This window comes from Mycobacterium sp. DL592, assembly GCF_011694515.1.
Lineage (GTDB): Bacteria > Actinomycetota > Actinomycetes > Mycobacteriales > Mycobacteriaceae > Mycobacterium.
Genome location: NZ_CP050192.1, coordinates 3,464,404 through 3,919,088, shown reverse-complemented (window position 1 = coordinate 3,919,088; position 454,685 = coordinate 3,464,404). Strand labels below are relative to the sequence as shown.

The window sequence follows — 454,685 nt, the reverse complement described above, 5'->3', positions numbered from 1 at the left end:
GACACGCGATGTCGCGCAGCGGTTCAACGCCCAGTTCCCCGATACCTTCGTCGTCCCCGAGCCGATGATCCAAAAGGTGACGGCCAAGATCTACGACCTGCAGGATCCGACCGCCAAGATGAGCAAGTCGGCGGCCACCGATGCCGGGCTCATCGCACTGCTCGACGACCCGAAGGTGTCGGCCAAGAAGATCCGGTCGGCGGTGACCGACAGCGAGCGCGAGATCCGCTACGACGTGGACGCGAAACCCGGCGTGTCCAACCTGCTGTCCATCCAGTCCGCGGTGACCGGCGTCGACATCGACACGTTGGTGGCCGGCTACCAGGGGCGCGGCTACGGCGATCTGAAGAAGGACACCGCCGAGGCCGTCGTCGAGTACGTCACGCCGATCCAGCAGCGGGTCTCCGAGTTGTTGGCAGACCCCGCCGAACTGCAGGCGATCCTGGCCACCGGAGCGCAGCGTGCCCGTGAGGTGTCTGCCAAGACCATCGGGCGGGTATATGACCGGTTAGGGTTTTTGCCGACGAGTCTGTAACTCACCCGGGAGGCTGGCATGGCGCAACCGGCCAAACCGGGGATTCTCGACCGGCTGCGGGCCCGATACCACTGGCTTGACCATGTCATGCGCGCCCAGGCGCGCTACGACAAGTTCAAGGGCGACTTCTACGCCGCGGGCATCACGTACTACACGATCTTCGCGCTGTTTCCGCTGCTGATGGTCGGCTTCGCGGCCGGCGGGTTCGTCCTCGCCAGCCAACCGGAGCTGCTCAGCGAGATCGAGAACCGCATCCGCGCGACGGTCTCCGGCGACTTCGGGACGCAGTTGGTGCGGCTGATGGAGTCGGCGATCCAATCGCGCACCTCGGTCGGCGTCATCGGTCTGGCCACCGCGTCGTGGGCCGGGCTGGGCTGGATCACCAATCTGCGGGAGGCCCTGACCCAGATGTGGGGTGAGCAGCGCGGTGACCCGCTGGGCTTCGTGCGCACCAAACTGTCGGACCTGTTGGCGCTGCTGTCGGTGTTCGTCGCGATCATTCTGACGATCGCGCTGACCGCGCTGGGCGATCCGTCGCTGATGACCAGGGTGTTGGAATGGCTTGGCGTGCATGATGTTCCGGGCCTGAATTCCGGACTTCGGGTGCTCTCGATGCTGATGTCGTTCGGGGTGTCGTGGCTGTTGTTCACCTGGATGATCGCGCGGCTACCGCGTGAGTCGATCAGCTTCCGCAGCAGTGTGCGCGCCGGTCTGCTGGCGGCGGTGGCGTTCGAGATCTTCAAGCTGGTGGGGTCGTTCTATCTGCGTGCGGTGGTGCACGGCCCGGCCGGTGCGACGTTCGGGCCGGTGCTCGGTCTGATGGTGTTCGCCTACATCACGGCCCGGCTGATTCTGTTCGCCACCGCGTGGGCGGCCACGTCGGCCGCGGAGCTGCGCCCGGAGCCGGTGCCCGCACCCGCGCCGGCGGTCATCTCGCCGCGGGTGGGTCCCGACGAGGGTCTTTCGACGCGGCAGTGGTTGGGTGCCATGGCAGTGGGTGCCCTTGGCGGGCTTGGTCTTTCGCGGCTATGGCGGGGCGGTCGGTAGGTTCGTCGGGCTTCGGGGCATAGTGATTTTTGCCCGCCTCTGAGCGACTTTTGGTAGACGACTCGCGCGGTAGATGGGGCGGTGGCGTACTCGGCAGCCGAGATCCCGACGGCGCGCCAAAGTCGCTCGGAGGCGGGCAAAAAGGTGTGCCAACTTCCCGGCGCCGCCCGAAACGCGCCCGTCCTACCGGCCGCGCACCGGCCTGCGGTTGATCGAGCGCGCCCCCATGATCAGCATGAACACGATGCCGGTGCCGACCACCGCGACGCCGATGCGCACCGGCATCGCGTCGGCCGCCGGGATCAGCGGTGCGGCAGTGGCTTTGGCGGCATCGGCGTCAGGCTTGGGCGGCTTGAGCGACGGATCGGGATCGATCAGCGTGCCGACTGCGGTACCCGGCGGAGTTGCGAAACCGTAGTCGAGTAGATGCGCCGCCTGCTCCCAAGGTGCGATCGGCTGACGGGTTCCGCGCAGCAGCACCGCCACCAGCCGTCGGCCGTCGCGCTGTGCCGCACCGACGAACGTCTGGCCGGCGTCGTCGGTGTACCCGGTCTTGCCGCCGAGCGCGCCCGGATAGTTGTAGAGCAGCTGGTTGTCGTTCTCCAGCTGATACCCGGGATGGTCGCCGTCCTCGCCGGGCTTGGCCGGATGCCCGGGGAAGTCGTACTTCTGGGTGGCCACGATGTTCGCGAAAGCCGGGTTCTGCCAGGCATACCGGTAGAACAGCCCGATGTCGTAGGCCGACGTGCTCATTCCCGGCCCGTCGAGACCCGAGGGGGTGGCCGCACGGGTGTCGGCGCCACCGAGCTTGCGGGCCAGCACGTTGACCTTCTGCACCGTGGTGTCCATGCCGCCCAGCTGTGCAGCCAGCGCGTGGGCGGCGTCGTTGCCCGAATGCATCAGCAAGCCGTGCAGCAGGTCGTTGACCGTGTAGTGGCCGCCGACGTCGACGCCCACCCGGGTGCCCTCGGCGTTGGCGTCGTCCTGGGTGCCCTCGACCATCTTGTTCAGCGGCAGCTCATTGATGGCCTGCATCGCGGTGAGCACCTTGATGATGCTGGCGGGCCGATGCCGGGCGTGCGGGTCGCGCGCCGCGATGATCTCGCCGGTGTCCAGGTCGGCGACCAACCACGACTCGGCCGAGACGTCATCGGGCACCGGCGGCGTGTTCGGTGCGACGATCACCCCGCAACTGGCCAGGGCGTCACCGCCGACCGGCTTGGCCGGCACCGGCAGCGGCATCGGCGGGTCCCCGGCTTGGGGGACCTCCGAGGAGTCGACGGCAGGTGGGGTCGACACCTTGTACGGGCAGGTGTTGGGGTCGGGTCCCGCGTTCGGCTCGGCCCACGCGATCGCGGGCGTGCCGACAACGCAGAGGGCCGCGGCCAGCGCGGCAGCGCTGCGCAGCAAGGTCTTCGAGGTCGCCATCGACTCGAAGGGTAGGGGATTTCCGGCGAGAATCCGCGGAGCCGCGCTGTTACTGGTGTGGTTATTGATGCAATTGTTAGCTTGGCAGCGCGCAGTGTGCGACCGCCGAATGCCCGATCGTGGCCAGCCACAACCGGCCCTCACGCTCGACCAATCCGGTGACGAGACCGAAGTCCGGATGCTTCATGTGCACCCCCGACACCGCAGCCCCGCTATCGGGGTCGAACGCCACCGCCCACACCGTCGGCACGATCTGCGGCTGCAGCTTGTCGGGCAGCTTCCACAACAGGGTGCGCAGCCGCGGCGAGCGCGACGACAAGAAGTCCGAGGCGACGTTGCGCGCCGACACCATCGCGCACCAGATCCGCCCGTCGGCACCCGTCGACAGGTTGTCGGGCATCCCGGGCAGGTTCACCGCCAGCGGCGTGACCGTGCCTGCCTTCGGCCCGCTCAGCCAGTACTTCGACAACCGCCGCGCCTGGGTCTCGGCGAACACCAGGGCCGACCCGTCAATCGTCGGCGTCAGGCCGTTCGCGAAGTACAGGTTCTCCAGCACGGTGCTCACCGTGCCGTCCGGGTCGAGCCGGAACAATCCGCCGTCGCCGCGCGACTCGAAGATCGCGCCCTTGAAGTGCTCGAAGCGGAACTTTGCGGTGGATTCGGTGAAATAGATTGTGCCGTCTGGCAATTCGGCAACGTTGGAGCAGAACTGCAGACGCCTGCCCGCCACCGACTCGGCCAGCACCTGGATATCACCGGTGCTGCGGTCCATCGCCACCAGCCCGCCCGGGCTGGTGCAGATCAGCAGCCGGCCGTCGCGGGCCACCGTCATCCCCAGTGGCCGACCCGCCGTCGTACCGATCGTGGTGGTGCCGTCGTCGGGGTCGATGCGGACGACGCGGCCGTCGACCAGACCGGTCCACAGCGCGCCGTCCGCGTCGACGACGATGTCCTCGGGTTGATCACCGGGCACCGCGACGATCGTCAGCTCTGCAGGCCCGAACTCGGGCAGCGGCTCAACCGGCGGCGGCTGCCACCGGACCGGATCGATGGTCGGCTTAATGCCAGGCATCCCCACGCGTCTGCAGGTGATCCCAGGCCTGGGTGAACACCCGGCGCAGGATCTGCTCGATCTCGTCGAACAAGGCCTGGTCGCTGATCAGCGGCGGGGCCAGCTGCACCACCGAGTCGCCGCGGTCGTCGGCGCGGCAATACAAACCCGCCTCGAATAGCTCGACAGACAGGAAGCTGCGCAGCAGCCACTCGGACAGCTCGTCGTCGAGGACGGCCTTGGTGGCCTTGTCCTTGACCAGCTCGATGCCGTAGAAGAAGCCCTCGCCGCGGACGTCACCGACGATCGGCAGGTCGAGCAGCTTCTCCAGGGTGGCCCGGAACGCCGGTGCCGTCGTCTTCACATGGTCGTTGAGGCCCTCGCGTTCGAAGACGTCGAGGTTGGCCATCGCGACAGCGGCCGCGACCGGATGCCCGCCCCAGGTGTACCCGTGGGCGAACGTGGTCTGGCCGTCGTTGAACGGCTCGAAGAGCCTGTCGGAGGCGATCATCGCACCGAGCGGGGCGTAGCCCGACGTCAGACCCTTCGCGCAGGTGATGATGTCGGGCACGTAGCCGAAGTCGTTGCAGGCGAACATCGATCCGATGCGGCCGAACGCACAGATCGTCTCATCCGAAACCAGCAGGACGTCGTACTCGTCGCAGATCTCGCGGACGCGCTCGAAGTATCCGGGCGGCGGCGGGAAGCAGCCGCCGGCGTTCTGAACCGGCTCGAGGAACACGGCGGCTACCGAGTCGGGACCCTCCATCTCGATGGCCTCGGCGATCCGGTTGGCCGCCCATTGGCCGAACTCCTTGATGTCGGTGTCGTGGCCTTCGGGCGCGCGGTAGAAGTTGGTGTTGGGCACCCGGAAGCCGCCGGGCGTGATCGGCTCGAACGGCGCCTTGAACGTGGGCAGGCCGGTGATGGCCAGCGCGCCGTGGGGCGTGCCGTGGTAGGCGATGCTGCGCGAGATGACCTTGTACTTGCCCGGCTTACCGGTCAGCTTGAAGTACTGCTTGGCCAACTTCCAGGCCGACTCGACGGCGTCGCCGCCACCGGTGGTGAAGAACACCCGGTTCAGATCGCCCGGAGCGTAACCGGCAAGCCGCTCGGCCAGCTCGATGGCGGGCGGGGTGGCGTAGGACCACAGCGGGAAGAACCCGAGGGTCTCGGCCTGCTTCTTGGCGGCCTCGGCGATCTCCTCCCGGCCGTGGCCGACCTGCACGACGAACAGCCCCGATAGGCCGTCGATGTAGCGCTTGCCGTCGCTGTCGTAGATGTAGACGCCGTCGCCGCGTGTGATGATCGGCGGCGTAATACCGGCTCCGTGTCGGGCGAAATGGCCCCACAGGTGCCGGTCCGCCTTGGCGCCGAGATCGGCGGTCAGGTTCTGGCTGGCGGTGGATGTCATCGGGTACCCCAATTGTATTGTTGTTTAACGAGTTTCAGGTAGACCAGCGTCTCGGTGGAGATCACGCCGGGAACCGCGCGGATTTCGGTGTTGAGCAGTTCGAGCAGCTCGGCGTCGTCCTCACACACCACTTCGACGATGGCGTCGAAGGTGCCCGCGGTGAGCACGACGTAGTCCACGGCATCGATCTGCGCCAGCTTGTCGGCGACCTTGGTGGTGTCACCGGTGCAGCGGATGCCGATCATCGCCTGGCGGGCGAAGCCGAGTTGCATCGGATCGGTCACCGCGACGATCTGCATCACCCCGGAGTCGATCAAACGCTGCACGCGCTGGCGCACCGCCGCCTCGGACAGGCCGACGGCCTTACCGATTCCGGCGTAAGATCGCCGCCCGTCCTGCTGCAACTTTTCGATGATGGACTTCGACATCTCGTCGAGTTGGGCCGATGCCGCAGCGCCCGCCCCGACGGTGCGGACGGGAAACCGGTTGGTCGGCACACCCGAGTCTCGCATGCCCATGATTGTGCACGGAATCCGTTGTTTTAGGCAACGGGATCGATGAAATTGGTCGTCAGCACCCACCTTGAGTGTGGGAATGCGTAGCACGACGGATCGGGGTCGGCTACCGTTGCCGTGTGACTGCACTGACCTCTGACAAGACCAGAATTGTGCCTAGTAGCTGGATCGATGGCGCTGCTGTGGTGACCGGAGGAACCACCCACCAGGTGCTCAATCCGGCCACCGGCGACCCCGCCGCCGAACTGGCCCTCGCCACTGCCGCCGACGTCGACGTCGCGGTGGCCTCGGCACGGGCCGCGCTACCCGCCTGGAAGACCGCCACCCCGGCGGAGCGCTCAGCCGTGCTGGCCAAGCTGGCCGAACTCGCGCAAGCCCACGCCGACGAGATCGCCGCCGAGGAGGTCAGCCAAACCGGTAAGCCGGTGCGGTTGGCCACCGAGTTCGACGTGCCCGGCAGCATCGACAACATCTCCTTCTTCGCCGGTGCCGCCCGCCACCTGGAGGGCAAGGCCTCCGCGGAGTACTCCGGTGACCACACGTCGTCCATCCGCCGCGAGGCCGTCGGCGTGGTCGCGACCATCACGCCGTGGAACTACCCGCTGCAGATGGCGGTGTGGAAGGTGATCCCGGCCCTGGCCGCGGGCTGTTCGGTGGTGATCAAGCCTGCCGAGCTGACGCCGCTGACCACGCTGACCCTGGCCCGACTGGCCACCGAGGCGGGCCTGCCCGACGGGGTGTTCAACGTCGTCACCGGCTCCGGCATCGACGTCGGCACCGCGCTGGCCGGGCACAAGGACGTCGACGTCGTCACCTTCACCGGCTCGACCGCTGTCGGTCGGCGGGTGATGGCCGCGGCCGCCGTCTACGGGCATCGCACCCAGCTTGAGCTCGGCGGCAAGGCGCCGTTCGTGGTCTTCGAGGACGCCGACCTCGACGCCGCGATCCACGGCGCGGTGGCAGGCGCGCTGATCAACTCCGGGCAGGACTGCACGGCGGCCACCCGGGCGATCGTCGCGCGCAATCTCTACGACGACTTCGTCGCCGGGGTGGCCGAACTGATGAACAAGATCGTCGTGGGCGACCCGCAGGACCCCGACACCGACCTGGGCCCGCTGATCTCCAAGATGCACCGCGACCGGGTGGCCACCATGGTCGCCGACGCACCCAAGGAAGGCGGTCGCATTGTGGCCGGCGGGAAGGTGCCGGATCTGCCCGGCTACTTCTATCGGCCGACGCTGATCGCCGACGTGGCCGAGACCTCCGAGGTCTACCGCAACGAGATCTTCGGCCCGGTCCTGGTGGCCCGGCCGCACGACGGTGACGACGACGCGCTGCGCCAGGCCAATGACACCGAGTACGGCCTGGCGGCCTCGGCGTGGACCCGCGACGTCTACCGTGCCCAGCGGGCCTCGCGGGAGATCAACGCCGGCTGTGTGTGGATCAACGACCACATCCCGATCATCAGCGAGATGCCGCACGGCGGTGTCGGCGCCTCCGGCTTCGGCAAGGACATGAGCGACTACTCCTTCGAGGAGTACCTCACCATCAAGCACGTGATGAGCGATATCACCGGTGTGGCCGAAAAGGGTTGGCACCGAACCATCTTCACGCTGCGCTAGCGGAGGCACAATCCGCTGAAGGAGTGAAGTTCTCGTGTCTGCCGATCGTGGCGGGCAGCCGGCACAATCAGCGCTGGCTACCCCACATGTCCTGGCCACCGATGCCGGGATCGCCGTGCTGCGCGACGGCGGCACGGCGATCGACGCCGCCATCGCCGCTGCCGCGGTGCTGACCGTGGTCTACCCGCACAACGTTGCCCTGGGCGGTGACCTTTTCGCCCTGATCCGGACGCCCGATGGCGCGGTTCGCTGTGTCAACGCATCGGGATGGGCGGGCGCAGGGGTGGATGCTGCAGCGCTGCGGGCCCGCCACGGCGACACACTGCCGGCGCGTGGCGCCGCCCCGGTCACCGTCCCAGGGGGAGTGCGGGGTTGGGAAACGATGCGCGGCTTCGGTTCCCGCACGTCCTGGAGTGCGACGCTCAGCGCCGCGCAGGCTCTCGCCCGAGACGGCGTCGCGGTGGCGCCGTCGTTGGCCACTCACCTCGTCGACCCCGACAACGCCGACCTCATCGGCACCGACGATTTCGATCGGGTGTTCCGGCCGCACGGCGTGCCGTTGGGTGTCGGTGATGTGCTGCGGCAGCCGGCGCTGGCCGACACGCTGGCGACCCTGCAAGCCGGTGGGCCAGACGCGTTCTATACGGGAGTCCTCACCGAGCAGATGGTGGCTCATCTGCGATCTCACGAATCTGTCTTGGGCACAGACGATTTCGCGGATTTTCAGCCGCAGCTGCAGGAGCCCCTCAGTATGGACTTCGATGGACTCACAGTGCTCACCAGCCCGCCGAACAGCCAAGGCTTCCTGCTGCTGAGTGCGCTGGCTGCGATGTACGAGCAGCGCATCGACGACCCGGTCGGCGACGGACTGGGCCACCTCGTGCGTGCCTTCCACCAGGGCAACGAGATTCGTGACAGCAAGCTGGCCGATCCGCGGTTCGCCGATATCGAGCTTGACCTCAGAGACGGGCCGCGGGGGCTGGCCGCCGCTCCGCCGGGCACTCCGCGGGGGGACACCGTCGGTATCGCCGCAGTCGACAGCGAGGGCTACGCGGTATCTCTGATCCAGAGCGTCTACTACGCGTTCGGGTCGGGGCTGATCGATCCGGCCACCGGTGTGCTCTTCCACAACCGTGGGTGCGGGTTCAGCCTCGACCCGTCGTCGGCCAACCTCATCGGTCCGCGAAAACGACCGGCGCACACGCTGATGCCCGCAATGACGTTGCGACAGGGCCGGATCGCCCATGTGCTGTCCACGATGGGTGGTCAGGGGCAGCCGCAGATCCTCGCCCAGATCCTTCTCCGGGCGCTCGGCGGGGCCGGTGCAGTCGATGCGGTTGCAGCGCCCCGTGCCGTCGTCGGCAACCAGTGCGGCGGCGGGCCCGACACCGTGACTGTCGAGGCCGACCTGCCGCTGGCGGCGAAGGCATCGATTCGTCGCGCGGGCTTCGACCCAACCGAGGTGCCACCTCGAACCGAAGCGCTCGGACAGGCCAACGTGGTCTTCGTCGACTCCGCTGGCTCGGTCACGGCTGCATCCGACCCACGTTCGGACGGTTCGGCGGTGGTGGCGCACTACGCGCGGCCGCAATCGTGAGCGGTTTGATTCGTCAGCATCTTCAGCTGTGGCTCATGCTCGCGCTGACCTTCGTCACCGGATTGCTCGACGCGGTGGGCTATCTCGCGCTGGACCGGGTGTTCACCGGCAACATGACCGGCAACGTCGTGATCCTCGGGATGGGTATGGCCGGTGAGGACGGCCTGCCCGTCGCCGGTCCGGCGGTGGCGCTGGGCGCCTATGTGGTGGGTGCCGCTGCCGTCGGCCGGCTGTTGCAGCGGCGCCGCGGCGGATGGGAACCGGTGGTCACCGCCGTGTTCGCCACCGGTGCCGTCGTCATGGCCGCGGTGGCATCAGTGCTGACCGTCGTCGCCCTCGACACGCACACCGGGCTCAGCGTCGGACTGGCCGCGATACTGGCGATCCTGATGGGTGCTCAGGCCGCGACAGCGCGGATGCTGGCGGTCGCCGACATCACCACGGTCGTGGTGACCTCGACGCTGACCGCATACGCGAGCGAAACGCTGTTCGGGCCCGGTTGGCTGTGGCTGACCCACCGCCGGTTGTGGGCCATCGTCGTCATCATCGCCGGAGCGTTCTGCGGAGCTCTGTTGTTGCGGCTCAGTGGCCCCGGCTGTCCGGTCTATCTGGCCGCTGTGCTGACCGCTGTCGTTGCTGTGATCGGCCACGCGGCCTGGCACGGCCGCTGACCCAGGGTGGCTGCGCCGAGCGCCACACGGGGTGGCGCTCGGCGCACTCGGCCTAGGCCTGCGGGCTCTTGGTGAACTCCTCGCCCGTCTCGGGGTTGATCGCGGTCTCGCCCGGCGGCAGGTTCGACAGGTCCGGTGCGATCACGGTCGGCATGTCACCGGAGTCCGGCAGACCGAACATCGGCTCCACCGCGGTGGCCGGGGTGAGGACGAGGTCCGCACTCGAGCGCCGCGACAGGGTGCGGCCCTGGAAGAAGTCCGGCGCTGTGATCCACTGCACGACCATCAGCACCACGCCCAGGACCAGTGCGCCGACGCCAACCACTGCGACCGCGCCGAACCCGAAGATGGTGACGTTGTTGCCCTGGTCATCAGTGAGCCAGTCCGGCTTGGCGTACTGGATCAGGCCGTAGATGAAGATGACCAGCAGCAGAACGCCGCCGGCGAGCGGTACCGCCCCGCGCATCACGAAGTCGCGCGTCGACTTGGTGAGGCTCTTGCGGTAGAACCAGGCGCACGCGAAGCCGGTCAGGCCGTAGTAGAACGCGATCATCAGGCCGACCGAACCGATCAGCGCGGTCAACAGGTTTCGGCTGACCAGGGTGAACAACACGTAGAACAGGATCGATACCAAGCCCATCACGATCGTGGAGACCGAGGGGGTCAGGTAGGTGCGGTGGATCTTGGCGAACGAGGTCGGCAGCGCCTTGTAGACGCCCATCGACAGCGTGGTCCGGGCCGTGGGCAGGACGGTCGTCTGGGTCGACGCCGACGCCGAGGTCAGGATCGACGCGGACAGCAACAGCAGCCCGATCTTGCCCAGAATGCTGTCGCCGAACAGTGGAGGACCGATCGCGGCGAAGACATCGGCGGAGTTCTCCGAGTTGCCCAGGCCGATGCCGTCGGTGCCGACGCCGGCGAACGCGACGGCCGAGACCGAGACCAGGGCGTAGGTGGCCAGCAGCAGGAAGGTGGAGATGACGGCGGCGCGGCCAGGCGTGCGACCCGGGTCGTCGGACTCTTCATTGCAGGCCACTGCGGTGTCCCAACCCCAGTAGATGAAGATGGCGGCCAGAATGGCCGGCGCGACGACGGTGCCGAAATCGAGGCCGCCCGGCCAGAACCAACTGAGTGACGGCGTCAGGGAGTAGCCCTCGGCCTTGTGGGTGTAGACCTTGAACAGGGCCACGGCGGAGAACACGATCAGCACCACGAGTTCGATTCCGAGCAAGCCGTACTGAATACGGGCCGAGACCTCGATGCCGCGATAACAGATATAGGTCATCACGATGATCCAGATGACGCCGGCAACCGTCGACCACAGTGTGCTGCTGGCCAGGTCTGCGGCAGAGCTCCAGCCCAGGTCGCCGACGAAGGTGAAGGAGTAGGCCCCGGCGACCTGGGCCAGGTTGGCCATCACGATCACGTCGGCGGCGATGATGCCCCAACCGCCCATCCAGCCGACCAGCGGCCCGAATGCGCGCGTCGCCCAGGTGAACGTGGTGCCGCAGTCCGGCTCGGCCTTGTTCAGCTCCTGGTAGGCGACCGCGATCATGTACATCGGGATGAACGCCAGGAGCACGATCGCCGGGGCCTTGACGCCGGCCAGCAGCGCGCCGCCACTGGCGACGATCAGGCCCAGGCTTGCTGCCAGCGAGTATGCCGGAGCGGTGGAGGCCATGCCGACGACGACGCTGGACAACAGGCCCAGCGCACCGCCCTTGAGGCCCTTGCTTTCTACTGAGGTCGAATTCCCGGCTGCACCGGGGTCGAGCGTTAGCTCGCCTTTACTCATGGCATCTCCTGCTTGAACGCCGCGGTCAGAACTAGACGAGACTACGGTTTCAGTGGCAGATGCGCGCGGAATGTGCGGAATTGTTTTCGCTGAAGTTACATGGCGACGAAATCAGTGGCTCTATCGGGCCTAATTGACGGATCAAGCGGTTTATTGGCGGTCCGCCCACGGAACCCGGCATACCTCACCCGAGCCGAAGCCCTGCTCGGTAATGCCGAGAGCGGCGTTCATCCTGGCACGCATGTTTTCCACCCCGATCTGATAGGTCAGCTCGACCACGCCCGCGGCGCCGAACCGGCGCCGGAGGTCGTCAACCTGGTCATCGGTCACGGTGTGCGGATCTGTCGTCATGGCGTCGGCGTAGGCGATCGCGGCTCGCTCGTCGTCGGTGTACAACGGGGAACTGCGGTAGTCGTCGATGTGCTTGAGGCGGTCGACGTCGAGGCCCTCGAGGCGCATCAACATCGCGCCGAAGTCCACGCACCACGAGCAGCCGACGGTGCGGGCAGTCCAGAACACCGCGAGCTCGCGGACCGAGGCGGGCAGCACGGTGGACCCTCGCGTCAGCAGACCCTCGTGTACGGAGTTGGCCAGCAACAGCCGCCGGTGGTGGGCATAGACGGCCAGCGGTTCGGGCACCTCGCCGAAGCGTCGCCTTGTCCAGCGGTACATCAGCCGAATCAACGGGGTGGCCTTGGCCGGGGGCAGTGGTTCGAGTCGTGTTGTGGTGGTCATACCCTCTAGATGCCCGGCGGCCCGGAAATGTGACACGGCGATCCGACGCAATGATGGGTTGACGGACTAACTAATCGGTTAGGGTACCCAATTGTGGATTTCGACCTCGACGCAGACCAGCTCGCCTGGTTGGCCGAGGTGCGTGAATTCCTGCGCGAGAACGTCACTGACGCGCTGCGCGCCGAGATCGCCGAGCACAACCTCGAGCACCCCGGCGGCGAGGTCGCGGCATTCCGCCGCAAACTCGGCGCCAAGGGCTGGTTCGGACTGAACTGGCCGGCCGAGTACGGCGGGCTGGGGCTGGGGCCGATATACCTGCATCTGCTGATGTCGGAGTTCGAGTACTGGGGCGCGCCGGGGCCGGATCTGACGGTCACTTCGATCGCGCCGATGATCATGAGGCACGGCACCGAACAGAACAAGCGTGAATTCCTGCCGCTGATCGCCCGCGGCGAAATGACTTGTGCCCTTGGCTATTCCGAGCCCGACGCCGGTACCGACCTGGCGTCGCTGCGGACCCGTGCGGTCCGCGACGGCGACGAGTGGGTGATCAACGGATCCAAGATCTGGAACAGCGGCGCACAGCGATCCACCCACGAGTGGTTGTGCGTGCGCACCGACCCCAGCGCGCAGCGGCACCGGGGAATCTCGGTGATCGTCGTCCCGGTGGACAGCCCCGGGGTGAAGATCCGCCCGCTGATCGCCTGGTCCGGCTACCGCACCAACGAGGTGTTCTTCGACGACGTCCGGGTGCCGGCGACCAATCTCATCGGCGAGGAGAACCGCGGCTGGTCCTACATCACCGGTGCGCTAGACCTGGAGCGCGGCGCCCTGACCAACGCCGGCGACCTGCGCCGTGCGCTCGACGAGTTGCAGGTGCTGGCGCGCATGCCGCGCCGCGACGGGACGGTGCCCATCGACAACCCCGCGGTCCGGCGCCGGCTCGCCCAGGCTGAGGCCGACGTCGAGGTCGCCGCCCTGATGGGCTACGAGGCGTCGTCGATGCTGTCCGACGGGGTGATCCCCACGGTGCAGGTCAGCGTCGAGAAGGTGTTCAGCAGCGAACTGCGCCAGCGCATCGCAGACCTGGGCATCGACCTGCTGGGCGCCGAAGGTCTTCTGGCCCACCGAAACCCGGAAGCCCCGGCGGGTGGCCGTTTCGAGAAGCTCTACCGATTCGCGCCGCTGATGCGTTTCGGCGGCGGTACCAACGAAGTGCTGCGCGACGTGATCGCCCAGCGCGGCCACGCCATGCCGTCGTACGGTCGGTGACATGAAACTCGTTGCCGGACAGGACGAACGCGACCTCGCATCGATGCTGCGTGGACTGCTGGCCACCCGCAAGGACGACACCATCCAGGCGCTGGCCGCCGCGGGCATCCTGGGACTGGGCATCTGCGAGCAGTACGGCGGATCCGGCGGAACGCTCGCCGATCTCGGCGTCTTCGCGCGGGAGGCCGGCCGGGCGCTGTGCCCGTCGTTGGTCTACAGCACCGTGATCGCCGCTCAGGCGATCGACCTGCTCGGCGGTGACAGCTCGCGCAAACGATGGCTTGCCGACCTCGCCAGTGGTGCCACCTCGGCCACTACCGCATTGTGGAACGTCTATGACGCCGCCGACGTCACCGCCACCCTGCGGGCCGACCGCACCAAACAGGGTGAATGGCGGCTCACCGGCACAGCCGATTTCGTCTCCGACGCGACCGACGCAGACCTCATCGTGGTGTCCGGGATGGACGCCTCCGGCCGGACCCTGGGATTCGTCTGCGCTCTGGACAGCCCGGGTGTGACCCAGCGGTCGCTGGCGGTGATGGGCGGTCACCACTCCTCGTGCGTGCGGTTCGACGACGTTGTTCCCGACGACGTGCTCGGCGACGGCGAGCCGTTGGGCCGCGACGAGCTTCGCCGCACCGCCAACACCGCGATCGCACTGAGCTCACTGGACCTCGTCGGTGTCGGCGAGGCCGTGCTCGACCGCACGGTGGCCTACACCTCCATGCGTCAGCAGTTCGGCAGGCCGATCGCGTCCTTCCAGGCCGCCCAGCACATCGTGGCCGACATGCACATCGCGCTGGCCGCGGCCCGGCTCGCCGCGCAGGCGGCGGTGTTCGCGCTGAGCCGAGGGCGGGTGGCGGTCCGCGAAACCGCCATCGCGCGAATGCATTCCGCCACCGCCGCCAAGTGGGCGACGTTGGACGCCCACCAGCTGCACGGCGGGATGGGCTACGTGGTCGAGACCGACCTGTATCTGTGGTCGGAGCGGGCGCGGGTCTTCTCCACCCTCGGCGGGGGAGCCGACGTTGCGGCCACCTGGCTTGACGACGACCAGGTCAGCCGCACGGCGGTGACCGACCGGCTGCGCCGCAAGGACGGGTTGTGACCGCAGACAGCCTGGTCGACGCCGATACGGCCGCTCGGGTCGGCACCGTCGCGGCCACCGCCACCGGGGATGTCCTTCGCCGGGACTGGCAGCGGTGGGCCGTGGCCGTCGGCGACGACAACCCGCTGTGGTTCGACCCGGACTATGCCCGCGCCAACGGTTATCGCGACATCATCTGCCCGCCGCTGTACCTGCAGTACGCCATCCTGGGCGTCACCCCGCGCAGCGCGCTGCGCCCGGACGGCTCCTCCGGTGCGGTGTCGGGAAGTCTCGCCTTTCCGAAGGCGCCGCGGCGGATGGCGGGCGGGGAGAGCTTCACGTTCCACCTGCCCGCCTACCACCGCGACGAGATCGAGATGGTGCGCACTGTGGAGTCGATCGTCGAAAAAGACGGTCGCTCAGGCAGGTTCGTCCTGGTCACCTGGCGCACCGTCTACCGCAACCAACACCGTCAACTGGTGGCCGAGGCCACGACGTCGATGATTGCCCGACCATGACTCAGCTGTTCTACGACGACGTCGCGCCCGGCGACAGCCTGACATCGCTCACCGTGACCGTCGACGAGACACAGATGTTCTTCTTCAGCGCCGCAACCTACAACGGTCATCGCATCCACTATGACAAGGACTGGGCGCGCGAGGTCGAGGGCTATGACGATGTTCTGGTCCAGGGCCCGCTACAGGCCGCACTGTTGGCCCGCGCCGTCACCGATTGGATCGGTGGCGCAGGCCGGCTCGTCGAGTACTCGGTGCAGAACCGTGGTGTCGCGCTTCCCGGGCAGCCGCTGACGTTCGGCGGCACCGTCACCGGCAAGCGACTTGAGCACGGCAGGGGACTTGTCAATCTCGACATCTTTGGCCGCCGGGACGCCGACATCCTGATGCCGGGTACGGCAACCGTGGAACTGCCGCTGCGCGAAGGTGTTTCCTGATGCGGCTGGCCGGTGAGGCGGCGATCGTCGGGATCGCCGAGCTGCCCGCGCAGCGCAAGCCGACCCGCCCCGAGCAGTTCACCCTCGACCAGTACGCGGCACTGGCCAAGATGGTCCTCGACGACGCGGGGCTCGACGCCGGAGTGGTCAACGGGCTGATCTCGCACGGGTTGGCCGAATCCGACATGTTCGTCCCGGCGACGCTGTCGGAGTACCTCGGGCTGCCGATCGACTTCGGTGAACGGGTCGACCTCGGCGGGGCCACCTCAGCCGCTATGGTCTGGCGTGCCGCCGTCGCCGTCGAACTCGGACTGTGTGACGCCGTGCTGGCCGTGGTGCCCGGCTCGCGCAACCTGCCGCGGTCGGCGCGACGGCCCGCCACGAACCCGAATTGGTTTGGGGCGTCGAGCAACAACTACGGATCACCACAGGCCGAGTACGAGATCCCGTACGGCAATCTCGGCCAGAACGCGCCGTTCGCGCAGATCGCGCAGCGCTACGGCGCCCAATACGGCTACGACCCGTCGGCACTGGCGAAGATCGCGGTGGATCAGCGCACCAACGCCTGCGCTCACCCGGGCGCGGTGTTTCACGGTCAGCCCCTGTCTGAGGCCGACGTGCTGGCCAGCCCGATGATCGCCGACCCGATCCACATGCTGGAGACCGTGATGCCGGTGCACGGCGGCACCGGTGTGCTGATCGCCAACGCAGACCTGGCGCGGCGCGCGCGGCATCGCCCGGTGTGGATCACCGGCTTCGGCGAGCACATCTCCTTCAAGACCATGACCTATGCCGACGATCCGATGGTCACCCCGATCGCCAGGGCCGCAGCCCGCGCGTTCGACATGGCCGGACGCACACCGGCCGACGTCGACGTGGCCTCGATCTACGACTGCTACACCATCACTGTGCTGATGACCCTGGAGGACGCCGGGTTCTGCCCGAAGGGGCAGGGTATGACGTGGATCAAGGAGCGGGACTTGACGTTTCGGGGTGACTTCCCGCTCAACACCGCGGGCGGGCAACTGTCCTACGGTCAGGCCGGAATGTCCGGTGGCATGCACCATGTCGTCGATGCCGCCCGCCAGCTGATGGGCCGCTCGGCGGCCGCACAGGTCCCCGATGCCGACGTCGCGTTCGTGGCGGGCACCGGCGGCATCATGAGTGAACAGGTTGCGCTCGTCCTCGGAGGGGACTGATGGCCGAACCGATCCCGATGCCCGAGCCGACGCCGGTATCGCAGCCCTTCTGGGACGGGCTGACCCAGCACCGCATCCTGATCCAGTACTCGCCGTCGTCGGGCCGCTACGCCTTCTACCCGCGCACCCTGGCGCCGGGCACGCTGGCCGACGATCTGGAATGGCGCGAAATCGACGGAGCGGCAACGCTATACACCTACACGATTGCCCGACGGCCGACCGGACCGCCCTGGGCCGATGCGTTGCCGCAGCTGCTCGCCGTGGTGCAGTGGGATGCCGGCCCCCGGTTTTCGACCGAGCTCGTCGACGTCGACCCCGAAGACATCCGCATCGGCATGCGGCTGGAACCGGTGTTCTGCGATGACGCCGCTTCCGGTACGACACTGCTGCGCTACCGGCCGGCATCATGATCGACACTGTCCAGGCGCTGCTGCGCGAACGGATGGCCGACGACGGCATCGCGGTGCTGTCGCCGGAGCGGAGCTGGACGTGGCGTGAGCATCTGGCCGACGCGGCCGCCGAGGCGTCGGCTCTTATCGCGATGGCCGACCCGGACCGTCCCCTGCATATCGGCGCGTTGCTGACGAATTCGCCCGCCTACACCCGGGCGATGGCCGCCGCCGCCCTGGGTGGCTATGTGCTGTGCGGTATCAACACCACCCGCCGTGGTGAAGGGCTGGTGTCGGACATCCGCCGCTCGGACTGCCAGCTGCTGCTCGTCGACAGCGACCACGCACCGCTGCTGGATGGCCTGGATCTGACCGGTCTGATCGTCGTCGACGTCACCGGCCCCGACTACGCCGCAGCCGTCGCTGCCGCCGAACCGCTTGTCCCACATCGGGAGGTCAGCGGCACCGACCCCTTCATGATGATCTTCACCTCCGGCACGAGCGGCAACCCGAAGGCGGTGCCGTTCGCCCACGCCATGAGCGTGATGTGCGGCCTGAGTCTGGCCGCCCAACTCGACATCACGGCCGACGACGTCTGTTACCTGTCGATGCCGCTGTTCCACTCCAACGGGGTGGCCGCGGGCTGGTCGGTGGCCGTCGCGGGTAAGGCGGCCATGGTGCCGGTGAAGTTCTCGGTATCGCGGCTGCTGTCCGACATCCGGCACTACGGCGCGACATTCATGAACTACGTCGGCAAGCCGCTGGCCCTGGTGCTGGCCACACCCGAGCAGCCCGACGACGCCGACAACCCGCTGCGCGTCATGTACGGCAACGAGGCCACCGACCGCGACATCGCCGAATTCTCAAGGCGGTTCGGCTGCCGCATCGTCGACGGCTTCGGCTCCAGCGAGTTCGCCGTCGTCGTCGTCCGCGAGGACGGCACGCCACCGGGGTCTATCGGCAAGGGCTGGCCGGGTGTGTCGATCTACGACCCGGAGACGCGCACCGAATGCGCCACAGCCGAATTCGACGCCGACGGAAACCTGCTGAACTTCGACGAGGCAGTCGGCGAGCTCGTGAACACCGACGGCGCGGGGCCCTTCACCGGGTACTACAACGACCCCGACGCCACCTCCGAGCGGCTGCGCCACGGCATGTACTGGACCGGCGATCTGGCCTACCGCGACGCCGACGGCTGGATCTATCTGGCCGGGCGGACCGCGGATTGGATGCGGGTCGACGGCGAGAACCTGGCGGCGGCCCCGATCGAACGGGTGCTGCAACGCATTCCGCAGGTCAACCAGGTCGCCGTCTACGCGGTGCCCGACGAGACCGTCGGCGATGCGGTGATGGCCGCCATCGTGCTGCGCCAAGGGGAGTCGTTGACGCCCAAGGACTTCGAGGATTTCCTCGCCGCCCAGCCCGACCTGTCACCCAAGGCGTGGCCGCGCTACGTCCGCTTCAATGACGACCTGCCGCACACCGCGACTAACAAGATCCTCAAGCGTGAGCTCAGTGCCGCCGGTGTGACGGCCGGCGCCGGCGTGCTCTGGGAGCGGGCGGCGCGCGCGACCAGCTATCAGGTGGTCGGCTGACGAAACCGCACAGCCGGCAGGGGTCTTGGGGGTGTCAGCGCGCGAACATCAGCGCGCGCTTGACCTCCTGGATCGCCTTGGTGACCTCGATGCCGCGCGGACATGCTTCGGTGCAGTTGAAGGTGGTGCGGCAGCGCCACACCCCGTCGACTTCGTTGAGGATCTCCAGCCGCTCGGCGGCACCCTCGTCGCGGCTGTCGAAAATGAACCGGTGGGCGTTGACGATCGCCGCTGGGCCGAAGTACGAGCCCTCGTTCCAGAACACCGGGCAGCTCGTCGTGCAGCACGCGCACAGGATGCACTTGGTGGTGTCGTCGTAGCGGGCCCGGTCGGTCGGGCTCTGAATGCGTTCGCGGGTGGGCGAATTGCCCGAGGTCATCAGGTACGGCTTGACCGCGCGGTAGGCGTCGAAGAACGGCTCCATGTTGACCACGAGGTCCTTCTCCACGGGCAGCCCGCGAATCGGCTCGATGGTGATCGTGAGCGGCTTGTCCTTCTTGGGCAGCAGATCGCGCATCAGCACCTTGCAGGCCAGCCGATTGACGCCGTTGATCCGCATCGCATCCGATCCGCACACGCCGTGCGCGCACGACCGGCGGAACGTCAGCGTGCCGTCCAGGTAGCTCTTGACGTAGATCAGCAGGTTCAGCAGCCGGTCGCTGGGCAGGCATGGCACCCGGAAGCTCTGGAATCCGGCGGCATCCGGATCCTCGGGATTGAACCGGGCGATCTTCAGCGTCACCATCACCGCGCCGTCCGGGATGGGCGGCAAGGCGGGTTCGCGGGTGTCGACCTCTGGCGCAATCGTCATGTCAGTACTTCCGCTCCATCGGCTCGTAGCGGGTCTGCACCACCGGCTTGTAGTCCAGCCGGATGTCGCTGAGCAGCTCGCTGCCTTCCTTGTAGGCCATGGTGTGACGCATGTAGTTGGTGTCGTCGCGGTTGGGGTAGTCCTCGCGGGCATGGCCGCCGCGGGATTCCTTGCGGTTGAGTGCGCCGGCCACGGTGACCTCGGCCAGCTCCAGCAGGAAGCCCAGCTCGATGGCCTCCAGGAGGTCGCTGTTGTAACGCTTCCCCTTGTCGTGCACCGAGATTCGGGCGTAGCGCTCCTTGAGCGCGTGGATGTCGGTCATCGCCTGCTTGAGGGTCTCCTCGGTGCGGAACACCGCGGCGTTGTTGTCCATCGACTGTTGCAGTTCGGTGCGGATGTCGGCGACCCGCTCGTTGCCGTGCTCGGAGAGGATGTTGCCCACCCAGTCGACGACCATGCCCGCCGGCGCCGACGGCAGGTCGACGAAGTCGTGGTTCAGTGCGTAGTTGGCGGCCGCGATCCCGGCGCGGCGGCCGAAGACGTTGATGTCGAGTAGCGAGTTGGTGCCCAGCCGGTTGGCGCCGTGCACCGACACACATGCGCATTCACCGGCTGCGTACAGGCCGGGAACCACGTTGGTGTTGTCGCGCAGTACCTGACCGTTGACGTTGGTCGGAATGCCGCCCATCACGTAGTGGCAGGTGGGGTAGACCGGCACCAGCTCGGTCACCGGGTCCACACCGAGGTAGGTGCGGGCGAACTCGGTGATGTCGGGCAGTTTGGCCTCGAGCACGTCCTCGCCGAGGTGGCGCACGTCGATGTAGACGTAGTCCTTGTGCGGCCCGGCCCCGCGGCCTTCGAGCACCTCGAGAACCATGGAGCGGGCGACGATGTCGCGCGGTGCCAGGTCGACGATGGTCGGGGCGTAGCGCTCCATGAAGCGCTCACCCTCGCCGTTGAGCAGCCGGCCGCCCTCGCCGCGCACCGCCTCGGAGATGAGGATGCCCAACCCCGCCAGTCCGGTCGGATGGAACTGGTGAAACTCCATGTCCTCCAACGGAAGTCCCTTGCGGAACACAATGCCCAGCCCGTCGCCGGTCAGCGTGTGGGCGTTCGAGGTGGTCTTGTACATCCGGCCCGAGCCGCCGGTGGCGAACACGATGGCCTTGGCGTGGAAGACGTGGATGTCACCGGTGGCCAGTTCGTAGGCGATGACGCCGGTGGCCACCGGGCCACTCGGGGTCTCGGTGAGCGCGATGTCCAGCGCGTAGAACTCGTTGAAGAACTCGACGTCGTGCTTGACGCAGTTTTGGTACAGCGTCTGCAGGATCATGTGGCCGGTGCGGTCGGCGGCATAGCAGGCCCGGCGCACCGGCGCTTTGCCGTGGTCGCGGGTGTGCCCGCCGAACCGGCGCTGGTCGATACGGCCCTCGGGGGTGCGGTTGAACGGCATCCCCATCTTCTCGAGGTCGTAGACCGCGTCGATGGCCTCTTTGCACATGATCTCGACCGCGTCCTGGTCGGCGAGGTAGTCGCCGCCCTTGACGGTGTCGAAGGTGTGCCACTCCCAGTTGTCTTCTTCGACGTTGGCCAGTGCCGCGCACATGCCGCCCTGGGCAGCGCCGGTGTGGCTGCGCGTCGGGTACAGCTTGGTCAGCACCGCGGTGCGAACCCGCGGGCCGGCTTCGACGGCCGCGCGCATTCCGGCACCGCCGGCACCGACGATGACGACGTCGTAACGATGTTCGGTAATCATGTGACCGCCCCTAGGAGATGTTCGGGTCGAAAGTCAGCAGAACGTAGGTGCCCACCACCAAGACGATGAGCATCGAAACCACCAGCAGCGAATTCAGCCAGAACTTGGTGGAGTCCTTGCGTGCGTAGTCGGAGATGATCGTGCGCATGCCGTTGCCGCCGTGCAGCTGGGCCAGCCACAACAGCAGCAGGTCCCACGTCTGCCAGAACGGGGAGGCCCAGCGCTGCGCGACATAGTTGAAGTCGATGCGGTATACCCCGCCGTCCCACATCAACCCGATGAACAGGTGACCGAGGGCAAGGAAGATCAGCACCACCCCGGAGAAACGCATGAACAGCCAGGCGTACTTCTCGAAGTTGGGCATGCCGCTGCGGCGGCGCGGGGCGCGCGGGTTGTCCAGCCCGGCCGGCCGGTCGTGGTTGCGTTCCAGGATCGGGGCCGGCGGCCCGAGCCGGCTTTCGGGCGCGCTCACAGGAACCGCTCCGCCATGTGCATGCCGATGATCACCAGCGAGGGCACCATCACCAGCAGCCACAGTCCCGCGACGGCCCACAGCATCTGGCGTTGGTAGCGGGGACCCTTCCACCAGAAGTCGATCAGGATGATCCGGACGCCGTTGAGCGCGTGGTAGAGCACCGCGGCCACCAGGCCGATCTCCATCAGGCCGATGATCGGCGTCTTGTAGGTCTCGACGACGGAGTTGTAGGCCTGCGGACTGACCCGCACCAGGGCGGTATCCAGGACGTGGACGAACAGAAAGAAGAACACGGTGGCGCCGGTGATCCGGTGCAACACCCACGACCACATACCGGGGTCGCCTCGGTAGAGGGTGCGCCGCCGCCCCGCGGATTTCTCGCGAGGGGCAGGCACTGTTGACGCGGTACTCATCACGCCTCCAACGCTGGGCCTGTCACTATTGGACTCTAACTCCGTTCATAGGGTCCGAAGAATTACGTTGTGGTGACTGAAGTCCTCCGGGGCCGGCTGCGATGAGCAGCTCGGAATGCATTCAGAAACGGTGGTGACGAGGCGAGCATGACGACGGCTATCGACTGGAAAGTATTGCAGCAGAAAGCAATTGCTGTGTCAGAGCATGCCTACGCGCCCTATTCGCAGTTCCCGGTGGGTGCTGCCGCCCTGGTCGACGATGGTCGGGTTGTCGTGGGCTGCAATGTGGAGAATGTCTCATATGGCGTAGGTCTCTGTGCCGAGTGTGCGGTGGTCTGCGCCCTTATTTCCGGTGGTGGGGGCCGGTTGGTGGCCATCGCGGTGGTCGATGCCACCGGCGCCGCACTGATGCCGTGCGGGCGCTGCCGACAGCTACTTCTGGAGCACGGCGGGCCGGAATTACTGGTCGACCACGTCGACCGACCGCGGAGCCTGGCCGAATTGCTGCCCGACGCGTTCGGGCCCGACGACCTCGACCGCGTCCGGCGGGAAAAGCCGTGACCCAGTTCACATTCGACGCGCCCGACCCGGCGTCGCGCCAGTTCGACGCTCCGACGGTCATCCGCACCAAGCGCGACGGCGGCCGGCTCTCCGACGCCGCCATCGACTGGGTGATCGACGGCTACACCCACGGGCGGGTGGCCGACGAACAGATGTCGGCCCTTCTGATGGCGATCTTCCTGAAGGGTATGGACCGCGCCGAGATCGCCCGCTGGACATCGGCGATGATCGCCTCGGGTGTGCGGCTGGACTTCAGCGATCTGCGCCGCGACGGCAAACGCCTGCCGACGGTCGACAAACACTCCACCGGCGGTGTCGGCGACAAGATCACCATCCCGCTGGTTCCGGTAGTCGCCGCCTGCGGGGCGGCCGTTCCCCAGGCTGCCGGTCGCGGGCTCGGGCACACCGGCGGCACGCTGGACAAGCTGGAATCCATACCCGGGTTCACCGCCGAGATCTCCAATGCCCAAGTGCGCCAACAACTGTCCGAGGTCGGCGCGGCTATCTTCGCCGCCGGTGAGCTGGCCCCCGCCGACCGCAAGATCTATGCCCTGCGCGATGTCACCGGCACCACGGAGTCGCTGCCGTTGATCGCCAGCTCGGTGATGAGCAAGAAGCTCGCCGAGGGTGCCGACTCGCTGGTGCTCGACGTCAAGGTCGGCCGCGGCGCCTTCCTGAAGACCGAAGCCGAGTCGCGCGAGCTGGCGGCCACCATGGTGGAACTGGGCCGCGCCCACGGGGTGCCGACCCGGGCGCTACTCACCGATATGAATGTCCCGCTGGGCCGTACGGTCGGCAATGCGCTGGAGGTCGCCGAGTCGCTGGAGGTGCTGGCTGGTGGCGGGCCCGCCGATGTGGTGGAGCTGACGATCCGGCTGGCCGCGGAGATGCTCGAGCTGGCCGGGGTCGACCGGTGCGATCCGGCGCAGACCTTGCGCGACGGCACCGCGATGGACCGGTTCCGGGCACTCGTGGCCGCCCAGGGCGGCGATGTCGACGCCCCGCTACCGATCGGTGCCCATTCCGAAACCGTGACGGCACCCACGGGCGGCACAATGGGGGATATCGACGCGATGGCGGTGGGGCTGGCAGTGTGGCGGCTCGGCGCAGGCCGTGCCAGCGCGGGGGAGCGCGTGCAATCCGGGGCCGGGATGCGCATCCACCGCAGGCCGGGTGAGCCGGTCATCGCAGGTGAGCCGCTATTCACGCTCTACACCGACACCCCGGACCGCTTCCCCGGAGCGCTGGCCGAACTGGACGGCGGCTGGAGCATCGATGCCACTGTGTCCATCCCCGGGTCGCTGCGCTCCTGCCCGCCGGTGCAGCCTCGCCCCCTGATCATCGATCGGATCGTCTGATGACCACACCGCTGACCCTGGACATGATCGGCCAGGCACCCAAGGCCCTGCTGCATGACCACCTCGACGGCGGGCTGCGGCCCTCGACCGTCCTCGACATCGCCGGCCAGATCGGATACGACGGGCTGCCCGCCACCGACGAAGCCGCCCTTGCGACGTTCTTCCGCACCGCCGCGCACAGCGGCTCACTGGTGCGCTACCTCGAACCGTTCGCCCACACCGTGGCCGTCATGCAGACGCCGGAGGCGTTGCACCGGGTCGCCTTCGAGTGTGTGGAGGACCTGGCCGCCGACAACGTCGTCTACGCCGAGGTGCGGTTCGCCCCCGAATTGCACATCGACGGCGGCCTGTCACTCGACGACGTCGTCGACGCCGTGCTGGCCGGATTCGCCGACGGGGAGAAGGCGGCGGCCGCCGGAGGACACCCGATCGTGGTGCGCTGTCTGGTGACCGCGATGCGGCATGCGGCGCGGTCGCGCGAGATCGCGGAGCTGGCCGTGCGGTTCCGCGACAAGGGTGTGGTCGGCTTCGACATCGCCGGTGCCGAGGCCGGGTATCCGCCCACCCGGCATCTGGATGCCTTCGAATACATGCGCGCCAACAATGCGCGCTTCACTATTCATGCGGGGGAGGCATTCGGCCTGCCGTCCATTCAGGAGGCGCTGGCGTTCTGCGGGGCCGACCGGCTCGGGCACGGGGTGCGCATCGTCGACGACATCGAAGTGGCACTCGACGGGACCGCGGTGCTGGGCCCGCTGGCGGCGATCCTTCGGGACAAGCGGATCCCGCTGGAGATGTGCCCGAGTTCCAACGTGCAGACCGGGGCGGTGGACAGCATCGCCAGCCACCCCTTCGACCTGCTGGCAAGGCTGCGATTCCGGGTCACCGTCAACACCGACAACCGGCTGATGAGCGACACCACCATGAGCCAGGAGATGTTCCGCCTGGTCGAGGCCTTCGGCTACGGATGGAGTGACCTCGAACGGTTCACCATCAACGCGATGAAGTCAGCGTTTCTGCACTTCGACGAACGGCTGGCGATCATCGACGAGGTGATCAAGCCCCGCTACGCGGTGCTGATAGGCTAGAACGGCGGTGGCTTCGCACCGGGCACTCGCGCAATTGAGCACCATTCGTTACCATAGCTGAGCTGCGGTGATGCCGTCCTTGGCTACTACTCCAGGTACCTTTGTCTGATGCCCATACGCGCCGCACTCAAGCGCGTGTTCCCGCACAACGTCTTCACGATGCTGGGCCGGTTCATCGTCCGCCATCCGGTCCTTGTGATCGTGGCGTGGGTTGCTGCTGCCGTGGCACTGCTGACGTTCGTCACCCCCCTGTTCACGGTGGCCGCCAGGAACTCCCCGGACTTCCTTCCCAAGACCGCGCCCGTGCTCGTCGCGGGCAAACAGATGCAGGAGGCATTCAAGGAAGCCGACACCAGTAACTTCGCTGCGATCATCCTCAGCAACGACGCGGGTCTGGGCCCCGAACAGGAGGCCACCTACCGCAATCTCGTCGCCAAGCTCAAGGAAAACCCGAAGGTGTCGTCCGTTCAGGACTTCATCAACACCCCGGAGCTGCGCGAGGTCATGACGAGCAAGGACCAGAAGGCGTGGAACCTTCCGGTCAGCATGTCCGGGACCATGGGCACCCCGACGGGCCAGGAGGCCTACCGCGAGGTCCTCAAGACCGTCAAGGAGGCGACGGCCGGCTCATCGCTGCAGGTCAACGTGGTCGGTGGCTCCGCGACGATGGAAGACATGAACCAGATCGGTGTCAACGATCAGCACATGATCGAGGGTGCCACGGTGATCATGGTCTTCGGCATTCTCATCCTGGTTTATCGAAGTTTCGTGGCCATGGTCATGCCGCTGCTGACCATCGGCATCTCGCTGGTCGTCGCCCAGCAGTTGGTGGCCATCCTCGGTGAGCACGGGCTGGCCATCGGCTCCCAGACCATCATGATCATGACCGGCATGATCATGGGTGCCGGCATCGACTATGCCGTCTTCCTGTTCAGTCGATATCAGGAGATCATGAAGACCGGCGTCTCCTCAGATGACGCCCTCGTCGACGCCCTGCACTCCATCGGTGAAGTCATCGCCGGCTCGGCGGGAACCGTCGCTCTGACCTTCCTGGGCATGTCGTTCACCAAGCTCGCGGTGTTCGCCACGGTGGGTCCGGCCATGACCGTCACCATCGCCATCGGCTTCCTGGGCGCCATCACCCTGCTGCCCGCGTTCATCGTGATCGCCGGGCGCCGTGGCTGGATCAAGCCCCGCAAACGCGACCTCACCGGAAAGTTCTGGAAGCGCTCGGCGGTGATGATCGTGCGCAGGCCGCGCGCGCTGCTGACGACCAGCCTCGTCATCCTGCTCGGCCTGGCCGCCTGCGCCCTGCTGACCAACTTCAATTACGACGACCGCAAGAACCTGCCGCCCGATTCAGCGAGTAACCGGGCCTACGAAGTGATGGACAAGCACTTCCCGATCAGCAGCACCCTGCAGCAGTTCCTGTTCATCCAATCGCCCAACACCGACCTGCGTACCCCCAAGGCGCTGGCCGACATGGAACAGATGGCCCAGCGGATCTCCCAGCTGCCCAACATCGACATGATCCGCGGCATCACCCGGCCCACCGGGCAGATGCTCGAGCAGGCCAAGGCCACCTGGCAGGCCGGTGAGGTCGGTACCAAGCTCGGCGATGCCTCCAATCTGATCTCGAGCAACGATGACAAACTGTCGCTGCTCACCGGCGGCGCCGACAAGATGGCCGACGTCCTGGACCAGATCCGCAATCAGCTCGTCGGGTCGCTGGCCAGTGTCCGCAGCCTGGCCTCCGCACTCGATGCCATGTCGCAAAAGGTCGGTGGCACAACCACACTTGACCAGATCGACAAGACCGCCGCGCTGATGAAGAACATGCGGTCCCTCGGCGACGCGCTGGGGCTGAACATGACCCAGATCACCGACGTCACCGGATGGGCGCAGCCAATGCTCAACGCGCTCAACCAAAGTCCGGTCTGTGACGGCGACCCGGCGTGCGTGAACTCCCGGGCCGATCTGCAGAAGATCGTCGACGCGAGCAACTCCGAGGCGTTCGCCGCCATCGCCGACATCGGCCGCCAACTGCAGGCCACCGAGGGCAATCAGAAGCTCGACGACCTGGTGAGCGGTCTGAGCAAGAACATCCAGCGGGCCACCGCCGCCGCCCGCGCGCTCGGTGTCGGTGAGCCCGGCGGGGTGGAGAAGAAGCTCAACGAGACTGTCGACGGCGCCAATCTGCTGGCCGACTCGAGCCGTCAGCTGGCGATGGGTGTCCAACTGCTCGTCGACCAGACCCGAAACCTGGGCAACGGTCTGGACCAGGCCTCGGCCTTCCTGCTTGCGATGAAGCGCGAGGCGGCTGACCCGCCGATGTCGGGCTTCTACATTCCGCCGCAGATTCTGTCGCAGGAGGAGTTCAAGAAGGCCGCCAAGATCTTCATCTCCGACGACGGTCACTCGGCCCGCTACCTGGTGCAGACGGCTTACAACCCGTTCAGCGCCGAGGCGATGAACCAGATCCACGACATCCTGCGGATCGCCAACGACTCCCGGCCCAACACCACACTCGCCGACGCCAAGATCTCGATGGTGGGGCTCTCGGCGGTCAACGCCGACCTGCGCTCCTATTACAACTGGGACTTCCGCTTCATCATGATCATGACTCTGTCTGTGGTGTTCGTGATCCTCGTCGTGGTGCTGCGCGCACTCGTCGCTCCGTTGTATCTCGTTGCCTCGGTGGTCATTTCGTACGCCGCGGCACTCGGTATCGGCGTCATCGTGTTTCAGTTCATCCTTGGTCAGGGTCTGTCCTGGGGTGTGCCGGGCATGGCCTTCATGGTTCTTGTCGCCGTCGGTGCCGACTACAACCTGCTGCTGATATCCCGCATCCGGGACGAAGCGAAGTACGGTGTGCGCTCGGCGGTGATCCGTACCGTGGGCGCCACCGGCGGCGTCATCACCTCCGCCGGCCTGATCTTCGCGGCCTCCATGCTCGCCTTCACCTTCAGCAGCATCCTGACCGCGGTGCAGATGGGCTTCGTGATCGGTGTCGGCCTGCTGCTGGACACCTTCGTCGTGCGAACCCTCACCGTGCCCGCGATGGCCGTCTTGGTCGGTGAGAAGAACTGGTGGCCGTCCAAGCCGCCCAGCGTCAGGTATCAGGAGAAGAAGAAGGCCGCCGCCAAAGCCGCCAAAGCCGCCGCAGCTGCCGCGGTGGCGGGCGGGGGAGGCGTCGCCCTGCTGGAACGCGACGGTGATATCGAGGAGATGCCCGAGGAGTGTGAGCTCGCCGCCGCCGAGGTGCTCGAGTCAGTCCTCGAGGACTTCCCGCAGCCGACCGGCGAATATCCCTGTCTCCCTGAGCGCATCGCGATCACCGAGACCGACGGCAACCCGGCCCGCTAGAAACGGGCCACGCCTCACTCGGGGCGCAGCCGCGACTCCACGAACCGCTCGATCTCTTCCCAGTCTTTCACCGCTGCCGCATATGGCGGGCCGGGGCGCGGGTTCTCGTCGGGCTCGAGCACGTGGTTGAACAACCTGCCCAGCGGCTTGTCGTCGGCCAGCAGCCGGTCGACGGTGTCCTCTTCGGAGTAGTCGCCGATATCGCGCAGCAACTCCACGGCCAGGTCGAGCTGGTCACGATCGATCGCGTCGGGCCCGTCGGCGATGTCGTCCACCAGTCCGGTCAGCACGTAGATGTTGTCGTCGGTGACCTCCACCCGCAGCGAGCCGTCGGTGGCCGCGGTGCGGATGTCGTCGTAGGTGCTCAGATCGGACAGGTCGTGGTCATGTTCGTCGGCCAGGTAGCGGGCCAGCGTCCGCTCCGAGGGGAACACACTGATGCGGCCGTTGCGGCCCAGGAAGATCGGCCGGTCGTCGAAGTAGCAGCGCAACGTGTAGAGCGTGCCCGAGCCGGTCATGATGCGCACGGGGTCGATGCCAACCTCGGCCCAGAACTCCTCGTCGCTGCCGAGCACTACCTTGTGCGCCGGTGCGACCACGGCCGCGGCTTCAGAATCCTCGGCCTCCTCGTCGGAGGCGTCGGCGTCGTCGAGTTCTTCGACCTCTTCCTCCTCGTATGGTTCCTCGAGTTCCTCGGCGGCCAGCTTCGAGGCCTTCTCGTCGACCTCGGGCGTCGCGATCACCTCGTCGACGGCCGCCAGTACACCGTCCCAACCGCGCGCCACGATGTCACCGATGACGCTCCAGCGCTTCAGCCCGGACTTGCCGGTGAACTGCTCGATGCCGCCGGAGACCAGACCCAGGTTGGGATTGCCGTTGAAGAACCGGGTCACCGCGGGCAGCTCGCAGACCGAGCCGATCGACGACACCACGGCCAGCGTGTTCGTCAACGCGGTCACCGACTCCTCGGTGGGCTTGTCGGCCAGCAGCTCCTCGACCGCGATGAGGTCGGCTACGCCCGAGGGGCCGGGGTTGAGCTTGTGGGCGTTGGCCGTGGTCAGGGCCTCCCACGCGGGATGGTCGGTCAGGTCGTTGTCGGTGTTGGTCCGCACGAAGGCGGCCAGGTCGGCCACTGACTCGAAGGCGTAGAGATCGTCGTCTTTGCCCAGGAACGCCTCCCACTCGTCGCCGGCGTCGCGCCAGCGGGGCGCCCACAGGGTGTACAGGTCACCGGCGGTCACGCTCAAGCGGACCGGAACGAGCTCAGCAGACATGCCGCACAGCCTAACGACGCTCCCTGACCGGTAACCTGCCCCCGTGGCCAGACTGCGTCGCGTGTTGGCTGTGGTAGCGGTGGCTCTCGTCATCGCGCCCGGCATCGCCGGGTACTTCCTGTTCACCCGGTCGCATGCCGATCCGCTGGTCAAGGCCGACGCGATCGTCGTCCTCGGCGGCGAGAACGACGGCCGCCTGCAGTACGGGCTGAGCCTGGCGAAGCAGGGTTACGCAAGCACCGTCGTGCTGTCCAACTCCTACGAGAACGACCCGCAAGCCAGCGCGGAGTTCGCCCAGGCCTGCGCGTCGGGCACCGCGACGATCACGGTCGTGTGCTTTCGCCCGGACCCGTACACCACTCGCGGTGAGGCGATGTTCACGGCGCGACTTGCCAAGGAACGCAACTGGACTCACGTGATCGTGGTGTCGTGGAACTTCCACATGGTCCGGGCCCGCTACATCTTCGACCAGTGCTTCGGCGGAACGGTCACGATGGCGCCGGTGCCGAGGACCTACGACTACTCGCTGCCGCGCTGGGTCGTGACCTACACCTACCAGTACTTCGCCTTGGGCAAGGCCCTGCTGGTGGGGTGCTGAAAATCACAGCACTGAGTCGACCACCGCGCGCATCTGCTCGCGGAACCGGGCGTGCGAGAACTGCTCAGCATGTTTGCGCACCTGCTTGCTGTCGAACTGGGTGCCATCGAACGTGCGCAGCGCTTCGGTGAAACCGGCGACGATCTGACGATCGGTTCCCGGCTCGACCAACTGGCCGCTCAGGCCCGGCACCACCGAGTCCAAGGCTCCGCCGGCTCCGGTCGCGATCACCGGCGTGCCGCACGCCATCGACTCCACCGGCACGATGCCGAAGTCCTCGATGCCAGGCATCAGCAGTGCGCGGGCCCGCCGTTGCAGTCTCAGCATCTCCTCGTCGGACACCCGGCCCAGGAATATGGTCTTCGGTCCGGCGACGGCCTGGCATTCCGCCAGCCTGCGTCCCTCCCCGGCGACCACCAGCGGAACCCCGGCGGCATTCGCTGCGGCGATGGCCAGATCTGGCCGCTTGTAAGGCACCAGCCGACCGGCGAGTAAGAAGAAGTCCTCGCGCTCGCCGGTGTCGTCGGGGGTGAACAGGTCGGTGTTGACGGGCGGATGTACGACGGCGGCGTCGCGCCCCCACCATCGGCGGATCCGCGCCGCAACTTCGGACGAGTTCGCCACAATCTGGGTGAGCTTCGGTGCCGCCTGTGCCTCTGCACGGCGGATAAGGGCGGCTAATCCGGTCAACGCGGTGCGCCCAGCGAACCCCGATGCCTCACCCTCACGCATCGCGGGGTCCCACGCCCAGCGGGCCGGCGAATGCACATAGGCCACCGTCGGCCGGTCAGTGGTGGCGTGGACGGCGGACAGGGCGGCGGAATGGTGACTGATGACGACGGCGTCGACGTCACCGAAGTCCATGTGCTTGAAGGCCGGTATGAACGAGGGTAAAAGCACGGCGTGGGATCGGCGGCCGATGAGCCGGTGCACCCGATCGGCCGGGGTGACCGCGGCGCGGCCCTGCATCGCGCCACGGTCGGAACCCGGGGCGGCGATCGGCACGTGGATTCGCGCCGACGGCCATTCGGCGGCGAGCTGTTCGACCACCTGCTCGGAACCGGCAAACTCTGTCAGGCGCTCATGGACGATCGCGATCGTCGGTGCGCTGTTCACCGGCTAAGCCTAGCCTGCCCGGAACCATCGTTGCTCGCTAGGATGGCGCAATGCCCTCGGCACACATCAACGGCAAGTGGCTGGGGCAACCTTTCACCGGCGTACAGCGCTATTCCGAGGAGTTGGCCCGCCACGTTGTAGCCGACCACGGCATCGACTTCGTGTTGCATGTCCCCAAAGGTGCCCGGATTCCGTCCTGGGCCATCGCGCCGAACATCACCGTGCGGCGCGCCCCGCTGGCGGGGATGGCGTTTGAGCAGCTCTACCTGCCGATCGCCACCGCGGGACGCCTGCTGCTCAACTTCGGTGGCATGGCGCCGCTGCTCAAGACCCGCCAATTCGTGACGTTCCACGACGCCACCCCGTTCCGCTTCCCGGAGACCTACCGCAAAGCCTTCGTCGCCTTCTATCTGCTCGCTTACCTGCTACTGGCCCGCACCGCCCGCCGGCTGATGACGGTCTCGGAGTTCAGCAAGGGGGAGCTGGCCGAGGTGCTTCGGGTCAAGCCGTCGCGATTCCTGGTGGTGGGGTGCGCGGCCGACTCGCTGACCAGGGTGCCCGCCCGCCAGCCCGATCTGCCCTGGCATCCGGGCACCTACCTTCTGGTCGGCACGCTGGCCCGGCACAAGAACGTGGTAGCCCCGGCCGCGGCCCTCGCCGCTTCGGGGCGCCATGTGGTGGTCGTCGGTGCCGGCGGTGACAGCCGGGTGTACGCCGGCATCGCCGCCGACCTCGCCGACAATGTCGTGGTCGCCCAGCGCTTGACCGATGCCGAACTGCGCTGGCTTTACGAGCACGCCACCGCGTTGGTCTTCCCGTCGTTCTACGAGGGTTTCGGCCTGCCACTGCTCGAAGCGCAGACCCTGGGTTGCCCGGTGATCGCCTCCGACCGGGCCTCGATACCCGAAGTCGGCGGGGACGGCGCGCTGTACTTCGACCCGCAGCAGCCTTCAGCCCTGCTGCGCCACGCCGATGTCCTCGATGGTGACCATTCGGCAGCGGACAAGCTCGTCGACCTCGGCCACCGCAACGCCTCCCGCTACTCCTGGGTCACGTCCGCGGACAGCGTTTTGGCGGCGATTCGTAGCATGGCGGGATGAGCATCTCCAGAACCGGCCTCGCATTCCTGGCCGCCTGCGGTCTGCTCGTGGGCTGTCAGAGCACCGCTGCGCCCGCCCAGTCCGCGCCGCTGGCTGACGAGACCGCGACGCTGCAGCAACGGTTCGACGGCCTGCAGCCGGGCCAGACGCTGACGCTGGACCAGCGCACGTACGGCCACGGCGGTGTCCTCAAGATCAGCGTGCCCGGTGTCACCATCGACGGCCACGGCGCCACTCTGCAGGCCCTCAACGACGAAACGTCCTCGGTGCAGGTGGTCGCCGACAACGTGACCGTCCGGAACCTCACTCTGACCGCACCAACCGAGGGCAAACGCTGGGGCGCGCCCAATCAGCAGAAGCTCGCCGTCCTGGGCACCCAGGGCGTCACGCTCGACGACATCACCGTCAACGGGTCCGCCGCTGCAGGCGTCTTCGTCCAGGGCGCGCACAATTTCAAGCTGTCCGACATCCGGGTGGCCAATACCCGTGCCGACGGCGTGCACGTCACCGGTGGAGCCACCGACGGCACCCTGACCCGCATCTCCACGGCAGGTACCGGCGACGACGGGGTGGCGGTGGTCTCCTACGGCAGTGAGCCGCCCTGCCAGCACATCACCATCACCGGGCCTGTCGTCAACGGCACCACCAACGGGCGCGGGCTGGCCGTCGTAGGCGGCGAACACATCAGCGCGCGCAACATCAGCGTCAACGACACCGCGGCCGCGGGCATCTACGTGGCCACCGAGGGCGACCCCTACAACACCGGGTCGGTTAGCGACGTCAGCATCGCCGACGGCACGGTGACCGCCGCCAACCACGACTCCAGCACCGTCAACGGCGCCATCTTGGTTTACGGTGGCCGCGACGACGTATCGCTGACCAACGTTCGTTTGTCCCGGCTGTCCGTCACCGGAACCCCGGAATCCGCCCAGCGTGATGTCGGGCTGATCGTCGATCACGGCACGGTCGCCGGTATCGAATTCAGCGGCCTCCGGCTGGACGGGTCAGCGGTGACACCGTTCGTCACCAATGCGCCGGCCGGCACGTTCGCGACGACGGACTGGACTCAGGACGGTAAGCCGCTCAGTGTCGGATAGATCTGCGGCGCAGTCGATTTCGCTTGTCTCCGGCTCAACATCACGGCGAGGATGATCAACGCCAACAAGGTGTAGGTGGTGCGCCCCTGTGACCAGTACATGTACCGCGGCAGTTCGAGCAGACCGGTGAACATGATCGGGTAGAGCAGGAGGCCGAACGGCTTGCCGCCGCAGAATCCGCGGTAGAGGAACCCCGACAACAAGCCGATCACGAACAGGAAGACCAGTCCGCCGACCGAGCCGTAGTCGATGAACGGCGCAACGTATCCCGACGGGTTGTTGAATTCCGGATTGCCGTGCTGGGTGAGCACTTCGGTCAGCGGGGTGACCGCTTGGGACTTGCCGGAGTAAGGCAGCTCGTGACCGGTCAGGCGGGTGTACAGGCCGAACTGCTCGATGCCGGGCGCCACCCAGAACGCCTCCAACGTGTCGTAGGGCCAGCGGCCCGGCCAGTTCAGATACGTATAGACCAGATGGCCGTTGTTCAGTGCCGTGGTGTAGTAACCGGCCAGGCGCTCCAGGGTGAACTCGACGAAGCTGCTGTTGGTCCTGGTCCGAAAGTAGGACCACGACCGGAAGTACTCGAAGACACCAAAAATCACGATCACCAGCGGCAGGCCGATCACCGGGGCCAGTGCCGATGCCGTGCGGCGAGGGCCGGGACTCAACGACAGCCACGCACACAGGATCACCACCACGGGCACGACCACTTCGAGGACGGCCAGCCGCTCCGAGAACAGGAACGACCGTGGCAGCGAAAGGCCCACCACGGTAAGGATTTTCAGCAGCTCGCCACGCGAGAAATGCTGGGTCAGCAGGATCGAGGAGACGATGACCGCGGCCATACCGCACTGGGTCAATGTGGTGACACCCGGAACGGTTCCGATGGTGTCGCGTACTGGCGGGCCGTCCGCGTAGGGTCCGGCGACGAGTTGGCTCAACGACAACCCCGAACGCAGGATCAAGAAGCCGAAGCCGGCGTAGCCGAACACCGTCAAGCCGGTGAGTACTGTGCTGGCTCGCTGCATGAGGTCCAGCGATTTTGCATCGAGGGCCGGCCACCGCACGGTCAGCGGACGCTGTTGTACCGAGGCCATCGAGACCAAGGCACCGAACGACAGCGCCAGAGCGCCGCACGCGAACAGCAGCAGTGTCTCGGGCGTGATCGATTTCGGTGTGCGCCACAACTCCCGGAATGCGGCGTCTCCGATCAGCGCTGTGGGCAGCATCGAAACCATCGCGACCACCAGGGTCACCGCGATCGGCGAGAGGAACCAGACCTGCGGACTGGTGGTGGGCGCGGCGTGCTTGCTCACGTGCCGAGCGCCACCGAACCGGGCGGGCGCTCCAGCAGTTCGCGGGCGGCCGCGATGAGATGACGGTGTGCATGCGGGGCTTGATCCAGCACGCGTCGCGCGGTGAGCCATTCGGCGACCGACAGCAGGGCCACTCCGCACGAGGACACGATCGCCAACGGCAGCGGTCCGCCAACGATGGCCGCGACGATGGCGCAGGGCAGCACGATCGCCAGCACGATCACCGCGGTGCGGCTGACCTCGTTGATGAAGCCGCCGATGATGAGCAGCGAGATGTTGACGTTCAGCGCCGCCTGCACGATGCCGCTGGCGGCGAGGATCACCAGCAGCGTGGCCGCATCGCGCATCGACGGACCGTACGCCGTCTGCAGCGCAATCCCGCCGAACAGGCCGAGCGCGATAACCAGGCAGATCGTGACGGCGGTGTTGACTGTGGCGACGTTCGACAACAGTCGCACCACGTGCTCCTTCTTGCTGTCCGCCCACAATCGTGCTGCGGGTGGTGTAACAGCAAGGGCGGCAAGGCTTTCCAGGATGGTGACCTGCATGGCGATGGTGGCCGCCGCCGAGTAGTGGGTGGCGGTGACGGGTGAGAACGCCATATTTGCCAGCCAGATGGTGCCCGACATCATCAGGAACGACGACAACTCCAGGCTGAACAGCCGGGTTCCGTTACCGATTGCGGCGCGCAGTGACGCAATGCCAACCGACTTCGAGATCGCGACGTCGCGCCGCGCGAATGCCAGGGCGACGAGGAACTGCACGGCCGCAACCGCCACATAGGCCGACAGAAGTACCGTCAGGGTCGGGCGCTCCAAGGCGAACGCCACCACACCGACCACGGGCAGCACCATCGTGCTGCGGATGTAGTGCATGGTCGCCACCGAGGCAGGCACCCGCCCGTACGCAGCGAAGATGTCGCTGAGCATCAGTCGCAGTGTCTCGATCATGATGATCGCGGTGGTGAGGAAGAACGCGGGGATGAAGTCACCGTGACCGACCAGGCCAGCGGTCGCAAAGAACGCCACCACGGGCGCCGACGGCAAAGTCAGCAGCGCTGTCGCGCGAAGGTGGGTGCCGGCGATGATGCGGCGCTTGTCGTGGTCCGGTTCGGCTGGAATCAGCCGAACCACGTTGGGGCCCAATCCCAGCCGCCCGACCAGCGGTCCGATGGACAGTGCGGCCAGGATCGCGAAGAATCCCGCCGCGTCCTTGTCGTCGAGTGTGCGCACCACGATGACCGTGAGCAGGAACGTGGCGATCATCCCCGCAGCCGCGGCCACTACCCGCCAGGAAAAGCTGCGCTTGAGCTCGGCGGTCGCCTCATGGCCCTGGGTCACGGGTTTCTGCCCCGCCAGCCGGCGAGCGTGCCGCGCAGATAGGCGCGGTCGGCCCGGGAGCGAATGCGGTCGCCGCGCGCCGCGCGCACAGCGGTACCCACCACCTTGCGGGCGGAGTAATAGACCAGCAGGCTCGCGGGCAGTCGATGCTTGCGCCACAGGTGTCCGAGGCCGACACCGTAGCGCAACATCTTGTCCACGTAGTCCTCGTCAGGTTCTGCCCGGTCATCGGCCGAGTAGACGACGATATCGGGCCGGTACAGCAGCTTCGACCCGGCAGCCAACATGCGAAGTATCAGATCCGATTCTTCGCCCGCTCCACGCCAGCCGGGCGAGCCTGCACCGATGCCTTCGTCGAACGGGGCCACAGACGGCAGGGCGTCGCGGCGAAGGAACAAAGTGCTGCTGATCGAGGTCCGCATGAAGTTAGTCCGGCTGATCTCGACCTCGTGATCCAGCCAGCGCAGCATCGACGGCGACCCGTCGGCGTCGACCTGCTTGGCCGACAGCCCCTGGAGGTCGGGACGTTCTGCGAACACGGAGAGCACCCTGCGGACGGTATCCGATCCGTACCAGCAGTTGTCATCGGGGAAGGCGACGATCGGCGCGGTGGCCAGCGCGAGGCCGACGTTACGTCCCACTGAGAGGCCCCGTCCGCTGGTGGTGACGTGCCACGGTCCGGGCGGGTCGTAGTCGCGAAGCAGCTGGGCACAGAGTTGGTCATCGCTCTGGTCAATGAGCACGAACTCGACCTGCTCGGCCATTTCCCCCGCGGTCAGCGCGTCCAGTTGGTGCTTGAGCGCTTCCGGCCGCCCGACTGTGCTACAGACCAGGGAGATGGCCGGAGCGCTCATGCGCTCTCCAGCTGCAGACGTTCAGTCTGGCTGTCTGCATTCTCCGCCCCGTGCTTGTTGCCCGATGTGTCTTCGGTGATCTCGTCCGAGCGCGTGTGCTCGTCGTCTGCCATATCGTCCGCCGTGTGGTCGATCTGGTCGATCTCGTCGATCTCGTCGATCTCGTCGATCTCGTGGTGCTCGTGCACCGCCGCGGGTGCCCGGTGCAGGCCTCCGCTAGGAGTCTCCGGCATCGGCTCGGGTTTTGCTGTGCGAGTCCGGCCGCCCAGGCTCCACCACCGGCGGCGGGCGCCGACCGCGAACACCGGGACACCATGTGCGCGGGCCAGCGCGATCACCATGCGCGCCTGGCGGTAGGAGTCGTATCCGATCATCGCCACAATGACGATGTGAGTGGCCATGCCGGCCGCGCGCGGTAGCGCCGAGGAGTTGGTCAGCGATCCGCCGTCGATCACGACCGTCGTCGAGTTGCGGCTGCGAGGCAGGATCCGCCGTTCGATCACCTCTTGGGCCTTGCGCTGCCGGATCGTGTCGACGGGGCCGTGCTCAGCTGCGGCGAACGAGAGCAGCCGCGCCATGCCGTCGGTGCCGGATTGAGCCGAAGCTCCGACCACCAAGATGCACGCGCCGCGCGCGGCGGGCAGCTGGGCGTAGACCGCGCGGGCGTTCTCGGCCTCGGAGTTGGTGACCTTCGCTCGTTCGCCGTGCGAGCGCAGCCGCACCACAGGCCAGAGCACGCCGGCAACCTCGCCCTCCAGGGCAGCCATCGAGGTGATCACTCCGGACCGCTTGCGCCACACCACGGCCAGCGTCAACGCCAGCAGGCCGCCGAGCAGGCCGCCGCCGACCGCGCCCAGCCACCAGTGCGGGACGCCGGCCGGTGGCATCTCGATGGGCGCCTGTACCACCTGCACCCCTGGCGGGCGCAGCATCTGGACGTCGAGCGACAGCTTCTGCGCCTGGAGGTCGTTGATGCGGTCCTGGAAGCCGGTGGTGTCGGGCACCGGCGGTGGCGGGATCAGATTGCCCAGCTCGTCGTACTGCGGTGGCGCGTTGGGTCCTTCGGCTGCGATCCGGATCTGGTCACGCAAACCGGCGATGACGCCGTTGAGAGCATCGATCGCGGCCTGTTCGCGCTGCCGGTTCTGCTCGACCACGTGGTCGCTGTACAGCCGCAGTGCGGTGTCGATGACCGTGGTGGCCTGGGTGGCGGTCGGGGCCGTCGCCGACAACGTCAAGATCGAGGACTGCGAATCCTGGGTGGCGGTCAGGTTCGGGTTGTCAGCTTGGTTGAGGGCGCTGCGCAGCGACGCGGTGAAACCGGGTGAGGACAGGTAGGCGACCTCACCGGAGATGAAGCTCTCCTGCGACTCCACCGACGGCGCATTCGTCGTCATGATCTGGTTGGGGTCGACCGGTTGGGCGATCCGGATCAGGGCACTGACCGACGGTGCGGCGGTCGAGGACTGCAGCGCCAGTGCGCCCAGGGTGGCGCCGACAGCGATGCCCACCACGGTCGCTGGCCACAACGGCGTCAGCCATCGTGACAGCACAGACCGTGCTCTCCTGCCCATTGCCACTCCAAAGATGTCTCGTCAGGCTCGTCGTATGCGGAGCCACTCGGCGCGGCGAACTACCCGAGTTTTGCTCCAGAATAACTGTCGCCCAGCCGGCGGTCGACGCGCGACGCCACATGCACACGAAACAACCCTGTGTCGCAAGCGTTATCACTTCGCGATACTTGCACTCAAAATTTGCCGGGTGGCCTGTCGTTAACTTGCTGGTAAGCATAATGGCCACCGCGGCCTGCGTCATTTCTGGCAGGCCACGACCACAACGGCCATCGCGTGGCACTCTGCGTGCGACAGCGAGACCTCAGTCTGGCCCCATCCCTGTGCCCGGGCGCGCTCGGCGGTTGCCCCGGTCAAATGCAGCGTCGGCGCCGATCCGGTGCTGCGCACCTCGATCTCCTGCAGCGGGAAATGCGCGTCCGGTTCGGCGAAAACCTTGATGACGGCTTCCTTGGCGGCGAATCGTGCGGCGAGCCGTTCGGCCGATCCGGCGCAGTCGTCGAGTTCGGCCGGGGTGAACACCCTTTGCAGGTAACGATCGCCGAATGTCGCCATCGACTCGGCGACCTCGTTGACGGCCACTACGTCACAGCCGACCCGGATCCCCTCGATCACTGCGGAACCTCGATGACGGCGCGCGCGTGGGAGTCAGGTGAACCGACCGCGCCGCCCGGCTGCGCGCTGGGCTCGGTGTCGGCGGTGAGTCGCACCCGATAGGGCCGGCCGGCAGCCAGGTGGAAGTAGTTGTCCGACGTTCGCCAGCCGGGGGCGTCGATCGAGACGTAGCGCAGCGCGACGCCCGCGCTGATCTCCAGTTCCCAGGATCCGTCGACGTGCTCGGCGACCGCGCGAAGACCGGTGTGGACCTGCGTGCCGCGTGGGTGGACGACGAGCGCGTCGCGCAGCACCCGCGCAGGCTCGCCCAGTCGCACCACGGCTTCGACCGCGTCTGCGGTGGGCGGTCCGAACCGGAAAGCGTGCGACAGGTCGCGGAACACCCCCGACAGCTGCGAGTCGACGAATGTCAGCGACGAGTGCGCAGGCACCTCGATGTCCCGGTGCGCCTCGGCGACGAGCTGTCCGGTGGCATCGGTGGCGGCCAGGATCAGTTCACCGCCCGCTGCGGTCGCGGTGTCGTTGTGGACGTCGACGCGGATACCGGACAACCCCTCGTCGGAGAGCACCACCGACTGGGCAGCCCAGACCCGGCGCAACGCCTGCAGCGCCGCTTTCGGCGCGCCGTCGACATCGAGTAATCCCCACCCGGCACCGGGACGGGCGTCCTTGCCGGCGAGCACCAGCGCACCCCGGCAACCCGACTCGGCGCGCCGCCAGAAGCCGAAGCACCGCAGCATGGCCTCGGCGACGGCCAGTCGGCCGAGCTCCAGATAACGCTCCGGGTCGACTCGCCGGACCGCGGCAGGGTCCTCGCCGAAGACCTCGCGGACGTAGAAGTCGCGGACGTCCTCGAAATCCCATGACGCGCCGCGGTCGCGCGGCACGCCGGCTTTCCAACGTGGGTCGTGGCCGGCGACGGCAGCCGACCCGAAGTGCCGTTCGACGGCCGCGGCCGACGGCGGATTGGCGAATGCCAGGCACTCGGCGGCGAAGCGGACCCCCGCGGTGCGCACATCGGACAGCGGCCGCAGATACCCGCCCACTCCGAACCAGTGCGCGACACCGGTGTCCGGCCGGATCGCGAGGTCGTCGCCACCTGGGGGCGGCGCCGGACTCGAGCACACGTAGGCAACCGCCGCCGTCTGCGCGACGGCCTCGGGAAGGGCCACGTCGATCAGGTCGATCGCGCGGGCGCCGGCGTCGAGTCCGAGCATCTCCGGTCGCTGCAGGGTCTCGCTGCCGCCGCTGACGACGGCCAGGGCCGGGTTTCCGGCGGCGGCCCGAAGGATGGTGGTGACCTCCTCGACGATCACCCCGGTCAGCTCGGCTGGCGGATCGAAGGTGGCCAGCATGGCGTCCTGCCACACCAGCACGCCGAGTTCGGCGCAGATCTCGAAGAACTCCGGCTGCTCGGGGACCAGCCCACCGACGATGCGGATCATGTTCGCCCCGGCGTCGGCGAGGGCGCTGACCTGGCCGCGCAGCGTCGCGTCGTCCACGGTCAGGGCCACCGGATCAGGTGGGAACCAGGTCGCGCCGCGACAGAACACGTCGACACCGTTGACGCGCAACCCGAAGCCGCCGTCGGTCTCGAGGGCGCTCAGCGAGCGGAAGCCGAACGTGCGCGGCGCGATCTGGTGGCCGTCGAGGCTCAGCCGCAGGCGGTACAGCGGCTGCGGGCCGTAGCCGCGGGGCCACCACAGCTCGGGCGCCGTGATCTGTTCCCGGATGGTGAATACGCAATTGGTGACGGGGGCACGGCCGTCGGTGACCACGAGGCCATCGGGCCCCTCGATCGTGTAGGCCAGCTCCCCGCCCGGCGCACTGCCGGTGACTTCAACGATCCCGCTGTCGGGATCGGGGGTGACGACGATGTCGAGCACCGCCCGCTGGGCAGTGACGGTCACCGGACGCCAGAAGCCGATCGGGACCGGTACGTCGCCGTAGACCGGGGCGCGGCCCAGCAGGGTCGTGCGAGCCCAGCGCAGGCCGGGCGGACCGACGAGGCTCGATCGCCAGCGCCCACGCGGCCGCCGAGTGGTCAGCCACCCGTTGAGAGCGTGGAAGCACACCGCGATGTCGTGCGCACCGGGCCCGACGGGAACCCGCACCGGCAGGAACATCGACACGCACTGAGCGGCCTGCTGCCCGTCGACGAAAACCGTTGCCGGAAAGCTCAACCCGGCGAACTCCACGACCACCGGCTCGTCGGCCAGCAGTGTCGCGCGATGCCACCAGTCATGGTCGTCGTCAACCGGGGCCAGGGTGGCGACCGGCGCGGCACCGTCGAGTTCGAGCCCGTCCGGCCACAGTTCGGCCAGCTCCTCCGGTTTGCCGAATTCGCCCGCCCGGGTGCGGACGACCTGCCAGCGATCCAGCACCGTCAACCCACCGCGGCCGCAAGGGAGTCCATGGCGGTCTGCCAGTCGCGCGCCATCTCGGCCAGGCCTGCCCCCACGTCGACGGACCGGCCGTTGGCCAAGCGCGCCATCTTGAACTGCACCGACTTGGCACCGGATGCGACAGCGCGGAAGTGGCCCTCGGCGTGCGCGGTTCCCGGGCGGACACCGTCGAGGTGGACGGCGAAGTCCGCGGCCAGCTCAGCCGTGGCACCGCACTGCCGCAGGTTGGCGAACGCCCAGCGATGAAACCGCGGCATGCCGGCACTGGGCAGCCACTCGGCGGCCCGGCCGAGTCCGTCAGCCAGGCGCTCGACCGGGTTGCCGTCCGGGCGCCGGGACAGATGCTCGGTGGTGATCCGGAGCAGCGCGTCATCCTCGCGGCGGTCCGGGAAACGGCGGATCGCCTCGATGTAGGGCAGCAGCACCGTCGCGGATGGGTCGGTCTCGCCGAACACTCCGTCGAAGTCATCGTTGCGCAACTCGTAGAGGCCGGCGTTGTGCAGGTACCACATCAGCTTGCGGTCCCGGTCGACCCGGGTGGGCACGATCGTGGTCTTGACATGCTCGGTTCGGTAGCTGGTGCCGGCGGTGTCAGGCAGCCACCAGCTGTCCACCTCGACGGTGTGCAGCACCCCGCGCGGCGGACCGGACTCCACGGTCTCCAGAACCGGCATCCAGACGTTCTCCTCGGTTACCTCGAGACCGTAGAGACGACGAAGGTCTTCCGGCAGCGGTTTGAGGAACGACCAGTGCATCCCGTCGTGATCGGCCGAGAGCGCGCTGGCAAAAGAAGGCACCGGGTCCAGCCCGAGCGCATGCAGCAATTCGATCCAGAGATCGAAGTAACAATTCGTCTCCGGCCAGATTCGTTCGGGGGAATGCGTGAAGTGTGGCCGGTGAGTTTCAGGCTCAGCGCAAACTGCGAGGCTCACACGGGCGATTCGGCGAGGCTGCCCACCACGCGGGCGATGTTCGTCACCGATGCGAACGTCGACTTCTTCAGTGCCTCATCGGGAAACTCGATATCGAATTCGTCTTCCAATGCCAGCATTACGTTCACCGACGCGTGCGAGGTCAACCCCAGCTTGTAGAGGTCGGCGTCGCTGTCGATGCTGTGTGGATCGACCGGCATGCGGCCATGTGCCGCGAGGACCTCACGAATCCGCTCCTGCATTCGCCTTCTCCCTGGGATTGTCACGGCCATATTGTTCGCCATGCGATTCTCAGCAACATCTTAGCTGCCTGGTACCGTAGTCCAGAAGTGATGCGCGCCGATGCTGTCTCAGCTAACACGAGAGCTCCCATGGAAGACCGTCTTCTCGCCCCCGGACCGGCCACGTCTGCCTCCCCCCAGCTATCAGCCGTGATCAAGGCGGCAGCCGCGGCGGCCGACGATGTCGACCGTAAGGCGCGGTTCCCCTCGGAAGCTGTGGAGTCGCTGAAGGAGGCAAAGCTTCTCTCGTGTTCGATTCCCGAGGCTCTGGGCGGTGGGTCGGTTCGCATCGGCGAGTTAGCCAGCGCCGCGCGGGCGATCGGTGGCGCGTGCAGTTCGGCGGCGATGGTTTTCGCTATGCATCACACCCAGGCGCTGACGCTGGCCCACCACGGCAGCACCGGGGAGATTGCCCAACTCACCGCGACGATCGCCGCCAGGGAAGCGCTGCTGGCCTCGGCGACGACCGAGATCTCCACCGGCGGTGACGTGCGGTCCTCGACGTGCGCGGTGCTCGTCGACGGCGACGAGGTCACGCTGGAGAAGAACGCGCCGGTGATCTCCTACGCCGAGTACGCCGACTACATCTGCACCACGGCGCGCCGCGGCCCGGACAGCCCCGCCAACGACCAAGTACTGCTGGTGTGCCCGGCCCCTGACACGACGCTGGAGAAAACCAGCACCTGGGACGTACTGGGATTTCGCGGCACCTGCAGTCCCGGGTTCCAGCTGAAGAGTCGAACGTCGTCGAAAAATATTGTGCCGGTCGACTATTCGACGATATCCGAGTACACGATGTTGCCTTCCTCGCATACTCTGTGGGCTTCGGTCTGGCTGGGTATCGCCGACGCGGCGCTGATCAAGGCGCGCCAGGTAATCCGCAAAGGCGCACGCTCGGGACGTTCCGATATTGGGGCCGGCGCCGCCAAATTGGCCGACCTGACCGGCATTCACCAGACGTTCGAGTCGCTGGTGATGCGAGAAGTGCAGCGTTACGACGAATTTCTGCGGTCGGGCCAAACCGAACCAACGGTCGGTTTTACCATTGCCATGAACAACTTGAAGCTGGGCGCTTCCGCTGCGGTTGTCGATGTGGTCGTCGGAGCGCTGCAACTGATCGGCATCAACGGCTACCGTGAGGACCACGAGGCCTCCATGAGCCGGCTGTTGCGGGACGCGTTCGGTCCTCAGCTGATGGTGTCCAACGACCGGATCCGCGCGAACAACGCCCAGTTGGCGTTCGTTCACCGGGGATGAAGAGGGGGGATCGTGAGTTCGACCAGTGAGGTTCTGGTCGACCCGTTGCAGCGGGCGCGTCAGCAATTCCACGCCGAGTTGGTCGAGGCCGGCCTGTTGGTGCCGATGGGCATCGACGGCCTGTACGGGCGTGGCGGAGACTTCGAGCGGATCGTCGACGGGATCGACGTCGCGGTCCGGCGCAAGGGCCGCCAGGTGCACGGCGAGCGCGCCAAGGTTCTTCGTTTCCCGCCCGTGTTCACCCGGGCTGCCTTCGAGAACACCGACTACATCGCGTCCTTTCCGAATCTGACCGGCGCGGTGTCGACCTTCACCGGCGACAACCGTGACCACCGGGCTCTGCTGGCCGATCGCGACGCAGGCCGGCCGTGGGACGGCCACCTGCACCCGGCCGGCACCATGCTCGTGCCGGCGGCCTGCCACCCCAGTTACTCGACGCTGCCGAAGGTCCTGCCCGACGGCGGCCAGCTGATGGACATTTACGGCTACTGCTTTCGGCACGAGCCGGCCATCGACCCCGCACGTATGCAGGCATTCCGGATGCACGAGTTCGTGATCGTCGGGACTGCTGAGCAGGCCGAGACTCATCGTGACGCCTGGGTCGGGCACGGCATGGCGGTGCTCGCGGAACTCGGCCTCGATGCCGCAGCCGTACCCGCCAATGACCCGTTCTTCGGCCGGGTGGGCAAGATGCTCGCCGCCAACCAGCGCGACGAGGGGCTCAAGACCGAGTTGACCGTCCGGCTGTACGGCGACCTCGATGACGGAACCGCGATCGTGTCGGCCAACTGCCACCGCGACCATTTCGGTGAGACGTTCGGTCTGCGCACCGCCGACGGCGCCGTCGCCCACAGCGCGTGCGTCGGCTTCGGAATGGAACGCATTGCGCTGGCTCTATTGCGTACGCACGGCCTGCAGCCGGATGCCTGGCCCCCGTCAGTGCAGGCGGCGCTGAGCTGGTGACGCCGATGACTGAGACACGGTGATGTCTGATCTGATGTCCGCGCGCACGATTCTCAACGTCGTGGAGCGCCCGACGTGGTTCGGCCCGGCTGAGTCGCCCCTGTTCGGCGTCGCGCATCTGCCCGCCGACCAGAAGGTGCGCGGCGCGGTCCTGGTGTGCGGGTCGTTGGGTAAAGACCACGCGGACACCCTGCGCGGGCTGCGTCTGCTGGGCAACGAACTCGCAGCCCGCGGCTTGCTGGTGTTCCGGTTCGACTATCTGGGCAGCGGCGACTCGTCGTTCGACCAGACCCGTGCCGGCGTGGTCGGCGACTGGCAGGCCAGCGTCGGCCATGCCGTGGACTACGTGCGTGAATCCGGTGTCAGCGACATCTCGGCGGTCGCGGTGCGCGCAGGTGCGCTGATCCTCGACAGTGTGCTGGCCCGCCACCCGTCGATCAGCAGGGTCGTCTACTGGGATCCCGTTGGCAGTGGTCAGCGGTACCTGCGCGAGCAGACCGCATTCTTCAAGATCGCCGTCGGTAACGACGACGTCCCGCCTGGCGTGGTGTCCACCATCGGTGCCCGGCTGGCGCCCGATGCGGCTAAAGAATTCGGTGGGCTCACACTCGGATCCGATGCCGGCGGCGTCGACCGGCTGGTGATCACCCGCTCGGAGGGCTACGACAAGAACGTCAGAGCTCTTGTCGAATCTGCCCGCACCACCGCCGTGCTCGTCGACGGGTTCCCCCAATGCGCCCAGCCCTCAAGGCTTTTGGTGCCCGTCTCGTTGGCCGCGGTGGACGCCGCCACGGAGTGGCTCGATCAACAGGTAGGCCACGAACGCACGCCGGTCACTCTGGAGTTCACCGACTCGGCACGCATCCCCGTCGGCGACAGCGTCGTGATCGAGCAGATCGAGCGGATCAGCCCGCACGACATGTTCGCCATCCGGACGCTGCCCGACAGTGGCGCCACCGACTCGGTCGTCATGTTCTTCACCAACGCCAACAATCCGCACCACGGACCGAACCGGGAATGGGTGGAACTGGCGCGCGAAGTGGCGGCCACGGGTCGCACCGCGCTGCGCTGGGACCGTCGTGGGGCGGGGGAGAGCAGCCCGCCCGGACGCGACGAAGAGGTCTACGTCTACTCCGACAGGGGCTCGCAGGACGCGCTGGCCGCCACCGCCCACGCACGCCGCGGGGCGACGCGGGTCCAGTTCGCCGGAGTGTGTTCGGGGAGTTGGTATGCGGCCTACGGCGCCCGTGAACTCGGAGCCGACTCGGTAGTGTTCGTCAACACCCTGCTGTGGTCGTGGCGGATCAAGAAGGTGCTGCGGGCCCGCACCCTGCCTGGCGATGACGACGAAATCGACTGGGAGCAGACCTCGCGCGCCCGGATGCGCCGGAAGGTCCAGAACATGCTGCCTACCCAGTGCTGGCGCGTACTGGGCCACACCGGCGTGGTTCAGGCTCCCGACGTTGTGCTGTCGGCGCTGGCGGATCGCGGGGTGGCGGCCACCGTCATCCTCTGCCCGCATGACACCAAGCTGTTCGTCGCCAACAAGGGATTGCAGGCGCTGCGCCGACTGCGGACTTCGCCGGCCCCGCCGGAACTGGTCGAGGTGCCCGATGGCGACCACGCGGCCTACCACCAGAGCATCCTGGCCGCGCTGCGCCGAGCCGTCCTCAACTACAGCTAGCTGGCGTCGCGGCCACTACAGTCTCACCGCATGGACGTGACTGTCGTCGACCACCCACTGGCTTCCGCGCGGCTGAGTACGCTGCGTGATGAGCGCACCGACAACGCCGGATTCCGGTCTGCGTTGCGCGACCTGACCCACATGCTCGTCTACGAGGCCACCAGGAATCTGCTCTGCGAGGAGATCACCATCACGACCCCGCTGACGGACACCGTCGGCGCGCGACTGGCCCGGCCACCACTTCTGGTGCCCGTCCTGCGAGCCGGGCTGGGCATGGTGGACCAGGCGCACGCGCTCATCCCCGAGGCCAAGGTCGGGTTCGTCGGCGTCGCACGCGACGAGAGCACGCATCAGCCCACGCCCTACCTGGAGTCGCTGCCCGCCGATCTGAGCGCCCAGCCGGTGATGGTGCTCGACCCGATGCTGGCCACCGGCGGGTCGATGGCGTACACGATCGGCCTGCTGCACGGCCGCGGCGCGGTGGACATCACCGTGGTGTGCGTGGTGTGCGCACCGGAAGGCATTGCGGCGCTGGAGAAAGCCGCTCCCGAGGCCAGGCTGTTCACCGCTGCGGTCGACGACGGACTCAACGACATCGCCTATATCGTGCCCGGTCTCGGCGATGCCGGTGACCGCCAGTTCGGGCCGCGCTGACTACCAGCGTCGCGCCGCGTCGAGGAGCCGCTCTTCGATGCTGCGGGCCGCCGCGCGCGCTGCGGCCAGGTCGCCGGTGACGGCCCGGCGAACTTCGGTGTAGCACTTGATCTTCGGTTCGGTGCCCGACGGGCGGATGACCACCCGTACCGAGGTCTGCCAGTCGCCACCGGACAGGATGAGGGCGTCGGTGCGCTGCTGGCCACGGGCCTGCAGAAGGTCGCTGGCGGTGACGGGGAACCCGGCCAGCTCATTGGGCGGGCTGGACCGTAGGCCGGCCATGATCGCCGCGGCCTGCGCCGGATCGCCGACCCGACGCGAGAGCGCGGCGGTGGTGTGTACACCGTGTCGCAGTGCCAGTCGGTCCAGAGCATCGGGTATCGAATAGCCTTGGGCGGCAAGGGATGCCACGAGATCGCAGGCGAGCACGGCGGCGCTGATGCCGTCCTTGTCACGCACCGCCGCCGGATCCACGCAGTGGCCGATCGCCTCCTCGTAGGCGTACACCAGGTTCGCACCGGCCACGCCGGCATCGGCCCGAGCCAGCCACTTGAAGCCGGTCAGCGTCTGCACATGGTGGGCACCGTGATCGGCCGCGATCGCGGCCAGCAGCTGAGAGGACACGATGCTGCTGGCGACGACGCTGGTGGCGGCTGCGCCGGACGGTAGCGTCGAGAGGATGTAATCACCGAGAAGCCAACCTGTTTCATTGCCCGAGAGCATCCGCCAGCCGTCCACGGTGGGGATGCCGACGGCGCAGCGGTCGGCGTCGGGATCCAGCGCAACCGCGACGTGTGCGCCGGTGCGTGCTGCCAGCTCCAGCAGGGCATCGGTGGCGCCGGGCTCTTCGGGATTGGGGAACGCCACCGTCGGAAAGTCGGGATCAGGCGCGAATTGGCTTGTGACCGTGCGAACGTCGTCGAACCCGGCCAGGGCCAGCGCGCGCAGTGCGAGCTCGCCACCGACCCCGTGCATCGCCGTCAGTGCCACCCGTACCGAGCCCGAGCCGCGCCGCACCGCTGCCGCGCGCTGGACGTACTGCTCGACCAGTTCGGTGTCAGCTGGGGTGACGGGTTGGCGGGGAATCTCGTCGGCGGCAGGGGCGGCGGCCATGGCGGCCTCGATGTCCCGGTCGGTCGGCGAGATGATCTGCATGCCGCCGTCGAAGTAGACCTTGTAGCCGTTGTCAGCGGCCGGATTGTGTGAGGCGGTGATCTGCACACCCGCGGCGGCTCCGAGCGCACGCACCGCATAGGCCACCACCGGCGTCGGCACCGGTTCCGGCAGTGCCACCACCGAAAATCCCTGGGCGGCAAGCACTTCAGCGGTCGCTGCGGCGAAGGCATCCGACCCGTGGCGGGCGTCTCGGCCGACCACGACCGTCGATCCGCCGAGGCAGCGATCCTTCAGCGCCGCGGCCACCGCCCAGCTGGCCCGCGTCACCACCGCCACGTTCATGGCGTCGGGCCCACCGCGCACCGGCCCGCGCAGCCCGGCGGTGCCGAAGTTCAGCGGCCGGGCGAACCGCGCGGCGAGTTCGTCGGGGTCGCAGCCGGCCAACTCGGCGGCGGTGACCGGGTCGGGATCGTGGGCGATCCATTCCTCGGGTGTCACGGCACTGATTGTGCCCCGTGGTCGGCGTCGGCCAGCTTGCGCAATACCGGCGCGGTGAGCATCAGCAGGTTGAACTCGAGGTCGCTGAGGTGCTCGCGCATGGCGTCGGACAGCCAGGCGTCGCGCTGGGCGCGGTCGTGGACGAGCAGTTCGAGCCCCGTAGCGGTGAGTTCGATCAGCTGGCGGCGGCGGTCGGTCTCGTCGGGGCGCCGCGAGATCAGCCCTCGCGACTCCAGTTCGTTGATGCTGTCGGTCAGCGACTGCACCCGGACCTGGAGGCGGGCGGCCACCTCGGCCGGGGTGGTGGTGACGGCCCGGTTGACGTCACCGAGCAACTCGAGCTGGCTCAGCGTCAGCCCGTTGTCCGGGCGGTGCCGACGCAGTTGGCGGGCCAGGGCCATCATGGCCTCTCGGAGCTCGGTGGCCGGAGCCGCGGTGCTGAGCGTCATATTACAAGTTATACCTTGGTATCTGGCTCGTATGTCCACGAAATGCCGAGTTGGCTCCGACAAGAACACAAGGCTATACTTGCAATATGCGATGGGTTTTGCTGGTTCTGGTGACGATCGGAGTCACTGTGCCGCTAGACCTGCTCGGCGTCCCGTCAGCGGCCTTGTTCGCCGCGTTGCTGGTCGGCGTGGGCCTGGCGATCGCGCGGCTCGCTCCTGCCGGCGTACCGCGGAAAGCGGGCTTGGCCGCCCAGGGCGTCCTCGGTGTCTACATCGGCACGATGGTGCACTCCGACGCACTCGGTGCGCTCGGGCCGCACTGGCCGGTGGTCGTCGCGCTGAGCCTGGTGACCCTGCTGTTGAGCATCGGCGCCGGGGCGTTGCTCGGGATGCGCCGCGACGTCAGCGCGCTCACCGGAGCTCTGGCACTGGTGGCCGGCGGCGCGTCGGGTCTGGTGGCCATCGCCCGTGAACTCGGTGGCGACGACCGGATCGTGGCCGTCGTGCAATACCTGCGCGTCGCCGTCATCACCGCGTCGATGCCGCTCGTCGTCACGCTGGTCTTCCGCGCCGAACGATCGACAGGTGCCGCCGCGGCGGCGCACAGCCAGTCAGCGCCCTGGTACGCCAGCATCGCGATGCTGGCCGGCCTGGTCGTCATCGGCTCGGTGGTGGCGCGGCTGGTGCGATTGCCCGGCGCCGGGCTGCTGGGCCCGATGGCCCTGACCGTCGCGGTGGAACTCGGCGGAGTGTCGTTCGGGCTCGTGGTGCCCACTCTTGTCGTCCAGGTGTCCTACATGGTCATCGGCTGGCAGGCCGGGGTGGCCTTCACCCGCGAGTCGCTGCACGCGATCGAACGGCTGTTGCCTACCGCGCTCGGGCTGATCGTGCTGCTGAACGTGGCGACCGCCGGGCTCGGGGTGGCGCTGGCGAAGCTGACCGGGGTGAGCATGCTCGACGGCTACCTGGCGACCAGCCCGGGCGGTATCTATGCGGTGCTCGCAACCGCCGTGGAGACCGGATCCAACGTCACATTCATCGTCGCCGCGCAGGTGCTGCGGGTGCTGCTGATGCTGTTCGCCGCACCGATGCTCGCCCGCGGCTATGCCCGGCTGACTCAGAGACGCGCCAGCACCGAAGCCAGCAGCGAGCCCATCTTGCTGGCCGAGGCCCGCCCGGCGGCCAGCACCTCGGCGTGACTGAGCGGCTCGCCGGTCATCCCGGCGGCCAGATTCGTCACCAGCGACAGACCCAGAACCTCGGCACCTGCGGCGCGGGCCGCGATCGTCTCGTGCACCGTCGACATGCCCACCAGGTCCGCACCCAGCGTCCGCAGCATCCGGATCTCGGCCGGCGTCTCGTAGTGCGGCCCCGGCAGCCCCGCGTAGACACCCTCGGCCAGCGATGGGTCGACCGCGCGGGCCAGGGCCCGCAGCCTCGGTGAGTAGGCGTCGACCAGGTCGACGAAATGCGCACCCACCAGCGGGGAGCGCGCGGTCAGGTTGAGGTGGTCGCTGATCAACACCGGCTGGCCGACCTGATACTCCGGGCGCAACCCGCCTGCGGCATTGGTCAACACCACGACCTCGGCGCCCGCCGCCCGTGCAGTCCGCACCGGATGCACGACGTCGCACAGTTCGTGACCCTCGTAGGCGTGAATCCGGCCGAGCAGGACCAGCACATTGTGCGATCCCAGGGGGATCGACAGCACCCGCCCGCGGTGCCCCAGCGCCGAAGGAGGGATGAACCCGGGCAGGCCCGACATCGGGATTTCGGCAGCGGGTGTGCCCAGCGCGTCGGCCGCCGGCGCCCAGCCCGAGCCGAGGATGACGGCGACGTCGTGGCGCGCCACCGAGGTGCGTTCGGCGATCACCGCTGCGGCGTGCTCGGCGTCTGGACTCACAGCCTGCGAGCCTAGTCCGCAATGAGATACTGCGGGGATGCCTACGCTGACTGCGTCGACCCGGGTCGAGGACGTCGTCGGCGCATGTCGTGGCGACCTGGTGGCGTTGTCGCACTCGATTCACGCCGAACCTGAGCTGGCGTTCGAGGAGCACCGCAGCCGTGCGAAGGCCCAAGCGCTGGTCGCCGAGCGCGGATTCGAGGTCAGTGCCGCGCCCGGTGGACTGAATACCGCCTTCCGCGCCGACTACGGCAGCGGACCGTTGGTCATCGGGATCTGCGCGGAGTACGACGCCCTACCCGGCATCGGGCACGCCTGCGGGCACAACATCATCGCGTCGGCGGCGGTGGGGGCGGCGCTGGCGCTGGCCGAGGTGGCCGACGATCTCGGGCTGACCGTTGCCCTGATCGGGACGCCCGCCGAAGAGTCCGGTGGGGGTAAGGCGCTGCTGATCGACGCCGGTGTGTTCGACGACGTCGTCGCATCGGTGATGATCCACCCGGGTCCGATCGACATCGCGGCCGCCCGCTCGCTGTCGCTCTCGGAGGTGACGGTGACCTACACCGGCCGCGAGTCGCACGCCGCCGTCGCGCCGTATCTGGGCGTCAACGCCGCCGACGCGGTAACCGTCGCGCAGGTGGCGATCGGGCTGCTTCGCCAGCAGATGGCGCCCGGCCAGATGGCGCACGGCATCGTCACTGAAGGCGGGGCGGCCACCAACATCATCCCGGGGCGGGCCCGGCTGCAGTACACGATGCGGGCCGCCGACGGCGCGTCGCGGCTGGCGCTGGAGGACAAGATGCGGGGTTGTTTTGCAGCCGGCGCGGTGGCCACCGGCTGCGAGTATTCGATCGTCGAGGCCGCGCCGGCCTACGCCGAACTCAAGCCGGACACCTGGTTGGCGGAGGTGTTCCGCGACGAGATGGTCCGGTTCGGGCGCCAGCCCGTGCATGCCGACGTGGAGGCCGCACTCCCGCTGGGTTCCACCGACATGGGCAACGTCACCCAGCTGCTGCCCGGCATCCACCCCGTGGTCGGCATCGACGCCGGCGGCGCGGTCATTCACCAGCCTGGCTTCACCGTGGCGGCCGCCGGACCCAGTGCTGACCGGGCCGTCGCCGAGGGGGCAATCATGTTGGCGCGCACTGTAGTTCGCTTGGCCGAGACGCCGTCCGAACGAGACCGGGTGTTGGAACTGCAGCAACGGCGGGTGCGCGCATGAGCCTCGCCGACGTGTGCGAATCCTGGCTCGCCGCTCACTTCGACGATCTGGTGGAGTGGCGCCGGCATATCCACCGCAACCCCGAGCTGGGCCGTCAGGAGTTCGCCACCACCCAGTTCGTCGCCGACCGCCTAGTCGATGCCGGACTCAACCCCAAGGTGCTGCCGGGCGGGACCGGGCTGACGTGCGACTTCGGCCCGGAGCATGCGCCGCGGATCGCGCTGCGCGCCGATATGGACGCGTTGCCGATGGCCGAACGGACGGGTGCGCCGTACTCGTCGACGGTGCCGAACGTGGCGCACGCCTGCGGGCATGACGCCCACACCGCGATGCTGCTGGGCGCCGCGACCGCGCTGGCCGCGGTGCCTGAGCTGCCGGTCGGTGTGCGGCTGCTCTTTCAGCCCGCCGAGGAACTGATGCCCGGTGGTGCCATCGACGCGATCGCCGCGGGCGCCCTGGCCGGGGTATCGCGAATCTTCGCCCTGCACTGCGATCCCCGGCTGGCCGTCGGCCGGGTGGCGATCATCCCCGGGCCGATCACCTCGGCGGCCGACTCGATCGAGATCACCCTGCACTCGCCCGGCGGGCACACCTCGCGCCCGCACCTGACCTCGGATCTGGTCTACGGCATGGGCACGCTGATCACCGGGCTGCCCGGGGTGCTGTCCCGGCGCATCGATCCGCGGCACAGCACGGTGATGGTGTGGGGTGCGGCCAATGCCGGGGTCGCGGCGAATGCGATCCCGCAGACGGGCACACTCGCCGGTACCGTCCGCACCGCCAGCCGGGAAACCTGGGTGGGGATGGAAGGCCTTGTGCACGAGATTGTTTCGGGTCTGCTGGCACCGCTGGGCATCGAGCATTCGCTGCGATACCACCGCGGCGTGCCGCCGGTGGTCAACGAGGAGCGGTCCACCCAGATCATGACGCACGCCATCGAGGCCGTCGACCCCGGAGCGCTGGCCGACACCAAGCAGTCCGGTGGCGGCGAGGATTTCTCCTGGTACCTCGAAGAGGTGCCCGGCGCGATGGCTCGCCTCGGGGTGTGGAGCGGTGAGGGGCCGCAGCTGGACCTGCACCAGCCGACATTCGACTTGGATGAGCGGGCGCTGGCGGTGGGGGTGCGGGTACTGGTGAACGTCATCGACCAGGCGGGGGATTTCGAATGAAACTATTGGTGACCGGCGGGGCCGGGTATGTCGGTAGCGTCTGCGCGAAGGTGCTCCTCGAAGAGGGCCACGAGGTGGTGGTGGTCGACGACCTGTCGACCGGCAACGCCGACGCGGTGCCCGAGGGTGCGCAGTTCGTGCAGGCCGATATGGTCGAGGCCGCGCCGGGGTTGCTCGGTGACGGATCCTTCGACGGCGTATTGCATTTCGCGGCCAAGTCGCTCGTGGGTGAGTCGGTGGTGTCCCCGGAGCTGTACTGGTTCGGCAACGTCGTCAAGACGCTGCAGCTGCTGGAAGCGATGCGCGCCGCCGGGACGCCGCGGCTGGTGTTCTCCTCGACCGCGGCGACCTACGGCGAGCCCGAGTCGGTGCCCATCACCGAGGACTCGCCGACCCGTCCGACCAACGCCTACGGCGCCACCAAGCTCGCCATCGACCATGCGATCACCTCGTATGCGGCCGCGCACGGTCTGGCCGCCACCAGCCTGCGCTACTTCAATGTGGCCGGCGCGTACGGCGGGCTGGGGGAGCGGCATGCCACCGAGACGCACCTGATCCCGCTGGTGCTGCAGGCCGCCACCGGCGCCCGCGACGAGATCCTGGTGTTCGGCAACGACTGGCCGACCCCTGACGGCACCTGCATCCGCGACTACATCCATGTGCGCGACCTGGCCGACGCTCATGTGCTGGCGTTGCAGACCGCGCAGCCCGGCTCGCACCGGATCTACAACCTGGGCAACGGCACGGGCTTCTCGGTGCGCGAGGTCATCGCGTGCTGCGAGCGGGTGGTCGGCAAGCCGATCGCGGCGCGTGACGTCGAGCGGCGTGCTGGCGACCCGGCCGTGCTGATCGCCTCCAGCGCCAAGGCGATCGCCGAACTCGGCTGGCAGCCCCGGCACACCGAGCTCGACCAGATCGTCTCCGACGCTTGGGAGTTCACCCGCTCGCGCTAAGCCCTACCCGCCGCCGTGGCCCGGGCCGATGTTGCGGGCGGGGCGGGTACGCAGGTCGTGGACGTACTCCGGCGGGGCGCCGGCGATCTCGGCCGCGTCGGCCATCACCCCGATGTAACGCGCCGAGGGCAGCCCACCCTCCCACGCGTCCACCACATACAGCCAGGCCAGCACGGGATCGGTTGTGGTGTCCGATGATTCGCGGTCGATGCGGCAGCGGATCTTCTTGTGGAAGCCTAGCTCGGAGCCTTCCCAGCGATCCAGGGTCTCCTCGTCGGCCGGCGTCATGTCGTAGAGCACCACGAACACGCTGGAGTCGGGGTCTTCGACGAGGGTGGCCAGTGCGCCCTCCCAGCCGATGTCCTCCCCGGCGAAGGTCAGGCGCCACCCGTGCAGCCAGCCCGTACCTGCCATCGGGGAATGCGGTGCCCGCTCCAGCATCTGCTCTGGATGCATGTTGGATCCGTAGGCGGCGTACAGCGGCACGGGGCAAGCCTAAAGGGTGCAAGGCAGGAGAGCGCACCGACTCCGGTGATTAGATATGCCCGTGACGACGCGGATCGTGATCATCGGTGGCGGACCGGCGGGCTACGAGGCCGCGCTGGTGGCCGCGGGCCGCGGCAAGGACGTCGCCGAGGTCACCGTCGTCGACTCCGATGGCATCGGCGGGGCCTGCGTGCTCTTCGACTGTGTGCCCTCCAAGACCTTCATCGCGTCCACCGGCGTGCGCACTGAGCTGCGGCGGGCCGCCGGCCTGGGCTTCGACATCGGCATCGACGACGCCAAGATCTCGCTGACGCAGATCAACAACCGGGTCAAGACGCTGGCCCGTTCGCAGTCCGCCGACATCGGCACCCAGCTGCTGCGGGAGAAGGTCAACGTGGTGGCGGGCCGCGGTGAGCTGATCGACGACGTGCCGGGCATGGCGCACCACCGTGTGAGAGTCACCACACCCGGCGGGCAGGTCGGCATCCTCAAGGCCGACGTGGTCCTGATTGCGACCGGCGCGAGCCCGCGCGTGTTGCCCAACGCCGTGCCCGACGGGGAGCGGATCCTGACCTGGCGGCAGCTCTACGACCTCCAGGATCTGCCAGAGCATCTGGTGATCGTCGGTTCGGGTGTCACCGGGGCCGAGTTCTGCAACGCCTACACCGAGCTCGGGGTGGACGTCACTGTGGTGGCCAGCCGCGACCAGATCCTGCCGCACGAGGACAGCGACGCCGCCGCCGTGCTGGAGGAGACCTTCGCCGAGCGCGGTGTGACGCTGGTCAAGAATGCCCGTGCCGATTCGGTGGTCCGCACCGAGAACGGCGTGCGGGTGACGATGGCCGACGGCCGAAGGGTCGACGGGAGCCACGCCCTGATGACGGTGGGGTCGGTGCCCAACACCAGTGGGCTGGGCCTCGAGCGGGTGGGTGTCGAGCTGGGCCCGGGCAATTACATTCCGGTCGACCGGGTCTCACGGACGTCGGCGGCGGGGATCTATGCCGCCGGCGACTGCACGGGTCTGCTGCCGCTGGCTTCGGTCGCGGCGATGCAGGGCCGCATCGCGATGTATCACGCCCTCGGCGAGGGGGTGGCCCCGATCCGGCTGCGCACGGTGGCATCGGCGACGTTCACCCGCCCGGAGATCGCGGCGGTCGGGGTGCCGCAGACGGCCATCGACGACGGCACCGTGCCCGCCCGCACCATCATGCTGCCGCTGACCACCAACGCCAGGGCCAAGATGTCGTTGCTGCGGCGCGGCTTCGTCAAGATCTTCTGCCGGCCCGCCACGGGCGTGGTGATCGGCGGCGTCGTGGTGGCGCCGATCGCCTCGGAACTGATCCTGCCGATCGCCCTGGCGGTGCAAAACCGCATCTCGGTGACCGACCTGGCCCAGACGCTGTCGGTGTACCCGTCGTTGTCCGGCTCGATCGTCGAGGCTGCGCGGCGGCTGATGGCACACGACGATCTCGACTAGCCTGGGGGCTATGAGCGACCCGATCCTTCGACCGGGCAATGCCCTTACCGCCCTCGGGCCGTCGGAACGTGCACAGGCCTGGGAACGCCTGGGTAGCGAACAGTTCGACGTCATCGTCATCGGCGGCGGAGTCGTCGGCGCCGGTTGTGCCCTGGATGCCGCGACCCGCGGGCTGAAGGTGGCTCTGGTCGAGGCCCGTGACTTCGCCTCCGGTACCTCCAGCCGGAGTTCGAAGATGTTCCACGGTGGCCTTCGCTACCTCGAACAGCTGGAGTTCGGCCTGGTGCGCGAGGCGCTGCACGAGCGGGAGCTGTCGCTGACGACGCTGGCGCCGCATCTGGTCAAGCCCCTGCCATTCCTGTTCCCGTTGACCAAGCGGGTGTGGGAGAGGCCATACATCGCGGCGGGGATCTTCCTCTACGACCAGCTTGGTGGCGCGAAATCCGTTCCGGCACAAAAGCATCTGACCAAATCAGGTGCGCTGCGGCTGGCACCCGGACTCAAGCGCAGCTCGCTGATCGGCGGCATCCGATATTTCGACACCGTGGTCGACGACGCCCGTCACACCATGACCGTCGCTCGTACCGCCGCTCACTACGGCGCGGTGGTGCGCACCTCCACCCAGGTGGTGTCGCTGCTGCGGGAGGGCGACCGGGTGGTGGGGGCGTCCATTCGTGATTCCGAGGACGGCGCGGTCACCGAGGTGCGCGGGCACGTGGTGATCAACGCGACCGGGGTGTGGACCGACGAAGTCCAGGCGCTGAGCAAGGAACGCGGCCGCTTCCGGGTGCGCGCCTCCAAGGGCGTGCACATCGTGGTCCCGCGCGACCGGATCGTCTCCGAGGTGGCGATCATTCTGCGCACCGAGAAGTCGGTGCTGTTCGTCATCCCGTGGGGCACCCATTGGATCATCGGGACCACCGACACCGACTGGAATCTCGACCTGGCTCACCCCGCGGCCACCAAGGTCGACATCGACTACATCCTCGACACCGTCAACACGGTGCTGGCCACCCCGCTCACCCACGACGACATCGACGGGGTGTATGCGGGCCTTCGGCCGCTGCTGGCCGGGGAGAGCGAGGAGACCTCGAAGCTGTCCCGCGAGCATGCGGTGGCGGTGCCCTCACCGGGGCTGGTCGCCATCGCGGGCGGTAAGTACACCACCTACCGGGTGATGGCCGAGGACGCGGTGGACGCCGCAGCCGAGTACATCCCGACCCGGGTGGCGCCGTCGATCACCGAGAAGGTGCCGCTGATGGGCGCCGACGGCTACTTCGCGCTGGTCAACCAAACCCAGACGGTCGGTGCCCGCTACGGCCTGCACCCCTACCGGGTGCGCCACCTGCTGGACCGTTACGGCTCGCTGATCGGGGAGGTGCTGGCGCTCGCGGTCGCCCGGCCGGAGCTGCTCGAGCCGATCACCGACGCCCCGGTGTACCTGAAGGTCGAGGCCGCTTACGCGGCGGCCGCCGAGGGAGCGCTGCACCTGGAGGACATCCTGGCCCGGCGGATGCGGATCTCGATCGAGTACCCGCACCGCGGGGTGGACTGCGCGGCCGAGGTCGCCGACATCGTCGCCCCGATCCTGGGCTGGAGTGACGCCGACTGCGCCCGCGAGGTGGCGACGTATCTGGCGCGGGTGGAAGCGGAGGTGCTGTCGCAGGCCCAGCCCGACGACGCCTCGGCCGACGCGCTGCGCGCCTCCGCGCCGGAGGCCCGCGCGGAGATTCTCGAACCGGTGCCGTTGGTGTGAGCCGTCGCCCGCCACTGCCGGTGCGCGACGGTCTGGGGCCGGCGCGGCTGCGGTTGCAGGGCGGCAATGTGGCCGACGAGTTCGAGCGGCGATTCGGCCCGGACGGGCGGGCCAAGGTGCTCGCCGGTGAAGTGGTCGACGCCGATGGGACGCTGATCGATGCGGCGGCGACACTGCCGGCCGGCGCGCACGTTTTCCTCTATCGGGAGCTGCCCGACGAAGTCGAGGTGCCCTTCGACATTCCGGTGCTGCACCGCGATGACGACATCGTCGTGGTCGACAAGCCGCATTTCCTGGCCACCATGCCGCGCGGCCGACACGTTGCGCAGACCGCCCTGGTGCGGCTGCGCCGCGAACTCGATCTGCCTGAACTGAGCCCGGCGCACCGGTTGGACCGGCTCACCGCGGGGGTGCTGTTGTTTACCGCCCGCCGTGAGGTTCGCGGTGCGTATCAGACGCTGTTCGCCCGGGGTGTGGTGAGCAAGACCTATTTGGCCCGCTCGTCGGTGCCGCCGACCGTCGAGTTCCCTATGCTGCTGCGCAGCCGAATCATCAAGCGGCGTGGCCACTTCCAGGCCGTGGAAGAACCCGGTGAGCCCAATGCCGAAACGCTGATCGAGGCGCTCGGTGACGGACGCTACCGGCTCACGCCGCGGACCGGGCGTACGCACCAGCTGCGGGTGCACATGGCGTCGCTGGGCATTCCGATCGATAACGACCCGCTCTACCCGGAGGTCGTCGAGGTGGCCGCCGACGACTTCTCGGCGCCGCTGGCTCTGCTGGCACACCGGCTGGAGTTCGACGATCCGTTCACCGGTGAGCGCCGCAGCTTCTGCAGTTCAGCTGTCCTGTAACTGTTTACGGTACGCGGCGGGGCCGCCGCCGAACCATCTGTGGCAACTGCGGGTGAGGACGCTCTGCTCGGCGTAGCCCAGTTCTCGGGCCAAGTGTGCCAACGTCATTCGGGTGTCGCGTAGGTAGCGCTCAGCGAGCTCGCGGCGCACGGTGTCGACGATCGCGGCGAAGGTGGTGTCGTCGGCTGCCAGTCGCCGCTGTAATGCCTTGGGGTGCAGGTTGAGTTGTTCGGCAACCAGGTCGAGCGTGACGGTGCCGCTGGGCAGCAGCTGGCGCACCAGCGTCGCGACGGATGCCACGATGCGCGGCTCGGCGGTGGTGATGGTGCTCAGGTAGCCGACCACCGCGTCGTGCGCGAGTTTGTCGGGCCGCAGCGGGCGGGTCAGGTCGGCGGTGCGGATCGTGAAACCCATCCTGAAACCTGTTGTGTGCTGGTCGAATACCGGGCGGCAGCCGAAATAGTCCCAGTAGTCGTCGACCGCGGTCAGCGGTTCGTGCGGGATGTGCACCGACAGCGGGGAGTATCGGTCGCCGAGCAGGAATCGCAGCACCCGGAGTGTGACGCCCAGCGACAGTTCATTGCCCTGCGGGTGCAGGGGCAGGTCGCGGCCGATCATCAGGTACTCGATGAAGGTGCATTCCGGGTCGTCGAGCGTTGTGGTGCGCAGGCTGATCGCCGGGCTGTAGGCGGACAGGAAGTTCTCGAAGATGCGCAACGCGTCGGCGACGGTGGCCGCGGTGCGGGCGGCCACGCCGACCGGGCCGAGGATCTCGATGCCCTGCAACTGCGCCAGCCGGCGGCCGAAGCCGGGAGTGTTCGTCGCGGCGGCGGCCGACTCGATGGCCACCGCGACCCGCGGCAGCGGGACGAACACGTCGTGGCATCCGACGGCGGACGGGTCTATCCCGGCCGCGGTCAGCAGCGCGGCCGGGTCACCGCCGAGTTGGCTGACGAGGTGCGGATAGTTCGACAGCGATGTGCCGCGCACGATCGACATGTCCTCAAATGTCAAGTTTTGGTCGCCGAATGTCAAGGCTCCAGCGGTCGGGGTGCGGGACCATGGCGCCATGACGTCGATCACAACCCGGCGAATCACCGTCGACGGTCTCACCACGTCGGTCCACATCGGCGGCCACGGCGCACCTCGTAAGGCGGTGTTGTTCGTGCACGGCAACCCCGATGCGGGCGCCGACTGGATGCCGTTGATGGCGCGCGTCGCCGAGTTCGCCACCGTCGTCGCTCCCGATCTGCCGGGTTTCGGTGCCGCCGACGCCCGCGCCGACGGGGATTACACCGTGGCCGGGTACGCGAGGTTCCTCGACAGCCTGATCCGTCAGCTCGGTATCGAGCGCGTGCACCTGGTGGCCCACGATTTCGGCGGCCCGTTCGCGGTGACCTGGGCGGCGGACCATCCCGAGCAGGTCGGCAGCATCACGCTGATCAACACCGGCGTGATGATCGGCTACCGCTGGCACCGGATGGCGCGCATCTGGCGCACACCGCTGCTCGGCGAGCTGATGATGCGACGGACCACGCTCGGTGTGGCCCGGGCCGTGCTGGGCCGGGACAACCGTGGCCTGTCGCGGGAGTGGGTCGACACCATCGCCCGGCACCTGGTGCCGGCCGAGACCAAACGCGCGGTGCTCAAGCTCTACCGCTCCACCCGAGTCGACGACGTCGCGGCTTTGGCGCCACGACTGCGCGCACACGACCATGACGCCCTGGTGGTGTGGGGCGACGCCGACTCTTACCTGCCGGTCGAGCAGGCGCATCGCCAGGTCCAGGCCTTCCCGCGGGTGCAGGTCAACATCCTGCCCGGCGTCGGCCACTGGGCGTGGCTGGAACAGACCGATCGGGTCGCCGCGCACGTGCTGCCCTTCCTGCGGCAGCGGATCGGCGCATCGCTTTCTGTCAATAATCAACCCGCTCAAGGAGATTGAAATGTCCAATGCTGTCGACGACCGTCCGGTGAACCTCAAGGCGTTCGCCAACCTGCCCGCGGATGCGCCGGTGGTGATGATCAACCTGCTGAAGTTCCACGAGGGCGACGGCTTGGCGCACTACCTGACCTACTCCCGCGAGGTGGTGCCGCACCTGGAGCGGGTCGGCGGTGTCGTTCGCTACGCGGGCACCACTCCGCACAATGTCATCGGCGACGGCGAGCGGCCGTGGTGGGATGCGATCCTGGTGGTCGAGTACCCGTCGCCGCAGGCCTTCGTCGACATGGTGCTCGACCCGGGCTACCAGAAGGTGCACGAGCATCGCGCCGCCGCGCTGGTGCAGGGCGACCTGGTGGCGACATCGCAGTGGATGCTCGGCTGAGGGCCGCAATGCCCTCGCCGGGGTGGCTTTAGGCCCCTATCGCGGTGACGTGACCTGGGTCACTATGGACCCATGGATGACGACCATGAGCTGATCCTGGTAGCCGCTTACGGCGATCTCGACCGTGCGACAACCGATTTCCACGAGTTGGAGAAGCGGATCAAGCACGGCATGGAGTTGCGCGCCGCGGTTCTGGTCACCAAGGACGAGGACGGCCAGCCCCACGTCGTCGAGGCACACAACCGGCACGGGCGGGTCGGTGCGGGGATCGGCGCCGGCCTGGGTTTCCTGCTGGGCGTCTTCATCCCGCCGGTCGGGCTGGGCGTTCTGCTCGGCGGGGCGGCCGGCGTGCTCGTCGCATCCTTCGCCGAGCACGAACTGCGTATCGGCCTGCGCCACGAGATCGGCGAGGCGCTGGAGGCCAGCACCGGTGTGGTGCTCGCCGTGGTCTACCCGAACGGTCGGGAACCGGTGGAGAAGACGTTGTATCGCGCGGCCAAGACCACGGCCTTGCGGATGGACAAGTCGACGGTCAACTCGCTCGAGGACGAGGTGGCCAAGGTGATGGCGGAGATCGGCCACCCGATCAGCGTTGGCACGACGGACACCAGTACGTAACCCGCTCGCCGGTGGCGTCAGCGGACTCCGCACGTTCGATGCGTGTTCCACAGCGTCGGCATGGTTGCCCCGCGCGGCCGTACACCCACAACTCCTGACCGGTTCTGCGGTTGCCGGTGGTGGTGCGATTCACCCGTGAGCGATTGACCCACAGCATGTCTCGGGCCCGATTCACCAGCCGCAGCGGATCATTCAAGATCCCGACGAGGCTGGTGGGTAGCCGGCCGAACACGAAACACAGCTCATTGCAGTACACGTTGCCCACCCCGGCCATGACACGTTGATCCAGCAGGGCGGCGGCGATCGGCCGGGAAGGGTCCGCGGTGAGATTGGCCGCGGCGAGGTTCGGGTCCCAGTCGGGGCCGAGCAGATCTGGGCCGAGGTGTGCGACGGCGTCCATATCGTGTTCGCGGTCGAGGATCTCCAGAACGCCCAGGTCGATGCCCGCGGCCTGAATATCTCCGGTCTCCAACAGGATTCGAATCTTGTAGGCCTGCCTGGTCGGTGTGCCCCGGGGGGCGACGCGCCAGCTGCCGTCCATCTTCAGATGCGAATGGATGCTGGCTGCGCCGACCCGGATGAACAGGTGCTTGCCCCGGGAGAGTACGTCGTCGACGGTGTCGCCGGCAAGGTTGACGGTCGCGTACTGCGGCACCCTCACGTCACAGCGGGTCAGCGTTTTACCCACCAGCGCCTCGCGCAGGTCGGCCGCGGTGCGGAAAACGGTGTCGCCCTCAGGCACTGCTCCAGCTTAGAAGGGCGGCGGATCAGCAGCCGCACGCGCCTCGTTGAGGTTGCGTTCCCATTGGATCCGCGCCGCCCGGTCCTGTGTCCGGGTTCTTCGGCGGGTAGGCATCATGAGACCTCGGCCCGGATTTAGGGGTGTCGGGGTGGTGGGCGGCGTCAACTCCTCGGTGGGTACCGAGAGTTGCGGGAAGAACAGTGCCCCATGAGGTTTCGTGGTGTAGGTACGGCCGGTCGGGGATGTCCAGATGACTGTGCCGTCGGGTAGTTGTTGGTCAGCCCACCCGCCGGGACCCCCGTAGAAGGTCTTCAACAGATGGTGCAGCCGGCACAGGAGTTTGAGGTTCGACGGGTGGGTCGGACCGAAGGGGTACGGCACGGTGTGGTCGATGTCGGCCACCTCGGCAAGCCGATCGCAGCCGGGGAACCGGCACGTCAAGTCGCGGCAGCGGACGAACTCGGCCAAGGCGGGTGATGGCCGATAGTTCGGCTCGGCCTTGAGCTCCTTGCTGCTGGTCACCGTCCGCAGCCGAGCCCGGGCGGCCAAAGCCCGCACCGTGTCTGCAGGGACGGCACCGAAACCGGAGACGAATCCGGCTGCGTTGCCGTTGCCGGTGACAGTCTCGGCTTCGGCAAGGAGATGGATGACGATCTGTCCCGTGTCGGCGGTGCTGGTCTGGGTGGCGGGGCAGTCATTCGAGCCGCAGCCGCAGACCATGGTCGATGCGCCGGCCGCCAGCGCGGCCAGTGCGTCGGCCCGGCGTTGCCGCTTGGTGCGGGGGTCATCGGAGCACACCGTGGCGGCGAGCTGATCGAGCCGGCGACTGAACAACGCCGCGTCGGGGGCGCGCACAGAACCCCAGAGCTGAGACATGCCGTCACGGCCGGGTCCGACTTCAACGTGACGATCATCGTCGGCACGGCGTTCGTTGCGCACTCCATCTGGATCGAGGTCTCGAACGAACCAGTCGATGATCTCGGTGATCTTGTTCCGGGACAGTGCATTCCACTTGGGCGCGTTGGTCGCGATGCGGTCGTCGATGCTGGCGAGGGCATCGTCGTCTGTGATCAGCCCGGTACGATGCAGCGCGGCCCGCACGATGTGAAGCTCGACCTCACCAGCGGCGAAGACTGCGGCGAATTTCGGTAGCCGTTCGATGAGGTCCAGCCCGGTCTGCATTTGTGACGAGGCGCGATTGCGGCTGATCCCCAATTCGGCGCCGACCTCGGCGGCCACCACTTCCCAGTTGTCGATGCACCATTGCTCGCGATTGTCGGTGCCGGATTCGCTGATGCGACGCTGAGCCAGCCGTCCGGCAGCCAGGATTCGCTCGGCGACGGCCACCCGCTCGCGACGCTGAGCGTGACGCATGGTGTCGAGGAGCGCGGGCTCATCGAAGGATTCGAACATGTGTTCTAGTATGCCACCTGGGGGTGACAAGTTCTGAGCCTCGGGCGGCTGATGTGCGACAGTTTTCAGGAATGAACGTGAGCGCAATGGCAGGCGCCGAGTCTGTGTGGGGATTGGTCTGCCGGGGACGTAGTGGCCCACGTGACTGCTTATCTAGACCGCAGTTGTGCTGAGTTCGTCGTCGCACTCCTGCGTCATCGTTTCCGAATTGATCGACTCAATGCGCATGACTTGTCCGCGAATTCGGGATGTCTGTCGCGTGAGATCGCTGAGCGCATGCGTGCCGGCATAGTCCCCCGGAGCATCGGGTCAGGCTACGGCGGCAGAGTGACCTTGGTGGAGTGCATGATCCACCAACAAGACATACGTCGCCCGCTGGCCCTGCCACGGACTATTCCTGCCGAGCGGCTTAGGGAGGCTTTGAACTTCGCCAGAACGGCTCCGCTTATCCGTGGCGCCTCGGCCACGCGGGGCGTTCGGCTGATCGCCACTGACCTCGATTGGGCGGCTGGACGCGGGAAGCCGGTGTGGGGTCGGGGCGAAGCACTCCTGATGGCGATGGCCGGACGACCCAGCGCCCTGGCCGACCTCGCTGGACCAGGGGTCGCCGTTCTGGCTGCTCGCTGAGCCTCAGCGCCCTACCGCAGTCGCAGGCCGCGCGGAGTGCGGGCGAACCCGGCGCTCACGAGGGCATCGGCGGTGACCCGGCGATCAGGGTGCGCACTCGCCTCCAGGACGGGCACCCCATCAAGCTTCTCGACAAGAACGCCACCGACCCGGCCACTGCCCACCAGTTCGGTCAGCGCCCCGGCGGCCGCACGCTGCGCCTCCTCATCGGAGCTGAAGTTCAGCAGCGAACGTCCACCGCGCTCGAGGAACCACACCAGTTCGCCGTCGACGATCACCACCAAGGCACCCGCTTTGCGCCCGGGCCGGTGGCTGGCGTCGGACTCGGTCCGGGTGGGCCAGGGCAGCGCGGCCCCGTAGGGGTTGGCCGGGTCGGCCGCGGCCAGCACGACGGCGTGGTAGTCCGGGCGTTCCTGGTCGACACCGTCGAGGTAGGTGCGCAGCCGGTCCACGGTCGACGCGACGGCGAACTGGGCGCCACCGAGCGATTCGACGAAATACCCCCGCTGACAGCGGCCCGCCTCCTCGAATCCGCTGAGCACCTTATACAGCATGGCGAACCCGCCGGGCACTCCCTCGGTCGCCACCGCACCCTTGGTCAGCACGCCGTAGCGGCTCAGCAGCAGCTCGGCGGAAAAGTGTGCCCGCAGTGTCGAGTCCGGCTCTCTGGCGGGTAGCGCCGACCAGCGACCGGCCACCGTCGGGTCGGCAGCCCGGTTCTGCGGGTTGGCCACCGAATAGCGGCTCAGCCTCGGCGCTCGACGCTGCCGGTGCGCGGGTGCTGCCGGTCGACGACTGCCCGGTTTGCGGCCGCCGCCGAGCATGGCGCGCACCGGTGCGAAGGTGTCGCCGGTGATCCAGCCCGCCCAGATCAGTTCCCACAGAGCGGCTTTGAACACGTCTTCCGAACCCTGCACGAGCTGGCGGAAGAAGAACGCCCCGCGCGCCTCACCCGGTGAACCCAGCACGTCGAAGATGGCGCGATGGGTGTCGGTGAAATCGATCTCGGCAGGCGCGGCCAGCGTCAGCGGTGCGGTGTCGGCGTGGTGGAACGCGATCCAGCCGTCGCTGCCGGAGATGGACCCGGCACCTGACCACGTCACCTCCCCGGAGGCCAGCAACTCGTCGAGCATCGCGGGCTGATAGTCGCGGACCCGCGGCCCGAACACCAGCGGTTCCACCGCCGAGGCCGGGATGGGCACACCGGCGAGCTGATCGACCACGGCCGCCAGGCCGTCCACGCCGGATGTCGCCGACCGGCCGACCTGCTGCCACGCGGGCAGGAACCGGGCGTAGGCCCTGGTGCTGACCGGCTCGACTTGCGCACGCAGCGCCGCAAGTGAGCGGCGGCGAAGAATACGCAGCACCTCGGCGTCACACCACTGGTCAGCCGCCGGCCCGGCAATAAACTCGCCGCGAACGAGCTTGCCGTCCAACGCCATCCGGCCCAACACGTCGGCGGCCACCCGAAGGCCCAAACCGAATCGCGCCGCCGCCTCCGCGGTGGTGAACGGTCCCCGGGTGCGGGCAAACCGGCCCATCAGCTCGCCGAGCGGATCGGGCACCGTCTCGGTGAAGCTCGCCGGCACCCCGACCGGAACGGCCACCCCCACCGCGTCGCGCAGCCGGCCGATGTCCTCGATGCCCACCCACCACGACTGCCCCGCGTAGGACACCGGCAGAACCCGCCGCGCGGTGTGCAGCCCGGCCAGCCAGCCACCGACGTCGGGCGCGGTGCAACGTTCGGCGATCTCGTCCTCGGTCAGCGGGCCGAGCAGGCGCAGCAGGTCGGCCACACCTTCGGCGTCGCGGGCCTTGCGGTCCTCGGACAGATGCTGAAGCTGGCGAGCTGTCGCCGCGATGATGTCCGGGTCGAGCAGTTCGCGTAGCTCCACACGGCCCAGCAGTTCAGCCAGCAGTGAGCTGTCCAGCGACAGGGCGGCGGCCCGGCGCTCGGCCAGGGGGCTGTCGCCCTCGTACATGAACGCCCCGACGTAGCCGAACAGCAACGAGGCGGCGAACGGTGACGGGGTGGGCGTCTCGACTTCGACCAGCCGTACCCGCCGCTGTGCGATCCGGCTCATGAGATCGGTCAGCGTCGGAACGTCGTAGACGTCCTGCAGGCATTCCCGCACCGTTTCCAAAACGATGGGGAAGTCGGGGTATTTCCTTGCCACGTCCAGCAATTGGGCCGCACGCTGTCGCTGGTGCCACAATGGCGACCGTTTGCCGGGGTGGCGTTTGGGTAGCAGCAGGGCGCGGGCGGCGCATTCGCGGAACCGGGAGGCGAACAACGCCGAGCCACCGACCTCAGTGGTCACCAGCGGTTCGATCTCGTCGGGTTCGAAGACGAAGAGGTCAGCCCCCGGTGGGCTGTCCCCCGAATCGGCCACAGTGTCGGGCAGCCTGACGATTATCCCGTCATCCGAGGCGGTCGGCTTCTCGTCGATGCCGTAGCGCTCCAGCAGGCGGCGGCTGACTGCCAGCGCCAGCGGGCCGTGCACCTTGAGGCCGTAGGGCGAGTGCAGGATCACCCGCCAGTCGCCCAGCTCGTCGCGGAAACGCTCCACCAGCAGTGTGGTGTCGCTGGGCACGATCTTGGTGGCGGTGCGCTGGTCGTCGAGCAGCTGCCACAGGTTGTCGGTGGCATAGTCGGCGAAACTCAAATCGGCGCAGCGGCTTTCGAAGCTCTCCCGGTCCAGCCCGGCCAGCTCGCCGGTGAATCGGCCCACCGCCTGGCCCAGTTCGGCGGGGCGCCCCGCGTCGTCGCCGCGCCAGAACGGCAGCCGGGCGGGCTGCCCCGGTGCGGGGATCACCAGCACCCGGTCATGGGTGATCTCGGCGATGCGCCAGCTGGTGGCGCCCAGCGAGATGACGTCACCAGGGCGCGACTCATACACCATCTCTTCGTCGAGTTCGCCTACCCGGGAGGGCTTTTCGGAATCGGTGGCCAGATAGACCGTGAACATGCCGCGGTCGGGTATCGCTCCGCCGGACGTCACGGCCAATCGCTGCGCGCCGGGGCGGGCGGTCAGCGTGCCGCTGTCCCGGTCGTAGACCAGCCGCGGGCGCAGCTCGGCGAAATCAGTCGACGGATACTTGCCCGACAGCAGATCCAGCGTCGCCTCGAAGGCGCTGCGCGGCAACGTCGCGAACGGCGCACTGCGGCGTACCACGTCGAACCATTCGTCGGCGCTGATCGGCTCCAGCGCGCAGGCAGCCACCGTGTGCTGGGCCAGGATGTCGAGCGGATTGGTGGGCACCCGCATGGTCTCGATCTGCCCGGCGAGCATCCGCTGTACGCTGACTGCGCAGCCGATCAGATCGGTGCGATGCTTCGGGAACAGCACACCGCGGGAGATCTCTCCGACCTGGTGGCCTGCTCGGCCGATACGTTGGAGTCCACTGGCCACCGAGGGCGGCGCCTCCACCTGGATCACCAGATCGACTGCGCCCATGTCGATTCCGAGTTCCAGGCTGGACGTCGCTACCACGGCCTTCAGCCGCCCGGTCTTCAGGTCGTCCTCGACGGCGGCGCGCTGCTCCTTGGACACCGAGCCGTGATGCGCCCGGGCCAGCAGCGGGTCGGCACCGAAGGTCTGCCCACTGGCCATCACATGGGCCGGCGGCCCGCCTGGCACTGCCCGGTTGGGTGGACCCGCCAGTTCGATGCCGGAGCGTTCGGCGTGAATCTCGTTGATACGGGACGTGAGTCGCTCGGCGAGACGGCGGGAGTTAGCGAATACGATCGTCGAGTTGTGCGCCTCGATGAGGTCGACGATGCGCGCCTCGACATCGGGCCAGATGGTGTTGTTCTCCAGATTGGCCATATCGGGGACAGGCACCTGCACGGTGAGCTCGAACGTCTTCGCCGCCGGCGGCGCCACGATCGTTGTCGGGCGGGCACCGGAGAGGAACCGGGCCACCTCTTCTGGCGGGCGGACCGTGGCCGACAGGCCGATGCGCTGCGCCGGCTTCTGTAGCAGCGCGTCGAGGCGTTCCAGTGACAGCGCCAGGTGGGCGCCGCGTTTGGTGCCGGCCACCGCGTGCACCTCGTCGACGATCACCGTCTGCACACCGGTGAGGGTTTCGCGCGCCGCCGAGGTCAGCATCAAGAACAGCGACTCCGGTGTGGTGATCAAGATGTCCGGCGGCCGGGTGATCAGCCCGCGGCGCTCGGCAGGCGGGGTGTCACCGGAGCGCACCCCGACACTGATCTGCGGGGCCGGCACCCCCTCGCGTTCGGCGATGCGGGTGATCCCGGTGAGGGGAGTGCGCAGATTGCGTTCGACGTCGACCGCCAGAGCCTTCAGCGGCGAGACGTAGAGCACTCGGGTGCTTCTTCTAATCCCCCGGTCGCTACGCTCCTGCCCGCCGGTGTCGGCGGCCGGCTCGTGAGCCAGCCGGTCGATCGCCCACAGGAAGGCCGCGAGCGTCTTGCCCGACCCGGTCGGTGCGATGACCAGGGTGTTGTCCCCGTCGGCGATCGCCGACCACGCCAGGGCCTGGGCCGGGGTGGGCTCGACGAACGTGCCCGCGAACCAATTCCGGGTCAGCGGACTGAACCGGGACATCAGGTCGGCGGGACTCACCTCACCAGACTGCCAGGTCGTACCGACAAAGTCGGGTGCATGGACCGCTGCCGGGCCCTACCCTGACGTGACGGGTTGGTAGGGGCCGGGGGTGCGGTGACGTCGAGGAGCGCGATGTGCTCGTCGTGTGGGGCCAGAACACACGAGGGCGCCCGATTCTGCGAGCAATGCGGATCACCTGTCACGGAGTCGCCGGGAGCCTCGGAGTACAAGCAGGTGACGGTGCTGTTCGCAGATGTGGTGCGCTCGATGGCCATCGCGGCAGCCCTGGACATCGAGCGACTCCGCGAAGTCATGACCGAACTGCTGGAACGCACGGCGGCCGTGGCCCGCCGCTACGGCGGGACGGTGGAGTACAACGGCGACGGTGTCATGGCGTTGTTCGGTGCCCCCGTGGCGCTGGAGGACCACGCCCTTCGGGCCTGCATGGCGGCCCTGGACATGCAGGACGAGGCGCGCCGGCTCGCGGCGGAGGTCCAGCGCCGCGACGGCGTCGACGTCAGCGTCCGGGTCGGTCTGAACTCCGGGCAGGTCATCGCGGGCCGGATCGGTTCCGGGGTCCTCGGTTACGCCGCCACCGGGGAGACGGTGGGATTCGCACAGCGGATCGAATCCGTCGCCCCTGCCGGTGGCGTGCTGCTGTCCGACTACACCGCGCGGCTCGTCGAACATCGCACCGAGCTGTCGGACTTCCAATGGCTGCACGTCAAGGGATCTGACGAACCCGTGCGCGCCCGCCGCCTCCTGGCGATTCGCCAGTCGCTGGCCGAACGCGCCGAGGTGAGTCTGGTCGGTCGGCATCGGGAGATGGCGGCACTCGACGCGCAGATGGACAGGGCGGTCGGCGGCCAGGGCGGGGTGGTGCGGATTGCCGGTCCGCCCGGGATCGGAAAATCCCGGCTGGCCCGCGAAGCCGCGGCATTGGCGGCCCGCCGTGGGATTGAGGTGAGGTGGACCTTCTGCGAGTCGCACACCGCCGAAGTGCCCTTTCACGCGGTGGCCCAGCTGTTGCGGGCCGCCACCGGAGCGGCCGACCTCGAAGGCCAAGCAGCCAGGGACCGGGTCCGCGCGGCGCTTCCGCACGCCGACCCCGTCGACCTGCTGTTGTTCGACGACCTGCTCGGCATCGCCGACCCCGGCGAGCCGCTGCCGCAGATCGATCCGGACGCCAGGCGGCGCCGGTTCACCACGCTGGTCAACTCCGCGTCGCTGAGCCGCACCACGCCCGTCCTGCTGGTGATCGAGGACGCGCACTGGATCGACCCGGTCAGCGAGTCGATGATGGCCGACTTCCTTGCGGTTATCGCACGGACGCCTGCGCTGGTGCTGATCACGTATCGCCCGGACTACGACGGCGCGTTGGCCCGGATTCCCGGCGCGCAGGCGGTCGTCCTGTTGCCCCTTGCCGATTCGGATACGCAGGCGTTGATCGTCGCGCTGCTGGGCACTGATCCGTCGGTCGCGGATCTGGGCCGGATCATCGGAGCGCGGGCGGCGGGAAATCCGTTCTTCACCGAGGAGATAGTGCGGGAACTGGTGCAGCGGGGTGTGCTGACCGGGGAACGCGGAGCCTATGTTTGTGCCACCGATGTCGGTGAGCTGAGCGTTCCGGCCACCATTCAGGCCGCGATCACCGCACGCGTGGACCGGCTCAGCGAGCCGGCGAAGCGAACGCTGCATGCGGCAGCGGTGATCGGGGCGCGGTTCGGGCCGGACATCCTGATCACCTTGGGGATCGAACCGGCCTTCGACGAGTTACTCCGGGTTGAACTCATCGACCAGGTGCGGCTCACGCCGACCCCCGAGTACGACTTCCGCCATCCCCTGATCAAAGCAGTCGCCTACGAGTCACAGCTGAAATCGGCTCGCTCAGAGTGGCATCGCAGGCTGGCAGCCGTCATACAAGCGCGTGCGCCGGAGTCGGCGGACGAGAACGCCGCCTTGATCGCCGAACATCTCTATGCCGCAGGCGATCTGCACGCGGCCTACGGCTGGAACATGCGCGCCGCCGCGTGGTCGATCAATAGGGATGTCGGCGCGGCCCGCGTGAACTGGGAGCGGGCGTGCCGGATTGCCGACCGAATTCCCGACGGTGACGGGCAACTCGCGATGCGCATCGCTCCGCGGACCATGCTGTGTGTCACCGACTGGCAGGCCGAGGTCGTGCAGGACAGCTGGGGTCGTTTCGAGGAGCTGCGGACGTTGTGCACCGCGGCCGGCGACAGAGTGTCGCTGGCCATCGGCATGACGGGGCTGGCTTCCGAGCTGCTCTACGCGGGGCGCCCCGGCGAGGGGTCACGGCTGGCGTCAGAACAGATGGAGCTCCTGGACTCGATCGGTGACCCCGCGTTGACACTTGGCTTGGCCTTCGTGGCCTTCGCCAACTGGTTCAACAGCGGGGACATCGATGCGATCGCCACCTGGTCAGATCGGCTCGTCGAGCTCGCCGATGGCAACCCGACACTGGGATCGGTCTTCGGAATCGTTTCCCCCCTTGCGATCTCGCTCGTCTTTCGCGGCCTTGCCGGATGGTGGCTCGGTCGACCCCGGTGGCGACAGGACCTCGAGGACGCCGTGGCCATGGCCCGGCGCGCCGGACCGTCGGCCTTCGCGCTGGTTACAGTGTGGGCGTACGGCGCGCTGCTGTATGGCGTCCTGAGAGCCGATGACGCTGCCATCCGCATCATCGAGCAGGCAGCGCAGGAGGCTGAGGCTGCGAGCAACGACTTCTCCGTGATCGGATCGAAATTCGGTCTCGCAGTGGCGCTTTTGCACGCTACCGGTGACGCGGACCGTGCCCGGGGGCTGGGGCTCATGGTCCAGGCACGTGACAAGTGGCTACCCGAAAGGTCGCCCTCTCTGGTTCCGTTGGCCACTGTCTGTGCGGCCAGGGAATACGCCAGGCTCGGTGACCGTGATGCCGCGATCAACCAGATGCGCAACGCCGTGAACGAGCTTCGCGAAGCGCACCGGATCGGCTGGATCGTCTGCTGCACAGCGATTCTGGCGGAGACTCTGATGGAGCGGGGCAGCGACGCCGACCTGCTGGAGTCGGAGACTCTCATTGCGCAGCTGGCCGAGTTGGAGCCTGCGGGGATTGTCCGGATCACGCTGCTGCGGTTGAGAGCGCTGCTCGCGGCTGCCCATGGGGATGATGCCGGCTACCGTGATCTCTCGGCCGACTACCTGGACCTGGCCGGATCGCTTGGCTACGAAGGACATCGGGAGTGGGCGGCAGGCATGGCCGCAGCGATCGGGAGTCACGAGTGAGCTGCTCCGTGTTCGTCGACGGATTCTGACTCGTCGGCGCAGGGCTGCTCCTGGGCGTTGCGAGCGGCGGCCAACTCGCTGGCCATCCTGTCGCCGATCGACGTGGCCGCGGCAGCGCTCCCGTCATCCCTTGGCATCGTCGGCGTGGCGACGCGCGCTGCGCCCGGTGGAATGTGCAGCGATGGGTGCCCGTGCGGCACGGGTGGCCGTGGCGGCGTGGCTGCGCTCACGGCGGTGCTGAGGCGCATTCACGCGCTGACCCGATGCGGCCGCTGCTGCTGCCGACGCCGATGTGGTGGGGCTGGCGGGCTGTGGGCGGGTCAGGCTTTGCAGCGCTGAAAGGAACCAGGTGACTGCGAGGAATCCGAGGAACAGAGCTCCTACAACTACTCCGGCCGCTCCGACGAAGAGCTGCTTGATCGTGTTCCCGATGTCATCGATGGTGTTGGCGGCCGTCGCCGACCGGCTCGCCAGAGCGGTGGTCCGGGTGGCGATCCCGGTGGATTCGACCCGCGTGCTCATGGCGGGCCGCACCAGCGCCGCCGACGACATGCTGAAGGCGGACAGCTGGACCTGCTGGGGGATGCTTCTCGGCTCGGGATACTCCGGCGAAGCGATAACCAGGTGTGCGGTGAGGATGCCGGCGCCGGCCAATGTGATCGCAGCGCTGAGGTGACGCCGAGGGGCCGACACAGGCGTTGGTGCAGTAATCATCGTCGAAGCCTGACGCCGACGATGCCCCGACGAGTCAGTAGCGAAGCACTGCAGTCTTGCTCACCGACCCTGGCCGTCGTCCAGCAGTGCTGCCAGCTCTTCGCGAGTCGACGTGCCGGTCTTGGCCATTGCCCGGTAGATGTGGCTCTCGACGGTGCGCGGCGACAGCGTCAGCCGCTCAGCAATCTCCGGGTTGGACATCCGCTGACGGATCAGCATCACGATCTCGCGCTCGCGAGGGGTGAACGGCACCGGCTCGGCGGCTTGGCTCAGCGCCGGGGTGACCGCTGCGCCGCATCGCCGCGCCAACGCGGTCGCTCGAGTCGAACAGGTCAGGGCCGAGCCACGCTTGTCCTGACGGCGGTAGGCCAGCGCGGCATGCGCCGCGGCGTCGACGGCGGCCACCAGGTCACCGATCCGTTCGAAATCCTCTGATATTCGGCACAACTCGGCCGCGCGCCCGTCATGGAGTGCTGCTGCGAAGCGCGCGGCCACCTGGGCGCGTGGCCCGTCCACCTCCGTGGCCAGCTCGGTCAAGCGGGCCGCACAGGTGCGGCACCCGAACTGAGTCGCGGTCTGCAGGCAGAGGACCTCGGCCGCGAGCTGGCCGTTGACGCGGGCCCGTTCGGCAGCACCGAGAAGCGTGGTGATCGCCTGGCGTACCGAACCCTCGTTGGCGGTGACCCATGCCGTGGCCAGACTGTGCTCGTAGTCCAGTGACCTGAAGGGCCGCCGCTGGTGATCCAGCGCGCGGGCAGCGTCCGCGACGGTACCGCGCATAGCCAGCGCGGTAGCCAGTGGGATGCGATAGCGATAACCCCAGCCCGACGAGTGGGTGGCTTGCAGACCCAGCACCGCGTCGTGGAGAAGCCCGGCCGCGGAATCGAGGCGCCCTGCAGCCAGGGCTGCGCGGCCGGCTACCGCGGGCCCGAGCAGCTGGGCGTCACCCGGCAGATCGGCGGCCTGGCAACGGACCCGATCGGCCACATCGAGGGCCTCCGGCAGCCGCCCGGCCAGCGCAAGCGCACTCACATGGGCGTCGGCGATGTTGAACCGCATGTGCGGAGCATCGAACGAGCGCTCGGCAGCGCGGTATCCCGCCTCGGCGACGGACACGGCGTCGCCGGTGCGCCCCGCGTCCGCGGCCATCGTGGCCAGGGCCCACGCCACCTCGGCTCCGACGACAGGCGGAAGGTCCTGCACGGCAAGCGCTGCCGAGACCTGTGAGGCCGCAGAGGGTTGATCCATGGCGAAGTGGAACACCGTGAGGAACGCGTCGATGTAGTTGCGGCCCTGCGGCGAGGCGACATCCGAAGCCTGATCGATGATCTCTCTGGCGCGTTCCGGCCTGCCGAGCGCCCAGAGCATGTTGCTGGCGCGCAGAAATGCCAGCCGGGCGCGGACGGTGTCACCGAGATCCCGGCCCGCGAGGGTATCGAGCACCGACTCGGCTTCCTCGCCCTGGCCGAGCCACGACAGTGCATGTGCCCGAATCAAACTCGGCTCCGCACCGGCGCCGGAGTCGATCGCCGCGGACGCAAGGCGTTCGGCGAGTTGAAGGTCTGCCAGCCACACCGCCCCGTGGGCCGCCTTCACCAACAGGTCGGCGTCGGGTTCCAGATCGGAGTCGATGCTCAGTGCCGCACGCCGCACCACCATCTGAATCTCGTCGGAGTTCTTGGCGGCGGCCCATTCTGCGGCGACCAGTCCGCGGAGCCGACGCAAGCGGGTGTGTGGCGACCGTCTGCGCCGCACCTCCGCGTAGAGCGGATGGGCCACCCGGACTCGCACGCTGCCGGGGCCCTCCATGGTCACCAGGTTGCGGGTCTCGGCCTCTTCGATGGCGGCCGGATCGGTCAAACGGGCCAGTATCGCCAGCTCCAGGGGCTCGGCCACAGCCAGCACGTCGATCACATCGCCGAGGGTGTCTGCGAGCGTGCCCATCCGCGCCTCGACCAGGCCGACCAGATCAGGCGGGAGCACCGGATCCCCGGTCCATTGCCACCCGTTGCGCCCCTTCACCAGGCGACCGTCGGTGACCTCCTGCTCGACGATGTTGCGAAGATACAGCGCATTTCCGTCGGTGAGTCGCCAAAGGCGTTCAGCGGCAAGCATATCGATGCTTCCGCCGAGCGCTTCGGTCAGCAGGGCAACGGTCTGGTCCTGTGACAGCGGCTTGAGGTCGAGCCACTCGAACCGGCCGAGTTTCCAGATCTCCTGGAGCGCCGGCGAAACAGGTTCGTCATCCCGGATGGTCAGGATTACCTTGACGGAGCGTCGGTGTACAAGCTGGTGGACGACGAACGTGGACAGGTCATCCAGCAGGTGTGCATCGTCGACGGCCAGGACGACGCCCTGCCCCGCAGGTGCGGTGGACAGGGATTCGATCACCCCGCGCACCAGGTGAACGGTGTCGGTCACGGCTGGCTGGGTCCAGGCGGTGAAAGCACCGAGCGGAATCTGGCGGGCCGATGACGCGCCGACGGCCCATTTGCCCTGACGCCGGGACGATTCCGCCGCGGCGAGTACTTCGCGCGCGATCCTGCTCTTGCCGACTCCGGCTCCACCGCAGATGACGACGCCGGCCACATCCGGCGCCGCGAGGGCGGACTCGATCGTCTGCATCTGCCCGCTGCGACCGGTCAGCGGCCACGACAAGCGCACGTCAGAACGGTATCCCGTGGTGCTGGTGAGCGCTCCTGATTGCGTCGGTTCGCTGGCGAATGCAGTAACCGACTACTGCATTGCCTCAGTCGATCGACGTGAAGTCCACCCACAGGTGCCGGGGCCCGCGGAACACCTGGTTCTGTCGGTACGGCGGCGGGTCGACGACCAGTCGTGGCGATCGCACGCGGCGCAGGAAGATCTCCAGCGCGACGTTGATCTCCAGCCTGGCCAGCGGACCGCCGAAGCAGGTGTGGATGCCGCTGCCGAAGCCGAGGTGCTCATTGCCCTCGCGCAACGGGTCGAACCGGTCGGGGTTCTCGAACTTGCGGGGATCTCGGTTGGCGGCCGCCCACACCAGGAACACCGCCGATCCGGCCGGAATCCGCGTCCCACCGATCTCGATGTCGGCGGTGGCCCAGCGGCTCGGGAAGAACTGAACGGCGCCCTGCAACCGCTGCACCTCCTCGATGGTGCGCGGAACCAGATCGGGATTGTCGCGCACCAGGTCCCACGAACCCCGGTTGCGCAGCAACGTCATCACACAGTTCGTGATGGTGTTCACCGTCGAGTCGTGGCCGGCCACCAGCAACAGCAGCGCGTTGGATTCGGCGGCTTCCTTCGACACCGGGCCGTCGGGACCGTCGTCGTGCAGCGCCGCCGACAGCAGACCCGGCGCCGGTTCACGGCTCAGGCGCTCCACGAGATCGTGGACGTAGGAACCCAACTCGACCATGCTGGAGACGGCTTTGGCCGCCGCGGCCTTGCCCTCCTCGGTGTGCGCCTCGGGACCCACGTCGGCGCCCTGCATGAAATCGGTAACCCAGCTGTGGAACTTCGGCTCGTCCTCGATCGGTGCGCCCAGCACCCGGAAGATCACCGACACCGGGATCGGGTAGGAGAAGTCCTCCACCACATCCATCCGGGTCCCGCCGCGCGCTTTCACCTTGTCCAGCAGGCTGTTCGCCAGATCGGCGACCATTCCCTCCATGCTGGGGATGAGGCCTGGGGAGTGTGGCGGGCCGAAGTGGCGCATGAACTGTCTGCGCATCCGGTCGTGCTCGGGCGGGTCGGAGACCAGCATGCTGGAGTCCCGCGCCTGGGCCGACTCTACCGGTTCGAGGTGGGTCTGCTTCTCGCCGAACAAACCTGACGGGCTGCGGCTGATATCGGAGCTGATCCGCGGATCATGCGACAGCGCAACCGCTTCCGGGTAGCCCGTCACCACGTAGGTCTTCTCCGACACCTTGGCCACCGGCGTCTTGCGCAGCTCCTCGAAATAGGGGTACGGATTCGGGCGGTTCTCGAACTTCATCGCCTCGGACCAGGCGGTTGCGGCATCCATGACGTGCGTCTCCTTAAGCGCGCGGCCGGAATTCGGCGCTGCGGTCGGTCGGGTCATGTCCGGTGAGCACCACATCGGGATTGCCCGCGGGCTCGCGCGGATCGGGGAAGCGGGCCGGCATCACTTCGGGGTCCACCGGCCGGTCGTAACCCGGCGGCGGAGGAGGGAACGGTGCGGACTTCTCGATCAGCGAGGCATAGTGCGGCAGCCACTTACCGTGGTTGAATGTGACGGCGCCGACGATGCGCCCGCGCTTGCCGTAGGCCGCCGCGAAGCGGCGCTCCGACGGCGAGCCCTGGGTGAAGACGATCTCGTCGCCGAACGAACACACCCCGACGCTTTTGATGTTCACGCCGAACTGACCCGACCAGAACGAGGGCAGCGGCAGGTGTGGCCGCCGGCCCACCTCGAGGTGGATCATATTGTTCGCGGCCACCTCGGCACCGAAAACCGCGTTGTCCCAATGTTCCTGGGACATGAACTCGTAGTCGTAGAGGACGTGCGGGGCGCGTGCGACGTCGCCGGCGACGAAGATGTGGTCGGTCACCACACCGTTGATGTCGAAGGCCCGGCAGCCGGCATCGCAGGCCAGCCCCCACGGCCCGGCGGCAAGACCCGCCCCGTCGAGCCACTCCACGTTGCGGATCGAGCCCAGCGAGGCGACCACCACGTCGACGTCGAGCACCGTGCCATCCGAAAAATGGGCTTGGCGCACGTGCCCGGTGCCGTCGCCCGAAAGCCCCTGCACCGCGACACCGGTGCGCAGGTCCACCCCGGCGTCGCGCATCATGCCCGCCGCGATCTCACTGATCACACCGCCGAGGGCGCCCATCAGTGGACCCTTGCCCCGTTCGGCGACAGTCACGGGCAGGTCCAGATCGCGGCACACCGAGGCGATCTCCGAGCCGACGAATCCCGAACCGACGATCAGCACCCGCTTGGGGCGGGCCCGCAGCGCTGCGGCCAGTCCGGTGGCGTCCTCCACCGTGCGGACGGTGAAGACACCCTGCAAGGCGCCTTCCTCCGGATTGGGCCAGGGCCGCGCCCGGGTGCCGGTGGCAATCAGCAGCCGGTCGTACTCGACGTCCAGCCCGTTGGCCAGCTTGACCAGGTGATTGAACCGGTCCAGGCCGACCGCGGCCACCCCGAGCCTCCAGTCGGCGTCGACCCGGCGAAGCCGCGGCAGTTTGGTGTGGTCGGCAGGCACCCATCCCTTGAGGACCTGTTTGGACAGCGGCGGCCGGTCGTAGGGCTCGTGCGGCTCGTCGCCAATGATGGTCAGCGAACCGTCGAAACCCTTTTCCCGCAATGCTTCTGCGGCGCGCAGTCCGGCAAGTGAGGCGCCCACGATGGCGATTCGGCCCTCGGCCCGGAACTGTTCGACGACCCTGTCGAGTTGGTAGGTCACGGCGTGTCCCGATCCGCGGGTGGGTCGATCTCGACGATGATCGCCTGCACCGGGCACGACGCCGCGGCGCGCAACACATGCTGCCGCTGTGAATCATCGGGGTTCGGGTCGTAGGCCAGGGCCTCTTCACCGACGAGCTCGAGCACTTCGGGGGCCAGTGGCACGCACTGTGCATACCCCTGGCACTTGTTCAGATCGACGACCAAGCGCATGAGCGCTGAGAGTAATTGGCCGGTCTGGCCGATTACTGAATTTTCGGCCAGCTCTTAGAGAACGCCTGCGATCTCGGCCTTCAGCGGAATACCGCAGCGGGCCCGCAGATCCTTGCCGGGCTGGCGGATCGCCTCGATCTCGTCGTGCACCTGGGGGTTGGCGGCCAGGTAATCCTTGGTCTGCTGTTTGGCATCGGCCTTGCTCAAACCCTGCAGGCCGGTGAGGAAGTCGTTGACATCGGGATGAGTGAACAGATACGTCGTCATCGACGCCGACACCCCGGTCATCACCGCGGTCACGTCGGCGGCCGTGCAGTTCGGTGGGGGATCGGCGGCGGCAACTCCAGCTGCACCGAGCAGGACACCGCCGGTGCTCAGAATTACTGCGGCGGCGCGGCCAAGCGAACGAGTTGCAGACTTCATGCGGCTCCTAATCCCGAATATCCGGCTTGTCCAGAGTTTAGCCACGCGAACTGGGTACCATTCGCTCATGCCTCGAATTGGTCAATTCCTGCTTCTTCCCGCCGCCGGGATCGGCGTCGCGGCCGCGATCCTCGCCGCACCCGTCGCCAGCGCGGACACCACCATCGCACCGCCGACCCTGCCGCAGTGTGAAAACCTCACGGGCAGCGCCATCAGCGGTGGCCAGACCACAGAGTGCGCAACGCCCGGCAACACCGAGATCAATGCGACACCGCAACAGTTCCCTGGTGAAGAAGAAGGGTTCTACGGTTTCCCGGCATTCGGCTTCTTCTGAGCCGGCACGCATCCCCGATGAGCGATATTCGGCCGTACCGCATCGCTGTTGCCGACGACGTCCTGACTGACCTGCGCGAGCGGCTGGCGCGGACCCGATGGCCCGAGCGTGAGTGTGTCGACGACTGGAGCCAGGGCATCCCGTTGGAGTACACCCGCGAGCTGGCGACCTACTGGGCGCAGGAATACGACTGGCGCGCCCGCGAAGCCGCGCTCAATCGTTTCGACCACTTCCTGACCGAAATCGACGGTCTGGATATCCATTTCATTCACCAGCGCAGTGCCAATCCGGATGCGTTGCCGCTGATCATCACCCATGGTTGGCCGGGGTCGATCGTCGAGTTTCACAAGGTGATCGAGCCGCTGTCCGAGGATTTCCACGTGGTGTGCCCGTCGCTGCCCGGCTATGGCTTTTCCGGCAAGCCCACCCGTGCGGGGTGGTCGGTGGAGAAGATCGCCGACGCGTGGGCGACGCTGATGGCCCGGCTCGGCTATGACCGCTATGGCGCGCAGGGCGGTGACTGGGGCTCGGCCATCACTGCGCAGATGGGCCGAAATGGTAATGGCTGCATAGCGATTCACATCAACATGCCGCTGGGATTTCCCTCCGGCGACAGTGGCCAGGAGCCGACCCCGGCAGAGGCCGCCGCCTACGCCCGAATGAGTGAGCACGTTCGTTGGGGCACAGGCTATTCCGAGGAGCAGTCCACGCGCCCACAGACACTGGGCTACGGCCTGACCGACTCCCCGGTCGGACAGCTGGCATGGATCGTGGAGAAGTTCTGGGCGTGGACGGACTGCGACGGCCACCCCGAGAATGTGTTGACCCGTGACGAGATGCTCGACAATGTGATGCTGTACTGGGCCACCGCGTCGGCGACCTCCTCGGCGCGGTTGTACTGGGAGAGCTTCAAGAACCTCATCGACGGCGGTCCGGTGCCGGTGCCGACCGGGGTCGCGGCGTTCCCCAAGGAGATCGTGCCCAGCCCGCGCAACTGGTGCGAGTCGCGCTACAACATCACGCACTGGACCGACATGCCGCGCGGCGGACATTTCGCCGCCTTCGAGCAGCCCGAGCTGTTCGTCGCGGACGTGCGGGAGTTCTTCGCGACGGTGCGCTGAGCTTGGGCTAGGCCGGTTCGACGAGTTCGAATTCCTGCTCGAAGCGGACGTGGGCCAGGCCCTTGCGTGCCAGCCGGCCCGACGGCAGCGCGGGGTGCTCGAGCCAGATCGAGACGCCCGGAGAATCGCCGTCGTCGCGGCGCATGATGCGCGCAATTCTGGCCGGGTAGACGAATCCGGTCTCGGGGTCGTGGCAGCTGAGGAATTGGCCGACATGGTCCTCGGTGAGGTCGTCGGCCGTGATTCGAGTAGTGGGACTCATGCGCGCACCGCCTCGCTCAGCGCCTCGGGGATGCCGGGGACCCGGGCGATCGCGTCGAGCAGGACGTGCGCGCACGAGTCGGCCAGCCGATCGGCGTCCACCGACGGGTCCAGGATGCTCTGGCGGCACAGCTCGAAGGTGAAGGCCAGCCAGCCGTAGACGATGACCCGGAGATCGCGTTCCACCTTGGAGTCCAGATCACCGGACACCACATCGGTGACGGCGGCCATGATCCGCTGCATCTGCCGCTCGTTGTCGATGTCGTCGATGCCGCGCAGCACGGGATCGGTGCGGCCCATTCCGATGTAGGCCGCCCAGGCGCCGTGCGGATGTTCGGCGTCGTAGCGCATATAGGCCAGCACGCCGGCGCGCAGCCGGTCGAAGAGGCTCTGGCCGTCGTTGGCCGGGGTGCTGGTGGCTTCGAACAGCCGCTCGCTCTCGGCGCGGACGACCGCGGCGAAGAATGCGCGCTTGTCAGGGAAGTAGTGGTACATCAGGGCCCGCGACACACCCGCCCGTTCGGCGATCTCGTCGATGCGGACCTCGTCGTAGGGCCGTTGTCCGAACACCTCGGCCCCCAGCGTCAACAGCTCGCTGCGCCGGTCGTCGGGTGACAGGCGGCGCCGGGCGGGCGGGCTGGACATGCGCCCATACTGGCACACGTCCAACAGCTGCTGACGAATCAAGAACGTGTGATGCTCCCGGCAGCGGAGCGACGCCAGACCTGGTATGGGGTAGGTATATGGCCACGATTCTGGCGTACGGCGCACCAGCGCTGGGGCATCTGCTGCCGGTGAGCGCGCTGCTGCGCGAACTCGCCATGCGCGGTCACGATGTCCATCTGCGCACGTCGGCCGCCGGCGTCGGCACCGGTCAGCGGCTGGGCCTGCACGCCGCCCCCGTCGATCCGCGCATCGAGGCCATCACCAGCCCGGACTGGACCGCGCGCAGTGTGTTCGGGGTATTGAAGATGACGATCGACGTCCTGTGCCGGCGCGCCGAGCTGGAGGTCGACGACCTGGCCCGGGCGATCGCCGAGGTGAAGCCCGATGCGCTGATCCTGGATGCTAACTGCTGGGGAGCGATATCGGCTGCCGATGCCGGCGACATCCCATGGGCGGTGTTCTCCCCGTTCACCCCGTTCCTGCGATCGCGGGGGGTTCCGCCCGTGGGCCCCGGTATGCGCCCGTGGCCGGGACCGGTGGGTGTGGTCAGGGACCGCATCCTGCGCGGGGTGGTCTGGCAGGTGATGGACCGCCCGATGCTGCCCAGGCTCAACGCGGTGCGGGCCCGGGTGGGGGCGCCGCCGGTGCGCTCGGTCGACGAGTTCCTGCGCCGCGCGCCGTTGATGCTGGTGGTCGGGGGAGAGCCGTTCGAGTACCCGCACCCGGACTGGGGTGACCGGGTGCACCTCATCGGCGCCTGTGCATCCGATACTGACGCCGAGGCGCCGGACTGGCTCGCCGCGATCGACGATCCCATCGTGCTGGTGACCACGTCGTCGATCCGGCAGGCCGACTCCCGCCTGGGTGTGGTCGCCCTTCAGGCGCTGGCCGACGAGCCGGTGCACGTGGTCGCGACCTTCCCGGCCGGGGTGCCTGACGACCTGGTCATTCCGGCGAATGCGACTGTCCGGCAGTATGTTCCACACGGACCGGTACTGGATCGGGCGGTGTGTGCGGTGACCCACGGCGGGATGGGGGCCACCGTGCGCGCGCTGGACCGTGGCGTTCCGGTGTGCGTAGTGCCGTTCGGCCGGGATCAGCCGGAGGTGGCGATGCGCGTCGAGGTGGCCCGCTGCGGCACCCGGTTGCCCGCCGCCAGGCTCACCCCGAAGCGGTTGCGGGCCAAGGTGTCCGAGGCGATGACGATGACCGATGGTGCACGGCGGGTGGCTGACGGATTCGCCGCGACCGGCGGTGTACAGCGCGGCGCAGACCTCGTCGAGCAGCAGGTGCTCAGCCGAAGTGCACACCCTGGGCCAGCGGGAGCTCCGAGGAGTAGTTGACGGTGTTGGTGGCCCGCCGCATGTAGGCCTTCCAGGAGTCCGAGCCCGACTCACGGCCGCCGCCGGTCTGCTTCTCGCCGCCGAACGCCCCGCCGATCTCGGCGCCCGAAGTTCCGATGTTGACATTGGCGATACCGCAGTCCGAGCCCTCGGCGGCCAGGAAGCGCTCCGCCTCCCGCACGTCGGTGGTGAAGATCGCCGACGAAAGACCCTGCGGGACGGCATTGTTCAAGGCGATCGCCTCGTCGAGGGTCTCGTAGGTCAGCACGTACAGGATCGGTGCGAACGTCTCGTTATGCACGATCTCGGTCTGGGCGGGCATGCGTACCACCGCCGGCGCCACGTAGAAGGCGTCCTCGCCCTCGTCGCCGCCGATGTGGTGGCGCTCGCCGCCGATCACCTCACCGCCGTCGGCGCGGGCCTTCTCCAGCGCGCCGACCATGTCGCGGTAGGCGGTCTCGTGGATCAGCGGGCCGATCAGGGTGCCTGACGCTGAGGGGTCACCGATCGGCAGGCTGCGGTAGGCGGCCACGATGCGGTCCACCAGTGCGTCGGCCACCGACGAGTGCACGATCAGCCTGCGCAGGGTGGTGCAGCGCTGACCCGCCGTGCCCGCGGCGGAGAAGACGATGCCGCGGACGGCGAGATCCAGGTCCGCCGAAGGGGTTACGACGGCCGCGTTGTTGCCGCCGAGTTCCAGCAGCACCCGCCCGAACCGCTCGGCGACCCGCGGGCCGACCTGACGTCCCATCCGGACCGACCCGGTGGCCGACACCAGCGCCACCCGCGGGTCGTCGACCAGTAGTTCGCCGACCTCGCGGCCGCCTTGGACCAGCCTGCTGACCGAGGCTGGAGCGCCCACGTCGGCGGCGGCCCGCTCGATCAGCGCCTGGCAGGCGATGGCCGTCAGCGGGGTCAGCTCGGAGGGCTTCCACACCACGGTGTCACCGCACACCAGCGCGACGGCGGCGTTCCACGCCCACACCGCCACCGGGAAGTTGAACGCCGTGATGACACCGACGACGCCCAGGGGATGCCAGGTCTCCATCAGCCGGTGGCCGGGCCGCTCGGAGGCGATGGTGCGCCCGTAGAGCTGTCGGGACAGGCCGACGGCGAACTCGCAGATGTCGATCATCTCCTGGACCTCGCCGAGGGCCTCGGAGGTGATCTTGCCGGCCTCGATGGTCACCAGGGTGGCCAGATCCGCCTTGTGCTCGCGCAGCAGCTCGCCGAGGCGCGCCACCAGCTGGCCGCGCACCGGGCCCGGTGTGGTGCGCCAGGTCGAAAATGCCTGCGCCGCATCGGCGATGACGGCTTCCGCGTCAGCGGTGGTGGCTTCGGTGACGGTGAACAGGACGTCACCGGTCAGGGGCGTGCTCGCCTGAAGACCGTGCGCGCCGGGCTCGGCCAGCGCGACGTGGGCGCCGATGGCGTCGAAAGCGCGGCGGACCCGGTCCTGCAGGTCGGAACGGGTCGGCAGTGCGGTGGCGGTGGTCGTGCTCATGCTGGCGGCTCCTGGGCTGTCGCGTTGTACAGATCGTAGGCGTCGTGGATGTGATGGCCGATGGCTTCGGCCATCCAGTCGAGGGTGTATCCGGAGCGGTCGGCGACCGCCGCGGCTTCGGTGTCGGTGTCGAGGTTGGACCGGAAGATGCCGGCCGCCGAGGCGGGCAGGAAGTCTTCGTAGACCACCGGCGCCGACGGGTCGCCCTGGTGGTAGTACGCCAATCCCTGCGATGCCATCTCGGCGTCGTTGTCGGGGAAGTAGTCACCCCAGACCGCGGCCGGGTCGGGCGAGCCCATCGCGGCGTCGAATCGTTCGCGGCCCTTGCGGGTCAGCGCCACCCCGCGTGCTTCGACCTCGCCGAAACGCACCCGCAGCGTCCCTTCGTTCACCGTGCCGTCGGCCTCGCGGAATCGGCGGGGCTCGGCGAGCGCGCGAAAAGAGGTCTGGCGCAACAGGACATCGGGCCCATGCCAGCGCGGCGGCCCCTGGATGGCGTCGATCATCGTGATTCCGCGGTCGGTCATCCGGCGGTATAGGTCATCGATGTCCAGGACGCGCGGTGTCAGGTGGTTGATGTGGGTGGTGCTCACCCCGGCGATGTCGGCGGCCACCGCCGACACGGCGGTGAGCTCCTCGTACCACGCCCGGTCGACGGGCTCGGCGGACAACGCGAACGAGGCCACCGCGCGGGACACGAAGGCCTCGCCGGCATCCGCGCCGCAGCCGCCGTCGGCCGCGATGGTGCGGGCCTGGGCGATGAGGCCGGGATCGAACAGCTGCCGTTCGCCCAGGAACCGCTCGATGCGAGCGCGCAGGTCGTCGTCGAAGAACCGGGCGTCGCGGGTGGCCAGCATCGAAGTGAACACCCGAAACGGGTTGTGCGCCAATTCGTTCGATTCGATCGGGCGAAACACGGTGGACACCACGGGCACCGGTGAGGCGGCGTCACGCAGGTCGTAGAAGCCGACCGGACGCATTCCGAACGCGGCGAACAGGTCTGCGACGTCGGCCAATTCGGCAGGGCTGCCGACCCGGATGGCGCCGTGGCGCTCGGCGGTGACGCGCTGCAACGACCCGAGCCGTTCGGCTTCGGGATGGGCGGCCACATAGTCACGGTTCACGGCCTCGCTGACCTCGACCAGCGTGGTGTAGGCGGGCACCTCGGCGCCGTACATCGCCGACAGTGCGGCGGCGAAGCGGGCGCGCAGCTGCCAGGTCGGGATCGCCGGTGTGCTCATCGCGGGGCTCCCGTCCGATAGTGTGCGGCCATGGCGGACACCGCTGAGCCGGCCCACGAACTCGACGAGATCGACCGCACCCTGGTGCGTGAACTCGTCGCCGACGGTCGCGCCACGCTGGCACACCTGGCCGCGACGACGGGCTTGTCGGTGTCCGCGGTGCAGTCGAGGGTGCGGCGGCTCGAGGCGCGCGGGGTGGTGACCGGGTACAGCGCCCGCGTCGACCCCGAGGCCTTCGGGCACATGCTGTCGGCGTTCGTCGCCATCACCCCTCTCGATCCCTCTCAACCCGATGATGCGCCCGCTCGCCTGGAACACATTGCCGAAATCGAGGCCTGTTACTCGGTGGCCGGCGAGGAGAGCTATGTCCTGTTCGTGCGCGTCGAGTCGCCGCGGGACTTGGAAACGCTGCTGCAGCAGATCCGCACCGCCGCGAACGTGCGCACACGAAGCACGATCATTCTAAACACATTTTACAGTGATCGCGCATTTCTGCCGGAATAGTTCCGGTCTGAAGCCGGTTTAGATCGGTTTCTTACTGTTCTCGACACTGTCGCACAGTCGCCAGTCCGATTCTGACGTAGGAAAAAATGCGCTCGCTGGGCTAGAAAAGCGTAAAAATTACGATAGGATCGCCTAATGACGGAACTCTTGTCGCGCAAAGTTGCCGTGTCGCCCACTTCCCAAGCCCCTGCAGTCGAGCCCGGCAACGTTCACGCGGTGCTGGCCCGCAGCATCCTGGCAGACGGGCTGGACCTGGTTCTCGACCTCGACCGCTCGAGGGGCGCGCACCTGGTCGACGCCCGCGACGGCAAGCACTACCTGGACATGTTCACGTTCTTCGCGTCCTCGGCGCTGGGCATGAACCATCCGGCGCTGGCCGGCGACGAACAGTTCCGCGCGGAACTCCTCCAGGCCGCGATCAACAAGCCGTCGAACTCCGACGTCTACACCGTCCCGATGGCCCGTTTCGTCGAGACGTTCGCCCGCGTGCTCGGCGACCCTGCGCTGCCGCACCTGTTCTTCGTCGACGGCGGCGCGCTGGCCGTCGAGAACGCGCTCAAGGTCGCGTTCGACTGGAAGAGCCGGCACAACGAGGCCCGCGGCATCGACCCGGCGCTGGGCACCCGGGTGCTGCACCTGACCGGCGCCTTCCACGGCCGCAGCGGCTACACCCTGTCGTTGACCAACACCGACCCCAACAAGGTGGCCCGCTTCCCGAAGTTCGACTGGCCCCGCATCGACGCGCCCTACATCCGGCCCGGCGCCGACATGGATGCCGTGGAAGCCGACGTCCTGCGGCAGGCCCGCGCGGCCTTCGAGGCCCACCCGAACGACGTCGCGTGCTTCCTGGCCGAACCCATCCAGGGGGAGGGGGGCGACCGCCACTTCCGTCCGCAGTTCTTCGCCGCCATGCGCGAGCTGTGCGACGAGTTCGACGCGTTGATGATCGCCGACGAGGTGCAGACCGGCTGCGGAATCACCGGCACCGCATGGGCTTACCAGCAGCTCGGGTTCACCCCCGACGTGGTCGCATTCGGAAAGAAGACTCAGGTGTGCGGGGTGATGGCCGGCCGCCGCGTCGACGAGGTCGCCAACAACGTGTTCGCGGTCAGCTCACGGATCAACTCGACCTGGGGCGGCAACCTGGTCGACATGGTGCGCTCACGGCGAATCCTCGAGGTCATCGAGGCCGACGGACTGCTGGCGCACACGTCGCGGATGGGGGCCCATCTACTAGCGGCTCTGGACGGGCTGGCCGGGGAGTTCCCGGGTGTGGTGCGCGACGTGCGGGGCCGCGGCCTGATGTGCGCGTTCAGCCTGCCGAGCACCGCGCAGCGTGACGCGCTGCTGGGCGAACTGTGGGAGCGGGGCGTGATCATGCTGGGCAGCGGCCCGGATAGTGTCCGCTTCCGGCCCGCGCTCACCGTCACTCCCGCGGAACTCGACCGTGCCGTGGCCACGATCCGAGAGGTCCTGGCCGCCGCGGTCTAGCATTCGGGTATGCGGCTGCCGGTGGCGTGTATCGGGTTCTCGGCGGTGGTGCTTGCCGGGTGTGCGCATACCGTCGCAGGCAGCGCCGTGTCCAACCCTGCCCAGGCTATCCAGCCGCTGCGCGCCGACGACACCGACCAGGTGATGATCAGTCCGGCCCAGCTGCGTGACATGGTCGGGGTCAAACTGCAGACCGACGCCGACCAGGCCAGGCCGATCCCCGGGTCCTCGGCCGTGCCGGCCTGCTCGGCACTGGACGCCGCGGGCATGGCCGCCTTCCTCGGCGACAAGTGGTCGGGGTTTCACGTCATGCTGTTCACCGACGGTGACAAACACGACCACGTGGTGGCCGAGGCGGTGGCTGTCTATCCCGACGCAGGCTCAGCCGCAACGCAATTCACCGCAGGGACCAAGAGCGCGAAAGCCTGCGACGGCCAGCGGGCGATGAGCGTCGGTGGTGATGCGGCCTGGAAGTTCAGCGTTCCCGAGATCAACTCCGACACGGTGCGCTGGAGCAAGTCGCAGCTGGCGATCCCGTTCGACTGGACCTGCTACGGCGAAGCCCGCCTGCGCAACAACGCCATCGTGCAGGCGATGGTGTGCCAGGGCGACGACGCCGGGCAGACGACGGTCACCAGGATGACCGACCGGATGTCGGCGACGGTGTGGGAGTTGTCGGGGCGTTGAGCGCCCGCCAGATCCGGGCCGGTGTCATCGGCAGGCTGCGCATACGTGCCCCGCACGCGTCAGCGATGGCATTGGCCAACGCCGGGGCCACCGGGTTGTAGGGCGACTCGCTCATCGATTTCGCGCCCAGCGGGCCGAGTTCGTCGACGGTGTCGGCGAAGTACACCTCGGTCACCGGCAGGTCGGCCAGTTGCGGAATGTGGTAGTTACGCAACGCGTCTGTGGTGACCGCGCCGTCCGGGCCGATGCGCATCTCCTCGAACAGGGCCGAGCCGATGGCTTGGGCCGCCCCGCCTTCCACCTGCCCGCGGCACTGCTCGGGGTTGATCACCACACCGGCGTCGGCGGTCTGGACGGACTGCAGGATCCGCACCTGTCCGGTGTCGACGTTCACCGCGACCCGGAAAGCGTGCACGTTGAACGCCACCGAACGCGGTGAGCCGTCGTGATATCCGGTGGCGCGCAGTGGGCCCGAGAGCAGGTCGGCGAAGTCGACGAACCGCTGCCCGCACTGAACACCGTTGGGACCCAAAGCACAGTCCTCGACCGGTACCCCGCTGATGTCGGCGGCGGCCGCGACGATCATGTGGCTCAGCTGGCCACAGGCCCGAAGCAGGGCAGTGCCCGCCACCACGGTGCCCGCCGACCCGAACGCCCCGGTGTCGTAACCGGTGGCGTCGGTGTTGGACTGCCGCAGTTCGATGCGGTCGGAAGTGGTGGCCAGTGCGGTCGCGGCAAGCTGGGTGTGCACGGTCGAGGTGCCATTGCCGAACTCGGCCGTTCCGATCGAAACCGTATAGCGGCCTTCGGGATTGAGCTCGACCGTGGCTTCGGCCCGGTGACCCCGGGGCGGGATGGTTGCGATCATCGCTACGGCCATGCCCTCACCGACCCGCCACTGCTCACCGGGTGGCGGCTCGATGCCGTTGCCGCGGCGCAGCGCGGACTGCGCCAGGTCCAGGCACTGATCCAGCCCGTAGCTGCCGAACGTCAGATCGTCGGAGACCACGTGCCAGTCGACGAAGTCGTCGCCGGGGACGACGACGTTTCGGCGGCGAAGCTCGAAGGGATCCATGCCCAGTCCGGCGGCCAGCTCGTCGAGCGCGCACTCGACGGCGAAGATCACCTGCCCGAGCCCGTAGCCGCGGAATGCCCCCGAGGGCAGATGATTGGTGTAGACCGCCTGTGCGTCGACACGTTTGTTCGGACAGCGGTAGACCGACAGTGACTCGCTACAGCTGTGGAACAGCACACCCACGCTGTGGTTTCCGTAAGCGCCCGCGTCGGAGAGAACGTCGACCGCCAGTGCGGTCAGCACACCGTCGGGACCCGCCGCCGCGGTGACGTCGACCCGGTAGGGGTGCCGGCACGGCGCGATGGTGAACTGGTCGCTGCGGGTGAACTCGTAGCGCACGGGCCTGCCCAGGCGAAGCACGGCCAGTGCGACGATGTCCTCGGTCAGCATCTCCTGCTTGGCGCCGAACCCGCCGCCCACGCGGGCGGCGAACACCGCAACGTCGTCGCGCGATAGCCCGAAGAGGTGGCAGAGCTCGTCGCGGACCAGGAACGGCACCTGGGTACTGCTACGAATCACCAAGCGGCCCTGATCATCTCGCCATCCCGTGCAGCCGTGCGTCTCCAGGTGGGTGTGCTGCACACGGGCGGTGGTGTAGCGGCCGGTGCTGACCGCACCGCCGGCGGCGCGGGTGGCGGCGACGGCGGTCTCTACGTCGCCGACCTCGCCGTGCAGGTCGGCGACGATGTTGCGGCCGCGGCCGCGGTCAGCGATCCGCGCCTGCGGCCCTTTGTCGCCGTGCAGCAGGGGAGCCCCCGGCCTGCGGGCCTGATCCGGATCGAACACTGCGGGCAGCGGTTCGTAGTCGACGACGATTGCCCGGCAGGCACTCTCGGCGATCGCCACCGTGTCGGCGACGACGGCGGCCACCCGCTGGCCGACGAATCGCACCGTGTCGTCGAGGATGCGGGTGTCGTCGGGATCGTCCTCGCGCAGTTCGTGGCGGGCGGTGGAGAAGGCCGCCGGCGGACTGTCGTGGTGGGTGAGCACCAGTCGCACACCCGGGATCGCTTGTGCCGCAGCGGTATCGATCGAGACGATGCGGGCGTGTGGCAGCGGACTGCCCAGCACGGCGAGGTGCAGCAGCGGCTCGTCGGGTTCGAAATCCATGGTGTAATGCTCGGTCCCGGTGACCACCCGTACCGCGGCGGGTGGGCTGACGGAGCGTCCAACATCGGCGGACTGAGCGGGCTTTTCGGTGTTGGTCTTACCGGCCAGTGCATCGGTGATGGAGCGGTAACCCGTACAGCGGCACAGGTTTCCCTTCAGCTGCTCGGCGAGGTCCTCGTCGTCGGCCAGCGTCGAAGCGGTCACGATCATCCCCGCGGTGCAGAAGCCGCACTGGAATCCACCGGCTTCGACGAAGCGGCGCTGCAGCGGGTGCAGGTCCTCCCGAGTGCCCAACCCGGCGACGGTGGTCACTTCGCGGCCGCGGGCGCGGAATGCGGGGAAGATGCACGAGTGGGTGGGTTGGCCGTCGATCAGCACCGAGCAGGCCCCGCAGTCGCCGGCGTCGCAGCCCTTCTTGACCTCGAAGTGGCCGTGTTCGCGCAGGTAGGTGCGCAGGCACTGCCCGGGCCGGGGTGCGTCGGGTTGCTCGACGCCGTTGATGCTGATCATGTGAGTTCGGCTGTGACCTGGCGGGCCAGCAGCAGGGCCATTGCCGCCCGCCAGTCCGGGTCGCCGTGCGCGTCGTCGGTCCAGTGATCCGCCGGCACAGCGGCGTGTGCGGTGCGCAGGTCCTCCTCGCTGGGCACGCCGGTGAAGGTGAAGACGTAGGGCCGCACCGTCGCGCCGGTTATCGAGACGACGACGTGCCCACCGTCGCGTGCGTCGTCCCGCCGGCCGATCACCACGACACCGGAGCGGCCCAGGGTCGACGGCGCGATCTTGCGGTAGGCGGTCCGGGCCCGCAGTGCTGCCACGGGAAGGTGCACCGAGCGGAGAACCTCCCCGGGCGCCAGCCGGTTGGTGGCCGCGCCGGTGACGAAGTCCGTCAACGCCATTCGATGCTCGGCGCCGTCGGGGCGCCAGATCAGCACCTCGCCGTTCAGGGCGCTGCACAGCGAGATCATCGAGCCGGCCGGGAATGACAGGCAGATGTTGCCGCCGACCGTCGCGGTCTTCCAGATCTTGAACGAGGCCTTCAAAGCGCCCGCGCATTGGCGGAACAGCGGAGCCGCCCGCCACTGGGGCCGCTGCGCCGGAAGGCGGGCCGACAGCGCGGCGAGTTCCTCGACGGTGCAGGTAGCGGCGATCTCGATCCCGTTGTCGCTCAGGGTGATCGGGTCCCAGCCGAGCGTGGTGATGTCGACCAGCCTGCGCAGGTGTGGCTGGGGTTCGGAGAACAGCCAGGTCCCGCCGGCCAGCACCGCGTCGCCGGGACCCAGTGGCCACACCTCATCGCGGCGCGTCGGGGTGTCGACGACCTCGACCGTTGGCAGATCCACCTCAAAAAGGTAGACGCACCGGCGGCCGGACGCATGTGCAAAAAGCCAAGATGCAACCTTTGGGTTGCACCAACGGCGACGGTATGCAACCCTGGGATTGCAATAGAAGCGACCATCGGGAGAACTCATGACCACGCTGGACATCACCCGCACCATCGATATCAACGCCCCCGTCGAGAAGGTGTGGCGGGCGCTGACGCAACCGGAACTCATTGCCGAATGGTTCGGTGACACAGCCGAATTCGTCGCCGAAGAGGGCTCATCGGGAGCGTTCGGTTGGGAAGGGCACGGCAGCTTCCGGGTGACCGTCGAGCATGTCGAGGAACCCAAGACCCTGGTCTACCGGTGGGCGCGCGATCGCGACGCCGACCCGGTTCCGGGAAATTCGACGCTCGTTCGCTTCGACCTCACCCCGACCGCAGCCGGCACCCGGCTCACCCTGGTCGAAACCGGCTTCGAGGAACTCGACGATCCGCGCGGACACCACGACGGCAACTCCGAGGGCTGGACGGCCGAACTCGCCGACCTGGCCGCCTACGTCACCCGCCGATGAGCGGCCAACTCGAGGACATCCCGGCTGTGCTGGCAGTACTGGCCGACGAGACCCGCTGGCAGATCCTCACCGCGCTGGGCAATGCGGACCTGTCGGCCAGCGCGCTGGCCACCCGGCTGCCGGTCAGCCGGCAGGCGATCGCCAAGCACCTCGCCATCCTGGCCGACAACGGCCTGGTGGAGGCCCTGCCGGTGGGCCGGGAGATCCGTTACCGGGCGCTGGGCGGGCGGCTGTCGGCGCTGGGGGTCGAACTCGAGCGGCTCGGCCGGGTATGGGATCGCAGGCTGGCTGCCATCAAGCGCATCGCCGAGCGCTGACACACGCCAAAGGCCCGGCCGAAGCCGGGCCTTTGGACCAGGTGGACTACTACTGGTTGGCCTTCTGGCGCGCCTCGGCGGCCTTGGCTCCCGCGCGTGCGGCCTCGGCCTCGGCCTCTTTCTTCGCGGCTTCACGCTGGGCTTCGGCCTTGTCCTGCTGTGCCTTGCCCTCGTTGACCAGGTCGTTGCGACCAGTCACCGTGCCGACGGCCTCCTTGGCCTTGCCCTTGACGTCCTCTACGACGCCCTTGATGGCTTCGGCCGGTCCGCTGTTGTTGTTGTCGTCAGACATGACTTCCTTCGTGATCAGTAGCTGCGGATCAATGCGATCAGCTTTTCCTTGCTGAGCCCGGAATACCCCGAGATTCCGAGTTGCTTCGCCCTCTTTTTGAGCTCGGCGACGGTCCACCCCTCGTAGGCGCAAGACCGAGTGGGGCGAAAGAAGCGGATGTCGTCGACACCCGTCCTGTCCGCCATAGCGATGTTCGACATCTCCTACCCCCTTTGCTGAGGATTGCGACTTACCTCGCAAAGGCCTGTACCCACCGGGGTTCAGGGGTCAAACATCACCTGACTAGCGGAGTTCGTCCTCGTCAGGATCCTCGACGACCAGGCGTTGGTCCTGCCAGTCTGATTCGTTGCTCTCCAGCGGCCGCTCGGCATCGTCGACCGGCGTCTGCGGGACCACGGGAAGCTGCTGCTCGACGGCGTCGGCCACCGGCACGTCGTCAGGAATCGAATCACTCATCACTGGCCAAGATACCTGCGGTGCCACCCACTACACGTTTAGCCACTTCTGCCCCGGGTACCACCGCAACATGGCGGAGTCGGCCCGGTGAAGATCGCGATGATCTCTGCGCACGCCAGTCCGCTGGCTGCAGCGGGGGGACTCGATGCCGGTGGTCAGAACATTCACGTGGCCGAGTTGTCGGCGGCGCTGGCCCGGCGCGGCCAGGACGTCACCGTCTACACCCGCCGCGACGACCCGGATGTGCCTGACCGGGTCCGTACCGCACAAGGCTTCACCGTCGCGCATGTGCCTGCCGGTCCGCCCAGAAAAATGGGACGCGACACGACGTTCGAGTACATGAGTGACTTCGCCCGCTATCTGGACGCCAGCTGGGCCGATGACCAGCCCGACGTCGCGCACGCCCACTTCTGGATGTCGGGGCTGGCCGCCCAACTGGCGGGACGAAGCCGCGACGTGCCGACGGTGCAGACGTTCCACACCCTCGGCGCGGTCGAGCGACGCCATCACGCGACCGGTGAAGGTGGCTGCGACGCGCGGCTGAAGCTGGAACCCCTCGTCGCCAAGCAGTCCACGTGGGTGTTGGCGACATGCACCGACGAGGTGTTTGAGCTGATCCACCTTGGCCGTTCGCGAACGCGGATCTCGGTGGTGCCGTGCGGGGTTGACCTCGACACCTTCACCACCGATGGCCCGGCCATTAGCCGCGACTCCGTTCGCCGCATCATCGCGGTGGGAAGGCCGTCGCCACGCAAGGGATTCGACACGATGATCGCCGCGCTGCCGTCGATCCCCGACACCGAGTACCTCATCGTCGGTGGCCCGCCCGCCGACCGGCTGGACACCGACCCGGAGGTGTCGCGGCTGCGGGCGCTTGCCGCGCGGGTCGGGGTCTCCGAACGGGTGAAGTTCACCGGCGCGGTCCCGCACGCCGGCATGCCTGCCCTGCTGCGTTCGGCGGACGTACTGACATGCACACCGTGCTACGAGCCGTCCGGCATCGTGCCATTGGAGGCCATGGCGTGCGGTGTGCCCGTCGTCGCCTCCGCGGTGGGCGGCATGCTCGACACCGTTGTGCACGACGTGACGGGCCAACTTGTCGCTCCGCGCCGGCCGCGGGAGCTCGCCGAAGCCGTCTCGATGGTGCTGCGCGACGGCTTCCTGCGCCGCAGCTTCGGACTCGCCGGCCGCGATCGCGCGTGCGCCCGCTACTCCTGGGACCGCATCGCCGCCGACACCGTGCGCCTCTACGACCGGCTGGTCGGCACCCAGGGACCGCGGGCCCGGGTGCTCGCCGGGTAGGGCGCGGACATGGTGTCGTGGGTAACAATGTGGGTCGCCAGGTTTGGCGTGGGTGGCCGCACGGGTACCAGACGCGCACCATGACGACACCGGACAGCTCAACCCTGGACTGGAGTAGTGTCGGGGCGACCGTGCCGGGAGGCCACATGACGGATGGCGAACGACGAGTCGGCGCGCTGGAGCGAGGCGCGAGCGCCGTCGAATTCCGGGTCGCCGCCCGGCTGGAGAACCTCGCAGTTCTGCGCACCCTGGTGGGTGCGGTCGGAACGTTCGAAGACCTCGATTTCGACGCCGTCGCCGATCTGCGGCTGGCCGTTGACGAGGCGTGCACCCGGCTGATCCGGTCGGCCACCCCCGACGCCACCCTGGTCGTTGTCGTCGACCCGCGCGACGACGTCGTCATGGTGGAGGCCTCCACCGAGTGCGACACCTATGACGTGGTCACCCCCGGAAGCTTCAGCTGGCATGTGTTGAGCTCGCTGACCGACGACGTACAGACGTTCCACAACGGACACGAGCCCAACGGCGACGGGCAGATCTTCGGCATCACCCTGACGACGAGGCGGGCAGGCTCAGTACGGTGAGCCCGCGATCGGCCAACAGTTCGTCCCCGCGGACGAACTCCGAATACGCCGATGTCCCGGATATGTTCCGGGAATTGGCGACGCTGGAGCCTGACTCGCCGGAGTTTCAGCGTCATCGAGACAAGATCGTGCAGCGGTGTCTGCCGCTGGCCGACCACATCGCCCGCCGCTTCGACGGCCGCGGCGAACCCCGCGACGACCTGGTGCAGGTGGCCCGCGTCGGTCTGGTCAATGCCGTCATTCGTTTCGACGTGGAGACCGGATCGGACTTCGTGTCCTTCGCGGTGCCGACGATCATGGGCGAGGTCCGGCGTCACTTCCGCGACAACAGCTGGTCGGTGAAAGTTCCGCGCCGGCTCAAGGAGTTGCATCTGCGCCTCGGTGCGGCCACGTCCGAACTGTCCCAGCGACTGGGCCGTGCGCCGACCGCCAGCGAGCTGGCCGTGGAACTCGAGATGGACCGTGAAGAGGTTATCGAAGGTCTGGTCGCGGGCAGTTCCTACAACACGCTGTCGATCGACAGCGGCGGCAGCGGTAGCGACGAGGATGCGCCCGCGATCCTCGACACCCTCGGTGACGTGGACACCAGCCTCGATCAGATCGAGAACCGGGAAGCGCTGCGGCCCCTACTCGCAGCGCTTCCGGAACGCGAGCGAACTGTGCTACTGCTGCGATTCTTCGAATCGCTGACTCAGACCCAGATCGCGGAGCGGGTCGGGATCTCGCAGATGCACGTCTCGCGGTTGCTGGCTAAATCACTAGCTCGACTCCGCGACGAGTTGCAATAACCGCCGCGGTTCGCCGTCGAGCAAAGTGATCGCTTCGGGCACCGTGGCCGCGACCGGCAGGAGGTTGTCCCGGTCGCAGACCCGCAGCAGCCTGGCTACCGCTTCGCCCGACACCAGCGCCCACCGGGCGCCGGCGTGCTGGCAGCGCACGTTGATCGTGTGAAGCGCTGAAAAGCCAGCTGTACCAAAGAAATCCAGTGAACTCATGTCCAGCACCAGCCGGACACCTTCGTCGGCGCATTGCTCTACCTGGCTGGCGAACTCGACGGCGTTGGACGCATCGAGCTCGCCCGTGACGGTGATGATGCCGACCGTCTCATCGGGCCACTGGGTGGTGAAACGTGCGGTGTGGCAATCGACAGATTGTTGCGCAGCCGAACGTCGGGATCGATCTGTTCCTGTAACAGACATGGTGACTCCATCAGTCGAAGGATTCGTACTGTGGATCACGTCAAGGTGGCGAAGCCCGAAGTGCAGGGAGTTGATGCCTACCCCGCACGTCAATGACGTTGTTTCCGGGCGGCTGTTAACTCAACCTGTGGACAACACTACTCTGCGCGGGCGTCAAAGAACAGTTGGAGCGAAAACTCTCATCGTTCTCATGATCGGGGCAGCGGGGTCAGGGGCCCGCCCATGATGTTGCCGACGATGCCGCGAATGATGTTGCTGCCGTCTTCGTTTCGTAGCTCGGTATACCACTGGGCGGTCTTGTCGGGGTCCTTGGCGTGGGTGAGGTCGCAGCGTTTGCGGGCCCGCAGCACCAGGTCGCCGGCCCGCGCGCTACGGGCCTGCTGGTACGCCGCGAGGGCGGCGTGCACGTCGCCCGGGTGATCGCGCAGCGCCCACTGCAGCGCGACCGCGTCCTCCAACGCCGAGCAGCCGCCCTGCCCGATATCGGGCGTCGTGTTGTGCGCGGCGTCGCCGAGCACGGCCACCCGTCCCCTGACCCAGGTGTGGAAGGGATCGATGTCCAGGATCTCCACCCGGTTGGTGGTCATCGGGTCGAGGCGCTCGATCAGAGCCTGCACGCCGGGTGCCCAGCCGGCGAAGTGGCGGCGCAGCACGTCCTGGGCCGCGGCGCGGTCGTACTCGAGCCCCGCCGGCTCGAGCACGTCGAAGAAGAAATAGAACCGGTTTCCGGCTACCGGCATCACCGAAACGCGTTGCCCTGCAGCCACATAGGTGGTCCACCTGGCCGCAGGGCCGACCCGTTCGTCGACCTCGACCAGGCCGTTGTAGTTGACGTAGCCGGCGTACCGGCGGGCCACCGGGTGGCCGAGCACGTACTCGCGGGTCAGCGAACTGGCACCGTCGGCGCCGATGATGACGTCGGCGCTCACCGTCGTCCCGTCGGCGAACGTGGCCGTGGCGTGGTCCCCGCCGTCACGCACCTCGACCATCTTCATACCGAAGTGGATCCCGTCGAGGCCGTAGGCCTGCATCAGCATCAGCTGCAGCTCGGCACGTGCGATCGGGTAGGGGCGCTGGCCCACCTCCTCGATCAGGGGCTGCATTCCGAACAGGCACAGGGTTTCACCGGAGAAGCCGTCGACGTAACTCATCTCCTCGACGATGCCGCCGAGCCTGGCCGTCCGGTCGGCCAAACCCAGATAGTTGAGGCATTTCACCCCGTTGGACCACACCGAGATCGCCGCACCGACCGGCTTGTTCTCGGTGACCCGCTCGTAGACCTCGGTGTCGATCCCGATCTGGCGCAGCGCGATCGCGGCGCTCATGCCGCCCATACCCGCTCCGATGATCACGACCTTCAACGGCTCAGCTCCCTCGGTAGGTGGAGTACGAGTACGGGGACAACAGCAGGGGCACGTGGTATTTACCCGCTGCATCGGTGATCTCGAAGGAGATGACGACCTCCGGGTAGAAAGTGGCCATCCCCTGGCGGGTGAAGTAGGCGCCGGTGTCGAAATGCAGCCGGTGCGCACCGGCGGGTACATCGCCGCCCAGGCCCGAGATCCGGCCGTCGGCGTCGGTGACCTCGGTCAGCATGCTGCTGCCGCCGCCGGTGAGGGTGACGGTGACCCCCGCGGCCGGCCTGCCGGTGGTGGCGTCGAGGACGTGGGTGCTCAGGTGTGCCATGTGCTCAAGCCTGCCCCATGGGCGGCTCGCTCAGGAGCCGTTGCAGCCGAAGGCGGTTGATCTTGGCCAGTTCGGCGCGCATCACCCGCCGCTCGGTGACGGGGTCGTTGCCCAGCCGCTCGGTCAGGATGGCCAGCAACTCCTCGGCGGAGCGCCCGCTGGCACACACCAGGTAGACGTAACCGAACGAGTCCTCGTACTGCCGATTGCGCGCCGCGAGTTCAGTTTTCACGGCTTCATCAGCGCCGGCCACCCTGGCCTGCTCGTGCTGCGAGGACGGGTTGTCGGCCCGTTCACCGATGCGGGGATGGCCGTCGAGGGCGGCGTCAAGCTCGGCGTCGGGGAGTTCGGCAAGTACCCGGTCGGCGCGGTCCAGCAGTGCCTCGACGTCGGCGAACGGCCCGCCGGCGGCCACCCGCCGGGCCCAGATCGGCGACGAACACACCTCGAACAGCGCATGCGTGCGCTGCCGGTCGGACAGCCGGTTGAAACCGTCGAGACCCAGCGCCCTCACGTCAACTCGTCGAGCCGGCTGCAGAGCAGGCTGGATGATCGAGGCGGTCGACCGGGTGGACCCGTTTGTTGAGTCTCGGCGGGGTGGACATGGGACAAGAATCCCGTCAGTTCACACTATTTGCATGTCGAAGCGCGACGGCTCCGGCGGCGAAGCCGTGGGCATCCTGCTGGCGGCCGGTGCCGGAACCCGATACGGCATGCCCAAAGTGCTTGCCGCCCGGGGCCAGTGGCTGGACTCCGCGGTCGCGGCACTGTCAGCGGGCGGCTGCGGTGAGGTGATCGTGGTGCTGGGTGCCGCGGTCGTGGCGGTCCCGGCGCCGGCACGCGCGGTGATCGCGGAGCACTGGCAGCGCGGGATGGGTGCTTCGCTGCGGGCCGGTCTGGCCGCGGCCGGCGATGCCGGTTACGCGGTGGTGCTCACCGTCGACACCCCCGACATCGGTGCCGACGTGGTGACCCTTGTGCTGACCGCGGCCCGCGGCTGCGAATCCGGAATCGCCAGGGCCACCTACGACGGCAGGCCGGGGCACCCGGTGGTCATCGCGCGCCGACACTGGCCAGCACTGCTGCTGACCCTGAGCGGTGACGAGGGAGCCCGCCGCTTCCTATCCACCCGCACCGACGTCGTGGCCGTCGACTGCGCGGACCTGGCCACCGGCGCCGACATCGACGAGCCCTAGAAGCCGAAGGCCGCGGCGAATCTGCGCACCGCGCCGGCGGCCACCGCGGCGGCGTCGTCATGGCCGGGGCGGGCCCTGGTGGTCACCACGCCACTGCCAGGATCGAGTGTCACCTCGGCGAGCAGCTCACCGGTCGACGGTTCGCACACCGCCCACGAGTATCCGGTGTCGGACACCCACGCGGCCAGGCTCGCCTCGACGTAATCCGGACCGGTCTCGCCGAGCTCGGCAAGGGCGGGCCGGTCGTCGATGCGTTCGTCGGCGCGCAACGCTCGCAAATACCATGCGCCGGAATTGATTTCGACAGGATCCACGTCAGCGGCGGGACCCGTAGAGCAGCATTCCGACCACCGGAAGCGCCAGCCAGGCCAGCCAGCCGTGCGGGACCAGCATCGTGAACGCCAACGCGACCAACGGGACCAGCGCCATGACGATGGCGCGCCAGTCGCGGGTGTGCTCGGGGCTCGGCGCGGTCGACGGTTTGGCGGGCAGGTCGGCGAACAGCGGCGCGAGGTCGGCCCGGGTGAGCGCGGCGCTCACCGCTGCACTGCGCTCGGAGAACTCCTCCGGGGTCAGCCGGCCTTCGGAGAATTGTGTGCTCAACAGTTGCATGGCCTCTTCCCGTTCGGCCGTGCCGATCCGCACCTGTTCTGATTCCTCGCCCACGGGGTACATCATGCTCTATGCGAATCGCTGTTTTCGGTGCCAGCGGCCAGATCGGCCGCGGAGTCTGCGAGTTACTGACGTCAGAGGGCCATGACGTGGTCCGGGCGTCCCGCGACACCCGCCTACCCGACAGCGGGTACATGCGGGCCAAGGTCGCCCAGGAGACGCTGATCGAGTCCTCAGGGCTGCCGTACACGATCGTGCGGGCCACCCAGTTCATCGAGTTCGCCGACGCCATCGTCGCGAGCCTGACCGAGGCCGACGTCGTGCGGGTTCCGCAGGCCCGCATCCAGCCGATCGCGGCAGCCGAGGTCGTCGCCCACGTGGCGCGCGCGGCGGTCGGGTCACCGGCAGGCGTCGTCGAGATCGGGGGACCGGAGACGATCACCTTCGCCGAGCTGGCCCGAATCGTGCTCGCGCGAAACGGGGACCACCGCGCCATCGTTGTCGACCCCGACGCCACCTACTTCGGTGGACACGTCGACGACCAGAGCCTGGTCACCGGTCCGGGGGCCGTGCTCGGAACGACCGCACTGGGCCGGTAGGCGCCGCGGCGGGCCGTCACTCGGCGCGGTGAAAGACCGCCAGAACCGTCAGCGCAAGGATTTTGAGATCCAGCCCCAGCGACCAGTTCTCGATGTAGAAGTTGTCCCACTCGGCGCGATCGCTGATCGAGGTCTGCCCACGCAGCCCGTGCACCTGCGCCCAGCCCGTCATCCCGGCCTTGACGCGGTGCCGCTCGCCGTACCGCCGGATCTGGGCTTCGAAGACCTCGACGTACTCCGGCCGCTCGGGGCGCGGACCGACGAGGCTCATTTCGCCCTTGACCACGTTGAGCAGTTGCGGAAGTTCGTCGAGTGAGGTCGACCGCATGATCCGGCCGATCCGGGTACGGCGGTCGACGCCCTCGACACCGCCGGGCGCGGTTCCGCTGCCCAACTCGAAGCCGCCGTCGGCGGCGTCGGGCAGCCGCATCGTGCGGAACTTCAGGCAGTCGAAGACACGCCCGTCGCGTCCGACTCTGGCCTGGCGGAAGAAGATCGGACCGGGGGAGCTGAGCCGGACCAAGAGCATCAGGGTCAGGAACAGCGGTGAGATCAACGCCAAACCGATTGTGCCGCAGACCCGGTCGAAGAGGTGCTTGACGGTGAACTGCCAACCACGCGGATCGGTGCGGGGCAGCGACAGCAGCGGCAGCCCACCCACATGCTCGACGGTCGACCGCTCGCCAATGACGTCGAACATCCGCGGGACCACCCACACCCTGGATCCAGTACGGTGGGCCAGCCGCACGACTCGGGCGAGCAGCTCGTCCTGGGTGCGGGAGAACGCGATGACGATCGCCTCCGCGCCGGTGTCGAGGATCGCTTGTTCGATTGACTCCGGCGCACCGATCCGCTGCACGCCGGCTACCGGTTCGTTGTGGTCGGGATGCCAAGGCGAGTCGGTGTCGAGCAGACCGATCGGATCCAAGCCGTGTTCTGGCGCGGCGATCAGCCGCTCGATGATCTGGTGGGCCACGATGCCGTTGCCCACGATCAGGGTCGGGGACAGCAGGTGCCTGCGCAGCCGCAGGCGGCGCTGCACGCTGGCCCGAATCAGGCGACCCGTCAGGATCATCGCGGTGGCGCAGACCCAGATCCGCAGCACGAACTGCTCGGGGTTGTCGGGGACGTGAGCCAGGATGAGACCGCTCAGCAGCACCATCGACGCCAGTGCCACCGTCGCGATGACGGGGCCGATCTCGTGGATGAAGCGGCGGTTGAGCCGACGGCGGTAGATCCCGCGGCTCGCCATCACAGCAATGATCGTCGGGACGAACAGCGCCAGCATCCAGGTGGGCGGCAGCTGCCCGTGCACCGCCACCGTCCACCAGATGACGAGAGCCAGCGCGACGGTTGCCGACACGACGTCGATGCCGATGGTGACGGCAGTGCTGAGTGGATCCTGACGGATCAGCGCAGCAAACGACTTTCGGTCTGGCTGGGCAGGGTCGGCCGCGGCAGAGGGCATCGACTCAGTCGCCCGAGTCGTTCTCATCGCCATGGCTGCTCACTCCGCCGAACGGTTTCCTAGAGGGTCAGCGTATCGGTAACAGAGCCGAACTGTGCCACTGACGGACGGCAAAGTTTCGTGCCGCGTGACTACTTGATCTCGCAGAGCACCGTGCCCTGAGTGATCGCGGCACCGGCCTCGGCCGACAGCCCGGTGATGACCCCGTCCTTGTGCGCGGTCACCGGGTTCTCCATCTTCATGGCCTCGAGCACCACGACCAGATCGCCGGCGGCCACGGTCTGGCCCTCCTCGACGGCCACCTTGACCACGGTTCCCTGCATCGGGGCGGTCACAGCGTCGCCGGAAGCCGCGGCGCCACCGTGGGCGCCGCGTTTGCGGGCCTTCGGCTTCTTGCGGATCACACCGGAATCGACCGGGCCACCGCCGTTGCCGAGGGCCAGGTCACCGGGCAGCGAGACCTCGACACGACGGCCACCGACCTCGACGATCACCTTCTGGCGCGGCTGGGCCTCTTCCTCATCGACCGGGCCACCGCCGGTGAACGGCTCGATGGTGTTGTTCCACTCGGTCTCGATCCAGCGGGTGTGCACGGTGAAGCCGTTGTCGTCACCGATGAACGCGGGGTCGCTGACCACGGCGCGGTGGAACGGGATGACCGTGGCGAGGCCTTCGACGGTGAACTCGTCGAGGGCCCGGCGGGCACGCTGCAGGGCCTGCTCACGGTTGGCGCCGGTCACGATCAGCTTCGCCAGCATCGAGTCGAACTGGCCGCCGATCACCGAACCGGTCTCCACGCCCGAATCCAGCCGAACACCGGGACCCGTCGGCGGCTCGAACTTGTTCACCGGGCCGGGCGCGGGCAGGAAGCCGCGGCCGGCGTCCTCACCGTTGATCCGGAACTCGATGGAATGGCCGCGCGGAGTCGGATCCTCGGTGATGGCGAGGGCCTCGCCGTTGGCGATGCGGAACTGCTCGAGCACCAGGTCGATGCCGGAGGTCTCCTCGGTGACCGGATGTTCCACCTGCAGACGGGTATTCACCTCGAGGAAGGAGATCAGGCCGTCCTGGCCGACCAGGTACTCGACGGTGCCTGCGCCGTAGTAGTTGGCTTCCTTGCAGATGCGCTTGGCCGACTCGTGGATCTCCTTGCGCTGCGCCTCGGTGAGGAACGGCGCCGGCGCCTCCTCCACGAGCTTCTGGAAGCGGCGCTGCAGCGAGCAGTCGCGGGTGCCGGCGACGACGACGTTGCCGTGCTGGTCGGCGATCACCTGGGCCTCGACGTGGCGCGGCTTGTCGAGGTAACGCTCGACGAAGCACTCACCGCGGCCGAACGCGGCCACTGCCTCGCGGGTAGCCGACTCGAACAGCTCGGGGATCTCCTCGATGGTGCGGGCCACCTTCATGCCGCGGCCGCCACCGCCGAAGGCGGCCTTGATGGCCACCGGCACGCCGTACTCCTTGGCGAAGGCCACTACCTCGTCGGCGTCCTTCACCGGATCGGGGGTGCCCGGAACCAGGGGCGCCTGGGCGCGCGCGGCGATGTGGCGGGCGGTGACCTTGTCGCCGAGATCGCGGATGGACTGCGGACTCGGGCCGATCCAGATCAGCCCGGCGTCGAGGACGGCCTGGGCGAAGTCGGCGTTCTCCGACAGGAACCCGTAGCCGGGGTGGATCGCGTTGGCGCCGGACTTGGCGGCCGCGTCGAGGATCTTGCCGAAGTCGAGGTAGGACTCGGCCGAGGTCTGCCCACCCAGCGCGAACGCCTCGTCGGCCAGCCGCACATGCGGCGCGTCGGCGTCGGGCTCGGCGTAGACGGCAACGCTGGCCAGACCCGCATCTCTGGCCGCCCGGATCACGCGGACCGCGATCTCACCACGGTTGGCGACGAGGACCTTCGAGATGGTCTGATTGGGCTGCTGATCGGGCACCGTGCCTCCTGCGTTACGGATCTTAAGAACGTTCTTTAAAAACAGGTTCGCACGGCAGTGTAAGCGGCGCCTAATCGACCGGGACCAGCCGGTACCCCTACTAATGAGTAAGTTCAGCCGGCGTCGCGCAGACGGCGCTTGATCCGGGTCAACATCGCCGACATTCCGCGCAGCCGAAGGGGACTGATCAATGCTGCCAGACCCAGTTCGGCGTAGAAATCGTCGGGCACCGCCAGGATGTCGGCGGCCGGCTGACCGTCCAGCCCGGCCGCCAGGATCGAGGCGAACCCGCGGGTCGTCGGAGCCTCGGCAGGTGCGCTGAAGAACAACCGGACGTGTTCGGCGTCGGCGGCGTCGACATGCAGGAACAGCGGGGACTGGCATTCGGGCACCGGTTCCATGGCCGCCTCTTCCAGACCGGACGGCAGCGGCGGCAGGTCGTTGGCAAACTCCAGCAGCAAGGTGAGCTTGTCCTGGCCCTGCATCTCAGCGAACTCGGACACCACCTCGGCCAGGGGCGCCGGCATCGTCATGACGCTCCGGGGAGCGTTCCCGGGTCTTCGCCGGCCACGATCGGCACCCGCACGGTATTGCCCCACTCGGTCCAGGACCCGTCGTAGTTGCGGACCCCCGGGATACCCAGCAGGTAGGTCAACACGAACCAGGTATGGCTGGAGCGTTCGCCGATACGGCAGTAGGCGATGATGTCGTCGCCCGGCTTGACGAAGGAGTAGACCTCCTCGAGTGCGGCGCGGCTGCGGAACCGGCCGCTGTCCTCGGCGGCCTTGGCCCACGGAACCGACACCGCGGTCGGGATGTGACCACCGCGCAGCGCACCTTCCTCGGGATAGTCAGGCATGTGGGTGCGCTCCCCGGTGTACTCCTGCGGTGAGCGGACGTCGATCAGCGTCGAATGGCCAAGGGAGGCCAGCACATCGTCCTTGTAGGCGCGGATGGCGGCGTCGTTGCGCTCGACGACCGGGTAGCCGGTGGTGGTCGTGCTCGGCACGTCCAGCGTGGTGTCACGGCCGTCGGAGATCCACAGATTGCGGCCGCCGTCGAGCAGTCGCACATCCTGGTGGCCGAACAGCGTGAACACCCACAGTGCGTAGGCGGCCCACCAGTTGCTCTTGTCGCCGTAGATCACCACGGTGTCGTCGCGGGAGATGCCCTTGCGGTTCATCAGCTCGGCGAACTGCTCGCCGTCGATGTAGTCGCGCACGCGTGCGTCGTTGAGGTCGGTGTGCCAGTCGATCTTGACCGCACCGGGGATGTGGCCGATGTCGTAGAGCAGAACGTCTTCGTCGGACTCCACGATCGCCAGCCCCTTGGAGCCGAGGTGAGCCGACAGCCAGTCGGCTGTGACCAGGCGTTCGGGGTGCGCGTAGTCCTTAAGGGCGGGGCTGGGATCTGCTGGAAGTGGCACGACGACGAGCCTACCGCCGATCAGCCGACCGGATTGGCGGCCCACAATTCGCCGATCGACAACCCGGCGGTGCGAAACAGTTCGTGGGTGAGCGACAGCCCGATGCCCACCACGTTGGACGGATCGCCGTCGACGCCGTCGACGAACCAGCCGCCCAGCCCGTCGAGGGTGAACGCGCCGGCGACGTTGAGCGGCTCACCGCTGGCGATGTAGGCGGCCAGGTCGGTGTCACCGGGGGAGCTGAAACGCACGGTGGTGACCGCGGCACGGGTCTGCAGGTGGGTGGTCGTACCGTCGAGAACCCGGATCACGCAGTGCCCCGTGTAGAGATGGCCGTCTCGGCCGGCCATCGAATTCCATTGCCGCACAGCCTGTTCCGGGGTGCCCGGTTTGCCCCGCAGCTGGCCGTCGACAAAGAGCATCGAATCACAGCCGATCACAACGCAATCCGCGGCGACGTCGTCGCCCAGGTCGTTGCGCACCGACTCGGCCTTGGCCTGCGCCAGCGCGTTGACCACGTCGGCGGGATCGGCGCCCGGACCGAGGCGCTCGACAATCGCGTCCTCGTCCACACCGGACACCACCACCAGGGGGTCGATCCCGGCGTTACGCAACACCCGAAGGCGGCCCGAAGATGCCGAGCCCAGAACGACTCGGGTCATTCCGTCAGCGACGCATGTGGGTGCGGCCCAGCAGCGTGACCCGCTGCCAGCTGGTCACCGTGTAGCGCAGCTTGTCGACCGGGTGGCCCCACAGGTTGATCTCCTGCGGGCCCGGTGCGTGGTGCCCGCCGCCGACACCGGCCAGCACGGTCACCAGGGCGGCGATCTCCTCATCGGTGGGGTTGCCCCGGTCGATGCGGATCTCGGGGACACCCGGTGCGGGGTCGTCGAGCGTGATATCGCGCGGGTCGCTGAGCTCGGTGATGTCCTCGTGCTTCACAGCGCGGAGCCTTTCGTCAGCGTCATCGTTCGACTCACAGCGGGCCGGATTGTTCGCTCACTCGCTGCGCTCGTTCGACTCACAGCGGGCCGGATTGTTCGCTCACTCGCTGCGCTCGTTCGACTCACAGCGGGCCGGATTGTTCGCTCACTCGCTGCGCTCGTTCGACTCACAGCGGGATGTTCCCATGCTTCTTCGGCGGCACCTGCGCGATCTTGCGCTCCAGCAGACGCAGCGCGGTCGCGATGTAGCCGCGGGTGTGCGACGGCGGGATCACCGCGTCGACGTAGCCGCGCTCGGCGGCGACGTAGGGGTTGACGAGGGTGTCCTCGTAGTCCTGCTGGAGCTCCAGGCGCAGCGCGTCGACATCCTCGCCCTTGGCGGCGGCCTCCTTGAGCTGCGAGCGGTAGACGAACCCGACCGCGCCCGAAGCACCCATCACGGCGATCTGAGCCGTCGGCCACGCGACGTTGACGTCACAGCCCATGTCCTTGGACCCCATGACGCAGTAGGCGCCGCCGTAGGCCTTACGGGTGATGACGGTGATCTTGGCGACCGTGGCCTCGCCGTAGGCGTAGAGCAGCTTGGCGCCGCGGCGGATGATGCCGTTGTATTCCTGCTCTGTGCCGGGCAGGAAGCCGGGCACGTCGACCAGCATCACGATCGGAATGTTGAAGCAGTCGCAGGTCCGCACGAAGCGGGCGGCCTTCTCCGAGGCGTTGATGTCCAGGCAGCCGGCGAACTGGGTGGGCTGGTTGGCCACGATGCCGACCGCGCGGCCGTCGATGCGGCCGAAGCCGACGATGATGTTCTGCGCGTAGCCGGCCTGAACCTCGAGGAACTCGTCGTCGTCGAGGATCCGGGTGATGACCTCGTGCATGTCGTAGGGCTGGTTCGGCGAATCCGGGATCAGCGTGTCGAGTTCGAGATCCTCGTCGGTCAGGCTCTCCTCGATGGCCCCCGGGTGCGGCGGCGCGGGGAAGCGCGGCGGATCGGCGTAGTTGTTGGGCGGCAGGTAGCTCAACAGGTCGCGGACGTAGTCCAGGGCGTCCTGCTCGCCGGAGGCGACGTAGTGCACGGTGCCCGACTTGGCCATGTGGGTGTGGGCGCCACCCAGCTCCTCCATGGTGACGTCCTCACCGGTGACGGTCTTGATGACGTCGGGTCCGGTGATGAACATCTGGCTGGTCTGGTCGACCATGATGACGAAGTCGGTGAGCGCGGGGGAGTAGACGTGGCCACCGGCGGCGGCACCCATGATCAGCGAGATCTGCGGGATGACGCCGGAGGCCAGGATGTTGTTGCGGAAGATCCGGCTGTAGAGGCCGAGGGAGACCACACCCTCCTGGATGCGGGCGCCGGCACCGTCGTTGATGCCGATCAGCGGACGACCGGTCTTCAGCGCCAGCTCCTGGATCTTGACGATCTTCTCGCCGTAGACCTCGCCGAGGCTGCCGCCGAACACGGTGGCGTCCTGGCTGAAGATGCAGACCTCGCGGTTGTCGATGGTGCCGTAGCCGGTCACCACGCCGTCGCCGAGCGGCCGGTTCTCGGCCAGCCCGAAGTTCGTGGAGCGGTGCCGGGCCAGCGCGTCCAGCTCGACGAACGAGCCCTCGTCCAGCAGGGCCAGGATGCGCTCGCGGGCGGTCAGCTTGCCCTTGGCGTGGACCTTCTCCACGGCGGTCTCACCCACCGGGTGCAGCGCTTCTTCGGCGCGCTTACGAAGATCAGCCAGCTTGCCGGCCGTCGTGTGAATGTCGATCGTGTGCTCGGCCGCCGGTTCCTTAACGCTCGTCATGGGTGACGATGGTATCGGCAACCTTAAGGAGGCGCTAAGGGCGGCTGGCTGTCGTGTTGGTGTCTTGCGATCCGGGCTGCTGTGCCGTAGGAGATGACCATGGGATATCCCGAGAACGTGCTCGCCGACGACGAGCAGGTCGTCCTGCACCGGCACCCGCACTGGAAGCGGCTGATCGGCCCGGTGTTCGTCCTGCTGATCAGCACCGCGGCAGCCACGTTCGTCGCGGCGCTGGTGAACCGGACCGGCTGGGATCCGACCGCGAAGAAGGTGCTCTACATCGTCATCGCGGCGATCTGGGCCATTCTGGTGGGCTGGCTCACCGTGTGGCGGTTCTTCACTTGGCTGACAACACATTTCGTCATCACCGACCGGCGGGTGATGTTCCGCCACGGCCTGCTCACCCGCACCGGCATCGACATTCCGCTGGCACGGGTGAACAGTGTTGAGTTCCGGCACGGCTTGTTCGACCGCATGCTGCGGACGGGCACGCTGATCATCGAATCGGCGTCGCAGGATCCCCTTGAGTTCTACGACATTCCCCGCGTAGAACAGGTGCATTCACTGCTGTATCACGAAGTTTTCGACACCCTGGGTTCGGAGGAATCCGACAGTCGATCGGCACGCAGGCCCGCGCCGCCGGCCGACTGACCCAGCCCGCCGCGGCGGCGGCGCCGAAGCGGAGTCACCACACCGCCGCCCGCCTCGTACTCGTCTTCCAGAGCCTCGGCCAGACCGCCATCGGTCAGCGCGGACTCGAGTGCCCGGTCGGGGTCGCCGCCCAGTTCGTCGGGGAACACCCAGCGCCGGAAGGCCCAGAACCGGAACGCCATCTGCAACAGATTGCCGATGACGTACGCCGAGACGAAGTCGGCGATGTTCTCGATGGTCAGTGTCACGTGCGGCACCCGCAGTTCCAGCACGTAGCTGGAGAACCATAGCGGGGCCATGCTGAGCAGCACGCCCACCCCGCTGAAGGCGAAGAACAGCAGTGCCTCGTGGCTGCGCTCGCGCCCGCCACGGTTGCGGAAGCTCCATTCGCGGTTGAGCACGTAGGACGCGATCACCGCGACGATGCCGGAGATCACCTTGGCGGTGACCGGCTTGGGTTCGAGGATCGTCAGTTTCAGCGTGTAGAAAATCGCCGAATCGATGACGAACGTCGTGGCGCCGACGATCGCGAACTTGATGAGCTCGTGATGCCGATCGGCAAAGGGCCGGATCGGTCGGGGTAACCGAGCGATGGTGGCATCAGCGAAAGACACAAGGAACGAGTCTACGGAAGTCGGGCCAGGTGTGCCTAAAGCGCCGGTGCTCCGCAGGTCTGACACCATGATGGCCGTGCCGAACGACCCCAGACCTCCGATTGTCGCCATGGTTGGCGGCGGACAGCTGGCCCGGATGACCCACCAGGCCGCGATCGCCCTTGGCCAGAGTTTGCGGGTGCTGGCTGCGCACCCCGACGATCCGGCCGCCCAGGTCGCGCCCGACGTGGTGCTCGGAGCCCACACCGACCTGGAAGCCCTGCGTAAAGCGGCTTCCGGTGCCGATGCGCTGACCTTCGACCACGAACACGTGCCGACCGAGCTGCTCGAGACGTTGATTGCCGAGGGTGTGAAGGTGGCCCCGCCCCCGCAGGCGCTGGTGCACGCCCAGGACAAGCTGGTGATGCGGCGCAAGCTCGAGGCGCTGGGCGCGCCGATCCCGCGGTATACCGCTGTGTCGGCCATCGGCGACGTCACCGCGTTCAGCGAACGCATCGGCGGCGCCCCGGTGGTGGTCAAGACCGTCCGCGGCGGCTACGACGGCCGCGGTGTGGTGCTGACGCGGGATCTGGCGCACGCCCTGGAGGTGGTCGAGGGTTATCTGACCGACGGGGTGGCGGTGCTGCTCGAGGAGCGGGTGTCCATGCGCCGCGAGCTGTCGGCTCTGGTGGCCCGCTCACCGTTCGGGCAGGGCGCGGCGTGGCCGATCGTGGAGACCGTGCAGCGCGACGGCATCTGCGTGACCGTGTTGGCGCCGGCGCCGGGGCTGCCCGAGGAGGTGGCGTCCTCGGCCGAGCAGCTGGGGCTGCGGCTGGCCGCCGAGCTGGGTGTCGTCGGCGTGCTCGCGGTCGAGCTGTTCGAGACCACCGACGGCGATCTGCTGGTCAACGAGCTCGCGATGCGTCCGCACAACTCCGGTCACTGGACCATGGACGGCGCCGTCACCAGCCAGTTCGAGCAGCACCTGCGAGCCGTTCTGGACTACCCGCTCGGCGACACCAGCGCGATCGCGCCGGTGACGGTGATGGCCAATGTGCTTGGCGCACAACAGGAGCCGTCGATGCGCCTCGACGAGCGGCTGCACCACCTGTTCGGCCGGATCCCGGAAGCCAAGGTGCACCTGTACGGCAAGGCGGCGCGGCCCGGCCGCAAGGTGGGCCACGTCAACGTCGTGGGCCGCGCAGGCTCGGACCCGGACACTGTGCGTGAACGTGCCGAGCGGGCGGCACACTGGTTGTCGCACGCGGAATGGACCGACGGATGGGACGGGCATGCCTGAGCCTCTGGTGGGCGTGATCATGGGCAGCGACAGCGACTGGCCGGTGATGGAAGCCGCCGTGCATGCGCTGGCCGAGTTCGACGTGCCGTTCGAGGTGGGCGTCGTCTCGGCGCACCGCACCCCGGGCCGGATGCTCGACTACGCGCGCGGCGCGGCCGGCCGCGGGATCAAGGTGATCATCGCCGGCGCGGGCGGCGCAGCCCACCTGCCGGGCATGGTGGCCTCGGCGACACCGCTGCCGGTGATCGGGGTTCCGGTTCCGCTGGCCAAGCTCGACGGGATGGACTCGCTGCTGTCGATCGTGCAGATGCCCGCCGGCGTGCCGGTGGCCACGGTGTCGATCGGCGGGGCGCGCAACGCGGGCCTGCTCGCGGTGCGGATTCTGGCGGCAGCAGACCCGGTGCTGCTGGAGAAGATGGAGAACTTCCAGGCCGACCTCGAGGCTCAGGTGCTGGCGAAGGATCGTGCGCTGCAGGAGCGATTACTCGGAGAGTGACGCTGCGCGGTAAAGTTACCGGCGAGTAGCAAGGAGGCTGTGATGGCTGGAAATCCCGATTTCGATGTGTTCAAGTTGCCCGAGGAGCACGAGGAGCTGCGGACGGCGATCCGGGCACTGGCGGAGAAGGAGATCGCTCCCTACGCCGCCGACTGCGACGAGAACTCGCGGTTCCCGGAGGAGGCCCTCGAGGCGCTGAACGCTTCGGGCTTCAACGCGGTACACGTCCCCGAGGAGTACGGCGGTCAGGGCGCGGACTCGCTGGCGGCATGCATCGTCATCGAGGAGGTGGCACGCGTCGACGCCTCGGCCTCGCTGATCCCCGCGGTCAACAAGCTGGGCACGATGGGCCTGATCCTGCGCGGCTCCGAGGAGCTCAAAAAGAAGGTGCTGCCCGAGATCGCCGAAGGCGCGATGGCCTCCTACGGGCTCAGCGAGCGCGAGGCCGGCAGCGATGCGGCCGGGATGCGCACCCGTGCGAAGGCCGACGGCGACGACTGGATTCTCAACGGCGCCAAGGCCTGGATCACCAACGGCGGCAAGTCCACGTGGTACACCGTGATGGCCGTGACCGACCCGGACAAGGGCGCCAACGGCATTTCGGCGTTCATGGTGCACGCCGACGACGAGGGTTTCACCGTTGGGCCCAAGGAACGCAAGCTCGGCATCAAGGGCTCGCCGACCACCGAGCTGTACTTCGAGAACTGTCGTATCCCCGGCGACCGGATCATCGGCGAGCCGGGCACCGGCTTCAAGACCGCGCTCGCCACCTTGGACCACACCCGCCCCACAATCGGTGCACAGGCCGTCGGTATCGCGCAGGGCGCGCTGGACGCCGCGATCGCATACACCAAGGACCGCAAGCAGTTCGGCCGTCCGGTCTCCGATAACCAGGGCGTGCAGTTCATGCTCGCCGACATGGCGATGAAGGTCGAGGCCGCGCGGCTGATGGTGTATTCGGCTGCTGCGCGCGCCGAGCGTGGTGAGCCCAACCTCGGTTTCATCTCGGCGGCCTCGAAGTGCTTCGCCTCTGATGTGGCCATGGAGGTCACCACCGACGCGGTGCAGCTCTTCGGTGGTGCCGGCTACACCGTCGACTTCCCCGTCGAGCGGATGATGCGCGACGCCAAGATCACCCAGATCTACGAGGGCACCAACCAGATTCAGCGGGTCGTGATGTCCCGCGCCCTGCTGCGTTAGTCAGCGGGGCGCAGGTGGGTGATGTCACCCGCCGAGACCGTCACCACCTCGGCGTCGGTGTCGATCAGTAGACGACCGAGTTCGTCGATGTGCGTTGCAGTGCCGATGATTTCGCGATCACCCGGCAGAAGTGCGCGCACCCGGCTGCCCAGCGTCGCGCTGCTGCGCCGGTAGGCCTCGACGAGGGTTTCGTCGGGTCCCTGCGCGTGGTGCCAGCGCCGGATTGCGGCGCTCAGCTCGCCCAGGATCGCGACAGTGAGCGCATCGCGGTCGAGCACGGTGGCGCCGAGCATTGCCAGCGAGGTGGCCCGCGGGTCGGGAGCCTCCTCGGGGGTGAGGGTGACGTTGAGTCCGAGGCCGACGACGATCACCGGATCCGGTGCGGCGACCTCGGCCAGAATGCCGGCCAGTTTGCCGCTGCCGACGAGGACGTCGTTGGGCCACTTCACAACGGCCCCGATGCCGGTCGTCTGCCGCACCGCGTCGACCAGTGCCACACCGGTGAGCAGCGGCAGCCAACCCCACGCTGCCGGAGGCACATTCGCGGCGTCGACTCCGACCGACAGGGCGATCTGGGAACGCGCCGGCGCCGACCAACTGCGGCCGTTGCGGCCGCGCCCCGCGCTCTGATGCTCGGCGAGCAGCACCGCGCCGGTGATGTCCTCCCCGGCGGCATGGCGCGCCAACAGGTCGGCGTTGGTAGAGCCGGTGTCGGCGACGACATCGAGGCGCGCTACACCGTCACGGCCGAGCAGTTGTTCACGGAGGAAGGCGACATTCAGCGGGGAGCGGTCCACGAACGGTCAGCCTAGTGACGCGGCAGTCGGTGTCGCGTGGATGGGCAGTTCGCTGAACACAAGGGTGAGCCGCAGCGGGCCGATGCGCTCGCGAAGCTCGGTGTAGGTGTTGGCCCGCAGCTCATCCTGTTCGTGCACCGACATCGTGCCGGTGTAGGCGACCCGTAGGTCCACCTCGATGGTCTTGCCCCTGGCGATGGCCAAGGCGTCGACGAGGGTCAGGTCGTGCTCGAGTTCGTCGGCGTGTTCGGCCGAGACCGCCGCGATCGCGGCCCGAACCGCCTCGTCGAGCGCGGGGTCCGCGCGCCGGCCTGAGAGCCGGCCGAACTCCAGGCGGATCTGCCGGACAGGCTCACCGACGAGCAGCACGCACAGGATGAGCACGATGATGCTGTCGGCGATGTCCTTGATGTTGAAGGTCTCCGAGGTGAGGAAGGTGCCCTCCGGGAGGACGGAGACGAGCACCAGCGACGCGCAGATGCCCCCGCTGATGAAGGCCTCCATCTTCGCGGCGGTGGCCTCCACTTTGAGCAGGGCCGAGGCGCCGTTGACCGAGCGGTTGTTGCGTTCGTGGTTCCACTTGAGCGCGAAGCAGATCAGCACGCACACCGCGGTGTAGACGGCCGCGACACCGAACTCCGGCTCCGATCCCTTGCGGGTGATCAGGTAGTCGATCACCTTGATCGAATTGGTCACCACCCCGACGATGACCACGCCCAGGATCATCAGCGACCGGAACAGTGCGTAGAGGTTCTCCAGCGCGAGACGACCGTAGGGGCTGTCGACGTCGGCCGGCCGGGATGCGGTGACGGCGAGGCGGGCAGCGATGAACGCGGCGGCCGCGTTGATCAGGGAGATGACGCCGTCGAGCTGGGTGGCCGACACCCGGGTGATCGCGTACACGGCGAACCCGAGTACCGCCAAAAACAGCATCGTGACCATGTAGGTGTACAGGCTGCGTCGCTCCGCCCGCAGAACGGCGGTCTCGGACGCCACTGACATGGGCGTCAGCCTAGCGGTCCGGCCGCCGCCATCAGCCGCCGATGTCGCGGGCGCCCGGCTGGGCCTTCCCGCAAGCGCTCACCCAGGTCTGGGCGAACATCGCCGACGGGTGGATTGCCCAGTCCGACAATGCGTCGGCAGCCCCTGACTTCCCTGCCGCGCGAAGCTGATTGCCCAGGTAACCGTCAATGGAGCCCGGGTCGGCGTACAGCTCGTAGCGCGCTTGTGTTCGGACGTCGGTGAAGCCAGCGTCCAGCAGATGACCGGCGAGCCGCCGTCCGGCCTGTGGATCACCGCCGTTACGTTCCATTAGTGCGGTGTAGGCCTGCACGGCCTGCTCGACGGCTGTCGTGGGCGGACTGAGGATGAATCCGCCCCAGTCCGGACTGCACACGGCAACGACGCCCCCCGGCCGGAGCACCCGCCGCATTTCGGTCAGCGCGCGTACAGGTTGGCTGAGGTGCTCGATGAGCGCGTGTGAGAAGGCGAGGTCGACCGACTGGTCCTCCAGCGGTAGCTCATAGCAGGAGCCTGCGGCGAACCGGACGTTGACCAGCCCCTGCTGGTCGGCTCGGGCGCGTGCTCCCGCCAGCTGTTCGCCGTTCTGATCGACACCGAGAACGCTTCCCGGTGCCGCTGCACTCGCCAGCCCTACTGTGATGGTTCCCGGTCCGCATCCGACGTCGACCACGCTCATGCCAGGCGTTAGCTCGGAGAGTGCGAATCCGGCATGGCTATGCGCGGTCCGCTCGGCCATGAAGCTGACCGATGTGGATCCGACTCCCGGCGTATACCCCGAGCCTATGACCATCGTCATAGGCTAAGTCGATAGATCCCTGCATCGCAAGGGATTAACATCCCGACTATGACAAGTGTCATGGAATTCGGGTCAGGCGACGGCTTCATTTAGAAGGGGACCGAGTTCGGCGACAACGGTGGTCAGCGGGCGAACACTGCCCTCCACCCGTGCGAGGGCGATCGCCCCCTCCAGCGAACCGATCATCACGATCGCCAGCCGTCTCGCTCGCGCACCGGGAATTCCCATCTGGGACAACGCCCCGGCGACGGCCCGTTCCCACCCTTCGAAAGCGGTGCGAAGCGCATTGTTGACTGCCGAGTCGGTGGCTGCGATGTCGGCGGCGGTTGCCACGAGCGGGCATCCGCGGGCAAAGCCGCGAGCGATGTATTCGCTCTTCCACTGATCGGCCATGTGGCCGAACAGTCCGGCCGGCGTCGGCCTTCGGGCGGTGCGCAGATAGCCCTCAACCCTTTCGGCGGCGAAATCTCCTGCCCACGTGACCGCCTCGCCGACCAGTTGATCCTTGCCGCCGGGAAAGTAGTGCTGGAAGGAACCGCGCGGTGCTTCGGCACGCTCGATGATCGTCCGCACGCCGGTGCCGCTGACGCCCTGTTCGCGCAACAATTGCACCGCGCTGTAGACGATCCTTTGGCGCGTACTGAATTTCGGGTCGGTAACCATGACAGCTTTCAGAGTAGGCCATCGCGGTGAGGGCCGCACTGACCTCGACAGGGCTTTCGTTCGCCGTGCGCCTCGCCGTCGGGGCCGACCGCGAGGCCGTGGTCGCGATGCACGACAGGTGTAGTGCGGCCAGCCGGCTTCATCGGTGGATGGGCAACAGTGCGGCGATGCCGACCGCGTACCTCGACCACGCGCTGTCCGAAGCCGCCGATCACCACGCCGTCCTGGCGCAACTGGATGATGGACGGGTCATAGCGCTGGGCAGCGTGGTTGCCTTGCCCGATGGTGGTTATGAGCTCGCGCTGCTGGTCGAGGACGACTTCCAGGGCATCGGTGTCGGGACCACGTTGTGCGACAACCTGGTTGCGACGTTGCCGCCGGGCAGCTCGCTGATCGCCGAAGCGCTGCTCTAGAACCACCGTGTCTTGCAACGACTGTCCCGATACGGCCCGACGCACCTGACCCACTCGCAGGGCGAAGTGACGGCAATTATCGACCTACGAGAGCGTGCGGGTCACTTTCTCCGTCTGAGCGCGCCGCTCCAGAAGTCCCAGTTCGGGGTGGGCCACCTGAACCAGTGAGGCACCGGCGACGAACACCGCCAGCAGGTTGTCGACGATCTCCTGCGTCGTCGACCAGCTCAGCGACGACATCACCCGATCCTTGGCTGTCAACCCGGCAGAGGACGCGGAATCTCTTGCTGCAGTGATGATCTCGTCGACTGAACGGCCGTCCAGCGCCGGACCAGGGCGCGACTCGCCGATCACCTGATCGCCGTGCACCCGCACCGCGGTGGCGTAGTCCGTCACCCCGATCGGCAGGTCTGGCACCGGCTTACCGAACGGGTCCAGCGACAGCACCGCCACCTCACCGCCGGCCACCAGTTCGTCGGCCTCATCGAGGCGGTCCAGGGTGCACAGCGCCACGTCGGCCGTACCGCCCGCGAGCACCACCTCGGCGCCGATCCACCACGCACCCAGCAGCACCGCGGCGCTCTGCCAGTGCGCGGGCAGCAGCACCGCCACGCGGGAGCCGGCCCCGGCGCCGAGTTCGTCGCGTAACAGGTTGGCGGTCTTGGCCGCCCAGTTCGCCAGCGTCACCGTCGACAGTTCGATGCGCTCACCGGTGGCGTCGTCGTAGAACGTGATCCGCGGACCCATCGGGTCGGCGCGCAGCAACGGATTCAGAACCGCGTCAGCGATATTCATCAGTTGACGCACTTGGGGTCGTCGGACCCCGCGGTGATGATCGGCGACGGCGGCGGGGGCGTCGCATCGCCGGCCTGCCCGGCGGCCTGATCCACCCTCGCGGCTGTCGGCAGCGTCCCGTCCAGGCCCGACCCGGGTCCGGTGTAGTCCGACGCGAGCACCACCCGGACCGTGCCCGCGGGGATCGAACCCTCCGCGGCGACCGGCAACCCGCCGAGTTCCTTGGCCACCGCCTGGGCGCCGAGATCGTCCTCCTTGGCGGCCTGGACCTGGCTCTTGATCACGTGATCTTTCTCGTTGTTGCCGACGTTGCCTTCAGCAAAACCCTTGGCGGTCAACACTCCCGACACCGCGGCGGCCAGGCCGTTGATCTCGGTGTCGTTGACCACCTCGACGGTGGTCTGGTCCGGCGAGTAGGCGATCTTCTCGGTCTTGCCCTGATCCTGATCGTGCAGCAGGCCGGCGACCCACTGCTGCACCTGGCTGGGGTCGACCCGCACCACCGACTGCATGCCGTCATCGCTCCAGCCGGCCTCATCGAGCACCGGAATCGTCGCGAACGCGACATTGCCGCCCGCCAGATTCTGCAACTGCTTGACGAAATCCATGATGTCCCAGCCCGAGGAGATCACCACCGAGCGCTGAATCGCATCCTGCAGCCGGTTCAGCGTCGACGGACTGGTCAGCGTCTTGCCCGAAATCACCTGGTGGGCAAGCTGAGCCATCACCACCTGCTGGCGCACCACCCGGTCGAGGTCACCGCGCGGAAGGTCGTGGCGCTGGCGCACGAAGCTCAGCGCCTGCGCACCATTGAGCTTCTGCCAGCCGGCCGGGAAATCCGCCCCCGAAAGGGGTTCGTAGACAGCATCTTTCAGGCACACGTCGACACCGCCGAGAGCATCGGTGATCAAGGCGAAGCCTAGCAGGCCGATCTCGGCGTAATGGTCCACCGTGACGCCGGTCAGGTCGGCGACGGTCTTGATCAGTGCCTCGCGGCCGGCTTCCACCGCTTTCGGCTCGGCCTCGGCGGGGTCCATGCCCTGCTGCTCGACGAGCTCCTTCATCTTCTCGAGCTTCACCTGGCCGTAGACGCCGTTGATCTTCGTCTTGTCCAGCCCCTGCGCCTTCACATACGAGTCGCGCGGAATCGAGATGGCGGTCGCCGACTTCCCGTTGTTCGGGATGCGCACCAGGATGATCGTGTCGGTATTCGTGGACACGTCGTCGCCGGCGTGCAGCGTGGCCAACTCGTCGGCCGTGAGCGGGTTGCCGTGCGCATCGGTACGGCTGTCCATACCGACGAGGAGGATGTCGATCGCACCGTCGTCCTCCCCGCCGCCGAGCGCCGCGGTGCTCATGTGGAAGATGCCGTCCTCGAACGAGCGGATCTTCCCCCAGGCGACACCCGTGCCGACCATCACGATCACCGCGATCAACGCCAGCACGGTGCGAGCCACCCGCCGGGCGCCCGTCACTGCATCGGTGTCAGCAGGCATCAGCCCAGGCTACTGGCGAGATGGGCGCATACCCGGTAGCCGAAACCGGCGTGCCAGACTCGAAGTCATGGGCAGGCGGATCGTCATCACCGGTGCCGGGGGCCAGGTCGGACGCTTCCTCGCAGGTGAGGCAGCCCGCCGCGGCTATCAGGTCAGCGCGTTGACGCACCGTGAGTGGGACATCGCCGACGCACCGGCAGCCGAACATTTCGTCGCCAAGGGTGACCTGGTCGTCAACTGCGCGGCCATCGCCAACGTCGACGTGGCCGAGGCCGACCCCGAGGCCGCCTACGCCGTGAACGTCACCGGCCCGGAGAACGTCGCCCACGCCTGCGCCCGGGTCGGCGCCGACCTGGTGCACCTGTCTACCGACTACGTATTTGGCGGTGAGAAACGTCACCCTTATGAGGTTGGCGACCCGACGAACCCGTTGAGCGTCTACGGCCGAACCAAGCTCGCCGGGGAGCTCGCGGTGCTCGCCGCCCAGCCGGACGCCACCGTCGTGCGCACCTCCTGGGTGTACACCGGCGGATCGGGCAGCGACTTCGTCGCGGTCCTGCGGCGGGCGGCCGCCACCGAGGACACCGTCGACGTCGCCGACGACCAGATCGGCTCGCCCACCTACGTCAAAGACCTGTTCGGCGCCATTTTCGAGGCGGGCGATGCGCGCATTCGCGAGCCGGTCCTGCACGCCGCCAACGCCGGCGCCGTCAGCCGCTTCCAGCAGGCTCGCGCCGTGTTCGAGACGCTCGGCGCCGACCCCCAACGGGTTCGTCCGATCCGCGCCGCGCAGTCACCGAAGCCCGCCCGTCGGCCGGTGTACTCCGCGTTGTCCATGACGATGTCGGCGCAAGCGGGCCTCACCCCGCTGCGGCCGTGGCGTGAAGCCCTAGCCGAGGCGCTTGCCCAGCCCCTCGCCGACTGACCGCTACCCTCTACGCCGTGACCTCCACCCGCCCGCTCACCGTCGTGACGGTGACGTACTCACCGGGGTCGCACTTGGACCGCTTCCTGTCCTCGCTGACCGTGGCCACCGACCGGCCGGTGACCGTGGTGATGGCTGACAACGGCTCGGTGGACGGCACACCCGAAGAGGCAGTCGAGCGCTATCCGGGCACCACACTGCTGCGCACCGGCGGCAACCTGGGCTACGGCAGCGCCGTCAATCGCGCGGTCGCCACGGTGCCCGCCGACGACGAGTTCGTGATCGTGGCCAACCCCGACGTCGTGTGGGGGCCGGGCAGTATCGACGCGCTGATGGAGGCGGCGGAGCGATGGCCGCGGGCGGGAACGCTCGGGCCGCTGATCCGCGACCCCGACGGCTCGGTCTACCCATCTGCCCGTCACCTGCCCAGCCTGATCCGGGGCGGGATGCACGCCGTGGTCGGCTTCGCCTGGAAGAACAACCCATGGACCAAGGCCTATCGCCAGCAGTACCAGGAGCCCAGCGAGCGGCCGGTGGGCTGGCTCTCCGGCTCCTGCCTGCTGATCCGTCGGGCGGCATTCGAGCAGGTCGGCGGCTTCGACGAGCGCTACTTCATGTACATGGAAGACGTCGATCTCGGAGACCGGATCGGCAGGGCCGGCTGGCTCAACGTCTACGTCCCGGCCGCGGAGATCCTGCACGACAAAGGCCACTCGACGGGACGTGATCCGGCCCGAAACCTGCGCGCCCACCATGACAGCACCTACATTTATCTCGCGGACCGCCATTTCGGATGGTGGCAGGCGCCGCTGCGCTGGACGATGAAGGGCGCATTGAAGGTGCGTTCCCGCGCGGCGGTGCGCAAATCGAAACGGGAACGGGGAAAAGGGGGGAAGGCTCAGTGAGCGATGTGAACCCGGGCGCGGTAGACGCGGTCGTCCTCGTCGGCGGTAAAGGCACCCGGCTGCGGCCGTTGACCTTGTCGGCCGCAAAGCCGATGCTGCCGACCGCCGGGTTTCCGTTCCTGACCCACCTGCTCTCCCGGATCGCTCAAGCCGGGATCGAGCACGTCATCCTCGGCACGTCGTATAAGGCCGCCACCTTCGAGAACGAGTTCGGTGACGGCTCCAAGCTCGGCCTGCAGATCGAGTACGTCACCGAAGAGCACCCACTGGGCACCGGCGGCGGTATCGCGAATGTGGTGCCCAAGCTGCGCAACGAGACCGTGATGGTGTTCAACGGCGACGTGCTATCGGGCATGGACCTGTCCGAGATGCTGGCCGCCCACCACGCGCGCGAGGCAGATCTGACCCTGCATCTGGTGCGGGTGAGTGACCCGCGGGCGTTCGGTTGTGTGCCCACCGACACCGACGGCAACGTCGTGGCCTTCCTGGAGAAGACCGAAGACCCGCCGACGGATCAGATCAACGCCGGCACCTACATCTTCAAGCGCGAGATCATCGACCGCATCCCGCGTGGACGCGAAGTCTCGGTGGAGCGTGAAGTGTTCCCGGCACTGCTGGCCGACGGTGTCAGGGTGTGCGGGTACGTCGACTCCAGCTATTGGCGCGACATGGGCACTCCCGAGGACTTCGTCCGCGGCTCAGCCGATCTGGTGCGCGGGCTGGCGCCCTCGCCGGCGTTGGGCGGGCGGCGCGGGGAGAGCCTGGTGCACGACGGTGCATCGGTGGCGCCGGGCGCGGTCTTGGTCGGCGGCACCGTGGTGGGCCGTGGCGCCGAGATCGGGCCGGGAGTGCGACTCGACGGCGCGGTGATCTTCGACGGGGCCAAGATCGAAGCCGGGTCCGTCGTGGAACGCTCGATCATCGGCTTCGGTGCGCGGATCGGTCCGCGGGCACTGGTTCGTGACGGCATCATCGGCGACGGCGCCGACATCGGGGCACGCTGCGAACTCCTGCGCGGCGCGCGGGTGTGGCCCGGTGTGATGATCCCCGACTGCGGAATCCGCTACTCCTCGGACATCTAGCCCCAGTGGCCACTTGTGGGCTAACGCTTGCGGGCGCAGCCCACTGCCACCAGGTGTGCCAGCGCGCTGTCGGTTCCGGGCGGAAGCGCGTCGGGGGCCCACCACCGCAGGTCCAGTGACTCGTCGCTGATGGCGATCTGGGCGTCAGCCGGGGCGTACGCGATGAACTGCAGGTCCAGATGACGAGTCGGCACCCCCAGCGAGCAGGTCAAGGCGTGGACGTGGATAGCGCCGAGATCCGCGTCGATGCTCAGTCCGTCGATGCCGGACTCCTCGGTGGCCTCGCGCAGTGCGGCGGCGACGATATCGGAATCCTCCGGCTCGCAATGCCCGCCGAGTTGCACCCACCGTCCCAGCCGCGGATGCAGGGTCAGCAGCACCTTGTCACCGGTATCGGCGACCACCAACGCTGAGGCGGTGATATGGCCTGGTACGCAACTGCGTTGGCAGGAATCTTCGCGGGCGTCCAGGAACGCCAGCACCGCGTGACGAAGTGAGTCTTGGCCGTCATTGGGTGGCTGCCAACCCGTCAGCAGCTCGATCGCCGAATCCCGCACGCTCATCTGCGCACCAGCAGATCGCCCACCGCAGCGGGATCGCGCGGCTCAGGAGGCTCGACGGGATAGCCGATTGCGATGGCGCCCAACGGTTCCCACTCAGCGGGCAGATCAAGTATCGCGCGCACCAGATCCGGGGTGAAGATAGTCGAGCCGATCCAGCAGCTGCCTACCCCGCGCACGGCCAGTGCCACCAACAGGCCCTGCACGGCGGCACCCACCGCGACGGTGAACATCGTGTGCTCGGCAGCGGTGCGCACCGGATCCGGATAACTGTGCGCGCCTTCGGGAACCAGGAACGGGATGACGACCTCCGGTGCGTCGTAGAGGATCTGGCCGCGGGTGACCCGCTTCTCGACGCTGCCGGCGGGCCTGCCGTCACCGCTGAGATCGGCACGCCAGGCATCCTTCATCCGGTCCAGGAGCGTGACGCGCCTACCGCGGTCCTGCAACCAGACGAACCGCACGGGGCGGGTGTGATGCGGCGCCGGCGCGGTCAATGCCTCGGCGACCGCCTCCTCGATGAGGGCCGGGTCCACCGGTTCGTCGGCGAACTGCCGGGTGGAGCGGCGCAGCAGTTGGGCTTGGCGGCGGCCCAATTCGATCGACTCGGCGGTGCCAAGCCAGAACAGGTCGTCTTCGCCACTGCGCAGCAGCCGCGCCGCGGTGGACCCGTCGTCGGGCAGGCGAAGTCCGCGCACCACTGCGACGGGCACCGCAGTGAGCTTGCCCTTGACCAGATCGGCGGCGGCGGCGATCTCGTCGGCGACGGCGACTTCGGTGACCAGCAACTCGTTTCCGTGAGTGTCCACCGCGCCGGCGTAGGCGTAGAGCACCGGCAGCCCGGCCGAGCCGATCGCGGCATCGGTCTGCCCGTTGCGCCACGCCCGCCCCATGGTGTCGGTGATCAGGACACCGACGTCGACGCCGAGCTTCTCGCGCAACGCGGCACGCAAAGAAGCCGCGCTGCCATCCGGATCCACCGGAAGCAACGCCAATTCCGTTGCGCCGATGTTGGACCCGTCGACTCCGGCCGCGGCCTGAACCAATCCGATGCGGTTCTCGGTGATCAGGGTCTTGCCCTTACGGGCCAATACCCGCACCGCCTCATCGTTGATCAGCTTGCGTCGCAGGGCGTCCCGCTCTTCGGGATCGGCCGGCGCGGCCACGATGCGGCCCTCGCACTTGGAGACCACCTTGCTGGTGACGACAAGGATGTCGCCGTCGCGCAACCACCTCGCGGACTCGGCCAGCGCCGCGGCCAGATCGTCACCCGGGCGGAATTCGGGAAGTCCGGGTACGGGCAGGATTTCGATGGGTGCAGCGGCACCGTGCTCGAGGCTCACGGGGTCACGCCCGCCAATTCCAGCCCGGCGCGGACCATCTGGGCGGTGGCGTCCGGGTTGGACATCAGCAGCGGAATCGATTTGACCGTCGCACCGGGGATCTCGGCGTGGTCACCTTCGGAGATCAGCCAGTAGTCGAGGATTCCGGTTGCCGAGCGGGCACCGTAGTGCCGGCCGACGGCCTGAGAGGACGTTTCGACGCCGATCACCGAAAGGCATTCGTCGGCCATGCCGCGCAAGGGTTTTCCGTGCACGATCGGGGAGTAGCCGACGATCGCGGCGCCGGTGGAGCGCAACGCGGCCCGGATGCCCGGGATGTTGAGGATCGCGCCGATGCTGACGACCGGGTTCGACGGCGCCAGCATGACGACGTCGGCCTCGGTGATCGCGTCGACCACACCGGGTCCGGCTTTGGCGCTTTCAGCCCCGACGAAGGCGAAACTGTGGGTGGGTACTTGCGCTCGATAACGGACCCACCACTCCTGGAAGTGGATTGCCGTGCGGTCGCCGGTCTGCGGGTCGTCGATCACCACGTGCGTCTCACACCGGTCGTCACTGGCTGGTAGCAGGCGGGCGCCGGGGGACCAGCGGTGGCACAGCGCCTCGGTCACTTGCGACAGCGGATATCCCGCACGCAACATCTGGCTGCGCACCAGATGCGTCGCCAGATCGCGGTCGCCGAGACCGAACCAATCCGGCTGTACGCCATAGGCGGCCAATTCTTCCTTGGCGTTCCAGGTTTCGTCGCGGTGTCCCCAGCCCCGTTCGGGGTCGATCCCGCCACCCAACGTGTACATGCACGTGTCCAGATCCGGGCAGATCCGCACGCCGTGCATCCACGCGTCGTCACCGATGTTGACCACTGCGGTGAGCTCGTGATCAAGATCGCCTGTGGCTCCGGAATTTTGGCCGGCAAACTGACCCAAACCCAGCAATCGCTGCACCCCGAGCAGGAAACGGGCGCCTCCCACGCCGCCGACCAGAACGGTGATCTTCACACCGATCGACACTAGGCGGTCGGGTCTTTGGGCGCGCACGCGGTCACGATCGAGTCACCACCGAGACACGCCGGGGCATCGACTCGCCGAATTGTCCGAGGAAAGTGGTATCAATTTTGGTTCTTTCGCTTGACCGGACTCTCATAGGCGTGTCTAATCACACCAGTGTCATTTCGCGGTCCACCTGCCGTTTTCGGTGTCGCAGACCGAGATTCGACCAGATGTTCGAATTGGGATGGCCACACTCGAATAGTGGGCGACATGCAGGAATCTACGAAACCAGGTGAGGAGGCGGAAATGTCCTATCAGCACTTCATTGGAGCGCTCGGGGCCCCGCACACCATTACCGGCTCGGAGAACACGGGGGTAACGGCGCGCGCTCACTTGAGTTTGGTGCCCGATCCCATCGACGTGATCCCGATGGAACCGGGAGACGAGCAGTGGCAGGAGAAGGCGCTCTGCGCCCAAACCGACCCTGAGGCGTTCTTCCCCGAGAAGGGTGGCTCCACCCGAGAGGCCAAGCGAATCTGCCTGGGCTGCGAGGTCAAGGACGCGTGCCTTGACTATGCCCTGTCGCACGACGAACGCTTCGGCATCTGGGGCGGGCTCTCCGAGCGGGAGCGCCGTCGCCTCAAGCGCGGCATCATCTAGTCGTCGTCAAGACTCGGGTCGATGACCGACGGCTCGACCCCGAGATAGGTGGCCACCTGAGCCACCAGAATGTCATGCAGTAAGTCCGTCAGATCGATCGAGTCTTTGGCTCGGCGTTCGATCGGCTTGCGAAACAGCACGATTCGGGCTCGCGTGGAGTTACCGCGAACATCGACCCCGGCCGGGATCAACCGCGCCAACGCGATCGGTCCGTCCGCCACAACTTCCGGCGGCCACTGCACGCTGTCGGGATCTTTGGGTGCGATGCGGGGGATTTCGTCGACCGCGACGTCCAACGCGGTGAGCCGTTGTTGCCACTGCCGCTCGATGGGCTCGTAGGCCTCGAGCACCGCCATGTCGAACCGCTCGGCACGGCTGCGCCAGCCCGGTACCGTCGGGGGCAACAACGGGCCGCGCATCTCGCGCCCGCGGCGGGACCCGGCGCCACCGCCGGATCGACCACCGCGCCGGGAACTGCGGGAATCGGCCACCGAGCGATCGTAACGGTTGGGAATCGACGCCTCCGCCGCTGCGCGTGTCCGCCCGTCACCTGCAATTGCCGCGCGATAGCCTCACGGCGTGAATGTTGCCCGTCGCTGCTGCAGGCCCGCGTGCCCCCATTACGCGGTGGCGACATTGACGTTCGTCTACTCCGATTCCACGGCCGTCGTCGGACCGCTGGCGGTCAATCGCGAGCCGCACTCGTGGGATCTGTGCATCGGCCACGCCAACCGCATCACCGCCCCGATCGGATGGGAACTGGTGCGCCATGCCGCCCCGCTGCCGGAGTATCTGGAGGACGACGACCTTGTCGCTCTGGCCGACGCTGTGCGGGAGGGCCGTGAACTGCCGTCCGGGCCGCCGATCGCCGGGTTCTCCGACCCGAGCGGAGCCGCGCATGCGACCGCACCCGGTCCGGGGATGATGCCGTCGGCGATGCAGCACCCGACGACCTCGGGTCGGCGCCGCGGACACCTGCGGGTACTGCCCGATCCAGCCGACTGAGGCGAGAAGGACGCCGCTAACGCGGCCCCTGAACAGCTAGGCTGGCGGCCAACAGTTGCCTCAGTCAGGAGACCACATGTCCAGGGCCGCCGCCGCGGTACGCCGTGTCATCAAGGCCTACGACGTGCGTGGTCTGGTCGGTGAGGAGATCGACGAGGCCTTTGTCGCCGACGTCGGGGCGGCGTTCGCCCGGCTGTTGCGCGACGAGGGCAGCCAAGTCAGCCGGGTCGCCGTCGGCTACGACATGCGGGAGAGCTCGCCGACGCTGGCCGCGGCCTTCGCCGACGGTGTCACCGGCCAGGGCCTCGACGTGGTGCGCATCGGACTGGCATCCACCGATCAGCTGTATTTCGCATCCGGATATCTGAATTGCCCCGGCGCGATGTTCACCGCCAGCCACAACCCGGCCGCCTACAACGGCATCAAGCTGTGCCGGGCCGGTGCAAAACCAGTCGGGGACGACACCGGGCTGGGGATCATCCGCGACGATCTGATCAACGGCGTGCCTGCTTACGACGGCCCCCGTGGTGAGGTGCACGATCAGGATGTCCTGGACGACTACGGGCAGTTCCTGCGGTCGCTGGTGAACCTCAGCGAGCTGCGGCCGCTGCGGGTCGCCGTCGATGCCGGCAACGGTATGGCGGGGCACACCACGCCCGCGGTGCTCGGACCGCTGACGGCGCTGACGCTGCTGCCGCTGTACTTCGAACTCGACGGCTCGTTTCCCAACCACGAGGCCAACCCGCTCGAGCCGGCCAACCTGGTGGATCTGCAGAAATTCGTGCTGGAAACCAAGGCTGACATCGGCCTGGCCTTCGACGGAGATGCCGACCGTTGTTTCGTCGTCGACGAACGGGGAAACCCGGTTTCGCCGTCGGCGGTGACCGCGCTCGTCGCCGGCCGAGAGCTGGCGCGGGAGATCGGTGCCACGGTGATCCACAACCTGATCACGTCACGTGCGGTGCCCGAGCTGGTCGTCGAGCGCGGCGGCACGCCGGTGCGCTCGCGTGTCGGACACTCCTACATCAAGGCCCTGATGGCCGACACCGGCGCCATCTTCGGCGGTGAGCATTCCGCGCACTACTACTTCCGTGATTTCTGGGGAGCCGACTCGGGGATGCTGGCCGCGCTGCATGTGCTGGCCGCCCTGGGCGAGGAGGACCGCCCGCTGTCGGAGCTGATGGCCGACTACCAGCGCTACCAAGCCTCCGGCGAGATCAACTTCCGGGTTGCCGATGCCCCCGCATGCGTGGAGGCCGTGCTGAAAGACTTTGGCGAGCAAGTTGTTTCGCTCGACCACCTCGACGGTGTGACCGTCGACCTCGGTGATGGGGTGTGGTTCAACCTGCGCACCTCCAACACCGAACCGCTGTTGCGGCTCAACGTCGAGGCACCCACCGCGCAGGAAGTCGACGCCATCGTCACCCGGGTGGGTGAGCAGATATCGGCCAACAGTGAGGCCGTTCCATGAGTTCGCCGCACGCCACGGTGGACTTCGACGACACCGACGGGCTCCTGGAAGCCGACCGCGACGGCCTACTGCGGGCGGCGGCGATGGCCGGGGCTCAGGTGCGCGCCACCGCGGCCGCCGTCGAAGAGGGCGCGCTGGAGTCGGTGCGAGCCGATCGGCCGCGAACGGTGGTCTGGGTGGCCGGCCGAGGGGCGGCCGAGGCTGCCGGCGCGATGCTGGCCGCCTGCCTTGGTGGTCAGGCCGGCGAGCCGATCGTGGTGGCCGCCGAATCCCCACCCTGGATCGGCCCACTGGACGTTCTGGTGGTGGCAGGCGACGACCCCGGCGATCCGGCGTTGGTGAGCGCCGCGGCGACCGCGGTTCGCCGTGGCGCGCGGGTGGTCGTGGCCGCGCCCTACGAGGGTCCGCTGCGCGACGCCACCGCCGGGCGCACGGCGGTGCTGGCCCCGCGGCTGTGGGTTCCCGACGAGTTCGGCCTGTGCCGATATCTGGCGGCGGGGCTGGCAACGCTCGAGGCGGTCGACCCGGCCCTGGGCGCCGATCTGACCACCCTGGCCGACGAACTCGACGCCGAGGCGTTGCGGAACAGCGCGGGCCGAGAAGTGTTCACCAACCCGGCCAAGTCGCTGGCCGAACGGATGACCGGCCGCCAGCCGGTGCTGGCCGGCGACGGCGCGGCGACGCTTGCGCTGGCCCGGCATGCTGCCGCGGTGCTGTTGCGGGTCGGCCACCAGCCGGTGGCGGCGGCCGGTCTCGCCGACGCACTGGTGGCGCTTCGGGCCGGTGCGGCAAGAGGTTTCGCCGACCCGGTCGACGCACTGTTCCACGACGACGAGCTGGACGGGCCGTTGCCGACCCGGACCCGGGTCTTTGCTCTGACGCTGGCGGCCGAGCGGGCGGTGGTGACCGCCCGGGTGGCCGGCGTGGACGATATCCAAGTTGTGGGCGCCGAAGACATCGGGGAAGCTGGATCAGTTCAGGTGCCGGCGGGGCGGGCCGAACAACAGCTGGCAACACTGGCTGTCCGGTTCGAAATGGCAGCGGTATACCTGAGACTGGCAGGGGGATAGCGGGTCAGTGGAACTCCTACGAGGAGCGATACGCACCTACGCGTGGGGATCACGCACAGCCATCGCCGATTTCACCGGGAGGCCCTCTCCCACAGTGCATCCCGAGGCCGAGCTGTGGCTCGGCGCCCATCCGGGCGACCCGGCCTGCCTGGAGACCCCCGGTGCGGAGACGTCATTGCTCGACGCCGTGCGCTCCGATCCGGAAGGGCAGCTCGGACCTGCGGTGCGGGCGCGTTTCGGCGACGTGCTGCCGTTCTTGGTCAAGGTGCTCGCCGCCGACGAGCCCCTGTCGTTACAGGCTCACCCGAGCGCGGACCAGGCGGTCGAGGGTTACCTGCGTGAAGACCGGTTGGGCGTGCCGCTCAATTCGCCGATCCGCAACTACCGCGACCGCAGCCACAAGCCCGAATTACTGGTTGCCCTAGGGCAATTCGAGGCGCTTGCCGGATTCCGGCCAGCGGCCCGCACGGTGGAGCTGCTGACCGCCCTGGGGGTGGCCACCCTGGACCCCTACATCGCCCTGCTCAGTGGACAGTCCGACGCTGACGGGCTGCGTGCCCTGTTCACCACCTGGATCACCGCGCCGCAGCCGGATCTCGACGTCCTGATCCCGGCCGTCCTCGAAGGCGCCGTGAATTATATGCGCTCGGGGGCAACCGAATTCGAGGCAGAGGCCAAGACGGTCCTCGAGCTGGGGGAGCGCTACCCGGGTGACGCGGGGGTGCTGGCCGCGTTGCTGCTCAACCGCATCAGTCTGGCTCCCGGCGAGGCGATCTTCCTTGCGGCGGGCAATCTGCACAGCTACCTGCAGGGCGTCGGCGTGGAAGTGATGGCTAACTCCGACAACGTGCTTCGCGGCGGATTGACGCCCAAGCACGTCGATGTTCCGGAGTTGTTGCGGGTTCTCGACTTCACCCCGGCCGACGACGCGACGCTGCACCCGCCCACCCATCGTGACGGTATCGAGCTGGTCTACCAGACCCCGGCGCCGGAGTTCGCCACGTCGGTGCTGGTGCTCGACGAGCCGACCGTGGGCCACGAGATCGACGCGCCGTCCCGCCACGACGGCCCGCAGATCCTGGTGTGCACCGAGGGCTCGGTGGTCGTGCGGGCCAAGTCCGACGTGGTCACTCTGCATCGTGGATCCTCGGCCTGGGTGGCCGCCGATGACGGCCCGATCCGTCTGGAGGCAGGTGAGCCCTCGAAGCTCTTCCGGGCTACCGTGGGCCTCTGACGAAGGAGGACCGCATGTCGACCGAGGGCAGCACCAAGGCGATCCTGGCGGCCTTGACCGCCAACGCGGGTATCGCGGCGGCGAAGTTCTTCGGATTCTTCATCACCGGCAGTTCGTCGATGCTCGCCGAGGCCGTCCACTCGGTGGCCGACACCTCAAATCAGGGTCTGCTGCTGTTCGGTCAGCGCCAGGCCCGCAAAGAGGCGGACAGTCTGCACCAGTTCGGCTATGGCCGGAGCCGGTACTTCTATTCGTTCGTTGTAGCTCTCGTGCTGTTCTCACTCGGCGCGATCTTCGCGCTCTACGAGGGCTACCACAAGATCTCGCACCCCCAGCCGTTGACTTCACCACTGGTGGCGGTGGCGATCCTGGGTGTGGCGATCGCCCTGGAGACCTACAGTTTTCGCACCGCGATCGTGGAATCCCGTCCGCTCAAAGGGGCGGGCAGTTGGTGGCAGTTCATCCGCCGCTCGCGTAACCCCGAGTTGCCGGTGGTGCTGTTGGAGGACACCGGTGCGCTGATCGGCCTGATCTTCGCCATGGCGGGTGTGGGTTTGACGATGCTGACCGGCGACCCGATCTGGGACGGTGTGGGCACCATGCTCATCGGCGCGCTGCTGGGCGTGATCGCGATCGTGCTCATGGTCGAGATGCACAGCCTGCTCATCGGTGAGGGCGCCACCGCCGAGGAGTGCAGCGCGATTCAGTCCGCCCTCGAGCAGACCCCGCACGTGGACCGGGTGATCCATCTGCGCACCCAGTACCTCGGCCCGGAGGAGATGCTCGTCGGGGCCAAGATCGCTCTGGCGCCGAACATCGACCTGGCGACCGTGGCCGCCACCATCGACAACGCCGAGGCCGCGGTGCGGGCCAAGGTGCCTGCGGCGGCCGTCATCTATCTGGAACCCGATCTCGATCGCGCGCTGACCCGCTAGCGCCGCCTCGGTACCACCACGGCGCCTGTCTGCGGGATGAACCCGCCGCAAAAAGCGCCGCGGTTTGTCATATCTGCATCTGCTAGGCGCCGAGGATCGCGTCGCCGGGTGCCCAGACCGCCCGTACCCTCCCGCTGCACCAGCCGATCCGGACCAGCGTGTTTACAAAACATGGTTGTTTGTATAGACAACCGACAAATTGAGCTCTATAGTCAACTCATCAATGGTGATGGCACTCACATGGAGGTATTTGTCGTGACGTCTCAGTTGGATGCCGGCACTGCCCGGGTCGAACCCACGCAGTGGCGGGACAAGAAGCGCTATCTGTGGCTGATGGGCCTGATCGCACCCACGGCGTTGCTCGTGGTGCTGCCGGTGGTCTGGGGGATGAACCAGCTCGGCTGGACCACCGCGTCACAGGTGTTCTTCTGGGTCGGGCCGTTCCTGATCTACATGCTGCTGCCGGCGCTGGACCTCAAGTTCGGCCGTGACGGCCAGAACCCGCCCGACGAGGTGATGGAGTACCTGGAGAACGACAAGTACTACCGGTATTGCACCTACATCTTCATTCCGTTCCAGTTCGTCAGCCTGATCTTCGGCGCCTACATGTTCACCGCGTCGAACCTGAGCTGGCTGGGCTACGAAGGCGGCCTGAGCTGGTTCGCCAAGATCGGCCTGGCGCTCTCGGTCGGCGTGCTCGGCGGCACCGGCATCAACACCGCCCACGAACTGGGGCACAAGAAGGAGTCGCTGGAACGCTGGCTGTCGAAGGTGACGTTGGCGCAGACCTGCTACGGCCACTTCTACATCGAGCACAACCGCGGCCACCACGTCCGCGTCGCCACCCCGGAAGACCCCGCGTCGTCGCGGTTCGGTGAAACGTTCTGGGAGTTCCTGCCTCGCAGCGTCTGGGGCAGCGCACGCTCGGCGGTCAAGCTCGAGGCGGCCCGTATCCGCCGGCTCGGCAAGAGCCCCTGGGATCCCCGGACTTGGCTGGGCAACGACGTGCTCAACGCGTGGCTGATGTCGGCGGTGCTCTTCGGTGCGCTGATCGCGGTGTTCGGTCCCGCTCTGATCCCCTTCCTGATCATCCAGGCGGTGTTCGGCTTCTCGATGCTCGAGTCGGTCAACTACCTCGAGCACTACGGACTGCTGCGGCAGAAGAACGAGAACGGCCGCTACGAGCGCTGCACCCCGCAGCACAGCTGGAACTCCGATCACCTGGTGACCAACCTGTTCCTCTACCATCTGCAGCGGCACAGCGATCACCACGCCAACCCGACCCGTCGCTACCAGACGCTGCGCAGCATGGACGAGGCACCTGAACTGCCGACCGGCTACGCCACCCTGATCGGCGTCACCTACCTGCCCTGGGTGTGGCGCCGGATGATGGACCACCGGGTGCTCGAGCACTACAACGGTGACATCACCAAGGTGAACATCGACCCGCGTCGCCGGGCGAAGATCCTCGCCCGCTACGGCGATGAGCGCTTGCGCGAAGAGCAATTCGGTGGAGCCACCGCATGAGCGCCTACAAGTGCCCGGTGTGTGACTACGTCTACGACGAGGCGAAAGGTGCCGCCCGGGAAGGCTTCCCGGCCGGCACCGCCTGGGCCGACGTCCCCGACGACTGGTGCTGCCCGGACTGCGGTGTACGAGAGAAGATCGACTTCGAGGCGATGGAGGTGACGCAATGAGCGATGAGGACTTCAAACTGTTCATCTGCGTGCAGTGCGGATTCGAGTACGACGAGGCCAAGGGCTGGCCGGAAGACGGCATCGCGCCGGGCACCCGGTGGGACGACATCCCCGAGGACTGGAGCTGTCCCGACTGCGGCGCGGCCAAATCGGACTTCGAGATGGTAGAAGTCGCCCGCGGGTGACGGCTGCGATGTCAGTTACGCTCGCGCGTGTGACGAGGCCTCGGGTTCCCTATCCCGAGGCCTCGCGTGCGTTGCTGCGGGATTCGGTGCTCGACGCCATGCGTGAGGAACTGCTCACCAAGGACTGGTCGGCGATCACCCTGTCTGACGTGGCCCGCACCGCCGGTATCAGCAGACAGACCATCTACAACGAGTTCGGCTCCCGGCAGGGCCTGGCCCAGGGATACGCCCTGCGGCTGGCCGACCGTCTCGTCGACGCCATCAACGACGCGATCACCTCCAACGTCGGCAGCGTCTTCGCGGCGTTCTCCGAGGGGTTCCGGGTGTTCTTCACCGAGTCGGCCGCCGATCCGCTGGTCATCTCCCTGCTCACCGGTGTCGCCAAGCCCGACCTGCTGCAGATGATCACCACCGACAGCGCGCCGATCATCACCAGAGCCTCCGAGCGGCTGACCGAGGCGTTCGTCGACAGCTGGGTCGGCGCCAGCGACGAGGACGCCGGCGTGCTGGCCCGGGCGATCGTGCGGCTGGCCATGAGTTACATCTCGATGCCGCCGGAAGCCAACCATGACGTCGCCGCAGACCTAGCCCGTTTGATGACGCCGTTCGCCGAACGCTACGGTGTTATCGATATTCCCTAGCTGTCAGAGCGCCCACGCGCCTGTCCCGCGAGCCCGCAGGCTGGGGGTGTCGCCACCGCGCATCTGCGCGTACACCGGCAATGAACGAACGAAGAGGGCTCTATTTCATGTCTGAACTGACCGCCGATACCCGCAACGGCATCGACTTCAAGGTCGCCGACCTGTCCCTGGCCGAGTTCGGCCGCAAGGAGATCCGCCTCGCCGAGCACGAGATGCCCGGCCTGATGTCGCTGCGTCGCGAATACGCCGACGTGTTGCCGCTGAAGGGCGCTCGGATCTCCGGCTCGCTGCACATGACCGTGCAGACCGCCGTGCTCATCGAGACCCTGGTCGCGCTCGGCGCCGAGGTCCGCTGGGCGTCGTGCAACATCTTCTCCACCCAGGACCATGCCGCCGCCGCGACCGTCGTCGGCCCGCACGGCACCCCGGAGGAGCCCAAGGGTGTGCCGATCTTCGCCTGGAAGGGCGAGACGCTCGAGGAGTACTGGTGGGCCGCCGAGCAGATGCTCACCTGGCCAGGCGAGCCGGCCAACATGATCCTCGACGACGGCGGCGACGCCACCATGCTGGTGCTGCGTGGCGCCCAGTTCGAGAAGGCCGGCGTGGTGCCGCCCGCCGAAGAGGACGCCTCCGCCGAGTACAAGGTCTTCCTCAACCTGCTGCGTGAGCGCTTCGAGACCGACAAGACCAAGTGGACCACCATCGCCGAGTCGGTCCAGGGTGTCACCGAGGAGACCACCACCGGTGTGCTGCGGCTCTACCAGTTCGCCGCCGCCGGTGAGCTGGTGTTCCCCGCGATCAACGTCAACGACTCGGTGACCAAGAGCAAGTTCGACAACAAGTACGGCACCCGGCATTCGCTCATCGACGGCATCAACCGGGGCACCGACGTGCTGATCGGTGGCAAGGCCGCGCTGGTGTGCGGCTACGGCGACGTCGGCAAGGGCTGCGCCGAGGCGCTCAAGGCCCAGGGTGCCCGCGTCGCGGTCACCGAGATCGACCCGATCAACGCGCTGCAGGCGCTGATGGACGGCTTTGAGGTCAAGACGGTCGAAGAGGCCATCGGCTGGGCCGACATCGTCATCACCGCGACCGGCAACCAGGGCATCATCACGCTCGAGCACATGCGCTCGATGAAGCACCAGGCGATCCTGGGCAACATCGGGCACTTCGACGACGAGATCGAGATGGCCCGGCTCGAGCGGGATCCCGACATCCGCCGGATCAACATCAAGCCGCAGGTCGACGAGTTCGTCTTCCCCGACGGCCATTCCATCATCGTGTTGTCCGAGGGCCGGCTGCTCAACCTCGGCAACGCTACCGGCCACCCGTCGTTCGTGATGAGCAACAGCTTCTCGAATCAGGTCATCGCCCAGATCGAGCTGTGGACCAAGAACGACGAGTACGACAACGAGGTATACCGGCTGCCCAAGCACCTCGACGAGAAGGTCGCCAAGATCCACGTCGAAGCCCTCGGTGGTTCGCTGACCAGGCTGACCAAGGAGCAGGCCGAGTACATCGGCGTCGACGTCGAAGGCCCGTACAAGCCGGAGCATTACCGCTACTGAGCTGCTTGAGTCTGCGTACAGATCGCCGGGTGGGACTAAATCGGCGATCTGTGCGCAGACTCGATGTAACCTCCGCAGATGCGGTGGACGCGGTGGGTAGCTGTCGTAAGTCTGGCTCTCGCAACGGTATTCCCGCCGCTGGCACACGCTGACCGTGCCTGGGACCCGAAGTACAACGAAGACGATTACACCGAGTTCTACACGCCGCCGAATCCGTTGCCGCCGCAGCTGCAACCTGGCGATGTCGTCCGCAGTGAACCGTCGCGGCTGGTGCTCGAGCCGTCCGGTCAACTCGGTGCGATCATGGCCACCGGAACGCGGGTCATGTATCGCAGCACCGACGGCCGCGGGAAGCCCGACGTGGTCACCGGCACCTACTTCGAGCCGTACAACGACTGGCCGGGGGCCGGGCCGCGACCGCTGATCGTCTACGGGCCGGGCACTCAGGGCCAGGGTGACCAGTGCGCGCCGTCGCGCCAGTTCAATCAGGGCTTCCATTGGGCGCCGTACCTGGATTTCACCTTCAACTACGAAGAGATGTTCGTCGCGACGATGGTGGCTCGCGGTTTCGCCATCTTCATGACCGACTACGAGGGGTTGGGCACGATCGGCGTCCAGCACACCTACGTCAACCGGCTTTCCGAGGGCCACGCCATGCTCGACGGGGCCCGCGCCGCGATGCGGCTACCCGACACCTCACTGAATCCGCATGGGCCGGTTGCCTTTTGGGGCTATTCCCAGGGCGGCGGGGCGGCGGCCTCGGCGGCTGAGCTGGCTTCGTCGTATGCACCTGAGGAGCATGTGGTCGGCACCTATGCCGGGGCCCCGCCGGCAGACCTGAAGGAACTGTTCCCCTACGCCGACGGCAGCGCGCTGGTGGGGGTGGTGGGCTACGCACTGAACTCGGTGATCGCCGCCTACCCCGAGCACGCCGACGAGATCCGCGCCACCCTGACCCCGCGCGGGGAGGACATGCTGAACAAGGTTGCCGACCAGTGCGTGGCAGAGACGTTGACCAAGTTCATGTTTCGCCATCTTCAGCCCTACTTCAACCGGGACATCACCGAGCTGGTGAACTCCGAGCCGTTCTCCAGCCTGTTCGACGAACAGCGGATCGGCCGGCTCAAGCCCAACGCGCCGGTGCTGATCAACAGCAACCGTTACGACCCGCTGGTGCCGTGGACCGGGGCCAACCAGCTCGGTCGCGACTGGTGTGCCCAGGGCGCCGACGTCGAGTTCCGCACCAACGAGGAGCCGCCGTTCCTGAACAAGGCGGTGGTCAACCACGCGCTGCCGATGCTGGTCGACGGGGAGGCCGCGATGCAGTGGATCGCCGACCGATTCAACGGGCTGGCGACCACACCGAACTGCGGCCAGTTCTGAGCACTAGGCTCGCTGCGTGCTGATCGTCATCGAAGGTCTCGACGGAGCGGGCAAGCGCACGCTGACCCGCGGCCTGCAGCAGGCCTTCGAAGCTGACGGCCGGTCGGTGACCACACTGGCCTTCCCGCGCTACGGCGAGTCCATCCACGCCGACCTCGCCAGCGAGGCGCTGCATGACCGGCACGGCGACCTCGCTGAATCCGTCTACGCCATGGCTGTCCTGTTCGCCCTCGACCGGGCCGGGGCCAAAGAGCACATCGTCACGCTGTGCACCGACTACGACGTCGTCATCCTGGATCGCTATGTGGCCTCCAACGCGGCCTACAGCGCGGCGCGGCTCTATCAAGGCGGCGCCGGTGAGGTGGTGTCGTGGGTGGGGGAGCTGGAGTACGGCCGGTTCGGGCTGCCCAAGCCTGACCGCCAGATCCTGCTCGACGCTTCGGTGGAGCTGGCTGCCCAGCGGGCCAGGCAGCGCGCCGAGCAGGAGGCGGAGCGGGCCCGCGACGCCTACGAGCGAGATGACGGGCTGCAGCAGCGCACCGGCACGGTGTACGCCGAACTTGCCGCCGCCGATTGGGGCGGCCCGTGGTCGATCATCGAGCCCGACATCGACCCCGTCGAGCTGGCCCGGTCGTTGCACGCAGGGTAAATGTCGTGACGCGCCCGTGTGGTAGCCGGGGTTTGTCGCGATTCGGTGACACCATGGACTCCATGAGGCAAAGGATTCTGGTTGTCGACGACGATCCGTCGTTGGCCGAGATGCTCACCATCGTGCTGCGGGGTGAGGGTTTCGACACCGCGGTCATCGGCGACGGTTCGCAGGCGCTGACGGCGGTGCGTGAATTGCGCCCTGACCTGGTGCTACTGGATCTCATGCTGCCCGGCATGAACGGCATCGACGTATGCCGGGTGCTGCGGGCAGACTCCGGGGTGCCGATCGTGATGTTGACCGCGAAGACCGACACGGTTGACGTCGTGCTGGGCTTGGAGTCGGGCGCGGACGACTACGTGATGAAGCCCTTCAAGCCGAAGGAGCTCGTCGCACGGGTCCGGGCGCGTCTGCGCCGTAACGAGGACGAGCCGGCCGAAATGCTGTCGATCGCCGATATCGACATCGACGTGCCTGCTCACAAGGTCACCCGCAACGGCGAGCAGATTTCGCTGACGCCGCTGGAGTTCGACCTGCTGGTGGCGTTGGCGCGCAAACCGCGGCAGGTGTTTACTCGTGATGTGCTGCTCGAACAGGTGTGGGGCTATCGCCATCCCGCCGACACCCGTTTGGTGAACGTGCACGTCCAGCGGTTGCGTGCCAAGGTCGAGAAGGACCCGGAGAACCCGCAAGTGGTGCTCACCGTTCGAGGAGTGGGATACAAGGCCGGACCGCCGTGACGCGACGATGATTCGAGCTCGTGTTCGCGGTCCCTGGGGGCGATCCGGCCCCCTGGTGCGGGGCACGAGTGCGCTGAGTCGGGCAGTCGCGCAGATTTGGCGTCGCTCGCTGCAGCTGCGGGTGGTCGTGTTGACCCTCGGGCTGTCGCTGGCTGTGATCCTGGTGCTCGGATTCGTGCTCACCAGTCAGATCACCAACCGGGTGCTCGACGTGAAGGTGCATGCCGCGACCGAGGAGATCGACCGGGCGCGCAACACCGTCAGCGGAATCGTCAGTGGTGAAGAGGCGCGCTCGCTGGACAGCAGCCTGCAGCTGGCCCGTAACACCCTGATTTCCAAGACCGGTCAGTCGTCCGGTGCTGCGCTGGCCGGCACCTTCGACGCCGTGCTGATGGTGCCCGGTGACGGACCGCGGGCGGCGACGGCGGCTGGACCCGTCGAGCAGATCCCGAAGTCGTTGCGCGACTTCGTCAAGGCCGGCCAGGTCTCATATCAGTACTCGGCGGTGCGCACCGAAACGTTCTCCGGCCCGGCGCTGCTGATCGGAACGCCCGTGCCGGCCCGGGTGCCCAATCTCGAGCTCTATCTGGTGTTCCCGCTCAACAGCGAGGAAAGCACCATCACCCTGGTACGCGGCACCATGGTCACCGGTGGTCTGGTGCTGCTGGTGTTGCTGGCCGGGATCGCGCTGCTGGTCTCCCGGCAGGTGGTGCTGCCGGTGCGCTCGGCGTCACGGATCGCCGAACGATTCGCCGAAGGCCATCTGTCCGAGCGGATGCCGGTGCGCGGCGAGGACGATATGGCGCGGCTGGCGGTGTCGTTCAACGACATGGCCGAGAGTCTGCAACGCCAGATCACCCAGCTCGAGGAGTTCGGCAACCTGCAACGGCGGTTCACCTCCGACGTCAGCCACGAGTTGCGCACGCCGTTGACGACGGTGCGGATGGCGGCCGACCTGATCCACGACCACGCCGAGGAACTCGACCCGTCGTTGCGCCGCTCGACCGAGCTGATGGTCAACGAACTCGACCGGTTCGAGACCCTGCTCAACGATCTGCTCGAAATCTCCCGGCACGACGCCGGTGTGGCCGAACTGTCGGTCGAAGCGGTGGATCTTCGCTCGACGGTCAAGAGCGCGCTGGGCAATGTCGGGCATCTGGCCGACGACGCGGGAATCGAGCTGCAGGTCGAACTGCCCGAGCAGGAGGTCATCGCCGAGGTCGACCCGCGCCGCGTGGAACGGATTCTGCGCAACCTGATCGCCAACGCCATCGACCACGCCGAACGTAAACCGGTGCGCATCCGGATGGCCGCCGACGAGGACACCGTCGCCGTTACGGTCCGCGACTTCGGCGTCGGGCTGCGGCCGGGCGAGGAGAAGCTGGTGTTCAGCCGGTTCTGGCGATCCGACCCCTCGCGGGTGCGACGGTCGGGCGGAACCGGGCTTGGTCTGGCGATCAGCATCGAGGACGCCCGGCTACACCAGGGCCGGCTGGAGGCGTGGGGCGAACCCGGCAAGGGCGCCTGCTTCCGGTTGACCCTTCCGCTGGTGCGCGGGCACAAGGTCACCACCAGCCCGCTGCCGTTGAAACCCGTTGCGACACCGCGGCTCGAGGCCCGCGGTGAGCAACGCCAGGCCCGGCAGCGCGAACCCGCGCAGGAGAGCGTGTGACACGCCGCTTGCTGACGTTGCTGATCGTCGGTGTGGTCGCGATGTCGATCGGCGGTTGTGCGGGGGTGCCGAATTCCTCGGCGCCGCAAGCGATCGGGACCGTCGAGCGGCCGCAGCCCAAGAATCTGCCCAAACCCAACCCGGGGATGGATCCCGATCAGCTGCTGCGGGAGTTCCTCAAGGCGACCGCCGATCCGGCCAACCGGCACCTGGCCGCCCGTCAGTTTCTCACCGAGTCGGCCTCGAGTGCCTGGGACGATCAGGGCAGCGCCCTGCTGATCGACAAAGTCGTGTTCGTCGAAACCCGCACCGTCGAAAGGGTTTCGGTGACGATGAAGGCCGACATCCTCGGTTCGCTGTCGGATATCGGGGTGTTCGAGACTGCCGACGGAAAGCTGCCCGACCCGGGCCCGATCGAGATGATCCAGACCGCCGACGGCTGGCGGATCAACAAGCTGCCCAACGGAGTGTTCCTGGACTGGCAGCAGTTCCAGGCCACCTACAAACGCAACACGCTGTACTTCGTCGACCCGACCGGCAAGACCGTGGTACCGGACCCGCGTTATGTCGCGGTCTCCGACTCCGATCAGCTGGCCACCGAGCTGGTGAGCAAACTGATCGGCGGACCGCGCCCGGAGATGGCCAAGACGGTGCGCAACCTGATGGGTGCGCCGCTGAAGATGATCGGTCCGGTGACCCGTGCGGACGGTAGCAAGACCGGAATCGGCCGCGGGTACGGCGGCGCGCGCGTCGAACTGGAGAACCTCACCACCACCGACCCGCACAGTAGGCAATTGCTTGCCGCGCAGATCATTTGGACGCTGGCCCGCTCCGATATCAAGGGCCCGTACGTGATCACCGCCGACGGTGCCGCGCTCGACGACCGCTTCGCCCAGGGCTGGAGCACCACTGACGTGGCGGCCACCGACCCGGGCGCGGTCGACGGCGCGTCGGCCGGTGTGCACGCGCTGATCGGCGGGTCGATGGTGTCGTTGGATGGCCAGCGCGCCGCCCCTGTGGCGGGGTCCTTCGGGTCGATCGGTGACCAGATGGCGGCGTCGCTGTCGCGCACCGGCCGCGATATCGCCTCGGTGGTGGTGTTGCGTCCCGGCGCGCCGGACATGGCGTCGTCGCTGTGGATCGGCCCCAACGGTGGCGCTGCGGCGCAGGCGACCGACTCACGCTCGCTCAGCCGGCCGTCGTGGGCGCTGGACGACGCGGTCTGGGTGGTGGTCGACGGCAACAGCGTCGTGCGGGTGATCCAGGAGCAGGCCTCCGGCCAACCCGCGCGTATCCCAGTCGATTCCGCCGCGGTGGCGTCGTCGTTTCCCGGTGCGATCACCGAGTTGCAGCTGTCCCGCGACGGCACCCGTGCGGCGATGGTGATCAACGGCCAGGTGGTGCTGGCCGGGGTGGAGCAGACCCCGGTCGGCGAGTTCGCACTGACTTATCCGCGCCGGCTCGGGTTCGGCCTCGGTGCCTCGGTGGTGTCGCTGTCGTGGCGCACCGGCGACGACATCGTGGTCACCAGGACTGATCCGGCGCACCCGGTGTCATATGTGAATCTCGACGGCGTGAACTCCGACGGGCCCGCAGGCAATGTCACGATGCCGGTGACGGCGGTCGCTGCCAACCCGTCGGCGGTGTATGTCGCCGACGCGCGCGGTGTGTTGCAACTCTCGGGGACCAACGCGGAGAACGGCCAATCCTGGTCGGATGTAAGGCCTTTCATGGTTGCCGGCGCCATTCCGGTGCTGCCCGGCTGAGAAGGAGAAGCAACGTGCCCGGACCTGTGCTGCCCGGACCGATCCGCCAGATCGGCTACATCGTTCGCGATTTCGATGCTGCCTTGAACGATTGGCTGCAGCTCGGTGTGGGCCCGTGGTTCGTGATGCGGGGTATCACCCAGTCGGGCACCTACCGTGGGCAGCCGTGCACGGTGACACTGACAATCGGGTTCGCCAACAGCGGCGACATGCAGATCGAAGTGATCCGCCAGGACGACGACGGCCCGTCGATCTACTCGGAGTTCACCGACGCCGGGGGAGACGGCTATCACCAGCTGGCCTATTGGGCGGATGACTTCGACGCGGCACTGGCGGCCGGGCAGGCCGCCGGCTGGCCGGTGGTGTGGTCGGGCGGCGACGCGGAGTCGGCGCGCTACGCCTACTTCGAGGCGCCGGGTAACACCGCGACGATCATCGAGCTGATGGAGCTCACCGCGTCCTCGTTGTGGATGGTCGACTTCGTGCGCAGCGCCGCCGTCGACTGGGACGGCAGCGACCCGATTCGCGTGCTGTTCGGGTAGCCGCGGTCGATCAGATGTGGGTCAGGAGGCGCTCCGCGAACTCATCAGGGTGCTCGCGGTGCAGGAAATGTCCGCCGGGAGATTCCTCGACGATGTAGTCGCTGTCAAACATCCGGGCGGCGCCCCGGAAGTCCGATGGTTCTGCTATGGGGTCATCGCTTCCAACGAAGGCCACGGTCGGCACCGTGATCTGCGACTTCAGCGATGCGGACGGGAAGGGCGAGAGTTTCCGGTAGTAGCCGAACGCGGCATTGAGGCTCCTGGGATTCGAGAAGCACGCTCGGACGGCGTCGAACTCGTCCGGGGCCGGACTCCACGTGGGCGACCACCGCCGGTAGATCGCGGGTAGCGCCGCAAAGTCGTTACGTGCGAAGCGTTTCGGGGCTCCCGGGAGTTTGTATGTCGCGAAGTGGCGGATGCCCCAAAGTTTCCGCAACGACGGTTTCAGGGCTCCTGGGTGCGGAATGGCGATCGTGATCAGCTTCGCGACCCGGTGCGGATCGAGCGCTGCGGCACCGTAGGCGGCCGCGGCGCCCCAATCGTGGCCGACGACGATGGCGTCCTGCGCCCCCAGGGCGGGTATCAGTGCAAGGACGTCGCGCGCCAAGGTCTCCTGATCCGGATCCGCATCCGGGATGCCGGTCGGCTGATATCCGCGCATGAACGGGCTGACGGCGCGATAGCCCTGTGCGGCAAGCCGGGAGCGAAGGTGGTCCCACGTATGTGCGGTGTCAGGGAACCCGTGGAGTAGAAGCACGAGCGGGCCCGAACCTTCGTCGAAGTAGGCAAACCTGAGTCCGTTTGCGTCGATGAAACTGAGCCCGTCGGCCATGGCTCGAAGAGTAACCCTCGTCACACCCTCACGGCACCCCGCAGCGAATCACCTAGCCGAGCTAACTTTCTCGGCCTACCGTGGCGTCATACGGGGGTTACGAGGAGGCAACCATGAGCCCATTGATGACATCGGTGGACATCATTCGCTACGCGATCGGCGACCAGGTGCGCGAACTCGGCGGCAACGAAGACGTCGTCGACCAGATCGCCACGTCGGCCGCCTACGCGGTCTGGATCGGCGCGGCCGCCGACGTCGAACGGCGCTCGGCCGGACTCTGAGCTGTCACACCCCGGCGCCACACTGCAGGGGTGCTCGACCTGGTCCTGCCCCTGGAGTGTGGCGGCTGCGGTGCCCCGTCGACGCGGTGGTGCGACCCGTGCGCCGCGACGCTGGCCGTCCACGCTGACGAACCGCACGTGATCACCCCCCGCGCCGATCCCGGTGTGCCCGTCTTCGCCCTCGGTCCCTACGCCGGCGCCCGCCGTCAGGCCATCGTCGCGCTCAAAGAACACGGCCGCCGCGACCTCGTCGCACCGCTGTCCCGCGCCCTGGCCCTCGGCATCCACCAACTCATCCGGTGGGGTATCGCCGACACCCCGATCACCGTAGTCCCGGCCCCCACCCGGGCCTCGGCCGTGCGCCGCCGCGGCGGTGACCCCGTCACCCGCCTCGCCACGGCCGCCACCGAACACAACCCCGGCATCGCCGTCGTCTCCGCCCTTCGCACCAGGGCCCTGGTCCGCGATTCCGTCGGCCTGACGAGCACCGCGCGCGAGCACAACCTGCGCGGCAGGCTGCGTCTCACCCGGCCCGTCGAGGGCCCCGTGCTGCTGATCGACGACATCGTCACCACCGGCGCGACCGCCCGGGAATCGGTGCACACCCTGCACGCCGCAGGGGCGAAAGTGACGGCTGTGCTCACCCTCGCGCACGCCTGAGCATTCGATGTCGTTTGTCCTTGTTATGAAGGCCCAAAGAACACCCAAACTGGTACCTCGAAAAGGTGGCTCACCGTGTGAACACGGACTACCGTCGGGGCCAACACACCGTGAACACATCACGGGGGCGGTCGAGTACCAGGCCCGCCACTTCGCCCAAACGGTAGGAGGTGAGTTCTTCGACCTCTGGCGCCGGCGGGCGAGAATCCGTGCCTCTCCTGTCCGGCGCACTTATCGATGACAGGCCGGCACGCCGCGTGCGTGCAACCCGTAAGAGAAACGAGTTGTCAAGCATGTCAATCCAATCCGTGAACACAGAACAGTTGACCGACGCCGACGAGACCTCCGAAGCCCAGCCCAACGCCGAAGTTCAGGTGACGGGTCGCAACGTCGAGGTCCCCGACCACTACCGCGTATACGTCGCGGGCAAGCTCGCTCGCCTCGAGCGGTTCGATCGCACGATCTACCGTTTCGACGTCGAGCTCGAGCACGAACGCAACCGCCGCCAGCGCAAGAACTGTCAGCACGTCGAGATCACCGCGCGCGGACGCGGCCCCGTCGTCCGCGGCGAGGGCTGCGCCGACAGCTTCTACGGAGCGTTCGAGGCCGCGGTGCACAAGCTCGAGAACCGGCTGCGCCGCAGCAAAGACCGGCGCAAGGTGCACTACGGCGACAAGACGCCGGTCTCGCTGCACCAGGCGACCGCCGTCATCGACGCCGCCACCGCATTCGCCCCCAAGGCCGACACGGCAACCGCCGTCGAGGACATCGCGGTCGAAGACCACGAGCCGGGCCGCATCGTGCGCACCAAGGACCACCCGGCCAAGCCGATGACGGTCGATGACGCGCTCTACGAGATGGAGCTGGTGGGCCACGACTTCTTCTTGTTCCACGACAAGGAGAGCGACCGCCCGTCGGTCGTCTACCGCCGGCACGCCTACGACTACGGCCTGATCCGGCTGTCCTGAGCTGAGCAGCCTTGATCCGGCTCGCCTGGCGGGCCGGATCAAGGCTGGCGGGTGGCCAACAGCGCTTCACCTAGGATGGAGAGCGCTCACGCCTCCAATCCACGAGGGAAACCCCCTCCGATAGTTCCAGGGGAACACGTGCTGTCGAAGTTACTGCGCCTTGGTGAAGGTCGCATGGTCAAGCGCCTCAAGGGGGTGGCTGACTACGTCAACACCTTGTCCGACGACGTAGAAAAGCTCACCGACGCCGAGCTGCGGGCCAAGACCGACGAGTTCAAGAAGCGCTACGCCGACGGCGAAAGCCTCGATGACCTGCTGCCCGAGGCGTTTGCCGTCGCCCGCGAGGCGGCCTGGCGGGTGCTGTCCCAGCGGCACTTCGACGTCCAGGTCATGGGTGGTGCGGCCCTGCACTTCGGCAACGTTGCCGAGATGAAGACCGGTGAGGGCAAGACCCTCACCTGTGTGCTGCCCGCCTACCTCAACGCGATCAGCGGCGACGGCGTGCACGTTGTCACCGTCAACGACTACCTGGCCAAACGCGACAGCGAGTGGATGGGTCGCGTGCACCGCTTCCTGGGGCTCGACGTCGGCGTGATCCTGGCCCAGATGACCCCTGACGAACGACGCGTCGCCTACGCCGCCGACATCACCTACGGCACCAACAACGAGTTCGGTTTCGACTACCTGCGCGACAACATGGCCCACTCGCTGGACGATCTGGTGCAGCGCGGCCACAACTACGCCATCGTCGACGAGGTCGACTCCATCCTGATCGACGAGGCCCGCACCCCGCTGATCATTTCCGGTCCGGCCGACGGCGCCTCGCACTGGTACACCGAGTTCGCCCGGATCGTGCCGCTGATGGAGAAGGACACCCATTACGAGGTCGACATCCGCAAGCGCACCGTCGGCGTCCATGAGCTCGGCGTCGAGTTCGTCGAAGACCAGCTCGGCATCGACAACCTCTACGAGGCCGCCAACTCCCCGCTGGTCAGCTACCTCAACAACGCGTTGAAGGCCAAGGAGCTCTTCCAGCTCGACAAGGACTACATCGTCCGCAACGGCGAGGTCCTGATCGTCGACGAGTTCACCGGCCGCGTGCTGATCGGCCGGCGCTACAACGAAGGCATGCACCAGGCCATCGAGGCCAAGGAGCGCGTCGAGATCAAGGCCGAGAACCAGACGCTGGCCACGATCACCCTGCAGAACTACTTCCGGCTCTACGACAAGCTCTCCGGCATGACCGGCACCGCCGAGACCGAGGCCGCCGAGCTGCACGAGATCTACAAGCTCGGCGTGGTCCAGATCCCGACCAACCGCTCGATGATCCGCAAGGATCAGACCGACCTGATCTACAAGACCGAAGAAGCCAAGTACATCGCCGTCGTCGACGACGTCACCGAGCGCTACGAGAAGGGCCAGCCGGTCCTGATCGGCACCACCAGCGTTGAGCGGTCGGAGTACCTCTCGCGCCAGTTCCAGAAGCGCCGCGTCCCGCACAACGTCCTCAACGCCAAGTACCACGAGAAGGAAGCGGCCATCATCGCCGAGGCCGGCCGTCGTGGAGCGATCACGGTGGCCACCAACATGGCCGGCCGCGGTACCGACATCGTGCTCGGCGGCAACGTCGACTTCCTGGTCGACCTGCGCCTGCGCGAACGCGGTCTGGATCCCATCGAGACGCCTGACGAGTACGAGGCCGCCTGGCACGAAGAGCTGCCGAAGGTCAAGGCCGAAGCCGCCGAGGAGGCCGAGGACGTGATCGCCGTCGGCGGTCTCTACGTTCTCGGTACCGAGCGTCACGAGTCGCGCCGCATCGACAACCAGCTGCGCGGCCGCTCCGGTCGCCAGGGTGACCCGGGTGAGTCTCGGTTCTATCTGTCGCTGGGCGACGAACTCATGAAGCGCTTCAATGGCGAAACGCTGGAAAGCCTGTTGAACCGGCTCAACCTGCCCGACGACGTGCCGATCGAGGCCAAGATGGTCACCCGCGCCATCAAGAGCGCCCAGACCCAGGTCGAGCAGCAGAACTTCGAGATCCGCAAGAACGTGCTCAAGTACGACGAGGTGATGAACCAGCAGCGCAAGGTCATCTACGAGGAGCGCCGCCGGATCCTGGAGGGGGAGAACCTGCAGCAGCAGGCCCACGACATGCTCGTCGACGTCGTCACCGCCTACGTCGACGGCGCCACCGCCGAGGGCTACTCGGAGGACTGGGACCTCGAGCAGCTGTGGGCCGCCCTCAAGCAGCTCTACCCGGTGGGCATCGACCACCACGACCTGATCGACTCCGACGCCATCGGCGAACCCGGCGAGCTCACCCGCGAGGAGCTGCTCGACGCTCTCATCGCGGACGCCGAAAACGCTTACGCCAAGCGGGAAGCCGAGATCGAGGCGCTCGCCGGTGAAGGCGCCATGCGCCAGCTGGAGCGCAACGTCCTGCTCAACGTCATCGACCGCAAGTGGCGCGAGCACCTCTACGAGATGGACTACCTCAAGGAAGGCATCGGCCTGCGCGCCATGGCGCAGCGCGACCCGCTGGTCGAGTACCAGCGCGAAGGCTACGACATGTTCGTCGGCATGCTCGAGGGCCTCAAGGAGGAGTCTGTCGGCTTCCTGTTCAACGTCCAGGTCGAGGCCGTGCCGCAGAGCCCGGCCGTGGCCCCGGTGGCGGTACCGGAGGGGCTGGCCAACTTGGGCGCCGCCGAGGCCGAGCCCGAAGCGCGACATGCCGCACCGGCGTTGCGCGCCAAGGGAATTGACGACGAGGACTCGCGTCAGCTGACCTACACCGGGCCGGCCGAGGACGGGTCGGCCGAGATCAAGCGCAACGGTGGCGGCAAGCACGCCGCATCGGCGGCGGCCGGCGGCACCCGCAAGGAGCGCCGCGAAGCTGCGCGTCAGCGGGCCAAGGACCAGAGGACACTGCGCCGCGGCTGACCGGTCGGGTCAGCCGATGTGCAGGGCTACCACCTGCCAGCGCAGACCGGTCGGCGTCGGCATCTGCTGCACCCGGCAGGCGATCGCGTGTACCCGCTCGTCGCGGGTGTACGTCGCGGCCACCTCGGCCGCGGTGCCGTCGGCTCCCACCGGCTGAACCCGCAACCGGCGCAGCCGCGCGGGGGAGCGGCGCTCCTGGCGCACCACCGCGGGCAGCAGTGAGTCGACCAGGCCACCGGCAAGCAGCGGACGTAGCTGGGTCAGTGGACGGCGCCGGTCGATGACCTCCAGCACCCGGCGTAGCGCGGCGTCGGCGAAACCACCCGCGGCCCGCATCGGGGCGGTGTCGGGCGGTGGCGCCGGACGAGGCGGCGATTGCGGGGCGCGCCTGCGGGCAAGACGCACCGGGACGGCCCCGACATGCGCTGCGGGGGGCTCGTAATCGACGACGGGAACGACGCTGGACATGGGCACTCTCCGGTGATCGGTCGATCGGGGACCGGCCGCTGGAGAGGGGCGAACCGTTGGCGTCATGATGGCACAATCGGCTCCGGCGCGTGTGCACCCCTCCTGCGAGACAGTGCTGTTGGCGGTTACCGTGTCGGGACGGATTCGGGTGCTCGGCGGGCAGGAGCGGCGGCACCCCGGGGGAGTGGTCGCTCGGCGGGCAGGAGCGGAGTGACCGGGGAATGGTTGTAGCGGATGAAGGGAATAGCGCAACGATGGTGACTCGGTTGTCAGCATCGGATGCGTCGTTTTTTCACCTGGAGAACACCTCGACGCCGATGTACGTCGGCTCGCTGTCGATCCTGCGCAAACCGCGCGCCGGGCTGAGCTACGACACCCTGCTGGAGACCATCGAGCACCGGTTGCCCCAGATCCCGCGGTACCGGCAGAAGGTCCGTGAGGTGACTCTGGGGCTGGCCCGCCCGGTCTGGGTCGACGACCCCGACTTCGACATCACCTATCACGTGCGCCGCTCCGCGCTGCCCTCGCCGGGCAGCGACGCCCAGCTGCACGAACTGATCGCCCGGCTGGGGTCGCGGCCCCTGGACCGCTCCCGGCCACTGTGGGAGATGTACCTCATCGAGGGCCTGGCCAAGAACCGGCTGGCGGTCTACACCAAGACGCATCAGGCGCTGGTCAACGGGATGACCGCCCTGGAGATCGGCCACGTCATCGCCGACCGCACACAGCGGCCGCCGGCGTTCGGCGAGGACATCTGGATTCCCGGCCGCGAGCCCAGCAGCCGGCAGCTGCTCCTCGGTGCGGTCGGTGACTGGCTGGCCCGCCCGGGCCAGCAGCTCGAGGCGGTCCGATCGGCCGTCACCGACGTGGCCACCAGCAGCGCCGAGCTGGCCGAGCTGGCGCGCCGGCTCACCGACGTCGCCCGCACGGTCGCGCGCGGCACCGCACCCGACAGCCCGCTGAACACCACGGTGTCACGCAATCGGCGGTTCACCGTGGCCAGCGGCTCACTGGCCGACTACCGCAAGGTGCGGTCACGCTACGACTGCGACGTCAACGACGTCGTGCTCGCAGTGATCGCCGGTGCGCTGCGCAACTGGCTGATGTCGCGCGGCGAACCGGTGACCAACACGGCGACGGTGCGCGCCATGGCCCCGACGTCGGTCTATCCCGAAGCCGACCTGGGCGCCGCGGGCCCCGGCCAGGCAATCAGCGAGGTGGCGCCGTTCCTGGTGGACCTGCCGGTCGGAGAAGGCAACCCCGTCGTGCGGCTGTCGCAGATCGCGCATGCCACCGAGTCGCACTCGGCGGCGGCCAGCCTGGTCGACGCCCGCACGATCGTCACGCTGTCCGGGTTCGCGCCGCCAACGCTGCACGCGATGGGCACCAGGGTGGCCACCCAGTTCTCCGCGCGCCAGTTCAACCTGTTGATCACCAACGTGCCCGGGCCGCAGTCCCAGATGTACCTGGCCGGAACGAAACTGCTCGAGACCTACGCCGTCCCGCCGCTGCTGCACGACCAGGTGCTCGCCATCGGAGTGACGTCCTACTGCGGCATGCTGTACTTCGGCATCAACGCCGACCGTGAGGCGATGAGCGACGTCGACGTGTTCCCCGCGCTGTTGGCCGAATCGCTCGAGGAACTTCTCGAAGCCGCCCAGTAATCCGCTTGCCTCAGTTCATGTTCCAGGCGTCGCCATAGGTGGTCACACTGTCACCGGCCTTGGAGATCAGCCGGGCGAACGGTCGAAGCAGCAGCCCGCCGGCCGCCCCGGTCACAGTGCCGTGCGCATTGGACACCGCCACGCTGCCATTGGCGCCCTTGACGTTCACCGAGAAGGTGCTGACCTCCTGGATGCCGGGGCCGTTGCCCAGGTTGGCCGCAATCGAGACGCCCGGAAGCAGGTTCGGTGTGATCACCGACCCCAGCGGATTGAACCTGTTCGGCGAGATCGACGCCTTGTCGAGCAGGACGTTGGGCGTCGTGTAGCTGAAGTTGATCCCGACCCCCAGCGACCAGGGGAAGCCGACCTGATAGCCGAGCTCCAAGCTGCCGGTGAAGTCGTCGGCCCCGTCACCGGTCACGGTGTAGACCGCCTTGCCGGAGTGTAACCACTCACGGGTCAACCGGTTGCGGTCCAGGGGAGCGACGCCGTTGAGGAAGGTGTCCGCCTGCTCGACGGTCAAGGTGCGGCCGTGGCCGTCGACGATGCTGAGTTGGTTGTCCACACCTGCGGTGGAGATTCCTGCACCACATGCGAGTTCGACCACCACCGAGGTCACCAGTGCCAACAGGAAACCCACGATCTTCATGACGCACCTCAGACTTGGTAGCGGCCAACCACGACCCGACCAGCCTGACGGGCCGCAAACCCGACCGGAATCCGCCGACAGGCCGCTGTCGGCCGCCGAATGGCTGAAGTGCGACCGGCTATTGATTCGGGATGTGCATCGCGGCGACCAGATTGCGGTAGAGGCCATCGGATGCCAGCAGTTCGGCATGCGTGCCCCGCGCCCGGATCCGTCCGTCCTGCATCACGACGATCGTGTCGGCGTCGACGACCGTCGACAGGCGGTGCGCGACGGTGACGACAGCCTGAACCTGGGCTCGCAGCCGAATGCAGTCGTGGACGGCGGCTTCGCTGAGTCCGTCGACGTGTGCGGTCGCCTCGTCGAGGACCAGCACCTGGGACGGATTGATGATCGCGCGGGCCAGCGCGATGCGCTGGCGCTGGCCCGTCGATATCGCCGACGATGTGAGGTCGGTGTCCAGTCCGTGTTCGAGCGCGGCGATGTCGTCTGCCAGACGGACTTCATCGAGTACCCGGTGCAATTGCTGATCGGTCGCCGAACCGACGCTGTAGAGCAGGTTCTCCCGGACCGTGCCCGGCAGGACAGGTGTCTCCTGTTCCACGAAAGCCAGCCGGCTGCGGATGTGGTCATGTCCGACGGTCGAATACGGTTGTCCACCGAAGAACAGTTCGCCACGTTGGGGTACGAGGAACTGCATGATGAGCGACAACACCGTCGTCTTGCCGGCCCCTGATGGGCCGACGATCGCGATGTGTCCGCGCTCCGGGATGGCCAGGTTCACATCGTGAACGGCCGCCCTACGTCCCTCGTAAGCAGCGGTGACGCAACGCAATTCCAGTGCGGGCTGGCCGACACGCGCTCCGCCGGTCGGGCGAACGCCCGAACCGAGGATTGGTTCGGTGTCGAGCTGCTGGACCTCGCGGATGCGCCCAGCGGCGGCGATTCCCGTCTGCAACGTGGTGACATTGGTGGACAACTCGGTCACCGGGTCCATCAGGCCGAATGCGTAGAGCAGGAAAGCGACCAGACTGGACAGTTCCAGCGCGCCGCTGCCCACCCGCCAGGCACCGACCGTCAGGATCATGATGATCGCGAAATCGACGCCGGCCCAAGCGATGGTTTCCGCGATCGATTCCCTTCGCACGGCGCGAATACTGTGTTCGGTTGCCGCCCTAGCTGATTCGATGATCTTGTCGGACTGGCGTTGTTCTGCCCGACTGGCCTTCACTGTGCGAATCGCGTGCAACGTCGCTTCGAGGGTGCCGCCTACGCGGCCCAGATGTTGCTGCGCGGTCTGTCTTTCGTCGGCGACACCCGGCATGAGAACCAGGAACAGGATCGAGACCACGACGATCGCGGCGAGCGTCGCGAGCAGCAGCGGTACGTCCAGCACAGCCATCAGCACCAGCGTGCCGACCAGCATGACGAACCCGTTGATGAGTCCGATGACGCTGGTGGAGGCCGCCTCGTGCAGCAGAACCGAATCAGAGGTCACCCGGGTGACCAGTTCGCCTGCGGGCCGTTTGGTCACGGCCTGGACCGTGGCGCGCAGCATGCGGTTCACCATCGTCTCGCGCGCTTCGAGCACGACACGTTCACCGAGGGATTGGTGATCATCGGTGTGGCCAGACCGGCGGCTGAGCCGATCAGGCCCAGAAGTGCGCCGCCGGCCAGTGTGCCGCGATGCGGGGAGGCGAATGACCAGAGCAACTGCAAACGTGTCAGTCCCAACCCGCGGCGGGTCGCCACGGGGCGGTTGTCGGACATGTTGGTCGGCTCCTGTTCAATGCGTCGGGCGGCTCCGAGATGGCTTGCGGCGCAATCAAGTCGGACTGATGAGGTTGACTCGTCTTGCCAGCCAGGGAAGTTCGGTGGCCAGTCCCGCTGAGAAGACGCGCCAGTCATGTGCGCCATGGAGTTCGGTGAGGTGGCTCTGCATCCCTGCGGCTGCGGTTGCTTCGTGGACCCGAGTTGCGTCGCCGCGGCTGTCATAGTCAGCGTCACCGACCACAATTGCCGCCGCGCTCTCAGGGTAGCGACGAATGTTCAGCAGATCCAACGGATTTACGCGGCGGAAGGCCGTCTCATCGCCACTGAAGACTTCGGTGACAGTGCGCCGTCGATCGCCGAGCGTGGGTTCCGCCGATCCAGCGATATCGATGAAGCTGGGGTAGACATCGGCGTGGTTGGTACCCAGTTGCAGAGCGCAGGTCCCGCCGTATGAGGCTCCCGCGACGGCCCAGGCGGAAGATCGCAGGTCGACGCTGAGGTGGGTTCTGATCCAGGCCGGGACGTCCGTTGCGAGGTAGGCGTCGACATTTCCCAGCGGGGAATTCAGGCACAGCGGGTCGCGGAACGGCCCGCCTGTCGGGTCGGGAACGACGACGATCGGAGCCAGACCGCGGTGGGCGCCGGCGAAGTCGTCCATGATGCGCACCAGCTTTCCCGCACCCACCCAGTCTTGCGGCGTCCCCGGTTGACCGGTGAGAAGGACGAGTACGGGAAGGCGGGGTTGGATGTCGCCGAAGTACGCCGGCGGCAGGTAGATCTTCGCCCGCCGCGCGACGAAGCCCGACACCGTGCCGGGGATGTCTGCAGAGCTCAGCTTTCCCCGCGTGGGGAGGCTGGGCGGCGGGGTCCAGGATCGTTCCAACGGTCCGGTCATGTCGCGTGCCGGTGTCTGAGTCCGCAACGCTGGCAGGGCGACGTCATCCGGGCGGGCAATGCCCAGCGCGTCCCGGGGAGTCGGATAGGCGGCGAACAGAGCGTTGACCTGATTGGCGCAGGCGGTCAGCACGATCACTATCGACACCACTAAACCCGCACTGACGGGCCAGCGTTCGGCGGACACCGCAAGCGATGCGGCCAGGCACAACGTGAAGACGGCTGCGCCGGCCCACATCAACACCGAGACCGGAATCCGGTCTGGGAAGAGTTTCCACACATTGCGGGCCAACTCATCACCGGCCACCGTCACCGCGACCGCGACGGTCAGGTAGATCACGCACGCCGTCGTCTTGGCCGGCGGGCGCGCTGGTCCCTTCAGCGTCCGGACGAGCAACCATGTTGCCGCCACGATGCCCGCGATCTGCAGCACTCGGGGAAGCGGACCGGATAGCAACGGCCAGTCCAGCATGAGCACGATTCGATGATCGACGGCCCGGGCCGATCCGCCCATCCACCGATCGGCCAGATCCGGCAGCCAGTCGTCGCACGGCCAGATGGCGCCTCTGGACAATCGGCTGATTGTCACCGGCCACCTGACTGGAGTTGGTGGTCTCGTGTCGACGGGCCGGCGCCGATCAATAAGCTCGGTTCGGAAGCCTGCGCGGGCAGACGAGGAGAAGCCGGGTGTTCAAAGTCGTCATCGTCGATGACGAAGCGCTTATCCGATCCGGATTCGAGTTGATTCTGTCTGCCATCGACGACATCGAGGTGGTCGCGACCTGTGACGGCGTGCAGGCGGTCCGGGTCATCACCGACCACCGGCCGGACGTCGTTCTCCTCGACATCCGGATGCCCGGCAAGGACGGTTTGGGTGTGCTTGCCGACCTTCAGCAGCTGGCGTCGCCGCCGGCCGTGGCGGTGTTGACCACCTTCGACACCGATGAATACATCGCGAAGGCGTTGCGTCTGGGCGCTGCCGGATTTCTTCTCAAGGACACCGACCCCGAGCAGCTGCCGCACCTGGTGCGCAGTCTGGCTGCGGGCGGATTGGTCCTGTCGAACAAGGTCAGCCCCAAGGTGATCGCCGGGTACCTGGGTGACCGGCCGGACGAAGCGGCGGTGCAGATCATCGCCGGACTGTCCGACCGGGAGGGCCAGGTGCTGCGCCTGCTGGCGCGGGGCCGGTCCAACGGGGAGATCGCATCCACCCTGTACTCGAGCGTGGGAACGGTGAAGGACCAGGTCTCGTCGATCTTGTCCAAACTGGGCGTCAAGTCGCGGGTAGAGGCGGCGATCATTGCCCAGCGCGCACGTCTGCTCGACGAGCCATGTTGAAGTCCGCTCCCAGCGCGAAGACTCGACGGGTGTTGGCTGAGCTCGCGGTGTACGCGTTGAGCCTCGGCGATGCGCTGGGTTCGCTGCTGCCCGACGAGCCTGTTCGCCACTGGGTGTTGGCCGGGATCGCGGTGGCGGGTCTGCTCATCCGCCGCAGGTTTCCCTACCTGGCGCTGGCACTCGCGCTGCCGGCAGTGGCGACGGATTCGGCGGTCATCGCCGCGATGGTCGCGCTGTATACCATCGGCGAACGGCGGCCGGGCAGGCTCGGTATCGTCGCAGGCTGCGCGGCGTTCTTCGGCTGCTACACCGCACTGTGGGATCAGTCCTACTCGGGCGTCGACACGTTGTTGAACCTGGTTTACGCCAGTATCTTCTCGACGGCACCGGTGTGGCTGGGCATGCTCATCACCGCGCGCTCCGAACTGTCCGAGAAGCTGGCTGAGATCGAGCGGGTCCGGCGGCACGAAGAGGAGTTGGTCGTCGATCGCGCGTTGGCCGGTGAGCGGGCGGCGCTCGCCCGTGAGATGCACGACGTGGTGTCGCACCAGGTCAGCCTGATCGCTGTGCAGGCCGGTGCGCTGCAAGTCACCTCACACGACGCGGCCGCCATCGATGCGGCACGGACGATCCGCATGCTCAGTGTCCGGACTCTCGATGAGTTGCGGGAGATGGTCAGGGTGCTGAGGCCATCAGGGGAGCCGGGCGTTGGTCTGGCGCCGCAACCCGGGATCGACGACATCGCGGCCCTGGTGGCGTCGTCGCGCGTACCGACCCGGATCGACAGCGTCGACCATCTTGGTGCGGCACCCCCGGCTCCGGTGCAGCGTGCGGTTTATCGCGCAGTCCAGGAGGGCCTGACCAATATCGCCAAGCACGCCCCCGGCGCCAGCGCCACGCTCGCATTGCGTGTCGACCCAGACCAGGTGAGTGTGTCGTTGACCAATACCAAACCCACCCGTGCGCCTGAACAACTGCCAAGTTCGCAGCACGGGCTGCTCGGCCTCCAGGAACGCGCGGAGCTGCTGGGCGGCGAGCTGACGGCAGGGCGATGCGACGACGGCGGCTACCGGCTGACGATGACCCTGCCGATTCACACCTCGCCGACGCCGTAGGCAAGCGCAGGCCGCCAAGTAATCGACTTGCTCAGCGCACGGCCCTTCGTGGTCGTACGATGCGGCGATGGGCGACGTCGAGACCAACGGTTCACCGCCGAAGGGTAAAGAGAAGAAGAAGACTGTTCGCAAGATCTCCAACGAGGCCTACGAAGCCGAGTTGTTCAGGCTGCAAACCGAGTTCGTCAAACTTCAGGAGTGGGTGCGCCATACCGGTGCGCGTGTCGTGGTCATCTTCGAGGGTCGCGATGCCGCAGGCAAGGGCGGCACCATCAAGCGCATCACCGAGTATCTGAGCCCCCGGGTGGCCCGCATCGAGGCGCTGCCGGCGCCGACCGAGCGCGAACGCGGGCAGTGGTATTACCAGCGCTACATCCAGCAGCTGCCCGCCAAGGGCGAGATAGTGCTCTTCGACCGGTCCTGGTACAACCGGGCCGGCGTGGAGAAGGTGATGGGATTCTGCACCCCGCAGGAACATTCGCTGTTCCTGCGGCAGACGCCGATCTTCGAGCAGATGCTGATCGACGACGGGATCATCCTGCGTAAGTACTGGTTCTCGGTGTCGGACGAGGAGCAGCTGCGCCGATTCCGGTCGCGGCTCAATGACCCTGTGCGGCAATGGAAATTGTCACCGATGGACCTGGAGTCGATCTACCGATGGGAGGACTACTCGCGGGCCAAGGATCAGATGATGGTCCACACCGATGTGCCCAACAGCCCGTGGTATGTCGTGGAGTCCGACGTCAAGAAGCACGCGCGGCTGAACATGATGGCGCATCTGCTGTCGACCATCGACTACCACGACGTCGAACTTCCCAAGGTCGACCTGCCGCAGCGCCCGGTGATCAGTGGCAGCTACTACCGGCCCGCGCGTGAGCTGTCGACGTATGTGCCCGACTACGTGGCCACCCTTGTCGGCGACCCGGAGAACGGCAGCTAATCTTCGTTGGTGCGGGTGTACATCCCGGCCACGTTGGCCATGCTCCAACGCCTGGTCGTCGACGGGTCCATGCAGCCGCTGTCCGGCACGGCGTTCGCGGTCACCCCGACATTGCGTGAGTCCTATGCCGAAGGTGACGACGAAGAACTTGCCGAGGTCGCCCTCGGTGAAGCGGCGCTGGCCTCGCTGCGACTGCTGGCGTCGGAGTCTGATTCGGGTACGGGCCTGCCGCTGCGCCGGGCGGTCCTGGTGGCAGATGCCCCCGACGCCGCGGTGACATCGCGCCCCGATCTCGACGACGCTGTGGTGCGCATCGACGGGCGGGTGGGGCTCGACCAGGTGGTGGCCGCCTATGTGGACAACGCCGCCGCCGAGTCCGCTGTCGAAGCGGCGATCGCCGTCATCGACGACGCGGATCTGGGGGACGAGGACGCCGAGTTGACCGTCGGGGATGCGCAGGACCACGACTTGGCCTGGTATGCCAGTCAAGAGCTGCCGTTCCTGCTCGAACTGCTGTGAACGCCTGGATACGGAACCGTAAGTTACGGTACCGTAGGTTAGACACGGCAGGAGCGGGCATGGGGAAAAACGACGTCAAGAGCAGTGCGAACGTGATCGATACGGCGCGACCGGCGGTCGCCGGCGCCGGAAAACGCCCGGTGGTCGACGCGATGCGCGCGCTGGTCGGCCGGATCACCACGCCGCTGCTTCCCGACGACTATCTGCAGCTGGCCAACCCGCTGTGGTCGGCGCGGGAGTTGCGGGGCCGGGTCGTCGAGGTCCGCCGGGAAACCGAGGACTCGGCGACGCTGGTGATCAAGCCGGGCTGGGGATTCACGTTCGACTACGAACCGGGGCAGTACATCGGGATCGGCCTGCTGGTCGACGGACGGTGGCGGTGGCGGTCCTATTCGCTGACCTCGAGCCCCGTGACATCCGGTACGAGCAAGACGATCGCGATCACGGTCAAGGCGATGCCCGAGGGGTTCTTGTCCACCCACCTTGTCGGCGGCGTGCAGCCGGGCACCATCGTGCGGCTGGCCGCACCGCAGGGCAACTTCGTCATGCCCGACCCCGCGCCGGCGTCGGTGCTTTTCCTGACCGGCGGCTCCGGGGTCACCCCGGTGATGTCGATGCTGCGCACTCTGGCCCGGCGCGATCAGATCGGCGATATCGTCCACATTCATTCGGCCCCAACGCAATCCGATGTCATGTTCGCCGCTGAACTCGAGCAGCTCGCACGCGACCACGACGGCTACCGGCTGACCGTGCGCGCCACCCGCAGCCAGGGCCGGCTGGACCTGCAGCGGGTCGGCGAGGTGGTGCCGGACTGGCGGGAGCGCCAGACCTGGGCCTGTGGGCCCGAGGGCATGCTCGACGACGCCCACGCACTGTGGCGGGCCGCCGGCATCGCCGACCGGTTGCACCTGGAGCGCTTCGCGGCCACCCGGGCGGCCGGTCACGGCCAGGGCGGGACGGTCACCTTCGAGCGCAGTGGCAAGACGCTGACGGTGGACGCGGCGACCTCACTGATGGAGGCCGGGGAACAGGCCGGCATCCGGATGCCGTTCGGCTGCCGGATGGGCATCTGCCAGTCGTGCGTGGTGAGCCTGGTCGACGGGCACGTTCGTGATCTGCGAACCGGTGCCGAACACGAGCCCGGCACCCGAATCCAGACGTGCGTTTCCTCGCCGTCCGGCGACTGCGTAGTCGATGTGTGAGGTTTACTGGCTAGTAACCTACGGGAACGTAGGTTACGGTAGCGTAGGAAGCTGAAGGGAGGCCTGACACATGGCAATCACCGATTTGGACGTATTCGCGCATCTCACTGACGCCGATATCGAGAGCCTCGCCGTCGAACTCGACACCATCCGGCAGGACATCGAAGATTCCCGGGGCGAGCGGGACGCTCGGTATATCCGTCGCACCATCGCCGCCCAGCGCGGCCTCGAGATCGCCGGCCGGCTGATGCTGGCCGCGAGCTCGAAGCGCTCCGCATGGTGGGCCGGAACGGTGACCCTGGGCGTGGCCAAGATCATCGAGAACATGGAGATCGGCCACAACGTCATGCACGGCCAGTGGGACTGGATGAACGATCCCGAGATTCACTCCTCGACGTGGGAGTGGGACATGAGCGGGTCCTCCAAGCACTGGCGGTTCACCCACAACTTCATGCACCACAAGTACACCAACATCCTCGGCATGGACGACGATGTGGGCTACGGCGTTATCCGGGTGACCCGCGATCAGCGCTGGCGGCCGTTCAACCTGTACGGCAACCTGTTGTTCAACACGCTGCTGGCCATCGGGTTCGAATGGGGCGTGGGGCTGCAGCACCTGGAGCTCGGCAAGATCTCCAAGGGCCGCGACGACCGGAAGGCCACGTTGATTCGCGTGCGCGAGTTCGGCGTCAAGGCCGGCAGGCAGCTGTTCAAGGACTACGTGGCCTTCCCGGCCATCACGTCGCTGTCGCCGGGTGCCACCTTCCGCTCCACGGCCACGGCCAACGCGGTGGCCAACGTGATCCGCAACGTGTGGGCCAACGCGGTGATCTTCTGCGGCCACTTCCCTGATGGCGCAGAGAAATTCACCAAGACCGACATGGTGGGCGAGAGCAAGGGGCATTGGTATCTGCGCCAGATGCTGGGCAGTGCCAACATCGACGGCGGCCCGGTGATGGATTTCATGACCGGCAACCTGTCCTACCAGATCGAGCACCACCTGTATCCGGACCTGCCGAGCAATCGGCTCTCCGAGATCTCGGTGCGGGTGCGTGCGCTCTGCGACAAGTACGACCTGCCTTACACCAGTGGGCCGTTCCTGGTCCAGTACGGCAAGACGTGGCGGACCATCGCCAAGCTGTCGCTCCCGGACCGGTTCCTGCGCGACACCGCCGACGACGCACCGGAGACCCGCAGCGAGCGGATGTTCGCCGAGCTCGAACCGGGGTACGCCGGGGTGGATCCGCAGACCGGCCGCAAGCGTGGTCTCAAGACCGCGATCAACGCGGTGCGGGAGTGGCGACGGGCCAAGTCCGCCTAGGGCTGCAACGCTTCACCGAACCGCGGTTCGCTCGCCGCGCCAAGATGACGGTTCGCCACTACGCTGATGAACAGTTGGTGACTGATCAGCGAACACAGCCTCTCGCTGTCTGGCATCGGGAGGCGTCGTTATCGGGACATATGTCGGTTACGTCAAACGTGACGACCGGCTGCACGGCTTTCTGAGCGGAGTCGTCCGCGATCACCTTGGCGTGCACGGCTCTTCGCCGGCATTCCGGGCATTCCGGCTGCGCGGTAGCAACGAGGTGTACGGCTACGAGGAGAAGCACAGCCGTGCCCGGGTCATCTGCAAGTTCTACGGGCCGCGCTTCGGGTGGGACCGCGACAGAGCGGCGGGCATGGCCTACCGCGAGTACGACAGCCTTCAGCGGCTGCGCGGGTACGACCTCGTCGGCTCGCCGCACCACGTGATCCGCCCACTGGCGGTGGCACCCGATATCAACGGGGTGTTGGCCCTGGAGTTCTACGCCGGCGAGCAGTTCAGTGCGGCCATCGCACGATCCATCCGGGACAACGACCACGCCCACCTGTACTGGCGCCTCAAAGCGCTGGCGTATTATCTTGCGACACAACATAATCGGACCGCCAACGGCAAGACGGTCGACTTCGACGTCGACTGCTGCTACTTCGCCCAGATCGTCGAGCGGCTCGAGCGCCACCGCCGCATCGGCCGATGGGACGCCGAAGAGCTGCTGTGGTTGCAGGGGCTGTGGCGGGAACGTCCGGAGATGTGGCAGGACCGCCAGGTGTGGCTGCACGGTGACGCCACCCCGGCGAACTTCCTGTTCGGCCACGGCCTCGATGTCGCCGCCATCGACCTGGAACGGATGAAGCGCGGGGACCGGATGTTCGACGTCGGGCGGGTGGCCGGGGAGCTGCAGCACGCGTTCATGCTCGCCACCGGCTCACGCAAGCGCGCCGAGCCGTTCATCGGTCACTTCCTGTGGGAGTACAGCTGCCATTTCCCGGACCGCGGTAGCGCTTTCGCGTCGATCACGTCGCGGTTGCCGTACTTCATGGCACTCAACCTGCTGCGGATCGCCCGCAACGATTACATTTCACCGGAGTACGGCGCGCGCCTGGTCCGCAAAGCCAAGCTGCTGCTGCAGGCTTCGTGAGTATGGACCTGGCTGCCATCGCTTTCGACGTCAACGGCACACTGATCGACATTCGCACCGACGATCACCGCGAGGACGCGTTCCGGGCCGTCGGTCACTTCCTCACCTACCAGGGTATCGATCTGCGCCGCCACCACATTCGCGATCTGTACTTCGAACGGCTCAAGGCTCAGCAGCGCCACAGCCCGGAAGTGCACCCGGAATTCGACGGACCGGGCATCTGGCGTTCGATCGTCGAGGACTTCGCCAGCGACTACACCCGCGCTCTCGCGGCGCAGCGTCTCGCCGAGTTGCCGTTGACTTTGGCCGAGATCTACCGCGGGGTCACGCGGCGCAAGCTCAAGCTGTACCCGCACGTGCGCTCGACGCTGCGCATTTTGCGCGAGCACTTTCCGATGGCCATCGTCAGTGACGGCCAGAGCAGCTATGCCCGCGGCGAACTGCACAAGGTGGGCCTCACCGAGTACTTCAACCCGGTCGTCGTCTCTGGCGATCACGGTTTCCGCAAGCCCGATCGCCGGCTGTTCCAGTTCGCCCTCGACGGCATGGGCGTGGCGGCCGAGAAGACCCTGTACGTGGGTAACGACATGCACCGCGACATCTTCGGCGCGCGCGAAGCCGGTATGCGCACCGTGATGTACGACTCCGACCAGGGCACCAAGCAGCATCAGGACTGCGAGCCCGAACACCGCATCACCGACTTCCGCGACCTGCTGGGAATCGTCGGCCTTTAGGTCACCAATTTCCGGTAGTTGAAAACCGGAAATCTGCGTCGTATGATGTGAGCCACATCCGCACCCCCGGGAGAGAGGCCACCTCAATGACGACGTTCGACATCCCGACCGCAGTTCACATCGGCGCCGACGAGCTACCGTTCGTCGAGCTGCCGGACGGCTCCCAGTTAAAGGTCATCCAGGTGAAGGAAGCCGAGGGCCTGTGGATCGTCGAGAACGTCTTCCGCGCCGGCTACGAAGTCCACCGGCACAAGCACACCGGCCCCGTCTACGCCTACACCACCTCGGGGGCCTGGAAGTACAAGGAGTACGACTACGTCAACCGGGCCGGTTCATTCCTCTACGAGCCCGCCGGATCGGTACACAGCCTGCAGGTCCTCGAGGACGACACCCACGTGTGGTTCCAGATCTACGGCGCCAACCTCGACATCGACGCCGACGGCCAGGTCGAGCGAGTGGTCGACGGCGCCAGCGCGCTGAGCACCTACCTCGCGCTGTGCCAGGCGGCGAACCTGCCCACCCCCAACGTGCTGATCGGTTAGACGATGACCGCCATTGTCGCCGGCCCCGTCGACCTCGCCGACCCCGACACCTTCGTCCCCGGCGTACCGCACGACGCCCTCGCCGAGTTACGTCGCACCGACCCGGTGCACTGGCAGCCGATGGACGGCGAGCCCGGCTTCTGGGCCGTGCTACGCCATGCCGACGTCGTCCACGTCGCCAGGCACCCGGAGATCTTCTCCTCCGAGACCGCGGGCATCGTCGTCGAGGACTGCCCGCCGGACACCCTCGGCCGGGTCCGCAACATGCTCATCGGCATGGACCCGCCGCGCCACCATATCCACCGCGCTCCGCTCTCGCCGCACTTCCGGCCGAAAATCGTTGCGGGCATGGAGGTTCGGGTTCGGGAGATCTGCCGCGACATCATCGCCGATGCGCGTGAGCGCCGCGAGGTCGAGTTCGTCCACGACGTGGCCTCCCGACTGCCGACCCAGGTGATCGGCGAGCTCTTCGGACTGCCGCGGCAGGACTGGTCCTACTTGCAGAAGCTGGCCGAGATCACCACCTCGAGCCAGGATCCCGACCTGTACAGCCCGGAAATCGCCGAAGGTCAGGCAGGCGCCGAAATGGCCTCCTACGCCATGGAATTCGCGCGATCGAGGCGTAAGGCTGACCGCACCGAGGACCTGACCAGCGAGATCCTCGACGCCGACTTCGGCGGCAGGCCGATGAGCGACGTCGAATTCGGCGGCTTCTTCGTCCAACTCGTCACCGCGGGCAACGACACCACCAAAGGCATGCTCTCCTCGGGCCTGCTGACCCTGCTGCGCCATCCCCGGCAACTGGCCCAGCTGCGCGTCGAACCCGCACTGCTCGCACCGGCCGTCGAGGAGATCATCCGCTACGACAACCCGCTGCACTACTTCCGGCGCACCGCCGTCGTCGACACCGAACTCGCCGGCGTGCACATCGCCGCCGGAGACAAGGTGGCCATGTACTACACCTCGGCCAACCGCGACGAGCTGGTCTTCGACAACCCGCAGGCCTTCGACATCACGCGCAGGCCCAACCCGCACCTGTCGTTCGGTATGGGCGGGCACTTCTGCCTCGGCGCCCACCTGGCCCGGCTGGAGGGCCGGGTGTTCTTCGCCGAACTGCTCGCGGCATTCCCGGAGATCCGTCTCACCGGTGCCCCAGTGCGGGTCCGCTCGAACCTCAACAACGCGCTGAAGACGCTGCCCGTGCGGCTGGAGTCCTGAACTGCTACTTCGGGATCCAGTCGAAGGTGTCCGGGTCAGGGCCACGGCGGCCTGCCGTGCCCCTGTCCAGCGCGGTCAGCTCGTCGATCTGGTCGTCGCTGAGCTCGAAGTCGAAGATGTCGATGTTCTCCCGGATGCGCTCGGTGCTCACCGATTTGGGGAACACGATGTCGCCGCGCTCGATGTGCCAGCGCAGCACCACCTGGGCCGGGGACTTGCCGATCTTCTGCGCGATCTGGCCGACGATCGGATCGTCGAGCACAGCTCCTTGGGCGATCGGCGACCACGCCTCGGTCACGATGGTGTGCTCGATGCCGTAGGCGCGCAGCGCGTCGTTGGCGAAGTAGGGGTGCACCTCGATCTGGTTGACCGCGGGCACCGTCTCGGTGTCGCGGGCCAGCTGCTCGAGATGGTGGATCTGGAAGTTCGACACCCCGATGCTGCGGGCGCGGCCCTCGGACTTGAACTCCTCCAACGCCTTCCAGGTCGAGACGAAGTCGCCGTCGTAGAGGGTCGGCAACGGCCAGTGGATCAGGAACAGGTCGACGTAGTCCGAGCCGAGAGCCTCGATGGTCGCGTCGAACGCGCGCCGCGCATCGTCGGGCTTGTGGAAGCCGTTGTTGAGCTTGCTGGTGACGAACACCTCGGAGCGGTCGATCCCCGAGTCACGGATGCCCTGGCCGACGCCCTTCTCGTTCTGGTACATCTCGGCGGTGTCGATGTGGCGGTAGCCGATCTCCAGCGCGGTGCGAACCGCCGCCGCGGTCTCGTCGGGCGGGATCTGGAAGACCCCGAAGCCGAACTGGGGGATGGTGTTGCCGTCATTGAGAGTGATCTGGGGAACCTGGGAGCTTACGGTCATGACTTCGGTGTGCCTCTCTGTCGCCTATGTCAAACCAAGTTAGTCAGTACGCGGCGGCTTCGCTCAACGCGCCCAGCAGACGCCGGGCGGCACCCACCCGTCGGGCCTGCGGTCCGGTCAGCCCGTCAAGTGCACATTCCGGGTCGGCGGGCGGCCCCATGTGGCCGCATCCGCGGGGGCAGTCGTCGATCGCATCTGCGAGATCGGAAAAGGCCCGCAGGACGTCGTCGGGCTCGACGTGGGCCAGGCCGAACGACCTGATCCCCGGGGTGTCGACCACCCAGCCGCCGCCGGGCAGCGGCAGCGCCACCGACTGGGTCGAGGTGTGCTTGCCCTTGCCGACGCCCGACACCTCGCCGGTGGCCCGATCTGCTTGCGGAACAAGGCGATTGACCAAAGTGGACTTGCCGACACCGGAATGCCCCAGCAGGACGGTCACCTTCCCGGTCAGCAGCGGCTCGACCTCGTCGAGTGGATCGTCGCGGCCCGCTGTGATGACGGTGATGTCCAGATCGGCGAACTGCCCGGCGAACGGCTCGGCCGGGGCCAGGTCACTCTTGGTCAGGCACAGGATCGGCCGCAGCCCGCCGACGTAGGCCGCCACCAGGGCCCGATCCACCAGACCGGTCCGTGGCGGCGGGTCCGACAGGGCCACCACGATCAGCAGCTGGTCGGCGTTGGCGACGACCACCCGCTCGGTCGGGTCGGTGTCATCGGCGGTGCGGCGCAACACCGTTCGCCGTTCTGCGCGGCGCACGATGCGTGCCAGCGTGTCCGGGCGGCCGGTCAGGTCACCGACGACGTCCACCTGGTCGCCGACGACGATCGGGGTGCGTCCGAGTTCCCGCGCCCGCATCGCGGTGACCAGACGGTCGGGGTCACCCCCGAGCACACAGCCCCAGCGCCCGCGATCGACGGTGACCACCATGGCCGACACCGCGTCGGCATGTTCGGGCCGGGTCTTGGTGCGGGGACGCGAGCCACGGCCCGACCGGATCTTGACGTCGGACTCGTCGTACTCGCGTCGTCTCAATCGCGCCCCAGCATCTCAGCCCACATCCGCGGGAAATCCGGCAGCGTCTTGGCGGTGGTGCCAATGTCCTCGACCGCGACACCGGGCACCCGTAGGCCCACGATCGCGCCGGCCGTCGCCATCCGGTGATCGGCGTAGGAATGCCAGCTGCCCCCGTGCAGCGGGCGGGCGGTGATGACCAGACCGTCGTCGGTCTCCACACAGTTACCACCGAGGGCGTTGATCTCGGCGCTCAGTGCCGCCAGCCGGTCGGTCTCGTGGCCGCGCAGATGCGCGATGCCCGTCAGCCGCGACACCGAACCGGGCTGGGCTAGCGCGGCCAGCGCGGCCACCGACGGGGCCAGCTCGCCGACATCGTGCAGGTCGACGTCGAACCCCGGGTACCCGCCGTCGGCGCCGCGCACCTCCAGATACGAATCAGCTTGGTGCACAGTCGAACCCAAAAGCTTCAGGATGGACAGGATGGTGTCGGCAGGCTGTACGCTGGCCCGCGGCCACCCGACGATGCGCACCGCACCGCCGGTGGCCACCGCCGCGGCCAGGAACGGCACCGAGTTCGACAGGTCCGGTTCGACGTCCCAGTGCCGGGCCGCCACGACCCCGGGTGCCACCTGCCACTGATTGGCCACCGAGTCGTCGACTTCGACGCCGGCCTCGCGCAGCATCGCCACCGTCATCTCGATGTGCGGCGCCGACGGCACCGAGCTACCCGTGTGCACCACCGTCACACCGGTCCGGAACGACGCCCCCGAGAGCAGCAGGCCGGAGACGAACTGTGAGGACGCCGAGGCGTCGATGTACACCGTGCCACCCCGGACGCTGCCGGTTCCGCGCACCAGGAACGGCAACCCGGCACCTTCGACGTCGACGCCGAGACCGCGCAGCGCGTCGAGCAGGGGAGCGATCGGCCTGGCCCGGGCCTGGTCGTCGCCGTCGAACTCCACGGCCGCGGTGCTCAACGCGGCCAGCGGCGGGACGAACCGCAACACCGTGCCGGCCAGCCCACAGTCGATGCGGGCCCGGGTGGCGGCGGGAGCGAGGTCGCCGCCGATCGTCAGATCGTCGCCGTCGCCGTCGACAGTCAGGCCCAGCGTCTGCAGCGCGCCGATCATCAGGTCGGTGTCGCGGCTGCGCAGCGCCCCACTGATCGTGGTCGTGCCCTGACCCTGGGCGGCGGCCAGCCCGGCCAGGATCAGGGTGCGGTTGGTCTGCGATTTGGAGCCCGGCACCGTGACGGTGGCATGGACGGGCGCCGGTGCGCTCGGTGCCGTCCACAGGTCGGTGTCCACGGCTACATCCTGCCTTGTCGCACCGGTAGGTAACCATGGACATATGTGCGGACGATTCGCGGTCACCACCGACCCGGCCCTGCTGGCCGAAAAGATCCAGGCCATCGACGAAGCCACGGCCGCGGCGGGGGAGAGCCGGGGTGCCAACTACAACGTGGCACCCACCGCCACCGTCGCCACCGTTGTGCGCCGCCACGACGAACCCGACGACACCGCGACCCGCCGGGTGCGGCTGATGCGGTGGGGCCTCGTCCCGCCGTGGGTGAAGGCCACCGCCGAGGGCACCCCGGAGAACAAGGGCCCGATGCTGATCAACGCCCGCGCCGAGAAGGTGACCACCTCGCCGGCCTTCCGCGCCTCGGCGAAGAGCAAGCGCTGCCTGGTGCCGATGGACGGCTACTACGAATGGAAGCCGAACCCGGATACCCCGGCCGGGAAGAAGGCCCGCAAGACGCCGTACTTCATGTACCGCGCCGACGGCGAACCGTTGTTCATGGCCGGGCTGTGGTCGGTGTGGCGGCCTGAGAAGGACGCCAGCCCGCTGCTGACCTGCACGATCATCACAACCGACGCCGTCGGCCAGCTGGCTGAGATCCACGACCGGATGCCGCTGATCGTCGAGGAGGCTGACTGGGACCGCTGGCTGGACCCCGACGAGCCCGCGGCCGCCGACCTGCTGGTAGCCCCGCCCGATATCAGCGGTCTCGCGGTGCGGGAGGTGTCGACCCTGGTCAACAGCGTCCGCAACAACGGTCCCGAGCTCCTCGAGCCGGCCGAATCAGACAACCAACCGGTTGGCCTGTTCTAGTCGGGCGGGTGCCGCTACGCTCACAGGCACATTCCGCCCAGCGAGAGGAGCGGCCATGACCGCGGTCGAACCCAAGTCCGATCAGGCCATCATCACCGTCCGCAACCCGGCCGACGGCCGTGTCGCCGGCACCGTCCCGATCGACGGTCCGGAGACGGTGGCCGCCAAGGCCCGCGAGTTGCGCCTGTTCCAGCAGGAGTGGGAGGAGATGGGCCCGCGCGGCCGCAAGGTCTGGATGCTCAAGTGGCGGGACTGGATTCTCGACAACACCGACCACCTGACCGAGGTCCTGATGTCGGAGACCGGCAAGTCCCGGGGCGACGCCATGCTCGAGCCGGTGGCGCTGGCCGACGCGATCAAGTACTGGTCGGGCAACGCCGAGGAGTTCCTCGCCGACCGCCACCCCAAGCCGCACAGCCTGCTGTTCAAGGTCAAGAAGCTCACGACCGTGTACCGGCCCTACCCGCTGGTCGGGATGATCGAGCCGTGGAACTTCCCGCTGGCGATGCTCGCCCTCGATGTGGTACCTGCACTGGCGGCCGGCGCCGCGGTCCTGCTGAAACCCTCTGAGGTGACGCCACTTTCGGCCGTCGAGTTCGTCCGCGGCTGGAACGAGGTCGGCGCCCCGCCGATCCTGGCCCTGGCCACCGGCTACGGAGACACCGGCGCCGCGGTGATCGACAACGCCGACTACGTCCACTTCACCGGGTCCACCGGCACCGGCCGCAAGGTCGCGGTGGCCTGCGCACAGCAGCTCAAGCCGTTCAGCCTGGAACTCGGCGGCAAGGACCCGGCGATCGTGCTGGCCGACGCCGACATCGACCGCGCTGCCAACGGCATCGCCTGGGGCGGGATGTTCAACTCCGGCCAGGTGTGCATCTCGGTGGAGCGGGTCTACGTCGAGGCCCCGGTCTACGACGAGTTCGTCGCCAAGCTCACCGACAACGTCCGCGCCATCAAGCAGGGCCAGGAGAGTGAGGGCGCCAGGTTCGACACCGGTGCGATGGCCACGGCCGCCCAGCGCGACATCGTCGACCGGCACGTGCAAGAGGCGGTCGCCTCAGGCGCGCGGGTGCTGGCCGGCGGCAAGCCGACCGGTGTCGGGACGTTCTTCCAGCCGACCGTGCTGGCCGACGTCACCCCGACCATGTCGTGCATCGCCGAGGAGACGTTCGGCCCCACACTGCCGGTGGTCAAGGTCGCCGACGAGGACGAAGCGGTCCGACTGGCCAACGACTCCCAGTACGGGCTGTCCGCCAGCGTGTGGACCGGTGACGTCGATCGCGGTGAGCGGGTGGCGCGCCGACTGGAGTGCGGTGCCGTCAACATCAACGATGCGCTGACCAACGTGTTCTGCCCGTCGTTGCCGATGGGTGGCTGGAAGGATTCCGGCATCGGGTACCGCTCCGGCGGAGCCAACGGGCTGATCAAGTTCTGCCGGCAGCAGGCCATCACCGCCCCGAGGATCCCCACCCAGAAGTCCGAACTGATGTGGTACTCGTCGTCGAAGCGCCAGGGCAAGATCGCGATCGCAGCGATGCGGGCGATGGCGGGCAGCGGCGTGCGCCGCTTCGGGCTGCGTCCGAAGAACTAGCACAGCGGACTGCGTCCGAAGAACTAGCACAGCGGACTGCGTCCGAAGAACTAGCCCTTGTATCCGGGCGGGTTCGGGGTGTCGACCCACAGGTCGACCCCCAGCTCGGAGCCCGGGATGCAGTCGTAGACCGACAGGTCGGTGACACCGGCGTCGAGCAGCACGTCCTCGCACAGCAGGGAGTGCCCGGTGAACTCGCGCGCGGGCTTGCTCAGCACCGCGTAGGCGGCGTCGGAGTACACCTCCGGCTTGCGTGAGCGGGCCATCGCCTCGTCTCCGCCGAGCAGGTTCTGCACCGCCGCCGTGGCGACCATGGTGCGCGGCCACAGCGTGTTCGAGGCAATACCCTCGGCGCGCAGTTCCTCGGCAATGCCCAACGCGCACAACGTCATTCCGAACTTCGCCATCATGTACGCGGTCGGCTTGAGCCACTGCGGCTCGAGCCGGATCGGCGGCGAGAGCGTCAGGATGTGCGGGTTCTCCCGGCCCTTCATGTGCGGGATGCAGGCTTGCGACACGGCGTAGGTGCCGCGGATCTGGATGCCGTTCATCAGGTCGAACCGCTTGAGCGGCACCTCTTCGATGGAACCCAGGTTGATCGCCGAGGCATTGTTGACGCAGATGTCGATGCCGCCGAACTGTTCGACGGCGGCGGCGACCGCCGCGGCCACCGAGTCGCCGTCACGCACATCGCCGACGATCGGCAGTGCCTGGCCGCCGGCCTCTTCGATCTCCTTGGCTGCGGTGTAGATGGTGCCCGGCAGCTTGGGGTGCGGCTCGGTGGTCTTGGCGACCAGTGCCACGTTGGCGCCGTCGGCCGCGACGCGCTTGGCGATGGCCAGGCCGATACCGCGGCTGGCTCCGGAAATGAACAACGTTTTGCCTGCGAAGGTCATGAGGCTCACCCTAGGGCGCGAATATCGGCGGTCACCGCCTGGGTGATCCGAACCAGATTTTCGGGCGCCAGCGCGACATCCCAGCCCCGTTTCCCCGCACTGCACGCCACCCGGTCGAACGTCAGCGCCGAGCTGTCGATCACGGTCGGCGGGCGCTTGCGCTGTCCCAGCGGGGAGATCCCGCCCAGGACGTATCCGGTGGACCGCTCGGCTGCCGCGCGCTCGGCCATCGTCGCCTTGGCCAGGCCCAACGCCGACGCAGCGGCCTTCAGCGACAGCTTCCACGGCACCGGCAACACCGCTACCGCGAGCCCGGAAGGCCCGGCGATGATCAGCGTCTTGAAGATCTGCTCGGCCGCCAGGCCCGCACCGGCCAGCGCGGCCACCGCCTCGTCGCCGAACGACTCCGAGCGGGGGTCGTGGTGATAGCGCAGCACCTCATGGTCGACTCCGGCCGCAATCAGCGCCGCGATCGCCGGGGTTGCCGCACCTGCCACGCCGGTCAGCGTAGGCGGGGAATTAGCCGGGTCGCCAATCCCGTTATGCGGTGTGGCTAGGCGCGGTCGACACGACCGCGAGGAAATTTTGTTGGCCACGGTTCTAGGATTGGAAGGAGAGAAGCCGGTGTCGGTCTCCATGACCCTGGTGCGCGACGAGCTCACGCCGTCGTTTCTCGTCCGTCCGATACCGCTGCCGGAGCTCCGAGTGGGCGCCGCGGCAGAAGGGACCACGTCAATCACGATGACTGACACCGAGGGCACCGACGGTTCCGGCGCTGCCGATACCGCCGTGCGCGAACCCGACGAGGACTTGCTGGCACGCTTCGAGCGTGACGCGATCCCGTTGATGGATCAGCTGTACGGCGGCGCGCTGCGCATGACCCGGAACCCCGCCGACGCCGAAGACCTGGTGCAGGAAACCATGGTCAAGGCCTTCGGCGCGTTCCGGTCGTTCCGCGAGGGCACCAACCTCAAGGCGTGGCTCTACCGGATCATGACCAACACCTACATCAACAGCTACCGCAAGAAGCAGCGGCAGCCTGCTGAGTACCCGACCGACGAGATCACCGACTGGCAACTGGCGGCCAACGCCGAGCACACGTCGACCGGTCTGCGTTCGGCCGAGGTGGAAGCTTTGGAGTCATTGCCGGACTCCGAGATCAAGGAAGCGCTGCAGGCGTTGCCGGAGGAATTCCGGATGGCGGTGTACTACGCCGACGTCGAAGGCTTTCCGTACAAGGAGATCGCCGAGATCATGGATACCCCGATCGGGACAGTGATGTCCCGTCTGCACCGCGGTAGGCGCCAGTTGCGCACGCTGCTCGCCGACGTGGCCAAGGAGCGCGGGTTCACCCGCGGTCAGGATGCGGCTGAGGAGGTGTCGTCATGAGCGAGGACTGGCGCCCGCCGATCGGGCCGGTAGACCCCGACCACCCCGAGTGCGCGGCCGTGATCGCCGAGGTATGGACGCTGCTCGACGGCGAATGCACCTCAGAAACCCGGGAGCGGCTGCGCCACCACCTCGAGGAGTGCCCGGCCTGCCTGCGGCACTACGGGGTCGAGGAACGCATCAAGGCGCTGATCGCCTCCAAGTGCAGCGGCGAGAAAGCCCCCCACTACCTGCTCGAGCGGGTACGTCTGGAGATCAGGCGGACCACGATCATCACCCGCGACGAGTCCTGAAACAAAAAGTGCCCGGCAGATTGCCGGGCACTTTTGTCAGCTGTTGGGTCGCTTGCCGTGATTGGCTTTGCTGTGCTTGCGAGCTTTCTTCTTACGGCCGCGCTTGGCCATGGTGTACCTCCAGGGTTTTGATCGTTGCCTCCAGTGTCTCACGGCGGCATCACACCGCTGACCACCCGGTCGTGTGGTTCGATAGGACAGCATTTCAACGACAGAGTGAGGGTGGAGATGGCCGAGGATGTTCGCGCCGAAATCGTGGCCAGCGTGCTCGAGGTCGTGGTCAGCAAGGGTGATCAGATCGGCGCAGGCGACACCCTGGTGCTTCTGGAATCGATGAAGATGGAGATCCCGGTGCTGGCCGAAGTGGGCGGCACCGTGACCGAGGTCAACGTGTCCGTGGGTGACGTCATCCAGGCCGGCGACCTCATTGCCGTGATCGACTAGCTCCCGTGTCGACCCTCGGTGACCTGCTCGCCGAGCACACGGTCCTGCCGGGCAGCGCCGTGGACCACCTGCACGCAGTGGTCGGCGAATGGCAGCTGCTGGCGGACCTCTCGTTCGCCGATTATCTGATGTGGGTGCGCCGCGACGACGGCGCGCTGGTCTGCGTCGCCCAATGTCGGCCCAACACCGCCCCGACCGTGCTGCTCAAGGATGCGGTCGGCACCGTCGTGGCCGATCCGGACCTGCCCTTCGTGATCGAGGCGTTCACCTCCGGGGAGATCGGCCTCGGTGGGGGAGACGCCTCGCTGCGCGAGCCCGGCCTCAACGTCGAGGCCGTGCCGGTGCGCTGCAACAACCAGGTGGTGGCGGTCATCACCCACCAGACCGCGCTGGCCGAGCGACGCACCTCCTCGCCCCTGGAGAAGGCGTATCTGGATTGCGCGGGCAACCTGCTGCACATGGTGTCGGAAGGCACCTTTCCCAACGTCGGCGACCTCGCGGTGTCGCGGTCCAGCCCGCGGGTGGGTGACGGCTTCATCCGCCTCGACGTCGACGGTGTGGTGGCCTACGCCAGCCCGAACGCGTTGTCGGCGTACCACCGGATGGGTCTGTCGGCCGAGTTGGAGGGCCACAACCTGGTCGTCATCACCCGGCCGCTGATCTCCGACCCGTTCGAGGCACAGGAGCTGGCCGAGCACGTCCGCGACTCGCTGGCAGGCGGCTCCAGCATGCGCATGGAGGTCGACGCCGGCGGCGCCGCCGTTCTGCTTCGCACGCTGCCACTGGTGGTTCACGGCGCCGCTGCGGGGGCGGCGATGCTCATCCGGGATGTCACTGAGGTCAAGCGCCGGGACCGCGCTCTGCTGTCCAAGGACGCCACGATCCGCGAAATCCATCACCGGGTGAAGAACAACCTGCAGACGGTCGCGGCCCTGCTGCGGCTGCAGGCCCGCCGGACCAACAACGAGGAGGGCCGCGAGGCGCTCATGGAGTCGGTGCGCCGGGTGGCGTCGATCGCCCAGGTCCATGAGGCACTGTCGATGTCGGTGGACGAAGAGGTCAACCTCGACGAGGTCATCGACCGCATCCTGCCGATCATGAACGACGTGGCCCGCGTCGACGCACCCATCCGGATCAACCGGGAAGGCGCGCTGGGTGTCCTCGACGCCGACCGCGCCACCGCGATGGTCATGGTGATCACCGAGCTGGTTCAGAACGCCATCGAGCACGCCTTCGACCCATCGGCGAAACAGGGCTGCGTGACGATCCGGGCGGAGCGCTCGGCGCGCTGGCTCGATGTGGTCGTCCACGACGACGGGCGTGGCCTGCCGGAGGGATTCTCCCTGGAGAAGTCCGATCGGCTGGGCTTGCAGATCGTGCGGACGCTGGTCTCCGCGGAGCTCGACGGATCGCTGGGAATGCACGACGTTCCCGGCAGCGGAACCGACGTGGTGCTGCGGGTGCCGATAGGTCGGCGATCAACAGCTCGGGTGCCGCAATAGCAAAGTGTGATGCACAATACATTCAAATAAAAAGACGCGGCCCCGGCATTTGCCGGGGCCGCGTCTTTACGTATTGCGAAGCGTTAGGTCAGACCCCGCTGCGGGCCCGGGTGCGAGCGTTGCGGCGCTTGAGCGCGCGACGCTCGTCCTCGCTCATCCCGCCCCAGACGCCGGCATCCTGGCCGGAGTCCAAAGCCCAGGTCAGGCACTCAGTGGTGACCGGACAACGGTTACAGACGAGCTTCGCGTCAGCGATCTGGGCGAGTGCCGGACCGCTGTTCCCGACTGGGAAGAACAGTTCCGGATCCTCGTCACGGCAGACCGCCTTGTGGCGCCAATCCATTAGTCGCTACTCCTTAACTGTGTGCGCAATGCGGCGCACTGTCTTTTACTTCGGCTGTTAACGCGTGCACACAAATGTTTCTGCGTTGTTGCATCCGATCGTTTCACAGCCGTGGCGGATGTCAATAGGACTCAGTTAACACGTGTGCAATCTCACTGCGGGGGTGGGTTCTCGAAGCCCTCACCCGTTTGTACTAGACTCAACCCACTTGCGCTCTAAATCCGCATGTGATTTTGGATCAGTGCTGGTCAGCGCCTTTGTTAGCCGGTGGAGCGACCACGTTCAACGCCTCAGGAACGGCACGGAACGTCATTTCTGAGCGCAGGCCAAGAAAATCCCCGTCGATCTGGCAGGCAACCGGATCGGCGCTCGTGATGCGCACCCACGCCAGGTCGTCGTCCCGGATCAGGTGCTTGGCCTTGATGACCGGTCGCTTGGACAACATCCGGCGCACCAACATCAGGTTGCGCCAGATGTTCATGCTGGTCGTCGCGAAGACCCCCAGGCCCGTCTCGAACGTCGTCTCGGGGTTGGTCCACACCGGCCGGGTGTTGGCATAGGTCCACGGGCTGGAGTTCGACACGAACGCGAAGTGCACGCCGCTGACCGGCTCGCGCCCGGGCAGCTCCAGGGTCAGGCGGGGTTCCTCGCGCACGTTGGACAGCATCTCGCGCACCGCGATCCGGATGTAGCGGCTCGCGGTGACCTTGCGGCCCTTGGCCCGTTGGGCCTCCACTGCGGCCACCACGTCGCCGTCGACGCCCATGCCCGCGGTGAACACCGCCCAGCGTTCCCCGCAGTCCATCAGGCCGATCCGCCGCCACGCGGAACCGTTGCGGTGGGCGCTGATGAGGTCGATGAGCTGGTTGGTGGCCTCGATCGGATCGGGGCTGATGCCCAGCGCACGGGCAAAGACGTTGGCTGACCCGCCGGGCACCACGGCCACCGCGGGCAGCGTGCCCACCACGGCGGGTGGCTTGCCCAACAAACCGTTGACGACTTCGTTCACCGTGCCGTCGCCGCCGTGAACGATGATCATGTCGATACCGTCGCGCCGCGCGGCCTCGGCGATCTCGATCGCGTGGCCACGGTGGTCGGTGTGTACGACGGACAGCTCCACCCGGCTCTCCAGCGCGTGCGCCAGGAGATCGCGGCCGGCCGCGGTGGTCGAGGTGGCGTTCGGGTTCACGATCAGCACGGCACGCACGAGGTATGAGCCTATCGGCGTGAGGTGCCCCTGTCGGACAGGGTTTGCCTACTCATCACGTACCGGTCAGCTGCCGGTGGGATGCTCGCATCCGTGGCCGTCGATCCCGCTACCCGGCTGCCGAAGTTCGTCGACTGGTTTCACGGGGCCTGTGTCACCGTCGCCGCGGCCTTGCCCTTCGGGCTGAAAAGGGTTGTCCCCGCGACATTTCTGGGCTTCGTTGTCATCAACAGCGTCACCTTCGCACTGGACCTGGTGTTGCTCACCGTTCTGCACGGTCTGCTGCGGCTGCCGTTCGGGCTGGCGGTGTCGCTGGCGTACGGGTGTGCCTTCGCGGCCAGCTACGTCCTCAATCGCACGTTCAACTTCCGGTCACACGCGCCGGTGGGCCCCCAGGTCGCCGTCTATGTGGTGGTCGTGGTGATCAACTACCTGGCGTTCATCCTCGGGGTGTCGAGCGCACTTCTCGCCCTCGGCGTGGATTACCGGATCGCCCGGATCGGGGCGGGTGCCTGCGAGGGCGTCTTCATGTACTGCGCGATGCGCTGGCTGGTGTTTCGGCGCTGACGTTAGGCTCGGGCCCGTGACCGTTCCTGCCCCCTCAACTGTGCGCCAGGCTGCGGTGCTGGTGGCCCTCGAAGGTGCTGCCGCGGTGGTGGCCGCCGTGGTGTTCGTGATCCGCGGGCTGGCCGGCGTCGACCAGCATGTGGTCAGTGGCTTCGGCAACGCCGCCTGGTTCGCCTTGATCGGCGCGGGCGTGCTGGCCGGGGCGTGGGCGCTGTGGACCGGCCGGCGGTGGGGCCGCGGGATCGCGGTGTTCGCCCAGCTGCTGCTCCTGCCGGTGACCTGGTACATCGGCGTGGGCTCACACCAGTGGGCCTACGCCATCCCGATTGCAGTGATCGCCCTGGCGGCCCTGGTGCTGCTGTTCAGCCCGTCGACGCTGCAGTGGCTAGGCGCCCTCGACGAGCGGTGAGGATTCGGCGGCCAGCGCCGAGAGCTCCGGGCCCGACACCCGGTAGGTGATCCACTCCGACATCTGCTTGCCGCCGACCGCGTCGTAGAGCGCGATCGCGTTGACGTTCCAATCCAGCACCGCCCAGCTCAGCCGGCTGTAGCCGTTGTCGACGCACTCGCGAGCCAGGGTGGCCAGCATGGTGCGGGCCAGGCCGCGGCGGCGGAACTTCTCCCGTACGAACAGGTCCTCGAGGTATACCCCTGCCACGCCGTCCCAGGTGGAGAAGTTGCGGAACCACAGCGCGATCGCGGCCGCCTCGCCGTCGACCTCGGCGAGGTGGCAGAACCCGACCGGGTCGTCGCCGAAAAGCGCTGTGGTGATTTGGCTTTCGACGACGGTGCAGTCTTCGGAGGCATGCTCGAACTCGGCCAGTTCGCGGATCATCGTGACGATGTCGGATTCATCACCGGGCCGGGCCCGCCGGATCTGTGCGGTCATTGCGGTACTCCCAGTGCTGACAGAATTGTCCTGAATTTCGTTGTGGTCTCCGCGACTTCGTCTTCCGGGTCGGATTCGGCGACGATACCTCCGCCGGCCAGGGCCAGGGCCTGACGCCGGTCCGCGGACAACTGCGCACCGCGGATCGCCACCACCCAGCGGCCGTCGCCGCGGGCGTCGCACCAGCCGACCGCCCCTGCGTAGAAGCCGCGGTCGCCCTCCACCTCGGCGATCAGGTCGACCGCCGCCGCGGTGGGAACACCGCCGACCGCGGGCGTCGGATGCAGCGCCAACGCCAAATCGATTGCCGTCGTTGAGGTATCGCGCAATGTGCCGCGAATCGGTGTCGACAGGTGCCACAGTGCGGCGGTGCGGCTGAGCTGAGGTTCGGTCGCTACGTCCAGATCGCTGCACAACGGCCCCAGCGCGGCGCGCATGGTGTCGACGACGAGCTGATGCTCGTGACGGTTCTTGGCCGAGTCGGCCAGTGCGGCACTGTTGGCGGCGTCGGTGGCCGGGTCTGCCGAACGCGCCGCCGAACCGGCGAACGGCTGGCAGGTCACCTGGTCTCCCGAGCGGGCGACCAGAAGCTCCGGGCTGGCGCCCACCAGTGCGGTGCCGGTGTAGGCGCCGCCGGCCGGGGACAGGTCGGCCAAGTATGCGGTGGCCTCGGGGTCGTCGGCGACCAGTCGCTGCAGGATGGTCCGCTCGTCGAGGCTGCCGTCGGCGACCAGACGCAGAGCACGCGCCAAAACGACCTTCTGCAAACCACTTTCGGGATCGTTGAGGCTCTTCAATGCGGTCCGGATACGAGCCAGGTGCTCGGCGGGAGGAGGCAGGGTCGCCTCGATCCGCACGCTCGGCAGCGCGACCACCGGCCAGCCAGGCAGGGCGTCGGTGAACGTCACCGCCCGAGGACTCAGTAGTGCGGCAGCGCCGCGAACGTCGAACGGCAGGGCCCCCACCACCAGGTCGGCCGAGCCGTCGGCCAGGGCCGCCGCGGCCGCCGCCGCACTGTCATAACCCGCCCGGATCCCGTCGGCGACAACCGTCCCGGCCGGTCCACATAGCACGAACGAGGGAGATGCCGTCACGTCCCGGTGACCGGCTCTCGGTGGCTCGTCAAGCCCAGTGCCGAGAGTTGCCGCAGCCCGTACTCGAAGCCGCACACCGCCACCGACGCCGCGCCGAAGCCGTAGCGGGCGCCCTCGCGCAGCGGCTGCTCGACCCAGCGGGTCACCACCGACCTTGAGAAATGGCCGTGACCGACGAACACGACGTCACGGTCGGCCATGTGTTCCAGCGCGTAGGACACCGCCTGGTCGGCGCGCATGCTGACCTGGTCGACGCTCTCACCGCCCGGGCAGCCGTACGTCCACAGCAGCCAGCCCGGCGTCTCGGTGCGGATCTCATGGGTGGTCAGGCCCTCGTAGTCGCCGTAGTCCCACTCGGCCAACAGCGGGGACACCTCGTCGACGGTCAGCCCGGCCAGCGCGGCGGTGGCCAGGGCCCGTTTGCGGGGGCTGCTGATGACAAGCGGGTTCTCCAGCGCCAGATGCTCGAGAGTCACCGCCGCCAGGACGGCCTGTTCGCGACCGTGATCGGTCAGGTCCAGATCGGTGGTACTGGTGTGCTTGCGGTCCCGCGACCATTCGGTCTCGCCGTGGCGTAACAGGACAAGCCGATGGGTGCCGACGCTCACGTCCACTCATTCTGCCCGATGACCAGGCGGAGCGTGGCAGGCGGGACGCGCAGGCCCGGAACCTGTCAGGATGGGCAGGTGACCCGAGTACTGGCGGTGGCCAATCAAAAGGGTGGGGTGGCCAAGACAACCACGGTCGCGTCGTTGGGGGCGGCTTTCGTCGACGCGGGTAAACGTGTGTTGCTCGTCGACCTCGACCCGCAGGGATGTCTGACGTTCTCACTGGGCAGCGACCCCGACAAGCTCCCGGTATCGGTACACGAGGTGCTGCTCGGTGACGTCGAGCCCAGCACCGCCCTGGTCGAAACCGCCGAGGGCATGACGTTGCTGCCGGCCAACATCGATCTGGCCGGCGCGGAGGCCATGCTGCTGATGCGGGCCGGTCGGGAGTACGCGCTCAAGCGGGCGCTGGCCAAACTAGACGGCCAGTTCGACGTGGTGATCATCGACTGCCCGCCCTCGCTGGGCGTGCTGACCCTCAACGGCCTCACCGCCGCCGACGAGGTGATCGTTCCGCTGCAGTGCGAGACGCTGGCGCACCGCGGAGTGGGCCAGTTCTTGCGGACCGTCGATGACGTGCAGCAGATCACCAACCCCAACCTCAAGCTGCTGGGCGCGTTGCCGACGCTCTACGACTCGCGCACCACGCACAGCCGTGACGTGCTCCTCGACGTCGCCGACCGCTACGACCTTCCGGTGCTGGCCCCGCCGATCCCGCGCACGGTCCGCTTCGCGGAAGCCAGCGCCTCGGGGTCTTCGGTGTTGGCGGGCCGAAAGAACAAGGGCGGCAACGCTTATCGTGAGTTTGCGACATCTCTGCTGAAGTACTGGAAGTCCGGTAAGGCGCTTCCGACGTTCGCCCCGGAGATCTAGCTCGGCGGGCCGAACACAGTCAGCGCCGCGCCGCGCTGCTCGATGAGCTGCGTGCCGGTCACCGCGGGCACCACCGGGCCGTTGCCTGCCGGGTGGCTGACGGGGATCACCCGCGCATTGGTGCCGTTGTTCGGGTCGTAGACCCCGATGCCGGTGCTGAGCGGGATCAGCAGCCGACCGCCCATCATCGTCGCCGGCCCCACCGGGCTGACTTGTCCGACAGCGTGGATGGTGTAGCGGTAGCCCAGCTTTGCGTCGAAGACCTCCACGGAGTCGCCGGTCCACCAGGTGATGAGGTCACCGGCCTTGGTCACCGCTTGCGCCGGGTTGGCCAGCACCGGGGCATTCGACATCAGCGTCGACGCCACCTTGGTGCCGGTCTCGTCGTACACCGCGATCTCGGGTTTCGGCGAGGGCAGGTACACCGCCGTCGTGGTTCCCGACACCGCGAGCACCCGGGCCTCCGAATCGGTGGCGACGCCGGGCAGCGGGACGTTCTTGGTGTCGGGCTCGTCGTCTTCCTTGGCCGGCTTGAGCAGGGTCAGACGCAGATCCTTCTGGTCGCGGCAGGCTTCGAGCACCGACACCGCTTCGTCGCTGGCGGCCGCCGACATCAGCGTGCAGCCGGTTCCGACGCCCTGGTTGACGGGTTTGACCCGGGCGTCGATCTCGCCGTAGGCCAGCATGCGCACCAGATCCGAACGCCACAGCTCCAGCCGCGTCGGGCCGGCGGACAACACCGTGCTGCCGCTGGCGCTGAGCACGATCTGCTTGTCGGCGTAGGCCGTTCGGGTCGGTCCGCGCCGCCCGGTGCCGCCGTTGATGCTGCTGACCTGACCGCAGCCGCGTACATCGGGATAGACCGCCACGGCCAGGTCGTAGACATAGGACACCCCGCACAGGTCGGTGTCGCGGGCGAACGTCCACCGGGTCTCGCCGGTCGTGGGGTCGTGGCCCGTCACCGTGCGGCCCTCGCCGGTGATGACGGTCCCGCCGACGACGATCGGGCTCAGCGTGCGCGGACTGGTCGCTGTCCAGAGCTGGCGCAGCGTGTCGGGCACCGCCCGGGCGGGCACCGGGTTGGGTGCCGGACCGGATGCGGGACGGCTGATCGTGGCCCGCGCCGAGCTGTTCCACCAGAACAGCGCGGCGACGACGGCGACGACGAGCGCAATCGCCGCAGCAGCGACGAGGTCGCCCTTGGTACGGCGCTCAGGTCTGACCATCGACGACAGTGGCGGCTCAGCCGGCGGTCGGGGCGGCTTCGGCCGCATTGCGCGGACGACGCCGGCGCCGACGCTTGCGGGCGGCCCCGTCCCCGGTGGCAGCTGCAGGTTCGGACGTTTCTCCGTCGGGCTGTCCGTCAACCGAGTTCTCGACGTGCCCGCTCGCCGACTCGCCGGCGCGGGTCCGGCGGCGCGACCGATTGCGGCTGGGGCGCTCACGGGTGGAATCAGTGGAGCTCACCCGGCTCGAACCCTTGGGGTCCGGGCGTTTGCGGGTGGCGCCGACCGAACCGGTGGCCTCGGTCGGGATGCCCAGCTCCTCGTAGAAGTGCGGCGAGTTGGAGTAGGTCTCGGCGGGATCGGCGCAGTCCAGCTTGAGGGCCTTGTCGATCATCGACCAGCGCTCGAGCTCGTCCCAGTCGACCAGCGTGATCGCGATACCGGTCTTGCCGGCCCGGCCGGTGCGGCCGATGCGGTGCACGTAGGCCTGCTCGTCCTCGGGGATCTGGTAGTTGATGACGTGGGTGATGTCGTCGATGTCGATACCGCGGGCGGCGACGTCGGTGGCCACCAGCACGTCGATATCACCGGTGCGGAACGACTTGAGTGCCTTTTCGCGGGCGATCTGGCCCAGGTCGCCGTGCACGGCGCCGACCTTGAACCCGCGCTCGGCGAGTTCGTCGGCGACCTTCTGGGCGGTCCGCTTGGTGCGGGTGAAGATCATCGTCGCGCCGCGGCCCTCGGCCTGCAGGATGCGGGCGACCATCTCGACCTTGTCTAGCGCGTGCGCGCGGTAGACGAACTGCTCGGTGGTGTCGTGGGTGGCCGCGCCTTGCACGCCCTCGGCCCGGATGTGAGTGGGCTGCTTCATGAAGGTGCGGGCCAGCGTGATGATCGGGTCCGGCATGGTCGCCGAGAACAGCATGGCCTGCCGCTCGTCGGGGATCTGGCGCAGGATCCGCTCGATGTCGGGCAGGAAGCCCAGGTCGAGCATCTCGTCGGCCTCGTCGAGGACCAGCATGCTCAGCCCGCCGAGCTGCAGGTGGCCCTGCTGAGCGAGGTCGAGCAACCGGCCGGGGGTGCCGATCACGACGTCGACGCCCTTCTGCAGGGCCGCGATCTGGGCCTCGTAGGGGCGTCCGCCGTAGATCGAGGTGACGGACAGCTTGCGGTCGCCGGCGCGCAGATACTTGGCGGCGCTGGCGAGGTCTTCGTACACCTGCAGGCAGAGCTCGCGGGTCGGCACGACGACCAGCCCGCGCGGGATGCCGGACAGTTCACGGTCGGGGTCGGTGGTGATGCGCTGCAGCATCGGCACGCCGAACGCCAGCGTCTTGCCCATGCCGGTGCGGGCCTGGCCGATGAGGTCGTCGCCGGCCAGGGCCATCGGGAGGGTCTGTTCCTGGATGGCGAAGGCGAATTCCTTGCCGTCTTCGGCCAGTGCCCGGACGATCTCGTCACGGACTCCGAGCTGGGCAAAGGTGAGTTGGGGATGTGTTGTCAGTGGTGTCATGCTTGGGGCGCGGTGCCTTCCGATGTCGTTCCTCGTTTGTGCTGTCACGCGCGCACGAGTTCTGACTCTCCGGAATGGATTCGGCGATCCTGATGATGCCGATTCGCTGGGCCCTGCGCTGAGGGAGGCGGGCCCACTGCGTGCACGCACATTTCCTGAACAACGGTTTGTCACCGTCGTCCGACCCCATCATAGCTGGTCGGCGACTTCGGTCCGGTTCGGCGTCCCGGCCGCGACTACAGTGTCGGCCATGAGTGCCTCGCAGCCTGTGCCGGCCGCCGGAGATCTGAGCGATGCGGCAGGGCGGGGGCCGTCCCGCGTGCAGGCCGATCATCCGGCCATCAACGAGCTGTTCACGCTGCTGGCGTACGGCGAGGTCGCCGCGTTCTACCGGCTGACCGAGGAAGCCCGGATGGCGCCCAACCTGCGCGGACGGATCAACATGGCCAGCATGGCGGCCGCCGAGATGGGCCATTACGAGCTGCTGCGCGACGCGCTGACCGCGCGCGGCGTCGACGTCGTACCCGCGATGGCGCGGTACGCCCCGGCCCTGGAGAACTACCACCGGCTGACCACCCCGAGCACGTGGCTGGAGGCGCTGGTCAAGACCTATGTCGGCGACGCGATGGCCGCGGACTTCTATCTCGAGATCGCCGACGTGCTGCCCGATGAGATTGCCGATGTGGTCCGCTCGGTGCTCGCCGAGACCGGTCACTCGCAGTTCGTCGTCGACGAGGTTCGTGACGCGGTGACCGCGTCGGGACGGCAGCGCAGCAGGCTGGCGCTGTGGTCGCGCCGGCTGCTCGGCGAAGCGATCACCCAGGCGCAGTACGTGCTGGCCGACCACGACGAGCTGGTGGACCTGGTGCTGTCGGGCCCGGGCGGGCTTGGTCAGGTCGCCGATTTCTTCTCCCGGCTGCAGCAGACGCACGACGACCGGATGCGGCAGCTCGGGCTGGCCTGACTAGCGGTTGCAGGTCGCCGAGATCGCGTTGTCGGCCTGCGCGGCCACGGTCGCCCCCGTCGCATCGGTGATCCAGCAGTTCAGCTGGCTGCCCGCACTGCTCGCCGTGACGTAGTTGACCGGGACGGTGGGCACCACGGTCAGCTGCCAGGGCAGGGTGACGTTTTCCGCGGTGCGCAGCGTTCCGGTTTCGTCGGCGTAGACGATGGTCACCGGGTCATCGGGGCGCTGGTTGCCCGACACCGTGTAGACGACCTGACGCGGATCGACCATCGGCGCGGCCAGGGCCGCTGCCGCCGGGGTGCTCGGCGTGACGGTGACAGGGGTTTCGGCAGGCATGCCGGACATGGTGACGGTGACCGGTGCCGGCGGCGGGGTGGACGGATGGGGGCCCGAGGTGGCCACCACGGTGCGTTTCGGGGGAGTGGTGTCCGTGCTGACGCTGGCCGCGTCGCCGGTCTTCACGACGAACGTCGTCGCGACGGCGGCAACCAGCACACCCGCGGCAGTCAGGGACACCCGTTGCCACAGGGGCACGGTTGCGCGGCGTCCGGTGTCGTTCATCGTGATCAAGGCTAGGGACGGATCCGGGCGCTCTGGACACGCCGCGCGCGGCCGTTGCCATGCTGTTACCGCAGCTTGATGCCCTATTCGCTGTCCGCGAACGCCTGCCCGCGGCCGGGTTGGCCGGTGTCCACTAGCCTTCTGGGGTACAGCGCACACGAACGGAAGGGTCAAGCGTGGAGGTCAAGATCGGTGTCTCGGACAGCCCACGTGAGCTCGTCTTCAGCAGTTCGCAGACGCCCGCGGAGGTTGAAGACCTGGTGACGGCCGCGCTGTCGGGCAGTGGGCCCGACGTGCTGAGCCTGTCCGACGACAAGGGCCGCCGGATTCTCGTGCACGCGTCGAAGATCACCTACGTCGAGATCGGTGTCGCTGACACGCGACGGGTCGGCTTCGGGATCGCGGCAAGCCCCGCCGGGGCTTAGCTGCGGGCCAGCGGCACGTGTGACAGTCCGCCCCAGGCGAACTGCACCGTGCCGTCGACGGCGGCTTCCTTGGTGATCGGGCGATCGGAGTCCAGCCAGTAGCGGGAGCAGTCGACGCTCAGGGCCACCAGTCCGACCGCGATCATCCTGGCGCGGTGCGGGTCAAGGCCGGAGTCACGGCTGATGAGGTCGAACACCGCGTCGGTGCAGGCCTCGGTGGCCACCTTGACCTGTGCGGCGACCTGGGGCTCGGTGACGTAGTCGTTCTCGAAGATCAGCCGGTAGCCCTGGCCGTCGTGCTCGATGAAGTCGAAGAACGCCTGTACGGCGGCGCGCAGCCGTTGCCGGTTGTCGGTGGTGGTGCGCAGCGCCTGCCGCACGCCCGAGACCAGGTTGTCGACATGCAGCTGCAGGACGGCCAGGTACAGCTCAAGCTTGCTCGAAAAGTGTTGGTAGAGAACAGGTTTGCTGACACCGGCGCGGTCGGCGATCTCGTCCATACCTGCGGCGTGGTAGCCGCGGTCGACGAATACTTCGCTGGCTGCGGTCAGCAGCTGGCCGCGACGCTCGTCGCGCGGGAGCCGGCTGCCACGCCGCGCGGGGGTTCCGGCGGGACGGTCGCCAGTTGCAGCCCGGGCGGTCTTACGCTCGGCCGTGTTGGCGATTTCGCTCATGAGTCCTCAATCTGGTGTTCAGCCGACCCGGCGATGCCTCGCACGCCCGGCTCGTCGCACCGACAGTACTACCCGGGTGCAGTTACCCGCCCGTAGCCGTCTCGGGGTGGCGATACTGGCGCGCCGGAAGTCGGCCGACCATCGGTTGTGCCATCCTGGGTCGGTGACCTACGACCCGGGGCATCGCGGGGACGGTCGTGTACCGGTGCTGCGCAGCGAATGGCGTGAGCCGTTGCGTGCCCAGCGCGACCCGCTCGCCGGCGACTCCGGGCGGGCCAGATCCAACCGCGACCAGCGTCGACAGTGGCGCAAGCAGACCTGGCTGGGCCGGTTCGTGTCCACCTACGGCTGGCGGGCCTACGCCCTTCCGGTGCTCATCGCGTTGACCGGGGTCGTGCTTTATCAGACCATCACCGGTACGGCCGCCCCCGCGCTGGAAACCCATGACGCCGTGCAGGGGCCGCCGACCATCGGCTCCAGCGGCACCGCGATCATCGGCGCCCCGCCGCGCGGTCTGACGGCGTTCGACGCGAATCTGCCGACCGGCATCCTGCCCGAGGGCGGCGCCTTCACCGAGGCCGGCGCCAAGACGTGGCACATCGTGCCCGGCACCACACCCAAGGTCGGGCAGGGCACCGCCAAGGTCTTCACCTACACCGTCGAGGTGGAGGACGGTATCGACACCGCGTCGTTCGGTGGTGACGAGGGCTTCGCTCGCATGGTCACCGAGACGCTGTCCAACCCCAAGAGCTGGATCCACAATCCCCAGTTCGCCTTTCAGCGCATCGACGCCAGCACGCCCGAGGTCAAACCGGACTTCCGGGTGTCGCTGACCTCCCCGATGACCGTCCGCGAGGGCTGTGGCTACGAGATCCCGCTGGAGTCGTCCTGCTTCAACCCCGCCTACGGCCCGAACGCCGAGCCGCGGGTGTTCATCAACGAGGCGCGCTGGGTGCGCGGCGCCGTGCCGTTCCAGGGCGATGTCGGCTCCTACCGGCAGTACCTGGTCAACCACGAGGTCGGCCATGCGATCGGTTACCGCACCCACGAGCCGTGCGACGAGAACGGCGGGCTGGCGCCGATCATGATGCAGCAGACCTTCTCCACGGCCGACAACGATGCCGCGAAGTTTGATCCTGAGTCCGTCAAGGCCGACGGCAAGACGTGCCGGTTCAACCCGTGGCCGTATCCGATCGCCTGACGACGATGCGGGGCGAGGTACGAGCCCCGAGGAGGAGTCGGGCAATCAGATATCGCCTGAGCTAGTTACGGCCCCAGGCAGGGAAGCTTTGGCTCCTGTTTGCCGTTGATCGGACTACCTGCTGAGATGGGCGGGGAACGTCGAAACCCGAGGAGTATCCGGTGTCCTCACCGTTGCCGCCGCTGGTCGAGCCAGCTGCCGAGCTCACCCGCCAGGAAGTGGCCCGCTACAGCCGTCACCTGATCATCCCGGACCTCGGTGTCGTCGGGCAGAAGCGCCTGAAGAACGCCAAGGTGCTGGTGATCGGTGCCGGCGGGCTGGGCTCGCCGGCCCTGCTGTACCTGGCGGCCGCCGGCGTGGGCACGATCGGCGTCGTCGAGTTCGACGTCGTCGACGAATCCAACCTGCAGCGCCAGATCATCCACGGCCAGTCCGACATCGGCCGGTCCAAGGCCGAAAGCGCCCGCGACTCCATCCTGGAGATCAACCCGCTGGTCACCGTCAACCTGCATGAGCTCCGGCTGGAACCCGACAATGCCGTCGAGCTGTTCGAGCAGTACGACCTGATCGTCGACGGCACCGACAACTTCGCCACCCGCTACCTGGTCAACGACGCCGCGGTGCTGGCGCACAAGCCTTACGTGTGGGGTTCGATCTACCGTTTCGAGGGCCAGGTGTCGGTGTTCTGGGAGGACGCCCCCAACGGTCTGGGCCTGAACTACCGCGACCTGTACCCCGAGCCGCCGCCACCGGGGATGGTGCCGTCCTGCGCCGAGGGTGGCGTCCTGGGCATCCTGTGCGCGTCGATCGCCTCGGTGATGGGCACTGAGGCCATCAAGCTGATCACCGGCATCGGCGACCCGCTGCTGGGCCGCCTGATGGTCTACGACGCACTGGACATGACCTACCGGACGATCAAGATCCGCAAGGATCCCGAGACACCGAAGATCACCGAACTCATCGACTACGAGGCGTTCTGCGGTGTGCTGTCGGAGGATGCGGCCGACGCGGCGCGCGATTCGACGCTGACCCCGCAGGAGCTGCGCGAGCTGCTCGACTCGGACAAGAAGGTCGCCCTGATCGACGTCCGCGAGCCGGTGGAGTGGGAGATCAACCACATCGGGGGCGCCGAGCTCATCCCGAAGTCCGCTATCGAGTCGGGCGAGGGGCTGGCCAAGATTCCGCAGGACCGTATTCCGGTGTTGTACTGCAAAACCGGTGTCCGCTCGGCGGAGGCGCTGGCGGCGTTGAAGAAGGCCGGATTCTCCGACGCGCTGCACCTTCAGGGCGGCATCGTGGCGTGGGCCCGGCAACTCGAACCCGACATGGTCATGTACTGACGGCCTCCCGGCCTCGGCACGCTTTACCCTGACGGGATGACCGACGAACGTCCGCCTGACCACGTCCTGGCGGCTTTCGGTCTCAAGTACGTCGACCCCGAACCGCTCGGCGCCGGCTGGGAGGGTGGCTGGCGCTGCGGAGAGGTCGTGCTGTCGACGATCGCCGATCACGCCCGCGCCGCCTGGTCGGCCAAGGTCCGCGAGACGTTGTTCGTCGACGGTGTCCGGCTCGCCAGGCCGGTGCGCTCGACCGACGGCCGCTACGTGGTGGCGGGCTGGCGGGCGGACACCTTCGTCGCCGGGACACCCGAGCCCCGCCACGACGAGGTGGTCTCGGCGGGAGTGCGCCTGCATGAGGCCACTGCCAAGCTCGAACGTCCCCGCTTCCTGACCCAGGCCCCGGTGGCGCCGTGGAGTGACGTCGACGTGTTCGTCGCGGCCGACCGGGCGGCCTGGGAGGAACGTCCGCTGCAGTCGCTGCCGCCGGGGGCGACGGTGGCGCCCGGCTCGGCCGACGGCGAACGGTCGATCGAACTCATCAACCAGCTGGCCGGTCTGCGCAAGCCCACCAAGAGTCCCAGCCAACTCGTGCACGGTGATCTCTACGGCACCGTGTTGTTCGCCGGAACGGCGGCGCCAGGCGTCACCGACATCACCCCGTACTGGCGCCCGGCCCCGTGGGCGGCCGGTGTCGTCGTCGTCGACGCCCTGGCCTGGGGTGAGGCTGACGACGGACTCATCGAACGGTGGAGCGCGCTGCCCGAGTGGCCGCAGATGTTGTTGCGCGCGTTGATGTTCCGGCTGGCCGTACATGCGCTGCATCCCCGCTCGACGGCGGCGGCGTTCCCCGGTCTGGCGCGCACCGCGGCGCTGATCCGGCTGATCCTCTAGAAGGTGTGGCGGGTCTGCGCCAGGTCCACTCGGCCGTCGTCGGCCAATACCCCCTCGGCCCGCAGCAGCTCGAGCTGCCGTGTCGCCAGGTGCGGCGCCGGCCGGCCCGAGGCCGTGATGACCCGGTGCCAGGGCAGGTCCGAGGAGTCGGTGCGCATGATCCAGCCGACGATGCGCGGGCTGGAAAGCTCTGCGGCCGATGAGATATCGCCGTAGGTGGCGACACTGCCCGGTGGGATGGACGCCACCAGTCGGCGGACCAGTTCCACCTGCTCGTCGGTCACCGGTGCCATGGCTAACCCGACTCGAGCATGCCCCGGATGATCGCCGCGGTCTCGGCCGGCTTGGCCTGGGCGACCATGTGCTGGCAGTCCAGATCGACCAGCGTGAAGGCCGTGCCGAGGCGGCCCGACAGTGCGTCGATCAGCTCCGCGCTGACATAGGGGGGTTCGGTCCACGTCGCGCGCACCAGCGTCGTGCGGGTGCCCGGATGCGGCACGACGATCTCGCGGGCCAGCTCGCTCCAGTACGACATCATCGCGGGCACGCTGATCCGCCAGCCGTAACGGCCGTTGGGGAGCGCGATCAGATGCTCGTCGAGTTCGGCTTCGAGCTCGTCCACAGGGACGTCAGCCCATGAGCCGGTGAACTTTTCGGTGCGCGCCTCGTCCCGGTCGGTGTAGTCGGGGGAGGCCAGCATCGACTCGGCGATCTCGCTCATCCATGCGCCGTCGAGGCCGATCGCGGGATCGAGCAACACCAGCCCGGCCACCAGGTCGGGGCAGGCGGCGGCGAGGTGCAGGGCGACGGCCCCGCCGAACGAGTGCCCGACCACCACGACCGGACCGTCCGCCTGGTCCTCGACCAGGGTGGCCAGCGCGGCCACGTTCGCATCGATGGTCCACGGCGCCGAGCGCGGGGAGCGGCCGTGGCCGAGCAGATCGGGTGCGGCGACCGCGATGTCGGGCAGGTGCCGGTCGCTCAGCGTCTGCCAGCGCCTGCCGTGTCCGGTCAGCCCGTGGATGGCCAGCACCTGTACGGGTCCGGGCGGGCCGTAGCGGTGGTTGTACAGGTGGTCGCTCACAGGCTTCATGCTGCCATTGCCCGAACTTGTCGGAGCCCCGTGGTGTCATTCCGGCATGACCACCCCCGACCGCGTGAGCCCCGGTTCACTGGCCGACGTCACCGAGCCTGAGGCCCTGGTGCGGCCGGGGTTGCGTGGCACGTTCCGCATCGTCGGGGGGCCGGGCACCGGCAAGAGCAGTCTGCTGGTGGCGGCGGCTGCAGCCCACATCACCGCCGGGGCGGACCCGGAATCGGTTCTGCTGCTGACGGGTTCTGGGCGGCTGGCGGCCGCAGCGCGCAGTGCGGTGACCGCCGAGCTTCTCAAGGCGCGTTCGGCGCAACCGTGCCGCGCGGTGGTGCGCGAGCCCCTGGTGCGCTCGGTGCACAGCTACGCCTTCGCCGTGCTGCGCCAGGCGGCGGCACGCGCCGGTGACCCGCCGCCGCGGCTGGTCACCGGAGCCGAACAGGACGGCATCATCCGTGAGCTGCTGGCCGGTGACCTCGAGGACGGCGCGGCCTCGGTGTCGGTGTGGCCGGCGCAGCTGCTGCCCGCGTTGAGCACTGCCGGGTTCGCCACCGAGTTGCGCGATCTGCTGGCCCGCTGCGCCGAGCGCGGTGTCGATCCACTGCGGCTGCAGCGGCTGGGCCGGTTGTCGGGTCGCCCGGAATGGGCGGCGGCGGGCCGGTTCGCCCAGCAATACGAGCAGGTGATGCTGCTTCGGGCGGCGGTCGGCACCGCCGCACCGCAGGCCACCGTCCCGGCGCTGGGGGCGGCCGAACTTGTCGGCGCCGCCCTCGAGGCGCTCGGCAACGACGCCGAACTGCTGGCCGCCAGCCGTTCGCGGATCAGGCTGCTGCTGGTCGACGACGCCCAGAACCTCGACCCACAGGCGGCCCGGCTGGTGCGGGTGCTCGCCGCCGGAGCCGAGCTGACGCTGCTCGCCGGTGACCCCAACGAGGCGGTGTTCGGTTTCCGCGGTGCGGACCCGGAGCTGTTGACTGCCAACGACACTCCGGTCGTCGAACTCTCCCGGTCATACCGCTGCGCCCCCGCGCTGGCGCGTGCGATCAGCGGGGTCGCCGCCGGGCTTCCGGGCAGCGGGACGTGGCGGGCGCTCGGCGCCACCGGGGACGGCGGCACGGTGACGGTGCGGGTGGCGGCGTCCGCGCATGCCGAGGCGGCGTTGATCGCCGACCGGTTGCGGCGCGCGCATCTCGTGGACGGTGTGCCGTGGTCACAGCTGGCGGTGATTGTCCGATCCGCCTCGGCGGCGGCGTCGCTGAGCCGCGCCTTGGCCGGTGCGGGGGTTCCGGTGGCCGCGCCGTCGGTGGCAGGCCCGGTCGCGGAACAGACGGCGGCCAAGGCGCTGCTGACGGCGCTCACCGCCACCTGCCACGGGATTGACGGCGAGCAGGCACTGGCCTTGCTGACCGGTCCGATCGGCCGGGTCGACCCGGTATCGCTGCGGCAGCTGCGACGGGCATTGCGCCGCAACGCCAATGACCCGACTCGCGATTTCGGTGAGCTGCTGGCCGAGGCGCTCACCGGCGGATCATCGGATCTGCCCGCGACGCTGGCCCGCCCGGTCAACCGGGTGCGGGCCGTCCTGGCCGCAGCGGCCCGCGCCCACCGCGGCAACCGGGACCCGCGCTACACGCTGTGGCAGGCCTGGGAGCGCAGCGGGCTGGCGCGCCGCTGGTTGTCGGCGGCTGAGCGCGGCGGTACCGAAGGCGCTGCCGGTGAGCGGAATCTGGCCGCGGTCACGGCACTGTTCGACCTGGCCGACGACTACGTCTCGCGTACTACCGGCGCCTCGCTGCCCGGATTGCTCGACCATGTCGCGGCGCTGCAGCTCCCGCCGGTGCAGTCCGACGGCGCCGACTCGGCCCAGACGGTCGCGGTGCTCAGTCCGCACGCCGCCCTCGAGCGCGACTGGGAGCTGGTGGTGATCGCCGGGCTGCAGGACGGCTTGTGGCCCAACACCACTCCGCGCGGCGGGGTCCTGGGCACCCAACGGCTGCTCGACGTCCTCGACGGGTTGGGTGACGACGTCTCGGTGCGTGCCCCGCTGCTCGCCGAGGAGCGCCGGCTGCTCATCGCCGCGATGGGTAGGGCCCGGCGCGAACTCTTGGTCACCGCGGTCGACAGCGACGACGGCGACGACGCAGCGCTGCCGTCGCCGTTCGTCGCCGAGATCGGGCAGTGGGCCACCACCGACGCCACGATCACCACGGCCCCGCCGGTCGCGGCACCGCCCGTGCTCTCACCGGCGGCGGTGGTGGGCCGGCTGCGCGCCGTGGTCTGCGCCCCGCAGGGCGCCGTCGATGACGCGCAACGTGGCACCGCGGCAAGGCAATTGGCCCGGCTGGCCGCCGAAGGTGTGCCGGGCGCTGACCCTGCGCAGTGGTATGGCATGGCGACGGTGAGCACCGAGCAACCGCTGTGGTCCGGTGATGAGCACACCGTCACCTTGAGCCCGTCGACGTTGCAGGCCCTGACCGACTGCCCGTTGCGTTGGCTCACCGAGCGGCACGGCGGTGCGGCCCGGCGCCACTTGCGTTCCACCCTCGGCTCGATCGTGCACGCACTGGTCGCCGAGTCCGGTAAGAGCGGGGAACAACTCGTCGCCGAGCTGGAAAAAGTCTGGGCGGCAATACCATTCGACTCGGCATGGTATGCCGACAACGAACTCGACCGGCATCGCGCCATGCTGGAGGCGTTCGTGTCGTGGCGTTCGGCGACGCGCCACGAACTCACCGAGGCCGGCACCGAGGTAGAGGTCGACGGGCTGGTCGCTGAGCCGGACGGCGAGGGCCCTGGCGTCCGGGTGCGCGGGCGGGTCGACCGGCTCGAACGCGACGCGCAGGGCCGTCTGGTCATCGTCGACGTCAAGACCGGCAAGAGTCCGGTCACCAAGGACGACGCACAGCGCCACGCCCAGCTCGCCTTCTACCAACTCGCTGTCGCCGAGGGCGTGCTCGGTGACGGCGACCGTCCCGGCGGCGGCCGGCTGGTCTACATCGGAAAGCCAAGCGCTGCAGGGGCAACCGAACGTGAGCAGTCCGCACTCACCGAGGACACCCAGGCGCAGTGGCGCCAGACGGTCCAGGAGGCTGCCGCCGCGACCGCGGGACCGCAGTTTGTCGCCAGGGTGAACGACGGGTGCACGCACTGCCCGATGCGGCCCGGCTGCCCCGCCCACATCACACCCCGGACGGAACCCTGATGACCTATACCCCCGCGGAACTGGCTCAGGCCCTTGGTGTTCCGACCCCCACCGACGAGCAGGCCGCGGTCATCGCCGCTCCGCCCGGGCCGCTCGTGGTCATCGCCGGTGCCGGTGCGGGCAAGACCGAGACCATGGCTGCGCGCGTGGTGTGGCTGGTGGCCAACGGATTCGCCGAGCCGGGCCAGGTGCTGGGGCTGACCTTCACCCGCAAGGCGGCCGGTCAGCTGCTGCGCCGGGTCCGCTCGCGGCTGGCGCGCCTGGCCGGGCACGTCGGTGCCCCGGCCGCTGTCGGCGCACCGACGGTTAGCACCTACCACGCGTTCGCCGGCACGCTGCTACGCGAGTATGGCCTGCTGCTGCCGGTCGAGCCGGATGCCCGGCTGCTCAGCGAAACGGAGATGTGGCAGTTGGCCTATCAGGTGGTCAGCGCCTACCCCGGGCCGCTGGACACCGACAAGGACCCCGCAAAGGTCACCGCGATGGTGCTGCGTCTGGCCGGTGAACTGGCCGAGCACCTGGTCGACACCGAGGCGCTGCTGGACACCCACGTCGAGCTCGAACGTCTCGTTCACACCCTGCCCGCCGGCCGCTACCAGCGCGACCGCGGGCCCAGCCAGTTCCTGCTCGGGATGCTGGCCACCCAGACCGAACGCACGGCCCTGGTTCCCCTGATCGACGCCCTGCACCACCGGATGCGCGCCGAGAAGGTCATGGACTTCGGCTCGCAGATGTCATCGGCGGCGCGGCTGGCGGTCGGCTGCCCCCAGGTCGGTGCCGAGCTGCGCAGCCGGTATCGCGTGGTGCTGCTCGACGAGTACCAGGACACCGGCCACGCCCAGCGCATCGCGCTGTCGTCGTTGTTCGGTGGGGGAGCCGACGACGGGCTGGCGCTGACGGCGGTGGGGGACCCGATCCAGTCGATCTACGGCTGGCGTGGCGCGTCGGCGACCAACCTGCCGCGGTTCACCACCGATTTCCCCCGCTCGGACGGCTCCCCGGCGCCCACACTCGAACTGCGGACCAGCTGGCGTAACCCGCCCAGCACGCTGCACGTCGCCAACGCCGTGTCGGCCGAGGCGCGCCGCCGTTCGGTCGCGGTCCGGCCGCTGAAGTCGCGCCCGGGTGCCGAGCCGGGCACGGTCAGCTGCGCACTGCTCACCGATGTCGCCACCGAGCGGGGATGGGTGGCCGACCACATCGCCGCGCGCTACCGGCAGGCGAGCGCGGCCGGCGCCCCACCGCCCACGGCCGCCGTGCTCGTCCGCCGCAACGCCGACGCCGGCCCGATGGCCGAAGTCCTGACGGCGCGGGGGGTTCCGGTCGAGGTCGTCGGTTTGGCCGGGTTGCTGTCGATTCCGGAGGTCGCCGATGTGGTGGCGATGCTGCGACTGGTCGCCGATCCGGCGGCGGGCGGGGCCGCGATGCAGGTGCTGACCGGCGCGCGCTGGAGGCTGGGCGCGCACGACATCGCGGCACTGTGGCGCCGCGCGGTCACCCTCGACGGGCAGCGGCCCGCCGCGGTCAGCCCGGAACAGATCATCGCCGCGGCCGCCCCGGACGCCGACACCGCGAGCCTGGCCGACGCGCTGGCCGACCCCGGCCCGGCAGCGGCATACTCCGAGGACGGATACCGCCGGATCACCCGGCTGGCCGACGAATTATCCCGACTGCGAACACTTTTGGGCAACCCGGTGACCGATCTGGTAGCCGAGGTGCGCCGGACACTCGGCGTCGACGTCGAGGCCCGCGCAGCCCGTCCGGTCGCCGCCGGGTGGAGCGGCGCCGAACACCTGGACCGCTTCGCCGACGTCGTCGCCGACTACACCGCGCGCCCGGGCATCGGGGTGGACAGCCTGCTGGCCTACCTCGACGCCGCCGCAGTCGTCGAGAACGGGCTTGCCCCTGCCGAAGTCAGTGTGTCCGCCGACCGGGTTCAGATCCTGACCGTGCACGCCGCCAAGGGACTGGAATGGCAGGTGGTCGCCGTCCCGCATCTGTCCGCGCGGGTGTTCCCGTCGACGGCATCGAAGCGCACCTGGTTGTCCGACCCGTCGGACCTGCCGCCGCTGCTGCGCGGCGACCGCGCCGCCGCCGGCCTGCACGGCGTCCCGGTCCTGGACACCTCGACGGTCAGCGACCGTAAAGGGCTGTCCGACAGCATCATCGCCCACCGCGACCAGCTGGGGCAGCGCCGCATCGACGAGGAGCGCCGACTGCTGTATGTCGCGATCACCCGCGCCGAGGACACGCTGCTGCTATCGGGCCACCACTGGGGGCTCACCGAGTCCAAGCCGCGGGGACCGTCGGATTTCCTGGTCGAGATCAAAGACATCATCGACGCCTCCGTCGCGGCGGGCCAACCCTGCGGAGAGGTGGAGCACTGGGCCCCGACGCCCGCTGACGGCGAACGAAACCCACTGCAGGACAAGCCCCGTGAGGCACTGTGGCCGGCCGACCCGCTCGCGGGCGCCCGCCCTGACGTCGAGCGCGGCGCGGCGCTGGTGAGTGCGGCGATCTCGGGTGCGCTGCCCGACGGGGCCGACGACGATCCCGAGGGCTGGGCCGCAGATGTCGACGCACTGTTGGCCGAACGCTCCCGCGGCGCGGCGCCGGTAGCTCCGGCACTGCCCGGCCAGCTGTCGGTGAGCGCCCTGGTCGAACTCGACCGCGATCCGGCCGGCGCGGCCCGGCGGCTGGCGCGCCGGCTGCCGTCACGGCCGGATCCGCACGCCATGCTCGGCACCGCGTTCCACGAGTGGGTGCAGCGCTTCTACGGCGCCGAGCGGCTCTTTGACCTCGACGACCTGCCCGGTGCGGTCGACGACGGACCCGTCCAGGCCGCCGAACTGTCCGCGCTGCAGGACAAGTTCACCGCCTCGCCGTGGGCGCTGCGCACACCGGTCGATGTCGAGGTGCCGTTCGAGATGGCGATCGGTGACACCGTGGTGCGCGGCCGTATCGACGCGATCTTCCCCGACCCCGACGGGACCATGACCGTGGTCGACTGGAAGACCGGTGAGCCACCCGCCGACGGCCAGGCCCGCAGGCATGCGGCCGTCCAGCTCGCGGTGTACCGGCTGGCGTGGGCCGCCCTGAGCGGACAGCCCGAAACGTCAGTGCGCGCAGCGTTCTACTACGTGCGTACCGGACAGACCGTCATGCCCGAAAAACTGCCAGGTGCAACCGAATTGGTTGACCTGCTGGCGTCGGCTAGTAGCGCGGAGCGTTGCGCCTGATGGCCACTGCCTGGGTGATCATGGGCACCTGCAAGGGCAGCCGGGCCAGCGCGGCAATCTTCATCGGCAGCGGCTTGTCCCACCACAGCCGCACCATGTTGATGTTGGCCGGGAACACCGCCAGATACAGCGCGATCGCCGCCAGCGCACCGGCGCGTCGCGTGCGCGGAACCAGCAGCATGGCGCCGACGCCGACCTCGGCGACACCCGAGGCGTAGGTGTAGAACCGCGGGTCGCCCGGCAGTTCGGCGGGCACGATGGTGTCGAAAGGCTTGGGCGCCGCAAAGTGGCCCAGGCCGATCGCGATCAACATCGCGGCGGTGCGGTAGGCAGGCACCTGGCTCTTGGTGACTGCGGGTTCAGTTGTCGTCGTCGGCATGGGTACATAATGCTCATGTGGTGGTAGCCGGGCGCAAGATGATGGGGTCGCGTGGCCAAAGGTAGATTGCGGCGCAGGCTCGAAGCGATCGACGAGAACCTGGCCGCCAAACCCGACAGCGCACTCGTCGACTATCTGCGCATCCCGGAAAAGTTCGTCAGCCCCGGGCGCCGGATCGGGCGTCGGCTGCTCTACGCCTTCGCGGCGCTGTTCGCCGCGGTCATCATCGTCTACCTCGATCGCGACGGCTACCGCGACGTCCGCGAGGCGCCGCTGACCTTCCTGGACTGCATTTACTACGCCACGGTGTCACTGTCGACCACCGGCTACGGCGACATCACGCCCTACACGGAGACCGCGCGACTGATCAACGTCCTGGTCATCACCCCACTTCGGGTGGCATTCCTGATCGTGTTGGTCGGTACCACCGTGGAGACGCTGACCACGGCGTCGCGCCAGGCTCTCAAGATCCAGCGTTGGAGGAACAGCGTGCGTAACCACACCGTCGTCATCGGCTACGGCACCAAGGGCAGGACGGCGGTGGCCGCGATGATCGGTGACGGCGCCGCCCCGGCCGACATCGTCGTCGTCGACACCGACCAGGCCTCGCTGGACCGGGCCAGCGCCGCCGGTTTCGTGACGGTGCGCGGTGACGCCAACAAATCCGACGTGCTGCGCCTGGCCGGGGCCCAGCACGCGCATTCGATCATCGTGGCGACCAACAGCGACCCGACCGCGGTTCTGGTCACCCTGACCGCTCGTGAGCTCGCCCCTAAGGCCAAGATCATCGCCGCGGTGCGCGAGGCCGAAAACCAGCACCTGCTGCGCCAGTCCGGGGCGGACTCGGTGGTGGTGTCCTCGGAGACCGCCGGCCGACTGCTCGGCATCGCGACCAGTGCACCCAGCGTCGTGGAGATCATCGAAGACTTGCTGACCCCCGACGCCGGCTTCGCGATCGCTGAGCGGGAGGTCGAACCCAAGGAGGTCGGCGGCTCGCCGCGCCATCTGCCCGACATCGTGCTCGGCGTGGTTCGCGAGGGCAAGCTGCTGCGGGTCGACGACCCGAACGCCGACGCCCTGGAAAGCACCGACCGGCTGCTCTACGTGCGCAGCACCGGAGACTGAACCGGTGGCCTTCCGTCTGCGCAACATCCCCCTGCTGTCGCGCGTCGGCGCTGACCGCGCCGACGCCCTGCGCACCGATATCGATGCCGCGATCGCGGGGTGGGCCGATGCGCTGCTGCTGCGTGTCGACAATCGCAACCAGGTGCTGATCGCCCACGGCCAGGTCGTGCTCGGCGCGGCAACCGATCTCGGCGACAAGCCCCCTGCCGACGCGGTGTTCCTGGGCCGGCTCGAGGACGGCCGCCACGTGTGGGCGGTCCGGTCTGAGCTGCAGGCACCCGAGGACGTCGAGGCCACGGTGCTGGATCTGCGCCGCGCCGGGCGCGTCTTCGACGATGTCAGCGCCCAGTTGGTCTCCTGCGCCACCGCGCTGCTCAACTGGCATGACCAGGCGCGGTTCAGTGCGCTCGACGGTTCGCCGACGCGGCTGGCCAAGGGCGGCTGGTCGCGGGTGAACCTGCTGACCGGTCACGAGGAATTCCCGCGGATCGACCCGGCCATCATCGTTCTCGTGCACGACGGTCACGACCGTGCGGTGCTGGCCCGCCAGACGTTGTGGCCGCCGCGGTTGTTCTCGCTGATCGCCGGATTCGTGGAGGCCGGTGAGTCGTTCGAGTCGTGCGTGGTGCGTGAGGTGGCCGAGGAGATCGGCCTGTCCGTGACTGACGTGGAGTACCTGGGCAGCCAGCCCTGGCCGTTTCCGCGCTCGCTGATGGTGGGCTTCCACGCGATCGGCGACCCCGAGCAGGAGTTCACCTTCCACGACGGTGAGATCGCCGAAGCGGCGTGGTTCACCCGCGCCGAGGTCCGCGAGGCCCTCGATCAGGGGGACTGGAGCAGTGACTCACCGTCGCGGCTGCTGCTGCCCGGCTCGATCTCGATCGCCCGCGAGATCATCGAGTCCTGGGCTCACTTCTAACCAGCGCCCAAACCGACAAACGGGCGCGAAAGAGCGGGAAAGCTGCGCCATTTCGTCGATCTCGGCGCGACGGCTAGGACGCCAGTTTGGCCTGAACCTCTTTGAGGCTCGGGTTGGTCAGCGCGCTGCCATCGGCGAACTTCACCGTCGGCACGGTCTGGTTGCCGCCGTTGACCGACATGACGAACTTGGCGGCATCCGGATCGACCTCGATGTCGACTTCCGTGTAGGGGATTCCCGCTGATTTCAGCGCGGTCTTGAGGCGGCGGCAGTAGCCGCACCACCCTGTGGTGTACATCGTGAGCTGGGAATCGCTGGCACTCATAAGTGCATCAACCTAGCCGAGCCGCCCGCTATGCCCGCAACCGGCGCGGCGCTCACCGGGAAATGTCACCGTCCCCTGACAAGATGGACGCCATGCCGGTGACCACAGACCATCTGACCGGCCTTGACGAGGAACAGCGCGAAGCCGTGCTGGCCGCGCGTGGGCCGCTCTGCGTGCTGGCCGGCGCGGGTACCGGCAAGACCCGCACCATCACCCACCGCATCGGGCATCTGGTGGCCAACGGTCACGTCGCGGCCGGGCAGGTGCTGGCGGTGACGTTCACCTCCCGCGCGGCGGGGGAGATGCGGGCGCGGCTGCGGGCGATGGACGCTATAGCCGGTTCGGGCGCCTCGGTGGCGGCGGTGCAGGCGCTGACGTTTCACGCCGCGGCCCGTCGTCAGCTGCATTACTTCTGGCCGCGGGTCGTCGGCGATACCGGCTGGCAGCTGCTGGACTCCAAGTTCGCCGTCGTCGCCCAGGCCGCCAACCGATCCAAGCTTCAGGTCAGCACCGACGACGTCCGCGACCTTGCCGGTGAAATCGAGTGGGCCAAGGCCAGTTTGATCAGCCCGGAGGGTTATGTCGCCGAGGTCGCCCGCAACGGCCGTGACGTTCCACTCGACGCCGAGAAAGTCGCAGCGGTCTACGCCGCCTACGAGAAGCTCAAAGCCAACCGCGACGGCATCGCCCTGCTGGACTTCGACGACCTGCTGCTGCACACCGCAGGCGCCATCGAGAACGATCCGGCGGTCGCCGAGGAGTTCCGCGACCGTTACCGCTGTTTCGTGGTCGACGAGTACCAGGACGTCACCCCGTTGCAGCAGCGGGTGCTGTCGGCGTGGCTGGGCAATCGCGACGACCTGACCGTCGTCGGCGATGCCAACCAGACCATCTACTCGTTCACCGGGGCGTCCCCGCGCTACCTGCTCGAATTCTCCCGGCGCTTCCCCGAGGCCACCGTGGTGCGCCTGGAACGTGACTACCGCTCCACCCCGCAGGTGGTGTCGTTGGCCAACCGGGTGATCGCCGCCGCCCGCGGCCGGATGGCCGGCAGCAAGCTGCACCTGGTCGGCCAGCGCGACCCGGGCCCGTCGCCGACCTTCCACGAACATCCCGACGAGGTTGCCGAGGCCGCCGCGGTGGCGCGCTCCATCAAGACCCTTATCGAATCCGGAACTCCCGCAGCCGAAATCGCGGTGCTCTACCGCATCAACGCCCAGTCCGAGGTGTACGAGGAGGCGCTGACGGCGGCCGGCGTCCCGTACCAGGTGCGCGGCGGTGAGGGGTTCTTCAGCCGCCAGGAGATCCGGCAGTCGCTGGTGGCGTTGCAGCGCGCGGCCGACCGCGATCCCCAGGGTCCGGTCCCGGAGATCGTGCGTGCGGTTCTCGAGCCGCTGGGGCTGACCGACGAAGCCCCGCAGGGCACCAAAGCCCGCGAACGCTGGGAAGCGCTGACCGCGCTGGCCGCCCTCGTCGACGACGAAGTCGCCGCCCGCCCCCAGTTGGACCTGCCCGCGCTGATGTCGGAGTTGCGGCTGCGGGCCGACGCCCGCCACCCACCCACGGTGCAGGGCGTCACCCTGGCGTCGCTGCACGCCGCCAAGGGTTTGGAGTGGGACGCGGTGTATCTCGTCGGCCTGGCCGACGGCACCCTGCCGATCTCGCATGCGCTGGCGCACGGCCCCGACAGCGAGGCGGTCGAAGAGGAGCGGCGGCTACTTTACGTCGGAATCACCAGGGCGCGAACACATTTGCAACTCAGCTGGGCGCTGGCCCGCACCCCGGGGGGCCGGCAGGGCCGTCGTCCGTCGCGGTTCCTCAACGGCATCGCGCCGCAGACCCAAGCCGAACCCACCCCGAACAAGCCGCGCAGGCAGCGCGGCGCCACACCCCGCTGCCGGGTCTGCAATGCGGTGCTCAGTACGCCGCCGGCAATCATGTTGCGGCGCTGCGAAACCTGCTCGGTCGACATCGACGACGAGCTGCTCGGCCAGCTCAAGGACTGGCGATCACGCACGGCAAAGGAGCTGAAAGTCCCTGCCTACGTGGTGTTCACCGACAACACGCTGATCGCCATCGCGGAGTCACTACCGGCTGACGACGCAGCACTGGTCGCCATTCCCGGCATCGGGGCGCGCAAGCTCGAACAGTTCGGGCACGACGTGCTCGAGCTGGTGCGCGCCCGCCAATAGCTCAGGCCTTCAACAGTTTTGGTGGCTGCCAGGTGCCGTTGAGGGCGTCGGGCTTCGGCCAGTACAGCCGCATGAAGACGGTGAACGGTCCCGGCGGGGCGGGCAGCCAGTTGGCTTCCCGTTCCGGTCCCGGTGAGGCGTTCTGGATGTAGATCGTCAGGCTGCCGTCAGGGTTCTTGACCAGGTTGGGCAGCATCGGCGAGTTGATCAGATACCGGTTGATCGGGTTCTCCACCAGAAGGCTTTCCGGCATCTTGTACATCGTCACCGACCAGAACGCGTTGACCGGCGGCAGCTGGCCGGCCGGGAAGGTGAGCGTGTAGTTGTTGGCTCCGGTCAGCGGCTGCCCGTCGGCGTCGGTGCTGAAGTTGGGGTACATCGCCTCGGCCTTGGAGTTGCCGAAGATGCCGAGCACCGCACCGGCCATCCGGTAGAGGTAGTTGCCCTTCAGTTCGTCCTTGGTGCCGAACAGGTCGCCCGAGGTGACTTGCCCGGTGACCAGCTTGTCGGTCTTGAAGGTGTTGAACTCCGCCCAGGCGTCGGCGATGCCGTCGGTGATCGCCTTTTGCATGTCGGGGCTGAGTTTGTCGACGTTGAATGTGCCGTCGGAGCCGATGCCGATGGTGGCGAACCGGTCGCGCGCCTCTTTGTCCGACGGCAGCACCGGGGCGTGACGCAGTGCGAAGTTCATCAGCTCGAAGAACTTCGGGGAGGTCTTCTGCTCGTCGGGGCTCAGCGGCACCGGGAAGTCGACGGGCGGGGCAGCCGGTGGGGCCGGCTGGTTGAGGAAGGCCGACAGCGGCTGCGCGGTGTACCCGGCCTGGATGTTCTTGACGTTCTCCAGATCGTCCGGGCCGAACAGCTGGGTGCGGTAGATGGCCAGCGCGAAGTCGGTGTCGGCCTGGATGACCGCGGTGATGCCCTCGGGCTTCTCGCCCTTCCAGCCCGGCCCGGCCAGCAGGTACTTGCCGCCGCTGTTGCCGGTGGTGCGGCTGCCGACGTAGGCGAAGTTGTAGGTGTAGCCGTCGACAAACTGCACCGAGAAGTAGCGGTCCTGCTCGATCGGCGGGATGGTCAATACCAGCGGCTCGGTGCGCAGGTCGGCGCCGAGCATCGAGTACGGGGTGTCGGAGTTGGGCGTCTGAACCGCGGTGTCGGCCGGGGTGTAGACGCGGGCGATGCTGTGCACCTGGTTCCAGTCGCCCTTGTACTCCGGGCTGTGGGAGTCGACGAAGTAGGAGTACTGGATCCGGTAGCTGTCGACCATCGGGAAGCCGTAGATGTAGGCCTCTTTGGCGATGGCGCGGGCCTGCTCAGGAGTCACGGCACCCTCGGCCTTCGTCGAGGTGGGCGGTGACGAGCTCGCCGTCGTCGTGGGTTTGTTCGCGCCGGAACAGCCACCGGTCATGGCGATGAGCAGGACGGCTGCGAGAACGGCGCGCGACTTCACCGCACAAGGATGCGTTATGCGCATCCCTGTGCGGTGTATTTCGCAGCGGTCAGCTCAGCGCGGCGAGTGCGGCGTCGTAGTTCGGCTCCTGGCCGATCTCGGGCACCAGCTCGGTGTAGGTGACGGTGCCGTCGGCGCCGACGACCACGACGGCGCGGCCGAGCAGGCCTGCCATCGGCCCGTCGACGATGGTGACGCCGTAGTCCTCACCGAAGCTGCTGCGGAATGCCGACGCCGAGACGACGTTCTCGATGCCTTCGGCACCGCAGAACCGCTTGAGGGCGAACGGCAGGTCCTTGGAGACGTTGACCACTGGCACGCCGGTGGCGGCGGCGCGCTCGTTGAAGGTCCGCACGCTGGTGGCGCACACCGGGGTGTCGACCGACGGGAAGATGTTGAGCACCACGGCCTTGCCGCTGTACTGCCCGGTCTCGACGTTGCCGAGGTCGGTTCCGGTCAGGGTGAACTCGGGAGCGGCGGCGCCGACGGCGGGCAGCTCTCCAACGGTGTTGATCGGGTTTCCACGCAGGGTTATCTGTGCCATGACCATAAGTTTGTCAGCCTCGCCTAACCGCCTGATGCGCGGGTGACCTGATCGCAAAAGCCCTGGTCAAAAAATCGCTTGTGGCTAAATCGTCTAAGCTCTACCCTCGAAACAGCAACCTGCGTGTGCCAACACGACGCACTTGAGAGGAGGGTCCGACGATGAACATCTACACCGCTGACTTAGGCGTAGCCGGCATGACGCATCGTCTGTGGACCTCCCACGCTATTGCGGCGGCTCATGCCGCCGCTGCCCAGCGCAAGCGTCGCGCCAACGCCGCCCCGACCATCGCGTCCGTGGACAGGAGCTTCATCTAGGAAAGCTCCCAGACACAGCCACTGGCCACGGACCCGAAGTCAAAGGATCCGTGGCCATAGTTTTTCCCACACTTCCCTGGCCGGGATCCGAAGAAGAGATAGACGACCAGGAAGCAGGTGAACGGACATGTCGGCACTGACAGTCCGAAAGGAAAAACTGCCGGTGTTGCCGTGCCACGTCGGGGACCCCGACCTGTGGTTCGCTGAGAGCCCCGTGGAATTGGAGCGCGCCAAGGTGCTCTGCGGGGATTGCCCGATCCGGCGGCAGTGTCTTGCCGCAGCACTGGATCGCGGTGAGCCATGGGGTGTTTGGGGTGGCGAGATTGTCGAGCGGGGCACGATCGTGGCCCGCAAGCGTCCCCGCGGGCGTCCACGTAAGGACGTGATCGCGGCCTAGGCAGCCGTCGGCTGACCCGGACCCGCCGCTGTGCGGGTTCGGGTCAGTCGAAGCCGGGGACCAGCTGCTCGGTGAGCGACTTGGTCGGCACGTGCGCGTCGAGCTGGGCCGAGATGGCGGTGATCGAGGCGATTACCCGCAGCGGAATCGCAAGCTTGGCAGGCAGATCCATCGCCCGCGCGGTCTTGATCTGCTCGGCCGAAACCGACATGTTGGCGGCGGCCATCTTCTGCAGCCACTTGCGGGTGTAGTGGAAGACCTCGACTTCCATCGGCTCGACGTACTGGCGCAGCATGTCGTCGATCTCCTTGGCCGACACCTGTTCACCCTTCTGGATGAAGCCGACCTTCTCCATCGTGGGCAGCAGCTCGTCGTAGTTCTTGTCGCGCGCCAGGCGGATGATCTGTCCCAGTTCGATGGGAAGACCGTCGGGTAGCGGGGCCACCGCACCGAAGTCGATGACCGCCATCTTGCCGTCGTCGCGCAGCATGAAGTTGCCGGGGTGGGCGTCGCCGTGCATCATCCCGACCCGGGCCGGTGCGCCCAGGGTTAGCTCGAGAAGCCTTGTGCCACAAAGGTCTCGCTGATCGACGGTGCCCGAGCGGATGATCTGCGACATCGGCACACCCTCGACCCATTCGGTGATCATCACCTTCGGGGCACTGGCCACCACGTGCGGGATGATGAAGTGCGGGTCGTTGTGGTAGGCCTTGGCGAACGCCCGCTGGTTCTCGGCCTCGAGCCGGTAGTCCAACTCCATCTCGGTGCGTTCGATCAGTTCGTCGACCACACCCTGCACGTCGGCGCCGGGGGAGAGCTGCTTGAACACGCTGACCATGCGCTGCATGGTCTTGAGGTCCGCGCGCAGGGCCTCGTCGGCGCCCGGGTACTGGATCTTGACGGCCACGTCGCGGCCGTCGTGCCACACCGCCCGGTGCACCTGGCCGATGCTGGCCGACGCGATCTGCTCGTCGTCGAAGGAGCTGAACCGCTCGCGCCACTTGGTGCCGAGCTGCCCGTCGAGCACTCGGTGCACCTTGGCTGCCGGCAGCGGCGGTGCGTCTTTCTGAAGTTTGGTCAGCGCTTCGCGGTAGGGCTCCCCGAACTCCTCGGGAATGGCGGCCTCCATGACCGACAGCGCCTGGCCGACCTTCATCGCGCCGCCCTTGAGCTCGCCGAGGACGGTGAACAGCTGATTGGCGGCCTTCTCCATCAGCTCGGCGTTGACCTCGTCCTTGGACTTGCCGGTCAGCCGCTTTCCGAAGCCCAGCGCGGCCCGTCCCGCAAAGCCGACCGGGATGCTGGCCAACTTGGCGTTACGGGCGGCGCGGCCGCGCTTGATGTCTGCCACCCCACCATCATCCCCGACGGCGCCATGCTGGCAACCACCGATGTCAGCATTGGCAGCGCGGATGCCGTGACCAGCGACGAGCTGAGATCGTGTTCTTACGCACGTCGACTTCGATGGTGGTGTTGAGTGTGGCCGGTGGTTCGCCGGCGGCTTCGGTGCCGCGCACGGCGGTGATAATCCGCTGCAGTTGGGCCAGTGCCACAGCAACGGTGGCCAGCACAGTCGGGTGATCGGCGGTTCCGGTCACATCCCGCAACTGCGCGGCCAACGCGGGCCAGGCGGCGTCGCGGTCGGCGCGGTGCAGGTCGGCGCACGCCAGGCAGCTGGTGACGCCCGGGATCACCAGCGGGCCGATCAGGCCGGCCCCGTCGCGGACCCGAACCGGCAGGTGCGGCACCCCGACGGCGTGCAGGTCGCGCACCACGCGCGGGTCGGCGACCAGGTAGTCGGCGAGCACCACCATGTCCGCGCCGGCGGCCGAGACGACGGCGTTGGCGTGGCTGCTGTGCGCCACCCGCGCCCCTGAGCAGCGCAGCGCGTCGAGGAGAAGTTCCGACAGCGGCCCGCAGCCGTGCACCCGGATCGACAATGCGCGGGGCGCGGCCCGGCCGGTCCGGTGGCGCAGCACCCCGGCGCTCACCAGGGCGTCGAGCAGGTCATCGAGGGCGCCGGGGTCGTGCAGTCCGTGCCGGCCGGCCAGGTGTTGCAGCGCCGCCAGGTTCAGTGGCACCTGCAGGCCGCGCAGCAGGGCCGCCAGCTCGGCCGAACTCACCCCGTCGGGCGGGCGGACCAGAACCGCGCGCCGCGGATCCCAGCCCACCTGCACTGCGCCGTCGGGTCGCAGCAGTACCGGCATCGCCGGGTCTAGCGCATAGAGCCGGCCCATCCGGCGAGGATGGCACCCCAAGGGTGCCTGCCGGGATCAGCTATCCACAGGCCCGTCGTCGTCGTGGGCCTTCTGGTCTTCGGCCCGTCTGTCGGCCTCCTCGGCCTCCGTTGCCTTCTGGAATTCCTCGATCGCCGCGTCGATGTCGAGGTTCGCGGTGTCACCGCCGATGACGCGGTCGATGAACCCGGCAGGCTCGTCGAGGTCCTCGGCACGGGGCAGCAGATCCGGATGCTGCCACACCGCGTCGCGGGCGTCGATGCCGGCGGCCTGGGTGAGGCGCTCCCACAGTTCGGCGGCCTCACGCATCTTGCGGGGCCGCAGTTCCAGCCCGACCAGGGTGGCGAAGGTCTGCTCGGCGGGCCCGGCGGTGGCCCGGCGCCGGCGCAGCATCTCCGAGAGCGCCGCGGTGCCGGGGATGCGGTCGCCGAGGGCATCGCTCACCACGGTCTGCACCCAGCCCTCGACCAGGGCCAGCAGCGTCTCGAGGCGTTCCAGGGCCGCGGTCTGCTCAGGGGTGGCCTTCGGCTCGAACATGCCCTGGCTGAGCAGCTGCTCCATGGCGGCGGGGTCGGTCAGCGCGGCCGGGTTGAAACCCTGGGCCAGCTCCTCGATGCCGGTCATGTCGATCTTCATGCCCTTGGCGTAGGACTCGACTGCGTTGAGCAGCTGGCTCGACAGCCACGGCACATGGATGAACAAGCGGTGGTGGGCTGCCTCGCGGGCCGCCAGGAACGTCATGACCTCGCTGCGCGGCTGCTCAAGTCCTTCGGAGAGGGTCTCGATGGCCTCGGGCAGCAGTGCGGCCACACCCTTGGGGCCCAGCGGCAGGCCGATGTCGGTGGACGTCAGCACCTCACGGGACAGCTTGCCCAGCGCCTGGCCCAGCTGCGAGCCGAACGCCATACCGCCCATCTGGCTCATCATCGCCATCAGCGGGCCGGCGATCGCCTTGGCTTCCTCGGGCAGCGCTGACACCCATACCGACGAAATCTGTTCTGCCATCGGGTCGCACAGCCGCTTCCAGGTGTCCAGGGTGTTGTCCACCCAGTCGCTGGGCGTCCAGGCAACGGTCCGGGTGGCGCCGGCGGGCAATGCCGTGGCGCCGTCGAGCCAGGTGTCGGCGAGGTGGACGGCGTCGGCGATCGCCGAGGCGGTGCCCTCCTGGATCGGGGCGACGAACCCGATCGAGCTCGACGCCAACTGGCGGGCCAGGTCGTAGTTGATCGGGCCGCCGGATCCGCCGGTCATGGCGCCGCCTGCGCCGCTGAACATCTGGCCCAGGCGGGTGAAGATCTGGCCGAGGTCGGACGGGTTGAAGTCGCCGCCGCCGAACCCGAACGGGTCGTTGCCGGCGGAGTCGCGGTCCTTCTTCGGCTTGTCCCGGTCGGGGTCGTCGCCAGCGGAGAAGCCGAAGGGCAGGTCAGCCATACATCAACCGTACTCACCCGCCATGTTGAGTGGGTAACCGGCGATCACGCTGTCAGTGAACCGGCCCGTACTCTTGGCGGCGTGAACAGGCGGATTCTGACGCTGGTGGCTGCGCTCGTGCCGATCGTCGTCTTCGGCGTGCTGCTGGCGGTGGTGACGGTGCCCTACGTGTCGCTGGGGCCAGGCCCGACGTTCGACACCCTCGGTGAGGTCGACGGCAAGCCGGTGGTCGACATCGAGGGCACCACGACGCACCCGACGTCGGGGCATCTGAACATGACGACGGTGGCTCAGCGCGATGGCCTGACGCTCGGGCAGGCGCTGACGCTGTGGGTGTCCGGACGCGAACAGCTGGTGCCGCGTGATCTGGTGTTCCCACCGAACAAGTCCCGCGAGGACGTGGAGAAGTCGCAGAACGCCGACTTCAAGCAGTCGGAATTCAGCGCCGAGTATGCCGCCCTGGGGTACCTGAAGTACCCCGAGGCGGTGCGGGTCGAGAAGGTCAACGATCCCGGCCCGTCGGCGGGCAAGCTTCAGATCGGTGACGCCATCGACGCCGTCGACGGCACCAAGGTCGCCAACGTCGCAGAGTTCACGGCACTGCTCAAGGCCACCAAGCCCGGCCAGGAGATCGTCCTGGACTACCGCCGCAAGAACGCCCCACCGGGGTCGGCGAAGGTCACCCTGGGTAAGAACGAGGACCGCGACTACGGCTACCTGGGGGTGGCCGTGCTCGACGCACCATGGGCGCCGTTCAGCATCGACTTCAACCTGGCCAATATCGGCGGGCCGTCGGCGGGCCTGATGTTCAGCCTGGCCGTCGTCGACAAGCTGACCACCGGCGACATCAACGGCGCGAAGTTCGTCGCCGGTACCGGAACCATCAGCGAGGACGGCAAGGTGGGCCCGATCGGCGGCATCACCCACAAGATGATGGCCGCCCAAGAGGCCGGCGCGACGGTGTTTCTGGTGCCTGCCGAGAACTGCGACGAAGCCCGCTCGCTTCGCGACGACTCGATGGAGCTGGTAAAGGTCGACACCCTCAGCGGGGCGGTCGATTCGTTGCACACCCTGACCTCGGGCGGCCGTCCGCCCACCTGCTGAGGATCGCGGTAAACCGGTTGCTCCGCGGTGATGCGTAGAGTTGGGTCCGTACTTCTCCCGACAGCGGGTGACCGCTGCCCGAGACGAAACAGGAGCCTGACAGGTGAGTATGCGGCCCGCTGCCAGGATGCCGAAGCTGACTCGGCGTAGCCGGATCCTCATCGGTGTCGCCCTCGCGGTGGTCGTCCTGCTGCTGGTGGGTCCCCGCCTGATCGACACCTATGTGGATTGGTTGTGGTTCGGCGAGCTGGGCTACCGCTCGGTGTTCACCACCGTCCTGGTGACCCGGCTGGTGGTGTTCCTGGCGGCCGGCCTGCTCGTCGGCGCCATCGTGTTCGCCGGGCTGGCGCTGGCCTACCGGACCCGGCCGGTGTTCGTGCCGACCGTCGGCCCCAACGACCCGGTGGCGCGGTATCGCACCGCGGTGATGGCTCGGCTGAAGCTGTTCGGTATCGGCGCGCCCGCGGTGATCGGTCTGCTGGCCGGCATCGTGGCGCAGAGCTACTGGCCGCGGATTCAGCTGTTCCTGCACGGCGGCGACTTCGGGGTCACCGATCCGCAGTTCGGCAAGGACCTCGGGTTCTACGCCTTCGATCTGCCGTTCTACCGGCTGGTGCTGTCGTTCCTGTTCGCCGCGGTGTTCCTGGCGTTCCTGGCCAATCTGATCAGCCACTACATCTTCGGCGGCATCCGACTGGCCGGCCGCACCGGTGTGCTGAGCCGCCCGGCGCGTATCCAGCTGGTGGCGTTGGTGGGTGTGCTGGTGCTGCTCAAGGCCGTCGCCTACTGGTTCGACCGCTACGAGCTACTCAGCCACACCCGGGTGGGCAAGCCGTTCACCGGTGCGGGCTACACCGATATCAACGCGGTGCTGCCGGCCAAGCTGATCCTGATGGCGATCGCGTTGATCTGCGCGGCGGCGGTGTTCTCGGCGCTGTTCCTGCGCGACTTGCGTATTCCGGCGATCGGTCTGGTGCTGCTGCTGCTGAGCTCGCTGATCGTGGGCGCGGGCTGGCCGATGATCGTCGAGCAGATCAGCGTCAAACCCAATGCGGCGCAGAAGGAAAGCGAATACATCAGCCGCAGTATCACCGCGACCAGGCAGGCCTACGGGTTGACCAAGGATTCGGTCACCTACCGCGACTACAGCGGGAACGCGCCGGCCACCGCCCAGCAGGTGGCCTCGGATCGGGCCACCACGTCGAACATCCGGGTGCTGGATCCCACGATCATCAGCCCGGCGTTCACCCAGTTCCAGCAGGGCAAGAACTTCTACTACTTCCCCGATCAGCTCTCGATTGACCGCTATGTGGGTCCCGACGGTGGCTTGCGCGACTTCGTGGTCGCCGCACGGGAACTCAACCCCGACCGGTTGATCGACAACCAGCGCGACTGGATCAACCGGCACACCGTCTACACCCACGGCAACGGCTTCATCGCTTCCCCGGCCAACACCGTGCGCGGAATTGCCAACGACCCCAACCAGAATGGCGGGTACCCGGAATTCCTGGCCAGTGTTGTCGGGGCCAACGGCAGCGTGATCTCGCCGGGGCCGGCACCGCTGGACCAGCCGCGTATCTACTTCGGCCCGGTGATCGCCAACACCGCCAACGACTACGCGATCGTCGGCAAGAACGGCGCCGACCGCGAGTACGACTACGAGACCAACACCGAAACCAAGAACTACACCTACTCGGGCACCGGTGGTGTCCCGGTGGGCAACTGGCTGGCCCGTTCGGTGTTCGCAGCCAAGTTCGCCGAGCGGAACTTCTTGTTCTCCAACGTGATCGGGGAGAACAGCAAGATCCTGTTCAACCGTGATCCCGCCCAACGGGTGGAGGCGGTGGCGCCGTGGCTGACCACCGACTCGACGGTGTACCCGGCGATCGTCAACAAGCGGATGGTGTGGATCGTCGACGGCTACACCACGCTGGACAACTACCCGTACTCGGAGTTGACGTCGCTGTCCTCGGCGACCGCGGATTCCAACGAGGTGGCGCTGAACCGGCTGGCCCCGGATAAGCAGGTGTCCTACATCCGTAACTCGGTGAAGGCCACTGTCGATGCCTACGACGGCACCGTCACCCTGTACGCGCAGGACGAGTCCGACCCGGTTCTCAAGGCGTGGATGAGCGTCTTCCCCGGCACGATCAAACCGAAGAGCGACATCAGTCCGGATCTGGCGGCGCATCTGCGCTACCCCGAAGATCTGTTCAAGGTGCAGCGCATGCTGCTGGCCAAGTACCACGTCGACGACCCGGTGACGTTCTTCTCCACCTCGGATTTCTGGGACGTGCCGCTGGACCCGAACCCGACGGCCAGCAGTTACCAGCCGCCGTACTACATCGTGGCCAAAGACCTTGCCCGCAATGACAATTCGGCGTCGTTCCAGTTGACGAGCGCGATGAACCGGTTCCGCCGGGACTTCCTGGCCGCCTATATCAGCGCGAGTTCCGATCCCGACACCTACGGCAAGATCACGGTGCTGACCATTCCCGGTCAGGTCAACGGTCCGAAGCTGGCGTTCAACGCGATCAGTACCGACACCGCGGTCAGCCAGGACCTGGGTGTCATCGGCCGGGACAACCAGAACCGGATCCGGTGGGGCAACCTGCTCACGTTGCCGGTGGGGCAGGGCGGCCTGATCTATGTGGCACCGGTGTATGCCTCGCCGGGAGCCAGTGACGCGGCGTCGTCGTATCCACGGTTGATCCGGGTGGCGATGATGTACAACGACAAGGTCGGTTACGGGCCGACGGTCAGTACTGCGCTCGACGGGATCTTCGGGGCCGGTGCGGGCGCCACGGCGACGGGTCCGGCTCCGGCCACTGGCCCCGGCGTCGCCCCTGCGCCGGGCGCCAAGCCCGCTGACACGCCCGCAGGCGTACCGCCGCCGGGTGCGGCGCCGGAGGTGCCCACCCCGATCGCCGCGGTGCCTGCGGTGCCCGGTGGGCCGACGGCGCTCTCGCCGGCAAAGTCGGCTGCGCTCAAGGACATCGAAGCGGCGCTGACAGCGGTGCGCGATGCCCAGCAGGGCGGCAACTTCGCCGACTACGGCTCGGCGCTGCAGCGGCTCAACGATGCGATGAATGCGTACGACTCAGCCAAGTAGTCCCGGGTGCGGGAACTAGTCGTACTGGGTACCGCCAGCCAGGTGCCGACCCGGTATCGCAACCACAACGGCTACCTGCTGCGGTGGGACGGCGAGGGTTTCCTCTTCGATCCGGGGGAGGGCACCCAGCGGCAGATGCTGTTCGCCGGGGTGGCGCCCAGCAGCGTGACACGGTTGTGCCTCACGCACTTTCACGGCGATCACTGTCTGGGTGTGCCGGGAGTGCTGCAGCGCCTGTCACTGGATCGCACTGACCGTCCTGTTACCGCGCACTACCCGCACTCTGGGCAGGTGTACTTCGAGCGGCTTCGGCACGCCTCGGCGTTCCACGACGTCGTCGACGTCCACGAGGAACCAGTCCGCGGCCCCGGGCCCGTCGCGGTGGGTGCGTTCGGCGTCCTGGAAGCGCTGCCGCTGGACCATTCGATCGAGGTCTACGGCTACCGCCTCGTGGAGCCGGACGGACGACGGTTCCTTCCGGAAGCCCTGGCCGCCTTCGGAATTGACGGTCCTGCGGTCGGGGAGCTGGACCGGAGCGGGTCGGTCCGGGTGGGGGAGCGGGTCGTGTCGGCCGACGAGGTCAGTCAGGTCAGGCGGGGCCAGCGCTTCGCGTTCGTGATGGACACCCGGCTGTGCGACAACGTGTACGCCCTGGCTGACGGGGTCGACCTGCTGGTCATCGAAGCGACCTTTCTCGACGAAGATGAGTGCCTGGCAAGCGAATACGGCCATCTGACCGCCCGGCAGGCCGCTCGGGTGGCGCGCGAATGCGGGGTGCACAGGCTGGTGTTGACGCACTTCTCGCAGCGCTATCCCGATGCTGGCGAGCGGTATCGCGAGGAGGCCGCTCGCGAGTTCACCGGGGACACGGTGGTGGCCGAGGACCTCATGCGGGTGGCGGTGCCCAAGCGGCGTTAGCGCGCTGCCTGGCCGACGCGTAACGCGATGTCCTGCTTCTGCCCGACGTTGGTCACTAGGGCATTTGAGGCGGGTTGGCCTGGTAGGCCGTCGAATTCGATGCGTGCCAGCGCGGTGCCTTCGGTGAACAGCAGGACGGTCACCGACTTGGTGCCGTCCGGGGAGGTGCCCGACACCACGGTGCCCCCGCTGCCCACCGGGGAGGGCTGCGGTTGGCCGCCGGTCAGCGTTTTCGGCAGGTTCGCTTGTGCTTCCTGGAGCGCGGACGGTGCGGCGGCCGGATCGGGGAGTTCCGCGATGAGGATGTTGACGGCCTTCGTCTGGTCCTGGTTGACGAGCAGCACTTCGGCACCGGTCTTGGGGTCCTGATTCGGGCCCGTCGGCTGGGCGGTGTAGGTGTCCTCGGCCGAGGAGATGTCCCGGCCTTCGAGGAGCAGGCGCGAGTAGTCCTGAGGCTGCGCACGGGCCGTCGTCGGCGTGCTGGTGGCCTTAGTGGTGGTTGAGGGGGCCGCAGGTGCCGGAGCGGTGGCGGAGCTGGACGCGGTGCCCGGAACGCCGACCTGGTTGTCGCAGGCGGTCGCGCTCAGAGCCATCACGAGGGTCAATGCTGCGGTTACGGTACGGGGCGCTGAAATCTTGGTCATGTCTGTATTGAGACTGTCCGGTATCGCGGCAGGATTCAAACCGTGCAGATCAGGAGCCTCTGAGCACCCGATTTGGTTGCATTGGCTGCCGTTGGGTAACGTTGTGTTTACCCGTCGCGGGGTGGAGCAGCTCGGTAGCTCGCTGGGCTCATAACCCAGAGGTCGCAGGTTCGAATCCTGTCCCCGCTACTAATCGAAACGGCCCCCGGAGATTTCTCCGGGGGCCGTTTTCGTGGGTCATGGGAACGCTTTAGGGCATTCGCAAAGCTAGCTATCTTTCCGTAGGGCCAAAGGGGCAACACGCCCTAAACCGGCGCTTGGGGCCGTGCCCGACGTGTTGCTCAGGCGGTCAGTTCGACTGCGCCGTCGCCGAGCCGGTTGTCGCTGCAGCCCTCATGCCGGCTGGCGCCGACCGCGGCGCGCACGTCCTCAAGCGCGGTCGCCCGCCACCTGTCCGTCCGGCCTCCTCCGCACCTCAGCTGGCGCGTCTCCGGCTCACCGACATCCCTCCGGATTACGTCGCACGGGCGTCGCCTACGTCGGTAGTCGCGACCAGGCGGTGAGCAGTGGCGGCATCATCATGATCGCGTCGACGGCCGCCAACTCGTCGCGCCACGTCGGCAGCAGGGTTTCGACATCGGCCAGTTCGTCGGTGACCAGGCCAAGCCGGGTGGCGACCGGCAGCATCAGGCGCCAGACCTCGACCGCGTAGGCGAGGACGTCGGTGTCGTTCGCACCACCGACCGGTGCACCCGAGGTGAGCCGAGGTGCGGGTAGGCCCGCGCGTCGGAATAGGCTGTGCAGCTTGGTTCCGAAGGCGGGATCGAGGCCGACGGCCCGAAAACAGGCGACGATCCCGTCGGTCACGCCCGCGAACTCGGGCAGGGTCGGTATGGAGCGCGCGGCAGTGATGTCGTTCTCGCTGAATGCAATCAGACCGCCGGGACGTACCAGCGCGGCGAGTTGACGCAGCGTCGCGACCGGCTCGGGAAGATGCATCAAGATGAGCCGGCCGATGACCGCGTCGACCGGCTCGTCGAGGGTGAGCTCGGCGATGGTCGCGGTCTGAAAGCTGACCGTGGGCAGTTCACGTTCGGCGGCGCGGGCGCGCGCGAACTCGATGACGTCGCCGTCGGCATCGACGCCGAGCACGCTGCCGGTGGGACCGACGATGCGGGCAGCCAGGAAGGACACCTCCCCGGGTCCGCAGCCGACGTCGAGAACCCGCATACCCTCCCGCAACCCGGCCAATCGGAGTGCGTGCTCGGTGTGGTGGTTGTACAGCCGACCCTGCAGCAGCAGCCGTTGCAGCTCGACGTCGGCATGGCCCAGGACATAGGTGCTCGCGCCTGGAGTGGACATCACCGCGCCACCGCTTCTGCGAAGAGGCCTTCGTGGTCGGCGAGGAAATCGGTCAGCGACCGCGGGCGGCGTCCGGTGAACTGTTCGAAGGTGTCGCTGACGTGGTACAGCGCCTGGTATTCCGTTGGGCGAGTGCGAAGGTAGCGCCACAGGTGGCCGAGGTGCTCGACGGCGACGTCCGGAAGCCCGGCGGCAGACGCGACGCTGGCCCACTGTTCGTCGGTGGTCTCGACGTACTGCACCGGACGGCCGAGTGCGCCTGCGAAGGCGTCGGCGATCTCGCCGTTGGTGACGCTGCCCGCCATCAAGCGCAGCACCGTGCCGTTCGGCAGGGTGGGCCCGGTCAGCACTGCGGCGGCCACGCGCGCGACATCCTCTGCACCCACCATCGGGATCGCGGTCGTCGCCGGTCCCCATGGCACGGCGATGACCCCCCTCGCCAGGGTGGGCCCGACCAGGGCGCGCAGATTCTCGTAGAACACCGCGGCGTCGAGATGCACGGCGCCAATCAGCGCCCAGTCGAAGACTTGCTCGACGAGCCAGTGCCGGGTCTGGTGCGGTGTCGGGTGAGCGCCGTCGGGCTGCAGCCATTGAGAGAGATTCACGACCTGCTCGACGCCTGCGGAGCGGGCTGCTGCGGCGAACGTCGCGGCAGCCTGCAGCAGTCCGTCCTGGACGGGGTAGGCGAAGTAGGCGCGGTCGACGCCGTCCATGGCTGCGGTGACTGTGGGCAGATCGAGAAGGTCGCCTTGGACCACCTCGGCTCCCCACGCGCGCAACCGTTCCGAGCGGTCGTCGAGGTGGTGGACGAATGCGCGTACTGGTTCGCCGCGCTCGCGCAGTAGTCGGGTGACGTGTAAGCCCGTCGAGCCCTGGGTGCCGCCCGCGGCACCGGTGACGAGGATCGGAGCGTCGGTCATGAGATGTTTCCTTCGAGTCGATTGCGTTATGCAATCGACTCTGGCACAGTCAGTTGCATGACGCAATGGACACAACGAAATTTCTATGTGGGTCGCCGTCGCCGCCCACTCCCGCCCGAGTTAGGCGCTGGCGCTTCGGCCCGGGCCTGGCAGCAGCTCGACGTCCCCGGGGCCCAGGTTCGCGCCGCACTCGTCGCAGGTGAAGCCGGGGGTGAGCCGACCACCGCAACCGCGGTGCAGCGTCAACACCGGTGGGCCGTCGGGAGCGAAGTAGCGGTCTCCCCACATCAGCAACGACATCACCACCGGCCAGAGGTCGAGGCCTCGCTCGGTGAGCACGTACTCATACCGGTCCGGCCGGGACTGGTAGAGCCGGCGCTCCAGCACGCCGGCCTCGGTGAGCCGCGCCAGACGCTCACTAAGCACGTTGTGGGCGATGCCCAGCCGGGAGCGGAAGTCCTCGAACCGCCGCACTCCCTTCAGCGCATCCCGAACGATCAACAGCGTCCATCGCTCGCCGATCACCTCCAGACTGCGGGCGATCGAGCAGACCTGGCGCTCATAGGTGTTGGGCAGCATGCCATCCATACTAGATTGCTTCACGCAATTGAATGCGGGCCGGCGCTCGGGCATGGGGGTTGCGATGACGGCCACCACTGACCCCGATGGGCGGACTGCCTCGACTCCCGTTGCGCCGCATGCCGGCCCGGTCACGCTGATCAATTCGTTCGTCGTCACCGCCGACCGCGACGGGCCGTTCGAGGAAATTTGGCAACGTACCAGCAGCTACTTTCGGGCACAGCCGGGCTTCATCGGTCTGCGGCTGCACCGTGCGCTTTCGGGGGACGCCACGTACCGGTACGTCAACGTCGCGGTGTGGAACTCGGCCGCCGAATACCTGGCCGCGCACACCACTGCCGAGTGTCGCGCATTGTTCGCCGATCCGGCGTTGCGCGAATTCGCGTCCAGCCCTGCCCTATACGAGGTGATCGCGGAACATGATGCCTTCTAGGCCACCACGCACCGAACGCGGTGACCAACCCAACCGATCACCCGCGGACGATCTGTTGTGTACATCACTGCGCGCAATCTGGGCTACACCCGCCCCGTCATGGGGCGAGCACGCCAGGGGTACCTGCATAAATGGGACTTAACGGACCTAGCAAACTATTGAGACGACAGCTCATAACCCAGAGGTCGCAGGTTCGAATCCTGTCCCGCTACTAAACGAAACAGCCCTCGGAGATTTCTTTGGGGGTTGTTTTCGTGGGTAGAGTATCGCAGGACATCGGAATAGCTGCGGACCTACTTTAGGTCCGCGGTTTTTACGTTTGGGGCCTTTGGGAGCGCCGGTGGGTTGGTAGTCCCTGGTGGGGTCGATGGTGAAGTCGCGCCGTGGGTAGCGATTGCTCAGAATGGTTGCTTGAGGACTCGGGGTCGGCGCAGGCCAACTTATGCGAGGTTGCCTGCTCCCGCCCCACTGCACGAGGCGGCGAATAAATCGGCTGATGTTTAATTTTTTGGCGGGAAGGTCCCATGGCGCGCTACTGAGCGTGTGGGTCTTCGCTGTCGTGTGTTGGTGTATCGCCTGCTGGCGCTGATTCCGCATCCGACGAGGGCGTCTGAGGCTCCACCGGGTGCGGTTCCCTTGCAGGATTCTTCTGCACAAGTACGTTTAATGCTCGAGCGCGGGTAATTCTGGCCCTAAATCGCCAACCTTCGGTCTTGAACGGTGGGTCCACGTGCGGTTCATAAACCGCCTGTTGTTGTACGGTTTTTATACCTGTCCTGCCGCTGAACACTTTCTCAAAGATCGCCTTCGTCTGCCCAGCGGGATATACCTTGCTCTCGGGATTGCCGAACCTGTTGGCGAACAGGAACAACACCAACCCGCCGATCAGCATCACCCCTCCTCGGAGGAGTGTGTCCTTTTCAGCGGCGGGTAGCCATTGAACGTAGCGTCGTGCCACTTCCTCTCCCCAAAGCGCTAGGCCAATTAGTGTGATACCTGCCGAAACGGTTGCTAAGATCGACCCCTGGATCGCGATGACGGCTAACACTGGGTGCTGACCCATCAAGCACCTACCCGCGAGAAGTAGCATAAGTCCGATCGCGAATGCGCCTGCAAGGATATACAGTGGCCAGTAGTGCTGCTGGTGCGGGAGGAAATAGACGACTAACGCTCCACTGAGGCAGAATAGTAGGTATATACTCTTCCCTCCCGCGCTTTCCATACTATCGAGGGCATTCTATATATTTGCCGTTGTAGTCCCAGCAGTGTGGAGGATCGTGATGGCATCTGGTGATCATGTCATTGCTTGACCCGCGCGGACGCCTGTCGACTTCAGATGGCGCGCTGTTGGAATCCAGGTTGCATTTCGTATCAATACAAGCGAGGAGGATGGATGTCGTCAGGCCTATAAGTTCGAGAGATAGTGCAAGTTGGTTGTTGTTTACGTTTGCTCCGTCGCCGGAGTTTGCGAAATCCGACAGCCGGGCGCCGAGCACGCCGAGCGCCGGCAGGGCTTCGAGTACGATCCCGACAAGCTCGGGGTTTTCGACACTGACTGATAGGCCACCCTCGCCAATGAGCTGTCGCGCCTGAGCCGGCTCGGCACCTGTGGTCATGGTTTGGTCCTTCCGGAGTCTGGCGTACGGCTGAATGAAGCCGTAGACGCGCAGGTACGAGCGATCGCGAGGTAGTCGAACGGGCGGTATCTAGACCTTGGAGATTCCCCTGTTCGGGCATTTCACAGGACTCCGCACGAAATAAAGCTCTCTTTCGAGAACTGACAGGAGTTTCACAGCCCTGCGCTGCGTTGAATTTACTTCGCGTCAATCTAGATGGCGGTGAAGACGGCGGATGAGATCGATCTATTTACTTTCGCGAAGGATGTATCCATTCCAGTATCGGCAGAACTGAGCATGTCTCGTGTCGCTGGGAGATGGAACCCCCACGGCGACAGCTAAGGTCCCACACACGCGACTACTAGCTGATCTAAGTATTTAGAGCGGTCGAGTACTCATCCGCGGACTTGTTTAGGCGCGCTTCGACTACGGCATCTGCGGCCGATATGTGCCGTATTGATCCTCTCGCAAGAGGGGCTTTTCGCTGATGTCCGTAGCGCGTGGGTTCCGTCGTTCACCTCCGACCTAACTGGCGCCCCTCCGCACTTTGCTGGTATCCATAACCCAGCAGGTCTGGAGGGAGATGACATGTCGCTTCGGGTCAATATCGAACAGCTGGCCGCATCAGGAACCGCGGTGACCGGCCACGGCGAAGACGTAGCCACCACGCACGCGGCCGCAGCCAGCCGCATCGATGCCGCCCAGGCGGGCTGGCAGGGCGCTTCGGCCGCCGCGATGGCCCTCCTGTCGGAGCAGTGGGTGGCGACGACGACCGCACTCGTCACCCGGCTGGGCGACCACGCGCAGGCATTGCATGCCAGCGCCAACGGATTCGCCGACATGGAGCAGCGCAACAGCCAAGCCCTGCAACAGCCGGCGCACACCGCGAATGCCATCGCGAACCAGACCGCTATGTGAGCCGGTGTGACCCTGACCGTCCAAGACATCGAGCGCTGGAACGCCGGTGACGTGCGCGAGGTGTTCCACGCCGCCACCAGTCGCGCCCAAGCCGCCCAGGATGCCGCCGACGGTCTGGCAACGCTGCCGGCCTTCGAGACCTGGGGCGGGGAGGCGGCCGAGGCCGCCAAAGACGCGATCGGCCAAACCCGCAAGGATCTCGACGCCCACGGTCAGGAGGCGCTGGCCGTCGCCAACGCCGCCCGCAGCGCCGCCGACAACATCGAGCGCATCAAATCCGAGCTCACCACCCTCAAGGCGGACGCGGAATCCCTTGGGATGGAGATCGATCCGATTGCGGGCACGGTCCTGCCCGGGCCGAAGGTCCGCAATCCCATGGAAGCCGAACTCAAGCACGCCCAACTGCAGCCCCGGCTCGACGCGATTGTGGCGCAAGCCAATCTGGTCGACACGGCGCTGGCCAACGCCATCAACATGGCCGCCGGCGCGACGCCGATCCCGGCCTCCAGCCCACAGCCCGACCGCCCGCCACCGGATGACCCGAAGCAGTTCGCCGACTACTGGCAGAGCCTGTCCACGCAACAAAAGGACTACCTCTACAACCGCGACCACAACATCGGCAACCATCCGGGCATGCCGGCCGGTAACGACCTGTATCCGGGCGCCGACCACTACAACCGGCTCAACCTCGCCGACCAACTGCGCACCGCGCACGCCGCTCAGGCGCAGGCCGACGCACTCAAGGCACAGCACCCGCAGTGGGCCAGCGGACAGAACCCGCCCACCCCGCGCTCGGCAGGCAATTACGCCCGCGACCGCGAGCAGTATCAGGCCTGGAAGGCCCAGTACGACGACGCCCTGAACAGAGCCAGGTACCTACCCGACCTGCAACAAGTCGACAACGCAGTCGCCGGGCACCCCGAACGCAAGCTGATGTTGCTCGACACCGACAGCGGCCGCCAAGCCAGAGCCGCCATCGCGGTGGGGGACCCCGACAGCGCAGAGCACGTGTCCGTAACGGCCCCGGGACTCAACACCACCGTCCACGACGCGATCGGGGGGATGGCAGACGAAGCGTCCTACGCGCGCAACGAGGCCCAACAGCAACTCGACGCCGCGGGCCGCGGCAGCGAAGGCGTCGCCGCGATCGCCTGGATCGGCTACGACCCGCCGCAGGTCCCGGGCACCGACAACGTGGCCGCCTCGCTGCAGGGCGGCTGGGCGGTCAGCCACGACGACGTCGCCAAGGCGGGCGCCCACGATCTGTCCCGGTTCTACGACGGCATCACCGCCGCCCACCACGGCCCGCTCGACCTGACTGCCATCGGGCACTCCTACGGCTCACTCACCACCGGCCTTGCCCTCCAAGAACCCGGCGACCACGGTGTCGACAAGGCGTTGTTCTACGGGTCCCCGGGCATTGAGGCGACCACCCCCGCTCAGCTCGGCCTCACGCCAGGACACGTCTACACCATGGAGACACCCGATGACCCCATCCAGTGGGTGTACGACGGCCCGCCGATCGTCCATGGCGTGGCGCCCTTCCTGCCGCCGCCGTGGAACGCTCTCGCCGAATCCGGTCTTGTCACAGCTGATGTCACCGGCGCGGGCAACTTCGGGCCCAACCCCGCCACCAACCCGAACTTCACCCATCTGGAGACCGGTGCGGTGAGCGCCCTGGACGGGCGAGTGCTGCACGGTGCCAGCGGCCACAGCGACTACCCGCGCTGGGACGCCACCAGCAATCAGCTCTATACAACCGGCTACAACATCGCCGCGGTCATTGCCGGCACAACACCCATTCCGCAGAAGTGAGCACCCCACATATGACCCCGCCGCGACCATCTCGCCAGTCCCGCCGACTCGTCGCCCTCACCTGCGCGATGGCGATCACCCTAACGACCTCAGGATGTCACGTGAGCAATCCCTATAAGCCGACCGATCCCACGCAGGCCAGCCAGGCGGCGGCGTCCCTGACGTCCTTGCCGACCCTGGAAGACACGAAGGCCCAGCTCACTTCGGCGATTGAGCATGTCGGACAAAAAATCTCGGCCCTGGCCCCCGCCGTGACGTTCGCCTGGCGGCGCGAGGAGAGCCGCGTTGGCTGCCGTCCACCCTACGAGCAATCCGAGGGACAGGTGATCATGCTGCCCAGCTATGTCTCGGATGTGCCTGTGCCGGAACAGGACTGGAAGCAGGCCTACGACATCGCCGCGCAGGCCGCGCGGAGCCTGGGTGCCGACAGTGTCACCGTGTTCAAGGACGCGCCCGACGATCACGACGTGCAGTTCTCCAGCGACACCGGCACCATCGTGCGACTGGCCTCGCAGAAGGCTGCGGTGGTGTCGGGGCACACCGGGTGCCGGCTCCCGGCCGATAAGCACTGACATCTGGGCGGGGTGGACACTGGTGAAAACGGGTCCCAGATCCTTCTCCGGGGCGGGTTCGCTAGAGCGCTTGCTTTGGCGACACCCATGGATAGACGATGTCGGTGTACTCGTCCCGTGAAATGACGAGAGTGTCCGCCGGACTTGTGATATCGACGTACAAGTGTCCGGCTGTCTTGCCGCTGTTGCGCGGGTTGCTCAGCACGGCCAGATCATCGGCGATCTCTGCAGCCTTGGCCTCGTCCAGTCGCCAGATAATGTGTCCGGGGCTGAGCTCGATGCTCGCCGCGTCGTGCTCGATATAGAACTCCTGCTCGTTCCCGTCGTGCCGAAGCTGCGATGAGCGGTTAATGATAGCTTGGTTCAGAGCCGCTCCGAACGCCTCAAGCCCGTCACCGTCCACGGTCAAGAGCACGGCATCGTCGCCGAAGTGAAACTCGGGAAGGAAGTTGACTCGGACGATGCTCATGACTCTCCCAGGCTCGGATCACTCGTTCGTATCTCAGCTCGTGCAGGGGATAGGTGCGTTCGATCGATGCTGGCTAGTAGAGCACGCTGCAACCCGGTGCTCAGGGCGGCCAACTCGTCTTTGAGTACTGAAAGAGACCCGCCCACAACAAGAATTATCTGCTCGATGAGTGCGCTGCCTGCCGCGGTGTTCACGGCATAGTCGGTGTACTGGCTATGCAGAATATCGTCTCCAAGTGAAAGTAAGCCGGTCGCCTGGGCGGCGATGACGTTGTACTGCAGCGGAATATCGACGGGTTGGCTCCGTATTGCGTGAGCTCCGCTGTCGCGCAAGGAGCGAGCGACTTGTTCATGCACGAGTGAATCGGGAATCGCTCCGGCTACTCGATAGATATTGATAACTTCGCATGCGTCCCAGCGCGCTTCGTCGCGAATCCGGCGTCGCAGCATTCGCGTGACAACTCCGTCGGGACTGGTCTCTTTCCAGCGATCGGGCATGCGTAGCTCGGGCAGCCATAAGGACAAGTGTGCCGCTGGTACGAGATGGACTTCGCCGACATGTTCGGCCAGCATCTCGGCGAGAGAGGACACGGTGTCGGCATCAAAGGACAGGTTCATCGTGGTTGACTACTCATGACAGTGCCAGCGCTCCGAGTATCAGCAGTAGCAAGCCCCCGCCACCAACTACAGCCGTTTCGCCGCCGGCGGTCTGGAGGTCGCCTGCATTAGGCGCGGGGATGTGAAAATCTGGCAGAAGAGCCGGTCTTGGCGCGGGGGCAGGTGCCGGTGCAGTTTGAGGCATGGTCGCTCCAGGGAACGGTGCGAATAGTGGGTTTTGCGGGGGTCCTGCTACACCCGGCGTCGCAGGACTCAATAACCACGGTGGCAGACCCGAAATGATCGGCGGCGCTTCACCTATGCGGGGTGGGAGGCCATTGATCGGGATATTGTCCCACGGGGACTTTGGGTTGCCGTGTCCGTTGTAGTCCCAGTGGGGGTTGTGCCATTTGTCCCCGGGAAAATAGCGCCACTCACCCCCGTCTTTGTCCCATAGACTTTGACCACCCTTTCCAGCTTCGCTGGGGCGGCTGGCGGGTCCTGGTGTGAGCGGTCCTTCAACTGGCGGACGTACGCCCTCTGGGGGTAACCCTCGTGCCGGTGGCTGAGGCGATGGCTCGCCGCTTCGGTGGTCGTCGACCATTTGGATTGTGGGTTTCTTTTTGCCCGGTGTCGCGTCGCGATCATCGGAGAAGCCTGCACCACCCAGTCCGTCGGCTGCTGCCAGGATTCTGCCCGCAGCTTGTTGGTCAGCGGCAATGAGCTTGGCGACCGAGGTGCGGATGTCGGCTGCGAATACCTGTGCTTGCGCTTGCCGTGCAGCCAACATTGCAGGGCTGCCTGCGTTGCTGCTGCCGACTGAAAAGCCCTCCCCAACAGTGAAACCCGCTTGTTCAGCGCGGCGAACGGCGCCAAGTACTTCCTGTTGGGCCCAGCGGATCTTCTCAGCTCCTGACCGTGCGGCTGCCGAGGCGCAGTGCAGTTGGTCGGCTGCCCGGATGACTGTGAGTCGGTCGGTGTACGCGCGCTGATGCGCGGCGTCGGCCGCTTCTCCGAGCCATGGCGAACCACCGGGTTTGCCGATCGATTGCGAGAGCTGCGTGAACGTGTCTTCCCACGTCGTGGCGGTGTTTGTCCAGTGGACTGCGGCTTGGGTGAGGTGAGTGGTATCCCATCCGCTCACCGCTGAGAGAGTGGGGATAACACCGCTGTTAGGCCTCACAGGTTCACGGTGAGATTGCTCAGGCGAGACGAGGACGTGTCCTCGTTTGCGGAAAATGTGTCACTGCTGTCGACCAGCACGGTGGCCGTCGACTCCATGCGCGCAGAGAATGTCGCCGATGCCAACCCAAGATCGGCATGTACGGACGCGACTGCCGCGGCGGTTGCCTGGGATGGCGTTGCTAGCGTCCCCGGGTTGGAGGTTGCTGCCAGCTCAGCTGACCAGCTCTGGCACATCGTTGCCAGTGCGTGGAGTGCGATCGGGTCGACGTTCATTTCGCCCACGCTGGCAGTATAGAGCTGATATGACGGGGCTGGTATTCACGTCGAGAGGGCGAGGATCTTTGCGTTCATGTTCCATCAATCGGAGTTAGCCGGTAGGAGTTGTTTGTCGGCGCGCACCGTTCGCCGGCGTACTTCTCTTGAGGAAGTTGGCGATCGGCGACAACCGTAGATGGCTTCGAACGGCAACAGCCGTACGCCAGTGAATGCCCAGACGATGAGCGACGGGGCTCGCGCAACCCCGCGGCGATGACATTGGACGGCCTCGGAAGGTGATCAGGCGAAGCCGCCGTTAGCCATCCAGCTGCGATGTCTTATCGCTGCCTTACGGGCATGCTTGGCCAGTGTCCGGTCTGGCAGATGGCTGCCGAGAATGTCAAGCAGGCTAGCCACTTCGGGCGCTGGGTGGCGCCAGAAGAACTCCAGCATGTGTTCGGGATCGCCACTGCGAAGAAACTGTTCGCACAAGACGTCCGGTTGGTCGACCAGCTGGGCGAGGATATCGACCAGGATGGCGGGCGTGATGAAGCTGCCGACGGTGTCGCCGTCAGCCAGGCCGTGTTCAAGCAACCAGATGGCAGCATGCCCGGCTGCGTCGGTGTCAAGCAGCTGCCGCATGTACGGTTCGGCCACTTCGGTGTCGAACATCCCGAGCAGGCGTAACCCGACCAGCCGCTCGCGGCCGGTGTCGGCCTCAGCGATGAAGGCGGATATCAGGCCTGCGCGCTCGGCCACCGACAGTGCGGGCTTCCAGGAGGCCAGCGTCGTCGAGTGTTGTTCCTGCGGTTGAACATCCATCACATCGATCAGATCGGTGAGGTCTGCCTCGGACAGGTCGGGTGCGGTGCGCAGGACCATGCCGGCCGCGGGCAGATAGTCCGGTACGACGTAGCGGCCGAATGCGGTCATGGCGACCGTCCCGCCCCGCCACATTTCCCGGTTCCACTGGTTGAACGACGATTCGCGATCGGACCATTCGATGGCGCCCGTCATCGCCAGGACCTTCAGGATTCGGCTGACGTCATCCGCGAGCATCTCGCCTGACAGGTAGATATTGAGCAATTCGTCGTCGGCAGTTCCGAACTCCTCGAGGACTACGTGTCGGTTCAGGTCGACGATGTCGTCGAAGGGTGCCCTCGCCGTCGGTGCGATGAGGCCCGCCAGCCAGTGCACTACCCCGTCATCCAGCAACCCATGGACCGCGCCGAAGAACGAGCCTTGCACCCCCATCATCGACAGCGCTCCGTACTCGAGAACCGTGCGGAAAAGCATGGTGGCCTTCGTAATTGGAGTCTGTCGTGCCCACGCCTTCACCGGAACAAGCCGATTATTGTGGAAGCGGACTGCGCCCGACTCTTTCGCCACGGCGATCAGATACATCAATTGGCGCAGCGATGCCGTGGACTGCGTTCGGAATACCTTGTCACCGTAGGCGGGATCCACTTCGTCGCCGGTAGCCAGGAGATCGACCAATGCTCGGCCGTCAGCCAGCTTCAGGTTGCCCTTCGCCGTGAGGGATATGCCCTCCTGGCCGAGATAATCGCGGAGCGCCTCCACCTTCGCGTGCAGCTCCGCTTCGGCAGCCGTCGCCGCCACGTCGGATTCAGACGGCGGGACGTGAATGAATGGGAGCTCTAACAACTGGGGCGGGGAGTCGAAGAAGCGATCGGTTGCGGCCCTGCGCTCATCCAGGGGAAGAGCGTTGTGTTCGTCGACGCGGCGCTGCACGGCGGCGAGAAGTTCCTGCTCGGTCATCGACTCCGCGCCCTCGATACTGGCGAACAGGGACTTCGACATCCCGAAGTTATCCGGGTCGGCCATCTTTGCGGACATGGTGTCGGCGAGGCCCACCGCCATCCTCGCCAGTTTGCGGGCATTACGGGTCCCGCCGCGCAGACGTCCAGTCCAGCCCAGGAATAAGACGAAATCGGCCACTGACTCGCACATCTCCCACGACCGCTCCGCGGGCATATTCAGATGCCGCGGGCACCAGTCGAGCAGAAAAGCCCGGATGACCTCGTCTTGGATGCTCTCCACTGGCGCACCCGCCAGGAAAGTCAAGAACGTCTCCACCTGACCAACGTCGCCGCCAGCCCCTGACTCGGCGAGCCAGTCGGTGAATTCCTCCATCAACTCGGTCGTCACACCATCAGTGTGGCGCGCGGATCTGACAAGGGGCCCGGGACCTATCGAATCTCCGGCACCCGGTCATCCCCCGCCTCGATCTCGACGCCCCGGGAGGTGTCCTTGAGGTCGACACCGGAACGGCCGAGCTGACGGGCCCCGGCGACCAGGTTCGCCGCAATGCGGGCGGCGTCGCGGTACCCCAGACCGTCGGGTGGGTGAATGTTGGAGATGCAATTGCGTTCGGCGTCATTGCATCCCGGCCGCGGCCGGTGAGTGAGATAGATACCCAGACTGTCGGCGACGCTGAGGCCGGGCCGCTCGCCGATGATCACCAGCAGCGTCGTGTACCGACCCTGGGCGGCAATGTGGTCGCCGAGCGCGACCCGCGCCTGGGTCGCAATCACTGGCGCAGCAAGGCTGTACCGATCACCCAACTCGGTGACCAGCTCACGCAACAGCGCAGCCGCGTGATGCATCAGCGCCGTCGGCGACAACCCGTCGGCGAGCACGAAACCGATGTCGGCCGGAGCATCAGGAACCGACGACAGATCAGCGGGCAGCCGGCCGAGGTCGGGCCTGCGCAGGTACTCGCCGCGCGAGCGGGCCCGGCTGGTGACGATCGCCGGTGCCCCGATGCCGATGTCGGCGATCGAGGCGGCCAACCGGTCGGTGTCCAGCGGGATGTGCACCGCGTCGCGGGCCGCGGCGTGGGCGGCGGACAGCTCCAGGACATTGCGCGTCGGCAGCGCATTTCCGGCCCGCCCCAAGCCGATTCGCGCCTGCGTGCTTTGACGCAGGGTGTCCCAGAATTGCTGGTGTGCGATGTCGTCGGTGGTCATCGGGTCTCCGCTGAGGTCAGTTCCCGCAGGGGCGAGCTCGTCACGTCGAAGGGGGTGAGCCTGCCGCCGTCGTCGATCATGCCGATGGTGCGCAGCCACGTCTCGAACTCCGGAGCCGGCCGCAGACCCATGGTCTGGCGCGTCAGCAGCACGTCGTGGAACGACAGGCTCTGGTAGCCGAGCATGACGTCGTCGGCACCGGGAACGGTGATGACGAAGGCGACCCCGGCGGCCGCCAACAACGTCAGCAGGTTGTCCATGTCGTTCTGGTCGGCTTCGGCGTGGTTGGTGTAGCAGACGTCGACGCCCATCGGCAGGCCCAGCAGCTTGCCGCAGAAGTGGTCTTCGAGGCCGGCCCGGATGATCTGCCGCCCGTCGTAGAGGTACTCCGGGCCGATGAACCCGACGACGGTGTTCACCAGCAGCGGCTGCAGGTCGCGGGCGACCGCGTACGCACGCACCTCCAACGTCTGCTGGTCGACCGGTTTGCCGCCGGTGCCCAGATGGGCACCCGAACTCAGCGCGGATCCCTGCCCGGTTTCCAGGTACATCACGTTGTCGCCGACGGTGCCGCGGTTCAGTGACCGCGCGGCCGCGTTGCCCTCCCGCAGCAGGTCGATGCTCACCCCGAAGGCGGAGTTCGCGCCCTGCGTGCCCGCGATGGACTGGAACACCAAGTCGACGGGGGCGCCCTCCTCGATCAGTCCGATGGTCGTGGTGATGTGCGACAACACGCAGGACTGGGTGGGGATGTCGAACCGATCCCGGATCGAGTCGAGCAGATACAGCAGGTCGGCGGTGGCGTGCGGCGAGTCGGTCGCCGGGTTGATCCCGATGACGGCGTCGCCGCATCCCAGCAGCAACCCGTCGAGCACGGCGGCGGCCACCCCGCGGGGGTCGTCGGTCGGGTGATTCGGCTGCAGGCGGGTCGCCAGCGTGCCCCGCCCGCCGACGGTCGTGCGGAACGCGGTGCTGACCTCCATCGCTGCGGCCACCGCGATGAGGTCCTGGTTGCGCATGATCTTGCTGACCGCGGCGGCCATCTCCGGGGTGATACCGGCGCTGACGGCGGCGATGCGGGACGTGCCGTCGGCGTGAGAGGCGTTGTCCAGCAGCCAGTCCCGGAAGCCGCCGACGGTCAGGTGCGAGATCGGGGAGAAGGCCTGCCGGTCGTGGCTGTCGATGATCAGCCGGGTGACCTCGTCGGTCTCGTAGGGCACGACGGCTTCGTTGAGGAAGATGTCCAAGGGTAGGTCGGCCAGCACCCAGGCGGCGGCGGCCCGCTCGGCATCGGACTCGGCCGCGCACCCGGCCAACTCGTCACCCGAGCGCAGCGGTGTTGCCTTCGCCATGACATCGACCAGGCCGTCGAACGTGTACGTGACGCCGGAAAGCTGCTGGTGGTAGATGGTGGACTCCTCGTTCTGCGGGGGTGAGAGCCACCATGGATCTCTTTAAAGGTCGGTTCGCCAACCTTTAAAGTGTCGCCGATGTCGCCGATCTTGTCCACCGGAAGCGTGGACCATCCACTTGGGCACCCAGTGTCCTGTGAGATCCCCAAAGCCCCCCGCAAACTAAGCACCCTGAACTAGCCTTCGTCGGAGTCCAGTGGAGTAGTCAGGCGGGGCATGGCAGGCGTTGGTTGTAGGTATGACTCGGGGGCGTCTGCGCTCGAACACCATGCCGGTCAGCGCTGACCCCGGCGCGGGGACCGGACGCCTGCGGGTCGTCGACTACATCGCCGCGCACCTCGCCCACCGCGGTATCCAGCAACTCTTCGGCGTCGACGGCGCCAACATCGAGGACCTCTACGACGCCGTCCACGCCCACCCGCAGATGACCGCCGTCGTCGCCAAGCACGAGTTCTCCGCCGCGGCGATGGCCGACGCCTACAGCCGCACCGCGCCCACCCTCGGCGTCGTCATCGCCACCTCCGGCGGCGGCGCCCTGAACACCGTCGCCGGACTGGGGGAGTCACTGGCCAGTCGGGTCCCCGTGCTCGCGCTCATCGGCCAGTCCGCCACCGCCGACGACGGGCGCGGCCCGTTCCAGGACACCAGCGGCGTCAACGGCACCCTCGACGCCGCGGCCCTGTTCGCCGCGGTGTCGGTGTTCTGCCGGCGGGTCACCACCCCAGCCGACATCACCACCGCGCTGCCCGCGGCGCTGCACGCCGCCACCCGGCACCACGGACCAGCAGCCCTATTGCTGCCCAAGAACATTCAGCAATCCCTCATCGACGCGCCCGCTGACGACGACATCCCCGACGCGCCGCAGGAGCCCGCGGATCTGCGCCCGCTCATCGAGATGCTGGCCGCCACCGCAGGCCCGGTCACGATCGTCGCCGGTGACCAGGTAGGTCGCGACGACGCCCGCGCCGAACTGGCACAGCTGCAGAAGACCCTCGACGCCGCCGTCGCCACCGAGCCCGACGCCAAGGACGCCGCCCCCGCAGCACTTGGTGTGGCCGGCGTGATGGGCCATCCCGCGGTCCGCACCGCGATCGCTGGCAGCGCCGCCTGCCTGCTGGTCGGTAGCCGCATGCCCGGGGTGGCACGTAACGGCCTGGACGACGCGCTGGCCGCCATCCCGATCGGCTCCCTCGGCTCAGCCCCGCCGCACCTACCCGGCACCCACGTCCACACCGACGACCTCAAGTCGACCCTGGCCCAACTGGCCGCCGCGCTGCGCACCCGGCCGAGCACCCCACACCACACCGCACCCACCGAACTCACCCCGCCCGAACACACCGGACCCGGCGTGGCCTACCGCGACGCCATGGTCGAACTCGACGCCGCAATGCGCGACGACACCGACATCGCGGTCGACGCCGGCAATATCGGCGCCTCCGCCATCCACTGGCTGCCCGCGCGCCGAGGCGGGCGCTTTCTGGTGGCCCTGGGCATGGGCGGCATGGGCTACAGCTTCGGCGCGGGCATCGGCATGGCCTTCGCGCACCGGCGTCGCACCGTCGTGATCGCCGGCGACGGATCGTTCTACATGCACGGCATGGAGATTCACACCGCCATCCAGCATCAGCTGCCCGTGACGTTCGTCCTGTTCGACAACCAGGCGCACGCGATGTGCGTCACGCGCGAGCAACTGTTCTACGGCGGGCGATACAGCTACAACCGGTTCGGCCCCAGCCGCCTGGGCGCCGGGCTGGCCGCGATGTTCCCCGGCCTGCCCTGCACCGACGTCGCCGACGTCGCGGAGCTCGCGACGGCCCTCAAGGCCGCGCTGGCGGCCGATGGCCCATCGGTGGTGGCCGTCGAATGCTCCGCTGACGAAATACCGCCCTTCACAGCATTTTTGGCATCAACCGCGAAGGACAACCGATGACATTGCCCGCACTCGAAGACATCACCGAGCCGCTGCCCGGCCTGATGCGGATCGAGACCTCACCGCGGGAGAAGGCCACCCCGGTGCTCATGGAGATGATCCACGCGGTCTACCCCCACGACGAGGTATTCGGGGAGTACTGCACCGTCAACGATTACGTCGACTGCCCACCCGACGAACTGTTCGACTACCTCTCCGACACCCGCTCCCTGGAGGAGTGGACCTACAGCCTGCGCGGCTTCACCGAAACCGACGAGCCCGGGCTCTGGGTGGCCTACGACCGGCTGGGCAACGAGACCGAGATCTACACCCGCACCGCGGCCAACCGCGACGCCCGCACGGTCGACTACCACTGCGCGTGGGATCAGGGCAAGCACCTCTGGATGATCTATCTGATGCGAGTTGTCGACGCGCAGTTGGTGTTTGACAAGCCCGGCTCGGTGGTGCTGTGGACCAACTGCCACCATCCGTTCTACGACAAGAACCCCTACCCGGACACCGCGCCCCCGCAGCGGCCGGTGTGGGTCGGCGACTTCTGGGAGATGTTCGGCCCCGGTCACCTGCTGGAACTCAAAAACCTCAAGGCCATCGCCGAGTACCGCCATCACCACGGGCTGCCCGTCACCCCGGACTGGATGCGCACCCGATGACCGTCAGCCTCGTCGACATCGCCACCTATCTACCCGAAAAGCGGCTTCCCGCAGAATGGTTCACCCAGTTCAGCGGTGACGACGACCTGCGCGACAACCCGATGTTCCGCCCGCCCGACTTCCGCCATCACGCCGCCGGCGGCGAATCCAACGTCGACATGATCGAGCAGGCGGTCAAGACCCTCGTCGAACGGCACGGACCCCGGGTCCTCGACGAGGTCGACGTGCTGCTCACCCATTCCCAGCTGCCCGACCTGCCCATCCTGGGCGCCGGCGGCGAGCTGGCCCACCGGCTGGGCATCAACCCGGAGTGGATCATCGACGTCCACAACGGCGGCTGCGCGGCATTTGTGTTGATGCTCAAGCTCGCTCGCCAACTGCTCACTAGCGGCGCGGGGCGCACCGCGCTGATCGCCGTCGCCCAGAACGCCGGTGGCACGATCTTCGAGCAGGAGCAGGTCCGCAAGAAGGCGCAGGCGTCGGTGCCCGGTGACGGGGCCGCCGTCGGGCTGGTCACCCTCTCGGACACCTCGCCCGTGCTCGACATCGAATGCCGCTACTACGGCGAGAACGCCACCGACATGACGCTGGCCACCGACCCGCCGCGGCGGTGGTGGGAGGCGGGACCGGGGGAGGGCTTCGTCGGGTTCAACGAGGGCAAGATCATCAAGGTGCTGTCCCGCGGCAACCGGCAGGTGCCCCAGGTGGTCCGCGCAGTCTGCGACCGCATCGGGGTGACAACCGGCGACCTGGACATGCTCGTCACCAACCAGCCCAACCGGCTGCTGCTGCGCAACTGGAACGAGGCGCTGGGCATCGACCCCGAACACCACCGCGACACCTTCCACGAGTGCGGCAACCTGTTCGCCGTCGGCATCCCGGTCAACTTCGACGCCGCCATACGCGACGGGCAGGTGAAACCGGGCGACATCGTGATGATGGCCGGCTTCGCCCACGCGGGGGACTTCGCGGCGGCAGCCGCCGTGCGGTGGGGCGGACGGCCGACATGACGTTGCCCAACGGGCAGCCGGCGACCCTGGCTGCGGTCACCGACGACATCATCGGCCTGATCCACGCCGAGGTCGGCCCCGTCGACCTGACGGCGGACTCCGCGCTGCGCGACGCCGGCCTGGACTCCGCGCACCTGCTGTCCCTGGTGTTCCGGATCGAAGCCCGCTACGACATCGACCTCGACGCCGAGGACGGCGACGACCTGGACACCCTCGGCGACCTGGCCGCACTGGTGCTACGCCGCATCCAGGAGCGGCCATGATCGGCGCCCCTGCCGTCGAACCGAAGTTCACCACCCTCGACGCGATGCTTGACGCCGCCGCCCGCGGCGGTCAGTCGCTGACCTTCGTCGGCCGCGACGAGACCGACCACCCCGTCACGATGGCCGAGATCCGGCACCGCGCCCGAGCCGTCGCGGCGGGCCTGCGCAATCGTGGTGTAGCGCCCGGTGATCGGGTGGCCGTGGTGCTACCCACCGGCCCCGATTTCGTGACCTGCTTCTTCGGTGTGCTGCTGGCCGGCGCCATCGCGGTGCCGCTGTATCCGCCGGTGCGGCTGGGCAAGCTCGCCGAATACCACCAGCGCACCGCCGCGATGCTGCAGGCTGTACAGGCCGCGCTGGTGATCACCGACGACCGCATCAGCCCGGCGTTGCAGGAGCCGCTCACCCACGCCGCACCCCGGCTCGGATGCATCACCGCCGCCGAGCTCGACGGCGACAATCCACCTGAGGTCACCGCGCGCCCCGACGATATCGCGTTGATCCAATTCTCCTCGGGCACAACACATGACCCCAAACCGGTCGCACTGACCCACGCGAACCTGCTCTACAACCTGGCTGCCATCGCCGACTACTTCTCCCGCGCCGGGATGACCGACATCGTCGGGGTCACCTGGCTGCCGCTCTACCACGACATGGGGTTGATCGGAAACCTGTTGTCAGCGTTCTACCTTCCGTGCCCACTCGTGCTGCTGGCGCCCGATCTGTTCCTCGCGATCCCCTCGGCATGGCTGCGGGCCATCTCCAGGCACCGCGGAACCGTCACCGCCGCACCGAACTTCGCCTTCGGCCTGTGCCTGAAACGGATCCGCGACGACGAGCTCGACGGCGTCGACCTGAGTTCCTGGACGCTGTGTCTCAACGGCGCCGAGATGGTCAGCGCCGAGGTGGCCCGCCAGTTCGGTGAACGCTTCGGGGGCTGGGGATTTCACGACTCGGCCATGACGCCGGTCTACGGACTGGCTGAGGCCGCGCTGGCCGTTACCTTCAAACCGGCCGGCACCGAGCTGCGAACACTCGACGGCAGGGTGAGTGTCGGCCGCCCGCTGGCCGGTGTCGACGTCGAGATCCGCGACGCCGACTCGCGCCCCGTCCCACCCAGTGAGGCGGGACGCATCCTGGTGCGAGCGCCCAGCGTGATGGCCGGCTACTTCGGCCGACCCGACCTCACCGATGCCGCGCTGCACGATGGCTGGCTGGATTGCGGTGACCTCGGATTCATCGACGGCGGTGAGCTTTTCGTCACCGGCCGCAGCAAGGACACCATCATCATCCGCGGCGCCAACCACGCACCGCAGGACTTCGAAGCCGCCATCGACGGACTGGCCGGAGTGCGCACCGGATGCGCTGTCGCCGTCGGCTACGTGCCCGCTGGCTCCGGCGACGAAGCCCTGGCGCTGCTCGTCGAGACCACCCCGGCGGCAACCCCCGACCTCGCCCACGACATCGCCGCACACGTGCTGCAGCGCACCGGCATCGCCGTCAGCCACGTCGAACTCGTCGAGCCGGGAGCCCTGCCCCGGACGTCCAGCGGCAAACTGCGCAGACTCGACGCCCGCGACCACTGGCTGGCAGGCACCCTCCCGGCGGCCCCGGTATCCGGGAGGACACTCTGTTAGCCGCGATCACCCGGCTGGCCATCGACGCCCCGCGGCGCATGATCGTGGCGGCGATCCTCATCATGGTCGGCACCGCAGTCTTCGGAATCCCCGTCGCCGGAAGGCTGTCCGCGGGCGGGCTCACCGACCCCGGCGCGCAGTCCTCCCAGGCGACCAGAGTTCTCGCTGACACGTTCGGCCAGGGTGACATGCCGCTGCTGATCACGGTCAGTTCCGCCAACGGGATCACCGGAGGTGCCGCCCGAGAGGTGGGAACCCAGATCGTGCAGACGCTCTCGCGTTCACCCGTCGTGGCGACGGTGACCTCGCCGTGGACCGCGCCACCCCCGGCGGCGGCACCGCTGATCAGTAAGGACGGCACCATCGGCGTGATCGTCGCCGGCATCACCGGCGGTGAGAACGGCGCACCGAAGAACGCCGACGCCCTGATGAAACAGGTCGTCCACGACCGCGACGGGGTGAGGGTGCGGGCCGGCGGCGAGTCGGTACTCAAACTGCAGATCACCCAGCAGAGCGAACAAGACCTGAAAATCATGGAAGGCATTGCGATTCCGCTGAGCTTCCTGATTCTGGTGTGGGTGTTCGGCGGTCTGGTGGCCGCCGCACTGCCGGTTGCCGTCGGCGGCATCGCGATCCTCGGGGCGATGGCCGTGCTGCGGGTGATCAGCTTCGCCACCGACGTCTCGATCTTCTCGCTCAACCTGGCGGTGGCGATGGGGCTGGCGCTGGCCATCGACTACACGCTGCTGCTGCTGAGCCGCTACCGCGACGAGCGTGCCGCCGGCACCGACCGGGACGCCGCCCTGCACCGCACGATGACCGCGGCGGGGCGCACCGTGTTGTTCTCGGCGTTGACCGTCGCGCTGTCGATGGCGGCGATGGTGTTGTTCCCGATCTACGCGCTGAAGTCCTTCGCCTACGCCGGTGTCGCCGTGGTGGCGTTCGCCTCGATCGCCGCGGTGGTGGTGACCCCGGCCGCCATCGTGCTGCTCGGTGACCGCCTCGACGCGTTGTCGCTGCGGCGCCGGGTCCGGCAGGCAACCCCGGTGCAGGACAGCCGCTGGTATCGGGTGGCGATGTTCGCGATGCGCGCCGCGATACCGGTGGGGCTCGCGGTCGTCGTGCTGCTGGTCGCGCTCGGCACCCCGTTCACCGGGGTCAAATGGGGTGTTCCCGACGACCGGGTGCTGCCCACCACCAGTTCAGCGCATGTGGTCGGCGACCAGTTGCGCACCCGGTTCGCCGCCGACCTCGCCACGAACCTGACGGTGGTGGTCCCCGACGCCCGCGGCGTCACCCCGGCTCAGCTCGACCACTACGCCGCCGAGCTGTCGACAGTGCCGGAGGTGACGTCGGTGTCCGCCATCGGAGGCACTTTCGCGGCGGGAGCGCCGGCAGGTCCGCCGTCGACACCGACCGCCGTCGCAGGGGGCAAGGCGTTCCTGACCGTCACCAGCGCCGCCCCGCTGTACTCGCAGGCCTCCGCCACCCAACTCGACCGGCTGCAGGCGGTTCCCGGCCCCGACGGCCGGGCAGTGTTGTTCGGCGGCACCGCACAGGTCAACCGGGACACCGCCGCGGCCATCGCCTCCCGGCTGGGACTGGTGCTGGCCATCATCGCCGGCATCACCTTCGTCCTGCTGTTCCTGATGACCGGCAGTGTCGTGGTGCCGCTGAAAGCGTTGCTGCTCAACGTGTTGTCATTGACCGCCGCGTTCGGGGCGCTGGTGTGGATCTTCCAGGACGGCAACCTCGGCGCGCTGGGCACCACTGCCACCGGCACGTTGGCCATCAGCATCCCGGTGCTGTTGTTCTGCATCGCCTTCGGGCTGTCGATGGACTACGAGGTGTTCCTGGTCTCCCGTATCCGCGAGTACTGGTTGGCCAGCGCGAAGACCCCGGCCGACAACGACACCAGCGTGGCGCTGGGCTTGGCCCGCACCGCACGGGTGATCACCGCCGCCGCACTCATCATGGCGATCACCTTTGCGGCCCTGGCCGGGGCGCAGGTGTCGTTCCTGCGGATGCTCGGCGTCGGCCTGACGATCGCGATCCTCGCCGACGCCACCCTGGTGCGCACGCTGCTGGTTCCGGCGTTCATGCATCTGATGGGAAGGACGAACTGGTGGGCACCCAAACCCCTTGTCCGCCTTCATCAACGGGTCGGCATCCGCGAGACGGTGCCCAGTGGATCGAGCGGGGTCTTTGATGCGTAAACCTGTCCCACCCGCGGGGTTGGCCCGGGCCGTCGAGTGGACCCGCCACCATCTGCTGCGTGCGCATCAACGGCTGGTCCCGGCGCCGATGTCGATGATGGAACTCATCGTCTCCGGCTGGCCGGCGCAGGCGATCACCGCCGCCGCCGAACTCGGGATCGCCGACGCACTCGCCGACGGGCCGCTGCCGCTCGACGACCTCGCCGCGCGGCTCGGGGTGGACGCCGACGCACTGGGCCGGTTGCTGCGGGCGCTGATCGGCAGGGGCATCTTCCGGCGCCGCCGCGACGGCCGCTACGCGCTCAATGCGCTTGCCGCCACGCTGCGTTCGGACGCACCGATCTCGCTGCGCGGGGCGGCTCTGTTCCAGGGCTCCCAGGAGCAGCGGGAACGCTGGACACTGCTGGCCGAGTCGGTGCGCACCGGAGAGTCGATCGTCCCGGCGTTGCGCGGCAAGGACGGCTTCGACTACCTCGACGACATTCCCGAGCATGCCGAACTCTTCAATCAGACGATGACGGCCCTGGCGCAGATGACCCACGCGGTGGTGGTGGGCAGCTACAACTTCAGCGCCTACCGCACCATCGTGGACGTCGGTGGCGGCCAGGGTGCTCTGCTGGCCGCGGCTCTTGCCTCGGCGCCGGAGTCGCAGGGCATTCTCTTCGATCTCCCCCAGGTGGTGGCTGATGCCCCGAAGATCCTGCACGACAGCGGCATTGCGCAACGCGTACAGATCGTGGGCGGCTCATTCTTCGACAGCGTCCCCACCGGCGGCGATGCCTACCTGCTCAAGAACATCATCCACGACTGGCCCGACGACAAGGCGCTGCAGATCCTGCGCAACGTCCGCGCGGCCGCCGGGCCGGCCGCCACGGTGCTGCTGGTCGAGATGGTGCTCAGCGACGACGGCCGCGACGGCCCGCAGAACTGGGTGGATCTGGAGATGCTGATCAACCTCGGCTCTCGCGAACGCACCGAGGGCGAGTACCGGGAACTGCTGCGCAAGGCCGGATTCCGGATGACGCGCGTGGTGCCGACCGCCTCACCGCTGCACGTGGTGGAGGCCGTGGTCGACGGGGTGGCGCAGCCCTGATGGGTGTCGCCTCGGCGATCGGCCGTGCGATCTGGGCCGGGGTCGACCCCGACGGGATGTTCCGGCGCCATGCCGGCGACACCGAGCCGTTCGTGGTGCGATTCCCCGGTCTGGGCACGGTGCAGTTCTTCGCCACCGAGGACGCCGCCCGCGACATCCTCACCGCCCCGTCGGCGTCGTGCCGGGCCCCCCTGCCCAACCCGATCGAACCCGTCGTCGGCGAGAACTCACTGATCCTGCTGTCCGGTGAGCCCCATCGTCAGGCCCGCAGCGTGCTGACGCCGCCGTTTCGCGGCGAGGTCATGCGCGGCTACGCCGACCTGATCGCCGACGCCACCAGCCACGCGATCGCCGATGCACACCCCGGCGACGAGTTGCCTGTCGGCCAGTTGGCGCAAGCCATCACCATCGACGTCGTGATCCGGGTGGTGTTCGGCGTGACCGATCCCACCCGACGCGCCGAATACGCCGCCGTGACAACCGAACTGCTGCAGTCGGGCAGTGCACCGCTAATGCTGGTGCCGTGGCTGCGTCGCGAGATCGCCGGGCGCGGGCCATGGGCCCGGCTGGTGAACGCGCGCCGCCGACTCGACCGGCTGCTGACCGAGGAGATCAGCGAACGGCAGCGCGGCGACGAACACCGCGGCGACGTCATGGACCTGATCCTGCACGCCACCGACGACAACGGTCACGCCCTTCGCGACAATGCGCTGCACGACCAGTTGCGCACGATGCTCGCCGCCGGGCACGAGACCACGTCGACGTCCCTGGCGTGGGCGCTGTTTCACATCCACCGCGACGGGCAGGTGCACACGCGGGTCAACGAGGAACTGGCCACCGCGGCGACACCGGGACAGATCGCCGCGCTGCCATACCTTGGAGCGGTGATCGCAGAAACCCTGCGTATGCACCCTGCCGTGCCGATCGTCCTGCGCCGGCTCACCGGGCCACTCACGGTCGCCGGCGCCGACTGCTCTGTCGGCGAGATCGTCGGAATCGCCCTGCCCGCATTGCATTTCAATCCGAGTATCTGGGAACGGCCGGACGAGTTCGACCCCACCCGATTCCTCGACGGCAAGCCCTCACCGTTCCAGTACGCGCCGTTCGGCGGCGGCTTCCGCCGCTGCATCGGTGCGGCATTCGCCCAGACCGAGTTGGCCGTGGCGATCGGCACCCTGCTGAGGACCCTGGAGTTGCGTCAACCGGACCGGGAGCGCCGTCGCCGAGCCCCGCGCTCGGTGCCCCGCGGCATCGCCACCACCCCGAGCCGGGAGATCGTGTTGGAGGTGACCGCCCGCCGTCAGTGACGGTAGGTCGTCAGGAACTCACCGAACCGCACGATCGCGTCGTCGAGTTCGTCGGCGTGCGGCAGCATCGCGATCCGCACATGGTCGGGTGCGGGCCAGTTCAGCCCCGTGCCGGGAACCATGTGAATCTTCTCCTGCAGCAACAGATCCAGGACGAACTGTTCGTCGTCGCGGATCGGATACCTATCGAGGTCGATCTTCGGGAACGCATACAGCGCGCCCCTGGGCTTCACGCAGGAGACACCGGGAATCGCGTTGAGCGCCGCCCAGGCCCGATCGCGCTGCTCCCGAAGCCGGCCGCCGGGCAGGGTGAGATCGCCCAGCGGCTGCTTGCTGTCCAGTGCCAGCCGAATGGCATGCTGGGCAGGAACGTTGGCGCAGCGGCGTAATCCGGCGAGTACGGTCAGGCCCTCCAGGTAGCTTGCGGCGTGGTCGGTCGGTCCGGTGATCGCCACCCATCCCGCGCGGAACCCAGCGCACCGGTAGGACTTCGACAGACCGTTGAACGTCAGGCACAGCAGGTCCGGCGCCAGCGAGGCCGTCGTCGTATGGGTGGCCCCGTCATAGAGGATGCGGTCATACATCTCGTCGGAGAACACCACAAGATTGTGTTCCCGGGCGATGTCGAGAATGCCGGTCAGTACCTCTGGCGGGTACACCGCGCCGGTGGGGTTGTTCGGATTGATCAGCACGATCGCGCGGGTGCGGGAGGTCACCTTGGCCGCGATGTCGGCGATGTCGGGATACCAGTCCGAGGACTCGTCGCAGCGGTAGTACACGGCACGCCCACCGTTGAGTCGCACCGCCGCCGTCCACACCGGGAAGTCCGGCGCCGGGATGAGGACCTCGTCGCGGTACTCCAGCAGCGCGGTCATCGCCATCACGATCAATTCGGAGGCCCCGTTGCCTAGATACACGTGGTCGGCGTCGGCGCCGGGGACGTTGCGCGCCCGGTAGTACTCGGCCACGGCGGACCGCGCGGTCGGCAGCCCCTTGGGTGCGACGTAGCCCGCGGACGCGGCCAGGTTGTCGGCGATCTCGCGAACCAGCTCGGCGGGCGCCTCAAAGCCGAACGGGTGGGGGTCGCCGGTATCGAGTCGCACGACGGGGTGGCCCGCCGCTTCCAGCCGCGCCGCGTGCTCGGCGATCGGCCCCGCCATGTCGTAAGACAGGTTCGACAACCTGCTCGACTGTGCGAACTTCATCCGGATCCTCTCGCCCGCAAAAGTGTGGCAGAAAGCCCCGCCGGCGATGACGCGTATGACCGTCTCGGTAGCCGGTTCACAGGCGCGGGTGTCCGACGGGCTGTTCCCCGCCGGACCGGGGTGCGAAGATGTCCGCGCCGGTGATCGCGACGGGAGGTGAGACGACGGGTGACAGCTCTGCCGGATCGCGCCACGCTGGAAACCGCACTTGACGTCGCCGCCCGCGCCCCGTCGCTGCGCAACCTGCAGCCCTGGCGGTGGGAGGTCGACGGCCCGGCGGTGCACCTGTTCGCCGACTGGAGTCGCCGGGCCGGTGACTCCTCCTTCGATCGGCGCGACGTCCTGCTGGGCTGCGGCGCGGTGCTCGATCACTGCGTGGTGGCACTGTCGGCGGCGGGGTGGCAGCCGCGCGTGCACCGATTCCCCGACCGTGGCGACGACGACCACCTGGCGATCCTGGAGGTCGTCGAGCAGCCGCCGAGCGGTGGCCACCTGGAACTGGCGGCCGCCATCTCGCGGCGCCGCACCGACCGCAGGCCCTACCTTGAGGAGCATCTGGTGGCCGGCACCGTGGAGATGCTCTATATCCGCGCCGCCCGCCTCGGGGTTGAACTGGGTGTGGTCCCGAGATCGCGCTGGAGCCTGCTCGCCGACGGCGCCGTCGCGCTGCGATACCCACCGAACACCGCGGGCGAGCCCGCCGACGGTGCGGTGCTGCTGGTCGTCGGCACCCGCGACGACGACGATGCCATGCGGCTGCGCGCAGGCGAGGCGCTCAGCCACCTGACGCTGACCGCCACCGCGGCGGGCCTGGCGACCTGCCCGCTGACCGAGCCGCTCAACGACGTCCGAAGCTGCTTGGCACTGGCCTGCGAGGTGTTCGACGGGAATGCGCATCCGCAGGCCCTGATCCGGGTGGGGATCCCCGCACCGGACACCGACCCGCCACCGGCCACCGAGCGCCGGTCGGTGAATGAGATCACCACGTGGACAGGCACTTCGGCAGGCGAGTCCTAGCGCGTCAATTCGTTGGTTGAAACCGATGCCGATCGGGGTACGTGCACTACATGGCTATCAAGAAGATGTCTTTGATGTCCCTGTTCCTCGCCGGCGCCGCCGCCGCGGCGATCGCAGCGGCACCCGTGGCCGCCGCCGAGCCCGCCTGCGTCAACCCCGACGGCACCGCCTGCCCGACCGCGACGGCCGGTCCTGGCGGTGCCTCGGGCGCGATCCCGGGTGGTCCTGCCGGTGCGGCCGGTCCCGGCGGTGCCTCCGGCGTGGTCCCCGGCGGTCCCGGCGGCGCAGCCGGCCCGGGTGGGGCCAGCGGTTCGATACCCGGTGGACCTGCCGGCGTGGCCGGTCCTGGCGGCGCGAGCGGCTGTATTCCGTACGTGGGCTGCGCCTCGGTCGGTTAACGCCGGGCGGTTCCCCGCCACGGCCCGCTGTGGGTCTGGCACACTCGGCGCGACCGAATAGGGAGGCGCCGTGACCAACAGCGACATCAAAGCAGTGCCGTTGTTGTCAGGGCGTGACCGCATCATGCTCGCGGTCACCGCCGTCGCGGCCGGTGCCGCCGGGGCGCTGCACTTCGCCCACGGCAACGCGGTGGTCACCTTCATCGCCGCCGCGGTCGCGCTCGCGGCGCTGGCATCACTGGTCGGCCGGTCGGTGGAGGCGCTGGGAGACCGGCTGGGCCCCAAGGCAACCGGCCTTCTGCAGACTGCGCTGGGCAACCTGCCCGAGCTGTTCGTAATCCTGTTCGCCCTCAAGGCCGGGCTCTTCGACGTGGTGAAGGCCACCCTGGTCGGGTCGATCCTGGCCAACGTCCTACTGGTGCTGGGGGCGGCCTTCGTCGTCGGCGGGCTCAAGCACGGCAGTCAGCGTTTCGCCGCCGACGACTCACGCACCCTCGGGCTGATGTTCACCCTTGCGGTGTTCATCCTGGCGGTGCCCTCGCTGACCGCCGCGCTGCACACCCCCGCGGCCACCCACGAACGCACGGTGTCGGTGGTGGTGTCGGTGATCATGCTGGCGCTGTTCGCGCTGTCGCTGCCGGCCGCGCTGTCGCGCTCGTCCAAACAGAACCACGGTTCGCCCATCGCGGCCAACCCGGATTCCGCGGCGGCGGCGAGCAAGGCGGCCAAGCACGGCGAGTGGCCGCTTCTGATGGCGATCGGCATGCTCGCCGCCACCGGGATCGGCGCCGCGTTCGTCTCGGAGTGGTTCGTCGGAGCGCTTCAGCCCGCGATGGACGCCGCCGGGATCAACGAGGTGTTCGCCGGCCTGGTGATCGTGGCCATCGCGGGCAACGCCGTCGAAAACGTGGTCGGCATCCAGCTGGCGGCCAAGAACCAGATGGACTTCGCGGTCCAGGTGATCCTGCAGTCGCCGGTCCAGATCGCGCTCACCATCGCCCCGATCGTCGTGCTGGCCGCGGGTCTGCTCGGGCAGCCGGAGTTCAACCTGGTGCTCTCGCCACTGCTGCTGGCGTCCATGGTGATGTCGGCCCTCGTCGCGGTTTTGGTGACCTTCGACGGTGAGTCCAACTGGTTCGAGGGCGCCGCGCTGATCGCCCTGTACGGGGCCATCGCCACGTCGTTCTGGTGGGGTTAGGCGTTCGCTATTTTCGCGGTTGCGGCTGACTCGCCAGGGCTAAACTTCTGTCGAACGTGCTGCGTGGGGGGTGTCATGAATCGATCGTCAAACCCGGGTGCTGTCGTCATGGGGTGCGCTACGACATGTATCGCTGCGCTGACGTTGAGTCTCGTGGCGGCCCCGCCGAGTCACGCCGGCGCAACTGTTCGTACTCAACTCCACACGACGGTGCTTCTCGAATCCGTCGTCACCGACTTGCGCAACGGGGTCACGGTGCCGGCACCGGCACCGGCCTCGGCGCCACGGTCGGCACCCGCCGCAGCCAGGTCAGCGTCGGCCAGCACGACGGACGTTCTGTGCGGATGGGTTGGCGGTCTCGTTGCGTGCGTGGCGCTCTTTCCGCTCTTTCTGCTGGTGGTCGTTTCCCAGATGGTTCAGAGCTTCATTCAGTCTGTGCAGGCGTTTCTCGCCAAGCTCTTCCCGAGCGCCACCCCGACACCGGTCGCTGCCGTGCGGGCTTCGGTGGCTGACCACACGGCGCCAATCACGCAGGCCCCCAAGGCTTCCGTGGCCCCGGCCCGTCCGGCAGCGCACCGCTCCCCGCGTATCCGTCCGGCGGCCGGTCAGCCACTCGTATTGCCCGAGAGGGTTATTCGCGTGGTCACGCCGACCGCAAGGGCGAAAGCCGCGGCAAGTGCGTCCGCGTCGCGATCGGCAGACACCCGCACCGCCGGGGCAACAGGACGCTCAGCCCGAACCGCAACCAATTGATGCAGGTTGGGAGCGCCGACCGAGACTCTGCTGGCGAGCGCGGACCTGGTCGGGTGGGTCCCGCCGGAGACCCTGACTGCCGTGCTGGTGCCGGCAGCTCAGATGCGTGGCATCGTCTCCCGTTTCGGGCAGTCCACCCTGGGACTCGGCGAAGACCTGCCCGGCATCGACGCCGCCGAATCCGTTGTGCTGCTGATGGTTCCAGACGTGCACGGAAGTGGCCGGCCCCGGTTGTTGAGGGAACTGCGGGGGCGACGGGCGGTGGTCGGGCCGGCCCGCCCGTGGATGCACGTGCACGACTCGTATCGGCGAGTTCTGCAAGCCCGCGATGTCTTGGCGACCCCCGATGGCGACGACGTCGTCGACACCGAAGCACACCTCGTGGAGCTGGTGCTCGGTGCCGATCGCGAAGCCGCCGCGGACTTGCGGCGCACCGTGCTGGCCCCGTTGGCGCAATTGCGGCCCAACTCCGCCGAGCGCCTGGCCGAGACGTTGCGGTCGTGGCTGCTGCACCAGGGCCAGCGCGATGCCGTCGCGGCCGAACTCTTCGTGCACGCCCAGACCGTGCGCTACCGCATGACTCAACTCCGCGAGCTCTTCGGTGATCGTCTCAACGACCCTAGGTCCGTCTTGGAACTCATTGTGGCGCTCTCGATTCCACGCGAGGCGGAGCAGGCGGTAGCGCCTACCTGATCGAGACCAATTGGTCGGTGGAGTCCTTCGGCAGATCGCCGTCCGAGGTCGCGGTGATCGTCATATCGGCCAGGTTGATCGCACCCTTGTGGTTGTCGAGGAAGGCGGTGTCGGCGGCGTCACGTCCGGTGGCGATCCGTACCAATGTCTGCCGCGGCGCGAGGCAGGTCGCATCGACGACCCGCCACTGACCGTCGACGAACCCCTCGGCAACGGCGTGAAAGTCCATCGGGGACAGGCCCGGTGCGTAGACCGACACCAGCCGGGCCGGCACGTTGACCGCGCGCAGCAGTGCGACGACCAGGTGGGCATAGTCGCGGCACACGCCGTTGCCCGCCAACAGGGTGTCGGTGGCTCCGTCGATCGGGTCGCTGGAACCAGGCACATAATTCAGCCGGGTGCCCACCCACGACGACACCTTCTCCAACAGGGTTGTCGAGTCGGCTAAAGCACCGAATTCTGTTGCGGCGAAACCGTAGAACTTGTCGGCTTCGGCGTAGCGACTGGGCCGCAGGTACTTCGTCAGGTCATATTCGGAGACGGGCGCGGGATCGGTCTGGCCGACGACGGTCGCGGAGTAGTCGACCCGTAGATGGCCGACCGGGGCGTCGAACTTGTGGACGCGGTTGCCGTGCTCGCCGCTGATCTCCGATGCGGTGATCGCGGTGCCATCCAGAACGAACGACAGCGACTCGTCGACCTCGGCGCCCGGGTGCGGGGCGACCGCGATCTGAAACACCAGGGTGGTGGGTGCGGTGATGTCGATGTCGAGTTCGGCGCTGACATGGCGGCGCATCGCGGTGTCAGTGGTGGGGCGGGTAGCGCCAGGCGCGAGGACCGCAGTGTTTGTGGGCACGGGAGGCTCCTTCAGGGGTTGACTCGCGGAGTACCCGTTTTCTTGCACACGCAAGCCCCTGAGGCGCCGTTGGAGACTGCCGTCACATCGGCGTCAGTTGTCGCCGGCGGCCACCAGCGAGCGCAGCTTCACGCCCGGGTTGTCCTCGCAGAAGCCCTGCATCCGCCACTTCGTGGTGAACAGCGCCAGCATGACGCCGTCGGTGCGGGTCAGCACTTCCATCGACACCTGCTTCTGGGCGAATTCGGCGTCGTCAGGGTCGATGGCGCGGGCCACCGTGTACGGCAGCGACTCCAGCGAAATCGGTGCATTGAACTCGGTGGCCATCCGGTGGCTGGCCACTTCGAACTGCATGGGGCCGACGGCAGCCAGGACGGGGGCCTGATCGCCACGGCGGTCCGACCGCAGCACCTGGACGACGCCCTCTTGGTCGAGCTGCTCGATGCCCTTGCGGAACTGCTTGTGCTTGCTGGGGTCGGTGCCGCGGGCGACAGCGAAATGCTCGGGGGAGAAGCTCGGGATGGGCGGAAAGTGAACGGGCACATCGCGAAACAGGGTGTCGCCGGGACGTAGTGAGGCCGCGTTGGCCAGACCGATCACATCGCCGGGCCATGCGCTGTCCAGCGTCGAGCGCTGCTGGCCGAACACCGACTGGGCGTACTTGGTGACGAACGGCTTGCCGGAGGCGGCGTGGGTCAGCACGTCGCCGCGTTCGAACGTGCCCGAGCAGACCCGGGCATAGGCGATCCGGTCGCGGTGCGCCGAGTCCATCCCGGCCTGCACCTTGAAGACGAACGCGCTGAACGGCGAATCCACGCTGCGCAGGTTGCCGTCGACGTCGAGTTGCCCGCTGGGCGGGGGAGCCAGCCGCACCAAGGTGTCCAGCAGCTGATTGACCCCGAAGTTCAACGCCGCCGAGGTGAACAGCACCGGGGTTCCCGCGCCGGCGAGGAAGGCCTCCCGGTCGTAGTCACCGCCGTCGGCGCTGAGCAGCTCGCACTCCTCGACCGCGGTGTCCCAGTCGTCGCCCGCGGCGTCGTGGGCACGATCCGGCGGGATGTGCTCCTCGGGGGCGGCGGTGGCGCCGCCCGCGGTGCGGGTGAACCGGATGAAGTTGCCGGTGCGGCGATCCAGGACGCCTTTGAAATCACCGGCGATACCGACCGGCCACGTCAGCGGCATGGGCTTGAGACCGATGCGGTCGGAGATCTCGTCGAGCAGGTCCAGGGCGTACCGGCCCGGGCGGTCCCACTTGTTGATCACGGTGAGGATGGGGATTCCGCGGTGGCGGCAGACCTGAAAAAGCTTGAGCGTCTGCGGTTCCAGGCCCTTGGCCGCGTCGATCAGCATCACGGCGCAGTCGACGGCGGACAGCACCCGGTAGGTATCCTCGGAGAAGTCGGCGTGGCCGGGGGTGTCGAGCAGGTTGATGACGCAGTCCTGCCCGTCAGGGGAGGTGTAGGGGAACTGCAGCGCCGTCGAGGTGATGGAGATACCCCTGGCCTTCTCCATCTCCATCCAGTCCGACACGGTGGAGCGCCGTCCCGCCTTGCCGTGGATCGCGCCCGCCTCGGTGATCACCTTGGCGTGCAGCACGAGGGCTTCGGTCAGGGTCGATTTTCCGGCGTCCGGGTGGCTGATCACCGCGAAGGTTCGGCGTCGGCCGGCTTCGGCCGCCAGCCGGTTCGCCGCTGCCGTGCCCTTCGGGGACGTCCGTACTTCAAGGTCGTGATCACTCATTACGCCCCCGATCGTATTTGGCGGCGGCGGGAATCCGCTAATCCGGCCCGAGGCGGCCGGCGTCGACCACGGCGAGCACGGCGGCGCCCGCCTCATCAGAAGCCTCCAGGTCCACCTCGACCTCGAAGCCCCAGTCGTGGTCACCGGCCGGGTCGTCGAGGATTTGGCGCACCCGCCACGCCCCTGGCCTGCGGTCGAAGATCAGCATCGCGGGTCCGCGGGCGTCGGCCCCGGTGCCCACGTCGTCGTGTTCGTCGAAGTAGTCGTCGATCACGGCTTGCCACCGCGAGGCTGTCCACCCCGCTGCGGCATCCAGCTCGCCGAGGTCGTGGGCGCGGCGGCGGGCGAAGAGCTCCACCCGCCGGAACAGGGCATTGCGCACCATCGCAGTGAACGCGCGCTCGTTGCCGGTCAGCGGGCGCGGGCGGGCCGGCACCGCCACCGGGGCGTCATGGGGCTGGTCCGGGTTGGTCAGCTGCTCCCACTCGTCGAGCAGACTCGAATCGACCTGGCGCACCAACTCGCCGAGCCATTCCACGATGTCGGTGAGCTCCTCTGTGCGTGCCGCGGCGGGCACACCCGAGCGCAGCGCCTTGAACGCGTCGGAGAGGTAGCGCAGCACCGCACCTTCCGAGCGGGTCAGCCCGTAGACGCTGACGAACTCTCGAAAGGTGAACGCCCGCTCCCACATTTCGCGCACCACCGACTTCGGCGACAGCCGGCCGTCGGCGGCCCACGGGTTGCTGCGCAGATACACCTCGAAGGTGTGCTGCAGCAGTTCGTCGAGCGGCTTGGGGTAGGTCACGTCGTCGAGCAGTTCGATGCGCTCGTCGTACTCGATGCCCTCGGCCTTCATCGCGGCGACGGCTTCGCCCCTGGCCTTGTTCAGCTGTGCGGCCAGGATCTGCCGCGGGTCCTCCAGCGTCGCCTCGATCACCGAAACAACATCGCGCGCATAGGTTTCCGAGGCCGGGTCGAGAACCTCGATCGCCGCCAGCGCGAACGTCGACAACGGCTGATTGAGGGCGAAGTCGGGCGGCAGGTCCACGGTGAGCCGGTAGCGGCGCCCATCGGGCTCGGGCTCGGCGAGGCGTTCGAGGATGCCGGCCTGCAGCAGCGAGCGGGCGATGCCGACCGCCTCCCGGATGTGGGCGAGCTGACGCTTGCGCGGTTCGTGATTGTCGGTGAGCAGCCTGCGCATCGCGACGAACGGGTCACCGGGGCGGTCCACGACGTCGAGGATCATCGCCGTCGACACCCTCATACTGGAGGTCAGCGGCTCGGGAACCGCCTCGATGAGCCGCGTCATGGTGGACTCGCTCCAGGGAACCATGCCCTCAGGTACCTTGCGGCGGACCAGTTTCCGGCGCTTCTTCGGGTCGTCGGCGACCTTGGCGAACTGTTTGAGGTTCTCCACCTCATGGTCGGGCGCCTGAACGACGACGGTGCCCGCGGTGTCGTAGCCGGCGCGCCCGGCCCGCCCGGCGATCTGGTGGAACTCGCGCGCGTTGAGCAGACGGGTGCGGGTGCCGTCGTACTTCGACAGCGCCGAGAACACCACCGTCCGGATCGGCACGTTGATCCCGACGCCGAGAGTGTCGGTGCCGCAGATGACCTTGAGCAGGCCGGCCTGGGCGAGCTGTTCGACCAGCCGACGGTACTTGGGCAGCATGCCGGCGTGGTGCACGCCGATCCCGTGGCGCACCAGTCGCGACAGGGTGGTCCCGAACGCCGACGAAAAGCGAAAGGCGCCAATGAGATCGGCGATGGCCGCCTTGTCGTCCTTGCTGCTGACATTCACGCTCATCAGAGCTTGCGCCCGCTCCAGCGCGGAGGCCTGGGTGAAGTGGACGACATAGATCGGCGCCTGCTTGGTGTCGAGCAGGTCGCCGATGGTCTCGTGCATCGGCGTGGTGGCGTAGCTGAAGAACAGGGGGACCGGACGCTCGGCATCGGCGATCAGCGCCGTGGCCCGGCCGGTGCGGCGGGTGAGGTCGCCGCGCAGGAATGTGACGTCGCCCAGGGTGGCCGACATCAGCAGGAACTGCGCCTTCGGCAGTTCCAGCAGCGGCACCTGCCAGGCCCACCCGCGGTCGGGGTCGCCGTAGAAATGGAACTCGTCCATGATCACCAGGCCGATGTCGGCATCCGCACCTTCCCGCAGTGCGACGTTCGCCAGCACCTCCGCGGTGCACGTGATGATCGGCGCGCCGGCGTTGACCGCGGCGTCGCCGGTGAGCATGCCGACATTGGCGGCCCCGAAAATGCCGCACAGCGCGAAGAATTTCTCACTGACCAGCGCCTTGATCGGCGCGGTGTAGTAGCTGCGCCGGCCGGTGGCCAGCGCCGAATACAACGCGCCGGTCGCCACCAGCGACTTGCCCGAGCCGGTCGGCGTGGCCAGCACCACGTTGGCGCCGCTGATCAACTCGATCAACGCCTCGTCCTGCGCCGGATACAGGGTGATGCCACCGGCCTGCGCCCAGGCAGAGAACGACTCGAACAGCCCGTCGGGGTCGGCGCCCATCGCGCGCACGGCGGACAGGTCGCCCGGGTCGGCGAGCAGGGGAACGGTCATCGTAGGACCCAGCCTGCCTTATGACGGCTGACGGTGTTCAGTCCCAACCGTTTTCGCTGACGAACTCGGCCAGGGGCCGCCCGAACGCCCACTGGTCGAGCTCCAGTGCGGGCCGGTCGGGGAAGTCCGGGACCGGTCCCAGGCACAGGATCGCCACGGGTTCGGCGTCCTCCGGCATGCCCAGCAGCTCGGCGAGGCGGCGCGGGTCGAACAGCGACACCCACCCCATGCCGAGGCCCTCCGCGCGCGCGGCCAGCCACAGATTCTGGATGGCGCACGATACCGAGGCCAGGTCCATGTGCGGCATGGTGCGCCGCCCGAAGACATGTGCCTCGCGGCCCTCACCGAGGGCGACAACCAGCAGCTCGGCGCAGTCGAGGATGCCCTCGACCTTCAGCGCCAGGAACTCCTCGGATCGCTCGCCCAGCGCGGTCGCCGTCAGCCGGCGTTCGTCGTCGACCAGGGCGTGGATCTGGCGGCGCACCGCGTCGTCGGTGATCCGGATGAACCGCCACGGCTGCATCAGCCCCACGCTCGGGGCGGCGTGCGCGGCGGCCAGCAAACGAGCCAGGACGTCCTCGCCGACCGTCGACCCGGGAACGAATCGCCGCATGTCACGGCGCTCGGCGATCGCCCGGTAGACCGCACGTCGCTGCTCGGGGGCGAAGGCATGGTCGGTCACCGGGCCATCCTAGGGACAGGGCACGGTGCGATAACGACGCGGCCGAACCCGGGGCTCTCACAGCCCCGCAGCGGTTAGTCTTGTCGTCCGGTGTGGCAGCGTTGCCGCAGCAGGCGAGGAGTCACCATGTCAGCGTCACCAGTGGCCGTCCGCGGCCCGCAGCTGCCGCCCAGCCGGATCGTCAACGTCCGCGCCGCCGACGGGACCCGCCTGCACACCGAGGTCTTCGGCCCCGAGGACGGCTACCCGATCGTGCTGGCGCACGGCATCACCTGTGCCCTGCGGGTCTGGCATGAGCAGATCAACGACCTCTCCCGCGACTACCGCGTCATCGCCTACGACCACCGCGGTCACGGCCGCAGCGGCCTGCCGCACCGGTCGGCCTACAGCCTCGGCCATCTCGCCGGTGATCTCGACGCCGTCCTGGCCGCCACGCTGCGCCCGGGGGAGCGCGCCGTCATCGCCGGACACTCGATGGGCGGCATCGCCATCAGTTCCTGGTCCGACCGCCACCGCGACAGCGTCGCCGAGCGTGCCGATGCCGTCGCGCTGATCAACACCACCACCGGTGACCTGCTCGAGGAGATCAACCTGCTGCGGGTGCCCTCGTTGCTGGCCGGTGGCCGGTCGCTGGCGGCCCGACGGATGATCCAGACGTTCGGCGGCGCGCCGCTGCTGCGCGGGGCTCAGCCCGGCAGCCGCTGGTTCGTCACGTTGATGGCCGTCGGCGCCGAGGCCGACCCGTCGATCGCCGAGTTCATCCACGACCTGTTCGCCACCACCCCGCCCGGGGGCCGTGGCGCGTGGGCGCGGGTCCTGGTCGACGAGATGGGCCCCCGCCACATCGACCTGTCGGGTCTGACCGTGCCGACCCTGGTGATCGGGTCCACCAAAGACCGGCTGCTGCCGATGTGCCAGGCCCGCAAGATCGCCAAGGCCGCACCTAATCTGGTCGAACTCGTCGAGGTGCCCGGCGGTCACTGCGCGATCCTGGAACACCCCGAGACGGTCAACGGCCACCTGCGCGCACTGGTGCAGTCCGTGGTGGCCGAGCGGCGTATCAGTTCTTGAGTGCCGCGGTGACCTCGGCGGCGGCCCGCTGACCCGATCGCACCGCACCGTCGAGGAAGCCCGTCCACTCGTCGGCGGTCTCGGTGCCCGCCCAGTGCAGCGGCCCCACCGGCGTGCGCAACAGCGGACCGAACTGCGTCCACGAGCCCGGGGGCACCGCGGCAGTCGGGCCGCCGGGCGCGAAAGTCTCTGCGCCCCAACAGTGATCGAGATAGTCGATCGGGTTCTCGGCCTCCACCCCGAACAGCCCGGCGAAGCCTTTGACGGCCTTGTCGCGGCGCTGCTCGGGTGGCAGCGCGTCGAAGCCGCGTGAGTCGACGAAACCGAGCAGGACGCCCGGGCCGTCGCCACCGGGGCTGACGTCGAAGGTGATGAACACCGGGCCCTCGTCGGAGAGCGCCTGACCCGAATGCCCGGCAGTGCGCCAGAACGGGCGCGGATAGACGGCGTAGGCCTTGCTGAGCGCGCCCTGCGGCCAGCGCTGGGCCAGCTGCTGGTATTCGATCGGCGGCGCCGGGGCGATGTCGATATTCAGCCGGTGGGCCGGCGCGATGGCCAGGATGGCGCGGCGCGCCTCGACCACCCCGGCGCTGGAGGTGACGGCGACGGCGTCGTCGGACCACTCGATCCGCGACACCGCGGCCTGCAGGTGCACGCGATCACCGAGTTCGGCGGCCACCTTCGACGCGATCTGCTGGGTGCCGCCGGGAAAGTGGTCCTGCTGGGCGCCGCCGGCGACGTCGAGCATGCGGTTGATACCGCCCGCGGCCTTGATGTAGCGCACCGCGTGCAGCATGGACACCTCGTCGGGCTCGGCACCCCAGGTCACCCGCGCCATGATGGCCATCAGGTCGTAGGAGGAGCGGGTCGCGCCCGCCGAGTGCAGCCAGTCGCCCAGCGACAGATTGTCCAGGTGCTTGGCCTTGCGCGCCGTCCACGGCGTTGTGATGTCGACGCCGCGGGCCAGGCGTTCGACCTGCCACTGGATGCGGCCGATGTCGAGCAGGCTCACCAGCGACAGCCGCGGAATGGTGCCGCGGTAGGAGCGCACCCGGCCGCGCCAGCGGATCACGTTCGTCCCCGTGGAGTACGTCGGCGCCGTCGGGCAGCCCAGTTCGGCGGCCAGTTTCAGCACGGCGTCCTGAGTGGGGCCGACGAAGGTGCCGCCGAGGTCGACGGGGACACCGGCCAAAGTTGTCGTGCTGGAGCGGCCGCCCACCCGGTCGCGGCCCTCGAGCACCACCACGTCCAAGCCGGTGCGCGTCAGTTCACGCGCTGCGGTCAGGCCTGCGAACCCCGCCCCGATCACCACTACGTCGTAGCCCATGGTCCCAGTCTCGCCGCTCCCTTGCGCCCAAACCAACGTTTGGGCGGGAAAGCACGAGTGAGGTCGTGCAAAACGTCGATCTCGAGGGGACTGTCAGCCGGCCAGTTCGTCGACGATCTCGGCGAGTGTCTCGATGGCGATGGGGCCCGGCTGGTAGAGGCAGACGGTATCGCCGACGCCGTCGACGCGGTCTCGGATGTGCGCGGCGATCTGCTTGGGCGTGCCGCAGGCGGCGATGGTGTGCAGGATCTCGTCACTGATGAGACCGGCCATATCCTGCCACTTGCCCTGTTTGGACATCGCATTCAGCTCGGGCTGAAGATCGCCCCAGCCGTGGATGTCCAGCACCGGTCGATACGCCGGGGTGGACCCGTAGAACGCCAGCAGACGCCGCGTGGCGTCGTGATCCTCGCCGGCCGACAGGATGATCTCGGGTACCACCGCGAACGACGACCCCGCGCGTCCGGCGGCCGCCAAACCGTCCTGTACCGCCGGCATCGTCGACTCGCGCAGGAACTTCGCCGAGCCGAACGGCATCACCAGCAGCCCGTCGGCGACCTCTGCGGTGGCGCGGGTCAGCCGCGGACCCAGCGCGCCGACGTAAATCGGCGGCGGCCCAAAGGGATTCGGCCCGGGGTTGAACATCGGCGTCATCAGCGTGTGCCGGTAGTACTCGCCGCGGAAGTCCAGGCGCTCGCCGGTCTCCCAGGTGGTGAAGATCGCCCGCAACGCCCGGACGAGCTCGCTCATCCGGGCGACCGGCTTGTCGAACGCCACACCGTAGTGCTTCTCGATCTGAGCCCGCACCTGGGTGCCCAGCCCGAGGATGAACCGGCCGTCGGCGAGCAACTGGTGATCGTAAGCCTGGTGGGCCAACTGGATCGGGTTGCGCGGGAAGGCGATTGCCACGTTCGTCATCAGGTCCAGGCCGCCGACAGTGGACGCCAGCGTCAGCGGCGCGAACACGTCGTGGGGTCCTTCGAAGGTGAAGACGCCGCTGGCGCCGGCCTCACGCAGTGCCCGCGCACGATCGGTCGCATCGTTGAGCCCGAACAGGGCGGTCATGACTTTCACGGTGTAGTCACCTGACGTTGTGGCGTACGAGCGGGACAGCCCTACGGAGCGACGGTGAGCCAGTCGGCGAAGCCCGACGGATCGTGGCGGCCCAGCGCGCCGTGCTCGAACAGGCCCCAGCCCTCCGAGGACTTGCCGCCGTCGTGGCAGACGGCGCGGCCGACGTGATCGATGACGCCGAAGGCGGCGCGGCCGATGACCGCCGGGTCGGTCATGTCATAGGTGAGGCGCTCAGTGAACTTCTCGCCCTTCCACACGCCGTGGATCCAGTCCGAGTCGCCGCCGTAGCCGCCACCGACGTGGATCGGTACGGGCAGCTTGGACTCGACGTCAAAACGCAGCGGGGCGCCGTTGGCGTCGGTGGCCTCGATGGTTGCGCCCGTGGGGATTCGGGTGCCGGAGCGGTAGTGGATCTTCACTCGCGGCCAGCCCAGCTGCTCCACCCGGCCGTCGCGCCAGATGCGCGTGCAGTCGTTGAGCGAGCGGAAGCCGTCGGGTGCCTCCTGGATGATCACCACGATGCCGAAGTCCTCGAACGCCATCGGCACGTACAGCCACCACATGCCTTCGAACGGCGGGTCGGCCGGCCGGCCGGCGGGCTCTGCCTCACCGATGGGGCGGATACCCCAGGAGCGGTCGCGGCTGCCGATCCAGACTGACGGGTCGACGGTGATCTCCTCGCCGTCGATCACCAGATGTCCTGCCCACGAACCCACTTGGGCGAACCGCTGCGCATCCAGCGTCACCCGGTTGCCCTGGCGCATGATATGCGGCTGCTCCTGCACGACCGGGTACAGGCCCTCCCAGGTGAGGTCGGCGGCGATGCCCTCGGTCTCGTCGAGCACGATCCGCAGCTTCTCCAGCGGCTTGTGCACCTCGACCCGGTAGCCCAGCACGTGCTGGTTGAGCCGGTCCTGGTCGATGGCATCCGACAGGTGCACCGCGGTCTGGGTGTCGCCGCGGCGTACCAGGAAGAAGGCGTCCTTGACCCCGAGGTTGGGGTAGTAGCCGAGACCAGTGATCAGGAAGATGTCCCCGGAGCGGTCGTGGGCGTTGAAGTAGGACCGGTCGTAGAAATTGCGGTCCGAGGAGCCCGGCCACGCAATCGGTTGGGGGACTTGGTGAACCGGGAATTCGTCCATGGGTCCGAGCATGAGACTTAGTCCTCCTTGTTATCCCGGGTCGCTTCGCTCCTGCCCTCCGGGAACTCGATGAGACGGCGCAGCAGGCTTGCGTGGTAGAACATCGACTCGACGTCCTCGGGCTTCTCGATCTCGCCGAAGTGCACGCGCCGCGCACCGGTGCGCATGAACACGCAGCACCAGATCACTCCAGAGTAGACGTAGAACCACCTCAGGTCGCCGAGTTCGGCGCCCGTCAGCTTCTGGTAGGTGGCGCGCACGTCTTCCTCGCGCATCACCTCCGGCAGGCCGGGCATCCCGGCGAGGCCGGACAGTTCCTGGAAGACGTTGTGCGCAAAGATGATCCAGGCCACATCCAGTTCGCGTGGGCCCAGGGTGGCCATCTCCCAGTCCAGCACAGCAACCGGGCGGAAGTCCTCGTAGAGCACGTTGCCAATGCGTGAGTCGCCCCACGCCAGCACCGTCTCTCCGGCGGCGATGTCAGCCGGGAAGTTGTCTTCCAGCCACTTCAGGCCCTTCTCCACCAGCGGTGAGCGGCCGATGTCGGGTACCGCGAACTCGTACCACTCGGTGAGCCAGTTGAGCTGACGGCGCAGTGGAGTGTCGCCGGCCGGCACGGCCTCGGTGAGGAACCCGAAAGTCTTGTCCGCGTTGGGGATCGAGTGCAGCTTGGCCAGCACCTCGATCGTCGCGTCCTGGAGGGCGCGCTGCTGCTCGGGGGCGGCATCGGCGAACCAGTTGCCGCCGAACGTGTAGGGCATGACGTCCGGCGGGACGATGCCCGACACGTGGTCCATTAGGAAGAACGGGCTGCCGAGCACCTCGCCCTTGGTGTCGATCCAGCGCACCTTCGGCACCGGGACGTCGGTCAGTTCCTCGACGAGGCGGATGACGTCGAACTGGTGGTCCATCCGGTAGGTGATGAACACCGGTACGTCTTCCTCGGTGGGGGCCACCCGGGCGACCCACTTCTCCTCGATCTCCTTGCCGTCCTGCACCCAGCGGCCGGTCAGGATGATCGTCTCCGAGGACATTCCGTTGGAGTCGATGCCGCTTTCGACGGTCACCTCCGGCTTCACGCCGCCCGGCAGGACGGTGGACAGCCAGTTCGAGATCAGCGCAGGCACCGTGGTGACGTCGCGTCCGGAGCGCTGCAGATGGTCGACGTCTGTTTCGACGTTCGGGTTGTTGGTCACCGTTGTCCTCCGACCCAATTTCGATACGGTAAGTAGCGTTATAAAAGCAGACGCGTTGGCAGATGACAAGGGTGGTGGGACGGCGTGCTGTCAGTCGCCGGAATCCCGGCGCTGCCGACGGCCCCCGCAGTCCTGGGCCGGCCAGGTGGCGTCCGGCGGCATCGTCTCGAGGATGCGTTGTGAGATGGCGGTGAGCTGGCGGATCTGGTTCGCCGACAACCGATCGACCACGTACTCGCGGACTGCCGCAACGTGTCCCGGAGCTGTTGCGACCACCTTGGCCATGCCCTCGTCGGTCAGGGTGCAGATGGTGTAGCGCCCGTCGTCGGGATCGGGTCCGCGGCGCACCCAGCCACGCTTTTCCAGCCGGGCGACGGCCTGGGACAGCCGGGACAGGGATGCCTGAACCGCCTGTGCGATCGCGCTCATGCGCAATTCCCGCTCCGGTGTCTCGGACAGCCTTGCCATGATCACGAACTCGAAGTGACTGATCCCGGCGTCGCGCTGCAGTTGCCCGTCGAGCACCGCGGGCAATCGCATGACGACGTTGGCGAAGGTGAACCACGCCTGCTGTTCGGTGTCGTCGAGCCACCTCGGCTCGTCCCGGAATGCCATGACGTCAGCCTAACTTGACTTGAACATTGAAGTCATGCGGCCTATCGTTCACTTCACTGTTGAAGTCAATCGGAGGCAATCATGAATCTTGCACTGTGGATCGTCGCGGGCGTACTGGCGGTGATGTTCGCCGGAGCGGGCGTGTTCAAGCTCGTCTCGACCCCGGAGAAGCTCGTGGAATCCGGCATGGGGTGGGCCGCCGACTTCAGTGCGCCCACTGTGAAGCTCATCGGCTTGCTCGAACTGCTCGGCGCGATCGGCCTGGTCGTGCCCGCACTGGTGCACATCGCGCCCGTACTCGTCCCGCTGGCCGCACTCGGCCTGGCGGCGACCATGATCGGTGCGGCGGTGGTGCACGCCCGCCGCAAGGAAACGCCGATGATCGCGGTCAACGTCGTGCTGCTGGCGCTGGCGCTGTTCGTCGCCTGGGGCCGCTTCGGGCCGTACGCGTTCGCCTGAGGGGCCGTACCCGGACGCCGATTACGATACGCTCAGTAGCGTTATGAGCGCTGATCCGTCGTCGGTGGACAAGGCCGGGGCCGCGGGCCGTCCCCGCGATCCGCGCATCGACGCCGCCATCCTGCGCGCCACCGCGGAGCTGTTGGTCGAGATCGGTTACGCCAATCTCACTCTGGCCGCCGTTGCCGAACGAGCAGGCACGACCAAGACCGCACTGTACCGGCGGTGGTCGAGCAAGGCCGAACTGGTGCACGAAGCCGCGTTCCCCACCGCACCGACCGCGCTGGAGACCCCGGCCGGTGACGTCCCCGGGGACGTGCGGGCCATGTTGGCCGCGACCCGCGACGTGTTCACCAGCCCGGTGGTGCGGGCCGCGCTGCCCGGCCTGATCGCCGACATGGGTGCCGACCCGCAGCTCAATGCGCGGGTGATGGCGCGCTTCACCGGACTGTTCGCCCTGGTGCGTGACCGTCTGGTCGAAGCGGTGCACTGCCGGGAGGTGCACCCCGATGTGGAGCCCGACCGGCTCATCGAACTCATCGGTGGTGCAACGATGTTGCGGTTGCTGCTGACGCCCGAGGGTGATCTCGACGACGACTGGGTGGACCAGACGACGGCGATCCTGGTGCACGGCGTGGCGCTGTGAACGACGAGAGGACGACGCGATGACGGGACGGCTGGCGGGACGCGCCGCGATTGTCACCGGAGCCAGCCGCGGCCTGGGCAGGGCCACTGCGCTGGCCCTGGCCGCCGAGGGCGCCGCGGTGGCGGTGGTGGCGAGAACCCAGCAGCAGTGGGACGAACGACTGCCCGGCACCATCGGGGAGACGGTCGACGCCATCGAGGCCGCCGGCGGTACCGCGGTGGCAATCCAGGCGGATCTGCTTGAGCGCGAGGACATTCCGCGCCTGGTCTCCGAGGCGCGGGCCGCGCTCGGCCCGATCACCGTCCTGGTCAACAACGCCGCCTTCACCGCCCCCGGCCGTCCGCCGAAGGCGGACGCGGCCCCGAAGCAGCCCAAGCGCGCCGGCGCGGCTAAGTCCGGCAACGCCGACTGGCCCGGCTTCCTGTCGATCCCGCTCGGCGCGTACCGGCGGCATTTCGAGATCGGGGTGTTCGCGTCCTACGAGCTGATGCAGCTGGTCTGCCCGGACATGTTCGACGCCGGGTTCGGCTCGATCATCAACGTCACCTCGGTGGCATCCCGCGTACCGGGCGACGGGCCGTACCAGAACTTCGCCGGCGGCGTGCTGCCGGGATACGGCGGTTCCAAGGCGGCGCTGGAGCACCTCACCTGGTGTGCCGCATTCGATTTGCAGCGGCACAACATCGCCGTCAACGCACTGGCACCGTCGCGGCCGATCCCCACCCCGGGATTGTCGTACTACCGCAACGAATTCGACAGCGTGTCACCCGATGACGAGTTCGCCCGTGCCGCAGTCGAACTCGCGCTGGTCGACCCCAATGTGGTGACGGGCCGGACCATCGGCCACTTCGAGGTCCTCGACGGCAGCTTCAGCCCGTTCACCAACATTCGCGGCGCCATCGGCTAGTTGTCCGGCGGGGCTTTGGGTTCGTAGGGGTGGTACCACTTCCAGTCGGCGCGTTCGCCGAGGGGTCCCGGACACGGTGGGACGTCGGGTGGTTGGTGGTGGGGTGGTCGTGCCAGTGTTTGGTTGGTGAGGGGGTCGCCGTCGCTGTCGAGGATGGTGAGGTGGTCGGCGGGTGGCGACGACGTCGACGATGCGGCCGTCGATGGCGTTGCGCTGCCCGGCCAACTCGGCCAACTCCTCGAAGAGCACCTCAAGGCGCTTCTTTGGAGTGGCTATCGCAGCCGACGAAGACATGACCCCATCATCGCAGGGGCCACCGACAAGTTTCGGTCTCAGCCGAAGCTGATCTGGCGTTTGTTGCGGTCGGCCACCTCGCGCTGGCGGGCGGCAAGCTCGGCGGTGTCGACGTGGGAGTTGGCCGCGACCGCGCGCTCGGCCTTCAGCGCGGGGTCGGTGATCGCCGCCGTGCCGCTGCGATAGATCTCCTTCAGGCCTGACATCACCGGCCCGGGAACCTCGGCGATCTGCCCGGCCAACTCCAGTGCGCGGTCCAGAAGCTGTTCGTGGGCAACGACTTCGGTGACCAGACCGATCCTCTCGGCGCGCGCCGCGTCGACCACCTCACCGGTCATTGACAGCCGCCGGGCCATCCCGGAGCCGACCAGCCGAGGCAGCCGTGCGGTCATTCCGCCGCCGGGCAGGATGCCGACCCGGGCGTGGGTATCGGCGAACACCGCTCTCTCCGAAGCGATCAGGAAGTCACACGCGAGCGCGATCTCCAACCCGCCGGTGAACGTCGCCCCGTTGATCGCCCCGATCACCGGCTTGCCCAACTCGACCAGACGGTTCATGCAGTTCATCTTGTCGAAGCGGGAGAAGTAGTCCATCCCGAGGTTTTGGGCCTGCTTGAGATCCACCCCCGCACAGAACGCCGGGTCGGTGCCGGTGAGCACCACCGCGCGGACCGAGTCGTCGGCGTCGGCGTCGCCCAGGGCGGCATACAGATTCTCGAACAGCTCGGTGCTCAGCGCGTTGCGCACCTCGGGACGGTTCATCGTCAGGACCCGGACCGCGCCGAGGTCGTCGCTCAGAAGGATCATCAAGTCAAGAATCTAGCGGCATTGTTCGCCAGGTTCAGAAGCGGCTGCGGCAGCGCGCCGAGCGCGAAGGTGATGGCCGCCGTCAGGGTGATGGTCGCGACGCTCAGCGAGCTCGGGGTGATGACCTCGGGGGCATCGTCAGGTGGGTCGGTGAAGAACATCAACACGATCACCCGCACGTAGAAGTAGGCGGCGATCGCCGAGGCGACCACGCCGACCACCACCAGCGGGATGGCCCCGCCCTGGCCGGCCGCCTTGAACACCGCGAACTTGCTGACGAATCCGCTGGTGAGCGGGATACCGGCGAATGCCAGCAGGAACAGCGAAAAGACCACGCCGACAATCGGATACCGCCGCCCGAGGCCGGCCCATCGGGCCATCGAGGTCTCCTCGGCACCGTTGGCGTCGCGCACCACGCTGACCACCGCGAAGGCGCCCAGCGTGGAGAACGCGTAGGCGAACAGATAGAACAGCGTGGCCGAGAGCCCGGGCCGATTCCCGGCGATCACGCCGGTCATGATGAACCCGGCGTGCGCCACCGCCGAATAGGCCAGCATCCGCTTTACGTCGGTCTGGGTGACCGCGGTGATCGTGCCGACGACCATCGTCAAGATGGCCACCACCCACAACACCGGCCGCCAGCCGTGGTGCAGGGCAGGCAGCGCGACGTAGAACACCCGCAGCATCGCGCCGAACGCGGCGACCTTGGTGGCGGCGGCCATGAACCCGGTGATCGGGGTAGGGGCACCCTGGTAGACGTCGGGCACCCACGAATGGAACGGCACCGCACCGACTTTGAACAGCAGGCCGACGGTGACCAGGCCGGTACCGACGAGAGCCAGCGTGGTGTCGCCGTTACTGGTGGCGATGGCCTGCTGGATGCCGGTCAGGCTCATCGTGCCGGCGAACCCGTAGAGCATCGCGACGCCGAACAGGAAGAACGCCGACGAGAACGCCCCGAGCAGAAAGTATTTCAGCGCGGCTTCCTGCGACAGCAGCCTGCGGCGGCGGGCCAGCCCGCACATCAGGTACAGCGGCAGCGAGAAAACCTCCAGCGCGATGAACATCGTCAGGAAGTCACCGGCCGCCGGAAACAGCATCATCCCGCCGATGGCGAACATCGTCAGCGGAAAGACCTCGGTCTGGATCAGACCGGCCTTGGTGGCCACCTTCTCGGCCACGCTGCCCGGTACCGTCGACGCGTCCGCGGTGAAGGCATCCAAACCCACTACACCGTCGAGTGATTCCGCTGGAGCGCGCCGCTCGGCGATCAGCAGCACACTGAGAATTCCGATCAGCACAATGGTGCCCTGCAGGAACAGCGCGGGCCGGTCGATGTCGACGGCACCGGCCACCGCCGACTGCCCGAGCCCGTCGCCGAGATCACGGGCCAGCTTGGCGACCGCGAGCAGCGCGGCCACCAGACCGGCCAGGCTCAACGCGACCTGCGTCCGGTAGCGGGGCTTTCGCGGCAGGAACGCTTCGACGAGTACGCCCGCCACCGCCACACCGAAGACGATCAACATCGGTGCCAGCTGGCTGTATGCGATGCTGGGCGCCGTCATGGCCGTGCTCCTTCCGCTGGGGATGAGCCCTCGCGCGAAGACAATTCGGCTGTGGGAGCCGGGTCCGACTGGTGGATCGACGTCAGGGTCGCCGTGACGGCCGGATTGATCACATCCAGCGCGATTTTCGGGTACACCCCGAGCGCGATCAGCAAGGCGATCAGTGGGGCCACCACCACCAGTTCGCGGCGGCCCAGATCGCGCACGTCCTCGTTGCCCTCGGTGACCGGACCGGTCATCATCCGCTGGTACATCCACAGCACGTAGAGCGCCGAGAGCACCAGCGCGATGGTGGCGCAGACCGCGAACGCCGGATACCGCGTGAATGTGCCGATGAGAACGAGGAATTCACTGATGAACGGCGCCAGACCGGGCAGCGACAGGGTTGCCAGACCGGAGATCAGGAACGTCCCGGCCAGCACCGGCGCCACCTTCTGCACCCCGCCGTAGGCGGCGATGACGCGAGTACCGCGCCGGCTCACCAGGAATCCGGCGATCAGGAACAGCGCGGCCGTCGAGATGCCGTGGTTGACCATGTACAGCGTGGAGCCGGCCTGGCCCTGGCTGGTCATCACGAAGATGCCCAGGATGATGAAGCCGAAGTGGCTGATCGAGGTGTAGGCGATCAGTCGCATGACATCGGTCTGGCCGATGGCCAGGATCGCGCCGTAGACGATCCCGATTACGGCCAGCGCGATGATCACCGGCCGGAAATACGTTGCGGAGTCGGGAAACAGCGGCAGGCAGTACCGCAGCATGCCGAAGGTGCCGACTTTGTCCATCACCGCCATCATCAACACCGCCGAGGCGGGGGTGGCCTGCACGGCCGCATCGGGCAACCAGCGGTGGAACGGCCACAGCGGGGCCTTGACCGCGAAGGCGAACATGAAGCCGAGGAACAGCAGGTTGGCCACCCCGGGCTGCAGGATGAACTTGCCGGTGGACACCGCGTCGGCGATGGCCCGGAAGTCGAACGTACCGGAGTCGAAGGCCTTGCTGTTGGCGGTGACCACGTACAAGCCGATGACGGCGGCCAGCATGACCAGACCGCCGAATAAGTTGTACAGCAGGAACTTCACCGCGGCCTTCGACCGGTTCTCGTTGCCGAAGCCGCCGATGAGGAAGTACATCGGGATCAGCATCGCCTCGAAGAACACGTAGAACAGCAGGATGTCGAGGGAGGCCAGCGACATCAGGACCATGCCCTCGACCGCCAGGGTCAGCGCGATGTAGCTGTGCGTCCCGCGGCCCGAGAGCCCCGGCCGGTCGTCGGCGTCGTTCCAGCCGGCGATCATCAGCAGCGGCACCAGGACCGCGGTGAGGACGACCAGAACCAGGGCGATGCCATCCAATCCGAGGATGTAGCCGGTGCCGAACGACGGGATCCATGGATGGTTCTCGACGAACTGGAACTGCTCACCGCCCGGCTGGAACCGCGCGGCCAGCACCAGCGACAGTACGAACACTGCCAGCGCGACGAAAAGCCCGGCGTACTTGGCGAATTGGCGTAGTGAGGCGGGCAGCACGATGATCACCGCCGCGCCGGCGACGGGGATGGCCCACAGCAGTGTCAGCCACGGGATGGTCGTCATCGCCTCACCCCCATGTCCTGATCAGAACCGCGGCCACCACGAGTGCGGCCCCGGCCAGCATCGACAGCGCATAGGAGCGGGCGAAGCCGGTCTGCACCTGCCCGAGGCGCTGAGACGCCCGGCCTACCAGGGCCGCCAGTCCGTTGGCGGCGCCGTCGACGCCCTTGTCGTCGAACACCACCAGCGCCTTGGTCAGTTCCTGACCGCCACGCATGAACGTCGCCTCGTTGAGCGCGTCGCCGTAGAGGTCGCGGCGTGCGGCGACCGTCAGCGCCGAGACGTCCTCCGGTGCGGTCTGGGGAACGTTGTGCATCGCGTACTGCCGGTAGGCGACGGCCACGCCGATCGCGACGACACCCAGTGCGGTGGTGGTCATGACCCATGCCGGGACGGTGTGTGCGGCCTCGTGGCTGCCGACGACCGGTTCCAGCCAGTTCTGCAGGGTGTGGCCCACAGCCAGTAGCGCGCCCGCGCCGACCGAGCCGACGGCCAGCACGATCATCGGCCACGTCATCACGTGCGGGGATTCGTGCGGATGGGTGTCGGGCTTCCAACGCCTCTGTCCGAAGAACGTCAGCAGCATGACGCGGGTCATGTAGAAGGCGGTGATGCCGGCGCCGAGCAGGGCGGCACCACCGAGCAGCCAGCCCTTGAGTCCGCCTGAGTTGAAGGCGGTTTCGATGATGGCGTCCTTGGAGAAGAAGCCGGCGAAGGGCGGCACGCCGATGATCGCCAGATAACCGAGCCCGAACGTCACGAAGGTGACCGGCAGCAGCGACCGCAGGCCGCCGTAGCGGCGCATGTCGGTCTCGTCGTCCATCGCGTGCATCACCGACCCGGCGCCGAGGAACAGGCCGGCCTTGAAGAAGCCGTGGGTGAGCAGGTGCATGATGGCCACCGCGTAGCCCGCCGGCCCGAGGCCCGCGGCGAGCACCATGTAGCCGATCTGCGACATCGTCGAGGCGGCCAGCGCCTTCTTGATGTCATCCTTGGCGCAGCCGATGATCGCGCCGAACAGCAATGTCACCGCGCCGACGATGACGACCGCCGTCTGGGCGGCCGGTGCGGCATTGAACACCGGACCCGAGCGCACGATGAGGTAAACCCCGGCGGTCACCATCGTCGCGGCGTGGATCAGGGCCGAGACCGGGGTGGGGCCCTCCATGGCGTCACCGAGCCAGGACTGCAGCGGCACCTGGGCACTCTTGCCGCAGGCGCCGAGCAGCAACAGCAGGCCGACGGCGGTCAGCGCACCGTTGGTCATGCCCGGCACCGCGGCGAACACCGTGCTGAAGGTGACTGACCCGACCGAGGCGAACAACACCATCAACGCGATCGCCAGCCCCATGTCGCCGACCCGGTTGACCACGAATGCCTTCTTGGCCGCGGCGGCGGCGCTGGGCTTGTGCGACCAGAACCCGATCAGCAGGTAGGACGCCAAACCCACGCCCTCCCAGCCCATGTAGAGGCCGAGGTAGTTGTCGGCGAGCACGAGCAGCAGCATCGCGGCGACGAACAGGTTGAGGTAGGCGAAGAATCGACGGCGGGCGGGATCGTGCGCCATGTAGCCGACCGAGTAGATGTGGATCAGCGCACCGACCCCGGTGATCAGCAGCACGAAGCACACCGACAGCGCGTCGAGCTGTAGGCCGAAGTCGACCTTCAGCACCCCGACCGGCACCCAGGAGAACAACACCTCGTGCACGCTGCGTTCCTCGGCGGGCAGGCCGAGCAAGTGGGTGAACAGTACTGTGCCACAGGCGAAGGCGCCGATCACCGTCGCACAGCCCAGCAGATGGCCCCACGCGTTGGTGGCCTTTCCGCCGAGCAGCAAGACGACGGCTCCGGCCAGGGGCAGCGCAATGGTCAGGATGAGAAGGGTCTCCATCGCGGTGCCGTTCAATGCCGTAACAGGTGGGCGTCGTCGACGTTGGCGCTGCGTCGGGTCCGGAAGATCGTCATGATGATCGCAAGGCCGACCACCACCTCGCAGGCCGCCACCACCATGGTGAAGAACGCGACCACCTGACCGTCGAGGTGGCCGTGCATGCGGGAGAACGTGACGAACGCCAGGTTGCAGGCGTTGAGCATCAGCTCTACGCACATGAACATGATGATGGCGTTGCGTCGCAACAACACTCCCGAGGCGCCGATGGTGAACAGCAGCACCGACAGGTAGAGGTAGTTGGCCGGGTTCACTGGTCGCCGTCCCTGCGCTCGGGTACCGGCACGGATTGGCGCCGGGTGATGGTCGACACCGAGGAGTCCTCGTCGGACCCGTCGGGCAGCCAGGCGAAGGTGTCGACGGCGTTGTGCCGGGCGAAGACACCGGGTGCCGGTAGCGGGGTGGCCCGTTGCCCGCTGCGGAAGCGCTCAACGACCATCTCGCGCTGCGACTTGCGCCGCTCGAAGCGTTCCCGGTGAGCCAGCACCATCGCGCCGAGTGCGGCGGTGATCAGCAGCGCGCTGGTGAGCTCGAAGGCCCACAGGTCGCGGGTGAAGATCAGGGTCGCCAGGCCTTCGACGTTTCCGCCCGCGTTGGCCTGCGTCAGGCCGGTGAAGCCCGTCGTGGTCACCGACCCGATGCCGGCGATCAGTAGGCTTCCGAAGCCGAGGCCGGCCACGATCGTCGCGACACGTTGTCCCCGAATAGTTTCCACCAGGGACTCCGAGGAGTCGACACCGATGAGCATCAACACGAACAGGAACAGCATCATCACCGCGCCGGTGTAGACCACCACCTGCACGACGCCGAGGAACAGTGCATCCTGGGCCACGTAGATCATGGCCAGCGCGATCATGGTGGAGGCCAGGAAGATGGCGGCGTAGACGGCTTTGGGGGCGGCTACGACGCCGATGGCGCCTGCGACGGCGATCGCGCCCAGGATCCAGAACGCGACCGCCTCCGATGTCGAGGTGCGGGTGAGTGTTTCGGCTGCAAGCAACGTGATCACTTGGTCGCCTCCTTCGATCCCGACCTGATCCCCGGGTCGCTTCGCTCCTGCCCGCCGGTCACACGCCCCAGGTAGTAGTCGTCATCCGTCGTGCCCGGCTCCATCGGGTGCGGCGGTGCCTGCATACCCGGCTGCAGCGGCGCCAGCAGTTTGTCCTTGCCGTAGATCAGATCACCGCGGTTGTCGTCGGCGAGCTCGTAGATGTTGGTCATCGTCAACGCCCGGGTCGGGCAGGCCTCGATGCACAGCCCGCAGCCGATGCACCGCAGATAGTTGATCTGATACACCCGGCCGTAGCGCTCACCGGGGGAGAAGCGTTCGGCCTCGGTGTTGTCGGCGCCCTCGACGTAGATCGCGTCGGCCGGGCAGGCCCACGCGCACAGCTCGCAGCCTATGCACTTCTCCAGCCCGTCAGGGTAGCGGTTGAGTTGGTGGCGGCCGTGATAGCGCGGCGCCACCGGGCCCGGCTTCTCGGGGTACCCCTCGGTGATCGGGCGCTTGAACATCGAACCGAACGTGACGCCGAAACCCTTGACGGAATCGAGGAACTTAGGCATCGGCTTTCTCCTTGGCTGTCGTCGCGCCGATGCCCGGCATGCCGGGCAGTGGAGGTATCGGGAACGCGCCCGCATCCGGCGGCGGCGCCGGGGGCACGCCGCTGTGACGGTCAGCCCGCCTGCGCCGCAACGCCGTGACCGCCAGCAGGACCGCGAGCAGTGCTGCGGCGGCGATCAATCCGGGGATGACACCGGTGACCCCGGTGGCGTGCAGAACAGCGACGATCATGATCCACACCAGTGACACCGGGATCAGCAGCTTCCAGCCCAGCGCCATGAACTGGTCGTAGCGCATGCGGGGCAGGGTGGCCCGCAGCCACATGAACACGAACAGGAACGTCCACACCTTGGCCACGAACCAGATCAGCGGCAGCCAGCCGGTGTTGGCCCCGGGAATCAGGCTCAGCGGCCACGGAGCGTGCCAGCCGCCGAGGAACAGCGTGGTCGCCAGCGCCGAGACCGTGGTCATGTTGACGTACTCGGCGAGCATGAACATGGCGAACTTCAACGAGCTGTACTCGGTGTGGAAGCCGCCGACCAATTCGCCCTCGGCCTCGGGTAGGTCGAACGGGGCGCGGTTGGTCTCGCCGACCATCGCGGTGACGTACACCGCGAATGACGGCAGCAACAGGAAGACGTACCACGTCTTCTCCTGGGCGGCAACGATTCCCGACGTGGACATGGTGCCGGAGTAGACGAACACCGCCGCGAACGACAGTGCCATCGCGATCTCGTAGGAGACTACCTGGGCGCTGGAACGCAGGCCGCCCAGCAGCGGGTAGGTCGATCCCGAGGCCCACCCGGCCAACACGATTCCGTACACGCCGATCGAGGTGACGGCCAGGATGAACAGCACTGCCACCGGAAGGTCGGTCAACTGGAGGGGAGTCCGGTGGCCGAACACCGACACCACCGGTCCCATCGGGATGACGGCGAACGCCGTGATCGCCGGTATCACCGAAATGATCGGTGCCAGAAGGTAAATCGGCTTGTCCACCCCGGTGGGCGTCAGCCCCTCCTTCAGGGCCAGCTTGATCCCGTCGGCCAGCGACTGCAGCAGGCCGAAGGGGCCGACCCGGTTCGGGCCGTAGCGCATCTGCATGCGGCCCAGGATCTTGCGTTCGGCGAGGATCGCGACCAGCACGGTCAGCAGCAGGAACACGAAGATCGCCAGCGCCTTGATCACGATGAGCCACCACGGGTCGTGGCCGAACACCGTCATGTCCGGATAGCTCATGGCGCCTCCCGCTCGATCTGCACCACAGCGCCGGTGGTGACGGCGAGCGTGTCGTGGACGGCACTACCGGGCGAGCGCAGCGGCAACCACACCACGCCGTCAGGCATCTCGGTGATCACCAGCGGCAGGATGATCGCGCCGCGCCCGCTGGACACACTGACCAGCTGCCCCTCGGCGGCGCCGATACCGGCCGCGGTGGCCGGCGACAACCGCACCACCGCGGGCCGCGCTGTTCCCGCCAGATACGGCTCCCCGTCCTGTAAGCGGCCGTCGTCCAACAACATTCGCCAGCCGGCCAGCACGGCTTCGCCACTGTCCAGCGACGGTGCCCGTCCCGGCGCCACGTCGGGGGACGGCGCCCGGGCCCCGTCCCAGCCGCCCAGTCCGGCCAGTTCGGCGCGGGCCTGCTCGGCGGTGCGGAACCCGAGGTCGGCGCCGAGTTCGTCGGCCATCGTCTGCAGCACCCGCAGATCGGAGAAGGCGTTGGACGGGAGCGCCGATTCGAATGGCCGGCTGCGGCCCTCCCAGTTGGTGAACGAACCCGCCTTCTCGGCCACCGGCGCCACCGGGAACACGACGTCGGCGAGCGCCGTCACCGCCGACTCGCGCAACTCCAGGCTCACCACGAACCCGGCGGCCTCGATGGCCGCCAGTGCGGCGTGCGGGTCGGGCAGGTCGGCGGGGTCGATGCCGCCGACGAGTAGCGCGTCGAGTTCACTGTCGGCGGCCGCGGCGAGGATGCCGGTGGTGTCACGGCCGGCCTCGGCGGTCAACTCGTCGACATGCCAAGCGGCGCTGAGCTGTTCGCGGGCCGCCGCGTCGGCGACGGGCCGCCCGCCGGGCAGCAGGTTGGGCAGGCAGCCGGCGTCCAGCGCGCCGCGTTCCCCGGCGCGGCGCGGAATCCAGGCCAGCCGCGCCCGGGTCCGCTGCGCCAACCGTGCCGCCGCCGACAGCGCACCGGGACTGGTGGCCAGCCGCTCACCGAGCAGGATCACCGCGCCCGGCTCGGCCAGCAGCGCCTCGTCGAGGCGGTCGAGTGCCGCAGCCTCCCCGCCCGGCGCGGTCGCCACGAGGTGCGCGGCCAACTTCTGCGATCCGCGCGAGGCCAGCGGCGCGACCGCCACCACCTTGAGCCCCCGTTTGCGGACCGCCTTACGCAACCGCAGGAACACGATCGGCGACTCTTCCTCCGGCTCGAACCCGGCGAGCACGACCACCGGCGCAGCTTCCAGGTCGGCGTAGCTGACGGGCCTGCGTCCCGCCACGTGGGCGGCCAGGAACTGCGCCTCCTCAGCAGAGTGCGCGCGGCTGCGCATGTCGATATCGTTGGTGCGCAGTACCATTCGGGTGAACTTGGAGTAGGCGTAAGCCTCCTCGGCGGTCACCCGGCCGCCGACCAGAACGCCGGTTCGTCCTGCTGTCAGCCCGGCGACGGCCGTCGCGATGGCCTCCGACCACGAGGCGGGCCGGAGCCCGCCGTCGTCGTCGCGAACCAGGGGAGTGGTGATCCGGTCGCCGACGGTCGCGTAGGTGAAGGCCCAGCGGCCCTTGTCGCAGTTCCACTCCTCGTTGACCTCGGGGTCGTCGCCGGCCAGCCGGCGCAGCACGACGCCGCGGCGGTGATCGGTGCGCTGGGCGCAGCCCGACGCGCAGTGCTCGCAGGCGCTGGGACTGGACACCAGATCGAATGGGCGGGCCCGGAACCGGTAGGCGGTTCCGGTCAGCGCGCCGACCGGGCAGATCTGGACGGTGTTGCCACTGAAGTACGAGTCGAACGGCTCACCGGTGGCGATCCCGACCTGTTGCAGGGCACCGCGTTCGAGCAGCTCGATGAACGGATCCCCGGCGATCTGATTGGAGAACCGGGTGCAGCGCGCACACAGCACACACCGCTCGCGGTCGAGCAGAACCTGGCTGGACAGGTTGATCGGCTTGGGAAAGGTGCGTTTGATGTCAGCGAACCGGGTCTCCACCCGCCCGTTGGACATCGCCTGGTTCTGCAGTGGGCACTCACCGCCCTTGTCGCAGACCGGGCAGTCCAGCGGGTGGTTGATCAGCAGCAGCTCCATCACCCCGTGCTGGGCCTTGTCGGCGGCCGCCGAGGTGTACTGGGTGCGCACCACCATGCCCTCGGTGACGGTGATGGTGCAGCTCGCCATCGGCTTACGCTGACCCTCCACCTCGACCAGGCACTGCCGGCAGGCGCCGACCGGATCGAGCAGCGGGTGGTCACAGAACCGGGGAATCTGCACGCCCATCAGCTCGGCGGCACGAATCACCAACGTGCCCTTGGGAACCGCCAGCTCGACGTCGTCGATCACGAGATTGACCATCTCGACCGGCGGTGCGTCGTGGGTACTGGTGTCAGAAGTCTGTGTCACGCTCCCACCCCTTCCGCCGTCACTTCGCGAGCAGGCGCAAAATCGCATAAATCGACCGCGGTGAGTGCGATTTTGGGCCTGTTCGCCGCGAACTGCGTCACGCTCCCACCCCTTCCGGTGCGGCCAGCATCGAGGCGTACGGGTCGAACGGGCAGCTGCCGTCCAGGTGCGACTCGTACTCCTCGCGGAAGTACTTGATCGAGGAGATGATGGGGGAGGCCGCGCCGTCACCCAACGCGCAGAACGACTTTCCAAAAATGGTGTCGGAGATGTCGAGCAGCTTGTCGATATCCTCGGCGGTTCCCCGGCCGGTCTCCAGGCGCTCGTAGATCTGGCTGAGCCAGTAGGTGCCCTCCCGGCACGGCGTGCACTTACCGCACGACTCGTGGGCATAGAACTGCGTCCACCGGCGCGCCGCGCGCACCACACAGGTCGTCTCGTCGAAGATCTGCAGCGCCTTGGTGCCCAGCATCGACCCGACCGAGGCCATACCCTCGTAATCCAGTGGCACGTCGAGGTGTTCGGCGGTCAGCAGGGGAGTCGACGAACCACCCGGGGTCCAGAACTTCAACTCGTGCCCGGCGCGGACACCGCCCGCATAGTCGAGCAGCTCGCGCAGCGTGATACCCAGCGGCGCCTCGTACTGGCCTGGGCGAGTGACATGTCCGGACAGCGAGTACAGCGTGAAGCCGGGTGACTTCTCCGTCCCCATCGACTTGAACCAGTCGACCCCGCGCTGCAGGATCGGCGGGACGCTGGCGATCGACTCGACATTGTTGACGACGGTGGGGCAGGCGTAAAGGCCGGCGACCGCGGGGAACGGCGGACGCAGCCGGGGCTGACCGCGACGGCCCTCCAGCGAGTCCAGCAGCGCCGTTTCCTCACCACAAATGTAGGCGCCGGCGCCGGCGTGCACGATCAGGTCGAGGTCGAATCCCGAGCCCAGGATGTCGGTGCCGAGGTAGCCGGCCGCATAGGCCTCGGCGACGGCGTTCTGCAGGCGGCGCAGCACCGGCACTACCTCACCGCGCACGTAGATGAACGCATGCCGGGCGCGGATCGCATACGCCGCGATGATCGCCCCCTCCACCAGGAAGTGCGGAGTGGTGAACAGCAGCGGAATGTCTTTGCAGGTACCGGGTTCGGACTCGTCGGCGTTGATCACCAGGTACTTCGGCTTGGCGCCGGCGCCGGTGGCCTCCTGAGGGATGAACGACCACTTCGTCCCGGTCGGAAAACCCGCACCGCCGCGCCCGCGCAGCCCGGATTCCTTGACGGTCGTGATGACGTCGTCGGGTTTCATGCCCAGCGCGGTGCGCAGCGCCTGGTAGCCGTCATGGCGAAGGTAGGTGTCCAGGGTCCACGGTTCGGGTTCGTCCCAGAACCGGCTCAGCACCGGCGTGAGAGTCATTGGGCGCCGTCCTCACCCAACGCCCGGGCCACCCGCAGGCCGGCCAGCGAGGCATCACCGGGCAGGCTGGTGTCGACGACATCGGGGCCGACGCCGGCAAGCGTGCGGGCGGTCTGACGGAACGTGCACAGCGGGGCACCGCGGGTGGGGGTGACGGCCTGGCCGTCGCGCAGGGTCTGCACGAGTTCGCGGGCACTCGAGGGGGTCTGGTTGTCGAAGAATTCCCAGTTGACCATCACCACCGGGGCGTAGTCGCAGGCGGCGTTGCACTCGATGTGCTCGAGCGTGATCCGCCCGTCGGCGGTGGTCTGGCCCGGGTGGACCGCCAGCTCGGTTTCGAGAGCCTCGAGGATGGCGTCCCCACCCATGATCGCGCACAGCGTGTTGGTGCATACGCCGACCAGATACTCGCCGGTCGGTGTGCGCCGGTACATCGAATAGAACGTCGCCACCGCCGTCACCTCGGCATCGGTCAGCCCTAACTGATTGGCGCAGAACGCGATCCCGGCCTTCGTCAGGTAGCCGTCCTCGGCCTGCACCAGATGCAGCAGCGGCAGCAGCGCTGAGCGTGGCTGCGGGTAGCGTCCGACAATGGTCGCCGCGTCGGCGGCCAGGCGTTCCACCACGTCGGCCGGGTAGGCGTCCCGCCCACCGACCGGCGGCCCCGGTTCATCGGGCCGCGGACCTAACGTGAGTTCAATTGTCATCGGGCTCTCACCTATCCACGCCACCCATCACCGGATCGATCGAGGCGACCGACGCGATCACGTCGGCGACCATGCCGCCCTCGCACATCGCCGCCACCGCTTGCAGATTCGTGAACGACGGATCCCGGTAGTGCACCCGGTAGGGGCGGGTGCCGCCGTCGGACACCATGTGCACGCCGAGTTCGCCGCGGGGCGACTCGACCGGGATGTAGACCTGACCCGCCGGCACCCGGAAGCCCTCCGTGACGAGCTTGAAGTGGTGAATCAGCCCCTCCATCGAGGTGCCCATGATCTTGGCGATGTGCTCCGGGGAGTTCCCCAGCCCGTCGGGGCCGAGCTTGAGGTCGGCCGGCCACGCGAGCTTCTTGTCGGTGATCATCACCGGGCCCGGCTCGAGCCGCTCCAGGCACTGGCGCACGATCTTCACCGACTCGTACATCTCCTTGACCCGGATCAGATACCGCCCGTAGCAGTCCGCAGTGGTGTCGGTGATGACGTCGAAGTCGTAAGTCTCGTAACCGCAATACGGTTGGCTCTTACGCAGATCGTGCGGCAGGCCGGTGGAGCGCAGCACCGGCCCGGTGATGCCCAAGGCCATGCAGCCGGTCAGATCCAGATAGCCGATGCCCTGGGTGCGGGCCTTCCAGATGTAGCTCTCGGTCAACAGGTTGCCGAGTTCGTCGAGGTGCCCGGGCAGCACACGCAGTAGTTCCTCGAGCCGCGCCGGGCCGTCCTCGGGCAGATCGGCGGCCACCCCGCCGGGGCGGATGTAGGCGTTGTTCATCCGCAGCCCGGTGACGGCCTCGAAGAACGACAGGATCAGGTCGCGGTCGCGGAAGCCGAAGAACATCGGTGACATCGCACCCAGTTCCATCCCGCCGGTGGCCAGCGCCACCAGGTGCGAGGAGATCCGGTTCAGCTCCATCAGCATCACCCGGATCACCGAGGCCCGCTCCGGGATATCGTCGGTGATCCCCAGAAGTCGTTCCACACCAAGGCAATACGCGGTCTCGTTGAAGAACGGCGACAGGTAGTCCATCCGGGTCACGAACGTCACGCCCTGCGTCCAGTTGCGGTACTCGAGGTTCTTCTCGATTCCGGTGTGCAGATAGCCGATGCCGCAACGGGCTTCGGTGACCGTCTCGCCCTCGATCTCCAGGATCAGCCGCAGCACACCGTGGGTCGAGGGGTGCTGGGGACCCATGTTGACCACGATCCGTTCGCCGACCTCACCCTGGCGGGCGGCGGCCACCAACTCGTCCCAGTCCTGTCCACCCAGGACGACCACGCCATCCTCGTCGTCGATATGTGTGCTCATCAGTGATACGACCTGCGCTCGTCCGGTGGGGGGATCTGGGCGCCGTGATACTCCACCGGTATTCCGCCCAGCGGGTAGTCCTTCCGCTGCGGGTGGCCCGCCCAGTCGTCGGGCATCTCGATGCGGGTCAGCCCGGGATGGCCGTCGAAGATGATGCCGAAGAAGTCGTAGGTCTCCCGCTCGTGCCAGTCGCAGGTCGGATACACCGAAAACAACGACGGGATATGGGGATCGGCGTCCGGGCAGGCCACCTCCAGCTGGACCCGCCGGTTGTGGGTGATCGACAACAGCGGGTAGAACGCGCGCAGTTCCCGGCCCGAATCGTCGGGGTAGTGCACCCCCGAGACCCCGCAAGACAATTCGAAGCGCAGCGCCTCGTCGTCGCGCAACGCCGACGCCACCGCGGGCAGGTGGTCGCGGGCGATGTCGAGGGTCAGCTGGTCGCGGAACACCACCACCCGTTGGACGGCGGCGGCGAACAATTCGGCTCCCAGGACCTCGGCGAGCCGGTCGACGAGCTCGTCGAAGTAGCCGCCGTAGGGGCGCGGTGTGCTGCCGGGCAGGGCGACCTCGCGCACCAGGCGGCCGTAACCGGAGGTGTCGCCGCTGCCGTTGATACCGAACATGCCCCGGCGCACGCCGATGACTTCACCGGGCCCGCTGGGCCCGATCCTCTCGTCGCCCTCGCTCACCGCAGCAGGCCCTTGAGTTCGATGGTGGGCTTGGCCGACAGGGCAGCCTGCTCGGCGGCCGCCACCACCTCGTCGCGGTGCACGCCCAGCGGCATCTCGGCGATCTTGGCGTGCAGCGTCAGGATCGCGTGTAGCAGCATCTCCGGCCGCGGCGGGCAGCCCGGCAGGTAGATGTCGACCGGCACGATGTGGTCGACGCCCTGCACCACCGCGTAGTTGTTGAACATTCCGCCGCTGGAGGCGCATACGCCCATCGCCAGGACCCATTTGGGTTCGGCCATCTGGTCGTAGACCTGCCGCAGGACCGGACCCATCTTCTGGCTCACCCGGCCCGCGACGATCATCAGGTCGGCCTGCCGCGGGGTAGCCGAGAAGCGTTCCATCCCGAACCGGGCGATGTCGAAGCGCGGCCCGGCCGTCGCCATCATCTCGATGGCGCAGCACGCCAGCCCGAACGTCGCCGGCCACAGCGACCCTTTCCGGACGAACCCGGCGACCTTCTCGACTGTGGACAGCAGGATGCCGCCCGGCAGCTGCTCTTCTAGTCCCATTCCAGACCGCCTCGCCGCCACACGTACCCGTAGGCCACGAACACCGTGGCCATGAAGATCAGCATCTCCACCAGCGCGAAAGTGCCGAGTTGGTCGAACGCGACCGCCCACGGGTAGAGGAAGACGATCTCGATGTCGAAGACGATGAACAACATCGCGGTCAGGTAGTACTTGATGGGAAAGCGCTGGCCGATCGCCCCGCCGGCGACCGGCTCGATACCGCACTCATAGGCCTCGAGCTTGGCTCGGTTGTACCGCCGCGGGCCGATAACCAGGGCGATGACCACAGACACCACCGCAAAACCCGCCGCAATGGCTGCCAGCACCAAGATGGGTGTGTAGAGACTCATACCGCGATGCCACTCCTCGCTTGGGCTTGTCGATGTGAGCTATGACACAGCCTAGCGATCTTGTGACGTGGGCCGACGGGTTTTCGTTAGAGTCGCTCCAAGAACTGGGCGCTGCCCGCCTCGAAATGAGAGGGCAAGAGCGACAGTCTAATTGGCGTTTGGCTACTGAACCGGCGCGCGCAACAGCCCCACCACGGCCTCGCCCAGCCGGATCGGGTCGATCGGGTGCGGTACCGCAGCCTCGGCCCGCGACCAGTTGGCCAGCCAGGCATCGTCGGGCCGGCCGGTCAGCACCAGCACCGGCGGGCAGTCGTCGATCTCGTCCTTGAGCTGCTTGGCGATGCCCAGGCCGCCGACCGGGGCGGACTCGCCGTCGAGGATCACCAAGTCGAATCCGCCGCGGTCCATCAGCTGGATCACCATGGGCCCGGTGGCGACGTCGGTGTAGGTCAGCTCCGGCAGTTCCGGATGCACCCGCTTGCCCAGCGCCAGCCGAACCTGCTCGCGGGTACGCGCATTGCTGCTGTACACCAGGATGTGGATGGGCTGCGCGCCGGAGCCAGACACGCCGCCGATGCTACTGCGAAAATCCCTGCCCGGTCTGCGGTTTAGCGGTCACCCTTTGGTGAAGACGAGATCGGCCGACAGCGTGGTGGTGGTCGGCAGCATGCCCAGCGGGTTGCCGCCGACACCGAAGCGCCTCCGGTCGACGGCGGTTCGCGTCGACACCCGCACAGTGTCGTCGCCGAGTCGCTCGATGGTGGCGGGCAGCGTCAGGGTTTCGGTCGTACCCCGCACCGTGAGGTCGGCGCGCAGGTCGGCGCTGCGCTCACCGGTGGGCTCGGCCGCGGTGACGACGACGGTGATGTCGGGATGCGCGCCGGCAGCGAAGAAGTCGTCCGCACGCAGATGCTCGTCACGTTTGCCGATCCCCGTTTTCAGCGACGCCACCCGGATGACGATCCGGCCGGACACCGCGCCGTTCGCGCCAATCTCACCGTGCCCGCTCACGTCGGTGAATTCGCCGTTCACCGGCACCAGGCCCCACAGGGTCTTGTTGGTGAACCGCACGGCGGACCTCGTGGGCGCCAGCGTCCACGTCCCGGGGCTCTCGATCAGCCCTTGTAGCACCGTCATGTGGTCTCCTCGCAGCTCAGCGCAACAGCGGGTCCAGTTCGGCGGGATCGAGGTATTCGTCGATGCGCCGGATCAGGCCGTCCTCGGTCAACTTCACCACCAGACACACCCGCAGCGCCACACTTTCACCGCTCCGGGTGCTGGCGTGCAGGATGTGCTGCTGGACGAAGCCGGTATCGAAGGCCTCGCGGTCGAGGACTTCGTAGCGCCGCGCGGTGGTGGCGCCGACGAACCACTCGATGACGCCCAGGGCCCGCGGCTTGTCGCGTTCGCGTCCACCGCCCTGGCGCCACACGACCACGTCGTCGGACCACAATGCGGTCAGGGTGGGGATGTCACCGTTCTCGATGGCGGCGAACAACCGGTCGGCGACGTCGAGGATCTCGGTTCGGGTCATGGCGCTCCTGTGTCGGGCCTGTCATAGCCGGGATGGGCGATGTTCAGGCGATGACGCACCAGAGCCCGCAGACACGGCACGACGTCCTCGGCGCGGTCGTCGAGGTCGCCGGCGCGGATCGCGGCCGCCAATGCGTCCTCGTCGGGGTAGCCGAGCGCGGCCAGGGCCGACAATGGCTCGGCTGCGCTGCGGTCGAGTAGTTCGCGTTCGACCGTGCGCAGCACATTGACCGCAACCAGCGCATGGAAATTGACTGACCCGCTGGTGTTTGCGCGGACGTCGCCTTCGAGGAACTCTGCCACGGCCGCGACGAGTTCGGCCGCGGTCGGCCGCCCGTTGAGCCCGCTCATGACACACCCTCCAGCAGATCGAGCACATCCCACTCGGTCTCGCAGACCCGCCTGCCGATCGCGGCCAGTTCCACCGAGCGGCTCTGGCCCGACAGGTGACGTTCGGCCTGGAATCGGCAGATCACCCCCCAGCGCAGCGTCGCCAGCACCAGCCACCAGCGCAGCGCCTCCCGGTCGATGGGCGCGCCGCCGGCCTGCTGGTAGGCCGAGACGAACTCGTCGATACTTCCCAGGCCGCCTGCCGCGCGGCTCGCGGGTGCGCCGAATCGCCAGGCTCGGATGCAGAACCAGGCCAGATCCTCGTAGATCTCGCCGATGTGCACCAGCTCCCAGTCCAGCACCGCGGCCAGATTCGAGCCGTCCACGATGAGGTTGCCCATCCGGAAGTCGCCGTGCACCAGAACCGAGGCGGAGCGCGGTGGCCGGTTGGCGGCCAGCCACCGGAAGGCCCACTCGAATGTGGCTGTGGTGTCGCCCATTTCGTCGAGGCGCTGATGCCATTCGCCGAGCTGCTCCTGCTCGGCGAGATCGGGTGCGTCGATGCGGGCGCGGTGAATGGCGGCCAGGGCTGCCGCGCATTGCCGCAACAAGCTTGCGCGGCCGTCGTCGTCGAGGATGCGCTGGATACGCCGGACTATCGTCTCGCCGGCGATCTCGTCGCAGATCAGAAACGGATTGCCCAGTGCTGCAGCCGAATTGGACGCGGCGATGATGGTGGGCACCGGTGCCCCGGTCTCGGCGGCCGCGGCCTGCACCGCCGCCTCGAGTTCCATGCCGGCGTGGACGTCGTCGGGTGGGCCGGTGCGCAGGATCAGCGCGCGCCGCGCCGATCCGGTCAGGGCCTCGAAGGCCCACGTGGTGCGGCTGGCCCCGCCGGTCAGCGCCCGCAGGTTCGCCACCTCAGTGGTGTCGCCGAGTAGTGGGCGCAGCACTGCGGTGAGGTCGGCGGCGAGTTGTTCGGCTGCCACGTCAGCGGGCCGGCTTTCCGAACTTGAACATCCGCTGGGCCACCCGGCGGATCTGAATCTCCTCGGCGCCCTCGGTGATCCGGTAGCGGCGGTGGTGCCGGTAGATGTGCTCGAACGGTTCATGGCGGCTGTAGCCGACGCCGCCGTGCACCTGCATGGCCCGGTCGGCGGCCTCGCACACCAGCCGGTTGGCCCGGTAGTTGGCCATCGACACCTTGTCGGAGACCTCGAGATGGTGATTGCGGTCCAGCTCCCACGCGGCGTAATACACCAGCAGCCGCACCATCTGCGCCTCGGTCTGCAGCTCCACCAGCGGCCACTGGATGGCCTGGTTCACCGACAGCGGCTTGCCGAAGGTGACACGCTGCCCGGCGTACTCCACCGCCCGGTCGATGCAGTACTGCGCGGCACCCAGGCTGCTCGCGGCCTGACGAATCCTGTTCTCGTGCAGGAACGTCTGGGCCACTTCCAGCCCGTGGTCGAGCTGGCCGAGCACCGCGTCGGCGGGCACCCGCACGTCATGCAGTTCCACCTCGGCGTGGTCGCTGGGCATGTTGAAGGTCCACCAGTAGTAGGGCACCTCGAATCCCTTGGTGTCGCAGGGGACCAGGAACGCGGTGATGCCGCGGGCCTGGCCCGGCTCGCCGGAGGTGCGGGCGAACACCAGATCGTGGGTGGCGCGGTGCACACCGGTGTTCCAGCGTTTGGTGCCGTTGATCACCCAGTCCTGGCCGTCGCGTTCGGCACGCGTCTCCAGCCAGGTGGCATCGGAACCGTGGTCGGGTTCGGTCAGCCCGAACGCCATCGACCGCTTGCCGGTCAGCATGGCTTCGATCCAGTCCTTCTTCTGATCGTCGGTGCCGAACCGATCCATCATGATGACCTGGGGGAAGTTGCCGACAATGGACGACTCGTCCTGGAGGTCGTTGTGCAGCCCGAGACCCTTGTGGGCCAAGTGTTCCCGGATGACGGCCATATCGAGGTTGCTGCCGTCTCGGCCACCGAACTTCGAGGGCAGGCCGTAGCGCAGCCAGCCGGCCGCATCGGCGCGGCGGCGCATCTCGTCGAGCAGATCTTCCCATTCCCGCCGCGGGATACCGCCGTTGTCGACGTCGGTCCTGGCGAACTCGCGGCGCCGGTCGAAGTACTGCATGTGCTCACGTTCGAGCGGTTTGATCTCGGCCTCGATGAAAGCGTCCATCTCGGCGAGAAGTGGTGGAAGGTGTTCGGGCAGCGTGAAATCCACGATGATCTCCTTGCTTTCTTCTAGAAGCCGTACAGGGTCTTCTTCCAAATGGTGGACAGGGTGGTGATGGCCTCGGCATCGGCGAGTCGGACCCCGAGGCCGGTGGTGTCGGGACGCAGGCACACCGTGGTGAACTGTTCGAAGAGCAGCGCGATCGCCAGCCCGGTGTGCTCGGCGTTGATCCCACCGGCGTGGCCCTGCTCCTGGGCGCGCAGCACCGACGCGGCGATGATGTCGATGCCGAAGCGGCGGAACTGGTTCTGCAACGCGGCGAAGCGTGGCTGGGTGGCGGCGAGTTGGTCCACGGCCACCATGATGCCGATGTTGGCCTTGAACATCTCCCAGTACGCGCTCACCACCGTGTGAAAGAAGCCGTCGTCCTGGGGTGACTCGGGCAGGTGCACCCGTAGCCCGGACGGCAGCACCACGTCACGCAGGAACTCCTCGGCAAGGGCGGCCAGCAAGTCCTCTTTGTCGGCGAAGTAGCGGTAGAACGCCGCAGGCGACTTGCCAGCCGCGGAGGTGATGTCCGACAGGGTGGTGCCGTGGAAGCCTCGCTCGGCGAACAGTTTTCGGGAGGCGTCTTCGATGGCCTGCTGGGTCTGGCGCCCTTTTGTGCTCAGCGTTCGCGGGGGCGACGGGTTCCTCGTCGGCCCTGTCACCGCAGGCTCGCGCGCCATTTGTCCAGAATTCGGCGTTCGCGCTTGGTCGGCCGGCCGGCACCGCGGTCGCGGGCGGCCACCGGCACGGCCGACGCCGGTGGCGGCGGGGGGGTGCGGTCGAGATAACACGTCACGGCGTCCGCCGCCCCGACCCGTTTCTGAATGACTCGCTGCACGATGACGGTCCGGGTAGTGCTGCCGATCAGGGCACGCACCTCGTCGCCGGGGGACACCATGGTCGACGGCTTGGCCAGCCGGTCGTTGATGCGGACATGTCCGCCCCGGCACGCGGCGGCGGCGTCGGGCCGGGTCTTGGCCAGCCGCACTGACCACAGCCAGCGGTCCACCCGGGTCGAGTCCATCCTCAGTCGAGGATCCGGTCACCGGCGCGCAGCAGTGCGCTGGGCAACTCGTGTCCGACGACGGATTGTGCGACGCGGGCGGCGTCGATGGCCGCGGCCAGGTCGACACCGGTGTCGATCCTGCTGTCACGCAACAGGTAGGCGAGGTCTTCGGTGGCGATATTGCCGCTGGCGCCGGGGGCGAACGGGCAGCCGCCCAGGCCGCCGACCGAGGAGTCCAGCCGGCTGACCCCGGCGGCGACCGCGGCGTACGCGCTGGCCAGCCCGGCACCGCGGGTGTTGTGGAAATGCGCGCCCAACGGCAGTTCGCCGATGCGTGGCCGCACCTGGTTCACCAGGGCCGTCACCCGCCCGGGTGTGGTGGTACCGATGGTGTCGGCGATCGCCAGCCGGTCCGCCCCGGAATCGCAAGCGGCGTCGACGATGTCGAGCACCCGCTGCGGCGGGGTCGGCCCGTCGAACGGACAGTCCCACGCGGTCGCGATGATCACCTCGACACTGACCCCCGAGTCGTGGGCGATCGCCACGATGTCGGCGATCTGGGCGGTGGCCTCCGCGCTGGTGCGTCCGACATTGGCCCGGCTGTGCCCGTCAGCCGCCGACACAACGTATTCCACGGACCGCAGGCCTGCGGCGACGGCCCGCGTGGCGCCGTTGGCACTGGCCACCAGGGCCGAGAACTCGATGTCGGGATAGTCACCCAGGTGGGCCGCCAGCTCAGGGGCATCGGCCAGTGCGGGCACCTTCGACGGCGAGACGAACGCGGTGGCTTCGACCTCGCGAACGCCGGTGGCTGCGATCGCGGCCAACAGTTCGAGTTTGGCGCTCAACGGAATCGGCGCCTCGATCTGCAGTCCGTCGCGCAGCGCGACTTCGCGGATCGTGACGTGTGAGGGCAGCGCGGTCACAGCACCCCCTGGAATTCCAGGTCGGCGATATCGGCGGCTTTGAGTCCCAGTAGGTCGCCGTACACCTCGCTGTTGTGCTGGCCGGGCCGGGCGGGTCCGGCGTTGCGCACACTGCCGGGGGTCTCCGACAACACCGGGATGATGCCCGGGCCCAGCACGTTTCGGCCGATGCCCTCGTCGTAGTGCTCGACCAGCATGCCGCGGGCCCGCAGTTGCGGATCGCGCACCACCTCGGCGACGGTGTTGATCGGTCCGCTGATCACACCGGCTTCGCTAAGGGTGTCGATGATGTCGTGCGGCTGACGCTGGGCGGCCCAGTCGCCGATGATCTTGTCCAGTTCGTCCTGATTGCGTCCGCGCGCGACGTGGTCGACGAACCGGTCGTCGGTGGCCAGCTCGGGTTGTCCCATGGCCGCACACAACCGGCGGAAGACGGTGTCCTGATTGGCGGCGATCACCACCCAGCTGCCGTCGGCGCTGCGGTAGATGTTCGACGGCGCAATACCTTCCAGCCGGGTGCCCGACGGCCCGCGCACGATCCCGCCGACGTCGTAGTCCGGGATGGTGGACTCCTGGATGGCCAGGCAGGCCTCGGTGAGGGCGGTGTCGACGACCTGGCCTTCGCCGGTGACGGTGCGCCGGTAGAGCGCGGCCAGTGCGCCCTGCGTGGCGAACATCCCGGCGAGGCTGTCGCCCAGCGACAGGGCCAGGCGCGGCGGGGGGCCGCCGGGGAAGCCGTTCATGTGGCGCAGGCCGCTGGCGGCCTCGGCCACCGACGCGTACCCGGCCTTGTTGGCGTCCGGCCCGGTCTGCCCGTAGCCGGAGACCCGAACCAGGATGATGCCCTTATTGTGTTGGCGCAGAACGTCATAGCCCAGCTCCCACTTCTCCAGGGTGCCGGGGCGGAAGTTCTCGACGATGATGTCGGAGCGCTCGACGAGCTTGAGGAACAGCTCGCGACCGCGGGGCTTGCGCAGATTGAGGGTGACCGATTTCTTGTTGCGCGCGTGCACCGTCCAGAAGAAGTGGTGGCCGTCGACTTCAGCCTGGCCCCAGGTGCGCACCGGATCGGGGGAGCCCGGCGGTTCGATCTTGATGACGTCGGCACCCATGTCGCCGAGCAGCCGCCCGGCGAACGGTCCTGAGATCAGCGTGCCGACCTCGATGACGCGAATGCCGTCGAGTGCGCCGGTGGGTGGCGCGGTGTTTCGGCTCTTGCTCCTGCGCTCAGGTTCCATCTAGTCCGCCTTCGCGAAATCGTGTCGCACCAACCAGTCGGTCACCACGCCGACCGCCCTGGCCAGCGTCTCACGCTGGTCGGGACCGGAGTAGTAGTGGTTGGCACCTTCGATCTCGTGCATCTCCTTGTCCGGATGGCCGATCGCCTCGAACAGCCGCCGGGTGTGGCTGGGCGTGCACGCGTCGTCGGCGAGGTTGCCGATCACCAGGGCGGGCACCGTGATGTCCGCGCCGCACTGCACGCCGTCGCCGTTGGCGTCGTCGTAGCTCCACTGCGACAGCCAGCTGCGTAGCGAACAGAACCGGGCCAGGCCGATCGGGCTCATGTTGACCACGGCGGGATCGCCCAGATAGCAGGTGCCGGGGGTGCGATCGTTGGGGTCAACGGCGGGGTCGAGCCACCGCGGGTCGGCCATGGTGCCATGCACCACGAACGCATATTCGTCGTCGGGCCGGCCGGCGGCCTTGAGCTCGGCCAGTTTGTCCTTGACCCATGTGGTGATACGCCGGTTGCGGTCGATCTGCGCCTGGCGGTAGCGGGCGAGGAACTCGGCGCTGTAGGGCGGCTGGTTGGGGTTGGCGGGGTTGTAGAGGTCGAGTTCGGGATCGCGCTTGGTGGGGTCGGACTCGTCGAGGATCGAGGCGTCGAGCCACTCGGTCAGCGTGCCGTGGCGGCTGATGTGTGCGGCCAGCAGCATGATGCCGTCGGCCGGGATGAGGCCCAGGGTGGTCAGGTCGGGGCCATCACCGGATGGGCTGGCGGTGATGGTCGGGTTCTGCGCCTGCTGCTGGTAGAACATCGACAGCGAGCCGCCGCCGCTCCAGCCGGCCAGCACCACCTTCGAGTAGCCGAGCCGGTTCTTGGCGTCCTTGACCGCCTCGCCGAGATCCTGGACCACCTTCTCCATCAGCAACGCGGAGTCGGTGCCGCGGAAGCGGCTGTTGCAGTAGATGACGTGGTGGCCGGCGCGGGCCAACGCGTTGATCATCGGCAGGTAGGCGCCGCCGCCGATCGGGTGCATGAACACCAAGACGGTATCGGACGGGGTCGCCGGCTTGAGTAGATAGCTTTCCAGCACCACCAGTTCGGCGACTCCGCCGTAGACGTCCCGGACGCCCGAATCATTCTGGTAGGCAATGAGATACGGGATGCGCTCGTAGGCCCGCTTGACCGGTGTGACCATCAGTGTTGCCCCAGATCATTGGCAAGAACTTCCGGAGACGGCGTCAGCCGCTGCCGGGTGTCGATCGCGATCACCTGCCAGTCGACGCTGGTGTAGTCGTCGAACTTGCGCCGGGCACGTTCGCGGGCCTTCTCCGGCGCACCGTGATGCACGCCCTGGGGTGCATGACTGATCAGTCCCGGCGGCATCGGGATTCCGTACAGAGAGCCGCCGTGGAAGAACGCGATCTCGTCGAAATCGACATTGCGGTGATACCAGGGGGTGCGCTCGGTGCCGGGGACGGTCTCGGCCGGTTTGGGCAGGAAGTTGCAGACGTAGACGCCGGTGGCCTGCATGAAGAGGTGAACGGTCGGCGGCAGATGGACGCTGTCGGAGGTGATGACGTTGTAATCGGAGATATTGAAGGTGAACGCGTAGTTGTCCCCGCGCCAGCCTTCGACGTCGATCGGATTGTGCGGATAGATCAGTGTCGTGGTCTCGACGCCGTCGACGGGACGGTGGTAGAGCCGCACCTCGTATACCTCCCGGCCGTCGTCCTCGATGGCTTCCGGTTCGGGAATGACGGCCTGGGACGGGTCGAACGGCCAGTGCCTGCCCAGTGGGCCTGCCGGGGGCACCCGAAACTCGTCGGTGGCCTCGATGATCAGCCAGGTGCTCTCTGAGCTCTTCCCCGAGTCGCGACGCTCCAGCCCACCGGCGCCAGGCAGTTGCCGCCACGTACATGCCTTCGGGATATAGATCCAGTCACCGGTGCGGTAGGAGAGCGGCCCGAACTCGGTTTCCAGGCGCCCGGAGCCCTGGTGGACGAAGCACAGCAGGTCACCGTCGATATAGCGGACGTGGAACGGCATGGCTTCGCTGCGCCGGCTCAGCGAAATCCGGCAGTCGGCGTTGGAGAACAACAGCAGCGGTGCGCCGGTCGCCTCGGTGGCGTCGGCCGGTTTGAGCTCGCTTGCCAGGACATCCACCGGTCGTAGCGGACCTGTGGCGCGAAATTCGGTGGGATCGTTGCGCCGATATATGTTGGCCGTCCGCCCGGTGAACCCACCCCGGCCCAGCTCGTCGTCCTTGAGGCCGTCGAGGTCAGCGTGAACCCGGCGCGGAGTCTTGCCTTTACGCAGGTGGGTGAACGATTCCATGGAATCTCCCGAGGTAGGCGGGGGGGTGTGGGCAGTGAGAAAACTAAAAGTGACTTTAGTTTTTGTTTGATGTGCTGACAAGAGCCGAAACGCGAATGCGCCACGCCGCGGACTTTCACACCCTCGCGACAACGTGTTTTACTCATTCCTGCAGTCCCAACAAGCGGGGTCATAGAAAGCTGGGGTGGATTGGTGAAATCCCTGTTCGACAAGGTGCGCGGTCTCCCGCGTCGATTCGCGATCGCGGCCGTCCTGACGGCGGCGCTTCCGGGCCTGATCGGCCTGGTGGGCGGTTCGGCAACGGCAGGGGCGTTCTCGCGCCCCGGTCTGCCGGTGGAGTACCTGGATGTGCCGTCGGCCGGTATGGGCCACACCATCCGCATTCAGTTCCAGAGCGGTGGCCCGAACTCCCCTGCTGTCTATCTGCTCGACGGCCTTCGCGCTCAGGACGACTACAACGGCTGGGACATCAACACCCAGGCCTTCGAGTGGTACTACCAGTCGGGTCTGTCGATCGTCATGCCCGTCGGTGGGCAGTCCAGCTTCTACGCTGACTGGTACTCGCCGGCCTGCGGCAAGACCGGTTGCCAGACCTATAAGTGGGAGACCTTCCTGACCCAGGAGCTGCCCCAGTGGCTGGCGGCCAACCGTCAGGTCAAGGCCACCGGCAGCGCTGCCGTCGGTCTGTCGATGGCCGGCTCGGCTTCGCTGATCCTGTCGGTCTACCACCCCCAGCAGTTCGTCTATGCCGCGTCGCTGTCGGGCTTCCTGAACCCGTCCGAGGGCTCGTGGCCGTTCCTGATCAACATCTCGATGGGTGATGCCGGCGGCTTCAAGGCCAACGACATGTGGGGACCCACCCAGGATCCGAACAGTGGCTGGTTGCGCAACGACCCGATGGTCCAGATCCCCAAGATCGTCGCCAACGGCACCCGCATCTGGATCTACTGCGGCAACGGCAAGCCCAACGAGCTCGGTGGCGGCGACGTGCCCGCCACGTTCCTGGAGGGCCTGACCATCCGGACCAACATCACCTTCCGCGACAACTACCTCGCGGCCGGTGGTACCAACGGCGTGTTCAACTTCCCGGACAACGGCACGCACAACTGGGCGTACTGGGGCCGTGAACTGCAGGCCATGAAGCCGGATCTGCAGCGCGTTCTCGGCGCCGCCTGAGACACAACTAGTCGGAAGCGGGCCGTCGGCATCTGCCGGCGGCCCGCTTCTGTATGTCGGGCACCGTTGTGAAGCCGAGCGCGCACCCCTAACATGGACAAGTGTCCAGACAACTGTCGGATGAAGTTGCGCAGACCGTACACCGGGTGACCTGCCCGCTGTGCGAGGCCATGTGCGGACTCCGTGTCAGCGTCCGCGACGGGGAGGTCACCGACATCCGCGGCAATCCCGACGACGTCTTCTCCGCTGGACACATCTGCCCGAAGGGCACCGCCCTGGGCCACCTGCATACCGATCCCGACCGGCTGCGCACGCCGATGGTCAAGCAGCCCAACGGAACCCACGTCGCCGTCTCCTGGGACGAGGCGTTCGCCGAATCGGAACGCGTCCTCCGGCCGATTCTCGACACCGACGGCGCCCGGGCGGTGTCGGTCTACGTCGGCAACCCGGTGGCACACAATCTCTCGCTGGCCACCTACATCGGGGCATTGGTCGGGATGGGTGCCGCAGCGGGCATGGGCGCGTACTACTCGCCGGGCACCGTCGACCAATGGCCGCTCAACGTCGTCGGAACACTGCTGTTCGGCGGCATGTGGAATGCGCCGATCCCCGACCTCGAACGCACCGACCACCTCGTCGTGATCGGCGCCAATCCGGCTGCCTCCCAAGGGTCGATGCTCTCTGCCCCCAACGTCGTCGGCCACCTGGCGGCGATCCGCCGCCGGGGCGGTTCGGTGGTCGTGCTCGACCCTCGGCGCACCGAAACCGCCCAACGTGCCTCCGAGTGGGTGCCGATCCGCCCAGGCACCGACGCGCTGGTGTTGTTCGCGATCCTGCGCACCCTGGCCGCCGACGGGTTGCTGCGCGAGCATCCGCATCTGCACGGCAAGGTGCACGGTCTCGACGAGGTAATCGCGCTCGCCGAGCCGTTCACCCCGGAAGCGGTCGCCGGGCCCAGTGGCGTACCCGCTGCGGTCATTCGCAGGCTCGCCCAGGAGCTTGCCGCGGCGTCGAATCCCGTGCTGTACAGCCGGATCGGGGCGTGCACCCAGGAGTTCGGCACGCTGGCCACTTGGCTGGTGTTCGTCCTCAACACCGCACTCGGCGCCGTCGACCGGCTCGGGGGAGCGGTCTTCCCGGTGCCCGCGGTGTACTCGCCGATGTTCATGAAGCCGCCCGACCAGACCGGAGCGCGCTGGGAGTTCGGCAGGTTCGCTTCGCGGGTGCGCGGTGTCGGTGAAGTGTTGGGGCAGTACCCGGTGAGCTGCCTGGCCGAGGAGATCACGACGCCGGGCGATGGCCGCATCCGAGGGCTGATCACGGTCGCAGGCAACCCGGCCGTCTCGGCCCCGGCCGCCGGCCGCATCGACGAAGCGCTGGGATCCCTGGACGCGCTTGTCTGCGTGGACAATTGGCTTAACGAGACCACCCGCCACGCGCACGTCATCTTCCCGGGTCTGTCTCCGCTGGAACGCCCGCACGCCGACGACCTGTACTGGATGTACGCGCTGTCGTCGTGCCTGAAGTGGTCCGAGCCGGTGTTCGCCACCGAACCCGCGAGGCCGGCGGAGTGGGAGGTGCTGCTGCGGCTGGCCGGCGCACTGCTGGGCACGCCGGTGCCCGAGGTCGACGTGGCGGCGATGGATGAGCTCTATACCGGGGGATTGGTTGCGACCCTGTGCACGCAGCCCGGCACACCGTTGACGGGCCGTGACCCCAACGAGGTGATGGCAATCCTGAAAGGGCAAGGACCGGAACGGATTTACGACCTCTACGTGCGCAGCGGACCGTGGGGTGACGGCCTGGGAACCAACCCTGGCGGCCTGACCCTGGACGTGCTGCGCTCTCACCCCGACGGTCTGCGTCTCGGTGAACTCGAGGCCGGCCGGCTGGACGCCGCAGTGAGCACACCGTCGGGCGCCGTCGAACTGGTGCATGATCTCTTCGTCGACGACGTACCCCGGCTGCGTGCCCGACTCGACCGGGCCGACGAGACCCTGGTGCTGACCAGCCGGCGGCATCTGCGATCCAACAACTCCTGGCTACATAATGTGCCGTCACTGATGCGGGGGCGCGAGCGGTGCACGCTGCTGATCCATCCGGACGACGCGGGTCGGATCGGGCTGAGCGACGGTGACCCTGCCGAAGTCAGCACCTCGGAGGGCAAAGTCTCGGTACCTGTCGAGGTCAGCGACGAGATGATGCCCGGCGTGGTGTCCCTGCCGCACGGATGGGGTCACGCCCAGCCGGGCAGCCGCCTGAGCGTGGCCAACGCCCATCCCGGCGTGAACTCGAACCTGCTCAATCCGCCGGACCTCCTCGACGTCCCGAGCAACACCCAGGTCGTCAACGGTGTGCCGTGTGAGGTGCGGGCTCTCGGCTGAGCCAGAGCAGCGGCCTACGCTGGTTGTCATGCCACGCTTTCCGCTCGCGGGTTTCGATGTTCACCGGGTCGGGTTCGGCGCCATGCAGCTGCCAGGACCCGGAGTCTTCGGTCCGCCCAAAGACCGCGACCAGGCGCTGGCGGTGCTGCGCCGCGCGGTCGACTCCGGCGTCGACCACATCGACACCGCGCAGTTCTACGGACCAGACGTCGCCAACGAACTGATCCGCGAAGCGCTACACCCGTACCCGGACAACCTGGCCCTGGTCAGCAAGGTGGGGGCGCGCCGCGACGAAGTCGGTGACTGGCTGCCCGACGCCGAGCCGCACCGGCTGCGCGCCGGGATCGAGGACAACCTGCGCAGCCTGGGCGTCGACCACCTTGCCGCGGTCAACCTGCGGGTCCTCGGTGAGGACGAACCCAGCCAGCTGTTCACCGATCAGATCGGCGCTATGATGCAGGCCCGCGACGACGGGCTGATCGGCGGGATCGGGCCGAGCAACGTCAGCTACGAACAGCTGCTACACGCACTGGAGATCACCGAGATCGCTTGTGTGCAAAACCCGTTCAACCTCGTCGACCGCTCGTCACAGTCCGTGCTCGACGAGTGCATCGCACGCGATATCGCGTTCGTGCCGTTCTTCCCGCTCGGCTCGGCGTTCCATGAGGTCAATCCGGTGCTGAGCCACCCGCTCGTGACGGAAGCCGCACACCGGCTTGGCTACACCCCGGCCCAGATCGCCCTGGCCTGGACGTTGAGCGTCGCCGACAACGTCCTGCTGATCCCGGGCACCTCGTCACTGAGCCACCTCGAGGAGAACCTCGCCGTGGCCGACATCGAGCTCGATGACCAGACCCGGCACGAGCTCAACGCGGTCGTCTGACTACTTCAGCTCGGTGGACGACATCCCGAGCAGCCTGCGGGCCACCACCAACTGCTGGATCTGCTGGGTGCCCTCGAAGATGTCCAGAATCTTCGAGTCGCGGGCCCACTTCTCCAGCAGTGTCTGCTCGGAATAGCCTGCAGTGCCTGCCAATTCGACGGCCTTGAGGGTGATGTCGCTGGCCACCCGGGCGGCCTTGGCCTTGCCCATCGACGCTTCTTTGGAGTTCGGGATCGAGTTGTCGGCCTGCCACGCCGAACGCACGGTCAGCAGGTAGCCCGCCTCCCAGTCGGCCTCCATCCGCAGGAACTCCGCAGCCGGAGCGCTCTGGGCGTGCGCGGGCTTGTCGTAGGAGATCTCCACACCCGCCTCGGTCAGCAGGGTGCGCAGTTCCTCCAGTGCGGCGCGCGCCACGCCGACCGCCATCGCCGCCACGATCGGGCGGGTGTTGTCGAAGGTCTCCATCACCCCGGCGAAGCCCTTCTCGACCTGGATCTCCGGGCTGCCGAGCAGGTTGTCCTTGGGGATGCGGACGTTCTCGAAGCGGATCGCGGCGGTGTCGGAGGCCTTGATGCCGAGCTTGTGCTCGAGGCGCTCGACGGTGACGCCGGGGTACTCCCGCGGCACGATGAACGACTTGATCGCCGCGCGGCCCTTGGACTTGTCGAGTGTCGCCCACACCACGATGTGGGTGGCGCGCGATCCCGCTGTGACGTAGATCTTTTCGCCGTTGATGACGTACTCGTCACCATCGAGCACGGCGGTGGTCGTCACTGCCGCGGAGTCCGAGCCGAACGAGGGCTCGGTAATGGCCATCGCCGCCCAGACGTTCTTGCCGAGCCGTTCGAGCTGCTCGTCGGTGGCCACTCCCGCGATCGCCGCGTTGCCCAGGCCCTGACGGGGCACCGACAGCAGCAGTGCGATGTCACCCCAGGAGATCTCGAGTGAGTTGAGCAGCGCGGACATGTTGCCGCCGTTGACATTTCCCTTGGGGCCGTCCTCGCTGTCGCGGAACGCGTCGGTGCCGGCGAACGAGATCGTGTTGGCCTCCGAGAGGCCCTCGAACAGCGTGGCCAGCGTGTCGAGCTCGACGGGGTAGGCGTGCTCGTTGAGGTCGTACTTGCGCGAGATCGGGCGAAGCATCTCCGCGGCGGCCTGGTGTGCCTTCTCGATCACGGCTTCCAGCTTGCGCGGCATTTCCAGATTGATTGCCATGACAGTCTTTTCCGTTCGTCTGGAGAGGATCTAGAGGACCACGACACCCTCGGCGACGCCGATGGCCCGCAGATCGCGGTACCAGCGCTCGACCGGGTGTTCTTTGGTGAAGCCGTGGCCGCCGAGCAGCTGGACGCCGTCCAGCCCGATCTGCATGGCCTTGTCGGAGCCGAGTTTCTTGGCCAGGGCGGCCTCCCGCGCGAACGGCAGGCCCTGCTCGGCCCGGGACGCGCCGCGCCAGGTGATCAGCCGCAGGCCGTCGAGTTCGATGGCGATGTTGGCGCACATGAACGCCACTGCCTGGCGGCGGGCGATCGGCTCGCCGAACGCCTCCCGTTCCTTGACATAGGGGATGACGTAGTCGAGCACCGCGTGCGATGTGCCGACCGCCAGTGCGGCCCAACCCAATCGGGCCAGCGCGATGGCTTCTGAGTAGTCGCTGTCGGTGGCGCCGTCCTCACCGAGGCGCGCCGAGAGCGGGACGGTCACCTTGTCCAGTTCCACCCGGCCCAGCGCGGCGGCGCGAATGCCCATGCTGCGGTCGGCCTTCACCGACACCCCGGCGGTCGACGCCTCGACGATGAACAGCGCGGGCTTGCCGTTGAGTTGTGCTGCCACGATGAACAATTCGGCGTCGGCCGCGGCGGGCACCAACGACTTGACGCCGTCGAGGCGGTAGCCGCTGGGCGTGCGTACCGCGGTGGTCTTCAGCGCGGTGGGATCGAACAGGGCGTGCGGTTCGGCGATCGCGACGCAGGCCTGCGGCACGTTCTCGCCGGCGAACTCCGCGAGGTAGGTCGCCTGTTGGTCGGCGCTGCCCCAGTGCGTCAGAGCCGACGCGACACCACCTGGTGCCAGGATCGGCAGCGCAAGTCCCATGTCGCCGTAGGACAGAGCCTCGGCCACCAGTGCATTGGTGACCGTCGTGCGGTGCTCGGCGATGCCGTCGAAGTCCTCGGGCACGTTGATCGCGGTGATGCCGAGTTCGGCGGCCTTGGCGATCAGGTCGGCGGGATAGGCAGCCGCCTCGTCGGCGTCGTGGGCGGCCGGCCGCAGGATCTCGTCGGCGAATTCGCGGACCGTCTCGACGATCATCTTCTGGTCGTCGTCGGGGGTCAGGTCGAAGTAGTCGGCGCCACTGGTGCGCAGACGGGTCGGCTCCTTGCCCAGGCCCTGGATCTTCTTGAACTGGCGGGTGGTGGCGCCGGCGGTGGAGAACGCCTGCTTGACGCCGTACTTGATGCCCCGGTTGAGGGGGTCGCGCAGGTTGTAGCGGTCCAGGAACTCCTGTCCCAGCAGTGGGGTGATGAGCGCTAGGCCGATGTCGGTGGCGGAGCGCTTGTGCTTGTAGGCGCCGACCGCGCTGTCGCGGACGCGTGCGCTTTTCGGCGTGGAGGGAAGGGTGTTGGTCATATCGGCAGCCTCATAGGTGGTGGCGGTGCTGATCAGGTTGACGCAACCGTATCTTACTCTGGAGTAAGGTACGAGGATCCTGTTAGGTATTTCACACGCCGCGCAGGCGTGCGAGCACGGCGTCGTGCAGGAGTCCGTTGCTGGCCACCGCGTCACCGCCATGGGGGCCGTCGGCCCCGGCCAGGCTGGTGAACCTGCCGCCGGCCTCGCGCACCAGGATGTCGAGCGGGGCCAAGTCCCAGAGCTTGACCTCGGGTTCGGCGGCAATGTCGACCGCGCCCTCGGCCACCAGGCAGTACGAGAAGAAGTCGCCGTAGCCGCGGACCCGCCACACCGCGTTGGTCAATCCGATGAAGTTCTCCCGCAGGCCGCGCTCGGCCCACCCCGACAGGCTGGAGAACGACAGGCTGGACGACGCCAGATCGGCGACGCCGGACACGGCCAGCCGCCGCGGCTCGGACGCGCCGGCTGCGGCGTACGCACCGAGCCCCTGTCCGGCCCACCACCGCCGGCCTAGCGCCGGTGCGCTCACCACGCCGACGATCGGCACCCCGTCTTCGAGCAGGGCGATCAGGCTGGCCCAGATCGGCACCCCACGCACGAAGTTCTTGGTGCCGTCGATCGGGTCGATCACCCACTGCCTGCCGCCGAAGGCCGCCGTCCCGCCGTACTCCTCACCGAGCACGGCGTCGTCGGGCCGCTGATCGGCCAGCACCGCCCGCGCGTCGGCCTCGACGGCCTCGTCGGCGTCGGTCACCGGGGTCAGGTCGGGTTTGGTGTCGATGCGCAGATCCAGTGCGCCGAACCGGTCCAGCGTGATCGCGTCGGCCCGGTCCGCAAGGGCCAGTGCCACCGCCAGGTCGTCCCGCACACCGCCGCCGCTCATAGCTGCAGTCCTACCATGGCGGCATGTGGGAATTCGCGGTGCTGCTGCTGATCATCGGGGCGTTGGTTCTCGTCCTCGGGCCACGCTTGATGCGCAACCGCGGTCCGCGCGGCGAGATGGCGCAGGGCACGCTGCTGGTGACCGGGGTCAGTCCGCGCCCGGACGCCGAGGGAGAGCAGTTCGTCACGATCAGCGGCGTGATCAACGGCCCGACCGTCAACGAGCATGTCGTCTACCAGCGGATGGCCGTCGACGTCGGCAGCTGGCCGAGCATGGGCCAGCTCATCCCGGTGGTCTACTCGCCGAAGAACCCGGACAACTGGTTCTTTGCGCCGGCCCAGCCGAACTAGGTCCGCGGCGCCTGCGGGCCCTGCTCGATGAGGCGGTCGATCACCGCGAGCAGTCCCTCGTCGACCTCGGTTCGGGTGCGCTGGCCGCCCAGCGCGCTCGACATCGCGTTGTAGTAGAGGCCGTCGCCTATCAGTTTGATCGCGCGGGCGATGTCACGGTCTCCGAGGGCCTCGTCGAGTGCGTTGAGCCACTGATCCGAGATCGATTCGATCGCGGCCCGAGCCCGCGGGTCGCCGGCCTGCTGCAGCCGCGCGACAGCGACGAGAGTGCGGTCCAGTTGGGTGTCGGCGTAGTGCGACGTGCGGATGTAGTGCCTGGCCGGTCCGTCGGGCGACTTGCGCATCTCGGCGACGTCGTCGGCCGCCAGCGCGACCAGCCGGTCGCACAAGGCTTCGGCGAGCTGGTCCTTGCTGGGGAAGTGGTAGAGCAGCCCGCCCTTGGACACCCCGGCCTTGGCGGCCACCGCCTCCAGCGTGGCGTGCCGTTCGCCGTCGATGGCGAGCACATCGGCGTACGCGTCGAGAATGCGTTCGCGCGATGTCGTCATCGCGCCGAGTTTAATTCGTTTTCGGACTGTACCGTCCGGACGGTACAGTTGAGGGCAGCCAAACTATCTAGGAGTGATACAAGTGCGGGCCTACATGGAGCTCTTCCGAGTGCCAGGTGTGGTGGGGGTGACTGCGTCGCAGCTGTTCGCGCGGCTGCCTCTCGGTCTGTTGTCGCTGGCGATCCTGCTGCACGTCCAGCAGCGGACCGGGTCCTATGCGATCGGTGGCGCCGTCGTGGCCGCCGCCAGCATCGGCGAGGCGATTGCCATGCCCATGACCGCGCGCCTGCTCGGACGGATCGGCATGACGGCCACCCTGCTGTCGGCGGCGCTGCTCAACGGCGTCTCGATGGCAGTCCTGGCCTACGCCCATGTCTCTACCGGCGTGCTCATGCTGCTGGGATTCCTGGTCGGCGCCTCGGTGCCGCCGCTGCTGCCCGCCGTGCGGGCGCTGTATCCGCAGATGGTTCCCGGTGAGGGGCTGCGGGCGCTGTTCGCCCTGGACACCACCGCCCAGGAGCTGATCTGGGTGATCGGCCCGGTGGCCGCCACCTTCCTGGCCTCGGCGGTGTCGACGTCGATCCCGCTGCTGTTCTCCGGAGCCGTTACCGTCGTCGGCACCGTCTGGTTCCTGCTCAGTGCGCGGCGATTCCGGCCGCGGATCACCCGCAGCAGCGACGCCTTCGGCAAGGTTCTGACACAGCCGTCGGTGATCCTGGCGATGGTCGCCAGCCTGGCGCTGGTGGCCTCGTTCATGGCCCTTGAGGTCGGTGTCCTGGCGCTGTTCGGCGAGGACAAGATCTCCGCCGGTGTCGCGCTGGCCGCGGCCAGCGTGGGTTCGCTGGTCGGCGGAATCGTCTTGGGCCACCGTCGGCTCGGTGTGCGCGGGCTGACGCTGTCGCTGTTCGCGGTGGCTCTGGGCACCGTGATGTTCGCGTTGGCCGACAGCTACGTGCTGCAGCTTGCGGCGCTGTTCGCCTCCGGGCTGGGCTTCGCCCCGGCGCTGGCCGCGCTCTACGTCATGGTCTCGCACGAGACCGACGAGCAGTCGGCCGCCGAAGCGTTCGGATGGCTCAACAGCGGCGCGCTCGTGGGCGGTGCCATGGGCACCGCGCTGGGCGGCGTGATCGCTGATTCGTCGGGCCCGTTCGGCGTCTTCATGGCGTCGTCGGCGCTGGCCGTGCTGGCCGCGTGCACCCCGCTGGTCGCCCGCACCGCCGGACCGGTCAGCGGGCTATCGGTGGGGCCGGTCGTCGAGGACGACGACCGGCTGTGCCGCACCAGCCCCTCGGCGTAGCTGTCAGCGGCGCCCGACGCGCAACATCTCGGCGACGTTGGCGATCTTCACCCGCGGCCGGCCGTGCGGTTCGCCCGCTGAGCGCTCGTGCTCGTCGATCGCCCGCCAGTGATCGTCGGTCACCAGCTGCGGCTGCCGTTCGGCCAGCCACTCGACCAGCGTGTCGCCGTGATCGGGGCCGACCTCGCGCAGGTTGGCTCCGGCCAGATCGGCAAGCAGCGTCTCGACGGTGTCCGCGGAGTCCTTCTTGTTGGACCCGATCACGCCCGAGGGGCCGCGCTTGATCCAGCCGACGACGTACTCGTTGGCGCGCCCGGCGATCCGGCCGTCCTGGTGCGGGATGGTGCCCGCGCCGTCGTCGAAGGGCAGGCCCGGTACCGGCACCCCGCGGTAGCCGACGGCCCGGACCACCAGCTGCGCGGGCAGGGTCTCACGGTCGCCGGTGTCCTTGGCCACCACCCTGCCGTCCTCGGCGAGTAACTCGTTGCGGCCCAGCACAATTGACTCGACCCGCGCGGAGCCTTGGATCTCGATCGGCGAGGTGCGGAACCGGAACACGATGCGCCGGTTGCCCTCGTGCTGCGAGCCTGCGGCGTAGTCGCGCAACACCTTGATGTTGGCCCGCGCCAGCTTGCCAGCCCCCTCGGCGTCCTCGTCGGTGATGTCGGCCAGATCGGCCGGGTCAACCACCACGTCGACGCCGCTGAGCTCGCCGAGCTCCCGCAATTCCAGCGTGGTGAACGTCGACTGCAGCGGCCCGCGGCGCCCCAGGATCACCACCTCGTCGACCCCGCGGTCGTGCAGTGACTGCAGCGCGTGATCGGCGATATCGGTGTTGGCCAGAGCTTCGGGGTCGCTCACCAGAATCCGGGCGACGTCGAGGGCGACGTTGCCGACCCCGACGACGACGGCGCGGCCGCTGGAGATGTCTGGTGCCATGTCCTCGAAGTGCGGGTGAGCGTTGTACCAGCCGACGAAGTCGACGGCCGCCACGCTGCCGGCGAGATGCTCACCGGGGATGTGCAGTGCCCGGTCGGACTGTGCGCCCACCGCGTAGACCACCGCGTCGTAGCGCTCGGTGAGCTCATCGGCGCTCACGTCATCGCCGACGGTCAGGTTGCCGAAGAACCGGAACCGGGGATCGCTCGACGTCTTCTCGAAGGTCTTGCTGATCGACTTGATCTTCGGATGGTCCGGTGCCACCCCGGAGCGCACCAGACCCCAAGGCGTCGGCAACATCTCGAGCATGTCCACCCGCACGTCGGGTCCGCCGCCGGCGACGGAGCCGTCGGCGAACTTCAGCAGCGACGCCGCGGCGAAGTATCCCGAGGGGCCTGCGCCGACGATCGCGACGTAGTAAGGACGCATCTTCGAACTCCTGTCCGGCCCGAACTGCTCGCGAGTGGGCTGGCGCGACGCAGTCGGGAAGCGTCGCGTAAACGTCGCGCGGCGCACATCCTGGTTACAGCAGTGATGTTAAACGCGTCGGCCCCGAGACCGCCGGGAAGACCGCCGTGGATCACAACGCGCCGTGACGCCGGTAACCTGAGGACCCGTGGACCTCGACCGACAGTCTGACATCGCCGCCCTTGACTCCACCTTGACCACGGTGGAGCGGGTGCTCGACGTGGATGGGCTGCGCGCCAAGATCGAGAAGCTCGAACACGAGGCCGCCGACCCGAACCTGTGGAACGACCAGAGCCACGCCCAGAAGGTCACCAGCGAGCTGTCGCATGCCCAGGGTGAACTGCGCCGCGTGGAGGGCTTACGCAGCCGCCTGGCGGACCTGCCGGTGCTCTACGAGATGGCTGCCGAAGAAGAGGGTGCCGGTGCTGCCGATGCTCTTGCCGAGGCCGACGCCGAACTGAAGTCGCTGCAGGCCGACGTGGAGGCACTCGAGGTCCGGACCCTGCTGTCCGGCGAGTACGACGAGCGTGAGGCCCTGGTGAACATCCGCTCCGGTGCGGGCGGGGTCGACGCCGCCGACTGGGCCGAGATGCTGATGCGGATGTACATCCGCTGGGCCGAACAGCACAAGTACCCCGTTGAGGTCTTCGACACCTCCTACGCCGAAGAGGCCGGCATCAAGAGCGCGACCTTCGCCGTGCACGCGCCCTACGCCTACGGCACGCTCTCGGTCGAGCAGGGCACCCACCGGCTGGTGCGCATCAGCCCGTTCGACAACCAGAACCGGCGGCAGACCTCGTTCGCCGAAGTCGAGGTGCTGCCCGTGGTGGAAACCACCGACCACATCGACATCCCCGAGACCGATCTGCGTGTCGACGTCTACCGCTCCAGCGGGCCGGGCGGGCAGTCGGTGAACACCACCGACTCGGCGGTTCGACTCACCCACATCCCCACCGGTATCGTGGTGACCTGCCAGAACGAGAAGTCGCAGCTGCAGAACAAGGTTTCGGCGATGCGGGTGCTCCAGGCCAAACTCCTGGAACGCAAGCGGCAGGAAGAACGCGCCGAGATGGACGCACTCAAGAGCGACGGCGGCAGTTCCTGGGGAAACCAGATGCGCTCCTACGTTCTGCACCCTTACCAAATGGTCAAGGATCTGCGCACCGAATACGAGGTCGGCAGTCCTGCGGCGGTACTGGATGGGGACATCGACGGATTCCTGGAGGCGGGGATCCGGTGGCGTAACCGGCGAGATGACGACGAATAAGCTCCTGGCGTTTCCCTTCTCCCAACGTTGGCATGACTTCTGGCATGGCGACATCGGGGAATGGATCCTGGGCCGCGGACTGCACATCGCACTGCTGCTCATCGGTGCGTTGCTCGCTGCACGATTCATCAACTGGTCGGCGCAGAAGATCACCCGCCGCATCGACGCCGACTTCCGCGAGAGCGACGCCCTGGTCCGCTCCGAGAGCGCCAAGCACCGCCAGGCCGTCGCCTCGGTCATCTCCTACGTCGCGATCGCCCTGCTGGCGGTGATGGTGACCGTGGAGATCACCGACATCCTCGCGGTACCGGTCAGCTCGCTCGTCGCACCCGCCGCGGTGCTCGGCGCCGCGCTCGGCTTCGGAGCCCAACGCATCGTGCAGGACCTGCTCTCGGGTTTCTTCATCATCACCGAGAAGCAGTACGGCTTCGGTGACCTCGTGGAGTTGACGCTGGGGTCGTCGAACGACGCCATGGGCACCGTCGAGGACGTCACTCTCCGGGTCACCAAGCTGCGTACCGCCGAGGGGGAGATGTACACGATCCCCAACGGCCAGATCATGAAGTCGCTGAACCTCTCCAAGGACTGGGCGCGCGCGGTCATCGACATCCCGGTGCCCACCACCGCCGACCTGAACAAGGTCAATGAGGTGCTGCACGCTGTCTGCGATTCCGCGATGAAGGACAGCGCTCTGAAGGAGCTGCTCCTCGACCAGCCGCAGCTGATGGGCGTGGAAAGCATCGAACTGGACACCGTGAACCTGCGCATGGTGGCGCGGACCCTGCCCGGCAAGCAGTTCGAGGCCGGCCGGCGGCTGCGCCTGCTCGTCGTGGGTGCCCTGGCCCGGGCCGGCATCGTGACCTCCGGGGACTCCACGCCTGTGGTCGGCGCGCTGGTGCACCCGGCGACCGCCGGGGGAGCCGAAGAGGAAACGCAGGGTCCGGAGGGCAAGAAATGAAGCTCTCGGTGAGACCGAAGACCAAGGAGGGCCGCGGCTGGCCCGCCTACATCCTGTGGGGACGACTCCGCACGTCGACCGCGGCGCTGCTGATCGCGTTCATCGCCGTCTGGTGGCTCTACGACACCTACCAGCCGCAGCCGCAGGAAGCGCCCGCCACGCAGGTGGTCCCGCCGGGATTCATCCCCGACCCGTCCTACACCTGGGTGCCGCGCACCGACGTGCAGCGGCGCACTCAGACGCCGACGACCACCACGACGACCAGCGAGACGCCGACGACCTCACCGACGTCGCCGACGGAGACCACCTCGCCGGGGGAGACGTCACCGACCTCGCCCACGTCACCGACCTCACCGACCCCACCGACTTCGCCGACAATTCCGACCACGACCACCCCGGCACCTCCCGGAGTGCCGCCGCTGCCCGGCGCGCCCAGCCCGACACCCGCTCCGTCACCAGCGCCGGGTCAGGGTCCGATGTCGACCCCCGCCGCGCCGACGCAGTAGCCCACGAGTCCAGACAGCTACACTGGCGTGCCGTGATGATCACCCTTGACCATGTCAGCAAGCAGTACAAGTCGTCGGCCCGCCCAGCCCTCGACAATGTCAGCGTCAAGATCGACAAGGGTGAGTTCGTCTTCCTCATCGGACCGTCGGGTTCGGGCAAGTCGACGTTCATGCGGCTGCTGCTGGCCGAAGAGACACCGACCTCCGGTGAGATCCAGGTGTCGAAGTTTCACGTCAACAAGCTCTCCGGCCGCCACATCCCCAAACTGCGCCAGGTCATCGGCTGCGTGTTCCAGGACTTCCGGCTGCTGCAGCAGAAGAGCGTCTTCGAGAACGTCGCGTTCGCCCTCGAGGTGATCGGCAAGAAGCCCGACACCATCAACCGGGTGGTGCCCGACGTCCTGGAGATGGTTGGGCTATCCGGCAAGGCCAACCGGCTGCCCGCCGAACTGTCCGGCGGTGAGCAGCAGCGCGTCGCGATCGCGCGGGCGTTCGTCAACCGCCCCCTGGTGCTGCTGGCCGACGAGCCCACCGGAAACCTCGACCCCGACACCAGCAAGGACATCATGGACCTGCTCGAACGGATCAACCGGACGGGCACCACGGTGCTGATGGCCACCCACGACCACCACATCGTCGACTCCATGCGCCAGCGCGTGGTCGAGCTGTCACTTGGCAGGCTTGTGCGCGACGAGCAGCGTGGCGTCTACGGAATGGATCGTTAAGTGCGCTTCGGCTTCCTGCTCAACGAGGTCTTCACCGGACTTCGCCGCAACGTCACGATGACCGTGGCGATGATCGTGACGACGGCGATCTCGCTCGGGCTGTTCGGCGGCGGTCTGCTGGTGCTGCGACTGGCCGACCAGTCCCGGCACATCTACCTCGACCGTGTCGAGAGTCAGGTCTTCCTGACCAACGACATCTCGGCGAACGACCCGACGTGCGACGGCGACGTGTGCAAGGCGCTGCGCACCAAGATCGAGGGTCTGGACGACGTCAAGTCGGTGCGCTTCCTCAATCAGACCGACGCCTACGACGACGCGATCGCCAAGAACCCTCAGTTCAAGGACCTCGCCAGCAAGGACGCCTTCCCGGCGTCGTTCATCGTCAAGCTCGACAATCCCGAGCAGCACAAGGATTTCGACGCCGCGATGCAGGGCCAGCCGGGTGTGCTCAACGTGCTCAACCAGAAGGAACTGATCGACCGGCTGTTCGCCGTGCTCGACGGGTTGTCCAACGTCGCCTTCGCGGTCGCCGTGGTGCAGGCGATCGGTGCGGTTCTGTTGATCGCCAACATGGTTCAAGTCGCGGCCTACACCAGACGCACCGAGATCGGCATCATGCGGATGGTCGGCGCCACCCGGTGGTACACCCAGCTTCCGTTCCTGCTCGAGGCGGTGCTGGCGGCGCTGATCGGGGTGTTCTTCGCGATCGTCGGGCTGATCGTGGTGCGGGCAATGTTCCTGGAACGGGCGCTCGACCAGTTCTATCGAGCCAATCTCATCGCGAAGGTCAATTACGCCGACATCCTCTATTTCGTGACGCCGTGGCTTGTCTTCCTCGGCGTTGCCATGTCCGGAGTCACCGCCTACGTCACCTTGCGCCTCTACGTGCGGAGGTAGCCGTGGCCAAGAAAACGCCGGCCAGCAAAGCGGGTGACGTCAAGGGCGGCAAGAAGATCGTCGCCACCAACCGCAAAGCGCGGCACAACTATTCGATCCTCGACACCTACGAGGCCGGTGTCGTTCTGCAGGGCACCGAGGTCAAGAGCCTGCGCGACGGGCAGGCGTCGTTGGCCGACGCGTTCGCCACCGTCGACGACGGGGAGATCTGGCTGCGCAACCTGCACATCCCGGAGTATCACTCCGGCAGCTGGACCAACCACGCACCGCGGCGCAATCGCAAGCTGCTGCTGCACCGCAGCCAGATCGACACGCTGGTCGGCAAGATTCGCGACGGCAACCTCACCCTGGTGCCGTTGTCGCTGTACTTCAGTGAGGGCCGGGTCAAGGTCGAACTCGCCCTGGCCCGAGGTAAACAGGCCCACGACAAACGACAGGATCTGGCCCGCCGCGACGCCGAGCGTGAGGTGGTACGCGAACTCGGCAGGCGCGCCAAGGGCATGTCCTGATCGCGGTCCTGCTCGCCTTGGCCTCGGCGATCGGTTACGGCGTCAGCGACTTCGTCGGAGGCATCGCGTCGCGGCGCGTCGCCGCACTGCGGGTGGTGCTGGTCTCCTATCCCGTCGCGATGGTGCTGCTGGGCGTGCTGGCGGCAGTGGTGGGCGGCACCATCTCCGCCCCCGCCGTCGTGTGGGGGCTGTTGTGCGGAGTGAGCCAGGCCTTCGGTGTCTGGTGGTTCTACGCCGCGCTGGCCTCGGGCCCCATCTCGGTGGTATCCCCGCTGACAGCGGTGCTGGTGGCCGGTGTGCCGGTCAGTGTCGGGCTCGCGCTGGGTGAACGTCCCGGTGTGATCGCCGGGGTGGGCACAGTGCTGGCGCTGTTGGCGGTGGTACTGGTCAGTCGGGAGGCAACCGACGAAGATGTGCGCCCGCACCGGTTCACCGCCAAAGTCGCGTGGATGACGATCGGATCGGGGCTCGCGTTCGGGCTGAACTGGGTGTTGATCCACCAGGCTCCCGTTGAGGCGCGGCTGTGGCCGCTGTTCTTCGCGCGACTCTCGGCGACCGCGATCGTTTTGGTGGTGGCGGCCTGCGCGGGGGACTTTCATGCGCCACGGGGCTTTCCGTTCTGGTTGGCGATGGCCGCCGCAGTGTTGGACACGGGCGCCAACGTCGCGATGCTGCTGGCACTGCAGGCTTCGATGCTCTCGGTCGCCAGTGTGCTGATGTCGCTCTACCCGGCGGCCACCGTGCTGCTAGCCATCGTGGTGCTGCGCGAGCGGGTCACCCGCTGGCAGGTGCTCGGTATGGTGCTGGCCCTGGTGGCCGTCGCCATGATCTCCGCGCACTGATCAGCGCAGCGTCTCACTGGGGACGTCGAAGCGCTCCTGGTAGGTGCGGAAGCGTTCACGGAGTTCGCCGGCGTCCAGGCCGGTGTCGGCCCAGGTGTAGCGATTGCCGCCGCCGTCGCCCGGGTTGGCCGAAAGATGCTCGCGCATAAGCTGTTCGGCCTGCGGCGTGAGATCTCGGCCGATGCGGTCGTAGACCGCACCGATGGTGGCGAACGGATCAGCCATGAAGTCGGCGAAGCGCACGTGGATGATCCGGTCGGCGCCCGGCAGTCCCTCGTCCACCCAGCCCATCATGCGTTCGAGTCCCAGGATGTTCTCTTCAGCGCACTGCCCGGCCACTCGCTGCACCGATGACTTGTCGCTGGCCAGCCTCTGCAGATACGCCATCAGCGCGCTGATCGAGGAGATTACCACCAGCGGATCGCGGTGGGTCTGGACCAGGATCGCGTCGGGGTATTCGGCGAGTACCGTGTCCAGGTTCCACAGATGCGCCGGGCTTTTCAGCAGCCACTGGCCGGGAACACCGGACTGCAAGTGCTGCAAGAACTTCCAATGGTAGCGGTAGGCGACAGCATGGTCGGCCTCGTGCATCAGCCAGCGCTGGTAAGCGGGCAGCAGGTACTGGGTGCTGTAGGTCATGCTGCAGAACGTGCCCATAGTGATCCGCACGCATTCCTGACCGCCGCGTGCACTCATCGGGTGGAACTTCATGAAGCCCGGATTCAGCTGCTCACTCATCTCGAGCGCCGCCTCGGTCTGGGCGATCCGCGAGTCGGTCTCGTAGGTCTCCGGTTGCGGCACCGGAAACGGCTGGTCGACCTCCCACGTCAGGGGAGCGCGGAGATCAGGATCCTGGTTCAGCAGGTCGTAGAGGATCGTGGTGCCCGTGCGGGGCTGGCCCAAAATGATGATAGGGCGCTCGATCTTCTCCTGCGCGATCTCGGGGTGCTCTTTGCGCCAGGCGGTGATCTGCAGCCGGTTGCGCAGCGGCACAATGACATCGGCTGCTGCGATCTCGACGCCGATGGGCGACAGGTCGTCGGCCTCGATGAATGCGTCGAGCAGGCGGTCGAGGTTGTCGCGCCAGCCGTCGTCGTCGCCGAAGTCGTCACTGCCGGCGAGCTCACATGCCTGCTCGATCAACGTGTCGGCGTCCAGCCGCGCGGCGATCGCACTCGTCATCGCTGTAACTCCTTGTCCACGAGTCGAACTGACACCTCGGGTGCCGACGGGTTGTCGAGCCAGCGCAGGGTGATGAAACCTCGTCGCCGTCCACCGGTGTCCAGCCAGTAGCCCTGGCCGCTGTCCTCGGCGCCGATGTTGAGCCGGATGACGCCGTCTTCGCCGGGCTCGACTCCCTTGTTGGTCACCGAGCTCTGGCGCACCAGCGGTTCGAGGCATTCGTGCCAGATGTTCTCCAAGGTCACCGACCAGTACCGGGTGTCGGGTGGCTGGAACTCCAGTACGAGGCTTTGATGCGACTCGAGGTCGAACAAGCCGAGCATGTAGAGGTTGTCCGGGGTGGTGTTCTCTCCGCCGAGAGCGCCGGCCTCGGAGGTGATCAACGTGTTCGGGTTGTCCAGCAGGTCCGGACGCACGGTGCGGTGCAGGGTGGTCAGTTTCACGATCGTCCAGCCCATGGCGGTCAGCTGCTCGGCCAGTTGGTCGTCGGTCACCGGGACTGGCGGCACCGCGTCGTCGAGCCGCGAAATATGAAGCTCCACCGGGACTTCGGTCTTTGGGTCGGCGACGTAGTCGCGTACGACGATCGAGGTGGCGTCCTCGGGGATCTGGACGAATTGGGCGCCGCCGAGGTCGGCGGGCTCGGCCGCGGCGAAGACGATGTCGAAGCGGCCGTCGTCGTCGAGGACGAGGTCGCGATCTGAGAGGTAGTTGCTCATCCGCCGCGGGTTCAGCCCGGTGCCGGCGAGCACCTGCAACCCGAGGTAGGTCGACGTGCCGCGGGTGCCGGTGAGCCGGTAGGCGCGGTCGCCGCTGATCATCGCCAGCGGATAGGAGCCGTGCGGGTTCGGGCCGCCGACGAAGCGCGACGGCGTGCACATCTGCACGAACTGCGGATGATCCGGATCGGTGTCGACGGACAGTTCGGTGCAGAGTGCCGTGACCCGGTTGAGCACCCGAAGGCCCTCGAGGAGTTCGCGTTCGTCGCGAGCATCCTGGGTGATCATCGCGGTCGTGTCGGCCAGGACCTTGCGGACGAACTCCCACGCCTCCAGTGACTTCTCGCCACTCATCTAATGCCTCACTTCTGGTCGGTGATCGAGCGCGGTGCCATCGAGGCGACCGCGCGGGAGATTCGTTCGGACAGTGAGCCGCCGTCGCGCAGCCAGTCGTCCAGGGAGATCCGGACCGCGGCCATCGTCAACGCGCCGATGAGCCGGGGCCGCGGGTCGTCGACGGTCAGGTCGGGCAGTCGCGGGGCGATGGTCTCGGCGATCGCGTTCTCGAAGCTCAGGTAGGACAACAGGGTCCAGGCGCGCAGGCTCAGCGAGTCACGGGTCTGGCGTTCGATATCGGCGATGGTGTCCGAGATCGCTTCGAATCCGTCTCCGAGTTCGCGGAACGCTGCGGCCAGCGCTTCGGTCGCGGACAGCTGCGGGGGCTGGCGCCGCAGGGCGTCGGTGATCGCGGAGATCCACAGTGCGGTGAAGCCTTCGGCGACGGCGTACTCCTTGGATTCGAAGTACCGGAAGAAGGTGGCCCTGGCCACGTCGGCCTCGGCGGCGATGCGGTCTGCGGTGGCCGCCGCGAGGCCGTCGGTCATGACCAGCCGGGCGGCGGCACCGGCGATGCGCTCCCTGGTCCGCTGGCCCTTCCGGACGCGCACGCTGTCAGCCACGCGCTCAATGTAGACAAAGTCTCACTTTCGCACCCCCGCTTTCGCCGAAACCCACAAACGGGCGGAGAAGTCCCAGGAAGAGGCCGCCACAACGTCGATCTCGACGCCGACATGTCGGGGCCCGGGATTAATGTGCTTTCGGACGCGGTTGTACACCGCGTACCATTGGAAATCCGGTCGAACCTCGGCCGGGGTGCGGGGGGCTGAACGGTTTCGACTTCGCGCATCGAATCAAGGGAAGCGTGCCGGTGCAGGCAAATGACCACCGTAAGCGTCGTTGCAACCAATTAAGCGCCGATTCCAATCAGCGCGACTACGCCCTCGCTGCCTAAGCGACGGTGTGTCTGTCAGACCGGGAGCGCCCTCGGCCCGGACCCTGGCATCAGCTAGAGGGACAAACCTACGGGTTCGGTCGCGGGACCCGTGGGGACATCAAACAGCGACTGGGATCGTCATCCTGACTTGTTCGCGTGAGCAGGAGATCCAAGTAGAGACATAGCGAACTGCGCACGGAGAAGCCTCGAGGGAATGCCGTAGGACCCGGGTTCAATTCCCGGCAGCTCCACCCGAGAGAAGCAGGCCAGGCCGAAAGGCCTGGCCTGTTTTGTTTTTCCACGGCTATCGCAGAGGGTTCGCACGAGCCTTAGGGAACTCGAACCGTCGCGCCGACAAGCTTGACCGGACTAGGAGGTGGACTTCTGGTGACCGCCCAAAGCCCGTAAGTCGTGGTATCTCGGATCTGGACATTCGCGGCGCTTCAAATTTCTTTCCCAAAGTGATCGATGATCGTCGCCCGGGACTCGGGGTTGTCGTCGGGCGTATTCCTCAGGGTTTATCGGTCAATGCCGGGTCTGGTGCTGGGGCGGTGGGGTGCGCGGCCAAAACCGCGAGGGCGGTGAGTGTTTCGTCGAGGACTTGCAACAATGATCGTTGCTCGCCCTGATCGAGCCACCGGGTGACGGCGACGCCGAAGACGCTGACCGCGATCTGGGCTATCAGGGTTGCGGTGAGTTCGTCGACGCCGCGCCTGAGAAGCCCGTGCCTGATCGCGTCGGACAGGACGGACTGTTTACGCAGCTCGCGTTCGCGTAGGCCGTCGTCTGTCTCGATGATGCCGCGTCGAGTGAGTAAGTAGTCGCGTTGACCCTCCAGCTCGGTCGCGACGGTCTGCAGTCCTTGAACGATGGCGTCCATCGGGCCCAGGGCTGTCGGGGTGTCGGCCAGGACGTTGGCGACCACGGTCGGGAGTTCGGCTTGGTAGGCGAAGAGGACCTCGCGCTTGTCGGCGAAATGCCGGAAGAACGTGCGCGTGGTCAGGCCGGCGCGGGCGGTGATCTGCGGAATGGTCGTGTCCGCGAAACCTTGCTCGACGAACAGCTCCAAGGCGGCGCGCTCCAACCTGCTTTGTGCGCCGGATGGCCATCTACTCATGGCGACCATAGTAACTAAGTGACGACATTCAATGCCGTCATTGACGACATGGCATGTCATCACTTACTGTGATGACACGCGATGCCATCAGGGTGGATGCAAAGAGGACGGGAGTGGCGTAATGGCGACCAATGAAGTGTGGGTCTTGGGGGCGACCGGTCGTGCGGGTCGGATGATTGCGGCACGCCTGCACGCGGCGGGTGTGTCGCTGGTGCTGGTGGGACGGGACCAAGGCCGCCTCGAGCGCGTCGCTGTCGAGGTGGGGGGTGCGCCGCGTCTGGTGGTCGGCGAACTCGATGAGACGCTGGCCCGGCTGGCCCAGGACGCCCCCGCGGTGGTGGTCAACACCATCGGCCCGTTCACCACGACGGCCACCCAGGTGGCGCGGGCTTGCCCGAAAGGCACGCACTACGTCGACATCGCCAACGAACTCGCCGCCGTCGAGTCAATCCTGGATCTCGACCGCCGCGCCGTCGCCGCGGATCAGGTGCTGGTCACCGGAGCCGGCTTCGGGGTCCTGGCCACTGAGAGTGTGGTGCTTCGGCTGTGCGAGGGCGAACCCCGCCCGAGTCAGGTCCGCGTCGATGCGCTCGCCTCGGTCGCCACCGATGGTGGTGCTCTTGGACCAGCGCTCGCCGGAACCGTGGTGGAGATCCTTGCCTCCGGAGGACGGGAGGTCCGCGACGGTCGCCTCGTGCGCGCCGCAGTCGGCGCGCATCCTGTCACGCTGAGCACGCCCGATGGTGATGTCCTGCCCACCGGCAGTGGTCCCAGCGGGGAATTGATCGCGGCGTGGCGGGCCAGTGACGCCGACTTCGTGATCGCGGCGTCGTTCTTGACGCCGACAGGCGCCCTGGTGCGGGTCCTACCGGCGATTTCGGCGATCTTGCGGATCCCCGGCGTTCGCCGCCTCGTCACCAGCGCCATCGCCAGGGTACCGCTGCACGCCGGCGACCGGCCACGCGCGTCGTCCTGGGCTCACGCCCGGGTGTGGTGGCCCTCGGGCACCGTCCGTGACGGTTGGTTGCAGACTGGCGAGGGACACGAGTTCACCGCGGCGGTGGCCGCCGAAGTCACTCAACGTCTTCTCCTCGGCGACGGCCGCCCGGGTGCGTTCACCCCCGGAGCACTATTCGGCGCCGGACTCGCTGAGGCTGCCGGCGGGACTTTGTTCAGCGGCCAAGCGATCAGCCCCACCCCCATGAAGACCGATCGGGGCATTCGCCCCGACACGAAAGGATGAGTTCACATGTCAACCAACACCGCCGCCTGGATCGAATCCAAGGGCGCTCCTCTCGAAGTCAAGCCCGCCCCCTACCCGCGCCCCGGCGAACACGAGATCGTCGTCCGCAACCACGCCGTGGCGATCAACCCCTACGACTGGATCATCCAAGCCACCGGAGGCCTCTTCACTCGATGGATCACCTACCCGTTCATCCTCGGCTCCGATCTCGCGGGTGAGGTCGTCGAGGTCGGACCCGGTGTCACCCGGTTCTCCGTGGGCGACCGTGTCCTCGGGCACGCCGTGGGCACGGAGAAAGCCCGCAACAGCGCCGCCGAGGGTGCCTTTCAGGAATACACCGTCGTCCTGGACCGGATGGCAGCTCCGATCCCGGTGGCCATGGCCTATGAGAACGCTGCCGTGCTGCCGCTGGCCCTGTCCACCGCAGCGTGCGGGCTTTTCCAGAAGGATCAGTTGGCCCTCGAATACCCCTCGGCGACACCAAAACCCACGGGCAAGAGCCTGTTGGTGTGGGGCGGCTCAACCAGTGTTGGCAGCAACGCCATCCAGCTCGCCGTCGCCGCGGGCTACGACGTCATTGCGACTGCATCGCCACGCAACTTCGACTACGTCAAGGATCTGGGAGCCGACCAGGTATTCGACTACAACAGCCCCACAGTGGTCGCCGACATCGTTGCGGCGTTGAGTGGCAGGACGATCGCCGGAGCTCTCGCTGTCGCGACGGATTCAGCGAGTGTTTGTTCTGAGATCGTCCAATCCCTCACCGGAAGCAGGTTCGTCTCCATTGCCAGCCCGCCGGTCTCGTTCGCCAACGTGACCCCGGGTCGCGGTATCAGCCTGCGGCTTGCCCGGCTCATACTGCGGCTGGCGGCCTCGACAGTGGCCACGCAGATCAAATTCCGGCTCAGGGGCATCCGCAGCAAGATGATCTGGGGCGCTTCCCTGATGGATGACGACATCAGCACCGTCATCTACGAAGACTTCCTCCCTCAGGCCCTCGCCGGCGGCCGCTACCGCACTGCGCCCGAGCCACTCGTCATCGGAACGGGCCTAGAGCACGTCCAAGCCGGACTCGACGCTCAAAAGAAAGGCGTCTCCGCGAAGAAGATCGTCATCACCCTCTGAACCCCCGACCAATCCCGGCGATCCCAGCGTTCACCGTCGGGCTGCTCGGGTTGAGGTCCCGGACGTAGGAAGACGAGAATTGTCGAATCTGCCGGCTCCCTGGCACTGTTCATTGGCTCTCGATCGTCTGATCGGGGTCCGGCCAAGTCGCCAGTGCCGATCAGCGAAGGGTCAGCCATCCCAGGCTTGCCACACCGGCTACCACGCAGTAGATGGCGAATGGGGTGAGCGTGCGCGTCTCGAAATAGCGAACGAGAAACCGCACGGCGAGGTAGGCCGATATGAAGGACGCCAGACTGCCGACCAACACCTGGCCATGTATCCCGGCGCCCAGGGGGCCGAAAAGGTCTGGGATCTTCAGTAGCCCCGCAGCCAAGATAATGGGAGTGGCCAGCAAAAAGGAGAACCGGGCTGCTTCTTCATGAGACAGTCCGCGCCATAGGCCGGCGACCATGGTGACACCTGAGCGACTGATGCCGGGCAGCAGTGCCATTATCTGGGCGCATCCGATGAGGATCCCCTGCAGCATGGGCAATTGGGCCAGCCGGTCGTCGACTCGAGCACCCGTCGAATCTGGCGCTTCGGCGGTCACGTGTCCCGAAGGCGCAAAATCAGGCGCCCGTCGGCGCAGGCGCTCACCGGCGTAGAGCAACACACCGTTGACGATCAAGAACACCGCGGCGGGAACGGGCTTTCCCAAAGTGGTGCGAAAGACATGCTCCAGCGCCAAGCCGGACACACCGACGGGGATTGTTGCCAGCAGGATCAACCACGCCAACCGCTCGTGCGGGGTGTCGATTCGGCGATACCGCAACGACGTTGCGAATCCACCGATTATCCGCACCCAGTCCCGCCAGAAGAACATAAGCAGCGCTGCTGCCGTGGCCACGTGCAAGCCCACGATGAAGGCCAGATATGGCGACTCAGGCACGGATACGTTGAGATCCGTGGCCCAATGGCCGCCTATGAGAGCCGGAATGAGGACGGAGTGGCCAAGGCTGGACACGGGGAACAGCTCGGTTACGCCCTGAAAAGCTCCGACCACCAGGGCCTCGATGTAGCTGAGGTGACTGCTCATAAGGGGGCTTCCACGCCTTTCCTGTCACTGCTGCGTCATCGTGCAATCGGGGCGGCGCTGGACCCGCCGCACGGTACCGCGAACGACGTCGCCGAACAATGTCTTCTCAGCACTCTTTCAGCACCCGTTCGGCGGAGCATGCGTTAGCTCTCAGCGTCCTCTCAGCGCCTCAGTGCCATGCTCACCACCCCGGACGCCTCAGCGGTGAGCGCCCGAGTTTTGAGCTACCCGGCCGTGATCGGAAGGCTCTAAAAATTTCCACTTGGCAACCGCACACAAGTGCGGTTCGGTGCATCGGTACGGAGGAGTATGAGGACCATCGGTCGGCTGCTGGTAGCGATGATCGCCGCTGTCGCGGCATTGTTCGTGGGTACGGGGACCTCGAACGCGGGTTTGGACAATCAGCTGAGTCTGGTTGACGGCGGTGGCCGTACGTTGACGATTCAGCAGTGGGACACCTTCTTAGACGGCGTGTTCCCCTTGGACCGCAACCGGCTGACCCGTGAGTGGTTCCACTCCGGCAAGGCTGTCTACAGCGTCGTGGGCTCCGGTGCCGACGAGTTCGCGGGCACCTTGGAGCTGGGCTACCAGGTGGGCTTCCCGTGGTCACTGGGTGTGGGTATCAACTTCAGCTACACCACCCCCAACATCCTGCTGGATGACGTCAGCATCTCGCCGACCAACTTCAACCCGCTGGGCCAGGTGATTACCCCGAACCTGTTCCCCGGTGTGTCGATCAGCGCTGACCTGGGCAACGGCCCGGGCATCCAGGAAGTCGCCACCTTCTCCGTCGACGTCTCGGGCCCCAACGGCTCGGTGGCGGTGGCCAACGCCCACGGCACCGTCACCGGTGCGGCCGGCGGTGTGCTGCTGCGCCCGTTCGCCCGGTTGATCTCCAAGGCCGGCGACAGCGTCACCACCTACGGCGAACCCTGGAACATGAACTGACACCAGAATGAACACCACTCCGGCTCAGCGATCTCTCAGCGCACAGCTGTCATGGTGAGCATTGTCGGAAGCGACGAGTCGGAGCGGGCTCGTGGCGTCTGGACCGTAGTGTGAGCCAGCCGATGGCGGCCGGCGCGTTGCTTTGGAGATCCGTTGCGCTCTCGTTGACACCGATGCGCGGAAGCTTCACCCTAGCGGCGACGCGCCGGCCTTTCGGCATACTGGTCGTGGGTGCGTCATGAACCAGTCGGCAGGGGGCCGTTCGCCATGAAGATTCTGCTCGTCGAGGACGAACCCGGCGTGGCATCCAGCCTCAAACTCGGTCTGGCGGCGGAGGGTTTGATGGTCGTGCATGTCGCGAGTGGAACCGAAGCTCTGTGGCAGGCCACTGAGAACAAGTTTGATGTGATTGTTTTGGACATCATGCTGCCGGAATTGAGCGGCTATGAGGTCCTCCGTCGGTTGCGGGCCGCAGGAATCTGGACTCCGATTCTGATGCTGACAGCCAAAGACGGCGAGTACGACCAGGCCGACGCCTTCGATCTGGGTGCCGACGACTATCTCGTCAAGCCCTTCTCCTTCGTGGTCCTCGTCGCTAGGTTGCGCGCTCTGGCACGTCGTGGGGCCCCGGAACGTCCGGTTGTGATGACGGCCGGCGATCTCACGCTTGATCCGGTCCGCCATGTGGTGGAGCGCAGTGGTACACCAATTGACTTGAGCCCCAGGGAATTCGGATTGCTGGCGTATCTGATCCGCAATAAAGACGCGGTATGCACCAAATCCGATATCCTGCACAACGTTTGGGATCCGCACTACGACGGTCCGGACAACATCGTCGAAGTTTACGTTCGCTATCTACGTCGTAAGATCGACATACCGTTCGGTGCCAACACCATCGAGACAATTCGTGGAGTTGGTTATCGATTGGAGTCAGGTGTGTTCGCAGCCGGCAGCTGAACCGTCATAACAGTTCCGCCGCCAGGTCGATCGGTGATGGTGATCTCACCGTGATGGGCGGCGACGATCTCTGCCGCGATGGATAGTCCCAGTCCACTTCCGCCGCCGCGGCGTGACCGCGAAGTGTCCAGGCGCACAAACCTGTCGAATACGCGTTGACGATCGGCGACCGGAATCCCAGGGCCGTCGTCGGCGACGGTTACGATTGCACTACCGCCGGCACCGTTCACCGTTACGTCCACGCGTGAGGTCGCGTGACGGGCGGCGTTGTCGAGCAGATTGCGCACCACCCGGGATAACGCGGGGCCGTCACCGTTCACCTCGACCCGTTCTGTGGCGATGTCCACAGTGTGAGTGCTGTTGCGCCGCAGGCGAACGACTTCACTGGTAGCTATCTCGTCGAGTTGAACCGGTTCGCGGTGAAAGGCCAGGCCACGTTCGTCAGCGCGGGCCAACAGCAGCAGGTCCTCAACCAGTGTGCGCATTCGCTGCGCCTCGGGAACCAAGGTTTCCCTGGCCAATTCGATGTCGAGTAACTCAGGATGAGCCACCGCCACATCCAGGGCGGAGATGATGGCAGTCAAGGGACTGCGCAACTCGTGAGAGGCGTCGCCGACGAACTGGCGCTGCGCAACATGTCCGGCCTCGATGCGATCCAGCATGTCGTTCATCGTTGCGGCCAGCGCTGAGATCTCGTCGCGGCCGGCAGGCACCGGGACACGTTCGGACAGATCTGAGCTGCTGATTGCAGCGACGCGTGCGCGCATGGCGTCTACCGAACCCAGGGATCGTCGGACAAGGCGATAGGTGGCCATAGCGGCGACGCCGACGACCACCGGGGCAGCGGATAGCAGCAGAATCACGGCGGTACGCACCGCGGACTCCACGGCCTCGTCACCGCCTGCGACGATGACGATGAAGGAACCCTTTGGCGTGCTGATCGATTGCGCGCTGACCCGCATGTCGCTGTCAGCACCGGACTTCGGCGACATGCCTGTAACCAGTCGTCCGCTCACCGTGCTCAGTGGCACCAACGGTGTGTCCGGTGCGCTGTCGGATCGGCGAAGTACGGTCCCTTCTGGGCTGATCACTTGCACTGCGTCGATGCGTTGGTCAGTGGCAAGCAGTGGGTCGTCAAGATCCGGCGGGGTGTCTTCGATCAAACCGGCAGAGACATCGCGGACCCTGTCGGCGGCGGCCGCATCCACGCCCGCGATCGACAGGCGGTAGAAAATGGCGGTCAACGCCGCCCCGCTGACGGCGAGCGCAACAAGTACGACTGCGCCGGCAATGAATGCCGAGCGCGCCGCGATGCTCCACTGGGGAAGTCGCAGGCGGGACATCACTCCCAGATCCGGAGAAGTCGACACGACCGCGTCACGCACCCCTCCACTGTGCCGTAGCGGGCGCGAGCGGAGGCGATAGTTGCGATTGGTTGCCCGATGATCTCAGCGTTTACTCAGTGAACCCGCTCTAGGGTGCGTGGCGTGGCGGAGACGGCGGGCACATCGACATCGACGACCGGTCGCACCCGGCTGAGCAAGGTTCCCGAAGTCACCGTGTGGTTCTGGATCATCAAGATCCTCTGCACCACCGTCGGGGAGAGCTTCGCCGACTGGATCAATATGACACTCGGCATCGGGCTGAGCGCGACGGCGCTCATCTTCACGGGTGTCCTTGTTGCCGTTCTGGTGTGGCAGTTGAGCCTGCCGCGCTACGTCCCGTTCGTGTACTGGCTCACCGTCGTGGTCCTCTCGATCACGGGCACTCTCTACACCGACATCCTCACCGATCAGCTCGGCGTTCCACTTGCGTTGAGCAGCAGTGCCTTTGCCCTCGCGTTGGCCGTCGTCTTCGCCGTCTGGTACGCGCGAGAACGGACATTGTCGATCCACAGCATCGTCACATTGCCCAGGGAGCTGTTCTACTGGCTGGCGGTCCTGGTGACCTTCGCCCTGGGCACGGCCGTAGGCGACTGGACGCTGGAGCTCACGGGCTGGAGCCCGGGCATCTCGGTGCTTCTGCCGGCGAGTCTGATCGTCGTCGTTGCCATTGGTTGGCGCCTGGGCGCCAACGCGGTGCTGTCGTTCTGGTTGGCCTACATTCTGACTCGCCCGCTGGGCGCGAATCTCGGCGACTGGCTGGCGTCGCCGTGGTCCCAGGGCGGCCTGGGAATCGGCACCGCTGTCACCAGCGTGGTGTTCCTCGCCGCGATCCTGGCCACGGTCGGCTACCTCACCGCCAGCCGCAGCGATGTGCTCGAGGACTACGACCGCCGGGATGGCCCTCTGGTCACGACGAACCCGGCTCGCGAACGGATCATGCTCGGCTACTACATCGCGGCGGCAGTAGTCACGGCGGCTGTGCTCATCGCGGCATCCGGTGAACCCCATGAATCCTCCTCCGCAGAGGAAGCGGACTCGGGAACAGCGAGCGCTGAGGTGTCGCCGGGACCGGCCGGCGCAGCGGCAGCACACTTTCCGCCGGCCGAGATCGCCAAGTTACGCCAGATCGTCGACGACACCGCGGCGAAGGTCCGTGCCGGGGACTGGGCCGGGGCGAAGGACCGGATCACCGATCTCGAAACTGCCTGGGACAGTGACGAAACAAGCTTGCGGCCAATGGATGAAACGGGCTGGCACCGCCTTGACAGTCAGATTGATCGGGCTTTGCATGCCGTGCGGGCCGACAATCCCGACCAAACCAAAGCGAGCGAGAGTCTGACCGCGTTGTCGACGTCGCTGCATTGACGGCGAACCCCAGAGCGGTCATCGGGGTGCAAGTCGTTTGCCCCGCAAACGCCATCGCCGTGACGAGGCCTGATTGTCGCCCGACCGCGTGATCACGCCCCGTGCAATAAGTTCGAGCGTCACCACCACCGCGCAGGTCTGCGACAGCAGTATCGCCAGCAAGATCAGTATCTGGACGGCACCGGCCTGGGCCGCCGACCCCGTGCTGAGCAAGACCCCGACGAAGGCTCCCGGCAGTGTCACGACCCCCACCGTTCTGGTCTGGTCGAGGTTCGGCAGGAGTGCGTCGGTGGCGGTGGTGCCGATCATCTCCATTCGCGCCTCACGGTCGCGGAATCCTAGACTCAACGCGGCCTCGACCTCGCCGGCTCGGGTGGTGAGGGTGTCAAGAGCACGGCGGGCCGCGACCGAGGTCGCGGTCATGGTGCTTCCCAGGATGATTCCGGTGACGGGCACGAGCGCGGCGCCCTTCATCGGTACCAGACCAGACCCTGTCAGCAGTGGAAGCACGGAGGTCAGACCCGCCCCGAGTGCCACGGCGAGAAGCCACGAGCGGTTCGACTGACTGCGGCGGGCCGCGGTCACCGCTGCGGCAACGAACATGACGGCCAGCACCAGAAGCGATGTCCACAGGCTTCTCAATGCGGTGGTCAGGATGGCGGCCACCGCGGACAGTTGCACGACCGCGCGTATCGCAGCGCGGGGCACGGTGAGCGCCGAACCCAGCGTGGTCACCCGGTACAGCGCGGCGGCGGCAAGGACCATGAGCGCGCAGACCACCAACAAGGTCGGGCCAAGCAGGTGTGGTGTGAACTGCATATGACCGCCGATCTTTTGGTCGAGAACCGCCAGTGTCAAACTAGTCCGTCGTCGTCGCCCTCCGTCGCCGGTCGGCTTGTGTCGGCGAGAGTGCCTGGTATCGGCTACATCTTGACGCTTGGCACTAATCGGGTGAGGTTCCACAACTGGTTGCGTCGGGCCGCCAGCGAGGTCAGCAGTATCGACCCCAACCACAGGGCGACCATGAAGATCAGTGCCTGCCACAGCCGACCGTCGACGCCGCCGAGGATCAACTGCCGTAACCCGTTGACGCCGTACGTCATGGGGTCGAGTCGGTGCAGTGCCTGGAACGGCTTGGTGGTGGTCTCGACGGGGTAGAGCCCCCCGGCGCTGACAAGTTGCAGCATCAGCAGCGTCATCAGCAGCACCTTGCCCAACACCGGGCCGAGCAGGGCGCTGATCGCCTGCGCCACCGCGATGAAGGCGCAGGAAGCCAGGATCATGAAGCCCAGCATGGCCACCGGGTGTTCTGCGTGCACATGCAGCGCGAAGCGCACGACGCAGTACAGGATCACCGCCTGAGGAATACCGATCAGGACTGCGGGCAGGTAGCTGGCCAGCGTCACCCGGATCGGGCTGATCTCCGCGGCGATGGCCCGGTTCTGCAGTGGACGGAACGCCATCCACAACAGCATGGCGCCGAAGAACAAAGCGAGCGTGAGGAAGAACGGTGCCATGCCGGTGCCGAAGTTCGGCGCCGAGTTCTCATGTGAACTCGTCAGCTGAACCGGCCCGCCGATCGCCTCGGCGATGGCGTCCTTCTGCCGGGGTGTCCAGTCGGGCACCTTCTGCGCACCCTCGGTGAGTTTGGTCGCGAGCTCATGCGCACCGGAACTCAACTGCGCCGTGCCGGTTTTCAGCTTCCGGGCGCCCTCGTCAAGTGTGGTGATTCCGGCATTGAGCCGGGCATTGCCCGATGCCACCTGCTGGGCGCCATCGCGCAACTGGGTGAGCTTGTCGGTGAGTTCCTTGCCCTTGGCAGAGATATCAGTCAGGGCGGAACCGACCGGACCGCCCGCGTTGGCGGCTGCGCGGGCCTTATCGAGTTTCGCCTGGATGTCCGGGGTCCGCTGGTGGGCCAACAGCTGGTCGCGGGTCTCGCGCAGTTTCGCGGTGGCCATCGCCGACACCGGATCCTGGTTGGCCGACAGGTTGTCGATGATCGAGGTCAACGACTGGGCTGCGGCATCCTGTGCCCCAGCGATGGTGTCGAGTTCATCAGACGCTTCGGCCAATGCGGACGAGCTGTCCTGGACCTGGCCGTTGACCTGATCGCTCTGCGTGCTGATCTGTCCCAGCAGGTTGGTGATCTTCAGCAGGGGATCGGTGGCGGTGTTGATTCCGTCGGACAGGGTGCGCGAGCCAGCCGCCAGTTCCGCGGATCCGTTGCGGGCGGCATCGAGACCGGCCGTCAATTGCCCTGCGCCAGTGTCGAGTTGGGCTGCGCCGTCGGCGAGTTGTGTGGCTCCGTCGGCCGCCTGCTGGATGCCCGCGCCCGAGGTGGTGATCACTGAGAGCACCTGGTTGACCGCCTGCCCCGAGATCCTGGTCGACACGGCGTTGAGCACCTGTTCCACAGCGGTGCGGCCGATGCTCGACGAGATGTAGTTGTTGGCGTCGTTGTACTCGGCAATCAGCTGCGCCTTGCGGGGGTTACCGGTGGTGGGCGACGCGATGGCGTCGCTGAAGTCCGGTGGCAGCTCCAGCATGAAGTAGTACTTGCCGTGCGCCACCCCGTCGCGCGCCTCGGCGTCATCAACCAAGTGCCAGTCCAGGCTCGCATCATCGGTGAGCCGGTCGGCGATCTCCTTGCCGACATTCATCTTCTGACCAGACACCGTCGTGCCCCGGTCCGAATTGACCAGTGCCACCGGCAGTTTGTTCACATGCCCGAACGGATCCCAGTACGCCCACAGATACAGGGCGCCGTAGGACAGTGGCATCAGCATCAAGACGACGATGGCGATCCGCGTCATCCGGTTGCGGGCGAAGCGTTTGATCTCCGACCCCAGGGCAAGTCCGCCCACCATCTCGTCAGTCCTTCCCCGTGATGTTCGGGATGTGTACTTCATGCTCGGGTGCCTCGTCGCCGAGCGAATTCGTCACGCCCACAACGACCAGACGGTCGGCGGCGATGGCGCCGAGGCGTTGCACCGCCTGCGCCCGCCGTCCACTGTCGCGGACCTGTTCGAGATCGCCGACCACCAGGACCGGTCGATCCGAGTACAGCGCCAGGGCGATCTGCAGCAGGAACATCTCCAGGTCGCCCAGGTCCCCGATGTAGTCGGTTGACGCCGGACGGTCGATATCTCCGAACACCTCTGCCAGGACGTCCCGGCCCGAATCGTCGCGCACCCGCCGAAACAGGGGAGCGAGCCAGCGGTGCTGCTCGGTGACGACAGTTCCCACCGTGACGGCCTCGTCCAGGTCGTCGATGTCGTCGAAGGCCGCGATCGCGCAGTGCCGGCGGATGGCTCGCGGCGCGGTCTCGCCGAACACCGCAACACTGCCGGCGCTGGGCTTGAGCCGACCGGCCAGGGTCAGCAGCAGTGCCTTCTGGCTGTGGCCGCCGGGCATGTGTACCGCGTGCAGGCCGTGATCGAGGTCGAGGTCGACGTCGCTGAACAGCGGGCTGTGCTCGCCGTCGAAGGTCAACCCCCGCGCCACGATGATCGGGGTGTCGTCGGCGCCGGGATGCGTCGGCGGAGCGGGGAGCGCAGCGGGTCGGCTCATGGTCTCCTCCTGAGGTTGCCGTCTCAACGTGTCGATGATTCAATACGATATGCATCCAATACGGAATGTATCGAGTTTGAAGGGCAGTTTGTCGTGAAGGTCACAGAGACGCGGGAAACCCGCCGGCGTAGCAACACCCGGGCCCGGTTGATCGAGGCCACCGACGCGCTCATCAGGGACAGTGGCAGGACCTGGTTCAGTGTGGAGGAGGTGTGCCGGGCGGCCGGCTACACCCGTGGTGCGTTCTACTCCAGTTACGACGACATGGAGGCCCTGCTCTTCGAGGTGTACGACCATCAGAACGACGCCCTCGTCGAGCGGTTGCGGAGCACCGCCGAACCCCTGCTGCGCGCCAAGGGAGTACTCAAGACCGATCGGGTGGTGCGCGAGCTGTTGAAGGCCGGCGTCGCCGATCAACCGCGCATCGCTCTGCATGCCGCTCTGGTGGCACGCGCCGCCCATCAGCCCGACATCGCCCGGGCGCTGGACGCCCAAGTCGAACGCCTCCGCGAAGGGCTGCAGGGGATCTTCGTCGAGTTGATCGCGAAGACCGGCCGGACGATGACCGTCACGCCGGAGATCTTCACCCGCGCGCTGATGGCCGCCCAGGCCGGCGCCTCCGGCCAGTTCCTCAGCGATCGCGCCGCTACCGAGGAAGTCCGCTACCTCACCGCACTGGCGGTCGTCGAGGGATTGTCTGCTTGACGGTGGTAGGACCTGGGCCGAAACGACAAGGCCTGTTTGCGTTTCCGTCAATATCGCCCTGCTTGGAATGGAGGAAACTGTTTGGTCCATTTGCCCACACAGTGCGATAGATTCTCGGCATGCCTATTCGCTCACCGCGAAGGCACCTGGTGGGGGGCGGCTGGTCAACCGGTCGCTGGGTCGGGCTGGTTGCTTCGCCGTTGTTCGTGCTTGTGGTCGCTCCCGTTGCGCCGCCCGTCGCGTCGGCCGCCGACTGCCCCGATGCGGAGGTCATCTTCGCGCGTGGCACCGACGAGCCGCCGGGCCTCGGCCGCGTCGGTGATGCCTTCGTCGACTCACTGCGCAAGCAGGCCCCCGGCATGACCATCGACACCTACGCCGTCAACTACAAGGCCGGCAAGCTGCAGCTGCACGGCGGCGACGGTGCCGACGACGCGATCTCCCACATCAAGTCGACGGTGTCGTCCTGTCCCGACACCAAGATCGTCTTGGGTGGCTTCTCGCAAGGGGCGAGCGTGATCGACATCGTTGCCGGTGTGCCCATGGGCGGTATCACCTGGGGCAACGCGCTACCGCCTCAGTACGCCGACAATATCGCGGCTGTCGCGACCTTCGGCAATGTGGCGGGCCGCACCGGCGGATCGCTGCCGACCCAGAGCGCACTCCTGGGCTCCAAGGCGGTCGACATGTGCAACCCCGGTGACCCGATCTGTCACGCGGGCCCCGGCAACGCTTGGAGCGGACATACCGAGGGCTACGTCCCCGGCTACACCGACCAGGCGGCGGCTTTCGTGATGGGCAGGCTGCTGAGCGGGTCCGGCCCTACGCTGCCCGGCTATGGGCCACCGCCGGGCTACGGTCCGGCGACTCCGGGCTACGGCCCCGACACGTCATTGCATGGTCCGCAACCGGGATACGGGCCGACGAGTCCCGGATTCGGTTCGCAGCCAACCGGACCCGGCCCGTCAACCATCGGGCCAGACGCGCCGTATCCCGCCTTCGCAGTGGCGTAGGCGGTCTCCGTCACTCAGTGAACGAGCGGGAGTACGGGCAGCCGTCGCGGATCGCCCACGCAGACGTCCCGTTGACCGGCGGGCCGAACGTGATGCGCTCGGGCAGGCGGGGGTCTGCCCCGATCCGAAAAGTGCTCTCGCCCAGAGCAACAAGCTCACAGTCTTCGGTCGGAGCTTCGACACCGCCCGGGGCGATCAAGAAGAGCCGGCCCCGGCGCAGCACCACACGAAAGTTCGTGTACCACGGCGAGTACGAGCGATAGTGGCCGCAGAACGCTTCCAGTTCTGAGTCCGACCGTTCCGTCGCCGCAGGCGCACCGGCCCGCCTGAATGTCCGCGGTCCCCAATGCCAGCTGTCATCTCGAAAGTTCAATGAGTACTTCGCCAGTGATCGAGCCCGAACGACCGCGCCGCGGGTCCAGGTGCGCAGCAGTGGCTCCCGCCCGTCGGCCCATTCGAGGGTCAACCGCACCCGGCCAGGGCTACGTTCCTCGATGCTGATCCGAATCGCCTGCGGCCCTTCCGATCCGGCCGAATCGGGGGAGTCATCGACGAATTCGCCGACATAGCCCTGCTGTTCGACGGCCCCGGGCCACCAGTACGGCGTCAGTCCCACAGTGTCGACCGAGCCCGGTGACCTCAGCTCAGCGGCGACGCTGCGGGCGATCGCCTCGGCGATGGGGCTGTCACCGTTGGCGTTGGTGACCACGCAAACGGCGAGTTCGTCGTCGAGGTCGGCCAGCAGGAACGAGGCGTAGCCGACCATGCCACCGCCGTGTGACAGCACGGTCCGCCCGCCCACCCGTTCGACGTTGACGCCGAGGCCGTAGTTGCTTGTCTCGGTAGCGGGAACCCCGGGCAGCGGGAGGATGTCTTCCCCGTCGGGGGCCGTCGAACCGATCATGGTGTCGAAGTCGTCCGGGTGCAGGATCGTCGTGGTGTCCAGGGTGCCTCGGCCCAACAACATGCGCGCGAACAGCGCCAGATCCGAAGCTGTGGCTGCGATATTGCCGTCGGAACCGGCGACCTCGAGCCACGGCGCCTGCACCAACGCTTCACCAGGAACCCATGGTCGGTCGTCACGCAACGCTTGATAGCCGCGTGCGAGCGACGAGTAGTCGTCGTGGGTGACGCACGTGATTGTGGAGTTCATCTGGAGGGGGACCAGGATCTGGTCGCGCACCACGTCGGTGAGACCTTGTCCAGAGACCTGTCGGGCCGCTTGGCCGAGCAGGAGAAAGCCCAGATTCGAATAGTGGAAGAACGTCCCCGGTGCAGCCGGTGACACATCGCCTGCGAAGGTGGCGGTCTGGCCGAGCTCGTCGGGGAGGGCCTCAGTACTGGCAACCAGGCCGGCGGTGTGAGTGAGCAATCGCTCGATGGTGATCTCGTTGGCCCGCAGTGGTTCCGGCAGCCAATCGAGCACCGCACCGATGGGGTCGTCGAGCCGGATCAGGCCGCAGCGCACCAGCTGCAGGATGGCGATCGCGTTGAACACCTTGCTGATCGAACCGATTTCGAAAAGGTGTTGTGGCGCAACGGGTGTGGCAGCGCTGACGTCAGCGTGGCCGAAGCGGTAGGAGAACACTTCGCGATGCTTGTCGACGGCCACCACCGCACCGCCGGGCACGGCCCAATGTTCGACGATGGCGGCGACGGTTGCCCGTGCGGATTCGGTCATTCGGCGTTGAGCCCTAGTGGTGTCGCCATGAAAGGGCTCATTTCTCCGAGTCGCCGAGTAAGACATACTCAGTATACGAATAGGGTGGCTGATTGGCTGCCCGAGGGTCTCAGATGCTTTCGGTAACGCATGGGGCTGCGCTGTTTTAGCCGCTCGCTAGCCCCTGGCGCCGTGCAACCGCAGTGGCAGCCGCTCATGCCTGCGAATGATGTTGTTGAGGGCCCACTTCGGCTCACCGGTGAGCTCCAGGCGCTCGACGCGCGCGATCAACGCCCGCAGAATAGCCGTCGTCTCCAGGCGTGCGAGTGCCTGCCCGGCACAGGCGTGGGCGCCCTGCCCGAAACCGAGGTGGCGACCCGCTTCACGGGTGATATCAAAGGTGTCGGGGTTGCCCCACTCGAGTTCGTCACGGTTGGCTGAGGCGTACATCACCAGCACCTGCGAGCCGGCCCGCAGTGGCGTGCCATCGATCTCGGTATCAACGGCGACCCGTCGGCCGAACGCGCGCACCGGAGATTCGTATCGCACGATCTCGTTGATCGCGTTGGGGATCCGCTCCGGTTCCGATCGGAGCAGCTGCCACTGTTCGGGGTGAGTGGCAAACAGATTGAGGGCGTTGGAGATTGAGCTGATCGTGGTGTCCAGTGCGGGCCCGACATAGTCGACCAGCAGAGCCGGACATTCCTTCTCGGTGAGCAGATCGCCGTTTGCCGCGGTGAGCAGTTCGTCAGCCATGCTGCCCGGGATCGCGGCACGGGTCTTGACCACCTGATGGGCGAAGCGCAGCATCTGCAGCGCACCGGGCAGTGATCGCAACATGCGGCCGTTGGCAGGCCCCAGTGCGTCGAATGTGGCTCCGGCCCAGTCCAACAGACGGTCGCGTTGGCCGGCAGGCCAGCCCACCAGGTCGGGCATCACCGACAGCGGCAGTGCAGCGGCGAGCTCGGCACCGTCGACGTCGCCCCGGCGCACGGCAAGATCGACCAATTGCTCAGCGGAGCTGTAGATCTGGTCGCTGATCGCGTTCAGCGCGCGAGGCATCATCCGGTGGGCGACGAGCTTTCGGCGACGGTCGTGCTCAGGTCCGTCGCTGGCCAAGGTGGTGCCACGCGAAAGTCGGTTGCTCAGCGAATTCAGCGCCACGCCACCGGTCGAGATGAACGTCTCGTCATCGCGCAACACGGCCTTGCACTCGGTGTAGCGCGGCAGTGCGAACACCTGCTGCTTGGACAGCCACACCACCGATCCCTGTTGCCGCAGGCGCCGATAGTGCGGATAGGGGTCGAGGATCGCGTCCCTGGTGTAGATGTCGCCACGGTAGGTCTCCGCGCTGGCGATTCTCGTCATGAATGCTCCGCATGGCCGGTTGAATGACGAAATCGTCACATGCGACCGAGTCGTCAGTCAAGACTTTGGGAGCTGACGGAGCTACAGCCGGCCCGCCGCGAACGCCGCACCTGCTGCGGTCATCCCGTTCACGCCGTACAGGGCATGCGCGAGGCTGGGGCCCCCACCGGGGGCGCCGTTACAGATCGTGTCGCCTTCCGCGCACAGATTGAGGGTCTTACCCGCGTACAGCGGCCCGATCGTCACTGCCGGCGAACCGTTCTCACTCATGAACTGATCCGACGGCTCGCCGAACAGCACGACCGCGGCGACATGGTCAGCGACGTCCGGGGGGAGCGGCTGTGGAATGTAGGACCGGAAGGCCGCGGGCACCGTCTCCGGTACGCCAGCCGCGGTGACGAACCCGGCCAGGGCGGCGCCCTGCGAATACCCGCCGAGAACGATCTTCGTGTTGGGGCAGTTCGCGGCTTCGGACCGGATGTGCTCGCCGGCGTCGCGGATGCCGTCGACGACGGTTCTGGCGAAGTCCACGCCCGCCGCGAAATTGGAGCTGGCGGCGTAGTTGACGGGGTAGACGTCGACGGATCGTGACCCCACCTGCGAGCGCAAGGCGTCGACAAACGCCTGACCGACTCCGCCCAGGCCCGGGGGCTCACCGGTGCCCCGGGCGAAGACCACATCGACGTCGGGGCATGGCTGTGCGGATGCCGACGGCACCGGTGCGCCCAGCAGCGCCGAGCCGGCTGTCAGTACGGCCGTAGCGAGGCCGGCGATCCGGCCTACTGGCCCGGTCCGTCGACTGGCTGTGTTCTCCATGGCGGTCTCCACTTTCCCGACCCAACCTCACTGCTTCGTCGTGTCGGCATACCCAGATGTGGGTCGAATCAACACGACCAGGCGACTACTGGGTGCCCAGCGCTCCGCGCAGCTGACCCTGCCCGGCATCGCTGCACAGTAGCGGCTAACCCGCCTCGTCTGCGGCTCAATCGGTCGAGTTCGTGGCAGGCTGTGCTGCGTGAACTGGGCCGCCGTCGCGAAGCTCGCCTTCGGGTTGAGCCTTGCGGTGATGGTGTTCGGCTCTGGCCTGGGCGCCCGGTTCTCCGACGTCACCGCTCTGCTGCGCCGCCCAGGCCTGCTGGCACGTTCCCTGATCGCGGTGCTGGTGGTGGCGCCGGTGTTGGCGGTGGTCCTGGTGAAAGCGTTCGACGTCCACCGCGAAGTGGCCATTGCGCTTGTGGCGCTGTCGATTTCACCGCTACCACCGCTGCTGCCCGGCCGGGGCGCCAAAGCGGGAGGACGCCACGAGTACGGGCTGGGTCTGGTGCTCATGCTGGCGGTGCTGGCCGTCCCGGTGATCGTGGCCGCCGCGGCGATCCTGGAGGCGGTGTTCGGGCGGGACTATGTGGCGATGCCATGGTCCATCGCGCGGTTGTTGGCGCTGTCCATTCTGGCGCCGTTGCTGGCGGGAATGCTCGTCGCTCGGTTCTCGCCGTCAACCGCGAAGCGGCTCGCCGGTCCCATCGTTGCGGTGCAGCGCTGGTTGTTGCCGATCGCCATGATCGCCCTGCTCGTGTCGTCGGCCCCCGAGATGTGGTCGCTGCTGGGCGGCGGCACGCTGTTGGCCGTCGCGATCTTCGTGGTGGGCGCCCTGGGTATCGGCCACCTGCTGGGGGGACCGGACCGTCGCGATGCCGCGGTGCTGGCCTTCGCCACGGCCTGCCGGCACCCGGCAACCGCATTGGCGCTGGCGTCAGCCAACTTTCCCACCACCGACGAGCATGCCGCCATCGCGCTCTACGGTCTGGTGACTGCGGTGGCCGGCGGCGTCTACACGCTCATCGCAAGGCGATGGTTACCATCTCGATCGTCCCCGTGAACGGATACGCATCGTCGTAGGTGTCGGCGGCCGGCGTGCCGGTGTCCATACCGACGTCGATTCCCTCGTCGGCGCTGAAGCCCAACGGGACGGTCGCCTCGATGCGGGCCTGGCCCACCTCGGTGTCATTGACCGATAACCGCGCAAGGCCTCCTTTGCCGAGACCGCCACCGTCGTAGTCGAATTCGAGACGCAGCGATGTTGGGCCCTCAGGCAGGGCATCGTCGCCGACGATGGTGGTGTAGGTGGATCCGAAGTAGTTGTAGGTGAACTTTGGACGCCCGTCCTGGACATAGAGCGACAGCCCGGCGAAGTAGCCGCCGGCGGCGAACAACACCCCCTCGGTCGCGCCGGAGGCGTTGGGGGCGAAGTCCGCAGTGATCGAATAGGACCGGTTGAAGGTACTGCGGATGATGTCCTCGGGCATCCGGATCGCCCCGGCCTCCAGAGAGATCGAGGTGCGATCGCCCATGATCGTCGGCCGCGCATTCATAGCGCGTGCCGGGCCGCGGTCATCCAACGGGAACACGGAGTTTCGTCGGGCCTCGTCGTCGAACAGCGCCTTGAGTTCGGCCAGCTTCTCCGGGTGCTCCGCGGCAAGGTCGGTCGCTTGGCTGAAGTCGCGGGTGAGGTCGTAGAGCTCCCAGCGGTCATCGGAGAACGCCGGCGCCTTGCCCGGCTTCCACAGAATCTTGCCGTGGTAGGTGCAGGCGAACCAGCCCTCGTGATAGATCCCGCGGATACCCATGATCTCGAAGTACTGGGTGGTCCGGCGATCTGGAGCCTGCGCGTCGTCAAAGGTATACGCCAGGCTGGTTCCGTCGAGCGGCTTCTGCGCCACACCGTTGACCACCTCAGGTGCCGGGATGCCGGCGGCCTCGAGCAGGGTGGGCGCGATGTCGATGACGTGGTGAAACTGTGACCGCAGCCCGCCGTGGTCGGCGATGCGGCTAGGCCAGGTCACGATCATCGGGTTGCGGGTGCCGCCGAAGTGGCTGGCGAACTGCTTGGTGAACTGAAACGGCGTGCACGTCGCCCACGCGAATCCCACCGGGTACTCATTACTGGCCTTCGGGCCGCCGAACTCGTCCATCTTCGACAGCACGACCTGCACGTCCTCTTTGAGGCCGTTGAGCGAGACCATCTCGTTGAACACGCCCTCGATTCCACCCGCGGGCGCGGCGCCGTTGTCACCGATGATGTACACGAACAGGGTGTCGTCCCATTCGTTCATGTCCTTCAGAGCGGTGACGATTCGCCCGATCTCGTGATCGGTGTGCGCCATGAACCCGGCGTAGACCTCCATCAGCCGGGCGCCGATCTTCTTGTGTTCGGGGGAGATGTCGTCCCAGGCCGGGACGGACTCGTGGCGCGGGGTGAGCAGCGCATCGTCCGGGATGACACCAAGGGCCTTCTGGCGGGCAAAGATTGCCTCCCGCAACGCATCCCAGCCCTCGTCGAACTGGCCGGCGAAGGGCGCGCTCCACTCCGGGGCCACGTGGTGCGGAGCGTGGGTGGCGCCCGGGGCCCAGTAGACGAAGAACGGCTTGTCGGGCGACACGGTGCGCTGACGGCCCACCCACGCGATCATCTGGTCGGCGAGGTCGGTGGTCAGGTGGTAGCCCTCGATATCAGGCGCCTCGATCGGGGTGGTTCCGTGGTACAGACCGGGCTTGTACTGGTGCGACTCACCACCCATGAACCCGTAGAACTCCTGGAACCCCATCCCGGTGGGCCACCGGTCGAAGGGGCCGGCCGGACTGACCTCCCACACCGGAGTGTTGTGCCACTTGCCGAAACAAGCTGTGCTGTAGCCGTTCTGCCTCAGCGTCTCGGCGACCGTGGCCGCCGACTTCGGGATGATGCTGTTGTAGCCGTCGTAACCGGTCGCGTACTCGGTGATGATGCCGGTGTTCACGACGTGGTGATTCCGGCCAGTCAGCAACGCGGCCCGGGTGGGGGAGCACAACGCGGTGGTGTGGAACCGGTTGTACCGCAATCCCTCTGCCGCCAGAGCGTCACCGGTCGGGGTGGGCACCGGGCCCCCGAAGGTCGCGGTGGCACCGAAGCCGACGTCGTCGAGCAAGACGATCACGATGTTGGGCGCCCCCGCAGGCGGCCGGATGGGCTGGATCGTCGGCATCACCGAGTCGGCGATCGTAGGCCCGGCAATGCCACCGGTCGGGGTGTCCGGCAGCGGCAGGTGCGTGCGATCCAGTGGTGTGCTCATTGCAGTCCCATCGCGAACCGGTCGTGGCGGGTGGGTGTCGTGTACTTGTTCAACGGCATAAGGCTTCCCCCTGATTGATCGCGGTGCAGCTACCGCTTGACGCACCGAAAACCGATGTGGCTCATACCTGTATCGATCATCTGGGGACGCCGCGCGGCCGGCCGGTAACGCAGGCAGTAGTTGTCGGCGCAGAGAAAGGAACCGCCCTTGATCACCTTGCGCGGAACCTTGAACTGCGGCTGTGCGGGGTCGTAGCTACCCGCCTCGCAGCACGGGTCGCCGGCTCGGGTATCGGCGTACCAGTCGTTGGTCCACTCCCAGACGTTGCCCGCCATATCGAACAGGCCGTAGCCGTTGGGAGGGAAGCTGCCGACCGGCGAGGTGCGCCCGTAGCCGGGCTCCGGTCGCCACGGGAACTCGCCGTGCCAGTAGTTGGCCAGCCGTTGGCCCGGCCCTTCCGGCTCGTCTCCCCAGGTGTAGACGGTTCGGTCGAGGCCGCCGCGTGCGGCAGTCTCCCATTCGGCTTCGGTGGGCAGCGCAAGTCCTGCCCACGCGGCGAAGGCCTCGGCATCCTCGTAGGCGACGTGCGCGACGGGATGGTCGGCACGTTTGTCGATCGACGACAGCGGTCCGACCGGCCTGCGCCACGACGCTCCCGGCGTCCAGGTCCACCACTGGCTCAGGTGCCGCAGGTCCACCGGGCCGCTGGTGCGGTGGAACACCATCGATCCCGGCAGCAGGTTCTCAGCCGGCGCACCGGGATAGTCGGCAGGATCCAGCGGGCGCTCGGCGACGGTGACATAGCTTGTGGCGTCGACGAATTCGGCGAACTCGGCGTTGGTGACCTGGCGGGACTGAATCCAGAAGCCCTCGACCGCGACCTGCCGGACCGGGCTCTCCTCCGGGTAATGGTGATCGGAGCCGAGAGCGGCGGTCTGCGCCGGGATCCACACGAGGTCGTTTGTCACGACCCCATCCCCGGGTCGCTTCGCTCGCCCCCGCAAGCGGGAGGTGCCCCCAGCCCGCCGGAAAAGACACTCGCCCAATCGTCGCGCATGCTGGTCACCGCCCAGCCGGAATCAGCGGCGAGGTCCAGCGCGCGTTCTGCACCTGCGGTGTAACCGAATTCGCGGTCATCGTCGTCGTGCAGCACAAGCATGCTCATCGACGGGCCAGGTGATGCATCGGCGAATTGGAGCATCTCGATATCGCCGTTGGAGTTTCCCGCCGCGAAGATGGGGCGTCGTCCAGTACGCCCCCAGATCCGCACGGCCTTCGCGGGGCCGTCGTTGAGGACCTCCGGCCGCGACGTGGTCAGCAAGTGGCCGTCGGTGAAATCCAGGCCCACCGAGCTGCCGATCACCCGCTCCGGCGGAATGCCGTACATCTCAGTGGTCACGGGTCGCATGAAGTCGCGGCCGCCGCCGGAGGCGATATAGCTGGTGAACCCGTGTGCCTCGAGGTAGCGCAGCAACTCCACCATCGGGGTGTATCCGCAGGAGGTGTACGGGCGGTGCAGGACCGGGTGGACGGCCTCGGCAAAGAAGGCCTTAACCTGCTCGGCGTGCTGCTCGACCGTCAGGCCCTGGTATGCCGACAAGACGCCTGCGGCAAGAAGTTTCAGCCCAGAGTCGTCGCCGTCGTAGTGCTTGGTGACCGCGTCGCCGAACCACGCGAGATCACCGGCCGCGGCGGCGGCGTACGGTTGCCGCTCGGCCAGCGCCGGGTCGGCGGCCGCTTGTTGGGCGAGCCGGCGCACCAGGAAGTCCAGCTGGACATACGCCGGCTTCTCCACCCACAGCGTGCCGTCGTTGTCGAAGACGGCGATCCGCGCCTCGGGCTCGACGAAATCCGCGCCCGCGGTGGTGACGCGGTCGACGAAGTCGACGATCGCCGACTTGGTCGGTCCGTCACGCCAGGCGACCAACCCGGGCAAGCTCAGCCGCCGCGGGATTCGAAGTGCTTCTTGAGCTTCTCGACCGCGGCGGTGATGGTGAATGACGCCGGCTCGCTGCGCGGCGGGAACTCCTTGAAGGTGTCAAGGAACCGCATGACCAACGCGTTGCCGTACAGCGCGATGAAGACGTTCTCCAGAACCCAGTCCCAGTAGGTGTTGGAGGTGACGTCGGCGCGTTCGAACGGGTCCGTCCGCAGGTTGAAGATCTTCGGCGCCCGCAGTTCGGTGAAGGGCTCGAACCAGATCTGCAGGGTCCCCTGGCAGCGCTGCTCGAGGAACACGATCTTCCAGTTCTCGTAGCGCAGACCGAGCACGTCGCAGTCGTCGGAGAAGTAGATCAAGCCCCGGCGCGGGCTCTGGTCCTCCTCGCCGGTCAGGTACGGCAGGATGTTGTAGCCGTCGATGTGTACGTGGTAGGTCTTGTCGCCGATCGTGTGGCCCTGTTTGAGCTTGGTGACGATGTCGGGCTCGCCCGCCGCGGCCAGGAACGTCGGCAGCCAGTCGTGGTGCTGGACGATCTCATTGGACACCACGCCAGCCGGGATGCGGCCGGGCCAGCGGATCATCTCCGGCACCCGGAAGGCGCCCTCCCAGCCGGTGTTCTTTTCGCTGCGGAACGGCGTGGTGGCGCCGTCGGGCCAGCTGTTGGCGTGCGGGCCGTTGTCGGTGGAGTAGATGACGATGGTGTCCTCGGTGATGCCGAGCTCGTCAACCAGGTCCAGCAACCGGCCGACGGTGTTGTCGTGGTCGATCATCGTGTCGTGATACGGCGACTGCCAGCGGCCGGCCTGACCCAGGCTCTCCGGTTTTGTGTGGGTGCGGAAATGCATGTGGGTGGTGTTCATCCACACGAAGAACGGCGTCGAAGACTCGTGCTGACGCTTGATGAAGTCGATTGCCGCCGTCGTGGTTTCGTCGTCGATGGTCTCCATCCGCTTGCGGGTCAGCGGTCCGGTGTCCTCGATGCGCTGCCGGCCTACCGGGCCGTACCGTTCGTCGATCTCGTCGGAGACTTCTTCGGTGGCCCATGAGTGGATAACGCCGCGTGGCAGCATCATCTTGCGAAGGAGCGGCGCCTCTTCTTCGGTCGGGTAGTTCGGGTTCTCGGGTTCCTCCTCGGCGTTGAGGTGGTAGAGGTTGCCGAAGAACTCGTCGAAGCCGTGTGCGGTGGGCAGGTGCTTGTTGAGGTCGCCGAGGTGGTTCTTGCCGAACTGCCCGGTGGCATAGCCCAGTGGCTTGAGCAGCTCGGCGATCGTCGGGTCGTCGGCGGACAGGCCGATGTCGAAACCGGGCATACCGACCTTGCTCAGGCCGGTGCGGTACACGCTCTGCCCGGTGATGAACGACGACCGGCCAGCGGTGCAGCTCTGCTCACCGTAGGAGTCGGTGAAGCGCATGCCTTCGGCTGCGATGCGGTCGATGTTGGGGGTGCGGTAACCCATCAATCCGTCGCTGTAGCAGCTCAGGTTGGTGATGCCGATGTCATCGCCCCAGATGACCAGGATGTTCGGTTGGCTTCCAGGCATTGGAGTGCCCTCGCTTCCGGCTCGTGTTCTCGACCGTGCCCGTTGGACTCTAGGCGACCGCGGGATCTCGATCCGTGTTATGTGCGGCTTCTCATCAAGTGTTCAGCGGTGGCTTACTGCTTGGCCAGAGCGATCTTCATCTGCGCCTCGTAATCCTCGACATGTTCGCCGCTGACATCGACGATCACCCGGTGGATCCGGCCGCCGAACCGGAACGGTGGGTCGTAGTCCGGCGTCACCGGCGCGCCGGTGTCGGCACCCACCAGCATCGCCCCACCCTGGGCCAGCCGGATGGGTGTGGTCACCGGAAACTCTCCGCGTCCGACTTCGTCACCGTCGACGAACAGGGTCACGGTGCCCGGAGTTCCCTTGCCGTTCTTGATATCCGGTTCGCCCGTCGGCGCAAACTCGACCGACAGGAAGTGCCTGCCGGCCGGTACGCGGTCGTCAGAGCGGACGGTGAAGACCTCCTTGGCCACGTAGTTGTGCGCGTAGCACAGCAGGCCGTCCTTGACGTAGAGGGTGATGCCCCCGTCGTTGCCGCCCATGGACAACAGCACACCTGCGGATTCGGCGGTGAGATCCACGTCGGCGTTGATGGAGTACGGCCGGTTGAGGATCTTCGGAGCGGAGGACGCAAAGATTGACTGCGTGCCCGGGTAGAGCACGTAACGGCTGCGGCTCGGTGCGATCTGCGGTCGTTCGTCGGCGATGCGGATCACGCCGCGACTGTCGATCGGCAACACGTTGTACTTACCGGCTTCGTTGTACCAGAGGGTGATCATCGCGATCAGCCGCACCGGCTCCTGTTCGGCGAGGTTGGTGGTCTCGGCGACGTCCTCGGCAACGTGGTAGAGCTCCCATCCCGTCGCATCGAGCTGGCTGAGCATGTCGGCAGAGATCGGATCACCGAACTTGTGGGTGGACTCGATGAACGAGGTGCCCGGCCAAGGGCATACGGCGCGCCAGCCGTCGTGGTAGATCGAGCGGTGACCGAGCATCTCGAAGTACTGGGTCAGATGCCGGGTGGGGGCGGCAGCATCGTCGAAGGTATGGGCGAAGCTGACCCCTTCGATCGGTGACTGGGTGACCCCGGCGATGGCGGCCGGTGGATCGACGTGCAGTGCGTCGAGCACGGTCGGCACCATGTCGATGATGTGCGCGTAGTGCGAGCGCACTTCACCGCGCGCGGCGATACCGCGCGGCCAGGTGACGATGAACGGATCGGTCGAGCCGCCGCGGTAGGTCTCCCGCTTCCAGCGCCGGAACGGGGTGTTGCCCGCGTGCGTCCAGCCCCAGGGGAAGTGGTTGAACACCGTCGGCCCGCCGATCTCGTCGATGCGGGCGAGGCCTTCCTCGACGGTGTCGGGAATGTTGTTGAAGAACCGAGTTTCGTTGACCGACCCGGTTGGACCGCCTTCCGCGCTGGAGCCGTTGTCCGAGATCAGCATGATGACTGTGTTGTCGTACTCGCCAATCTCTTTGAGAAAGGCAACAAGTTCGCCGATGTAGTGGTCGGTGTGCTCGAGGAACCCGGCGAAGACCTCCATCATCCGTGCGTACAGCCGGCGCTCGCCGGCCGACAGGGTGTCCCAATCGGCGACGTCGGGATCGGGTGCGGACAGCTCCGCCGCCGCGGGAACGAGGCCGAGCTTCTTCTGCCGCTCGAACACGTCGCGGCGGTAGACCTCCCAACCGGAGTCGAACTTGCCCGCGTAGCGGTCGGCCCACTCCTTGGGCACATGGTGCGGCGAGTGCATCGCCCCGGGCGCGAAATACAGGAAGAACGGCTTGTTCGGCGCGACCTGTTTGGCGTCGGCGATCATCGCGGTGGCCTTCTCCACCAGGTCGGGCGTGAGGTGGTAGCCCTGCTCGGGCGTGGTCTCCGGCTCGGTCTGGGAATTGTCGCGGACCAGCTCCGGGTAGTACTGGTGGGTGTCGCCACCCAGGAAGCCGTAGTAGCGCTCGAATCCACGTCCCAGCGGCCAGCGGTCGTACGGCCCGGCCGCGGTCATCGTCTCCTCGGGCGCCAGGTGCCACTTGCCGACGCAATAGGTGTTGTAGCCCTGTGCCCGAAGGATTTCGGAGACGAACCCGTTCTCGAACGGGATGTAGCCGTCAGACCCGGGGTAGCCCGTCGAGCCGTTGGTCAGGCACGCCAGGTGATTCGAATGATGGTTGCGTCCGTTGAGGATGCACGACCGCGACGGCGAGCACAGCGCGGTGGTGTTCATGTTGGCGTATGTCAGGCCGTCCGCGGCCAGCGCGTCGATATTCGGTGTGCCGATCGGGCTGCCGTAACAGCCGAGATGCCCGTAGCCGGTGTCGTCGAGGACGATGAACACGACGTTCGGGGCGTCGTCGGGGGCCCGCTTCGGCGCAGGCCAGGCCGGGGTGGACTCGTCGGCGGTGCGGGCGATCACCCCGGAAAACGGTGCGCCGGGCTGATATTCAGTGAGTACCACCGCTGAGCCTCCTCATAAAATGTGGTCGCCGCGGCGGACGGGAATTGTCGCTTCAAACGTCCCCATGGGCATTCCCCGCCTTCTGGCCGCCTTTGTCTGGACGACGGCTCGACACTAATCCGCACGTCCCGGTGCGGGGGAGAAACGGCCATGCGGTGTTGTCAGGCCGGGAAAGCCGCGGGAGACGGAAATCCGTACAACTGGTGCGCGTCACCGCCCAGCAAACTGTATGATCAGCCTGGGGTTGGGGGTTCATGGGGATGGGCAACGTTCGAATTGCCGGTCGGCTGGCGATCGCCGCTGCGCTCGGCTGGGGTGCGCTGACCGTGCTGGGATGCGGAACAGCAGCGGCTGAGAGCCCCTCACATGCCGCGGATTCGGCCGGCGGGCAGCAGACCCATAGCGCACCAGCATCGACCACACCGCACGGACAGTCTGCGCGGCGCGCCCCTGGCAGCCCGGCACGTGCAAACTCGACTCCACGGCGAATTATGTTGACCAGCAACAGGTTCCCCTCTGCCACGCTCGCCGCCGTCCAGTCGGCGACCGCTCAGGCAGCCCGAGTGCAGACCGCCCCGGTCGTCCCGGCGGCTACCGGCGTGCCCTACACCGACTGGAATGTGGACCGCACGCTGTTCACCGGCCGCCCGTCGTGGGTCAACCAGGTCTTCAACGGTGCGCTGTGGGTGCTCGAACAGTTCACGTCACACGCCGTGTCAGCGCCCAGTGCTTCGACTTCTACGACGCTGACCCAGGCCAGCCCGCCGTGGTACAGCACGCTGGGGCTCACCGTGAGCCAGACCGAATACCACGGTATGCCGGTGTACACCCTGGCACCGGCGTCTCCCACGGAAAGCGTCGTGGTGGCCGTCCACGGCGGCGGGTACGTGAGTCAACCGCTGGTCTTCGAGTGGCTGGCTGACGGAGCGATCGCACGCCAGACCGGCGCGACTGTCGTGGTGCCGATGTATCCGCTGGCCGGCGACGGCGGGACCGCTGCAACGGTGGTTCCGCAGATGGCCGACTTCCTGACCAGCCTGGTCGACGCCCACGGTGCCCAACATGTGAGCCTGATGGGTGTGTCGGCCGGTGGGGGACTGGCACTCGCCGCGACCCAGGAGTTGGTCAGGCGCGGTGCGACGACACCGGGTCGGATGGTGTTGATCTCGCCATGGCTGGACGCGACGGTCAGCGATCCGGCCAGCGAGACCATCTGGGATCCCCTGCTCGACGTGTCGCAACTGCAGAGCTTCGGGCGTCAGTGGGCCGCCGGCCTGGATCCGGCTGACCCGCGGGTCAGCCCCCTGTACGGCTCGCTGGCGGGGTTGCCGCCCACGACGGTCTACAGCGGGTCCTTCGACCTGCTCGCCCCCGACACGGTGCGGCTGCGCCAGCAGGCCATCGCCCACGGCCTCGACATGACCTTCGTGTTGCGCGACCGCCAGTTCCACGGCTGGCCGCTGTTCATCCCGCTGCCGGACGCGGTGCGATCACTGCCTGCCATCGAAGCGCAACTGGGTCTCACCGCGTCGACCCCGGCGCACGGGGGCGCACCCGGGCAGCGCTGAGCGCTAGCAGCGGCCTGCCGCCGCGCAACCTGTGAACCCATACCGAACGCGGTTGCGGGCAGTACCCGCGGTGTTAGCCTCCGAAAATCTTCGTGACCGTCAGAAACGGGTGGCCATGGCCGACATCGTCCTCGTCAACCCTCGCTTCGAGGTGTCCTACTGGGGTCTGGAACACGCACTGAAGTTATTGGGGAAGAAGTGCAACCTCCCGACCGCCTGCCTACCACTGCTCGCCGCGCTGACGCCGGGTGAACACCAGGTGACCTTGGTCGACGAGAACGTCGAGGCCATTGACTACGACCGCCTTGCCCGCGCCGACATCGTCGGGCTGACCGGCATGAGCGTCCAGCGCCGGCGGATGCGCGAAATCCTCGGCGAACTCAAAGCGCGTGGCGTGTTCACCGTGGTGGGTGGCCCCTGGGTCACCGTTCAGGAGGACTACTTCGACGGTCTTACCGACGTGATCTTCGTCGGTGAAGCCGAAACGACGTGGCCGCAGTTTCTCGAGGAGTGGTCCCACGGCGCGCATCAACGTCGCTATGAGCAAGCCGAACGCACCGATATGACGACTGTTCCGGTGCCACGCTATGACCTGCTGAAGATCAACAACTACGTTTTCGGCAGCATTCAGTTCAGCCGCGGATGCCCGTTCCAATGCGAATTCTGCGACATCATCGTCACATTCGGGCGCAAGCCGAGGATGAAGACCAGTCCACAGGTGATCGCCGAACTCGAAGCGCTGCGCAAGCAGAAACTCCCGATCGCCTTCATCGTCGACGACAACCTCATCGGCAACAAGGTCGCCGCCAAGGCCTTGCTCCGCGACGTCGCCGAATGGCAAGCCGCCCAAGGCTATCCCTTGCAGTTCTTCACCGAGGCGTCGCTGAATCTGTCCGAAGACGACGAGTTGATGGAGCTCATGGTCGCCGCCAATATCACCGTCGTCTTCATCGGCATCGAGACTCCTAACGAGGAATCGCTGCGCGAGACCAAGAAGTACCAGAACGTGCACAAAGCCGGCACGATCGTCGAGCGCGTCCGGAAGGTGCAGGACTCCGGCCTCGAAGTATGGTGCGGGATGATCGTCGGCTTCGATCACGACGACGCTCGAATCTTCAAGGAACAGCTTGATTTCATCGGTCAGACCGACATTCTGCACGCGATGGTCGGAATGCTCTCGGCGATCCCGAAGACACCGCTGTATGCACGCCTGCAGCGCGAGGGCCGCCTCGATCTCGACGACGAACAGGCCTTCGGCACCAACGTGATCCCGCTGGGGATGAGTCGCGAAGAGCTGCGTGACGGATACGTCGACATGATGCGTGAGTTGTACGACCCTGAGTTCTTCTTCGATCGACTCGAGAATCTCTACCTGTCGAGGGGATTCGAATTCGGCCGCGCCCGCAGTGAGTACTGGCGCCGGCATCCGTGGCGTAAGCGGCGATCGCAGAGCCTCGACGCCGCCCGGGCGTTCGGGCTGTTCCTGCTGCTGATGAAGAACGTTCCCGACCGCGATCTGCGGCGAATCTACCGGCGCCGGATGGCGACGATTCTTCGACGTCGGCCCGACCCCGGCGTCCTGTTCGTCTGCGTCGTCAAGTGCGCGGTGCACTACCACCACTACACGATGTCGCGCGAGATGTTCGAACGGCGAACCCTGGTCAACACCTTCTGACGTCAATCAGGACTCCAACGATCACCGAGAGTTGCTACGGTTTCGCGAGACGAAAGGGAACGCTCATGACACGCAACACCTATGCAGTGATGTTCCTGGCGGCGGCAATCGGGCTGGCAGCCTCCGGTTGCGGCGGCTCCGACTCCAAGACCGCCGCAACCTCGAGCACCGCCGCAGCGAGCGCGACAAATGCTGGACAACTGCCGTCGCTGATACCGACTCCGGCGAACACCCAGACCACCAAGGGCCCGGACAGCCTCCCCGACAACGGTATTCACCTGTACTTCCAAGTGACCGGTTCGCCGGCCGAAGTCATGAAGGCCTACAAGGCGGCATTGGAAGCCAAGAAGTGGGACGTCACCAACGTCGTCACCTCCGACGGCGGTGCCACCTACACCGGAACCAACGGTGCGGCCTACAACGTGGTCGACGGCGGCGGCTGGCAGGACAAGACCTATATCGACGTCTGCGCCTGGCCGACGAAGCCTGCCGATCCGAACTGCAAACGCAGCGACCGGTAGCGGGGACCTGGCGGGCTCAAAGCCTTATCCTTCATGGCATTTCGCATCAATAGTCGACGGTGGCGCCGAGCCGCGCTGGTGACTGCCGTCGTGGCCGCGGTAGTACTGGCCGTCGTGTGGGTGGTCAATCGGCCTCGGCAACCACCCGGCGATACGGTGGCCAACAGCACCTCCAGCCTGCTGGTCATGACCTGGGGCCCGAGTCTATGCACACTCGAAAGGTCCAACTCGGGCTGTCGCAGCGGGCACGTCGGCGCCCTCGGTCCGACGCTGATCCTGCACGGGCTGTGGCCGCAGCCGTCGACCGAACGATCATGTCCGCTACCCAACGGGCAGCGCGACGCCAGCCTGCCGGCACTGAACCTGCCGCCGAACCTGCAAGCGGACCTGCAGTCGAAGATGTCCGACGTCGCGATCCTGGCGCCACACGAATGGAAGGCGCACGGCACCTGCTCCGGAGTCACGGCGCAGGAGTACTTCCAGATCTCGGCGTCCCTTGCCGGGCAGGCGATTCCGGTACTCAACCCGGCGTTCCAGAACACGCCGGACGGCCGGGTATCGGTGGAGACGCTCCGCCAGCTCGTCGGCGCCGCGTTCGGACCGGAGGCGGCGAAACGGGTCAGCCTGCGCTGCCGCGGTGACAACGGCCAGGCGGTCGCCTACGAGGTGCAGCTGTCGCTGCCGCCGGTGTCGGCGCTCGTGCGCGACAGCGCATCCCTGCGCGACGTGGTCACCAGAGGGCCAACGCTGTCCGGCGGCTGCCGACGCGGCAGCGTCCCGCGCTGACGACGCGCGATGTTGGGATCGGTAGCCATCCGAAGACAGTCCACTTAGCGGGACGGCGTCACAGCGGCGCCGCACCTGCGAAAGGACCACAGATGAAGATCCTGCCGCCCAACGTCGAGCAGCAGATCGCGCGCGTCGATCGGCAGAAGAGCCTGGCAATCGCGATCGGTTCCGGCCTGACGGCGCTGTGGTGCGCCTACCGCGTGGTGTGGGCCCTGTATCTGGCGGTGACCTACAACTTCCTGTTCGGCTCGCTGATCTTCTCGGTGATCCTGTGGGGCGTCATCGGTACCGTCGCCGCCGTCGCCGCGATCGCGTTCTACACCCAGTACTCCAAGGGTCCGGCCGGCGGGGCTCCAGAGCACCCCGATCAGGTCTGAGCCCAGGTCAGGGCAGCACGGTGTGCATCAGCATCACGTTGTAGGCCGACCACAGCGAGAGGTTGTAGTACAGGTCGCGCCCTGTCGACCACGGATGCAGGAACGGCGCGTAGATGCCGCCGGGGAACTGCATGGAGGACACCAACATCTGCTCAGGTCCCCATGGCCCCTGCGGCGCCGGCGCCGTGCGCATCACCACGTCGTTGTTCCCGTTGCAGTACAGCACCAGGTACTGCTTGAGATAGGTGTTGAACTGCGCCGACATCTCGCCCACCGGGCCGGGGATCACCGGCGTGGCGGTCGCGGGGTTACCGGGGACCCACGAGTTGCTACCCGAACTCCAGTACTCGTACTTGGTCAGGTCCGGGATGTAGGCCGGTGTCACCCGGGCCACGAAGGCCGAACCGCCGCGCCCGTTGGGGGTGCCGAAGGTGTAGAGGTACGGGTCGCCCGGCCCGGGCTTGAGGAAGGCGCCCATCTGGAAGTTCTCATTGCCCGCGTCGGGGGTGCGGATGGTCCCCGGGTACACGCCCCAGGTTTCACCGTTGTTGTCGGAGACCGCGATCGCCGAGTAGTTGGTGGTCCACGCGCCGTTGGCGTCCCAGCTCTTGATGGACATGAAGTTCATGAACTGCTTGCCGCCGAAGCCGACACCGGCCGTGGGGATGATCCCGGTCTCTTCCGGTGCGGTGTTGATGCTGTTGACCACCTGCTTGGAGATGCCCTGGCGCCAGACCGGCGACCCGGAGTACGGGTTACCGGGCACGCCGTCGGCCACGGCGATGGTGTTGGCGAGCGAGCGGTCCTGGGTGCGGAACAGCGTGTTGTAGCGCCACTGCTTGCCGGGGATCTGGCAGAAGCCATTGGTGTCGCCAAACGCCATCAGCACTTGCTGGTTGGCGGGATCGCCGTTGTCCCACATGATTCCGAGGTCGGTGCCGGTGATCGCGAAACGCTCGACGGTGCGGTTGGGGCTGTCGGGTCCGGTGACCCAGCCGACGAGCGACGTTCCGGGCGGTGCCGTCGACGGTGCCGGCGCCACGGCGGCCGCCGGGGCCTGCTGGACGGCCGGGGGTGTCGGCGTGGTGGCGGCACCGGGTTGGGGAGCCGGTGCGACCGCCGCCTGCTTTTGTACCTGACCCGAATTGGGTATCAGCGCCTTGATGATCGCCAGCGGCAATTGGCCGAGTTTGGGCAGCGGCGCAGCGTCGTTGGCTCCGGTGGGTTTGTGCCCGATCGGGCGGTCGAATGGCGCGATCCGGGAGGGGTTGGGAATCTCGAAAGCCTGATTGGGCTGCGGCTCGGCTTGTGCGGCCGCGCCCTGGCACGGCTCGGCCGCCGCGGGCGGAGCGATCCCGAGCGAGGCGCACAGCCCGAGGACGAGCACCGACGCCGTGGATCGCGCGGGAAAACGGGAATGCGGCGCCACAGCACACCTTTCGGGGCGAGACGTCGCAAGTGACGCCAAAGGGATGACCAAAGTGACGATAGTTATTGGAGTGACGATTGTGGCCAGTGATACCCAAAGAGGTACTCATCTGTGACCGTGTCGCAACCGGGGCGTCCGGTGTCCGGCACGCGAACACTGGGCCACGGGATTTCGACGTTTTCCCATCGTTTTGGGGCAACCGGGCACACTGGGTGCGTGATCACGCGGACGACGGCATTCGTTGCCGGCCTCATCGTTGTCGCCGCACTCACGGCTGCACCCGCCTCGGCCACCCCTGGTGATCCGCCCGGCGCACTGACCTTCGGCGGCCTGCAGCGCACCTACGTCCTGCACGTCCCCCCGGGCCTCCAGCAACCCTCGGGCTTGGTCATCAACCTGCACGGCGCCGGGCAGAACGGCGCCATCCAGGCCGGGGTCACCAACTACAACGCCGTCGCCGACCGCTACGGGTTCGTCGTTGCCTACCCTGACGGCATCGACATGAGCTGGGCCGACGGGCGCGGCGCCTCGGTGCCCGACCGGGAGGGGGTCGACGACGTCGGCTTCCTCGCCGCGCTGATCGGCCAGCTCACCCACGATTTCGGCATTCCGCCCGGCCGCGTTTTCGTCACCGGGATGTCCGCAGGCGCCTTCATGGCCAACCGGCTGGCGTGTGACCGCGCCGACCTCGTGTCGGCGGTCGCGCCGGTGGCCGGGACGCTGGGCGTCGGAGTGGCGTGCAACCCGTCCAAGCCGGTCTCGGTACTGGCCATTCACGGCACCGCCGACCAGGTGGTTCCCTTCGCCGGCGGACCCATGGTGGGGCGCGGCGGGCCCAGCGAGATCGTGAGCGCACCGGAGATGGCAGAGCGGTGGCGCGCCCTGGACCAATGCCCGAGTACACCCGCACCGAACCCTGCCGGATTCACCGCGACCGGTTGTGCTGGCGGCACCCAGGTGGAGTTCGTCAGCGTCAACGGCGCCGGGCACACCTGGCCGATGAACGCGGGCGTCGACGCCTCCGCGGCCACCGGTCAGTTCTTCGCCTCACAGGCCTGAGCCGTCCCCGTACTCGGCGAAAGCCCTTGGACGACAGCATCTTCTATGTAGTAACGAGTGTCACTCCACGGACTGCCAGTTGTGCTCCAGCCACTCCAGATAGCCGTGCTCGGCGGCGCTCAGTGTGCTGACCCGGATCGGGATGTGCTTCTTGCGTTCCGGTGAGTGTGGCCTGTGCGGGCGCTGATTCCACGCGTCGGTGCCCTCCCGCGCCCGCCAGTAGGCGTCACTGGGACTGGGGAAGCGCCACGATTTCCGGGTGCGCGACACCTCGGACAGGCTGCCGTCCGCCTGCAGGAACCACAGCCTCTTGTCATTTCCGACGAGCAGGGGACGGGCCCGTTTTCCCTGGCGCGGGACGTGCTGACGTGCCCACTCCGCGAGTGCCTGCAGGTCGTCGCAGACCGCATACGGCGGGATACCCGGCAGGAAGAACCACGTCGCTTCGAATACTTCGGCCATCGTGTCCGCCTCCTCTTGCCCCTGGGGCAGCCACCGTAACTGCGGGCACCGACAACGTCGGCTCAGTGCCGCGCCGACCCGGTCAGTGGCCGGCCGTCGGAGTCCTGCAGCAGGCAGATCACCGTGCTCGGGTACGGGTTGTTAGAGGTGCGGTCCTGCTCGGAGTCGATGAGATAGCTGATCGTGTACGGCGCGCCCCCGGCGTAGGCCGCCAGGCCGGCCGCGCACTGCTGATTGCCGACGTCGGTCAGCGCGGCGTTGACCGGTATCGGTGCCCGCAGAAACGTCTCGGCCTGGTGTGGGCCGGAGCAGTCGACGACGGTGACCATCACCACCGCGGGATCCGTCGGCGGCGGTTCGGCCAGACAGTCACCGGGGTGCAGGTCGACCCACCGGACGGTGCGCGTCGCCGGTCCCGGGGCGGCAGCGACGGTCGTGGTCGGCGTCGCAGCCGGGGTCGGGGTGCTCGACGACGTCGTGGTCAGGGTTGCCGTGGTGTACGGACTGCCGCCGCACGCCGCCACCACGGACAGGGCCGCACCGCCCAGCGCGCCCCTCACCACCTGTCGCATACCGCCGTGTCTACCCGACCAGCCCGGGCAGGTACAGCAGAACTTCGCAAGGCGGGTCGTGCCCGTCATGCCCGTGCGATGATGCCGGACATGCGAGTTGGCTTGCACGCGCTGGGGATCGGCTCCGGTTCAGAGCGGGCCGTCATCGAAGCGGTTGCCCGCGCCGCCGAGCGCCACGGCTTCGCCACGTTGTGGTCCGGCGAACATGTGGTGATGGTCGACGAGTCGGCATCGTGGTATCCGTATGCCGATGACGGCCAGATCGCGGTGCCCGCGGTCGCGGACTGGATCGATCCGATGATCGGGCTGTCGTTCGCCGCGGCGGCAACGAGCACTATCGGTCTTGCGACCGGGGTGCTCCTGCTGCCCGAACACAACCCGGTGATCATCGCCAAGCAGGCCGCCAGCCTGGACAAGCTGAGCGGCGGGCGATTCGCACTCGGTGTCGGAATCGGTTGGTCCCGTGAGGAATTCGACGCCCTCGGGGTCCCGTTCGAGCGCCGCGCAGCCCGCACCGCCGACTACGTGGCGGCCATGCGAACCCTGTGGCACGACGACATCGCTTCCCACGCAGGAGAATTCACCACCTTCTCGGCGATCCGGGTCAACCCCAAACCGGTGCACAACCGTTGCATCCCGATCCTGCTCGGCGGCAACAGTGAACCCGCCCTGCGCCGGGTCGCGCAGTGGGGCGACGGCTGGTACGGCTTCAACCTTGCCGACCCCGACGAGGTCGCCGACAAGCTGGCCACCCTGAAGAGGTTGTGCGACGAGGCCGGCCGCGACATGGCTGACCTGCGGATCGCCGTCGCCTTGGTCGAACCGCACCCGTCGGACGCGGCTCGCCTGGCAGAGTTGGGGGTCGACGAACTGGTTCTGGTGGCCTCCCCGCCGGAGAATGCGGCGCAGGCCGCAGAATGGGTCGAGGGTCTCGCCGCAGAGTGGCAGTGAGGGGCAGTCGTGGACACCTGGGTCGCCGTCACGGTGGCAGTGGTCTTCGTCTGGCTGGGCATGGTGCTGGCGATCTCGTTCCTGGAGGCGCCGCTGAAGTTCCGGGCTCCCGGCGTCACGATTGTGCTCGGCCTGGGAATCGGGCGGCTGGTCTTCCGCGCGCTCAACGCCTGTGAGATCGCGTTCGCGATCCTCGTCGTGGCGGCGCTCGTGGCCGGCAAGCCTGACGTTGGCGTCATCGCGGCGGCCCTGGCGGCCATCGGCGCCCTGCTGATCCAGTTGATCGGGGTGCGGCCCGCGCTGACCAAACGTTCTGAGGCCGTGCTGGCCGAGCCCAGCCAAGCCGAAGCGGGCCGCTCGCACGCGCACTTCGTCTACGTCGGGTTCGAAGTCGTCAAAGTAGTGGCACTGCTGGTCACCGGCATCCTGCTGCTGGCCGCGTGAGATTACGGAGGTAGTCATGGAGTTCGTATCCCTGTCCCAACTCGCCGACGAGCACCTCGACGCGGCCCGGTCGTCGAACAGCGGCCGCTCGGCCCATACCGTGCACGGCGGCCACGACCATCAGCTTCGACAGACCCTCATCGCGTTGGCCGCCGGTCGCGACCTCAGCGAGCACCAGAGTCCGGGGGAGACCACCCTGCAGGTGCTGCGCGGTCACGTCCAGGTGGCTACCGCCGACGACAGCTGGGATGGCTTGCCTGGCGACCTGCTGGTGGTCCCGCGCGAGCGGCACGGACTGCACGCCGTGGACGACTCGGCGATCCTGCTGACCGTGCTCGCCGACAGCTAGTAGCGATAGTCGGCCAGGTCGGTGGCGCCGCTGCGCCGGTCGCCGTCGAGCATCAGCAACGCGGGCACCATCTCGCTGGTGACCAGGCCGTGGCTGCCCGTCACCTCGTTGATCAGGTCGAAACACCCGGCGATCACCTCGGGGGTGTCGACGACGATGGTGGTCACCGGCACCTGGCGGCCGTACTGGATCAGCTTGTCGCCGTGCGGCTTGTGGTCGCCGTGAAAGCCCCAGATGCCGCGTAATACCGTTGCGCCGCTGACGGTTTCGGACTCCCACAGCTTGCGCACCAGGGCGCGGTGGACGGGTGCGCCGTCGTAGTGGGTCGATTCGGAGGTGTAGATCATCAGCTTCTGGCGCAGCTCGCGGCCATGGGCGTCGACGGCAGGTAAGGCCGGCGGCCGGGCGAGCAACTGTCCGTCGCGTTTGCACACCTGGACGCGCTCGACGGTAACCAGCGGCTGGTAGAGCACTGCCTCCAGGCCGGGCAGGACCTGCTGCACCTGGGCGGAGGTGCCGACGGCGATGATCATCACCGGAACGTCGGTGTTGCGGCTGAAGAAGTGGGCGCGGCGCCGCTGCCCGTGCACGGTGCCGTCGACGCCGAGGAACACCGATGCGCCGGCGAATCCGTGGCGGTGCAGAAGGTCGCACACCGCGTAGTAGGCAGGCAGGCCGTTCACCCGCCGCCTGCGGCCGACGTAGAGGGTGAGTTTGACGGCATCACCGTCGGGCAGCGGAGCACCCGCGAGATCTTTGTCCAGCAGCCGGGCCCGTTCCAGGGTGATCAGGCCGCGCGGGGTCATCGCCACGACGTCGCTCACCAGCGCACCGATCACTGCTTCGGAGTCGACGGCGGCGATAGCGACCGGCGGATCCTCCGACAGCGTCAACGACTGGTCGCTTCGGATGATGTGGCGCGGCCCGAAGCTGGCGATGCCGCGCAGCAGCACGCTGGCGGCGACCTCGTGCTCGGCGTAGGTGTCGAGGATTGCTTCGGCCAGGAAGCGTGACCCGGCGCGCTGGCGTTCCCCGAAGTAGGTGGTCAACTTGAGGTAGGTGTCGCTCATATCAGGCTCGCTATCCACTGGCCGAGCATCGCGGCGGGCAGGCCGAGCGCCACGCTGACCACCAGGTTGGCGATGGCCGGCTTGATCTGGCGTTCCTCGGTGAGGCGTTGGGTTTCCAGCATCCAGGTGGAGAAGGTGGTGTAGGCGCCGACGAACGCGGTGCCAGCCAGCAGGGCGGCCTGGTGACTCAGGGTCAGCCCGGTGATGAAACCGAGCAGCACCGCCCCGGAGATGTTGACGGTCAGCGTGCCGAACGGAAACGACCTGGCGGCCCGGCGGGCCACCGCACGGTCGACCATGAACCGGGCCACCGACCCCAGGCCCCCGATGACCAGCACACCGGCCCACACCGCCACGTTCACGCGCGGATCCTGACCCGGCGCACCATCGCCGTCGCCACGTAGACCGCCACCAGTCCCGCGGCGATGCTGGCTACCGTGTAGCCGACCGCCAGGCCGTAGTGGTGGTGTTCGATCATCCGCACCGTCTCGACCTGCATGGTGGAGAACGTCGTCAACCCGCCGCACAGGCCGGTGCCCAGCAAGGGGCGGCGGTAGCTCGACATCGGCAGCCGCTCGAGCAGACGGGTGGTGAAGTAGCCGAGCAGGAACGCGCCGATGATGTTGACGACGAAGGTCGGCCACGGCCAGCGCGCGGGGTCGGGGACGGCCAGCGTCGCCAGCGCGGCGCGCGCGGCGGTTCCGATGGCGCCGCCGGCGAATACGGCCGCCAATTCGCGGTTGTCATGGCCGAACAAGGGCTACCCCCTTAACCGTCAGTGAATCCGCGAGCCAGTATCGCCCGTGGCGGGCAGAATTGGGTCCCATGGCGGCTAACCCCCGCGCCGGTAAGCCGGCGCTTCCCGAAGACCTCGTCGATCTGCCCCACCTGGTGACCGCGTACTACACGGTGCAGCCCGATCCCGACAACGTCGACCAGCAGGTCGTGTTCGGCACCTCGGGGCATCGCGGCTCCAGTCTCGACGGGGCGTTCAACGAGGCGCACATCCTGGCCACCACGCAAGCGATTGTGGAGTACCGAGCTGGGCAGGGGACCACCGGGCCGCTGTTCATCGGCCGCGACACCCACGGACTGTCCGAACCGGCGTGGGTTTCTGCGCTGGAGGTACTGGCCGCCAATGACGTTGTGGCGCTCATCGATTCGGCCGACCGCTATACGCCGACCCCGGCTGTCAGTCACGCGATCCTGGCCTACAACCGCGGCCGCAGCACCGATCTGGCCGACGGGATCGTCGTCACCCCGTCGCACAACCCGCCGCGTGACGGCGGGTTCAAGTACAACCCACCCAACGGTGGCCCGGCCGACACCGATGCCACCGGGGCAATCGCCAAGCGCGCCAACGAGATTCTGCGAGGCGGCCTGGCCGAGGTGAGGAGGGTTCCGCTGGCGCGGGCGCTGCAGTCCACCCAGCGCCACGACTATATGGATGCCTATATCTCCGATCTGCCCAACGTCGTCGACATCCACGCGATCCGCGCCGAAGGCATCCGCATCGGCGCCGACCCGCTGGGCGGGGCCAGCGTCGACTACTGGGCGGCGATCGCCGAACGCCACGACCTGAACCTCACCGTGGTCAACCCGCTGGTCGACGCCACCTGGCGGTTCATGACGCTGGACACCGACGGCAAGATCCGGATGGACTGCAGCTCGCCCAATGCGATGGCCTCACTGATCGCCAACCGCGACGCCTACCAGATCGCCACCGGGAACGACGCCGACTCCGACCGCCACGGCATCGTCACCCCCGACGGCGGCCTGATGAACCCCAACCACTATCTGGCCGTGGCGATCGACTACCTGTACTCGCACCGGCCGGACTGGCCGGACACCGTGGCGGTGGGCAAGACCGCCGTCAGTTCGTCGATCATCGACCGGGTGGTGGCCGGGCTGGGCCGTAAGCTGATCGAAGTGCCGGTCGGTTTCAAGTGGTTCGTCGACGGGTTGATCAGCGGCACAATCGGTTTCGGCGGTGAGGAGTCTGCGGGCGCGTCATTCCTGCGCCGCGACGGCTCGGTGTGGACCACCGACAAGGACGGCATCATCCTGGCGTTGCTGGCTTCGGAGATCCAGGCTGTCACCGGAGTCTCGCCGTCGCAGCGGTACGCCGAGCTGGCCGACAAGTACGGGGCGCCGGTCTATGCGCGGGTGGATGCCCCGGCCAACCGGGAGCAGAAGGCGCGGCTGGCCAAGCTGTCCGCGGAGCAGGTCAGCGCCACCGAGTTGGCCGGTGAGCCGATCACCGCCAAGCTGACGACCGCGCCCGGTAACGGGGCCGCGCTGGGCGGGTTGAAGGTGACCACGGCCGACGGCTGGTTCGCCGCCCGCCCGTCAGGCACCGAGGACGTCTACAAGATCTACGCCGAGTCGTTCAAGGGCCCCGAGCACCTGGCGGAGGTGCAGCAAGCGGCTCGCGAAGTGGTGAATGCGGTGATCTCGTAGCCTCAGAAGCCCAGGCCGATGCCAAGGTCCCAATCCCCGCTGTCATGCGATGGGCATGAGACGTCGACGTACACGGTCGTCGACGTCGTGGGTGCGGGATCCGGCGAACGGTCCGGGTTGTTGATGGCGGTTACCGAGCACCGCGACAGTGAGACGGAGCGATCACCGGCCACCAGATTCATCGCGACGGTATAACCCTGATCCTCGAGTTCCTTGATCGTCTTGGCGGCCGATTCGGCGCCGGCGACCGGCCACACCGGTTCGGCGGTGCACACGGGTGCGGCCGCCAGCGCGACAATCCACCACACCGCGACCACTGTCAGTCGTCTGCACATCGCCATCGCCCACCCCGGCTGAAGTATTGCCGCCTCTTACGTTCCAGGAATACTCCAGAAGGGACACGCTCGGAAAGAAACGGCACACGTTCGTCAAGGTGTGAACAGTTCGCAGTTCTTCGTTTTGCGATGTCTGCGGAGGCGTAAATTCTGGCCCACGACCCCGTTGTAGGGAGAACCCGTGGGCACTCACACCATCACCAAGACGAAGTTCACCAGCGCACTCACGATCGGCGCCGTCACCGCAGGGGTTTTCGCCGCCGCCGGGTTGGGGTCGGCGCCAGCGGCCCACGCTTCGTGTGCCTCGTTCTGGGGCCTGAGTACCGGACCGGACTGCAGCAGCACGCTATTCGGGGTGGCCATCGCCGTCGGACCGGGTGCGACGGCATCGGCCGGTTACTTCAGCGTCGCCTTGGCAGTCGGCAACGGCGCAGGGTCCGGAGTCGGTTCATTCGACATCGGTACCGCCTTCGGAACGAATGCGATAGCCAATGATGCCGGCGTTTTCGAGGTAGCCGCCCAGGTCGGGTCAGGCGACTCTCAGACGGGGGGACTGTTCAATGTCTCAATCGGCATCACCCCGGGTGACGGGCCCGCTCACTACCAGTCAGTCCTTGCTCAGGGGGTCGGCGACGTCGCCGTCAACCTGTTCGGCTACGCGACGTCGGTGATCAGCCACCGGGTGAACGCGTTCGGCGTAATGAGCGTCGCCGCGAATGTTGGCGGGACGGACAACGTCGTTCAATCGCACGATGGCGTATTGAACGCCGCCTTCGCCATCAATGGCGCATCGACCACCGTTGACGCCGGCGGTGGTCCGCTGGCTTTGGCGGGTTCGATCAACGAAGCCCATGCAAACATTTCCAAGGTCGGCCCCGGCTTCAACATCAACCACGTGGTCGTCGGTGGGGCCTCCGCTGTGAAGCCAGCCTCCACCCGCGTCACCAAAGCGGCAGCAGCGACACGCAATTCGACGGCCAATGGGGTATCAGCACGCAGTACGAAGTAGCAGGCACCGCGGCGGTCTGCCCTCAGTCCGTGATCGGCGACCTGCACCCGATTCGCGGCCGCGGCTGGGCAATCGCGGCGCCGGTGCAGGTCAAGCGCAGCGCATGACCCCCACTCATTACAGTCATTCTCGTGAGTTCCGTCGCGGAGGGTGACTGTCCCTCGGAAGAGGCGCAGGCCAGTCTGCCTCGGGAGGTCTGGGTTCTGATCGCGTCCAACGCGGTCATCGCCTTGGGCTACGGCGTGGTGGCGCCGGTGCTGCCCCAGTACGCGCGCCACTTCGGGGTGAGCCTCAGTGCGGCGACGTTCGTCATCACCGCCTTCGCGGTGATGCGGCTGATCTTCGCCCCGGCCTCCGGCCTGCTGGTGCAGAAGCTGGGCGAGCGGCGCGTCTATGTCAGCGGCCTGCTGATCGTGGCCTTGTCCACGGCGGCCTGCGCGTTCGCCCACACCTATTGGCAGCTGCTGCTATTCCGAGGGCTCGGCGGCGTCGGATCGACGATGTTCTTCGTCTCCGCGCTGGGTTTGATGATCCGGATCAGCCCGCACAATGCGCGCGGCCGGGTGGCCGGCATGTTCTCCAGTGCGTTTCTGGTGGGGTCGGTCGCCGGACCTGTCGTGGGCAGCCTGACCGCGGGGCTGGGGTTGTCGGCGCCGTTCGTCATCTACGGCGCCGCACTGCTGGTCGCGGCGGCGGTGGTGTTCATCAGCCTGCGGCATTCCTCGCTGGCGGCCGTGGCGCCTGCCGACGAGCTGACCGTGACGGTCGGGGTGGCGCTGCGGCACCGGGCGTACCGGGCGGCGCTGCTGTCGAATCTGGCCACCGGCTGGTCGGCGTTCGGGCTACGGGTCGCACTGGTGCCGCTGTTCGTCACCGAGGTGTTCCACCGTGGGCCCGGGTGGGCAGGCGCGGCGCTGGCGACGTTCGCGATCGGCAACGTGGCGGCCGTGATTCCCTCGGGGCGGCTGTCGGATCGCACCGGGCGCCGGCCGCTGCTGATTGTGGGGCTCGGGTTGGCCGGGGTGTCGACGGCAGTGGTGGGGTTGTCCTCGTCGCTGCCGGTGTTCCTGGCCGGGGCGGTCATCGCCGGGGCGGCCACCGGTATGTTCACTTCGCCGCAGCAGGCCGCGGTGGCTGACATTATCGGCAGCAAGGCCCGCGGCGGGACGGCGGTGGCCACATTCCAGATGATGTCGGACCTCGGGTCGATCATCGGCTCGCTGGGTGTCGGCCTAATCGCCCAGCACCTGTCGTTCAGCTGGGCGTTCGCGGTGAGCGGGGCGATCCTGGTGCTGGCGTCCATCGGGTGGGCATTCGCGCCGGAAACCCGCGACAGCCCGCCGCTGGAGCACACACCGGCCCGTCCGCTGGGTCCCGAGGCGGCCGGCGAGCTGCCGTAGTGATGCGTCCTGCGCCGAGATTGCACGCACGCATCAAAAGTGCGAGGGGCGGTATGCGTGAGTTCAGTCTGGATGCGGTCCCGACGCGTATCGCCGGTTCTTGCCTGCTCTGACCAGCGATTTTGAGGGGCACGTGCCGGTGGTGTAACTTCGATGGGCACGACGGGGCTATGGCGCAGTTGGTAGCGCACCACACTGGCAGTGTGGGGGTCAGGGGTTCGAATCCCCTTAGCTCCACTTCGAGAAAGCCCCGGCCAATGGCCGGGGCTTTCTTGTTCAGTGCGTAGGCGCGGGCAGCCCCGAGGCGGGCGGATCGATACCGAATGACCGCGCGATGAAGGGGACCATCGAGGCCTCGATGTGTTCGCGCCATCTGATCTCGTGCGTGTCGCACGTCACTCTGCTGCGTCGAGCTCGGGCAGTTTCGGGACGTTGATGGGGCGGTCGAACTCGTCGGAGTGATCAGGTCGGGGAGTTTGGTCGCGCCGGTCAGCGGCGCGTAGATTTCTAGGACATCAAGTCAAGACGCAGCACTCAACGAAGGCGATCATGTCCGAGGATCAGGTCACAGACGTCCCACCAAACCACCTCTCCATTGATCCGCGCAGCCCGTTCTACAGCGAAGAGGTGCTCCGCCGCGATGTGGGTATCCGCTTCAATGGCGTCGAGAAGAACAACGTCCACGAATACAACGTGGCCGAGGGTTGGGTCCGCGTTGAGGTGCCCACCGCGAAGGATCGTCGCGGAAACCCCATGGTTGTCAAGGTCAGTGGCACGGTCGAACCGTACTTCCGCACCGCTGAATAGCGCGCGCTCAGTACGTCCAGGCAGCGAGCACGTCGACGTTACGTCGACCCGCGGCCCTGATATCCGGATGTCTGCCTCGGAGGAATAGGCTTCCAATCATCATCTGGCACATCGGTTTTGATGAACCGCACCCAGCTGCCGTGAATCTTGTCGGCGAGTGATTGCGACCACGAAACGGCCACCGCAGCCGATCGCCGCGAGCCATGCGGGGCGCTGCCCTGAAGCTACCCGGCGTGGTTTAACTCGAGACGACGGTCTCGTGACCGGACGGCATTGCGAGCCCGGCAGTCGATGACGGAATGGCGTCCTGTGCGTTCTCTCGTGAACCTGCGCTGGCTAGTTGAAGGCCGAATGGCAAAGGTGGGCAACGGTTGTGGAGCCGAGGACTACTGTCGGTGTTGCACGTGACGTCAACGATCACGACAGGAGCATGTCATGGCTGACCTCGACGAGCTGGTCGAAGAAACCGCGAAAGAACTGCTGAAGGCGATCAGGGACCAGGCGCCGAAAGCAAGCGACTCCAAGCTGGTCAATCTGGCCCAGGCCTTCTCGATCATCATGTCCATCGACGCGGCCGAAGACCTGGTCGACGACGACGATGACGTCTGGGAGGTCGAGCAGGATGACGAGCCGGATCAGTCCGTTGAGCCTGACGAGGCGATCGTCAGCGCTCACTCGTCCTAGCTCGCGCGCAGCATCGTTTCGATATCGTCCAGCGGCTTTCCGATCAAGCGGCTGACGATCGTTGCGTAGGGCTCGGACAGCACCGCACGGCCTTCGGCGGATCGCAGTTCGTAGACCCCCTCGCTCAGCGGCAGCACCTCGACATCTGGGTTGAAGCCGAGTTCGTAGAGCTTGGGCCCCAACACCGGTGCCCGCATGGAGCTGCGCGCCGCCGACCCCCAGATCCACACCAGGTACTTTTCGGCCAGCGCGTAGCTGGAGAACCGGGCCGAGTCGTTGGTGCGCTGGCGCCGGTCGTTCACCGTGTCCACCGACCACCAGTCGCCGTCATGCCGAAGGTGAACCGAATAGTCGTTGGAGCTGAATAGGATTGCGCAATCGTCACACGTCGTCGATACCGACAGTTCGCTCAGCTGAGCCAGTTCGGACCAGTACGTCCAGTTGCGTGACAGCCGCGCAAAGTCGGCGATCTCGCTCACCTGTACGCGAGGAATCCGGAGTCAAGCAGTGCCTGCACCGGAGCGTCGTTGTTGTTCGCGTCGGTGATTCGGTACTGAATGCCCCCGCCCGGCTGGCCGAACCATGGGGCGGCCTGGGATTGCTCGATGCGAAGGCCGGGCGGCAGGTTCGCCGGGTTGGCGACGACGTACTCGAAGTACGGCGCCACCTGGCTTGCCGGCGGCAGCGACAGTTGCGCATAGTGGGTTCCCGCCGGTGCGAGGAATGAGCCGCCGGAGTAACCCCAGCGTCCCAGCGGTGTGCCGGCGGGCAGGTTGATGTTGGGCACGACGGTGCCCGGGATGGCGTACGGCTTGGTCGGGTCCTTGTCGTCCGGGTAGCTCAGCCCCTGGCCGGCCGTGCCGATCTGGTTGCAGTTCACCGTGCACGGGGGCGGCGTGACAACCGGGTAAACCGGGTTGTATCCGACGAACAGCCATGAATCGAGCGGCAGCGGCGCCGACCCGGTGACGCCGGACCGGCCGAAGAACAGTCCGCCCGGACCGCCGACGCCGGCCGAGCCGCCGACCAGGGTCACAGAGCAGGCGGATGCCGCGCACGCGACTGTGCCAGGGCCGCCGATGCCGCCGCGCCCGCCGACACCGAAGAAGAATCCGCCGCGGCCGCCCGCGCCGCCGTTGGCGCCCGTGGCGGCCGATCCGCCTTCGCCGCCATTGCCGAACAGCAGCCCGCCCCGGCCGCCGTCGCCACCGGTGCCGGCGTTGACGGCACTCGATCCGCGGCCGCCCGCACCGCCGTTGCCGATCAGCCCGGCGCTGCCGCCGATCCCACCGTTGTATCCCGCCCCGCCGTTGCCGAACAGCAGGCCGGCTCGGCCGCCATCGCACTTGGTGTTCGCCGCGCAGGTGATGCCGTCAAAGCTGAACCCATTGCCGATCAATAGCCCCGCGTCGGGATGCGACAGCGTTCCGTTGGACACGAAGATCGCCAGGATCGAATCCGGCGCCCAGGTGGGTACTGCGTTTGCCTGGGGAAGGGCGTTCGCCGCCGACGTCAGCGACGCCGAAGCGGCCGAGTCGGGTTGGGCGGCCGGGATGCTCGCCGTGCGTGCGCTGCGCCCAGTGGCATCCGAGGCGACCCGCGTCTGTGCCGATGTTGCCGCCGCACCGGCGGAGGCGGCCGCGGCCCGCGGCCCGTTGGTGGCGGCCGGCTTGGGAGCCGTGGCACCCTGGCGCGCCTGGCGGCCCGAGCCCCCGGTCGCGCCGGATCTCGGTGAGGAGGCGCTGCTGCTGGATGAGTCGCTGCCTCCGGAAGGGGTGTCCGCCCGGGCGATGCCGACGCCCTGCGGGGCCGCCAGTGCCAGTCCCGCCACCACCGCGGCCGCTCCCAGCCGCGTGGTGATCCAGGGTGCGCCGTGATTTCCCGACTTCGGCATGGCCCATCCTCCAGGGAGCAGTGACAGTGAAAGTTGACGCAGAAACTAGCAGCGAGGTCGCGCGCTGTCTGCAAATTTGCATGCCCGTCATTTTGTGTTCGGCGGTGCCGCGGGATCGGCACGAAGGCGGGACAAATCAGCCGATGCAGTGCCAAGCTTGCAGCCGATGAATTCACGACTTCTCGGTGTGCCGCTCGCCGCCTTGGCGATGTGCCTGACGGCCGCCCCCGCGGTGGCTGCGGAAGCCTGGGAGTGCGACATCATTCTTCCGGCAGCCGATCGAATCGAGACTGCGCTGAACATGGTGTCGCCAAGTGGGACGCCGTTCTACGTTGCGGGCCAACTGCGCAATGCACTGTCCCCGCTGTACGGGCTGGTCGTTCCCGAATCGGTGGACCTGCGGATTCGCTCGACGATGGTGGCTGCGCAGATCGACAACTCCGATCCCTACCGGCCGGCCAGCCCCGAGCAACTCGCCAGTGACCTCGCCACGGCGCGACAGAATCTCAGTGCCGCCCGTGCGGTCTGCGCCCCCTAGGTCAGCGCCCCGCCGGCCGGTGCCGCAGCGACAAACGTTGTGCTCCAGGCCAAATCGCCATCGCCGCCGGTGAGGCGCAGAAGGTGTCCTCGGCTTGGTAGACGTCCATGTCGATGGCGTGCAGCCCGTCTTCCTGGTGGGCGCGGCAGTTGACCGTCAGCACCTTGCCGGTGTCGGGGTCGACCTGCTCGACCTCGATGGTGATCACGATGACGAGCGTGTATCCGGCCCCGGTGGGCAGATAGAAGGTGAGGTCCCGGCTCGTCAACGCGCCGCCGTTGCTCACCGCGTATCCGTCGCCGCTGGGATAAACAGCCTGGCCGACCATCTGGGTGCGTTCGTAGTGCCGGCGATCACCCGGCGCACGCCACACCGAGAACCGGGTGTTGGGGGTGCCGTTGAAGATGTTCTGCCCCATCGGGATGATCAGTTCCTCGCGGCCGTCGCCATCGACATCCTCCAAGCCGACGCCACCGGGGCTGGAGGGCTCCAGGAGTTCGGTGATGGTCTGAACCACCTCACCGCTGGGGTCGGTCACGGTGATCTTCACCGACCCGGGTGCGGGCAGCTCCGGGGCGGTCCAGTAGTTGACGGCGAACGTGAGGTCACCGGAGTGCAGGCTGCAATCCACCTGCGGTGTCCTGCCGCTCGGTGTGATCACCGCACCGCTCTGCGGGCACGGTGGCAGCATGGTGTCGGCGGTTGCGTTGTGAGACAACGTAACCGAGGTGACCACCAGCGCGGCGGCCAGCGGCAGCGCGAGCCGCTTCACGACGCGTGCACCTACCCTTTCGGGGCCGGCTTGCCGGGCGGCGCGGGCGCCGGCGGTGGCGGGGCGCCGGGGATTTGCTGCTCGGTTGCCTGCTGGGTGCCGGTCTCGGGGCCGATGTCGGTGACCTGCCATCCGTCACCGGCCCGGGCGACGGTCACCCGCAACAGGATGATCGACACCTTCGGCGTCGGGTTCTGCAGATTGCGGGTGGTCTGGTGCGCCGACACCACCACCTGATAGGTGCCGTCACCCTGGAGCACCGCATCGGTAGCCAGCACCTCACCGGAGGAGCTGACCTGCGCTTGCAGCATGATGCTCTTCAACAGGTCGGTGGCGTTGACGTACTTGTCCTTAAGCGGTTGCGACACACCGTCTTCGACGGACTTAAAGAACGCATCGGGGTCTTCGAAGGAGTACGTCAGTGACTTGAGCGCATAATCCCTGGCAAGCTTGGCGGCCGCGTCGCGATCGGCCTGGGACTGCCGTATCTGTGCGAGTTCATGATTCACGTGCTGATACTTGGTGAATCCGAATGCGCCTCCGCCGATCGCCACGGCAGCGAGGACGACGGCCACCCACTTCCACGGTTGTCGAGTCGCGAAGGCCGGCGTCGGCTCCTCGACCCCGTCGTTGTCGGTCGGGGGAGTGATCTCGGTGTCCTCGGCGCTGTCGTCGTCGCCGGTTGATGAGGTAGTCATTGCCGTTCTTTCTACGCTAGTGCGTCGGTCACTGTCCCTGGTGCCATTCGGGGACGTTGAGTTGCACCCGCAGGCTGCCGTTGTCGTTGAAGGTCGACTCCCAGAAGTCCAGCCAGTGCCCGGCGTCGAGCTTGACGTCGTGCAGAGGCGCTACCGCCGGCTGCAGGACGGTGGCGAACGTACTGAGTGGTTCGGCCAGCGTGTCCATGTACTCGCTGATCTTGGCGATCAGAACCCCGCCCGGGTCGTCGGGCCCCAGCAGGCCCGACCCGCTGTAGGACAGGTTCTCGAACTCCTTGACCAGCCGCAGGAACGCCGGCACCGACTTCGGCAGCAACGTGCCGGTCTCACTGATCACCTGGCCGGCGTTGAGCGTGCCCAGATTCGTGGTCAGCGTGGAGATGTTGCTGAATAGCGTGGTCAGGATCTGCTTATCGTCCCGGACCACCTTGGCGGCCAGGCCGGCAGTGGTGGCCAGGGAGTCGAGGGTGCCGTCGTTGCCGTCCAGCGCCTGCGACACGTTGGTGACGATGGTGCGCAGGTCATCGGGGTTCAGCGCCGAAATCAGTGCGTTGGCTTTGGTCAGCAGTTCACTGCCGGTGACCATCGGCGCCACCCGATCGGGTGGAATCACCGATCCGTCGGAAAGATAGGGGGGCGCAATGATTTTCGGCTTGAAGTCGACGTACTGCTCGCCGGCTGCCGACAGGTTCTCCACCGCAATCGCGCTGTCGGCGGGGACCTGGTTGACCTGATCGATGTCCATCGAGACGGCCAGCCCGGTGGCCGTCGTCCGGATCCCGGTGACCCTGCCGATCTTGATGCCGCGCATGGTGACGTCGGAGGTGGGCAGCAGACCACCGGAGGTGTTGAGCAGCAACGTCAGCCGGGTGACCTTCTTCGTCGGGCTGATGTCGAGCACCCCGATCGACATGTACAACGCGCCGAGCAGCGTCATCACTGCCAGGATCACCAGGGTCGTGCGCGCGTTGAACTTCACGGCAGCAGTCCCATCGTCCGCATGGCCGAGACCGCCTGGTCGGCCTTGTCGGCGGGGTCGACACCCTCGTTGCCGCTCGGCGGGCGAAGCTCGGAGATGGTGTAGCGCGGACCGCCCTTGCCGAAGAACGGAATCAGCTTGTCGCGCACCAGCGCGTTGAGCTTGTCGGCGATCACCGGGACCGTGGTGTCCACGGTGGACATCGTCGCGACCAACGGCGATATGTAGGACAACATCTGCATGATGTCCCCGGTGATCGGGTTGATGACCTCACCGCCGAGCTTGCCGAGGTCCTTGGAGTCGGCGACGAGTTTGAGGATCCCGAGGGTGACCGCCGACAGGCCTCCCAGCTTGGACGGGCCTTCGGTGACCAGCCGGTTGAACACAGCGGTGTTGGACGACAGGGTGGAGCTGATGTTCTCCAGGCTCAACAGGATTCCGCTCATCGTCTCCTGGTTGGCGGCCAGGTCGTTGAGGATTCCGCCGATGGTGGTCTGAATGTGGGTCAGCTCGTTGGGGTCCTTGGGGAACGCCTTGTTGGCGTCGACCACGGCCTCCTGCAACGTGCCGATGGCCCCGCCGGCCATCAGGTTGGACACCGAGCGCAGCACGTCCTCGACGTTGGTGGCCGGGGCGGTGTTGCGCAGTGGAATGGTGTCGCCGTTGCGAAGCATCGCCGTCGACGGTTTGGCCGGCGGCAGCAGGGCGATGTAGACGTCACCGAGCGGGGTGGCCTGGCGCAGTTCGGCGCGGGTGTTGTCGGCGAGCTTGGTGTCACCGGCGATGTCGACGTGGGCGACGGCCGTCGACCCGTCCAGTGCCACATGATCGAGCACGCCGACCTGGATGCCGCCGGTGTCGACCTTGGCCCGGGCGGGAAGGTTGAGGGCGCTGGAGAATTCGATCTTCACCCGGTAGGGGTCGGCAGGCGAGTAGGCACCCGGCACGGGTAACCGCGTTGGATCCAGCGAACACCCGGGGCTCAGCGTGGCCGCCAACGCAACCAGTACCGCACAGACGGTCCGAACCATACGCCGCCTCATCCCAGCGCCGCCCCGAGAATCAGGTCGGTCAGACCGAGAGTGACCGGGTCCGAAGAACTTCCGGACGCGCACGCGGCTGCCGCGCCGGGGGTGTGCCGCTGCTGAAGCACCTGGCAGATGGCTCCGGCCTGGGTCGGCGCGATCGACACCTGGGGCGGGATATAGGTGACGTTGTGTGTGCCCCAGGATGTTTCGTAGATATCGGTGAACCACCTGGTGAACTGGGGCCAGGTGTTGATCATCGAGAGAATGGTCTTGTTGTGGTGATTGAGCAGGTCGCGTATCCACGGAACCAGCTTGTCGCCGATGTTGCGGTACAGCCTCGGTGCCAGCCGGGTCGACGCCTCGACGAGGATCGGCAGCAGATGCGACACGTTGGCCAGGGCGGCGGAGATGTTGTCCGACAACGCCTCGATCAGGGCGACTGTCGCGGGCAGCGACTGGATCACCGACGCGAAGGTGTCCCAGTTCTTCAGGAAGCCCGAGGTGAAGATCTCACTGTTCTCGAACAGCCGCCGGTAATCGGTGTCGGCCCGGTACGGGTCGGACAGCATCGTGACCAGGTTGCGCAAGGTCTCGTTGAGCTGGGCGCCGGTACCGTCGAGTGAGCGACTGGCCGCCGACAGGCTGTCGTTGATAGCTTGTACACCGGGTGCCTGCGAGGGGTCCTTGCCCGGGTGCGGGCCCAGCACGGTGTCGGCGAGATTGCTGACGGCGGTGAAGGTTTCGCTGACACTGATCGGAGTCCGGGTGTTGGCGAGCTTGACACATTCCGGGCCGGTAAACTTCGGGCCCCCGGTGTAGGCCTTGGTCAATTCGATGTGGCGGTCGGTGACGATCGACTGCGAATAGGTGACCACCCCGACGTCGGCAGGCAGGTCCAGGTCTGCGGGCACGGTGAAGTCGACCTGCACGTGGTCGGGCTTGTTCTCGATCGAGGTCGTGGACCCGACGTCAATACCCAGCAGGGCGACCTTGTTGCCCACGTACAACCCGACGGCGTCGGACAATTCAGCGCACATCGCCTTGGTGTTGTTCACCTTGGGCATCGCGAACTTCGCCCCGGTGACTGCTGCGACCGCCACGACCGCGACGACCGCCACTGCTGCCGCCACACGGAGCGGCGAGTGCAGGCGGGCGCGCAGGGCCGAGATCGGTTTCATCTCAACAGTTCCTCATGATGTTCGGCAGACACAGATCCTGGCCGGGGACCAGCTGGTTGCCTTTATCGATGACCACCCCGTTGCCGCTGAGCATCGGCACCACGATGTTCATGGCCTGGTTCATCGCATCGGCGGCCTTGCCGAGCTGATCGGGGTGGGCGTACAGGTGGTCGATGATGTCGTCGATCCCGTTGATGACCGGCGCCATATCGCGGGCGTAGGCCGTCGTGAGCCGGTCCATGATGCGGGCCAATTCTTTGACCAGCCCGAAGAACTCGATGATGTCCACCGAATCGGAGGTGTAGCCCTTGCTCAGGATGTCGAGCTGCTGGAAGACGGTGACCAGCTGCTTGCGGCCGGCGACCATGGCGCCCATGCCATCTGCGACGAAGCTGAGGCTTCGGTGGAACTCGTCGGCCGAACCACTCAATGATGCGGTGAGGTCGTTGGCCGACTGCAGTAGGTTGCGGATCGCGTCGGGGTACTTGCCGGCGGCGTTGGCGACTTCGGCGAAGGTGTCGTGGATGACCTGGCCGTCGACTTCCTTGATGACCGGTGTCGCCGCCTGGATGATGTCGTTGACCTCGAACGGAAGTGAGACCCGTTGGGGTGGAATCACATTGTGGCCCAGCGGTATGGCGCCCTTGGGGTCCAGAGCGACATAGTGGCCGCCCAGCGGGGTGAGCAGTTTGACATCCAGGGTGGAATCCGAGCCGACCTTCACCGACTTGTCGACGTCGAACGTCATCTCCACCAGCGCGCCGTCGAGACGCACCCCGGTCACCTTGCCGACCGTGATTCCGGCGATGCGCACCTGATCACCGGCTCGAACGCCGGCGGAGTTGGTCAGATGGGCGGTGTAGCCGGACTGGCCGCTCGGATTGAGGTAGGCAGCAGCCGTCGCGGCCAGTGCCGCAACGATGAGGACCAGGCCGATGATGCCCTGGCGCCGGCTCCGGGTGGCGGCAGCGCGCTCGTCGGGGACCCCCTGGCGGGGCCCCAGCCAGGCCGACAGATCCACACGCCTGCCGAGAGCGCTGAGCCGGCTCCGTGCGGAGATCATTTGCAGATCACCAAGTTCTGTTGGGCGAACGACACCTGGCCGATGCCGGGCAGATTGACCTCACCGTTCGAGCAGATGAATGTCGGGGTGGCCGGCTTGTCGTCGATCAAGGTGTCGCGCACTCCCTGAATCAGTGACGGCACCAGCGACAGGCCGGCGATGATCGTGGGGGTCTGGGGCCACATGCGTGCGCTCAGGTCATACATCGGAACCGTCTGGCCGTCGAACAGCTGCTCGAGGTATTGCATGATGTGGGTGGTGTTGCGCAGCACCGGAAGTCCGACGTCGAGTGCGGAGCGGAACTCGGCGGCTTTGGAGCCGAACTGGGTCAGAATGTCGTTGAGGATGGAGATCAGCTGGAACAGCTGCTGGGACTTGCCGCCGAGGTCCTGGGATATCGAACTCAGGTTGTGGATGATCGCGGTGATGACGGCCTTGCGGTCGGTCGCCAATTTGGAGATGACGTCCAGGTCGTGCAGGAACGGTCCGACTCCGTTTTCGTCACCTTGGATCAACCGCAGCAGGTTCTCGCCGAGCAGGTTGAACTGGGCGGGGTCGACTGTCTGGAAGATCGGCCGAAAACCGTTGAACAGCTTGGCCACATCGAACGACGGAATGGTCTGTCCCAGCGGAATGTCGCCTCCGGCGGGCAGCCGCTTGTCCGGCTTGGCGGGCTGGACGAGCTCCACGTACCGCTGCCCGATGAGGCTCTGGTAGCGCACCGCGGCGACGGTGTTGGTGAACACCGGCTGGTTGTCCTGTGCGGTGAAGTCGACTTTCGCGATCCGCCCGTCGAGCCGGATCGTCTCGACCTTGCCGACCTGTACCCCGGAGATCCGGACATCGTCGCCGACATAGAGCCCCGAGACATCGGTGAATGCCGCGGTGTAACGCGACACCGTTCCGTTGATGGGGGAGCGCAGCGCAGTCACCACGATCAGCGTGCACACCACCGCGATCGCACTGAAGATGGTCAACCACACCAGTGCTCTGCTGACACTTCTCATCCGCCCGCTCCCTGCGGTACCGGCGGCGCGGCGTCCAGGGCGGCCGGTAGGCCCGGCATGGTGTCCATGATGACCTCGATCTGCAGCCGCACCTTCCCGTCGATCATCGGAAACGCCGCGCTGGTGCGGTCGATGAGGCCCGAGAGCCGGTCGTAGGCTGGGGCCAGGCTGCCCAGCATGTACATGCGGGGGAGCAGGATGTTGCGCAGCGCATCGGCCAGTGGGACGAGCCAGGAGATGTTGCGGGCGAACACCGCGTCGGTGTTGTAGAGCAGCTTGGCCGACTGGTCGAGGATTACGTTGACGCGCTGCACCCCTTCCGGCTGCGCCAGGAAGGACATGCCGTTGAGCAGGTCGTAGGCCAGATTGATCAGCGGTACCGCGTCGCTGGCCCCGTTGAGCACCGTGGCGAACACCGAAAGCGATTGCGAGAACGGCACTTTTTGCGAGTCCGCGAGCATTTTGGCCAGGTCGAAGAAGGAGCGTGTCACCGGCTCGGTCAGATCCGAATGCCGGCTCACCACGGCGATGATGTGCTCGACGTCGGTCGAGTCCACGATCTGGCCGAGCCGCTGGCCCTGGCGCAACAGGCCGGTGATGGAGGTGGGCGGCACGTCGGAGTTGATCAGCAGCGTCTGGTCGGGGCGCAGCCGGGGGCCCGCGCCGGTGCTGACCAGCTCGACAGCCGCCAAACCAAAGGTGTTGGAGGACACGAACTTCGCCGTGGTGTCGGCGGCCAGGGCGGTGGCTTGATCCGGCTCGAGCTTCAGTGTCATCTTCTGCTTGTTGTAGCCGGTGGTCTCCAGCGTGCCCACCGACCCGATGGTCAGCCCGCGGAACTTGACCTCCGCGCCGGGGGTCAGGCCTTCGCCGAGGGTGTCGGCCACCACGGTGAGCGTGAACGTCTTGGTGTAGCCGCCGCTGCCCAGCTGGTAGAGCCCGATGCCGGCGACGGCGAGCACCACCGCGGCGATCAACCCGCGGATTCGCAGCTTGCGTGAGCTGGGCGCCCGTGCGCCTTGGTCTGCAGACAACGACATCGCTATCCGGATATCCGAACGCCGGGACTGTTACCCCAGAACAGCAGCGTGAGCACCATGTCGGCGGCGACGACGGTGACGATGCTGGCCCGAATGGCCCGCCCCGAAGCCCGTCCGACACCTTCCGGGCCGCCCTCGGCGTAGTAGCCGTGATAGCAGTGGATCGCGATGATCAGGGTGACGAAGATGGCGGCCTTGAGGACCGAGAACATCACGTCGGAGGGCTGCAGGAACGAGTCGAAGTAGTGGTAGTAGGTGCCGGAGGACTGTCCGTGCAAGACGTTGACCACCAGGACGCACGACAGGTAGCTCAACGCCAGCGTCACGACATAGAGCGGGACGATGGTCAGCATTCCGGCGATGACGCGGGTGGTCACCACGAAGGGGATTGACCGGATGCCGAGGGCTTCGAGCGCGTCGATCTCCTCGGAGATCCGCATCGCGCCGATCTCGGCGGTCATCCGGCAACCGGCCTGGGCCGCAAACCCGATTCCGGCGATCATCGGTGCCATCTCGCGGGTGTTGGCATAGGCGGAGACGAAACCGGTCAGCGGGCCCATGCCCACCATGTCGAGGGCGCCGTAGCCTTCGATGCCTACCGAACCGCCGACCGCGGCGCCCATGAACACCAGCACGCCGATGGTGCCGCCGCCGACGATGAGAGATCCGTTGCCCCACATGATGTCGACCAGCAGCACGCCGGTCTGGTGCCGGTAGTGCTTGATCGTCGTGGGAATGGCGCCGAGCACCTGGGACAGGAACGTGACCTGGTGGCCCAGGCGCTGGACGATCGAGTCACCGCGGCCGGCGACCCAGAACGGGACGCGCAGCGCAGAGGGGACATACCGCGACGGTGCCGCCATCAGCCCACTCTCAGCGGCATGGACATCGACAGCCCCTGGGTGATGAGGAGGTTGAGGCCGAACACTGCGACGACACCGATGACGACGGAGGCGTTGACCGCGTCGGCGACGCCGCGCGCGCCGCCCTTGGTTTCCAGCCCGCGCTGGCAGGCCACCAGGATCACGACGATGCCGAACAGCCAGGTCTTGATGACCGCGACCACCACGTCGGTGACGCTGGCGAAGGAGGCGAACGAGGCGATGTAGCTGCCCGGGGTGCCGGACTGGAAGCCGACGTTGATCGCGTAGCCGGCGGCCAGGCCCATGAAGATGATGAACGAGCACAGCACGGGCGCGACGAACACGATCGCGGCGAGCCGCGGGGTGACGAGCCGCTGGATCGGGTCGACACCCATGACCCGCAATGCGTCGACTTCCTCGCGGATCGTCCGGGTGCCCAGATCGGTGGCTACGGCCGAACCCGCTGCGCCGCCAAGGAGTAGCGCCGCCACGATCGGTGCGCCCTGGCGGATCACCCCCAGGCCACCGGCGGCGCCGGACACCGAGGACGCGCCGACCTGGTTGATGAAGTTGCCGACCTGCACCGCCACGATCACGCCGAACGGGATGGACACCAGCAATGCCGGTATCGCCGTGACGCTGATGATGAACCAGGCCTGGTTGATGGTGTCCCGCCACGGGTGGCGCAGCCGGATCAGATCTCTTCCGAGATGGAAGAACGCCAGCACGCCCAGCTCGAAGAAGCGGCCGAGAGTCTTCAGCGAGGAGTCACCCTGGTTCAGGCCGTATCGCAGCGGTCTGCCGAGGGGTGAGTTCAGCAACGTGCTAAAGAGGCCGGCCGCGGGGGCGGGAACGTCGGCCTGGTGATCCTCCGACCCGTTCGGCAAAGCGAGGTCGTCGGCGACGTCGGCGCTGAGAAGCTCGTCGACCTCGGCGTCTATATCGACGCAGGGGAGGGTAGGGCCTTCCGTCTCAGCCGCTGTCGCGTCATCGACACCTGCGGTCAACGGCCGGCACCTCCTTCAAAGCGGTCACGCCTTCTCCCTGGCAAAGATGCGAGCTGATCGACGCGGGGTCACCCGACTTTTCAGGTACGTGCGTTCTAACAGTGGCAGCAAGCATCTGTTCATCGAAGCAATTGAGTGTGACGTAGGCCTCATTTAAGAGTCAAGCGGGGGTACCGGTAGCCGCCGCCAGGCCTGTGGACTAGGGCAAAGAAGACTGGGAGAGGGCTGCTATGCGGTACCCGTGGTCCTGGGTAAAGCGACCCGCCTGAGGTGAAATCGCCCGGGGCGTGGCTTTCCAGCGAAGTCCGCGGGGGAGGCTGCCGCTGCCGGTTGATCGGGGTAGTGCTCAGCTGGCGCCGGCTCCGCCGGTGCCACCGGCTCCGCCGGCCCCACCCTGTCGCCCGGACGCCGCGTGACCACTCTGGCCCGACTGGCCCGAGGAGCCGCTGACGCCGGTCCCGCTGGTGCCGCCGGTTCCTCCGGTGCCGCCCTGGCCGCCGGTGCCGCCAGTTCCGGCTACGCCGGACGATCCACTGGTGCCGGGTGTGCCGGCGAGGAACGTGCGTCCGCCGGCCCCGCCTTTACCGGCATTGCCGCCGTCGCCGCCAGCTCCCCCGGTGCCGCCGGTGCCGCCGGTACCGCCCTGGCCCGCGTGCCCGGTGTCATACAGGGTGGTGCCACCGGTGCCTCCGGTACCGCCTTGGCCACCGATCGCGCCGTTGCCGCCGTTGGCGCCGTTGCCGCCCTTACCGCCGTTGCCGCCGTTGCCGCCGAAGATTCCGCCCCGGCCACCTTCACCGCCGGCGCCGCCGTCGCCGCCTGCGCCACCGGTGGCTCCGACACCGCCCGTTCCGCCGTTGCCGCCGTCGCCGGCCACCCCGAGTGGGCCCCAGGTGGCTCCGCCAGTGCCGCCCTGACCGCCTGCTGCTCCGGTGCCGCCTGTTCCGCCGGTGCCGCCGTTGCCGCTGACCGATGTCCCTGTCGAGCCGACGCTGGCTACCCCGCCGGTACCGCCTTGGCCGCCTTGGCCGCCGAACGCGCCCGCGCCTCCGGTTCCGCCGTTACCGCCGACGGCATTGCCGTAGAAACTCCAGGCCCAGCCGCCACCTCCACCGGCTCCGCCGATCGGGGTGACGAAGAAATAGTTGTATTGGCCGCCGGGGGCGCCGGTTCCACCGTTGCCGCCGACCTGGCTGTCGTAGCCGCTCGCGCTGGCGCCCGAGCCGCCCGCGTTGGCGTAGCTGCCCGTCGGTGGTGTCGGGTTGACCCCGTCCGCGCCGGGTGCGCCGTCGGCGCCATTGCCGCCGTCGCCGCCGTTACCCCATAGCAAGCCGCCGGTGCCGCCGCGGCCGCCGGCTTGCCCGGCCTTGATGGCGTTCCCACCGTTACCGCCGTTGCCGAAAAGGCCCGCGTCCCCGCCGGTGCCCCCGTTCGCGCCGTTTCCGCCGTTCCCCCAGAGCAGGCCGCCCCGCCCGCCGTTGCATGCCGAGCCGGTGCAGTCGGCAGCCGCGTCGACACCGTCTCCGATCAGACCGAGGAAGGGGCCGGAGATGGTGATGGTCAACGCCGCCTGTGCGTGCGCGGTCGTGGCGTGGGTGGCGGCGGCGGGCCGTGCCGTATGGCCGGAGGCGCACTGCCCGGTGGTGGTGACCACACAGCCAGGGCCGGGCTTCTGGTCGGCCGGTGTCGCACCTGAGGTCGACGCGAGAAAGACGCTCGCACCGACGGCGGCAGCTCCCGAGATGCCGGTCATGATGACCAGGCGGGGTACTGCGCGAGCTTTCCCGAACGAATTCGGGGCTGGGGACACGCCGCCTCCTCTCGCGCATAACTGCCCGACGCCGGGCGCCCCCCAATTTCCGACGCTCGTTACAGTATGTTGCGGCGAACCGGATGCCTAGCGTTTCAGCAAATTATTTCTACTTCAATGACCTGCCAAAAGTACACTGCAGGCGGTCAATAACGCACCGTCAGTCCCACCGTGCACATTTGGCTAATTGATGAACGTTACGAGTGCCATAGCGGTGACCGCATCGCGGCGCGACGCCCGGGCCGTGGTGTGTACTGCTGGGGTGGACGCCAACACGCGGCTAGCCGCCGAACGCAACCGGCTGGCACTCGAACGAACCCTGATGGCCTGGACCAGCACCAGCACGTCGCTGATCGCGTTCGGGTTCACGATCTACCAGATCTTCCGGTACCTGTCGGACAACGACCGGCTGCGCGACCCGTACGTCAGCCCCCAGATCTTCGGCTTCGCGATGATCGTGATCGGATTGGCGGCGTTGATCCTCGGCTGGATTCAGCACCGCCAGGAATTGCGCGCACTCAAGGCCGAATTCGGGCCGATGCGTTACTCGATCGCCTCGATGGTGGCGGCGATGATCGCCGCGCTCGGCGTTCTTGCCCTGCTGGGCGTGACGTCGAGAATGTGACTCCCAAGGGTTACTCGAGGACGAAAACCGGGATCAGTCGCTCGGTCTTGGTCTGGTACTCGGCGTAAGGCGGGTACGCCTGGACCGCCAGCTTCCACCAGTGCTCACGCTCGTCGCCGGAGACCTCGCGCGCGGTCAGGGTGAACTGCTTGTCGCCGTCCAGCGCGGTGACGGTGGGGTTGGCCTTGACGTTGAAGTACCACGACGGATGCTCCGGGTCGCCACCCTTGGACGCGACCATGGCGTAGCGGCCGTTCTCCTCGACCCTCATCAGGGGCACGTAGCGCTTCTTGCCGGACTTCGCGCCGGTGGTGGTGAAAAGCACGACCGGCCGGTCCAAGATGTGCACACCGTCGGTGGTGCCCTGTTCGAGAATCTGTTCGGTCTGCGCGCGTACCCAGTCGGTGGGGCTCAGTTCTGCCTGTTCGCTCATGGCCGCACCAACACCGCCCCCAGCGATGTTATTCCCAGCGGGGGTGAAGTCCCCGCCAGGTTTCCTGAACTCGACAGGACGACGACCCGACTACGGGGAGTACCTATCCCGCATCCGGGGGTCTAAAGCCTCTGTCGGGTGACAGCAGAAGCGTGGAATCTGAAGTAGCACAATGCCGAAACGATCGGCGAGTGTCTGCCCTGAACCTTTAGGAGTTCGACTATGACTCATGACACCAAGTCCGGGAACGGCACGAAGCACGAGAGCACCGAGAACGGCGTGGATGTGCTGCCCCGCGCCACTGACCTCTCCGATGAAGTACTCGAGTCGGTCAAGTCCGGACAGCAGGCCGCGATCGACGCGGTACGCACGTTCGTCGACAAGGTCGACGAGGCGCTTCCAGATGCGGTTCATCCGCTGCGGCAGACCATCGTCGACAGCGCCCTCGAATTGGCTGACCAGCTTGTCACGACCCAGTACGAATTCCTGCGCAGCATCGTGCGCAGCGCGGACCGTGCGCTCAACAAGCCCCACGAAGCAAAGGACTGAACGACGGCCGGCCGCCCCTGCTTCCGGTAGCTGCGGCTGACCGTCGATCGTTCGACCTCTTCGCGGCAGGTGCGACGGGCGCGGCAGCGAGCACCAGGACAGTTCTGGTGGCATTCGTCGTGAATGTACTTGTGGCAGTGGCGAAATCGGTGGCCGCTGTGCTCACCGGTTCGGCGTCGATGCTCGCCGAGGCGGCGCATTCATGGTCTGACAGCGGCAATGAGATATTTCTGATCACCGCAGACCGGCTGTCGCGCCGCAAGCCTGACGCCAAACACCCCATTGGCAGTGGGAAAGAGGCCTACGTCTGGTCGCTGGTTGCGGCGCTCGGGTTGCTTGCCGCCGGCGGCGCAGTATCGGTCATGCGGGGTGTGCAGGAACTGTTGGAGCCTGCTGCCGCGGGTGACTTCGTGGTGGCCTATGTCGTGCTGGCGGTGTCTTTCGTGCTCGAGTCGATCTCGCTCGCGCAATCCCTTCGGCAGTCCAAACGTGAGGCGGTCTCGATGCATCGGGACCTGATCGAGCATGTTCTGGCCACCTCCGACCCGACCCTGCGCGCAGTTGTGGCCGAGGACGCCGCAGCCCTGGTTGGCCTAGTACTCGCTGCAGGCGGCCTGATCGCCAGCGAGCTCACGGGTTCGTCGATACCGGACGGTATCGCCTCGGTATTGATCGGCGTGCTGCTGGGAGCGGTCGCGATTGTGCTCGTCAACCTCAATCGCCGGTTCCTGGTCGGAGAGGAAGTCGATCCCCAGGTGCGGGCCGCTGCCCTGCGGGAGCTGCTCGCCATGCCCGAAGTGGACCGTGTGACGTACCTTCGACTGGAGGTGGTCGGGCCTCGGTCGGTCTTGATCGTCGGCGATGTCGATCTCATCGGCGACGACGTCGAATCGAGTCTCGCGGTCCGCTTGCGGTCCCTCGAGGCGAAGATCCGTACCTCGTCCGCTGTGGCGGGCGCGGTGCTGAGCTTGTCGGCGCCCGATGAGCCCCCTCTTTCGGCCTGAGCCTCGCCTACACCCGCTGCCCAGGGCCTTCAGTGGACGTGCCCTTCTCAGCGGCGCCAGCGTCGAGAGCGGTCACGATGAGGTGGGCCGCGCCGTAGAGATCGGTGCCCGCGAGGCTTGCCTGGTTCTCGAGGCGCCGATCGGCTTGCTCAGGGGTGTGGCCGCGGCCGATGAGAATCCCGATGGCCTGATTGATGACCGACGCCGCCGTCAGCGGCGTGCCGATGCGTGAATCGGCAGGGATCCTGAGGTTTTGATCGAAGGCGAAGTCACTCGGTGGCCGGGCAGTTAGCCAGGCTAGGTCCGCCGCAAGGTCGACGAAGGCGCCCGGCAACCCGGAGTACAAAATGAGTTCAGTGTGCGAGGGAGCCAAGCTGCCGTGCGCATCCGGCAGGGTCATCCGCAGTGAAGTGGCAATGTCCTCGGTCGCGGCACCGACGGCGAGGCAGGTGAACGCGAAGAGCGGATCGCTGCGGCTCAAGGTCAAACCCAGGTAGCTTGACACCGCTGCCTGCGCGACGGCGGCCAAACGGTCGAGGCTCTGTTCGACGTCGGTGCCGGGCTCGTCGAGTGCCGCGGTGAGTAGTCCTAATCCGGTGGCCAGGTCTGGGCTGATATTCATTGGGTATTCATTGCGCCACTGCTCCGCTGTGTCGCTCCCGAGCGCGGATCAGATCTGCCGGAGCCGAGCAGGGCGATTGCCCTGGACGGTGGGAAACCGGGGACGAGAGTCAGGACCCGTCCTGTGAGTGTTCCCCGGGTACCGACCGTACGCGTGTTGGCTCGTACCGCGAGCGTACGGCTCAGTTCGGGTTCTGGCGGGCGCGAGCGCGGCGCACGGCCTCATCGACTATGCGCTGGGCCACGTCTGCCAACTTGCGGTGTTCGGACTGGCTGATCGCCCGCAGTTGCGCGAACGCCTCCTCCGCGGTTCGCCCGCTTCGTCCGCGGATCAGGCCGATCGCCTGATCGATCACCGGTCGCGTCGACAGCGCGGTCTGCAGCTGGACGGTGAGCGCCACCGCCTGGGCGAGGACCTGGGCGTTGTGCACTGCTACGGCCGCGGGTTTTGCGAAAAGTTCGCCGAGTTCGGCGGCGTGCTCGTCGAAGGCATCTTTGCCGTGGGCGTACACGTTGATCGCCCCGACAACCTGATCGCGCAGCAGCAGTGGCAGCGACAGCGCGCTGTGCACTCCGAGCCTGCCCACCCGCGGGCCGAACCGCGGCCACATGGACTCCCCTCCCAACGACCCGGACCGCACCGTGCGCCGTTCCAGCGCCGCTGTGATGCACGGCCCCTCCTGCAGGGTCACGTACTGGATCTCGTCGATCTCTGCGACAAACGGGGCACTCGCCGCCAACGCCTCGACCATGTTGTCGGTTCGGTCGACCCGCAACAAGGTCACCCCGGCACCCTCGGCGCCCGGTATCGCTTGAACAGCGAAAGTCGCAACAGCAGCGAGCAATTCGGGCAGTCCCAGACCGTCCGAGACCAAACCGGCAAGATCGTCGATCCCGGCCCGCAGGTCGGCGGCATCGGCGGTCGCCCGCTCCGGAGTAAGCGACCCGCTCGGTGATCCGGGGCCGTCCTCGGTCAAGTCGGTCATAGGCGATGCGTGCACTCACATCCTGCCGGTGCCCGCAAACGCGCCGGGGCCGTGCGATCTATCGGGCGGCTTGCTCGCCGCCAGACAGTTGCCATCCTAGGCCAGCTAAGTCGGGCGAGATGGGCTGATCCTGCCCCCGGGGAGCGGCACCGCCCGTTCACCCGCAGTTGGTGAACGGGCCGTCACAACGACCGTCCGAACTGTGGCAGGGGTGTAACGTCGTCGGTGGCTGAGAATTGCAGCTGGTCCGGGATGAGTTCAGCTGTCCGCTGCGGAACTCGAGGAGCGTTGGCTCCGAACCCCGCCCGCCGGTGATCGTGTGCAAGTTGGGATCGCCATGATTGATTCTCCTGTCTCCGCCGCCCAGGCATCCAGGGCGACCGCGTTATACGTCGCCAGGGTCAGTTGCCATCGGAACGGTCATACGGTGCGATTTGCTTGCCGCTGGCCGACGTCATCAGTGGCTGTTATCAGCGCCCAGGGCGAAATCGACGCGTCGAACGCCGGCAGCCTGACCGATTACGCGGTGGCGCATGTGATGCGTTGCCGCTCGCTCGTGCTAGACCTGCGAGACCTGGATTTCTTTGGGACCGAGGGTTTCTCGGACTTGCACAGGGTATCGGTGTCGTGCGCGCGGGTTGGCACCGAGTGGGCGATGGTGCCAGGTGTCGCCGTCACCCGGGTGCTGCGGATCTGCGACCCGCAGGGCTCGCTACCCACCTCCTGCACTGTCGACGCAGCGATGGCCACCTTCCCCAGACCCCCATCACATCGACTTCAACTCATCACGGAGACACCGCAGTGATCGCCAGAGCCAAGCAAAGCGAGGGTGAGCCAGGTGAATCACAAAGCAAAGCAGAGCCTGACCGGAGGCCGCGCGGCAATGGGCCGGGTGCGCCAGGTCCGAAGGCGCCGGGCTCGCCGCGCGACCGGGACAAGACCCGCGCCCTGGGGCTGACCTCGGCCACCGGCCTCGTGGTGGGCAGCATCGTCGGGACCGGTGTTTTCACGATGCCGGCGGTGCTTGCAGGTGCCGGCACTATGGGCATCCCCGTGTTGGCCGTGATCGCGGTAGGCGCGATGCTGCTGGCCGTGTTGTTCGGCCAGCTCACCCGGCGAGTACCCAACAGCGACGGCGGCTTGTACGCATATGCCCGCCACGAGTTCGGCGACTTCGCCGGCTACCTCGTGGGCTGGTGCTACTGGATCCAAACCTGGGCCGGTAACGCCGCCATCGTGTCGTCGTGGGTGTTCTACGTCAATGCCCTGTTCGGTATGAAAAATCCGAGTGGACTGGCGAACTGGGGGATCGCACTCGTCGGCTTATGGGTGCCGGCGATTGTGAACCTGGCCGGGGCTCGCCAGATGGCGTGGTTCCAGAACATCACCGTCGTGCTGAAGTTCCTGCCGCTGCTGTTCATCGGCGTCGTCGGCTGGTTCTTCGTGGAGAAGGCCAACTTTGGGGCCTTCAATGCCTCCGGGGGTAGCCTGTACAGCGGCATCGGCATCGCCGCAGGGGTCGCGCTGTTCTCTTTCATCGGCGTGGAAGCGGCGGCGATCACGGCCAAGCGAGTGAAGAACCCTCGCGTAAACGTCGGTCGGGCGTCGCTAATCGGCACCGCGGCGAGCGCCCTGTTGTACGTGCTGGTGACGGCGGCGGTAATGGGCCTGGTGCCGCACGACACCCTGACCGCCACCGGGGCGCCCTTCGTGGATGCGTTCCAGACGATGTTCTCCCAGAACGGCTGGGCGGGAAAGTTCATCGCCGCAGTCGCGGTGATTTCGGGGATCGGTGCGCTCAACGGATGGACTTTGATCGTCACCGAGACCTCGCGGGCCATGGCCCAAGACGGTCTGTTCCCGCGGCCCTTCGCCTGGACCGACCGCAACGGGACCGCCTGGTTCGGCATCGCGATGGGGACTGTTCTACCTTCACTGTTGCTGCTGTGGCGCTACACCTCCGACTCCGGACTCACGGTCTTCACCTACTTGGTCAACCTCACCGTAGTGACGGTGGCCATCCCCTACTTCTTCTCCGCGATCGCTCAGCTCACCTACCTGCTGTCGCGCCGGCGCCGGGTCGAAGGCTGGCGCCTGGCCCGTGACCTCACCGTCGCGGGGGTGAGCATCCTGTTCTCGATGTGGGTGACGTTCGCCTCCGGCTACCAGGTGGTGTACCAGGCCTTGGTGGTCATCCTGGCCGGGCTCGTGCTGTATGCGTTCTTGAACGCCCGCCGGCAGCGTACCGGCGAGGCAGCGGAGCCGGTGGATAGTCCCGCCGACCAGCCCGCGGCCCAACCCTCCCGCGTCGAGGCGAACGGTAAGAGTCGTATCTCCGGCGCCGACATCAACGCCATCAAAGACAAGGAACCCCTGTGACATTCTCCGTAAATTCTGAGGTCGGCCAGCTTCGTCAGGCCGTCATCCACCGCCCCGGCCTCGAGCTGGCCAGGCTCACCCCGGAGAACATCGGCGCGCTGCTGTTCGACGACATCGTCTGGGCATCGAAAGCCAAGGAAGAACACGACGCGTTCGCCCAGGCGCTACGCGACAAAGGCGTTCAGGTTCACTACTTCGGTGAATTACTTTCCCAGACACTCGAACTCAGCGAAGGTCGCGACTTCGTGCTGGACCGGCTGTGCACTCCGCAGCTTCTGGGTCCCTCGCTTGCCCATCAGGTTCGCCGACTCTTCGACGACCTCGACGGTCCGACGTTGGCCGAGTTCCTGGTTGGCGGAGTGCTGAAGGCCGACCTGCATCCGCAAAGACCACAAAGCCTCACTTGGGACATGCTGAGGGCCGACGATTTCCTGCTGACGCCGCTGCCCAATCACCTTTTCCAGCGCGACAACTCAAGCTGGATCTACGGGGGCGTGACCATCAACCCGATGGCCAAGCCGGCCCGCCAACGAGAGTCGTTGCACACTCGGGCCATTTACCGCTTCCACCCGTTGTTCTCCGACGCCAACGTCGTGACCTACTACGGCGACGAGGACCGCAGCTACCAGCCGGCGACTATCGAAGGCGGAGATATTCACGTGATCGGCCACGGCGCCGTTCTGATCGGCATGGGGGAGCGGACGACACCGATGGCCATCGAGACGCTCGCGCACGCCCTGTTCGATGCGGGGCAGGCGACAACCGTGGTGGCTATCGAGCTGCCGCACAGTCATGCTTTCATGCATCTCGACACCGTCATGTCGATGGTCGACAAGGACACGTTCGTGCTCTACCCCTATTTCGATCGCCACCTGCGGAGTTGGACCATCACCGCCGGTGATGACCCCGGTCGGCTCAGCGTGACCCGCAACCACAGCCTGTGGGACACCCTCGCCGAGATCCTCGAGGTCGACGAGATCGCGGTCCTCACCACCGACGAGGACATCCGTGCCGCTGAACGCGAGCAATGGGACGACGGCACAAACTATTTGGCCGTCGGGCCCGGCGTGGTGATGGGCTACGAGCGCAACGTGGCTACCAACACCATGTTGCGCAAACATGGCATCGAGGTGGTGACAATCGCCGGCAGCGAACTCGGCCGCGGCCGCGGCGGGCCACGGTGCATGACGTGTCCGATCGTCCGCGATGCCGCGTAGCCAACACGTCGCGCGTTCCGATGATTGGAGTCACCATTCCTGCCCTCACCGCGACTGAACCGCCTCACCCGGCTGTCCTGCCGGACACCGGTTTCCTTTCCCAGCCTTGGACGGATCACACCGCACGGTGGGCTTGTCGTCGGCTGAAGTCGTCGGTGATCGTCATCAGTGCACACGGCGACATCGACGCCGCCAACGCTGCCACGCTGGGCGAATACCCGCTTTGCTGTGTGGAGAGCTGCCGCGGGCTGATCCTGGATCTGAGCGGTGTGGAATTTTTTGGGACCGAGGGCTTCTCGGCGCTACACGGGCTCTTTGTCTTCTGCTTGGGCGCCGGAACGGGCTGGGCAGTGGTGCCCGGTGCCGCCGTCACCCGGGTGCTGCAGATCTGCGACCCGCAGGGCTCGCTGCCCACCACAAACAGCGTCGAGGCGGCGGTGGCCACCTTCGCCGACCTACCTGTCCGTCCACCCCAGCTCTTCGCAGGCCGGACGCCGTCGGTGGGATGCGAGCGCGATGCGTGCACGGTCTGCGGCGGTCGGCTCAGGTCCAGCGCGAACACCGGAAGCTGACCGTAGCGATGACAGTGGTTACCGATATCCAGCTCGACCGCACCGACGTGGTAACGCCCGAGACGGACGCGCAGCTGACTGCGCGATTCGAGCGCGACGCGATTCCGGTGATGGGCCGGCTCTACGGCGCCGCGCTGCGGATGACACGCAACCCCGTCGACGCGCAGGACCTGGTGCAGGAAGCGATGGTGAAGGCGTACGTCGGGTTCGGGTCGTTTCGTGCCGGGACGAATCTCACGGCCTGGCTGTACCGGATTTTGACCAACACCTACATCAACACCTACCGCAACAAGCAGTGTCGGCCCGCGGAGCGACTGACCGATGAGATCACCGACTGGCAGCAGGCCGCCTCCGCCGGCATACATCGAGCGGGCTGCGTTCGGCGGAGGTTGAGGCGCTGGAATCCCTCCCGGATACCGAGATCAACGCTGCGCTGCAGGCGCTGCCCGAGGGCCACCGGATGGCGGTGTACTACGCCGACGTCGAGGGCCTCCCGTACAAGGAGATCGCCGCGATCATGGGAACGCCCATCGGAACGGTGATGTCACGGCTGCACCGCGGACGCCGGCAGTTGCGCGGCCTGCTCGCCGAGATGGCCGACGAACGCGGCTTCGATGTCACAGCGCACTGCGACGCTGCCCAGAACGATCCTCCTGACCGGCAAACCGACGAATTGCCGGTGACTCGCGCCCCGATGGAGCTACTGCCTCGCGTCATCGTCGATATCGGCTCCGATCTCGATCTCGATGCCACCCTGCATCGGGTGGTGACGGCGGGGATGTATGTGACCCGGGCCCGCCGCGGCGCGCTCGGTGTCCGCGGCCTGAATGGCACCGTAATGTCGTTTCTGCACGCAGGGATGTCGCCGTTGAGCCGCAACGACTTGACCACGGACGGGGCTGCGGTGCGATTCCCCGAGCATCATCCACCGACGCGCACCGTCCTCGGTGTTCCGATCATGATCCGGAACACCACATTCGCCACTCTGTACCTGACCGAGAGTCAGTCCGGACACGGGTTCACGGAGTCCGATGAAATCGGCGCTTGCGCAGTGGCTTCCGCGGCTGAGATGGCTATCGAGAACGCCCAACTGTTCGAGCGTGCCATGGCGACGGCCAAGTGGATCGAAGCCGGCCGTACCATCACCACCGCCATCTTGTCGGGCATGGATCCTCACCCGCGGCCCCTGCACCTGATCGCCGAACGCGCATGCGCGTTGACCGGCGCCGAGGAGGTGATCGTGCTCGTCCCCGACGACGCCGACCTCCCAGCGCAGCAAGTCGATACCTTGGTCGTGTCTACTGCCGTTGGCCGACATGCCAACGAGGTGATCGGTGAGCTGGTCCCGGTAGCGACGTCGACCGCTGGTGCTGTGTTCCGCTCCGGCACACCGATGATCACCAACACGTTTCGGCACCCAATCCAGGGATTCACCGACGTCGGTCAACGCTCCGCGATCGTCCTGCCATTGCGTTGCCAGGACACGGTTATCGGTGTCATCGCCGTGGCACGTGGCACGGACCAACCGGCCTTCGATGCTCGGGACCTCGAGCTGATGAACGACTTCGCCAGCCACGCCGCGGTCGCGCTGACTCTGGCAAGCGCCCGTGAACTGTCGGTACTCACCGATCGCGAGCGCATCGCGCACAATCTGCACGACCTCGTCATCCAGCGGGTGTTCGCCGTCGGCATGGACGTGCAAGGCACGGTCGCCCGCTCGCGCTCGTCCGTGGTGACCGACCGGCTCAACCGGACGCTGTCCGACCTGCAGGCCATCATCGAAGATATCCGGACCGCGATCTTCGGTCTGCAATCTCCGGCAGGCCAGGCCAGCTCGTTTCGCCACAGGATACAGCAATCGGTCGCAGATTTGACCGACAACCGTTCCATCACAACAACTTTGCAGATCTCCGGACCTCTCACTGTCATCGGTGACCTCGTGGCCGAACATGCCGAAGCGGTCATCACTGAAGCCATCAGCAATGCCGTGCGTCACTCGGGTGGGACTGGCCTGACCGTGAAGGTCGCAGTTGCCGATGAACTCGCCATCGACATCACCGACAACGGCAGCGGCATCCCGGCCGACAATCGACGCGACAGCGGCCTGGCGAACATGCGTCGACGCGCCGAACAGGTCGGCGGGCAGTGCACGATCGAGTCACCACCTGCGGGCGGCACCCACCTTCACTGGACAGCCCCGCTGGCTGACCCGCGGCAGCCGTCGAACACTGTGTTTCAACCAGATTCGTCATGCCAACAGGTCAGTGCTGGCGTGTGATCATTGTCGGGTCGACCACACAGCGTCCAGTGCGGCCGGCCCTGACCAGCGGGCGGTCACTGGTGCCGCGGCGTCTCATCGGGTTCGAGGTGATCCATCCGGCCGGGTAAGGGCTGCTGCCAGGCTGGGGAGCAGGAGATCGAGGCCGCGGTCGAGTTCGGTGGCGCCGTCGTAGGAGGCCAGGGCCCGCGCAAGGCCACGCACCAGCGGGAACTCGGTGATCGGCAGTCGGTGTAGACCGAGCCGCAGTACGTGGTCGGTTTCCTCGGGACGCTCGACGATTTCCTGCAATTCAGTGAGGACGTGGCCGTGCAGGTAGGCGAACAGCACCCGGTAGATATGCAGCGCATCGTCGCCGGTGAACCCGGCGGAGGTGAGTAGCGCAAGGACGTCTTCCAGGTGTCTGAGGGTTCCGGGTGGGCGCTGGCCGAGCGGGGTGGCCAACGGTCGGGTGACCAGTAGCGCCACCACGTTGGGGTGGGCCAGGGCCAACCGGCGGAAGTCGTGGGCGACGGTCCGCAGTTGGCCGGCCCAGTCTGGGTCGGCGGTGTTGACCGCGAGTTGTTCGAGGACGATTTCGGCGACCCCGTCGAGCACGGCGGCCTTGTTCGGCAGGTGTCGGTACAGCACCGCGGGGTCGCGACCGACCGCTTCGCTGAGGCGGCGCATGGACAGGCTGTCCGCGCCGTCGCGGTCGATGATCGTCAACGCTGTCTGCAGGATGAGCGGTCGGGTGACCTGGCCGTTGTCGGGTCCGCCGGACGCGACCACGGGGTCAGCGTCGTCAGCGGCTTCATCGGGCCGGGTTGGCAATTTCGTCATTGGCGCAGCACTTCCCTTCTGTGTCATCACTGTAGACCATTGCCGTAGGTCAACACTGTTGACAGTTCCTCAAACTTGGCGTTTACTCAAGGTCTGCCATCAGAAACAGAGGCAACGTCATGCTCGTCATCGTTGGATTGATCGTTCTGCTCGTTGCCGTGATCGTCGCGCTCATGGGTGTGCTGGGCAACACCGGGCCCACGCATCCGCTGACCGAAAACTTCTCGGTGTTCGGCTACCACGTCACTGGGTCGACCGGGACGTTGTTCTTGTTCGGGATCGTGATCGGCGCGGTGGCAATGCTGGGACTCAGCGTGCTCTTGGCCGGCGCTCGGCGCACCGCGGGCCGCGGGCGAGCCGCCCGACGCCACCTCGAGAGATTTCAACGCGAAACGGCGTTCGCCAACCGCGACCGCGACACCCTGCTCGAACACCAACAGGCCGGTGCACCGGTGAACCCCGAGGTGGCCACGACGCGTCGACAAGGGGTTCCCCTACTCGGTCGCTGGTTGATGGGTCGGCAATCGGCGGGCAACGCGGACGTCGAAGGAACCCAGCGTCCGCAGTCGCGGTCAGTGCTTACCGGAACCGAAGGGCACCGCAATGAGCATCGGTAGGAAGCTCGCGCACAAGGCCGAAGCCATCAAGGGCGCCACCAAGAAATATGTCGGCCGCGCCACCGGCAACACCCGGATGCGCAACGAGGGCTTCGCCGACCAGGCTATAGCGGACGCCAAAGGGCAGGGGCCAAAGTCAAAGACGCCCTGAAGTATTGACGCACGACCCTCAACAGGGCCGTAAACATCGAAACAAAGGAAAGATCATGATCGTTCTCGGAGTCGTCCTTCTCATCTGCGGATTCGTGTTCAAAATCTCGATCCTGTGGACCATCGGGATCATCCTGCTCGTCATCGGAGCGGTGCTGTGGATATTGGGGTCGATGGGGCACGCGGTCGGCGGCCGCCGCCACTACTACTGATGAGCCACCGCCACTCGCCACCGATGAGCCCACCCACCACGCTGAACCCAACCAAGGAATCGACATGACTACCAGCACTATCGTTTGGATCGTCGTCGCCGCTGTCGCGGCCCTTCTGCTCATCGCAGGGGTTGTGTGGCTGGCGCGTAGCAAGCGCAACCAACACCGCCACGTGGAAGCCGGCAAGATCCGCGAGGCCGCCAAGCAGGAAACACTTCACGTCGGGCAGCAGGAGGCATTGGCCGAGGAGACTGCGGCCCAGGCGCGCGCCGCACAGGCCGAGGCCGACGTGAAGGCGGCCCAGGCTTCCGGTCTGGAACACCAAGCCGCCGCCCGCCGCGGCGAGGCGGCTGGCTCGCGTGACGAACTCAACGCGCAGTGGGACCGCGCGGACGAGTTGGATCCGGGCACACCGACCCCCGACACATCGAAGTCCGCCGAACCCCAGCATCACTGACGGGTGAACGTCGACGTGTGTACGCCGCTGCGCGGCGGACCACCAACATTTCCCGGCCCGGATGTCGCGATATGCGGGGCCATCGGCTGATGGAGACGTCGACGTCGCGCTCCTCGACAACGGGTAAATCGGACCGTATTCCACGATGACATCTCCTACCGAACCGCGCAGAGAGGACCGACTGTGGCAATCGACTCGATGGATTTCCGGGTGGAGTCGGTCAACGCGTTGACCTGACCGCACTGCCGACAAGGGTGCAAGCCCTGTACAGCCGCACAAGAACTACAAGAAGCAGCTGAAGAAACAGGTCAAGAAAATGGCCTTGCTGCAGCGGCTGCGTTATGCCTCGGATCATTGGGCCTTGCTAGTGATCTTTCGGGGCGTGCACGCCGCGGGTAAAGGCAGCGCGATCCGGCACGTGATGTCGGGCGTGAATTACCTTGGCTGCCAGGTGTTCAGCTTCAAACAGCCCACCGATGAGGACCTCGAGCACGACTTCCTCCAGCGCACCACCAGCAGCCTGCCCGAACGCGGCCGGATCGGTATTTCAACCACTCCTACTGCGAGGACGTCGTGGTCACCCGAGTCCATACCGAGATGCTGCACGGACACGGACTGCCTGATGAGCTGATCGATCAGAGGACCCTGTGGAAACAGCGCTGCTGGTCGATCCGCGACCACGAACTTCACTCGCACCGCAGCACCCAGATCGTCAAGATCTTCCTGCACCTGTCGAAAGACGAACAGGCGCAACGGTTCCGGGAGAGAATCGACGCACCGGAGAAGAACTGGAAGTTCAGCCTCGCCGACATTCACGAACGGTCCTAATGGAATACCTACCAGCAGGGCGCTGCTACACCGGGCTGGAGACCCGTTCCGATCGCGTCATCCTCTCCCCGCATTGGCCGGAGACGCTAGGCGTACTGGCAGTGCCGATCCATTATCGCGGTCTGCACCTGCACCTTCGGGTCAGCGGCAAAGGCGTGATCAGCAGCGTGGATCCGTGCGACGCCGGCGTAGTTGACGTGGAATGCCATGGTCGCGTCGTTGCGCTGACGCCCGGAACCACCGTCCGATTTTCCGGCTGACCATTGCTACCCGCGGAGCCGCAGGCGGACTTTGAGGTTCTCATGCCCAAGCACTTCCGTTCCTTCCTGGGAGTTGCGCGTGTCTGGGTTCCGCGGTGAAGCGGTGGACGCAATCAGCTGGGTTTGGGCAGGTTGCAGTTCGCCACCTTGGGGTTGATGCCGAAGTAATTCAGGGGTCCGGCGATCACGGTGACCGCGGTAGTCCCTGCACTGGAGCAGGTTTGGGCGGCGTGGGTGAAGTATCCGCGTTGTCCGGCCGCGACGGCACCGACGACGAGCCAGATGAGAACGATCAGTCCTAGCAGACGCATGAGGTTCCTCCTCCATGGATGGTTAGTAACCTGGTCGGCGGGTCTGCCGGTCAGTAGTAGTGGTGTCGGGTGCCCTCCGCAGGTTGCGGTGAGCGCGAATGCCGCGTTGGGGTGATCGTGGTGCCGGCGCTGCCGTCGAACAAGTCCTCTGTGGCATCCAGGGCGCCGATGGTGGCCGGCTGTCCGGTCGCGGCGACGAACCGGCGGCAGGCCTCGATCTTGGGCCCCATTGACCCGGAGGGGAACTGCATGGTCCCCAGCTCGTGCAGATCAATCTCGGTCAATTGCTTGGCTTGTGGCGTGCCGTAGTCGAGCATGACGCCGGCGACGTCGGTCAGCACCAGCAAGCGATGAGCGCCGACGGCGATGCCCAGCAATGCTGCGACGTAGTCCTTGTCGACGACTGCCTCGACACCGGTGAGCGCACCGGTGGTGTCTTCGGTGACCGGCGCGCCGCCACCGCCGCCGGCGATCACTACGGCTCCGGTATTCAGCAGCTCGGTGATGGAGTGCTGCTCGATGATGTGGCGCGGTTCGGGTGAGGCCACGACCCGCCGCCACTGGTCCGCGTCGGCGGCGATCGTCCAGCCGTGCTCGTCGGCCAACTCCTGGGCCCGATCCCGCGGGTAGCCGGGCCCGACGAACTTGGTCGGGACGGCGAACGCCGGGTCGGCCGAATCGACCAGCGTCTGGGTGACAAGGCCCACGACCGGCTTGCGCACCCCCGCGTTGCGCAGGGCCTGTGCCAGCCAATAGCCGATCATTCCCTGGGTCTGCGCGACGAGGTCATCGAGCGGGTAGGGGCGGGTCAGGGAGCGGTCGGTTTCGCTTTCCAACGCCAGCATTCCGACCTGCGGGCCGTTGCCGTGGCAGATGAGCAGATCGTGGTTGGCTGCCAACGGCGCGATCGCCTGGGCGGCGATCCGCACGTGCGTCAGCTGGATGCCGGCGTCCGGCTTCTCCCCACGCGCAAGCAGGGCGTTGCCTCCCAGGGCGATCACGATCCGCACCGGTCACCCACCGAACGCTCGGGTCATGACCGCCTTGATGGTGGGCATCCGGTTCGCCGCCTGGTCGAAGACGATCGAGGCGGGCGATTCGAAGACGTCCTCGGTGACTTCAGCGCCGACGAGCTGGAACTCGTCGCGAAGTCGGCGCCCGAGATCAGTGTCGGCGTTGTGAATCGAGGGCAGGCAGTGCATGAACTTCGTCCCGGATCGCCCTGTTGCCAGCATGACCTGTTTGGTCACCCGATAGGGCAGCAACAGCGGCACGCGGCTGGCCCACTCCTCGGTGGACTCGCCCATACTGACCCACACGTCGGTGTAGACGAAATCGGCGCCGTGGACACCGGTTTCGACGTCGTCGGTCACCAGTAGCCGGGCGCCGCTGCCGGCGGCCAGCACGTGAGCGGCGTCGACGACGTCGCGGGGTGGCCACAGCTCCCGTGGTGCGGCGATCCGGACATCCATGCCCAACAGTGCACCGGTCACCAGCAGGGAGCGGGCTACGTTGTTGCGGCCGTCGCCGAGGAAGCAGTAGGCGATCTGCTCGAGCGGACCTCGATGGTGTTCGGTCATGGACAAGATGTCGGCGAGCATCTGGGTCGGGTGCCACTCGTTGGTCAGCCCGTTCCAGACCGGTACCCCGGAGTCGTCGGCCAGTTCCTCGACGGAGGCCTGAGTGAAGCCGCGAAATGCGATACCGTCGAACATTCGGCCCAACACCCGGGCGGTGTCCGCGATGGACTCCTCCTTGCCAATGTGCGAGCCCTCGGGTCCGAGGTAGGTGACGTGTGCCCCCTGATCGTGCGCGGCGACCTCGAATGCGCATCGCGTGCGGGTGGAGGCCTTCTCGAAGATCAAGGCGAGGTTCTTGCCTGTGAGCTTGGGCGTCTCAACCCCGGCCTGTTTGGCGCGCTTGAGTTCGGCCGCCCCGTCGAGCAGGGCGAGGAATTCGTTCTTGTCGAGGTCCAGCTCCTTGAGCAGGCATCCGGGGTGTCGGATCGTTGTAAGGACGGTCATACCGGTGATACCTCCGAGTTGGGACGGGCGGCTCGACACAACCGGAAAGCCCAGTGCGGCTTGGCGATTGGCGGTACCGCCGAGATGATTTTCAATACCCGAATGAATTCTGGGCGGTGAGCGGATTGCTCCCGGGGCCGCGGCGCGCAGCGCGCAAACGAACCCGATCCAGGCCGGCTGGTTCAGCACCTCTTAGCCAACTCCCTGGCGTGCCAATAGTCAACCGAGGCCCGCGCTGGAAAGACCGCGGCTGCGAGTCCACTTCTGGGCGCGATCATCTCGCACCGTTCGGGTGCGACGGACGACACGTTCACGCGGACCTCGCTGTCGGTTCGGTATACCGACCGTGCGGCGTTGATGTCCCCCGGAGTTTTCTCGGGCAGACCTTCGGTCATGACGGCGACTGCGTCGCCGAGTTGACATCAGTGCCCAGAAGTTGCTTCTTTGCCTGCGCCAGTTCGGCTTTGGCGGTGTCGTCGACCTGCGGATAGTGCGGGTTGAGATCCCGTAGGGTATCCAGCAGCACCGAGGAGGTCGACAAGTGGCTGAACCATTTGTGGTCGGCTGGGATCACATGCCAGGGCGCCCAGTCGGTGCTGGTGTGGCTGAGCATGTCGCCAAAGGCCCGCTGGTAGTCGTCCCAGAACGCCCGCTCCCGCAGATCTGCGGCGGAGAACTTCCAGTTCTTCTCGGGTTCGTCGATGCGCGCCAGGAACCGGCGTTCCTGTTCACCCTTGGACAAGTTGAGGAACAGCTTGACGATGATGGTCCCGTTGTCGGTGAGGTAGCGCTCCCAATCGTTGATGTCGCGATACCGCCGCTGCCACAGGTCCTCTGAGACGAGCGCCGCGGTGCGGGGCCACAACAACTCCGGGTGCACACGGGTGACGAGCACGTTCTCGTAGTGGGACCGGTTGAACACAGCGATCCGCCCCAGTTCCGGCAGCGCGGTCTGGTGGCGCCACAGATAGTCGTGGGCCCGCTCGGTGGCCGAGGGCGCCTTGAAGCTGTACACATCGACCCCCTCGGGATTCAGACCGCTCATGACGTGCTTGATCGTGCCGTCCTTGCCGGCCGCGTCGATGCCTTGAAGAACGATCAACAGCGACCGGTCGGCCTGGGCGAAGAAGCGGTCCTGCAGATCCAGCAGCTCCGCCTCCGCCTCAGCCAGGGCGGCAGTGCCGGCATCTCTTCCCAGTTGCTCGTCGCGGCGGCCAGGATCGAAGTCCCCGACCAGGTCCACCGTGGACCCCGCTGAGACCCGGGTAGCCTTCGCCAACTCTTTCCATTGCACCGACAATGTCGCCTCCTGGTGATGTCAGATATCCGTCCTTCGGCGACCGCTGTCACCCACCACCGATGGCCGCGCAAGGTTCGGCCCGGTCTCCTTGGTTTCTCACCGGTTCCAGGATGCGGTAAGCGAGGAGTTTCACGCCGTCGCTGACGAGGAACCACACCAGGGCGTATGCCCAGACCAACCCGGCCCACTTCCAGCCCAGTGGAGTCATGAACAGTCCGTAGACGGCGATGAATGTGGCGATGGCCTGAGTACCGAAGACGGCGATCAACAGGATCCGGGCGGGGCGGATGGACCAGAAAGGTCCGCGGGTACGGGTGAGAAATATGGTGAGGTGCCCGGCGACGGACAACATGAGATACATCAGGGTCTGCACGCGCGGATGGCCGAGGTCGAAGACGCGGTCACCCAGATAGAAGAGGCCGAACGCGGCGATCGGGCCCAGCACGCCCAGCACGGTGGAGATCCCGAGCACCAGTGGCATGTTCCACGCCTCAGGCTCGTTGCGGTAGTGAACCTTGTCGTAGGCGATCGACAGGATGGCGCCGTCGTTGAGCAGCGCGAGCATCACGATCATGATCGCGGTCAGCGGGTAGAAGTTGAACACCAGGATTGCGGTAGTCATGAACAGCAGCACCCGCAGCGTTTCGGCGATGCGGTAGATCGCGTAGCTGTTCATCCGCTGAAAGATCTTGCGGCTCTCTTTGATTGCGTCGATGATCACCGACAGCCCCGGGGTCAGCAGGACTATGTCGGCGGCCGCCCGGGCGGCGTCGGTGGCCCCGGACACGGCGATGCCGCAGTCCGCCTTCTTCAATGCGGGTGCGTCGTTGACCCCGTCGCCGGTCATCCCGACGATGTGGCCGAGCTTCTGCAGGACATCGACGATGTGGTATTTGTGCTCCGGAAAGACCTGGGCGAAGCCGTCGGCGGCCTCGATCGATTTAGCCGCCGCCGCCGATTCGTCCTTCTTGGTATCGCCCAGGCCGGTGGCATCGAGGATGTCGGTCCCCAACCCGACCTTCGCGGCGGTTTCCCTGGCGATAGCCAGCGCATCACCGGTCACCATCTTGACGGCGACGCCCATGTCTCGCGCGGTGGCGATCGTGGCTGCCGCGTCCTCACGGGGTGGATCGAACAACGGCAGGGCACCGACGAACTGCCAATCGCCGCTTCCTTCGGCGCGGGCCACGCCCAGGGAACGGAAGCCGCGTTCGGCGAAATCGTTGACGGCGGCGTCGACGGCGGCAGTGATCTGTGCGGCGTTAGCGACCAACGCCAGGATGACTTGAGGGGCGCCCTTGGTGACCCGAAACGTCGTCCCATCGGCGGCGGTGACGCTGGCCTCGGTGCGTTTGTGCACCGGGTCGAACGGTGCGAAGTGGGTGACCGTATACCCCTGCAGGGCCGCCGCGTCGTCGAGACCGCCGAGCACAGCGCGGTCGATCGGGTCGTCGTTGTCGGCGCGGGAGGCCAACGCGGCATCGAGGATTACGGTCGCCGCCGTGACACCGTCGATGGCAAACGGGGTGCCCAACGTCAAGGCATTCTGGGTCAGGGTGCCGGTCTTGTCCGCGCACAGCACGTCGACGCCGGCGAGTTCCTCGATGGCGACCAGCCGGCTGACGATGGCCTGTTTCTTGGCCAGCAGCCGCGCCCCGACGGCCATGGTCACCGACAGCACGGTCGGCATCGCCACCGGGATCGCCGCCACGGTCAGGACCAGCGCGAACTGGAGGGTGGTCAGGATCGCGTTACCGCGCAGCAGCGAGGCGACGATGATGACCGCGACCAGAGCGACCGCCAGGATGATCAGGTAGTTGCCGATCTTGAGCACGGCACGCTGGAAGTGGCTGACAGTGTGTGCGTCGGTCACCAATTCGGCGGTCTTGCCGAAGTAGGTGTTGGCGCCGGTGGCATAGACCAGGGCATCGATCTCGCCCTGCCGGACGATGGACCCGGAGAACACCGCCGCACCCGCGGTGCGGGTGGCGGGCAGCGACTCCCCGGTCAGCGCGGACTGATCGACCTCGATCTCGTCGCCGTCGAGCAGCCGGGCGTCGGCGGGAACAATGTCACCCAGGCGCAGCCGGATGACATCACCGGGTACCAATTCGCGCGACGGCGCGGTGATCCATGCGCCGGCGCGGATGACGCGGGCGTTGATGGCCAGCTTGGCTTTCAGCGCCTCGATGGCGTTGCCGGCTTGGCGTTCCTCGGTGTAGCCGACCACGCCGTTGGCCAGTAGCAACAGCAGGATGATGAAGAAATCCGGCCAGTGCCCGACCGCGCCCGACAGGATGACGGCGATCTCGATCATCCAAGGGATCGGACCCCAGAAATAGCTGAGGAACTTCAACAGCGGGTTGGTCTTGTGCTCTGCGATCTCGTTGGGCCCGTATTGAGCCAACCGCTTCGCCGACTCAGCTGTGGTGAGCCCGTCTGGCGAATAACCGAGTTGCTTCTCGACCTGGGCTAGCGGCGCCGATTTAAAACCGGTCTCCGGTTCGGTGGTGCTCGCAGCGGGCGACGGCGTGTCAGTGGTCATCGCGTCAATCCGCATCCGTGGGGAGCGTGCCGAAAGGGCGCACGACGCCGGCGCACCGTGAACGTCAATGGGGTTGACGGCGGGCAGATATCCATTGTGCTTACCAGTGCTTGCCGTTATCACCTGAAGGTCCGGCGCGAGCGGCTGCTCATCACGCGAGCGGCTGCTCATCAGAAGACAGCGGCGGACAGCTGCCCTCATCCCGGACTGGCTGTGGGGCTCAACCGTTCCCGACGCTACACCCCGCGGGCGCGATCTACCGCGTTGACCGGACGCTAGCTTTCTCCGAAACCTCTGTGCACCCACGGCCGCGGTACCCGACCGACGCGTAAGGATACTTATGGCGCAAAGGGGGGAGGCTGCGAATCCGGCCACCGCGTGATGAGCTCAAATCTGATGCCCCCGATGGCACTGGTGCGCAACATATTCGCCTTGACTGCGCACGGTAGGGCGATCGGCGTCCCCTGCCTAAGACTGGATTTCGGGTGCTGATCGGGCCAGTGCTCGGCGACAAATAGGCGGCGCTCATCGAGGGGGTGTAGCGTTGGACCTGGCTGAGAATGTCAGCTGGTCCGGGATTAGTTCGGCTGTCCGCCGCAGAACTTGAGGAGCTTTGGCTCCGAGCCGTGACGCGCCGGTGATCGTCTCGACGTCGGGATCACCATGATCAATTCACTCGGTATTGTCTCCGTCTGTTCTGCACGATCACGCTGCGCATTGCCGACCGATTCGAGGGGTGGTCGGCGATGACAACGCTCGTGTTGGTCCTCAGTGTTGTGGTTGTCGTGCTGTTGTTGGCCGCTGCCATGTCGGTGCGCATCGTCAAGCAGTACGAGGTCGGGGTGCTGTTCCGGTTGGGCCGCGTGGTCGGGGAGCGCGCCCCGGGGCTGCGCGTCATTATTCCGTTTGTCGATGTGCTGCATCGTATTTCGCTTCGGATCGTGACGATGCCGATCCAATCCCAGGGCATTATCACGCGCGATAACGTCAGTGTCGACGTGTCGGCGGTGGCTTACTTCAAAGTGGTCGATGCGGTGAAGTCCGTTGTCGCGATCGAGAACGTGCACGCGGCGATCGACCAGATCGCGCAAACCACGCTGCGAAAGGTGGTCGGCCAGCACACTCTGGACGAGACACTCTCGGAGACCAACAAGATCAACCTGGACATCCAAGACATCCTCGACGTCACCACCATCGAATGGGGTGTGCAGGTCACGCTGGTGGAGCTCAAGGACATTCAGCTGCCCGACAGTATGAAGCGGGCGATGGCGCGCCAGGCGGAGGCTGAACGGGAGAAGCGCGCGAAGATCATCAACGCTGAAGGTGAGTCCTTGGCAGCCGCGGCGTTGGGGGACGCTTCGGACACCATGATGGCGCACCCCCTGGCGCTGCAGTTGCGCAACCTGCAGACCCTCGTCGAGCTCGGCGTCGACAAGAACACCACCGTCGTCTTTCCCGCTCCCTTGATGTCGACCATCGCCGAACTCGGTGCATTCCTGGCTCGTGAGGGCGCTGCCGCGGGCGAGCCGGAGCCGCAGCCACAGCCGCCGATCACCGTGCCGGAACCGGTTGCGGCAGTGGGCAATAGAACGGGGAGTGCGCCGTGATCGTCATCGTCGGATTGGTGATTCTGGCTGTCGCCGGGATCGTGGCGATCACCGGCGTCCTGGCCAACGCCGGACCCGACCATCCGCTGACCGGGAACTTCTCGGTGCTCGGCTATCACGTCACGGGTTCGACCGGCACGTTGTTCTTGTTCGGGATCGCGGTCGGCGCGCTAGCGATGCTCGGACTGAGCGTATTGCTGGCCGGTGCCCGGCGCACTGCGCAGCGTGGCCGGGACGCCCGAGTCGAACTCAGGCGCTCGCAGCAGGAGTCCGCGTTCCTCAACCGCGACCGGGACCTGCTGCTGGAGCAGCAGCGCTCCGGCAGGGACCCCGGCACTGCGGTGGCCTCGGCCGAGCCCACGACGCACCCCAATCGAATTCCGCTCCTCGGTCGCTGGTCGCGTGGGCGCCAGCCGACGGGCACAACGGACGAGGCACGACGATCATGAAGGCGCTTGTGTATCACGGTCCGGGGCGTCGTTCGTGGGAAACTGTGCCCGACGCCAGAATTCACGAACCGACCGACGCCGTAGTGCGGGTTGACGCTGTCACAATCTGCGGCACCGATCTGCACATCCTCGGCGGCGACCTGCCGGAGGTGACCGCGGGCCGGATCCTCGGCCACGAGGCTGTCGGCACTGTTACCGAGGTGGGTTCGTCGGTGCAGAAGCTCGCCGTTGGCGACCGGGTGCTGGTGTCGTGTGTCTCGTCGTGCGGAAGCTGCCGATACTGCCGCGACGGCAGCTACGGGCAGTGCCTCGGTGGCGGTGGCTGGATCCTCGGCCATCTGATCGACGGGACCCAAGCCGAGTTGGTGCGGGTTCCGTTCGCGGACAACTCCACCTACAAGGTTCCCGACGGGGTCACCGACGAGCAGATGATCGTCCTTGCCGACATCCTGCCGACAGCTTATGAAGTGGGAGTGCTCAATGGCGGTGTCCGTCCCGCCGACACCGTCGCGATCATCGGTGCGGGGCCCATCGGGCTGGCTGCGATCATGACCGCTCGACTGTTCAGCCCCGCGCACATCGTGGCGATCGATCTGGCCGACTCCCGGCTGGAGGCGGCGCGCAAGTTCGGCGCCGACACCGTGGTCAACAGTGGCCGCGATGATCCGGCGCTCGTCATCGGGCAGCTGACCGGGGGACTGGGAGCAGACGTGACGATGGAGGCGGTCGGGCTTCCTCAGACGTTCGAACAGGCGGTGCGGCTGGTCCGTCCCGGCGGTCACGTCGCCAACATCGGTGTGCACGGGGCGCCGGCGACTCTGCATCTGGAAGACATCTGGATCAAGAACCTCACCATCACCACCGGCCTGGTGGACACATACTCGACTCCGACGCTGATCGGACTGGTCGCCAGTCAGCGGCTCGACACCACACCGATGGTCACCCACCGATTCGGCTTCGACGAGTTCGAGCGCGCCTACGATGTGTTCGCCAACGCCGCCGACACCGGAGCGTTGAAGGTGCTGCTCACCTCTTGGCGCGGGCATGAGGTTTCCGTTCACGTGCCGTCCACCCCGGCGGGCTAGTCTTCAGTGCAACGAGCCGGGAAATGACTCGCGGTCTCGCCGATACGTTCCCGTCGTCTTCCCGGCCATTTGTTGACCGGGTTACGGAGTAGCCGCATGACGCCGAACCCGAACACCGCCCACTCATCAGGTCTCGCAGGCAACCCCACTTTCGATAGGTCCACGCGACTCCAGCTCAATCCGAGCGGACCGGCTGAGCCCTACTTGGACGGAGCCTGGTGGCCCCGTTCCACCGAGCTGGCGGTTGAGCTGCCCGGGTTGCTCGCCGAGTTGTCTGCGCAACTTGGTCCGGTCGTACTCATCGGCTATCGGCGCGGCGCCTGGACTGTCGTCCCGGACCACCTCGACCTGGCCGAGCGCGTGGTGCACTTGCAGGGCTTTGTCTCATCGGGCCCGCCGACGTTGGTCGTCGTCGATGACAGTGGCAGGCGCGTCACGCTGCGCGTTGTGCCGCCCGATACCGAGGATGCCTCGGCGGTCCAGCTGATGGTGAGTGCTGCCACTGATCACTCGGACGGGCGCGACAACGGCGTCTCCGCGATCAACGCCCAGGCGGCGGTTGCCAACTCGCTCGACGAAGTCGCCATGAGGCTTGCCCGGCTGCCCGGCACCACCGGCCGCCCCGGGCAAGCCGAGCTGATCTCCCGGTGGGTCATCGAAGCTGCCGATCAGTTCCGGGATGCGCCGATACAGGCCTTCGTTCCGATCCTCGTCGAGCACATCGTCCGCGGCTGGCTCTACAACGAGCGCGCCGATCGTCCTGCTCGCAGCGCCGGTTGAGAGCAACCGCATTGGTGGCTTTCAGCCCTATAGGTCGCCCACCCTGCCACGTCAGAATGCTCTGCGTGACAGCGAAGACGACGAAGAAGGTCCGGTGGGTGTCGCGACGTGAGCCTTCGATCAGCGGGAGCGGAGTAGTGCCGTGCCGATAATTCCGAAAGCACCGGACTCCGCACTGACCGACACCCTGACCGCAGGGCGGGTCGCCTCGGCCGCGGCTGATGAGGTCCTGGGCTGGTTGGACAGCTCTGCCGGGGGACTGTCGAGCGCCGAGGTGTCCGCCCGACGGGCACGGTACGGCCCGAACGCCGTCCGAACCCATCATGTCAACGCGTTCGCAGTACTGGGGCGTCAGCTGCGCAGCGCTGTCCTGATCCTGCTGGCGGCAACGGCCGTGGTCTCGTACTTTCTCGGCGACAGCCTGCAAGCGATCATCATCGGGGTGATTCTCGCGGCCAGCATTGGCCTGGGTTTCATCAACGAGTACCGCGCCGAGCGGGCGGCCGCTGCGCTGCACTCGGGGGTGCGTCACACCGCGGTCGCGCGGCGCGACGGGGCATTCGTCTCCGTCGATGTCACCGAACTCGTGCCCGGTGACGTGATTCGGCTGTCGCTGGGCGAGGTCGTCCCCGCGGACATCCGCCTGATCGAGGTCAACGGTCTGGAATGCAACGAGAGCATCTTGACCGGGGAATCGATGGGCTCGGAGAAATCGGCCCAACCGGTGGCCGCCGGAGCTGAATTGGCCGAGTCCGACGATCTGGCGTTCATGGGCACGATCGTCAGCGGGGGCGAGGGAACCGGGGTGGTGTACGCCACCGGCCGAAACGCCGAGTTCGGCCGCATCGCAGCCGGGTTGGGTGAACGCCAGCCCGAAACCGACTTTCAGGCCGGGCTGCGCAAGTTCTCCTATCTGTTGTTGCAAGTCGCGATCGCGTTGACGGTGCTGATCTTGGTCAGCAACCTCCTACTGCGTAAGCCGGTGATCGATTCGGTGCTGTTCTCGCTGGCGATCGCGGTGGGAATCACACCACAACTGCTGCCCGCGGTGGTCAGTGCCAGCCTGGCGACCGGTTCGCGGCAACTCGCCAAGGCCAAGGTTCTGGTGAAGCGCCTGGTATGTATCGAAGATCTGGGCGATATCGACATTCTGATCACCGACAAGACCGGCACTCTCACCGAGGGCAGCATCAGTTTGGTCGACGCGGTCGATCCTGTTGGTGCGCACAGCGACTCGGTGCTGCGACTCGGGTTGCTGGCCACCGATGTCGACCCGGAGTCGGGCGGGGTCGGCGCCAACCCATTGGATGCCGCGCTCTGGGAGTCTCCGCAGGCGAAGGACGTGGTGGGCGCCGGCGTGCAACGCATCGCGTGTGTGCCGTTCGACCACGTGCGCCGCGCCACGTCGGTGCTGGTCGACGACAACGGCAAACGGGTGCTCGTGCTCAAGGGGGCGCCCGAGCAGGTACTGGTCCGGTGCCAGGGCACGCCGGAAGCGACGCAGCACACCCTGGACGCATTGTTCGCAGCGGGGCGCCGGGTTGTCGCGGTGGCTGTCAGACCTGCCGCCGAACTGACGACGATCACCGGAGACGAATCCGATCTGATGCTGGCCGGCTTCGTTGTCTTCGCCGACGAGCCCAAGGCCGCCGCGCGCGAGTCCCTGGCCCGGCTTGCGGCTTTGGGTATCGAGCTGAAGATCGCGACCGGCGACAATCCCCGGGTTGCCGAGAAGGTCTGCGCTGACTTGGGTTTGGTGTCGAAGGGTACCGTGACCGGTGCGCAGTTGGAGGCTCTGGGCGCAGACGATTTCACCGCCGCCGCGCAGAACAACACGATATTCGCCCGCATCTCCCCGGAGCAGAAAGCCCAGCTGATCACCTCTGCGCGACGCAGCGGGCGATCAGTGGGATTCCTCGGCGACGGTGTCAACGACGCGCTGGCGCTGCACGCCGCCGACGTGGGGATCTCCGTGGAGAGCGCCACCGATGTCGCCAAGGACGCCGCCGATGTGGTGCTCCTGGAGAAGGATCTCGGCGTGCTGGCGACCGGCGTGGCCGAAGGCCGGCGGATTTTCGCCAACACCATCAAATACGTGCTGATGGGCACTTCGAGCAATTTCGGCAACATGTTCAGCGCTGCCGCCGCATCCGCGTTACTGCCGTTCCTGCCGATGCTGCCCAGCCAGATCCTGCTCAACAACCTGCTCTACGACAGCTCGCAACTGGCGATCCCCACCGACCGTGTCGATCAGGAGCAACTTCAAGCTCCGTCACACTGGAACATTGGGTTCATCCGACGGTTCATGCTGGTTTTCGGGCCGATCAGTTCGCTGTTCGACTTCCTGACCTTTGGTCTGATGTTGGGGGTGCTGCACGCCGGTGCCACCGAGTTCCGCACCGGTTGGTTCGTGGAATCCCTTGCCACCCAGACGTTGATCATCTTCGCCATCCGTACCCGGAGGGTGCCGTTCTTCCGCAGCCGAGCCAGCGTGCCGTTGACCATCACGAGTCTGACGGTGGTTGCGGTCGGCGTGCTGATCACGATTTCGCCGCTGGCCCGCCCGCTTGGCTTCACGCCGCTGCCGCTGCAGTTCTTCGGCGCGCTCGCCGGGTTCGTGGTGGTCTACCTGGTCCTCGTCGAATTCACCAAGAAGTGGTTCTACGCCGAGCAGACCCGCGAAGCCGGCAAGCCGCAACGGACCCGCGGTCGTGAGCACCGCATTCACCGGCGTGCCGCGCGGTTCAGTCACGCAGGCGACATCTCTGCACGCACCTGACGGCGGCATCCACGGACTTGTTCCCCGGCGGTGCAAGGATGAAGCATCGGGAACGCAAACGGAGGTGGATGGTGGGACGCGTCAAGGTCGCGGTCCTCGATGACTATCAGAACGTCGCGCTGCAGTCGGCGGACTGGTCATCGGTGGCCGAGCGCGCCGACATCACGGTCTTCAACGACCATCTGGCCGACCCCGATGAACTGGTGGCCCGGCTTGCGGACTTCGACGTCGTCTTCGTAATGCGGGAACGAACACCGTTGCCGCGCAGCATCATCGAACGTCTGCCCCGGCTGAAGATGATCGCCTCCACCGGCCCGTTCAACGCCTCGATCGACATGGCTGCGGTCCAGGACCACGGCATTCACGTCGGGACCACCGGCGGCACGGTGGCCGCCACCGTCGAGCTGACCTGGGCGCTGGTCCTGGCCGCCGCACGGAACCTCGTCGCCGAGTCACTGTCGGTGCGCGACGGCGGCTGGCAGACCTCGGTGGGACGCGAACTGGCCGGCCGCACACTCGGCGTCCTCGGTCTGGGCCGCATCGGCACCCGTGTCGCGCGCATCGGGGAGGCATTCGGGATGAAGGTCGTCGCCTGGAGCCAGAACCTCACCCCGGAGGCGGCCGAGGAGGCCGGCGCCACGCTGGTCACCAAGGACGAGCTGTTCGCCACCGCCGATGTGCTCACCGTCCACATGAAGCTCAGCGAGCGGTCCGCCGGTCTGGTCGGCGCGCCCGAACTGGCGCAGATGAAGCCGACCGCCGTGCTGGTGAACACCTCCCGCGGACCGATCGTCGACGAGGCGGCATTGGTCGAGGCCCTGCGGTCACACAGCATTGCCGGGGCGGCGCTCGACGTCTTCGACACTGAACCGCTGCCGGCCGGGCATCCGCTGCGCACCCTCGACAACGTGCTCGCCACACCCCACATCGGCTACGTCGCCGACCGGCCCTACCGCATCTTCTTCCGTGATGCGGTGGGCGCTATCTCGGACTGGCTCGACACTCAGTAGGCGTCCGGATCCTGCTGCACGGCCACCGGCACCGGATGCTGGTAGAGCCGAGAAGCGTTCTCCCACGTCACCTTTCGGATGATCTCCTCAGGCAGGCCGTGGATCTGCTGGCGGATGGTCTCCTGGGTGTGCGGCCATGTCGAGTCGCAGTGCGGGTAGTCCGCCTCGAGCAGGATGTTGTCCTGGCCGATCCGGTCGTACTGGACGAATGAGGACTGGTCTTCGACCGCGCAGAACCAGAAGTTCCGTGTGAAGACTTCGGCGGGGGTCAGGGTCTCGCCGAGTGCCTTCCACGTGCCGTACATCTCGTGATAGCTGAGCATGTGGTCGAGGCGGTCGAGAAGCCCTGCGACCCAGCCGATTCCACCCTCAGACAGGCAGATCTTCAGGTCCGGATACCGGGTACACACCCCGGAGTACAGCCAATCCACCGCCGCGGAGATGGCGTAGGCGAAGAAGAGCACACCTGCAACGTCGGGTGGCGCGTCGTCGGTGGTCGACGGTGACGTCCCCGACGACCCGATGTGCAGGTTCACCACCGTTCCGGTCTCCGCGCAGGCCGCCATCATCGGCTCCCAGTAACCGGAGTGGATCGTCGGAAACCCCAGCAGCGCCGGGTTTTCGCTGAAGGTCACCGCGTGAAAGCCGCGTTCGGCGTTCTCGTAGATCATCTTGGCCCCGACGTCGGGGTCCAGTAGCCAGGGCAGCTGGCAGGGGATGATCCGCTCCGGATAGGGGCCCGCCCACGCCTCGAGGTGCCAGTCGTTCCAGGCCCGCACCGAGGCCATCGCCAGGTCGCGGTCGGTGGTCACCTGCTGCAGGCGCTGGCCGGCGAAACCGGGAAGGAAGGACGGGAAGTTCAGCGAGGCGTATATGCCGTTGATGTCCATGTCGGCCACCCGCGCATGGATATCCCAAGCGCCGCGGCGCATCTCGTCGAACCGGGCCGGCTCGAACCCGTACTCCGACACCGGCCGGCCGACGACCGCGTTGAATCCGACGTTGGGCAGCGACTGCCCGTCATACATCCACGTCTGCCCGCCGTCGTCGGTGTCGACCACCCGTGGGGCCCGGTCGGCGAACTTGCGGGGGACCCGTCCCTCGAAGGTGTCCGGCGGCTCGACGATGTGATCGTCGACGGAGATGACGGTGTAGTGCCGTTTGGCGCGCGGTGGGTCGGGAAGGAAGGTCACGGTCCGGTCGGCGCCGGTCTTGGCGGTGGTGAAGTTCAGGTTCGTCTGCAACTCGTCGATGGACGCCATAGGTCAGACTCCTTCAGTCCAGTACGCCGCGGTCGGCTTTGATGGTCATGCGTGCCGCGCCCGCCCAGTACACGTCGGCTGCCCGCTCGATGAGGGAGGCCTGCATACCGACCATGTCGCCGCGGTTCATCTGCGACGGGGTGCGGCCGGTCAGCATCACGTCGTAGGCCAGCCGGCACACCCGCTCGATCGACACCGCGCGGTACACCGCGGCGGCCAGGTCGTGTCCCGTGGCGATCACCCCGTGGTTGGCGAGGATCACCAGATTGGCCGATCCGATCTGCTGCGCCAATTCGGCTGCGCGCCATGGGGTGTCGATCTCACCGTCGTACTTGTCGACCAGGTACATGTCGTCGAGGAACAGCGCCCCGGTCTGGTGCACGAGTTCGGGCAGCACGCCGAGCGCGGCGATGAGGCTGACGTAGTACGGATGATTGTGGATCACCACGCGGGCGTCGGGGCGGATCCGGTGGATCTCGGTGTGGATGTGGATGGCCGGGGTGACGTCCCAGCGTCCGCGGACCACCCGGGCGTCCTCGTCGACCACGCAGATGTCGGATGCGGTGAGTTCGGCCCACCACAAGCCCCAGGGGTTGACGTACATGTCGGTGCGGCCGTCGGGCTGCCAGGTGATGTGGCCGGCCATGTTCTCGGCGAACCCGATGCCGGCGAGGTGGCGGAACGCGATCGCCATCTTCTGCTCGTCGCTGAGGTCGACCCCGATGCGGGGCACCTTCGACGGCGCCCATACGCCCAAGCCGCCCCGGCGGACTTCTTCGGTACTCATCGCTCGGTTCCCGCTCGCTCCGGTCCTCGCTCGTGCCTCATTGCGATCCTCACTCGCGCTCACCTTCGGTACTCATGATTGCTCCAGTGTCGACCGGATCAGGTCGCGAAGTTGGCCTTTGGCGATCTTGCCGCCCGAGGACCGCGGCAGTTCGTCGAGGATCTCCAGCCGCTCGGGCAACAGTTCCTTGGACATGCCTTGGCCCAACAGATGCTCGACCAGGGCGGGCAGATCCAGCGGGTAGCCGTCCTTGAGTTCGGCGTAGACGCACACCCGCTCACCGAACAACGGGTCGGGCATGGCGACCGCCGCGGCCACGGCGACGGCGGGGTGGGTGGCGACGACCTCCTCGACCTCGACCGCACTGATGTTCTTGCCGCCGCGCAGGATGAAGTCCGATGTCCGGCCGGTCAAACGCAGATACCCCTCGGTGTCCAGTTCGCAGATGTCGCCCATCCGCATCCAGCCGTTGCGGGTGTAGAGCTTGTCGTGGTCGACGCCGCCCAGGTAGCCCATGCTCAGGGCCGGCCCTCGGCAAACCGGTTGCCCGCGGCCGGTTTCGGTGACGTCGGTGTCGCCGTCGAACAGCCGTACCTGCATCTCGGGGACGATGCGCCCAGCGGTCCGCAGCCGGTGATGCAGCGAGTCCTTGGTGGTGGTCGCGCTGAGCATGCCGGTCTCATTGGACCCGTAGAACTGCAGGATCGTCACACCGGTCAGGTCCTCGAACTGCGCGGCCTGGGTGTAGGGCAGCGGCTCACCGCCGGTGAACACCACCCGCAGGCTGCTCAGATCGTGCACCCGGGACGCGTCGCTGGCCAGCATCATCATCAGCTGGGTGCTGACACAGCACAGCACCGTCGCGCGGTAGCGCTCGACCGCCGCGCATGTCGCCGCCGCGTCGAAGCGCTCGATGCGCACGGCCGTCGCCCCGAGGCTGATGGGGGTGACGTGCGAGGTCCACAGCCCGAAGCCGAACGGTGTGGGGATCACCGGCAGGAAGACGTCGTCGGCGGTGAGCTCGCCGTTGGCCACCGCCTTCTGGTGAAAGTAGTGCCAGCGGTTCTGGGTGTGGACGACACACTTGGGCAGGCCGGTGGTGCCCGAGGTGGAATTGATCAGGAACGGCTCGTCGGGCCCGAGGGGCGACAGGTTCGCGGCCGGCGGCGCGACGGTGTCGAGGTGCAGATCGCCGGACTCGTCGAGGACGACCGCCGGCACGGACGCGTCAGAGGCGACCGTGGCGGCCCGCTCGCAACGGGCGGCGTCGCTGACGATCAGTGAGGGTGCGGTGGTGGCGACGATGTGGGTCGCCTCTCGCACGCCGGCGCGGGCGCCGAGGCCGACGGTCACCGCGCCGCAGCGTTCGATCGCGACGAACAGGACGTGGATGGCGGCGGTGTCGCCATGCCAGACCGCGACCCGGTCACCGGGGCTGACGCCCCGCGCCCGCAGCTGCGCGGCGAGGTTGGTGGCGGCGGCGTCGAACTGCGACCACGTCAGGACGCGGTCGGAGCCGTCCAGGTGGAAATCGACGTAGGCCGTTTTGTCGGGGACCGATGCGGCGCTCTCGACGACCCGGTGCGACAGAGTGGAGTCCGACCACCAGCCTTGGGCCCGATAGTGCGCGGCTTCCGCGCTGGTCGTGGCTGGGTCGACGGCCATCGGCAAATCATAGGGTGGCCGACGGTGGGGGAGATGATGTTCGAAAGTTGCAGTGGAGAGTCACGGCTCAACCGGGTCGGCAGCGAACAGCCGAGGTCGAACCAGTCCGCGGCTACGCGCGCGGCGGGGCCTACTTGTGGGCAGGGCGCTTCAGCAGGTACTGAAGCCAACGAACATCGAGCAACATGAGTCCAAAGGTAGGGCCGGAAATTAAGGTGGCGGCCCTCCAGCGCTAATACGTCGCTAAGAGTTTTTGCCAGAGCGCCATTAGCTTCGGGCAGGAGCGCGCTCCTCTGAGGCGTCTGACGAGGTGAACTCCTGCTCGGGACGGGCGGTGCCGCCGCCGCTCGCAGCTGGCTCTGCTGCATCAGATGTTGCCAGCGGAGGCCGGGACCGGCCGCGACGATATGGGCCGCGGGTGCCGGCCGACGGGCACGCAGTTAATAAGCGTCACGTCGTGTGGTCTGGGACGTGACTCACTGTCAGGCCGGCTGGCCGTACACCGCGACCAGCACCGAACGGTCCAGGCTGTTCGCCGACCACACACCGATCGCGGTGTTGGCGCAGTTGGACATGATCGCCAGATAGTCAGGGTTGTAGTACCACTGGTTGATCACGTCGAGGTTGTTGATCGCCAGCGCGGGGTTGATCGCCACAGTCTCGAACACCGCTCCCTTGAAACCCGCTGCCGCGGCCCGTGATTGGGGAGTCGACCCGTCCGATCCGATGTCGCCGTCGAGGGCGCGATTGTTCAGCACGTCGTCGGTGTGCCATTGTGCGGCCAACGTCAACGCCGGATTCTTCTTGACGTCGTTGGTGCACCCGGCCTGGTGCTGAACGGTGTACACATTGGCCACCACACCGTTGTTGAGCCGGGTGTTGTCGGCGTTCGCGATGCCCACCGAGAGCGGCAGGGCGGCAACGACGACAGCGCCTGAGGTCAGGGCTCGTCGCATCAGTCGATGGTCCATCGTGGTTCCTCAATTGCGTCTCGGTGACGAGGTGAGCATAGCGGCGTCCAGCACCGCCGGCGGGCGCTCAGGACCCGGCAGGGGTGAGCATCGATTGCCATGTGGTGTTCTGGTTCGCCGGTGGTGCCTGCGGTGCTGCCCCCGGTGGAAGCTGGGGGATGCCCTGGCCGGACAGGGTGGCGTTGGGGTCGCCCTTCCAGTTGTTGCCGTCGTTGATGGGCACGTACTGCTCGTTGCTCTCGCACATCTTGACTGTGGGCGCGCGCTTGCCGGGCACGGTCTCGCAAGGGATGTTGCGGGCGCCCCGGACGTTCAACTGCGAATCCTGCGGCACGCGGCAGTACAGATCGCCGGGGGCGCGGTCGGGGTAGTCGACCAGGCTCGGGATTCGGACCTGCTGGGCGGGCAGGAACCCGGTGGTGCAGGCCGGCGGTAGGTTCACATTCAGGTTGAACGAAAGGTATTCGCCCTTGTAGGCCTGCTTGGTGTTCGCATTGGCGACGAAGGTGCCCTGCCCCACGCCGACCGCTTGCGGGAGGACGACGAGGAGTTGTTCGATCGAGTCCTTGTAGTCGATGCCGACCTGTCCGACGCTGGCCAGGTTCGCTGCCAGCACCGGCAGCGTGGGCTTGAGGCGATTGATGAGCTTGCGGGCCTCGTCGGTCGCGATGACGACGCCCTGCTGGTCGATGAGTCCGGCTACCGCATCGTTGTGCTGCTGCAGGTCGCTGGTGACTGTCGCGAGGTGGGATGCCCAGGCCTGGACAGCCTGAGCGGACTGGGACTGGGAATCGAGCACCGGCTTGGAGTTGTCGATGAGATTGATCAGCGGGTCGAGGTTGGCGCGTGCGTCGATCGCCAAGGTCGTTGAGCCCCTGACGATCTGGGACAGCTGGGGGCCGAGGCCGCCGACCGCGGTATAAGCCTCGTCGATCGCGGTTTTGAGGTTGTCCCGCGGAATTGCCTGCAACCCGGTGTTGGCTGCATCGAGCAGCGAGTTGATGTCCGGCGGGATCGAGGTATCGGCGCGGGGAATCACGTCACCGTCCTTGAGCGGCTGGGCGGTCCCGTTGCGGGGAATCAGATCGACGTACTGCTCGCCGATGGCTGACTGGCTGTGCACTTCGGCCTTGAGGTCCGAGGGGATGTCGATGCCTGATTTCAGCGACAACACGGCTTTGACACCGGTATTGGTCAGCCCCACCGACTCGACGCGACCTACCTCCACGCCACGGTAGGTGACGTTGCCGGTGCCGTAGAGGCCACCGCTCTCCGGCAGTTCCAGGGTCACGCTGTAGCGGCCGATACCGAACATCTTGGCCGGTAGCTTCAGGAACTGCAGTGCCATCACCGCGATCGCGATCACCGCGATGGAGGTGAAGATCGCGAGCTGGATCAGCATTCTCCGGGTCAGATGCATGTCACGGCCCTTGGTCGAATCGGTACGGGGCGACCAGCGGATTGGCCTTGGTGTAGGGGCTGGGGAACTGGCCGATGGTCCGACCCCACTGCATCTCCAGTTCGGTGAGATTGCCCTCCCAACGAGTTCCGGTGAAGATTCCCTGGTCGATCCGGCTCAAGGTGAGGTCGACGATCGCGGTCATGTTCGCGTAGTCCCCCCGCTGCCACTTCTCGATGGTTTCGTTGGGGAACGGGAACGTCAGAATGAGACTGAGGGCGCGGGTCATACTCGGCCCGGCGTTGGCTAGCGATTCCAGTACCGGGCCGATCTCTTTGAGTTCCTTGACCAGGCTGGCCTTGCTCTGGTCGACGGTGCCGACGACCCGTTGACTGAACCTGCCCAGCGCGTCGGCGGCAGCCACGAGGTTCCCGCGCTCGTTGTTGAGCACCGCCAGTGCCTCGGGAACGGTCTTGAGCGCCTTGTCCAGGGTCGGCTGATTCGCGGCGAACGTGCCCGCGACCTTGTTGAGGCTCTGGGTCGCTGCGATCATGTCGTCGGTCTGGTCGTTGAAGTTGGCGGCGAACCGGTCGAGCTCACTGATCATGCTGCGCAGGTCCTGCTCGCGGCCTCGGAAGGCGGTGCTGAACGCCTCGGTGATGTCCTGAACCTGGCCCAGCCCGCCGCCGTTGAGGACCATCGACACCGCGGCCAGCGTCTGCTCGACGGTGGGGTAGGCCGCCGAGTGGGACAGCGGGATGAGCGACCCCTCGTGCAGCCGGCCTTGCGGCGGTTCGTCTGTGGGAGGGCTCAATTCGATGTGCTGGGAGCCCAGGATGCTGGTCAGTCCGATCTTGGCGATCGAGTTCGCCGGCATGTTCACGCCACCGTCGAGGCGCATCGTCACCAGTGCGTGCCAGCCCTGCAGTTCGATCTTGGTGATGTGTCCCACGGTGGCGTCGCCGACGCGTACCCGGGAGTTGGGCTGAATGTTGTTGATGTCAGGCATTTCCGCGGTGATCTCGAACGACCCGGGTCCGTTGCCGGTGGTGCCGGGCAGCGGCAGTGAGTTGAGGCCCTGCCAGTTCTTGAGCTCGCAGCCCGACGATCCGCCCGCCAGGGCCAGGATGAGCACGATGCCGGCCGCCCGCCGATACCACCGACGGCGTGTCACGAGCCACCCCCGGCTGCCGGAGTCATCATTCCTGCCAGCCCGGCGTTCGGGTCGCTCTGCTGCGTCGGCGGCGTCTCTGCGGCAAGCGGGGAAGGTGGTTGCGCCGCGGGCCCGGGTGCTGCCGGGGGAGCCGGCGGCACAAAGTCCGGTCGCATCCAGTCCTCGCTGTAGGTCACTTCGTTGGGCCGGGCCTGGGCCCCGTTGAGGAGGTTCTCCCCGATCGGCGGGAAGTTGTACTGCCGGTTTTTCATGATTGGTGCCAGATATTGCACGCACAGTTTCGAGGCCTGCTCGGCACCTAGACGGGAGGCCGCCTGAATTGCGCCGCACAGGAACGAGATCGGGTTGGCGAAGTTGTTCACCGCCAACGCTCCGGTGAACGCACCGTTGGCGGGTTCGTAGATGTTGTTGAAGTTCTGGACGGTGGACGGCGCGATGTGCAGGGTCTGCTTGATGTCGTCGAGGCTGTCGTTGAGAGCCGTGCTGATCGAGGCGAGTTTGTCTGCCGTCGTTCCGATGGTCTCACCGTTCTCGTCGACGAAGGTCTTGACGTCACCGATCACGGAGTTCATGTCGACGAAGGCGTCGCCGATCTTGCCTGGGTCGTCAGCCAGCACGCCGCTCACCGAGGCGAGGTTGTTGTTGAGCTGACCGAGTAGATCGCTGCTGCCGCGCAGTGCCGTGACGAGGATGGACAGGTTCTTCAGCGTGGAGAAGATGTCGCCACTGTGGTCTCCGAGCGCCGACATCACCTGGGAGAGTTTGAGAATGGTCTCGCGGATCGCACCACCCTGACCCCGCAGGTTGTCGGCGGTGGTGTTGATGAAGGAGCCCAGTGTGCTGACCCCGCCCGGTTCGGTGGGTGCCAGCAGTTCGGTCAGGCGTTTGAGCTGGACGCGGACCTCGTCCCATTCGACAGGAACCGCGGTGCGGTCGCGTGGGATCACCGCGCCGTCGGCGAGGGTGGGGCCGCCGGCATAGACCGGTGTGAGTTGGATGGCCCGGCCGGTGACGAGCATGGGGGACAGGATCGCGGCTTTGGCATCGGCCGGCACCTTGAACTTACGGTCGAACCAGAACGAGACCTTGACGCCATCGGGTTGCGGCACAACCTTTTCCACCCGGCCCACGGGCACCCCGAGGATTCGGACGTCATCGCCGGGGAACAGCGCGATGCTGTTCTCGAAGTAGCCGACCACCTCGACTCGGTCCATATGGTCGACCGCCCGGACGGCCAGCACGCCACCGGCGATCACGGTCAGAGCCAGGACTGCGGCAAGAAGGGTGCGGTACTTACGCAGTGTAGTCATTGCGATCCCCCGGAATGGGTGTCGGCGGGTTGTTCACCGGGCGCCGGCACCAGGAACGGAGCCGGTGTCGGTTCGGGAACCGACGCGATCCCGGGCGGTGATACTGCCGGCGGCCCGGGTGGTGGGCCACCCGGCGGCGGTGCGGGCAGCGGCTCCCGGTACGGGTAGCAGCCCGTGGGGCCGGGCAGCGCAATACCGGGCGGACCGCAGCCCTGATCGCCGGGGTTACCGGTGATCGCGTCGGGCAGGTTGAGATGCGGCCCACCACCCTGGCCGGTACGCGGGTAGGGCACCGGAAGCGCCGGGGTCGCGGGCTGGCCGACCTGGGGGTCGGTGCGCAGCGAGGGCAGCAGCGTGGCCGGGTCGACCCCGAGATCGGAGAATGCCGCGTCGATGAATGGCTGGACGAACTGACCCGGGAACAGGTTGACCACGTAGGCCTTGAAGAACGGCCCGGAGGACACCGATTCGCCGAGTGACATCGCGTAGCTGTTGAGCCGCTTGACCGCCTCCTGAATGCGTCCCTTGCGGTCGTCGACGATCGTCAAGACCCCGTTCAGTTTCTCCAGGGCCGGCTTGAGCTGCGCCCGGTTGTCGGCGATGAACCCCTTGAGTTGTTTCGAGACGGCCGAGATGTTGCGCCAGATCCGGTCGAGCGCAGCGCTCTGCTCGTTGAGTGCGAGCAACAGCGAGTTGGTCTGCCGCACCAGCGTGACGATCTGGTCGGTCCGCTTGGCCAGCACGTCGGTGGTCTTGGCGGCGTTGTCCAGCAGACTGCGAAGCTGGGCGTCCTGCTTGTCGAGCGTCTCGGAGAACCGCGCCACTCCGGCCACCGCGTTACGCAGGTCCGGCGGGGTGTTGGCGAAGGTCTGGGCCATGGTGGCCAGCGAGGCCGACAGCTGGTCGGTGTTCAGCCCGCTGATCGTGTTGGTCAGATCGCCCAGCGCGTCAGGCAATTGGTAGGGCGATGTCGTCCGGTCGATCGGGATCGGAGCCGACAGATCGCCGTCACCGACCGGGATGACGTCGAGCATCTTGGTGCCCAGCAGACCCTTCGTCTTGATCGCCGCGGTCGTGCGCTCACCGAGGTGGACGTCGCCTTTGATCCGAAACTTCACCAGTACGTGCTGGCCGTCGAGTTCGATATCGGACACCTTGCCGATAGGGAGGCCCGAAACCTCAACGCCCGCGCCGGTGAACAGACCGCCCGCGTCGGCGAAGTAGGCCGAGTAGTTGCGACCCGGGTTGAGGAACGGAAGTTTCTGCCAATTCAGTGCGCCCATGACGATCCCGGCGATTACGACGGCGCCGACGGCACCGAGGATGAACGGGTTGCGCTCAGAGAAGGATTTCATTTCGGCGTACACCGCCCGGTGTCTTGGCCAGCGACCTTGACGTAAACCGGTTGTCCGCCTTTGCCATTGAGCTTCAGCACCAAATCGCAGAGGTAGAAGCTGAAGAAGTCGCCGTACATGCCCTGCCTGCCCAGCGCCTTGTACTTGTCGGGCAGCGTGTCGATGAGTTTCTCCAGATACTCGTGGTCGCCCACCGCGATCGTTGACACCCGATCTGTCTCGTGCACAACCTTTTTGAAGGGTTCGCGGGACTGGTCGAGAAGGTCGGCGACGGTCGCCGCCGCCGCGTTGGCGCTGGCGAAGGCGCCGGCGATATCGGTCCGGCGGGCGTTGAGGCCGTCGATCAAGCCGGACAGATTCGTCACGGCCTTGTCCAGTTGCGCGCTCTGCGGGCCCAGGGTGCCGAGTACCACATTGAGGTTGGTGACGACCTCACCGATCAGCTGATCGCGGTCGGCCAGCGTGTTGGTCAACACCGCGGCCTGATTCAAGAAGGAGGAGATGGTCGGCCCCTGGCCCTGCAGTGCCTGATCGAGCTGGCCGCTCAAGGCGTTGACCTGCTCGGGACTCAAGGCGCGAAACAGCGGCTTGAAACCGCCGATCACCGAATCCAGGTCGAGCGCCGGGGCGGTGCGGGTCACCGGAATCGTCGCGCCGGGTTGCAGGCGCTTGAGTCCACCGGCCCCCTCTTCCAGAGCCAGGAACCGGCCGCCGATCACATTGTCATAGCGGATGACCGCTCGGGTGCCCTCGGTCAGGGTGACGGTGTCGCTGGCGGAGAACTCGACGCGGACCGTCGCGTCCCGGTTGATCGTGATGTCGCCGACTTTGCCTACCTCGACTCCGGCGATCCGGACGAAGTCGCCGGATTTGAGGCCGGTGACGTTGGTGAACTCGGCGTTATAGGACCTACCGCTGCCGAAGCGGAACTGCGCGAAGACGGCGAGCAGGGCGAACGCGCCGAACAGACACACCGTGAGGAAGACGGCGAGGCGCCACACGGTAGCCCTCAGATTGTCTTTCACGGTCGGTTCTCCCGTCGGTGCTCGATGGTCACGGCGTTGGCGCCGCCTGTGGTGCTGGGACCGCCGGATCGGGTGCCGGCGGCACGCCAGGCCAGAGCGGGACCCCGCCCGGGCCGTACCACGCCGCCCCGTAGGGCGGCATTCCCGGACCGGGGTCGGGCCCGGGTGCCGGCCCCGGCAGGCACTGGCGGATGCTCGGCCGCTGCGGCACTGCGCGGGTGACCGGGAACCAGTCGGCCCAACATTGTTCTCCCAGGCCAGGATTCGGGCGGATGTCCAGGCCGGTACCCCAGCCGGTGTTGGTGATCAGCTGACGCACCGGGAGGTTCTTGGTCGGATCGGGCATCGATCCGCAGCTGGGCTTGCCGCCCGGTCCGCCCTTGGCGTTGACGATGGGCAGGTTGTCGGGGTACTGGTAGCCGTCGTTGCCCAGCAGCAGGGCGACGTCGAAGTTCGCCGACTTGCCGTCGCGGCCGCCCCAGATGTTGTAGGCGTCGCCGGTGCTCAGAGTCCATGTGGCGCCCTGCAGCCAGCAGGTGTAGACGGGGCTGTACTTCAGCAGCAGATTGGTGGTGGGCTCGAGTAGGTTGACGGCGCGGACCAGGGAGTCCTCGCTCGAGGCCAGCAGGTCGCGAGCTGAATACGAGAACCCAATGGTGTTGAGCAGCAATGCATCCAGCTGTGAAGACCGATCGGCGATGGTCGTGCTGACCGTGCTGCCGGCGTTGAGGATCGTCACGATGTCCGGTGCGGCCGCGGCGTAGGTGTCGTTGAAGTTCTTGAACGAGCGCCAGTCCTCGCGGATGGTGTCGCTGCGCTCGTTGAGCGCCTTGAGAACCTCGTTGAGATCGGTGGTGGCCTCGGCCATCCGCGGCCCCTGGCCGCGGACTCCGTCGGCAACCGCCGTCAGGACCGCGTTGAGCTTGGCGGGGTCGACCTTGTCGAGCAGGTTGACGACATTCTGGAAGACGGTGTTGACCTCGGTGGTGACGTTTTTCGACTGCAGCACAGCGCCGGCGGCCAGCCGCTGCGGACTGGGTTCGGACGGATAGATGAGGTCGACGAATTTTGCCCCGAACGCGGTGGTGGCGCGGATCTGCGCTCCCACATTGGCCGGGATGTACTGGACCTGGTCCGGGTCGATCTCCAGCCGCAGCGTCGCGGGCCCCTGACCGCCGGTGATCTGGCTGACCCGGCCGACCTGAACGCCGCGCATCTTGACCTTCGCACCGGTTTCCATCACCAACCCTGAACGGTCGGCGGTCAGTGTGACCGGCACGTAGGACCGGAAGGTACCCGCGAAAAGTGTTGCGGTGACGAAGAAGAACACGGCGACAACGGCCAGCAGGATGACCGTCCACCACCTGTCATGCAGGCGTTCCTCACCGGGCCGGGCTTCCATATCTAGCCCGCCAGATTGAAGTTGCCGGACTGGCCGTACACGGCCAGTGAGATCATCACGATTTCGACCGCGGCGACCACCATCGACGTACGAACGGCACGCCCGACCGCCTCACCGACGCCAGCTGGTCCGCCCTTGGCGGTGTAGCCGTAGAACGTGTGCACCAGCATGATGACGATCGTCATCGCCACCGACTGCATGAACGACCAGATGACGTCGGTGGGGTTGAGGAAGGTGTTGAAGTAGTGGTCGTAGACGCCGGCACCCTGACCGTAGATGACGACGGTGCCGGTGCGGGCGGCCAGGAACGCCATCATGACGGCGATGCAGTACAGCGGTATCACCACGATGACGCCCGCCAGAACGCGGGTCGCGGCCAGGTAAGTGACCGAACGGATTCCGATGACCTCCAGTGCATCGATCTCTTCGTTGATCCGCATCGCGCCGATCTGGGCGGTCGCACCCGCGCCGATGGTCGCCGACAACGCCACCGAGACGGTCCCCGGGACGATGAGCCGAACGTTGAAGAAGGCCGACGCAAATCCGGTCAGGGCCTCGAAGCCGACCGACGCCAACTGGTTGTATCCCTGGACGGCCACCAGGGCGCCGGTGGTCATGGTCAGAAAGCCGACGATGGCCACCGTTCCGCCTACTACGGCCAAAGCGCCTGCGCCCAAACCCATCTGGGCGACGAGACGCAACAGTTCCTTGTTATAGCGGGTCGCCGCATCGGGGATCGCGGCCAGCGTCTTGACATAGAACCGGGTTTGGGCGCCGATGCGGTCCCATCCGGCGGACAGCTCGCGCAGGCCTGTCGCCAGTTTGGGGTGCAGTCGGCTGGGGGAGTTGACGCTCACGGGTGCACCATCACACCGTGAACTGGATGCCGACGGCGGTGACGATGACGTTGATGGCGAACAGCACCATGAAGGTGAAGACCACGGTCTCGTTGACGGCGTTGCCTACGCCGGCAGGGCCACCACCGACCGAGATGCCCTTGTAACAGGCGATCAGGCCGGCGGCCAGGCCGAAAAGTGTTGCCTTGGTGAGCGATACGACAACGTCACCGACGCCGGTCAGCAGCGTCAGGCCGGCGGCGAACGCGCCCGGCGAGACGTTCTGGATATAGACGACGAAGATGTAGGCGCCGGCGAGGCCGGTCAGGATGACCGTGGACGAGAGCGCCAGTGCCACCGTGGTGGCGGCCAGCACGCGGGGGACCACGAGCGCCTGGATGGGGTCGATGCCCATGACGCGCAAGGCGTCGAGCTCTTCCCGAATGGTGCGTGCGCCGAGGTCGGCGCACATCGCGGTGGCGCCGGCGCCGGAGACCACGAGCACGGTGACGATCGGTCCGATCTGGTTGACCGTGCCGATCGCCGCACCGGTACCGGAGAAGTCCGCTGCGCCGAACTCGCCGAGCAGGATGTTGAAGGTGAACACCAGCAACACTGAGTAGGGCAGCGTCAGCATCAGGGCGGGCAAGACCGACACGCGCGCCACGAACCAGGTCTGCAACAGGTACTCCCGCCAGGCGAACTGCGGGCGGAACATCACCACGAAGGTGTCCAGGGTCATGCCGATGAATCCGCCGAAAGCCCGCACGGGCTTGGCAGCGAGTGATCCCGCGCTCAAGGTCGCGTACCCCGCAAACTGGATGTCATCCCGCCCTGCGGATCGGAGAACATCGCCGAAGCGCGGTCGCCGGGCGCCCGCCAGCGCATCCGGTGCCGGCCTTCGTGGCATCTCGGCGCGCCACGGGTGGCGGCATAAGCGCAGTTCGCGCCGCCATCTGCGCCGGCAATCGCCGTGCGCGCATCCTCGTCCGGCAACATGGCCGAAACGCTATCGGGCTACTGCCTAGGTAGCTGCTTCTCATATGAGGGGTTTTTGTACCCCCAAAGAGCTAACGGCTGCCCCGGCCGTCTGTGATGTCGCGCGCCCCCGCTCCCGTCTGACGCGCCGCCGTGGCGCCCTGGCGGTGCCGACCCGCCCGACCGCAGGGGGTGGCACAGCGTCGACGGTGACCGGCTGGGCACCATTTGGTGGGCTCGCCTGGCTGTTACCAGGCATTTGCCTACCAGATCGGGCCGAGTGAGGGGAAGGGGAAATTGTGTGATTGACGACATTTACCTAAAGGGGTAAGGTTTATCTCGCTTGGTGTCCTGCGTCACAGTGTGTCTATACCGGCTGTGTCGCAGTCACTTTGGGACTCACCGGGCGGTGTCGACATCGGTCGGTTCGTGAACCGATTAGAACTTGAAGGTGGGTAGGTTGAGGTTCGCACGCGGCGCCACGGGGACGGTTTCGAGCGGGCGGGGCAGCCGGTGCCGGCATTGACGCACGTTGACGAGACGACTGCTTCCCCAGCAGGTGTCGGCGGTCGCCGATCATCGATGATCCGGCGGCTGGAGGCCGTCGCCTCAGCCTCACCCGCCAAGCCGGTTGTCGCCTTGGGCGGGTTCTTCGTGATGGCGCTCGAGGTCGTGCTGGCTATCCCCCGCAGGCCGTTCGCGTGGCGCGAGTTCCTGGTCCAGGCGTGGTTCGTGGCCCGTGTGTCGATGGTCCCCACGCTGATGCTGGCCATTCCCTTCACGGTGTTGATGGTCTTCACCTTCAACATCCTGCTGGTCGAGTTCGGTGCGGCGGACTACTCGGGTACGGGGGCCGCCTACGGAACAGTGACGCAGATCGGCCCGGTGGTGACCGTGTTGGTGGTCTCGGGAGCGGGCGCGACGGCCATGTGCGCGGATCTCGGAGCTCGCACGATTCGTGACGAACTCGACGCGCTACGGGTGATGGGGATCGATCCCATCCAGGCGCTGGTGGTGCCCCGGGTGCTGGCCGCCACCATCGTGGCGACGCTGCTGTCGTCGGTGGTGATCCTGGTCGGATTGACGGGCAGCTTCGTCTTCGCGGTGTTCATCCAGCATGTGACCCCCGGATCGTTCGTGGGTGGGCTGACCGTCATCACCAAGGCTCCTGACGTGGTCATCGCGCTGATCAAGTCGACGCTGTTCGGTCTGGCGGCCGGACTGATCGCCTGCTACAAGGGGGTGTCGGTCGGCGGGGGACCGGCAGGCGTCGGAAACGCCGTCAACGAGACAGTCGTCTACACCTTCATGGCATTGTTCGCGATCAACATCATCGCGACAGCGGTCGGTGTGAAGGCAACCCTGTGAGCAGTGCCGCGCCCAGTGGGTTGCATCCTGCGCTACGCCGTGTCGCCGCCAAGGGCGTCACCGGACTGACCCGAATCGGTACCCAGGCCCAGTTCTACTTCCGCACGATCGTCTCCGTACGCGACGCGCTGGTGCACTACCAGGCCGAGACCGTGCGCCTGATCGCCCAGATGAGCCTGGGCACGGGCGCGTTGGCGATCATCGGCGGGACCGTGGTGATCGTGGGCTTTCTGACCCTGTCGACCGGAGCCCTGGTGGCAGTCCAGGGGTACAACCAGTTCGCCAATGTCGGGGTCGAGGCGCTCACAGGCTTCGCCTCAGCATTTTTCAACGTCCGCCTGATCGCTCCCGTCATCGCCGGCATCGCATTGGCGGCCACCATCGGTGCGGGCGCCACCGCGCAGCTCGGTGCGATGCGGATCAACGAAGAGATCGATGCGCTGGAAGTGATGGGTGTGCGTTCGGTGGCCTACCTCGCATCGAACCGGGTCGTCGCGGGGGTCATCGTGGTCATCCCGCTGTACTGCGTGGCTATGATCACCGCATTTCTGGCCGCACGATTCGGGACCACCGTCGTCTACGGTCAGTCGAGCGGCGTCTATGACCACTACTTCAATACGTTCCTGAATCCGACGGACATCATCTGGTCGTTCTTCCAGGCGGTGTCGATGGCTGCCGTGATCATGCTCGTGCACACCTATTACGGCTTCACCGCATCCGGTGGACCCGCCGGTGTCGGCGAAGCCGTCGGACGGGCCGTTCGCACCTCGATGATCTCGGCGGTATTCGTCGTTCTGTTCCTCTCGCTGGCCATCTACGGCCAGTCCGGGCATTTCCATCTCTCGGGATAGCGGCATGGACCAGGACACAGGAGAGCACAACCTGCGACCGTTGTGGTGGGCGGCCGGACTGTTCACCGCCATCATCGCCACTGCCGCACTATGTTTGGCGTTCTTCTTCGGCACGTTTCGCAGCTATCTACCGGTCGTCGTCACCTCGGACCGCAGCGGACTGGTGATGGAGACCGGTGCCAAGGTCAAGCTGCGCGGAGTCGAGGTCGGGCGGGTGGCGGGCATCACGGGGGGTGGGCAGCCCGTCGGGTTGCGTCTGGAGATCGATCCCGACCAAGTCGAGCACATCCCGGCCAACATCGAAGCGGAAGTCAAGGCGACGACCGTTTTCGGGGCCAAGTTCGTCGACCTGGTCTATCCACCGAACCCCAGTCCGCAGCGGCTGAAAGCCGGCGAATCCATCCGGTCGCGCAACGTGACCACCGAGGTCAACACGATCTTCGACAACCTCGTGGGCGTCCTGCACCAAGTGGACGTGGCCAAACTCAACGCGGTGCTGACCGCCATGGCCGATGGGGTGCGCGGCCAGGGGGAACGAATCGGCCAGGCGATCACCGATGCCAACCAGGTGCTGCTGGCGGTCAACCCGCGAATGGACACCGTGGCGGCGGACTGGCGATCCTACAAGGGTTTCAGCGACGCCTATAGCGTTGCAGCCCAGGACATCCTGGCGACCCTCGATGCCGCCAGCACCACCAGCGACACGATCACGGGTCACGCCGGTGATCTCGATGCGTTGCTGTTGAACACGCTCGGCTTTTCCAACAGCGGCGTCAATCTGATCGGTCCGGCCAAAGACGATCTGGTCGGCGCTGTGAACGTCCTGGAGCCGACGACGGCGCTTCTGCTGAAGTACAGCCCGGAGTACACCTGCACCGTCCAGGGCGCCAAGCTGTTCCTGGACAAGGCCGGTGAGTGGTTCGGTGGCAACGGCCGGACCGTGTACCTGGACGCGGGAATCGCATTCGGCGACGACCTCTACCGTTACCCGGAGAATCTGCCCCTAGTGGCAGCCAAGGGCGGCCCCGGCGGTCGTCCCGGATGTGGGTCGCTGCCCGACGCCGCCAAGAACTTCCCGGTCCGGCAACTCGTGACGAACACGGGATGGGGAACGGGGCTGGATTGGCGGCCCAACCCCGGAATCGGCCAGACCTGTTCGGTCGACTACTTCCCGGTCACCCGGGCGATCCCCGAATCACCCCACGTCGGGGAGTGCCTGCCGGGACCCGCCCCCGGCCCGCCGCCGCCGTATCCGGGCGGTCCGCCCTACGGCGCCCCGTGGTACGGCGCTGACGGTCAACCCCTCTATCCCGGCCTGCCGCCCGCACCGTGACAGCCGACCGACCAGGACGGAACGTATGAACACCAATGTTCGCCGCGCCGCGATCAGCTTCGCGATCTTCGTCGTCGTGTGCTCGCTGGGGACGGCCGCACTGCTGGCGGTCTTCTCCCAGTTCCGGTTCTCTTCCGAACAGATCTATCGGGCGGAATTCACCGATGTCAGTGGACTGGCCACCGGTGACTTCGTCCGCATCGCCGGTGTCGAGGTCGGCAAGGTCAAAAGGATCGCCGTCACGTCGGACTCACTGGCCCTGGTGGAATTCTCGGCCGATCCCTCGGTGGTGCTCACCCAGGGAACCAGGGCCGCCGTCCGCTGGGAGAACCCAATCGGCGACCGCTACCTCGCCCTGATGGAAGGGGCGGGCAGCCCCAAACGCCTCAATCCCGGAGCCACGATCGCGGTTGGCAACACCGAACCCGCGCTCGATCTGGACACCCTGCTGGGTGGATTCCGTCCGTTGTTCCGGGCACTGGATCCCCAGCAGGTCAACGCGCTGTCCGGCCAGCTGATCGCGGCGTTCCAGGACGAGGGGGCCACCATCGGCTCATTCCTGACCCAGACCGCTTCGGTCACAAGCACTCTCGCTGATCGCGACGAACTCATCGGGCAAGTCATCACCAACCTCAATATGGTCATGGGCTCCCTGGGTGGCCAACGCGCTCAATTCGCCAAGGCGATCAACTCGCTGTCGCAGCTGACCAGCGGACTGGCCGACCGCAGGACCGACATCGCCAACGCGGTCGCATACACGAATGCTGCTGCTGCAACGGTGGCCGACCTCCTAACACAGGCCAGGGATCCAGCCAAAGACCTTGTTGCCCAGACCGATCGAGTCAGCACCATCGTCTCTGACGACCACGAGTGGTTCGACAATTTCCTGGAGACGGTTCCGCACTCCTACAAGGTGCTCAGCCGGCTGGGGATCATGGGCGACTTCTTCACCTTCTATCTGTGCGATCTCGTGTTGAAGGTCAACGGCAAAGGCGGACAACCGGTCTATGTGAAGATGGCCGGTCAGGACACCGGGAGGTGTGCGCCCAAGTGAGGCCCCCGACCCAACACAGACTCTTCGTCACCGGCCTCGTGGGGGCCCTCTCGATCGCCGGTGCCGCCGCACTCGCTCTCGAATATGACAAGCTGCCGTTCGTCAATTCCGCCACGCGCTACGAGGCGTACTTCGCTGAGGCAGGCGGTCTGCGGCCTGGCGCGGCCGTACAGGTGGCCGGCTACCGCGTCGGTGAGGTGTCCTCCGTCGACCTGCAGGGCGCCCGCGTTCTGGTGAGTTTCGACGTGGACGAGGACATCCGCCTCGGCGAACAGACCGAAGCCAACATCCGAACCAAGAGCCTGCTCGGAGCCAAGGTTCTCCAGATCACGCCACGCGGCACCGGTGAACTGAGACAACCCATCCCGCTGGAACGGACTAAGGCGCCCTACCAACTTCCAGATGCCCTCGGCGATCTGTCGGCCACCATCAGCGGACTGGACACCACGTCGGTCTCTGATGCGCTGACGACGTTGGCCGACACGTTTCGCGACACGCCCCCGGCTGTTCAGCAGGCAGTCGCCGGAGTCGGGCGCTTCTCTGAATCACTGAACACCCGCGACGCCGCCTTGCGCAGCCTGCTCGACGACGCGAGCAAGGCCACCGGCGTGCTCTCCGAGCGTGCCGACCAGATCGCCAGGCTGGTCGCCGACAGCAATCAGCTGCTGGCCGAATTGGCAATGCAGAGCAGCTCGTTGGAGCAGATCGCCGGGAACCTGTCGGCGCTGGCCCAGCAGCTACAAGGATTCATCGACGACAACAAGACCGAACTACGCCCGACGCTGACCAAGCTGAACTCCGTCCTGTCGATCGTCGACGCGCGTAAAGCCGGCCTGCAACAGGCGATCAAATACCTCAACCAGTACGCCATGTCGCTCGGGGAAAGCGTTGCCTCCGGCCCCTTCTTCAAGGCCTACATCGCCAACCTGTTGCCGGGGCAGTTCGTCCAGCCGTTCATCGACGCAGCCTTCTCCGACCTGGGTCTGGATCCCAATGTGCTATTGCCGTCCCAGCGCACCGACCCGCAGACCGGGCAGCACGCAACGCCACCGCTGCCGGTGCCCTTCCCGCGCACCGGCCAGGGCGGCGAACCCCACCTCAACCTGCCCGACGCGATCACCGGCGTCCCCGGGGATTCCCGCTATCCCTACCGCGAGCCGCTGCCCGCCCCTCAGCCCGGCGGTCCACCGCCGGGACCGCCCGCGCCCGACGAGCCAACTGCCACATCGGCAGGAGGAGGTCAGTGATGCGGTCACGGCGGATCCGCATCGGGACTGCCATCGCACTGTCGTTGACGCTGCTCGCCGGCGTCGTCATGGCGATCCGCAACGCCGAAACGACCGCCAGATTCCACGTCATCGCCTACTTCGACAACAGCAACGGTCTGTTCACCGGCGACGAGGTCCGCATTCTCGGCGTGCCCGTCGGCCGCATAGACCGGATCGAACCGCAAGCCGAAGACGTCAAGATCACGTTCTGGATCGACGACAAATACCAGGTTCCCGCGCAGGCGACCGCGGCGATCATCTCACCGCAGTTGGTCACCTCCCGCGCGATTCAGCTGACACCCGCCTACACCGGTGGGCCGACCATGGCCGACGGAGCCGTTATTCCCCAGTCCCGCACCGCCGTACCGCTGGAATGGGACGATCTGCGCCAGCAACTGGTGAAGCTCACCGACGCGCTGCAACCCAGCACACCCGGCGGCGTCAGCACTCTGGGTGCCTTCATCGACACCGCGGCGGACAATCTGCGCGGGCAGGGCCCCGATATTCGCCAGACCGTCGTCAAGATGGCACAGGCGTTCTCGATTCTCGGTGACCACAGCGACGACATCTTCGCCACCATCAAGAATCTGTCGGTCGTCGTGGCCGCGCTGCAAGACAGCGCCTCCCTGCTGGAGCAGTTCAACCGGAATCTGGCGTCGGTATCCGGTGCACTGTCGCAGTCACCCGGATCGGTGAGCAAGGCCGTATCGGATCTCAACGATGTCGTCTCCGAGACAACACGATTCATCGCCGAAAACCGCGACCAGATCGGCGCCACCACCGACAAACTCGCGTCTATCAGCAGCGCGGTGCACGACAGCATCGGCGACGTCGAACAGTCGTTGCACCTGTTCCCGAACACCCTGCAGAACTTCGTCAACATCTATCAGCCGACCCAGCAGGGCATCACGGGTGTGCTGACGATGCAGAACTTCGCGAACCCGATCTCATTCCTGTGCGGTGGAATCCAGGCGGCCTCACGCCTCAACAACGAACAGTCGGCCAAGCTGTGCGTGCAATACCTGGCGCCGATCATCAAGAACCGCCAGTACAACTTCTTCCCGCTGGGCGAGAACTACGTCGTCGGGCAGAGCGCACGCCCCAACGAGCTCACCTATTCCGAAGACTGGCTTCGGCCCGACCACGTGCCGGCCGGCACGGCACCGTCACCGCTGCCTGCCGAAGCCGCCCAGGCGCCGGCGCCGACCGACCCGGCGGCCGGGCTGCCAGGGCTCATGGTTCCCGCGCAGGGCCCGTCATGATCCCGGTAACCCGACCGCGGCGCACTGCCGTCGTGCTGGCGGCGGTAATGCTGGCGATCGCCGTCAGTTCCACCGCATGCGAGTGGCACGGTCTGAACTCGCTGTCGCTGCCAGGAACTCAAGGGCAAGGCCCCGGTTCGTTCGTCGTGCAGGCGCAGCTCCCTGACGTCGGCTACATCCAGCAGAACTCGCGAGTGCGGGTCGGCGACGTCAACGTGGGAACCATCACGAGGATCGAGCGTCAAGGGTGGCATGCGTTGGTCACCATGACTCTCAACGGCGACGTCGACCTGCCCGCCAACGCCACCGTCAAGGTTGGCCAGACGAGCCTGCTGGGTTCCCTGCATCTGGAACTGGCGCCGCCGACCGATGCGGCGCCCGAAGGCAAGCTCCACAACGGGTCGCTCATCCCGTTGCAGGCAGCCGCGGCCTACCCCGGCACCGACGAGACGCTGGCGGCACTGTCGATGCTGCTCAACGGCGGCGGAATCGGACAGATTCAGGACATCACCGCCGCGTTCGCCACCGCCTTCGCGCACCGAGAAGCCGACTTGCGCAGTCTCATCGACCAATTGGACCAATTCACCGGCCGAGTCAATGCCCAAACCGGCGATATCATCGCCGCGACTGACAGCTTCAACGGGCTTGTCGCGCAGTTCGCCGCCCAGAAGCCCGTACTGGACAAGGCGGTTCGCTCCATTCCCGACGCACTGGCGGTACTGGCGCAGCAACGCGAGCGTCTCACCGAGGCGCTTGCAGCATTCGGCAGATTCAGCGCCTTGGCCACCGACACCGTCAACCAGACGAAGGAGAATCTGGTCAAGGAACTCAAAGAGGTCGCACCTGTGTTGCGGTCCCTGGCCGACGCGGGTCCCGATCTGACCCGGTCGCTGGATTTCCTGGGAACGTTCCCCTGGCCGAAAGGACCGCTGGACAAGTGGATTCGCGGTGACTACGCCAACATCACCGCCATCGTCGACCTGACGTTGAGCCGCATCGACAACACCCTGTTCTCCGGCACCCGATGGGAAGGCAATCTGACCGAGCTGGAGATGCAGTGGGGACGGACCATCGGACAGCTCCCCAGTCCCTACACGGCGGGCAATCCGCTGGTTGCCCCCTACCACCTCGATCAAGGGCCGTGACATGCGTCTGAACAGGTGGATCAAGATTCAGCTGGCGATCTTCGGGGTCGTCACGGTGACTGCCGGAGCGGTGATGATCTTCGGATACATCGACGTACCGGCGATGCTGGGCGTAGGCCGCTACACCGTCACGATGCAGCTGCCCTCGGCCGGCGGACTGTACGAAGGCGCGAATGTCACCTACCGCGGTACCGAGGTCGGGCGAGTCCGCGCTGTGCGCCTCACCGATGACGGTGTGCAAGCCGAACTGTCGCTGAGATCTGATGTCCAGATTCCCGTCGACCTTGACGCTCAGGTGCACAGCACCTCAGCCATCGGCGAGCAGTACGTCGCCCTACTTCCCCGCAGCGCACATGCGCCGGCGCTGAAGGCCGGCGACGTGATCCGCGCGGACCGCACCTCAGTGCCGCCCGATATCGGGACCTTGCTCGACGCCGCGAACCGCGGACTGCAGGCAATCCCGCGCGACAACCTCAAGACCGTCGTCGACGAGAGCGACCTGGCCATCGGCGGCCTGGGCCCCGAGATCTCCAGGATCGTGCAGGGGTCCACCCGGCTGGCCGGCGACGCGCGCGCCAACCTGGACCCGCTGACCACGCTGATCGATCACTCTGCGCCACTGCTGGATTCGCAGGTCAACACCGCCGAGTCCGTTCACGCCTGGGCGGCACACCTCGCCGATCTGACCGGACAGCTGAAGGATTCCGCCGCCGCCGTCGCCGGGCTGATCCGGCAAGGAGGGGACGCCGCAAGCCAGGCCCGCCAGCTGATGGAACGCCTCAATCCCAGCCTGCCGGTCCTGATGTCGAATCTGCTCGGCATCGGCCAACTCGCCGTCACCTACCAACCGGCGATCGAGCAGTTGCTGGTGCTGCTGCCCATGGGCGTACAAGTCATGCAGGGCGGAACTGTGGCCAACCGGGACAGCAAGCATCCCGGCCTGGTGCTGTCGTTCAACCTCAATCTCAACCTGCCACCGCCGTGTACGACGGGTTACCTTCCCGCCCAACAACAGCGGATTCCCACCGAGGTCGACACCCCGGACCGCACCTCCGACGATCTGTACTGCCGGATACCGCAGGACTCGTGGATGGCGGTACGCGGAGCCCGTAACCTGCCGTGCCTGACCAAGCCGGGCAAGCGGGCACCGACGGCGAAGATGTGCAAGAGCGACGACGTCTACGTACCCCTCAACGACGGTTTCAACTGGAAAGGAGATCCCAACGGGACGTTATCAGGACAGGACATCCCGCAACCGCCGCCCGACTCGGCGCCCCCGCCCGCGTCGCCCGGCCCGCTACCGCCGATCGCCGCCGCCTACTACGACCCGGCCAACGGCACCTATGTCGGGCCCGACGGGCGCACCTACACGCAATCCGACCTTGCGCCACGAAACGCGCCCAGGACGTGGCAGAACATGCTCACACCGGATCCGGGCAATTAAGCTGCCGCACAGCGGTATTCACCACCTCAGCAATCCCGACGCCATAAGGACGACATGACGATCGCCGAACCGCTGATCTACGTCGGCGGAAACTTTCGCCCACCCGGCCAGCTCACCACCATCATCGAGCCCGCCACGGGCGCCCCGCTCGGACAGGGCCCATGCGGTACCGAGGCGGACATCGACGACGCGGTGTCGGCCGCGCAGTCGGCATCGGCGCAGCAGTGGCGAGCCAGTTCACCCGCCGAGCGTGCTGCGGTGCTCAAGCGGTTCAGCGCCCCGCTGCGTGAGAGGTCACCGCAGACAGCGGTTCTGGTCACCCGCGAGAACGGTATGCCGATCACCCTGTCGCGCGTGGTCAATGGCGTGTTCCCGCCGGCTCTGATCCGCTACTACGCCGGGATTGTCGGGGATTCTTCACCGGAAGAGGTCCGGCCGGCGATGGCGGGCGACACCCTGGTGTGCACCGAACCGGTCGGCGTCGTGGCCGCCATCACCCCGTGGAACTATCCGCAAGCCATCGCGGTGATGAAGATCGCCCCGGCCCTGGCTGCCGGCTGCAGCGTCGTCCTCAAAGCCGCACCCGAAACCAGTCTCGATGCGCTGGCGTTCGCGCATGCGGCTGCCGACGCGGGGCTGCCGGACGGCGTACTCAACGTCGTTCCCGGGGGCGCGGCCGCCGGTGCCCACCTGGTCGGTCATCCCGGTGTCGACAAGGTGGCGTTCACCGGCTCGACCGGGGCGGGCCGGGCGATCGGCGAGACGTGTGGCCGGCTGATCCGGCCGGTGACACTCGAGCTGGGCGGCAAGTCGGCAGCGATCATCCTCGACGACGCCGACCTGACCGCCACGCTGAACGGTTTGCGCTCGGCGTCGTTCGTCAACAACGGTCAGACATGTCACCTGAGCTCGCGGATCCTGGCTCCGCGGTCCCGCTACGCCGAGTTCGTCGACGCCATCGCGGATCTGGCCGACAGCCTGACCGTCGGTGATCCGCTCGACGAGTCCACCGACATCGGTCCAATGGTCAGCGCGCGCCAGCGTGAGCGGGTGCTGGACTACATCGGCATCGGCCGCGATTCCGGAGCCAGACTCGTAGCCGGCGGGGGCATTCCGAGCGATCAACCGGTGGGCTGGTTCGTCGAACCCACCGTGTTCGCCGATGTGGACAACTCCGACAGGATCGCCCAGGAGGAGATCTTCGGGCCCGTCGTCACGATCACGCCGTACGACGACGACGAGGACGCGGTCCGGCTCGCCAACGACAGCGCCTTCGGGCTCGCCGGAACCGTGTGGTCACCCGACGCCGAACGCGCCACCGCCGTCGCACGGAAGATCCGCACCGGATCGATCGGCATCAACGGCTACGAACTGGACATGCGCTCGCCGTTCGGCGGGGTGAAGGACAGCGGAATCGGTCGCGAACTCGGTCCGGAAGGCCTGTCGGCCTACCAGGTGTCGAAGTCGATCTACCGGTTCTGACTACCGGACCTTGTCGAAGCGATCCGGGATGTCGCGGTACTCGGCGCGGATCGCATTCTTGTCCAACTTGCCATTGGGCAGCCTCGGTAGCGGTGTGGAGCGCAGCACCACGTAACGCGGAACCTTGTAGTCGGACAGGACGGCTCCGCAGTGCGCCACCACCGCGTTCTGATCGAGATCGGAACCCGCAGCGACGGTGATGATCGCGGCAGGGGTCTCGCCGAATCTGGTGTCGGCCGCCGCGATCACCGCTACCTCGGCGACACCGTCGAGCGTGCCGATGGTCGACTCGAGCTCGACGGGGGAGATGTTGATTCCGCCGGAGATGATGAGTTCCTTCATCCGGTCCAGAAACCGGATTCGGCCCTGTTCGTCACCGACGCCCAGATCACCGCTGTGCAGCCAGCCGTCCCGGATCGCTGCTGCCGTCGTCGCCGGATCGTTCCAATAACCCGGTGTGACGCCCGGACCGCGGACCACCAGTTCTCCGGACTGCCCCGGCGGGACCAGCGACCCGTCGTCGGCCATCACCCGCACCTCGGTGAAGATCGAACCCGCACCGCAGCAATCGGGGTGCTCGAGAGCCTCAGCTTTGATCGTCGCGGTCGCGACGCCACCGGCTTCGGTCATGCCGTAGATCTGGCGCAGCAGAACGCCTTTGGCGGCCCAGCGGTCCAACAGATCCAGTGGCACCGCCGCCCCGCCGACGATGGCCGTTTGTAGCGAGCTCAGGTCGGCGTCGGCGAACTCGTCAGCGCGCGACAGCGCCTCGAACACCAGCGGAACTCCGAACAGTGCGCGCACAGAATGCTGTTCGATGAGCCTCACCGCCCGCGAGGGGTTGAGCTCCGGCTCGACGACCAGGGTGCCCCCGAGCACCGAGGTGATCAGCAGGCCGTAGACCAGTCCCGGTGTGAACGCCAAGGGCAGCACCAGCAGGGTCACCGTGCCTGGTCGGAAGCCCTCCTCGGTCAACGTGTTCTCCAGGACCATGCCCATCAGTGTCTGGCTGGTCAGGATCACTCCCTTGGACAACCCGGTCGAGCCGCTGGTGAAGATCACCGCGATCGGTTCCTGCAGGTCCGGTTCGACCGCGAAGTCGTCGGCGTCGCCGGACCGCAGTGCGTCGACGGCGCCGAAGTCCCAGACCGCGAACTCACGTCCGGCGGCACTGGCCTGTTCGGCGTCGGTGACGTGACCGGGCGCGGCGATGATCGCGCTGATCTCGGCGTCATCAGCGATCTTGCGGATCTCGGCCGGCTTCAGCCGGGCATTGAGTGGAACCAGAACGGCGCCGCTCTTCATGATCGCCAGAGCTGCCACCGGCCACTGCAGCGTATTGGAACCCAGAAGCCCGATCCGTTCGCCGGGTTTGACCCCGTCGTCGGCCAGCCTGCGGGCCAGGCGCGAGGTCCAGTGCTGAAGTTCGCGGTAGCTGACCTGGTCGGAACCGATGACGACAGCGTCGCGGTCCCCATGCGTGCGTGCCCACCACCGCAGTGCCGAGGCCACCGTGGTCGCCATCGTCCTCCTCGATACGTGTTTGTCGCGGTCAGATCGTGGCCGCGGAGCCGAAGACCGTCGAACTGACCAATGGTGCCATGGGACCGCCGATGAGCAGGGAGATCTCAGCGTCCCGGACCGGATTCGGTGAGTCCCCGCGGATCTGGCGCACCGCCTCGGCGACAAGCCCGATTCCGTGGACGAAGCCCTCGGCGATGTTCCCGCCCGCGGTGTTGATCGGGAGGCGTCCCGTCTCGACGGTCAGGTTCGCCACGGTCAGGAAATCTCCGGCATCGGCGCCGGGCGGGCAGAGCTCGTGATCGATCATCGCCGCCACCGCCGGTCCGGTGAAGTTCTCGTACACCTGGGCCACGTCGACGTCATCGGGTGTGATCCCGGCACCGGTCCACAGCCGCCGCACCAGGGCGGGGTGAAAGCCCGCGCTGGTGTAGTGCTCCTCGTTCTCGACCGACTCGGTCCAGCCCGCCGCAGCCCCCTGCACCCCGGACAGGATATAAGCGGGTCGGCCACGGTAGTCGCCGGCCCGGTCGGCTGGGACGACGAGAATTGCTGTGGCACCGTCGTTTTCCCGTGAGCAGTCGAACAGCCGCAATGGCTCGGAGATCGGGCGTGATCCCTGATAGCGGGCGTGGTCCACGGGGTGACCGTAGGCGACGGCACGCGGGTTGCTCTGGGCGTGGTGGTAACCGGCCAGGGATACCGCCTCGAGCGCGGAGGCCGGGACACCGTCGACCTCCAGCAGCCGCTGCGTGCGCAGTGCGCACACCTGTGCAGGCGCGAGCATGCCGTGTGCGGTGTACAGATGCCCCATGTGACCCTTGTTGAAGGCGCCGCGTCCGTCGGTACCTTCGCTGAGCCCGCGATACACGACCACGCATTCCGCTTGCCCGCTGTGCACGGCGGCGGCGGCGCAGTTGACGGCCGCGGCCACCGCTCCGCCACCGCCACCCCATACCTGGGTGGACCACCGCACCTCGTGCACCCCCAGGGCGGCACCGATGGCGAGTCCCTCACTGGAATCGCTTGCGTAGGAGACGAAGCCGTCGATTGCGCGTGGGTCGACGCCGGCGTCTTCGCAGGCCCGTAGGATCGCTTGCAGGACCAATTGCGCCGAGGAGAAGGGACTGGTGCCCCGCTTGTAGTAGTCGGTGGCGCCGACGCCGACCACGGCCGTCGAGCCGCGGAAGCCGCTCATCGGTCTCCCTCCTCGAGGTGCCAGCGGATCAACGGCCAGTGCCGATCGTCGGGTGGTTGTTCGATGTGGCCGCGCACCGGGGCCCCGATGGTGGGTGTGACACCGTCAGCGTCCGCCAGTACACCGACGATGCGGCGCCCCCCGGCCGCGGGAAGCTCGACCAGCACCACCACGTAGGGCAGATGGCCGGTGCTCTCCCGGGTGAACGGCTGCCAGGTCCGGGTCCAGGAGAAGATCGTTCCGATGGGATCGACGTCACGCCAACTCAACTGGAACGAATGGCAGTGCGGACACATCGGCCGGGGTGACCAGATCCACGTCGAGCACTCGCTGCACTGCTGCAGCGTGAGCCGGCCCGACCGCAGTCCGTCCCAGTGCGGGCCATCGAGCCCGTCCGGGGAGGGCCCGGTGATGTCGATCCACGGCGGGGTGTCGGGGATGTTACGGACGCTGAGAACGCGCCAGCTGCCGTCTGCCTCGAAATGCACCCAGCGGCTGCGCAGTTCGAACCAGGTGTCATCTGGTCTCGTGTAGCGAATGATCGCGTCGTAGCGGCCCTCACCGGCGTCGGTGATGCTGCGCACCTGTGAACACTTGAGCTGTCGCGGTACGTCTGCCGACGCGATGAGCTGACCGATCCGGTCCGGCAGGAAGTCGGCGAGCACGGTGTTGTTGTCGGCGGCGGCGACAGCTTTGCCGTGGGCTTCCACTGTAGCGGCGAGGTCATCCGGTGCACCGGGCGCCGTGGTCAAGCGTTACCTCCGAGTTGATAGCGCACGTCGGTGCGGTCGTGTTGGAACCCGGCGAGCCGGGCCGCATTGACGAGATTGAGATCGTCGGAATCGACGTTGACCATGACTCCGGTCATGCCCACTTCGTGGGCGACGACAGCGATACCGTGCAGCAGCCGCCGAAGCGAACCCGCCGGTGCCGACGCAGGCGACTCGAGGTCACCGACGACGCCGCACACGCCGAACTCTTCGGAGTCGACGGTTATGCGGTTCAGTGCGACTCTTCCGACGACCCGACCGGCCTCCCGCAGTGCGTAGCGGACACTCGTGGCGGTGGATCCGGCCGGCTCGAGAACGGGAGCGCCGGCCAGTTCCGGGTCCGGTTGCGTCCCGCGGACGAGCTGCCAGACCCGTCGTGTACGCGGGATCAGGAAGCGATTGCTGATCCGTCCGGTGGCGGGGTGATTGCCCCTGGCCCAGCAGGTCACGGTGGTGGCGCCGGTCCCCAGCCAGCCGTCGGGGCCCGTGGCGTCAACACCCACCTGTTCCAGCAGCAGAGTCATGATGCCGATCGAACGCAGCCGCGGATCGATCACCGCGGTGCCTTCGGCCCGACCCGGTTCCGCACTGCTGACCCGTAACAGCCCGGCGATGGCCTCGGGTGTGTCGGGCTCGGCCAGCGCCGTGGCATGGGGCAACATCCAGATCAGCAGGTGCTTGTCGGAGGCGTCGGCGGCGTCCATCGACCTCATGACGGATTCGAATTCGATTGTGCTGTAGCCAGGCTCGGCGTCATAGGCCGCCGCCCGGCGCAGAACGTCCTGGAGTTCCGCTGCCTCGGCGGCATCCAGACTGGTTCGCCACTCGTACTTGATCATCGGGCCGTCACGTCGCGGCGCGGCCCTTAGTGAGCAGCTTACCGATCTCCCTGTGGAAGACTTGGTTGGCAACCTCATTGCGGCCCAATAACATTCCACCGGCATCGGCGCTCGCCATGCCCTGCTGCGAGTTGCGGAGCAGCGGGAAGTCCTCCTCATGCAGGACCGTCAGCAGAATCTGCCAGTTTTTGTCCCACCGATGCTGCCAGTGCTCTTCTTCGAGCCCGGAGGCCGCCACGGAGGGCACCATCAACCGCTGCTCCATCCGCGACTGGGTGGGGTCGGTCGGGTGCGGCCGGAAAGTGAGCAACTGGAAGTGGTCCGGTTGGCGCAGCAGGGTGCTGTTCGGCAGAAGGAAGTGTGTTTCGGTGACGTACGGGTCAAGTGGCCGCTCGCCCGGATCTTCTTCCAGCCACCGGTCGATCGACTTGCGGGGAGCGATGAACCGGCAGTGCCTGCCGAAGTCCTCGAACGCCATGACATTGGTGTGAATGATCTTGCCCGCGGAATTGGGATGCGCGTACTGGATGTGATAGCCGTCCAGGAACGCGTCCTGCATGATCTTCCAGTTCGTCGGCTCGTCGAATCCAGCGGCGCGGAAGCACACCAGGTCCTCGAGGCGGTACCCGGCCAGGATGGAGTCCATCTCGGGTCCGAGCCATCCGGCGACGTCGATCGAAACCTCGGCGTTGTCGATGATCCAGATGAAGCCGTGGCGCTCTTCGCACGGAAGCTCGATGAGCCCGTGGCTGCTGCGGTCGATATCACCGAAGGTGTTGTCCCGGGTGATCATTCGCAGCGAGCCGTCGGGGTCGTAGGACCAACGGTGGTAGGCGCAGGAGAAGAATCGGCACCGGCCCTTCTCGTTGTCCTCGAGCAGCGCGCCGCGATGCCGGCACAGATTCACGAACGCCTTCACGGTGCCGTCCTTCTGGCGGACGACGAGCACGTTGTTTCGGGGCATCGTGACGGTGAGGAAGTCGTACGGCTTGGCGATCTCCGAGCCGTGGGCAACGATCGAGGGCACCTGGCCGAAGACGTAGTCGCGTTCCTCCTGAGCCAGCACCGGGTCGATGAACTCCTGCGCGGTGAACGGCACGACCTCGTCGAACTTGTCGGTGGTGTCGTTGCGTAACAGTTCGATTGCCCGCCGGATGCGGTCCTGGCGGGGAAGTGATGTGGTCACGTCGGCCTCATCTCTCGGCGGTGAAGGTGATCGGCATCCGGTGGCAACCGCGCACCTGGGTGGAGTGGAATACGGGTGGGTCGGATTCGACCAATTGATAATCGGGGATGCGCCGGTGCAGTTCTTCCAGGGCGATCGTCAGTTCGATACGTCCGAGGTGGGAGCCCAGGCACCGGTGGGGACCCGATCCGAACGACAGATGCCGGTTGGGGTTGCGGGAGATGTCGAACGTGGTGGGGGAGTCGAAGTAGTCGGGGTCCCGGTTTGCCGTACACAGCAGCACGATCAACTGGTCGTCTTCGGCCAGGTGGACCCCGCCCAGTTCGGTGTCACGGGTGACCCGGCGCCCGGCGGACACGGCGGCCTCGATCCGCAGGACTTCTTCGACGGCTTTCGGGATCAGCGTGGGGTCGTCGATAATCGCCTGTCGTTGACCGGGGTTGTTGACGAAATGCACGATCGACCAGGCCAGCGACCCCTGGACCGTGTGCAGTCCACCCATCAGCAGAAGGAAGAACATCCGGAACAGTTCTTCATCGGTGAGCAGACGCCTCCCGTCCGGCAGGTCGACCTCGGTGTGGATGAGTTTGGAAGTGGCATCCTCGCCCGGATTGGCGCGACGTTCGGCGATCACTGTGTTGAAGTAGCCTGCGATCGTCAGCGCGGCCATCATCATCACCTGATCGGATTCCTCTTTGGTGCCGCCAGGCTTGCCGAACAGGACGGCGTCGGTGGCCTCGGTGAACATCGCGGCATCCGACAGCGGCCAATCCATCAGCGCCAGAAACACTCTGGCGGGCAGTTCGTGGGCGAACTCGGAGACGAACTCGGCCTGGCCCTTGGTGGCGAAGCCGTCGATCAGTTCATTGACGACGCCCCGGATCTCGTCGGCCAGCCGTTTCATGCGCTGCGGGCTGAACAACGGTTGCAGCGCGTGGCGGTAGGCGGTGTGCTCGGGCGGATCAAGCTCCAGTGGGATGAAGCGGCCGAAGTCGGCGGGGGTGACGAGGTTGTTCGGGTAGCTCGAGAAGCTGTCGGTATCGGTCAGTACGTCGTGAATTTCCTTGTAGCGGGTCACGATCCAGTGCCCACCGTGGGCTGTCGAGTACACCACCGGCCCGATGGCGGCGAGTTCGGCCATCTTGTCCTGCATGACATCCACCGGTGCGGCCAGTGCGGGGTCATACACGTCGAAGTCGGTGACGAGGTGAGCGGGGACCTTCTCGATTGTCGTCATCTCGGGTCTCCTCAGGCGATCGGTTCGGGGTTGAGGTCCTGGGGGAACCACATTCCGACGCGGGCCAGCGTGCCACCGTCGGTGGAGCCAAGGGTGGCCCCGGAGATGTAGGCCGAGTCGTCGGAGACCAGGAACAGGGCGACTTTGGCGTTGTCGGACAACGACGGCGGACGCTTCAGCTTGAGCGGGATCGGGGACACGGTCGGGTTCCACTCGCCGGCAGATTCTTCATAGGACATCCCCACCACCGGAGAGCCCGGCGGCATGAGGAAGTTGGGTGACATGCCGTGCGTCGGTGCTATGGCGTTGACCCGGATTCCGTACCGGCCCAGATCCAGGCTCAGTGCGCGCACCAGTCCATTGACCCCGGCCTTCGTGGCGCAGTACATCGGGATGTTGGGGTAGGCGGCCAGCGAGGCCGCCGACGAGGTGGCCAGGATCGTGCCACCCCCGTTGGCCTTGAGATGAGGGACCGCGGCCTGCGCGGTGTAGATGACGCCGGTGAGATTGACACCCAGGACCGCGTTCCAATCGTCCTCGGTCATGTCCTCGAACAGGACTTCGTCTTCGAGTCCGAGGGCGGCCGCTCCGCCGCGGGAGACGATGCCCGCATTGGCCCAGGCGATGTCGAGCTTGCCGTAGTGGTCGACAGCCTGGTTGATTGCCGAGGTGATCTGGGCTTTGTCGGACACGTCGGCGGTGAGTGCGATGGCGTCACCGCCGTCCTCGGCGACCAGCTTCAGGGTCTGCTCGGCGCGGTCGGAGTCGATGTCGACGATCGCCACCTTGGCGCCTTCGGCGGTGAACAACTGTGCGCACTGGCGGCCCAGTCCCGAACCGGCGCCTGTGATGACGGCGACTTTGCCCTCGAGTCTCATGCCTAGGTCTGCTCCTGTTCGAGAGTGCAACCGCGGTCTTTGCCAGGCCGGCGGTTATGGAGATGCGGATGTGAACCGGGAGTGTGTGACCCGCGCCACCCGGTCGTCAAAACCTTACGCCTATAGGTTTATCGAGTCAATCGTTCTCGGCCTCGTCGATCACCAGCGCGCCTTCGGGGCAGGCGGCGACGCCCGCCCTGGCGAGTGCCCCTTCCGCCGGATTGATGGTGCGGTCCTCGGCGATGCAGTAGCCCTCGTCATCGATGGGAAACAGATCTGGCGCCACTGCGTAGCACTGGGCGTGGCCCACGCATTTCGGACGTTCCAGGCGAAGCCTCATCGACGATTCCTCCTCGGTGGCGGTGCAGCCCCATTAATCTAATGACGTTAGATTAAGGCACGGGCCGAGCCGGTCGTCAATCGGGCGTAGGCCATTGCGGCCGCCGGTGCAAAAAACTTACTGTGTTAGGTAACGGCGGGCCCGAGCGAGGAGTTGTTGCAAATGACGACGGATCAGACCTGGGTCGAGCCACGGGTGCTCGATGTTCGGTGCCCGGCCGACGGGCGCCCAGTCGGCACAGTGGCCGATCTCGATGGTGCCCAAATCGGCGTCGTGTGTGCGGAATTGAGGGCAGCGCAACCGGCGTGGGAGGAGCTTGGCCCGGCCGGTCGCCGGGTTTGGCTGTTGCGTTGGCTGGACTGGCTGCTCGACAACGAACAGCGACTGCTCGAGATGGTGCAAGCCGAGACCGGCAAATCCTGGGCTGATGCAGCACTGGAGATGGCGGTCGCCATCGACGTCATCAACTACTTCACCAAGAACGCCGAGACATTCCTCGCCGATCGCTCGGTCAAGCCGAGTGGGGTGGCCAATGCAGTGCGGCGACTGCGCGTGCGGGCCCGTCCGTATCCGCTGGTCGGGCTGATCACGCCATGGAACGGACCGCTCGGCGGCCCCATGATGGACGTGGTCGGGGCACTCGTGGCGGGTGCCGCTGTGGTCTCCAAGCCCTCGGAGGTCACGCCGCTGACATGGGGCGAAGTGGTGCGTGGCTGGCGCGAGGGGATCGGGGCCCCGCCGGTCCTGGCGTGCGTCACCGGCGGCGGCGCGGCGGGCGCGGCCGTCGTCGACAACGTCGACATGGTCATGTTCACCGGTTCGGTGCGCACCGGGCGTGCCATCGCGGTGCGGTGCGCCGAACGCCTCATTCCGTGCAGCCTCGAACTCGGGGGAAAGGACCCGATGATCGTGCTGGCCGACGCGGACCTCGAACGTGCGTCGAGCGCCGCGGTCTGGGGGGCGATGACGAATGCCGGCCAGGCCTGTATCAGCGTCGAACGCATCTATGTCGAGGACGGCGCGTACGACGAGTTCGTCTCGCTGGTCGTCACCAAAGCCAAGGCGCTGCGGCAGGGCATGGATGAACCTGGCGCCTTCGCCTGCGACATCGGCGCCATGGTCACGGCGGCTCAGATGGCCGTCGTGCAGGACCATGTCGATGACGCACTGGCCAGGGGGGCGCGGGTTCTGATCGGCGGCTCCAGCACCCCCGACGGCAGGTTCTTCGAGCCCACCGTCCTGGTCGATGTCGACCATTCGATGAAGTGCATGCGCGATGAGACCTTCGGGCCGACCGTGGCGATCATGCGGGTCCGCGACGACGAGGAGGCGATCGCGCTAGCCAATGACAGCGAGTACGGCCTGAGTTCGAGCATCTGGACGCGTGACCGGCAGCGCGCCGACCGTCTGTCACGCCGTATCGAGGCGGGATCGGTGTCCATCAACAACGCGCTGGTGGCCACGTTCCAGCTGCCGATCCCGATGGGCGGCTGGAAGAATTCCGGACTGGGCACGCGTTTCGGCGGCGCACAGGGTGTGCTGAAGTACTGCCGCCAGCAGTCAGTCGTCGAAGAGCGCATTGCGCTCAAGTCCGAACCCCTCTGGTACCCGGTGATTCCGGCCAAGTCCCGGCTGATTGCGAAGATGACCCGCATGCTCGGCGCCCACGACTGGCGACGGCGGCTCGGGCGGCATGGATGATGACTGAGATACCGCTGCCGGCTTTCTATACTGACCCGATGACAGGCGCGGTGAGCTGACCATGGCCCGACCATCGAAGCCGTTGATCAGCAGAGCCGCCGCGGTGCAGGCGTCCATCGAGATCATCGACAACGAGGGCCTGGATGCCTTTAGCCTGCCGCGGCTCGCCAAACATATGGGCGTCCAGGCGCCGTCGCTGTACCACCACTTTGCCGACAAGACCGAGATCCTCAACGCCATCGCCCGCTACATCGCCGGTAAGTCGGTCACCAAGCCGCGGCGCGCACCGGGACCCGATTGGCCGGAGTACTTCGTGACACTGGGGCTGAACTTTCGGCAGGCGGTGCTCAAGCACCGCAACGCCGCCCCAATCCTGGTCGAGTATCTGCCCCGGGAGACCCTCACCGGCAGCTTTGAGGACGCGGCGCGATTCCTCAGCGACTCCGGTGTCCCGGTGGAGTTGCACGTCGAGATTCTCGACGGTATGGAGACGTTGTGCATCGGTGCGGTACTCGTCGAGGCGGTGCGCGGGCCACGGGGCAGGCAGGCGGCATTCTCGGCGGCCGACCCTGTCGAACATCCCCACCTGACCAAGGCGCTGGCGGCCAACCAGCTCGTGGCCAAGGAGCTCTTCGCCGAGCGGATTCGTAGCTTCCTCTATGGGGTCGTGCACGACTGAGACGCCGTGATCTCTCCTTCGGCCGCTCTTGACTTCGCTACTTAATCTAGTGCAGATTAAAATTTTACGAAGGGATCCTTCATGACCCGTGGGATTGAACGCGCCATGGCGGTGTCCGGGGCGGCATTCGTCCTGCTGCTGTTCCCGGCGATCATCATCAGTGGGCTGTTGCCGCCGATGTCACCCATGCGGACCGCCGAGCAGGTGGCGCAATTCTGGTCGACTGATACCGGACTCAAGCGGCTGGGGTTGGTGGTCATGTTGGCCGCAGCAGGTTTGCAAGCGCCATTCGGCGCACTGATCGCGATACGTATCCGTCAGATGGAGGACGGTCGTCACTCGGCGCTGCCCTACACCCAGGTGGTCGCGTCCGGGTTGGCAGTCGTTGCGATCCTGCTGCCGACGTTCGCCTTCGCGGCCGCGTCCTATCGCCCCGAACGTGATCCGCAGATCACCCAAGCGCTCAACGATCTCGGCTGGTTGCCGTTCGTCATGAACTGGCCGGCGGCCACAATCCAATGTCTGGTGATCGGGTTCGCGATCTTCGGCGCCACCAAGAATGTCTGGCCGCGGTGGCTGGGCTACTTCAACGTCTGGTGCGCATTCATCTTCGCGGCAGGCGGATTGGTTGTGCTGTTCAAAGACGGCGTGTTCGCGTGGAACGGACTGCTGGCCTTCTGGCTAGTGGCGGTGTTCTTCGGGGTGTGGTTCCTGGTGATGTCGTGGCAGCTGTGGTCGAGTATCCCGAATGTCGAAGCTGACAGTCCGAGGCGATCCCCGCGGGCCGTGGCGCCGTCATGACCCTGCTCGACGATGCCGGCCCGGACCGTACGAGCCGGCGCAGGGTTCCCGGCGAAGAGGGGATCTGGGTATTCGTTCTCGGCGACATGACGGTGTTCGCACTGTTCTTCGGAACGTTCATGTACTCGCGGGGCAAGAACCAGAAGGCGTTTGCCCAAGCGCACGCCGAGCTGCATCTCGCTCTCGGTACTGTGAACACCGTCTTGCTGCTGACCAGCTCGCTGTTGGTCGCGCTCGCTGTCCACAACGTACTCGCTGGTCGAAATGCCCAGGCGCCAAGGCTTTTTACCGGGGCGCTGTGCTGTGGGCTCGGCTTCGTCATAGTGAAGGCGATTGAGTGGACCGAACTCTTCCGGGCAGGCAAGGGTATCGGTAGCGGGGAGTTCTTCTCCTATTACTTCGTGTTCACCGGGATCCACCTGATGCACGTCCTCATCGGCCTGGCGATTGTGGCCCGGCTGATCGCACTGACACGCAGACCCGTGCTCGAGGCAAAGCAGCGACAGCTCTGTGAAACGGGCGGAATCTTCTGGCACATGGTCGATCTGCTGTGGATCGTGCTGTTCGCGCTCTTCTACCTTGTGAGGTGACGATGTCTACCGGCCACCGCATGACCCTGGTATGGATTCTGTTGCTGGTGTTGACTTTTGGATCTTTTGTGGTCGGTCTCGAGCAGAGTGCGGGCGCTGCCGACATCGCCGCGATCGTGATCATCGCGATCGCGATGTTCAAGGTTCGACTGGTCGGCGTGCACTTCATGGATGTCCGGGTCGCCCCGGTGGCCCTGCGGGCCTTGTTCGAGGGCTACGTGCTGGTCGTGTTCGTGGTCTTGGCCGTCCTGGACCTGGCGGTCAGGGGATAGTCGTCCGGGGCAAGAATGAACACCAATTCATTCTTGAAATAGCGTTCATCGAAGGCTACAGTGCTGGAACAGCTGACCGCACTACGTGCCGTGGAAGGAACGCAACACCGTGCTTGACCACTTGATCGCTGCTCCACCGATTCCTGCACACCCGACGACTCCCATGCCGTTCATGCCCGAGGTGCTCTTTACAATTTTTCTCGGCATTCCGGTGCTTTTCGGTGTCTTCTTCGCTATCAAGCACCTGGTTACCGGCCGCGGCCCGTTGCTCGCCTTCTGCCTGATCGGCGGTGGCATCGCCTGTCTATTCGAGCCGATCGTCGACACCCTCGGACTGTGCTACATCCGGCAGGGCGCGGTGACGACGACGTTCTCGTCGATGGGACGGGACTTTCCGCTCTTCATCAACTTCGTCTACATCTGGTACGTCGGCGGCCTTGCGTATCTCGCCTACCGGATCTACCGGACTGGTGTGACTCGGAAAGCGGTCTTCCAGCTCTACCTGATCGACGTCTTCATCAACATCTGGCTCGAGAGCCCGGGCGTCCTGATGGGAGCCTATGAGTACTACGGGCCCCAGCCGCTCAACTTCTGGGGACTTCCCCTGTGGTGGGTGTGCGTCAACCCGCTGATGCCGATGACGGCCGGCGCGCTGATCTACCGGATGAGTCCGCACTTGCCGGGCTGGCGGCTGGCACTCGTCATCGCCTTCATTCCGATGTCGGACGGGATTGCCAACGGGGCCGCGGCCTGGCCGGTCTGGACTGCGCTGAATCTCAACGCGTCGCTGTGGGTGACACACCTCGCCTGGCTGGTCACGCTGGGTCTGGCGCTGACCGCGGTATGGATCCTGTCGTTCGTCGTCGCCAAGCCTGACGATCAGGTCTTCATCACATCGAAGGTCGGGATTCTCAAAGCCGCCATATTCGGCGGTGATGCGAGCAAGTCTCACGCACCTGTGGCGGTTTAGTTGTGTTCGGCCTCAGCGGCTTTGGTGACCACAGCTTCGGCATCGGCAGGGGGGAGCCCAAGGGCGGTGAGGGCAAACTGCGCGAAGGCGCGTTCGGCGTCCGGGCCATGCCGGCCGTCGAGGATCTCCCGGATGAGGGCCAGCGCTCCACCGAAGATTGCCGTGAGCAGCACCTCGATGTCGGGCACGGCGAATCGGCCGGTAGCGATGCCATTCTCGACGGCGGTGCGGGCATGGGGGTGCAGTGCGTCGCCGAACACGGTGTCGGAATGGCTGATGTTGACGATCAACCGCGCGAAATCTGGCTCGCTGCGGGCCAATCGAATGACTCGCAGGCAGGCCACCGCGACGACCTCGGCGGGGTCGGCGGCCTCATCTGCATTGCTGATGATCGCCGAGGCCAGATCCGACAGGCTTTCGGTGATGACCGCTTCAAGGAACTCCTCTTTGGACGAGAAGTAGTTGTAGAACGACCCGAGGGCGATGTCGGCGTGCTCGGTGATCTCCTGAATGCGCAGTCCTGGAACGCCTTTCGCGGCGATAAGAACACGCCCGGCGTCGAGGAGTTGCCGGCGGGTTCGCTGCCGAAGGCGTTCGGTGCGCGTCGGTTTGGCGGAAGTCGTCACAGGCACATTCTCCAATATGAATCACTTTTCATACTTGATCATACATTCACATGTCGCTACGCTGGCGACGGCAATTCGAGACCTGGATCTCGACGGAGAGGAATCCATCGTGGGGTCTAGCCCGGCATCCGCCCACATCGCTGTTCATCCCGATGAGACGGATCTCCTGATGCCGCTGCCCGAACCGGGGGAGCAGTGGGATCCGCACACCATCCATACCCACTACTTCGGGTTCTCCGTGCCGGAGGCCGCAATTGGTGCATTCATCTACATCCGCTACCAGCCCGCGTTTCCCCTCTCCCAGGGCGGCGTCTGCGTCTTTCAGGGGCATGACAATGTCGAACTGACCGACATGGCGTTCCTGGATTACGAGATCACCATGCCCTGGCCTCGGGTCGACGGGAACACCATCACGACGGACAACGGACTGTCGATCGAGTTCATCGAGCCGGGGCGAACCGCTCGCCTGCGATACCGCGCGTCCGACGACTCGATGTCCTTCGACGTGATCGCCGAGGCGGTGACTCCGCTGCTCGCGCGCGGTCATGTCATGCCGGGCGAGGACGCCCACCACGACCGCCTGCGTGAACCCGGGGGCAGCGAGCAGTTCATGCGGGTCGCCGGTCAACTCCAATTGAATGGTGTCGATTTCGCCGTCGACTGCTTTGCCCCGCGGGACCGCTCGTGGCGACAGGTCAGGGTAGAGAAGCGTGGCGCGGTGCCGAGCCCCCCGGTCGGCTGGTCCCCGATGTATTTCGGCCCCGACCTGATCTTCAATCAGATCAGCTTCGAGCCGCTCGACACCGAGCCGCGCTGGAAGGGCCTCTACGACATCGGCAATCGGTCTTCACACCACTTCGCCTGGGTGATCAAGGATGGCGAAACCCGCGCTATCACGGCAGTGCGACGCGATGTCGCCGAATACCACCCGCGGATCCACATGGCCGTCCGCCAAGAGGTCACCGCCCAAGACGATCGCGGCCAGCGATACCGCTTCCGTGGTGAGGCCATTGCCAGCGCCTCCCTTCCCGCGTGGCCCAACGTGTCGTTCCGTGACAGCGTCTACCGCTGGGAGGACGACGAGGGCCGCATCGCATATTGCACGTATCAGGAGATCTGGTTCGACACCTACCAGAAGGCGATGGTCAAACGCCTGTCGTCAATCGGGAATGGATAGAGGAGACACCCGTGGCGCTCAAGAATGCTATCGACACCGAGGTTGCGGCACAGCGGCTCGCCGACTGGCTGCAGACGAAAATCCCAGGGGCACAGGATGTTCAGGTCACCGACGTGTTCGTCCCGCCATCTGCAGGGCTCTCGAACGAGACAGTGCTGTTCAACGCCTCCTGGCAGCAGGGCGGCGAGCGCGTAGTACGTGAACTGGTGGCTCGGGTCCAGCCCGGTGGCCCCGGTGTGTTTCCGGCATACGACCTCGCCAAAGAGGCCGCGGTGATCGGCGCGCTCGGTGCGGGCACCCCGGTCGCCGTACCGGAGGTGCTGTTCTTCGAAGAGGATCCTGATGTCTTCGGCAGTCCGTTCCTGGTGATGCAACGGGTGGCGGGAAGGGTGCCATCGGATGATCCGCCGTTCACCGCAGGCGGCTGGGTTCTCGATCTCACACCCGAGCAGCGGACGCGTATGTGGCACAACAGCCTTGGCACGCTGATAGGCATCCACGCCGCGAACTGGCGTGAACTGGGACTGGACTTCCTCGACACCGACGCCAACGGTAGCGGACTCGATGCCCACCTTGCCTACTGGCGGGAGACCTTCGCGTGGGCGGCCGAGGGCGAGCCCAACCCGACGATCGAGCACGCCCTGGACTGGTTGGTGTCGAACCGGCCGGATATCGACGACACCAAGGTGCTCAATTGGGGCGACGCCCGAGTCGGCAATCTCATCTTCAACGACGTCCTCGACGTCGCCGCAGTCCTGGACTGGGAGATGGTGGGCCTGGGTGCGCGTGAGGTCGACCTGGGCTGGTGGCTGTTCCTTATGCGCCATCACACCGAGGGGATCGGCCTCCCGCTGCCCGACGGCGTTCCCGACCGGCAGCAGACAATCGACGACTACCGGACGCATTCCGGGTACGCGCCGCGCAACGTCGAGTACTTCGAGGTGCTGGCCGGCGCGAAGCTTTCCATCATCATGGTGCGAGCCGCTCACATGATGATCGCGCTCGGCCTGCTTCCCGCCGACAATCCCATGGCGCTGAATAACCCGGCGAGTCAGCTGCTGGCCACGTTGCTCGACCTACCCGCACCGACCGGGGCTACCACTTCGTTCATCGGCAACAGGTAGGGGCACCAAACATGTTGCAGCAGAGGTCAGAATCGGTGCAGGCCGAACGCCGCGGGGAACCGACGGCCTCGGCCGAACGTGGCGGCACGGTGTCGATATGGGCGATCGCCGGTGTCGCGTGGATCCTGTTCGTCGGCCAGGCATGGACACGGTGGGTCGCCTCCGACACTCAGTTCGGCCCCGCCCCGATCTTCGGCCCCGACCGCTTCGACGGGGCTGCGCTGATCACCCTGCGCGTGATCGAGGCTGCCAGTCTGGTGATCGCTGCCGCGACCATCTGGGTGTTCCTCGTCAAGCCCTTGGTCAGGGACCGTCGGTTGGCGCTGGACGGGATGATCGTCATCGGGTCGCTGCTCGCCTCCGGCATCGACCCACTCATCAACTACTTTCACTACACGTTCGCCTGGAACGCCCATGCCGTCAATCTTGGCTCCTGGCTGGCCTTCTTCCCGCTGCACCAGGGTCCCACGCGCTACGGGGAGGGCATTGTCTGGTTCGTTCCGCAATACCTGTACCTGGGAATCGGGCTGGCGGCCATCGAATGTCGCATCATTCTCGCGTTGCGACGACGGTACCCCGCGATGCCCAACGTCCGGTCGTTCGCGATCGCCTTCGCGGCCATCCTGTGTCTGGACATCATTCTCGAGCAGGTCTTCATCCGGACCAAGGTCTACGCGTTCCCGCGCACCTGGGAGGCATTGACCCTGTTCGCCGGAACGCCCTACCAGTTCCCGGTGTACGAGAGCATCTTCGTTGCCGTCTACGCGGCCGGATTCACCGTCCTGCGAATGTCGGCGCACGACAGTGCCGACGGAGTGCCGTTCCTGCACCGCGGAATTGAGCGCTGGACGCCGCGCCTGCAGACTCCCGTCAAGCTGCTGGCGACCATCGGATTCTGTGCAGCGTGGGCCGCACTTGCCTACTTCATTCCGTGGAGCTGGATGTCGGTCAATCCCGACTCGATCGTCACGCCACCGTCCTACATGTTGCCGGGACCCGTGTAAGCATCCGCCGCCCGGCCTTCGACCATCAGACTTACCGAGAGGACCACAACGTCATGTTCGGCGACGGAATGCCAGGAACCCCAAACCCTCCCAGCCAGACCGATTTCCTGATCGTGGGCGCTGGTCACAATGGACTGACCGCCGGCTGCTACCTGTCGAAGGCGGGCCACCAGGTGACGATCGTGGATGCATCGTCGTTGGTGGGTGGGATGACAGCGACCAACGCCACCCTGCCGTCGGCGCCGAATCATCGGTTCAACGAGGGCGCTATCCAGCTGACCGGGATCTTCCGGCTCTCCGGGGTGGCCGAGGATCTGGAACTGCACAAGTACGGTCTTCGGCAGATCGACGTGGATCCGGCTCACGTTCAGCTCGCACCGGACGGCAGTTCGCTGGCCATCTGGAAGGACGCCAGCCGCACCGCCGACGAACTGCGCAAGTTCTCGCCGAAGGACGCGCGCGCCTGGCTCGATATGGCCAACGCACTGGATCCGGCGATGGATCTTGTTGTGGCGTATATGAAGTCCCATCCGCTGCGTCCGTGGAACGCCGAGATGGGCAGGGCGGTGGCGCGCGCGGTCCGGCACCCCAAGAAGCTGTGGTCGCTGCGGCACATGGCCACTGCATCACACACCGAGTTTCTCGAGGAGACCTTCGAGACCGAGCTGCCGAAGGGGGCACTGGCCGCGATGGCGGCGTTCTCGCAGATGCGCCTCGACATGACCGCCTGGGCGATGATCTACCTGGGTGTGGTGCAGAAGGTTTCGAACGCGATGCCGGTGGGCGGCACCGGCGCGCTCCCTGCGGCTCTGCACCGCTGTCTGCTGGCGCACGGCGGCACTGTGCACACTGACTGCCGGGTGGCTGAGCTCATCATGTCAGGCGATCGGGTCTCGGGGGCACGACTTGAGGATGGCCGCACCATCACCGCACGCAAGGCCGTTCTGACGACGTGCAATCCGGTGATCACTCTCAACGAGCTGCTCCCAGATGGCGTGCTCGATACCAAGCTGGCCGCCCGCTCCCGGGACATCCCGATCCGCAAAACCCATGCCACCTCGCTCAAGATCAACGTCGCCATCGACGGCGAAGTCTCGATGCGGCGCCACGAGAAGTGGCGCAACGACGGGCTCGACCTTCGGAAATACCTCGTTGCATGGCACACGCTGGCAGAACAGGACGCCGGGTGGAACGCGCTGGTCCGGGGTGAATGGCCTGATCCGGTTCCGGTCAGCTGCTCGATTATCCCGTCCGCCGTCGACCCCACCCAGGCTCCTCCCGGCTCGAGCACCTTCTGGCTGTGGTCAGGTGTGATACCGGTGACGCCGAAAGAGCCGTGGGAGGACGTCCGCGACAAGATCGGGGATTCGGTCCTGCGCGATGCGGCCCAGTACTACGAAGGTTTGAACAGCCTCGAGATCGACCGAACGGTGTTGGGCGGCCCCGACATCGAGCAGCGGTTCAACGCGCCGGCGGGCAACGTGTACCACGTCGATCCCCTCATCACGCGCTTCGGCCCGCTCAAGCCCGCCCCGGGACTCGGCGCATACCGGACACCGGTCAAGGGGCTGTATCTCAGTGGGGCTGGGACCCACCCTGTCGGCGGGGTGTGCGCGCTGCCGGGCAAGCTGGCAGCGCAGACGGTATTGCGGGACCTGACCGCGAAAGGTTAGCGGCGCGGTGCGCCACTACGAGCAGGCCGGGAAGGGATCGTTGGGTCCGCTCGTGTAGGGATCCCCGACAAGCGAGGCGCGCCGGCGTTCCCGCCGCAACCGGTCCTTGAGAGCTCCCAACCGGCCGCCCTTGTCCTCGAGGCGGAACTGCTTGAGCATCGTGCGAGCCGCATTCTGGCCGGGCATCCCGCTGATACCGGCGACGGGATGGGTGCCGGAGCCGGTGAGAAACAACCCTTCGACCGGGGTCCGATATCCCGCGAATCCGGCGACCGGCTTGTTGGGACCGAACCTGCTGATCGTCGGATCGACGTGGTACACCGAGCCGTCGATGGCCCAGAAGCGTTCCTCGATATCGGGCAGCACCAGCGGCCGCACGGCGACCTGCAGGTCCTCGACACCCTTGTAGAACTCGTCGGCGTCTTTGATGATGCTGTCGGTGATCTTCTTGCGCGCGACGTCCCAGCCCTCTTCGGGGAAGGACGGGGTCAGCCCGGTCCAGAACCACCACAGGTCCTTGCCGGGCGGCGACATCGACGGATCGAACGCGTTGGTGACCTGCGCCAGACCGGGTATCGCGTCGGGAACCTGGCCACGCACGCACGCCTTCGCGGCCGCCTTGGCCTGTTCGTAGGTGTGATAGCAGTTGCAGGCCACGCGCAGGTCGATGCCGTCGCCGCGCCACTTCTCGTGTTTGGACATGTCTACCCGGCCCGACAGTGCGACATTGACTTTCGCGTCGGCGATACCGCGTTTGCGGGTCGGAATGTGATCGGCTGCCACCTGCTTCTTGTGCTCCAGGACGCCCCGGGGGAGCAGCCGCGTCAAGGTCGTCTTCGGGCTGCAGGCGGTCAGCACACCACGGCGGGCGCGGATTTCGGCTCCGCCGCGGACCCTGACGCCGACGCAGCGGTTGTTCTCGATGATGAGTTGCTCGACGGGTGAGCTGGTGATGATGTCGCCACCGTGGTCCTTGATCACCCCGATCAGCGCCTTGGGCAACGCACCGGTCCCGCCGTGGAACATCGCGACACCGTACTTCGACAGCACGCCGAGGTAGATCAGTGACCAGCCGGACAGGTCAGCGTCGAATGGCATGAACGGTAGCGAGGTGAGCAGGGGAGCCCGGATCATGTCGTGCTCGAAGCTCTCCTCGACCGCTTCGGTCTGTGAGCTTGCCATCCACCGTCCGATGGCGCTGAGCTGGCGTCGGTTCTTGGCAACACCCTTGGCGGCCTTGAGGATTGCGGAAATGTCGGGTGTGACGACATTGGTCTGCATCATCGGAAGACCGATCTCGACGGCCGCGTCGATGACCTCGTACAGCTCGATGAGGGCGCGGGCATCCTTGCGGGAGAAGTACTCCAGTTCGGCTGCGGTCTTGCGCGGATCCCGCCACAGGCCCAGTGAGCTGCCGTCGGCGGCCAGTTGGAAGTGCGCCGGGTCGATGACGGTTTGACGCAGCCCGTAGCGCGTCGACAGCTCCAGGTCGTCGTTGATCGTGGTGGTGCGGAATAAGGAGGCCTGGATGGAGGCTTCGTTGATGGTGTACTCCGGGGCCTCCGGCGCGAACGAGTTCGTCGAGGTCATGCCGCCGGCGGTGGCGGCCGCTTCCACAACCAGGACCTTCAGCCCGGCCTTGGCCAGATATGCCGCCGCGACAAGTCCGTTGTGGCCGGAGCCGACCACGACGACATCGGCTTCACGAGGGGTCTGGGCAACTTGGGACATCACAAACCTCATCTGATGTAGGAGATTAACGGACGGAACACGTTGGGCCGAGACCGGATTGTGGAACCGGCCCAACGTGCCGTGAGTTAGACCGAGGCCGCCGGCTGACGGTTCTGCTGGGTGCCGTTGGCGATGATCGTCGGGCCGACGATGAGCGCCTGCGTCGGATCCTCGGGGTTGACCGCGATCCCGTCGCCGGGCTTGACGCCGCCCTCGTCGCACATCTTGAGCCACAGGGCCTGCCGGCCCTTGCGGGTCGGGATGAACTTGCCGTAGGCGAACACCCGCCAGAACGTCCACTTGGGTGCCGGTAGCGAATTGGGCCGGCCGACAAGGCGATGCAGGACGAACATCCAGCCCACCATCATCGCCATCATGACGGCCGCGCCCAGCCAGCGCACCGGCGTGGGCAGGGTGGAGTTGTGGATCAGGATGTGCGGGAAGCCCACTCCGAAGTAGGCGACCATCATGCCGAACGGAGCCACCAGGAGGAGCAGAAGCTGCTGCGCGCCTTTGAGTCTCGGAACGGCGTAGGCGAGGATGGCACCGATCGTGACGAACGAACCACCGTTGATGAAGCCCCACCAGTACGGGAAGTTCAGGAAGCTGAACGGTTGCACGCCGTAGTAGAGGTAGGTGCCGAGGTTGATGCCGGCGGTTTCCATGACGGCGTCGGTGACGATGCCCATCCCCAGCAGCATCACGAAATGGCTCGCATGAGCGCCATTGCGGATCACGAAGTAGCAGAAGTAGGCCTCCAGTCCCAGGAACGCCACGTAGCACGGCGGGATGAGGAGGGGAACGGTGATGCCGAAGTTGGTGAAGGCCGGCATGAGGTTGTTGGCCCAGTGCAGATGGCCGAGCAGGTCGAGCATCGGCTCGAGCAGGCTGCAGATCAGGCCACTGGCCATGACGATCAACGGGATGAAGTTGCGGCTGCGCACCGCGGCCCTGATCGCCCACGGCAGAGCCAGGACCATAACCAGTGCTCCGGCGATGAGGAAGAAGGCGATCTCCGCGCCCAGGCTGACACTGAAGTCACCGGGGGCCGGTTGGATGTTGGGCGGCCAGCCCTGGCCCTGGACCAGTGGCGGCCAACTCAGGCTCAATGTGGGACTCATCGATTCGGCCTCTCCTTGCGATCTGGTCTCCGCATAGCCGCTGAAGTGCGGTTTTCCCTGCGGCAAACGGTGCGCGCCGCGCTCTGGCGGCTGTGGACCAGCTCACACTAACACCGTGTCTAGACATTGTGTATGCCTCATTTGAAATTAGATTAGATTTGATGCGGGCCCGCGCCGGGGGCGGCCCGGGGCGACGGTAAGGTGACGCAAATGACGGAGGCCACGCGCCGACCGCGCTCGGTCGACCCCAATGGGGTGCCTGCGGTCGACGCCCTGTATGCGGCGACGACCCGGCTGATGGAGCGCGAAGCGTTCGCTGATATCAGCGTGGCGCAGATCCTCACCGAGGCGAACGTCTCGCGGGCGACCTTCTACTTCTACTTCTCGTCGAAATTCTCGGTCCTGTCCGGTCTGCTCGAGGTGGCGATGGAGGACATCTTCGGAACGGTGCAGCCGTTTCTGGAGCGTTCGCCCGACGATCCGCCGTCGATCGCGCTGGAGCGCAGTATCCGAGCGGTGACCCATGCCTGGCATCGGCACCGAGTCGTGCTGCAGGCGGCGAATCAACACTGGCACAGCGAGCCTGCGCTGCGCAGCCTGTGGCTGGCCATCGTCGAGCGCTTCGTCGCCGCCGGTGCGGCCGAGATCGACCGGGAGCGGGAGGCGGGGCTGATCACCTCGGACCTGCCGAGCCGGACTCTGGCCGCCACACTGTTCTGGAGCACCGAGCGCGTGCTGCACATCGCCGGTATGGGGGTGGATCCCGAGCTCACCGACGAGGAAGCCACAATCGGTCCGCTCGTGGCGATGTGGAGCGGCACCCTCTACGGCTAGTGACCAGGTCGAACTTCACGTTTCGCAGGGAAAGATCGAGTGCGGCGCTGCAAAACGTGAAATTCGATGTCAGCGGGGCACGACGCTGGCCATGGCCAGCGATGTCATCACGAAACGTTCGATCATCGCGCGTTCGTCCTCTTGGGGGATGTTGCGCCGCAGGATGATCGACGCGTAGACGGTGTGCAGCCAGTCGGCGAGATCCCGATTCGACAAGTCGTCTCGAAGCAGGTGCCGCGTACGGCCGAAATCCAGCCAGGGCTGCCAGAACCGCACGGCGCGCTCGACCAGTTCAGGCTCCCACAACGCCTCGTGGGGGGTGACCGGACTGCCGTCACCGAGCAACGCCGACAACTCGGGATCGTTGCGCAGCGTCTCGATGATCTGGACCGATAGTTCGACGAACGACTCGGTGAAGCCCGCGTCCGGAACCTGGGCACCCGGTGTGGCGGCATCGGCGATCTCGACGATCCGCTCGATTGTCGCGGCCAGCACCAACTCGCGACGGTCGAAGAAGACCTTGTACACCATCTGTCGGCTGTAGCCGGCTTCGCGGGCGACGTCGGCCATCGTCACGGCACGTACGCCGTTGGTGCGGAACAACTCCCGTGCTGCCCCGACAATGCGTCGCCGGGCGGCGGCACGGGGTGTCGGCGTCATGCCGGCCCGCCGTTCGGGGGTGACGCCGTGGTTGACAGGTTGACATACATGGCGTCATTATCACCCAACTGGTTACAAATCGTCTATTTTGTCCACTGGAGGTGCAGGAGATGTCGTTGACCGCTGGCCACGCCGGGTCGGTCGCCGAGAAACGGGCCGCGCCGGATCCACCCCCGCTCGGGCGGCAGGGTCCGGCAACGTTCCTGGCTCTCATCGGCGCCGTGTGGTTTGTGATCTGCATCGAAGTCGTTGTGCGATGGGTGACTTCGGGTGAGGAGTTCACGCCGGCACCCCGGATCGGACCTGACGTCATGGCGGACTGGCGACTGGTCGCACTGCGGATCTTCGAGGCGATCAGCCTCGTAGTGATGACGGCGTTCGTCTGGTACTGCGTGGTCAAACCCCTGCGCCAGACCGGCTCACTGAGCCTCGACGGCAAGTTCGTCATCGGCGGCATCATCTGCTTCGTCGCGGATGCCTTCCTGAATGTGCAGCAGTACTTGTTCGCCTGGAACAGCGCGAACGTCAATCGTGGGGTCTGGGTTCGGTTCCTGCCGTTCCACAATCCGGAGGCGCCGAGTCGATATGCGGAGTCGTTGATCTGGGGACCGCCGATGTACATCTACTTCTGCGCCGGGGTGGCCATTGTGGCGTGCCACGAGGCGAAGCGCCTGCGACGCCGGTGGCCGGCCATGTCGAAGTTCCGCCTGTTTGTCTTTATCTTCATTTTCGAATTCATCTTCGATTTCGTGGTGGAGAATGTGGTGATCCGGACCACCCATGCCTACGCCTTCGCGAAAACGTATGAACCGCTGACGTTGTGGCCCGGCGAAGTGCATCAGTTCCCGATCTATGAGTCCATCCTGGTGGCATTCGTCGGGTGTGTCTTCACGTGGGCGCGGATGGAAGCGGAGGAGCGGCCTGTGGGAGAGTCGCCGATCGAACTCGGCGCGCAGCGCTGGCGTCCGTCGTTGCGGCCCCACGTGCGGAACTTCGCCGTCCTCGGATTCTGCATGGTGACCCTGGTGTTCGTGTACCACCTGCCCTTCAACTGGCTGGGCCTGATCGGGACGTCGCATGCACACCTGCCCAGCTATCTGCTGCCCGGCTGAGCGGAGGACGTGATGGTACCCGTGACGACAACCGGAATCGATACCCCGGTCTGGCCGATCGGCCAATGGATCGCCACCATGCTGACCTTTGGTCTGGCGATCATGGTGCTCATCTGGGTTGCGCGCCTATGCCGACGGGAAGCGATCGTCTGGCCGGCGTTCGTCCTCATCAGCGGAACGCTCACCTGCCTGATGGAGCCACTCTTCGACCACCTGTACGGGTTGTGGTTCCGCGAGGAGGGGCAGTGGCACCTCTACACGACATTCGGCAGTCACCAGCCGATCTGGGTGCCTGCGGCCTACCTGACCTTCTACGGCGGCGCCACCGTGTTCATCGCCCGAACCCTCGAGCGCCGCCCGGCGATGCGCACCGTGTGGACGATGTACGCGTTCATCGTGGTGATGGCGGTCGCGGCCGAGATGACCTACATCAGCGTGCTGAAAGTCTATGAGTACCAGGACAGTCAGCCGTTCGTCGTCCTCGGTTACCCGATCTTTCTTGGTTTCACCAATGCGATGTCGGCGCTGGTGAGCGGCATCGTGATCTATCGGCTCGCACCGCAGCTCAGTGGCCGTGGCTCTCTCTACCTGATCCCGGTGGTGCCGATGGCGTTCGCGGCGGGGCTGTTCGGCTCCGGGATTCTGTACCTGTCGGTTCGGCATTCGGTCGACAACCCGCCGATGGCCATCGTCCATCTCGCCGCGTTGACGGTGGTCGGGGGGATCGCCAGCACTGTCGGGCTGCTCGGCAGGCTGCTGGTCGTACCGAGATCGGTCGATCAGGGCATCGTGTAGCCGCCGCTGACCGAGATCAGCTGTCCGGTCACCTGCCTCGCGGCAACCGGAGAGGCGAAGAACAACACCGCGTTGCCGACATCGTGGGCAGTCGTCAGCTCGCGCGTAGGGGTGTCCTTGAGCATGAACTCGATCTGCTTGGGGTTGAACACCTCATCCTGGCCGACTGACCACAGGCTGGCCGCCCCGACCGCATCGGCACTCTCCGGGATGACCAGGCCAGGGCAGACGATATTGGATCGGATGCCGTGCCGGCCGTGCTCGCGGGCGGTGGTGCGGGCCAACGCCACCATCGCCGCCTTCGATGCACCGTAGACCCCTTGGCGGATCTGCCCGAAGGCCGCGTCGCTGGCGATGAACACGATCGAGCCACCGCCACCCTCCTTCATCGGTCCGATCGCAGCCTGCGTCGCGGCGATCGCCGAGAAGAAGTTGATCTCGATGGTGCGCTGCCACTTGTCGCGGTCGGTATCGGTCGCGATGAAACCCGGCACACTCCACCCGGCGTTGTTGACCAGCACATCGACACCGCCCCAGCGGTCGACCGCGGTGCCGACGGCGATCTCGCCGCCATCAGGCGTCGTCAGATCGGCGATCGCGAGTTCGACCGCCGCAGCGCCGGCCACCAGCGCCTCGGCTTTCACCTTCTCGGCCTGCGGCTCGTCGATGTCGTTCAACACGATTCGTGCGCCCTCGGCGGCGAATTGGTGCACGATGCCCCGCCCGATGTTCGACGCGCCGCCGGTGATCACCACACGGGCGTTGGCCAGTCCCAGATCCACGATGACCCTTCCCGGTAGGGGCGCACTTGAGGACACCCCCGAAGTTGGTTTAACCTAGATTAGAAATTCTGATTAGATTTGTCCATATCCGGCTGTTGAGGAGACCCAGATGAGCGTCACGACGTCGCTCGATGGTCACGTCGGGTCGATCACCCTGAACCGACCGGATCGGATGAACGCCATCACCGTCGATCTGGCACGCGCACTGCGGGACGCCATCGAGTCCCTCGGCTCGGATCCAGAGGTGAACGTGATCGTGATTCGGGGCAGCGGCGGAAACTTCTGCGCCGGCGGCGACTTCGAAGAGGTGCAACGACTTCGCGCCGAGGGTCCCGCAGCGCTGACCGAGCTGTTCGTGTCCTTCCGCGAGGGCTGTGACGCCATCGCGGGCGTCGAGGTCCCGGTGATCGCCGCCGTAGAGGGGGTGGCCGCCGCGGGCGGATTCGAGCTCATGCAGGCCGCCGACATCGTGGTGGTCAGCGACGACGCCCGCATCGCCGACAATCACATCAACTTCGGGATGATCCCTGGTGGCGGGAGCACGGCACGGTTGCCCCGCCTGGTCGGACGCCAGCAGGCGCTGGGTTTGTTGTTGTCCGGTGATCGGATCTCCGGTCTCGACGCGGTGCGACTGGGCTTGGCCTATCGCGCCTTTGCGCCCACGGAATTCGACGACGGCGTCCTGACATTCGTCGAGCGTCTCGCCGCGCGCAGCCGCGAGGCCGTCACCACGATCACACGACTCGTGCGTTGCGGACTCGACGGGCCGCTGTCGGCGGCCCTGGATGCCGAGCTGGCGGCCGTGGTCGATCACATCGCAGGGCAAGCCGGAACCAGTGGTGTCGCCGCGTTCCAGAACAGAGAGGTACGTACGTGAAGACTTCTGTCGAGGCCCCGGTGACCTTGGACATCGACGACGGCATCGCCCGACTCCGGTTGAACCGACCGGAGGCGTCAAACGGCCTCAACGTGGAACTTCTCAAGGCGCTACACGAAGCAATCCTGTCCTGTCACGCTGATCCTTCGGTGCGCGTCGTCGTGCTGACGGGGGAGGGGCGCAACTTCTGCGCCGGCGGCGACGTCAAGACCTTCGAATCCAAAGGCGCTGATCTGCCGGACTATCTGCGCGAGGCCACGGCCTGGTTGCAACTGGCGACGGCTGCGCTCATCCAACTGCGCGCTCCGGTGATCACAGCCGTACAAGGTTTCGCTGCAGGCGGGGGCGGACTTGGCCTGGTCTGCAGTTCCGACATCGTGGTCGCTGCGCGGTCGGCGAAGTTCTTCTCCGGTGCCGTGCGCGTCGGTATGGCACCTGACGGTGGCTCGTCAGTGACGTTGACACAGCTTGTCGGATTGCGGCAGGCGCTGCGGATCCTGCTGACCAATCCGACCTTGAGTGCCGATGAAGCCGAGGCGATCGGGCTGGTGACCGAGGTCGTCGACGATGACAGTCTTTCTGCACGAACAGAACACATTGCCGGCGAACTCGCGAGCCTTCCCGCGCAGGCGCTTTCGGCTACCAAACGACTGGTCTGGAGCGGGGTGGGCCAATCGGTGGAACAGCGGCTGGCTGAGGAGGCGCGTACAGTCTCCGAGCTGTCCGGGACCGCTGATGCCATCGAGGGTCTGCGTGCGGTCATCGAGCGCCGCCCGCCGAGGTTCGGAAGCCGATGACGATTCTGGTCGACGATCTCGGCGCGGTGCGTGCCATCACGCTCAACCGTCCCGAGGTCCGCAATGCCATCGACCTGCCGCTACGCGTGGAGTTGGCCGAAGCCCTCGAGGCCGCCGACGCGGATCCGACGGTGCGCGCGATCGTCATCACCGGCGCCGGCGGGGCGTTCTGCTCCGGGGGCGACATCGCCACCATGGCACGCATGCCGGCACCGCAGGCGCTGGACCGAATCAACATGGCGCAGCGGGTGATCCGGGCGATCTGGACTACCCCGAAGCCTGTTGTCGCCGCGGTCGAGGGACCTGCCTTCGGTGCAGGACTGGCATTGGCCGCCGCGTGTGACCGGGTCGTCGCGGCCCGCGACGCTCGGCTGTCTCCCACCTTCACCAACGTCGGCTTGGCCGGAGACATGGGTACCTATGTCTCGCTGCCGGCACGTATCGGAGTGGCGCGAACTCGGCGGCTGCTCATGATGCCGACGCCGGTCAGCACCGACCAGGCGCTGGAGTGGGGACTGGTCGACGTCGTCTGCGAGCCGGGCTGCGCCATGGCGGTCGCGCTTGCCGACGCGGCCACCCTGGCTCGACGACCGGCCCGAGCACTCGGCGTGATCAAGTCCATGCTCGCTGTCGCACCCACCCTGCACCCGCTGGACCTGCTCGACCGAGAGGCCCACGAGCAGGCGAATCTCTTCGACAGCGAGGACTTCGCCGAAGCTGTCGCCGCGTTCGCCGCCAAGCGAACCCCGGTGTTCGGAACCCGAGAAGGAGAGCAACGATGACTTCTGTGGTCGATCCGGTAACCGATGCCGGCAGCCGCTACGACGCGCTGATCCAGAGAGACAGGGTGCACGGGTCGCTGTATACCGAGCCGACCGTGTTCGCTGAGGAGCTGCGCAAGATCTGGTACCGCAGCTGGGTGTTCGTCGGCCACGAGAGCGAGGTTGCCAGGCCCAACGACTACGTGCGCAAGAAGCTCGGGCTGCAGGACGTCGTGATGACACGTGATCGGGACGGGCAGATCCACCTACTGCTGAATCGCTGCAGTCACCGGGGCAATCAAGTCTGCGATGCGGCCAAAGGGAACTCGAGCACGTTCCGCTGCCCGTTCCACGGCTGGACGTTCCGCAACACCGGTGACCTGATCGGGTTCCCGTTCTTCAAGGGCTACGGGCAACGGCAGATGGACATGCCGATGGCTCGAGTTCCCCGCGTGGACTCCTACGGAGGGTTCGTCTTCGGCAGCTTCGCCCACGACGGTCCCACCTTGCGCGAGCACCTCGGAGCGGCAGCAGGGGAGATCGACCGACTCTGCCGGCTATCGCCCGAAGGTGAGGTTCGCCTCGATGCCGGCTGGCTCCAGCATCAGACCGAAGCGAACTGGAAACTCGTGGTGGAGAACGAAACCGACGGCTACCACCCGCAGTTCGTCCACGGTGCGATCCTCGGTGTCACGAACTCACCGATCGGGCCGCTCTACAGCGACGCCTCCAGCGCGGTCACCCGCGATTTGGGGAACGGCCACAGCGAGAATGATCTGCGGCCGGAGTTCCGCAAGTTCGCCACGCCGATGCGCTGGTTCGGTACCACCGAATCGCGCGTACCCGATTACGTTGCGGCGATGCGGAGCCGGTACGGAGAACGTGCCGAGCAGATCCTCATCGAGGGAGCTCCGCACGTGATGATCTTCCCGAATCTGTTCATTGCCGAGATCCAGGTTTTCAACCTGCAACCCGTCTCGGTACAGCAGTGCGTCCAGTACTCGACTGCCGTGCAGTTCGGCGGGGCGCCGGACCTCAACAAGCGAATGGTGTCGCAGTGCCTGGCATCGGTCGGACCAGCAGGCATGCTGCTGGCCGACGACACCGAGATGTACGAGCGCAATCAGCAAGGTCTGCAGGCGTTGGACCCGGAGTGGCTCGACGTCCGGCGGGGGCTCAACCGTGAGCAGGTGGACCAGGACGGTTTCACCGTCGGAACCAACACCGACGAGACGGGTATGCGGGCCTTCTGGTCGCACTACAAGAGCTTGATGGAACAGGACTGACCATGAGCACCGCCGTGTATGACGCCCTGCCGTTGCCAGACGCACTGGACAAGGATCGCGTCGAGCAGTTCCTGTACCGGGAAGCCCGGCACGCCGACGAGAACGACTACGACGCCTGGGAGGCGTTGTGGACCGACGACGCTCTGTACTGGGTTCCGGCCAACGGATCCGAGACGGATCCGGCCAGGGAGATGTCGATCATCTATGACAACCGCAGCCGCATCGGCACCCGGCTGAGTCAGATTCGAACCGGCAGGCGGTATGCCCAGGCGCCCCCCTCGAACATGCGAAGGCTGTTGTCCAACATCGAGTTCCTCTGCGGCCGGCCAAATCCCCTCGGGGGAGTGGACATCGAAGTGGGCGCCAACTTCCTGATGGTCGAGTCGCGCGCGCGGGGCACACACCTGTGGGGCGGGCGCATCATCTACCGGGTCCGGGACACCGCAGCCGGTCTACGCCTGTCCTACAAGAAGGTGATCCTGGTCGACAATGACAAGCCCCTGCCCACCATCGGTTTCCTGATGTGAGCGGGGCAATGGAGTTGCCGAGCACTTCGCACGTCGTCTTCAGCGAGTTCGCCAAGGTCTCGATACGGGTGGACCTCGACGCGAACGGACCTCGCCTGCGGCTGGAGGATCTCCACACAGGACGGATCCGCTTTCTGGATGCGCTGGAACTGGAGACCCTCATCTGGCTGCCCGAGGAACGTTTGACGGCGCTGCTCGACCCGTCTGCCAGTCGGTGGAGGGGTGAGGCGTGAGACGTGCCGCAATTGTCGCCCCGCTGCGCACGGCAGTCGGCACCTTCGGCGGATCGCTGCGGCCGAGCAGAGCCGAGGATCTCGCTGCCGCGGTGACGCGGGCTGTCGTGGCGGCCAGCGGTGTTGATCCCTCGCTCATCGAGGACGTCGTATTCGCACAGTCCTACGCCAACTCCGAGGCGCCCTGCATCGGCCGGTGGGTGGCACTGCACGCAGGCCTGCCGATCACCGTGCCGGGGCTGCAGATCGACCGGCGCTGCGGTGGAGGACTGCAAGCGGTGATCACCGCCGCGATGACGGTGCAGACCGGTGCCGCCGATGTAGTGATCGCGGGCGGAGCCGAATCGATGAGCAACATCGAGCACTACAGCACAACGGCACGATGGGGTTCGAGGTCGGGCAATCAGGTCCTCTACGACCGGCTGGACCGGGGCCGCGAAATGTCACAGCCGAGTTGGCGATTCGGGCCGATCAGCGGAATGATCGAGACCGCCGAGAATCTGGCGCGCGACTACGGCATCAGACGCCAATCCGCCGACGAGTTCGCTGTCCGCAGCCACCGACGCGCCGCCGCGGCGCAGCGTGCCGGCGCGTTCGACAACGAGATCGTGCCCGTCGAGGTACCCCAACGACGTGGCGACCCGCTCACCTTCGACAGTGACGAGGGTGTGCGCCCGGACACCACCATCGAGACGCTGGCCCGGTTGCGCGCCGTAGTGCCCGACGGCACGGTGACGGCGGGGAACTCCAGCCAGCAGAACGATGCGGCGGCGGCGTGCCTGGTTGTCGCCGAGGACCGCCTCGATGATCTCGGGCTGGAGCCCATCGGATTTCTCGAAGGATGGGCTGCGGTGGGCTGTGAACCGTCGCGGATGGGTATCGGGCCGGTGGGTGCGGTCGAGAAGCTCTTCTCGAAAACCCGATTCCTCATCGATGACATGGACCTGATCGAGATCAACGAAGCGTTCGCCGTCCAGGTGCTGGCGGTTCTGAGCGGGTTGGACGTCAAGCTGGACGACGTCGAAGACCGGCTCAACGTCAACGGATCGGGAATATCGTTGGGTCATCCCATCGCCGCAACCGGCGTACGGATCATGACCACCATGCTGCACGAATTACGGCGCCGCGGTGGTGGATTCGGGCTGGAGACGATGTGTATCGGTGGCGGACAGGGCCTGGCCGCCGTCTTCGAGGGAGTGTCGTGATGGCGGGATTGCTGGCGTATGCGAGCTATCTGCCGCGGTTCCGGCTCGCCGGGGCCGACATCGGCCTGGCCAAGACGGACCGCGTCGTGGCGGGCTACGACGAGGACTCCACCACCATGGCGGTGGCCGCAGCGGTCGACGCGCTTCGTGGTCAGGTGGCCCCGTCGGCGATCTACTTCGCCACATCCAGCCCCGCGTACGCCGACAAGACCAACGCCGCGGCCGTGCACGCTGCGCTGGATCTCTCGCCCGAGGTTTTCGCGGCGGACCTGTGCGGTTCCGGCCGTAGTGGATTCGCTGCGATCCGGGCGGCGGCCGCCGGCGGCGGACTCGCGGTATGCGCCGACGTCCGCGTCGGCCGCCCCGGCTCGGCGGACGAGAAACTCGGCGGTGACGGGGCCGCGGCACTTCTGTTCGGGGACGGTCCGCCGATCGCCGAGATTCTCGCGACGACCGCACTGACCGACGAGTTCCTCGACCGCTGGCGAATCCCCACCGAGGTCACCGGTCGGCAGTGGGAGGAACGGTTCGGCTACCAGCGTTACTCGGCGCTCGTGCGCGCCGCCACCGAGCAGGTATTGGATGCCGCCGGGGTGATCGAGGCAGACCACGTCGTTCTCGCCTGCCCCAATTCCGGCATCGTCAAGAATGCGGGGGCCTTACTGAAGGGCCGTAAGTCGATGCGATCCTCGCCGATCGGCCACAGCGGCGCCGCTGACGCCGCCATCGCGCTGTGCGATGCGCTCGACGTCGCCGATCCCGGCGACACCATCCTGGTCGTGTCGGCGACCGACGGGTGTGACGCAATGGTGTTGCGCGCCGAATCGGCGATCCACCGAGGCCGCCAGCAGCGCTCCGTTGCAGTCCAGCGGGCCGATGGCATCCCCGCCGACTACATGAAGTATCTGTCGTGGCGGGGACTTGTGGACTACGAGCCGCCCCGGCGCCCAGAACCTGACAAGCCAGCGGGGCCACCGTCCGCCCGGACCCAGGAGTGGAAGTTCGGTCTTATCGGAACTCGTTGTGAAAGCTGCGGTTTCGTCCATCTCCCGCCACTGAGGGTCTGCCGGGCGTGTGGGTCGTCAGAACCGATGAGCATGGTTCGCGTCGCTGAACTCGGTGCGACTGTGGTGACCAGTACCGTCGATCGCCTTGCCTACTCGCCGTCGCCGCCGATGGTGCAGGCCGTTGTCGACGTCGATGGTGGCGGACGTTTCACCGTCGAGATGGCCGATGTGGGCTCGAGCCCGCTCCAGGTCGGTGATCGGGTCGGCTTCTCGTTCCGGAAATTGTTCACCACGGACGGTGTGCACAACTACTTCTGGAAGGCGGTGCGCCACGATGTCCAGTAACGGAATCGCCGGGCGGGTTGCCGTTGTCGCTATGGGCTGCAGCCACTTCGGCGAGCGGTTCGACACATCCACCGAGGATCTCATCCTCGAGGCCCATCGTGAGTGCATGGCGTCGGCCGGCGGGCTCACCGGCGCCGACATCGATGCGTACTGGCTGGGCACACTGAGTTCCGGAATGTCGGGGCTGACGTTGAGCCGGGCACTGGGTAGCGACGACAAGCCGGTGACTCGCGTGGAGAACATGTGTGCCTCCGGCTCGGAGGCGTTCCGCAACGCGTGCTACGCCGTGGCGTCGGGTGCCTACGACATCGTCATGGCGGTCGGTGTCGAAAAGCTCAAAGACTCCGGCTTTTCCGGTCTGCTGCGTCAGGACCCGCCGGCAGACGGGACGGCGGCCGAGCTGTCGATGACGGCGCCGGCGGCCTTCTCGCTCCTGGATCCCGCCTACTGTGCGCGGTTCGGTGTGCACCCCGACGAGATGCGTGCCGCAATGACACACGTGGCCTGGAAGAACCATGACAACGGGTCTCGTAACCCCAAGGCGCAGTTCCGTAAGGCGGTCGCCAAGGAGGCCATCGATCGGGCACCAAAGGTCGCCGGCCGCCTCGGTGTCTATGACTGCTCGGGTGTTGCCGACGGTGCCGCCTGCGCGATCATCGTCCCCGCCGAGCGGGCCCACGAATTCACCGACACCCCAATGTATGTCAGTGCGCTGTCCCTGATCGCCGGATCGGCCCGCGGCGCCACCGACCCCGGCTACGACTTCACCACCTTCCCGGAAGTCGTGCGCTCGGCCAAGGATGCCTATTCCCAGGCCGGTATCGACAACCCCCCGGCTCAACTGTCGCTGGCCGAGGTCCACGACTGCTTCACACCGACCGAGATCGTCCTGATGGAGGATCTGGGATTCTCGGACGAAGGGCGGGCGTGGAAGGACGTACTCGGGGGTGACTTCGACGCGGGCGGACGGTTGCCGGTGAACCCCGACGGTGGGCTGAAGAGCTTCGGGCACCCGGTCGGCGCCAGTGGGCTGCGGATGCTCTACGAAGCATGGCTGCAGTTCCGCGGGGAAGCCGGGGACCGCCAACTGCCCGACCCGCACACGGCGCTGACCCACAATCTCGGCGGTCGGCCAGGTGGTTGCGTGTCATTCGTGTCGATCGTGTCGAGCGAACGCCGTTGCGGCGCTTGAAAACCGAGAAGCTGGAGAGGGTTGGGAGAGGGTAATGGCTGGAGTACAGGACAAGGTCGTCATCGTCACCGGTGCCGGAGGAGGGCTCGGACGAGAGTACGCGCGCTTCCTCGCCGCCAATGGTGCGCTCGTCGTGGTCAACGATCTGGGCGGTTCGCGTGACGGATCGGGATCGGGTACTTCGATGGCCGACGCGGTCGTCGACGAGATCCGTGCGGCCGGCGGCCGGGCCGTCGCCAACTACTCCTCGGTGGCCACCGCCGACGGGGCCGCCGCGATCGTCGAGACCGCGCTTGCCGAGTTCGGCGCCGTTCACGGTGTGGTCAGCAACGCAGGAATCCTGCGCGACGGTGCTTTCCACAAAATGACCCAGGAGAGCTGGGATGCGGTGTTGCAGGTGCACCTCGACGGGGGCTATCACATCACCCGGGCGGCCTGGCCGCATATGCGGGAGCAGAACTTCGGCCGGGTCGTCGTCGCCACGTCCACCAGTGGCCTGTACGGGAATTTCGGACAGGCCAACTACGGCGCGGCCAAGGCGGGGCTTGTCGGGCTGATCAACACCCTTGCGATCGAAGGCGCCAAATACAACATCACGGCCAACGCCGTCGCACCCCTGGCAGCCACCCGGATGACCGCTGACGTCGCGCCGCAGGAGGTTCTCGAAAAGTTGGATCCCGCCCTCGTCGCGCCGGCGGTCGGCTACCTCGTGTCCGAGCACAACCATGACACCGGTTCGGTGTTCGTCGTGGGCGGCGGACTGGTGCAGCGGGTCGCCCAGTTCCAGAACGACGGCGTCACCTTCACCACGGCGCCCACCCTTGAGCAACTCACCGAGCGCTGGTCGCAGATCAGTGACATGAGCCAGGCGAAGCTGGGCACGAACCCGGTATGACCCGGGGCCTTGCGCGCGCGTACTGGGAGGCCGACCGCTCCACCGAGCTGGTCGACCTCACGGTGGGCCAACTGCTGGCCGACCGCGCAGGCGGCCATCCACAGCGCGTCGCCGTCGTCGGAGTCCGCCATGGCACTTCGACATCGGCGAGATTGACCTATCACGAGGTTCTCGACGAGTCATGCCGGGTGGCAACGGCATTGGCACGGCTGGCCGAGCGGGGTAGCCGCATCGCCCTGTGGGCGCCCAATGTGCTCGAGTGGCCGATCATCCAGTACGGCGCGGCATTGGCCGGCATGGTGCTCGTCGCGCTCAACCCGGCCTTGCCTGAGGACGACCTGTTCTACGCGGTGTCGCATTCCGGGTCGACGGTGCTGATCCATGCCGACAGCTATCGCGACTATGCGATGGCCGAGGTGGCCGCTCGGGTTGGTGCCCGGATCGCCGGTCTCCGCTGCATCTCGTTGTCCGAGACGTCGGCGTGGCGCAGCGAGTCGGCAGATTCCGACAGGGTCCTCGGTGATGCACCGACATGCTCTGACACGATCGCCATGCTGCAATACACCTCAGGCACCACGGGACGGCCCAAAGGCGTTGTGCTCAAGCACCACTCACTGGTCAACGTCGCCAAACTGACTCTCGAGGCTGTTGGCGGGCCCGATCGCCCGGTGTGTCTGAATCCGCTGCCCTTGTTTCACACGGCCGGTTGTGTGATCGGCACCCTCGGCCCGTTGTGGGCCGCCGGCACCATCGTGCTGGTCGAGCAGTTCGCACCCGGCCCGGTACTCGACGCATTGCGCGACGAAGCCGTCGACGTCCTGTTCTACGTTCCTGCCGTGTTGTCGGCGTTGGTCGACTATCAGCGAACCAGCGATCGTGAACCCCCGCAGCTTTCGGTGATCATGGGTGGGGCAGCGCCCGTGGATGGCAGCCTCATCGACGCGGCGACCGGCCTGTTCGGCGCCCAGGTATACAACCTCTACGGGCAGACCGAGCTGGCACCGGTACTGACGCTGACTCGGCCCGGCGACAGCCCTGAGGACCGTCACGACACGGTGGGCCGTCCCTTGCCGCAGGTGGATTGCAAGATCACCGACCCCGGCACGGGCCAGGTGGCGCGCGTCGGTGAGGTCGGGGAGATCTGCGCACGCGGCTACCAACAGTTCGTCGGTTACCTGCACGATCCCGAGGCCACCGCGGCGGCGCTGGATCCGGACGGGTTCGTGCGGACCGGCGATCTCGGCACCATGGATGACCGCGGCTACCTGAGGATCACCGGACGCCTCAAGGAGATCATCATCCGCGGCGGCGAGAACATCGCCCCCGCGCGTATCGAGCGCATCCTTGCCGAGCACGATTCGGTGCTCGATGCCGTCGTGGTCGGGTTGCCCGACGATCGTCTCGGGGAGATCGTCGCGGCGGTGGTGACCACCGAGAGCGCCGCGGCGGGGCTCAAGGATGACTTGGTCAGCCACGCGCGCACCAGGCTGGCCCGGCATGAGGTTCCGGCGCACTGGTATGTCGCCACCCACCTCCCCGTCACACCGACCGGCAAGGTCCAGCGATTCGCGGTGCGCGATGCAATTCTGCAGGGCCGGATCGACGAGCTGTGAGCACCGGCATCGGCCCGCGGCGGGAGGCCCTACGGGCGCAGTTCCCGCGGTGGCTGCCCATGACCCTGGCCGACTGGCTTGATGCCTGCGCCCGGCGTTTCGCCGACCGCCCCTTCGTGATCACCGAGGATGTGACGCTGACCTACCGGCAGGTGGCCGATGAATCCGCCCGGCTGGCGTCCGGTCTGGCCGGCCTCGGTGTCGAGCCGGGCGACCGCGTCGGGATGGTGATGGCCAACCGGGCCGAGTTCGTCACGGTGAAGTTCGCCATCGCGCGACTCGGGGCGATCGCGGTTCCGTTCAACTATCTCTACCGCGAAGATGAGTTGCGCCATGTACTGGCCGATTCCGCGTGCCGGATCCTTGTGACGATGAGCCGATTCGGCCACCTCGACTACACGTCGATGCTCGACTCGATCATCGCTGGATGGGACCGGCCGGGGTTCATCGATCGGCCGGTCAGCGCCGACGACCCGCTCCCGTCGCTGCGCTCAGTGATCATGACCGACGGTGTCGATGAGCGCCCCCACGTAACGTGCCTGGACGGCCTCCGCGGTTCGAGGCATGTGTCGCGGCCGATCGCACCCAGTTCCCCGGCCGACATGCTCTATACCTCCGGTAGTACAGGTTTCCCCAAGGGCGTCGTGACTTCCCACGACGCAGTGCTTCGCAACGCCTACGCGTCCGCGCTCACCAGGGCCTACGAGGATGGCCGGCGGATTCTGTTCTCGCTACCCAGCTATCACATGTTCGCCTACATCGAGGGTCTGTTGTCGGCGATGTTCGCCGGAGGTGCGGTGGTCCTGCTGTCGGCGTTCAGCCCGGAAGGCTACTTCTCGGGAATTGCCGAGCACGGCGCGACCGACATCCTGTGTGTTCCGACGATGGCGCTGGCGATGGTGGAGAGTCCGGCGCGCCGGGATTTCGATCTGGGTTCGCTCCGTGCCGCCCTGTGCGGATCCGCGCCGGCGCCGATCCGGCTGTGGCAGCAGATTCGAGATGAACTCGGCGTCAGTGAGATCGTCACGGGATACGGCATGACCGAGTGCGGCGGAGCGATGACGCTGACCTTGCCCGAGGACCCGCTGACCCGCTGCGCGGACACCGTAGGCCGGCCCAAGTTGGCAGGCGCGGCCGGCGTCGGTGAAACCGATTCCCTGGTGCGCTACGAGACCGCAGATCCGCTGACCGGAGCACGGCTACCGCCGGGGGAGCCGGGGGAACTCATCTCGCAGGGCCCCACCACGATGCTGGGGTACTGGAACCGGCCCGCGGACACCGCCGCAGCGCTTCGTGATGGCTGGCTGCACTCCGGTGACATCGGTTGCGTGGGGTCCGATGGGTACCTGCGCATCACGGGGCGTAGCAAGGAGCTCTACAAGAGCGGCGGCGAACTGGTCATGCCCAAGGAGATCGAAGACCTGCTCGGCTCCTTCGAGGACATCAGCCAGGTGTTCGTAATCGGACTCGCCGACGATCATTGGGGGGAAATCGGCTGCGCTGTCGTGGTTCCCGCACCCGGAGCCGTCTTGACCGCCGACGAGGTCATCGCGCGATGCCGCGCGGGACTGGCCCGTTTCAAGGTTCCCAAGAGGGTGGTGTTCTGCGCGGCCGACGAGCTTCCGGCGACCGCGACCGGCAAGGTGCAGAAGTTCCGCCTTGCCGCACACATCGAAGGGCGCTGAAGCCAGTCGCCACCGGCGCATCCGCGGAAAGAATTTAATAGCAGATAGAAAACTGTGTTAATCTGCGGTCTAGAGCG

General features: G+C 67.0%; 444 protein-coding genes, 2 tRNA genes, 1 other RNA gene and 4 pseudogenes (1 of these 451 running past the window's edge). 226 read left to right on the top strand and 225 right to left on the bottom strand.

All coding sequences use genetic code 11. The annotated features are described in order from the left end of the window. Together trpS and yhjD are read left to right on the top strand one after the other, a co-directional pair. Positions 1-535: the 3' portion of a tryptophan--tRNA ligase gene (trpS, locus tag HBE64_RS18855; protein ID WP_167105563.1), read on the top strand. 482 nt of this gene lie to the left of the window's left edge; the window shows 535 of its 1,017 coding nt (coding positions 483-1,017); its start codon lies beyond the left edge, outside the window; it ends in the stop codon at positions 533-535. 18 nt (positions 536-553) lie between these two features. Continuing rightward, positions 554-1,582, top strand: a complete 1,029-nt coding sequence (gene yhjD / locus HBE64_RS18850; RefSeq protein ID WP_167105560.1) for an inner membrane protein YhjD — start codon at positions 554-556, stop codon at positions 1,580-1,582. 183 nt (positions 1,583-1,765) lie between these two features. Here the strand turns inward: yhjD and HBE64_RS18845 are convergent, their stop codons facing one another. From HBE64_RS18845 to HBE64_RS18830, 4 genes are all read right to left on the bottom strand, one after another. Then, positions 1,766-3,010, bottom strand: a complete 1,245-nt coding sequence (locus HBE64_RS18845; RefSeq protein ID WP_167105557.1) for a D-alanyl-D-alanine carboxypeptidase family protein — start codon at positions 3,008-3,010, stop codon at positions 1,766-1,768. Positions 3,011-3,086: 76 nt separating this feature from the next. Continuing rightward, complete coding sequence (locus HBE64_RS18840) at positions 3,087-4,082, bottom strand: SMP-30/gluconolactonase/LRE family protein (RefSeq protein WP_167105554.1); 996 nt, start codon at positions 4,080-4,082, stop codon at positions 3,087-3,089. Further along, the gene (locus HBE64_RS18835) at positions 4,069-5,475 is read right to left on the bottom strand and encodes an aspartate aminotransferase family protein (RefSeq protein ID WP_167105551.1); all 1,407 of its coding nucleotides are present in this window, start codon (positions 5,473-5,475) and stop codon (positions 4,069-4,071) included. Before HBE64_RS18835 ends, HBE64_RS18840 begins: the two co-directional genes overlap by 14 nt. Beyond that, positions 5,472-5,987 (bottom strand): Lrp/AsnC family transcriptional regulator, encoded by a 516-nt coding sequence (locus HBE64_RS18830; protein ID WP_371744201.1) that lies wholly within the window; start codon positions 5,985-5,987, stop codon positions 5,472-5,474. Before HBE64_RS18830 ends, HBE64_RS18835 begins: the two co-directional genes overlap by 4 nt. Before the next feature lie 122 nt (positions 5,988-6,109). On the opposite strand from HBE64_RS18830, the gene HBE64_RS18825 reads away from it, so the two are divergent. From HBE64_RS18825 to HBE64_RS18815, 3 genes are read left to right on the top strand one after another with little or no spacing between them, the layout of a single operon-like run. Further along, positions 6,110-7,612: a gamma-aminobutyraldehyde dehydrogenase gene (locus HBE64_RS18825; protein WP_167105548.1), complete on the top strand. Its 1,503-nt coding sequence runs from the start codon at positions 6,110-6,112 to the stop codon at positions 7,610-7,612. 34 nt (positions 7,613-7,646) lie between these two features. Further along, entirely contained in the window at positions 7,647-9,209 is a 1,563-nt protein-coding gene (locus HBE64_RS18820; RefSeq protein ID WP_167105545.1) for a gamma-glutamyltransferase family protein, read from the top strand. Further along, positions 9,206-9,880, top strand: a complete 675-nt coding sequence (locus HBE64_RS18815) for a YoaK family protein (protein ID WP_243841378.1) — start codon at positions 9,206-9,208, stop codon at positions 9,878-9,880. The genes HBE64_RS18820 and HBE64_RS18815 overlap by 4 nt, the downstream gene beginning before the upstream one ends. A gap of 52 nt (positions 9,881-9,932) precedes the next feature. Here HBE64_RS18815 and HBE64_RS18810 read toward each other — a convergent pair whose 3' ends face one another. Continuing rightward, complete coding sequence (locus tag HBE64_RS18810; RefSeq protein ID WP_167105542.1) at positions 9,933-11,675, bottom strand: APC family permease; 1,743 nt, start codon at positions 11,673-11,675, stop codon at positions 9,933-9,935. Positions 11,676-11,825: 150 nt separating this feature from the next. Next, positions 11,826-12,410 carry a carboxymuconolactone decarboxylase family protein gene (locus HBE64_RS18805; RefSeq protein ID WP_167105539.1) on the bottom strand — a complete coding sequence of 195 codons (585 nt, stop codon included), beginning with the start codon at positions 12,408-12,410 and terminating at the stop codon, positions 11,826-11,828. 93 nt (positions 12,411-12,503) lie between these two features. On the opposite strand from HBE64_RS18805, the gene HBE64_RS18800 reads away from it, so the two are divergent. From HBE64_RS18800 to fadD1, 7 genes are read left to right on the top strand one after another with little or no spacing between them, the layout of a single operon-like run. After that, a complete protein-coding gene (locus HBE64_RS18800) occupies positions 12,504-13,682 on the top strand; it encodes an acyl-CoA dehydrogenase family protein (protein WP_167105536.1) in 1,179 nt (392 codons plus the stop codon). Position 13,683: 1 nt separating this feature from the next. Continuing rightward, a complete protein-coding gene (locus tag HBE64_RS18795; protein ID WP_167105533.1) occupies positions 13,684-14,790 on the top strand; it encodes an acyl-CoA dehydrogenase family protein in 1,107 nt (368 codons plus the stop codon). After that, the gene (locus HBE64_RS18790) at positions 14,787-15,287 is read left to right on the top strand and encodes a MaoC family dehydratase N-terminal domain-containing protein (protein WP_167105530.1); all 501 of its coding nucleotides are present in this window, start codon (positions 14,787-14,789) and stop codon (positions 15,285-15,287) included. Before HBE64_RS18795 ends, HBE64_RS18790 begins: the two co-directional genes overlap by 4 nt. Continuing rightward, positions 15,284-15,721 carry a MaoC/PaaZ C-terminal domain-containing protein gene (locus HBE64_RS18785; RefSeq protein ID WP_167105527.1) on the top strand — a complete coding sequence of 146 codons (438 nt, stop codon included), beginning with the start codon at positions 15,284-15,286 and terminating at the stop codon, positions 15,719-15,721. The genes HBE64_RS18790 and HBE64_RS18785 overlap by 4 nt, the downstream gene beginning before the upstream one ends. Next, on the top strand, positions 15,721-16,920 hold the full coding sequence (locus HBE64_RS18780; RefSeq protein WP_167105524.1) for a thiolase family protein: 1,200 nt from the start codon (positions 15,721-15,723) through the stop codon (positions 16,918-16,920). The genes HBE64_RS18785 and HBE64_RS18780 overlap by 1 nt, the downstream gene beginning before the upstream one ends. Further along, entirely contained in the window at positions 16,920-17,330 is a 411-nt protein-coding gene (locus HBE64_RS18775) for a Zn-ribbon domain-containing OB-fold protein (RefSeq protein WP_167105521.1), read from the top strand. The genes HBE64_RS18780 and HBE64_RS18775 overlap by 1 nt, the downstream gene beginning before the upstream one ends. Further along, positions 17,327-18,904: a fatty-acid--CoA ligase FadD1 gene (gene fadD1, locus HBE64_RS18770; RefSeq protein WP_167105518.1), complete on the top strand. Its 1,578-nt coding sequence runs from the start codon at positions 17,327-17,329 to the stop codon at positions 18,902-18,904. The genes HBE64_RS18775 and fadD1 overlap by 4 nt, the downstream gene beginning before the upstream one ends. Positions 18,905-18,938: 34 nt before the next feature. Here the strand turns inward: fadD1 and HBE64_RS18765 are convergent, their stop codons facing one another. The 4 genes from HBE64_RS18765 to sdhC are packed head-to-tail and all read right to left on the bottom strand — an operon-like array spanning position 18,939 to position 22,359. After that, positions 18,939-19,715 (bottom strand): succinate dehydrogenase iron-sulfur subunit, encoded by a 777-nt coding sequence (locus HBE64_RS18765; protein ID WP_167105515.1) that lies wholly within the window; start codon positions 19,713-19,715, stop codon positions 18,939-18,941. Between the two features lies 1 nt (position 19,716). Next, positions 19,717-21,471 carry a succinate dehydrogenase flavoprotein subunit gene (gene sdhA / locus HBE64_RS18760; RefSeq protein ID WP_167105512.1) on the bottom strand — a complete coding sequence of 585 codons (1,755 nt, stop codon included), beginning with the start codon at positions 21,469-21,471 and terminating at the stop codon, positions 19,717-19,719. Between the two features lie 10 nt (positions 21,472-21,481). Continuing rightward, a complete protein-coding gene (locus tag HBE64_RS18755; protein ID WP_167105509.1) occupies positions 21,482-21,943 on the bottom strand; it encodes a succinate dehydrogenase hydrophobic membrane anchor subunit in 462 nt (153 codons plus the stop codon). Beyond that, positions 21,940-22,359 carry a succinate dehydrogenase, cytochrome b556 subunit gene (gene sdhC / locus HBE64_RS18750; protein WP_167105506.1) on the bottom strand — a complete coding sequence of 140 codons (420 nt, stop codon included), beginning with the start codon at positions 22,357-22,359 and terminating at the stop codon, positions 21,940-21,942. Before sdhC ends, HBE64_RS18755 begins: the two co-directional genes overlap by 4 nt. A gap of 147 nt (positions 22,360-22,506) precedes the next feature. On the opposite strand from sdhC, the gene HBE64_RS18745 reads away from it, so the two are divergent. The 4 genes from HBE64_RS18745 to HBE64_RS18730 all read left to right on the top strand — a co-directional run bounded on the left by HBE64_RS18745 (position 22,507) and on the right by HBE64_RS18730 (position 28,732). Then, positions 22,507-22,920, top strand: coding sequence for a cytidine deaminase (locus HBE64_RS18745; RefSeq protein WP_167105503.1), 414 nt, complete (start codon positions 22,507-22,509; stop codon positions 22,918-22,920). Further along, positions 22,917-24,278: a thymidine phosphorylase gene (locus HBE64_RS18740; RefSeq protein ID WP_167105501.1), complete on the top strand. Its 1,362-nt coding sequence runs from the start codon at positions 22,917-22,919 to the stop codon at positions 24,276-24,278. Before HBE64_RS18745 ends, HBE64_RS18740 begins: the two co-directional genes overlap by 4 nt. Continuing rightward, entirely contained in the window at positions 24,278-25,366 is a 1,089-nt protein-coding gene (locus HBE64_RS18735; RefSeq protein ID WP_167105498.1) for an adenosine deaminase, read from the top strand. The genes HBE64_RS18740 and HBE64_RS18735 overlap by 1 nt, the downstream gene beginning before the upstream one ends. A gap of 108 nt (positions 25,367-25,474) precedes the next feature. Next, complete coding sequence (locus HBE64_RS18730; RefSeq protein WP_167105495.1) at positions 25,475-28,732, top strand: RND family transporter; 3,258 nt, start codon at positions 25,475-25,477, stop codon at positions 28,730-28,732. Positions 28,733-28,746: 14 nt separating this feature from the next. Here HBE64_RS18730 and HBE64_RS18725 read toward each other — a convergent pair whose 3' ends face one another. Beyond that, positions 28,747-30,006 carry a primosomal protein gene (locus HBE64_RS18725; protein WP_167105490.1) on the bottom strand — a complete coding sequence of 420 codons (1,260 nt, stop codon included), beginning with the start codon at positions 30,004-30,006 and terminating at the stop codon, positions 28,747-28,749. Positions 30,007-30,049: 43 nt separating this feature from the next. Between HBE64_RS18725 and HBE64_RS18720 the strand changes: the two genes are divergently transcribed. Further along, the gene (locus HBE64_RS18720) at positions 30,050-30,604 is read left to right on the top strand and encodes a YdcF family protein (RefSeq protein WP_167105487.1); all 555 of its coding nucleotides are present in this window, start codon (positions 30,050-30,052) and stop codon (positions 30,602-30,604) included. 3 nt (positions 30,605-30,607) lie between these two features. On the opposite strand, the gene HBE64_RS18715 is transcribed toward HBE64_RS18720, so the two are convergent. Next, positions 30,608-31,720, bottom strand: coding sequence for a glycosyltransferase (locus HBE64_RS18715; RefSeq protein WP_167105484.1), 1,113 nt, complete (start codon positions 31,718-31,720; stop codon positions 30,608-30,610). A 50-nt stretch (positions 31,721-31,770) separates the two neighbouring features. Here HBE64_RS18715 and HBE64_RS18710 point away from each other — a divergent pair, with 50 nt between their 5' ends. Together HBE64_RS18710 and HBE64_RS18705 are read left to right on the top strand one after the other, a co-directional pair. Next, the gene (locus tag HBE64_RS18710; RefSeq protein WP_167105481.1) at positions 31,771-32,820 is read left to right on the top strand and encodes a glycosyltransferase family 1 protein; all 1,050 of its coding nucleotides are present in this window, start codon (positions 31,771-31,773) and stop codon (positions 32,818-32,820) included. Further along, on the top strand, positions 32,817-33,917 hold the full coding sequence (locus HBE64_RS18705; RefSeq protein WP_167105478.1) for a right-handed parallel beta-helix repeat-containing protein: 1,101 nt from the start codon (positions 32,817-32,819) through the stop codon (positions 33,915-33,917). The genes HBE64_RS18710 and HBE64_RS18705 overlap by 4 nt, the downstream gene beginning before the upstream one ends. Here HBE64_RS18705 and HBE64_RS18700 read toward each other — a convergent pair. From HBE64_RS18700 to HBE64_RS18665, 8 genes are all read right to left on the bottom strand, one after another. Further along, a complete protein-coding gene (locus HBE64_RS18700; RefSeq protein ID WP_243841377.1) occupies positions 33,887-35,233 on the bottom strand; it encodes an O-antigen polymerase in 1,347 nt (448 codons plus the stop codon). The two genes, HBE64_RS18705 and HBE64_RS18700, sit on opposite strands and share 31 nt — an antisense overlap. Next, positions 35,230-36,573 carry a teichoic acid transporter gene (locus HBE64_RS18695; protein WP_167105472.1) on the bottom strand — a complete coding sequence of 448 codons (1,344 nt, stop codon included), beginning with the start codon at positions 36,571-36,573 and terminating at the stop codon, positions 35,230-35,232. The genes HBE64_RS18700 and HBE64_RS18695 overlap by 4 nt, the downstream gene beginning before the upstream one ends. Beyond that, positions 36,570-37,427, bottom strand: a complete 858-nt coding sequence (locus HBE64_RS18690; protein ID WP_167105469.1) for a glycosyltransferase family 2 protein — start codon at positions 37,425-37,427, stop codon at positions 36,570-36,572. The genes HBE64_RS18695 and HBE64_RS18690 overlap by 4 nt, the downstream gene beginning before the upstream one ends. Beyond that, positions 37,424-38,980, bottom strand: coding sequence for a hypothetical protein (locus tag HBE64_RS18685; RefSeq protein ID WP_167105466.1), 1,557 nt, complete (start codon positions 38,978-38,980; stop codon positions 37,424-37,426). The genes HBE64_RS18690 and HBE64_RS18685 overlap by 4 nt, the downstream gene beginning before the upstream one ends. A 258-nt stretch (positions 38,981-39,238) precedes the next feature. Next, a complete protein-coding gene (locus HBE64_RS18680) occupies positions 39,239-39,613 on the bottom strand; it encodes a holo-ACP synthase (protein WP_371744010.1) in 375 nt (124 codons plus the stop codon). Continuing rightward, a complete protein-coding gene (locus tag HBE64_RS18675) occupies positions 39,610-41,997 on the bottom strand; it encodes a glycoside hydrolase family 2 protein (protein ID WP_167105463.1) in 2,388 nt (795 codons plus the stop codon). Before HBE64_RS18675 ends, HBE64_RS18680 begins: the two co-directional genes overlap by 4 nt. Positions 41,998-41,999: 2 nt before the next feature. After that, positions 42,000-42,950, bottom strand: a complete 951-nt coding sequence (locus HBE64_RS18670; protein ID WP_167105460.1) for a DUF1839 family protein — start codon at positions 42,948-42,950, stop codon at positions 42,000-42,002. Beyond that, positions 42,947-43,192 (bottom strand): acyl carrier protein, encoded by a 246-nt coding sequence (locus tag HBE64_RS18665; RefSeq protein WP_167105457.1) that lies wholly within the window; start codon positions 43,190-43,192, stop codon positions 42,947-42,949. Before HBE64_RS18665 ends, HBE64_RS18670 begins: the two co-directional genes overlap by 4 nt. 129 nt (positions 43,193-43,321) lie before the next feature. Here HBE64_RS18665 and HBE64_RS18660 point away from each other — a divergent pair, with 129 nt between their 5' ends. Genes HBE64_RS18660 through upp form a run of 4 tightly spaced genes read left to right on the top strand, consistent with a single transcriptional unit; the run spans position 43,322 to position 47,789 of the window. Further along, positions 43,322-44,488: an acyl-CoA dehydrogenase family protein gene (locus HBE64_RS18660; RefSeq protein ID WP_167109404.1), complete on the top strand. Its 1,167-nt coding sequence runs from the start codon at positions 43,322-43,324 to the stop codon at positions 44,486-44,488. A 12-nt stretch (positions 44,489-44,500) separates the two neighbouring features. After that, positions 44,501-45,451, top strand: a complete 951-nt coding sequence (locus HBE64_RS18655; protein ID WP_167105454.1) for an amino acid--[acyl-carrier-protein] ligase — start codon at positions 44,501-44,503, stop codon at positions 45,449-45,451. Positions 45,452-45,473: 22 nt separating this feature from the next. Further along, positions 45,474-47,135 carry a hypothetical protein gene (locus tag HBE64_RS18650; protein WP_167105451.1) on the top strand — a complete coding sequence of 554 codons (1,662 nt, stop codon included), beginning with the start codon at positions 45,474-45,476 and terminating at the stop codon, positions 47,133-47,135. 30 nt (positions 47,136-47,165) lie between these two features. Beyond that, positions 47,166-47,789, top strand: a complete 624-nt coding sequence (gene upp, locus HBE64_RS18645) for a uracil phosphoribosyltransferase (protein WP_167105448.1) — start codon at positions 47,166-47,168, stop codon at positions 47,787-47,789. Here the strand turns inward: upp and HBE64_RS18640 are convergent, their stop codons facing one another. Both HBE64_RS18640 and HBE64_RS18635 read right to left on the bottom strand, forming a co-directional pair. Then, on the bottom strand, positions 47,790-49,403 hold the full coding sequence (locus HBE64_RS18640; RefSeq protein ID WP_167105445.1) for a phospho-sugar mutase: 1,614 nt from the start codon (positions 49,401-49,403) through the stop codon (positions 47,790-47,792). It lies immediately after the preceding gene. Next, positions 49,400-49,852, bottom strand: coding sequence for a MarR family winged helix-turn-helix transcriptional regulator (locus HBE64_RS18635; protein ID WP_167105442.1), 453 nt, complete (start codon positions 49,850-49,852; stop codon positions 49,400-49,402). The genes HBE64_RS18640 and HBE64_RS18635 overlap by 4 nt, the downstream gene beginning before the upstream one ends. A gap of 86 nt (positions 49,853-49,938) precedes the next feature. On the opposite strand from HBE64_RS18635, the gene HBE64_RS18630 reads away from it, so the two are divergent. Continuing rightward, positions 49,939-51,051, top strand: coding sequence for an AbrB family transcriptional regulator (locus HBE64_RS18630; RefSeq protein ID WP_167105439.1), 1,113 nt, complete (start codon positions 49,939-49,941; stop codon positions 51,049-51,051). Here HBE64_RS18630 and HBE64_RS18625 read toward each other — a convergent pair. Next, positions 50,970-51,755 (bottom strand): purine-nucleoside phosphorylase, encoded by a 786-nt coding sequence (locus tag HBE64_RS18625; protein ID WP_167105436.1) that lies wholly within the window; start codon positions 51,753-51,755, stop codon positions 50,970-50,972. The genes HBE64_RS18630 and HBE64_RS18625 overlap by 82 nt on opposite strands. Positions 51,756-51,792: 37 nt before the next feature. Between HBE64_RS18625 and HBE64_RS18620 the strand changes: the two genes are divergently transcribed. Genes HBE64_RS18620 through galE form a run of 3 tightly spaced genes read left to right on the top strand, consistent with a single transcriptional unit; the run spans position 51,793 to position 55,099 of the window. Beyond that, positions 51,793-52,977 carry a M20 family metallopeptidase gene (locus tag HBE64_RS18620; protein WP_167105433.1) on the top strand — a complete coding sequence of 395 codons (1,185 nt, stop codon included), beginning with the start codon at positions 51,793-51,795 and terminating at the stop codon, positions 52,975-52,977. Beyond that, positions 52,974-54,146 carry an amidohydrolase gene (locus HBE64_RS18615; RefSeq protein ID WP_167105430.1) on the top strand — a complete coding sequence of 391 codons (1,173 nt, stop codon included), beginning with the start codon at positions 52,974-52,976 and terminating at the stop codon, positions 54,144-54,146. Before HBE64_RS18620 ends, HBE64_RS18615 begins: the two co-directional genes overlap by 4 nt. After that, positions 54,143-55,099, top strand: coding sequence for a UDP-glucose 4-epimerase GalE (galE, locus tag HBE64_RS18610; protein ID WP_167105427.1), 957 nt, complete (start codon positions 54,143-54,145; stop codon positions 55,097-55,099). Before HBE64_RS18615 ends, galE begins: the two co-directional genes overlap by 4 nt. Before the next feature lie 3 nt (positions 55,100-55,102). Here the strand turns inward: galE and HBE64_RS18605 are convergent, their stop codons facing one another. Beyond that, positions 55,103-55,585, bottom strand: coding sequence for a gamma-glutamylcyclotransferase (locus HBE64_RS18605; protein ID WP_167105424.1), 483 nt, complete (start codon positions 55,583-55,585; stop codon positions 55,103-55,105). 61 nt (positions 55,586-55,646) lie between these two features. On the opposite strand from HBE64_RS18605, the gene HBE64_RS18600 reads away from it, so the two are divergent. From HBE64_RS18600 to HBE64_RS18590, 3 genes are read left to right on the top strand one after another with little or no spacing between them, the layout of a single operon-like run. Then, complete coding sequence (locus tag HBE64_RS18600; RefSeq protein WP_167105421.1) at positions 55,647-57,062, top strand: NAD(P)H-quinone dehydrogenase; 1,416 nt, start codon at positions 55,647-55,649, stop codon at positions 57,060-57,062. A 10-nt stretch (positions 57,063-57,072) separates the two neighbouring features. Beyond that, positions 57,073-58,818: a glycerol-3-phosphate dehydrogenase/oxidase gene (locus HBE64_RS18595; protein ID WP_167105418.1), complete on the top strand. Its 1,746-nt coding sequence runs from the start codon at positions 57,073-57,075 to the stop codon at positions 58,816-58,818. Further along, complete coding sequence (locus tag HBE64_RS18590) at positions 58,815-59,672, top strand: pseudouridine synthase (protein WP_167105415.1); 858 nt, start codon at positions 58,815-58,817, stop codon at positions 59,670-59,672. The genes HBE64_RS18595 and HBE64_RS18590 overlap by 4 nt, the downstream gene beginning before the upstream one ends. Here the strand turns inward: HBE64_RS18590 and HBE64_RS18585 are convergent. Then, on the bottom strand, positions 59,658-60,671 hold the full coding sequence (locus HBE64_RS18585) for an AraC family transcriptional regulator (RefSeq protein WP_167105413.1): 1,014 nt from the start codon (positions 60,669-60,671) through the stop codon (positions 59,658-59,660). The genes HBE64_RS18590 and HBE64_RS18585 overlap by 15 nt on opposite strands. Positions 60,672-60,741: 70 nt before the next feature. On the opposite strand from HBE64_RS18585, the gene HBE64_RS18580 reads away from it, so the two are divergent. The 3 genes from HBE64_RS18580 to HBE64_RS18570 all read left to right on the top strand — a co-directional run bounded on the left by HBE64_RS18580 (position 60,742) and on the right by HBE64_RS18570 (position 62,614). Then, positions 60,742-61,614: an alpha/beta fold hydrolase gene (locus tag HBE64_RS18580; protein ID WP_167105409.1), complete on the top strand. Its 873-nt coding sequence runs from the start codon at positions 60,742-60,744 to the stop codon at positions 61,612-61,614. Between the two features lies 1 nt (position 61,615). Beyond that, entirely contained in the window at positions 61,616-61,996 is a 381-nt protein-coding gene (locus HBE64_RS18575; protein WP_167105406.1) for a DUF1330 domain-containing protein, read from the top strand. A 72-nt stretch (positions 61,997-62,068) separates the two neighbouring features. Continuing rightward, on the top strand, positions 62,069-62,614 hold the full coding sequence (locus HBE64_RS18570) for a DUF1269 domain-containing protein (RefSeq protein WP_167105403.1): 546 nt from the start codon (positions 62,069-62,071) through the stop codon (positions 62,612-62,614). Here HBE64_RS18570 and nei2 read toward each other — a convergent pair. Continuing rightward, positions 62,583-63,356, bottom strand: a complete 774-nt coding sequence (nei2, locus tag HBE64_RS18565) for an endonuclease VIII Nei2 (protein WP_167105400.1) — start codon at positions 63,354-63,356, stop codon at positions 62,583-62,585. The two genes, HBE64_RS18570 and nei2, sit on opposite strands and share 32 nt — an antisense overlap. Positions 63,357-63,365: 9 nt before the next feature. Next, positions 63,366-64,769, bottom strand: coding sequence for an HNH endonuclease signature motif containing protein (locus tag HBE64_RS18560; RefSeq protein ID WP_167105397.1), 1,404 nt, complete (start codon positions 64,767-64,769; stop codon positions 63,366-63,368). Positions 64,770-64,901: 132 nt separating this feature from the next. Between HBE64_RS18560 and HBE64_RS25040 the strand changes: the two genes are divergently transcribed. Further along, positions 64,902-65,396, top strand: a complete 495-nt coding sequence (locus HBE64_RS25040) for a DinB family protein (RefSeq protein WP_371744009.1) — start codon at positions 64,902-64,904, stop codon at positions 65,394-65,396. 11 nt (positions 65,397-65,407) lie between these two features. Here HBE64_RS25040 and HBE64_RS18550 read toward each other — a convergent pair whose 3' ends face one another. Beyond that, positions 65,408-69,970: an ATP-dependent helicase gene (locus tag HBE64_RS18550; RefSeq protein ID WP_167109400.1), complete on the bottom strand. Its 4,563-nt coding sequence runs from the start codon at positions 69,968-69,970 to the stop codon at positions 65,408-65,410. Positions 69,971-70,210: 240 nt separating this feature from the next. On the opposite strand from HBE64_RS18550, the gene HBE64_RS18545 reads away from it, so the two are divergent. Next, complete coding sequence (locus HBE64_RS18545; RefSeq protein WP_371744008.1) at positions 70,211-73,258, top strand: AAA family ATPase; 3,048 nt, start codon at positions 70,211-70,213, stop codon at positions 73,256-73,258. A 123-nt stretch (positions 73,259-73,381) separates the two neighbouring features. Here the strand turns inward: HBE64_RS18545 and HBE64_RS18540 are convergent, their stop codons facing one another. The 6 genes from HBE64_RS18540 to HBE64_RS18515 form a co-directional block, all read right to left on the bottom strand. After that, positions 73,382-73,972 carry a hypothetical protein gene (locus HBE64_RS18540; RefSeq protein WP_167105394.1) on the bottom strand — a complete coding sequence of 197 codons (591 nt, stop codon included), beginning with the start codon at positions 73,970-73,972 and terminating at the stop codon, positions 73,382-73,384. A gap of 60 nt (positions 73,973-74,032) precedes the next feature. Further along, positions 74,033-76,636: a LuxR family transcriptional regulator gene (locus HBE64_RS18535; protein WP_167105391.1), complete on the bottom strand. Its 2,604-nt coding sequence runs from the start codon at positions 76,634-76,636 to the stop codon at positions 74,033-74,035. A gap of 85 nt (positions 76,637-76,721) precedes the next feature. Further along, on the bottom strand, positions 76,722-77,981 hold the full coding sequence (locus tag HBE64_RS18530) for a cytochrome P450 (RefSeq protein WP_167105388.1): 1,260 nt from the start codon (positions 77,979-77,981) through the stop codon (positions 76,722-76,724). Positions 77,982-77,994: 13 nt separating this feature from the next. After that, positions 77,995-79,389, bottom strand: coding sequence for an NAD(P)/FAD-dependent oxidoreductase (locus HBE64_RS18525; RefSeq protein WP_167105385.1), 1,395 nt, complete (start codon positions 79,387-79,389; stop codon positions 77,995-77,997). After that, the gene (locus HBE64_RS18520) at positions 79,386-79,601 is read right to left on the bottom strand and encodes a ferredoxin (protein ID WP_167105382.1); all 216 of its coding nucleotides are present in this window, start codon (positions 79,599-79,601) and stop codon (positions 79,386-79,388) included. The genes HBE64_RS18525 and HBE64_RS18520 overlap by 4 nt, the downstream gene beginning before the upstream one ends. A 54-nt stretch (positions 79,602-79,655) precedes the next feature. Beyond that, positions 79,656-80,024: a heme-binding protein gene (locus HBE64_RS18515; RefSeq protein WP_167105378.1), complete on the bottom strand. Its 369-nt coding sequence runs from the start codon at positions 80,022-80,024 to the stop codon at positions 79,656-79,658. Between the two features lie 67 nt (positions 80,025-80,091). On the opposite strand from HBE64_RS18515, the gene HBE64_RS18510 reads away from it, so the two are divergent. Both HBE64_RS18510 and HBE64_RS18505 read left to right on the top strand, forming a co-directional pair. After that, the gene (locus tag HBE64_RS18510; RefSeq protein WP_167105375.1) at positions 80,092-80,358 is read left to right on the top strand and encodes a hypothetical protein; all 267 of its coding nucleotides are present in this window, start codon (positions 80,092-80,094) and stop codon (positions 80,356-80,358) included. Between the two features lie 17 nt (positions 80,359-80,375). Next, entirely contained in the window at positions 80,376-81,479 is a 1,104-nt protein-coding gene (locus HBE64_RS18505) for an epoxide hydrolase family protein (protein WP_167105372.1), read from the top strand. A gap of 7 nt (positions 81,480-81,486) precedes the next feature. On the opposite strand, the gene HBE64_RS18500 is transcribed toward HBE64_RS18505, so the two are convergent. Further along, positions 81,487-81,741 (bottom strand): hypothetical protein, encoded by a 255-nt coding sequence (locus tag HBE64_RS18500; protein WP_167105369.1) that lies wholly within the window; start codon positions 81,739-81,741, stop codon positions 81,487-81,489. Next, positions 81,738-82,385: a TetR/AcrR family transcriptional regulator gene (locus HBE64_RS18495; RefSeq protein WP_167105366.1), complete on the bottom strand. Its 648-nt coding sequence runs from the start codon at positions 82,383-82,385 to the stop codon at positions 81,738-81,740. The genes HBE64_RS18500 and HBE64_RS18495 overlap by 4 nt, the downstream gene beginning before the upstream one ends. Positions 82,386-82,483: 98 nt before the next feature. Between HBE64_RS18495 and HBE64_RS18490 the strand changes: the two genes are divergently transcribed. Continuing rightward, positions 82,484-83,749 carry a nucleotide disphospho-sugar-binding domain-containing protein gene (locus HBE64_RS18490; protein ID WP_167105363.1) on the top strand — a complete coding sequence of 422 codons (1,266 nt, stop codon included), beginning with the start codon at positions 82,484-82,486 and terminating at the stop codon, positions 83,747-83,749. On the opposite strand, the gene HBE64_RS18485 is transcribed toward HBE64_RS18490, so the two are convergent. Continuing rightward, the gene (locus tag HBE64_RS18485; protein ID WP_167105360.1) at positions 83,700-85,253 is read right to left on the bottom strand and encodes an aldehyde dehydrogenase family protein; all 1,554 of its coding nucleotides are present in this window, start codon (positions 85,251-85,253) and stop codon (positions 83,700-83,702) included. The two genes, HBE64_RS18490 and HBE64_RS18485, sit on opposite strands and share 50 nt — an antisense overlap. Next, positions 85,250-86,494, bottom strand: a complete 1,245-nt coding sequence (locus HBE64_RS18480) for a VOC family protein (protein WP_167105357.1) — start codon at positions 86,492-86,494, stop codon at positions 85,250-85,252. Before HBE64_RS18480 ends, HBE64_RS18485 begins: the two co-directional genes overlap by 4 nt. Before the next feature lie 30 nt (positions 86,495-86,524). Between HBE64_RS18480 and HBE64_RS18475 the strand changes: the two genes are divergently transcribed. The 3 genes from HBE64_RS18475 to HBE64_RS18465 all read left to right on the top strand — a co-directional run bounded on the left by HBE64_RS18475 (position 86,525) and on the right by HBE64_RS18465 (position 89,176). Further along, positions 86,525-86,998 carry an Lrp/AsnC family transcriptional regulator gene (locus HBE64_RS18475; RefSeq protein ID WP_167105354.1) on the top strand — a complete coding sequence of 158 codons (474 nt, stop codon included), beginning with the start codon at positions 86,525-86,527 and terminating at the stop codon, positions 86,996-86,998. Positions 86,999-87,133: 135 nt separating this feature from the next. Then, entirely contained in the window at positions 87,134-88,489 is a 1,356-nt protein-coding gene (gene lat, locus HBE64_RS18470) for an L-lysine 6-transaminase (RefSeq protein ID WP_167105351.1), read from the top strand. A gap of 9 nt (positions 88,490-88,498) precedes the next feature. Further along, entirely contained in the window at positions 88,499-89,176 is a 678-nt protein-coding gene (locus tag HBE64_RS18465; protein ID WP_167105348.1) for a sensor domain-containing protein, read from the top strand. On the opposite strand, the gene HBE64_RS18460 is transcribed toward HBE64_RS18465, so the two are convergent. Continuing rightward, positions 89,121-91,871 carry a molybdopterin-dependent oxidoreductase gene (locus tag HBE64_RS18460; RefSeq protein WP_167105345.1) on the bottom strand — a complete coding sequence of 917 codons (2,751 nt, stop codon included), beginning with the start codon at positions 91,869-91,871 and terminating at the stop codon, positions 89,121-89,123. The genes HBE64_RS18465 and HBE64_RS18460 overlap by 56 nt on opposite strands. Beyond that, complete coding sequence (locus HBE64_RS18455; protein WP_167105342.1) at positions 91,868-92,701, bottom strand: xanthine dehydrogenase family protein subunit M; 834 nt, start codon at positions 92,699-92,701, stop codon at positions 91,868-91,870. The genes HBE64_RS18460 and HBE64_RS18455 overlap by 4 nt, the downstream gene beginning before the upstream one ends. A gap of 127 nt (positions 92,702-92,828) precedes the next feature. Between HBE64_RS18455 and HBE64_RS18450 the strand changes: the two genes are divergently transcribed. Both HBE64_RS18450 and HBE64_RS18445 read left to right on the top strand, forming a co-directional pair. Beyond that, on the top strand, positions 92,829-93,254 hold the full coding sequence (locus HBE64_RS18450; protein ID WP_167105339.1) for an SRPBCC family protein: 426 nt from the start codon (positions 92,829-92,831) through the stop codon (positions 93,252-93,254). Continuing rightward, positions 93,251-93,571, top strand: a complete 321-nt coding sequence (locus HBE64_RS18445) for a helix-turn-helix transcriptional regulator (RefSeq protein WP_167105336.1) — start codon at positions 93,251-93,253, stop codon at positions 93,569-93,571. Before HBE64_RS18450 ends, HBE64_RS18445 begins: the two co-directional genes overlap by 4 nt. A 49-nt stretch (positions 93,572-93,620) precedes the next feature. Here HBE64_RS18445 and HBE64_RS18440 read toward each other — a convergent pair whose 3' ends face one another. From HBE64_RS18440 to HBE64_RS18430, 3 genes and pseudogenes are all read right to left on the bottom strand, one after another. Beyond that, on the bottom strand, positions 93,621-93,863 hold the full coding sequence (locus HBE64_RS18440) for a CsbD family protein (RefSeq protein ID WP_167105333.1): 243 nt from the start codon (positions 93,861-93,863) through the stop codon (positions 93,621-93,623). Positions 93,864-93,877: 14 nt separating this feature from the next. Continuing rightward, positions 93,878-93,988: pseudogene (locus tag HBE64_RS25035) on the bottom strand (Rho termination factor N-terminal domain-containing protein); the annotation flags it as partial. 157 nt (positions 93,989-94,145) lie between these two features. After that, positions 94,146-94,319: a hypothetical protein gene (locus HBE64_RS18430; RefSeq protein ID WP_167096574.1), complete on the bottom strand. Its 174-nt coding sequence runs from the start codon at positions 94,317-94,319 to the stop codon at positions 94,146-94,148. 87 nt (positions 94,320-94,406) lie between these two features. On the opposite strand from HBE64_RS18430, the gene HBE64_RS18425 reads away from it, so the two are divergent. From HBE64_RS18425 to HBE64_RS18415, 3 genes are all read left to right on the top strand, one after another. After that, the gene (locus tag HBE64_RS18425) at positions 94,407-95,621 is read left to right on the top strand and encodes a glycosyltransferase (protein ID WP_167105327.1); all 1,215 of its coding nucleotides are present in this window, start codon (positions 94,407-94,409) and stop codon (positions 95,619-95,621) included. A gap of 146 nt (positions 95,622-95,767) precedes the next feature. Then, positions 95,768-96,205, top strand: a complete 438-nt coding sequence (locus tag HBE64_RS18420) for an ATP-binding protein (RefSeq protein ID WP_167105324.1) — start codon at positions 95,768-95,770, stop codon at positions 96,203-96,205. A 62-nt stretch (positions 96,206-96,267) separates the two neighbouring features. Further along, positions 96,268-96,993, top strand: a complete 726-nt coding sequence (locus HBE64_RS18415; RefSeq protein WP_371744200.1) for an RNA polymerase sigma factor SigF — start codon at positions 96,268-96,270, stop codon at positions 96,991-96,993. Here the strand turns inward: HBE64_RS18415 and HBE64_RS18410 are convergent. The 4 genes from HBE64_RS18410 to uraD all read right to left on the bottom strand — a co-directional run bounded on the left by HBE64_RS18410 (position 96,964) and on the right by uraD (position 99,604). Next, positions 96,964-97,404 carry an STAS domain-containing protein gene (locus tag HBE64_RS18410; protein ID WP_167105317.1) on the bottom strand — a complete coding sequence of 147 codons (441 nt, stop codon included), beginning with the start codon at positions 97,402-97,404 and terminating at the stop codon, positions 96,964-96,966. The genes HBE64_RS18415 and HBE64_RS18410 overlap by 30 nt on opposite strands. A gap of 188 nt (positions 97,405-97,592) precedes the next feature. Next, positions 97,593-98,765: an FAD-dependent urate hydroxylase HpxO gene (gene hpxO / locus HBE64_RS18405; RefSeq protein WP_167105314.1), complete on the bottom strand. Its 1,173-nt coding sequence runs from the start codon at positions 98,763-98,765 to the stop codon at positions 97,593-97,595. Between the two features lie 4 nt (positions 98,766-98,769). After that, a complete protein-coding gene (uraH, locus tag HBE64_RS18400) occupies positions 98,770-99,090 on the bottom strand; it encodes a hydroxyisourate hydrolase (RefSeq protein WP_167105310.1) in 321 nt (106 codons plus the stop codon). Positions 99,091-99,094: 4 nt separating this feature from the next. Further along, on the bottom strand, positions 99,095-99,604 hold the full coding sequence (gene uraD, locus HBE64_RS18395; RefSeq protein WP_167105308.1) for a 2-oxo-4-hydroxy-4-carboxy-5-ureidoimidazoline decarboxylase: 510 nt from the start codon (positions 99,602-99,604) through the stop codon (positions 99,095-99,097). 124 nt (positions 99,605-99,728) lie between these two features. On the opposite strand from uraD, the gene HBE64_RS18390 reads away from it, so the two are divergent. Then, positions 99,729-100,286 carry an NTP transferase domain-containing protein gene (locus tag HBE64_RS18390; RefSeq protein WP_167105305.1) on the top strand — a complete coding sequence of 186 codons (558 nt, stop codon included), beginning with the start codon at positions 99,729-99,731 and terminating at the stop codon, positions 100,284-100,286. On the opposite strand, the gene HBE64_RS18385 is transcribed toward HBE64_RS18390, so the two are convergent. Together HBE64_RS18385 and HBE64_RS18380 are read right to left on the bottom strand one after the other, a co-directional pair. Then, on the bottom strand, positions 100,283-100,600 hold the full coding sequence (locus HBE64_RS18385; protein ID WP_167105302.1) for a hypothetical protein: 318 nt from the start codon (positions 100,598-100,600) through the stop codon (positions 100,283-100,285). The genes HBE64_RS18390 and HBE64_RS18385 overlap by 4 nt on opposite strands. 1 nt (position 100,601) lies before the next feature. Then, positions 100,602-100,952, bottom strand: coding sequence for a DUF1707 domain-containing protein (locus HBE64_RS18380; protein ID WP_371744007.1), 351 nt, complete (start codon positions 100,950-100,952; stop codon positions 100,602-100,604). Between the two features lie 17 nt (positions 100,953-100,969). Here HBE64_RS18380 and HBE64_RS18375 point away from each other — a divergent pair, with 17 nt between their 5' ends. Continuing rightward, on the top strand, positions 100,970-101,497 hold the full coding sequence (locus tag HBE64_RS18375) for an SDR family oxidoreductase (protein WP_167105299.1): 528 nt from the start codon (positions 100,970-100,972) through the stop codon (positions 101,495-101,497). A 16-nt stretch (positions 101,498-101,513) separates the two neighbouring features. On the opposite strand, the gene HBE64_RS18370 is transcribed toward HBE64_RS18375, so the two are convergent. The 7 genes from HBE64_RS18370 to HBE64_RS18340 all read right to left on the bottom strand — a co-directional run bounded on the left by HBE64_RS18370 (position 101,514) and on the right by HBE64_RS18340 (position 109,062). Continuing rightward, a complete protein-coding gene (locus HBE64_RS18370; protein ID WP_243841376.1) occupies positions 101,514-102,965 on the bottom strand; it encodes a sugar transferase in 1,452 nt (483 codons plus the stop codon). A gap of 131 nt (positions 102,966-103,096) precedes the next feature. Further along, on the bottom strand, positions 103,097-104,896 hold the full coding sequence (locus tag HBE64_RS18365; RefSeq protein WP_167105293.1) for an acetyl/propionyl/methylcrotonyl-CoA carboxylase subunit alpha: 1,800 nt from the start codon (positions 104,894-104,896) through the stop codon (positions 103,097-103,099). Between the two features lie 113 nt (positions 104,897-105,009). Continuing rightward, on the bottom strand, positions 105,010-105,429 hold the full coding sequence (locus tag HBE64_RS18360) for a SufE family protein (protein WP_167105290.1): 420 nt from the start codon (positions 105,427-105,429) through the stop codon (positions 105,010-105,012). Then, positions 105,426-106,322 carry a sulfurtransferase gene (locus tag HBE64_RS18355; protein ID WP_167105287.1) on the bottom strand — a complete coding sequence of 299 codons (897 nt, stop codon included), beginning with the start codon at positions 106,320-106,322 and terminating at the stop codon, positions 105,426-105,428. The genes HBE64_RS18360 and HBE64_RS18355 overlap by 4 nt, the downstream gene beginning before the upstream one ends. A 20-nt stretch (positions 106,323-106,342) precedes the next feature. Next, a complete protein-coding gene (locus tag HBE64_RS18350) occupies positions 106,343-106,984 on the bottom strand; it encodes a nucleoside triphosphate pyrophosphatase (RefSeq protein WP_167105284.1) in 642 nt (213 codons plus the stop codon). A gap of 4 nt (positions 106,985-106,988) precedes the next feature. Continuing rightward, positions 106,989-107,264 (bottom strand): acyl-CoA carboxylase subunit epsilon, encoded by a 276-nt coding sequence (locus tag HBE64_RS18345; protein ID WP_167105281.1) that lies wholly within the window; start codon positions 107,262-107,264, stop codon positions 106,989-106,991. 169 nt (positions 107,265-107,433) lie between these two features. Continuing rightward, positions 107,434-109,062 (bottom strand): acyl-CoA carboxylase subunit beta, encoded by a 1,629-nt coding sequence (locus HBE64_RS18340; RefSeq protein ID WP_167105278.1) that lies wholly within the window; start codon positions 109,060-109,062, stop codon positions 107,434-107,436. 99 nt (positions 109,063-109,161) lie between these two features. On the opposite strand from HBE64_RS18340, the gene HBE64_RS18335 reads away from it, so the two are divergent. Next, positions 109,162-109,713, top strand: coding sequence for a PH domain-containing protein (locus HBE64_RS18335; RefSeq protein ID WP_167105275.1), 552 nt, complete (start codon positions 109,162-109,164; stop codon positions 109,711-109,713). Here HBE64_RS18335 and HBE64_RS18330 read toward each other — a convergent pair. After that, positions 109,635-110,327 carry a GtrA family protein gene (locus HBE64_RS18330; RefSeq protein WP_208300503.1) on the bottom strand — a complete coding sequence of 231 codons (693 nt, stop codon included), beginning with the start codon at positions 110,325-110,327 and terminating at the stop codon, positions 109,635-109,637. The two genes, HBE64_RS18335 and HBE64_RS18330, sit on opposite strands and share 79 nt — an antisense overlap. Positions 110,328-110,394: 67 nt before the next feature. On the opposite strand from HBE64_RS18330, the gene HBE64_RS18325 reads away from it, so the two are divergent. From HBE64_RS18325 to HBE64_RS18315, 3 genes are read left to right on the top strand one after another with little or no spacing between them, the layout of a single operon-like run. Then, a complete protein-coding gene (locus HBE64_RS18325; RefSeq protein ID WP_167105269.1) occupies positions 110,395-111,606 on the top strand; it encodes a 5-(carboxyamino)imidazole ribonucleotide synthase in 1,212 nt (403 codons plus the stop codon). Beyond that, positions 111,599-112,102, top strand: a complete 504-nt coding sequence (purE, locus tag HBE64_RS18320) for a 5-(carboxyamino)imidazole ribonucleotide mutase (RefSeq protein WP_167105266.1) — start codon at positions 111,599-111,601, stop codon at positions 112,100-112,102. Before HBE64_RS18325 ends, purE begins: the two co-directional genes overlap by 8 nt. 42 nt (positions 112,103-112,144) lie before the next feature. Further along, the gene (locus tag HBE64_RS18315) at positions 112,145-113,302 is read left to right on the top strand and encodes an acyl-CoA dehydrogenase (RefSeq protein ID WP_167105264.1); all 1,158 of its coding nucleotides are present in this window, start codon (positions 112,145-112,147) and stop codon (positions 113,300-113,302) included. Here HBE64_RS18315 and HBE64_RS18310 read toward each other — a convergent pair. From HBE64_RS18310 to HBE64_RS18295, 4 genes are all read right to left on the bottom strand, one after another. Then, positions 113,299-114,099: a biotin--[acetyl-CoA-carboxylase] ligase gene (locus HBE64_RS18310; RefSeq protein WP_167105260.1), complete on the bottom strand. Its 801-nt coding sequence runs from the start codon at positions 114,097-114,099 to the stop codon at positions 113,299-113,301. The two genes, HBE64_RS18315 and HBE64_RS18310, sit on opposite strands and share 4 nt — an antisense overlap. 6 nt (positions 114,100-114,105) lie before the next feature. Continuing rightward, positions 114,106-115,101: a cation transporter gene (locus HBE64_RS18305; protein ID WP_167105257.1), complete on the bottom strand. Its 996-nt coding sequence runs from the start codon at positions 115,099-115,101 to the stop codon at positions 114,106-114,108. A 31-nt stretch (positions 115,102-115,132) separates the two neighbouring features. Beyond that, complete coding sequence (locus HBE64_RS18300; RefSeq protein WP_167105254.1) at positions 115,133-115,918, bottom strand: methyltransferase domain-containing protein; 786 nt, start codon at positions 115,916-115,918, stop codon at positions 115,133-115,135. A gap of 72 nt (positions 115,919-115,990) precedes the next feature. After that, the gene (locus HBE64_RS18295; protein ID WP_167105251.1) at positions 115,991-116,581 is read right to left on the bottom strand and encodes a TetR/AcrR family transcriptional regulator; all 591 of its coding nucleotides are present in this window, start codon (positions 116,579-116,581) and stop codon (positions 115,991-115,993) included. Positions 116,582-116,607: 26 nt separating this feature from the next. Here HBE64_RS18295 and HBE64_RS18290 point away from each other — a divergent pair, with 26 nt between their 5' ends. Then, positions 116,608-116,994: a GNAT family N-acetyltransferase gene (locus tag HBE64_RS18290; protein WP_167105248.1), complete on the top strand. Its 387-nt coding sequence runs from the start codon at positions 116,608-116,610 to the stop codon at positions 116,992-116,994. A gap of 84 nt (positions 116,995-117,078) precedes the next feature. Here the strand turns inward: HBE64_RS18290 and HBE64_RS18285 are convergent, their stop codons facing one another. Together HBE64_RS18285 and HBE64_RS18280 are read right to left on the bottom strand one after the other, a co-directional pair. After that, on the bottom strand, positions 117,079-117,789 hold the full coding sequence (locus tag HBE64_RS18285; protein WP_371744006.1) for a TIGR03089 family protein: 711 nt from the start codon (positions 117,787-117,789) through the stop codon (positions 117,079-117,081). Continuing rightward, the gene (locus tag HBE64_RS18280; protein ID WP_243841684.1) at positions 117,789-119,207 is read right to left on the bottom strand and encodes an LCP family protein; all 1,419 of its coding nucleotides are present in this window, start codon (positions 119,205-119,207) and stop codon (positions 117,789-117,791) included. Before HBE64_RS18280 ends, HBE64_RS18285 begins: the two co-directional genes overlap by 1 nt. A 145-nt stretch (positions 119,208-119,352) precedes the next feature. Between HBE64_RS18280 and rfbD the strand changes: the two genes are divergently transcribed. The 3 genes from rfbD to HBE64_RS18265 are packed head-to-tail and all read left to right on the top strand — an operon-like array spanning position 119,353 to position 122,197. After that, on the top strand, positions 119,353-120,210 hold the full coding sequence (gene rfbD, locus HBE64_RS18275; RefSeq protein ID WP_167105239.1) for a dTDP-4-dehydrorhamnose reductase: 858 nt from the start codon (positions 119,353-119,355) through the stop codon (positions 120,208-120,210). Between the two features lie 17 nt (positions 120,211-120,227). Continuing rightward, complete coding sequence (locus HBE64_RS18270) at positions 120,228-121,115, top strand: glycosyltransferase family 2 protein (RefSeq protein WP_167105236.1); 888 nt, start codon at positions 120,228-120,230, stop codon at positions 121,113-121,115. A 5-nt stretch (positions 121,116-121,120) separates the two neighbouring features. Then, entirely contained in the window at positions 121,121-122,197 is a 1,077-nt protein-coding gene (locus HBE64_RS18265) for a sugar phosphate nucleotidyltransferase (RefSeq protein ID WP_167109394.1), read from the top strand. 20 nt (positions 122,198-122,217) lie between these two features. Here HBE64_RS18265 and HBE64_RS18260 read toward each other — a convergent pair whose 3' ends face one another. Genes HBE64_RS18260 through cofD form a run of 3 tightly spaced genes read right to left on the bottom strand, consistent with a single transcriptional unit; the run spans position 122,218 to position 125,098 of the window. Further along, positions 122,218-122,760 carry an NUDIX hydrolase gene (locus HBE64_RS18260; RefSeq protein WP_167105233.1) on the bottom strand — a complete coding sequence of 181 codons (543 nt, stop codon included), beginning with the start codon at positions 122,758-122,760 and terminating at the stop codon, positions 122,218-122,220. Further along, positions 122,757-124,100 (bottom strand): coenzyme F420-0:L-glutamate ligase, encoded by a 1,344-nt coding sequence (locus tag HBE64_RS18255; protein ID WP_167105230.1) that lies wholly within the window; start codon positions 124,098-124,100, stop codon positions 122,757-122,759. The genes HBE64_RS18260 and HBE64_RS18255 overlap by 4 nt, the downstream gene beginning before the upstream one ends. After that, positions 124,097-125,098, bottom strand: a complete 1,002-nt coding sequence (gene cofD, locus HBE64_RS18250) for a 2-phospho-L-lactate transferase (RefSeq protein WP_167105227.1) — start codon at positions 125,096-125,098, stop codon at positions 124,097-124,099. Before cofD ends, HBE64_RS18255 begins: the two co-directional genes overlap by 4 nt. A gap of 297 nt (positions 125,099-125,395) precedes the next feature. Between cofD and HBE64_RS18245 the strand changes: the two genes are divergently transcribed. Next, the gene (locus HBE64_RS18245) at positions 125,396-125,749 is read left to right on the top strand and encodes a WhiB family transcriptional regulator (protein WP_167109392.1); all 354 of its coding nucleotides are present in this window, start codon (positions 125,396-125,398) and stop codon (positions 125,747-125,749) included. On the opposite strand, the gene HBE64_RS18240 is transcribed toward HBE64_RS18245, so the two are convergent. After that, complete coding sequence (locus tag HBE64_RS18240; RefSeq protein WP_167109390.1) at positions 125,746-126,168, bottom strand: metallopeptidase family protein; 423 nt, start codon at positions 126,166-126,168, stop codon at positions 125,746-125,748. The genes HBE64_RS18245 and HBE64_RS18240 overlap by 4 nt on opposite strands. 160 nt (positions 126,169-126,328) lie before the next feature. Here HBE64_RS18240 and HBE64_RS18235 point away from each other — a divergent pair, with 160 nt between their 5' ends. The 16 genes from HBE64_RS18235 to HBE64_RS18160 all read left to right on the top strand — a co-directional run bounded on the left by HBE64_RS18235 (position 126,329) and on the right by HBE64_RS18160 (position 142,307). Then, on the top strand, positions 126,329-126,754 hold the full coding sequence (locus HBE64_RS18235; protein ID WP_167105224.1) for a DUF3499 domain-containing protein: 426 nt from the start codon (positions 126,329-126,331) through the stop codon (positions 126,752-126,754). 76 nt (positions 126,755-126,830) lie between these two features. Then, a complete protein-coding gene (locus HBE64_RS18230; RefSeq protein ID WP_167105221.1) occupies positions 126,831-128,225 on the top strand; it encodes a phosphomannomutase/phosphoglucomutase in 1,395 nt (464 codons plus the stop codon). Next, on the top strand, positions 128,222-129,295 hold the full coding sequence (locus HBE64_RS18225) for a TobH protein (protein ID WP_167105218.1): 1,074 nt from the start codon (positions 128,222-128,224) through the stop codon (positions 129,293-129,295). The genes HBE64_RS18230 and HBE64_RS18225 overlap by 4 nt, the downstream gene beginning before the upstream one ends. Positions 129,296-129,302: 7 nt before the next feature. Further along, positions 129,303-130,529, top strand: coding sequence for a mannose-6-phosphate isomerase, class I (manA, locus tag HBE64_RS18220; RefSeq protein ID WP_167105215.1), 1,227 nt, complete (start codon positions 129,303-129,305; stop codon positions 130,527-130,529). 14 nt (positions 130,530-130,543) lie between these two features. Further along, complete coding sequence (locus tag HBE64_RS18215) at positions 130,544-131,464, top strand: cation diffusion facilitator family transporter (RefSeq protein ID WP_167105212.1); 921 nt, start codon at positions 130,544-130,546, stop codon at positions 131,462-131,464. A 333-nt stretch (positions 131,465-131,797) separates the two neighbouring features. Then, on the top strand, positions 131,798-132,991 hold the full coding sequence (locus HBE64_RS18210; protein WP_243841682.1) for an alkane 1-monooxygenase: 1,194 nt from the start codon (positions 131,798-131,800) through the stop codon (positions 132,989-132,991). Continuing rightward, positions 132,988-133,161: a rubredoxin gene (locus tag HBE64_RS18205; protein ID WP_167105206.1), complete on the top strand. Its 174-nt coding sequence runs from the start codon at positions 132,988-132,990 to the stop codon at positions 133,159-133,161. The genes HBE64_RS18210 and HBE64_RS18205 overlap by 4 nt, the downstream gene beginning before the upstream one ends. Continuing rightward, entirely contained in the window at positions 133,158-133,346 is a 189-nt protein-coding gene (locus HBE64_RS18200; RefSeq protein ID WP_167105203.1) for a rubredoxin, read from the top strand. Before HBE64_RS18205 ends, HBE64_RS18200 begins: the two co-directional genes overlap by 4 nt. Positions 133,347-133,354: 8 nt before the next feature. Continuing rightward, positions 133,355-133,987, top strand: coding sequence for a TetR/AcrR family transcriptional regulator (locus tag HBE64_RS18195; RefSeq protein WP_167105200.1), 633 nt, complete (start codon positions 133,355-133,357; stop codon positions 133,985-133,987). Between the two features lie 107 nt (positions 133,988-134,094). Next, positions 134,095-135,555, top strand: a complete 1,461-nt coding sequence (gene ahcY, locus HBE64_RS18190) for an adenosylhomocysteinase (protein ID WP_167105198.1) — start codon at positions 134,095-134,097, stop codon at positions 135,553-135,555. A 78-nt stretch (positions 135,556-135,633) separates the two neighbouring features. Beyond that, positions 135,634-136,938, top strand: coding sequence for a lipase family protein (locus tag HBE64_RS18185; RefSeq protein ID WP_167105195.1), 1,305 nt, complete (start codon positions 135,634-135,636; stop codon positions 136,936-136,938). Positions 136,939-136,954: 16 nt separating this feature from the next. Beyond that, positions 136,955-137,587 carry a dTMP kinase gene (locus HBE64_RS18180; protein ID WP_167105192.1) on the top strand — a complete coding sequence of 211 codons (633 nt, stop codon included), beginning with the start codon at positions 136,955-136,957 and terminating at the stop codon, positions 137,585-137,587. Between the two features lie 53 nt (positions 137,588-137,640). Next, the gene (gene mtrA / locus HBE64_RS18175) at positions 137,641-138,327 is read left to right on the top strand and encodes a two-component system response regulator MtrA (RefSeq protein WP_059016521.1); all 687 of its coding nucleotides are present in this window, start codon (positions 137,641-137,643) and stop codon (positions 138,325-138,327) included. A 7-nt stretch (positions 138,328-138,334) separates the two neighbouring features. Then, positions 138,335-139,999, top strand: a complete 1,665-nt coding sequence (mtrB, locus tag HBE64_RS18170; protein ID WP_167105189.1) for an MtrAB system histidine kinase MtrB — start codon at positions 138,335-138,337, stop codon at positions 139,997-139,999. A gap of 41 nt (positions 140,000-140,040) precedes the next feature. Further along, a complete protein-coding gene (gene lpqB / locus HBE64_RS18165) occupies positions 140,041-141,765 on the top strand; it encodes an MtrAB system accessory lipoprotein LpqB (RefSeq protein WP_243841681.1) in 1,725 nt (574 codons plus the stop codon). A gap of 14 nt (positions 141,766-141,779) precedes the next feature. Beyond that, entirely contained in the window at positions 141,780-142,307 is a 528-nt protein-coding gene (locus tag HBE64_RS18160) for a VOC family protein (RefSeq protein ID WP_167105182.1), read from the top strand. 10 nt (positions 142,308-142,317) lie between these two features. On the opposite strand, the gene HBE64_RS18155 is transcribed toward HBE64_RS18160, so the two are convergent. Further along, the gene (locus HBE64_RS18155) at positions 142,318-143,139 is read right to left on the bottom strand and encodes an alpha/beta fold hydrolase (RefSeq protein WP_167105180.1); all 822 of its coding nucleotides are present in this window, start codon (positions 143,137-143,139) and stop codon (positions 142,318-142,320) included. Between the two features lie 113 nt (positions 143,140-143,252). Here HBE64_RS18155 and HBE64_RS18150 point away from each other — a divergent pair, with 113 nt between their 5' ends. The 4 genes from HBE64_RS18150 (at position 143,253) to secA (ending at position 147,988) form a co-directional block, all read left to right on the top strand. Then, complete coding sequence (locus tag HBE64_RS18150; RefSeq protein ID WP_167105177.1) at positions 143,253-143,420, top strand: hypothetical protein; 168 nt, start codon at positions 143,253-143,255, stop codon at positions 143,418-143,420. Positions 143,421-143,450: 30 nt separating this feature from the next. Continuing rightward, positions 143,451-144,080: a ComF family protein gene (locus tag HBE64_RS18145; RefSeq protein WP_167105174.1), complete on the top strand. Its 630-nt coding sequence runs from the start codon at positions 143,451-143,453 to the stop codon at positions 144,078-144,080. Positions 144,081-144,373: 293 nt separating this feature from the next. After that, positions 144,374-145,048 (top strand): ribosome hibernation-promoting factor, HPF/YfiA family, encoded by a 675-nt coding sequence (hpf, locus tag HBE64_RS18140; protein WP_167105171.1) that lies wholly within the window; start codon positions 144,374-144,376, stop codon positions 145,046-145,048. Positions 145,049-145,186: 138 nt separating this feature from the next. After that, positions 145,187-147,988 (top strand): preprotein translocase subunit SecA, encoded by a 2,802-nt coding sequence (gene secA / locus HBE64_RS18135; RefSeq protein ID WP_167105168.1) that lies wholly within the window; start codon positions 145,187-145,189, stop codon positions 147,986-147,988. Between the two features lie 9 nt (positions 147,989-147,997). On the opposite strand, the gene HBE64_RS18130 is transcribed toward secA, so the two are convergent. After that, positions 147,998-148,456 carry an Rv3235 family protein gene (locus HBE64_RS18130; protein WP_167105165.1) on the bottom strand — a complete coding sequence of 153 codons (459 nt, stop codon included), beginning with the start codon at positions 148,454-148,456 and terminating at the stop codon, positions 147,998-148,000. A gap of 254 nt (positions 148,457-148,710) precedes the next feature. Between HBE64_RS18130 and HBE64_RS18125 the strand changes: the two genes are divergently transcribed. Continuing rightward, positions 148,711-150,120 (top strand): wax ester/triacylglycerol synthase family O-acyltransferase, encoded by a 1,410-nt coding sequence (locus HBE64_RS18125; RefSeq protein WP_167105162.1) that lies wholly within the window; start codon positions 148,711-148,713, stop codon positions 150,118-150,120. A gap of 10 nt (positions 150,121-150,130) precedes the next feature. Here HBE64_RS18125 and HBE64_RS18120 read toward each other — a convergent pair whose 3' ends face one another. The 4 genes from HBE64_RS18120 to HBE64_RS18110 all read right to left on the bottom strand — a co-directional run bounded on the left by HBE64_RS18120 (position 150,131) and on the right by HBE64_RS18110 (position 154,007). Next, positions 150,131-150,769, bottom strand: a complete 639-nt coding sequence (locus HBE64_RS18120; RefSeq protein ID WP_167105159.1) for an MspA family porin — start codon at positions 150,767-150,769, stop codon at positions 150,131-150,133. 118 nt (positions 150,770-150,887) lie between these two features. Then, positions 150,888-152,357 (bottom strand): ABC transporter ATP-binding protein, encoded by a 1,470-nt coding sequence (locus tag HBE64_RS18115; protein WP_243841375.1) that lies wholly within the window; start codon positions 152,355-152,357, stop codon positions 150,888-150,890. After that, positions 152,330-152,536, bottom strand: coding sequence for a hypothetical protein (locus HBE64_RS24790; protein WP_243841374.1), 207 nt, complete (start codon positions 152,534-152,536; stop codon positions 152,330-152,332). The genes HBE64_RS18115 and HBE64_RS24790 overlap by 28 nt, the downstream gene beginning before the upstream one ends. A 55-nt stretch (positions 152,537-152,591) precedes the next feature. Continuing rightward, the gene (locus tag HBE64_RS18110) at positions 152,592-154,007 is read right to left on the bottom strand and encodes an esterase family protein (RefSeq protein WP_243841373.1); all 1,416 of its coding nucleotides are present in this window, start codon (positions 154,005-154,007) and stop codon (positions 152,592-152,594) included. Between the two features lie 113 nt (positions 154,008-154,120). Here HBE64_RS18110 and HBE64_RS18105 point away from each other — a divergent pair, with 113 nt between their 5' ends. From HBE64_RS18105 to HBE64_RS18060, 10 genes are all read left to right on the top strand, one after another. After that, the gene (locus HBE64_RS18105) at positions 154,121-154,771 is read left to right on the top strand and encodes a response regulator transcription factor (RefSeq protein WP_167105156.1); all 651 of its coding nucleotides are present in this window, start codon (positions 154,121-154,123) and stop codon (positions 154,769-154,771) included. A 29-nt stretch (positions 154,772-154,800) separates the two neighbouring features. Next, the gene (locus HBE64_RS18100; protein WP_167105153.1) at positions 154,801-155,886 is read left to right on the top strand and encodes a sensor histidine kinase; all 1,086 of its coding nucleotides are present in this window, start codon (positions 154,801-154,803) and stop codon (positions 155,884-155,886) included. Between the two features lie 67 nt (positions 155,887-155,953). After that, positions 155,954-156,826: a polyphosphate kinase 2 gene (gene ppk2, locus HBE64_RS18095; protein ID WP_167105150.1), complete on the top strand. Its 873-nt coding sequence runs from the start codon at positions 155,954-155,956 to the stop codon at positions 156,824-156,826. Positions 156,827-156,832: 6 nt separating this feature from the next. Then, on the top strand, positions 156,833-157,345 hold the full coding sequence (locus HBE64_RS18090; protein WP_167105147.1) for a hypothetical protein: 513 nt from the start codon (positions 156,833-156,835) through the stop codon (positions 157,343-157,345). A 59-nt stretch (positions 157,346-157,404) separates the two neighbouring features. Continuing rightward, positions 157,405-158,547, top strand: a complete 1,143-nt coding sequence (locus tag HBE64_RS18085; protein WP_167105144.1) for a ferredoxin reductase — start codon at positions 157,405-157,407, stop codon at positions 158,545-158,547. Between the two features lie 70 nt (positions 158,548-158,617). Then, the gene (locus HBE64_RS18080) at positions 158,618-159,868 is read left to right on the top strand and encodes a fatty acid desaturase (RefSeq protein WP_167105141.1); all 1,251 of its coding nucleotides are present in this window, start codon (positions 158,618-158,620) and stop codon (positions 159,866-159,868) included. A gap of 211 nt (positions 159,869-160,079) precedes the next feature. Next, the gene (locus tag HBE64_RS18075) at positions 160,080-161,006 is read left to right on the top strand and encodes a phosphotransferase (RefSeq protein ID WP_167105138.1); all 927 of its coding nucleotides are present in this window, start codon (positions 160,080-160,082) and stop codon (positions 161,004-161,006) included. A 2-nt stretch (positions 161,007-161,008) separates the two neighbouring features. Continuing rightward, positions 161,009-161,740: an HAD family hydrolase gene (locus HBE64_RS18070; RefSeq protein ID WP_167105135.1), complete on the top strand. Its 732-nt coding sequence runs from the start codon at positions 161,009-161,011 to the stop codon at positions 161,738-161,740. Between the two features lie 86 nt (positions 161,741-161,826). Then, positions 161,827-162,282, top strand: coding sequence for a 2,4'-dihydroxyacetophenone dioxygenase family protein (locus HBE64_RS18065; RefSeq protein ID WP_167105132.1), 456 nt, complete (start codon positions 161,827-161,829; stop codon positions 162,280-162,282). A 3-nt stretch (positions 162,283-162,285) separates the two neighbouring features. Then, the gene (locus tag HBE64_RS18060) at positions 162,286-163,500 is read left to right on the top strand and encodes a cytochrome P450 (protein WP_167105129.1); all 1,215 of its coding nucleotides are present in this window, start codon (positions 162,286-162,288) and stop codon (positions 163,498-163,500) included. A 4-nt stretch (positions 163,501-163,504) separates the two neighbouring features. Here HBE64_RS18060 and HBE64_RS18055 read toward each other — a convergent pair whose 3' ends face one another. The 3 genes from HBE64_RS18055 to aroA are packed head-to-tail and all read right to left on the bottom strand — an operon-like array spanning position 163,505 to position 166,684. After that, positions 163,505-164,362, bottom strand: coding sequence for an aldo/keto reductase (locus HBE64_RS18055; protein WP_167105126.1), 858 nt, complete (start codon positions 164,360-164,362; stop codon positions 163,505-163,507). A 43-nt stretch (positions 164,363-164,405) separates the two neighbouring features. Then, a complete protein-coding gene (rsgA, locus tag HBE64_RS18050; protein ID WP_167105123.1) occupies positions 164,406-165,395 on the bottom strand; it encodes a ribosome small subunit-dependent GTPase A in 990 nt (329 codons plus the stop codon). Further along, positions 165,392-166,684 (bottom strand): 3-phosphoshikimate 1-carboxyvinyltransferase, encoded by a 1,293-nt coding sequence (aroA, locus tag HBE64_RS18045; RefSeq protein WP_243841372.1) that lies wholly within the window; start codon positions 166,682-166,684, stop codon positions 165,392-165,394. Before aroA ends, rsgA begins: the two co-directional genes overlap by 4 nt. Before the next feature lie 43 nt (positions 166,685-166,727). On the opposite strand from aroA, the gene HBE64_RS18040 reads away from it, so the two are divergent. Next, complete coding sequence (locus tag HBE64_RS18040; RefSeq protein ID WP_167105117.1) at positions 166,728-167,492, top strand: SOS response-associated peptidase; 765 nt, start codon at positions 166,728-166,730, stop codon at positions 167,490-167,492. Between the two features lie 55 nt (positions 167,493-167,547). Continuing rightward, positions 167,548-169,086: an aldehyde dehydrogenase family protein gene (locus tag HBE64_RS18035; protein WP_167105114.1), complete on the top strand. Its 1,539-nt coding sequence runs from the start codon at positions 167,548-167,550 to the stop codon at positions 169,084-169,086. 50 nt (positions 169,087-169,136) lie between these two features. On the opposite strand, the gene HBE64_RS18030 is transcribed toward HBE64_RS18035, so the two are convergent. Together HBE64_RS18030 and HBE64_RS18025 are read right to left on the bottom strand one after the other, a co-directional pair. Continuing rightward, positions 169,137-169,982 (bottom strand): NAD(P)-dependent oxidoreductase, encoded by an 846-nt coding sequence (locus tag HBE64_RS18030; protein ID WP_167105111.1) that lies wholly within the window; start codon positions 169,980-169,982, stop codon positions 169,137-169,139. A 5-nt stretch (positions 169,983-169,987) separates the two neighbouring features. Further along, complete coding sequence (locus HBE64_RS18025; RefSeq protein WP_243841371.1) at positions 169,988-170,479, bottom strand: aminoacyl-tRNA deacylase; 492 nt, start codon at positions 170,477-170,479, stop codon at positions 169,988-169,990. A gap of 244 nt (positions 170,480-170,723) precedes the next feature. Here HBE64_RS18025 and HBE64_RS18020 point away from each other — a divergent pair, with 244 nt between their 5' ends. Then, positions 170,724-171,371 (top strand): sigma-70 family RNA polymerase sigma factor, encoded by a 648-nt coding sequence (locus HBE64_RS18020; protein ID WP_167109385.1) that lies wholly within the window; start codon positions 170,724-170,726, stop codon positions 171,369-171,371. Next, the gene (gene rsrA / locus HBE64_RS18015; protein ID WP_167105105.1) at positions 171,368-171,664 is read left to right on the top strand and encodes a mycothiol system anti-sigma-R factor; all 297 of its coding nucleotides are present in this window, start codon (positions 171,368-171,370) and stop codon (positions 171,662-171,664) included. Before HBE64_RS18020 ends, rsrA begins: the two co-directional genes overlap by 4 nt. A 36-nt stretch (positions 171,665-171,700) precedes the next feature. Here rsrA and HBE64_RS25030 read toward each other — a convergent pair whose 3' ends face one another. After that, positions 171,701-171,775 (bottom strand): 50S ribosomal protein bL37, encoded by a 75-nt coding sequence (locus tag HBE64_RS25030; protein ID WP_369299095.1) that lies wholly within the window; start codon positions 171,773-171,775, stop codon positions 171,701-171,703. A 117-nt stretch (positions 171,776-171,892) separates the two neighbouring features. Between HBE64_RS25030 and HBE64_RS18010 the strand changes: the two genes are divergently transcribed. Beyond that, positions 171,893-172,108: a biotin/lipoyl-binding carrier protein gene (locus HBE64_RS18010; RefSeq protein ID WP_167105102.1), complete on the top strand. Its 216-nt coding sequence runs from the start codon at positions 171,893-171,895 to the stop codon at positions 172,106-172,108. 5 nt (positions 172,109-172,113) lie between these two features. After that, positions 172,114-173,610 (top strand): sensor histidine kinase, encoded by a 1,497-nt coding sequence (locus tag HBE64_RS18005; protein WP_167105099.1) that lies wholly within the window; start codon positions 172,114-172,116, stop codon positions 173,608-173,610. Positions 173,611-173,698: 88 nt separating this feature from the next. Here the strand turns inward: HBE64_RS18005 and HBE64_RS18000 are convergent, their stop codons facing one another. Beyond that, a complete protein-coding gene (locus HBE64_RS18000; RefSeq protein ID WP_059021738.1) occupies positions 173,699-173,953 on the bottom strand; it encodes a WhiB family transcriptional regulator in 255 nt (84 codons plus the stop codon). A gap of 238 nt (positions 173,954-174,191) precedes the next feature. After that, the gene (locus HBE64_RS17995; RefSeq protein ID WP_167105096.1) at positions 174,192-175,160 is read right to left on the bottom strand and encodes a diacylglycerol kinase family protein; all 969 of its coding nucleotides are present in this window, start codon (positions 175,158-175,160) and stop codon (positions 174,192-174,194) included. Positions 175,161-175,241: 81 nt separating this feature from the next. Here HBE64_RS17995 and HBE64_RS17990 point away from each other — a divergent pair, with 81 nt between their 5' ends. Both HBE64_RS17990 and HBE64_RS17985 read left to right on the top strand, forming a co-directional pair. Further along, positions 175,242-175,727, top strand: coding sequence for a GtrA family protein (locus tag HBE64_RS17990; RefSeq protein ID WP_167105093.1), 486 nt, complete (start codon positions 175,242-175,244; stop codon positions 175,725-175,727). A gap of 16 nt (positions 175,728-175,743) precedes the next feature. Continuing rightward, positions 175,744-176,136 carry a hypothetical protein gene (locus HBE64_RS17985; protein WP_167105090.1) on the top strand — a complete coding sequence of 131 codons (393 nt, stop codon included), beginning with the start codon at positions 175,744-175,746 and terminating at the stop codon, positions 176,134-176,136. On the opposite strand, the gene HBE64_RS17980 is transcribed toward HBE64_RS17985, so the two are convergent. From HBE64_RS17980 to HBE64_RS17970, 3 genes are read right to left on the bottom strand one after another with little or no spacing between them, the layout of a single operon-like run. Beyond that, the gene (locus HBE64_RS17980; RefSeq protein WP_167105087.1) at positions 176,113-176,616 is read right to left on the bottom strand and encodes a GNAT family N-acetyltransferase; all 504 of its coding nucleotides are present in this window, start codon (positions 176,614-176,616) and stop codon (positions 176,113-176,115) included. The genes HBE64_RS17985 and HBE64_RS17980 overlap by 24 nt on opposite strands. Next, positions 176,613-177,710: an isochorismate synthase MenF gene (locus tag HBE64_RS17975; protein WP_167105083.1), complete on the bottom strand. Its 1,098-nt coding sequence runs from the start codon at positions 177,708-177,710 to the stop codon at positions 176,613-176,615. Before HBE64_RS17975 ends, HBE64_RS17980 begins: the two co-directional genes overlap by 4 nt. After that, positions 177,707-178,318 (bottom strand): acid phosphatase, encoded by a 612-nt coding sequence (locus HBE64_RS17970; protein ID WP_167105080.1) that lies wholly within the window; start codon positions 178,316-178,318, stop codon positions 177,707-177,709. Before HBE64_RS17970 ends, HBE64_RS17975 begins: the two co-directional genes overlap by 4 nt. Before the next feature lie 78 nt (positions 178,319-178,396). Here HBE64_RS17970 and HBE64_RS17965 point away from each other — a divergent pair, with 78 nt between their 5' ends. Then, positions 178,397-179,191, top strand: coding sequence for a ParA family protein (locus HBE64_RS17965; protein ID WP_167105077.1), 795 nt, complete (start codon positions 178,397-178,399; stop codon positions 179,189-179,191). Here the strand turns inward: HBE64_RS17965 and HBE64_RS17960 are convergent. Both HBE64_RS17960 and HBE64_RS17955 read right to left on the bottom strand, forming a co-directional pair. After that, positions 179,188-180,417 carry a hypothetical protein gene (locus HBE64_RS17960; protein ID WP_167105074.1) on the bottom strand — a complete coding sequence of 410 codons (1,230 nt, stop codon included), beginning with the start codon at positions 180,415-180,417 and terminating at the stop codon, positions 179,188-179,190. The two genes, HBE64_RS17965 and HBE64_RS17960, sit on opposite strands and share 4 nt — an antisense overlap. Before the next feature lie 16 nt (positions 180,418-180,433). Further along, positions 180,434-181,930: a DEAD/DEAH box helicase gene (locus HBE64_RS17955; protein WP_167105071.1), complete on the bottom strand. Its 1,497-nt coding sequence runs from the start codon at positions 181,928-181,930 to the stop codon at positions 180,434-180,436. Between the two features lie 250 nt (positions 181,931-182,180). Here HBE64_RS17955 and HBE64_RS17950 point away from each other — a divergent pair, with 250 nt between their 5' ends. Further along, positions 182,181-182,894 (top strand): ferritin-like fold-containing protein, encoded by a 714-nt coding sequence (locus HBE64_RS17950; RefSeq protein WP_167105068.1) that lies wholly within the window; start codon positions 182,181-182,183, stop codon positions 182,892-182,894. Here the strand turns inward: HBE64_RS17950 and HBE64_RS17945 are convergent, their stop codons facing one another. Further along, complete coding sequence (locus HBE64_RS17945) at positions 182,895-183,458, bottom strand: MmpS family transport accessory protein (protein WP_167105065.1); 564 nt, start codon at positions 183,456-183,458, stop codon at positions 182,895-182,897. Between the two features lie 176 nt (positions 183,459-183,634). Here HBE64_RS17945 and HBE64_RS17940 point away from each other — a divergent pair, with 176 nt between their 5' ends. Continuing rightward, a complete protein-coding gene (locus tag HBE64_RS17940; protein ID WP_167105062.1) occupies positions 183,635-183,883 on the top strand; it encodes a DUF3107 domain-containing protein in 249 nt (82 codons plus the stop codon). Here HBE64_RS17940 and HBE64_RS17935 read toward each other — a convergent pair. Next, complete coding sequence (locus tag HBE64_RS17935; RefSeq protein WP_167105059.1) at positions 183,880-184,557, bottom strand: TetR/AcrR family transcriptional regulator; 678 nt, start codon at positions 184,555-184,557, stop codon at positions 183,880-183,882. The genes HBE64_RS17940 and HBE64_RS17935 overlap by 4 nt on opposite strands. A 163-nt stretch (positions 184,558-184,720) precedes the next feature. Between HBE64_RS17935 and HBE64_RS17930 the strand changes: the two genes are divergently transcribed. The 3 genes from HBE64_RS17930 (at position 184,721) to HBE64_RS17920 (ending at position 187,989) form a co-directional block, all read left to right on the top strand. After that, positions 184,721-185,758: a DUF3152 domain-containing protein gene (locus HBE64_RS17930; RefSeq protein ID WP_167105056.1), complete on the top strand. Its 1,038-nt coding sequence runs from the start codon at positions 184,721-184,723 to the stop codon at positions 185,756-185,758. A 161-nt stretch (positions 185,759-185,919) separates the two neighbouring features. Then, the gene (moeZ, locus tag HBE64_RS17925) at positions 185,920-187,098 is read left to right on the top strand and encodes an adenylyltransferase/sulfurtransferase MoeZ (protein ID WP_167105053.1); all 1,179 of its coding nucleotides are present in this window, start codon (positions 185,920-185,922) and stop codon (positions 187,096-187,098) included. Positions 187,099-187,134: 36 nt separating this feature from the next. Further along, a complete protein-coding gene (locus HBE64_RS17920; RefSeq protein ID WP_167105050.1) occupies positions 187,135-187,989 on the top strand; it encodes a TIGR02569 family protein in 855 nt (284 codons plus the stop codon). Here HBE64_RS17920 and HBE64_RS17915 read toward each other — a convergent pair. Beyond that, positions 187,986-188,282: an MGMT family protein gene (locus HBE64_RS17915; protein WP_167105047.1), complete on the bottom strand. Its 297-nt coding sequence runs from the start codon at positions 188,280-188,282 to the stop codon at positions 187,986-187,988. The two genes, HBE64_RS17920 and HBE64_RS17915, sit on opposite strands and share 4 nt — an antisense overlap. A gap of 2 nt (positions 188,283-188,284) precedes the next feature. Then, positions 188,285-189,082 (bottom strand): alpha/beta fold hydrolase, encoded by a 798-nt coding sequence (locus tag HBE64_RS17910; RefSeq protein WP_371744005.1) that lies wholly within the window; start codon positions 189,080-189,082, stop codon positions 188,285-188,287. A gap of 46 nt (positions 189,083-189,128) precedes the next feature. Between HBE64_RS17910 and HBE64_RS17905 the strand changes: the two genes are divergently transcribed. After that, on the top strand, positions 189,129-192,281 hold the full coding sequence (locus HBE64_RS17905; protein ID WP_167105041.1) for an ATP-dependent DNA helicase: 3,153 nt from the start codon (positions 189,129-189,131) through the stop codon (positions 192,279-192,281). Next, positions 192,218-195,520, top strand: a complete 3,303-nt coding sequence (locus tag HBE64_RS17900) for an ATP-dependent helicase (RefSeq protein WP_371744004.1) — start codon at positions 192,218-192,220, stop codon at positions 195,518-195,520. Before HBE64_RS17905 ends, HBE64_RS17900 begins: the two co-directional genes overlap by 64 nt. Here the strand turns inward: HBE64_RS17900 and HBE64_RS17895 are convergent. After that, positions 195,495-195,899 carry a MauE/DoxX family redox-associated membrane protein gene (locus HBE64_RS17895; protein ID WP_167105038.1) on the bottom strand — a complete coding sequence of 135 codons (405 nt, stop codon included), beginning with the start codon at positions 195,897-195,899 and terminating at the stop codon, positions 195,495-195,497. The two genes, HBE64_RS17900 and HBE64_RS17895, sit on opposite strands and share 26 nt — an antisense overlap. Before the next feature lie 51 nt (positions 195,900-195,950). Here HBE64_RS17895 and HBE64_RS17890 point away from each other — a divergent pair, with 51 nt between their 5' ends. Next, on the top strand, positions 195,951-197,024 hold the full coding sequence (locus tag HBE64_RS17890; RefSeq protein WP_167105035.1) for a TrkA family potassium uptake protein: 1,074 nt from the start codon (positions 195,951-195,953) through the stop codon (positions 197,022-197,024). Positions 197,025-197,028: 4 nt separating this feature from the next. Continuing rightward, positions 197,029-197,943, top strand: a complete 915-nt coding sequence (gene nudC / locus HBE64_RS17885; RefSeq protein ID WP_167105032.1) for an NAD(+) diphosphatase — start codon at positions 197,029-197,031, stop codon at positions 197,941-197,943. A 73-nt stretch (positions 197,944-198,016) separates the two neighbouring features. On the opposite strand, the gene HBE64_RS17880 is transcribed toward nudC, so the two are convergent. Further along, positions 198,017-198,268 (bottom strand): mycoredoxin, encoded by a 252-nt coding sequence (locus HBE64_RS17880; RefSeq protein ID WP_167105029.1) that lies wholly within the window; start codon positions 198,266-198,268, stop codon positions 198,017-198,019. Positions 198,269-198,360: 92 nt separating this feature from the next. On the opposite strand from HBE64_RS17880, the gene HBE64_RS17875 reads away from it, so the two are divergent. After that, the gene (locus HBE64_RS17875) at positions 198,361-200,460 is read left to right on the top strand and encodes an ATP-dependent DNA helicase UvrD2 (RefSeq protein ID WP_167105026.1); all 2,100 of its coding nucleotides are present in this window, start codon (positions 198,361-198,363) and stop codon (positions 200,458-200,460) included. 1 nt (position 200,461) lies between these two features. On the opposite strand, the gene HBE64_RS17870 is transcribed toward HBE64_RS17875, so the two are convergent. Together HBE64_RS17870 and tpx are read right to left on the bottom strand one after the other, a co-directional pair. Continuing rightward, positions 200,462-201,868 (bottom strand): DUF1254 domain-containing protein, encoded by a 1,407-nt coding sequence (locus HBE64_RS17870; RefSeq protein WP_167109382.1) that lies wholly within the window; start codon positions 201,866-201,868, stop codon positions 200,462-200,464. A gap of 91 nt (positions 201,869-201,959) precedes the next feature. Then, the gene (tpx, locus tag HBE64_RS17865; protein ID WP_167105023.1) at positions 201,960-202,454 is read right to left on the bottom strand and encodes a thiol peroxidase; all 495 of its coding nucleotides are present in this window, start codon (positions 202,452-202,454) and stop codon (positions 201,960-201,962) included. A gap of 161 nt (positions 202,455-202,615) precedes the next feature. Between tpx and HBE64_RS17860 the strand changes: the two genes are divergently transcribed. Together HBE64_RS17860 and HBE64_RS17855 are read left to right on the top strand one after the other, a co-directional pair. Beyond that, positions 202,616-202,771, top strand: a complete 156-nt coding sequence (locus HBE64_RS17860) for a hypothetical protein (RefSeq protein ID WP_167105020.1) — start codon at positions 202,616-202,618, stop codon at positions 202,769-202,771. A 127-nt stretch (positions 202,772-202,898) separates the two neighbouring features. After that, on the top strand, positions 202,899-203,168 hold the full coding sequence (locus HBE64_RS17855) for a WhiB family transcriptional regulator (RefSeq protein WP_167105017.1): 270 nt from the start codon (positions 202,899-202,901) through the stop codon (positions 203,166-203,168). Positions 203,169-203,211: 43 nt separating this feature from the next. Here HBE64_RS17855 and HBE64_RS17850 read toward each other — a convergent pair whose 3' ends face one another. The 3 genes from HBE64_RS17850 to HBE64_RS17840 are packed head-to-tail and all read right to left on the bottom strand — an operon-like array spanning position 203,212 to position 206,836. Then, positions 203,212-204,561, bottom strand: a complete 1,350-nt coding sequence (locus HBE64_RS17850; protein ID WP_167109380.1) for an AarF/ABC1/UbiB kinase family protein — start codon at positions 204,559-204,561, stop codon at positions 203,212-203,214. A 1-nt stretch (position 204,562) separates the two neighbouring features. Further along, positions 204,563-205,405 (bottom strand): TOMM precursor leader peptide-binding protein, encoded by an 843-nt coding sequence (locus HBE64_RS17845; RefSeq protein ID WP_208300502.1) that lies wholly within the window; start codon positions 205,403-205,405, stop codon positions 204,563-204,565. Between the two features lie 36 nt (positions 205,406-205,441). Then, positions 205,442-206,836 carry a zinc-dependent metalloprotease gene (locus tag HBE64_RS17840; protein WP_167105014.1) on the bottom strand — a complete coding sequence of 465 codons (1,395 nt, stop codon included), beginning with the start codon at positions 206,834-206,836 and terminating at the stop codon, positions 205,442-205,444. An 81-nt stretch (positions 206,837-206,917) separates the two neighbouring features. Between HBE64_RS17840 and HBE64_RS17835 the strand changes: the two genes are divergently transcribed. From HBE64_RS17835 to HBE64_RS17825, 3 genes are all read left to right on the top strand, one after another. Next, positions 206,918-207,940, top strand: a complete 1,023-nt coding sequence (locus HBE64_RS17835) for a PDZ domain-containing protein (protein WP_167105011.1) — start codon at positions 206,918-206,920, stop codon at positions 207,938-207,940. A 103-nt stretch (positions 207,941-208,043) separates the two neighbouring features. Then, positions 208,044-211,052: a UPF0182 family protein gene (locus HBE64_RS17830; RefSeq protein ID WP_167105008.1), complete on the top strand. Its 3,009-nt coding sequence runs from the start codon at positions 208,044-208,046 to the stop codon at positions 211,050-211,052. 6 nt (positions 211,053-211,058) lie between these two features. Continuing rightward, positions 211,059-211,970, top strand: a complete 912-nt coding sequence (locus tag HBE64_RS17825) for a ribonuclease Z (RefSeq protein ID WP_167105005.1) — start codon at positions 211,059-211,061, stop codon at positions 211,968-211,970. On the opposite strand, the gene HBE64_RS17820 is transcribed toward HBE64_RS17825, so the two are convergent. Further along, positions 211,967-212,614, bottom strand: a complete 648-nt coding sequence (locus HBE64_RS17820; protein WP_167105002.1) for a hypothetical protein — start codon at positions 212,612-212,614, stop codon at positions 211,967-211,969. The genes HBE64_RS17825 and HBE64_RS17820 overlap by 4 nt on opposite strands. A 115-nt stretch (positions 212,615-212,729) precedes the next feature. Between HBE64_RS17820 and HBE64_RS17815 the strand changes: the two genes are divergently transcribed. Continuing rightward, positions 212,730-212,803 (top strand) — tRNA-Met (locus HBE64_RS17815). A 345-nt stretch (positions 212,804-213,148) separates the two neighbouring features. Here HBE64_RS17815 and HBE64_RS17810 read toward each other — a convergent pair. The 3 genes from HBE64_RS17810 to HBE64_RS17800 form a co-directional block, all read right to left on the bottom strand. Further along, complete coding sequence (locus HBE64_RS17810) at positions 213,149-213,976, bottom strand: class I SAM-dependent methyltransferase (RefSeq protein ID WP_167104999.1); 828 nt, start codon at positions 213,974-213,976, stop codon at positions 213,149-213,151. Then, positions 213,976-214,896, bottom strand: coding sequence for an NmrA family NAD(P)-binding protein (locus HBE64_RS17805; RefSeq protein ID WP_167104996.1), 921 nt, complete (start codon positions 214,894-214,896; stop codon positions 213,976-213,978). Before HBE64_RS17805 ends, HBE64_RS17810 begins: the two co-directional genes overlap by 1 nt. Before the next feature lie 120 nt (positions 214,897-215,016). Continuing rightward, positions 215,017-215,475: a helix-turn-helix domain-containing protein gene (locus HBE64_RS17800; protein ID WP_167104993.1), complete on the bottom strand. Its 459-nt coding sequence runs from the start codon at positions 215,473-215,475 to the stop codon at positions 215,017-215,019. Positions 215,476-215,539: 64 nt separating this feature from the next. On the opposite strand from HBE64_RS17800, the gene HBE64_RS17795 reads away from it, so the two are divergent. Further along, positions 215,540-215,908: an antibiotic biosynthesis monooxygenase gene (locus tag HBE64_RS17795; protein WP_167104990.1), complete on the top strand. Its 369-nt coding sequence runs from the start codon at positions 215,540-215,542 to the stop codon at positions 215,906-215,908. A gap of 532 nt (positions 215,909-216,440) precedes the next feature. On the opposite strand, the gene HBE64_RS17790 is transcribed toward HBE64_RS17795, so the two are convergent. Together HBE64_RS17790 and HBE64_RS17785 are read right to left on the bottom strand one after the other, a co-directional pair. Next, positions 216,441-216,800, bottom strand: a complete 360-nt coding sequence (locus tag HBE64_RS17790) for a hypothetical protein (protein ID WP_167104987.1) — start codon at positions 216,798-216,800, stop codon at positions 216,441-216,443. 331 nt (positions 216,801-217,131) lie between these two features. After that, positions 217,132-217,524, bottom strand: coding sequence for a hypothetical protein (locus tag HBE64_RS17785; protein WP_167104984.1), 393 nt, complete (start codon positions 217,522-217,524; stop codon positions 217,132-217,134). Between the two features lie 588 nt (positions 217,525-218,112). Here HBE64_RS17785 and HBE64_RS17780 point away from each other — a divergent pair. From HBE64_RS17780 to HBE64_RS17770, 3 genes are all read left to right on the top strand, one after another. Further along, on the top strand, positions 218,113-218,442 hold the full coding sequence (locus tag HBE64_RS17780) for a WXG100 family type VII secretion target (RefSeq protein WP_167104981.1): 330 nt from the start codon (positions 218,113-218,115) through the stop codon (positions 218,440-218,442). Between the two features lie 6 nt (positions 218,443-218,448). Continuing rightward, positions 218,449-220,257, top strand: coding sequence for an alpha/beta hydrolase (locus tag HBE64_RS17775; protein WP_243841370.1), 1,809 nt, complete (start codon positions 218,449-218,451; stop codon positions 220,255-220,257). A gap of 101 nt (positions 220,258-220,358) precedes the next feature. After that, entirely contained in the window at positions 220,359-220,829 is a 471-nt protein-coding gene (locus tag HBE64_RS17770; RefSeq protein ID WP_167104978.1) for an LppA family lipoprotein, read from the top strand. 61 nt (positions 220,830-220,890) lie between these two features. On the opposite strand, the gene HBE64_RS24785 is transcribed toward HBE64_RS17770, so the two are convergent. The 6 genes from HBE64_RS24785 to HBE64_RS17745 all read right to left on the bottom strand — a co-directional run bounded on the left by HBE64_RS24785 (position 220,891) and on the right by HBE64_RS17745 (position 227,676). Next, complete coding sequence (locus tag HBE64_RS24785; RefSeq protein ID WP_243841369.1) at positions 220,891-221,298, bottom strand: hypothetical protein; 408 nt, start codon at positions 221,296-221,298, stop codon at positions 220,891-220,893. Beyond that, positions 221,295-221,915: a hypothetical protein gene (locus HBE64_RS24780; RefSeq protein WP_243841368.1), complete on the bottom strand. Its 621-nt coding sequence runs from the start codon at positions 221,913-221,915 to the stop codon at positions 221,295-221,297. The genes HBE64_RS24785 and HBE64_RS24780 overlap by 4 nt, the downstream gene beginning before the upstream one ends. 1,158 nt (positions 221,916-223,073) lie before the next feature. Further along, positions 223,074-223,361 (bottom strand): hypothetical protein, encoded by a 288-nt coding sequence (locus HBE64_RS17760; RefSeq protein ID WP_167104975.1) that lies wholly within the window; start codon positions 223,359-223,361, stop codon positions 223,074-223,076. Positions 223,362-223,634: 273 nt separating this feature from the next. Next, entirely contained in the window at positions 223,635-225,503 is a 1,869-nt protein-coding gene (locus HBE64_RS17755; protein WP_167104971.1) for a hypothetical protein, read from the bottom strand. Positions 225,504-225,544: 41 nt separating this feature from the next. Next, positions 225,545-226,324 carry an ethanolamine ammonia-lyase subunit EutC gene (gene eutC / locus HBE64_RS17750; protein WP_167104966.1) on the bottom strand — a complete coding sequence of 260 codons (780 nt, stop codon included), beginning with the start codon at positions 226,322-226,324 and terminating at the stop codon, positions 225,545-225,547. Next, entirely contained in the window at positions 226,321-227,676 is a 1,356-nt protein-coding gene (locus HBE64_RS17745) for an ethanolamine ammonia-lyase subunit EutB (protein WP_243841367.1), read from the bottom strand. The genes eutC and HBE64_RS17745 overlap by 4 nt, the downstream gene beginning before the upstream one ends. Before the next feature lie 328 nt (positions 227,677-228,004). Between HBE64_RS17745 and HBE64_RS17740 the strand changes: the two genes are divergently transcribed. From HBE64_RS17740 to HBE64_RS17705, 8 genes are read left to right on the top strand one after another with little or no spacing between them, the layout of a single operon-like run. Next, the gene (locus HBE64_RS17740) at positions 228,005-229,666 is read left to right on the top strand and encodes a thiamine pyrophosphate-binding protein (RefSeq protein WP_167109371.1); all 1,662 of its coding nucleotides are present in this window, start codon (positions 228,005-228,007) and stop codon (positions 229,664-229,666) included. Then, positions 229,663-230,316, top strand: a complete 654-nt coding sequence (locus HBE64_RS17735; RefSeq protein ID WP_167104963.1) for an SRPBCC family protein — start codon at positions 229,663-229,665, stop codon at positions 230,314-230,316. The genes HBE64_RS17740 and HBE64_RS17735 overlap by 4 nt, the downstream gene beginning before the upstream one ends. Then, entirely contained in the window at positions 230,313-231,326 is a 1,014-nt protein-coding gene (locus HBE64_RS17730; RefSeq protein WP_167104960.1) for a 3-oxoacyl-ACP synthase III family protein, read from the top strand. Before HBE64_RS17735 ends, HBE64_RS17730 begins: the two co-directional genes overlap by 4 nt. Then, positions 231,323-231,589, top strand: coding sequence for a phosphopantetheine-binding protein (locus HBE64_RS17725; RefSeq protein ID WP_167104957.1), 267 nt, complete (start codon positions 231,323-231,325; stop codon positions 231,587-231,589). Before HBE64_RS17730 ends, HBE64_RS17725 begins: the two co-directional genes overlap by 4 nt. Next, positions 231,586-233,226, top strand: a complete 1,641-nt coding sequence (locus HBE64_RS17720; protein ID WP_167104954.1) for an AMP-binding protein — start codon at positions 231,586-231,588, stop codon at positions 233,224-233,226. The genes HBE64_RS17725 and HBE64_RS17720 overlap by 4 nt, the downstream gene beginning before the upstream one ends. Continuing rightward, positions 233,220-235,442 (top strand): MMPL family transporter, encoded by a 2,223-nt coding sequence (locus HBE64_RS17715; protein ID WP_371744199.1) that lies wholly within the window; start codon positions 233,220-233,222, stop codon positions 235,440-235,442. Before HBE64_RS17720 ends, HBE64_RS17715 begins: the two co-directional genes overlap by 7 nt. Continuing rightward, positions 235,435-236,535 (top strand): methyltransferase, encoded by a 1,101-nt coding sequence (locus HBE64_RS17710; RefSeq protein WP_167104948.1) that lies wholly within the window; start codon positions 235,435-235,437, stop codon positions 236,533-236,535. The genes HBE64_RS17715 and HBE64_RS17710 overlap by 8 nt, the downstream gene beginning before the upstream one ends. Continuing rightward, complete coding sequence (locus HBE64_RS17705) at positions 236,535-237,842, top strand: cytochrome P450 (RefSeq protein WP_167104945.1); 1,308 nt, start codon at positions 236,535-236,537, stop codon at positions 237,840-237,842. Before HBE64_RS17710 ends, HBE64_RS17705 begins: the two co-directional genes overlap by 1 nt. Here HBE64_RS17705 and HBE64_RS17700 read toward each other — a convergent pair. Continuing rightward, positions 237,836-239,047 carry a pyridoxal phosphate-dependent aminotransferase gene (locus HBE64_RS17700; protein ID WP_167104942.1) on the bottom strand — a complete coding sequence of 404 codons (1,212 nt, stop codon included), beginning with the start codon at positions 239,045-239,047 and terminating at the stop codon, positions 237,836-237,838. The genes HBE64_RS17705 and HBE64_RS17700 overlap by 7 nt on opposite strands. A gap of 168 nt (positions 239,048-239,215) precedes the next feature. Between HBE64_RS17700 and HBE64_RS17695 the strand changes: the two genes are divergently transcribed. The 3 genes from HBE64_RS17695 (at position 239,216) to cax (ending at position 241,660) form a co-directional block, all read left to right on the top strand. Further along, positions 239,216-240,064 (top strand): nitroreductase family protein, encoded by an 849-nt coding sequence (locus tag HBE64_RS17695; protein WP_167104939.1) that lies wholly within the window; start codon positions 239,216-239,218, stop codon positions 240,062-240,064. A 74-nt stretch (positions 240,065-240,138) separates the two neighbouring features. After that, a complete protein-coding gene (locus HBE64_RS17690) occupies positions 240,139-240,462 on the top strand; it encodes a hypothetical protein (protein ID WP_243841366.1) in 324 nt (107 codons plus the stop codon). A gap of 70 nt (positions 240,463-240,532) precedes the next feature. Then, the gene (gene cax / locus HBE64_RS17685; RefSeq protein WP_167104933.1) at positions 240,533-241,660 is read left to right on the top strand and encodes a calcium/proton exchanger; all 1,128 of its coding nucleotides are present in this window, start codon (positions 240,533-240,535) and stop codon (positions 241,658-241,660) included. Between the two features lie 194 nt (positions 241,661-241,854). Here the strand turns inward: cax and HBE64_RS24865 are convergent, their stop codons facing one another. Then, complete coding sequence (locus HBE64_RS24865) at positions 241,855-241,986, bottom strand: hypothetical protein (RefSeq protein ID WP_256367276.1); 132 nt, start codon at positions 241,984-241,986, stop codon at positions 241,855-241,857. Positions 241,987-242,419: 433 nt separating this feature from the next. Between HBE64_RS24865 and HBE64_RS17680 the strand changes: the two genes are divergently transcribed. Then, the gene (locus tag HBE64_RS17680; protein ID WP_243841365.1) at positions 242,420-243,106 is read left to right on the top strand and encodes a CdaR family transcriptional regulator; all 687 of its coding nucleotides are present in this window, start codon (positions 242,420-242,422) and stop codon (positions 243,104-243,106) included. Here the strand turns inward: HBE64_RS17680 and HBE64_RS17675 are convergent. From HBE64_RS17675 to bluB, 4 genes are all read right to left on the bottom strand, one after another. Beyond that, positions 243,099-243,902: a transglutaminase family protein gene (locus HBE64_RS17675; protein ID WP_167109367.1), complete on the bottom strand. Its 804-nt coding sequence runs from the start codon at positions 243,900-243,902 to the stop codon at positions 243,099-243,101. The two genes, HBE64_RS17680 and HBE64_RS17675, sit on opposite strands and share 8 nt — an antisense overlap. A gap of 153 nt (positions 243,903-244,055) precedes the next feature. Beyond that, positions 244,056-245,702, bottom strand: coding sequence for a peptide chain release factor 3 (locus HBE64_RS17670; RefSeq protein WP_167104930.1), 1,647 nt, complete (start codon positions 245,700-245,702; stop codon positions 244,056-244,058). 37 nt (positions 245,703-245,739) lie between these two features. Then, complete coding sequence (locus HBE64_RS17665) at positions 245,740-248,280, bottom strand: RNA helicase (protein WP_167104927.1); 2,541 nt, start codon at positions 248,278-248,280, stop codon at positions 245,740-245,742. Between the two features lie 37 nt (positions 248,281-248,317). Further along, a complete protein-coding gene (gene bluB / locus HBE64_RS17660; protein ID WP_243841680.1) occupies positions 248,318-248,893 on the bottom strand; it encodes a 5,6-dimethylbenzimidazole synthase in 576 nt (191 codons plus the stop codon). 195 nt (positions 248,894-249,088) lie between these two features. On the opposite strand from bluB, the gene HBE64_RS17655 reads away from it, so the two are divergent. Then, a complete protein-coding gene (locus HBE64_RS17655; RefSeq protein WP_167104920.1) occupies positions 249,089-250,033 on the top strand; it encodes an alpha/beta fold hydrolase in 945 nt (314 codons plus the stop codon). Here the strand turns inward: HBE64_RS17655 and HBE64_RS17650 are convergent. From HBE64_RS17650 to HBE64_RS17630, 5 genes are all read right to left on the bottom strand, one after another. Continuing rightward, the gene (locus HBE64_RS17650) at positions 250,023-251,360 is read right to left on the bottom strand and encodes a flavin monoamine oxidase family protein (RefSeq protein ID WP_167104917.1); all 1,338 of its coding nucleotides are present in this window, start codon (positions 251,358-251,360) and stop codon (positions 250,023-250,025) included. The genes HBE64_RS17655 and HBE64_RS17650 overlap by 11 nt on opposite strands. Positions 251,361-251,453: 93 nt before the next feature. Then, positions 251,454-252,425, bottom strand: a complete 972-nt coding sequence (locus HBE64_RS17645) for a TIGR03617 family F420-dependent LLM class oxidoreductase (protein ID WP_208300500.1) — start codon at positions 252,423-252,425, stop codon at positions 251,454-251,456. A gap of 50 nt (positions 252,426-252,475) precedes the next feature. Then, a complete protein-coding gene (locus HBE64_RS17640; protein ID WP_167104913.1) occupies positions 252,476-253,588 on the bottom strand; it encodes a hypothetical protein in 1,113 nt (370 codons plus the stop codon). A 5-nt stretch (positions 253,589-253,593) separates the two neighbouring features. Then, complete coding sequence (locus tag HBE64_RS17635; RefSeq protein ID WP_167104911.1) at positions 253,594-254,772, bottom strand: phosphotransferase family protein; 1,179 nt, start codon at positions 254,770-254,772, stop codon at positions 253,594-253,596. A gap of 90 nt (positions 254,773-254,862) precedes the next feature. Further along, positions 254,863-255,387, bottom strand: a complete 525-nt coding sequence (locus HBE64_RS17630; protein WP_167104908.1) for a MarR family winged helix-turn-helix transcriptional regulator — start codon at positions 255,385-255,387, stop codon at positions 254,863-254,865. 81 nt (positions 255,388-255,468) lie between these two features. On the opposite strand from HBE64_RS17630, the gene HBE64_RS17625 reads away from it, so the two are divergent. Genes HBE64_RS17625 through HBE64_RS17615 form a run of 3 tightly spaced genes read left to right on the top strand, consistent with a single transcriptional unit; the run spans position 255,469 to position 257,399 of the window. Then, positions 255,469-255,846, top strand: a complete 378-nt coding sequence (locus HBE64_RS17625) for a DoxX family protein (RefSeq protein WP_167104906.1) — start codon at positions 255,469-255,471, stop codon at positions 255,844-255,846. A gap of 43 nt (positions 255,847-255,889) precedes the next feature. Further along, positions 255,890-256,492, top strand: a complete 603-nt coding sequence (locus HBE64_RS17620; RefSeq protein ID WP_167104904.1) for a TetR/AcrR family transcriptional regulator — start codon at positions 255,890-255,892, stop codon at positions 256,490-256,492. 19 nt (positions 256,493-256,511) lie between these two features. Continuing rightward, positions 256,512-257,399: an SDR family NAD(P)-dependent oxidoreductase gene (locus tag HBE64_RS17615; RefSeq protein ID WP_167104902.1), complete on the top strand. Its 888-nt coding sequence runs from the start codon at positions 256,512-256,514 to the stop codon at positions 257,397-257,399. Between the two features lie 174 nt (positions 257,400-257,573). On the opposite strand, the pseudogene HBE64_RS25025 reads toward HBE64_RS17615, so the two are convergent. The 28 genes and pseudogenes from HBE64_RS25025 to HBE64_RS17485 all read right to left on the bottom strand — a co-directional run. After that, a pseudogene (locus tag HBE64_RS25025) lies at positions 257,574-257,693 on the bottom strand (hypothetical protein); the annotation flags it as partial. A 38-nt stretch (positions 257,694-257,731) separates the two neighbouring features. Continuing rightward, entirely contained in the window at positions 257,732-258,499 is a 768-nt protein-coding gene (locus HBE64_RS17610; protein WP_208300499.1) for an enoyl-CoA hydratase, read from the bottom strand. After that, a complete protein-coding gene (gene nuoN, locus HBE64_RS17605) occupies positions 258,499-260,064 on the bottom strand; it encodes an NADH-quinone oxidoreductase subunit NuoN (protein WP_167104899.1) in 1,566 nt (521 codons plus the stop codon). The genes HBE64_RS17610 and nuoN overlap by 1 nt, the downstream gene beginning before the upstream one ends. Further along, entirely contained in the window at positions 260,061-261,656 is a 1,596-nt protein-coding gene (locus HBE64_RS17600; RefSeq protein ID WP_167104896.1) for an NADH-quinone oxidoreductase subunit M, read from the bottom strand. The genes nuoN and HBE64_RS17600 overlap by 4 nt, the downstream gene beginning before the upstream one ends. 4 nt (positions 261,657-261,660) lie before the next feature. Then, entirely contained in the window at positions 261,661-263,544 is a 1,884-nt protein-coding gene (gene nuoL, locus HBE64_RS17595) for an NADH-quinone oxidoreductase subunit L (protein ID WP_167104893.1), read from the bottom strand. A gap of 11 nt (positions 263,545-263,555) precedes the next feature. Next, positions 263,556-263,855 (bottom strand): NADH-quinone oxidoreductase subunit NuoK, encoded by a 300-nt coding sequence (gene nuoK / locus HBE64_RS17590; RefSeq protein ID WP_167104890.1) that lies wholly within the window; start codon positions 263,853-263,855, stop codon positions 263,556-263,558. Further along, positions 263,852-264,610 carry an NADH-quinone oxidoreductase subunit J gene (locus HBE64_RS17585; protein WP_167104887.1) on the bottom strand — a complete coding sequence of 253 codons (759 nt, stop codon included), beginning with the start codon at positions 264,608-264,610 and terminating at the stop codon, positions 263,852-263,854. Before HBE64_RS17585 ends, nuoK begins: the two co-directional genes overlap by 4 nt. Continuing rightward, positions 264,607-265,167 (bottom strand): NADH-quinone oxidoreductase subunit NuoI, encoded by a 561-nt coding sequence (nuoI, locus tag HBE64_RS17580; protein WP_167104884.1) that lies wholly within the window; start codon positions 265,165-265,167, stop codon positions 264,607-264,609. The genes HBE64_RS17585 and nuoI overlap by 4 nt, the downstream gene beginning before the upstream one ends. After that, positions 265,160-266,404 (bottom strand): NADH-quinone oxidoreductase subunit NuoH, encoded by a 1,245-nt coding sequence (nuoH, locus tag HBE64_RS17575; protein ID WP_167104881.1) that lies wholly within the window; start codon positions 266,402-266,404, stop codon positions 265,160-265,162. The genes nuoI and nuoH overlap by 8 nt, the downstream gene beginning before the upstream one ends. Beyond that, on the bottom strand, positions 266,401-268,785 hold the full coding sequence (locus HBE64_RS17570) for an NADH-quinone oxidoreductase subunit G (protein WP_371744003.1): 2,385 nt from the start codon (positions 268,783-268,785) through the stop codon (positions 266,401-266,403). Before HBE64_RS17570 ends, nuoH begins: the two co-directional genes overlap by 4 nt. A gap of 97 nt (positions 268,786-268,882) precedes the next feature. Beyond that, positions 268,883-270,196, bottom strand: a complete 1,314-nt coding sequence (nuoF, locus tag HBE64_RS17565) for an NADH-quinone oxidoreductase subunit NuoF (RefSeq protein ID WP_167104875.1) — start codon at positions 270,194-270,196, stop codon at positions 268,883-268,885. Next, the gene (nuoE, locus tag HBE64_RS17560; protein WP_167104871.1) at positions 270,193-270,903 is read right to left on the bottom strand and encodes an NADH-quinone oxidoreductase subunit NuoE; all 711 of its coding nucleotides are present in this window, start codon (positions 270,901-270,903) and stop codon (positions 270,193-270,195) included. Before nuoE ends, nuoF begins: the two co-directional genes overlap by 4 nt. 7 nt (positions 270,904-270,910) lie before the next feature. Next, complete coding sequence (gene nuoD, locus HBE64_RS17555; protein ID WP_167104869.1) at positions 270,911-272,221, bottom strand: NADH dehydrogenase (quinone) subunit D; 1,311 nt, start codon at positions 272,219-272,221, stop codon at positions 270,911-270,913. Then, entirely contained in the window at positions 272,221-272,847 is a 627-nt protein-coding gene (locus HBE64_RS17550; RefSeq protein ID WP_243841678.1) for an NADH-quinone oxidoreductase subunit C, read from the bottom strand. The genes nuoD and HBE64_RS17550 overlap by 1 nt, the downstream gene beginning before the upstream one ends. Before the next feature lie 62 nt (positions 272,848-272,909). Continuing rightward, positions 272,910-273,464, bottom strand: a complete 555-nt coding sequence (locus tag HBE64_RS17545) for an NADH-quinone oxidoreductase subunit B family protein (RefSeq protein WP_167104862.1) — start codon at positions 273,462-273,464, stop codon at positions 272,910-272,912. Further along, the gene (locus tag HBE64_RS17540; protein WP_167104859.1) at positions 273,455-273,814 is read right to left on the bottom strand and encodes an NADH-quinone oxidoreductase subunit A; all 360 of its coding nucleotides are present in this window, start codon (positions 273,812-273,814) and stop codon (positions 273,455-273,457) included. The genes HBE64_RS17545 and HBE64_RS17540 overlap by 10 nt, the downstream gene beginning before the upstream one ends. A gap of 162 nt (positions 273,815-273,976) precedes the next feature. After that, complete coding sequence (locus HBE64_RS17535; protein WP_167104856.1) at positions 273,977-274,381, bottom strand: response regulator transcription factor; 405 nt, start codon at positions 274,379-274,381, stop codon at positions 273,977-273,979. A 48-nt stretch (positions 274,382-274,429) separates the two neighbouring features. Beyond that, entirely contained in the window at positions 274,430-274,951 is a 522-nt protein-coding gene (locus HBE64_RS17530; protein ID WP_167104853.1) for a YceI family protein, read from the bottom strand. A 16-nt stretch (positions 274,952-274,967) separates the two neighbouring features. Continuing rightward, a complete protein-coding gene (locus HBE64_RS17525; protein WP_167104850.1) occupies positions 274,968-275,348 on the bottom strand; it encodes a nuclear transport factor 2 family protein in 381 nt (126 codons plus the stop codon). Further along, entirely contained in the window at positions 275,345-275,698 is a 354-nt protein-coding gene (locus tag HBE64_RS24775) for a DUF6285 domain-containing protein (protein WP_243841364.1), read from the bottom strand. The genes HBE64_RS17525 and HBE64_RS24775 overlap by 4 nt, the downstream gene beginning before the upstream one ends. After that, complete coding sequence (locus tag HBE64_RS17520) at positions 275,695-276,666, bottom strand: phosphotransferase family protein (protein ID WP_243841363.1); 972 nt, start codon at positions 276,664-276,666, stop codon at positions 275,695-275,697. Before HBE64_RS17520 ends, HBE64_RS24775 begins: the two co-directional genes overlap by 4 nt. A gap of 1 nt (position 276,667) precedes the next feature. Beyond that, positions 276,668-277,912, bottom strand: a complete 1,245-nt coding sequence (locus HBE64_RS17515; protein WP_167104847.1) for an acyl-CoA dehydrogenase family protein — start codon at positions 277,910-277,912, stop codon at positions 276,668-276,670. Between the two features lie 20 nt (positions 277,913-277,932). After that, positions 277,933-278,592 (bottom strand): TetR/AcrR family transcriptional regulator, encoded by a 660-nt coding sequence (locus tag HBE64_RS17510; RefSeq protein WP_167104844.1) that lies wholly within the window; start codon positions 278,590-278,592, stop codon positions 277,933-277,935. After that, positions 278,571-278,936, bottom strand: coding sequence for an RNA-binding S4 domain-containing protein (locus HBE64_RS17505; protein WP_167104841.1), 366 nt, complete (start codon positions 278,934-278,936; stop codon positions 278,571-278,573). The genes HBE64_RS17510 and HBE64_RS17505 overlap by 22 nt, the downstream gene beginning before the upstream one ends. Positions 278,937-278,938: 2 nt before the next feature. Beyond that, positions 278,939-279,844, bottom strand: a complete 906-nt coding sequence (locus tag HBE64_RS17500) for a hydroxymethylglutaryl-CoA lyase (RefSeq protein WP_167104838.1) — start codon at positions 279,842-279,844, stop codon at positions 278,939-278,941. Continuing rightward, a complete protein-coding gene (locus tag HBE64_RS17495; RefSeq protein WP_167104835.1) occupies positions 279,841-281,082 on the bottom strand; it encodes a CaiB/BaiF CoA-transferase family protein in 1,242 nt (413 codons plus the stop codon). The genes HBE64_RS17500 and HBE64_RS17495 overlap by 4 nt, the downstream gene beginning before the upstream one ends. Further along, positions 281,083-282,267: an alpha/beta fold hydrolase gene (locus HBE64_RS17490; protein WP_167104831.1), complete on the bottom strand. Its 1,185-nt coding sequence runs from the start codon at positions 282,265-282,267 to the stop codon at positions 281,083-281,085. After that, positions 282,267-283,406 carry a homogentisate 1,2-dioxygenase gene (locus tag HBE64_RS17485; RefSeq protein WP_167104828.1) on the bottom strand — a complete coding sequence of 380 codons (1,140 nt, stop codon included), beginning with the start codon at positions 283,404-283,406 and terminating at the stop codon, positions 282,267-282,269. Before HBE64_RS17485 ends, HBE64_RS17490 begins: the two co-directional genes overlap by 1 nt. Positions 283,407-283,598: 192 nt before the next feature. Between HBE64_RS17485 and HBE64_RS17480 the strand changes: the two genes are divergently transcribed. The 3 genes from HBE64_RS17480 (at position 283,599) to HBE64_RS17470 (ending at position 287,849) form a co-directional block, all read left to right on the top strand. After that, positions 283,599-284,582 carry an esterase family protein gene (locus HBE64_RS17480; protein ID WP_167104825.1) on the top strand — a complete coding sequence of 328 codons (984 nt, stop codon included), beginning with the start codon at positions 283,599-283,601 and terminating at the stop codon, positions 284,580-284,582. 170 nt (positions 284,583-284,752) lie between these two features. Next, the gene (locus HBE64_RS17475; protein ID WP_167109361.1) at positions 284,753-286,966 is read left to right on the top strand and encodes a molybdopterin-dependent oxidoreductase; all 2,214 of its coding nucleotides are present in this window, start codon (positions 284,753-284,755) and stop codon (positions 286,964-286,966) included. A 28-nt stretch (positions 286,967-286,994) separates the two neighbouring features. Then, positions 286,995-287,849 carry an oxidoreductase gene (locus HBE64_RS17470; protein WP_167104822.1) on the top strand — a complete coding sequence of 285 codons (855 nt, stop codon included), beginning with the start codon at positions 286,995-286,997 and terminating at the stop codon, positions 287,847-287,849. Here HBE64_RS17470 and HBE64_RS17465 read toward each other — a convergent pair whose 3' ends face one another. From HBE64_RS17465 to hisN, 3 genes are all read right to left on the bottom strand, one after another. Beyond that, positions 287,850-289,064: an acyl-CoA dehydrogenase family protein gene (locus HBE64_RS17465; protein ID WP_167104819.1), complete on the bottom strand. Its 1,215-nt coding sequence runs from the start codon at positions 289,062-289,064 to the stop codon at positions 287,850-287,852. It abuts the gene before it with no gap. A gap of 30 nt (positions 289,065-289,094) precedes the next feature. After that, complete coding sequence (locus HBE64_RS17460) at positions 289,095-290,477, bottom strand: acyl-CoA dehydrogenase family protein (RefSeq protein WP_167104816.1); 1,383 nt, start codon at positions 290,475-290,477, stop codon at positions 289,095-289,097. A 91-nt stretch (positions 290,478-290,568) separates the two neighbouring features. After that, positions 290,569-291,363 (bottom strand): histidinol-phosphatase, encoded by a 795-nt coding sequence (gene hisN / locus HBE64_RS17455; RefSeq protein ID WP_167104813.1) that lies wholly within the window; start codon positions 291,361-291,363, stop codon positions 290,569-290,571. A 23-nt stretch (positions 291,364-291,386) separates the two neighbouring features. On the opposite strand from hisN, the gene HBE64_RS17450 reads away from it, so the two are divergent. Next, positions 291,387-291,713, top strand: a complete 327-nt coding sequence (locus HBE64_RS17450) for a DUF3592 domain-containing protein (RefSeq protein ID WP_167104810.1) — start codon at positions 291,387-291,389, stop codon at positions 291,711-291,713. Here the strand turns inward: HBE64_RS17450 and HBE64_RS17445 are convergent. Next, positions 291,710-292,261: a TetR/AcrR family transcriptional regulator gene (locus HBE64_RS17445; protein WP_167104807.1), complete on the bottom strand. Its 552-nt coding sequence runs from the start codon at positions 292,259-292,261 to the stop codon at positions 291,710-291,712. The genes HBE64_RS17450 and HBE64_RS17445 overlap by 4 nt on opposite strands. Before the next feature lie 127 nt (positions 292,262-292,388). On the opposite strand from HBE64_RS17445, the gene HBE64_RS17440 reads away from it, so the two are divergent. Then, positions 292,389-293,558 carry an MFS transporter gene (locus tag HBE64_RS17440; protein WP_243841362.1) on the top strand — a complete coding sequence of 390 codons (1,170 nt, stop codon included), beginning with the start codon at positions 292,389-292,391 and terminating at the stop codon, positions 293,556-293,558. A gap of 3 nt (positions 293,559-293,561) precedes the next feature. Here HBE64_RS17440 and HBE64_RS17435 read toward each other — a convergent pair whose 3' ends face one another. Then, positions 293,562-294,926 carry an FAD-dependent oxidoreductase gene (locus tag HBE64_RS17435; protein ID WP_167104804.1) on the bottom strand — a complete coding sequence of 455 codons (1,365 nt, stop codon included), beginning with the start codon at positions 294,924-294,926 and terminating at the stop codon, positions 293,562-293,564. Positions 294,927-295,113: 187 nt separating this feature from the next. On the opposite strand from HBE64_RS17435, the gene prfB reads away from it, so the two are divergent. From prfB to HBE64_RS17400, 7 genes are read left to right on the top strand one after another with little or no spacing between them, the layout of a single operon-like run. Then, positions 295,114-296,232, top strand: coding sequence for a peptide chain release factor 2 (gene prfB / locus HBE64_RS17430; protein WP_167104801.1), 1,119 nt, complete (start codon positions 295,114-295,116; stop codon positions 296,230-296,232). Further along, positions 296,219-297,190: a mechanosensitive ion channel family protein gene (locus tag HBE64_RS17425; protein WP_167104797.1), complete on the top strand. Its 972-nt coding sequence runs from the start codon at positions 296,219-296,221 to the stop codon at positions 297,188-297,190. The genes prfB and HBE64_RS17425 overlap by 14 nt, the downstream gene beginning before the upstream one ends. After that, positions 297,187-297,696 (top strand): hypothetical protein, encoded by a 510-nt coding sequence (locus tag HBE64_RS17420; RefSeq protein ID WP_243841361.1) that lies wholly within the window; start codon positions 297,187-297,189, stop codon positions 297,694-297,696. The genes HBE64_RS17425 and HBE64_RS17420 overlap by 4 nt, the downstream gene beginning before the upstream one ends. A gap of 35 nt (positions 297,697-297,731) precedes the next feature. Then, positions 297,732-298,421, top strand: a complete 690-nt coding sequence (gene ftsE, locus HBE64_RS17415) for a cell division ATP-binding protein FtsE (RefSeq protein WP_167109357.1) — start codon at positions 297,732-297,734, stop codon at positions 298,419-298,421. Further along, positions 298,422-299,318: a permease-like cell division protein FtsX gene (gene ftsX / locus HBE64_RS17410; RefSeq protein ID WP_167104791.1), complete on the top strand. Its 897-nt coding sequence runs from the start codon at positions 298,422-298,424 to the stop codon at positions 299,316-299,318. A gap of 2 nt (positions 299,319-299,320) precedes the next feature. Further along, positions 299,321-299,827: an SsrA-binding protein SmpB gene (gene smpB / locus HBE64_RS17405; protein WP_167104788.1), complete on the top strand. Its 507-nt coding sequence runs from the start codon at positions 299,321-299,323 to the stop codon at positions 299,825-299,827. Positions 299,828-299,844: 17 nt separating this feature from the next. Beyond that, on the top strand, positions 299,845-300,669 hold the full coding sequence (locus HBE64_RS17400) for a DMT family transporter (protein WP_243841360.1): 825 nt from the start codon (positions 299,845-299,847) through the stop codon (positions 300,667-300,669). On the opposite strand, the gene HBE64_RS17395 is transcribed toward HBE64_RS17400, so the two are convergent. Genes HBE64_RS17395 through HBE64_RS17385 form a run of 3 tightly spaced genes read right to left on the bottom strand, consistent with a single transcriptional unit; the run spans position 300,670 to position 303,529 of the window. Then, positions 300,670-301,851, bottom strand: a complete 1,182-nt coding sequence (locus HBE64_RS17395) for a sulfotransferase (RefSeq protein WP_167104785.1) — start codon at positions 301,849-301,851, stop codon at positions 300,670-300,672. Then, positions 301,848-302,924 carry a DUF1214 domain-containing protein gene (locus HBE64_RS17390; RefSeq protein WP_167104782.1) on the bottom strand — a complete coding sequence of 359 codons (1,077 nt, stop codon included), beginning with the start codon at positions 302,922-302,924 and terminating at the stop codon, positions 301,848-301,850. Before HBE64_RS17390 ends, HBE64_RS17395 begins: the two co-directional genes overlap by 4 nt. Before the next feature lie 8 nt (positions 302,925-302,932). Then, positions 302,933-303,529, bottom strand: a complete 597-nt coding sequence (locus tag HBE64_RS17385) for a TetR family transcriptional regulator (protein WP_167104779.1) — start codon at positions 303,527-303,529, stop codon at positions 302,933-302,935. Between the two features lie 199 nt (positions 303,530-303,728). On the opposite strand from HBE64_RS17385, the gene ssrA reads away from it, so the two are divergent. Then, positions 303,729-304,097: a transfer-messenger RNA gene (gene ssrA / locus HBE64_RS17380) on the top strand. Between the two features lie 257 nt (positions 304,098-304,354). On the opposite strand, the gene HBE64_RS17375 is transcribed toward ssrA, so the two are convergent. After that, the gene (locus tag HBE64_RS17375; protein WP_167104776.1) at positions 304,355-304,960 is read right to left on the bottom strand and encodes a TetR/AcrR family transcriptional regulator; all 606 of its coding nucleotides are present in this window, start codon (positions 304,958-304,960) and stop codon (positions 304,355-304,357) included. 121 nt (positions 304,961-305,081) lie between these two features. Between HBE64_RS17375 and HBE64_RS17370 the strand changes: the two genes are divergently transcribed. Continuing rightward, positions 305,082-306,203: a saccharopine dehydrogenase NADP-binding domain-containing protein gene (locus HBE64_RS17370; RefSeq protein ID WP_167104773.1), complete on the top strand. Its 1,122-nt coding sequence runs from the start codon at positions 305,082-305,084 to the stop codon at positions 306,201-306,203. Between the two features lie 6 nt (positions 306,204-306,209). After that, the gene (locus tag HBE64_RS17365; protein ID WP_167104770.1) at positions 306,210-307,328 is read left to right on the top strand and encodes a zinc-binding alcohol dehydrogenase family protein; all 1,119 of its coding nucleotides are present in this window, start codon (positions 306,210-306,212) and stop codon (positions 307,326-307,328) included. A 160-nt stretch (positions 307,329-307,488) separates the two neighbouring features. On the opposite strand, the gene HBE64_RS17360 is transcribed toward HBE64_RS17365, so the two are convergent. Further along, positions 307,489-308,406, bottom strand: coding sequence for an undecaprenyl-diphosphate phosphatase (locus HBE64_RS17360; protein WP_167104767.1), 918 nt, complete (start codon positions 308,404-308,406; stop codon positions 307,489-307,491). A 309-nt stretch (positions 308,407-308,715) separates the two neighbouring features. Between HBE64_RS17360 and HBE64_RS17355 the strand changes: the two genes are divergently transcribed. Both HBE64_RS17355 and HBE64_RS17350 read left to right on the top strand, forming a co-directional pair. Beyond that, entirely contained in the window at positions 308,716-309,354 is a 639-nt protein-coding gene (locus tag HBE64_RS17355; RefSeq protein WP_167104764.1) for an MspA family porin, read from the top strand. A 267-nt stretch (positions 309,355-309,621) separates the two neighbouring features. Beyond that, positions 309,622-310,311 carry a response regulator transcription factor gene (locus HBE64_RS17350; protein WP_167104761.1) on the top strand — a complete coding sequence of 230 codons (690 nt, stop codon included), beginning with the start codon at positions 309,622-309,624 and terminating at the stop codon, positions 310,309-310,311. Here HBE64_RS17350 and HBE64_RS17345 read toward each other — a convergent pair. Then, positions 310,272-311,654: a HAMP domain-containing sensor histidine kinase gene (locus HBE64_RS17345; protein ID WP_167109353.1), complete on the bottom strand. Its 1,383-nt coding sequence runs from the start codon at positions 311,652-311,654 to the stop codon at positions 310,272-310,274. The two genes, HBE64_RS17350 and HBE64_RS17345, sit on opposite strands and share 40 nt — an antisense overlap. A gap of 144 nt (positions 311,655-311,798) precedes the next feature. Between HBE64_RS17345 and HBE64_RS17340 the strand changes: the two genes are divergently transcribed. Further along, positions 311,799-313,061, top strand: a complete 1,263-nt coding sequence (locus tag HBE64_RS17340) for a hypothetical protein (protein WP_208300498.1) — start codon at positions 311,799-311,801, stop codon at positions 313,059-313,061. Between the two features lie 18 nt (positions 313,062-313,079). On the opposite strand, the gene HBE64_RS17335 is transcribed toward HBE64_RS17340, so the two are convergent. The 3 genes from HBE64_RS17335 to HBE64_RS17325 form a co-directional block, all read right to left on the bottom strand. Then, complete coding sequence (locus HBE64_RS17335) at positions 313,080-313,880, bottom strand: ABC transporter permease (RefSeq protein ID WP_167104755.1); 801 nt, start codon at positions 313,878-313,880, stop codon at positions 313,080-313,082. Between the two features lie 104 nt (positions 313,881-313,984). Further along, complete coding sequence (locus tag HBE64_RS17330; protein ID WP_167104752.1) at positions 313,985-315,931, bottom strand: YhgE/Pip domain-containing protein; 1,947 nt, start codon at positions 315,929-315,931, stop codon at positions 313,985-313,987. 4 nt (positions 315,932-315,935) lie between these two features. Next, positions 315,936-316,634, bottom strand: coding sequence for a hypothetical protein (locus HBE64_RS17325; protein ID WP_167104749.1), 699 nt, complete (start codon positions 316,632-316,634; stop codon positions 315,936-315,938). Positions 316,635-316,727: 93 nt separating this feature from the next. On the opposite strand from HBE64_RS17325, the gene HBE64_RS17320 reads away from it, so the two are divergent. Then, positions 316,728-317,339, top strand: coding sequence for a TetR/AcrR family transcriptional regulator (locus HBE64_RS17320; RefSeq protein ID WP_167104746.1), 612 nt, complete (start codon positions 316,728-316,730; stop codon positions 317,337-317,339). A 119-nt stretch (positions 317,340-317,458) separates the two neighbouring features. Continuing rightward, on the top strand, positions 317,459-318,352 hold the full coding sequence (locus HBE64_RS17315) for a cutinase family protein (RefSeq protein ID WP_167104742.1): 894 nt from the start codon (positions 317,459-317,461) through the stop codon (positions 318,350-318,352). Between the two features lie 10 nt (positions 318,353-318,362). Here the strand turns inward: HBE64_RS17315 and HBE64_RS17310 are convergent, their stop codons facing one another. The 3 genes from HBE64_RS17310 to HBE64_RS17300 form a co-directional block, all read right to left on the bottom strand. Next, complete coding sequence (locus HBE64_RS17310) at positions 318,363-320,033, bottom strand: serine hydrolase (protein ID WP_167104739.1); 1,671 nt, start codon at positions 320,031-320,033, stop codon at positions 318,363-318,365. A 156-nt stretch (positions 320,034-320,189) separates the two neighbouring features. Continuing rightward, a complete protein-coding gene (locus tag HBE64_RS17305; RefSeq protein WP_167104736.1) occupies positions 320,190-321,380 on the bottom strand; it encodes a cytochrome P450 in 1,191 nt (396 codons plus the stop codon). An 81-nt stretch (positions 321,381-321,461) separates the two neighbouring features. Further along, positions 321,462-322,196 carry a cutinase family protein gene (locus HBE64_RS17300; RefSeq protein WP_167104733.1) on the bottom strand — a complete coding sequence of 245 codons (735 nt, stop codon included), beginning with the start codon at positions 322,194-322,196 and terminating at the stop codon, positions 321,462-321,464. A 199-nt stretch (positions 322,197-322,395) separates the two neighbouring features. On the opposite strand from HBE64_RS17300, the gene HBE64_RS17295 reads away from it, so the two are divergent. Beyond that, complete coding sequence (locus HBE64_RS17295) at positions 322,396-323,256, top strand: bile acid:sodium symporter family protein (RefSeq protein WP_243841359.1); 861 nt, start codon at positions 322,396-322,398, stop codon at positions 323,254-323,256. Here the strand turns inward: HBE64_RS17295 and HBE64_RS17290 are convergent. From HBE64_RS17290 to HBE64_RS17270, 5 genes are all read right to left on the bottom strand, one after another. Beyond that, a complete protein-coding gene (locus HBE64_RS17290; protein ID WP_167104730.1) occupies positions 323,216-325,486 on the bottom strand; it encodes an arylsulfatase in 2,271 nt (756 codons plus the stop codon). The two genes, HBE64_RS17295 and HBE64_RS17290, sit on opposite strands and share 41 nt — an antisense overlap. Before the next feature lie 89 nt (positions 325,487-325,575). Next, the gene (locus tag HBE64_RS17285) at positions 325,576-326,454 is read right to left on the bottom strand and encodes a formylglycine-generating enzyme family protein (RefSeq protein WP_167104727.1); all 879 of its coding nucleotides are present in this window, start codon (positions 326,452-326,454) and stop codon (positions 325,576-325,578) included. Beyond that, complete coding sequence (locus HBE64_RS17280) at positions 326,451-327,422, bottom strand: HAD family hydrolase (protein ID WP_371744002.1); 972 nt, start codon at positions 327,420-327,422, stop codon at positions 326,451-326,453. The genes HBE64_RS17285 and HBE64_RS17280 overlap by 4 nt, the downstream gene beginning before the upstream one ends. Before the next feature lie 2 nt (positions 327,423-327,424). Next, positions 327,425-328,969 carry an arylsulfatase gene (locus tag HBE64_RS17275; RefSeq protein ID WP_167104724.1) on the bottom strand — a complete coding sequence of 515 codons (1,545 nt, stop codon included), beginning with the start codon at positions 328,967-328,969 and terminating at the stop codon, positions 327,425-327,427. Positions 328,970-329,082: 113 nt separating this feature from the next. Continuing rightward, on the bottom strand, positions 329,083-331,434 hold the full coding sequence (locus tag HBE64_RS17270) for an arylsulfatase (RefSeq protein ID WP_167104721.1): 2,352 nt from the start codon (positions 331,432-331,434) through the stop codon (positions 329,083-329,085). 563 nt (positions 331,435-331,997) lie between these two features. On the opposite strand from HBE64_RS17270, the gene HBE64_RS17265 reads away from it, so the two are divergent. The 5 genes from HBE64_RS17265 to HBE64_RS17245 all read left to right on the top strand — a co-directional run bounded on the left by HBE64_RS17265 (position 331,998) and on the right by HBE64_RS17245 (position 336,364). After that, on the top strand, positions 331,998-333,002 hold the full coding sequence (locus tag HBE64_RS17265; protein WP_167104718.1) for an alpha/beta hydrolase: 1,005 nt from the start codon (positions 331,998-332,000) through the stop codon (positions 333,000-333,002). 115 nt (positions 333,003-333,117) lie between these two features. Then, positions 333,118-334,677 (top strand): B12-binding domain-containing radical SAM protein, encoded by a 1,560-nt coding sequence (locus HBE64_RS17260; protein ID WP_167104715.1) that lies wholly within the window; start codon positions 333,118-333,120, stop codon positions 334,675-334,677. A 65-nt stretch (positions 334,678-334,742) separates the two neighbouring features. Continuing rightward, positions 334,743-335,198 carry a hypothetical protein gene (locus HBE64_RS17255; RefSeq protein WP_167104712.1) on the top strand — a complete coding sequence of 152 codons (456 nt, stop codon included), beginning with the start codon at positions 334,743-334,745 and terminating at the stop codon, positions 335,196-335,198. Between the two features lie 33 nt (positions 335,199-335,231). Then, positions 335,232-335,984 (top strand): ribonuclease T(2), encoded by a 753-nt coding sequence (locus HBE64_RS17250; protein WP_243841358.1) that lies wholly within the window; start codon positions 335,232-335,234, stop codon positions 335,982-335,984. Positions 335,985-336,076: 92 nt separating this feature from the next. Continuing rightward, positions 336,077-336,364, top strand: a complete 288-nt coding sequence (locus HBE64_RS17245) for a hypothetical protein (RefSeq protein WP_167104709.1) — start codon at positions 336,077-336,079, stop codon at positions 336,362-336,364. A gap of 7 nt (positions 336,365-336,371) precedes the next feature. On the opposite strand, the gene HBE64_RS17240 is transcribed toward HBE64_RS17245, so the two are convergent. Then, complete coding sequence (locus HBE64_RS17240) at positions 336,372-337,793, bottom strand: DUF4185 domain-containing protein (protein WP_167104706.1); 1,422 nt, start codon at positions 337,791-337,793, stop codon at positions 336,372-336,374. Between the two features lie 216 nt (positions 337,794-338,009). On the opposite strand from HBE64_RS17240, the gene HBE64_RS17235 reads away from it, so the two are divergent. Further along, on the top strand, positions 338,010-338,852 hold the full coding sequence (locus tag HBE64_RS17235) for a PHB depolymerase family esterase (protein WP_167104703.1): 843 nt from the start codon (positions 338,010-338,012) through the stop codon (positions 338,850-338,852). Between the two features lie 60 nt (positions 338,853-338,912). Here the strand turns inward: HBE64_RS17235 and HBE64_RS17230 are convergent, their stop codons facing one another. Further along, positions 338,913-339,314 (bottom strand): hypothetical protein, encoded by a 402-nt coding sequence (locus HBE64_RS17230; protein ID WP_167104700.1) that lies wholly within the window; start codon positions 339,312-339,314, stop codon positions 338,913-338,915. Positions 339,315-339,376: 62 nt separating this feature from the next. Continuing rightward, on the bottom strand, positions 339,377-339,886 hold the full coding sequence (locus HBE64_RS17225; protein WP_167104697.1) for a hypothetical protein: 510 nt from the start codon (positions 339,884-339,886) through the stop codon (positions 339,377-339,379). Positions 339,887-339,976: 90 nt separating this feature from the next. On the opposite strand from HBE64_RS17225, the gene HBE64_RS17220 reads away from it, so the two are divergent. The 3 genes from HBE64_RS17220 to HBE64_RS17210 are packed head-to-tail and all read left to right on the top strand — an operon-like array spanning position 339,977 to position 341,630. After that, entirely contained in the window at positions 339,977-340,837 is an 861-nt protein-coding gene (locus tag HBE64_RS17220; RefSeq protein ID WP_167104694.1) for an LLM class F420-dependent oxidoreductase, read from the top strand. A gap of 9 nt (positions 340,838-340,846) precedes the next feature. Next, positions 340,847-341,281 carry a hypothetical protein gene (locus tag HBE64_RS17215; protein WP_243841357.1) on the top strand — a complete coding sequence of 145 codons (435 nt, stop codon included), beginning with the start codon at positions 340,847-340,849 and terminating at the stop codon, positions 341,279-341,281. A 16-nt stretch (positions 341,282-341,297) separates the two neighbouring features. Continuing rightward, positions 341,298-341,630, top strand: coding sequence for a cupin domain-containing protein (locus tag HBE64_RS17210; RefSeq protein ID WP_167104692.1), 333 nt, complete (start codon positions 341,298-341,300; stop codon positions 341,628-341,630). Here HBE64_RS17210 and HBE64_RS17205 read toward each other — a convergent pair. From HBE64_RS17205 to crcB (HBE64_RS17195), 3 genes are read right to left on the bottom strand one after another with little or no spacing between them, the layout of a single operon-like run. Further along, a complete protein-coding gene (locus HBE64_RS17205) occupies positions 341,627-342,700 on the bottom strand; it encodes a DUF190 domain-containing protein (protein ID WP_167104689.1) in 1,074 nt (357 codons plus the stop codon). The genes HBE64_RS17210 and HBE64_RS17205 overlap by 4 nt on opposite strands. After that, on the bottom strand, positions 342,697-342,999 hold the full coding sequence (crcB, locus tag HBE64_RS17200) for a fluoride efflux transporter CrcB (RefSeq protein ID WP_243841676.1): 303 nt from the start codon (positions 342,997-342,999) through the stop codon (positions 342,697-342,699). The genes HBE64_RS17205 and crcB (HBE64_RS17200) overlap by 4 nt, the downstream gene beginning before the upstream one ends. 59 nt (positions 343,000-343,058) lie before the next feature. Beyond that, positions 343,059-343,457: a fluoride efflux transporter CrcB gene (crcB, locus tag HBE64_RS17195; protein WP_167104683.1), complete on the bottom strand. Its 399-nt coding sequence runs from the start codon at positions 343,455-343,457 to the stop codon at positions 343,059-343,061. A gap of 68 nt (positions 343,458-343,525) precedes the next feature. Here crcB (HBE64_RS17195) and pgm point away from each other — a divergent pair, with 68 nt between their 5' ends. Continuing rightward, complete coding sequence (gene pgm, locus HBE64_RS17190) at positions 343,526-345,160, top strand: phosphoglucomutase (alpha-D-glucose-1,6-bisphosphate-dependent) (RefSeq protein ID WP_167104680.1); 1,635 nt, start codon at positions 343,526-343,528, stop codon at positions 345,158-345,160. A 2-nt stretch (positions 345,161-345,162) separates the two neighbouring features. Here the strand turns inward: pgm and HBE64_RS17185 are convergent, their stop codons facing one another. Both HBE64_RS17185 and HBE64_RS17180 read right to left on the bottom strand, forming a co-directional pair. Beyond that, on the bottom strand, positions 345,163-345,495 hold the full coding sequence (locus HBE64_RS17185) for a hypothetical protein (protein WP_243841356.1): 333 nt from the start codon (positions 345,493-345,495) through the stop codon (positions 345,163-345,165). A gap of 189 nt (positions 345,496-345,684) precedes the next feature. After that, a complete protein-coding gene (locus HBE64_RS17180; RefSeq protein ID WP_167104674.1) occupies positions 345,685-345,858 on the bottom strand; it encodes a hypothetical protein in 174 nt (57 codons plus the stop codon). On the opposite strand from HBE64_RS17180, the gene HBE64_RS17175 reads away from it, so the two are divergent. The 5 genes from HBE64_RS17175 (at position 345,851) to HBE64_RS17155 (ending at position 349,395) form a co-directional block, all read left to right on the top strand. Then, the gene (locus tag HBE64_RS17175) at positions 345,851-346,504 is read left to right on the top strand and encodes a hypothetical protein (protein ID WP_167104671.1); all 654 of its coding nucleotides are present in this window, start codon (positions 345,851-345,853) and stop codon (positions 346,502-346,504) included. The genes HBE64_RS17180 and HBE64_RS17175 overlap by 8 nt on opposite strands. Before the next feature lie 131 nt (positions 346,505-346,635). Continuing rightward, positions 346,636-347,904 (top strand): MFS transporter, encoded by a 1,269-nt coding sequence (locus HBE64_RS17170; RefSeq protein WP_167104669.1) that lies wholly within the window; start codon positions 346,636-346,638, stop codon positions 347,902-347,904. Positions 347,905-348,068: 164 nt separating this feature from the next. Then, positions 348,069-348,141, top strand: a tRNA-Ala gene (locus HBE64_RS17165). Between the two features lie 312 nt (positions 348,142-348,453). Next, positions 348,454-348,711 carry a DUF3297 family protein gene (locus HBE64_RS17160; RefSeq protein WP_167104666.1) on the top strand — a complete coding sequence of 86 codons (258 nt, stop codon included), beginning with the start codon at positions 348,454-348,456 and terminating at the stop codon, positions 348,709-348,711. A 435-nt stretch (positions 348,712-349,146) separates the two neighbouring features. After that, positions 349,147-349,395 carry a hypothetical protein gene (locus HBE64_RS17155; RefSeq protein ID WP_167104662.1) on the top strand — a complete coding sequence of 83 codons (249 nt, stop codon included), beginning with the start codon at positions 349,147-349,149 and terminating at the stop codon, positions 349,393-349,395. Here the strand turns inward: HBE64_RS17155 and HBE64_RS17150 are convergent. Beyond that, on the bottom strand, positions 349,392-349,874 hold the full coding sequence (locus tag HBE64_RS17150) for a hypothetical protein (RefSeq protein WP_167104659.1): 483 nt from the start codon (positions 349,872-349,874) through the stop codon (positions 349,392-349,394). The genes HBE64_RS17155 and HBE64_RS17150 overlap by 4 nt on opposite strands. Then, complete coding sequence (locus HBE64_RS25020; protein ID WP_371744001.1) at positions 349,871-350,833, bottom strand: TNT domain-containing protein; 963 nt, start codon at positions 350,831-350,833, stop codon at positions 349,871-349,873. The genes HBE64_RS17150 and HBE64_RS25020 overlap by 4 nt, the downstream gene beginning before the upstream one ends. On the opposite strand from HBE64_RS25020, the gene HBE64_RS17140 reads away from it, so the two are divergent. Then, entirely contained in the window at positions 350,826-351,272 is a 447-nt protein-coding gene (locus HBE64_RS17140; protein WP_167104656.1) for a hypothetical protein, read from the top strand. The two genes, HBE64_RS25020 and HBE64_RS17140, sit on opposite strands and share 8 nt — an antisense overlap. 183 nt (positions 351,273-351,455) lie before the next feature. Then, positions 351,456-351,827, top strand: coding sequence for a hypothetical protein (locus tag HBE64_RS17135; RefSeq protein ID WP_167104654.1), 372 nt, complete (start codon positions 351,456-351,458; stop codon positions 351,825-351,827). Position 351,828: 1 nt separating this feature from the next. Here HBE64_RS17135 and HBE64_RS17130 read toward each other — a convergent pair whose 3' ends face one another. The 11 genes from HBE64_RS17130 to HBE64_RS24495 form a co-directional block, all read right to left on the bottom strand. Beyond that, positions 351,829-352,518, bottom strand: coding sequence for a hypothetical protein (locus HBE64_RS17130; protein WP_371744198.1), 690 nt, complete (start codon positions 352,516-352,518; stop codon positions 351,829-351,831). Between the two features lie 92 nt (positions 352,519-352,610). Beyond that, complete coding sequence (locus HBE64_RS17125) at positions 352,611-353,297, bottom strand: hypothetical protein (protein WP_167104648.1); 687 nt, start codon at positions 353,295-353,297, stop codon at positions 352,611-352,613. A 28-nt stretch (positions 353,298-353,325) separates the two neighbouring features. Next, on the bottom strand, positions 353,326-354,297 hold the full coding sequence (locus tag HBE64_RS17120) for an MlaD family protein (protein WP_167104645.1): 972 nt from the start codon (positions 354,295-354,297) through the stop codon (positions 353,326-353,328). Further along, positions 354,294-355,328: an MlaD family protein gene (locus HBE64_RS17115; protein ID WP_243841355.1), complete on the bottom strand. Its 1,035-nt coding sequence runs from the start codon at positions 355,326-355,328 to the stop codon at positions 354,294-354,296. Before HBE64_RS17115 ends, HBE64_RS17120 begins: the two co-directional genes overlap by 4 nt. 8 nt (positions 355,329-355,336) lie before the next feature. Beyond that, positions 355,337-356,503, bottom strand: a complete 1,167-nt coding sequence (locus HBE64_RS17110; protein ID WP_167104639.1) for an MlaD family protein — start codon at positions 356,501-356,503, stop codon at positions 355,337-355,339. Position 356,504: 1 nt separating this feature from the next. After that, positions 356,505-357,566 carry an MlaD family protein gene (locus HBE64_RS17105; protein ID WP_167104636.1) on the bottom strand — a complete coding sequence of 354 codons (1,062 nt, stop codon included), beginning with the start codon at positions 357,564-357,566 and terminating at the stop codon, positions 356,505-356,507. After that, positions 357,563-358,573 (bottom strand): MlaD family protein, encoded by a 1,011-nt coding sequence (locus tag HBE64_RS17100; protein ID WP_167104633.1) that lies wholly within the window; start codon positions 358,571-358,573, stop codon positions 357,563-357,565. The genes HBE64_RS17105 and HBE64_RS17100 overlap by 4 nt, the downstream gene beginning before the upstream one ends. Further along, positions 358,570-359,613 (bottom strand): MlaD family protein, encoded by a 1,044-nt coding sequence (locus HBE64_RS17095; protein ID WP_167104630.1) that lies wholly within the window; start codon positions 359,611-359,613, stop codon positions 358,570-358,572. Before HBE64_RS17095 ends, HBE64_RS17100 begins: the two co-directional genes overlap by 4 nt. Before the next feature lie 2 nt (positions 359,614-359,615). Beyond that, positions 359,616-360,476, bottom strand: a complete 861-nt coding sequence (locus HBE64_RS17090) for an ABC transporter permease (protein ID WP_167104627.1) — start codon at positions 360,474-360,476, stop codon at positions 359,616-359,618. Continuing rightward, complete coding sequence (locus HBE64_RS17085) at positions 360,476-361,483, bottom strand: MlaE family ABC transporter permease (RefSeq protein WP_371744000.1); 1,008 nt, start codon at positions 361,481-361,483, stop codon at positions 360,476-360,478. Before HBE64_RS17085 ends, HBE64_RS17090 begins: the two co-directional genes overlap by 1 nt. Positions 361,484-361,829: 346 nt before the next feature. Next, complete coding sequence (locus HBE64_RS24495) at positions 361,830-363,293, bottom strand: PGRS repeat-containing protein (RefSeq protein WP_208300497.1); 1,464 nt, start codon at positions 363,291-363,293, stop codon at positions 361,830-361,832. A gap of 214 nt (positions 363,294-363,507) precedes the next feature. Here HBE64_RS24495 and HBE64_RS17075 point away from each other — a divergent pair, with 214 nt between their 5' ends. Continuing rightward, positions 363,508-363,918: a YidH family protein gene (locus HBE64_RS17075; protein ID WP_167104624.1), complete on the top strand. Its 411-nt coding sequence runs from the start codon at positions 363,508-363,510 to the stop codon at positions 363,916-363,918. A 10-nt stretch (positions 363,919-363,928) separates the two neighbouring features. Here HBE64_RS17075 and HBE64_RS17070 read toward each other — a convergent pair whose 3' ends face one another. Further along, positions 363,929-364,351 carry a nitroreductase family deazaflavin-dependent oxidoreductase gene (locus HBE64_RS17070; protein WP_167104621.1) on the bottom strand — a complete coding sequence of 141 codons (423 nt, stop codon included), beginning with the start codon at positions 364,349-364,351 and terminating at the stop codon, positions 363,929-363,931. A 222-nt stretch (positions 364,352-364,573) separates the two neighbouring features. On the opposite strand from HBE64_RS17070, the gene HBE64_RS17065 reads away from it, so the two are divergent. After that, the gene (locus HBE64_RS17065; RefSeq protein ID WP_167104618.1) at positions 364,574-364,900 is read left to right on the top strand and encodes a hypothetical protein; all 327 of its coding nucleotides are present in this window, start codon (positions 364,574-364,576) and stop codon (positions 364,898-364,900) included. Between the two features lie 107 nt (positions 364,901-365,007). Further along, positions 365,008-365,904, top strand: a complete 897-nt coding sequence (locus HBE64_RS17060; protein ID WP_371743999.1) for a cation diffusion facilitator family transporter — start codon at positions 365,008-365,010, stop codon at positions 365,902-365,904. 7 nt (positions 365,905-365,911) lie between these two features. Here HBE64_RS17060 and HBE64_RS17055 read toward each other — a convergent pair whose 3' ends face one another. Both HBE64_RS17055 and HBE64_RS17050 read right to left on the bottom strand, forming a co-directional pair. After that, a complete protein-coding gene (locus HBE64_RS17055; RefSeq protein ID WP_167104615.1) occupies positions 365,912-366,433 on the bottom strand; it encodes an ANTAR domain-containing protein in 522 nt (173 codons plus the stop codon). A 274-nt stretch (positions 366,434-366,707) separates the two neighbouring features. After that, on the bottom strand, positions 366,708-367,511 hold the full coding sequence (locus HBE64_RS17050; protein ID WP_167104612.1) for a GAF and ANTAR domain-containing protein: 804 nt from the start codon (positions 367,509-367,511) through the stop codon (positions 366,708-366,710). A gap of 337 nt (positions 367,512-367,848) precedes the next feature. Here HBE64_RS17050 and HBE64_RS25015 point away from each other — a divergent pair, with 337 nt between their 5' ends. From HBE64_RS25015 to HBE64_RS17020, 6 genes and pseudogenes are all read left to right on the top strand, one after another. Further along, entirely contained in the window at positions 367,849-368,316 is a 468-nt protein-coding gene (locus tag HBE64_RS25015; protein WP_371743998.1) for an STAS domain-containing protein, read from the top strand. Continuing rightward, positions 368,313-369,890 carry an APC family permease gene (locus HBE64_RS17040; RefSeq protein ID WP_371743997.1) on the top strand — a complete coding sequence of 526 codons (1,578 nt, stop codon included), beginning with the start codon at positions 368,313-368,315 and terminating at the stop codon, positions 369,888-369,890. Before HBE64_RS25015 ends, HBE64_RS17040 begins: the two co-directional genes overlap by 4 nt. Beyond that, positions 369,887-371,107, top strand: a complete 1,221-nt coding sequence (locus HBE64_RS17035; protein WP_167104610.1) for an arginine deiminase — start codon at positions 369,887-369,889, stop codon at positions 371,105-371,107. Before HBE64_RS17040 ends, HBE64_RS17035 begins: the two co-directional genes overlap by 4 nt. Positions 371,108-371,262: 155 nt before the next feature. Beyond that, the gene (locus tag HBE64_RS17030) at positions 371,263-371,679 is read left to right on the top strand and encodes an STAS domain-containing protein (RefSeq protein WP_167096572.1); all 417 of its coding nucleotides are present in this window, start codon (positions 371,263-371,265) and stop codon (positions 371,677-371,679) included. Between the two features lie 8 nt (positions 371,680-371,687). Next, positions 371,688-372,292, top strand: a pseudogene (locus HBE64_RS17025) (sigma-70 family RNA polymerase sigma factor); the annotation flags it as partial. Then, entirely contained in the window at positions 372,272-373,957 is a 1,686-nt protein-coding gene (locus tag HBE64_RS17020) for a GAF domain-containing protein (RefSeq protein WP_371744196.1), read from the top strand. The pseudogene HBE64_RS17025 and the gene HBE64_RS17020, both read left to right, overlap by 21 nt. 75 nt (positions 373,958-374,032) lie before the next feature. On the opposite strand, the gene HBE64_RS17015 is transcribed toward HBE64_RS17020, so the two are convergent. Continuing rightward, the gene (locus HBE64_RS17015; protein ID WP_167104608.1) at positions 374,033-374,779 is read right to left on the bottom strand and encodes a TetR/AcrR family transcriptional regulator; all 747 of its coding nucleotides are present in this window, start codon (positions 374,777-374,779) and stop codon (positions 374,033-374,035) included. 119 nt (positions 374,780-374,898) lie between these two features. Between HBE64_RS17015 and HBE64_RS17010 the strand changes: the two genes are divergently transcribed. The 6 genes and pseudogenes from HBE64_RS17010 (at position 374,899) to HBE64_RS16980 (ending at position 377,303) form a co-directional block, all read left to right on the top strand. Further along, positions 374,899-375,396: a hypothetical protein gene (locus HBE64_RS17010; protein ID WP_167104605.1), complete on the top strand. Its 498-nt coding sequence runs from the start codon at positions 374,899-374,901 to the stop codon at positions 375,394-375,396. Beyond that, entirely contained in the window at positions 375,383-375,547 is a 165-nt protein-coding gene (locus tag HBE64_RS17005) for a CsbD family protein (RefSeq protein WP_167104602.1), read from the top strand. The genes HBE64_RS17010 and HBE64_RS17005 overlap by 14 nt, the downstream gene beginning before the upstream one ends. Before the next feature lie 55 nt (positions 375,548-375,602). Beyond that, positions 375,603-375,758 (top strand): DUF6131 family protein, encoded by a 156-nt coding sequence (locus HBE64_RS17000; protein ID WP_167104600.1) that lies wholly within the window; start codon positions 375,603-375,605, stop codon positions 375,756-375,758. 64 nt (positions 375,759-375,822) lie between these two features. After that, positions 375,823-376,215: a hypothetical protein gene (locus tag HBE64_RS16995; protein WP_167104596.1), complete on the top strand. Its 393-nt coding sequence runs from the start codon at positions 375,823-375,825 to the stop codon at positions 376,213-376,215. 316 nt (positions 376,216-376,531) lie between these two features. After that, a pseudogene (locus HBE64_RS25010) lies at positions 376,532-377,043 on the top strand (hypothetical protein). Then, positions 377,043-377,303 carry a glycosyl hydrolase family 65 protein gene (locus tag HBE64_RS16980; protein WP_243841353.1) on the top strand — a complete coding sequence of 87 codons (261 nt, stop codon included), beginning with the start codon at positions 377,043-377,045 and terminating at the stop codon, positions 377,301-377,303. The pseudogene HBE64_RS25010 and the gene HBE64_RS16980 overlap by 1 nt, the downstream one beginning before the upstream one ends. 113 nt (positions 377,304-377,416) lie before the next feature. Here HBE64_RS16980 and HBE64_RS16975 read toward each other — a convergent pair whose 3' ends face one another. The 5 genes from HBE64_RS16975 to HBE64_RS16955 all read right to left on the bottom strand — a co-directional run bounded on the left by HBE64_RS16975 (position 377,417) and on the right by HBE64_RS16955 (position 383,483). Beyond that, positions 377,417-377,614 carry a hypothetical protein gene (locus tag HBE64_RS16975; protein ID WP_167104589.1) on the bottom strand — a complete coding sequence of 66 codons (198 nt, stop codon included), beginning with the start codon at positions 377,612-377,614 and terminating at the stop codon, positions 377,417-377,419. Between the two features lie 50 nt (positions 377,615-377,664). Beyond that, complete coding sequence (locus HBE64_RS16970) at positions 377,665-378,615, bottom strand: carbamate kinase (protein ID WP_243841352.1); 951 nt, start codon at positions 378,613-378,615, stop codon at positions 377,665-377,667. A 12-nt stretch (positions 378,616-378,627) separates the two neighbouring features. Next, the gene (argF, locus tag HBE64_RS16965; protein WP_167104585.1) at positions 378,628-379,638 is read right to left on the bottom strand and encodes an ornithine carbamoyltransferase; all 1,011 of its coding nucleotides are present in this window, start codon (positions 379,636-379,638) and stop codon (positions 378,628-378,630) included. 391 nt (positions 379,639-380,029) lie between these two features. Continuing rightward, positions 380,030-380,917, bottom strand: coding sequence for a polyphosphate kinase 2 family protein (locus tag HBE64_RS16960; protein WP_243841351.1), 888 nt, complete (start codon positions 380,915-380,917; stop codon positions 380,030-380,032). Between the two features lie 67 nt (positions 380,918-380,984). Further along, complete coding sequence (locus HBE64_RS16955; protein ID WP_167104581.1) at positions 380,985-383,483, bottom strand: plasma-membrane proton-efflux P-type ATPase; 2,499 nt, start codon at positions 383,481-383,483, stop codon at positions 380,985-380,987. Positions 383,484-384,229: 746 nt separating this feature from the next. On the opposite strand from HBE64_RS16955, the gene HBE64_RS16950 reads away from it, so the two are divergent. The 6 genes from HBE64_RS16950 (at position 384,230) to HBE64_RS16925 (ending at position 391,193) form a co-directional block, all read left to right on the top strand. Continuing rightward, positions 384,230-385,090: a slipin family protein gene (locus HBE64_RS16950; protein ID WP_167104579.1), complete on the top strand. Its 861-nt coding sequence runs from the start codon at positions 384,230-384,232 to the stop codon at positions 385,088-385,090. After that, complete coding sequence (locus tag HBE64_RS16945; RefSeq protein WP_167104577.1) at positions 385,087-385,539, top strand: hypothetical protein; 453 nt, start codon at positions 385,087-385,089, stop codon at positions 385,537-385,539. Before HBE64_RS16950 ends, HBE64_RS16945 begins: the two co-directional genes overlap by 4 nt. Next, positions 385,536-386,624: a zinc-dependent alcohol dehydrogenase family protein gene (locus HBE64_RS16940; RefSeq protein WP_167104574.1), complete on the top strand. Its 1,089-nt coding sequence runs from the start codon at positions 385,536-385,538 to the stop codon at positions 386,622-386,624. The genes HBE64_RS16945 and HBE64_RS16940 overlap by 4 nt, the downstream gene beginning before the upstream one ends. A gap of 96 nt (positions 386,625-386,720) precedes the next feature. Beyond that, positions 386,721-387,404: a DUF5994 family protein gene (locus tag HBE64_RS16935; protein WP_167104572.1), complete on the top strand. Its 684-nt coding sequence runs from the start codon at positions 386,721-386,723 to the stop codon at positions 387,402-387,404. 142 nt (positions 387,405-387,546) lie between these two features. After that, a complete protein-coding gene (mgtA, locus tag HBE64_RS16930) occupies positions 387,547-390,183 on the top strand; it encodes a magnesium-translocating P-type ATPase (RefSeq protein WP_371743996.1) in 2,637 nt (878 codons plus the stop codon). 68 nt (positions 390,184-390,251) lie between these two features. Further along, on the top strand, positions 390,252-391,193 hold the full coding sequence (locus HBE64_RS16925) for a D-2-hydroxyacid dehydrogenase family protein (RefSeq protein ID WP_167104569.1): 942 nt from the start codon (positions 390,252-390,254) through the stop codon (positions 391,191-391,193). Here HBE64_RS16925 and HBE64_RS16920 read toward each other — a convergent pair. From HBE64_RS16920 to HBE64_RS16865, 12 genes are all read right to left on the bottom strand, one after another. Further along, entirely contained in the window at positions 391,187-392,455 is a 1,269-nt protein-coding gene (locus HBE64_RS16920) for an amidohydrolase family protein (RefSeq protein ID WP_167104567.1), read from the bottom strand. The genes HBE64_RS16925 and HBE64_RS16920 overlap by 7 nt on opposite strands. Before the next feature lie 13 nt (positions 392,456-392,468). Beyond that, positions 392,469-393,242, bottom strand: a complete 774-nt coding sequence (locus HBE64_RS16915; RefSeq protein WP_167104565.1) for a class II aldolase/adducin family protein — start codon at positions 393,240-393,242, stop codon at positions 392,469-392,471. Positions 393,243-393,314: 72 nt separating this feature from the next. Next, positions 393,315-394,907 (bottom strand): class I adenylate-forming enzyme family protein, encoded by a 1,593-nt coding sequence (locus HBE64_RS16910; RefSeq protein ID WP_167104563.1) that lies wholly within the window; start codon positions 394,905-394,907, stop codon positions 393,315-393,317. A 482-nt stretch (positions 394,908-395,389) separates the two neighbouring features. Beyond that, entirely contained in the window at positions 395,390-395,863 is a 474-nt protein-coding gene (locus HBE64_RS16905) for a CAP domain-containing protein (protein ID WP_167104561.1), read from the bottom strand. Positions 395,864-395,945: 82 nt separating this feature from the next. Continuing rightward, positions 395,946-397,298 (bottom strand): MCE family protein, encoded by a 1,353-nt coding sequence (locus HBE64_RS16900; RefSeq protein WP_167104559.1) that lies wholly within the window; start codon positions 397,296-397,298, stop codon positions 395,946-395,948. A 1-nt stretch (position 397,299) separates the two neighbouring features. Then, positions 397,300-398,451 carry a virulence factor Mce family protein gene (locus HBE64_RS16895; RefSeq protein ID WP_305792190.1) on the bottom strand — a complete coding sequence of 384 codons (1,152 nt, stop codon included), beginning with the start codon at positions 398,449-398,451 and terminating at the stop codon, positions 397,300-397,302. Continuing rightward, entirely contained in the window at positions 398,448-399,761 is a 1,314-nt protein-coding gene (locus HBE64_RS16890; protein WP_167104556.1) for an MCE family protein, read from the bottom strand. The genes HBE64_RS16895 and HBE64_RS16890 overlap by 4 nt, the downstream gene beginning before the upstream one ends. Continuing rightward, positions 399,758-401,116, bottom strand: a complete 1,359-nt coding sequence (locus tag HBE64_RS16885) for an MCE family protein (protein WP_167104553.1) — start codon at positions 401,114-401,116, stop codon at positions 399,758-399,760. The genes HBE64_RS16890 and HBE64_RS16885 overlap by 4 nt, the downstream gene beginning before the upstream one ends. Continuing rightward, positions 401,113-402,141, bottom strand: coding sequence for an MCE family protein (locus tag HBE64_RS16880; RefSeq protein ID WP_167104550.1), 1,029 nt, complete (start codon positions 402,139-402,141; stop codon positions 401,113-401,115). The genes HBE64_RS16885 and HBE64_RS16880 overlap by 4 nt, the downstream gene beginning before the upstream one ends. A 28-nt stretch (positions 402,142-402,169) precedes the next feature. Further along, a complete protein-coding gene (locus HBE64_RS16875; protein WP_167104547.1) occupies positions 402,170-403,543 on the bottom strand; it encodes an MCE family protein in 1,374 nt (457 codons plus the stop codon). 2 nt (positions 403,544-403,545) lie between these two features. Continuing rightward, a complete protein-coding gene (locus HBE64_RS16870) occupies positions 403,546-404,376 on the bottom strand; it encodes an ABC transporter permease (protein WP_371744195.1) in 831 nt (276 codons plus the stop codon). A gap of 34 nt (positions 404,377-404,410) precedes the next feature. Next, a complete protein-coding gene (locus HBE64_RS16865) occupies positions 404,411-405,121 on the bottom strand; it encodes an ABC transporter permease (protein ID WP_167109327.1) in 711 nt (236 codons plus the stop codon). Positions 405,122-405,939: 818 nt separating this feature from the next. On the opposite strand from HBE64_RS16865, the gene HBE64_RS16860 reads away from it, so the two are divergent. Genes HBE64_RS16860 through HBE64_RS16820 form a run of 9 tightly spaced genes read left to right on the top strand, consistent with a single transcriptional unit; the run spans position 405,940 to position 416,564 of the window. Next, positions 405,940-406,725, top strand: coding sequence for an ABC transporter permease (locus HBE64_RS16860; RefSeq protein ID WP_208300494.1), 786 nt, complete (start codon positions 405,940-405,942; stop codon positions 406,723-406,725). Further along, positions 406,722-407,576, top strand: a complete 855-nt coding sequence (locus HBE64_RS16855) for an ABC transporter permease (protein ID WP_167104542.1) — start codon at positions 406,722-406,724, stop codon at positions 407,574-407,576. The genes HBE64_RS16860 and HBE64_RS16855 overlap by 4 nt, the downstream gene beginning before the upstream one ends. Positions 407,577-407,580: 4 nt before the next feature. Continuing rightward, positions 407,581-408,909, top strand: a complete 1,329-nt coding sequence (locus tag HBE64_RS16850) for an MCE family protein (RefSeq protein ID WP_167104539.1) — start codon at positions 407,581-407,583, stop codon at positions 408,907-408,909. A gap of 25 nt (positions 408,910-408,934) precedes the next feature. Continuing rightward, on the top strand, positions 408,935-409,963 hold the full coding sequence (locus tag HBE64_RS16845; protein WP_167104536.1) for an MCE family protein: 1,029 nt from the start codon (positions 408,935-408,937) through the stop codon (positions 409,961-409,963). Continuing rightward, positions 409,960-411,210 (top strand): MCE family protein, encoded by a 1,251-nt coding sequence (locus tag HBE64_RS16840; protein ID WP_167104533.1) that lies wholly within the window; start codon positions 409,960-409,962, stop codon positions 411,208-411,210. The genes HBE64_RS16845 and HBE64_RS16840 overlap by 4 nt, the downstream gene beginning before the upstream one ends. Further along, positions 411,210-412,493, top strand: coding sequence for an MCE family protein (locus tag HBE64_RS16835; protein ID WP_167104530.1), 1,284 nt, complete (start codon positions 411,210-411,212; stop codon positions 412,491-412,493). The genes HBE64_RS16840 and HBE64_RS16835 overlap by 1 nt, the downstream gene beginning before the upstream one ends. Next, the gene (locus tag HBE64_RS16830) at positions 412,490-413,638 is read left to right on the top strand and encodes an MCE family protein (RefSeq protein WP_167104527.1); all 1,149 of its coding nucleotides are present in this window, start codon (positions 412,490-412,492) and stop codon (positions 413,636-413,638) included. Before HBE64_RS16835 ends, HBE64_RS16830 begins: the two co-directional genes overlap by 4 nt. Position 413,639: 1 nt before the next feature. Beyond that, complete coding sequence (locus HBE64_RS16825) at positions 413,640-415,082, top strand: MCE family protein (RefSeq protein WP_167104524.1); 1,443 nt, start codon at positions 413,640-413,642, stop codon at positions 415,080-415,082. Between the two features lie 54 nt (positions 415,083-415,136). Beyond that, positions 415,137-416,564: an aldehyde dehydrogenase gene (locus tag HBE64_RS16820; RefSeq protein WP_167104521.1), complete on the top strand. Its 1,428-nt coding sequence runs from the start codon at positions 415,137-415,139 to the stop codon at positions 416,562-416,564. Here HBE64_RS16820 and HBE64_RS16815 read toward each other — a convergent pair whose 3' ends face one another. From HBE64_RS16815 to HBE64_RS16780, 8 genes are all read right to left on the bottom strand, one after another. Next, entirely contained in the window at positions 416,565-418,088 is a 1,524-nt protein-coding gene (locus HBE64_RS16815) for a class I adenylate-forming enzyme family protein (protein ID WP_167104518.1), read from the bottom strand. A gap of 28 nt (positions 418,089-418,116) precedes the next feature. After that, on the bottom strand, positions 418,117-419,283 hold the full coding sequence (locus HBE64_RS16810; protein ID WP_167104515.1) for a transporter: 1,167 nt from the start codon (positions 419,281-419,283) through the stop codon (positions 418,117-418,119). Continuing rightward, positions 419,280-420,035: a Zn-ribbon domain-containing OB-fold protein gene (locus tag HBE64_RS16805; protein ID WP_167104512.1), complete on the bottom strand. Its 756-nt coding sequence runs from the start codon at positions 420,033-420,035 to the stop codon at positions 419,280-419,282. Before HBE64_RS16805 ends, HBE64_RS16810 begins: the two co-directional genes overlap by 4 nt. Further along, on the bottom strand, positions 420,032-420,892 hold the full coding sequence (locus HBE64_RS16800) for a hypothetical protein (protein WP_167104509.1): 861 nt from the start codon (positions 420,890-420,892) through the stop codon (positions 420,032-420,034). The genes HBE64_RS16805 and HBE64_RS16800 overlap by 4 nt, the downstream gene beginning before the upstream one ends. 7 nt (positions 420,893-420,899) lie before the next feature. Then, positions 420,900-422,078: an aromatic ring-hydroxylating dioxygenase subunit alpha gene (locus tag HBE64_RS16795; protein WP_167104506.1), complete on the bottom strand. Its 1,179-nt coding sequence runs from the start codon at positions 422,076-422,078 to the stop codon at positions 420,900-420,902. A 7-nt stretch (positions 422,079-422,085) separates the two neighbouring features. Next, complete coding sequence (locus HBE64_RS16790; protein WP_167104503.1) at positions 422,086-423,315, bottom strand: cytochrome P450; 1,230 nt, start codon at positions 423,313-423,315, stop codon at positions 422,086-422,088. Positions 423,316-423,326: 11 nt separating this feature from the next. Continuing rightward, entirely contained in the window at positions 423,327-424,193 is an 867-nt protein-coding gene (locus HBE64_RS16785; RefSeq protein ID WP_167104500.1) for an SDR family NAD(P)-dependent oxidoreductase, read from the bottom strand. Positions 424,194-424,329: 136 nt separating this feature from the next. Further along, on the bottom strand, positions 424,330-424,533 hold the full coding sequence (locus HBE64_RS16780) for a ferredoxin (RefSeq protein ID WP_167104497.1): 204 nt from the start codon (positions 424,531-424,533) through the stop codon (positions 424,330-424,332). A gap of 162 nt (positions 424,534-424,695) precedes the next feature. Here HBE64_RS16780 and HBE64_RS16775 point away from each other — a divergent pair, with 162 nt between their 5' ends. The 6 genes from HBE64_RS16775 to HBE64_RS16750 all read left to right on the top strand — a co-directional run bounded on the left by HBE64_RS16775 (position 424,696) and on the right by HBE64_RS16750 (position 429,546). Next, on the top strand, positions 424,696-426,234 hold the full coding sequence (locus tag HBE64_RS16775) for an aldehyde dehydrogenase family protein (RefSeq protein WP_167104494.1): 1,539 nt from the start codon (positions 424,696-424,698) through the stop codon (positions 426,232-426,234). Between the two features lie 61 nt (positions 426,235-426,295). After that, positions 426,296-426,913, top strand: coding sequence for a TetR family transcriptional regulator (locus HBE64_RS16770; protein WP_167104491.1), 618 nt, complete (start codon positions 426,296-426,298; stop codon positions 426,911-426,913). An 81-nt stretch (positions 426,914-426,994) separates the two neighbouring features. Beyond that, positions 426,995-427,714: a hypothetical protein gene (locus HBE64_RS16765; protein ID WP_167104488.1), complete on the top strand. Its 720-nt coding sequence runs from the start codon at positions 426,995-426,997 to the stop codon at positions 427,712-427,714. Continuing rightward, positions 427,711-428,304, top strand: a complete 594-nt coding sequence (locus HBE64_RS16760) for a cytochrome c oxidase subunit 3 (RefSeq protein ID WP_167104485.1) — start codon at positions 427,711-427,713, stop codon at positions 428,302-428,304. Before HBE64_RS16765 ends, HBE64_RS16760 begins: the two co-directional genes overlap by 4 nt. A gap of 20 nt (positions 428,305-428,324) precedes the next feature. Continuing rightward, positions 428,325-428,576, top strand: coding sequence for a cytochrome C oxidase subunit IV family protein (locus tag HBE64_RS16755; RefSeq protein WP_243841350.1), 252 nt, complete (start codon positions 428,325-428,327; stop codon positions 428,574-428,576). A 163-nt stretch (positions 428,577-428,739) separates the two neighbouring features. Further along, positions 428,740-429,546: a hypothetical protein gene (locus tag HBE64_RS16750; RefSeq protein WP_167109321.1), complete on the top strand. Its 807-nt coding sequence runs from the start codon at positions 428,740-428,742 to the stop codon at positions 429,544-429,546. Here HBE64_RS16750 and HBE64_RS16745 read toward each other — a convergent pair. Beyond that, the gene (locus HBE64_RS16745) at positions 429,543-430,172 is read right to left on the bottom strand and encodes a TetR/AcrR family transcriptional regulator (RefSeq protein WP_167104482.1); all 630 of its coding nucleotides are present in this window, start codon (positions 430,170-430,172) and stop codon (positions 429,543-429,545) included. The two genes, HBE64_RS16750 and HBE64_RS16745, sit on opposite strands and share 4 nt — an antisense overlap. 169 nt (positions 430,173-430,341) lie before the next feature. On the opposite strand from HBE64_RS16745, the gene HBE64_RS16740 reads away from it, so the two are divergent. From HBE64_RS16740 to HBE64_RS16725, 4 genes are all read left to right on the top strand, one after another. Beyond that, positions 430,342-431,349: a tyrosine protein kinase gene (locus HBE64_RS16740; protein ID WP_167104479.1), complete on the top strand. Its 1,008-nt coding sequence runs from the start codon at positions 430,342-430,344 to the stop codon at positions 431,347-431,349. A gap of 11 nt (positions 431,350-431,360) precedes the next feature. Further along, positions 431,361-432,473 carry a phosphotransferase family protein gene (locus HBE64_RS16735; protein ID WP_167104476.1) on the top strand — a complete coding sequence of 371 codons (1,113 nt, stop codon included), beginning with the start codon at positions 431,361-431,363 and terminating at the stop codon, positions 432,471-432,473. Positions 432,474-432,484: 11 nt separating this feature from the next. Further along, positions 432,485-433,477 carry a spirocyclase AveC family protein gene (locus HBE64_RS16730; protein ID WP_167104473.1) on the top strand — a complete coding sequence of 331 codons (993 nt, stop codon included), beginning with the start codon at positions 432,485-432,487 and terminating at the stop codon, positions 433,475-433,477. 68 nt (positions 433,478-433,545) lie between these two features. Further along, a complete protein-coding gene (locus HBE64_RS16725; RefSeq protein ID WP_167104470.1) occupies positions 433,546-435,150 on the top strand; it encodes an NAD(P)/FAD-dependent oxidoreductase in 1,605 nt (534 codons plus the stop codon). Positions 435,151-435,165: 15 nt separating this feature from the next. Here HBE64_RS16725 and HBE64_RS16720 read toward each other — a convergent pair whose 3' ends face one another. Next, the gene (locus HBE64_RS16720) at positions 435,166-436,881 is read right to left on the bottom strand and encodes an NAD(P)/FAD-dependent oxidoreductase (RefSeq protein WP_167104467.1); all 1,716 of its coding nucleotides are present in this window, start codon (positions 436,879-436,881) and stop codon (positions 435,166-435,168) included. A gap of 86 nt (positions 436,882-436,967) precedes the next feature. Beyond that, entirely contained in the window at positions 436,968-438,002 is a 1,035-nt protein-coding gene (locus tag HBE64_RS16715; protein ID WP_167104464.1) for a hypothetical protein, read from the bottom strand. 210 nt (positions 438,003-438,212) lie between these two features. On the opposite strand from HBE64_RS16715, the gene HBE64_RS16710 reads away from it, so the two are divergent. Then, on the top strand, positions 438,213-438,836 hold the full coding sequence (locus HBE64_RS16710; protein ID WP_167104461.1) for a TetR/AcrR family transcriptional regulator: 624 nt from the start codon (positions 438,213-438,215) through the stop codon (positions 438,834-438,836). Between the two features lie 69 nt (positions 438,837-438,905). On the opposite strand, the gene HBE64_RS16705 is transcribed toward HBE64_RS16710, so the two are convergent. Continuing rightward, entirely contained in the window at positions 438,906-439,496 is a 591-nt protein-coding gene (locus HBE64_RS16705; protein ID WP_167104458.1) for a TetR/AcrR family transcriptional regulator, read from the bottom strand. A gap of 110 nt (positions 439,497-439,606) precedes the next feature. Between HBE64_RS16705 and HBE64_RS16700 the strand changes: the two genes are divergently transcribed. Together HBE64_RS16700 and HBE64_RS16695 are read left to right on the top strand one after the other, a co-directional pair. Continuing rightward, on the top strand, positions 439,607-440,608 hold the full coding sequence (locus HBE64_RS16700; protein ID WP_167104455.1) for a spirocyclase AveC family protein: 1,002 nt from the start codon (positions 439,607-439,609) through the stop codon (positions 440,606-440,608). 12 nt (positions 440,609-440,620) lie between these two features. Beyond that, positions 440,621-441,403, top strand: a complete 783-nt coding sequence (locus HBE64_RS16695; RefSeq protein ID WP_167104452.1) for a hypothetical protein — start codon at positions 440,621-440,623, stop codon at positions 441,401-441,403. Here the strand turns inward: HBE64_RS16695 and HBE64_RS16690 are convergent. Beyond that, entirely contained in the window at positions 441,388-442,185 is a 798-nt protein-coding gene (locus tag HBE64_RS16690) for an SDR family NAD(P)-dependent oxidoreductase (protein WP_167104449.1), read from the bottom strand. The genes HBE64_RS16695 and HBE64_RS16690 overlap by 16 nt on opposite strands. Before the next feature lie 109 nt (positions 442,186-442,294). On the opposite strand from HBE64_RS16690, the gene HBE64_RS16685 reads away from it, so the two are divergent. The 12 genes from HBE64_RS16685 to HBE64_RS16630 are packed head-to-tail and all read left to right on the top strand — an operon-like array spanning position 442,295 to position 454,608. Beyond that, a complete protein-coding gene (locus tag HBE64_RS16685) occupies positions 442,295-443,062 on the top strand; it encodes an enoyl-CoA hydratase/isomerase family protein (protein ID WP_167104446.1) in 768 nt (255 codons plus the stop codon). Next, positions 443,059-443,859, top strand: coding sequence for an enoyl-CoA hydratase/isomerase family protein (locus HBE64_RS16680; protein ID WP_167104443.1), 801 nt, complete (start codon positions 443,059-443,061; stop codon positions 443,857-443,859). The genes HBE64_RS16685 and HBE64_RS16680 overlap by 4 nt, the downstream gene beginning before the upstream one ends. Then, positions 443,856-444,641, top strand: a complete 786-nt coding sequence (locus HBE64_RS16675) for an enoyl-CoA hydratase/isomerase family protein (RefSeq protein WP_167104440.1) — start codon at positions 443,856-443,858, stop codon at positions 444,639-444,641. Before HBE64_RS16680 ends, HBE64_RS16675 begins: the two co-directional genes overlap by 4 nt. Further along, the gene (locus tag HBE64_RS16670; protein ID WP_167104437.1) at positions 444,638-445,906 is read left to right on the top strand and encodes a Rieske 2Fe-2S domain-containing protein; all 1,269 of its coding nucleotides are present in this window, start codon (positions 444,638-444,640) and stop codon (positions 445,904-445,906) included. The genes HBE64_RS16675 and HBE64_RS16670 overlap by 4 nt, the downstream gene beginning before the upstream one ends. 2 nt (positions 445,907-445,908) lie before the next feature. Beyond that, positions 445,909-446,433, top strand: a complete 525-nt coding sequence (locus HBE64_RS16665; RefSeq protein WP_167104433.1) for an aromatic-ring-hydroxylating dioxygenase subunit beta — start codon at positions 445,909-445,911, stop codon at positions 446,431-446,433. An 8-nt stretch (positions 446,434-446,441) separates the two neighbouring features. Beyond that, positions 446,442-446,666, top strand: a complete 225-nt coding sequence (locus HBE64_RS16660; RefSeq protein ID WP_167104430.1) for a hypothetical protein — start codon at positions 446,442-446,444, stop codon at positions 446,664-446,666. Further along, positions 446,663-447,871, top strand: a complete 1,209-nt coding sequence (locus HBE64_RS16655; RefSeq protein WP_167104427.1) for an acetyl-CoA C-acetyltransferase — start codon at positions 446,663-446,665, stop codon at positions 447,869-447,871. The genes HBE64_RS16660 and HBE64_RS16655 overlap by 4 nt, the downstream gene beginning before the upstream one ends. After that, positions 447,868-449,223, top strand: coding sequence for a zinc ribbon domain-containing protein (locus tag HBE64_RS16650; RefSeq protein ID WP_243841349.1), 1,356 nt, complete (start codon positions 447,868-447,870; stop codon positions 449,221-449,223). Before HBE64_RS16655 ends, HBE64_RS16650 begins: the two co-directional genes overlap by 4 nt. After that, positions 449,213-450,415 (top strand): acetyl-CoA acetyltransferase, encoded by a 1,203-nt coding sequence (locus tag HBE64_RS16645; RefSeq protein ID WP_167104421.1) that lies wholly within the window; start codon positions 449,213-449,215, stop codon positions 450,413-450,415. The genes HBE64_RS16650 and HBE64_RS16645 overlap by 11 nt, the downstream gene beginning before the upstream one ends. 34 nt (positions 450,416-450,449) lie before the next feature. Then, a complete protein-coding gene (locus tag HBE64_RS16640) occupies positions 450,450-451,310 on the top strand; it encodes an SDR family oxidoreductase (protein ID WP_167104418.1) in 861 nt (286 codons plus the stop codon). Beyond that, complete coding sequence (locus tag HBE64_RS16635; protein WP_167104415.1) at positions 451,307-452,923, top strand: class I adenylate-forming enzyme family protein; 1,617 nt, start codon at positions 451,307-451,309, stop codon at positions 452,921-452,923. The genes HBE64_RS16640 and HBE64_RS16635 overlap by 4 nt, the downstream gene beginning before the upstream one ends. Before the next feature lie 59 nt (positions 452,924-452,982). Continuing rightward, positions 452,983-454,608 (top strand): class I adenylate-forming enzyme family protein, encoded by a 1,626-nt coding sequence (locus HBE64_RS16630; protein WP_167109319.1) that lies wholly within the window; start codon positions 452,983-452,985, stop codon positions 454,606-454,608. The last annotated feature ends 77 nt before the right edge of the window (positions 454,609-454,685 follow it).

What these genes read in the sequence shown, in the direction of transcription:
- yhjD (WP_167105560.1), top strand. Translation starts at nt 554, where the DNA reads ATGGCGCAACCGGCCAAACCGGGGATTCTCGACCGGCTGCGGGCCCGA.
- HBE64_RS18845 (WP_167105557.1), bottom strand. Translation starts at nt 3,010, where the DNA reads ATGGCGACCTCGAAGACCTTGCTGCGCAGCGCTGCCGCGCTGGCCGCG.
- HBE64_RS18840 (WP_167105554.1), bottom strand. Translation starts at nt 4,082, where the DNA reads ATGCCTGGCATTAAGCCGACCATCGATCCGGTCCGGTGGCAGCCGCCG.
- HBE64_RS18835 (WP_167105551.1), bottom strand. Translation starts at nt 5,475, where the DNA reads ATGACATCCACCGCCAGCCAGAACCTGACCGCCGATCTCGGCGCCAAG.
- HBE64_RS18830 (WP_371744201.1), bottom strand. Translation starts at nt 5,987, where the DNA reads ATGCGAGACTCGGGTGTGCCGACCAACCGGTTTCCCGTCCGCACCGTC.
- HBE64_RS18810 (WP_167105542.1), bottom strand. Translation starts at nt 11,675, where the DNA reads ATGAGTAAAGGCGAGCTAACGCTCGACCCCGGTGCAGCCGGGAATTCG.
- HBE64_RS18805 (WP_167105539.1), bottom strand. Translation starts at nt 12,410, where the DNA reads ATGACCACCACAACACGACTCGAACCACTGCCCCCGGCCAAGGCCACC.
- HBE64_RS18795 (WP_167105533.1), top strand. Translation starts at nt 13,684, where the DNA reads ATGAAACTCGTTGCCGGACAGGACGAACGCGACCTCGCATCGATGCTG.
- HBE64_RS18785 (WP_167105527.1), top strand. Translation starts at nt 15,284, where the DNA reads ATGACTCAGCTGTTCTACGACGACGTCGCGCCCGGCGACAGCCTGACA.
- HBE64_RS18780 (WP_167105524.1), top strand. Translation starts at nt 15,721, where the DNA reads ATGCGGCTGGCCGGTGAGGCGGCGATCGTCGGGATCGCCGAGCTGCCC.
- HBE64_RS18775 (WP_167105521.1), top strand. Translation starts at nt 16,920, where the DNA reads ATGGCCGAACCGATCCCGATGCCCGAGCCGACGCCGGTATCGCAGCCC.
- fadD1 (WP_167105518.1), top strand. Translation starts at nt 17,327, where the DNA reads ATGATCGACACTGTCCAGGCGCTGCTGCGCGAACGGATGGCCGACGAC.
- HBE64_RS18765 (WP_167105515.1), bottom strand. Translation starts at nt 19,715, where the DNA reads ATGACGATTGCGCCAGAGGTCGACACCCGCGAACCCGCCTTGCCGCCC.
- sdhA (WP_167105512.1), bottom strand. Translation starts at nt 21,471, where the DNA reads ATGATTACCGAACATCGTTACGACGTCGTCATCGTCGGTGCCGGCGGT.
- sdhC (WP_167105506.1), bottom strand. Translation starts at nt 22,359, where the DNA reads ATGAGTACCGCGTCAACAGTGCCTGCCCCTCGCGAGAAATCCGCGGGG.
- HBE64_RS18745 (WP_167105503.1), top strand. Translation starts at nt 22,507, where the DNA reads ATGACGACGGCTATCGACTGGAAAGTATTGCAGCAGAAAGCAATTGCT.
- HBE64_RS18735 (WP_167105498.1), top strand. Translation starts at nt 24,278, where the DNA reads ATGACCACACCGCTGACCCTGGACATGATCGGCCAGGCACCCAAGGCC.
- HBE64_RS18730 (WP_167105495.1), top strand. Translation starts at nt 25,475, where the DNA reads ATGCCCATACGCGCCGCACTCAAGCGCGTGTTCCCGCACAACGTCTTC.
- HBE64_RS18725 (WP_167105490.1), bottom strand. Translation starts at nt 30,006, where the DNA reads ATGTCTGCTGAGCTCGTTCCGGTCCGCTTGAGCGTGACCGCCGGTGAC.
- HBE64_RS18710 (WP_167105481.1), top strand. Translation starts at nt 31,771, where the DNA reads ATGCCCTCGGCACACATCAACGGCAAGTGGCTGGGGCAACCTTTCACC.
- HBE64_RS18705 (WP_167105478.1), top strand. Translation starts at nt 32,817, where the DNA reads ATGAGCATCTCCAGAACCGGCCTCGCATTCCTGGCCGCCTGCGGTCTG.
- HBE64_RS18690 (WP_167105469.1), bottom strand. Translation starts at nt 37,427, where the DNA reads ATGAGCGCTCCGGCCATCTCCCTGGTCTGTAGCACAGTCGGGCGGCCG.
- HBE64_RS18665 (WP_167105457.1), bottom strand. Translation starts at nt 43,192, where the DNA reads ATGCAGGAGCGGATTCGTGAGGTCCTCGCGGCACATGGCCGCATGCCG.
- HBE64_RS18660 (WP_167109404.1), top strand. Translation starts at nt 43,322, where the DNA reads ATGGAAGACCGTCTTCTCGCCCCCGGACCGGCCACGTCTGCCTCCCCC.
- HBE64_RS18650 (WP_167105451.1), top strand. Translation starts at nt 45,474, where the DNA reads ATGTCTGATCTGATGTCCGCGCGCACGATTCTCAACGTCGTGGAGCGC.
- upp (WP_167105448.1), top strand. Translation starts at nt 47,166, where the DNA reads ATGGACGTGACTGTCGTCGACCACCCACTGGCTTCCGCGCGGCTGAGT.
- HBE64_RS18635 (WP_167105442.1), bottom strand. Translation starts at nt 49,852, where the DNA reads ATGACGCTCAGCACCGCGGCTCCGGCCACCGAGCTCCGAGAGGCCATG.
- HBE64_RS18630 (WP_167105439.1), top strand. Translation starts at nt 49,939, where the DNA reads ATGCGATGGGTTTTGCTGGTTCTGGTGACGATCGGAGTCACTGTGCCG.
- HBE64_RS18620 (WP_167105433.1), top strand. Translation starts at nt 51,793, where the DNA reads ATGCCTACGCTGACTGCGTCGACCCGGGTCGAGGACGTCGTCGGCGCA.
- HBE64_RS18615 (WP_167105430.1), top strand. Translation starts at nt 52,974, where the DNA reads ATGAGCCTCGCCGACGTGTGCGAATCCTGGCTCGCCGCTCACTTCGAC.
- galE (WP_167105427.1), top strand. Translation starts at nt 54,143, where the DNA reads ATGAAACTATTGGTGACCGGCGGGGCCGGGTATGTCGGTAGCGTCTGC.
- HBE64_RS18595 (WP_167105418.1), top strand. Translation starts at nt 57,073, where the DNA reads ATGAGCGACCCGATCCTTCGACCGGGCAATGCCCTTACCGCCCTCGGG.
- HBE64_RS18585 (WP_167105413.1), bottom strand. Translation starts at nt 60,671, where the DNA reads ATGTCGATCGTGCGCGGCACATCGCTGTCGAACTATCCGCACCTCGTC.
- HBE64_RS18580 (WP_167105409.1), top strand. Translation starts at nt 60,742, where the DNA reads ATGACGTCGATCACAACCCGGCGAATCACCGTCGACGGTCTCACCACG.
- HBE64_RS18575 (WP_167105406.1), top strand. Translation starts at nt 61,616, where the DNA reads ATGTCCAATGCTGTCGACGACCGTCCGGTGAACCTCAAGGCGTTCGCC.
- HBE64_RS18570 (WP_167105403.1), top strand. Translation starts at nt 62,069, where the DNA reads ATGGATGACGACCATGAGCTGATCCTGGTAGCCGCTTACGGCGATCTC.
- HBE64_RS18560 (WP_167105397.1), bottom strand. Translation starts at nt 64,769, where the DNA reads ATGTTCGAATCCTTCGATGAGCCCGCGCTCCTCGACACCATGCGTCAC.
- HBE64_RS18550 (WP_167109400.1), bottom strand. Translation starts at nt 69,970, where the DNA reads ATGTCCCGGTTCAGTCCGCTGACCCGGAATTGGTTCGCGGGCACGTTC.
- HBE64_RS18540 (WP_167105394.1), bottom strand. Translation starts at nt 73,972, where the DNA reads ATGATTACTGCACCAACGCCTGTGTCGGCCCCTCGGCGTCACCTCAGC.
- HBE64_RS18530 (WP_167105388.1), bottom strand. Translation starts at nt 77,981, where the DNA reads ATGGATGCCGCAACCGCCTGGTCCGAGGCGATGAAGTTCGAGAACCGC.
- HBE64_RS18520 (WP_167105382.1), bottom strand. Translation starts at nt 79,601, where the DNA reads ATGCGCTTGGTCGTCGATCTGAACAAGTGCCAGGGGTATGCACAGTGC.
- HBE64_RS18515 (WP_167105378.1), bottom strand. Translation starts at nt 80,024, where the DNA reads ATGAAGTCTGCAACTCGTTCGCTTGGCCGCGCCGCCGCAGTAATTCTG.
- HBE64_RS18510 (WP_167105375.1), top strand. Translation starts at nt 80,092, where the DNA reads ATGCCTCGAATTGGTCAATTCCTGCTTCTTCCCGCCGCCGGGATCGGC.
- HBE64_RS18505 (WP_167105372.1), top strand. Translation starts at nt 80,376, where the DNA reads ATGAGCGATATTCGGCCGTACCGCATCGCTGTTGCCGACGACGTCCTG.
- HBE64_RS18500 (WP_167105369.1), bottom strand. Translation starts at nt 81,741, where the DNA reads ATGAGTCCCACTACTCGAATCACGGCCGACGACCTCACCGAGGACCAT.
- HBE64_RS18495 (WP_167105366.1), bottom strand. Translation starts at nt 82,385, where the DNA reads ATGTCCAGCCCGCCCGCCCGGCGCCGCCTGTCACCCGACGACCGGCGC.
- HBE64_RS18490 (WP_167105363.1), top strand. Translation starts at nt 82,484, where the DNA reads ATGGCCACGATTCTGGCGTACGGCGCACCAGCGCTGGGGCATCTGCTG.
- HBE64_RS18485 (WP_167105360.1), bottom strand. Translation starts at nt 85,253, where the DNA reads ATGAGCACGACCACCGCCACCGCACTGCCGACCCGTTCCGACCTGCAG.
- HBE64_RS18480 (WP_167105357.1), bottom strand. Translation starts at nt 86,494, where the DNA reads ATGAGCACACCGGCGATCCCGACCTGGCAGCTGCGCGCCCGCTTCGCC.
- HBE64_RS18475 (WP_167105354.1), top strand. Translation starts at nt 86,525, where the DNA reads ATGGCGGACACCGCTGAGCCGGCCCACGAACTCGACGAGATCGACCGC.
- lat (WP_167105351.1), top strand. Translation starts at nt 87,134, where the DNA reads ATGACGGAACTCTTGTCGCGCAAAGTTGCCGTGTCGCCCACTTCCCAA.
- HBE64_RS18465 (WP_167105348.1), top strand. Translation starts at nt 88,499, where the DNA reads ATGCGGCTGCCGGTGGCGTGTATCGGGTTCTCGGCGGTGGTGCTTGCC.
- HBE64_RS18460 (WP_167105345.1), bottom strand. Translation starts at nt 91,871, where the DNA reads ATGATCAGCATCAACGGCGTCGAGCAACCCGACGCACCCCGGCCCGGG.
- HBE64_RS18450 (WP_167105339.1), top strand. Translation starts at nt 92,829, where the DNA reads ATGACCACGCTGGACATCACCCGCACCATCGATATCAACGCCCCCGTC.
- HBE64_RS18445 (WP_167105336.1), top strand. Translation starts at nt 93,251, where the DNA reads ATGAGCGGCCAACTCGAGGACATCCCGGCTGTGCTGGCAGTACTGGCC.
- HBE64_RS18440 (WP_167105333.1), bottom strand. Translation starts at nt 93,863, where the DNA reads ATGTCTGACGACAACAACAACAGCGGACCGGCCGAAGCCATCAAGGGC.
- HBE64_RS18430 (WP_167096574.1), bottom strand. Translation starts at nt 94,319, where the DNA reads ATGAGTGATTCGATTCCTGACGACGTGCCGGTGGCCGACGCCGTCGAG.
- HBE64_RS18420 (WP_167105324.1), top strand. Translation starts at nt 95,768, where the DNA reads ATGACGGATGGCGAACGACGAGTCGGCGCGCTGGAGCGAGGCGCGAGC.
- HBE64_RS18415 (WP_371744200.1), top strand. Translation starts at nt 96,268, where the DNA reads ATGTTCCGGGAATTGGCGACGCTGGAGCCTGACTCGCCGGAGTTTCAG.
- HBE64_RS18410 (WP_167105317.1), bottom strand. Translation starts at nt 97,404, where the DNA reads ATGTCTGTTACAGGAACAGATCGATCCCGACGTTCGGCTGCGCAACAA.
- uraH (WP_167105310.1), bottom strand. Translation starts at nt 99,090, where the DNA reads ATGGCACACCTGAGCACCCACGTCCTCGACGCCACCACCGGCAGGCCG.
- HBE64_RS18390 (WP_167105305.1), top strand. Translation starts at nt 99,729, where the DNA reads ATGTCGAAGCGCGACGGCTCCGGCGGCGAAGCCGTGGGCATCCTGCTG.
- HBE64_RS18375 (WP_167105299.1), top strand. Translation starts at nt 100,970, where the DNA reads ATGCGAATCGCTGTTTTCGGTGCCAGCGGCCAGATCGGCCGCGGAGTC.
- HBE64_RS18370 (WP_243841376.1), bottom strand. Translation starts at nt 102,965, where the DNA reads ATGCCCTCTGCCGCGGCCGACCCTGCCCAGCCAGACCGAAAGTCGTTT.
- HBE64_RS18360 (WP_167105290.1), bottom strand. Translation starts at nt 105,429, where the DNA reads ATGACGATGCCGGCGCCCCTGGCCGAGGTGGTGTCCGAGTTCGCTGAG.
- HBE64_RS18350 (WP_167105284.1), bottom strand. Translation starts at nt 106,984, where the DNA reads ATGACCCGAGTCGTTCTGGGCTCGGCATCTTCGGGCCGCCTTCGGGTG.
- HBE64_RS18340 (WP_167105278.1), bottom strand. Translation starts at nt 109,062, where the DNA reads ATGACGAGCGTTAAGGAACCGGCGGCCGAGCACACGATCGACATTCAC.
- HBE64_RS18335 (WP_167105275.1), top strand. Translation starts at nt 109,162, where the DNA reads ATGGGATATCCCGAGAACGTGCTCGCCGACGACGAGCAGGTCGTCCTG.
- HBE64_RS18325 (WP_167105269.1), top strand. Translation starts at nt 110,395, where the DNA reads ATGATGGCCGTGCCGAACGACCCCAGACCTCCGATTGTCGCCATGGTT.
- purE (WP_167105266.1), top strand. Translation starts at nt 111,599, where the DNA reads ATGCCTGAGCCTCTGGTGGGCGTGATCATGGGCAGCGACAGCGACTGG.
- HBE64_RS18315 (WP_167105264.1), top strand. Translation starts at nt 112,145, where the DNA reads ATGGCTGGAAATCCCGATTTCGATGTGTTCAAGTTGCCCGAGGAGCAC.
- HBE64_RS18305 (WP_167105257.1), bottom strand. Translation starts at nt 115,101, where the DNA reads ATGTCAGTGGCGTCCGAGACCGCCGTTCTGCGGGCGGAGCGACGCAGC.
- HBE64_RS18300 (WP_167105254.1), bottom strand. Translation starts at nt 115,918, where the DNA reads ATGACGATGGTCATAGGCTCGGGGTATACGCCGGGAGTCGGATCCACA.
- HBE64_RS18295 (WP_167105251.1), bottom strand. Translation starts at nt 116,581, where the DNA reads ATGGTTACCGACCCGAAATTCAGTACGCGCCAAAGGATCGTCTACAGC.
- HBE64_RS18285 (WP_371744006.1), bottom strand. Translation starts at nt 117,789, where the DNA reads ATGAATATCGCTGACGCGGTTCTGAATCCGTTGCTGCGCGCCGACCCG.
- HBE64_RS18280 (WP_243841684.1), bottom strand. Translation starts at nt 119,207, where the DNA reads ATGGTCGGCACGGGTGTCGCCTGGGGGAAGATCCGCTCGTTCGAGGAC.
- rfbD (WP_167105239.1), top strand. Translation starts at nt 119,353, where the DNA reads ATGGGCAGGCGGATCGTCATCACCGGTGCCGGGGGCCAGGTCGGACGC.
- HBE64_RS18260 (WP_167105233.1), bottom strand. Translation starts at nt 122,760, where the DNA reads ATGAGCGTGCGGGATTCGGCGATCGAGCTGCTGACGGGTTGGCAGCCA.
- HBE64_RS18245 (WP_167109392.1), top strand. Translation starts at nt 125,396, where the DNA reads ATGTCCTATCAGCACTTCATTGGAGCGCTCGGGGCCCCGCACACCATT.
- HBE64_RS18240 (WP_167109390.1), bottom strand. Translation starts at nt 126,168, where the DNA reads ATGCGCGGCCCGTTGTTGCCCCCGACGGTACCGGGCTGGCGCAGCCGT.
- HBE64_RS18230 (WP_167105221.1), top strand. Translation starts at nt 126,831, where the DNA reads ATGTCCAGGGCCGCCGCCGCGGTACGCCGTGTCATCAAGGCCTACGAC.
- HBE64_RS18225 (WP_167105218.1), top strand. Translation starts at nt 128,222, where the DNA reads ATGAGTTCGCCGCACGCCACGGTGGACTTCGACGACACCGACGGGCTC.
- HBE64_RS18215 (WP_167105212.1), top strand. Translation starts at nt 130,544, where the DNA reads ATGTCGACCGAGGGCAGCACCAAGGCGATCCTGGCGGCCTTGACCGCC.
- HBE64_RS18210 (WP_243841682.1), top strand. Translation starts at nt 131,798, where the DNA reads ATGGGCCTGATCGCACCCACGGCGTTGCTCGTGGTGCTGCCGGTGGTC.
- HBE64_RS18205 (WP_167105206.1), top strand. Translation starts at nt 132,988, where the DNA reads ATGAGCGCCTACAAGTGCCCGGTGTGTGACTACGTCTACGACGAGGCG.
- HBE64_RS18200 (WP_167105203.1), top strand. Translation starts at nt 133,158, where the DNA reads ATGAGCGATGAGGACTTCAAACTGTTCATCTGCGTGCAGTGCGGATTC.
- HBE64_RS18195 (WP_167105200.1), top strand. Translation starts at nt 133,355, where the DNA reads ATGTCAGTTACGCTCGCGCGTGTGACGAGGCCTCGGGTTCCCTATCCC.
- ahcY (WP_167105198.1), top strand. Translation starts at nt 134,095, where the DNA reads ATGTCTGAACTGACCGCCGATACCCGCAACGGCATCGACTTCAAGGTC.
- HBE64_RS18185 (WP_167105195.1), top strand. Translation starts at nt 135,634, where the DNA reads ATGCGGTGGACGCGGTGGGTAGCTGTCGTAAGTCTGGCTCTCGCAACG.
- mtrA (WP_059016521.1), top strand. Translation starts at nt 137,641, where the DNA reads ATGGACTCCATGAGGCAAAGGATTCTGGTTGTCGACGACGATCCGTCG.
- mtrB (WP_167105189.1), top strand. Translation starts at nt 138,335, where the DNA reads ATGATTCGAGCTCGTGTTCGCGGTCCCTGGGGGCGATCCGGCCCCCTG.
- lpqB (WP_243841681.1), top strand. Translation starts at nt 140,041, where the DNA reads ATGTCGATCGGCGGTTGTGCGGGGGTGCCGAATTCCTCGGCGCCGCAA.
- HBE64_RS18155 (WP_167105180.1), bottom strand. Translation starts at nt 143,139, where the DNA reads ATGGCCGACGGGCTCAGTTTCATCGACGCAAACGGACTCAGGTTTGCC.
- HBE64_RS18150 (WP_167105177.1), top strand. Translation starts at nt 143,253, where the DNA reads ATGAGCCCATTGATGACATCGGTGGACATCATTCGCTACGCGATCGGC.
- hpf (WP_167105171.1), top strand. Translation starts at nt 144,374, where the DNA reads ATGTCAATCCAATCCGTGAACACAGAACAGTTGACCGACGCCGACGAG.
- HBE64_RS18130 (WP_167105165.1), bottom strand. Translation starts at nt 148,456, where the DNA reads ATGTCCAGCGTCGTTCCCGTCGTCGATTACGAGCCCCCCGCAGCGCAT.
- HBE64_RS18125 (WP_167105162.1), top strand. Translation starts at nt 148,711, where the DNA reads ATGGTGACTCGGTTGTCAGCATCGGATGCGTCGTTTTTTCACCTGGAG.
- HBE64_RS18120 (WP_167105159.1), bottom strand. Translation starts at nt 150,769, where the DNA reads ATGAAGATCGTGGGTTTCCTGTTGGCACTGGTGACCTCGGTGGTGGTC.
- HBE64_RS24790 (WP_243841374.1), bottom strand. Translation starts at nt 152,536, where the DNA reads ATGTCCGACAACCGCCCCGTGGCGACCCGCCGCGGGTTGGGACTGACA.
- ppk2 (WP_167105150.1), top strand. Translation starts at nt 155,954, where the DNA reads ATGGGCGACGTCGAGACCAACGGTTCACCGCCGAAGGGTAAAGAGAAG.
- HBE64_RS18085 (WP_167105144.1), top strand. Translation starts at nt 157,405, where the DNA reads ATGGGGAAAAACGACGTCAAGAGCAGTGCGAACGTGATCGATACGGCG.
- HBE64_RS18080 (WP_167105141.1), top strand. Translation starts at nt 158,618, where the DNA reads ATGGCAATCACCGATTTGGACGTATTCGCGCATCTCACTGACGCCGAT.
- HBE64_RS18070 (WP_167105135.1), top strand. Translation starts at nt 161,009, where the DNA reads ATGGACCTGGCTGCCATCGCTTTCGACGTCAACGGCACACTGATCGAC.
- HBE64_RS18065 (WP_167105132.1), top strand. Translation starts at nt 161,827, where the DNA reads ATGACGACGTTCGACATCCCGACCGCAGTTCACATCGGCGCCGACGAG.
- HBE64_RS18060 (WP_167105129.1), top strand. Translation starts at nt 162,286, where the DNA reads ATGACCGCCATTGTCGCCGGCCCCGTCGACCTCGCCGACCCCGACACC.
- HBE64_RS18055 (WP_167105126.1), bottom strand. Translation starts at nt 164,362, where the DNA reads ATGACCGTAAGCTCCCAGGTTCCCCAGATCACTCTCAATGACGGCAAC.
- HBE64_RS18040 (WP_167105117.1), top strand. Translation starts at nt 166,728, where the DNA reads ATGTGCGGACGATTCGCGGTCACCACCGACCCGGCCCTGCTGGCCGAA.
- HBE64_RS18035 (WP_167105114.1), top strand. Translation starts at nt 167,548, where the DNA reads ATGACCGCGGTCGAACCCAAGTCCGATCAGGCCATCATCACCGTCCGC.
- HBE64_RS18030 (WP_167105111.1), bottom strand. Translation starts at nt 169,982, where the DNA reads ATGACCTTCGCAGGCAAAACGTTGTTCATTTCCGGAGCCAGCCGCGGT.
- HBE64_RS18020 (WP_167109385.1), top strand. Translation starts at nt 170,724, where the DNA reads ATGACTGACACCGAGGGCACCGACGGTTCCGGCGCTGCCGATACCGCC.
- rsrA (WP_167105105.1), top strand. Translation starts at nt 171,368, where the DNA reads ATGAGCGAGGACTGGCGCCCGCCGATCGGGCCGGTAGACCCCGACCAC.
- HBE64_RS18010 (WP_167105102.1), top strand. Translation starts at nt 171,893, where the DNA reads ATGGCCGAGGATGTTCGCGCCGAAATCGTGGCCAGCGTGCTCGAGGTC.
- HBE64_RS18000 (WP_059021738.1), bottom strand. Translation starts at nt 173,953, where the DNA reads ATGGATTGGCGCCACAAGGCGGTCTGCCGTGACGAGGATCCGGAACTG.
- HBE64_RS17990 (WP_167105093.1), top strand. Translation starts at nt 175,242, where the DNA reads ATGCTCGCATCCGTGGCCGTCGATCCCGCTACCCGGCTGCCGAAGTTC.
- HBE64_RS17980 (WP_167105087.1), bottom strand. Translation starts at nt 176,616, where the DNA reads ATGACCGCACAGATCCGGCGGGCCCGGCCCGGTGATGAATCCGACATC.
- HBE64_RS17960 (WP_167105074.1), bottom strand. Translation starts at nt 180,417, where the DNA reads ATGGTCAGACCTGAGCGCCGTACCAAGGGCGACCTCGTCGCTGCTGCG.
- HBE64_RS17955 (WP_167105071.1), bottom strand. Translation starts at nt 181,930, where the DNA reads ATGACACCACTGACAACACATCCCCAACTCACCTTTGCCCAGCTCGGA.
- HBE64_RS17950 (WP_167105068.1), top strand. Translation starts at nt 182,181, where the DNA reads ATGAGTGCCTCGCAGCCTGTGCCGGCCGCCGGAGATCTGAGCGATGCG.
- HBE64_RS17945 (WP_167105065.1), bottom strand. Translation starts at nt 183,458, where the DNA reads ATGAACGACACCGGACGCCGCGCAACCGTGCCCCTGTGGCAACGGGTG.
- HBE64_RS17935 (WP_167105059.1), bottom strand. Translation starts at nt 184,557, where the DNA reads ATGAGCGAAATCGCCAACACGGCCGAGCGTAAGACCGCCCGGGCTGCA.
- HBE64_RS17920 (WP_167105050.1), top strand. Translation starts at nt 187,135, where the DNA reads ATGACCGACGAACGTCCGCCTGACCACGTCCTGGCGGCTTTCGGTCTC.
- HBE64_RS17915 (WP_167105047.1), bottom strand. Translation starts at nt 188,282, where the DNA reads ATGGCACCGGTGACCGACGAGCAGGTGGAACTGGTCCGCCGACTGGTG.
- HBE64_RS17910 (WP_371744005.1), bottom strand. Translation starts at nt 189,082, where the DNA reads ATGAAGCCTGTGAGCGACCACCTGTACAACCACCGCTACGGCCCGCCC.
- HBE64_RS17905 (WP_167105041.1), top strand. Translation starts at nt 189,129, where the DNA reads ATGACCACCCCCGACCGCGTGAGCCCCGGTTCACTGGCCGACGTCACC.
- HBE64_RS17895 (WP_167105038.1), bottom strand. Translation starts at nt 195,899, where the DNA reads ATGCCGACGACGACAACTGAACCCGCAGTCACCAAGAGCCAGGTGCCT.
- HBE64_RS17880 (WP_167105029.1), bottom strand. Translation starts at nt 198,268, where the DNA reads ATGAGTGCCAGCGATTCCCAGCTCACGATGTACACCACAGGGTGGTGC.
- HBE64_RS17875 (WP_167105026.1), top strand. Translation starts at nt 198,361, where the DNA reads ATGCCGGTGACCACAGACCATCTGACCGGCCTTGACGAGGAACAGCGC.
- HBE64_RS17870 (WP_167109382.1), bottom strand. Translation starts at nt 201,868, where the DNA reads ATGACCGGTGGCTGTTCCGGCGCGAACAAACCCACGACGACGGCGAGC.
- tpx (WP_167105023.1), bottom strand. Translation starts at nt 202,454, where the DNA reads ATGGCACAGATAACCCTGCGTGGAAACCCGATCAACACCGTTGGAGAG.
- HBE64_RS17860 (WP_167105020.1), top strand. Translation starts at nt 202,616, where the DNA reads ATGAACATCTACACCGCTGACTTAGGCGTAGCCGGCATGACGCATCGT.
- HBE64_RS17855 (WP_167105017.1), top strand. Translation starts at nt 202,899, where the DNA reads ATGTCGGCACTGACAGTCCGAAAGGAAAAACTGCCGGTGTTGCCGTGC.
- HBE64_RS17845 (WP_208300502.1), bottom strand. Translation starts at nt 205,405, where the DNA reads ATGGGCCGGCTCTATGCGCTAGACCCGGCGATGCCGGTACTGCTGCGA.
- HBE64_RS17840 (WP_167105014.1), bottom strand. Translation starts at nt 206,836, where the DNA reads ATGGCTGACCTGCCCTTCGGCTTCTCCGCTGGCGACGACCCCGACCGG.
- HBE64_RS17820 (WP_167105002.1), bottom strand. Translation starts at nt 212,614, where the DNA reads ATGACCAAGATTTCAGCGCCCCGTACCGTAACCGCAGCATTGACCCTC.
- HBE64_RS17810 (WP_167104999.1), bottom strand. Translation starts at nt 213,976, where the DNA reads ATGTCCACTCCAGGCGCGAGCACCTATGTCCTGGGCCATGCCGACGTC.
- HBE64_RS17805 (WP_167104996.1), bottom strand. Translation starts at nt 214,896, where the DNA reads ATGACCGACGCTCCGATCCTCGTCACCGGTGCCGCGGGCGGCACCCAG.
- HBE64_RS17800 (WP_167104993.1), bottom strand. Translation starts at nt 215,475, where the DNA reads ATGCTGCCCAACACCTATGAGCGCCAGGTCTGCTCGATCGCCCGCAGT.
- HBE64_RS17795 (WP_167104990.1), top strand. Translation starts at nt 215,540, where the DNA reads ATGACGGCCACCACTGACCCCGATGGGCGGACTGCCTCGACTCCCGTT.
- HBE64_RS17790 (WP_167104987.1), bottom strand. Translation starts at nt 216,800, where the DNA reads ATGCTGATCGGCGGGTTGGTGTTGTTCCTGTTCGCCAACAGGTTCGGC.
- HBE64_RS17785 (WP_167104984.1), bottom strand. Translation starts at nt 217,524, where the DNA reads ATGACCACAGGTGCCGAGCCGGCTCAGGCGCGACAGCTCATTGGCGAG.
- HBE64_RS17780 (WP_167104981.1), top strand. Translation starts at nt 218,113, where the DNA reads ATGTCGCTTCGGGTCAATATCGAACAGCTGGCCGCATCAGGAACCGCG.
- HBE64_RS24785 (WP_243841369.1), bottom strand. Translation starts at nt 221,298, where the DNA reads ATGAGCATCGTCCGAGTCAACTTCCTTCCCGAGTTTCACTTCGGCGAC.
- HBE64_RS24780 (WP_243841368.1), bottom strand. Translation starts at nt 221,915, where the DNA reads ATGAACCTGTCCTTTGATGCCGACACCGTGTCCTCTCTCGCCGAGATG.
- eutC (WP_167104966.1), bottom strand. Translation starts at nt 226,324, where the DNA reads ATGACCACCGACGACATCGCACACCAGCAATTCTGGGACACCCTGCGT.
- HBE64_RS17745 (WP_243841367.1), bottom strand. Translation starts at nt 227,676, where the DNA reads ATGGCGAAGGCAACACCGCTGCGCTCGGGTGACGAGTTGGCCGGGTGC.
- HBE64_RS17740 (WP_167109371.1), top strand. Translation starts at nt 228,005, where the DNA reads ATGCCGGTCAGCGCTGACCCCGGCGCGGGGACCGGACGCCTGCGGGTC.
- HBE64_RS17735 (WP_167104963.1), top strand. Translation starts at nt 229,663, where the DNA reads ATGACATTGCCCGCACTCGAAGACATCACCGAGCCGCTGCCCGGCCTG.
- HBE64_RS17730 (WP_167104960.1), top strand. Translation starts at nt 230,313, where the DNA reads ATGACCGTCAGCCTCGTCGACATCGCCACCTATCTACCCGAAAAGCGG.
- HBE64_RS17725 (WP_167104957.1), top strand. Translation starts at nt 231,323, where the DNA reads ATGACGTTGCCCAACGGGCAGCCGGCGACCCTGGCTGCGGTCACCGAC.
- HBE64_RS17720 (WP_167104954.1), top strand. Translation starts at nt 231,586, where the DNA reads ATGATCGGCGCCCCTGCCGTCGAACCGAAGTTCACCACCCTCGACGCG.
- HBE64_RS17710 (WP_167104948.1), top strand. Translation starts at nt 235,435, where the DNA reads ATGCGTAAACCTGTCCCACCCGCGGGGTTGGCCCGGGCCGTCGAGTGG.
- HBE64_RS17705 (WP_167104945.1), top strand. Translation starts at nt 236,535, where the DNA reads ATGGGTGTCGCCTCGGCGATCGGCCGTGCGATCTGGGCCGGGGTCGAC.
- HBE64_RS17700 (WP_167104942.1), bottom strand. Translation starts at nt 239,047, where the DNA reads ATGAAGTTCGCACAGTCGAGCAGGTTGTCGAACCTGTCTTACGACATG.
- HBE64_RS17690 (WP_243841366.1), top strand. Translation starts at nt 240,139, where the DNA reads ATGTCCCTGTTCCTCGCCGGCGCCGCCGCCGCGGCGATCGCAGCGGCA.
- HBE64_RS17675 (WP_167109367.1), bottom strand. Translation starts at nt 243,902, where the DNA reads ATGCGCCGCCATGTCAGCGCCGAACTCGACATCGACATCACCGCACCC.
- HBE64_RS17670 (WP_167104930.1), bottom strand. Translation starts at nt 245,702, where the DNA reads ATGAGTGATCACGACCTTGAAGTACGGACGTCCCCGAAGGGCACGGCA.
- HBE64_RS17665 (WP_167104927.1), bottom strand. Translation starts at nt 248,280, where the DNA reads ATGACCGTTCCCCTGCTCGCCGACCCGGGCGACCTGTCCGCCGTGCGC.
- bluB (WP_243841680.1), bottom strand. Translation starts at nt 248,893, where the DNA reads ATGCGGCGATTCGTTCCCGGGTCGACGGTCGGCGAGGACGTCCTGGCT.
- HBE64_RS17655 (WP_167104920.1), top strand. Translation starts at nt 249,089, where the DNA reads ATGTCAGCGTCACCAGTGGCCGTCCGCGGCCCGCAGCTGCCGCCCAGC.
- HBE64_RS17650 (WP_167104917.1), bottom strand. Translation starts at nt 251,360, where the DNA reads ATGGGCTACGACGTAGTGGTGATCGGGGCGGGGTTCGCAGGCCTGACC.
- HBE64_RS17645 (WP_208300500.1), bottom strand. Translation starts at nt 252,425, where the DNA reads ATGACCGCCCTGTTCGGGCTCAACGATGCGACCGATCGTGCGCGGGCA.
- HBE64_RS17640 (WP_167104913.1), bottom strand. Translation starts at nt 253,588, where the DNA reads ATGCTCGGACCCATGGACGAATTCCCGGTTCACCAAGTCCCCCAACCG.
- HBE64_RS17630 (WP_167104908.1), bottom strand. Translation starts at nt 255,387, where the DNA reads ATGGCATTCCGGGACGAGCCGAGGTGGCTCGACGACACCGAACAGCAG.
- HBE64_RS17625 (WP_167104906.1), top strand. Translation starts at nt 255,469, where the DNA reads ATGAATCTTGCACTGTGGATCGTCGCGGGCGTACTGGCGGTGATGTTC.
- HBE64_RS17620 (WP_167104904.1), top strand. Translation starts at nt 255,890, where the DNA reads ATGAGCGCTGATCCGTCGTCGGTGGACAAGGCCGGGGCCGCGGGCCGT.
- HBE64_RS17615 (WP_167104902.1), top strand. Translation starts at nt 256,512, where the DNA reads ATGACGGGACGGCTGGCGGGACGCGCCGCGATTGTCACCGGAGCCAGC.
- HBE64_RS17610 (WP_208300499.1), bottom strand. Translation starts at nt 258,499, where the DNA reads ATGATCCTTCTGAGCGACGACCTCGGCGCGGTCCGGGTCCTGACGATG.
- nuoN (WP_167104899.1), bottom strand. Translation starts at nt 260,064, where the DNA reads ATGACGGCGCCCAGCATCGCATACAGCCAGCTGGCACCGATGTTGATC.
- HBE64_RS17600 (WP_167104896.1), bottom strand. Translation starts at nt 261,656, where the DNA reads ATGACGACCATCCCGTGGCTGACACTGCTGTGGGCCATCCCCGTCGCC.
- nuoL (WP_167104893.1), bottom strand. Translation starts at nt 263,544, where the DNA reads ATGGAGACCCTTCTCATCCTGACCATTGCGCTGCCCCTGGCCGGAGCC.
- nuoI (WP_167104884.1), bottom strand. Translation starts at nt 265,167, where the DNA reads ATGCCTAAGTTCCTCGATTCCGTCAAGGGTTTCGGCGTCACGTTCGGT.
- nuoH (WP_167104881.1), bottom strand. Translation starts at nt 266,404, where the DNA reads ATGAGCTATCCGGACATGACGGTGTTCGGCCACGACCCGTGGTGGCTC.
- nuoF (WP_167104875.1), bottom strand. Translation starts at nt 270,196, where the DNA reads ATGACTCTCACGCCGGTGCTGAGCCGGTTCTGGGACGAACCCGAACCG.
- nuoE (WP_167104871.1), bottom strand. Translation starts at nt 270,903, where the DNA reads ATGACAATTGAACTCACGTTAGGTCCGCGGCCCGATGAACCGGGGCCG.
- nuoD (WP_167104869.1), bottom strand. Translation starts at nt 272,221, where the DNA reads ATGAGCACACATATCGACGACGAGGATGGCGTGGTCGTCCTGGGTGGA.
- HBE64_RS17550 (WP_243841678.1), bottom strand. Translation starts at nt 272,847, where the DNA reads ATGTTCGGTATCAACGGCAGCGGCGACACCTCCGGTTACGGCCGCCTG.
- HBE64_RS17545 (WP_167104862.1), bottom strand. Translation starts at nt 273,464, where the DNA reads ATGGGACTAGAAGAGCAGCTGCCGGGCGGCATCCTGCTGTCCACAGTC.
- HBE64_RS17540 (WP_167104859.1), bottom strand. Translation starts at nt 273,814, where the DNA reads ATGAGTCTCTACACACCCATCTTGGTGCTGGCAGCCATTGCGGCGGGT.
- HBE64_RS17530 (WP_167104853.1), bottom strand. Translation starts at nt 274,951, where the DNA reads ATGACGGTGCTACAAGGGCTGATCGAGAGCCCCGGGACGTGGACGCTG.
- HBE64_RS17525 (WP_167104850.1), bottom strand. Translation starts at nt 275,348, where the DNA reads ATGACCCGAACCGAGATCCTCGACGTCGCCGACCGGTTGTTCGCCGCC.
- HBE64_RS24775 (WP_243841364.1), bottom strand. Translation starts at nt 275,698, where the DNA reads ATGAGCGGGCTCAACGGGCGGCCGACCGCGGCCGAACTCGTCGCGGCC.
- HBE64_RS17510 (WP_167104844.1), bottom strand. Translation starts at nt 278,592, where the DNA reads ATGGCGCGCGAGCCTGCGGTGACAGGGCCGACGAGGAACCCGTCGCCC.
- HBE64_RS17505 (WP_167104841.1), bottom strand. Translation starts at nt 278,936, where the DNA reads ATGGACTCGACCCGGGTGGACCGCTGGCTGTGGTCAGTGCGGCTGGCC.
- HBE64_RS17495 (WP_167104835.1), bottom strand. Translation starts at nt 281,082, where the DNA reads ATGGAACCTGAGCGCAGGAGCAAGAGCCGAAACACCGCGCCACCCACC.
- HBE64_RS17490 (WP_167104831.1), bottom strand. Translation starts at nt 282,267, where the DNA reads ATGGTCACACCGGTCAAGCGGGCCTACGAGCGCATCCCGTATCTCATT.
- HBE64_RS17485 (WP_167104828.1), bottom strand. Translation starts at nt 283,406, where the DNA reads ATGGAATCGTTCACCCACCTGCGTAAAGGCAAGACTCCGCGCCGGGTT.
- HBE64_RS17475 (WP_167109361.1), top strand. Translation starts at nt 284,753, where the DNA reads ATGTGCGGACTCCGTGTCAGCGTCCGCGACGGGGAGGTCACCGACATC.
- HBE64_RS17470 (WP_167104822.1), top strand. Translation starts at nt 286,995, where the DNA reads ATGCCACGCTTTCCGCTCGCGGGTTTCGATGTTCACCGGGTCGGGTTC.
- HBE64_RS17465 (WP_167104819.1), bottom strand. Translation starts at nt 289,064, where the DNA reads ATGGCAATCAATCTGGAAATGCCGCGCAAGCTGGAAGCCGTGATCGAG.
- HBE64_RS17460 (WP_167104816.1), bottom strand. Translation starts at nt 290,477, where the DNA reads ATGACCAACACCCTTCCCTCCACGCCGAAAAGCGCACGCGTCCGCGAC.
- hisN (WP_167104813.1), bottom strand. Translation starts at nt 291,363, where the DNA reads ATGAGCGGCGGCGGTGTGCGGGACGACCTGGCGGTGGCACTGGCCCTT.
- HBE64_RS17450 (WP_167104810.1), top strand. Translation starts at nt 291,387, where the DNA reads ATGTGGGAATTCGCGGTGCTGCTGCTGATCATCGGGGCGTTGGTTCTC.
- HBE64_RS17445 (WP_167104807.1), bottom strand. Translation starts at nt 292,261, where the DNA reads ATGACGACATCGCGCGAACGCATTCTCGACGCGTACGCCGATGTGCTC.
- HBE64_RS17435 (WP_167104804.1), bottom strand. Translation starts at nt 294,926, where the DNA reads ATGCGTCCTTACTACGTCGCGATCGTCGGCGCAGGCCCCTCGGGATAC.
- HBE64_RS17425 (WP_167104797.1), top strand. Translation starts at nt 296,219, where the DNA reads ATGACGACGAATAAGCTCCTGGCGTTTCCCTTCTCCCAACGTTGGCAT.
- HBE64_RS17420 (WP_243841361.1), top strand. Translation starts at nt 297,187, where the DNA reads ATGAAGCTCTCGGTGAGACCGAAGACCAAGGAGGGCCGCGGCTGGCCC.
- ftsE (WP_167109357.1), top strand. Translation starts at nt 297,732, where the DNA reads ATGATCACCCTTGACCATGTCAGCAAGCAGTACAAGTCGTCGGCCCGC.
- HBE64_RS17395 (WP_167104785.1), bottom strand. Translation starts at nt 301,851, where the DNA reads ATGACGAGTGCGATCGCCGCGCGGCTGGACGCCGACACGTTGATCGAG.
- HBE64_RS17390 (WP_167104782.1), bottom strand. Translation starts at nt 302,924, where the DNA reads ATGAGTGGCGAGAAGTCACTGGAGGCGTGGGAGTTCGTCCGCAAGGTC.
- HBE64_RS17375 (WP_167104776.1), bottom strand. Translation starts at nt 304,960, where the DNA reads ATGAGTAGATGGCCATCCGGCGCACAAAGCAGGTTGGAGCGCGCCGCC.
- HBE64_RS17370 (WP_167104773.1), top strand. Translation starts at nt 305,082, where the DNA reads ATGGCGACCAATGAAGTGTGGGTCTTGGGGGCGACCGGTCGTGCGGGT.
- HBE64_RS17365 (WP_167104770.1), top strand. Translation starts at nt 306,210, where the DNA reads ATGTCAACCAACACCGCCGCCTGGATCGAATCCAAGGGCGCTCCTCTC.
- HBE64_RS17360 (WP_167104767.1), bottom strand. Translation starts at nt 308,406, where the DNA reads ATGAGCAGTCACCTCAGCTACATCGAGGCCCTGGTGGTCGGAGCTTTT.
- HBE64_RS17355 (WP_167104764.1), top strand. Translation starts at nt 308,716, where the DNA reads ATGAGGACCATCGGTCGGCTGCTGGTAGCGATGATCGCCGCTGTCGCG.
- HBE64_RS17350 (WP_167104761.1), top strand. Translation starts at nt 309,622, where the DNA reads ATGAAGATTCTGCTCGTCGAGGACGAACCCGGCGTGGCATCCAGCCTC.
- HBE64_RS17345 (WP_167109353.1), bottom strand. Translation starts at nt 311,654, where the DNA reads ATGTCCCGCCTGCGACTTCCCCAGTGGAGCATCGCGGCGCGCTCGGCA.
- HBE64_RS17335 (WP_167104755.1), bottom strand. Translation starts at nt 313,880, where the DNA reads ATGCAGTTCACACCACACCTGCTTGGCCCGACCTTGTTGGTGGTCTGC.
- HBE64_RS17330 (WP_167104752.1), bottom strand. Translation starts at nt 315,931, where the DNA reads ATGGTGGGCGGACTTGCCCTGGGGTCGGAGATCAAACGCTTCGCCCGC.
- HBE64_RS17325 (WP_167104749.1), bottom strand. Translation starts at nt 316,634, where the DNA reads ATGAGCCGACCCGCTGCGCTCCCCGCTCCGCCGACGCATCCCGGCGCC.
- HBE64_RS17315 (WP_167104742.1), top strand. Translation starts at nt 317,459, where the DNA reads ATGCCTATTCGCTCACCGCGAAGGCACCTGGTGGGGGGCGGCTGGTCA.
- HBE64_RS17310 (WP_167104739.1), bottom strand. Translation starts at nt 320,033, where the DNA reads ATGACCGAATCCGCACGGGCAACCGTCGCCGCCATCGTCGAACATTGG.
- HBE64_RS17305 (WP_167104736.1), bottom strand. Translation starts at nt 321,380, where the DNA reads ATGACGAGAATCGCCAGCGCGGAGACCTACCGTGGCGACATCTACACC.
- HBE64_RS17300 (WP_167104733.1), bottom strand. Translation starts at nt 322,196, where the DNA reads ATGGAGAACACAGCCAGTCGACGGACCGGGCCAGTAGGCCGGATCGCC.
- HBE64_RS17290 (WP_167104730.1), bottom strand. Translation starts at nt 325,486, where the DNA reads ATGAGCACACCACTGGATCGCACGCACCTGCCGCTGCCGGACACCCCG.
- HBE64_RS17275 (WP_167104724.1), bottom strand. Translation starts at nt 328,969, where the DNA reads ATGCCTGGAAGCCAACCGAACATCCTGGTCATCTGGGGCGATGACATC.
- HBE64_RS17260 (WP_167104715.1), top strand. Translation starts at nt 333,118, where the DNA reads ATGGCCGACATCGTCCTCGTCAACCCTCGCTTCGAGGTGTCCTACTGG.
- HBE64_RS17255 (WP_167104712.1), top strand. Translation starts at nt 334,743, where the DNA reads ATGACACGCAACACCTATGCAGTGATGTTCCTGGCGGCGGCAATCGGG.
- HBE64_RS17250 (WP_243841358.1), top strand. Translation starts at nt 335,232, where the DNA reads ATGGCATTTCGCATCAATAGTCGACGGTGGCGCCGAGCCGCGCTGGTG.
- HBE64_RS17245 (WP_167104709.1), top strand. Translation starts at nt 336,077, where the DNA reads ATGAAGATCCTGCCGCCCAACGTCGAGCAGCAGATCGCGCGCGTCGAT.
- HBE64_RS17230 (WP_167104700.1), bottom strand. Translation starts at nt 339,314, where the DNA reads ATGGCCGAAGTATTCGAAGCGACGTGGTTCTTCCTGCCGGGTATCCCG.
- HBE64_RS17225 (WP_167104697.1), bottom strand. Translation starts at nt 339,886, where the DNA reads ATGCGACAGGTGGTGAGGGGCGCGCTGGGCGGTGCGGCCCTGTCCGTG.
- HBE64_RS17220 (WP_167104694.1), top strand. Translation starts at nt 339,977, where the DNA reads ATGCGAGTTGGCTTGCACGCGCTGGGGATCGGCTCCGGTTCAGAGCGG.
- HBE64_RS17210 (WP_167104692.1), top strand. Translation starts at nt 341,298, where the DNA reads ATGGAGTTCGTATCCCTGTCCCAACTCGCCGACGAGCACCTCGACGCG.
- HBE64_RS17205 (WP_167104689.1), bottom strand. Translation starts at nt 342,700, where the DNA reads ATGAGCGACACCTACCTCAAGTTGACCACCTACTTCGGGGAACGCCAG.
- crcB (WP_243841676.1), bottom strand. Translation starts at nt 342,999, where the DNA reads ATGGTCGACCGTGCGGTGGCCCGCCGGGCCGCCAGGTCGTTTCCGTTC.
- pgm (WP_167104680.1), top strand. Translation starts at nt 343,526, where the DNA reads ATGGCGGCTAACCCCCGCGCCGGTAAGCCGGCGCTTCCCGAAGACCTC.
- HBE64_RS17185 (WP_243841356.1), bottom strand. Translation starts at nt 345,495, where the DNA reads ATGTGCAGACGACTGACAGTGGTCGCGGTGTGGTGGATTGTCGCGCTG.
- HBE64_RS17180 (WP_167104674.1), bottom strand. Translation starts at nt 345,858, where the DNA reads ATGGCCACCCCGAATAGCGTGCTGCTGCAGTCCGGTCCGGTACTCAGG.
- HBE64_RS17160 (WP_167104666.1), top strand. Translation starts at nt 348,454, where the DNA reads ATGTCCGAGGATCAGGTCACAGACGTCCCACCAAACCACCTCTCCATT.
- HBE64_RS17155 (WP_167104662.1), top strand. Translation starts at nt 349,147, where the DNA reads ATGGCTGACCTCGACGAGCTGGTCGAAGAAACCGCGAAAGAACTGCTG.
- HBE64_RS17135 (WP_167104654.1), top strand. Translation starts at nt 351,456, where the DNA reads ATGAATTCACGACTTCTCGGTGTGCCGCTCGCCGCCTTGGCGATGTGC.
- HBE64_RS17130 (WP_371744198.1), bottom strand. Translation starts at nt 352,518, where the DNA reads ATGCTGCCACCGTGCCCGCAGAGCGGTGCGGTGATCACACCGAGCGGC.
- HBE64_RS17125 (WP_167104648.1), bottom strand. Translation starts at nt 353,297, where the DNA reads ATGACTACCTCATCAACCGGCGACGACGACAGCGCCGAGGACACCGAG.
- HBE64_RS17115 (WP_243841355.1), bottom strand. Translation starts at nt 355,328, where the DNA reads ATGGTTCGGACCGTCTGTGCGGTACTGGTTGCGTTGGCGGCCACGCTG.
- HBE64_RS17110 (WP_167104639.1), bottom strand. Translation starts at nt 356,503, where the DNA reads ATGAAACCGATCTCGGCCCTGCGCGCCCGCCTGCACTCGCCGCTCCGT.
- HBE64_RS17105 (WP_167104636.1), bottom strand. Translation starts at nt 357,566, where the DNA reads ATGATCTCCGCACGGAGCCGGCTCAGCGCTCTCGGCAGGCGTGTGGAT.
- HBE64_RS17100 (WP_167104633.1), bottom strand. Translation starts at nt 358,573, where the DNA reads ATGAGAAGTGTCAGCAGAGCACTGGTGTGGTTGACCATCTTCAGTGCG.
- HBE64_RS17095 (WP_167104630.1), bottom strand. Translation starts at nt 359,613, where the DNA reads ATGTCGTTGTCTGCAGACCAAGGCGCACGGGCGCCCAGCTCACGCAAG.
- HBE64_RS17090 (WP_167104627.1), bottom strand. Translation starts at nt 360,476, where the DNA reads ATGGCGGCACCGTCGCGGTATGTCCCCTCTGCGCTGCGCGTCCCGTTC.
- HBE64_RS17070 (WP_167104621.1), bottom strand. Translation starts at nt 364,351, where the DNA reads ATGAGCGAACAGGCAGAACTGAGCCCCACCGACTGGGTACGCGCGCAG.
- HBE64_RS17065 (WP_167104618.1), top strand. Translation starts at nt 364,574, where the DNA reads ATGACTCATGACACCAAGTCCGGGAACGGCACGAAGCACGAGAGCACC.
- HBE64_RS17050 (WP_167104612.1), bottom strand. Translation starts at nt 367,511, where the DNA reads ATGACCGACTTGACCGAGGACGGCCCCGGATCACCGAGCGGGTCGCTT.
- HBE64_RS25015 (WP_371743998.1), top strand. Translation starts at nt 367,849, where the DNA reads ATGATTGATTCTCCTGTCTCCGCCGCCCAGGCATCCAGGGCGACCGCG.
- HBE64_RS17020 (WP_371744196.1), top strand. Translation starts at nt 372,272, where the DNA reads ATGGCCGACGAACGCGGCTTCGATGTCACAGCGCACTGCGACGCTGCC.
- HBE64_RS17015 (WP_167104608.1), bottom strand. Translation starts at nt 374,779, where the DNA reads ATGACGAAATTGCCAACCCGGCCCGATGAAGCCGCTGACGACGCTGAC.
- HBE64_RS17010 (WP_167104605.1), top strand. Translation starts at nt 374,899, where the DNA reads ATGCTCGTCATCGTTGGATTGATCGTTCTGCTCGTTGCCGTGATCGTC.
- HBE64_RS17005 (WP_167104602.1), top strand. Translation starts at nt 375,383, where the DNA reads ATGAGCATCGGTAGGAAGCTCGCGCACAAGGCCGAAGCCATCAAGGGC.
- HBE64_RS17000 (WP_167104600.1), top strand. Translation starts at nt 375,603, where the DNA reads ATGATCGTTCTCGGAGTCGTCCTTCTCATCTGCGGATTCGTGTTCAAA.
- HBE64_RS16995 (WP_167104596.1), top strand. Translation starts at nt 375,823, where the DNA reads ATGACTACCAGCACTATCGTTTGGATCGTCGTCGCCGCTGTCGCGGCC.
- HBE64_RS16980 (WP_243841353.1), top strand. Translation starts at nt 377,043, where the DNA reads ATGGAATACCTACCAGCAGGGCGCTGCTACACCGGGCTGGAGACCCGT.
- HBE64_RS16975 (WP_167104589.1), bottom strand. Translation starts at nt 377,614, where the DNA reads ATGCGTCTGCTAGGACTGATCGTTCTCATCTGGCTCGTCGTCGGTGCC.
- argF (WP_167104585.1), bottom strand. Translation starts at nt 379,638, where the DNA reads ATGACCGTCCTTACAACGATCCGACACCCCGGATGCCTGCTCAAGGAG.
- HBE64_RS16955 (WP_167104581.1), bottom strand. Translation starts at nt 383,483, where the DNA reads ATGACCACTGACACGCCGTCGCCCGCTGCGAGCACCACCGAACCGGAG.
- HBE64_RS16950 (WP_167104579.1), top strand. Translation starts at nt 384,230, where the DNA reads ATGACAACGCTCGTGTTGGTCCTCAGTGTTGTGGTTGTCGTGCTGTTG.
- HBE64_RS16940 (WP_167104574.1), top strand. Translation starts at nt 385,536, where the DNA reads ATGAAGGCGCTTGTGTATCACGGTCCGGGGCGTCGTTCGTGGGAAACT.
- HBE64_RS16935 (WP_167104572.1), top strand. Translation starts at nt 386,721, where the DNA reads ATGACGCCGAACCCGAACACCGCCCACTCATCAGGTCTCGCAGGCAAC.
- HBE64_RS16925 (WP_167104569.1), top strand. Translation starts at nt 390,252, where the DNA reads ATGGTGGGACGCGTCAAGGTCGCGGTCCTCGATGACTATCAGAACGTC.
- HBE64_RS16920 (WP_167104567.1), bottom strand. Translation starts at nt 392,455, where the DNA reads ATGGCGTCCATCGACGAGTTGCAGACGAACCTGAACTTCACCACCGCC.
- HBE64_RS16915 (WP_167104565.1), bottom strand. Translation starts at nt 393,242, where the DNA reads ATGAGTACCGAAGAAGTCCGCCGGGGCGGCTTGGGCGTATGGGCGCCG.
- HBE64_RS16910 (WP_167104563.1), bottom strand. Translation starts at nt 394,907, where the DNA reads ATGGCCGTCGACCCAGCCACGACCAGCGCGGAAGCCGCGCACTATCGG.
- HBE64_RS16905 (WP_167104561.1), bottom strand. Translation starts at nt 395,863, where the DNA reads ATGCGACGAGCCCTGACCTCAGGCGCTGTCGTCGTTGCCGCCCTGCCG.
- HBE64_RS16900 (WP_167104559.1), bottom strand. Translation starts at nt 397,298, where the DNA reads ATGCATCTGACCCGGAGAATGCTGATCCAGCTCGCGATCTTCACCTCC.
- HBE64_RS16890 (WP_167104556.1), bottom strand. Translation starts at nt 399,761, where the DNA reads ATGACTACACTGCGTAAGTACCGCACCCTTCTTGCCGCAGTCCTGGCT.
- HBE64_RS16885 (WP_167104553.1), bottom strand. Translation starts at nt 401,116, where the DNA reads ATGAAATCCTTCTCTGAGCGCAACCCGTTCATCCTCGGTGCCGTCGGC.
- HBE64_RS16875 (WP_167104547.1), bottom strand. Translation starts at nt 403,543, where the DNA reads ATGGAAGCCCGGCCCGGTGAGGAACGCCTGCATGACAGGTGGTGGACG.
- HBE64_RS16865 (WP_167109327.1), bottom strand. Translation starts at nt 405,121, where the DNA reads ATGACCCTGGACACCTTCGTGGTGATGTTCCGCCCGCAGTTCGCCTGG.
- HBE64_RS16860 (WP_208300494.1), top strand. Translation starts at nt 405,940, where the DNA reads ATGATCCGGCGGCTGGAGGCCGTCGCCTCAGCCTCACCCGCCAAGCCG.
- HBE64_RS16850 (WP_167104539.1), top strand. Translation starts at nt 407,581, where the DNA reads ATGGACCAGGACACAGGAGAGCACAACCTGCGACCGTTGTGGTGGGCG.
- HBE64_RS16845 (WP_167104536.1), top strand. Translation starts at nt 408,935, where the DNA reads ATGAACACCAATGTTCGCCGCGCCGCGATCAGCTTCGCGATCTTCGTC.
- HBE64_RS16835 (WP_167104530.1), top strand. Translation starts at nt 411,210, where the DNA reads ATGCGGTCACGGCGGATCCGCATCGGGACTGCCATCGCACTGTCGTTG.
- HBE64_RS16830 (WP_167104527.1), top strand. Translation starts at nt 412,490, where the DNA reads ATGATCCCGGTAACCCGACCGCGGCGCACTGCCGTCGTGCTGGCGGCG.
- HBE64_RS16825 (WP_167104524.1), top strand. Translation starts at nt 413,640, where the DNA reads ATGCGTCTGAACAGGTGGATCAAGATTCAGCTGGCGATCTTCGGGGTC.
- HBE64_RS16820 (WP_167104521.1), top strand. Translation starts at nt 415,137, where the DNA reads ATGACGATCGCCGAACCGCTGATCTACGTCGGCGGAAACTTTCGCCCA.
- HBE64_RS16815 (WP_167104518.1), bottom strand. Translation starts at nt 418,088, where the DNA reads ATGGCGACCACGGTGGCCTCGGCACTGCGGTGGTGGGCACGCACGCAT.
- HBE64_RS16810 (WP_167104515.1), bottom strand. Translation starts at nt 419,283, where the DNA reads ATGAGCGGCTTCCGCGGCTCGACGGCCGTGGTCGGCGTCGGCGCCACC.
- HBE64_RS16800 (WP_167104509.1), bottom strand. Translation starts at nt 420,892, where the DNA reads ATGATCAAGTACGAGTGGCGAACCAGTCTGGATGCCGCCGAGGCAGCG.
- HBE64_RS16790 (WP_167104503.1), bottom strand. Translation starts at nt 423,315, where the DNA reads ATGACGACAATCGAGAAGGTCCCCGCTCACCTCGTCACCGACTTCGAC.
- HBE64_RS16785 (WP_167104500.1), bottom strand. Translation starts at nt 424,193, where the DNA reads ATGAGACTCGAGGGCAAAGTCGCCGTCATCACAGGCGCCGGTTCGGGA.
- HBE64_RS16780 (WP_167104497.1), bottom strand. Translation starts at nt 424,533, where the DNA reads ATGAGGCTTCGCCTGGAACGTCCGAAATGCGTGGGCCACGCCCAGTGC.
- HBE64_RS16775 (WP_167104494.1), top strand. Translation starts at nt 424,696, where the DNA reads ATGACGACGGATCAGACCTGGGTCGAGCCACGGGTGCTCGATGTTCGG.
- HBE64_RS16770 (WP_167104491.1), top strand. Translation starts at nt 426,296, where the DNA reads ATGGCCCGACCATCGAAGCCGTTGATCAGCAGAGCCGCCGCGGTGCAG.
- HBE64_RS16765 (WP_167104488.1), top strand. Translation starts at nt 426,995, where the DNA reads ATGACCCGTGGGATTGAACGCGCCATGGCGGTGTCCGGGGCGGCATTC.
- HBE64_RS16760 (WP_167104485.1), top strand. Translation starts at nt 427,711, where the DNA reads ATGACCCTGCTCGACGATGCCGGCCCGGACCGTACGAGCCGGCGCAGG.
- HBE64_RS16755 (WP_243841350.1), top strand. Translation starts at nt 428,325, where the DNA reads ATGACCCTGGTATGGATTCTGTTGCTGGTGTTGACTTTTGGATCTTTT.
- HBE64_RS16750 (WP_167109321.1), top strand. Translation starts at nt 428,740, where the DNA reads ATGCCGTTCATGCCCGAGGTGCTCTTTACAATTTTTCTCGGCATTCCG.
- HBE64_RS16740 (WP_167104479.1), top strand. Translation starts at nt 430,342, where the DNA reads ATGCCGCTGCCCGAACCGGGGGAGCAGTGGGATCCGCACACCATCCAT.
- HBE64_RS16730 (WP_167104473.1), top strand. Translation starts at nt 432,485, where the DNA reads ATGTTGCAGCAGAGGTCAGAATCGGTGCAGGCCGAACGCCGCGGGGAA.
- HBE64_RS16725 (WP_167104470.1), top strand. Translation starts at nt 433,546, where the DNA reads ATGCCAGGAACCCCAAACCCTCCCAGCCAGACCGATTTCCTGATCGTG.
- HBE64_RS16720 (WP_167104467.1), bottom strand. Translation starts at nt 436,881, where the DNA reads ATGTCCCAAGTTGCCCAGACCCCTCGTGAAGCCGATGTCGTCGTGGTC.
- HBE64_RS16715 (WP_167104464.1), bottom strand. Translation starts at nt 438,002, where the DNA reads ATGAGTCCCACATTGAGCCTGAGTTGGCCGCCACTGGTCCAGGGCCAG.
- HBE64_RS16710 (WP_167104461.1), top strand. Translation starts at nt 438,213, where the DNA reads ATGACGGAGGCCACGCGCCGACCGCGCTCGGTCGACCCCAATGGGGTG.
- HBE64_RS16705 (WP_167104458.1), bottom strand. Translation starts at nt 439,496, where the DNA reads ATGACGCCGACACCCCGTGCCGCCGCCCGGCGACGCATTGTCGGGGCA.
- HBE64_RS16700 (WP_167104455.1), top strand. Translation starts at nt 439,607, where the DNA reads ATGTCGTTGACCGCTGGCCACGCCGGGTCGGTCGCCGAGAAACGGGCC.
- HBE64_RS16695 (WP_167104452.1), top strand. Translation starts at nt 440,621, where the DNA reads ATGGTACCCGTGACGACAACCGGAATCGATACCCCGGTCTGGCCGATC.
- HBE64_RS16685 (WP_167104446.1), top strand. Translation starts at nt 442,295, where the DNA reads ATGAGCGTCACGACGTCGCTCGATGGTCACGTCGGGTCGATCACCCTG.
- HBE64_RS16675 (WP_167104440.1), top strand. Translation starts at nt 443,856, where the DNA reads ATGACGATTCTGGTCGACGATCTCGGCGCGGTGCGTGCCATCACGCTC.
- HBE64_RS16670 (WP_167104437.1), top strand. Translation starts at nt 444,638, where the DNA reads ATGACTTCTGTGGTCGATCCGGTAACCGATGCCGGCAGCCGCTACGAC.
- HBE64_RS16665 (WP_167104433.1), top strand. Translation starts at nt 445,909, where the DNA reads ATGAGCACCGCCGTGTATGACGCCCTGCCGTTGCCAGACGCACTGGAC.
- HBE64_RS16660 (WP_167104430.1), top strand. Translation starts at nt 446,442, where the DNA reads ATGGAGTTGCCGAGCACTTCGCACGTCGTCTTCAGCGAGTTCGCCAAG.
- HBE64_RS16645 (WP_167104421.1), top strand. Translation starts at nt 449,213, where the DNA reads ATGTCCAGTAACGGAATCGCCGGGCGGGTTGCCGTTGTCGCTATGGGC.
- HBE64_RS16640 (WP_167104418.1), top strand. Translation starts at nt 450,450, where the DNA reads ATGGCTGGAGTACAGGACAAGGTCGTCATCGTCACCGGTGCCGGAGGA.
- HBE64_RS16635 (WP_167104415.1), top strand. Translation starts at nt 451,307, where the DNA reads ATGACCCGGGGCCTTGCGCGCGCGTACTGGGAGGCCGACCGCTCCACC.
- HBE64_RS16630 (WP_167109319.1), top strand. Translation starts at nt 452,983, where the DNA reads ATGACCCTGGCCGACTGGCTTGATGCCTGCGCCCGGCGTTTCGCCGAC.